Below are 461373 nucleotides of genomic sequence, written 5' to 3' on the forward strand. Positions count from 1 at the left end.
CGGTTGTTCTGGGGGAAAAAGCTGCCTTCCGGGGCACGGTGGAGTGCCCCCTTGATCATGGGCATGATGACGCTAATCTCCCTTTCGGCCTTGAGCATTAGTTACGCTGCCGGCGGCGGTGCTGCCTTTTTATATTTGGGGGCAGTGCCGATGGGCATCGCGCAAGCGATTCTTTACCCTGCACTCACCACGCATTTATCGTTCGTGCTTCCTGCAGAAGATCGGAATGTGCTGCTTGGCTTGTTCATCGCCACGGCCGATTTGGGCATTTCGCTTGGCGGCATGGTGATGGGAATGGTGGCGGATGCCGCCAATTATGCCCAAATGTTCATGGTATGTGCCGTGCTCGGTCTGGTCATGCTGCCAGTTGCCTATCGCCGCTGATGTCTTGCGTGCATTGGAGCGGCAGTATGATTTCATGGTTTGAAAAAACGCTGAAACGTTGAAGGGGTTTGTTTAGAAAGCTGACTGATATCTGTCGTTTTTTTGATTCTGCATCGTCCCGGGCGGATGCCAAATCCCGATCCGATGACTTTTTCGACATGTTCCCGACTTTAGAGACAACCACTTCATGATTGGAGACGTTCATTATATAGAAAGGAATGGAATATAATGCAAGTCGATTTCTTAGTATGGAGTTGATCATGATCGTGGACGAGTCGAAGAATAAACGATGGAAAAAGGCGTTGTGCGGAGCGGCTGCTCTAGCTCTGGTATTAAACGGTTGTTCGTTGTCCAATGCGAAACCGACTTCGGTGCAGGTAGAAACAGAACGTGAGGTGACCCAGCCCGAGACGAGAAAGCCTAACGATGCTGCCGTTGATTCGGTCGTTTTAGGCGAGAATAACGGGATCGTTATCACGACGCCGGCCAAGAAAGGGAGCAAGATGCAGCGTGAAATTACGGTGGATTTGCGGGGAGATGTCCAGAAAACGTTTGTCTGGAACGCCGATATGGACGCGAATCGCCCGCCGACGATTGAGGAAGTTGACGTGAATGGGGACGGAGAACGGGAGATTGTCGTAAATATGAATGCCGGCAGGGGAACCGGGATCTCCATCTATGAAATTCATATTTTGAATTCGAACACGCTGGAGGAACTGGCGGTGGAGGACCCCATCCAAGCGTTAAATAAGAGGGTTATTTCTTCCGTGAAGCATGAGTCCGGGAAAACGTATGTCCATGCAGAGCTGGACGGTAAACATTTGAGCAAGGTGTACGACTATGAAGAGGGAGCTTGGGGAAAAAGGGTCGGTTTTGGCTCCATCGTATATTATGAGGTGGTGGATGGGCGATTGCGGGCAAAACTCGATGGCCAGGCCTCCATTTCGGAATTTCCGCTGCAGGTTGTGGTCGATTACGGACATGATCTTCATATCGCGAATGTAGAACTCCATAGCGCTTACTTTATAGAGACGCCGCTAAACGAGGAAGATCTCAACGTCTTGCTGCAGCACTGGCTGCCGAACGATGAGTGGGAGGTCAAACAGACGGATGATCAGTATACCGTGACATTCGTCAAAAAAGACCAGGATGCCGAGGCCATGGTGATGAAGGTCAATCCGATGACGGGCACGGTGCATGACAGCACTTCCGGAAGCCCGCTGAAAAGCCTTGTCAACAAGGATGCGCCAGATCTTGCGAAAATCACGAATGGCACACGGTATCAGGCTGAGCTGTATAAGTTGGCTGGGCCTTTGCTGGAAGCTGCCGATTTGCAGCCGGTTAACCGGGAATGGATCGAAGGATTCATCGGTGATGGATATTTGTTCGGGCGGGTGCAGCACAACGATCGGCAATTCATCATCAAACTGGATGTATTCACCGGGCAATGGGAAGAAATTGAGGATCCATTTGGGGAGTCGCCATGATGGCGGCTTTTTGCCGTCAAGTGTAATCGTTCCTGCCCTTGGTCAGGAGATGCACTCCAGAGACAAGGACAGGAACGAAGGGAGTGTTACTCGAAGCGTTCAATCACGATTTTGCCTGTCATACGGCCTTCTTCCAATATGGCATGGGCTTTTCGCAGATTGGCTGCGTTGATCGGGGAGTAGATTTTTGCCACCGTGGTCCGCAAACGGCCCTCGTCGACCATGCGGGAAACTTCGTTTAACAGGTTGTGCTGTTCTATCATATCCGCCGTCTGGAACATCGGTCTGGTGAACATCAGCTCCCAGGCAAACGTTGCGCTTTTGTTTTTGAGCAAGGTCAGGTCGAGCAGCTCATCCGTCTCCACAATGGAGCAGATCTTCCCTTGCGGGGCAATAGCCTCGGCCATTTTGGCCCAATGCTTCTCCGTGCTGTTCAGACAAAAAATGTAGTCAACGTGTTCGAAGCCCATCGCTTGAAGCTGGGGAACGAATGGTTCGTAATGGTTGATGATATGGTCGGCTCCCATCGATCTGGCCCAGTCGGACGATTCGGGACGAGAAGCTGTACCGATCACGGTCAATCCGGCGTATTTGGCCAGTTGCGTTGCGATGGAACCGACGCCGCCCGCCGCGCCGATGATTAGAATCGTTTTGCCTTCGTTGCGCTCTTTGTCTGCGGTTATGCCCAAGCGGTCGAATAGTCCTTCCCATGCGGTAATGGCAGTTAACGGCAGAGCGGCTGCATGCGCAAAATCCAGCGTTGCCGGTTTGCTGCCGACGATTCTCTCGTCGACGAGATGGAGCTCGCTATTCCCTCCAGGGCGGGCAATGCTGCCTGCGTAATAGACTTCATCGCCGGGTTTGAACAGCGAAGCTTCCGGTCCGGCTTGCTCGACCACGCCTGCAACGTCCCAGCCGAGAACTCTTGGCGTGCTTTCGGTCCGATTTTTGGGTGCCCGCACTTTAACGTCGACGGGATTGACGGAGATGGCTTTGACTCGGATCAGCAGATCCCTCCCTGTAGGCACAGGTGCATCAATCATCACGTCCAGCAGGCTTTCAGGGTGTTCGATAGGCAAATAGTTCAACAGTCCAACGGCTTTCATTTGTTTGGTTGACATTATGGTTTCCTCCTCGGATATGCATGTATTATTGATTTATGGTTGTAAATATAACGCATATCAACTACCATGAATAGTACGCACATTAATGTTATGTAGTATACATTTGTATACCAATAAAAGAGGAGGCTGCAAAATGCGTGACCGCAAATCCGGATACGGCTATTGCCCGAATGAAGAAGGCTGCCCGGTGGAATATACGTTGGACGTCATCGGCGGAAAGTGGAAAGGGGTGCTTTTGTACCATATGATCGAAGGACCCAAACGATTTAATGAATTCCGGAGGATTTGTCCTGCCATTACCCAAAGAATGTTGACCCTTCAGCTTCGGGAGCTCGAGGAAGATGGCGTCGTGCATCGCGAAGTGTATCAGCAAGTTCCTCCCAAAGTGGAATATTCGCTTTCGGAATTCGGTCGTACGTTAGTGCCGATCATTACGGAAATGAAAATCTGGGGGGAAAAGTACAAAAAGTTGTCGGGTGCGGCTTCCGAACATGCGGAGTCCGCTGTGAAGTCGGTGCCTGATTCGATGTAGCGGGTCGGTTTCGCAAAGCTAAAAAGTTAGATCGTAGACGAAGGATGGCTTGTTGAAAAATAAGGCGTTTGAACTATTTAAATTCCAAATATTTACTTATAGTATATAAATGTAAAAATAAAGGAGGAGAGTGTTATAAGTGAAAAAAAGTAAATTTATGCTTGTTTTTATGAGCATGATGTTGGTCTTGGCCTTCACCGGGCTGGGCCAGACCGAAAGGGCAGCGGCGGCAACGGCACGAACGCCCGTTGTTTTTGTCCACGGTCTAACAGGTTCGGATAGCAATTTTACGTTCATTGAAAGTTATTTGCGCAGCCAAGGTTGGTCGAACGACGAATTGTTCGCCATTGATCTGCCGAGCAAACAGGGCAACCAACTGTTGAATTCGGCAGCGATCAGCCAATTCGTTGATGACGTGCTGCGCCAAACCGGCCATTCGAAAGTGAACATTGTGGCTCACAGTATGGGCGGAGCGAACAGTCTGTATTACATATTGAACCGCGGCGGAGCGTCCAAGGTCGACAAGCTTGTAACCCTTGGCGGAGCGAATCGCCTTACGACCAATACCGCGCCGCAAGGCATTTCGGTGACCTCGATCTATTCCTTGAACGACACGATCGTGTCGCCTGTGCTTTCCCGGCTGGAAGGTGCTACGAACATTCCGGTTTCCCTCGTGTCCCATGTCGGACTGCTGTTCAACTCGCGGGTGAACGGTTTGATCAAAACCGCTTTGAACGAATAGTTGAAACTCTACGCACCTAAAGTTAAAAAGCTCTCGCAAATCTCCATGTCCAACACGGCTGCTTGAAGCAGCCGTGTTTTTGCATGTCTTTTTTACATGTCTGCCTGCTCGGCGTCATGACCAACCGATATTCCACCGAATGAACCGATCTTCCAGAACAGGGTGCCCAGGTGAATTGGTTCATGCGGCGGAGGATTGCACGATTGATGCGCAGGTATCGGACCCTTAACATGTGAACCACAGAACCAGCTCATCAATCCCATCATCCATTGCAAAAGGGGGCAAAGACAGGTATGGCTGACCGATCGGAAGCATCGACGCCGCACCCCGGAGTCAGCATTAACCCAAGCATCCGTGAAGGTTACTTGAGGAACATTAGAAAACACTGGATGCTCTATGTCATGATCCTTCCCGGCATTTTGTTTTACATCATTTTTAAATACATCCCGCTGGGGGGAAGCGTCATCGCTTTTCAGAATTATCAAATCATGAGGGGGATCTGGAACAGCCCGTGGGTGGGACTGGATAATTTCAAGTTCATTTTTACGTATCAGGATTTCTATCACGTTCTCCGCAATACGGCATTGATTGCTTTTTACAAGCTGGTGATCGGCTTTCCTGCTCCGATTCTGCTGGCACTCCTGTTCAATGAAGTGAGAAAAATGCTCGCCAAACGATTTTTGCAAAGCTTGTTTTATTTGCCGCATTTCTTATCCTGGGTCGTCGTCGGCGGGATCGTGTTTGAAGTGCTGTCCTCCGGCGGTTTCGTCAACATGGTGAGAGGATGGTTTGGCTTTGAAGCGATTCTGTATATGCAGCAGGAAAAGTATTTCCGCTCCATCGTGGTGTTGTCGTCCATATGGAAAGAAGTCGGTTGGGGCACGATCATTTACCTTGCTGCCATCAGCGGCATTGATCCGAACCAATATGAAGCGGCCGTGATGGACGGGGCGAACCGATGGAAACAGACGATGTATATTACGCTGCCCGCTCTGTTTCCGACCATTCTGATCCTGTTCCTGTTAAACATCGGCAACTTCCTGGAGCTTGGCTTCGACCAGATCTACAACCTGTTGACGCCGATGACGTACTCCGTAGGGGATATCATTGAAACGTATGTATACCGTTCAGGGGTGCTGCAAGGGCAGTACAGCGTAACGACGGCCATCGGCCTGTTCCAGTCGGTGATCGGTTTCATCCTGCTATGGATTTTCAATCGGCTGGCCAAAAAATCCGGGGAGGGATTGTGGTGATGAAGCAGACGTTCGGAGAAAAAAGCTTTCAGGTCTTCAACTACGCCTTTCTTACGGCAGCCGCCCTGACGATGATTTTGCCTTTGCTTCAACTGTTGGCGGTTTCGCTCAGTTCGCCGGTTGCAGCCGATTCCCAAGCCGTCTTCCTGTGGCCGGTCGAATTTACGCTGGATTCCTGGAAACATATTTTGAAAAGCACAGGATTATGGCAGTCGTTTGGCGTAACTGTTTTCATTACGGTAGCAGGTACGGCGCTCAGCATGCTTTTTTCGGTATTCACCGCCTTCCCGCTGTCCCGCAAGGAATTTCTGTTCCGGAAACAAGTGATGCTTGGCATCGTGATTACGATGATTTTTAATGCTCCGATGATCCCGTTTTTTCTGACGGTCAGGGAGCTTGGCATGATGAATTCACTGTGGTCCTTGATCATTCCTGGGGTGATCGGTACGTTCAACATGGTCATTTTGCGTACGTTTTTCATGAATTTGCCCAAGGAGCTGGACGATTCCGCCCGAATCGACGGATGTCATGATTTCCGCATTTTGTTCCAGATCTACCTGCCGCTCTCCAAACCGGTACTGGCCACGGTCAGCTTGTTCTATGCGGTGGGGTACTGGAATACGTTCCAGCGGGCGGTGCTTTTTATCCGCGATCCAGGGTTATGGCCCTTACAAATGAAGCTGCGTGCGTATTTGACCAGCCCGGAGGAATTGGCTCAGGTGAACATGTTTCTCGGTGATTACAACTTCAATACGACGACGTTGAAGGCAGCAACGATTCTTTTTGCAAGCGTTCCCATCATTTTGGTGTATCCTTATTTGCAGAAATATTTCGTGAAAGGATCGCTCTTGGGGTCGCTCAAAGAATAAACGAGGATTGAGGGGGACAATTTCATGAGACAAGAATGGACACGTAAAATCGTACCGGCATTTCTTAGTCTGGCGCTGCTGCTGATCGCGGGTTGTGGAAGCGGCAGCCCGAATGCCGGATCGCAGGACGGCGAGAATGGAGGAGGAAGCTCCGGTGCTGCCAAAGTCAAAGTATTCAAAAGCCACATGGGCGTAGGCACATTGCCTGCTGCGGATAATCCGCACGTGAAGTATGTCGAGGAGAAAACCGGCGTCCAATATGAACTGATCACGACACCTCCCGGATCGGAGCCGTCCGAATACTTGAATTTGTTGATCGCTTCGAATGAGCTGCCGGATATTTTGCGCCCGATCGGAGGCGTGGAGCAAACGCTGATTCAGCAGGGCGGTGCGCTGCCATTGGATGAACTGCTGCCCGAGTACGCACCCCATGTCTGGGAGAGCATTCCCCAGGAAGCGTGGGATATCGTGCGCTCCGCTTCGCCTGACGGCAAAATCTACTATGTGCCTAAAGTATTTCTGGTTCCCGAGCGTGCGCCACTCATTCGCAAGGATTGGCTGGATAAACTTGGATTGGAGATGCCTAAAACGACCGATGAATATGTGGAGGTACTGCGAGCTTTCCGGGACAAAGACCCGAACGGCAACGGCAAAGCGGATGAGCTGCCTACCAGCGGCAGGGAGTTCGGCCGATGGATGGACCATCTGTTTGCGATGTACGGGGTAGCCATGTGGGAAGGATATCCTGAATGGGACGAATATGACGGCAAAATCCAGTACGCAGGCGTAACGGACAACATGCGCGAGGCCATCAAGTTCATCCGGAAGTTATACGAAGAAAAATTGCTGGACAACGAAACGTTCCTCAACAAAGGGGAAGTATGGCAGGCCAAAATCAACAACAATCAAGTGGGCAGCTGGTATCATCTGCCGGCGAACGTGCGCGATCGGTACAATGCCATGCTGACGCAGGCGCCGGATGCTTACATTGCAGCGATGCCGCTGCCGAAAGCCGAAGGGTTCGAAGCGTTTGTCACGCAGAAAAGCATGGGTGAGCCGGAGTGGATGATTCCGACCGTAAACAAGGACAATGCCCCCAATGCCCTGAAACTGCTGGATTTTTTCTACAATGCTGAAAACGATGAATTTGGGCGCTTCGGCCTCGAGGGCGAACAGCATGAAGTCGTCAACGGACGCAAAGTGATCCTCCCGCCCGCAGACAACAAACCGCTTGCCCTGGGCATGAAAAATTTGACGACGGCAGAGGACATGGACAAACGAATCGAAGAAACGTATCCGGAAGACCAGCAGCAGATGGTCAAAGACATGTTTGTCGTCAGCACCGCCGATGCGCGCCAAATTGCCGGTGACGGACTCCCGGCCTCGGTATATGAAGGATTTCCGGATATCCAGTCCCATAAGTTGTTCCAGGAGGTTTTGACCAAAATCGTCATTGGTGAGCTCCCGATCGAGGCTTATGACGACTATGTGGACAAATGGTATGCTGCCGGCGGTGAAGCCGTGACCCAGCGAGTGCAGGAATGGTATGAGAAGGTTAAAAATTAAAAACATGCATTCGCTAACCTCCCCATGGCTTGCGAGCAGTTCGATGGCAAAAAAGGCGAAATTTCGTAGAAACGCGGGAAATGATGACGGGACGGGGGAGGAAAATTAGGAGGTAGGGCCGGGTCGTCTTGGTCACATCACCGCTGTATAATGGCGTTATCACGCAAATAAGGTGGGAGACGGCCATGCCCCTTTCGTTTTTGAAATGGTTGAAATTTAATTTGACCAATACCCAAACCCGGCTGCTGCTGATTTTGACGATTGCGGTGTTCGCCATCATCATCGCCGTTGGCATGACGACGTATTATTCCTCCAAATCCGTGCTGCAGCAGGAGCTTAGCGAACCCCAACATCAGATGCTGCGCATCGGCATGAACGACATTGACGAGATGATGCGGGAAAGCGACCAAATCGCGGTCAAAATCGCCCTGAACGGGAACGTGTATCAATTTCTGACGAGCGACGTCCAGGCTTCGTACCAAAACATCACCGAGCTGCTGAAGTTTATGGAAACGCTGATCAGCAGCACGTCTTTCATTAAAAGCGCTTACATTTATGACGTGGAACGTGGAAGCATGGTTGCTTTTCCCCAAGGATTCAGTTCAAGCAAAGCCAACTTTCCCGATTCCGGTTGGGTAGACGTTGCCGATGATTTTAAGGACCGGCCCATGCTGGTCAAGCAGCGGGAAATCCCGTCGGCCTCGGGCCCACCTGCCAGGCAAATCACACTTTATCGCAAAATCATGATATCGGGCCAGTTCAAGGGCATCATCGCCGTGAATTTCAAATCGGAGCAGATGTTCAGGCATATACTGCAATCGTCGGTCTCCCGCCTTGACAGCCGCCGTTTCATTCTGGATGTAGATCATCAACCGTTATACGAGCTGGGAAATTATCGCGTTGGGGCAGAAGTGGTGGATCAGGTCCTCGCACAGCTGGATGGGGAGAAGATCGGGGAATTCGAGCACGAAGGCAAAACATTGCTTGCTTCGCAAATCGTGTCCCCGTATACCGGATGGCGCTACTTGTCCGTCATTTCGCAAGACAGCCTGCTCGCGAGCGCGCAGAAGATCCGCAATACCGTTTTTGTCGTATCGCTGCTTGCGCTTGCGGCCGGGGCGGCGGCCATTGCCTTCTACAATGCATCCGCCTTCAGGCCGGTGAAGCGGATGCGACAACTGCTCAGCGGATATGACAGGGTACGGATGGATACGGGCACGATCGATCTGGAGAAAATCACGAGCCAGCTGCTCACGGACCATGCCCAGCAGGCGATGAATTTGCGGCAAACGCTGCCGGAGGCTTCGAGCAAATTTTTGATGGACATCCATGCCGGCCATATGTCCGGGACCCGGGAACTCAGCGAGAAGTGGGAGCGATATTTCAGGGAATGGGATCCAGCGCCGCTCACCATCGCAATGTTGTCGATCGACGACTATGAGGCATGGTGTAAACGATTCAACAAACCGGATCATTCCCTGTTGAAGTTTGCCATCGCCAATATCGCAGCCGAGCTGCTGTCCGGGCAATGGCGCGTGCTGACCGCTGATCTTGGAAGAGATCGCATGATGGTGATGCTTCAGCCGCTTGGCCGTTTCAGTGACGGCGACGCAGTGACTGCCATCGGAGAGACGCTCCCGATGATTCGCAGGCTGCTCAAATTCCAGGTGTCGGCAGGGGTCAGTACGAATCACGACGGATATATGCACTTGCAAAAAGCGATGCAGGAAGCCGAGCTCGCCTTGGACTATAGGCTTTATCGGGGTTATGAGCAAGCGATTCCGTTTCGTGAGGTGGCAGCTGCGCCATTGGACGATGGTGTTAGTGAAGATCAGGAGACGATGGCTCCTTTGACGGAGAGTATCGAAGCCGGTCATGCGGAGGCGGCGCTCCATGTGTTGGATAGAATGCTCTCTCGCCTGCAGCAGGAGAATACGCACCCTTCGAGAGCCATGGCCTGTTTGCAATCCCTGGCTGAAACGTTGGAAAACCTTCGTTTAAGTCGTGCCGCGGAATGCCGCGATCTTGAATTGTCCAGCTTGCGCACGATGCATCTGGAGGATGTCCGGGCGCTGCTTAAAGAGCAGGTCGAGGCGATGTGCGCGTGGTTTGGCGGCATGCTGCTCAGCAAGGATTTCGTTCTGTGCCAGCAGATGATTGCGTTCATGAACGATCATCTGGAGGAGCCCATAGGCATTCAGGACATTGCCGAGCACGCCGGGATCGGTACCAGCCTCGCCAGCCAGCTTTTCAAACAGGAAATGAACGAAACCATCCATGGATATTTCACCAAATTGCGGATGGAGCGTGCATGCAGGCTGCTGGTGGACACCGATTATAAAATCTCGGAAATCGCTTCCATGGTGGGGTACCAGCACGAGAACAGCTTTATTCGCGTATATCGCAAAACGAAGGACATTACTCCGGGGAAATACAGGGAGATGATGCGCACCCGAAGGGATTCCTTGTTGGAGCCTTGAAGATTTTGCTGTGTATTTCTCAGTTTTGAACGGAGTTGAAAAGGAGGAGCGGACATATGATGGATCGCCAATCGATCGTCACTAGAAACCATCCGGTGCTGACGCGGATCGAACCCCTGTCACCTTTATCAGTAGGCAACGGGGAATTTGGATTCAGCGCCGATTTCACAGGGCTCCAGACCTTTCCGGAAGCCTACGAAATTCCTTTGGGAACCCAATCCGCTTGGGGTTGGCATTCAACCGGAGGCCGCCATGTATTCGGTGACGAGCATATCGTCTTCCAGCCTTTCGATACCTATGGCCGGCAAGTATTATATCCGATGAAACCGGAAGGCAAAGACGAGGCCTATCATTGGCTGCGCCAAAATCCGCATCGTCTCCAGCTTGGACGCATCTCGTTTCGGCTGCTGCGGCAAGACGGACAAGAGGCGGAGTTGAGCGACGTTGTTCCGATCCGTCAGGAGATGCATCTCTGGACAGGCGTGCTTCACAGCATCTTCGCGGTGCAAGGTACGGAAGTCAGGGTGGAAACGACCTGTGATCCGCAGCGGGATTGCATCGGCATTCGCGTGCACTCCGCTTTGATTCGCGAAAATCGCCTGCAGCTGTTCGTTGCGTTCCCTTCACCGGACATGACCCACCGCAGCTGGTCGAAGTCTGTTTTTCCGGAATGGAACCGGGATGACAGGCACAGCACGGCGCTGATCGAAACAAGGGATGGTTCCGCTGCATGGAAACGTTTGCTGGATGAAGACGAATATGCCGTGAAATGGATGTGGGACAAAGGGCGGCTGACGCAAACGGGAACTCACGAATTTACGCTAATGCCGCGCATGGATTCCGACTCGGAAAGCTGGGAATGCAGCATCGCGTTTGCTCCCCGTAATCCGGAGCCGCAGCCGGCGCATGCCATTATGCAAGCAAGCTCGGATCACTGGCAGCGATTTTGGAATGGCGGGGCCGCCGTCGATTTGTCCGGCAGCACGGACCCGCGCGCTGCCGAACTGGAACGGCGGATCGTGTTATCCCAGTTCCTCTCTGCCGTACACAGCGCAGGAAGCATGCCGCCGCAGGAAACGGGGTACATGTACAACAGCTGGTTCGGCAAAATGCATCTGGAGATGCATTGGTGGCATGCGGCGCATTTTCCGCTGTGGGGGCGTGCCGATCTGCTGCTGAGAAGCATGGATTGGTATGTGGCCATCCTGCCGGAGGCTCGCAAATTGGCTCGTTCCCAGGGCTATGCGGGTGCCCGCTGGCCCAAGATGGTCGCGTATGATGGGCAGCAATCGCCGTCGCCCGTCGCACCGGGTTTGATCTGGCAGCAGCCGCATCCGATAGCACTGGCCGAAATGTGTTATGCGGCACGCCCGGAGGTATCGTTGCTGGAACGATACAAAGACATCGTGTTCGAGGCGGCTGATTTTATGGTTTCCTATGCTCATTGGGATGACGAAAAGAAGGCGTATGTTCTGGGTCCGCCGCTCATTCCGGCACAGGAAAACCATGCCATGGCCGAAAGCCTGAATCCGCCGTATGAGCTGGAATACTGGAAATACGGGCTGGACATTGCGGTGCGATGGGCAGAACGGCTGGGCATAACAGCTCCGCCGGAATGGATCGATGTGGCCTCTCAAATGGCGAAACCGCGGCACGAGGAAGGCGTGTACCTAGCGCATGAACACTGCCCGAACACCTTTACCGCCAAAAATCAGGATCATCCATCGATGCTCGGAGCGCTCGGCCTGCTGCCTGGCTCCTTGGTCGACAAAGGCATCATGAAAGAAACCCTGCTCAAGGTAAAGCAATGCTGGGACTGGGAGTCTGCCTGGGGGTGGGATTTCCCGATGTGCGCCATGACGGCGGCCAGGCTGAACGAACCTGAGCTCGCCGTCGATTTCCTGCTGATGGAGGCAACGAAGAACACGTATTTGCCAAATGGACACAACTATCAAAGACCCGGACTATGGGCATACCTGCCCGGAAATGGCGGATTGCTGACGGCGGTGGCGATGATGGCCGCAGGATGGACGGGAGCCGCTGAACGGGAGAATCCGGGATTTCCGCAAGACGGGAGCTGGAACGTGAAGTGGGAAGGGCTTAAACCGTTGCTTTGATGACCAGTTTCATCTTTATTCATAACAACACCTGGCACATGCCGGACAATCGTTGAAGAACACGACAGGGGGAGAGCGATATGGGCGAAATGTCGGCAAACGCAATACAGCGGCAAAGCAGAATGTCCGCCAAAATCGCGGATACGCTGCTGTCCGAGTGCACGGACGGGAACCACCCGAAGCTTGCGGGAAAATGGGGCTACGTTGCCGGAATGACGCTGATGGCCCTAGAGCGTGCGGCAGCCTGGAATAAAGAAGCGAAATATGCGGAAATGGTCCACCGCCACATGGACGGCTTGATTGGCGACGACGGAACGATCCGGACCTACTGTCTGGAAGACTATAACCTGGACATGATCAATGAAGGGAAAAACCTCTTTTCCCAGTGGAGAAAAACGGGCGACGAGAAATACCGCCTGGCGATATTGCGGCTGGTCGCGCAGTTGAAAGGACAGCCGCGCACGAGCGAGGGCGGGTTCTGGCATAAGAAGATTTATCCGTATCAAATGTGGCTGGACGGCGTGTACATGTCCTCTCCGTTTTTGGCCGAATATGCCAGTACGTTTGATCATCCTGAGAGCTTCGATGAAGCGGCACGTCAAATATTGCTGATCGAGCGGAGAACGCGCAATTCCAAGACGGGGCTGTTGCATCATGCCTGGGACGAGAGCAGGGAGCAGCGTTGGTGCGACAAGGAAACCGGCCAATCTTTTCATGTCTGGGGCCGGGCGATGGGCTGGTATGCCATGGCTGTGGTCGATGCGTTGGAGCATTTTCCGATCGATCACTCGCAGCGAGGGCAGATCATGGGCATTTTCGAGCGGATGGCTTATGCGATTGCCCACGCGCAGGACCATGACAGCGGGCTATGGTATCAGGTCATGGACCAGAACGGCAGGGAAGGCAATTACCTGGAAGCTTCCGCTTCCTGCATGCTGACTTATGCGCTGGCGAAGGGACTGCGGCTTCGGTATTTGGCCGAGTTGGATCGCAGCGTCATTGAACGTGCGTATGATGGAATTTTGAACAGGCTGGTTACCGAGGATGAAAAGGGGATACACCTGCACCATATTTGCCACGGCGCAGGCCTTGGCGGCAAGAAATACAGGGACGGCTCATACGCTTATTACATTAACGAAGAGATCGTGAGTGATGCGCAGATGGGCGTTGCTCCGTTCCTGCTGGCAAGCATTGAAATGGAGAAGCTCGGGGCAGGAGAACCATGAGCAGCTTGGCAGGAGATTCGAATGCCGCCAGACCGGACCAAAACAAACTGCTGTTGAAATATCCTGCATCGTGGTGGCAAGGCATGTGGCGTGAAGCGCTTCCTTCGGGCAACGGCAGACTTGGCGCTTCCGTTCAGGGAGGCGTTCAGGAGGAAATTGTGTTATTGCAGCATGCCGATCTATGGCATTGGGGCCAAAAGCACGAACTGCCTGACGTCAGTCATACGCTGCCGGAGACGCGTCGCCTGATGGATGAGGAACGTTATTTGGAGGCGAGCTGGCATTTGACGCGAACGCTGCAGACGCTCGGGTATGCCTCCAGGTTGTCTTCGCGATTTCCGCTCGCGGCGCTAACCGTAACGATGCCTGGCAACCGTGCTTTCCGCAGCTACCGCCGGGAACTGGAGATGGACACGGGTGAGGTTCAGGTTCGCTGGCAAGACGGCGAGCGGGAATACTCCAGGTGTTTGTTCGTCTCCCGGGCGGACGATTGCATCGTCTATAAGGTGGAAGGGAGAGAGCTGGAAAGAACAAACCCGATAAAGGTTACGGAATACAGGGCTGAAGCATCGTCTGAAGGTTCGCTCGAAGGTTGGATCGAAGGAATGATCGGGCTGCGTTTTCACCCCGGCGACAAGGTGCGGGAGGATGACGAATTCAAGGCTTTGGCGTCTTCGATCACTGTACGAGTAGAAGACAACACGATTTATTACGGCGGCCGCAACGATGACGGGCAAGATTTTGGCGCGGTGCTTGTATTAAATCCTTTAGATGGCGGGCACACGGTAAGGAAGGATTCAACGGATGTAGGCAGTACTGCTCAAAAGGGCAGTGACAAGCAGGCAGAAGGTTCAGGCAAAGCTGATCAGAACGAAGGAAGCGGCCAAGCGCTTGCGGGTCATCTCCATTTTCGGATGCCAGGCACATGGCTGATTTTGGTCAAAGTGTTTGCGACCGGGGAAAGGCAGCGGCAGTGGTCTCGGTTAAAAGAGGAACTGTCGCAGCTCGCCTCCGATTACGATGTTTTGCTCGCCAGGCATGTCGCGCTGCATCAACCGCTATTCCGCTCTGTCGGACTTGATCTGGATGATGAAGGCGATGATGGCCGCTGCAATGAAGAGATGCTTCTGGCAGCCTATGAAGGCGCCGCTCCTGCGGGGCTGGTTCGCAAACTTTGGGCTTTCGGCAGGTACCTTTTCATCAGTGGAACGCATGAGCACGGGCAAACGCCTTTTGGTCTTTATGGCTTGTGGGGCGGGGATTACCGGCTGATCTGGGGCCATCACATGGCCAACGAAAACGTGCAAATGATGCATTGGCATTCCAATGTGGGCGGGTTGTCCTGCCTGAACCGGGCATTGTTCCGTTACTATAACGGTTTAATGGAGGATTTCCGGGATAATGCACGCAAGCTCTACGGTTGCCGGGGCATCTATATCCCTGCCGGAACGACGCCGGGCATCGGTGTGCCGAACCAGATCGTGCCGGTTATCATGAACTGGACCGGAGCAGCGGGCTGGCTTGCCAGGCATTATTACGAACATTACAGATATACCGGCGACCTGCATTTTCTGCGGGACGAAGCTTTGCCGTTTATGCGTGAGGCTTTGCTGTTTTATGAGGACTTTCTGGTGCCGGGCCCGGACGGGAAATATATCATCTATCCATCGGTATCTCCGGAGAACACGCCGCAGAACTTCATGCCCAAAGACGGACAGCAGCTTGCACATCCAATGCCCACCGCTATGAATGCTACCATGGATGTGGCCATCGTGAAGGAATTGCTTCAGCATACGATTCAGGCCAGCCATTTGCTCGGCATTCACAAAGAAGACATCCCGCGCTGGGAAGCCATGCTCGGCCGTTTGCCTGCGTATATGGTCAATCCGGCCGGCGCAGTGAAGGAATGGCTGCATCCCGCGTTCGAGGATCGGCAGGATCATCGTCATCTTTCGCATATGTATCCGGTTTTTCCGGGACAGGAGGTGACCCGTGAGCAGCAGCCGGAGCTTTTCAAAGCATTCGAAACGGCGGTGCATCAGCGCCGACTCGGCGCCCAGAGCGGCTGGTCGCTTGCACATATGTCTTCCGTTTATGCACGCCTGGGCGATGGTGATCGGGCACTGGAGTGTCTGGACGTTCTCGCGCGCTCCTGCGTGCTCCATAACGGTTTTACCCTGCATAATGACTGGCGCCAAATGGGGGTGAGTATGACGATGCCTGCTGCACCCGTGCAGTTGGATGCCAATTTGGGCTGGGTCAATGCGGTACAGGAAATGCTGCTATACGTTTCACCGCAGTGGATCAAACTGCTGCCGGCATTGCCGTCCTCATGGGTGAAGGGTTCTTTCCGCGATTGGCGCATACCGGAAGGAAGCCTGTCTCTCCACTGGAATCGGTCAGCAGGAGCATTCCGCGCAGAAATAAGCGCCCTTCGTCCGATGGTTGCCAAGCTTCAATTGCCGCCATGGGTTCCAGGCATTCATGCCTATGGACGAAAGGATGGCATTTCGGGTCCAACGGCGCCGGGTGAGTATAACCTGCAATTAGAAGCCGGGGAGAGGCTTGTGGTTGAACAGGCATGATGTCAAAATGATGAACTGGATGTTATAATTTGGTTTTAATACATTAGCTGAGTAGAGCAGAGAAAGGTGAGATGAGGAGCATGGCTCAAGTCAAAATTTTCGGGATAAAGGAACGCCTGAATCCGGTGAAAGCGAGGTTGTCGGACATCGTCCATGAGTGCGTTGTCGCAAGCTTCGATTTGCCTGAAAGTAAAAAATTCCATCGGTTTTTCCCCATGGACCGGGAGGATTTTCATTATGCGCCCGGACGCACGGAAGCGTATACGATCATTGAATTGAGCATTTTTGAAGGCCGGTCGGAAGCGGCGAAGAAACAGTTGTTTCGTTCGCTTTTCGAACGAATCGAGCAAGAGCTGGCTATTGCCGTTCAGGATGTTGAAATCACGATCTTCGAGACGCCGAAATCCAACTGGGGCATACGGGGATTACCCGGAGACGAATTGGATCTTGATTATAAGGTGGATGTGTAATTAAGTAAGGAATAAAAGATGCCAAGCCGCCGAAAGGTGGCTTTTTTGGTTTTTAATGAATCAGGATGGTGTTGGGGTTGCCGATGGAAGTTTAAGATGCGCAATTCATTTTTTTCTTGACATGTGATGAGAGATGCAATAGATTTTATCTATTAAAGAAATCAATTGAATGGTTTAGAGGTGGTCGAGAGTGGACGAAAGAGAATTTAGAGACGGCTTGTTTATTGAATTCGCTCGGATTGGTAAGTGTTTATCCAGTCCCAAGCGGTTGGAAATTTTGGACGTGCTGACGCAGGGACCGAAATCGGTAGAAAGCATTTCCAAAATGACTTCGATTTCTGTGGCGAACGCTTCCCAGCACTTGCAAACCTTACATCAAGCTAAATTGGTCGTATCCAAGAAACGTGGAAATTATGTGTTTTACGAGCTTTCCGATCCGGCAGTATTACATTTTCTCCATTCTCTTTACGGACTTTCAGAGAAAAAGCTGGTCGAAGTCCAACATATTAAAGAGCAATTTATGGGGCAATTTTCGGATGTGGAGGCCGTCACACTGGATGAATTGTCAAAGCGTATGGATGCAGGAGAAGTCGTGCTTTTGGACGTGCGTCCGATAGATGAATACGAAGCGGCACATATTCCGGGGGCGGTATCAATCCCCATTGAAGAATTAGCCGAGCAATTATCCTCATTGCCGCAAGATGCCGCCATCGTAGCTTACTGTCGTGGACCATATTGCCTTATGGCGATCAAAGCTATTGAAATGCTCAAGGCTCGGGGTTACGAGGCCTTCCATCTTGATCGAAGTGTTCATGATTGGAATGATTACGTGAGTAAGGAAGCAACCACTTCATAAACTTGGAACCAATCAGCAAGGTCTGACCGATATGAAAAATCAGCCTGATTCAGGGAAAGGTGTTAACAAGATGGGAATGGCAAGCTCTGTCACAAGGCAACAAGAATTAATTAATAGCTATGCGGAGTCCCCGGAGAAACAACGGAAGCTGTATCGGCGTACACTTGCAACAGTGATTTTCTCGCAAATTTTTGGAGGTGCCGGCCTTGCCGCCGGAATCACGGTGGGCGCTTTGCTGGCTCAGGACATGCTGGGTACGGACAGTTACGCGGGTGTACCCACGGCACTGTTTACGTTGGGATCGGCTGCGGCAGCCTACATGGTCGGCAGGTATTCTCAGAAAAAAGGGAGAAGGCTTGGCCTAGGTCTGGGATTTGTAATCGGGGGCATAGGCGCAATCGGGGTGATTTTCGCGGCACTCCTGAACAGCATTTGGCTGCTCTTACCTTCGTTGCTCGTATACGGTGCCGGGACAGCGACCAATTTGCAGGCGCGTTATGCAGGAACAGATTTGGCATCACCGAAACAGAGAGCAACTGCAGCGAGCATGGCGATGGTATTCACGACCTTTGGTGCTGTTGCTGGACCTAATCTGGTCGACGTTATGGGCGAATTTGCGCTTACGATTGGTGTACCTAAGCTTGCGGGACCCTTTATTCTGGCTGCGGCCGCTTATATTTTGGCTGGGATCATACTGCTGGTCTTTCTTCGACCCGATCCACTTTTAGTTGCGAAAGCTGCAGCTACGCGAACAGTGCACAATACAACATCTGCGGGACAAACGGAAACACTGCTTGAACGCAGAGGAATCATTCTTGGTGCTTCCGTGATGATTCTGACTCAAATCGTTATGGTTGCCATTATGACGATGACCCCGGTACATATGAAACATCATGGGCACGGGTTAAGCGAGGTAGGAATTGTCATTGGTTTCCATATTGGATCGATGTATTTTCCTTCGTTGATTACAGGCATTTTGGTGGATAAAATCGGTCGAACGACCATGGCCATCGCATCGGGGGTAACGTTACTCCTTGCGGGAATCACGGCAGCACTTGCGCCAGCCGACTCCATGACACTGTTAATCATTGCCCTTTCGCTTTTGGGGCTCGGATGGAATTTTGGACTCATCAGTGGTACGGCACTTATCGTGGATTCAACGAGATCGACGAATCGTGCAAAAGTGCAAGGTTCTGTGGATGTATTGATCGCGCTTGCGGGTGCCTCTGGCGGAGCGCTGTCCGGTATGATGCTGGCACATACCAGTTATGCGGCCTTATCTTTTGCAGGAAGCGCGCTATCGACATTGCTGATACCGATTATGTTCTGGCCTCGTAAAAGGCAAGCGAACGTAGCATTGAATACAATGGGGCTTAATGAATCGAAGGGTGAATAAGGTGGATTGTGACTATCATTGGCGCCGCTGGGCACTCCATGTCTATTCTTGCGAACATATGTTAAAATGGAACAGTACTTACGTTTTAGCAAATAAGGAGGCCCACATGCAGCTGATACAACCCCAAGATATCCAATCCCGGATCGATCGGCTGGCCGATCAGGATCTGTACGTACACCTGGAACTGACGTCAGGTGCATATGCCAATCACTATGACAGCTCGAAACACCCGGCTTCGGCATTCATTACCAATGCGGTTATTCGATATACGCAAGGTTCCATCTCCGGTACAAACCCTTACCGTGTCGGTTTGAAGACAACGCAAGGCTGGATCTATGCCGAAGGACTTACTCACGTCGACGAAAACGAGCAGGAGCGATTGATCCTGGCCGGGCACGATAGCCAAGGCAAATTGGTTGTCGCCCTGCAGTTGAGCCGGGAACCCTTTTGAAGAAAGCGGAGGATCAAGCAAACATGAACAATAAAACATATGAAAATCAACGCATTCTTGTCGTGTTTCCCCATCCTGACGATGAAGCATTCGCTGCATCGGGAACGTTGGCCAAGTACATAGCCGGAGGCGCGCAGGTGACTTATGCTTGCCTTACGCTTGGCGAGATGGGTCGCAACATGGGCATTCCGCCGTTCGCCAACCGGGTTACTCTGCCGATCATTCGCAAAGAGGAACTGAGGGAGTCTGTCGAGGCGATCGGCATTCAGGATTTGAGAATGCTCGGCTTCCATGACAAAATGATCGAATTCGAAGACAAAGACCTGCTCGACGGTCAGATCATGGAACTGGTCAAGGAACTGAATCCCGCACTTGTCATTACCTTCTATCCAGGGTACAGCGTACACCCCGATCATGATGCGACCGGTGCCGCCGTCATTCGTACGATCCAACGGTTGCCGGCAGAAGAGAGACCGCTCGTATACTGCGTGGCGTTTTCCCGCAATCATGAAGAGGCGATCGGAAAACCGGACGTGTTGGTGGACGTCAGTGATTTTCTGGCCAACAAGGTGAATTCGATTCGTGCGCACCGTTCGCAATTCCAGGCCGCAGAGCTTTTCGGAAACCGTGAGCTGGACGATGAAGAAATTCGCGGGAGGTACGGCCGGGAAGCATTCTGGACCTTTCGTTTCGAGTAATTTCCATGCATCCGTCCATATGATTACACATCAAAAAGCCGCCATTGGCGGCTTTTCGTTTGAACAGGCCAGCCAGTATTTACTGGTTGGCCTGTTTTGCCGGTTTGGATTCGAAGGTTTCCCATCGTATGGCGACCTCCATCACAATGGCTACAATGACTCCGACGATGAGCCCGTTCGAAAAAATCGGCGACCACAGCGGCGGAAAATCCGCGAATGCGGAGGCAGGAATGTTCATGATGCCGATCCCGGTCAATACCGGAAGGGCCACGCGATAGATCGTTTTGTCGTTGAACGAAGTCAGCGTGAATGAGCGGATTGCCGTACCGAACATTTGCAGATACGCAATGAACAGCACCGCGCTGCCCACCGACATCGGAAGTGTGGCTAGCCAGTGGCTAAGGGCGGGGACGATCCCCACCAGCACGAGTAAGGCTGCCCCCAGCACAAATGCGGCGCGGCGCAGCACTTTCGTATTTTCCAGAAAGCCGATGGAGGAGGCAAACGTGCCGAACGGTATCAAGCCAAAGCATGCACCGATCACCGAAAACGATTTGGTGAACAATAACGAGCGCACAAATCGCTTGTTTTCAATGTTTTGCTGATACAGTTTGCCCGCCGCCGTGAGACTCGTTAAGGTGTTGGTCATGTTAACGAGGCCGGCGACGAGGCCGACGAGCAAAATTCCCGGTTCGAAGGAAGGCTTGCCCCAAGGCATCCAGTTCCATATAGCGATGCTGCCCGTGTTCGCCGATGCCGTCCCGTCATGCTGGCCGAACAATGCTGCATAAGCGATCCAACCGATAACCAAGCCGCCAAGCAGCGAAAATTGGCCGATTTTGCCCTTTCCTTTCATGTGGATCAGCGATACAACCACCATGACAAAAAGCGACAGTCCCGCAAGCTTCAAATCCCATTTGCCTTCTTCGTTGAAACCGATCAGGCCTTTAAAAAACGTATTCGCCAGTTGGAAGGTCAGCAGGAGCAGATAAACACCCATAACGATGGGTGTAAATATGCGCTGCAGCAGCTTCAAGAAGCCGAATAACGTCAATGCCATCGCCAGGACGCTGGACAAAATAAACCCGCCTGTCAAATTCGCCGCAACGGTGGACGCATCCATGCCCATGGTCGGGGCGGAAGCGATGATGCCCAAAACAAGCCCCCACCAAACCCCGGCAGGTCCATCCATAAGTGCCAAACGATGTCCCCAGAGAGCTTGCACGATGCATAATATGCCGGTCAAAATAAACGAACGCTGCATCGAAGCAGCAAGATCCGGAGCGTCCAGCCCAAGCGCATGGCCGATCGACAGCGGCACAAGCACCGTGTTGGTAAACAAAAAGAAAAGCCACTGCACACCTGCTAGAAGGGTGCTGATGGCATGTTTAGACTGTGCAAATTCCATAATTCATTCCCATCTTTCTGTACTATACAAACCGACTAATCAATACGGCTTCTATAAACATATTTGATTAAGCGTATTAGCGGCCGCCCGCCGCTTTCAGAATCGCGATCATTTCGATATATCCGCGTTTTTCCGCATGTGCCAACGGCGTTACTCCTTCGTTGTCGGGCAGATTTACATCGGCCCCGTGCTCGGTCAACAGCTGCACGATCCGGGTATGTTTGGTGCCGCCATGACCCAAAATAACGGCTTCCAGAAGAGCGGTCCAACCCAGATTGTTGATATGATCGATGTTGACGTCGGAGTGCTCAAGCAAGTACTGCACGATGTCCACATGTCCGCGGTCGGCGGCCGGAATGAGTGCGGTCCCGCCGAACCGGTTCGTAAGCGTCGTGTCTGCTCCCGCCTCCACGGTCAGTTTGACGATATCCAGCAAGCCTTCGGCACCTGCGTACAGCAGCGGGTTATCGGAGCGATGATCGCGCTGGTTGATGTCGGCCCCCGCATCGATCAGCGCTTTTAGCGTGTCCGGATGGTTGCCATGGGTGGCAGCTAATGCTGCGGTCCGTCCGCGTTCGTCGGTAGCGTTAATGTCGGCGCCGGCCTGAAGCAGGGCGAGGATCTTTGCGGTGTTGCCCTGTTCGGCAGCCGCGAACCATTCTTTTTGCATAACTTCATCTCCTTTCGTGTTAACCGTACAACCTGCCAGAATGATAACTATCGCAGCCAAGAGGCCTTGGGTTAAATAACTCACATTATCCCTCCATGAATAGGTAACGTTTTTATGTTATCATGGGATTTATCTATATGAAAAATATTAAATTCGTAGCGAAAGTATATGAAAAAAGTATGTTTGATCACGCCGTCAACCATTCATGTACGCATTTACCGAGTATGGAGGAACTCATGGATATCAAACAGTTGCGTTATTTCATCGCCCTTGCCGAGGAAAAGCAGGTGACTTCGGCAGCGCGCAGGCTTCATATGTCCCAGCCCCCGCTCAGTCAACAGCTGAAGCTGATGGAAAGCGAGCTGGGCGTACGGCTGTTTCACCGGAACGGGCGTCATTTGGAGATGACGGCTTCCGGGAAAACGTTGTACGAGCATGCACTGACGATTACCCGCCTGATGGAGGAAGCCAAAGAAGAGGTGCGCGAATCCGGCACGGATATTCGGGGGAAATTGTCCATTGGAGTCAATACGTTGTCCGATCCGGGGCTGCCGGGTGCACTAAGCCGTTTTCGAGAGCAATATCCCAAAGTGACGTTCAAGATCCAGCAGAACGAAACGAATACGCTCATCCGGTTGATCCGGGAAAAGATGCTCGACATGGCCATCGTCCGCATGCCCGTCGATATGGAAGGACTGGACTACGCGCTGCTCGGGGAAGAGCCTCTTCAATTCGTTGTCGGGGAGAACGGACCGGCATCCGTAGCAAACCTTGCTCAGGCCGTATCCTACGAAACGATCGCGGGTTATCCGCTGCTGCTCCCCAGTACGGAAGGTCTCGGACTATACAATCTGTTGCTGGAGCAATTCCGCTCCAAAGGGCTAACGCCGGACATTATCGGAGAATGCTCCGATATCGGCATGCTGCTGGAACTCGTTTCCTCCGGCTTCGGGGCGTCCATATTGCCCAAGACGTCACTGGCGAGATATATGGATCATCGCCTGCGAACGTATCGCATCGATGATGCAAAGGCGGTATCCGGTTCGGCCGTAGTCTGGCTGAAACGCCATTATTTGAGCAAAGCGGCCATGCTGCTGATCGATTCGATATCGGACAGGTCATCCCGCCAGCGTTGAAACCGGTATTGTTGCATCGGCATGCCGCATATGGGCAACCGGATCAAACTTGTGTTAACATGTGCACTAACGCATTCATAGCAACATGAAGAAGGTGAACCCATGTCGATTCGAATCAAAATGCTGTTGTCCTTTACGGGGATGGTGGTCATAAGCCTGTTGTTTGTCTTGTTTACGGCAAGTCTCTATACCATTGCAGCGACGGGGGATTTGCAAAGCTTCCGCGATATTTATAAAGTACATTACCAAGTCAACCCGCTAACCGATCAAGGAGAAGCCATCTTCCAGGAATTGAAATATACAGCCAAAAACAGCCCGGACGACCTTCAGGACGTCGTTTTGCTGCGCGAGTACGACATGAAGCTGCGAGTCGAGAAATCAGGGCTGTTCGTCAGGCGCGAGAGTCATCAGATTTTCGAATCGCTGACGTTCAATCAACCGGAACTGGGGAGGGCGCTGCCTCCCTATGATCTGAACAACAACCAAATCCGCAGCACGTTTAACATCAGCGAACGATTCTATGCTTACGCCAAATTCGATTTCACATTTTCGGACGGTGAGCGGGGGAGCGTGTTCGTCATTCGGGAGAGAAGCCCGGTTGCCGAACTTACGCGTAAACTGCTTCCGGTTATGTCGCTTTTGCTGATCGGCGTGCTGATCGTTACGAACCTGCTGCTTTACCGCTGGATCACTCGAAGTTTCATTAAGCCGTTGAATCAACTGAAAGACTCTGCAGAGCGAATCAAGGAGGGCAACCTCGCGTTCCAACTCAAGCGCAATTCCAATGACGAGGTCGGACAATTGAGCGAAGCTTTCGAGAGCATGCGCAACCAATTGCAGCGTTCGAACGAGCTCCGGAAACTGGACGAACAGAACCGAAAGGAGCTCATTTCCAACATTTCGCATGATTTGCGTACGCCGATCACCAACATTAAAGATACATCGAAGGCATTCGCGACGGCGTGGCCAACACCCCTGAGAAAATGGAAAGCTACGTCAACATCATTCACGCCAAAGCCGTTAGCATGGACAAGCTGGTCGATGAGCTCTTCTTGTACTCCAAGCTCGACTTGAATCAAGAACCGTTTCTGTTCAAAACGGTGGACATCGTCGATTTTTTGGAAGACAGCATCGAGGAATTAAGATACGACATGGAAGGCAAAGGCGTCGTCTTCGGTTGGTTCAACCATGCGGCCGGGCCAGTCATGGCATCAGTGGATTTGGACAAGCTGCAGCGTACGGTGGTCAACATCGTGGACAATGCGCTGAAATATATGGAAACCGACGGACAGAGGCGATTCGGCATTACGCTGGATGCGGACAGCGAATGGATCACGATGGCGTTCATGGATAACGGAAAAGGCATACCGGAAGAGGCCTTGCCCCATATTTTCGAGCGTTTCTACCGTGCAGAGCCATCCCGCAATTCCGCAACGGGAGGGAGCGGACTAGGGCTTGCCATCGCCCGTCAAATCATCGACGGCCATGGCGGCTTGATCTGGGCAGAGAGCGAGAAGGGGGCAGGGACGACGATTTTCATCCAATTGAAACGGCTGACGGAAGAGGAGGTACGGCATGGAGAAAGCCAACATATTGATCATTGAGGACGAAACGACGATTGCGCAATTGGAGCGGGATTATTTTGAGCTTCACGGATTCGCTGTCGATCTTTGCCATACCGGAAACGAAGGGCTGAAGCTGGGGCTGGAGGAAGACTATAACCTGATCATTGTTGACCTGATGCTGCCGGGATTGGATGGTTTCGAGTTGTGCAGGCGCATTCGCGAGGTGAAGGAAGTGCCCATTCTCGTGGTGTCCGCCAAAAAGGAAGAGATCGACAAAATCCGGACGTTCAATCTGGGCGTCGACGATTTTATCACGAAACCGTTCAGTCCAAGCGAATTGGTTGCCAGAGCCAAAGCCCATTTGATGAGATACGAGCGGCTGCTCGGCAAAAGCAAACCCGCGGAGCAGGATGAAATTCATGTTCGCGGACTGCACATCGACAAGGCATCCCGCCGCGTGTTTGCGAATGGCGAAGAAATCGCGATCACTACGAAGGAGTTCGATCTGTTAGTCTTCCTGGCCAGCCATCCTAACAGGGTATTTGGAAAAACCGAATTGTTCGAACGTATTTGGGGCATGGATTCCAGTGGGGATATCGCCACGGTGACTGTGCACATTCGCAAGCTTCGCGGAAAGCTTGAGGCTGATCCGTCGAATCCGGAGTATATCGAAACGGTATGGGGAGCAGGGTACCGGTTTACGGTCTGAGTTTCGATAAAAATTCGCCAAAGTTTATTTTTTGTTAATCTTTTTGCCCTTGGGAGTTTCTTTCTATCCTCTATGCTAGGAATACAGGCAATAACAACCCATTAGAGGAGGAAATTCAGCATGAAACTCACAGCCAAAAAATTCGCCGCATTGTTAACCATAGCCGCATTAGGAACGACAGCACTTCCGACCTCTTATCATCAGGCATACGCAGCTCCAAGCACCGTGAACGTCTCGGCGACAGGATTGCAGTTGGCCTCGCAGATTGAAGCCGCCATTAAGGAATTGAACGATCTCGGCATCATGAACGGATATGCAGACGGCTCGATGGGAGAGCAGCGGGAAATCAACCGCGCCGAACTCGCCACATTGTTATATAAAGGGTTTGGACTGGAAAACAAGTCGGGTGAAGGCGTGCAATTGTCCGACGTCAATGCCAATGCATGGTATGCGCCATACGCATCGAAGCTTGTTGAACTCGGCATCATGAAAGCCGACAACGGTCAGTTCAATCCGCAAGCCACCATAACGGATGCGGAGCTCGCTGAAGCCGTTTCCTCGGTGCTGCAGCGGGACATCAAATCCGTTCAGCACTGGATGAACGCATTTTACGTGGAGAGCAGCCCAGTAACGCGGGGAGAAACGGCGGTCTTGCTGCAAACGGCCCGTTTGGCCATTCCTTCCGAAGAAGCACAGGTGACCAGCGTTCGATCGCTGAACGCCATTACGCTGATCGTTACGTTCGACAGACCATTGACAGCAGCGGATGAAGTTTTTGCCAAAGCACAAACGGATTTGGCGATCAGCGGAGGGTTGAAATTAACCAACATGCCTCGTTTGAAAACAGGGTCGATCGCAACCTATATCGTTCCGACGTCCGTTCAGAACGAGGGCGAATTCTATCGTCTTACATACAAAGGGACAGCTGCAGGGACATTCACGGGCAGCGGCACCAAACTGAATATGACGACAGCAACCCAGATCACGAACGATACATTTGAGCTTGAAGCTCTGCAAGCGAATGGCGTCGTCGACTACGGGTACGTCATTTCCGCATACAGCGGCGGACGTGGCGCGAACGCATTCGTGCTGGACGACAGCGAAGAAGCAGCAGGAAAAACGTATCAGATCATCTCTTCCATGCAAGCAAGAGAAGTGGTGATCACACCGGAAGGCGGCGAGCCGATTGTTGCGAAATACGTTCCGTTCACCCAATCGACGGATGGCAAACAAAAGCCGAAATTCCGCATGCCGGAAGGGCAGGTGCTGCAACCTGGCGTGAAATATACGGTGACTTCCGATTGGGCAAACATTGCCAATCCTTCGTTCGTGGCGTCAACGTTCGAACCGCTCCAGATTGAAAGCGCGCAGGCCTTGAGTGAAACGTCCGTGGAAGTCACGCTGGCCCAAGATCCTGGCGATGAACTGTTCTCCGGCCGCAGCGTCACGCTGACATCGCCGGAAGGAGACGTATTGACGGCGACATACAAATATTCGAGCCGCAAAGGCGCGACAGGCGTATTTGACCTGTCTGGCGACGGCAAGCTGGTAACTGGCACAACGTACACGGTGGCACCTGTCGGCGAATGGGCGGCCGGTTCTTCGGTAACGACGACGTTTGAGTAAGAGAGCGGACGTGAACATTCCGGACCGAGGCGGCGTATCGCCGCTCACCCACGCCAAGTACAACGGATTTAAGGAAATAGAAGCCATTTTGATCCAGGCAGGCGCCAAAGAGTAGATTTAGCTTCAAACTTTAAATTCCATTAGAACGAAAAACGGCCTTCTCCTAATGTGGAGAAGGCCGTTTTTTTGAAATCACCAATGTTTATCGGTGCAATGACAAGGCTTAAAAATCGAAATTGTCCGGGTCGGGTCCGACGCGCAGATTTTCGTTCATCGCCGTAATTTGCTTCATTTCATCGGCGGACAGTTCAAAGTCGAACACATCGGCATTGGAAACGATCCGCTGCTCTTTGGTGGATTTCGGAATCGTCACCACGCCATTTTGCAGATCCCAACGGATGATGACTTGGGCCACTTCCTTGTTGTGCTTGTCCGCGATTTCCCGGAGCAGCGGATGGTCAAGCAATTGTCCTTGCATCAACGGTGACCACGCCTCCAATTGAATGCCGTGCTCGCGGCAGAAGTCGCCGACTTCCTGCTGGGTGAGACGAGGATGGTATTCCACCTGATTGACCATGGGCACAACTTTGGCGTCCTTCATCAAATCCTGCAGATGATGAACCTGGAAGTTGCTGACACCGATCGCTTTCACTTTGCCGGATGCATAGAGCGTCTCCAATGCTCTCCAGGCCTCTTTATATTTTCCGGCAACAGGCCAATGAATGAGGTACAGATCCAGGTAATCCAATCCCAACTTTTGAAGACTTGTTTCATAAGCAGCAAGGGTGGACTCATATCCAAGATCGGCATTCCATACTTTCGAAGTGATGAACAATTCGTCACGGCTTATTCCGGCATTTTTCATACCTTGGCGGATGCCTTCGCCGACTCCTGATTCATTGCCATAAATAGCAGCGGTATCGATGCTCCGATAACCTTGCCCAATCGCATATTGAACCGCATGAACGAGTTCCTGTCCTTCTTCCACCTTGAATACGCCGAGGCCCAGGCCTGGCATGTTGACTCCATTATGCAGCGTGACTGTATCTTGCAGGTTTTTTATCATGATTGTGCCTCCAATGAATGGTTTTGTTGGTATTTTGTTTGTTGCGGTTTATCGGCTCGGGCGTCGCGTTTTTCAAGCAGTCGGCTCCAGCCTGTAAGAATAACCGCGCCTGCGACCATCAGCGCCCCGATCCAGGCGGTGTGGATCAAGCCGATCGAATCGGTGATCACGCCGCCGAGATACGAGCCGATGGCGATGCCTGCATTAAATGCCGCGATGTTGATCGCGGACGCGACATCCACCGCTGATGGAACATAACGCTCTGCAAGCACGACGACATGCGACTGCAAGCCGGGAACGTTCATGAAAGCGAACAATCCCATGAGAATTAAAGTTATGAGACCGGCAACCTTATACGGTGCTGTGAAGTACATGGCAAACAGGACGATGGCCTGAATGATGAACATGAAAAATAATGCGCGCAGCGTATTGCGGTTCGCCAGTTTGCCGCCAGCCATGTTGCCGATGGCGATCGCAACGCCGTAGACGAGAAGAATGATGGCAACGGTGCTTTCTCCAAATCCCGTAATGGTTTGAAGCATTGGCGACAGGTACGTGTACACCACGAAGGTGCCGCCGTATCCCAAAGCGGTAATCATGAACATCAACAACAAGCGTCCGTTCGTGATCAGCTTGTACTGATCCCGGAAAGAAGCCTTCGCGCCTTTGCGCAGATCGGACGGAACGAGCAGGGCGTTTGCGACAAATGCTGCTGCACCGATGGCGACGATAATGATGAATGCGACGCGCCATCCAAATTGCTGCCCGATAAAGGTACCGATCGGCACTCCGGTTACCGTAGCCACGGTAAGGCCGGTAAACATGATCGAAATGGCGCTCGCCCGTCGGTGCTCAGGCACGACGTCTGCGGCGATCGTCGACCCGATCGACATAAACACGCCGTGGGAGAAAGCGGACACGACGCGTGCGGCCAGCAGCATGCCGATGCTGGTTGCCGACGCCGCCAGCGCGTTGCCGATGATGAATACGACCATAATCCACAGCAGCAACGTTTTGCGTGGTATTTTCGAAGTGACGGACGTCAGTACGGGCGCTCCGAACGTGACGCCCAGCGCATATAGTGAAACGGTCAGCCCTGCCGTTGTGACGGAAATATGCATGTCCTCCGCGATCAGGGGCAGCAGCCCGACGCTGATGAACTCGGTGGTGCCGATGGCAAAGGCGCTAATGGCCAAAGCCAACAGCGCAAGCAGGCTGCGTTTATTGTCCGTAGACATGAATGTTCCCTCCTGTATAGGTTATGATGCAAAGTAGATGCCAGCTTGATTTGTTAATCCGTAAAGCGTGGCACTCCTCGGCGACAAATGCTATTATGGAGGATGAATTCAAAGGTTGGAAGTACGTACTTTTTTGTACTATAGGAACCTGAAAGTACGATAGGTACTTTTTGGTGCCTACCTTACGCAATGGAGAGATGAAGATGAAGGACAAAAAATATAACATCGGGGTAGAGGCAACGCTGGACGTCATCGGGGGGAAATGGAAATGCGTCATTCTGTGCCATCTGACCCATGGACGGAGAAGAACCAGCGAGTTGAAGCGGCTCATGCCAGACATCACGCAAAAAATGCTGACGCAGCAGCTGCGCGAGCTTGAAGCCGACGGCATTATCAAACGGATCGTGCACCATGAAATTCCTCCCAAGGTGGAGTATGAATTGAGCGAATACGGGCAAAGTCTGCAAAGCATTCTCGATGCGTTATGCGCATGGGGGGAACAGCACATCTGTAATGTGTACGGCCATTACGACGTGCTCGACCAAAATCCGCTGAACGAACATTTGCGATCCTCCGCGAATGAACCGCAATAACGAACCCGCAGAATGAACTTAAGCCGTCTCGCAGCTCTCTGGAAAATGACCAAAGCCCTGCCAATCCATGGATTGGCGGGGCTTTTGAAGGTTGTTACATCGTCTAACATGGATACTCTACAGCATGATGTATGCATGGGAGTTGTTTTGCATTCAACGCGGTTCCTTGGTTGCCCGTGCAGCTTTCACATATTTAAGCTGCGCAACGATGATCACGCTGATAATGACCAGCAAAAACCAGGAGCTGATCTTGCTGAAACTGACGAGATGCCAGGTTTCGTGCTGGTCCGGATACTTCCAGCCATTAAAAAAGGTAGCGATGTTCTCGGCTGCCCAAATGAAAAATCCGACAATGAGAAAAGCGATCGTTAACGGCATGCGATACGTTTTGGTACGCACTCTATAGATGATCCAAGTTTTCCAAAAGACGATAAACACCAACGCCGTCAACCACCAGCGAAAATCAGGGATGAAATGATGGGTGAAAAAGTTGAGGTATATCGCTCCGCCAAGCAGGAAGGAAGACGTGCCTCCAGGCCATCCGGTCATATCCATCCGCAGCCTGCGCCAGATCTGGCACATGAAGCTCGCCACGCTCGCGTACATGAACCCGCTGTAGAGCGGAACTCCGAACAGTTTGGTATACGCTTCTTCAGGGTACGACCAAGATCCCATCCAGACTTTATACAATTCAAGTGCCAGGCCGATGACGTGAAAGACGCAGATGACTTTGATTTCGTCGAGGGTTTCCAGTCCGCTGCGGTACATAACATACTGCACGCCGAGCAATATGAGCAGGATCGCATCGTAACGATGCAGGAAAGGAATCTCGATGATGCTGGTCAGGGCCAGCGTTCCAAAGATGGCGACCGGGAAAATGCAGCTCATCGCCTGATGGTATCCAAAATGGAGAAGTTGAATGAAAGCTTTCAAAACGGTTGTGCTCCTTCCGATGCACTGCCTAATGCGATGGATGACATGACGTCATTCATTCGTTTTTATGTCTATAGAAACCGCGTTAATCAATCACACAAGGCCACTGCGAGTGCAGTACCATCTTCCGATCGCTGTTATCCCCAGATTTTTTTGAATCCCCTTTCTAAGGGGAAAATCCGGTGATAAATGCGACCGCTTCGCTTCTCCAGACTGGTTCTGCCTCTCCGTTAACGTGTGTATGTTTTTTGCGGTTTATTTACATAGCCCATTCATCATAATATATGTGATCAGGCAGAAAAAGAGAAAAAAACGGATATACATCTTCTTGTTTTAGCCGAAAAGGAAGGAAAGCGAACGACTGATTTTAGCATAACGCACACAAAAAAAGCCGGACACGCCTGTTGCAGGCGGGACCAGCTTCTGAGGAATACGCGATAAAAGCAGCGCATGTGAATCAAACGGTTATTACATGTTCGTGTACTTCATCATGGTCTTAATTTACAGCAGTGGTTGAAACGTACTTGGCACGGGCAATTTTAGTGGCATCGACCATGTTGCGCAGGGAGGCGATCGTTTCTTCCTGTCCCCGGGTTTTTAAGCCGCAATCCGGATTGATCCAGAACAGCTTCGGATCGAGCACACGCAAGGCACGGTCGATCATTGTGCTCATTTCCTCGACGTTCGGCACGCGCGGACTATGGATATCATAGACCCCGAGACCGATGCCCAGTTTGTATGTGTTCAGCTCAAAGCTGTGAATCAGCTCGCCATGGCTGCGGGACGTTTCGATCGAGATGACGTCGGCATCCATCGCTTCGATCGAGTCGATCATGTCATGGAATTCGCAATAGCACATATGCGTATGGATTTGCGTTGTTTCCTGCACGGTGCACGTCGTGATTCGGAATGCTTTGACCGCCCAATCCAGGTAATTCGCCTGCTCCGCTTCCTTAAGCGGCAAACCTTCGCGAACTGCGGGTTCATCGACCTGAATCATGCCAATGCCTGCCTGTTCCAAAGCTTCGACTTCTTGTCTAAGCGCGTAAGCCAGTTGATAAGCGATCTGCTCACGCGGGATATCGTCGCGCACGAACGACCAGTTCATGATCGTGATCGGTCCGGTCAGCATGCCTTTGACCGGGCGATCGGTTCGGGATTGGGCGTATTTGGTTTCTTCAACGGTCATTTCTCCGATAAAGGCGACATCACCATAGATCACAGGCGGTTTTACGCAACGGGAACCATACGACTGGACCCAGCCGAATTGCGTAAACGCAAAGCCGGCCAGTTTTTCACCGAAAAATTCAACCATGTCGGTACGTTCGAACTCCCCGTGTACGAGTACATCCAGCCCGATATTTTCCTGAATTTCAATCCAAGCATCGATCTGTTTCCGGATAAAGTCGGCATATCGTTCATCACTGAGTTCGCGTTTGCGCCACGATTGGCGTGCTTTCCGCACTTCGGCGGATTGAGGGAAGCTGCCGATCGTCGTCGTTGGGAAAAGAGGCAACTGCCATTTGGCTTGCTGCAAGACGTAACGTTCCGCAAAAGGAAGGGAACGCTTCGGCTCTAGCTTACTCAATGCAGCCACCGCCTGATGAACGGCAGCCCGATTCCGCTCTGCCGATTGCTGAAGAGCCTGAAGGGCTTGCTCTGCATCATGCAATTCGGTTTCGATCTCTGCTTTCCCGGAAGACAGGGCTTTGGTCAACAGAACGATTTCATGGAGCTTCTCATCGGCAAAAGCGAGCGCGTTGTTCAACTCGGACGGAAGCTTCGTCTCTCGCTCCGTAGTAACCGGCACATGAAGCAGGCTGCAAGAGGACTGCACGATGATGCGTTCCGGCGGCACGATTTTGGCCAAAGACTCCAGCAACAGCAGCTTGTCCTGAAGGGAAGCCTTCCAGATTCCACGCCCATCGATGACGCCTGCACCGAGCACCTTGTCTGCCGGGAAACCGGACGTTTGGATGGACTTCAGATTGCCGGAAAGCCCGTGAACGAAATCAAGACCGATGCCTTGCACGGGCAATGCCACGATGTCGTCATAATGTTCCACCGATTCAAAGTAGGTTTGCAGCATGATGTTCAGGCCTGGTGTCGCTGTGGCAAATGTCTTGTAGATTTTGTTGAGCCGGCTGATATCCGCTGTATCCAAGGAAGTGACCAGAATCGGTTCATCGATTTGAACCCACTGAACGCCTTCGTCCGCAAGCTCTTTAAGAAGCTGCGAATAGAGTGGAAGGAGGCGATCCAGCCAAGCATCGGTTTCGGATTTGTCGTACCCTTTGGACAATTTCAGGAAAGTCAGCGGACCAACGATCACGGGTTTGCCTTCAATCCCCAGCTGTGCCTTGGCTTCGCGGTAAGCGACCAGCGGTCTGTTCTCGGTGAGCGCGGGTTCGGCGCCGTCCAGCTCGGGAACGATATAGTGATAGTTGGTGTTGAACCATTTTGTCATTTCGCTGGCTGCCGCATCTTTCGTACCGCGGGCAATGCCGTAATAGACGGATAACGGAACGGCGCCGCCGTCGTAAGAAAAGCGTTTCGGAACGATGCCAAACATGACGGCTGTATCCAATATGTGATCGTAGAAACTGAAATCATTCACGGGAATGAGATCGACGCCTTTGGCCTGCTGTTTGCGCAAATGGTCTAAACGAATGTCTTGCAGCCGCTGCAAAAATTCCGTTTCTTCCAGTTTTCCGGCCCAAAAGGCTTCCAATGCTTTTTTCCATTCACGGTCCGCGCCGATTCGCGGATATCCCAATACACTGCTCTTCGTCATTGCTCATAACCCCTCTACAAATGTGTTACAGAAAAGGTATCATAGAATGCCCGGCACCATGTAATTCCAGAAAATTATATCTAGCTATAGCTAAAAGCTATAGTGGGAATGACGATGACTGCATGGAGCGAACCTGAAGAAGCTTCGGAAATGTACGGGAGATCGGCATCACGAATGGACCAATGGTTGTGGGGCATAATAGTCATCGAAATAGAGGGGGGATTACGATATTAAGTCACTATTCATTTAATTAGTAACTTTCGTAATTAAGTTATGGGGATACGATCAATGTTTCAAATCTAAGACGGAACGGTTACATATTCCAAGCGTTTATTTTGTGTATAGTAGCTTGACTTTCGTCAAAATCGTTTATACTGGAGGAATCAACATGACGGATCTTAAAGACAAGGTTGCCATTATTACGGGCGGGGCTTCCGGTATAGGTTTGGCAACGGTAAAAGCTTTTCTGGACAAAGGCGCGAAAGTCGTGATCGCCGATTACGACGAGGAGCACGGAAAAAGCGTGGAACAAGAACTGAAACAGACCTATAAAGATGTTGTTTTTATCAAAACGAATGTAGCCGATGAGAAACAAGTCGAAAACTTGGTGGCAGAAACAGTTAAACAATTCGGAAAATTGGACGTGATTTTTAACAATGCCGGCGTTGGCGTGCAGAAACCTTCGCATGAATTGACGGACGAAGAATACAAACGTGTCATTTCCATCAACCAAGACGGCGTATTCTACGGTTCAAAATATGCCATCCGCGAAATGTTGAAAACAGGCGGAGGTTCTGTCATCAGCACGTCTTCGATTCTTGGTTCCGTGGGTGAACCCACGTCCATGCCTTATGCAGCAAGTAAAGGTGCCGTCAACCAGATCACCAAATCGCTTGCTCTGGAATATGCGGATCGTAACATCCGCGTTAATGCCGTAGCTCCCGGATTCGTCGAGAGCGGCATGGTCAACAAAGAGGCACTGGGAGAATTCTACGACGGTTTGGTCGCGAAACATCCGCTGGGCCGCTTGGGCAGACCGGAAGAGATTGCTCATGCCGTCGTATTCCTGGCTGAAAATGATTTTGTTACAGGAACAACCGTGTTAGTGGACGGCGGATATCTGGCCCAATAACTACCCGATCTATAGCATTTGAAGCCGAAAAGCGGTACAAACCCGAAAATGGTTTGTGCTGCTTTTTTTGTTTGTTTTGGCAATGCCTCCATTCTTGATGGGAAGTTCTGTCAGTATAGCATGCTTGATTGGTATAAAAAGGGCTTTGGATCTTTGGATAATTCTCTCCTAGATGTATAGGCTGCTCCTGTGCTATGTTGTATGGTGCAGGAGGACGCCTGCTTATCGATGATGAGAAGCGAGGGACCATTCATGTATAAACAAAAGACGAAACAAACCGATTGCAGTGTCGTTGAATTCATCGAAAGCGTGGACAACCCGAAAAAACGGGAGGATGCCTATCGATTGCTGGATATATTCACGAAGGCTACGGGAGATGAAGCCAAGATGTGGGGCCCGAGCATCATCGGATTCGGAGCGTATCATTACAAGTATGAATCCGGCCATGAAGGCCATGCGCCGCTGGTGGGATTCTCCCCAAGAAAAGCAAAAATCAGCTTGTATTTTGCGACAGGAGACCCGCAGCGGGAACATCTTTTGAAAGATTTCGGCAAACATACGACAGGAAAAGCATGCGTCTACATTAACAAGGTGGACGATATTAACGTCGGGATATTGGAAGCTTTAATCCAACAGTCGGTCCGTTTTTTGAAGGAAAGGTACCCCGCCGGCCCGGCTTGAGGCAAGATAACGTAAAAGCAGGAAAGCATCCGTGATGTACTAACATCTAACTATATGAAAAAAGAATGAGGCGGGAATGTCTATGAAGTTGGAACGATTGATCTCCATCATTTATAAGTTGATCAATCATGAAGTGATATCGGCTTCCACATTAGCCCAAGAGTTTCAAGTCTCGCAAAGAACGATCTATCGGGATATTGACGTGATCTGCGCTGCCGGTTTCCCGGTTGTATCGCACCAGGGAACCAAGGGCGGGTACGGCATGATGGAGGGCTACAAAATGGATAAAAGCCTGCTCGGATCGTATGACGTGAGTACCTTGATCACCGTGCTCCAAAGTCTGTCCACCGTGTTTGACGACGAGCGTGCGCAGGGAACCATCGAACGGTTGCAAACGATCGGGCCTGAACATCGGACGCCGAATGTATCGGTCGATTTGGAAACCCGCAGGACGGCACCCGAAGCACTTCAGCTTTTGCGTAAAGCCATAACGAATCGAAGCGTCGTTCGCTTTGACTATATCAATGCCAACAATGAACGTACGCTTCGCGAATTGGAACCGATGAGGCTTCATTATAAATATCGAAATTGGTACATTTACGGATTTTGCCGGACTCGGGACGACTGCCGGGAATTTCGGTTATCCAGGTTGATGAACTTGGTTCTGACTCAAGAAACTTTTCAACCGCATGAGGAGCAGCCGGAAGAAACAAGGGGATCGAACCAAGCATGGCAAGGCGAGTTGGAGGATGTTGTGATTCGCGTCGGACCCGATGCCTTGGCGGAAGCGTTGGATCAATTTCATCACATGCACAAGCAATTTCATGCCGACGGCAGCATGACGATGCGAATTCCCGTGTATAAACCGATGGAAGCGAAGTGGCTTTGGTTCATTCTGCTCGGATTCGGCAGCAGGGCAGAGGTGCTTGAACCCTATGAATTGCGGGGCATCTTAAAAAAACAACTTCAAAATACGCTCCAACTTTATGAAGAAGGCTGACACGCTGTTGTCAAACTTCTTTTTTTATAATCATGTTCAGAAACGTAAACAAAATCATTGCTAATTCAAAGGAGACGCTACGAATGACAAATCATGCAACGGAAATGTATCATTACCATGTTTGGGCAAACCAAACGATCTTAGGGAGAATTGGCGAGCTGCCATCCTCGGTGCTGCATCAGGAAGTGAACAGCTCGTACCCCACGATCGCCCATGCCCTCAGCCATATTTATGCGGTGGATACGATGTGGTACAAGGTATTGTCAGGAATGGGCATGCAAGAGGCGCTCCAGGAAGGTATGCCGCTAAACGCTCAGATTTTGCCGTCCATCGAAGAATATACCCAGGCTTTTGCCGAGTTGGCGGAACGATTGAAGCAATGGCTCCAAGGCCAAAACGATTTGGAACAAACCATTTTGCTCGATAATCCGTTTGCAGGCATCCGCGAAACGCGTCTATCGGAAATGGTGCTGCACCTTGTTAATCATGGGACTTACCATAGGGGGAACATATCCACAATGCTGCGTCAGTTGGGTCATGCTTCAACGATGAATGACTATGCTTTGTATTGGTATCAAGGCTTGGCGTGAATCCATTTAACTCGAAGGGAGCGATAATCAACACGATCCAAAGCTATAAAAGCCAGCCAAAAAATATACACTAGCCGATTGGACAATTTCATTGCGAACACGAGAGAAGACATCATGTATGGTCAGTGGAATGATCAGGGTCGTTTGTTGGATTATTAGCAGTTGATATTACTCGGATCGTGAAAATTAACCCAGGAAGTCGCCACAATGGCGGCTTTTTTGGCCTTTTGGAACAATTATGCTGTCATCTGTTTCAGATTCATTTAAGAAAAGTTTTTTAAGATGAATTTCAATAAACAGATTAAAAAGTAAAGAGGTGGATGAATCATGACAGTAAACAAATGGACCAAGTTGGTCGGGGTGGCGATATTATGTTCATCCATGTTGGCAGCATGCAGTTCGGGCAGCCAAGGAACTGCAAGCGAAACTGGCACAACCAATGAAGCGAGTACAGATAATCAAAGTACATCTGACGGAACTGCGCAAACAGCTTCATATGCGGAGGAGATCGATAAAACAAAGATCATGTCCATCTCCATCGACGCAGATGAAGATGCATGGCAGCAAATGCTCGACAATGCCACGAATGAAGAGTACATTTCTGCAGACATCACGATTAACGGAACAACGATCAAAAATGTCGGTATCCGTCCAAAGGGTAACTCCAGCCTTAGACAAGTGGCGTCAGACGATACGACGGACCGTTACAGTTTTAAAATTAAGTTCGACGAATTCGTTGAGGATCAAACGTGGGAAGGGCTTGACAAACTTGTTGTTAACAATATGATTTCGGACAGCAGCTATATGAAAGAATATTTGAGCTACGACATCATGAGTTATATCGGCGTGGATGCACCATTGTTCTCGTTCGCCAACATTAGCGTTAACGGGAACACTTGGGGACTGTATCTGGCAGTCGAAGACATCGATGGATCATATAAGGCTCGTGCCAAAAATGATGAAGGCGAAATATACAAGCCGAACAATGATGATAATGATATGGGCGGAGGCGGCATGGGTCAACCAGGAGGTAACCCGCCAACTCCAAACGAAACAACGTCTGACGGCGATCAACAGACGGATCAAGCACGGGCGGCTGGTATGGAACCGCCCGATGGTGCTGAATTTCCGGATATGTATGGGAAGCAAAGCGGATATGGCGAGAATGGTTGGCCGCAAGGTGGCATGGGGGGAAACCGTGGCCGCGGAGGCGGCATGAACGGCGGAGGCAACGGCGTTTCGCTGGAATATACCGATGATGAAATCTCCAGTTATTCTGCGATCTTCGACAATGCCAAGACGAAGACAACGGAAGAGGATGAACAGCGCGTTATTGAAGCGCTCAAAAACTTGAGCACAGGCACGGATCTGGAGAAGTACGTGGATGTGGATGCCGTACTGAAATATTTTGCGGCGCATACGGTCGTCGTAAATATGGACAGCTATACGTCCAGTATGGGACATAACTATTATTTGTATGAAAATGACGGTAAAATCAGCATGCTGCCATGGGATTACAATATGGCGTTCGGTGGCTTCCAGTCGGGCAGCGCGTCCGATGTCGTCAATCAGCCGATCGACACGCCGGTGTCCGGCGTCAGCATGGAAGAACGGCCGATCCTGAGCAAACTGTTAGAGGTGCCGGAGTATAAGGAGAAGTATCATGAATACTTGCAACAAATCATGGACGGCTACTTCGCAGATGGGAAATTTGAGGAGAAAGTACAAAGTTTGAACGACCTGATCGCAGAATCCGTGAAGGCAGATTCTACGGCGTTCGTAACGTATGACAAATACGAAGAAGCTGTAGCGGAATTGTCCAAACTGGGCACATTGCGTGCGCAAAGCATCCAAGGCCAACTGGACGGAGATATCCCTGCCACGACTCAGGAGCAGCAAGCGAATTCGAACTCCCTGATTGACGCTTCATCCATCGACTTGTCCAAATTGAGTGATGGCATGGGAGGTGGAGGACGAGGATTTGGCGGCGGCCAGCGTAAGGATCAAACTGAACAATCCACCGACACCAGCACGAGTACCAGTACCAGTACCAGTACCAGTAACAACAGCAGCACTGGCAAGGAATCTAAATAATTTAGCGAAAACATATTCACGCAATCCATGTGCAGTACGATGCTAAATGAAACAGAGTATGTTGCAATACGAAATGTCAAAGAGGTCCATGCCGAAAGGCACAGACCTCTTTGTTGCGTTTATATAAATTGAAATATATAAACCGCAAAAAACATACACACGTTAACGGAGAGGCAGAACCAATCTGGAGAAGCGAAGCGGTCGCATTTATCACCGGATTTTCCCCTTAGGAAAGGGGAATGAAAAAATCTGGGGATAACAGCGATCGGAAGATGGTACTGCACTCGCAGTGCCCTTGTGTGAATGATTAATGCGGTTTATATAGCCAACCACATGAGTTAACCTTTCACCGCACCGGCAGTAAGGCCGCTGACGATATATTTCTGGCCGAACAAATAAAGAATGAACACGGGCAGCGACGTCAGCACGAGGTTGGCGAAAATCAAGTTCCAGTCCCGGCTGTACTTGCCGTAAAAGTTGTAGATGGAAAGCGGCATCGTCCAGGTGGAGCTATCCGTCAGGAAATAAACCGGTATCGTGATATCGTTCCACACGGACATGAACACCATGATCGCAACGGTGGCGTTAACAGGCAGGATCAGCGGCGTGACGATTTTGAAAAAGACCCCGAAGACGCTCGCCCCTTCCAAAAAAGCCACTTCGTCCAGCGCTTTCGGAATCGTTTTGATGAAACCGCTGTACAGGAACACGCTAAATGCCGTATTCAGCGCGGCATAGATCAGAATGACGCTGGTGATGCTGCCGTAAAATCCAAGTCCTTGCACGACGCGAATCGTCGTGATGATGGACATTGGGGCGATCAATCCCATGAAGAAATACATATAGATCGCGCCGGAAACCTTCGTTTCCCTGCGTGCCAAAATGAACGATGCTGCCGAAGAGGCAACGATGTTAATGATGGACGAGATCCCCGTAATCCAGATGCTGTTCAAGAAAGCGCGGGATAATCCGCCTTCTTGAAATACTTTAACGTAGTTCGAGAACTGCCACTCTTTCGGGAAACTGAGTGAGAAGCTGAGCACTTCGGCACTCGTTTTGAACGAACCGAAAATCAGGATGATCAGTGGCAAAAGAATAAGCAGTGAAGCGAGAATCAGTATGCCCTCCACAATATAATTGCGAATGGCGAGTTTGCGTGTGTATCCCATGTTATTCGGTAACCTCCTTGCGCCGCATGAAAATCAGAAGCGGAATGGCGATGATGGTGACTGCCACGAACAATAGCGTATTGACCGCGGTACCAAGTCCCCAGTTGCCTTCGCCGAACGAACGCAAAATAATCGTACCGACGACCTGCGATGCATTGCCCGGGCCACCGCCGGTCATGACGTATACTTCGGAAAATACTTTGAGTCCGCCAATCAGCGTCAGCATCACGTTGATGTTGATGGCAGGCAGCAGGAGGGGCAGCGTAATTTTAAAGAAGCTTTTCCAGGAGCTTGCTCCGTCGATCCTGGCCGCTTCGTAGTATTCCTGGGAAATGGATTGCAATCCGGCCAGATAGATGGCCATTTGAAACCCGGCGCTCTGCCAGATGGACACGATGGCAATCGTCCAGATGACGAGCGAAGGATTCGTCAGCCAGGCTTGGCTAAGCGAATGCAGGCCGACCGCATCAAGTACGTTGTTAATCGTACCTTCCGTACGCAGCATCGGCGTGAACAAAATGCTGATCACAAGAATGCTGAGAATGGAAGGGGAGTAGAAAATCGCGCGCAGCAGGTTTTTCGTTTTCAATCGCATGTTCAGCGCTACCGCAAGCAGAAGACCGATGATGTTTTTGCCGGCAACCGTGACTACGGCGAAAATGGCCGTGTTTTTCAGCGCGAGAATAAGCGTTTTGTCGGAAAAGATTTTTTCGAAATTGGCCCAGCCGATAAATTTCAGGTCGATCCGGTCGAGCCGCCAGTCCGTAAACGAATAATAGAAGGCCGCAAGGGCCGGAATGACGAAAAAAATGGAGTAGATGAGGATTGCCGGAAGTATCATGTAATACGAATATAAGTTTTTTGCCCTTTTCATGTCTCACGCTCCGTTATGGCTTGGGCAGCACAACATCTGGAATGTCATGCTGCCCTTTATTTCGCTCTCTTAGAAACCGGCTACGCCTTTGTCTTGCATCAGTTGACTGAATTTCTCATCCCATGCTTTGAGCACTTCTTCCGGCGTCATGCCGCCGGCAAACTGATCCTGCAGCAAACGGTACAGCTCGCTGCGGTCAACCAGCATGTATGCATCCGTCGTCAGCACGGTTTTCTTCGGCGTAATGTAGTTGTCTACGATGTCTTGTTTGTAAGCCGGCAGCTCCGGCGTCGTTACGTCGCTGAGATTGGATACGTAGCCTTTGGAATCTACGATTTTCTGCGCTACGTCTTTGGAAGCGATGAAGTCCAGAAACTTTTTGGCTTCTTCCAAATGTTTCGCTTTTTTCGGAATGAACAGCTGACCGCCGAGTGGGCTTGCTCCCAGGCTAGCATCTTCGGATGAAGGGATCGGGAATACGCCCAATTCCATGCTCGGGTCTTGCTGGGCCACGCCTTCGATCAACCAGTCACCCATAAACATCATGGCGACTTCCTTGTTCAGGAACTTGCCAACCGCCATGTCGTAACTGTCGCTAAGCACGTCTGCGTTGGTGTACCCTTTTTTATACACTTCGTACTGCTGTTCCAGGAAGGTTTTGAATTCCGGGATGTCAGACCATTTTCTTTTGTTGCTGTTCAAGTCATCGAAGAAGGTCGGATCATTTTTGGACACAAAATCGGCAAAGGCTGCCGCAGGCCAGATGTTGGCTGCCCAAGCGTCTTTATATGGCATAAAGACCGGCGTAATGCCGCTCGCTTTGATCTTTTCGCTGACTTCCAGGAATTGATTAAAATTTTTCGGGATCGACAAGCCCAGGTCGGCAAAGATCTGTTTGTTGTACACAACGCCTTGCATACCCGTATCCTGGCTGACATGGAAGCTGTAAATATGGCCGCCTGCAGACAGAACGTCTTTGTTCACGATTCTGCTTGCCCAAGGCTCGTTATCCAGAATTTCGAAGTTGCGTTCCAGGTTTAAGTCCGTAACGGCGCTGGCCAGGTTGTATTGAATAATGTCCGGCGTTTCATCCACGGCCAGCTTGGTTTGCAGGACGGTCGTCGTTTGTTCGGCCGGAATAAGCTGCAAGTTCACGGCGATGTTGGTTTGCTTTTCGAATTCGTCCAAAATGTCCTGCTGGATAAAGGCCGAATCTTGAGAGCTTTTGGAGATGGCCAGCTCCAGCGTGACTTTGCCACCTTTGCTTTCGCCGCCTGCGGACGTTCCTGAATCCGAGCTACCCGAGCCGCATGCCGTCAACGCGATGGACAATAATCCGGCCAGAAGAACGGACGCCGTTTTTTTTCTTTGATGAATCTTCAATGCAAATCCCCCTCTAAAACGTTTGATTGAATCCGCTTACAGACCTGATTATACGTTTTCTTCCATGCAGGGTACATGTCTGTGGTTGAGCGTTGATGTGTAAAATTCTGAACTTGAAATCGCTATCATTTCATGATCACTCGTGATACAGTAAGGAATGAATGCAAACGGATTCGACAACAAGACAGAACGGGAGGCGGTCTCGCAAGTGGCCAAGTTCATGCATCGCGCAACGCAATTCAGTTTGCAAACCAAGGTGTTTCTGACGTTTCTGGCACTGCTGTTGTTTGTGCTGGGTTGTTTCCTGGTGTACGTCAATGTCGTGGTCATCCGGCCTCTTAAAGAAAAAACGGTTCAGGATATGTTGATGACGGCGACCAAAGTCAGGGAGCAGGTTGACCTTTATATTGATCATCAGAACCAGCTGTCACAGCGGCTGCTGTCGAATAAAGACATTTTCGCTACCATGGACAAAAGCTATGAGGCCCAGAACAGCTATGAGAGACTAAAGCAAATTCGCAAGTTAAAAGATATCATGTTTCAAGCGATTGGGCCTAGCATGAATATCAAGGACATGTCCATTTATGATCCAAGAGGGGTCATGCTTACTTCGTACTTGGGAGCAACCAATCGGGAGTTGTCCTTGCAGCGGACGCTGGAGGGCAGTGAGGCGGGGCGGCAGTGGTCAGGCAGCGGATTCGTGTTGCTCCGGCATGCGGACACCATTTCGTTCATCCGCTCCATCAATGATCAGAATGGCACAATATACGGTTATCTGAACATTCAAATGGACCAGGATTACGTGCAAAAGCTGACCGAAGGAGTAACGGCTGGAGAGGTCTATATCCTCAATCAATACGGAGAGCAGATGACCGGCTTGGATGAGGGTGCCCAGCAAGTGAAACAAATTGAACCCTCGTCGTCCGAGGGGCTGGATGTCGATGAGCAAGGCAATTACATAACGCATTCCCAATCTTTGCATTCGGGATGGATTACGTATATCGTTACGCCGAGAAAATCCGTATTTGGATCGGTGAATTCGGTGCAGCTGATTTCGATCCTGCTCATTACTTCCCTTATGCTGGTTTCTTTTGTGTACATTTTAGTTTCGACGCGGAACCTGCTGCTCCCCATCCGCAAGCTTCGCAGCCAGATCTGGCGCATCAATTATAGCAATATGAATTTAAAGGTTGACGATCGTCCCAAAAATAACGATTTGCTGTTGCTGAATGAAGCCTTTCAGGATTTGATGCAGCGGCTGCAGCAATCGATCGACCGGGAGAAAGTGGCGCTGCATGAAGAAGTCATGGCCCGGAATTCGGCGCTTCAGGCGCAGATCGCACCTCATTTCATTCATAATGTGTTATACCTCATCAGCATTGCAGCCCAAGAGGGCAAAACGAACGTTGTTTCCGATATGTGCAAACATTTGTCGGACAGCTTGCGTTATATCGTATCTTCTCCATACGCGCATGTGACTTTAGCCGATGAGCTTGAACATACGAGGCATTACTTGTCGTTGGTTCAACAGAAGTACGAGGAAGATTTGGAATGGGAGATCGTATCGGACGACTTGTCCAACGAAATTCAATTGCCGAGACTGGTGATTCAGCCCTTTGTCGAAAATTGCATTGAGCATGCATTTATGAATACGGCTCCTCCTTGGAGCATCCGGATTACCGTAAAACAATTCAACGGTTTATGGGCTTTGGAGATCAGAGACAACGGGGACGGATTCAGGGCGGAGAAAATACAGGAAATTATGAACAATATTCGAGAGAACGCTTCGAATGCGAGTCAAAGACAAAGCCGGCATACCGGGCTGGGCAACATGGGGATCGTCAACAGCGTCAACCGGCTCCAGCTGATGTATGCCAATCGGCTTATGTTTAATATTTTCAATCACCATTCTGATCAGGAAAAAGGCGCAACGGTACAGATTATTGGCTCCATGAGCCAAGATTTTTACCAAGAGTAGGAGGCGGAAGAGATGTACAACGTCATCATTGTAGAGGACAGCAAACCGATCTTGCGCAACATTAAGACCCTGTTGGATGCGCTCGACATGCCGCTTCGGGTCGTCGCCACGGCAACGAACGGAGAGGAGGCGCTTGAGGCGATACGCCATGAGTCCATCCATATATTGCTGACGGATATCCGGATGCCCAAAATGGACGGATTATCATTGATTGAACAGGTCAAACAACTGCACCCGAATCTTAAAGTGGTGCTGATCAGTGGTTATAGCGATTTTGAATATACGCGCAAAGCGTTGAATCTGCAGGTGTTTGATTATTTGCTCAAACCGGTGGATCTCAAAGCGCTGGAAGAGGTCATGGCTCGCGTCATCGACCAGTTGAACCGGCAAATGCCCAATGATGCGGAGCTGTTGAAGGATATCGTAGCCCCCGAGTTATACGCGAACTTCAAGCTGGGAGAAGACCTGTCCTTGGTCGGACAGGTGATGTTTGTTCTTCGCAGACAGCCTTTCACAGGCGGAGGCCAACAGTGGGGAAGAGAGACGATCCTGTATGCGCTGACGGAATATTTGGCTCCTTATCCTTGCAAGGCGTTTCCGGCGCAGAGCTCGCAACAAATCATTGCGTTCGTAAACCGTGCCGTTCTGGATCGTTACTCATCCGTGTATGAGTGCCTCGAATCCGTTCGGCGGCACTTATCGAAGCAGGGCATGGACGTAATGATCGGAGGACAGCTGTTAACCGGCGAATCCGGCAGATTGCCGGAGTTATACCATCGGATCTCCGGAATTATTGGGGAGCAGCAGCGGATCAATCAGGGATGTGCGCTGGATACGGGGAATCCCGTTTCGCTTGCCCGTTCGGAAACAGGAAGCATGGGCATCGCTCCGGAAACGGACGTTGTGCGCATGATCCAACGGAATCAAAAGGAACGTTTTCAACTGAAGCTGTCCGAGCTGCTGGTGAAATGGAAGGAAAATAATGTACAGCTGGCGGAGCTGGAACGATTCATCGGTTTATTGGTCGATACGTTTGCCCATTTGCTGGAGGAGCGGGGGTCGGGGATTCGGCTTGGTCTTGAAGCACGTGCTAAACAGCTGCTTGAAGAAACGAATTATGCCGATTTTGGCATTGCGTTCATGGCGTGGACCGGACAATGCTTCGACATGCTGCAATCGCATTCCCGCAAAAGCAGAGAGGTGCTGTTCGAACAGATTGACGAATATATGAAAATGAACCGATACTCGTCATTGTCGATCAATGACCTTGCCGTAAAATTTCACGTGAGTCCGTCATATATTAGCAGAGTCATTAAAAACTTTACCCAGAGTACGTTTGTTCAGTATTATACAGGGTTGAAAATCAAAGAAGCATGCCGGCTGATGGAGAGCAAACCGCACATGAAGTTCAGGGAGCTGTCCGACCTGCTGGCATTCAGCGATCAGCACTATTTTTCCAAAGTGTTCAAAGAATACACGGGATTCACGCCCACAGAGTATAAGGAGCATAAAAGGGAGGGATCAAGGTGAGTGAAAACAAGGAAACGCCGGAATACATGAGGGAACGTTTAATTCAAGAAGAACAACGTAAAGATTCTCCGATGGTGGTATTTAAGGACGGTATGGATCGGGCCGCGGGCGGCAGCCTGTCGGAACTGATGCGCGGTTTGGGGTGGAAGGGAACCTTGATCGTTGTGCTGGTGCTTGTCGTTGCGATCATCGTAATGCCGAGGTTTTTTTGAATGGGCGTGTGGATCGAGGTGAAGTCGCCAAAGCAGGTGTTTTTTTAGGAAGGTTCAATAGAACTATTGGAACAGGAGGCAGATTTGGATAAAATATCCTTGATTCTAATCACATTCGCTTGGAAGGAGAAATACAAGATGACGGGTACCGAGAAGAGGAAAGGCATCATTCTACGAAGAGGTGGGCTGCTGGCCTTAAGCTTGCTGCTGATGTCCCTGGTCCTTCTGCCGGCGGGTTCCGCCCAGGCTGCAGACAGCAAATGGATCAACCAGATATGGGACAAATACAAGGCGTATAACAAGAAAACGGTCTCAAATTATAACGCTTATATGAAAAAGGCGACGGATACATACAAAGCCTATCTTCAGAAACAAAACAGCCGCCTGGACGAACTGGAAAGCATTGTTTTGGAAGACCAAAAAAAGTGGAAAGAATGGCTGAAGGCGGATTTGGCGAAACTTACGGAAAAATACGGGGATAACCGCGAGCTGCGGGATGCATTGAATCAGTACGAACGCGATATCAATCCGAACTCGCTCAGCAGCCCCATGGGTCTTTACTCCCGGGCGGCCAACCGCAATTCCCTGAGCAGCACGATGGGCATATACGACCGCGCAATCAACAAGAACGCACTGACCAGCTACATGGCCGAATATAAAAAAGCGGTTGATCCAGACAGTTTAACCAGTCCCGCTTTTGCGCTGAAAAAAACGGTATCGGATCGTTACCTCACCAGCCCGATGTATCTTTTAATGAAAAACTCCAGCACTGACTACCTCACCAGCCCGTTGTATCGTTATTCGATCGGAAAGATCAGCAAATCCAAAGCACAGCAGCAATACAGCAAACTGTATAAAGACTATACCGCCCAAATTTCCAGGGATACTGCGGCTTACAAAAAGGAGATCGCCGAAAAGGTCGCATCCGCCGATCTGAAGATTCAGAAGCTTTATCTGGAAACCATCCAGGCGCTCGAGAAGCAGCGTAATGCAACGCTGCAAAACATTTCCGACCAGCGCAAAAAAATGGGCGAGGAAGGATTGACCTGGGAGCCACTGCTAGTAATCCCCGCAAAAAAGTGAATGGTAACCCTCAAGATGGACACTTTGAAAAAAAGGGACCGTCCTGCCGATTTTTATATGTTGAGGACAGGAACTTGGTTCCCGTGCCTTTAAAGGACGATAGCTGTTAGCCGAGGAGGCAGTCAAGGACAAATGCTTGTCCTTGGCTGCCTTTTGTCATCCAACTTACGGCCGGCTCATCGCGGTTTCCCCGGTTCGTGTCAGCTCAAGCAGGCCATATGGCTCAAGAAGCTGAAGCAGGGCATTGTTTTGCGCCATCTCGCCGACAACCTGCACAACGAGCGCGTCCAGACCGACGTCGGCAATGGTGCATCGAAACGTTTCCGCGATCGAGCCAATTTCCTGCCGCTGGGCAGGCGTCGCCTTCAGCTTCACGAGCATCAATTCCCGCGACAGCTTGGGAGCGGGATCAAGCGAATGGACTTGGATTACGTCGACCAGCTTGCTCAACTGCAAGATCAGCTGATCGCGCATTTGACGGTTGCCCGCGGTGACGATCGTCATCCGCGACAAACCTTCGAGCTCACAGCCGCCTACCGTAATACTCTCGATATTATATCCTCTGCGGCTGAATAAGTTGGCGACCCGCTGCAGCACCCCCGGATGATCATTGGTCAATACGGAAATGGTATGTCTATCCATTGGTTATCTCTTCCCCCGTCATCATATCGCTCAGCGCCATCCCTTGCGGCACCATAGGATATACTAGCTCATCCCGATCGACCACAAAATCGATCAGAACAGGTCCTTCCGTTTCCATTGCAAGCTGCCACACCCGTTGTGCTTCCTCTGGGTTCTGCGCCCTTAATCCCGTTATGCCGTAAGCTTCCGCGAGTTTGACGAAATCCGGACTGCCGGACAAATCGATATGGCTGTGGCGTCCTTCATAGACAAGCTCCTGCCACTGTTTGATCATGCCCAGCGTGCGATTGTTGATCACAACAATCTTCACCGGGATTTGGTGGATGGCGCACACCGCCAGTTCCTGTGCGCACATCTGCATTCCGCCGTCGCCATTGATCGATATGACAGTGCGCCCGGGATTACCGATTTGAGCGCCAATCGCAGCGGGAAAGCCGAATCCCATCGTACCGAGGCCGCCTGAAGTGATCAGCGTACGGGGGTGGTTAAAGCGGCCGAACAGCGCGGTCCACATTTGGTGCTGTCCGACGTCCGTCGTGATAATGGCTTCGCCCCCGGTGGTTTCGGCAATCATCTCGATGACATATTGGGGCTTCAGTTCCTGTCCGTCTTTGCGGTAACGCGGCGGGTGAAGCATTTTCATCCGGTTCAGCTCGGAAACCCACGATGCGGTTTGGTTGGCATGGCCGTACGTACCTGAATCTGCCCGCAGCTCATCAAGCAGTGCGCGGAGTACCGTGCAGGCATCCCCCGTAACCGAGATGGACGAAGGCACCAGCTTGCCAATCTCGGCGGCGTCAATGTCGATGTGGGCAATGACCGCCTGCGGAGCAAAGCCGTCAAGCCTCATGGTCACCCGGTCATCAAACCGGGAACCAACGACGACAAGCAAGTCGCACTGCAATAAAGCCCGGTTGGCGGTAACCGTTCCATGCATGCCTGCCATGCCGAGCGAAAGAGGATCATCGGAAGGAAATCCCCCGATTCCGAGCAGCGTGGTCGTCACCGGGATGCCGCAGTGACGAGCCAGTTCCGACAGCGCCTGTTCAGCCCCGGCGTGGATAATGCCTGCCCCCGCCAGAATGAGCGGTTTCCTGGCACTCCGCAGAACGGCGGCCAACCTGCCGATTTGATCCGGTCGGACAAAGGGAAGCGGTTGGTAGCCCCGTATGGAGATTTCCTCAGGATATATAAACTCTGTCATCTCAGCGGAAACGTCTTTCGGGATATCGACCAGCACCGGTCCTTTTCGTCCGGAATTGGCCAAATGAAACGCTTCACGAAGCACTCGGGGCAGTTCATCCGCCGTACGTACCATATAGCTGTGTTTGGTCACCGGCAGGGTCATACCGACGATATCGGCTTCTTGGAAAGCGTCGGTGCCAAGCAGCGACGTAGCCACATTGCCGGTTATAACGACCAGCGGAATGCTGTCCATATGAGCGGTCGCAATGCCGGTGATCAGATTCGTTGCACCAGGTCCCGATGTTGCCAGACAAACTCCTGTCCTGCCAGTGGAGCGGGCGTATCCGTCTGCGGCGTGAATGGCTCCTTGTTCATGTCTGGTCAGGATATGCTTGAAATCCGGGTTTCCATGCATCGCATCATATATATACAGCACGGCGCCCCCAGGATACCCGAAGACACATTCAACCCCTTCAAGAAGCAGGGTGCGCAGCAGTATCTCCGATCCGCTGATTCGGTCTCTCTTTAACAAACGTTCACGATCCGTTGGATTCATGCACATTCACTCCCTTCATTTACACGGTAACATGCGGAAACGAAGGAGAGTACTACCCATCCTGTTACTTTGATAGTATACTTTTGGCTAATAATTTAACCGGGAGCGTACCGAACATGGAAACGATAAGGGATGTCATGATCAGGCTTGGTGCCGAGGAATTTACGGGGAGAGCCTTCGAATGCCAATATTTCGGCAGGATGCTGGAAGCCGGCAGGGAGGGAACGGCACAAATATTAAACGTGCACGGCACGGGCGGAATCGGCAAAACCACGCTGCTGACGCGCTTTAGCCGCTTGGCGGACAATGTCGGTGCCGGGTTCGTGCGGATGGACATGCAGGATTATATGGGCAGCCCGGACCTTTTTATGCAGGATCTGGCGTCCAGACTGGACTCGGATGGGCAAAGACCTATGGGGACAGTGACTGCAGAACGAATTATCGAGCATCTCCACAACAGCGCGGCGGGAAAAAGGATCGTGCTCGCACTGGATCAATACGAGGAGGCCGGAAGCCTTGATTCTTGGCTCCGTGAAACCTTTTTCCCCCTTCTCCGGTCCGACCTGCTGATCGTCATTGCGGGGAGGTACCCGCTGGGCGGCCCCTGGAAGCTGTCTTCGTTATGGAGGAGGCTGATCGTTAATCTTCCGCTGTCCGAATTGCAGTATGAGGAGGCTATAACCTATCTCCGGCGGCAGGGAATCACGGACGAGTCGTTGATCGACCGGCTGTGGCTGATCTCATCAGGGCATCCGCTTTCCTTGTCGCTGCTCGCTGTCAATACGGGAAGCGGCCAATTCCGCAGTAGCGCTAAGCGGGAAACGCACGCGGAACTGCTGCAATATTGGCTTGAGGAGGTGCCTGACGAAACGCTCCGGTCCTTGGTATATGCGGCATCCGTTCCACGGAGCTTCGATCTCGAAATGCTGCAGCGGATGATGGAGGCAGAGCTGCCTCGCGAAGTATTCGAACGTTTGATCAAGCTTTCCTTTGTCGGAAGCTCTGCGAGAGGATGGCAGCTGCATGACCTTGTCCGTGACGCTGCCCGGCAGAGTTTTCGGGAACGGCAGCCGGATACGTTCGCGCTGTACCTTGAGCGGCTGATCGCGGTTCTTAACGAACGGATCCGTTCAAAAATGGAGGGGGGATCAAGCGCCGCTGCGGATATATACGAGTTGATCAGCCACACCGGCCATCCGATTCTGCGCGCACATTTTCGGTACAATCGCAGCTCGGCAAATTATTGGGAGCCGGTGACGGAGCAGACACTGCCGGAAATGGAGAAGTATATCGAACGGCGGAAAGCCGCGGCCAAGACGGCCAGAATCGTATGCTCCGATCCGGACAGTGATGAGTGGTTCCGATATGAGTTGACGGGGCAAGAGAGCCTGCTCCGGTTAACCGGATGGCATCCAGCCGAATTGACCGCATTTGGGCTGGATTCGTTCCGTCTGCTGCGGGGACCGGATGGCGACGTTCTCGGGCTGGCGGCAATGCTGTCCGTTCGGGCCGATACGCTGCCGTATTTACTGCGGAACCCGCTTTCGGCTCCTTGCTTCCGTTTGTTAACGGAGGCACATGATCCGCAGGAGAACGAGACATGCAAATTTATATTCGCCGTAGATGTGATGGACCCGGAAAGCCGCGAATTGCGTTCGGACAGCGTTAATCTGATCATGGAACACGTTTTATCAGGGACTTTGCTCATCGCTTGCCCTCCGGCATTGCCCTTTTACCGGGATTCCCATATCAGCATGGGCTTTGAACCCTTACTCGGCATAGAATGTCCTTATGTTTACAACGGCGGCGTTCAGGCCGCAGCGTACCGTTTGGATACCCGTGGGAACAAGCTGCACGCATTTTTGGAGAAGGCGGCAAGTTTACGAACGGAAAATGGTTCAATGAAAGAACATCCTCATTCGGCTCGGCGAAAAGCGGAGGGCTCCCTGATAAGCCGACTAACCCCGCGGGAGCTTGAAGTAGCCGAACGCATTGCCAGCGGGTCCACGAATAAGGAAATTGCCGGCTCGCTGTTTATTAGCGAAGCGGCCGTCAAGAAACATCTGAATGCGATGCTGCAAAAGACGGGCCTAAAGAACCGTACGCAAATTGCTGCCGAGCTGCTGAATTCGCGGACAGACCTTTAAATAATGCAATCCCATTTAGGCTGCCATTTAAGTCCGGTGATGAACCGGGCTTTTTGTTTGCGGTTATGAAGCTTTATCCACTTTATTTAACCCCGAGTTAAAATGGAATGCGAAAATGATCGTTATACTGTTGGTATATAAACCGTACTTATCAATCACACTAGGGCACTGCGAGTACAGTACCATCTTTCGAGCGTCATTATCCCCAGATTTTTTCGAATCCCTTTTTCAAAAGGGAAAATCCGGTGATAAGCCTATGCTTCCGATGCAGCTTTCTTTCAGAAAGCTTTTAAGCGCACGCTTTGCTTCTTCGGATCGGTTCTGTCTCTCCGTTAACGTGTGTATGTTTTTTGCGCTTTATATTGTCGGGAAAAGGGAATAGATTTACTTCTCTGACACTGTGAAATGAATCGGATCGTGCAAACGAATGGTACAGGAGGAATCAAAAACGCGTGGAAAACAATAAAGTCGTAACCCCGCATGAACCGAAAAGCAAACTCAAAGCCCTTCTTGAAGTGTTGACCGTATCCACCAAACTCGGCCTGACTTCATTCGGAGGACCGATTGCCCATCTGGGGTATTTTCATGAGGAATACGTGCGCCGCCGAAAGTGGATGGATGAACGTAGTTATGCGGATTTAGTAGCATTGTGTCAGTTTTTGCCTGGCCCTGCCAGCAGTCAAGTAGGGATTGGCATTGGCGTCATCCGTGCCGGATTGCTTGGGGGATTGACGGCCTGGCTAGGTTTTACGCTTCCATCAGTCATTGCTCTGATGTTGTTCGCTCTCCTTTTGCAAGGGATGGATATTGGAAGTGCAGGCTGGATTCATGGTCTTAAAATCGTTGCTGTTGCCATTGTCGCACAGGCCGTGCTTGGGATGGGGCAAAAACTGACGCCTGACCGCAGCAGGGCAACCCTTGCTATGGTTACCGCTTCCGTAATCCTCTTGTGGCAAACGGCCTTCACTCAAATCCTGATGATTGTTATTGCAGGCATCCTTGGAATGATGCAATATCGTAAAACAGCAGCTTCTGAGATGACAGACTTGTCCGTACCCGTTAGCCGTAAATTCGCCCTTTTCTGTATAGCTGCCTTTGTTGGACTTCTTTTTCTTCTCCCTTGGCTTAGCCCGTTGGATCGCTCGGGCTGGCTGTCTTTCTTTGATCGCTTCTACCGATCGGGAGCGCTTGTGTTTGGCGGTGGTCACGTCGTTCTTCCGCTGTTGGAACGTGAAGTCGTCCCTACAGGTCTGGTCAGCGAGTCCGACTTTTTGGCAGGGTACGGTGCGGCACAGGCTGTACCTGGGCCACTATTCACCTTTGCTGGATATTTGGGAACAATGATAAGCGGGTTTACAGGCGCTTTGATTGCCACGCTCGCTATATTTTTGCCTGCATTTCTTTTGGTCGTAGGTGCACTGCCCTTCTGGAATTCTTTACGCAAAAGCTCAAAAATGCAAGGAGCTTTAACCGGGATTAACGCAGCCGTTGTAGGCATCCTGTTGGCGGCGCTGTATGATCCGCTTTGGACTACGGCGATTGTGGCCCCTGCTGATTTTGCGCTGGCATCCATTTTATTTCTGCTGCTCGTTTTTTGGAAAGTACCGCCGTGGATCGTTGTTGTTGCTGGCGCCTTGGGAGGTACGATCATTAATTTCATTTAACCTTGTTTTAATTAATTATTCCAACAACGAAGGTGAAACCGGCGTAAAATTGGGCTGGTTTCACCTTTTTGATCGCTATTTATATTATTACAATATATGAAAAATTCACAACAGAAAAAACAATCTCCGCTCATCATATTTACGAATCCATACACATTCCCACGCCCATCGAAAAACCGCATGATGTGCCACACTCCTTTCAAAAAAGCAAATATACCCTCTACCATTATCATGGCATATATAGATTGAATTAGACATTTACACAAAAACGGAGAGGTCAGAAAGAATCTGGAGAAGCGAAGCGTTCTAAAAGCTTTCTGAAAGAAAGCTGCATCGTAAGCATAAGCTTATCACCGGATTTTGCCCTTGAAATAAGGGGATCACAAAAATCTGGGGATAACAGCGATCGGAAGATGGTTCTGACCACGTAGTGACTCGGTGTAAAAATCAATGGTTCCAGCTTATATAATAAAAAAAGTGAAGAAAAATTCGCTCTCGCTTGTCTAATAGATATCTCATCCAGAAAGGAGCGTCAGGGGTGAACGAGCATGAACTGTTTCAAACTTACAGCAAAGATGTTTATCGTACCTGCCTGTACATGCTGAAGAACAGCCAGGATGCGGAAGACGCTTGCCACGACGTATTCGTCATCGTGTTCCGCCAGGACTGGAGAAGCGTGACCTATCTGAAAAGCTGGATTATGCGCATTGCGATGAACCAGTGTCTGAACGTGATCCGAAAAAACAAAGTCAAACATGACAAGCAGCATCAATTGCAAGCACTGCACGACCAGATGAGCCAAAAAACCGATGCGGTGGACAACATCGTCATGACCAAATTTTCGAACGAGGAATTGGAGAAACAACTGCAGATGCTGCCGGACAAGCTGCGCAGCGTCATGACGCTGCGATTTATCGGTGATCTTACCATTGCCGAGATCGCGGCAGCGCTAGGCATACCCCAAGGGACGGTAAATTCAAGGCTGCACAAGGCTCTGAAGTTGATCCGAAAGAAGATGGAGAGTTACGAAAAACGCACCATGAGAGGAGAGAGTTATGTTGGACTCCGTTGAAACCAAGGTTAAAGCCCATATGAATCATGCAAATCACGTAAATTATCCTGATTTTGACCAAATGTTTGCCAGCATTCAAAAGGACGAATTACGCATGGGCATTGAGGGCGTTGACTCACGCAACAGGTCAAAAACGAAAACGGCCATCGTGCTTGGTTTATCGGCTGCCATGCTTGCAACTCCCGTCTATGCGGCCTTCCAATACGATTGGAGCAGCATCCTTTCCACCAAATCGGGCATCGAATCCGCGCTAAAGGCCGGTTACGGACAAGTCATCGAACAAAGCGTGACGAACCATGGAGTTACTTTAACGGTTCACACCGCTTTTACCGATGAAAACAGAACCGTTCTGTTGTATACGCTAAAGCCGGAAGCACACATGAACGGACAAGAAGTCAGATATGACGAGATCGTGCTTAAAGACGCCAACGGGACGCCGCTTGGAGGACGTTATTATCAGGAGTGGAACGCGGAGCAGGGCGTATATCAAGGTTATTACGAAACAGAGCAGGTGATGGACAAGCCGCAGTCACAGCTTCAATTCTCCATTACCAACGTACGTTATCTTCAAGATGTGCAGCAATCCATTGCGTTGGACCCTGCGGATTCGGGCACACAGAGGTTCGATATTCAGAAAGACGGAATTTTATCGGTTGAAGTGCAGTCCTTCAAACATGCGGAAGGAGAGACGAGAATTCAATCCAGCGTGATCTTTGCTCAACCTGAATTGAAGGCTCAAACCTGGGCAAGAATTATGGCCTATGACAAGGATCAGAACCTCATCAAAGAAACAGAAAGCCCGGGTTATGGCACGGACGGCCCAACGGGGGAATACTTCAGCAGGCAGATATTCGATGAACAGAAATGGCAGCAACAGGGAAACCGTTTCACCTTTGCGTACACACATGAACAGGCACGAACGGAGGGCACATGGAGCATGGATCTGTCTTTGTCGGGGCAGCAAATGGAGACAGGGGCTTTCAAGAAGGCACTGAACCTACCGCTGCTTGACCATCCTTCCAAAGTGGACATCAACGAACTTGTTGTGACGCCAACGCAGATTCGCGTAACGTTGAACCATGATGAAGAATACTTCAGATTGCCATACCGGACTTATCAACTGGAGGTCGGCGGAAAAATCATGGACGGTTACGTCAATGTCGAGGGAACACCCGATCCCCACCAGACCGAGTTGAGGTTTGAACAGAACGACTCCATCCTGATGGACATGGACGAACTCGTCAACAAACCGATGACATTGATCGCGAAAGAGCGCGTAGACGAACATGCGGGGAGCAGAGTGCCCATCCGTTTGCAAAACATTTCGGAACAACCCCGGACGGTGACAACGGATTATGAAGGATTTCCGATCAAGTGGACCTATTACAGCAAGGACGGGAATCTGTATGTCGATTCGGAAAGCACGGACGATACCTTTGGCGGGATCAACCAAACCTATTTCCTGAGCGGGGGCGACAAACAGTATTCGACGCCACAGTTTTATAACGATGCCGAAAACAAGCATACAGATGTGTTCAAAAACGTACATGCTGCTGAGCTGGATTTGTATGTGCACAACTATACCACCAGACAGAAACAGGATGAGCTGCGCATTCCGCTTACGACAACAAAGTGATATTTATCCATAGAAGTTAGTAACAGAACGATCCTTTTCACAATATCGTATGAATTTCCTAAAGAGCTGCCTGCTGGCAGCTTTTTTAGCTTATATATAACCGAAAAAACATACACACGCATTTTAGTGCGTTTATTTAACTGTCACTTTGCCCAAAAGGGAAGCGCGTTTGCCCGTTCAGACAATGTATTAAATGTGGATCGGTTGTATGATAAAGGAATAAGACGACTATAGGGGGAACCTCATGTTTGGCAAGTTCAAAAATAAAGAGGATACAAATGAACTGTTTGCGTTCAGGCTGCCCATTCTGATCTGGCTTGGACTGGTATACGCAGCTACGATAATCATGCAGTCGATCAAGGAACCCATGATCGTTTCGTCATTGTGCTTTTCCTTACTGTTTATCATTCATGTCTATCTTCATCTCAGTTCTTATCGCTTCCTTGAAAAAAACTTCTGGTTATACTTTTTTTTACAAAGTATTTTGATTTACTCCTGCGCCATTATTATGCCAGAAGGGTATCAGCCTGTTCTGATCGGGCTGCTTCCGGCGCTGATTGCGCAAACGCTCGGATATTCCTTTAGCGTCAAAAGAGCCGTGTTCGTTTCCATCATTAGTGTCATGATCTTTTTTGATTCTGCCTTAACGGTGGGAGAGCGACAAGAGCTCTTTTTATTTATCCCCATCTTCATCATGATGCTGATTATCGTCATCGCGTATACGGTGTTGTTTTTTCGCCAAGTGCATGAACGGCTTCGTATTCGAAGCTTTCTCATGGATTTGCAGGAAGCGCATAAAAAGGTGGAGGAGCTGACCCTTTCCAATGAACGGCAGCGTATGGCAAGGGATCTGCACGATACGCTCGCACAAGGACTTGCGGGAATCATCATGCGGCTGGAAGCGACGAATGCGCATTTGGCGCAAGGACGCACCGAGCGGGCTCACGAAATTGTTCAGCAGTCGCTGACGCAGGCACGAAGAACATTGGCTGAGGCAAGAAGGGCCATCGATGACCTGAGGTCAACCTCAACGTCTGATATGAATTTCAAGGAAAGCATCGAAGACGAGATGATTCATTTCAAACATGCTACCGGCATTCCGATCGAAGCGACTATTCGATGGAGCAGACCTTTAACGAGACTCATCATGGAGCATAGTCTGCACATCGTTAAAGAATGCCTTACGAACATTGCTCGGCACGCCAAGGCGAACATGGTATTATTGACGGTGACCGATCAGCATGGTGCCTTAACCATTGAGATTAAGGATAACGGGGTCGGCTTTAACGTGGACACCATCGGCAAACTTTCCGGGCATTACGGATTGCTTGGCATTCAAGAGCGGGCCAGATTAGTGGGCGGAACGCTTACGTTGTCCAGCAGTGAAGACGGAACATGCATTACATTGGAAATCCCATTGGATGAGGGAGTACATGATGAATGATGAATACGTATAAAATCATGATCGTTGACGATCATTATGTGGTCCGTGAAGGTCTCAAGCTTATTCTGGAGACAGGCGAGCAATTTCAGGTCATCGCTGAAGCGGAAAACGGGAAACAAGCCGTACAAATGCTGGAGAAACAGCTGCCGGATATCATTTTGATGGATCTGAACATGCCGGTCATGGGCGGATTGGAAGCGATGCAAATCCTCAAGGATCGAAACTGTGAAGTGCCGGTCATCATTTTGACCACTTATAATGAGGACGAATTGATGATTAAAGGGCTTGCGCTCGGCGCCAAGGGGTATCTGCTTAAGGATACCAGCCGCGAAAGCCTGTTCCGCAGCATTGAATCCGCAGTGAGAGGTGAAACGCTGCTCTCCTCGGATATGTTGGAGAAGGTCATCCAGGCCAAGATGCAGCCCAAAAGCGAAAGCACCACGGTAAGCAGCAAGTTGGCACTGACTGACAAAGAACTTATGATTCTGCAATTTGTATCCAAAGGATATAAAAGCAAAGAAATTGCTGCAGCCATGGATGTATCCGAGCGTACGATCAAAGCGCATTTAACGAGCGTGTATAATAAACTTGGCGTCGATTCCAGATCACAGGCCGTTGCCATCGCCATGGAACGCGGCATATTAAAATCATAGAGGGTTAAAGGAATGCGAAACGATCAGATGGCCATCTGATCGTTTTTTGGTTGGTTACGGGCTTGCCCGTTTTTGCCCAAAGGTACATGCCCGATGGTACGATGCTGCTGCGCGCAATCTCCATTAACCTAATAACAGATCAAGAAATTTAATGTTATTGGATTGGAGTTGTTGGCGGAATGGCTAAAATGTTGTATCGACTGGGATGGTGGTCGGCCAAAAATCGATTGAAAGTGATATGGATCGGATTACTGAGCCTGCTGGTCACCGCAGGTTTTGCATTATCCATCGGACCGGCGTTTGGTGAAGGTTCGTCCATGCCTGGATTGAAATCACAGGATGCATTGGAACTGCTGTCCAAGGAGTTCCCTTCACCGAAAGATGATGGCGGAAAGATTCAAATGGTGATGAAAACGCCTTGGCATGAAGATCTGTCCGCAAGTTCAGCCCGGCAGTTCATTCAGCAGAATTTGAAAATAATCGCCAAGGATACAAGCGTACAATCGACTGTAAGTCCTTATGACACCAAAACCATTAGCGAAGACCAAACCATAGGGGTTGCGACAATTAACTACAAGGTTGCGGGTGACGAAGTTACAGACCAGTCCAAAGAACGGGTGGAACAGGTTGCTCATGCGATGCGCGATGCAGGCTGGGAAGTTGAGCTAACCGGCACGGGGTACGTACAGATGGAAACCGGCGGGGCGACCGAAGCCATCGGCATCCTCTTTGCCTTTATCATTTTATCCATTACCTTCACTTCGTTTCTGACAGGCATGCTGCCCATTATTACTGCTATTGTGGGGCTCGTACTTGGACTGATGGGCGTGCTTTTGGCTTCGAATATAACGGAAATGACTTCAAGTTCCCTCTCACTAGCAGCAATGCTTGGACTTGCCGTGGGCATCGACTATGCGTTGTTCATCGTTTCCCGGTTCCGTCAGCAACGAGCAGAAGGATATGGCATACATGAATCCATTGCGATTGCCAATGCTACTGCGGGTAGCTCCGTCGTATTCGCGGGCATCACGGTCATCATCGGACTGATTGGTCTTTCCGTCGCGCAGATTTCGTTTTTGACGGCAATGGGGATTGCAGGTGCATTGTGCGTATTCACGGCGGTCATCACAGCAATTGTTATTGTGCCCGCCATTCTGGGGCTGCTTGGAAAACGGTTGGATCCGGAAAAGAAAAACCGTTTCTTATCCCTGTTTGTGAGCAAGTCCAAAAAAACGGGCGTAGATAGCCGCTGGGGAAGTTTCGTGACAAGACGACCTTGGTCCATTCTGGTGATCGGGGCCGGCCTGCTTGCCATTGTTGCTTCACCATTCAGTCATTTGAATTTGGGCATGCCGGATGATGCGCAAAAGTCCACGGCCAAGACGGAGCGTCGGGCATACGATTTGTTATCCGAAGGTTTTGGCGCCGGATACCACAGTCCGATTATTGTGCTGGCGAAAACGTCGGGCAATGAAGAGAACGATTCGAATACGGAAAAGATAAATCAGGTGGTAAGCGAATTTAAAAAATTCCCGAATGTGGCCAGTGTGTCCCCTGCAATCCCAGGTTCGTCGGGAGAAGTCAGCATGATCCGCATCATTCCTTCCACAGGTGCGCATGACGTTCAAACGAAAGAGCTTGTGGAACAGATTCGCAGCAAAGCCCCTGAGATGCAAAAAGAACAAGACGTGCAGGTCATGGTGACCGGAAGCACGGTCGTCAGCATTGATATTTCACAGAAATTGAATGATGCAATCCCGAAATTTGGGTTGGTTGTTGTCGGTTTGGCCTTTGTTCTGCTTATGGTTGTATTCCGTTCCCTGCTTGTACCCATCAAGGCAGTACTGGGTTTTGTGCTCTCCTTTATGGCAACCCTGGGTTTCGTCGTTTATGTCGTTCAGGATGGCAAGCTGGGCCACTGGTTTGGATTCGAAGCTCCCGGGCCTGTGCTGAATTTCCTGCCGATTATCGTCGTCGGCGTTCTTTTCGGGCTCGCCATGGACTACGAAGTGTTTTTGGTCAGCCGGATGAGGGAAGAGTATAAACATACGGGGAATGCGCGACGAGCCGTTCTGGCGGGAATCAAAAATAGCGGTGCTGTCGTGACGTCTGCCGGCCTGATCATGATCTCGGTGTTCACGGGGTTTATGATGGCTGAAGATCCGATCGTTAAATCGATGGGGTTTGCGCTGGCATTCGGCATTCTGTTCGATGCATTCGTCGTGCGTTTAATGCTGGTGCCTGCCATCATGACGATCCTTGGGAAGTCTGCCTGGTATTTGCCGAAGTGGCTTGATCGCCTCATACCGAACCTTGATATTGAAGGCGAGAGCGTATTGCAGGAACTTGAACGGGACAAAGCGGCGTAAGGACAAGGCGGCTGTATAAACCGCCAAAAATATGCCACACGTCAACGGAGAGGCAAAACCAATCCCAGATTTTCCCCTCGAAGAAGGAGATTCGTAAAAATCGGGGATAATGACGATCGGAAGACGGTACTGTACTCGCAGTGATCGAGTGTGATTGATTAGTGCGGTTTCTGTAGTCGCAAGTGTCTCCAGCCATGAAATGAAAAACGTTCTACCGGAGGTGAGCGAACCATGACGAAGCTTTCGTTAATCATCCCTGTTTGCAATGACGAACGAAATATTTATGACCTGTATATGGATATTAAGGACGCTTTTCATGAGCGGCTGGAACGTTATGAAATTATTTTCGTCAATGACGGGAGCAAGGACGGCAGCGATCGGGTATTGCGTGAAATTGTGCAAATCGATCCTTGCGTGAGAAGGATCAGTCTTGACCGGACATACGGGAAAAGCGCGGCCATTCAGGCAGGCATTCTGCATTCCAGCTATCCGCTCATCGCGCTGATGGATGCCAGCATGCAAACCCATCCCAAAGATATTTTCAGATTAATGCCGTTTATCCGCAGAAAGGATTTTGTGAACGGAAGATGGCGCACATGCGACGACAAATTTCTGAATAAAGTGTCCATGGATTTGGGAAGCCGCATCCGGTGTTGGATTACAGGCCATAAAAATATAGATTCGATATGTCCGCTGCAGCTTTTTAAAAGGGAAGTAGCCGATCGTTTGTTTTTCTTCAATGGCATCGATCGATTTCTGCCCGTGATGGCGAGGATGCATGGATTTTCCGTGATAGAGGTCACGGTTGAACGGAATCGTGCGAGGAGCAGTACACAACGTCGTTTCTTCCATAATATCTGTGCAGGCGTGATGGACGCCATCGTCGTCGCATTGCTGAAGACAAGAGTGATCCGGTATAAAACGAAGAGCGGATAACGGTTTCCACGATAGGCACCGTGAATAGCGCTTCACCGGCTTAGGAAGGATAGAACGCCCGTTTGATCCCTGCTTGTGTTAATATTATCCTGTGCCGAGCATAATCAAGCAGAGGAGATCAACTTATGAGCAGAACGATTCTGTTAACCGGTTTTGAGCCTTTCGGCGGGGATGCAATCAATCCGGCGCAAAAGGTACTCGAATGGTTTGAAGGGCGATCCATCGAGGGTTATTCGATCTATGCCAAGGAACTGCCGACCGTGTTTGGTTCGTCGATCGAGCAGCTTTGCGAAGCGATCGACGAAATAAAGCCGGAGTTGGTGATATGCCTGGGCTTGGCGGCGGGCCGACCTGACATTACGGTGGAACGGATCGCCATCAATGTGGATGATGCACGCATTCCGGACAATGAAGGCAATCAGCCTCCGGGCCAGCCCATCTTTCCGGACGGTCCGGCCGCTTATTGGTCGACGCTTCCCATTAAAGCTATGGTGAATGCGATGAACGAGCAGGGCATCCCGGCTTCGGTATCCAATACGGCAGGAACGTTTGTGTGCAATCATGTTTTTTACGGTTTAATGCATAAACTCGAACCATGCGGAGGCCGCGCTCGGGGAGGCTTCATCCACATCCCGATGCTTCCGGAACAAGCGGTATCGCGCAGCGGACCGAGCATGGGCATGGAGATGATCCTGAAAGGAGTGGAAGCAGGCATTCGCGCGGCCATCTTGCATCCGAGCGACATCGTTGCTGCCCACGGGCAGATATGTTGAAGTCCAGCTGTTGGTCTTTAAAAGTTAAACCCGGGAGTCGCGTTTATAGCGGCTCTTTTTTGTTAGGCAGCTTGAGCTTGCATCGAAACGGAATCAAGTTCTTGCCAAAAACAAGCGGACAAGAACTTGATCCAACGTTTATTTGCCAAAAACGAGCGTGGTATTGGATGATCCGGCGTATTTGGTCACGAATTCGCGGGCATAGCTGGCATCCCGCACTTCGTAGCTGTAATTGCTGCTGGGTCTCCAATTGGTTTTGGGTGATTTGGGAGCGGTCAAGGCTGGCGTACTGCCTGTATCGGTGAATTCGCCATTGCCCTTGTCATCGAGAATGCCGCCTTTTTCGGCACCTGCTCCGAAGTAATTGTTTTCCGAGTAAATGCGAGCTTTTTCGCCGATGGTCATCGCCTGGTTGAAGTTGTTGGCATAGTTATTTTTGATGTGAAAGTATCCGTATCGCATAAGACCGGGTCCGCGAACGTACAGGTTCTCGAAGTAATTGTTGGCCATCGTGACGTGAGGCACGCCATTATAAGCACTGTTACCATCATTAGGGTGCCCCAGAATGATTCCGTATTTGTGATTCGCGAATTTGGAGTTGCTGATCGTAATGTAGTCGGCACGATCGCCGATGTAAAGCAGCTTGTCCAAATCACTGCCGCTGGAACTGTACGCATGCCCCGAGAAGGTGACATGGTCAATCCAGTAGTTCGTGCCGGAGGTAATGTACATCTGGATGTCGTCATTTCCGTTTATGCTGGCAGAATGTTCAAACGTGAGGTTCTGGAAAATGACGTTGCTTGAGCTGGAGGTGGAGCGGAAATGAATATTGGTGAGCGTGTGGTTGTTGTACGAACCAACAATGGTTTTGTTGGCGCCAAAGTTCACTTTTTGCAATGTGGATGAAGAAATGTTTTTTTCAATGACAACAATTTTCGGCGTAGTATCTGCAACTTGGGTTCGCAGGTCGCTCAAGGTACTGATATAGACGATCTGACCGTTTTTGCCGCCGGTGACGGCCGACTTGGAAACGCCATTTTCGTTTTTGGCGTTCCCGGCGAAACCGGTAAGTCCCGTTGTGCCGGTGTTCGGAAAACTGGCTGCACCATAAGAGGGTGAACTTGCGGGGAAGTTCAACAAAAACAGCACAGCGGCGAGCAATAAAATTGAAAGCCTTTTCAAAATAGGTCACCATCCTTTGTTTTGTCCTTAATTTTACATATTGATTATATTATGTATTTCGTTTCGCATCAATAATAATGATTTAATACGATATAAACTGCAAAAAACATACACACGTTAACGGAGAGGCAATGTATATAGGATTAATAAGAAAGGCTTTGAACTCAGGAAATTGGATTTCCATTTTCAAGAAATAATAAGCAAGTTATTTGTTTTTCTGCCAAAATCATAACAAAAAACGAATCAATAAGTCCGGTGCTGCAAATCCTAATATTAAAATTTGAAATTTTTCATTTTCATGCAATGAATTGGAATGTATAATGGGCAATACACGTGAACAAACATGTCACGCTAAAGCGGGAAAGAAAGATGTTATCCGGTGAGGGCCGAGAAGAAGGAGGACACATGAAAACAACAAAGGTCTCATTTGCATTACTATCCATGCTGCTGTTTCTGGTGGCGGGATTAACCGGATGGGCAGGTACCACTGCCGCACAATCCAATGAAGTTAAAACGTACGTCATCGGTACGGATATTACGTTTGCTCCGTTTGAATTCCAGGATTTGAACGGTGATTTCGTCGGCATCGATATGGACCTGTTGAATGCGATCGCCAAAGATCAAAACTTCAAGGTACAAGTTAAACCGCTTGGATTTAACGCAGCCGTTCAGGCACTGGAATCCAATCAGGTCGATGGCGTGATTGCGGGTATGAGCATTACCGATGAGCGCAAGCAAAAATTCGATTTTTCCGAAGCCTATTTCCAATCGGGCGTTGTTATGGGCGTAAGTGCCAACAATGATACCGTGAAAAGCTATGAAGATCTGCGTGGCCAAAAAGTCGCTGTTAAAACAGGGACGGAAGGTTACACGTTTGCAGAATCGATTGCTTCGAAATACGGATTTACGATCGTTCCGTTCGACGACTCTTCGCAAATGTACGATGATGTCAAAACCGGAAATTCGATCGCGTGTTTTGAAGACTATCCCGTTATGGCTTATGGAGTCACCCAAAATAACGGATTAAAGATCGTGACGGATAAAGAACCGGGCGGTTCTTATGGCTTTGCGGTCAGCAAAGGACAGAATAAAGAGCTGTTGGCGAAGTTCAATGCAGGTCTGACCAACATTCAAGCAAGTGGCGAATATGACGCCATCCTCGCAAAATACTTGGGCGAAGGTTCCTCCACGGCTGCGCTCGGCCGCTGGGAATTGATCCAGAAATCGCTGCCTGCGCTGATTAAGGGCATGGGCAAGACGTTATTGTACACGATCGTATCGTTGTTCTTTGCGTTCATTCTGGGACTGATCTTCGGTTTCATGAAGGTTGGCCAGAATAAATTTCTGCGGGGCGTAGCTACGGTGTTTGTCGATTTGTTCCGCGGTGTGCCGTTAATTGTATTGGCTTTCTTTATTTATTTCGGCATTCCGCAGGCATTAGGATTTACGATGCCGTTGTTCTTGGCTGCGATTCTGACACTCAGCTTGAATGCCGGGGCTTACGTCACCGAAATCATTCGCGGGGGAATTCAGTCGGTGGATCGCGGACAATTGGAAGCGGCTCGCTCCCTGGGTCTGCCTTACCGCAAAGCGATGATCAAGATCGTTATTCCTCAGGCGATTCGCGTTATGATTCCGGCATTTGTCAACCAACTCGTGATCACCTTGAAGGATACGTCTATTCTGAGTGTCATCGGTCTGGTCGAGCTGACGCAATCCGGTAAAATCATCATTGCCAGAACCTTTGCTTCGTTCGATATCTGGTTGACGGTTGCCATTATGTATTTGATCGTGATCACCATACTAACCAAATTGTCAGGCTATCTGGAGGTGAAGCTTCGCCGTGGGTAAAATCAAAGTCGAAGGATTGAAAAAAAGTTACGGATCGAATCAGGTGTTGAGAGGCATCGACATGACGGTCAACGAAGGCGAAGTGGTTTGCGTCATCGGGCCGTCCGGCTCCGGAAAAAGCACGTTTTTGCGCTGCATCAACAAACTGGAAGAGATCACCGAAGGAAGGGTCATCGTGGATGACCAAGACTTGAGCGATCCAAAAACGGACATTAACAAAGCACGCGAAAATATCGGCATGGTCTTCCAGCATTTCAATCTGTTCCCGCATTTCAGCGTACTGAAAAACATCATGTTTGCGCCGATGGAACTCGGTAAGCTCAGCCAAGAAAAGGCCCGTGATACCGCGCTTCGTTTGCTGGAGAGAGTGGGATTGAAGGATAAAGCAGACAGCTTCCCGAGCCAGCTTTCGGGTGGACAAAAGCAGCGGGTAGCGATTGCCCGCGCGCTTGCGATGAACCCGGACGTGATGCTGTTCGACGAACCGACATCCGCGCTTGATCCCGAAATGGTCGGCGAGGTGCTTGGCGTCATGAAGGATCTTGCCCGTGAAGGCATGACCATGATGATCGTAACGCATGAGATGGGATTCGCGCGCGAAGTAGCCGATCGCGTCATTTTCATGGATGGCGGCTATATTTTGGAGCAAGGCAAACCTGAAGATATTTTTGTGAATCCACAAAATGAACGTACCATCACCTTTTTGGATAAAGTGCTGTGACGTGTCATAACGTGTAAACCACAAAAACAAAACCTTCCGGACTTTTAGGTCTGGAAGGTTTTTTTGCGGCATGGCTGCCGATTGCTTCGATCGGCTAATAACAAAAAGCACCTTCGAGAATATTCCTTGCCCGAGAGACAACGGGGAATTCTCTAGGGTGCTTTTCATAAGTTTCAGCCTTTTTCTTGTGCACTCAGTTCTGCGATCAGTTTGTCTCCTTCGACGTCCAGGTTTGGAAGCATGCGATCCAGCCATTTCGGCAGCCACCAAGCTTTGTCGCCAAAGAGGGACATCACCGCAGGCACAAGTGCCATACGGACCGCGAAGGCGTCGATCAATATGCCAAGCGCAAGCGCGAATCCAATCTGTTTGATCATAATATCATGGGTGAAAATAAATCCGGCGAACACGGATACCATAATGATGGCTGCTGCGACAACGACGCGGCTTGCCATTTGATAACCATGTTTGACGCTGTCGTTTCCGCGATGTCCGTGCACATAGGACTCTCTCATCGAGGATACCAGGAAAACCTGATAGTCCATGGCCAATCCGTAGAGAATGCCTGTAACCATGATCGGAATAAAGCTAAGCAGAGGACCGCCCGTGTCAAACCCGAACCATTCTTTTGCCCAACCCCACTGGAACACGGCTGTAGTTAACCCGAACGTAGCAAGGATACTCAGCAAAAACCCGATGGTAGCCTTAATGGGTACCAGAATGGACCGGAAGACCAGGAGCAGGATGACCAATGAAAGGATTACAATGATTCCGATATATACCGGGAAAACTTCTGCCAGTTTGGCAGACATGTCGATGTTGACCGCAGTAAGTCCTGTAACGCCAAGCTTCATGTCCTGATCGCGTGCAATCGCAGAGTCTGGTGAACGCAATTCCTCGACCAGCTGTTTGGTCGCCTGATCCGTTGGGCCTGTTTCAGGAATGAGGCTTAGAATGGCCATTTTGCCGTCTTTGCTCACACCGGCAGGCGTTACGACGGAAACGTGGTCCAATTGTTGCAATTGCTGGGCAAGCATGCCCAACGTTTGAAGCGAGACCGTCTGCGACGCATCGTTAGGCTCGGCCACAATGAGCAAAGGCCCATTGAAGCCTTCTCCGAATCCCTTCGTAATGGCGTCGTAACTTTGGCGCGCGGTTGTATCCAGATTGGCCGTAGCGCCTGATGGCATGCCCAGTTCCATTTTGGCAACCGGGACGGCAGCCGTGCCGAGAATGGCAATGACGGCGACGATGACGAGCCAGCGGAGCTTCACGACGCCGGAAACCCAGCGATCCGCGAGTTTGTTTGCCTGTTTAGCCCCTTGAGTATGATTCTTTTCTCTTGCTTTGCGGGAGCAGATGCGTTCGCCCAACAGGCCGAGCAAGGCCGGAAGAAGCGTCAAGGCAATCAGCACGTTGAACAGTACGGTAACGGAGGCGACGAGCGCCATCATGCTCAGGAAGGAAATGCCGATCACCAGCAATCCGCACAGCGCGATGATCACGGTCAGACCCGCGAAGAATACGGCGCTGCCTGCGGTGCCGACGGCCCGGCTCGCCGCTTCGCGCGCGCTTAGGTTTTGGTCAAAAATCAGTCTCCGCTGTCGGTTGACGATAAACAGTGCGTAGTCAATGCCGACGGCGAGGCCGATCATAAGCGCCAATACGGGCGTGAAGGAGGTCATCGTCACGAAATTCGAGATGGCGAAGGCACCGCCTACACCAGCGGCTACACCGAACAATGCGATGACGATTGGCAAACCTGCCGCAACGACGGAGCCCAGTGTCATAAACAGAACGATTGCGGCAATAACCAGGCCGTAAATCTCATTGCTTCCGATCGGGATGCCGACTTCTTTCAACGAATCGCTCGGCAGGATGGTTATATTCGTTCCTTGTTCGGCTTGCGATACCGCCTGAATGACGGAATCCGTGACGCCTTTGGGCAAGGAGTTCTGCTGCACCGTGAACTGGAATTGGAACAATGCCACGTTGCCGTCTGAAGAAATATTCACGCCAGGTACGGGCATGCCATTAACTATAAGAGGCCCATAAGGCGGTAACTCCGTTTGCTCCGAGCTTGTTTGTCCCGATGCGGCGGCCTGCGCAGCCTGCTGCTGCATGGCTGAAGCGTCGGCACCGGCAGCAGCCGCCAGCTCCGCAGGATTGATGACATAGTCCAATTGATATACATCATTCACCGCTTTGGTGATGGCGCTCAGGTTATCGGGCGTATCCAAACGCTCTCCTTCGGGAGCGCTGAAAATAACGCTGCCTTGGCCTCCCGAAGCCTCGGGCAATTCCTTTTCCAAACGGTCCAGCACTTGCTGGGAAGGGGTTCCTTCGAGTTTGATGTCGGACGAGACATGCACGCCGTTCATGCCCAAGGCCGCTGCGACGATGCCCAGAATCAGAACCCAGCCCAAGATGAAGTACCACGGTTTGTCGTAAGCTTTCCTTCCAAGTCTATAAAGTAGTTTTGACATCGTTTTTTCGTTCTCTCCTAACGTTCGTTAAATCTGGAATCCATTGCGCAAATAAGTAAACGCGGAATCGATATATTCATCGAATGAAACGGAACCCGGCGTATCCTCGGAAGGCAGCCCAGGAATGTTAACAGGGACGCTTCCATCCAGCAGGGGGATGATCGCCGCGCAAACGGCGCCGGCAAGAAAATGGTTATAGCCCACCGGATAACGGTTTTCGAACAGTCCATTCAGCGCTTCCTGGGCAGCGGTCTGCAATCGGTGCAACAGGCTGAGCGTGTAAGGAGCAAGCGTCGGATACGTTTTCGACAGTTCCAGAATTTGATGGATTCTCCGAAGGACCTCTTCCGTCAATTGCATTTTGATGAACTGGTACATGACTTCAAGCGGCGTCGTGTCTTCAGGCAGCCGTTCGATCATGTCCAAATATTCGTCAATCCCGTGAAAATGCTCGCCCGCCATGACTACGGCTTCCTCCTTGCACGAAAAATGATTCGCGAACGTTCTGCGGGAATATCCTGCGCGCTGCACGATATCTTCGACCACGAAACCATCCAGCCCGCGTTCCAGGGCAAGTTGAAAAGCGGCTTCAGCCAAAGCGCTGGCGGTGGCTTCTTTTTTGATGGCGCGTAAACTGCGGTTCACGATGGTTCACCTCCGATTCCATAAAAATGTGGGAAAGATGCCTCAATCATATCAATTAACTGCCCAATGTGCAATTTTGCCTAAAGTGCAATATTTAAATTCGAGAAAGTTGCATGAAAAAAAGACCATAAGGCTGCGGGCCCAAGGTCTCACATGCAAGTTACATACGTCGATATTGCTAGCGTATGTTACATACAACCAATCAGTCACTGAACATGTGCCAGAGTGCCAATATGAACTGATAGGAGAAATAGAATGAAAATCCTAATAAAAGTATGCCTGCAATGACGGAGACAAAACGAATCATGGCCCGGCTCATCACTTTGCGCGAAACGGAAACGATGGACATCAAGCCCAAGTCATGAATCACAATGCCGCATAACACGCCGATGGCCGCAATGGCAAAGCTTTCTTTGCCGGAGCTGTAAGAAGCCGATAACACGGCTCCGAAAACGGAGATCCAGAAGATCAGATTGCCGGGGGATACAGCAACCAGCAGTCCGCTGAAGAATGTGCTCCAGAACGATTTTTTCGTTTTTTCATCTGCCGGGGTGATGTCCTGGTCTGCGTTCCGGATCGAATCATAGCCCAGGTAGGCCAGAACGGCTGCGCCCGCAAGCCAAAGCGGAATTTGCACATAAGGCAATGCAAGCAAGGAAGCAAACCCGAAATACATCGCCAGGATCAGCGAAACATCGACCGTCATGCCGCCCAGACCCACGGCCCACCCGTGAACGAACCCGTTTTTTAATCCTTGCTTCGTCATCTCGACCGTAATAGCGCCGACAGGCATGGCTATGGCGAGACCGATTAAAACATATTTGATGTAAATTTCCATAAAAAAGCTCCTTTCACTATCGGGAATCCACGTGGAGACATGAAAAAAGACGGCATGGGCAAAGCTACTTAGAAAGCAACATCACTCACTCATATGAAAAAGGAATGAATTCATGGGTACTGCATCAAGTGCGTCAGACAAGGAGAAAAAACTGAAATGGTGGCAGCTAAGCCTGCTTGGCGTTGCTGGCACGATCGGTACGGGTTATTTTTTGGGATCGGGACTGGCCATCTCCATCGGCGGACCGGCGGTATTGTTTGCTTATGTTTTGGCGGCGCTGGGGACCTATGTAGTGTTCGATGCCCTGGCTCGGATGACGGCCGGTCATCCCGAGCAAGGCTCCTTTCGTTCCTACGCGAAGAACGCGTATGGCAGCTGGGCAGGGTTTGCGAGCGGATGGATCTACTGGTTTTCGGAGCTGCTCATCATGGGAAGCCAACTGACCGCATTAGCTATTTTCTCGCGATTCTGGTTTCCGGCAGTTCCGCTCTGGCTGTTCGCTCCGGGTTTCGGATTGGCAGGCATGTGCATCGTCTTTTTCGGCAATAAAGGATTCGACCGGGTCGAGCACGTGTTGGCGATCATCAAGATTGCTGCCATTGCGATGTTTTTGGTGCTGGCATGTTCGCTTCTGGCCGGATGGATCGGGGGAGCGAAATTCAACGCCGATGTGCCCCTCGATGCTGCAGAGGTCCTGCCCAAAGGATGGAACGGGCTGTGGTCGTCTTTTCTGTTTGCGTTCTATGCTTATGGCGGCATTGAAGTGTTAGGCATCTTGTCCTATCGGCTAAAAGACCCCAAACAGGCGCCCAGAGCCGGGAAAGTCATGTTGATCACCCTTGCGGCAGTTTACGCCTTATCCATCGGACTTGCCGTAAGCATGGTTCCATTAAGCGCGTTTAATCCGAAGGAAAGCCCGTTTGTGTTGGCGCTGAGCAGCGATCATCTGAAATTCATCCCCCACGTGTTCAATGGAGTGTTGATCATTGCCGGATTTTCCACCATGACTGCATCCCTGTACGCCGTTACGTCGATGATGATCACCCTAGCACAGGAGGGGGATGCGCCTAAGCTTTTTTCGCGAAAATGGAAAAAGAAATATCCATTGTTTGCGTTAACCCTCATCGGCTGCGGCTTGATCGGAACCATTGCCGTTTCCATAATGCTGCCGGAAAAAGTGTATGAATATGTCACGACGGCAGCCGGATTAATGTTGTTATACAACTGGTCCTTTATTTTGATGTCTTCGGGCAAGTTGGTTAAGGCGACTGCTTTCGGAAAAATCAAGCGCTGGGTCGGATTGCTGCTCATCGGAGCGGCCGTTACGGGAAGCTTGTTCCATCCGCTCAGCCGCCCCGGATTTTTCGTCAGCCTGCTGCTTGTTGCGCTGATCGGTGCAAGCGACATCATGGTTCAGCATGTCCGCAAAAAGAGGGCGCGTCGGTCAGAGCCCCATCCAGGGAATGCCGATGCGATGCATTTTTCCGAACGGATGCCGACATTTGCAAAGCGAAAAAACAAACTGAAATGATGAAGGCATGACAAAAGCCCTCTTTCGAAAGGACTGCTTTTAACATCCTATTCGAAGGAGGGTCCTTCTAGGACAAGGTTCTGTTAATTCGTTGACAAGCACGTTTCGAATCACTCCTGCCGCTGTCCTTTTTGCAGGGCGCGATGAAACGGGCACTTGGATAAAGAAGTCTCGTCATCCCGCAGATAATACTGCTTGTATTCAAGGTTTCCTTGCGATCCGTACGGTTTCAATTCCGGGTGGGCGGGAGCAGCATCGTATTTGACCAAGCGCTCGCGGATTCTCGGAGCAATGGCAGCAGCCTTTTGGGGATGGGCATTCCAGCGATCAAGCACCCAACGGGGCGTTAAGGCTAACATGAAATAAGGGAAGCTGCGGCTTTGGCGAAGGACGTGCGCCGGCGTGCCGCAATAGACAAAATAACGTTCTCCGTCATAACAGTACTCCCACATGGCATTTTCCGGATCTTCCGGAATGTCGGACGGCCAGGATGCATCATCGAGACCGCTGACCTCGCTTAACAGATTCCAGAATAACGTTTCATAACTCAATACGTCTTCAATACTATCCCTGGGTTCGAAAAAAACGACCAGGGAAGAATAATCGCCGAAAGAGCGTGAATATTGTCCATATTCTGCAATGATGGCTGCCAGTTGGCTGCCTGCAGACCCATTGCCCGAATTGGACACGAACCCATAACGGAGGTGGCCCAGTGCGAAGGCATGCGTTGCCGGAATGCAGGGAAACCGGTGTTCCCGATCGCCCATTTTGGAAGCGAATCGCTTACAGGCGTCTTTTTTCCAGTCATCCAGTGAAAGCTCTTCACGCTCGATCTCCGTATGTTCGAACAACAGCGACATGAACAGTCCTCCTTTTCCCTATAGGATATCGCCCAGAAGGAAAATGGTGACTGTCCAGCCGACGTTTTAAGCCGACTGATCACAGGCAGCTTTTTTGGCTTGAATGTATTCGGCAAGACCACCATCCATGGCGGTTTTTTCTCACTTACGGATCTTTACATCCACCCCGATCCCATTTAAGATGAATATGGTTTGGCCTCGTTGAAATAATGAAAAAGACAGAAATGAGGGAGGCCAGAATTTTGATTTTATGATCTTTGGGAGATGGAACGTATGCTCGAAATTACCCCTAATCTTGATCCGGCCTCGGATGAGCCGATGTATTTGCAGCTATATGAATACCTGAAAGACGAAATACAGAAAAAAAGAATTCCGGCTAACGGCAAATTGCCTTCGCAACGGCGCTTGTCCTCGTATTTGAACATCAGCCGCAATACGGTAGACGCGGCATACCAGCAGCTCGTTGCCGAAGGGTACGTCATCAGCGAAGAACGCCGGGGGCTGTTCGTCGCCGAGATGCAGGATACGTTTCTGCTGGCCGGCCTTCCGCATGATGCACTGCAGTCCGGAAGCGAAGGTGAAGCTGCCGGACTCGAGGGACCGGCGCAAAAGTACGCATTCGATTTTAAATATGGGGAAGTGGACCTGACTCATTTCCCCTTCAAGCTATGGCGTCAAATGATGATGAAAAGCATCATGGCCGAACAAAATAGCGTGATTTTGGCCGGGGAACCGCAAGGAGAACTTGGACTGCGCAAGCAAATTTCGGAGTACATCTATCAATCCCGCGGCGTAAATTGCCGGGAAGAACAAATCGTTATTGGTGCGGGCACGCAGTATCTGTTAAGCATGCTATGCAAGATCATCGGCAGGGAGCATGGTTTCGGGGTGGAAGATCCCGGGTACGATCAGGCCCTTCTGGTCATCAAGGATTACGCAAAACAAGTGGAACCGATCCCTCTCGACAAACACGGCCTGAGCGTGGTCGAGCTGATGAACACGGATGTAAAGGCCGTATACGTTACGCCTTCGCATCAGTTCCCGACAGGTACCGTCATGCCGATCTCCAGGCGGTTGGAGCTGATCGAATGGGCAAAAAATAACGACGGGTACGTCATCGAAGACGATTACGACAGCGAATTCAGGTATGAAGGCAGGCCTATTCCGTCACTGCATAGTTTGGATATGCATGGAAACACCGTGTATTTAGGCACGTTTTCCAAACTGTTGATGCCTTCCATACGAATCAGCTTCATGGTGCTTCCGGAAAAACTGCAAGGAACGTACAACGAGCGGTACGCGGGTTACAAACAAACCGTGTCCAAACTGGATCAGCATACGCTGGAGATGTTCATGGAAAGCGGCGAATGGAGCAAACATCTCAACAAAGCCAGAAACATTTATAAAAAAAGACATCATGCGTTATTGACGGCAATCAAGGATTACATGAAGGACAGCGTTCAAATCATCGGTTCGGCTTCAGGGCTGCACCTGGTGCTGGAGCCGCGCAACGGCATGACCGAGGAAGAACTTATCGCCGCCGCGCAGCATAATGGCGTTTTGGTCTATCCGATGTCTGCTTTTTATGAGAAAAAGCATCATTCGGGAAACGCGCAGGTCCTGCTTGGTTTCGGAGGATTGAATGAGGAACGGATCCGCGAAGGCGTTTCTCTGCTCTGCGAGGCTTGGTTTCGTGGACGATAATTTGTCCCGGTTTTGCACGGTAACGCGTTGTGGTCCTATATAAAATTTAAAATCTGGCCCTACCCATTACTCCCGGAATGGTTTAATTTATAAGAGCCAGTTAACAGAGACGAAATAAAAGCATGCAATGCTTGGATGGTTCGTTCGAATTCGGATAGGGGGATTACAGATGAATACAGGTACCGATCGTGTGAAAAGAGGCATGGCAGAAATGCAAAAAGGCGGCGTCATCATGGACGTCATGAACGCTGAACAGGCAAAGATCGCAGAAGCGGCCGGGGCAACGGCAGTCATGGCGCTGGAGCGCGTGCCATCGGATATCCGTGCCGCAGGTGGCGTTGCTCGGATGGCAGATCCAACGATCGTGGAAGAAGTCATGAAAGTGGTGACGATCCCGGTTATGGCCAAAGCACGCATTGGCCACTACGTGGAAGCCAAAGTGCTGGAATCCCTGGGCGTGGATTACCTGGACGAGAGTGAAGTGTTGACACCAGCCGATGAGGTGTACCATATCGACAAACGCGAATTCGTCGTTCCGTTTGTTTGCGGCGCGAAGGATCTGGGTGAAGCGCTGCGCCGGATCGGAGAGGGTGCCTCGATGATCCGTACCAAAGGCGAGCCGGGAACCGGAAATATCGTTGAAGCGGTCCGTCATATGCGTTTGATCAACAGTCAGATCAAGAAAGTGGCGGGCATGTCCAAAGACGAGCTGTATCATGAAGCCAAATTGCTCGGCGTTCCTTATGAGCAGCTGCTGGATGTACACGAAAACGGCAAACTGCCGGTCGTCAACTTTGCGGCAGGCGGTGTAGCCACCCCGGCGGATGCGGCGTTGATGATGCACCTGGGCGCAGACGGCGTATTCGTAGGATCTGGCATTTTCAAATCGGACAGCCCTGAGAAGTTTGCGCGTGCGATCGTGGAAGCAACGACGCACTACACGGATTACAAATTGATCGCCGAAGTATCCAAAAACCTGGGTACGCCGATGAAAGGCATCGACATTGCCACGCTTGCACCGTCGGAGCGCATGTCGGACCGCGGCTGGTAAGATCATCAAGACCACGGTGTGTGACCGTGGAGGACTATAGGTCAAGAAAGCATCACTCTTTATGGAGTGGTGCTTCTTCTTTTTACGCAGGGCAACTGTACGAAAAGGGGAAATGCCGAAGGAACGACTTACACTTTTAATACCCTGCCAAACCTTATACAATAAGGCATATCCGCAAGAAGAAAGGAAGATGAAATGATGCCACTGACCCCTGCAGGAATTCAAGCGATGGAGCTTCGGATGGACGTGAATGGGGAAGCGTTCGTCGTACATCCGACATTGTTGTGGGACGAGCAGCATGTCGTTCTTGTCGATACCGGCATTTCCGGGCAATTGGACCTGATCCGTACGATGCTGGAAAAGGAAGGGTTTGCTTTGGACGATTTGACGCATGTCATCATCACGCATCAAGACCGCGACCATATCGGCAGTCTGCCGGAAGTGGTGCAAGCCAGGGAAGGCCAGGTCGCGGTGCTGGCGCATGAGGAGGCCGTCCCTTATTTGACCGCAGCGATCCCGCTCATCAAAAGCAAGGTTTTCGCACCGTCCGTGCAGGTGCATACGGCACTTCAGGATGGCGACATTCTTCCGTTGGCCGGCGGCATTCAGGTCGTCTATACGCCGGGGCACACGCCGGATCACATGTCACTGTACCATATTCCGAGCAAAACGCTGATCGCCGGTGATGCATTGACTTCGCAAGAAGGCAATCTTCTCTCCTTTGACCCCCAACATACGTTAGATCCATCCACCGCTTTGCAGTCGATCGCGAAATTGCTGGAGCTCGACGTGGATGCAGTGATCGCTTATCATGGCGGCGCCGTCACGAATCATGTGAAGGAACGGCTGCAAGAAATCGTACATACGACACCAGTCATTCGACCATGTGCGGAGAGCGATGAACCTGCCATTTTCCGCATTATTAACGATGCAGCTATCGCCTATCAAGGGGTTATTCCGGAAGATCGGTATCATGTGCCGTATATGAGCCTGGAAGAGCTGAAACAGGAGATGAACAGTGGCGTAAACTTCTGGGGCGTCGAGCTTGGCGGACAACTTGTCGGCGTCATGGGTATCCAAGACAAAGGAGAGGTGGCGTTAATCCGTCATGCTTACGTACAAACGACAAGCCGCCAGGGCGGCATTGGCACCATGCTGCTGAATCACATCGTTGGATTTACCGACAAACCGATCCTGATCGGCACATGGGAAGCGGCATCGTGGGCCATCGCGTTTTATGAGAAAAACGGCTTCGCCCTAGTTCCGCCGGAGAAGAAAGCGGAGCTGCTGCAGCGATATTGGGACGTGCCGGAAAGGCAGATTGAAACGTCGGTCGTGCTGGCATCTCCGAGCTTTTTAAAGTAAATATGTTCATCCGTGTACGGTTTGGATTCATGGTAAAATGGGATGGCGATGATCATCGTCAACTGAAAATATTGCTCTTGAGGAGGGGGATTATGGAATTTTTTGCGGAATATTTAACGCGCATCGATCATCCGGAGCACCGTGCCCGAATGGAAGAAGTATTGAATTGGGTAAAGGAGTCTTATCCGGTTTTATCGCCCAAAATAGCATGGAATCAGCCCATGTTTACCGATCATGATACGTTTATTATCGGGTTTAGCGTGTCCAAACAGCACATCGCCGTAGCTCCCGAGAAGGTGGTCATTGAACGTTTTGCGGATGACATTACCCAAGCGGGCTACACCCATACCAAGGAACTGATTCGTATGCCGTGGAAAAATGAAGTCGATTTTGGTTTGCTTGCGAAACTGATCGAGTTCAATATATTGGACAAGGCTGAGTGCACGACGTTTTGGAGAAAATAGTAAGCAAGCTCGAAGCACACTACAAAAATAAAAAGGGAGATCCCGTCATGGCAAAAATCGGCCCTAAAATCAAAACGTTTTTGATGTTTGAAGGTCAGGCAGAAGAGGCGATGAACTTCTACGTGAGTCTGTTCGAAGACTCTGAAATCACAAGCATTCAACGATACGGCCCGAATGAGGATGGTCCGGAAGGTTCTTTGCATCAAGCAACATTCAAGCTGGCCGGGCAAACGTTCATGTGTATCGACAGCTACGTGAAGCATGCTTTTTCGTTTACGCCTGCCATTTCCCTGTTTGTTGAGTGTGAATCGGATGAGGAAATTGAACGCACGTTTGCCAAATTGCTGGATGGAGGAACCGTGTACATGCCGCTTGGCGCTTATCCATTCAGTTCCAAATTCGGCTGGGTCGGAGACAAATTCGGCGTGACGTGGCAGCTTAACCTGGCCTGATCCGTTCTCTGAAAAAGCGCGTAAATCGTAGGCTGAAAGCAATCATGACGGAGCAAGAATTCGGACAAGCTTGCTCCGTTCAATATCCTCGATTGCTCCGATAAGCAATGATTTCAGGCTTCAAGACCCACGCCTTCATAAAACTGATACTTGTTTTTGCCGCTTGATTTGGCTTGATATAATGCGGCATCCGCATGCTCAAGCAGCGTGGACAGATCGATATTCATTTGTTCGGTATAAGGAATAATGCCAATGCTCACCGATAATTGGAATTTCTCCTTATCCCTGAGACTGTCCCAGGAGGATAACCGACCCAGAATCAACTCTGCCTGGTTCACAATCTGATGCCGATCCGACAAATGATGATAATAAACCACGAATTCATCCCCGCCAAGCCGAACGACAAACCCGTCGTTGTGCAGTATCAGCTCTTCCAAACGAAGCGCCACTTCCTTCAATACCAAATCTCCCGCATGATGGCCGAACAAGTCGTTTACATTTTTGAAGCCATCCAGATCAAGGAACAACAAAGCTCCATATGCTGTTGGATGTTCATCAAAGTATTTATGCAGGAACTGTCTGTTATAAGCCCCCGTTAACGAATCCCTGAAGGCCAATTTTTCCAAATCCAAATAATATGAAAACAGCCTCGCCACTTTTTGAAACAAATTTACGCTTGTGCAGTCAAATACCGAAGCCGTGGAATTCACGGCGCATAACGTGCCGAATACATCCCCGTTTCTGAGAATGATGGGAACCCCTAGATAGGAGCCGATCCTGGCTTCCTTTAAAGCAGGCAGCAGATCATCCAACGCCGAGTCTTGGGTGATATCTTCATAGACCAACGGCGCATCGCATGAGAAATCAATCCGGTTGCAAACGGTGGAATCGACTTGAATCGTCATCCCTTCATGGATTCCGATCGTTTGGTCATTATCCAACACTTTCAGGATGATTTGCTCCGTGTCGGTGAGAGAACTCAGGAATAAAAACTTATCCCGGAGAATCTGATTGGCCATTTCCAAAATATCGTGCGTGACCTCGTTGAAATTTGTATAAAAAGGAAATTCTTTGATGGGCTGACTCATAATGTAACTCTCCTTAATATCAAATATATATAGTTGCAGACGATCAGGTTATTGCTGTGAAATATGTATTCAAGACCGGGTGTCCGGGTCTTCTTGTTGATTTCGTTTAAAAATAGTATCAACCTATATATTACTAAAAACTTACATTCAAAAAAACAAAAATATTTTTCAATTTTTAATAAAATGAAAAAACAGGACTTCCTAAAACGAGGTTTAGGAAGTCCTTCGTATAATGCTGAACAATTGGAAAATGTTCTAGGGAAAAGTAAAATGTTTAGTTGGATCAAAAAAGAGCATGAGAGGATCATCAAGCGGCTTTAGGCGCCGCAGGTTTGCTGTTTACGATCCAAATGCCGAACAGGACGAGGGCGATGCCTCCAAGCGTGGCGATCTTGAAGGATTCATGTAGGAAGAGCCAACCGGACAACACCCCGATGATGGGAACAGTCAACAATGTAATCGATGCTTTGCTGGCCTCAAGTTTGGACAGAATGTTGGTCCATAATACAAACGCAAGCGCGGACGCAACAATGCCGGAAAACAGCAAGTACAACACAGCGTTCAGATTCCAGTGGGTTGTCCCATGTTCGAACAGCAGGGAGCAAATGAACAGACCGATCGTTCCGAATGCCATCTGCCAGGTCGTGAACTGCACTTTGTCACAGTCCTGAAGCTTTTGTTTGATGATCAGGTTGGAGATTGCCCAAGAGATTGCGGACGAAAGAGCCAGCAGCAAAATCCAAGGATTCCCGGAGAAACGAATGTCCATCGCGAGTCCCAATCCCAGAATGCCAACGATGATTCCAATGGATTTGCGGGTCGTTAACCGGTCGCTTGGAATGACGTAATGTGCCATTAAGGAGAGAAACAAGGGCATGCTGTAGGTCAGCACGGACGTTAAGCCGGCACTGATGTAATTCAGGGATACCTGAATCGCAATGTTAAAATAGGTCGTTTGCAAAATGCCGCAGATCACGAACCATTTGAAATGTTCCCGTTTCGGAAGGGGGATCCGTTTGAAAAACACGATCAGAAAAAGAAAACCGGACCCGACCAAAAAGCGAAAAGCGGCGAATAAAACAGGGGGGAACAGGCCGTTCCCCAGCTTCATGATCACGAAATTGAATCCCCAGATTAAACACAGAACCAAACTCAGAAGTTGCATTTTCAAGTCATATCCCTTCGGTACGTTTTGTTTAGGATGACAGGCTGCCAGGAATATGCTTTGACACCAGGGACAACAGAATATCCTTTTCTCGAACAGCATCCGAATCATACGGAGTGACGGAAGCGTATTGGTCCGAGTTCGTAATAATGATTGGCGTAATTGTGTTATAGCCCTCGGATTGGATGGCTTGTATATCGAATTCCAACAACAGGTCCCCGGCATTCAACCGGTCGCCTTCGTTAATATGGGAGGTGAAGTGTTTTCCTTTCAATTTGACGGTGTCGATACCGACATGAATCAAAATTTCCGCCCCGTCATCACTTACGATCATTATAGCATGCTTGGTTTTGAACAGTTTGGCCACTACGCCATGGACAGGAGATACAACCCTGCCTGCTGCAGGCACGATGGCAACGCCTTTGCCCATCATCTCCTGGCTGAAGGTTTCATCCGGAACAACGCGGAGAGGATGGAGCGAACCTTGCATTGGGCTCAAAATGACACCTTCCGGCACTTCCGTTTGTCCACCAGCATGATTTAAGACACTTTTAGGAGTTGGAGCAGAGGCATTCACGGGTATTTCAACTGTGCTTTCAGGGTTTGGAATGTCTTGGAATCCGATGACCCAAGTGACCACGGCAGAAACAATAAACGAAGCAGCCATGGCGATGGCCAGATAGATGAACGTTTCTCCTAAAAAGAGCGGAATGCCCGGAAGACCTGCCAACGTGTAACCGTACGCTTTGGCTCCATAGAAACCGGAAATGGCTCCTCCGACCGCACCGCCTGTAGCTGCGCCGATGAACGGTTTTTTGAGCCGCATCGTTACGCCGTAGATTGCCGGCTCGGTGACACCCATCAATGCGCTGAACGTAGCTGCACCCGCGACAGATTTGAGGGCTTTATTTTTCGTTTTCAGGAACACAGCGAAGGATGCGCCTGCCTGGCCGATATTGGCTACGGTCATGAGTGGTTTGATGTAATCGTATCCATATTGTGATACGGATTGCACGATGAGCGGAACCAATCCGTAGTGCATGCCAGTGATGACAATCAGCGAGAACGTGCCGCCCAGAACGATCCCTGCAAACAAGCCTGACGTGGAATAGAGCCAAGAGAAACCAACGGCGAGTGCGTTACCCGCATACGAACCGAGTGGACCCAATACAATCAATACGATTGGAATGGCGATGAGCAAAATAATCATCGGTTCGAATACGATTTTCAGCGAACCGGGCACGATTCTTTTAACATATTTCTCGATGTAAGCCAGCAAAATGACGGACAACAGGATCGGCAGTACGGAAGACGAGTAGTCGATCAGGCGCATGGGGGCGCCAAGGAGGCTTAGCTCTGTCACGCCATCCGCACGCAGCGCGGCGAAATTGGGATGAAGGAGCACACCTGCTACAACGACGGCGATGTAAGGATTCGTCTTAAATTTGTTAGCCGCCGTAATGGCCAAGAGGATGGGCAAGAAATAAAAGGCGGTTGTGGATAGTGCAGTCAGCACAACGAACACACCGCTTTCCGGCTGGACCAAATTCCATACCGTGAGCAGGGAAAGCAGCCCCTTCAGCATGCCGGCACCGATGATCACCGGAATGGCAGGGGTGAAGATGCTGGAGATGACTTCGAACAATCGGCTGAATATGTTCTTTTTATCCTTGTTATCCGCAGTAAGTTGCTCTTCATCTTCGTCATCGGTTTTGATGTCGGCAATCTGAATCAGCTGGTTGAACACCGAGCCCACTTCGTTGCCGATAATGACCTGGTATTGGCCGCCGCTTTGGGCAACGCCCATGACTCCGGCCATGTTTTTCAACCTTTCGGAGTCGGCCCGCCGATCGTCGTGCAAATTAAAACGAATGCGTGTAATGCAATGCGTGGCCATTTTGATGTTTTTCTCTCCGCCGACGCTTTCCAAAATTTCTTTAGCAAGTTGCTTTTTGTCCATGGATCATAACTCCCTTTGAGTCATATTCTCAATTGTAAACACTTACATAATTGTAATGTATCGTGTTCGTTTTCCGGCAATCAAGGGAATGGAATAGGGGATCGATCATCCCCGTCTCCCTTGAAAACCGGCCTTGAAGTAAGTGCTGAACGGTAAATCGTTGGTATTACAACGTTTCGCCGTTACTTGCAATGACTTGCTTGTACCAGTCAAAGCTTTTCTTTTTGATGCGTTTAAGAGAGCCATTACCTTCATCGTCCTGATCGACGTATACAAAACCGTACCGTTTGGACATTTGCGACGTCGAAGCGCTGATCATATCGATGGGTCCCCAGGCCGTGTAACCGATCAGATCGACGCCATCATGGATGGCTTCACGCATTTGCTCGATATGTTTTTTCAGGTAATCGATGCGATAATCATCCTGAATGGTGCCGTCTTCTCGGATCGTATCGATGGCGCCTATGCCGTTTTCCGCAATGAACAAAGGTTTCTGATAGCGATCGTACAGATTGTTCAGCGCATACCGCAACCCCTTTGGATCGATCTGCCATCCCCATTCGTTTTGCTCGAGATATGGGTTTTTTACGCCGCCAATCAGATTGCCGCTTGCTTTTTCGTGCTGCTCTGCCGTGGCACTTGCATTGTTGGACATATAATAGCTGATCGCAATGTAATCGACGATGTTTTCGCGAAGGATCGCATCATCACCTGGCTCGGTTTGCAACACAACGCCTTTTTCTTCGAACATTCTTGCGGAATAAGAGGGATAGTACCCTCTAACTTGAACGTCACTGAAGAAAAAGGAGACACGTTCTTCATGTTGGGTTTCCAAGACGTCATCCGGATTACAGGTGTTTGGATATAATAACAGATAACTGATCATGGAGCCGACCATAGAACCGGGAATGATCTCATGCGCTGCTTTGACGGACAAAGCGCTTGCAAGAAATTGATGATGAGCTGCTTGATACTTGGCTTGTTCGAGATTAGGGTGGCCTTCCTCAATAATTCCTGCACTGACGAAAGGATGATGTTTGAGGCAGTTCATTTCGTTAAAGGTGATCCAATATTTCACTTTGTCTTTGTAGCGACGGAATACGGTTTCTGCAAAACGAACGAAAAAATCGATGCATTTGCGGTTGGTCCAACCGCCGTAAGCATTAACGAGATGTAATGGCATATCGTAATGCGTCAAGGAAACGACAGGTTCGATCTGGTGCTCAAGTAACTTGTCGAATACTTTGTCATAGAAAGCAAGCCCTAGTTCATTTGGCTCCAGTTCATCGCCGTTCGGAAAAATGCGGGTCCATGCGATGGACGTCCGGTAGGTGCTGAAACCCATCTCCGCAAAAAGCTCGATATCTTCTTCATAGCGATGGTAGAAATCATTACCGCGGCGTTTCGGATAGTTTTTTTGAATTGCTGGATCGAGAGCTTCCTGGACCTGACGATGTGTCATCATATGCCATTGGTCCAGCCAATATTTTTTATCCTGCTTGGAATCGAACGTAAATACGTCACTTACGGACAACCCCCGGCCATCCGCATCATAAGCGCCTTCTGTTTGCATGGCCGCAGCCGCTCCGCCCCACAGGAAATTTTTAGGGAAACCTTTTTTCACATGTTCCATGACTTGACCTCCGAAGTAGTATAAGTGATAGAATTTAGTAGTCTGAAGGATTCATGAACAATCCTCATAGGCTCATGCTAAACGCTGGAATGCATTCCAGGTCAAGCACAAATTTCGCGGGGTGGCTCACATGATCAACATCACAAAAATCGCAGAAATTGCCGGAGTTTCGAGAAGTACGGTTTCTCGCGTATTGAATAATCATCCTCACGTTAATGAAACGACCCGGGAACACGTGATGAAAATTATGAAGGAATTCGACTATATTCCGAACATCAATGCCGTTCAGCTAAAGGTAGGCCGAACCAAAATTATCGGTGTCATGACGCCGACGATCAACAATTATTACATGCAATATATCAATGGAATCGCTCTTGAAGGCAAGAAAGAGGGATATCAGGTTCTCATTTACCAAACGGACGAACAAGCTGACCAGGAGCAGGCAACACTGGAATTGCTGCGCCAAAAAAAGGTAGACGGGCTGATCGTGTTAAGGCGGTTGATGAGCTGGAAAACGATCGAGAAATATACGGAATATGGACCGATTGTGACATGCGAACCTTTGAACAGCGGCAAAATACCTTCGGTATACATGGACCATTATGAAGGATTTCGATTGGGGATAGAGCATCTGGTAGAGAGAGGATATCACCATATCGCCTGTACGATCGGAAGGAAACATAGCACCAACAGCAAGCGAAGAATTCAGGCATACATGGATGTATTGGAGAAATACGGGTTACCGCATAAAGAAGAGTGGATGCTCTACGGCGTCCGCACGGTGGAAGACGGAATTGCGGCATTCAAGAAACTGGAGAGGCTTGCCGATAAACCCCATGCGATCGTAACCACCAACGATTTCGTTGCAAGTGGTATTCTATCTTCGGCACGTTCGAGCGGTTTTCGGGTGCCTGAAGATATCGCCGTGGTAGGATTTGAAGCTGACGAAAGTCAGGTGGCCGACGCCATGCAGCTCACGAATATCACGAATCCGCTCAAAAACATTGGACAGGACATGTTTCGGATTTTCATGAACAAGCTTCAGTGCAAGCCTTTCGAATATCGGAATTTGGAATTCCAATTGATTGTCCGTGAATCGACTTGAATGAAAGATTCAAGTCTCGAAAAGCCGCGATATCGCGGCTTTTTGCGTTGAATGACATGGGGCATGAATTCATACGGGCTGGGCCAACAAATAGTCTTGTCAAAAGTGTACCCGCATGATAAAGTTGATAACGATTATCAATATCACTTGAAAAAGGGTGGATTCATTTGCTGAAACGGACAACTTCATTCTGGCTTATGCTGGTACTGGCCATGGTGTTAGTGCTGAGTGCATGCGGCCAAAAAGCGACTACAACGACCGAGACGACAACGAATGCGTCTGCGGGAGCGGACCGTTCGATCGATACAAGTTCTTCGGATGCAACAGCGGTAACGGAAGAGGAAACGGTGACGTATCAATCCGATGCAGGTGAGGTACAAGTGCCTAAAAATCCGCAGCGCATCGTCGATCTGACGGCATTCTCGACAGGTTATTTCGTTGCGCTGGATGCACCGGTCGTCGGAGCGCTCTCGGGCGCGATCAACAACAAATACATTAAAGATCAATTGGCCGGCCAAGGTACGACGGACCTGGGCGAGCAGCCGACAGCCGAGCAAATCGTCAGCCTGCAGCCGGACTTGATCATCGCTTATACAGGAACCGAGGGAATTGACCAATTATCCCAGATTGCTCCCGTCGTACAGCTCAAGTATGGTGCGCTAAACTACAAAGACCTCATGCTGGAGCTGGGCAAACTGACCAATCGGGAAGATGCGGCCAAAGCATGGGTCGCGAACTGGGAAGCCAAGATTAACGAACTGAAGCCGCAGGTGAAGGCCGCGGTAGGCGACCGCACGGTTTCGATCCTCAACCCGTATTCGAAGGGGCTATATGTATTCGGCCATAATTTCGGCCGCGGCGGGGAGATCATCTATGGGGAATTCGGCCTTAAAGCGCCAGCCAAGGCTCAAGCCGAAGCGATCGATAGCGGAACAGGCTGGGCTTCCATTTCAATGGAAGTGCTGCCGGAATACGCGGGTGATATCATCTTTACGAGCCCATGGTCGGGCGATACAAGTGATCCGCAGATTGTTTACGAGAACAAGATCTGGGCTAATCTGCCTGCGGTGAAGGCCGGACATGTATTCCAGCTTGACCCTACCTCGGACACGTACAATGATCCCATTTCTTTGGAAGGCCAGTTGAAGTTTATTACCGATAGCTTGCTTTCCGCCAAATAAATCCTTATCCGTCCATAACGTTTAACCATAAAAACGAGTATTCCTGAAAGGCTTCCTAGCGGCGGTTCAGGAGTACTCGTTTTATTTCACGTCTATTTAAATAGGATATAACGTTCGAAGAGAAGGGATACATCGAGAAATACAGAATATTTGAGGGTGTATGCTGGGAGCTTGCTTTGGGGTATTCGTCGTATCAGCGATTGTTACAAGTTATGATACAGGGAGGAAATGATCCGTGGTACTAGATGACGAAGCTTTTAAAAAGCTGATATCCACCAGAAATGTTGGGAAAGTCACGTATGGAATAGAAAAAAGGGAAGCAGAGAACGAAAAATGGATGAATGATTTATTGGTCAAAATGGGGCATAACTCGTCGAGAATCGAACATCATTGGAGATCGGTAACGAGGGAGTATGCCCATCAGATTCTTGAATTCATCTTTACCATGGAAATGACCCACAACCTGGCCATAAATTCTAAGCCGTTTGCGCACTCCATAAGCAACTGTTATCTGAATCAATTCGGACCAGAGGCAGAATTTTACACGAATGGACTGTTCGATACTTCTGACGGCTCTTTCAAGCTCTATGCCTGGACGTCTATTACAGATGGCGAAACGTATACCTATGATACAGGGGTCATCGGGATCGATACAGAGCGAATTGGAATTCTTTGGGCGACCGATCCTATGTAGATAAAAGAAAAAAGGCCTTCCCTCTCAACGAATTGGAGTGATAAAGCCGCTATTTCGCGATGCGAACCTGAATCTCCGTCAGAAATTCATCGGTATGGATCGTTTCCCGGTTGTCGATTTCATAGATTTCGAAAGGGGCATCCAGCAATGCATATCCGTTTTCACTGGCATGGTCCATGACGTCCATGATCCGCTTTGCACTCTGAGTATAATCCCCTCGGTAACAAAGTGAAAGGTACTCCCCGGCGGGAAGCAGATCATCGTAGTCGCGGGCGTTTCGATCCAAAATGAAAAAGATGGAGTCGAACACCTCCTTCATGCCTGCCTGCAATTCCTCGACAGCCACGGATGCTCCGAATAATTGATTGCCAAAATCACGGATTTTGCTTTCATGCTTTTGATGCAGCTTTTTGATCGCCAAGTCCATTTCCTCATCCCTCGTGATCCGCATCTTTAGCTGTAAGCAAGGCCGATCGGGATAGGATTTGATCGTGAATACTCCAGTTTCAATGTTCTTTGCTGCAGACAAGACATGGATTCGTTCCTGGATAAGTTGTTGCTTGAAACGCAGCCTTTCGATCTGTTCGCTGATCAGCGCCTCCTCCGTATGGAACAACGAAAGCGTACTATCAATGCTTTGATGGTCCAAGTACTCTTTGATCTGCTGCATGGAGAAATCCAATTGGCGCAAATCGCGAATAATGTTCAATTTGTATATGTCATGCAAGCCATAGAGCCTATATCCATTGGTGTCCCGTCGTGGCTGGAGCACGCCCAATTTCTCGTAATAACGCAAGGAGTCCGCGCCGATTTGATACAGTTTGGATATTTCATTGATTTTAAAAACACTTTTCATGCCTCGATCCAATCCTTCTTCAATAAGTAATCAGTCAAAAAACAAACGATGGAACGCCAAATGGCTTTTTGCCTTGCGGAATTCGCCTGGCGAACATCCGACAATGCCATGAAAGACTTTGATAAAATAACTGCTTCCCGAGAAGCCCACTTGTTGGGCAATTTCCTCAATGCTAAGATCGGTTTCGCGCAGCAATCGCACCGCATGGCCGAGCCGGATCTTGGTCAAATACTGCAGGGGGGACATTCCTATGGTTGCCGTAAATCTTCGGATAAAATGAAACTTGGACAAACCTGCCGCCTGTGCACAAGCATCAACGCCTGAAATAACCGGATAATGCTCCTCCATCCAGGCCAAAGCCTTGCGAATCGCTTCCGGATGGTCGCCGTCTCCGTCTGTATGACTGGTATAACGTCTCAATTCCATCATGAATCGGTAGACGGATGACGAAGCACGGAATGCATCCGATAGCTGACCATCCCTGGCATCGAGAAAGATATGCTCCAATGTATGGATTACCGAATGGTGACGCGGAATGGGAACGATCGGGCCGTACTTTTTTTTGACAGCATGCCAGTGGTCCTGCAGCCCTGTAGGACGAAACAGCAAAAAAAGGAATTCCCAGGATTCGTCACGGTCATCGAAGCGATAACAGTGATCGTCCGGGATTTCCACGAGCAATGCCGTCTCCTCCGGAACGAGGTACTCTTTGCTGCCTACACGGAGGCGTCCTTGTCCGGATAACGTATATTGAAAAAGAAAAAGGGGGCCGTCGGACCGCTTCAATCCGTCCCAGGAATAGAGGGGGGACGAGACCTGGTCGCGACCGACGGCATATAGTTCATAAAGGCCCATGGCTGCCGCTTCGGAAAAGCGGAACCCGATCGTTGAATATTCAGGCTGATTCAATTTTGGTTTAGTCATCTTCTAAGTATATGGAAGTTTACGGTTCGAGTCTATACAATGCGGCTCCATGCGGAGCAATCTTGGCAGACAACGTCCCGTCATTGACGTTAACGTGCTGTCCTGTCCAAAGCTCTTTCGCGCCAGAGGAGCGGGTTACGCCGATTTGCTGCAATCGAACGGAGACGGTGGCCGCTTCGTCACCAACATTAAACAATGCGACGTACACGGAGCCGTCCGTATGATTGGCTTGCCATACAACCTTGTTATCCTCACGGGATACCTGGCGTGCGCCAAAGCCGTTTCTGTGCAGATCAAGCACGTCCCGGTTGGTCAAGAGGGATAGCGTCCAATCGTCGTTGTCCCGCATTTCTCCGCCAAACATGAGTGGCGAACGGAAAATGGACCACAAGGTCATCATCGTCAATTGTTCGTCCTTGGTAAACCGCGTCCACCGATCGCTGCCTCCGCCGTCCACGGAACGAATGCCGAGATGGCCGAGCGGCAGCATGTCGCAATCAGGCCACTGGCCTGGCTCCACATGTTCGGCCCACTTCTCGCAGCGTTCGAACATGCCGAGCAGCAGGGGCCACAGATCCCAGAAATCGTCGGTCATGCGCCACATGTTGGCATTGGCTTTGAATTCCTCGGCGTGCTCCAGAGGGGCTGGCCCCGGTGAAAGGCTGAGAACCATCTCTCTGCCGCTGCGGTCAATGGCTTTGCGAATCATTTCGATTTCAGGCAAATGGGCTTGATACAGGCGGGATGCAGCAATGTCATCCACTTTAACGAAGTCGACGCCCCAGGATGCATACAGTTCAAACAATGAATCGTAATAGGCCTGAGCACCTTCTTTGGCTGCATCTACGCCGTACATGTCCGTGTTCCAAGGGCAGATCGAATTCGGGTGGGCGATGTCCCGAGCCGTGGCCGAGGTGCCCAGAATCGGCGTTGCCGCATGGGCAGCTTGACGCGGGATGCCGCGCATGATGTGGATGCCGAACTTCAGGCCCAAACTGTGCACGTAATCCGCCAATGGTTTGAATCCTTTGCCCCCGGCGGCAGAAGGGAAGCGGTTAACGGCTGGCATCAGCCGAGAGTATTCGTCCATTTCCAAAGGCACAAACGGCCGATACTGCGAAGATATTGCTCCCGGTTCGTACCATTGGATATCGACGACCACGTATTCCCATCCATACGCCTTCAAGTGCTCTGCCATATACTCCGCATTTCCGCGAATCTCTTCTTCGCGCACGGCAGCACCATAACAATCCCAGCTATTCCAGCCCATAGGCGGGGTAGGTGCAAATTGGTGATGATTCATGTCCAGATCCCATCTTTCGTTGATAAAGTATGTTCTGGCTTCATTTTATGGGAACGAAGGATAAGGGACAATCATAAAGTATTGCTCAGGTTGTAAAATATTGCTGTTCTATTGGCGTGAAGAACCACGTTGTAATGCCTGTAACGGGTTAGATAGGCTGAATCATGATATAATGGGCTGAAATGGAATAAATATGATGAACATCGGGACTACCAAAGGGTATGGAATGGAGGGAAACGTATGGACCACCGGCAGCTGCTTCCTTTGGTCGAACGGCTGGATGCGAGAGGCATCCGTTACGCTTTAGGCGGCAGCGGATTACTGCGTTATCTGAACTTGATTCAAAGCGTAAACGATTGGGACTTGACGGTTGAATGCTCCAAAGTCGAGCTGCTGGAAGCCATCCATGGATTCGACTACAAAGAACAGCCGAGTGGAGACCACCCGTTTGCCAGCGAATACCGATTGAGTTTGCCTTCATTGAACGTGGATATCATCGGGGGCTTTGCTATATATTCAGGCAAGGGTGTGGTTAAATTACCCATCCGGCGTATGAGCGTCTGGGACGGAGTCCATGTTTCCCATCCGGAAGTCTGGTATGTTGCTTACAGATTAATGGATCGCGGAACGAAAGGCGATATGTTGTTTCAGTATTTGCAGTCCAATAAAAGGTTGGTCAATCAGGACCTCGTTCACGAGCTGCTTGCTGCCGATCATCTTGATCCGTTTTTGCGCAATGAGCTTAACGATTTGTCATTACCCGCAGAATGAGCATGACATGGAACATGCGCTATCCTCATCATTGCAGCTTATTTATTTCCCTTTTACGACAGACATAAACGAAAGCCGGAGGGAAGTTGAGCGGAACGAATTCCACTTTATCGATGACGAATGTTTCGGTCAATTGCTTTTTCATTTGAAGCGAATACTGGAAAGCAATGAACTGCCCGCCAGGTTTCAGAGCCGAATGAATCTGTTCGACCAATGCATCCCTCAGTTTGCGCTCGAAATTGAAAAAGGGAAGTCCGCTAAAAATGCAGTCCAATTGCTCGACATTCGCTTGTTGGATCGTTTCCACCAGGTGGGTCGCATCGGCATGACAGGTGAAACGCGGATATTCGGCCTGCAAATTGTTTCTCATGGTCGCGTCCATTTCGAACAAAAACACCTTTGTCGCTTCGGTTGCCCGGGCTTGGATTTGGCGGGTGATTGCTCCCGTACCCGACCCAAGCTCCGCGGCGGCCTTCATTTCATGCCATGGCGCATGCTTCACCATGGCGTTCGCCAAAAAGCGGGAGCTCGGCATGAGGCTTCCAACCTGTTTCGGGCTTTGAATGAAGCTTCTCAAAAATAATAGATTTTCATTCAGAGTCAACGTTTCCACCTCCATTTCCGTTAACATTGCAAAAATAGAAGCGAAGCCAAGATATATGCTTACCAGCATACGTGCCTGCTGCAAAAAAGGTAATGGTCCAACATCACGCACTCGTGGTTGGAAGCAGGGCAATTTTTCGATGATCGGCTTCATGGCTATCTTAATGAACATAACTTAGGAACCACCGGGGATATTTCTAAAGAAATTCTAAAGAATTCGTTGCTATATAAACCGCACTAATTAATCACACCAGGCCACTGCGATTTATATAGCGATACGGAGTGGATATAAAGGCAACAAAAAAACCTTGCCAACCTTCGTTGACAAGGAACGATTACAGAACCGTGAGAAGTCGCTTTATGGCGGCTTTTTTGGCGTTTTAGCACGTACGAAGAATGGAGGAAAGGAGGGCGTTTTATAGAAAAAAGGAATAGATCCGGTTTACAAATCGTAAAAATTACGATAAACTAGCTTTTGCAAAACGTAATTATTACGATTAACAGGAGTGCCAGACATGATCTTATCCTCTTTGCGGGATGTTGTATTTGGCTATGGCCATGAACCGGTCATCGAACAACTCTCGCTAGACATTGCTGCCGGACGGTTCATCGGAATCACGGGGGCTAACGGAACTGCCAAAACGACCTTGCTCAAACTGATGCTTGGATTGCTCAAACCTTGGAGCGGTACGGTGTCGTTCAATAATGTGCGGGAAGACGGAACGAAGGTGATCGTGGGATACGTGCCGCAGCAAGTATCTTCCTTCAATGCCGGCTTCCCAAGCAGTGTCATCGAGCTGGTGCGTTCAGGTTGTTATGCGCGCTTGGGGTGTTTCGGCCGATTCAGCAAACATATGCATGACGTGGTTGAGCAAAGCTTACGGCAGGTCGGCATGTGGGAATACCGTCATCGCAAAGTCGGCGAGCTGTCGGGTGGCCAGAAACAACGCGTATGCATCGCACGGGCGCTTGCCCAGGAACCGGATGTACTCGTGCTGGACGAACCGGTGACCGGTCTGGATGCCAAGAGCAGGATCGAGCTGTATCGATTTTTGAAGGATAACGTGACAGCGCATGGGAAAACGGTAATTATGGTTACCCACGGCCTGGAGGAATTGGCACAGTATCTTGACACGGTCATCGAACTGGAAAGAAGGGAGGATGAGGGATGGCGATGTTCGGTTACGAATTCATGCAGCGTGCTTTCTGGGCAGGCGCAATGATCGGCATCATTGCCCCGATTCTGGGAGTGTATTTGATGCTGCGCCGACAAGCGCTGATGGCCGACACGCTCTCACATGTCTCCCTTGCCGGCGTGGCGTTGGGATCGGCCTTGTCGCTTAATCCTTCGCTCAGCGGATTTGCCGTAGCGATCCTTGGAGGCATACTGATCGAGCAGCTTCGGCGCTCTTATCGCACCTACAGCGAGCTCCCGGTAGCGATTATCATGATCTCCGGCCTGGCACTCGCCGTTGTCCTGATGAGTCTTAAGCAAAATTGGAGCAAAAGCTTGAGTTCCTACTTGTTTGGTTCCATCGTTGCCGTAAACGACACCCAACTGCTGCTGATTGCTGCGGTGCTGCTTACAGGACTGGTGTACTTTATTATCTTAAGACGTCCGTTATACAACCTGACCTTTGACGAAGAGACAGCCACGATTTCGGGCGCAAAGGTGAAGCTGCTGTTTTTTTCCTTTGCCGTACTGACCGGCATGACCGTAGCGGCAGCGATGCCGGTTGTGGGCGTGCTTTTGGTGTCGGCATTGATCGTGCTGCCCGCCTCGCTTGCGTTAAGGATTGCGCCAGGGTTTGCAGCCGCGATACATATCGCGATTGGCACCGGTCTGGCCGGTATTTTTTCCGGTTTGAGCTTGTCCTACTACATCGACACACCGCCTGGCGGTACGATCGCATTGGTTTTGCTCGTTTTCCTGCTTGTCACGATGCTTTTCCAAAAGCTGCTGCAGCGCCGCAGCCGGCGAAGCGTGAAATATGCCAAAGAACGAATGAACAAAAGGAGTGCATGAATATGAAATTTTGGAATCGCAGTTTTATCTTTTTAGCTTTGTCGCTTGTATTGGTTCTGGCCGGATGCGGCACGAAATCGAACAGTGCGGGCTCTTCAGCATCCGATAACGCAGCGTCTTCAACGACCGAAGCATCCACTGACGATGCTGCACAGAAAAAGCTGGAGATCAAGACCAGCTTCTATCCGATGTACGAATTCACTCGTCACGTCGCCGGAGATTTGGCCAATGTCGAAAATTTGGTGCCAGCAGGCATGGAGTCGCATGATTGGGAGCCGACCGCACAGGACATGGCAAAGCTGACCGAAGCCGACGTGCTGGTATATAACGGTGCCGGTTTGGAAAGCTGGGTAGGCCAAGCATTGGATAGCGCCACAGGCTCGAATCTGAAAGCCATTGAAGCAAGCCAAGGAATCGACATTATGGAAGGCTCGGAAGAAGAAGGCCATTCTCATTCCCACGGCGATGAGGCTCATGCCGATGATCATGATCACGACCATGGAGAGGAAGCGCATTCCGAAGAAGAGCATGACCATGACCATGACCATGAACATGGCGAGCATGCACATGAGGAACACTCGCATGATGAAAGCGGGCATGTTCACAATCACGGCGGTCTGGACCCTCACGTATGGTTGTCGCCGCAGCTGGCGATTCAAGAGGTTCGTAATATTGAAAAAGGATTATCCGAAGTTGCCCCGGAATACAAAGAACAGTTTAAAGCCAATGCCGATGCATACGTCACCGAACTCGAAGCGCTGGACAACGAATTTACGGAAGGTTTGAAGGATAGCAAACGCAAAGATTTCATTACGCAGCACGCGGCCTTTGGTTATTTGGCCAAACAATACGGGTTGACGCAGGTACCGATCGCTGGATTGTCCCCCGATCAGGAGCCATCTCCGGCCCAAATGGCAGACATCGTGCAGTTTGCCAAGGAGAACAACGTTAAAACGATCTTCTTCGAAACACTGGTCTCTTCCAAAGTGGCCGACACGATCGCTAAAGAGATCGGAGCGAAAACAGATGTTTTGAATCCCATTGAGGGACTTACGGAAGAAGAGCTTGCCGCAGGAAACGACTATGTGCGCGTGATGCGCAGCAACCTTGAAGCATTAAAAACAGCATTGAACGAATAGCGATACGTTGCAAACACGAATCCATTTATACAAATCCAATAAACGAGAAGGCGTTGACTTTTGTGGTCAACGTCTTTTTGTGCACTGCATATCATGGATTCCATCACAAATTGGACACAATTTCCAAATGGGTATAGCTACGTCGAGCTATATGGGAAAGAGGCAAATGTTTGTACACTAAACACAGTTTGTTGTTATCGATGACGTTGTAATCCTTTCGTGGCAATGACGAAATCCATGATGAAAGGAGGGAAATTCCATTCCAAAAGCAGCCGGATCAACGCGTTCGCTGTTCTTGTTTGATGAAAAGCTGTTATTTCGATGGCTTGTCAGCATGCTTGCTTTGGGACTAATGAGCATGTTGTCTTTTTACGGCATTACCTTTGCTGAAAATAGCAGCGGCCCGATCCCCTTGCAGCCACGGATCGACCGCGCTGTTAATGGCGAAGTCATTACATTGGCACCAGGTACATATTCGGGACCGATCGTCATCGACAAAAGCGTTACGATTCAGGGCGATGATTCCGTCGTGCTGATCAATCCAAAGGCAGCTCCCGCCATTTCGGTTCAATCCGACGAGGTGAGATTAACAGGGTTTCGCGTGCGGCAAGAACATCTCGGCGAGCATGCAGCAATTCACGTGACGGCAAATCAGGTCGTTCTGTCCGATCTTGATATAGAGAGCCAAGGTTACGGCATCATTCTTAGAAAAGCCAGCCAAGGAACCCTGCAGCATAATCTCATTCGTTGGACGGGGCCGTCGAGCACGAAGAATGCGCTGAAGGGAAATGGGATCGACCTGTATGCATCGCAGGAAATCCGGATCACGGATAACGAAATTCACGATGTGCGCGATGGCATTTACATGGAAAACAGCCGCAGCATCGAGGTCGCCAATAATAGGTTATTCGGCAACAGATATGCCATTCACTTAATGTATGTCCACCTTTCGAACGTCACGGGCAACCTGGGCGAGAGAAATGTAACCGGAGCCATGGTCATGGGTGCCAATAAAGCTGTAGTTACGGGAAATACGTTCCGCAAACAAAGCGAAAATGTTCATTCCCAAGGCATTCTGCTCTATGACGTGCAGCGTTCGATCGTCGCGGATAATGTACTTGAGGGAAACCGTGTCGGATTGTATATCCAGGAGTCTTCCGAAAACGAGATCAGCCGAAACGATCTTTTGCGAAATTTCGTTGGCGTGCAATTCAACCATGCGGAGGGAAACGAGCTTCACTCCAACCGATTCGTATCAAACGTGATCGAAGCGCAAGCGGTGGAAAGCCGAAACAACGTCATCCGCCACAACTACTGGGATTCGTTTCAGGGCCTTGACCTCAATGGGGACGGGGTAAGTGAGGCGGCTTATGCCATCAACCCGTTTTATCAGCGTTTGATACAACGCAACTCGGCCTTTCAATTGTTTTTTCAATCCCCGGGCATGACGTTTCTGAGCGACCTGCATACGGAAGGCAGAAGCGAATGGCTCACCGATCTTTCGCCGCGAATGAAACTGGATGCTGCTTCCCGGGCTTACGCAGGAGATAACGAGAACAATCGGTTCGTGCCATGGCTTGGGGGACTGTTATTACTTGCTGCAGGATATATGTTCTATTTGGGAGGAAAACGAAAATGAAACACTGGACATTCACTTTAATCATGTTGTGGTCCATCTTTCTGTTATCGGGCTGCGGCACGAAATATGCGGCTGTGCCCATCAATGAGGACGTCGATGTATGCGTGATTTGCAATATGCAGGTTAAAGACGATGCTTTTGCCACCCAACTGACGACAAAGGATGGCCAAACGTACAAATTCGACGACATCGGCTGCATGAATGAATGGAAACAACAGAACGGGACGGACCAAATCGGCATGGATTATGTCCGTGATTATAATGACAAAGAATGGATCGAATACGGCAAAGCGACTTATGTCTACGATGCTTCCCTAAGAACGCCAATGGCTTACGGCATCGTTAGCTTCAAGGACAAGCCGTCCGCCGAAGCCTTCGTTCAGGAACAGGGCGTCGGCCGAATCATGACTGCCGAAGAACTCGCATCCCACGACTGGAAGCAAAATACGGAGGGCATGGACATGCATGGGGAAGGTCAGGGACATACCCACAGTCATCAACAGGAAGCAGGGAGTGAGGAAACGAATCATGCTAACGAAAAAGCAGGAGATGCCGGTCATCATTAATCCGAAAGTCGGTGGAATGCCATGATCTCGAACCTGATTTACGTCGCCAACCGGGAAATCAAACTGGGTTTCCGCAACCCTTGGGCTTATTCGTTCCTGATATTGTTCTGCATGTTCGGTTTGAGCCTGCTGGTGCTGAATGCTCAAAATGTCGTTGAAGGTTTTTCGGGTACGACGGGTTCCTTGCTAAATTTAATTCTCTATCTGCTGCCGTTGATGGCCCTCTTCATCGGATCGTTTTCGTTGACGTCGGAGAGGGAAGACGGCGCTTGGCAATTGTTGTCCACCTATCCTTTGCGTACGTCTTCCTTCGTGATCGGGAAATACCTGGGTTTGTGCTGCGTGCTGATTACGATTGTCTTCTTTGGTTACGGACTTATGGGGGTCGTCAGCGGATTCATGGGCAACGCATTGGACCTGTTGACGTATGGGCTGTTTACGATGTTTTCAGCAGGGTTGGTATGTATGTTCGTAGGGGTGGCTTTATTGATTGGTTCGATCTGCAGCAATCGGTGGCAAGCACTCACCATTTCGGTTTCCGTCTGGTTCTTCCTGGTCATTGCCTGGCCAGCCCTGCTTATTGCGATCCTGGGTTTCGTTCCTTACGCATGGGTGCAGCCGCTTTTGTCTATTTTGACGTTGCTGAACCCGGCAGAGCTCGTCAGACTGTTCGTTGTCATTAAGCTTGGCGGCGGTTCGATTCTCGGGCCCGAATATTATCGGTGGGTTTTCTGGATACAAAAACCCGGCGGAACAGCAATGTTCATGATTGCCTTATGCATTTGGATTGCCTTGTCCATGCTGATCGTTCATCGGATATGGGAAAGGAGGCGATACCTTGGCTGACCACGTTATGCCCTATGTAGTGCACGTCAACAAGTTATGCAAGGTAATGAAAGGAAAGGCACTTGTGCAGAACGTTTCATTCACCATCCATGCCGGACAGATTCTGGCGTTATGCGGCGGAAACGGGGCAGGCAAAAGCACCGTGCTGCGCATGATAGCAGGCATTATGCTTCCCACTTCAGGAGAAGTGAACGTTAACGGCCAAAGCCCAAAGTCGAAACGAACACGCTTCGCCGAGCAAATCGGATACATGCCCGACGATTTTCGCTTCAGCCACAGCCTTTCCGCCGAGGAGACGCTTCAGTTCTGGGCAGACTTGAAAAATGTCGGTACGGACAGAGTGACCGACGTTTTAGAAATGGTTGGGCTCGGGAATCACAAAAAGCAACGCGTCACGACGTTCTCCAAAGGGATGCGGCAAAGATTGCTTTTCGCCCAAGCCGTTCTGTCCAAACCGCCGCTGCTCATTATGGATGAGCCGACGAACGGACTAGACCCGTACTGGATGCAAGAATTCGCTCAGTTGATGAAAGGCATCCGGGCCGAGGGGCAGATGGTCGTTTTCTCGACGCACCAATTGGAGATTGCGGAGGACGTTGCCGATGAGGTGGTGTTTCTGAACCAAGGCCAGCAGGCGGACTTCGGCCCGACGTCCCGGTTCCGGGAACGATTCGGCACGCTGCATGCTGCGTTTCGCCACAGTTTGGGATTAAAGTGAGGTTAGCGTATTGCGATTTCTATCCATAATCATGCGGCGCGCACTGGCTTGGACGATCATCACTGCAGCAGTTGTATGCGCGGTTGCGGTTGTATTGCAACCATATGCAGATTCACGACAGAAGGCCGAAAAGGGGATTATTGCCGTGGGAGAGACGGCTCCCGATTTTGCAGCTGTCGATTTGTCAGGGGAACAAGTACAACTTTCGCAGTATCGCGGGCAGGTCGTGCTCCTTCACTTTTGGGCCTCCTGGTGTGCTCCCTGTGTCAGGGAAATGCCATTATTGAACCGTTTATCCCAATCCCATAATAAAAACGTAAAGACGATTTTCGTCAATGTGGGGGAGTCCAAAGCGACCGTCCGCGAATATCTCGCCGAGAACGGCTTTGAACTTGACGTCGTGATTGATGCGACCGGCAAAATTGCGGGATCCTACCATGTGCCGGGATTGCCTGCAACGATGATCGTCGATCGGAACGGAACGTTCGATCATATCCTTCTTGGCGAACTGCATGAGGACATGCCGATCGACCGATGGCTGGCTGAGCTTTGATCTTGAGCAGGGCACGGGCTCTTTTGGAAACCGGAGAATGAGAGCCGGAATCATCAAGTTGTAAAGGAGGGCTGCGTCCGAAGCGTTGGGATTTGCTTCGAGCGCAGCTGTTTTAGTCATATTGACACAGGGACCGGAAGATGGTTCAGACCGCGAGGCGATCCCGTGCATTCAACTTAGATTTTGGATGGCCAGTTGCCGTACCAGGCGTAGCCGGCCCGTCTCTCCTGGTCGATATCGCTGAGATTGTATCTGACAATCCCGTCGCGGCCGACAAAGATTGGCTTGTCCGTGCCGATTTCATAGAAACGTGCCCACAGCGGCGTTGTGATGCTGGAGTCTTTAATGACTTTGCCGTCCCCGTTTTCTCTCACGAATTTGATGCCCGTCATCTTGACCTTGTCAAACCAAGCCTGGGCACCGTTAATGGACGCGGTAATCTTGGCATTGGCCGGGCGTGTTTTCAGGAATTTTACGATAGTACTGCTCTCTGCGGCGGAGAGGGAGGGAACTTCGTATATCCGTGCTCCCGCTGGTTTCAACGTGCTGGAATCATGCTGCTGTCCCCAAGCCGTCAGCTTGCCGCCAACGACGACCTGTGTATTCAGAATGGCATCTACGCCTTTGTTAACGGCATTCCGGCTGCGATCGGCCAGGGAACTGTCAATAAAGGAGAAATCTCCCTTGCGGTTAGCGACTTCATCCAGCAGGTACATGACATTGATCATCGCGTCGTCATTATAGGTGATGTGTTTGTGGTAACCCGAGCTTTGGTAAATTTGAGGCCATCCGCCGTTGGCATACTGCATGTTCAGCAAAAAGTTGATGCCTTTGATCGCTGCAGCGGAATATTGGGGATTGTTGGTCTTTTTAAATTCGCTGGCAAGTCTTCGGATTTCAGAATATGTAGCTTTGTTATCGATCGTGGATTTTGCCCATTCTCCGCTCGTTTCTTTGTAATCTTTTCTCCATCCTCCGTCAGGACGCTGGTTTTTCAAAATATCGGAAATGCTCGCCGTCGTTCCGGATGCATCCGCCGCATAGACTTGCCCCGCAGGTAGAATTGCCGTTCCGACAACAGGAAGTGCCAGGGCACAGGCCATCATCAAAGAAGTCACCGTTTTTTTCGCGTTCAACATCTCGTATACCCTCCTAAGTTTAAAATGATAACGGTTCCAAAATATCGATTACCGCTGCTACAGCCTCCTTTTTTTGATTCTGGATAACCATTTTCATCATGTCCATTCCAATTTGTGGATATGGACAAGCTCATTTTATGCAAAACTTTAAAAAATATCAATCTTTGCACATACCATATGGGTGTATATTTTGAATATATTGTTCATCAGAGATAATCTTTAATTAAATTGAATCATATAGACGTATAGGGATAATATACAAATTTTATATGAATATAGTTTCACAATAAAATGGAAGTACACATTTATTTTCAAAAAATGCATTGTGAATGAGCAAAGTTTGTGCTACGATCTTAATCGTTATTATTACGATTAATTTTCAGGAGGAAAACATGAAGTCTACATTTTTGATGGGAATGGTGCTTTTGCTGGTGGTGTTAACCGGTTGTGGACAGCAGGCTAACCAGGATGACGAAGCTGGAGCCGCCAAGGACGAATTGGTTTTTGCCAGCACCAAAGATATTCGCGACATTAATCCGCATCTGACGGGCGGAGAATTGGCGGCGCAAAATATGGTTTTTGAATCACTCGTCGTGAATACTGCGGACGGCGTGCAGCCTAAATTGGCCGAAAGCTGGGAAATCTCCCCGGATGGTTTGACATATACCTTTCATTTGCGCAAAAACGTTGTATTTAGCGATGGCGAAGCCTTCAATGCCGAGGCCGTAAAGAAAAATATCGATGCTGTCGTGTCCAATTACGATAAGAACGCCTGGCTCAATCTGGTGCAGGAAATCGACAACACGAAAGTGGTGGACGAACACACATTGGCATTGACGTTAAAGCACCCTTATTATCCGACTTTGGAAGAGCTGGGGCTGACAAGACCGTTCCGCATGATCTCCCCCAAAAGCTTCATCGACGGCACGACCGCGAACGGGGTAAACGGTTATGCCGGGACCGGACCATACATACTGACGGAGCACAAAGACAATCAATATGCCTTGTTTGCTTCCAATGAACGCTACTGGGGAGAGCAGCCCAAAATCAAACAAGTGCGTTGGAAGGTCATGCCGGATCATCAAACGATCCTGCTGGGATTGCAAAACGGCGAAGTGGACCTGATCTTCGGAGCCGACGGCGACATGCTGGACGCCAATGCGTTCAGCGCACTGCAAGAGGGTGGAAAATACGCGACGAAAATCAGTCATCCGTCCGGATCGCGCTCGATCCTGCTGAACAGCAATCGCGCGTTCACGAAGGACAAGCTCGTACGCGAAGCACTGCAATATGCCATCAACAAACGGACGATCGCTACAGGCATTCTGAACGATACGGAACAGATCGCGGATACGTTAATGTCCAAGGCCACGCCGTATGCAAACATCGATTTGAGCATCCGTTCTTACGACGCCAACCAGGCCGAGCAATTGCTCGATCAAGCAGGATGGGTAAAATCGGATGACGGTTACCGCTACAAAAACGGGCAGAAGCTTCATCTGCTGCTCTCGTATAACTCGGACAATGCGCAAGAAAAAACGATCGGCGAATCCATGCAAAGCGATCTGAAAGCGATCGGGGTGGAACTCGAAATTTTGGGTGAAGAAAAGCAAGCTTACTTTGACCGCCAAAAATCCGGCGATTTTGATTTGCAATATTCCCTGTCTTGGGGACTGCCGTATGACCCGCAAACGTACGTCTCCACATGGCGCGTACCTTCCCACGGCGATTACCAAGCCCAAGCGGGATTGGAAAAGAAAGCTTGGTTGGATCAAACCATTAGCGAAGTTTTGCTTGAACAGGACGAGGCCGCGCGAGCGGAAAAATACAAAGAAATCTTTACTTACGTGCATGACGAAGCCGTGTATTTGCCTTTGACGTATTCGGTCGTGAAAGCCATTCACTCGGATCGTTTGCAGGGCGTGGATTTCAATGTGTCGCAATACGAAATTCCGTTTGAAAAGATGTATTTTCAATAACAGAGAGCGAGTCGAACGATGAAAGCATACCTGAGCAAACGAATCATCGGCGCCATCCCGCTGCTTGTGCTGGTTACCTTCCTGGCATTCATTCTGATCAACTTAAGGACAAGCGATCCGGCGGAAATTGCCTTGCGCGTCAACCAGATTACGCCGACGGACGAGATGGTGCAGAGCATGCGCGAGGAGCTGGGCCTGAATCAGCCGTTCCTCGTGCGGTACAAGAACTGGATCGTTGACAGTTTTAACGGGGAGTTCGGCACGAGTTATGTCAACAACAAACCCGTATTGGAGGAATTGCGGCAGGCGATTCCGCCAACCTTGCAGCTGGCAGCAGCAACGCTGGCGATCATCGTCATCTTCAGCATGTCGATCGGCATATTGTGCAGCGTGTTCGAGAACCGGTGGCAGGATCGTTTCCTGAGGGGCATCGTATTCGTGCTTGCCGCCATGCCGAGTTTCTGGATCGGCTTGCTGCTGATGTGGTATTTCTCGGTGCACCTGGGACTCCTGCCGACCAGTGGTATGGAGGGACCGACATCGATCATTCTTCCTGCGGTCACGCTGTCGCTTACGTTTCTATCGACGTATGTGCGCTTGATACGCAATAACATGGTTCAGAACAAACATGAAAATTTCGTCCTTTACGCCAAGGTGCGCGGTTTGAAGCAAAGCACGATCACATGGAAAATCTTCACGAATTCGATCCAGTCCTCCTTGACGGCATTCGGCATGTCCGTTCCACGGTTAATCGCGGGTACGGTCGTCGTCGAAAACATATTCGCCTGGCCGGGAATCGGCAGATTGTGCGTCAAAGCGATATTCAATTCCGATGTTCCCGTGATCCAGGCGTACATCTTCATGATGGCTGTGCTGTTCATCGTGTGCAACCTGATTGTGGACATCCTGATCGTGCTGATCGACCCGAGATTACGGAGGGAAGCAAAATGAGTTTTTTCAAACGTTTGCGCGGTGATCGACTGGGCATGGTGTGCCTTGCATTTCTGTCCATGGTTACGCTGGCCGGCCTGTGTGCCCCTCTCCTTGCACCCTATGATCCAACCTTGGTCAATGTCGCCGTAAAGCTCTCCCCGCCAAGCGCGGATTATTGGCTCGGCACCGATCATTTGGGTCGGGATTTGCTGTCGCGTTTGTTGTTCGGCATTCGTACAACCTTTTTCTACGCATTCCTGGCCATGATCGTGACCATTGTGTCGGGATTGATCTTTGGCTTGATGGCCGGGTATTCCAACGGAAAAGTGCGCGAGGTCATTCTGCGGTTCTGCGACGTGATGTTATCCTTTCCGTCCGAGGTCATGATCTTGTCCATTGTCGGCATACTGGGTCCGGGGATCGTCAATATCGTCATCGCCAACATCTTGTCCAAATGGGCCTGGTACACGCGGATGATCTACAGCAGCGTGCAGCAGTACCGTGCCAAAAATTACGTGAAGTTCGCCCAGGTTCACCAAGGCTCTTCTTTATATATCATGAGAAAACACATTCTTCCGGGCATCTCCGGCGAACTCACCACGCATTCGACGCTGGAAATGGGCTGGGTCATCCTGAGCATTTCTTCACTGTCGTTCCTTGGATTGGGCGTACAGGCACCCGTGCCGGAATGGGGCATGATGCTGAATGAAGCGAAAAACGTTTTGTTCACGAATCCATGGCAAATGATACCTGCGGGCGTTACGATCCTGCTTGTCGTTGCCGCGCTGAATTTCCTGGGGGACAGCATGCAGCATGCGCTGAACGCCCAATCTTACGTCACTGGCCGCAAACGACAACGAAAGCTGTTCCGATTCGGCAGAGAGAGGAAGATCAATGATGTCCATCTTGACCGTAAACCATCTTAATATCATAGATACCAAAACCAACAAGGTCATCGTCAAGGATGCTTCTTTTACGGTGGAACAGCAAACATGCCTGGGGATCGTGGGGGAGAGCGGCAGCGGGAAATCCATGACGGTTCGGGAAATCATGGGCGTGAATCCGCGCTGGATCCGTTCGGAAGGTGAAGTTCTTTTCGAGAATCGCAACCTCCTGGAGGATAACGACAAGCGTAGAAGATCGATTCGCGGCAAAAAAATCAGCATGATTTTGCAGGACGCCATGACGGCCTTCAATCCGATTGAAAAAATCGGAGCCCAGATGAACCAAACATTCGTACAATTGCTCAAGGTTCCAAAGAGAGAAGCGGAGCGGCTGAGTCTGGAAAGCCTTGAAATGATGAATTTCCAGGAACCGCGTACCGTTTATGGCAGCTATCCCCATGAGCTTTCGGGAGGCATGCTTCAGCGATGCATGATCGCCATTGCCCTTGTCATGAAACCCGACGTGATCATCGCGGATGAACCGACGACCGCACTGGATTCCATCAATCAGCTGGAGGTCGTCAAGCAATTCCGTTCCTTGAAGGAGCTGACGGGCACAACGATGATCCTGATCTCGCATGATTTGGGCGTCGTACAGCGATTGGCGGACAACGTGATCGTCATGAAGGATGGGGAGATCGTCGAACAAGGCGTAACATCAACCGTTTTCAATGATCCGAAACATGCGTACACGCAGTATTTGGTGAATACCCGCCTGCAGCTGACGAACAGCTTTAACGATTCTTTGCTGAGTGGAGTGAAAGCTAAACCATGATATCCGTAAAGCACGTCAAGAAAAGGTATAAAATGCCCGGAAAATTCCTTCGTCCCGTCCAAAAAAATGTGCTGACAGATGTCAGTTTTCATCTGAACGAGGGCGACTGCCTCGGAATCATCGGAGAAAGCGGCAGCGGCAAAAGCACGTTATCCCGCATGCTGCTTGGTTTGGAACAGCATGATGGAGGCGAAATCCAAATCGACGGTGTGCCGCACAAGAAATGGATCAGACAGAATAAAGGCAAGATTAGCGTGGTGTTCCAGGACTACCGCACATCGGTCAATCCGAACTGGACGATCGGACAGATCATAGAGGAACCGCTGAACATGTTGGGCGACATGAAAACAAACCAGGTTGAACGAACGCAGTGGATTGCATCGCTGGTTGGAAAAGTACAGCTTCCTGCCGACGTCTTAAGCAGGCATCCGCATGAATTGAGCGGAGGACAACTGCAGCGGGTTTGCATTGCCCGTGCATTGACGACCCGCCCGAAATACGTCGTTCTGGATGAAGCGATCAGCTCCCTGGATGTGTCGGTACAAGCTCAGATTCTAACGTTGCTGAAGGACCTGCAGTCCGAATTTCGATTAAGTTATTTGTTTATCGCCCATGACCTTCAAGCCGTAGCCTATCTTTGCAACCGTTTGGCTTTTTTGCGGGATGGACGCATCATCGAAGAATTGGACTGCAATCATTTTACGTGCGCGGAGAGCGATTACGTCAATCATTTGCTGGAATCGATCATTCCTTTTAAATCCGATTATAACGGGGAGAAGAGCTTGTGATCCGGTTTGATCATCTTCGAAATGTAGAGAATGGACCTGTTTAAGACGCTGATTAGCGTCTTTTTTGGTTTTCAGTTTATCAGGAACAAAAGTATGCTAGTCGTAAGAACAGCGGCGGTTTACCATTAGTTTACGTTTCGTTCCCGGATGGTTTACCATTTTACATTATAATGGTTCTAACTACCTTGAGAGGAAGACGTATAACCATGAGCGTAAAACGCCGACTCTACATCTCCAACTTCCTGATGCTGGTCATGCCGGTTTTGCTTTTGATCTTGACGAGTATTTGCCTGATGTTAATCTACACAGGGATCACGGGAATTCGCGAGAAACCTCCTTTGAATTATGGAGAACTGTTTTCGAAACGCATGGAAAAGGTCGAAGAGCTGGCCGCAAAGCAAAAATCCGTCACCAGCAAGGAACCCATTCAGTCCGATATAGACGAATTCAACCGTCAGAACGAGGGAACGGGGATGAACTTGTCACTGTATCAGGGGCAACATCGGATTTATCCGGTTTCATCGACTAACGTTGAAATGCCTGACATGAATCATTCCCAATCCAACGTGATTATCGTGACCGACCAGCTCGCTGTTTACCGGGCCGAAGCGGGGGATTATGCGCTTGTACTGAGTGATTCTAATTTTACGGTCAATAACCATGACACATTCGAGAAACGGATATATGGCGGAGCTTTGATGCTGACGATCCTCATAGTCGTGGCCATCGTGACGAACAGGGCATTGACGAAGTTTGTTTTCCGCAGCATCATGGATCCGATTCAGATCATCGTGGACGGCGTGCATCAGCTTCGGGACGGGAATTTGAAGTATCGGATTCATTACGATAAACAGGATGAGTTTGCTTCCGTGTGTGTGGAATTCAATGACATGGCAGAACAGTTATCCAACATGGTCGAAGAGCGAAAAAAGAACGAAATTAATCGCCGGGAGCTGATCGCGGGTATTTCCCATGACTTGCGCACACCGTTAACTTCCATCAAAGCGTACTTGGAAGGGCTGGAGAAAGGTGTGGCGACCACGCCACAGATGCGAATGAAATATTTTGATACGATTAAAGCCAAAACGGCAAGCCTGGAACACATCATTAAACAGCTTTTCTTGTTCTCCAAACTGGATATCGGCGATTTCCCGCTGTACATGGAGCTTGTAGACATCGGTGCTGAAATGAAGAGAACCATGGCTGCTTTCGAAGTAGAGTACAGCCCCAAAGGGCTGAATCTTCACTATGAACAGCAATTTCCGCAAGCCGAGACGCTGATCGATGTGGTGCAATTCCGCAATGTGATTCAAAATGTTCTGGAAAATAGTCTAAAGTATAAAGACAAAGAGCGCGTCGACGTAACCATCACATGGATGGAAAATGAACAATGGGTAGAAATGCGTTTAACGGACAATGGTCCAGGGGTATCTCCTGAAGAATTGGGCAAGTTATTTGACGTGTTCTACCGCAGTGATGCATCACGGAAGAGGCCTGATCTGGGCAGCGGTCTGGGATTGGCCATTTCCAGCAAAGTGATTGAACGGCTGGGCGGACGCATTCATGCGGAACTGGAGCCAAGGGCTGGACTTTCGATTATTATAACGATTCCCAAATACAAGGGCGTAAAAGGAGAAGACGATGAAGAGAATCTTAATCATTGAAGACGATACGGCCATCGCCGAAATTGAACGGGACTTTTTGGAGATCGAAGGTTTCGAAACGAGCATTGCGACGGACGGACATGAGGGCTTGCTTTTGGCTTCCGGAGAGTATGACCTGATTCTTCTTGATCTCATGCTGCCCGGTATGTCTGGATATGACCTGTGCAGAGCTATCCGCGAGAAGACGAATATTCCCATTATTATGGTTACGGCCAAAAATGAAGTGTCGGACAAGGTTCGCGGGCTCGGTCTGGGTGCGGACGATTACATCGCCAAGCCGTTTTCACCAACGGAGTTGATTGCCCGCGTGAAGGCCAACTTGTCGCAATACGACCGCTTAACCAATGGTGGAGCCAAGCACTCTCGCGAAGTCGAAGCCGGTCCCATTCGTATCAACAGGTTAACCCATCGGGTTTTCGTCTATCAGCAGGAGGTTGAGTTCAAAAATAAAGAATTTGAATTGTTATTGTTCTTGGTCTCGAATCCGGACATCGTGTTTAGCAAAGAGCAGTTGTACGAACGGATATGGGGGATGGACGCGATCGGTGATCTCAAGACGGTTGCCGTACACATTAATCGGTTGCGCGAGAAGATCGAACAGGACCCTCAGAATCCGACTTACATTCAGACCATTTGGGGTGCAGGTTATCGATTCAGGTTATAAGAGATTTGAACATTGGTTTACCTTTTATTAAACACTTTCCCCCTGTCAGTTTAAATTCTGCTGTTATGATGAGCTCAGACATCAAATGAAGGGGGAAGTCATATTGAGCAAGTTAAGGCTGACAGACATCAAGAAATCATACCATAGCGGTGAAACCGTGCAGGCGTTAAAGGGGATATCCCTGGAATTCAGGGAAAGCGAATTCGTTTCGATCCTGGGACCTTCAGGTTGCGGCAAAACAACGCTGCTTAACATCGTGGGCGGACTGGACCGTTATGATGAGGGAGACCTTTCGCTTGGCGGGCGATCGACCAAACATTTCAAGGATCGGGATTGGGATGCTTACCGCAATCATTCCATCGGATTTGTATTTCAAAATTATAATCTGATCGCTCATCAAACGATTCTACAAAACGTGGAAATTGCCATGACATTGTCGGGAGTACCTGTTTCGGAACGGAAACAAAAAGCCAAAGCGGCTTTGGAATCCGTGGGCCTCGGCAGCAAGCTGGATAAAAGACCGAATCAATTGTCGGGCGGACAGATGCAGCGGGTTGCCATTGCCAGGGCGCTGGTCAACGATCCGGACATCATTTTGGCTGACGAACCGACGGGAGCACTCGATAGTCAAACCAGCGTTCAAGTCATGGAGATCCTCAAAGACATCTCCAAAACGAAATTGGTTATTATGGTTACCCACAACGCCGACTTGGCTGAGGAATACAGCAGCAGAATCATTCATTTGCGGGATGGAGAAGTGCAGTCGGACAGCAATCCGATGTTGAACGACAAAACAGGATATGAGCAGCAGAGCTCGTCCGGAGCTGAGAAACTTAGCTTGGGTAAAACCTCAATGTCCCTGGTGACAGCTGCCTCGTTGTCTTTCAAAAACTTGCTGACGAAAAAAGGGCGGACGCTCATCACCTCGTTTGCAGGCAGCATCGGCATTATCGGCGTTGCCCTTGTATTAGCCCTATCCACCGGTTTATCCAATTACATATCCAAAATGCAATCCGAAACGCTGGCGGGATTCCCGCTGACCATATCCGAGAATGTGCAGCAAATCGAAGGACCGCCGGATTCGGCAGCAGGCATACTCACAGGAAATAGCGGTGGGGAAGACGATGAATTTCCAAACGGGGATGTTCTTTATTCGCACGACAGCGCGGCGAACACGCAACAGCATACCAACGTATTGACTGCGAGTTATTTCGATTATGTCTCCAAAATAGGACAAGAACTACCCGGTGCTGTAAATGCGGTAACCTACGGCCGTGACGTTGATATGAACATACTCGCTAAAGGCGACAAGGATGTCGTGAGATTTGAGACTACGGTGAACGCTTCGTCTGACATGTCCCCGGGATTCGGGGCCGCCCCGACCTATTGGCAGGAGCTTCCGGACAATGAAGAATTCATTACTTCCCTCTATGATTTCATTGGAGAGGGCAGCCGTTATCCGACGGCTGAAAATGAAGTTGCCCTCGTCGTTGATTCTTACAACCGATTGGATCAAGCGTTTTTTGAGAAATTGGGTATCTTCACAGAGAATGAAGAGTATAAACTTAGCGACTTTATCGGCAAAAAAATATTGAAGATCGTTCCGAACGATCAATTTTATACAGAAAAGGAGAACGGCATTTTTGCTCCGGCAACAGCTGAGTCGTATCCCGAATTGTATGAGGATGCAGATGGGATGGAGTTGACGATCACAGGCATTTTGAGATTGAAAGACGGAAATGCATCATCCAGCGGATACTTGTCCGAAGGAATCGTATACACGCCGAAGCTGACGGACTATATTGTGAACGATTCCGGAAAATCAGCGATTGCCCTGGCGCAGCAGGCTTCCGATCGGGATGTCGTTTTGAATACTCCTTTTGCCAATGAACAGGCCAAGGATGCTCGCCTGAGAGCGCTGGGTGCGGTCACGACACCTTCAAGCATTAGCATTTATCCAAAAGACTTTGGTGGCAAGGATGAAATCAAACAGTATCTGGATGCGTATAATGAAGGCAAATCGGAAGAGGACCGGATCGTATACACGGACATGTCCGAGATGATCGGATCGGCTATTCAGACCGTGCTGGATACGGTATCCTATGTATTGATCGGTTTTGCCGCAATTTCTCTCGTCGTCTCGACCATCATGATCGGAATCATCACGTATGTCTCCGTATTGGAGCGCACCAAGGAAATCGGTATATTGCGCAGCATCGGAGCAAGAAAAAAAGACATTTCCCGCTTGTTTAACGCGGAGACGTTAATCGTTGGTCTTGTGGCCGGAACGCTGGGAATTGTCATTTCTTACCTGTTGACTTTGGTCATCAACAGCGTGATCGCTAATCTGCTGAGCATTGAGGGGATTGCCCAATTGACGGTAACCCATTCCGCCATACTAATCATTGGCAGCATGCTTTTGACCCTGATCGCGGGGATGATTCCGGCTAGATCGGCAACCAAAAAAGACCCGGTCATTGCTTTAAGAACGGAGTAACGCGCTTGACCGATGTTGACTGAACATTGCATGTAACATTTGAACGTTAACCAAAAGCAGCCATCCAAAGATCAATGTCCTTAAGATAAGTTCTAAACTTAATGACATTGATCCAAGGAAGGCTGCTTTTTTTTGGTTAATCGGATGCATGATCGCCAAACATGTCCTTTTGATTTTGTTTGCGGAAACTGCGCGGGGATTCGCCAACCGTTTTCGTAAAAAGAATCGTGAAGTAGTTCGGGTTGTCGTAGCCGACCAGCTTAGCAATTTCCCATATCTTTTTATTGGTCGAAACGAGAAGACGGGTCGCTTCGCCCATCCGCCGCTGAATTAAGTAATGATAGGGGGAAGTCCCGTAACGATTTTTGTACATATGGATCAAATAATAGAAGTCGATATGGAACTGTTCCGCCAGGTCCTTCAGCTTGATGTTTTGCCGATAGTTCGTGTCCAGATAATCTTTGATGCTTTCGGCGAGCGTGTTGCCGCGAACAATTTCTCCGGTGGCAAGCTGATGGCGTGACATGCGCTCAATGATCATTAACAGTGCTTTGAGTACATGCTGGGACACCACCTCGTAACCGTCTTCACGAATCGAAAATTCATTAAACAAGGTTTGCATCAAGGAGCGGATTTCTTCCGAATAACGGTTCGCGCGAAGGATGGGTTCACTGCCCGGGGGAACGACCCAATCATGATTTACGCGGGTACCTTCCTTGAAACGGAAGCCGCAATACAGCGTCGATAACGGGAAATCCGGGTTCGACTTTTCTTCGTGCAGCGTCCCTCTGTTGTAAATGAGCAGATCTCCCTTTTGGGCCAAATGATTGATCCCATTGATGGTAAACGAACCTTTGCCGTCATTGACGTAGATGATCTCGTGCAAATCGTCATGCTTATGCGTTGGAAAACTCCAATGAGGATGGTCGGCCAGCTTGCCTACATAAATAATGATGCAATCCTGATCCTCATGCCGATGGCCGGATTCATGGCGTGTATTCATTAATGATTAATGTCTTCCCTTCAACAATCTGAATTGAAATGACAACATATATAATGTTTTGAGACAACATCACAACAACCTTGATTGTCGCTTTTCATGTCTGACAGTACAATTTCACTATCCAATAAGTAATATATATTGAAACTGAAAGGAAGGGAAAGCAAAATTATTATAAAAAGAGGTCTGTTCAAGAAAATAAAGCGCTTGCAACATTAGAAAGGAATAGTGAGGGTTTATAAATGACCAGAAAAAGTGAAAATTTACTTATTTTAATACTCACGCTCGTCAGCTTTGTATTGGGGACGACCGAATATGTGATCGTTGGCGTGCTGAAGGAAATAGAAAGTTACATGCAAGTGTCGCTGGCAGCCGCAGGAACGCTGGTGTCCGGTTTTGCCATCGCCTATGCGATCGGAACGCCGTTTGCGGTTGCGTTTCTGGCCAAAATATCGAGAAGAAGCTCCATATTGATTGGCTTTGCGATTGTGCTTGCCTTGAATTTGCTGACCGTGTTTTCGACGTCATTTGCTTCCTTGATGGCGATTCGCATCGTTTCGGCCATCGCTTGCGGGCTTACGATATCGCTTTCGATCTCGATTGCCAACGATGCGGTCAGCCGGGAACGCAGAGGGGAAGCCATCGCTTGGATCTTGGGCGGCTTTTCCATCGCCAACGTGCTTGGCGTTCCGCTGGGTACCTTTATCGGCCAGCATTTGAACTGGTCCATGACCTTCGTGGTTACGGCATGTATCGGCGCTCTGCCGTTTGCGTTGATGTTTCGCGTGCTTCCGCGCCAAACGACGACGATCGTCGGTTCGTTCAGCGATCAGATGACGCTCTTTATGAAACCGCGCATTTTGCTGGCCTGCTTGATTCCGGTGCTTGGAAACAGCTGTATTTTCGTGACATTTACGTATATCACGCCGCTGCTGGGACAGTCCATGGGCGTGCCTGAACGCTGGATCAGCGCCGTGCTTCTCATCTATGGAGCCTGCAGCATTTTGAGTAACTGGATCGGCGCAAAAATCGCCAAGGGCGATTTTATGACCAAGCTCAAGTGGCTGTTTGTCATCCAGGCTGCCGTCTTTCTTGGGCTCAGCTTCGCCGTGTCCCAACTTTGGCTCGGCTTGGCGTGTTTGTTCCTGATCGGCTGCTTATCCTCCTCAATGAGCGCGGCATCCCAGCTGTACCTGTTCGAGGTAACCGGAGCGATTGCTCCGAACTCCAAGCCGTTTGCTTCGACGCTGCTGCCTGTTGCTGCTAACGTGGGCATCGCGCTCGGCTCCGGTGTCGGCGGACTTGCCGTTAATCTGGGCGGCGTCAACTGGGTGCCTCCGGTTGCCGTGATCCTGGCTTTGCTGGCATTTGTCATTACGAGAGTATGTCAAAGCTCGATTCAATTGAAACCTGAAGACGACAAAAGTACACCAAAGGTGTTACCTCAATCCCAGTACCAATGAGTAGAACAACAGATGTCATTCCAGGAAAAGTCGCGATGATGGCGACTTTTTTCGTTTTCAAGAATTGGGGCTTGGGAAACGAGCTTTGCCTCAGCGAACAAAAAATAGACATGAAGCGGTAACATTCTGCTTCCGCCACTCGTTTATTGGTTGAGGTGATTTACATAAAAACGATGAAATATGGTCGATTGCTAATGACGGTATTTTTAGTTCTGATGTTTCTCGTTGGTTGCAATACTGTGAAAAAAGGGCAGGAGACGTCGAAGTCAGCATGCAAGGAAGTGGTTGACTGGGTTGATTTTATGATCATCAACGAGATTACCTATGTCCGAAACAGCGATGAAACAATGGTCATCAAGCCGGAGCAAATCGGGGATAAGGTAGGGGAGGTCAATTACACGTTGAGCGGTCATGCTTGCTCAGACCACGTATCCCAAAACGGGGATGCTGCATTTCTGCCCATCGGAACGGAAGTGCGTGAATTAAAAGGGTATCAATCGCAATTCCGCGTTGTCGCAGATGGTAAGATTTACCAAGCCGACGATAACCCTAATGCCAGCACGCTGGGTGACCTTTTGGATATTGAAGGCAAAGTGCAGAAAGTTAGCCTCGAAAGCGGCATTGACGGCAGTAGGATCGGCGACTTCTCTAAAGATGCGGCAGCGGACTTCATTAGCGAACTGATTCCCTTGAAATATGTCGGGTTCGATGAGGTTTATAAAAAAGCAAAACATGAGTCCGGCGTTTTTTTGCGCGTGCACCTGCAGGACGGCACATCATTCAGGATGGTGTTTTATCCAAAAGCAAATGCCTTTACGGACGGAGCGTTTGGGACGGAAAAATTAAAGAGGTTGATCATGTCACAAAGACAACAAATTAAAGCAGCTGCAGGAATGTAACAAACATTCCGCAGCTGTTTTTTTTATTTTAAAAGAATAATAATATTTTGTTAAACAACAATAATTTATTGTAAAACGATAAATTTCATGATACATTCATTTCACGAAAACAAGCGAGGTGTTTAAAAGTGAAACGAGGTTCAACCATTTTTCTGAAGGCAGCCGTCCTGTTGATTGGGATTCCGGTTCTGGTTTTGGGCGTTTTTGGACTGTATTGGTTCATGAATCATCCGGCAAATCCTGAATATGCTCACATGCTGTATCCCGCGTTGTTGATTGCCTATGTCTCGATAATCCCTTTCTTCATGGCGCTGGTACAGGCGTTCCGGCTTCTGGGTTACATTGATGCGAACCAAGCGTTCTCCGAGGTTTCGGTGAGGGCCTTGAAGAAAATCAAACAGTGCGCCGTTGCGATCAGCATCCTGTATGTCCTCATGATGCCCTTTGTGTATCTCGTTGCAGAGAAAGACGATGCGCCAGGCCTCATTTTGATCGGAATGATCCCGATCTTTGCTTCACTGGTCATAGCAGTCTTTGCGGCCGTTCTTCAGCGACTCTTGCAGGAAGCTGCAGACATCAAATCAGAGAATGACTTCGTTATTTGAGGTGAAAGCATATGGCCATTATAATCAATATTGACGTCATGCTGGCGAAGCGAAAAATGAGTGTCACGGAGCTGTCCGAAAAGGTGGATATCACGTTAGCCAACATGTCCATTCTGAAGAACGGCAAGGCGAAAGCCATACGTCTATCAACGTTGGATGCGATATGCAAGGCGCTCCAGTGCCAGCCCGGAGATATTCTGGAATACGTGGACGAAGAAGAAAGCGATAATTGACGATGGTAGTACAGAATGTCTTACGCCAGGCCAAGAAGTCCCCAGCATCGGGGACTTTTTTGTCCCAAGAATTCATATTCCTTAAAAAGAAGGCTGTATTAGACTTACTTGTTGATTTGCATTACAAAAGTTAACCGCCCACTGAATGGCGGTTAACTTAAACCAATGACTATTCATCTATAAGTGCTTTTCATAAAATACCATCGTCATTTTGTCGTTAATTACTTTTGTTGAACCCGTTTTTTTATAGCCTATCTTTTCATACAAATAACAGTTTCCTTTCTCTTGTAAGATGGTACCCAATTTCCATGACTTTGCATCATCATAGATCTGCTCAACTATTGTAAAGACTTTTTGAGCAATTCCTTTTCCTTGATGTTCTGGCAGTATAAAAATGGGGCTAACACTATAGATTTGATTTTCTTTTTTCACAACTCTAATTCCACCAACAGCAACCTCAAGATGATGAATGATGAAATAATCTGTAAAAGATTGATTGATTTGAGTAATCATTCTTTCTACGGTTTCATTGGCGGGGCTTGTTTCAAAATCCTGATATTTTTCCAACAAGGGCATAAATGCTTTGACTTTCATTTCATGAATGGTCACTGCATCTTTTACATCTGCTTTGCATAATGAAACCTCCATTAAATATATACCTCCTATTGAGATGCTTGCTAAAAATACAATTTATAGTACATGCTCTGTGAACTTAGTACAAGAAAGATGTTCGTCTAAATATCAATATTAAGGATTAACATAGTCATTAAAAACAAAAAAAGCAACCTGCAAACGGCTGCTTTGGTTCGTCACTTCAGATCCTGCAAAAGATTTTTCATTTTCTTGTAATGTCCGCTGACGCGATCGACCATGTAGTTATACAATAGTTGGTTCTCGGCAAGATCTGCCATTTCGATATCGATATCGACGTTGTTGCGATTGTTGTTCATCGTTGTATCGGTATGTTCAACGATCCGGTAAGGGACTACCGACGAATGGGGAGCCTTGGCGGGCAGATGTTTCGGATGAGTCTGTTTCAAATCCAGCTCCGGGGTGTTGCCGTTTTCGATCATCCGGCGAAGCTCATCCTCGAACGCAACCGATTTCCTTTTGTAGTTGGGCGTGTCCGCATTGGCAATGTTATTGGTAATTACACCGTGTTTCGTATTCAGTATTTGTAAAAGCGATTCATTACGTCTTGAAGTGTTGGTTTCTATCACGTCTTAGCCTCCTTCACGGCGAATGCTTTCCATCCTCTCCATGATAGAAAGCAGCATGCAGACTGTCAACATAGCAGTTGTTACATATAGTTACATGTACATATCATTTATAACACTGATTTTTTACAAAATGGACATCCATTCTTTATTGGGCAATGAATGTTGAAAGTTCTTGAAATCTCCGCGGTTATACACGAGAATTACATTAAGTTCATGACGAGACGAGGCTGCAATGAGGCCATCGATGAAAGGGAGTGCAAATGTGGGAAATGCTTTGACGGTCAATCAGTTTTATTTGGGAGCTTGTTATTATCCCGAACATTGGGATGAATCGCTATGGGCGGATGATCTGCGAAGAATGAAGGAACTGGGATTCAATATCATCCGAATCGGAGAGTTTGCCTGGAGCATTTTTGAGCCGGAAGAAGGAAAATTCGAATTCGGGCTGTTTGATCGCTTTTTGGAGCAAGCAGTTACATTCGGGATCAGCGTGATCATGGGTACGCCTACGGCTACGCCGCCGGCCTGGCTTACGCATAAATATCCGGAAGTACTGAACGTATCTATGGAAGGGGTTACATATCATCATGGGCAGCGGAGGCACTACAATTACAGCAGTCCCGTGTATTTAGAGTTCTGTGCCCGTATTACGAGGGAAATGGCGCAACATTACAAAGATCACCCTGCCATTATAGGTTGGCAGATTGATAACGAGTTGAACTGCGAAATGAACGTGTTCTATGCCGAAGCGGATCATGTGCAATTCCGTCGTTGGCTGCAAACGAAGTACGGCACGCTGGAACGGCTTAATCAAGCATGGGGGACCGTTTTCTGGAATCAAACCTATGATCGCTGGGAGCAGGTTCATCTGCCCCGTCCAACCGTCTCTGGATCGCCGAATCCACATCAGGCGCTGGACGAGAAACGTTTTATCTCGGATAACGCCATTTCGTTTGCCAAAGCGCAAGCCGACATCCTCAGAGCTGAAGCGCCAAACCAGTGGATCACGACAAACGGTCTGTTCGGGCACCTGGACAGCCACCGGTTGTCGGATGAAAACCTGGATTTCATGTCCTATGATTCCTATCCGCAGTTCAGCAGCATCTATCCTGACACCGGCGAACAGCCGCTCCTTGATCGAAAATGGAGTCTTTCCCTGAGCAATGTAAGGGACATATCCCCGAATTTCGCGATCATGGAACAACAAGCCGGTCCGGGCGGATGGGTAAACCGGATGGAGATGCCGGCGCCGCAACCGGGACAAATGCGTTTGTGGACATACCAGAGCATCGCTCACGGAGCGGACATGGTTCTGTATTTCCGCTGGCGAACAGCCATCTTTGGCACGGAAATTTACTGGCATGGCATCAATGACTACCACAACCAGCCCAATCGTCGCGTAGCCGAAGCAGGCCGCGTAGGTCAGGAGCTGCAAAAGGCAGGAGAACGCATTATCGGCAAACGTTACTTGGCCCAAGCTGCCATACTTCGCGATTACGATAACGAGTGGGATGGGGAATTGGACCAATGGCACGGTTCTTTGGCCAGACCTAGCGAGCTTGGCTGGTTTAAGGCGTTACAGTACGGGCACATTCCTGTTGACGTGGTCACCATCCGACCGGGAGCCGAAGAAGAGCAGGGAAGGGAGCTCGGGAAATACGATGTATTGATTTATCCTCATGGAGCCATTTTGCGGGAAAGCACGGCTGCGATGCTGCAGCAATATGCGGAACATGGCGGGACCGTGGTCTTTGGATGTCGCACAGGTTACAAAGACGAAGCAGGCCGCTGCCGGATGCAGCCATTGCCGGGACCGGCTGCGGCGCTCAGCGGCATTGTCGTCGAAGACTTTACGATGGTGAATGGCACTGCGGCCCCCGTAGCGGTGAGATTCACAGACGAGGGGACAGAGATCGATGCGCCTCGTTTTAACGATATTCTAAGCGTGCAGGCTGACACGGTTGAAGTTCTCGCCACATACGAGTCAAGCTATTACAAAGGAAAACCAGCATTGACGGTGAATCGGATTGGCAAAGGGAGCGTTTATTATTGGGGAGCGTCCTTTGATCTTCCTGTGGCGAAAGAACTTCTGAAACGTTTGCCGTTAACTTCTCCGCTGCATGATTGGTGTGAGGTGCCTGAAACGGTGGAGGTTGCCGTTCGAGCCGATGCCGCGGAAGAGCTCGTATTTTTGTTGAACTACAGCAGCGAACAGGCGACGGTCTATTTTCATGAGCAGGCTGAGGAATTGCTGACAGGTCAAACGCTTGAGGGGAACACCACATTGGAGCCTTTTGGGGTATGGGTTTTAATAAAAAGATAAAAAACAACAATGGCGCTGACAGTGATTGTCGGCGCCATTTTCAGTTGATAAATGCAGCACATAACAAGTACATAAAATCCAAATCGGGCGGTACTTGTTTGAATGTTTGAATTTACAAAAAGATTAAAAGAAGTATACCTGCAACAAAGCAGTAATACGAGAAGTAGATCAGGTTGCCCTTGGCCATAATGCCCATGAACCACCGCATGGCGAAATAAGTCGCAACAAGCGTGGTAATGAAAGCAATCAGATACGGAAAGGCCAGCTGGGAACGATTCGGATCGTGGGCAATATCGGATGCACCCAAAATTAAGCCGCCGATGCTGATTGGAATGTAAAGCATAAATGAAAATTTCAGTGCCGTTTCCTGCTTCATTCCGACCGCGATGGAAGCGATCACCGTCGACCCCGAGCGGCTGATGCCCGGAATCAGCGCGACGGCCTGTGCCAAACCTACCAATATCGCGTCGCGAATCGAGAGATTGCCGTCTCTCTTTTGCCCGCGCAAATTGCGAATCAGCCAAAGAGCAACGCCTGTAAGCAATAAACTAATGGCAACGGTATGTACGGAGGTGAAGATTCGTTCAATGGTGTCTTTGAAAAATACCGCAGCAACGGCCGCCGGTATGGTGCCGACGATGATGTAGACGCAAAACATGAAGTCGGTCCGATACTCGGTTTTGCGCGTCTGCAAATAACGTACTGCACCGACGAATAAGTCCTTGATGTCTTTGCGGAAAATGAAAATGATTGCGATCAATGACGCTGTGTTTGTCAAAATTTCAAAGGATAATCCGTTCTGTTCCATGCCGAGCAGTCGCTGCACAATGATCAGGTGTCCGCTTGAGGAGACTGGTATGGGCTCCGTCACCCCTTGCACGATACCCAGCAGCAAATATTTCAGCCAAGTTACCAGTTCTGCCATGATTCCCTCCCAATGGTGTATTCAATTTATGAATCTATCGATGCCACTCCAGTAAATGGAAGCTGACGACAAGACTCACAATACATAATGATACAATAGGGGACGCATGTTCTACAAATTCCTTTTCATAGATAGAGTAAGCGTGGGTGCAATATAATTCTTTGCCATTTGATATAATGGTTGCAAAGTAGAGACGAGGAGGGGGATCGGATTGTCTGGCGTTATTTCAAAAGCAGTGCAAATATTGGATCTGCTGCTGCCCCAGGGCACGGAAAAGGACATGAGCGTTACGGAAATCAGCAAGGCGCTGAACATGCCGGTGCAGAGCGTGCATCGTTTGCTTTCCTCGCTTGCGGAGCATGGTTTTGTCACGCAAAACATAAAGACCAAACGGTACAAGCTCGGCCTGTCCCTGATGAAATACGGTTTCCTGATGTGGGATAGCCTGATGCTGCGTACGGTCGCAAGGCCGGTTATGGAGGAATTGTCGAAACGAACGAAAGAGACTGTATATTTGTCCGTTCGCGAAAATGCAGAAGGGATCTACATCGATTCGGTGGATTCGCCGCAAGTATTGAAAATTTCCGAGCCGATTGGCCTGCGCCTGCCTTTGTTCATCGGAGCCTCCAATCGGGTGATTCTTGCTTTCCTGAATTCGGGGTTGCAAAAAACATTGTTAGACTCGTTCGACTGGAATGACATTCCTTCGCTTAAGCCGCTTTCCCGCGAATATATCGAGCAGGAACTTGCGAAGATCAAACAGAACGGTTACGCCATCACGTCCAGCGAGGCAACGGAAGGCACCACCGGCATCGGTGCGCCGATCTTCTCTTACGAGAATACGGTCATCGGTTCGTTGAACGTAGCAGGTCCTTCCATTCGGTTTGATGAAGAAAACGTTGAAAAATACGCCAATTTGGCCATTAAATATGCCAATCTCATATCCAATGAACTGGGATATCGCGGCAAAAGCCGACATGGATGAGGTTCTTCGCAAAGGTTCGACCATCATATTCCAATGGAATATAACCATCAATACATGAGGCCTTCTGTCAATCAATGACGGAGGGCCTTCTGCTGTAATTGCCACGTTTTCACTTCCAGTAATGTGCTCCCTGCATCATTTTCAGCAGGTTTACGATCCATTCCGGAAGAGCATAAGGGAGTGTAACATCGAATTCATCCCGGTATTCGGGAAAGGGGATAAACCTATATCAAATTATTTTGTTATTATCTCATTATTCGGGATAACTGCATTGATGATATTGAAAAATGAGATATGATTATGATTATTCTTTGAAGTCGAGGTGAGCTTATGAAAATTATTGCTTTTCGTCATTTTGCATTCGATGATCCATCCGTGATCGTGTCATGGTCCGAACATGCCGGGCACGAATTGCTTTTGCATGATCCTGCTCAAGGCATTCCGCAAGAGTGGCTCCAAACGATGGACCTTCTTGTGGTGCTGGGTGGACCGATGAGCGTTTACCAAGAGAATGAACACCCGTGGCTCATCCAGGAAAAGGCGTTTGTAAAACGTGCCATCGACATGGGAAAAAAGGTGCTGGGCATTTGCTTGGGAGCTCAAATGATTTCGGAAATTCTGGGGGGAACGGTAACCTCCAATGGGGACAAGAAGGAGATCGGCTGGCACCGGATGCAAAGAACGAAGGAACGTCATCCGTGGCTCACGCACGTACCCGAACAATTCATGTCATTTGCTTGGCATGGAGATACTTTTACGCTGCCTGAAGGGGCTCGGCATCTGATGTATTCCGAAGCTTGCGAGCGGCAAGCGTTTGCGTACGGGAATCATGTTCTTGGTTTACAGTTTCACCTGGAATCCACGCCAAGCTGCATTGAGCAAATGTTGTCCGACTGGACTCATGAACTTACGGATTTGCCTTTCATTCAGCGTGAAACGGAGATTCGAGATGGCATGGTACATAGCGAGAATTCCAAGATGCTGTTATGGGGAATTTTGGACAAGATCGCATTAAACAACTCGTTGAAGACAAATTCTGGTTAAGGCTCATTCGCTTACAAGCCAAGCTTTGGCGACCTCCGGATCATCAAAATATTTAATCGGGAACGAAATGGGATGGGGAATTTTCTTCATCTCTTGGCGCAAACGCAGCTTGTCCCAGAACGTGAAGCCTACAATCGCCAGTTTTTTCGTGTAGTTTTGGAGATGACCGATATTCTCCGCAAATTTGACCAAGATAGAAGTCGTCAGCTTCGTTTCGTAAAAATCAACCCATATATTGAGCTGGCGGTTTCGGCTTGTAATAAAATCTTCTTCTGCTTTCATTAACATAAATAACGCATCCGCATTAGTGTGAAAACTTCCATACTTGAGGCAGTGCAATTCCCCTCCTTTGTAATAATAAGGAAATAACGAGCCGCTGGGCGACTTTATGCTTCTCACTATGCATTCCTCCTTAAAATCATCAGCTATATAAACCGCAAAGCATCCACACGTTAAACGGAGGGGCAGAACCAATCCGGGGAATAACAGCGACGGAGGATGGTGCTTCACTCGCAGTGCCTTGTGTGAGTGATTAGTGCGGTTTATATAGCCATTTTTTTGGTTAAGGGGCTATGTTGAACGATTACAGATGCCTTTGAATCTTGACATCACATTCGGACGTTGTCGCCGTGACGTACTCCATGTAATTTACGGAACCATTAAAATTCAAATAAGCCTCGTAACGCATGCGAATGGCAGGTAAAGTGATCAGATCCAGGACATGTTCCTTGGGAACCCACCTGCAATCGCTGGTTTCATCAGAAGTGGCTAATTCCCCACCTACAGCTTTGCACACGAAATCAAACATGACCTTCGTAGGTACGTCAGTCACGCCATCATACCACTTATGTATTGCTGTATTCGACACAACACTTATCATGTGGCTAACCGTAGCATCGATGCCGCTTTCCTCTTTAATTTCACGAATGACGCCATCGATCAGATTTTCTCCAACTTCAGTGATCCCGCCAGGATACACCCAACCATCGTCATGTGCTTTAACCAAAAGAATATTGCCATGCCCATCTTCTACGATTCCGCCTGCCGATACAATATGTGTTGGAAACGCCATTTAACGACCTCCTCATAATATATAGATGTATATTTATTCCATGTAAATGTGGATATTTCCTGCTTGCGTCATTTTTTATACTTGAAGATACATACGGCGATAAAACGAACCTGTCTTTTGCTCTTGTTGCTTTGATTCTTCTTGACATTTTGGTCATGCTTGAATCGGAGTGTCGGTGCATATATTTAGTGCGATGGGTTCCTCAGTTCTGAAAATAGGGGGAAGGCCCTTGAGTTCACAGTACCCCTCTTGTTATCAAATGCATTGACAACATGTATATACAGGTGTAAAATCGGTCTTGCTTGTATATACAGGATTATTCAAGTAGCATCGGAGGGGGTTCACTGTGAACAAGCGGAATTTAAACGATTGGTGGAGAACATCTACCGTTTACCAAGTCTATCCAAAGAGCTTTAACGATACGTCAGGTTCGGGATTGGGGGACATCCGGGGATTAACGAATAAACTCGATTACCTCAAACAGTTGGGCATTGACATCGTATGGCTTCAGCCGGTTTATGTCAGTCCCCAAAATGATAACGGTTACGACGTAGCCGACTATTACCGCATCGCTCCTGAATTCGGCACTATGGCCGACTTTGACGAGCTGGTCCGGGAATTGAAACGCCGCGACATGCATCTCATGATCGATATCGTGGTAAACCATTCCTCGACCGAGCATGAGTGGTTCAAGGCTTCGCGTTCATCCAAGGACAATCCGTACCGGGATTACTACATTTGGCGAGACCCGGCACCGGATGGCGGCGTACCAAACAACTGGCAATCCAAATTCGGTGGTCCGGCATGGCAGTATGACGAAGCGACAGGTCAATATTTCCTCACCTTGTTCGATAAAACGCAGGCCGACCTGAATTGGGAGAATGAAAAGGTCAGAGAGGAAGTCGTGAAATTGCTGACGTTCTGGGCGGAAAAAGGCGTCAGTGGATTCCGAATGGACGTGATCAACCTCATTTCCAAAAATCAGGACTTCCCGAATGATGACGGATCAGTTGCGCCGGGTGACGGACGCATCCATTATACGGACGGCCCGCGCGTTCATGAATATCTGAAGGAATTGCACGAAAAGGTTTTCGCACCATATAACCTCGTCACGGTAGGAGAGATGTCGTCAACGACGCTTGAACATTGTATCCGCTATTCCAATCCGGCGGAAAACGAGTTCTCGATGACGTTTAATTTTCACCACCTGAAAGTGGATTACCCGAACAACAATAAATGGGAGCTCATGCCCTACGATTTCGAACAGCTCAAAGGCCTGTTGTCCGAATGGCAGACCGGCATGCAGCAAGGCGGGGGATGGAATGCGCTATTCTTTAACAACCATGACCAGCCAAGAGCGATATCCCGTTTTTTGAATGACGATGTTTATTTGGCCGAGAGTGCAAAACTGCTGGCAACGACGCTTCACGGTTTGCAAGGCACGCCGTACGTTTACCAGGGCGAGGAGATTGGCATGCCCAACCCGAAATGGAACGATATGAGCGAGTTTCGGGATATCGAATCAACGAACATGTACCGGATCTTGCTGGAACGCGGCAAAACGGCGGAAGAGGCCTTTGCCATCATCAAAGAACGCTCAAGGGACAATTCCCGTACGCCGATGTTATGGGAGAACAGCCCGCACGCCGGATTTACCACAGGAACGCCGTGGATTAAGGTGGATGAACGTTATCCCGTATGGAATGTGGAGCAGCAGCTTTCCGATCCGGATTCCGTGTTCCATCATTACCGCAAATTGATATCGTTCCGCAAAACGATTCGTGTGTTCACCGATGGCACGTACGAACGTTTGGATCAGGCTCATCCCCAAATTTACGGCTACAGTCGCAGCAACGGGGACGAAACGTTGATTGTCATCTCCAATTTCAGCGGAGAAGCGGCAGCGTTTGAATTGCCGGATGCGTCGTGGCAGCACCTGGAAGGGAAGACATTTGAGCTGTTGGTCGGAAACACGGGGGAAGAAATGGAACTCCGGAAACAGCTCGAACTTGGTCCGTACGCGTCTTACATGTGGATCGTTCGCTAACGATTGGGGAGTATGAGAAATGAGGAGGAGTGAGGTATATGTCAGTGGATCGTAAAAACGTGGAAAAGATCATTGAAGCGATTGGCGGTTCTGCGAATATTGAAGCGGCCACGCACTGCGTGACCCGCCTGCGGTTTGCGCTGCGTGACGAGAGCAAGGTCGATGAGGCGTCATTGGAGAAGAATGATTTGGTCAAGGGTCATTTCTCCACGCAAGGCCAATTTCAAGTCATTATCGGACCAGGTCTGGTCGACAAAGTATATGAAGAAATGATTCAACTCACCGGGGTTGAGCGTGTATCCAAGGACGACGTGAAAAACATCGCCGGCAAAAAACAAAATCCGATTCAGCGTGCGATCAAAACGCTGGCGGATATCTTTATCCCCATTTTGCCGGCGATCGTTACCGCCGGTCTGCTGCTCGGGATCAACAACATATTGACAGGTCCCGGCATCTTTTTTGAAGGGCAATCCTTAATTCAGGTTTATCCGCAATGGAAGGACTTTGCATCGATTATCAATACCATTGCCAGCACGGCGTTTACGTTTTTGCCTGCATTGATCGGATGGTCAGCCGTCGTACGGTTCGGGGGCAGTCCGCTGCTCGGTATCGTACTCGGATTGATCCTTGTTCATCCCGATCTGTTAAGCGCTTACGGGTATGCCGAAGCCAAGACGAACAATGCCGTTCCGGTGTGGAACCTGTTCGGCTGGGAAGTCAACAAACTCGGATATCAGGGTCAGGTGCTTCCGGTCCTTGTATCCGCTTATATTCTCGCCAAGATTGAAACGTTCCTGAACAAAAGGGTAGCCGACTCCATCAAACTGCTGGTTGTCGCGCCTGTTACCCTGCTGATCACCGGATTCCTCGCATTTACGCTGATCGGGCCGATTACGTTTGCGCTCGGTAATGCCATCACATCCGGATTGGTGTACGTATTTGATACCGTACCTGCACTGGGCGGATTGATTTACGGCGGATTGTATGCGCTTCTCGTTATCACGGGTATGCATCATACGTTCCTCGCCGTTGACGTTCAACTCATCGGATCTCAAGGCGGAACATTCCTTTGGCCGATGCTGGCTCTCTCAAACATCGCGCAAGGCGCGGCCGCGCTTGCCATGATGTTTGTGTTTAAACAGCAGAAAAGCAAAGGTTTGGCCGTCACGTCTTCGGTCTCGGCATTTCTGGGCGTCACGGAGCCGGCGATGTTCGGGGTGAACTTGCGCCACAAGTTTCCGTTTGTGTTCGGTATGATCGGTTCGGCATTGGCAGGTGTGCTGCTGACCATGAATCATGTCCTCGCATCCTCGATCGGAGTGGGCGGGATTCCAGGATTCCTGTCCATCTTCCCGAACCAATGGGGCGTATTTTTCATCGGTATGGCCATCGTATTGGTGGTTCCATTCGTTGCTACCGTGGTTTACGGCAAATGGAAAGGCAATGCGGCGTTGGCAGACGGCGATCCAGTGGATGTTCGTGACAGCCGTGATTCCGGAGTACAAAAAGCTTCTGCCGAAGTAGCCGTAGGCGAAGCCGGAGGCAACGTCGTATCTGCGGACAGAACGAAGCCAACTCTATCGGTATTGGAGATTCAGGCTCCCATCAAAGGAAATGCAGTCGCGCTTGATAACGTGCCTGATCCGGCTTTCGCCAGCGGAGCGATGGGGCAAGGGATTGCCATCGAACCGGAAGAAGGAAAAGTTTTTGCCCCATTCGACGGAACGGTGTCTCATGTGATCAAGAGCAAGCATGCAATCATTCTGGAGCATGAGAGCGGCGTTCAAATCCTGATCCATGTCGGCATCAACACCGTTGCCCTTAAAGGAAGCGGATATACGCCGCATGTACAGACCGGGGATCGCGTCAAAGCAGGCCAGCTTCTGTTGGAATTCGACCGTGAACTGATCGCCGATGCAGGGTACTCGTTGGTTACGCCGATTATTTTGCCGGATGGGCAGGATCGGATCGATGTGGTCGAAGAGACGAAGCTGGGTCTTGTGCAGCATCAAGGTGACGTTATTTTGCGAGTGCATTTGAAGGCATAACGTTTCCTGCACAGCGTGTTCATGATATGACGAATCCGTATTCAGAGCGGCTTTTATGGATTTATGCCGATTCCGTGTTAGAATGAGTATGGTGATTACGTTGAACAAAAATATTTATTTGCAAATTTACAATGATTATTCCGAAAAAATCCAGAATGGCCGCCTGGCACCGGGGTCCAAATTGCCTTCGGAAAACGATTTTACGGCCGAGTATGGCACTTCCAGGGAAACGGTGCGAAAGGCCTTGAACCTGCTTGCACAGAATGGATACATCCATAAAGTAAGGGGAAAAGGTTCTTTCGTGCTGGACATGGGACGCATGGACTTCCCGATTACCGGACTCATTTCATTCAAAGAAATGTCGGAGAAGTTGGGCAGGGATACGCGAACCCATGTGGAAGAAGTCGCTCGGATCTCTGCCAATGCCGCGGTGGCCAGACATCTGCAAGTTCCCGCGAACGAGCCGGTCTGGAAAGTGATTCGGGCAAGGGAAATCGAAGGCGAACGGATTATTTTGGATAAAGATTACTTTCTTACGTCCGTTGTCGAGCAGTTGACGGAGGACATTGCCGCTCGTTCGATCTATGCTTATCTCGAAGGAGAGCTCCAATTAAAAATCAGTTACGCCAAAAAGGAAATCTCCGTCGAAGAGGTCACGGCCGAAGATCGAAGGCTGCTGGATCTGGGCGATTACCGACACATCGTCGTCGTCCGCAACTATGTATATCTTGAAGACACGATGCTGTTTCAGTTTACGGAATCGCGGCATCGGCTGGACAAATTCCAATTCGTCGATTTTGCGCGACGGGTGCATGTGGAGGATCCTTCTAAGGATTTGTTCTAACATCGGTGCATACTGGCGTTGACATGCACCCCTTACCATGATTTACAATGAAATTGCAACAGATGGTTCCTGATGTTAATGAGCAGCCATCCCAGTTGCAATTTTTTTTGCATACTTTATAAACATTCTTTATAAAGTGCGTACGAACCGTGAATTCGCGTGTTCCGCTTGTTTAGACGAAACGAAGGAGATGGACGTATTGCTGGAAGAAGAGCGGATTTTTAACGGCATTTTATTCAGTCCCGCGGACTCGGAACTGAGAGCAGTAAAGCGGCGTGCCCACAATCTGAGCAGTGAATACAGCCGCACATTCGAGGATCAAACCGAGGAACGCGAAGCATTGCTGGCGCAGCTGCTTGGCGGCAAAGGGAAGCATTGCTTCATGCAAGGCCCGATTTTCTTTCACTATGGCGTGCACACCAAGATTGGCGACCATTTCTTTGCCAACTACAATTTGACCGTACAGGACGACGCCAAAGTGACCATCGGCAACCATGTCAGTTTTGGGCCGAATGTCACGATCGTTACGCCTGTTCATCCGCTTATTGCCGCTGAGCGCAGGCAAATGATTCATCATGATGGAGAACCCAAGTCTTTATGTTACGCCAAACCCGTCACGATCGGAAATGACGTATGGCTTGCAGCCAACGTCACGGTATGTGGCGGCGTGACGATCGGGGACGGTGCCGTCATCGGCGCAGGGAGCGTCGTGACCCAAGACATACCGGCAAACACAATAGCCGCAGGCGTGCCTTGCCGAGTGATTCGCCCCATTACGGAGGCGGACAGCATGCGCCATAAACCGGAGATATTGGCCGATTGTCGCGTCATCGAATAATTTAGGAAGCACGGACTTGTCTGATGGAAAAGGCGAGAACGTGCTTTTTTTTATTGGAAAGAGAGTAAGGGTGAAAACGTAGTTATACTTATGTAAACTAGATTACGAACGGCTGCTTTATACAACCCATACATCGGAGGAGTTTATCCGTCAGGAATGTACGACCAGACTACTTCTGCTGAATCTATGGATCCCGAACGATAAGCCCATGAGGAAAAATGGCTGTTCTATGACCGCTATGCCCCTGCTTGGGCGATGAAATGTACGCAAATTCCCCAATTGTACCTACCCCGGAGACTTCAAATTACACTATTCTTTTCTCGTAAGGAAAGCGCTACCATTTATCGACTGAATTTCATTTACAGAGGAGGTAGGAATGAATTTGAAACGAATGGGGAACAGGTTGGCGACGGGGCTGTTGGTGCTAATCATGACGGCAGTGCAATTCGGCTTTATTGGAACGACACGCAACGTGGCTGAGGCGGCGGATGCCAGTTTGGCCGAGAAACCGTACATGGGCTGGAGCAGTTACAGCATGCAAGTGTATGAGCCCTCCGGTCAGTGGACATCCGCAGAGAGCATCAAGAAGCAATCCGATGCCATGCGTGAGAAACTGCAAGCCCACGGCTATGAATACATCAACATCGATGCAGGCTGGAATGGAGACATGGATGAATACGGGAGGCCCATTCCGAGCGAAAAGCTGTATCCGAACGGGTTTCAGGAAGTGATCGATTACGTGCACAACAATGGACAGAAGATCGGAATCTATCTGATCCCTGGATTGTCCATCGATGCATATAACCAGAATCTCGAAATTTACGGAACGGATGGCGCCTGCCGCATGCAGGATATCGTGTACCAACCATTAACCGTAATGGATTATTGGAATTCTTATACGTACAAGATCGACTTTTCGAATCCGTGTTCCCAGAAATACGTGGATTCCATTGCGGATATGTTAGGTGAATGGGGAATCAACTTCGTCAAGTTCGACAGCGTAACTCCGGGATCGGGGATAAACAACCTGAGCCGGGATGCGCGCGGGGACGTAGAAGCGTGGTCGAAGGCGCTGGCGCGGCATGACATCTGGTTCGAGCTTTCCTGGGCGTTGGACCATAATTACGTAGACTTTTGGAAAAAGCACGCCAATGGATGGCGCATCGATTGGGACGTCGAGGCATACGACAGCAGCGTAGGGCTGACGCAATGGGCGAATATCGCCCGCTTGTTCCCGATCGCGGCATTGTGGTGGCGGGATGCGGGGCCCGGAGGATGGAACGACTTCGATTCCTTGAATGTCGGCAATGGTTCCATGGATGGACTCACGAAGGACGAGCGCAAAACGGCCATGACGTTCTGGGCGATTTCCTCTGCGCCATTGTATACGGGAAATGATTTGACCAGACTGGACAGCTATGGCTTGGAGCTGTTGACGAATGACGAGGTCATTGCCGTCAATCAGGCGGGCCGCCCGGCTCATCCCGTATCGATGGATACCAAGCAGCAGGTATGGTACGCCAACAACGGGGATGGAACATACAGCGTAGCCTTGTTTAACCTGGCTAACCGGAGCGCCGAGGTCAACGTCAAATGGAGCGATATCGGGTTGGAAGGTCCCGCTTCGGTTCGCGATCTGTGGAGCCATTCGGAGCTGGGCACCTTCAACGAGGGCTTCAGCGGAGGTTTGTTGGAACCCCATGCTTCGCGAATGCTGAAAGTGACGGCGCTAAGCGGCACGTCGACGGTGAACAACGATGACACAGGCATGCGGTATCACGGCGAATGGAAGCGCAACGGGGGCAAAGAACAATCCGAAGGCACGCAGGACCTGTCCCTTACAATTCAAGACTCTGCAACCGCTGGTTCGGAATCCGCGATTGCAGATTTGCCTGAAGGCGCAAATGCGACGAACGATGAACCCGCCGCCGTATTGGAAGACAAGGCTGCCGTAACCGATGTGGTTTACGTTAACGATGACAGCAGTGACATTCAATACACGGGAACATGGAGCCACAATTCGGGGCGTGGTTTGGGCGACCATAACGATGATGTGCATTTTACGGAAAAGAACGGCGATTATTTCGAATACACGTTTACGGGTACGGGGATTGAGCTGCTGACGGAAAAGCATGGGGAACAAGGGGACATGATCATCACGCTTGATGGCGGGGAGCCAGAGAAGGTGAGTGCATATACCGACGGAGACCGGGAAGTACAGCAGATCCTGTACAGCAAACGGGATTTGCCTAATGGCACACATACTCTAAAGGCTGTGAAAGATTCCGGGCAGTACATGCTCCTGGATGCACTTACAGTAACCAAGGAAGTGCCGACAGGCGAGCAGGACAGTACGATTCAACCGACCGTCACCAACTTCGACAAAGCGGTGGAACAGCAGAAGGATATCTCGATTACGCTGAACTTGAACGGCAATACCTTCGTAGGTGTCGAACGAGACGGCGTTCTTCTGGGCGAGAATGATGTTGAGGTGGCTGAAAACACGCTGACCATCAAGAAAGCATATCTTGCGCAGCTTCCCGTGGGCACAACGACGCTGAGCGTCACTTTTAGCAGCGGCAGCCCACAGGTCCTGACGGTGAAGGTCAGCGATACGACAGGCGTGCGCTTCGTGAACATCAACAACGATGACCCGGCCATCAAATATAACGGGAACTGGAACCGCAGCACGGGTAGAGGGTTTGGCGACTACAAGGACGATGTGCACTATGCCGAGCAGAACGGCGAATATTTTGAATACGAGTTCAGAGGAACGGGCATTCAATTGTTCACGGAAGTCGACCCGTCACAGGGGGACATGGATATCTACGTGGACGGCGAGTTTAAGGAAACGGTCAGCGCGTACCGCACCGATCGACTGGCACAACAGAACCTCTACAGCATCTCGGGTCTGACGAACGGATTGCACACGCTGAAGGCAGTGAAGAAATCGGGACGCTTCATGCTGCTTGACATGCTTAAGGTGGAGATTCCGAATAGCATCCAACCGGTAAGCGCCGTGTTTGACAAAGCGGAAGCCGCTCAGGCAGACATCGAAGTGAGGCTGCTGCAGGAGCCGGTAAGTTTCAGCAAAATCAAAAACGGGTCCAGTGAGTTGGTGAAAGGAACCGAGTATGAAGTTTCAGGCGATCTGATCACCTTGAAAAAATCATATCTTGCCGCTCAGCCGCTCGGTACGTTAAACCTCACCTTTGTCTTTAGCGGCGACTACCTCAATGATGTGCACTATTCGGCAGAGAACGGCGATTATTTTGAATATGTCTTCAAAGGCACCGGCATTCGCATGATTACGCCGACCGGTCCGGAACAGGGAGAGGTCGACATTTACGTTGACGGACAATGGGTTCAAACGGTAGACGCATACAGCGCAGGCCGTAAAAACATGCAGGAGATATTCAGCGTATCCGGATTAACAGCAGGGGCGCATAAACTCAAGGCCGTCAAGAAATCCGGGGAACTGATGTTCACGGATCAGTTGAAATTCACGATTGCGTCTGGCAACGAGGGGCCTACGAACCCAACAAACCCGACAAACCCAACCAATCCGACAAACCCATCGGATCCATCGGTACCATCCGGCCCAAGCGGACCATCAACGGCTGCACCTACTCCGGGAACAGGCACCCATGAGGAAACCGCAGGCAGCACGGATCAGGAGCTTCTTCGTCATCGGGCTTATATCCATGGCTATGCCGACGGATGGTTCAGACCGAATCGCCAGATTACCCGTGCGGAAATGGCGAGCATTTTGGCCAAGGTTTACGATCAAGAAGCAGCAGAAACCAATGCTGCATTCAGCGACGTACCTTCCGACCATTGGGGAGCGGAGGCGATTGCCAAGGTTGCCAAAACGGGACTGATGAAAGGGTACAAGGACGGTACGTTCAAGCCGGATCAACCGTTAACCCGCGCAGAAATGGCCATCCTTGCTGTTGCTGCAGCCGCGTCGAAATCACCGGTGTCAGGAAGCGGATTTACCGATATCCGCGGCCACTGGGCAGAAGAGGCGATCCTCGCGGCGCAAGGCGCAGGCATGTTGAATGGCTACAAAGATGGAACATTCCGTCCCAAAGCGCCGTTGACGCGAGCCGAAGCCGTTGCTGTGATCAATCGTGCGCTGGGCAGAGGGCCTTTATCCGGCATTTCGCAGCCAAGCTGGAGCGATGTTCCGGCTTCGCATTGGGCATTCGGAGATATTGAGGAGGCATCGACCGATCATGCGGCGAAGCCAGGTGCAACAGGCGGAGAACAATGGGTGGATGAAACGCAGCAAAAATAGAAAGCGAAATAAACCGCAAAACAAACACACGTTAACGGAGAGGCAGAAGCAATTTGGAGAAGCGAAGCGTTCGCCTTTATCACCGGATTTTCCCCTTAGAAAAGGGGGATCAAAAAATCTGGGGATAACAGCGATCGGAAGATGGTACTGTACTCGCAGTGCCCTAGTGTGATGATTAGTGCGATTTATAGAGATTGTCTTTGGGGACCACGCGGTGGTCCCTTTTTTCTGAATAAAGGAAGTGGGCGCAGGTCAATTCATATGTCGCAGGAGATGCAGTCACATAGGGGTGAACATCGTGGAAAAAAACATTGGATGAAACGCGAAAGTGGTATAATCTGTGTTTATGATAACGCTACCAACATCTCTGCAAAGGGAGGGTCTACCCATTAGAAATTCCAGCGTGTTTCGGAAGTTTTTAATTTCCTACGTGATCATTTTGGTGATTCCCAGCATCGGCGGATATATGTCCTATTTGACCTCCATATCCGTTACCCGGTCGATCTCCATCGAAAACGGGGTTACCCAACTCCAGAAGGGCCAAGACATTTTGGAGCGCCGCATGGCTGAGGTGGAGGCGTTCACCAGACAGCTTGCGGTCAATCGGGAATTGAACGTGCTCATGAACGAACGGGACAACGAAACCAATGTGTACGGCATTTGGAGAACGATGGAGAACGTGCTTTCGTTTGGCCGCAGCAACGATTTTTTGCAAAATTATTATATTTACCTCGCGAACTACAATCTGATTCTGACGCCGGGTTCGTCATACAGGCCGAATCATTATTATGCCGATTTCCATTATAACGACCTGTCATTGGAGGAATGGACAAAGGAAATATTGGATACCCACCACCGCAGCGAAATCAAGCCGCTCAGCCCGTTTATGACGAGAGGCCAGCAAACGTCGGTCATCACATACATGCAGTCGTTGCCGTTGGACAGCTTTAACGATTCATCGCCGGCGGTCGCCGTCGTTTTGATTGACGAAAAGCTGATTACGGGCCTGCTGTCCGGCATGACGGAGCGCTACGGCGGTTGGGTTCGGATCAGCGATTCGCAGGGAAAAACCATTGCGCTAAAGGGAAGCGAAGAAGCGGAGATGGCCAACATGTCCCTTGATCCGAAGTTCGACCCGAGCAAGGCCAGCCAGTTTTATGGGGACGATCTGGTCATTACCACGCAATCCAAAACCAACGGGTGGGTGTATCAAGCGGGAATCCCGCGCGACCTGCTGCTCGAGAATGCCAACAAAATCAAGAAAACGAGCATGCTCATCACCGGCGGCACGCTGCTTATCGGACTTGTGGTGGGGTTAGTGCTGGCTTACCGCCACAGCGTACCCATCAACCGGCTGCTGAGCGTCATGAAAGAACAATTCGGGAAGGATGAGCGCTCGTCCAGAAACGAGTTCGACTTTCTGAGCGGGAATATCGCCGACATGATTACGAAAAACAAGCAGCTCGAATCCGAGCTGAACCGCCAGCTTCCGCTGGTGAGGGATGCATTCCTGAAAAGGATGTTCTCCGGCGAATTCAAATCCAGGGAGGAGATTCACTCCGCTTCGGAGCAAGCGGGAGTTCGTTTGCGGCAAAGTACGGGGTATGCAGGCATCGTCCAGATTAAAGGTTATGGCAGCATGGACAATGTCGAGGTCCTGAATGAGCTGAACGCATCCCGTCTGCTGCTGAAACAGGCGATGGCGGACCTTGGCGCCGATGCATTAATGACGGATTGGGATTCGGACAAAGTCGCCATCCTGTTTTTCTCTGCCGAGGAGGATGAAGAATCAGATCGTGCCGTGAACGAGATCACGCATACGATGGAGAATCTGGCGGAATACCTCTTTAATGAATATCGAATAACCATCCAGTCGGGCTTTGGTCAGCTTTTTGCCTCCTTGACCGAAGTGAGCCTTTCCTTCGAGCAAGCCCATCAAGCGCTGGAATATGCCATCCACACGAACCGAAAGGGCATGGTTTGGAACAACGAAGCCCATATCGAACATACGACCTATTATTATCCGCTGGATTCCGAGCAGCGCCTGATCACGACGATTCGGGCCGGAGAGCTGGAAGCAGCCGAGCGGATCGTTGAAGGCATCATCGCGCAAAACATGCAGCAGCGGGAGCTGTCCATCGAAATGAAGCATCAGCTGATCGGTGAGATGAAGGGAACATTCATCAAACTGCTGGATCAGAAAGTATTCACCGAATACGACGCTGCCGAGGATATTAAACGGCTTGTTATCGATATCTCGCTTTCAGAGCCGCTGGAAAGCATCAAAACCACCTTGTTTGCAATCATGAAAGAGCTGTGCGGATTCATTGCCAACAAAAAGAAAGACGTCCACGGCCAAATCGTCAAGCAAATCAAAGCATACACGGCCGAAATGTATTCGGATACCGAACTTACACTGTATAGAGTTGCCGAACATGTCGAACGTCCGGAGAAGTATATTTCGCAATTGTTCAAGGAATATACAGGCATCAATTTCTCCGATTATTTGATCAAGGTCCGCATGGATCAAGCGATGGTTCTGTTAAATGAGAGCAAATACACGGTGGACGAAATTGCGTCCAGAGTCGGATACAACAGCTCGCACTCTTTCAGGCGTGCCTTTAAAAGACTGAATGGCATATCCCCAAGCGTGTACAGACAATCGGGTGGCGGTTAAACGCTGCGGGTTCTTGAACCGGCTATGGCATGTATGGGACAGAGCGGCCTTTTTAGGGGCAGATGTACCGGTGCAAACGGAAAAATGGCCGTTCTGGCGCTGTTTTGTGCCCCTGATCACAGGATAACTGTACGCCGAACGGCGCAATTGTACCTGTTTATGGGATGGCCGTTTCCTCTATGATCAATTTGTGGAAAGCGCTATCATTTTCCTGTTCCACAGACTGTCGTTAGGGGGGGGTTGTTCTGAAGGAAGAAGTCACCGTAAATCGCAGGTCATTGCCGCAGAGAGCAGAAACGAGCTTTTGGATCGATGCCCGCAAAAAAATGAAGAAACACTGGCAATTGCATCTGCTGGTCATTCCGCCCTTGCTGTTTTTTCTCATATTCAAGTATTACCCGATGATCAATACGGTCCTTGCCTTCAAGGACTATAACGTCATCAAAGGAATATGGGGAAGTCCGTGGGTTGGATTCCAACATTTCCGACTCTTTTTCGAAAATCCGTTATTCTGGACACTGGTCAAGAACACGATCTTGCTCAGCGGGTATTTGCTGCTGGCCGGATTTCCGATCCCCATCCTATTGGCACTGATGATCAATGAAGTGAGGGGGACGAAGTTCAAAAAATTCGTGCAGCTCGTCTCGTTCGCGCCCTATTTCATTTCAACGGTGGTGATGGTTTCGATCATCATGCTGTTTCTGGCGCCACGGCTCGGATTTGCCAACATTGCCCTTCATTTCTTCGGGCTTGAATCGGTCAATTTCCTTGGCGAACCCGGCATGTTCCGTTCGATCTACGTGTGGTCCGACATTTGGCAGACTGCGGGTTATAGTGCCGTCATTTATTTGGCTGCGCTCGCCGGCATCGATCCGACGCTCTACGAAGCGGCCAAAGTCGACGGTGCCTCGCGGTTTCAAAAAATCCGCCACGTCGACCTGCCGGGAATTGTGCCGACCATCGTGATCATTCTGATCCTCAATGTAGGCAATGTCATGGCCATCGGCTTCGAGAAAGTGTACCTGCTGCAAAATCCGCTCAATCTTGCTAACTCGGAAATCATTGCAACCTATGTTTACCGGATTGGCCTGCTGAACGCCAACTATAGCTTTGCGACGGCAGTCGGCCTGTTCAATTCGCTGATCAATCTCGTTTTGCTGCTGACCGTGAACGGTTTGGCCAAAAAAGCGACCAACCACAGCATCTGGTAGGAAAGGAGGCTCCCCATGGCAGTACCCGTGCAGAAACGGATTCGAGAATCCGCCGCCGACAGGACATTCCTGATTGCGATTTACATCGTGCTCAGTCTTGTCGCGCTGGCCGTCATCTATCCGCTCATTTTCATTATCAGCAGTTCGTTCAGCAGCCCGGCAGCCGTCACGTCCGGTCGTGTATGGTTATGGCCGGTCGACGTTTCGCTCAGTGGATATAAAGCCTTGTTCCACACGCCCGAAATTTTGACGGGCTATGGGAATTCGATCTTTTATACCGCAGCAGGAACCATCATCAGCGTGGTGCTGACCATCATGATTGCCTACCCGTTATCGCGGAGAAGCTTCTTTGGCCGAAATGCTTTGATGATGGTCATTACCTTTACGATGATCTTCAGCGGTGGTTTGATTCCGACGTACATGGTCGTCAAGCAGCTCCATCTGATCGATACCCGCTGGGCGCTTCTGATCCCGAATGCGATCTGGGTCTGGCAGGTCATCATCGCCCGTTCGTTCTTCAAATCCTCCATTCCCGAGGAGCTGCTGGAAGCGAGCGAAATGGACGGCTGCAGCGACATGCGCTTCATATGGAGCATCGTTCTTCCTTTATCCAAACCGATTATTGCGGTTCTGGTCCTCATGTATGCGGTAGGGCAGTGGAATGCGTATTTCGATGCTCTAATTTATCTGAAATCGGCGGATTTGTTCCCATTGCAGCTCATCCTGCGCAGCATCATCATTCAGAACAACAGCGCAGGGGCGATGGATGCAGCGAAAATGGTGGAGCGGCAGCAGCTGGCCGAACTGCTGAAATATGCTTTGATCGTGGTTGCCACGCTGCCCGTGCTGGTTATTTATCCGTTCGTGCAGCGCCATTTCGTACAGGGAATGCTGGTCGGTTCCGTTAAGGGATAATTCCGGCGGCCAAAAACTAAAGGGAGTGATCGGATTTGAAAAAAGGCCTCATCATGATGCTTATGCTGTTGATGCTGTTCACGCTTGCGCTGAGTGGATGTTCAAGCGATAATGCTTCCGCACCGGAGTCCGGGGGATCGTCAACGGGGAATGGTCCGGTGAATATTAGCGTATTTTCCGTGCAGGAATCCGGAATCGACATTCCGACCAACCAATTCACGAAATTCGTGGAAGACAAATTCAACATCAAATTCAACTGGCAGATCAATCCGTCTGACGGAGCCAAGGAAAAACGGCAAATCTCGCTGGCGAGCGGCGACTACCCCGATGCTTATCTGCTGACGCATTACATCGACCAATTTTCACAAGCAGACCTTCTGAAATACGGCAAACAAGGGGTTTTGGTGCCTCTGAACGATCTGATCGACAAGTATGCACCCAATATCAAAGCCGCAATGGAAAGCAACGAGAACCTGAGAACGTTGAACACCGCGCCGGATGGCAATATTTATGGTCTGGTTGCCTATACCGAGTGTTTCCACTGCTCGTATTCAAGCAAGATGTGGATCAATACCGAGTGGTTGAAGAAGCTGAACCTGGAGATGCCCAAGACGACGGAAGAATTCAAAAACGTATTGAAAGCATTCAAAACGCAGGACCCGAACGGCAACGGCAAAGCGGATGAAGTGCCGCTCAGCGGTTCGATCGAGGAATTCGGCGTACGCGTCGTTCCGTTTCTCATGAACGCCTTTGTATACGACGATGACCGGAATTACCTGCAAATGTCCGGAGGCAAGGTGCAATCCGCGGCGATCACGCCCGAGTGGAAAGAAGGATTGACGTACATCAAGTCTTTGTTCGATGAAGGATTGATCGATCCGGGTGCCTTTACGCAGAATGCCGAAGCGTTCAAAAAAATCGGGGAAAACGCGGATGCCGAAATTTTGGGCGCAGGCGCGGGCATGCATCCGGCGATCTTCGTGAACATCGATCCGGGCAACACACGATCGGCTCATTACAATGCTGTGCCACCGATTACAGGTCCTCATGGCGTGTCCTATGCGACGCATGACGGAGGAGGCGTGCAGCCTGGAGCCAAATTCGTCATCACGAACAAAGCCAGCGAAGAAGCGCAGATCGCCTTGATTAAAATGGTGGACTATATGTTCACTCCCGAAGGCCAGACGAACGGGGCTAGCGGCTTGAAAGGGATCGACTGGACCGATCCCGGAGAGGGAGACGTCGCACTGGGCAAGGATTCCAAGGCGGTCGTCAAACTGATCCCGATGGCCGAGGGAGAGGCACCGCGGAATGCAGGCTGGAGCGGCATGGCTCACTTCTACATGCCGAAAGAATATCGCGACACGTTTGTGCAAGGAACCGATATTTACGCATCCGACGGTTACGAACGCAGACTTTACGATGCAACGCTGCTGTATGAAGGACATGAACCGAAAGAGCTGTTCCCGATCTGGTCGGTCTGGATCGATCCGGCTGAGATCGATGAGGCCAGCTTGCTGCAAACCAACATCAAAAATTACATCGAACAAAATACGCTCCAGTTCATTACGGGCAACAAGGATCTGGACAAAGACTGGGACGCATACGTCAAAGGATTGCAGGATCTGAAGCTGGACCGTTATCTCGAGATTTTGCAAAAGGCGTATGAGGCCTCCAAGTAATTTGGGATAAAGCCGGTACACTCGGGTGCTGCCGCAAAAAGGGCACCTGAGTGTGCTTTGTCTATGAACAGGAGGCCGTTTGTTCGGTTCGGCACATTCATAGCACTGGACGAGGGGCTTACGAAGCGATTTCTCTGATGGGAGGACGAAATGGACGATTTCAAATTATGGTACTCTACCCCTGCGGTTACGTGGGCTCAAGGTCTGCCGTTGGGCAATGGAAGAATCGGTGCGGTGGTTATGGCCGATGTGCATCGCGAGGTGTGGAGCATGAGCGAGCTTACGTACTGGTCCGGCCAAGCGGACGCGGACTCCGCGTTTGCTTCAACGGGAGGCAGAGCAGCGCTGGATGAGATGAGGCATCATTTTTTCTCCGGCAATATCGATGAAGGCGATCGTTTGGCCAAGCAGCATCTGCAGCCGCCAAAGCGGAATTACGGCACAAATCTTGGATTGTGCGAAGTGGTGATCGAATTCAGCGATACCGACGTGGACAGCTATGAATATGCAAGCTTCAGGCGGGAACTCGATCTAGGCGAAGCGATAGCAAAGGCAGAGTGGGTGAGCAAGGGCACTACGTTGTCTCGCGAGGTTTTTGCCACACATGCGGATGACCTTGTCGCCTCAAGAGTGTGGAGCAACGTCTCGGGAAACGTATCGTTTACCCTTTGGCTGGAAGGAAGTACGGAGTCGTTTCAGGCGATCGCCATTGATGACAGTACGCTGGGTTTCAACGGACAGGCAACAGAAACCGTGCATAGCGACGGGACTTGCGGGGTAGGGGCCGAAGGCTGCGTAAAGGTAGTTGTTTCAGGCGGCACGGTGAGTGAGCAAAATGGGCGAATGACGGTGATGGGTGCAGATGAGGCAATCATCTATTTTACGGTCAGCACAGACTACCGCCGTATAGGTTCCGATTGGAAAAAGGAGAGCCGTTTCACGCTGGATCAGGCGCTGAGGAAAGGATATGCGCGTTTGCGACAGGACCATATCGACGATTACGCCGAGCCATTCGGCAAGGTGCGCATTCAGCTGAACGGCCCGGTGCATGCCGACCTGCCTACCGACCAACGCATCCGGTCACTGGCGCAGGACGGGGATGACGACCCGCAGCTGTTTGCATTGTTCCTGCAATACGGCCGTTATTTGACCATTGCGGGCTCACGCAGTGATTCCCCGCTGCCGATGCATCTCCAAGGGGCTTGGAATGACGGCGAGGCATGCCGCATGGGTTGGAGCTGCGATTATCATCTGGATATCAATACCCAGATGAATTATTACCCGACGGAGATCGCGAATCTGGGGGAAAGCCTCCTTCCTTTGTTCAATTATATCGAAGACTTGGCGGAGGCAGGCCGATCGACGGCTCGACAATTATACGGCAGCGACGGCTGGGTGGCCCATGTTTTCTCCAATGTGTGGGGCTTCACGCTTCCCGGCTGGGAAACGTCATGGGGGCTGAATGTTACGGGGGGATTGTGGCTCGCATCCCACTTGATCGAGCACTATGAGTACCATCAGGATCGCGAATTTCTGGAAAGCACGGCCTATCCGGTGCTAAAGGAAGCGGCCGTTTTTTTTCTGGATTATATGACAGTCCATCCGAAATATGGCTGGCTGGTGACAGGCCCGTCGAACTCCCCGGAAAATCATTTCTATGCCGATAATGCCGGATGTACCGTTCACCAGTTGTCCATGGGTCCAACGATGGATCAAATGCTGGTGCGCGAGTTATTCGAGTTTTGCCTGACAGCGGCGAAGCTGCTGAATCGGGATGAAGGGCTTAGAACCAGGCTGGAGGAAGCCACTGCCATCTTGCCGCCGCTGCAAATCGGCCGGAAAGGTCAGCTTCAGGAGTGGTTGGAGGATTATGAAGAAGCACAGCCGGAGCATCGGCATTTGTCGCACATGGTTGCCTTGTATCCGCGGAACCGAATCACGCCTGAGCGGACACCGGAGCTGAGCAAGGCAGCGCGTGTGACGCTGGAGAACCGGATGTCCCAGGAAGAATTGGAGGATGTCGAATTTACGGCCGCCTTGTTCGGTCTGTGCTTTGCCAGGCTGCATGACGGTGAGACGGCATACAGACATATCCGCCATTTAATAAGCGGACTTTGCTTTGATAACCTGCTAACCTATTCGAAGTCGGGGATCGCGGGGGCGGAGAGCAACATATTTGTCATTGACGGGAATATGGGAGGTACCGCTGCCATTGCGGAAATGCTGCTGCAGGGCGATCAAGGAGAGATCCGTTTGTTGCCTGCGCTGCCGCAAGCATGGAGCACGGGAACCGTATCCGGTCTTCGGGTCAAAGGCAATGCCGAGGTGGATATGACTTGGGAGAGCGGCAAGCTAGCGTCGGCAACCATTCGCACATTATCGACAGGAACGTTTACCGTGTGTACGCAAGGGTTTAAAACGACGTTTCAGGCTGAAGCGGGTGGAAGAACTCATTTCAACGATAGACTGGAACGGGTCGAATAACGATATGAGCCTGCAACCCGTCATGCGTTTTGATTCATGGTTGGAATGATGTTAACGATCAGAAGGAATACAACCGTTCTTTAAGCCGTTCATAAGCCGCCTTGGAGCGGCTTTTTCTGTTGTTTCTTGCTTAGATTAACTTGAGTAAACTGCCTGCCCAACCATCAACACCTGTAAATCAAGCACTCAACATGAAAGGATCCAACATTGACGCTCCTTCCTTGGAAGCGTTTTAATTATAGTAGTTACGCAAGAGGATCAAGGGGAGGTCATCATATGATGCTAAAAGTGAAAACGCTTCGATGCGAACATTTCAACAATCCGATTGGGCTGGGGTGCCCGAAGCCGCGGTTAAGCTGGCACATCGAATCCGACAGCATGCATGTCACGCAGAAACGGGTCCAACTGCAGGTCGCTTTGAATGCGGCATTCGATTCGCTGATCTGGAACCATTTCGCTTACTCGGAGCAATCCGTTCTTGTTCCATACGAAGGGCCGCCGTTGGAATCGGGCCAACGATATTATTATCGGGTCAAAGTATGGGCCCAAGGGGCAGGGGATGCGGAGCCGCAAGAGTCCGCGTGGAGCGAGCCGGCATTTTGGGAAATGGGGCTGCTGCATGAACAGGATTGGAAAGCGCAATGGATCACTGTCCAGAAGCGAAGCATCCACGAAGGCTTTCAGGCGCGGGCACCATTTGCGACCACCAAAACTTTCTCGGTAGAGGGCAAGGTTAGCAAAGCCGTTATTTATGCGACCTGTCTCGGATTGTATGAATTACAGTTGAATGGGCAAAGAGTAGGCGAGGCCTACTTCACCCCGGGATGGACGGATTATAACGATCGCATACAGGTACAGACCTATGACGTCACCGATCTTATTGGCCAGCAGCATAATTCCATTACAGCAACGGTGGGTGAAGGCTGGTACAGCGGTTATCTAGGATGGCAAAAGCGCAAGGACACGTATGGGGATACCAATGCCTTGCTGCTGCAAATGAAAATTAGCTATGAAGACGGCCGCACCGAGCTGATCTGCTCCGATGCCACTTGGGAAGAAACGGGCTCCGCCATTCTGATGTCGGACATCTATAACGGCGAAATTTATGATGCAAGGCTTGCGTTGCCGAAAGACGGAAATCCAACCGTGAATGAACGCAAAATGATGAAAGTCATGCCGTTTCCTTTGAGCCATCTGGTTGCCCAGGAGAACGAACCCGTGCGGATCATGAATCGTCTCCGACCGGTTGAACTCATTCGAACGCCCAAAGGGGAGCTTGTGCTGAACTTGGGGCAAAACATGGTGGGATGGCTGGAATTCAAAGTCAAAGCACCAAGGGGCACGACCTTGAATCTGGTTCACGGCGAGGTATTGGATCAGGAAGGAAACTTTTATCGGGATAATATTCGGGATGCGGCACAGCAGATTACGTACATCTGCAGCGGAAATGGCACGGAAACGTATCGGCCGCATTTTACGTTCCAGGGCTTTCAGTACGTGAAGCTTGAAGGTTTTCCGGACGGGATCACGATTGAAGATTTCACCGGCGTTGTACTGCATTCGGGTATGGAGTCGATCGGTACGTTCGAAACGTCCGATCCCAAGCTCAATCAGCTGCAGCATAACATCGTTTGGGGACAGAAGGGGAACTTTCTGGATGTGCCGACCGATTGCCCGCAGCGTGATGAACGGTTAGGATGGACCGGTGATGCGCAGATTTTTGCGAGAACGGCCAGTTTCAATATGAATGCGGCTTCTTTTTTTCGCAAATGGCTGAATGATTTGGCTTACAACCAGATGGAAGACGGGGCGGTTCCTTTTGTCGTTCCGGACGTACTTAAAGGGGCGTTTGCAGATAACACAGGGATAACGACAGCGGCTTGGGGAGATGCAGCCGTCATTTGCCCGTGGACGATCTATCAGTGTTATGGCGACAAGCAAATTTTGGCTCAGCAATACGAGAGCATGAAGGCTTGGGTCGACTACGTACGAGCACAAGGAAACGAAGAATGTCTATGGGATACCGGACTGCAGCTCGGAGACTGGCTGGCATTGGACAGCGAGGAAGGAAGTTATTTCGGGGCAACGGACGGAACGTTGGTCGCCACGGCCTACTTTGCGTATTCAACGCAGATCGTCGCGCAAACGGCCAAACTGCTCAATCGTTATACCGACTACAAAACCTACAAGTCTTTGCACGAAGGCATCAAAGCGGCATTTGCCGCCCGATACTTCAACGAGGCAGGCCAGCTCACCTCCAAAACACAGACTGCACAGGTCATCGCTCTGCACTTTGATTTGGTGCCAGAAGAGCATAAAAAGCAAGTCATCCAGGAACTCGTTCGGCTCATTGAACAGAAAAATATGCATCTGGATACCGGTTTTGTCGGCACACCATATCTTTGCCTGGTTTTATCCGACAATGGCTATGCGGATGTAGCCTATACATTATTGTTCCAAAACGATTACCCTTCATGGCTCTATCAAGTTGAACGGGGAGCAACGACCATGTGGGAGCATTGGGACAGCATCAGAGAGGACGGATCGTTCTGGAGTACGGCGATGAATTCGTTTAACCACTATTCATATGGTTCGATCGGCGATTTCATGTATCGCAGCATTGCGGGAATCGATCTGATGGAGGCGGGTTACAAAAAATCGCGAATCGCCCCCAAACCCCCGGTTAATCTGACGTCGGCACGCGGCAAACTGGAAACGCCATATGGAGCCCTTGAGGTTCAATGGCAAATCGTGGAAGGGGAAATGCTGCTTAAAGTGAATATCCCGCACAATACAACAGCCGTAATTACGCTGCCAGGCGTAAAGGAACCGGATGTATTGCAGCGGACCATTGCCGCGCAGTATCCTTCGATTGCGAATCCGCCAGTTAACATTCCGCCGGAATTGGCCGGGAAAATGGGGATAGAGGGGAACGCGGAGGTGTTCTGCAACAATGGAGAGAACGGATTGACATTTACAGCAGGTTCAGGACAATACAGGTTCCAGTATAAATACGAGCCGGCTCTTGCCCCCGTGCATGCATCCAGAAGATAAATCGCGTAAACTAGAGGAGAGACTTGTCATGAAGACGAAAAATCGCATTTTATTCAAAACAGCCCTGCTGTCCATTTCCTTGGTCTTGACGTCAGCGAGTGCCATTTCGGCCATCATTCCGATGATGCTGAACCAGTTATCGGACGTATCCAGTTCCCTGATCGAAAGCGTAGTCACGATCCCTTCCTTCTCCATGATGCTGTTTGTGCTGCTGAGCGGCCCGATTTCTTCAAGGTTGGGCAAGAAAAATACGGTGATGCTTGGGCTCCTGCTGGTGCTGGCCGGGGGAATCCTGCCGATGTTCACAACAAATATCACTTGGATTCTCGCGTTACGACTGGTACTCGGCGCCGGGCTTGGCATATTCAACTCGCTTGCCGTCAGTTTGATCAGCGACTTTTTCGAGGGAGACGAACGGGCCCAACTGGTGGGATTCCAAAGCGCCGTTCAAGGGCTGGGAAGCAGCCTCGCTACCTTTGTAGCCGGACAGCTTGCCTTGATCGATTGGCAGTATGCTTTCTTATGTTATGCCATTGCGCTGCCTATTGCGTTGCTGTTTTTCCTTGTCGTACCTGAACCAAAGCGCGCCGAGCCTGTTTCACAGACTCCAGCAGAAACGGGCACCAAAAGCCGTGGAGTATCGATGCCCGTGCTTGGACTGAGTGCCGCATTGTTCCTGTTTATGACGTTTATCATGATCGTGTACACCAAAACGGGCATTATGATTAGCGAGAAAAGCATGTCGAATGCCGGATTTTTGGGGACCGCATTCACATTGTTTTCCTTGTCGTCCATGGTCGCCGGGTTCTTGTTTGGCAAAATATATACATGGTTCAGAAGTTACGCCCCGTTTATTTCAAGCTTGTTGACGGCAGCAGGTTTTGTGCTGTTGTGGGTTTCCCAGAGCGTAACCATGGTGACGATCGCTATGCTGATCATTGGATTCAGCTTTGCGTTGTTCATCCCTTATATCTTTACGACGCTGACCAAAATCGTGCCCAAAGGCAGCGAAACGATTTCCATATCAATTGCGATGGTAGGCTCCAATTTGGGAGCGTTTGCTTCACCTTATGTCATCAACGCAGTCGGCACGATGTTTGGCAATGGCACTGCATCATTCGCATTCCTCGTATCTGCCGTCGTGTTCACGGTTGCTGCGGTGATCTGTCTGGGAATTGCCGTCAAAGGAAAGGCAAATCGAGATCAGGCAGCCGTGCTGGGCGGGTAACGGATTCTCTTTGAAAGCAATCCATCCACGGGCAGTCCGCTGCCCGCTTCTCCATGATCTAAGCAAAGAGGGGGTGTCGTTCATGGATCTTCAAGAGCTGGATCGCTTGCTGCGAACCAAAACGGACATCGAACGGTTGCAGCAGCGGAACAATGAGGTCATCAACGATCTTTCCGCAGAATCCGAAGACGAACGGTATTTCGACATGCAGCGGAAGATGTATCGCATGCCCGCATCGTTTTTCTTTGGCAAACACGATATTTATATTAAAAAGCATAACCGCTTCGCTCCGATGCTGGAACACATGCACGAATTCATCGAGTTGAACTATGTGTATTCGGGAACGTGCCATCAGATCATCGCCGGAAAAGAAATTCAGCTGGGCGAAGGCCAGATGTGCGTGCTGGACAGGGATGTGCCTCATAGCATCGCCCCGCTCGGGGAGAACGATATCCTCATTAACATTTTGCTGCAAAGGGAGACGATCTCTTCGCTGTTTCTGCAGCGCTTGTCGAAGAAAAAAAGCTTGATTGGCGAATTTCTGGCCAACTCGGTGCTTCAGCATCAGCACCATGATCACTTCATTATTTTCAAATCCCAGGATCACGACAACCTGCAATATATTTTGCGAAGAATGTTGATAGAGTACTATTCCGAGCAGGACGATTCGATGGAATTGGTGAAGGCGTACATGCAGATCGTGTTTGGGGAACTGGTCCGCGTATTGGAAAGCGAGCACAACATTCGCCTGAACGAGCAGGAGAACAACATCACGGCCATTTTGAATTACATGGAGGAACATTACAGGAATTTGAGCCTGCAGCAATTGTCCGACCATTTTAGCTATAACAGTACCTATTTGAGCAACAAGTTGAAAAAGGTAACCGGTTTGACGTATACACAGCTGATTGCCAACATCAGGTTGAATGCAGCTTATTCCTTGGTCGTGAACACCCAATTGCCGTTTGAGACGATTTTCAAACAGGTCGGCTATGAGAGCATGAGTTTTTTTTATAAAAAGTTTAAACAAGTTTATGGGGCTACCCCGCAAACCATTCGCAACAATCCGTCGGCCGCGTTCTGAAAGCAGACATCTGGCAGCGTTGGTTTGTTTTAAGTTCCAATAAAGAAAAGCTCTTGCCCGGAGTGACGGACAGGAGCTTTGTTCTATGAAAAAAATGCGGCAGGCCAGAGCACGGTTACAGATGGATATTCAGCCATGGTTCAAGCTTCTTTTTTAACGTTTCCTTGTCGTATTGCACATATTGATTTGCCCGGTTGCGGGTCGGATCTCCCGCATAGAACCGTTCATAAAGATCATGCCTCGCTCCAAGCGGACTGCCCGTTATATCCCAAGCAAGCTGGAACAGGCGAATTTTTTCTAAAGCTTGCATCGTCGTTCCGCCAAGGTATTTGTCCAGCAAAGGTCTCAACGGTTCATTACGATCGAAGTTTCCGGAGGGAATCTGGATCAGCCCGCCTGCAGCGATGGTTTTCAAAATTTCCACGGCACGCGGATAATACCGGCTTCCCAAATTGCGGGCGGTTTCGATGAATTGGAATGAAGGAAGCCAGTTGCCATGCGCGTCCGATTTGGCCTGGGCTTCAGAAGCGATGATCAGTCCCTCGATAGTTTGCATCTGACTGATCATCTCCCCAAGCTGTTCCTGAACGTTCAGGAAGGAATCCACGCCGATTTCGTTGGCAACCGCCGAGGTTACGGCCGTTATGAATTCCAGTTTTGCATGCAGACGAATGATGCTCTGGTGGTAAGCCAAGCTGGACGATGCGGCATTGCTGCGGATCTGCCACAATGCTTCCGGATTGTTATGTATGAGCACACGCTCCCAAGGGACCAGTACGTCGTCGAAAAAGAGGATCGCGTCCATTTCATCATAATGTGCACTGAGCGGATGACTTGGGTCGGGGGTCTTCGCAGCAAAAGATTCCCGGCATACCAGGTGCAAGCCCGGACTTGAGACAGGCACGATGACCATATGGGCCAGCTCCGGACGATCTGCCGGAATTCGCTGTACCGGATAAACGACGATATCATCTGCATAAGGGGCCGCAGTGGCCACCATTTTGGCGCCACGAAGGAATATGCCTTCGGCATTTGTTTTAACAACGCGCAGCATGGCGTCCTCATCTTGGCCGACAGGCAAGGCTCGGTTGATCTGCGGATTGCGCTGCACAATGGTCAAGAACGCGTCTTTTCGTTTGGCTTCCTGATAGTAGGCTGCTAATTTGTCTGCATAATAAGGATCGTATATTGCCATGTCATGGCGAGTCGCATACCAGCCAGTCAGACGGGAGCGGGCGTAGTCCGATAATCGGCTCATGACGCCATGGGTCCGGTCAGCCCATAGCCGAAAGGCACCCGCTCTGCGTTGGATATCGTTAGGGGAGAGGGGGAGTTGAAAAGCGCGGTGAACATATCCTGCCGTCTGCTCGTCCCAAAAAGCGACCGTATCCCTCGTTTCGGGTTCATCCGCCAGATTGAACAATCGTTCTATCGTTTGCAGCGTTCCCTGAAAAGCCGGGTGATGGGGAATGCTGACACGTTCACCGTCCAACCACACATTCCGATCGTCATTTAATCTGTGAATATATGCTTGTCCACGAGACATCGTTAAACTCATTATGTATGAGCCTCCTTATTGGCATAAGCTGCGAATCCTCGAGAAGCCAAGTTAAGTGAACAAAAGAAGTTGGAATTCGATACAATTTGTATCTTCTGAAAGAATAACGCTCCTTTGTCCGAAAAGTCAACGTTAACCGTCTGATGCAGCCAATAAGCTCGGCCATGGATCACAGCCAGGGTAGGACCAGATTCAACGAAGGTCGAAGTATCGCTTTCAAGAGAACATCAAGGACAACAAAAAAAGATGTTCCTCTCAACAGGAGGAGCATCTTTTCCTTTTTCAATAACAAGGTATGTTCAGTAATATCAAAAAAGAATTGAACTAAAACAAACGCCATGATATACTCAATAGCGTCATTGACAAAACAAATAAATTGTGTTACTAATTTTATCCCTAATTTAATTATACACTCTGGATTTGGGATTGTCAATGCTCTTTTTCGCCCAACAACTTGGAAGAGGAGCGTGTCCTAAACGTGATCAAGAACAATGCTTGGCATCAAGAACAGGAACGGCTGGAACAGGTCAAAATTAAACTGCAAGCGAGAATGGATGAACTGGAGCCCGAGGTTGCAGGGCTGGGAGATCAGGCCAGCGACATCCGCAAACGCTTCTGGGAAGAAGTCACGATCAATACGGCTACGGATGAAGACTTCGAGGAAACCTTCTATACGATTAAACAGCAATCCGCAGTGCTGGCAGAAAGGGAACGCAGTCATAAGCGGTTGGTCCAGCAATGGAACAATATGAAGCGTTTGTTAACGTCCCCGTATTTTGGACGGATCGACTTTCACGAGAAGGGGCTTAACTCCAGTGAACAGGTGTATATCGGGGTTTCTTCCTTCCTTGACGAAGACGGGTTGAATTTTTTGATCTATGACTGGCGTACGCCCATCGCGAGTTTGTACTACGACTATTCTCCAGGGCCAGCCTCCTATGTCACGCCGGTCGGAAAGATCGAAGGCACGATGGAGCTCAAGCGGCAGTTTCAGATACAGAACGGGAAAATTCGCAACATGTTTGACGCTACCGAGACGATCGGGGACGAGTTATTGCAGCAGGTGCTCGGCAAAGGCGCGGACTCGCAAATGAAGAGCATCGTGGCAACGATCCAAAAAGAACAAAATGCCATCATCCGCGACGACCATCACCGGATGCTCATCGTTCAAGGTGCAGCCGGCAGCGGCAAAACTTCTGCGGCACTGCAGCGGGTCGCGTACCTGCTCTATAAACATCGTCAGACCATCAGGGCGGATCAAATCGTTCTTTTCTCGCCGAATCCGATGTTTAACAGCTATATCTCCACCGTCCTTCCGGAGCTTGGCGAGGAGAACATGCAGCAGACGACGTTTCAAGAGTATCTGGACTATTGGCTGGGTTCCGCACTCCGTCTGGAGGATGTTTTTGATCAGATTGAATATGTGCTGACTGCGCGAGGTTCGGCAGGATATGAGGCCCGCATTCAAGGCATCGAATACAAAGCTTCCGAGGTTTTCATGCAAGCCCTGCAAAACTATGGAGTGTGGCTGGGGCAAGAAGGCATGCAGTTCAACAGCATCCGGTTCCGGGACCGTGAGCTGATTACGTCAGAGCAAATGAAGACGACATTTTACGGTTATGACCGTTCCTTGTCCGTGGTTAACCGCATCGCTCTTTTGCAGGAATGGCTGCTGAAAGAGCTCGCATCGCTTGAGCGTGCGGAACGGGATGCGCCTTGGGTAGAGGAGGAATTGAGTTACCTCGATAATGACCAATATGCGGAAGCTTACCGCTCATTGCACAAAGAAAAGGAATTGTTGGATCTAACGGAGCACTATGCCGTCGTTCGTGAGAAAATAACCAAGCAGCGCCGGGGCGATGAGGGCGATTTCGACTATGCCGTAAAAGAGGAACAGTTGCTGCGCCGCAAGGTCGTGAAAGAACGCTTTGCACCGCTGAGAAGAAGCGTAAGGAAATTTAAATTTGTGAATGTTCAACGCATATATGCCCAATTGTTTGCTGACGAGTCCGTTTATCGGGAGAGAACGAATGGCGCTGCAACGCCTCCGCTTTGGTTGGAAATATGCAAACAGACCAAGGAAAAGCTGATGAGGAACGAATTGTTTCATGAAGACGCGACGCCGTATCTGTATGTCAAGGAAATGATCGAAGGAGTCCGAACGAACACGGATATTCGGCATGTCTTTGTTGATGAGGGCCAGGATTATTCACCCCTGCAATATGAATATTTAAAAAAGCTTTTCCCGCGTGCCAGGATGACGGTGCTGGGCGACTTCGGGCAAGCGATCTTCTTGCAGGCGACAAGTCTGGACGCAGATGATTCGCCGCTGCTTCGTCTTTTTGGGGAAAACGAAACCAGACTTATTCGTCTTGTGCGCAGTTATCGTTCAACCCGGGAAATCGTCGAATTCACAAGATTGATGCTTGCGGACGGAGAGGGGATTATGCCATTTCAACGCGGAGGCCATAAACCGATCCTGGTGCAAACGGAAGGTGCGGATCAGCGCTATTCGCAAATCTGGGCAGACATCGATGGACTTATGGCCGAAGGGTTCGATTCGATCGCCGTCATTACGAAGAGTGCATCCGAAAGCCGGGAGGTTTACGAATCGCTGCGTGTTCATGGAGGTGAGAAGCTTCGCTTGATCACAAAGGATACCTTGGGATTTCATAAAGGAGTCATGGTGATTCCCGTATATCTCGCCAAAGGTGTCGAGTTCGATGCCGTCCTGATCTACGATGCTTCACCCGAAACATACGCGCAGGAAAACGAGCGAAAGCTTCTTTATACCGCGTGTACGCGGGCCATGCATCGTCTTCATCTGTATACGACCGGTGAATGGTCGCCGTTTGTGCAAGCACTGCCCGCGAATTTGTACGAATTGCGTTCTTATTGAAAATTTCAATATATGCGGCAATTGACGCTCGTACGGTATTGGTGATAGCTTATATACATCGATATTAAGCCAATAATTTCAATGTGAATGAAGGGGGTATCATACATGACGCATATAGTGCAAGCTGCCGCTGAAGATGTGCGCAGCAAGGATTCGGAACAATTGATTCGGGAGTTAAGCATCGAATTGGGTGCATTATATGGCGGCGACGGTACGGCTGGTTTCTCGCCGAGCGACGTGGAGGGACCACGCTCGGCCTTTATCGTAGCCCGTCTTGACGGATATCCCGTCGGTTGCGGGGCAATCAGGCCGCTTGACGAAGATTCGGTGGAAGTGAAACGGATGTATACCCGCTCGGATTTCCGGCGCAAAGGCGTGGCGCAGGCGATATTGGCCGAAGCGGAGCGGTTGGCACGGGAATTCGGCTATAGCAACCTGAAGCTGCAAACAGGACCGAAGCAACCGGAAGCGGCAGCGCTTTATGAACGGGTGGGTTATTATAGAATCCCGATTTTCAGCGGTGAATGGGAGGAAGTGCTGGCGTATCAGAAAGATGTCGTGCGCGAGCCAGTTTAATGTTTGGGCTTGTAACGCGTGGGCACAGTGACCAAATAAATATGAAATTGGAGATTACTTTTACTTTGCGAATAGAAAAAGTATACGAATACGATATAAACGATGAATTGCAATCAGAAATACAAGATTTATTGATCGCCAGTTTTCCGGATGTGTACCCTGAGCACCGGATTTATTTCAAGCAATTGCCGCATTTGCGATTTCTGGTTTACAACCAGGAAGATCGACTCGTCGGACATGTTGGATTGGATTACAGAGTCATGAATTTAAACAAGAAACCGATCAGGGTACTCGGCGTCATTGATTTATGTGTCTCACAAAGCGCCCGTTCCCAAGGAATAGGCTCGTCCTTGCTGGCGGAATTGGATCAATTTTGTGCAGGTCGAAATATTGACTTTATCCTTTTGTTTGCGGATAACATGACTTTATATTTGAAAAATGGCTACAAACCGGTGAAGAACAAATGCAAATGGTTGAAAATCGATGATGGATTTCAAACTTCCATTGGCTTAGGCCATGAAGCCATGGACGAACTGATGATCAAAAAAGTAGGCAAGATCGATTGGGAAGAGGCGGATCTGGACTTATTAGGCTACCTCTATTGAGGAGGAGAACGTGGGGTACGTTTGTTGAACAGGAGACGACGACTGATCTTAAAACGGTTAACCGGCAGGGCCGATAAAAAAATAATACCGAAGAGAGTCGCGCAATTTGCGGCTCTCTTTTCATATTTATAAGAAATAACGCTGAAAGGAGGACAATGTAGTCAAACCTTTCACGGGCCCATATCTCCAATTTGATGATACGGCAACAATCCGTTTACCTTCTGCTTACATTGTTAGCGGGGGCAGATATGCCCGTTACAGCGGGGAATACAGGCAGGACACGCATCCGTGGGGTTGTTGGCGATCATATGCAGCGGCTTGTTTGGTCAAAGTCATCTTGTTGAAGTTATCTGTTCATTTTACAGAACACATCATTTTACGCAACGATCGTTGAATGCCCAGGACTTGCTTTTCCTGTGATCCACAAGGGTGGTGGAATATTCCTGAGTCGTGAACATTGTGTGACTTCCTACGCTCTTAGGGGGAAGGGGGGGCGGACCCTGTGGCGAGTTATTATTGAAGCAAAAAAGCGTAAAAGCGTATATATGAGCATATGAGAAAGTGTTAGTAAAACGTTAACAAATGTAACTCTATGTCAAAATTTTGATATACGCTTTCATTCCGTTGATCTTGTCCGCAACGTCCCTTATATTAACTTCGTTACATACACACAGAGGGATGGTGGACAATGTTGTTCAGGAGTAAAGGAAAGAAAATGCTGGCCATGCTTGCGCTGGTTCCGCTGACGACAGGCTTGGTAGCGGGAACAATCATGCCTGCAGGGACGGCACATGGCGATCCGGTAACGGGAAATAACCCCGTATCGACAACGGATGTCACAGGATCGTGGCAGACGGGAGATCTGCATGTGCATACGTTTGAGTCGGATGATGCACAGAATTCGCTCAAAAATGTGCTGGACAACGGTCTGAACAAGTATGGGCTGGACTGGATTGCGATTACGGATCATTTGCGGACGTCCAAGCGTGATGCTGACGGTAATGTCATAAAGAACGGGCCTATCCCCATGTCGCTCGGCATGAATGAATATCAAGTTCCGCAGATTAAAAAGCTGCAGGAAGAGGGGAACTACGCTGGCAAAACGATATTCTCCGGTTTTGAGTGGGACATGCCCACACACGAACATGTCGGCGTAGGCATTCTGACGAATGAACCCAATTTCACCGAGGCACTTGAAGCGGCCAAGGAATTTGAATATCGGTTCACGAATCGTGATGCCAATATGTTCGACGCCGAGGATGTAGCCAAATGGAATGCGGAAGGAGCCCGTGCCTATTCGACGCATCAGGATGCGCTTACCGCCATTGAATGGCTCTCCACTCATTATCCGATGACCAGTTATGCCATGATTAATCATCCTTCGCGCGGCAAAAACAAATATACGATCGCCGATTTCCGCGATTTCAACGATCTGGCCCCCGAAGTGGTCTTCGGTATTGAAGGTATGCTCGGCAACCAGATGGAACCGGATCGCGGCGGGTATAACACCTCTTACAATACATCGAATCCAACCGCCGATGACGGCTACAAGTACCGCACATATGGCGGTGTCGATTACATGGTTGCCAAAGTGGGCGGTCTATGGGATGCATTGCTTGGAGAGGGACGCCATTTCTGGAATTATGGCAACTCGGACTATCATTTCAAAACGATTGACCCGAATTCCAGCGGTTATTTCCCGGGCGAGTATGCCAAAACCTATGCTTGGGTAGAGGGTTCGGGCATGCAAGCGGTGCTTGACGGACTGCGCTCCGGCAAATCATTTTCCGTATTTGGAGACTTGATCAATGCCTTGGATTTCACGATTTCAAGCAACGATTCCCAATCCGAAATGGGCGAGGATTTGCAAGTGACCCAAGGGGACGACATGGAAATCAAGATCCGTTTCAAAAGCCCGTCGACCAACAATTATGAAAATCCGATCAACAGCGGCATCAAGGTAGGGCAAGCCCCTGTCGTGGACCATGTTGACCTGATCGCCGGCGATGTGACCGGCAAAGCCCGAAAAGGGACACCGGAGTACAGTAAGGATACCAATGATTCTACCCGCGTGTTGGCAACGTTCACCTCGGATGATTGGACGACGGACGCGGAGGGATACAATGTCATCACGTATAAGATCAAAGCATCGGATAAAGATCAATATTTCCGTTTGCGCGGAACGAACCTGGGCATGAACGTGCAGGGAGAAACGGTAAACGGGGAACCGCAGCTGGACCCCAAAGTAACCACGGCGGATGCTGCAGCCCGATTCAATGAAATCAACGATAACAATTATCGCGATCTGTGGTTCTATTCCAATCCGATTTTCGTAAGCGCAGCGCCATACAGTGATGAGCAGGCCGTTAACGATACCATTCAGGGCATCGATCTGGGTGATCTGAACGCGGTCACAACCGACCTTACGCTTCCTGTCAGTGGCGAACATGGCGCAGCGATCCGTTGGTCCAGTTCCAGACCGGAGCTGATAAACGATGAAGGCAAGCTGTTAACCCAGCCGGATAACAATGAGCAGCTGGAGCTGACGGCAACCGTAAGCCGCGGCGGCGTGACGGATACAAAGGTGTTCAAGATCATCGTCGAAGGACGGAACAATCAGGCATTGGTGCTGAAAGGAACGATGACCACGGCGGATGCGCAGCCGTATCGCACGGACACATGGACCAACCAGTCTGTCACGTTGAGCGTCACCAGCGCGGTATATGCTCCGGCAGCTTCAGCGACCATAGAGTTGTCCCGGGATGGGGGAGAAAGCTATGAATCCTATGAGGAAAATACGCCGGTTGAAGTCACCGAACCTGGTGAACATTCACTCTTGTTCAGAGCTACCGATAATCTGGAACAGCAGTACACACTCCCGCTTATCGTCAAAATTGATCGGGAGATTCCGGTGATTATGTTACAGGGCAGCAGCCAAATGACCCTGAATGTAGGAGATACGTATAACGAGCCTGGTGCACAGGCAGCGGACAATGTGGGCATCGACGGTTCCGTGAAAATAGAAGGCACAGTGAATACGCAAGTACCCGGAATATATACCATTCGTTATCATGCGAAGGATTTTGCCGGAAATGAGGCACAAGAGGTAACGCGCACGGTGACTGTGCAGCCTCGTTCGAGCGGCGGAGGTTCCGGAGGAAGCGGCGGCTCTGGCGGCAGCAGCGGAGGCGGCAACCCGGGCAGCAGCACAGGTGGCAGCTCGCCGGCTGAACCTGCCAATCCTACAAACTCTACAAATCCTGCCAATCCGGGAGCGGAACCAGCTCCTGTGACCGAGGTCAAGATAGAGACTGGACCGGACCAGGCCGTGCGCACAGGCATTGATAACAAAGCTCAGTTTGACGCACCCGTTGGAACATTTCCAGGAAAGGAGACACTGCAACTTTCCCTGGTTCCTCAAGCCGGATTGCCTGGTGCTTCATCGCTTAACGTTCTGGGAGAGGGAATCAGGATTACTAGAAACGAAGGACGTATTCTGAATAAGGACGCTTCCTTGACATTAAATTACGATTCTTCCAAACTATCCGACGGTGAACGCCCAGCGATCTATTATTACCATGAAGACCGCAAAAGTTGGGTATTCGTCGGCGGAGTCTCTCACGCCGCAGGCAGCATCACGGCAGATGTGAATCATTTGGGCACGTTTATCGTGGCCGGTTATGCACCGAAATCTCTTGTCGATCTGAATGGACATTGGGCGGCTGACTACGTGGATCGCTTGATGGGGATGAACGTCATTCAAGGTTATGGCGACGGCAGCTTCCAACCGTCCCGGAACGTCACGCGCGCGGAGTTTGTAACATTGCTCAGCAAAGCGCTGGCATTGAAACCTGCTGCGTCGGCTGTGGACTTTGCAGATCAAACAACGCTGCCGTCCTGGGCTCGCGCGTATATTGCCGCTGCCGTAGAGGCTGGCATTGTAAAGGGATACGGCGATAACACGTTTAAGCCGGATCGTACGATTACCCGGGCTGAAATGGCCGTATTGCTCGCAAACGCGCTGAAGCTCAGCAGCGAGGTTCAAGTTGACACCAGCGGCCAAAATGGCAAGGCATTCGCGGATGCTTCGCAAACGCCGGCTTGGGCGCAGGAGGCTATGGATGCAGCGGTTCAAGCAGGCATCGTGGAAGGTTACGCCGACCATACCGTGCGTGCAGCAAACATGACAAGCCGTGCCGAAGCGGCAGCCATGATCTATAAGCTCCTGTCAGCTTTGCATATTTAAGATTGAACTCAAAGAAAAGCACCCCATTGCGGGTGCTTTTTCGTTGATATGGCGGACACCCGGCTGATCCAATCCGGTTAAACGCCTTTCTTTATCGATATGTTGATCATGAAGAGCTCTATACGGTTCACTCGAAGCGGAAATCGTCATCCGTCAGCGGTTCTACATTCAACGCACGAACGTATCCGTTGCCTTTTTTGGAGAAAAAGTCATGCTGCTTGGTGTGTGTGCTGATTCCGTTCAATACGATCGGGTTTACTTCCGCGTCTTCGAACAATGGCTCAAAGCCCAGGTTCATCATCGCTTTGTTGGCATTGTAACGAAGGAAAGCTTCCACGTCATCGGTTAAATGAATCGGCGTATACAATTCTTCGGTGTAACGCAATTCATTCTGATGTAGGGTCTGAATTAAATCGACCAGGTGCTGATAAAGCTCGTTCTGTTCCGCTTCGTCCAAACCGGCGTATATTTCTTGGGCCAGCACGCCTACGTATACGCCATGAATGCTTTCATCCCGCAGGATCAGGTCGATGATTTCACCGCTGCACGTCAGTTTGCCCTGCCCGGCCAAATAGAGCGGATAGAAGAACCCGCTATAAAACAAATAACTTTCCAGAAGCACGGAAGCGGCCATGGCCATGTATAAGTCTTTGGGCGTTTCAATGCTGGTGTAGTACTGGCGGATGATCGAAGCTTTCTTTTGCAAATACGGATTTTGTTCGACCCACCGGAAAATTCCGTCGATTTCCTCGGTCGTTGCCAGCGTCGTGAAAATGCTGCTGTACGACTTGGCGTGAATTTGCTCCATCATCGCCATAAAGCCAAGCACGGCCTTGCGTTGGAGTCCATCAACATGTTCCATGATTTGCGGCATGCCCACGCCGCCCTGAATGGTGTCCAGGAGGGTTAATCCCCCAAGGACTTTCATGTAAGCTTCTTTTTCCTCATCGCTGAGCGTTACCCATGTCATCTTGTCATCGGATAGAGGGATTTCATCATCGATCCAAAATTGCATAATATTTTGATTCCAGAACATCAGCGTGAAATCATCATCCGGGCGATTCCAGTTCACGGCTTGAATAGGCTGCATCTTATATCAAACTCCATTCGTCATACCCGCAGGTAAATTAGTTTAAATCGAACAAGCGATGCACTCTTCCATCGTCAGCTTGTTCGTGCGTGTATAATACAGGGATTTTAACCCTTTATGAGCGGCATACAGGTAACAGCGGGCCAGGTCCCGGGTAGACACGTCGCTGTTGACGTGGAGAATCGTCGAGATCCCTTGGTCCACATGAGGCTGAATTTCTGCAATCAGATCAATCACTTTGAACTGGTCCATTTGATACGCCGATTTGTAATAGAACACATTATCCTTCTGCAGGTAAGGCATCGGGTAGTACGTCGTCGAATTCGCATAGGTTCGCGTTTCGATCTGTTCCACGATCGGCATGACGCTGGAGGTCGCGTTTTGAATGTAAGAAATGCTTGCCGTCGGCGCGATGGCCATTCTGTAGGCATGATATAGGCCGTGTTCCTGCACTTTGGACTTCAGCCAATTCCAATCATCCGTTGTCGGAACGAATATCCCCTTGAACAGCTCCTGCACTTTTGGCGTGCTAGGCGAGTAGTCCGTAGACAGGTACCGATCGAAATAAACTCCTGTCGCATAATCGGATGCTTCAAATCCGTGGAAACGTTGGCCCTTTTCTTTCGCAATTTCCATGCTTTTTTCCAAGGAGTGAAAATTCATCGTCATGAAGAACGTGCGTGCAAAATCCTTGGCTTCCAAACTTTCGTAAGCAATTTTGTTTTTGGCCAAATACCCGTGCAAATTCATGGCGCCGAGGCCGACCGAATGCATTTCCGAATTGGCCTTGGCTACGCCGGGAGCATTGGCGACATGGGTCATGTCGCTGACGGAAGTCAGCGCGATCATGCCCTCGTGAACGGATTCTTTGATTTTGCCGCTTTCCATGACATTCACGATATTGAGGGATGCCAGATTGCAGCTGATGTCTCTGCGAATGATATCGGGCTGGCCGTAGTCCGTAATTTCAGAGGTTTCCTGGAGCTGGAAGATCTCCGTGCACAGGTTCGACATTTTGATTTGTCCCACGTTTTTCAAAGGGTGTGCCTGATTGGCATTCGTTTTGTTAATGATATATGGATAGCCGGATTCCAGTTGAACCATGGCGATTTTGGTGAGCATATCCCGCGCCATCAACGATTTTTTCTTTTTCACGCGTTCGTCGGCGACCAAGGTGTCGTACATCTCGTCCAGATCCATATCATCCAGGTGAATTCCGTAATTTTGGTATACGCTATATGGTGCAAAGAGGTAAAGAGGCTCATTATCCTGGGCCAGCTTATAAAAACGATTCGGAACGATCAACCCGATGGAGAGGGTTTTCAGGCGAATTTTCTCATCGGCATTAATTTTTTTGCTATCGAGCAGTTCCATGACGTCCCAACCGAAAATATTGTAATAAGCCGCACCGGAGCCTTTGCGTTGACCCATCTGGTCCGCGTAGGAGAAGCCGTCTTCCATCAGCTTGAGCACGGGCGTGATGCCTTTGGCAGCACCTTCCACGCCTTTGATGGCTTCGCCCCGGGCGCGCAGCTTGGACAAATTCACGGCAACGCCGCCGCCGATTTTGGACAACTGCATGCATGTATTCAGCACATAGTTGATCGAGTTCAAGGAATCGTCCATTTCGAGCAGGAAGCAGGACACCAGCTCCCCGCGCCGGCTTTTGCCCGCGTTCAAAAATGTCGGAGTGGCAGGCTGCAGGCGCTGTTCCATCATGGAACGGGACAACAAAGAAGCTGTGTCGAAGTTTCCGCGACCCAAATGCAGCGCTACGGCTGCCACGCGATCCGGATATTGCTCCAGCACCGTTTTGCGATCATAGCTTCTCAGCGCGTAATCGGTATAAAATTTCGAAGCTGCCATGTAGGAAGGGAAGCGATGCTGGTAACTGCGCGTGATTTCAAAGATTCGGCTCACTTCATCGGCAGTGTAGGAAGCATAGAAGTCCTCGTAATAATCATTCTCAATCATATAGCTGACTTGATCGTCGATGGTGGCAAAACGCATGCTCTTTTCTTCGATCTCTTTCATGAACTCGGCTACAGCTTCCTGATCCTTATGTAACTGGAAAAAGCCATCGGAGTCGCGCTGCAGCAGCATGTTGTTCAATTCAATATGTTTCAAGGCGGCTTACCTCCTGTTCAAAATGCTCTACGTCTTTTTTGGTGCCGGACAGCTCGAATTTGCTGATTACAGGCACGTTATAGGATGCGGAAATCAAATCCGCGCTTTTGGCGAAACGTTCGCCCCAGTTGCGGTTGCCGCTCGCGGCAACGCCAATCAAATGTTTGGAGTTTTTTTGCAAAAAAGAAGACACCTTGTCAGGTATCTGTCCAAAACCTGTTGTATATGTCACGAGTACGTACGGTTCGTCGATCGTCATTTGACTATTGATCTGGATGGCCGGCATGTGAAGCTTGGAGATGAATCTCTTCACATTGCCAGTGATGGAATCATACACGATCAGCAATATCATTAACCTCCTTAAACGTAAAAGCTATCTATAAATACGCTATATGTAGATTGCTTTTCTAATTCTATATCAATATATAGATTTGTCAATGAATATAAGGTGAACTCTTTCAAAATAGCGATGAGGGTGCATGGAATCAAATATGTGTGAAAATGGGAGAAGGATGAACCCGTTGTCCTGAATAACATTGTATTCCTGATCGATCGATTGCGTGATTCGGTGAGGAAGCGTAAGGAGGAAGGGAGGAAGCTTCGCAGTCGGGAGCGGTGGAACGAGGGGGGGCGGCTAATTTTGTATGAGGAGACTCCATTTTGCTTGGGAGCTGAAGGTTATGTTAGGATACATAAGTGATTGGGAAAAAAATATAGAGGTGAGATCATAGTGAAAATAACATTACATAAGCAGAGCGATGTCGATATTTTAACTGAAATTTGGTACAAAGGCTCGGTTCAAGCCCATGATTTTATCGAAGAGGCTTATTGGCTTTCCAACAAAACCGAAATGAGAGACAAGTATATTCCGATGTCGGAAACCTATGTCATCTGCGATCAAGAAGAAATCGCCGGATTCGTTTCGATGGTAGATGACTATTTGGCAGCGCTTTTTGTCGATCCATCGCGTCAGAATAAGGGATACGGCAAAGAGCTGCTTCGTTTTGTCAAAAGCAAAAAATCAAAAATCTCGCTAAAAGTGTACAAAGAAAATGCCTCGGCCGTACGTTTTTACGAGAAAAACGGCTTTCATGTCGTGGAAGAGCTTCTGGATGAGCACACGGGTCATGAGGAATACCTGATGGAATGGAAAGAAACTGGAACAAATTTGTTTTCTTGATAAGTAAGCGAAAGTTCAATTCGAAAGTTCAATTAGGCATTCACAATAATCGATAAAGGCTCTGCGGGGTTATGTACCTCTAGCAGAGCCTTGTTCTTCATGATGTATTTCAATCTCTTTATTGATACGTTTGTTTGATTGCCAATCTATACGACTTGGGGGCGATCCCCTTAGGTTTCTTGAACAGCTGGGAAAAATACGGCGCGTTGTCTTGCCAACCGGATAACATCAGCGATTCCGGGCGACCGTGCTTGCCGGAGATACGCCGTACACTTCCCGATAGAGCACATCCCTCACTTCTTCAAACTGTGAAGGGGTCAAATGCTCCGGATAACTCATGATCCGGAGTGACAAAGGCTGCTGTCCTGCGCGCAGCGGCGGTTGAACATAGGCAGCCTCCTCTAAATGGAATCCCAAACGCTCGTAAAATCCGATCCTTCTTCGCTTCAGCGAATCCTCGGGCAATTCCACCTCCAATACGATCGGCAGAGCAGACCTCTTCATGAAACGTTCCATCAGCCGCTTGCCGATGCCTCCACCGCGAATGCCCGGGGAAACGGCGATATTTTCAACGTACCGAAACGTCTCGAATTCCCAGCCTGCGAGAAAGGCAATGACTTCGTTCTGTTCATTCTTCTCGGTAAGAAGCAGATATCTCGAATTGGACAACAGCTTCAATTGCTGCGAATATTCACGATACTCAGCCTCCGGAAAAGATTGTTTCATAATGTCGTATACTTGATCGAACTGTTCTTGCAGCATCATACAACCACCCCTGAATGTAATAATCACTTTGGATATTCACCACGATAAACCTTGGTATAATACTAAGGTCAAGCGATCGGTCGCAAGGTGGTGTTATTATGATGGAGCAGCCCCTATTTAAATGGGGGAGTGGTGTAACGGATAGGGTAAGTTCGGAAAAAAAGCATTCAAAAATCCAGTTGTTGAAGGAGGCGAAGCATGGATTATTATTCACCGATGGAAGCTGCTTTAAAAGTAAAACCGTGGCCAAAAAATACGATTGCGGCAGGGCGCCGTCATTCCGTTGGAATTGCATCGGACGGCACCGTGATGGCTGTAGGAGATAACAAACACGGCCAATGTGATGTCGGGGACTGGCGTGATGTGGTGGCGGTTGCTGCCGGTAATGTTCATATGGCGACCAATACGGGAAATGCCCATACGATTGGCCTTTTATTGAACGGAACGGTGGTTGCAGCAGGTTGGAACAAGCATCATCAATGCGATGTAAACGATTGGAACGATATTGCAGCTGTAGCAGCGGGTTGGCGGTACACGATTGGGCTTGGAACCGATGGTACGGTGGTTGCTGCGGGTCGAAATCATGAAGGCCAATGCAATGTTAGCCATTGGCGCGATATTATAGCGATCTCCGCGGGTGACTGGCATACTGTCGGGCTTCAATCGGACGGTACCGTAATGGCTGCGGGCAATAATCGGTATGGCCAATGCAATGTAAACGACTGGGACAATATCGTAGCGGTGGCGGCAGGTTACCTCCATACTATTGGACTAAAGTCGGATGGCACCGTAGTTGCTGCAGGGCGTAATCACGAAGGCCAATGTGACGTAAGCCATTGGAACAGGATCGTCGCAATAGCGGCGGGCAGTAATCATACGATTGGTCTTGGAGCCGACGGCACTGTAAAGGCAGCAGGTTGGAACAAGTACAGCCAATGCGATGTAGACAGCTGGAGGGATATCGTGGCGGTAGCGGCAGGCTGCACGCATACCCTTGGCCTTCAACAGAACGGCATCATGGTCGCTGTGGGAGATAATGAGTACGGTCAATGCGATGTAAGCGGTTGGCGCGGCATTGGACTGCCGGGGGAATCGTTTCGGACATGCAGCAGCGAAATATAGTAAAGAGAATGCCATGGGGGCAGGCCAAACAGGTCTGTCTTTTTTCTTGGTCTTCATTTGTTAACTCGCCAAATCAACCATATCGCAAATTTAACACGATAACCGCTGAGACGACATGAAGACCAGGCGATCTGGCTACAACAAAGGTGTTTCAGTGAGAGATTCAGATTTTGATAGAGTTCAGAATTTAAGATTTAAAAATCCCAAAAATTGATATAAATTTCTATTAGATTCAAATCTTTGCCAAGTTAAGACAGGGGATTCGGACAGGAGGTGGGTTGTTTAGTCATTTCCCGCAGGTTTGAATCGGTTAGAGTCAATCGTTCCACATTATCCTACAGGAGGGATTCCATGCTTTATACCATTATCGTGCCAGTTAACCAGGACTATAACATTCTGAACCTCTTCACCGATTCGCTGCTTCGGACGGTTAGCCCGTCCAGCGAAATCATTTTCATTAACGATGGCTCGGGTGCGGCCGTCCTGCAGCATTTGGAAAAATTGAAGCAGGAAGTCAGAGAAGGCGTAACCATCGAAATTTTGCAGCATGATTTTCCGCTCGGATGTGCCGTATCCATCAATAGCGCGCTGCGCATCGCCAAAGGCGACTATATTTTCTTCCTGGACTCCGACACGATTCTTCAGCCCAACTGGCAATGGATGATGAAAGAGACGCTGGACAGGGATATTACGATCGGCATGACCGGCGGCGTGCTGTTATATCCGCAAACCGGCGGCGTACAGCACTGCGGCATCGCTTTTGCGGACACGATCGGCCGCCATCTCTTCCTGAACGCGTCTCCCGAAGATATCCCGAAAGAGACCTTTTCGGTTCAACTCGTCGTCTTCGCCATGTTTGGCATGAAGAGAGAAGTGTACGAGACGATCGGCTTGCTCGACGAAAAGTTCTTTAATGGATACGAAGACTTCGATTATCAAATGCGGGCACGGGCCGCAGGTTACGATACGGTCATCAATCCCGACATCCTTGCTTACCACTGGGAAAGAAGCAGCGGAATCCACCGAAATTTCAACCGCAAAAACAATCTGGCGCGGTTTTGGAAGAAATGGGGCAACGAAATCGAAGCCGATATCTGGCCGTTCGTATTCGGTCACTTGAAGTCACAGCTTGAAGGCCAAGGCGAAGACCGACATCTGCCGATCGTAGGCATTGATCTCGCCGAGGTGCGCAGCGATGCGGAAACGTTCTGGACGAAGCTGGAAGAAGCGGACATTGCGCCTGTTGCCGAAGTTCGGGACTATTCCAACCGTTTCCATTCGAATGGAGCCATCTGGCTGCCGCAGGTACTCGGCAAGGAACTGATCCATACCGAGAACCGGCTGCTGTTTTTGGTGGACAATTTCGCCCGGCTGCTGGAAAACCGGTATTGGATCGAGATGAGGCATGCCCAAAGGGCCAAAGACCTGATCATCGACTTGTATGGAAATGTCATTACGATGGATCGCATCTACGACGGGTGCTGGCCTGGAACGAAAGTACGCTAATCGAAAAAACCAAGCAAACAGGGAGGTACTGTCTGTGAATACAAAAGAGAGCGCGCTGGAGCGTGCCGTCAGGTTTAACCGGAATCTGGAGTGGTTGGAACAGGTCGAAAAAGTCATCCCGAGCGGATGCAGCACGCTTGCCAAGGCGCCGGAACGATTGTTTCCCGGTCACACCCCCGTCTGCTGCGCGGAAGCTCGCCATTCCCGCTTTACGGACATTGACGGGAACGAGTGGCTGGATTGCGAAATGGCCATGGGAACTGCCTCCTGGGGACATGCCCGGCATGAGATTCAGCTGGCCGTCATCCATCAGTTGAAAAAAGGAACCAGTTATTCCATTCCGGCCGAGATCGAGCTGCAATGCGCCGAATTGATTTTGAAGCGGTTCGAAGGCCGATATGCCTCGCTCCGATTTACCAAAAGCGGTGCCGATGCCGTCAGCGGGGCAGTGAGGCTTGCTCGCGCAGGGAGCGGCAAAAGCAAAGTGATCGCGACGGCGTACCATGGGTGGCATGATTGGTCTGCTTACGGCTACTATGGCCGCGAAACCAAAGGCCGCGGTATTCCGGTGGATATCGAACGCACGACCATCTGGGTGGACAAACCCTCGCCTGAACGCATCGAACCTTTGATTGCATCTTCGGCCGAAGATATTGCCTGCATTGTGCTGTGCCCTAACGAATGGAAACGCGATGCCCTGGAGCGGGTCGTGTCGCTCTGCCGATCGCAGGACATCATCGTCATCTTTGACGAAGTCACCTCCGGCATTCGCATGGGCAAGCAGGCCACAGCGGGGGAGTACGGCATCTGGCCTGACCTGCTCTGCATTTCCAAAGGCATGGCGAACGGATTGCCCCTTGGTGCCGTGCTTGGACCAGAGCATCTGATGTCGTTGTCGGGACAGGTCAAATTCAGCAACGCCCATTCCAGCGAAACGACCGCGCTCGCGGCAGCGATCGCCTGCGAAAAGTTGATGGAAAATGCAAAGACGTGGCCGAGCTGGAGAGAGCCCGCTGCTCGGATCATGGACCGGATCGAGTCCGAACTGGTTTTGCTTGGATTAACCGATCAGTTGGCACTGAAAGGAACCTATGCGAGTTTCTACATCCAATCCATTTCGGAAGACAATTTCCAGGCAGACCCGTTCCGTGAATTTATGGTGAAAAAAATGGCCCACTTCGGCATTTTCACCAAAGGTTATTTCTTGTTCTCGGACATGCATACCCGGGAAGAAATGCTTTGGGTAGAGGAAGCTCTCCTGCAAACGTTGTCGGATTGGAAAGAGGTTCAAAGACAGCAATACCTTTCTCGCGTAACCATAACCAAAAAAATCAAAGTGTAACCCGGATCGGGAAATCGACGAAGGAGGAACAACATTTGAAAGCACTCGTATATCAAGACCGTAAAGAGGTAGCCCTGCTGGACATTGAAGAGCCGCGCATCGAAAAGGCAAACCAGGTCAAAGTCAAAATTTACGGTTCGGGCATTTGCGGCACGGATCTGAACATCGTGAAAGATAAAATTCCTGCCAACCGGGGAACGGTGATCGGACACGAGGGCGTTGGCACGGTGGTTGAGGTCGGACCGGAGGTTCGAAGCCTTCGCGTCGGGGATCGGGTGTTGATCGACCCTACCCAGTCTTGTGGAATTTGCTCGTATTGCCGCGAAGGCCAGTTCATCTATTGCGAAAACTTTGAAGACCACCAGGTGGGCATGACCATTCATGGTACGTTTGCAGAATATTATGTCGGCGACGAGAAGTATATTTATCCGATCCCGGACTCCATGAGCTGGGAAACCGCGATGATGGTCGAGCCGCTCGGCTGCGTTCTGCAAACGTTCATGAAAGCAGGGGTCAAACCGAGCGATTCGGTTCTGGTCCTCGGTTCCGGCGCCATCGGTTCCCTGTGCCAGCTCGTCAGCAAACGATTGGCCAGGCTGACGGTCGGCACGGAGGTCGATCCGTATCGCATTCAATTCGCTTCTACCATTGCCGACCATGTGTTCCACCCGCAGGAGCTGACATTGGACAAGGTATACGAAATCAACAACAACCACAAGTTCGATATCGTGGTGGATGCTGTGGGGAACCAGCTTCACGTCGGATTCGAGCTGGTCGCCAAAGGCGGGAAAATCATTCCGATGGGGTATGACGACAGCTACCAGGTGACGTTCAAACCGACCGACGTCATCAATGAAGGCCTCAGCGTCATCGGTGCGGTCGCTTCCCACTCCATGATCAGCACCGCCCTGAAGTTTGCGCAGAGCATTCCGGAACTGGAACGAATGGTTACGTCCACGGAATTGCTGAGCGATTACGAGCAAGCCTTTAACGGTACAATGGGGTATCACCTGCGGACAGGAGAACCGCTGCCGATGAATTCGGTTAAAACCGCGCTGATCATATAGATAACTGACACACAAGGACATAAGCGTTCGCGGTTGCGCCGCTGCGACGAATGGTGATCGCAGCGGCAACAACCGCAGAAAGAGGGGGGTAAAGGTTGAAGCTGCTGCAAGATTTGCCGAGAAATCCACGGTACTCCATATTGCTCGAACCGGTGTGGGCCATACCCGGAACGATTGTTCTTTTTTACGCGCCTTTGTACATGAAGGAAGTTGGCCTTTCGGATATCGAGATCGGCTTGATCAATTCGGTAAATCTTTATTTTGCTTTCATTTTTCAATTGTTTGCCGGTTCCGTAACGAACAAGCTGGGGCGCAAACGGACTACGTTGATTTTCGACCTGCTTGCCTGGAGCGTTCCGATGTTCATTTGGGCGTTTTCGCAAAACTTCTGGTTGTTCCTGATCGCTTACCTGCTTAATGCAACGTCCAAATTCGTGACGGTTTCCTTCAATTGCCTCATCATCGAGGATGTGGAGGAGCACAAACGGTCCAAGGTTTTCGGCATCCTGAACATGATCATTACGGCGGCTGGCGTACTGACCCCGATTGCGGGGATCGTCATCGCGGATGTTGGCATCGTGCCGACCCTGGCGAGCATTTATTTTATCGGAGGCATCCTTATGACAGCGATGTTTTTCATTCGCAACCGCTACACGGATGAAACCGAGGTAGGGAAGGAACTCATGGGGCTGCACAGCCAAACCTGGGTGCTTGGGGGGCTTGCTTCCAGTTTGCGATTGTTCGGCAAATCGTTCTACAAGCGCAGTCTGCTGCCGATCATATTGATCACGGTCATCTCCAATCTGATTTTGCAGCTGAATTTTTTCCAGGTCGTTTTTTTCAAGGAGCAGTTGAAGTTTGACGATCGCGTCATCTCGTTTATCCCGGTGGTGACCGCCCTTACGGTCATGCTCCTCTATCTGGTGATTTTCCCGCGCCTGAAACGCCGGTCGGAGGAAAAGTACGTGAGCTTCTCCATTATGTTGAGTACGGTCGGTTCGGTGCTTTTTCTGCTCATTCCCGTCGGAAATGTGTCGATGCTGTTCATGACGCTAATCGTGCTCGCAGCAGGCAATTTCATTCTGCAAACTTATCGGGATTCGCTGCTCATGAACCGTCTGGGCACCCATGAAAAAGCCGACATGTATTCAGCCGTGCAAACGGTCATGACTTTGACGGCCATTCCATCGGGGTATTTGACCGGTTTGCTTTATCACCACAATCCCGTTCTGTTGTTCGGTGTCATTCTTGCGTTATATGTCATACTGATGGTTATCATGCTGTTCCTGCCTGATCCCAAGAACCAACCTGCTCAAGCGATTGAGACTTACAAGAATATGTAGAAGAAGGGGTTTTCTGTATATAAAAAGAATAACTATATAGGTTGAACTGGGCTGGACATTTACACGATAACGGAGAGGTCAGAAAGAATCTGGAGAAGCGGAGCGTTCTAAAAGCTTTCTGAAAGAAAGCTGCATCGTAAGCATAGGCTTATCACCGGATTTTCCCCTTAATAAGGGGATCAAAAAATCTGGGGATAACAGCGATCGGAAGATGGTTCTGACCACGTAGTGACTCCGTGTAAAGATTATTTGTTCAACCTATATAATACGGAAAACGAACTTGGGAGGCAAAAACATGATAAACGCATTCGACAGCAATACGCGGGAACAATTGAGCTGGATCAATGAGCCGAAGGCCTGGTCTTATACGGATCAAGGAAGCCTGACCGTGGAAGCCCAGCCGGATACGGATTTCTTTCAAGACCCCGCTGGCATAAACGTCCGGGCATCCGCGCCTTTCCTGGGCATGCCCCTGCCGGGCGACTTCGAGATGACCGCGCAATTGACCGTAGACATGAAACACCAATACGATTCCGGCTGCCTGATGCTCATGGCCGATGAACGGAACTGGTGCAAGCTTTGTTTCGAATTCGACGGCAGCGTGCCAACCATCGTGTCGGTCGTTACCAGAGACGGTTTGTCCGACGACTGCAACTCGGTTGAAGTGACCGTATCCCATCCCTTTTTGCGCATTCGCAAAGTAGAGCACTGCATCTCGTTTTTTTATTCGCCTGATGGAGAAGAGTGGAAACTTATTCGATATTTCGGCATGCCGGTTAAAGGGGAACTCCGGGGCGGGGTCGTTGCTCAGTCGCCTACGGGAACAGGCTGTACCTGCCATTTTCTAAGCTTGCAGGTGACTCGTCCGGATTTGGCTGCACGTTTCTGAGCCGCCCCCCTGCCGATCAGAGGAGGGAGAATGCTTCATGGTCAAAGCGTTCATATTGGATTTTGATGGACTTATTGTGGATACCGAAACCCCTTGGTACTATGCCTTTCGCGATATTTATCAAGAGCATGGGCTTGAGCTGGGCCTGGAATTGTGGTCCCGTAACGTGGGCACCGATTTTGAAGACTTCCATCCTTATCTTTATCTGGAGGAAACGCTGCAAAGATCGATCGACCACGATCACATCAAGCGACTCTCGGAGCAGAAATACGCCGCCTATCTGGGGCAGGCAGCCATTCTCCCGGGCGTTCTAGAATTGCTCCAATCGGCCAGAGAACAAGGGATTCGTCTAGCCGTAGCCTCCAGTTCCACCCGGGATTGGGTGCATGGTTATTTGCAAACCCTCGGCATTTTCGACCAATTTGCGGTCATTCACACGGCCGAGGACGTTAAACGGGTCAAACCGGACCCGGAGCTGTACCTGCTGGCCCTGAAGAGCCTCGGCATCGAGGCGTCCGAAGCGGTTGTGTTCGAAGATTCGCCTAACGGGCTGAAAGCCGCCAAAGCAGCAGGCATTCGCTGCGTCATCGTGCCGAATGAAGTAACGCGCAATTTGCAATTTCAACTTCATGACCTGAGGCTGTCGTCGCTGATCGAGTTCCAATTGGAAAAACTCTAACCGAGGTATTGCTTGCGCAATTCGATCGGGGAGATGCCTTCATGTTTTTTGAATACGGCCCCGAAGTAACTCGCGCTGTTGAAACCGACCGCTTTGGCAATTTCGTGGGCCGGGGCGGCATGATCATGGATAAGCATTTCCTTGGCTTTCAGCAAACGGTATCGAAGCAGGTAATCTAGCGGCGTCATATGAAACTCTTTTTTGAAAATCCGGTTCAAATGCTGCTCGGTGATGTTCATCTGCTGGGCCAAGGTTGACAACGAGAGATCCTGGTGATAGTTCTGCTCGATAAAAGCAATGAGTTCAGCCAGCTTTAATCGGGCTTCGGAACGTTCAAACGTGCCCAAATGGTCGCCCTCGATGTTCAACCTGACCAGCAGCATGTACAGCAGTGCGGACACGTGCCAGATCTGGTTCTTGTGCCTGGACTCCTGCGCCAGCGTTATTTCATGCAGCAGGATTTGAAGCAAACCGTCCGGCTTGAAGGCACTCAGTTTCCCGATTTTCAAGGATTGCAGGAAACGGGGCAATAAATAGCCATTGAACGTCAAACCATCGAACAATAGCGATTCGCTAAGATTGCGGTAACGGTAGGCAACCTCCGGAAACATAATAAGAGCGGTTCCTTCGCGGATCAGAAATTCGTCGTCGCTGGCTGCGATTCGCCCGGTTCCCTCGATGCATTTCACTATGGTGTAATCCCGCGAACGGTCGCTCCAGTGCATGAATTCATTTACGGTCAACTGGATTTGCCCTGTAATCATAAGCGGCATATCGGCATCCAGCGGATTCTCCATGCTAGGTTTCGGCATCGTTGTGTAATTCCTCTTTTCGTAAAAGGTTCGTTAGCATAAGTGGAGCGGCTGCAGCGTTAATAGAAACCTAAAAAGAATTATATTACATAAATGACAATAATTTAAATATATGTTTCGATCATTTTCTTGTTTTCGAAAACCTTTTATATAAGCCGTAAGATAACAAAGATCGAAAGGTGGTACAGCGCTTGCAGTGAACGGGTGTGAGACAACGCTGTGGATAACAATCCGCTCTCTCATTGATAATCATTTTCAGTTGGGTTAATATAGTTAACAGAGACTATATCATTGTGCCGGCAAACCTCGAACGAAAGCACGGGCAAGCCATGGCATCCAGGAGGAATATCGAATGTTAATCCAAACCCGAAGCATCCTTGTCGAGAAAGGGTACAGTAACCAAGTCGTAGAACGTTTCAGCGGTCCAACCCCTGTTGTGGACATGCCAGGCCTGATTGATTTCAGCGTGATGGTCAACAAGAAGAGCAAAGAACAAGAAGAAGTCCTGATCATCATCCGCTGGGAATCGGAGGAGGCCTGGAAAAATTGGGAGAAGAGCGATGCACACATCAAGGGACACCGGGAAAAAAGAAACCAGGAAAAACCGGCGTATCTGATCAGTACGACGGTGAACATGTATGAAGTGCAAACGGTGAAGAACGGAAGCGGGTCCGTGAGCGGAGAAGTTAACGCATAGCGTTTGGAAGGGCAGTGCCTTCACCTTGAAAATGTTGGTATAAGAAAAAGCATGCATCCTTTTCGATGCATGCTTCTTTTTGTTGCCTTTTTCCACGCTCAGAATGTTCAGAGCGTTCATACATCAATCAAGGGCGCGTGTTCCGCTTGAAAAGGGAATGATTTTCGCGCAACGTCGATAAACGTCTTTACGGCAATGGTACAATCCTCCACGGGACCGGTGGCCATATGGATGTCACGATAGGCCGAGGGAGAGAGCCGTTTGACCGTAATGCCCTGCGGCAGGTCCAGAAGGGAAAGCTCCGACATGACCGCCAGACCTTCGCCTGCCAGGATCATTTGCAGCGAGGTTCTGTAATTATAGAGGATGTATTCCACTCGGGGCGTTTCTCCGGCGCTTTCAAACCACTTCAGGACAGGCGGTTCATATCCTGCTTTCCACAGCAGCATGGGTTCCCCTCGTAAATCTTGGGGGGTAATCACATCCTTCTTCGCCAGTGGATGGTCGTCTCTCATCACGGCATAGATACCTTCTCTGTAAAGCGGAAAAGAATGGGAGGTTTGATCCGAAGGAATCAACAGACCGACATCGATTTGCCGATTGTCCAACCAGGACTGAACTTCGGTAATGGTACCTTCCACGATGCTGAACTCCAGCTTTGGATAAAGCTTTTTGATCCGGCTGATCAGCTTCGGGACAAAGTAGGACGAGGCTACGGGGAAAGCGCCGATGCGCACTGAGCCGGTCTCCACCCCTTTTTCGCTGGATATTTCCTGATCGACTTTATCGTAACCTTGAAGAATTTCCCGAAAAATGCGGACGATCCGTTCGCCGACCGGCGTGAGCGCAACGCCGTTTCGCCGATCCCGAATCAACAGCGTGACGCCAAGCTCGCGTTCCAGCGTAGTGACCGCACGGCTGACGGCAGGTTGGGTCATATTCATTTTCTCGCCGGCAATCGTGAAACTGCGTGTCTCCGAAATGGAGACGATGAGCTGCAGCAATGATCTGTTCATATCAAAAATGGTATCCCCTTCATGATTTATATTCATTTTATTTATGCTACAGCGTATTGTATCATGTTTATCAAGCAAGAGGGAAGAAGCAAAACACAGCATTGCCAGTGGCTAAACCCGGCACTGTAGTGCCGGGATCTGTAATATTACATGGATGGGAGCAGGATCAAATGAAAGCAAAAGCTTGGCTATTTTTAATACTGGCGAATCTGTTTTGGGCCGGAAACCTGATTTTCGGCAAAGCGGTAACGTCTGATTTCCCGCCGGTCTGGGCGTCCTTTTTGCGGTGGGGCATCGCGGCTTTGGTGTTGATTCCGCTGGCGCAGCTGGCGGAGAAGCCGAATTGGGTGAAAGTATGGAAGAACAACTGGGGCGTGCTGCTATTCCTTTCAGTGGTGGGCGTTGTTCTCTATACCCTTCTCACCTATACAGCACTCCGGTACACTTCGTCGACGAACGGAAGTTTGATCAACAGTTTGACTCCGGCCGTCATGATTATCCTTTCGCTGTTATTTCTCAAAGAGAACATTACCGGGTGGCAGGGAGTGGGGCTGGTGTTGTCTTTTTTGGGCGTGCTGACGGTGTTGACCAAAGGACATTTGCTGGGTGTATTCAACACGCATTACAACCAGGGGGACGGCATCATGTTCGCGGCCGTATTTCTGTGGGCCATGTATTCGCTGATCGGCAAACGGGCCCAGCATCTTCCGCCGATCACATTTGTAGCGTTTACGGCGTTTATAGGCGTCATATGCATGGTACCGCTTCTGTTTCTACAACCATTGCCTACGGAGCACATCACATCTTCGGGCATCACAGGCGTCATCTATTTGGGCTTGTTCCCTTCCATTGGATCATTTCTGTTCTGGAACCAAGGTGTTAAGGAACTTGGACCGGGCAAAGCCAGCATTACGATGAATTTGATGCCCATCTTTACCGCGATTCTTTCCGTGATTCTTGGCCAGCAGCTGCTGATTTCACAAATCGTCGGCGGCGTGATCGTCATCGTGGGCATGCTGCTTTCGGCCAATCTGATGGCCCGGAGAGGAAAAGGCAGGACGCTGTGGAAGCGAACCGGCAGAACGGTATAACCCATTTTTCGTGGTTAAGAATCGTTGTATCCAGACTGATGTATGCCCATTCGCAAGAAAGACATGGTATAATGGCGAAAATATAATCGCAACGGCGATCCGTGCAGTCAAATGAAGGCGAAAGAAGACCCGAATTCCAACGAATTCGGGTCTTCTGCATGTTTCGCTTTAACGCTGTGATTCCAATCTTCTCATTGGTCAAATACCGCTTTTTCGATCCGACTCACTCATGTGCTTCTTCATAGGATTGAAGGTCTTTAAGAGTCGACTTTAATCCCTCCCGTGCTGAAGAATTCAATGGTTGCAGCGGAAGCGGGAGACTAGGGCTTGAGATCAAGCCGAGAATTTCTGCCGATGCCGAAGCGACCCGAAGACTGCCGTATTGACGAAATAGCGCCCAAATCGGTTCAAGCCGCGCCGAGCTGAGCTTGGCTTCGTCCGCACGGCCGCTCAGGGCCAATCGAGTGATGCTGAGGCATGTTTTTGGAAACAAACCTCCGAGAACCGAGTACCATGCGTCGCATCCTGCATTCAAGCCGGTGGCAGCAAACGGATCGCCACTTACGCCGATCGAAACATGGGAAGGGATGATGGACCTCAATTGATCAATGCGCGCCTTGGCCTTTTCAGGCTCAGAGGGGACGCCGGGAATTTTGATCGAACGAACAAACGGCAACCTGGAAATTCTTCCGTGGAGTTCGTCGCTAAAGTGAAAATGCGTCGTTGACGGATTATCGTAAACGCACAAGGGAATGGATAACGCATTCGTGACCTGTTCATACAACAAATAAACCTCTTCATCCGTAAGCGCTTGATAAGAGACGGGCGCCAGCAGCACTCCCTTTGCTCCTGCTTCTTGTGCGTCCTCCGCCAAGCGAAGCACGTCAAGCGTCCGAAGCGCGCTTATGCTTGTCATTACGGGAATGCCTTCAGCCGTCTTGACGGCAAGTTTAAGGACCCGCAAACGTTCTTCCCGGTTCAAATAGGCATAGTTTCCCGTCGAACCAAGCGCGCCGATCGAATCGACGCCAGCGGCAACCAATCGCTGAACCAATCCCGCAAATTCGTTGTCATGAATGCCTGCCTCGTTTAACGGGGTAAGCGGAAAAGCGGATAATCCATGGAACATCAAGCCACACTCCTTATATCTTGAATCTCGACAAATTGTATAAACAAAATGGACTGATTCACAGTACCAATAATGAGATAAATAACTAGGCCAATTTTTACTACCACAAGCAAACTTGCTATATAGGTTGAACTAAACATTTACACGATAACGGAGAGGTCAGAAAGAATCTGGAGAAGCGGAGCGTTCGCATTTTTCATCGGATTCCCGGAAGGTCGGCGTGACCGATCGAGAACATATGCCACCCAAACCTTTGCGAATGATGGGCATAAAAAAGTTCAGAAGCAATCCTCCGAAACATACCGTTAATATCGTTCCGATTCCGATCGGCCCTTTTAAAAGGATTGCAACCAGCAAAAAGGCCAGGTAAACCAAAGTTCTCGCGAAAAACAGGTTGGTTTTTGTCAAATCCCGAATAATCAACGTTAACCGGTCTACCGGAATCGGCGCAAAGTTGGTGTATAAATACGTAGCCGTGCCCAGCCCGATAACGATGAGGCCGAATGCAAAACAAACCCATTGACCCGGCCACAACTCAGACCCCGGCCAGCCGTGCAGCAGAAAAAGCCACAGATCGATCCCGAAGCCTGTGATCATGGCTGTCAGCAATCCTAATATTTCCGGTCTTCGTTGGCTTAACAGTGCATTGCAGCCTATTAACATCAAAGCAACGATGATCTCCCAACTGCCTACCGTAAGTCCAACATTTTCGGAAAGTCCGACCAAAAGGGCATCAAAAGGCGACGTTCCAAGATCCGATTGGATGGTGAGAGCGATGCCCAGCGTTAACACGAAAATACCGATGACGTAAAATACAAACTTCATATTGACTCGACCCCATCACTCTAAATTTTTGTTGCAAACTCAACAAAAATAATATACATTAAATATATTCCATTGCTCGTTGCATTTGCAACAAAAATATAGAACGGAAAAACACCAAAGACTTTGAATGATCTAGGAGTGAACCGATACCATGGCGATACAGTGGACAAAAGCCAACCTCAACGATGTACAATTGCTTCAGGAACTGAGCATTCAAACGTTCAACGAGACATTTAAAGATCAGAATTCCCCTGAAAACATGAAAGCTTATCTGGATAAAGCGTTTAATCTGAAGCAGTTGGAGAAGGAGATGGCCAACGACTCGTCGGACTTTTATTTCATCTATTTCAATGAGCAGCTTGCGGGATATATGAAGATGAATACAAGTGACGCGCAAACCGAAAATATGGGTAACGATTCGCTTGAGGTCGAAAGAATCTATATTAAGCGCGATTTTCAAAAACATGGGCTTGGCAAATACCTGCTGAACCAAGCGATCGAGATCGCCAGGAAACAGGATAAAAAGAAAATTTGGCTGGGCGTATGGGAGAAAAACGAAAACGCGATCGCTTTTTATGAAAAAATGGGGTTTATTCAAACGGGGGCGCACGCTTTCTACATGGGAGATGAAGAACAAACGGATTTGATTATGACCAAAAACCTCGTTTAGTTCCTCGTCGGATCAATAGGGTAGTAGAGTAATAGTGTAATGGGGTACGCATTGGCGTGCCCTATTTTTACGTGTTTTAACAGAGGCTTTTCTCACCCCATTCTCCCATCGCTAACCTATGGCATGATAAAAAGCTTTACAAGATATAGCAATAAACGGTAAAGTAACGACATTGAAGAGGATGGTTCAGAAACTCCACAATTTAAACAAAGGAAGGTCTGCGGATGGAGCGCAATCACCGGATCAAAAGGTCGGGGTCATGGATTGGAAACTTGCGGTTTCAAAACAAATTGCTGATCAGTTATTTGCTGGCATGCATTGTTCCGTTATTAATTGTAAGCGTATTCATTTTTCGACACTCCGCTGCTACGCTCGAAGATTCCTCGGAAGAGTTCGCTTCGCTGTACACGTCACAAATCAAGTCTTCGTTGAACGAATTCATCAAGGAATATGATAAAGTCACGAAGTCGGTGCTGGTCGACAACCAGCTGATTTACAACCTCGGAGAAGAGCGGAACATGCCCATGGACGAGGTGGTCAATCAAAGGGTCGCCGTACAGCAACTGCTGATGCGGGTCGCGATGCTCAAATCCGAGATTGGCACGGTGATGCTGATCAGCCGGGATCACCACGTGTATCAGTACACAACGACAACAAGCAGGGTGAACGAAAAGAGGCTGCTTTCCCAAGCGTGGTACCAAGGAATCCAGAGTTTAAACGAAACCTTTTTCATTACCGGTTTGCATGACCGTTCCTATTATGAAGATCAAGGTGCGGGGGCCGTCGTGACGTTGGGAAGAGTGTTATATAACTCTAATGGTGCGTATGCAGGCTTGCTGCTGATCGACCTCGATCCCTTTGCATTGCTGCAGCTCGATCACGAATTTATCACGACCAGGGACAAATATGGCATCAATGTCGTCATTTACAACCGGCAAGGAGAAATCGTGTACCATTCCGACGCGGCCAGCGGCCAAATTCCGTGGGAAGAATGGATCGGATTGAAATCGGAGCTTATTGGCGAAAGCGGCAGCAAAGACCAGATCCGCTTATCCGGCAGCACTGCCGGGGGGGAACTAAACATCCAAACCGATATTCCACGGTCAAAGCTCCTGCAAAAGATCAATCAGATCAAAGGCATGAGCACCATCGTGATTCTGGTCAGCTGCCTGATTGTTGTCCTCATCTCATTTTGGTTAAGCCATAGAATTACCCGGCCGATCATTCGTCTGCGCAGAAGTATGAAACAAGCGGAAATGGGAAATTATCATCCGATCGAAAAAGAGCATACCAACGACGAAATCGGCGGCCTGGTGCACAGCTACAACAAAATGATCCGCACGATCAAGGCATTGATCGAAGACGTGTACATGGCCGAAATCAAGCAGCGTCAAGCGAAGCTCACCGCACTTCAAAATCAGATCAATCCCCACATGCTGTACAACACCCTGGAATCCATCCGCATGAAAGCGCTGGTGAACGATGACGAAGAAACTGCCGGAATGATTAAAATTTTGGCTCGCATGTTTCGTTTGACCTTGGGCAAAGAAGGAAAACGCCATTCCGTGAAAAATGAACTGGATTATACGATCAATTATTTGCAGCTTCAGAACATGCGTTTCGATCATACGTTCGAATGGGTGATTGATATCCCGGACGAAATGTTGGAGTGCAGCATCATTCCATTGATTTTTCAGCCCATCGTTGAAAATAGCATCAACCACGGATTTATCGACTACAGCCGCAAATTGACGATCACCATTACGGGAAGCTGGACGAAAGATGGGGACCTCCTGTTCCGGATTTCGGACAACGGGAGCGGCATCACTTCGGACAAATGGATGGAGATTCAACAGTCGTTGAAGGAAGCCGGTACGAACAAATCCAAGTTGGAGCAGGAGGAGGAATCTGCAGAAAAAGGGCTGGGATTGCAAAACATTTCGGAGCGAATCAAGCTCAATTATGGCGATGCGTACGAATTAACGATGATGTCGGAAAGCATGAATGGAACAACCGTCGAGATTCTGATCCCCAAACATAATTCGTAAGTTGGTTTGAAATGACCGAAGGTGGTGTGCTTGGATGAAAATTATCGTGGTGGACGACGAAAAAGGCATTGTGGAAGGTCTTAAAAAAATGATCCATCGATACATTCCGGAATGCGAAATTGTGGGGACTGCCTATAACGGGTTGGAAGGCATGGATATCATTCAGAAAAGGAAGCCGGATATCGTCATAACAGACATACGCATGCCGCAGGCGGGCGGCCTGGAGATGATCCAAGCCCTGAAGCAAAGCAGCTGCACGGCAAAGTTTATTTTGCTCAGCGGATATGCCGACTTTGAATATGCAAGGACAGGCATGCGGCTCGGCGTAAGGTTCTATATGAACAAACCGGTTGAGGAAGAGGAGCTGCGCGATTGCGTTCGCCAGGCCATCGAAGAAATCCGTGCGGACAATGACTCCCAGCAGGAAATGAAACAGCTGAAACAAGAGGTTCTCGGCCGGAATCAGGAAGAAGCTTTGCGGAACATCCTTGAACTTGGCGGCGGTCATGCGGAACTTGTACAGGAACTGCTTCAGATCGCCCAAATCCCTAGAGACAACAAGGTTTTCACGTCGATGATGATCGAATTCCACGGGCCTGTCGATGTTCTGAAAGAGTCGGGTTTGGAACCGTTGTATCAGCGCATTGATCTGGCTTTAAAGAGGTACGAGGGCGTCTACCGGTTCCGATATTCGGGTCCCCAAATTGCTGTGTTGATTGCGCATGGCGGAGTGATTGGCTATGGTGAACTGGTGCGTTCGACGCGCAATCTGAGAGAGGATGTGCATCGTGATCTGAACTTATCCATCGCGATTGGCATCGGTTCCGTGCAGGAACGTGCAGAAGGCATCGGTCAATCGTTTGAGGAAGCCCGGATGGCACTGAGTTATAAAGTCATCAAAGGCGGGAGCGCCGTCATTCCGTTCACGGAGATCGTTAACTCGGGCGAAAGCAGCCAGCCGGTACCCGAGCATTTTATCAATAAACTGGAAAGTGCGCTCGATAACATGGAGGAGGCGGAATGCACAGGCGTGATCCGCGAGATTTTTCGATGGATGGAGGCAGGGGCCAACATGGGACTGCAGGATTTACAGTTAAAGTGTCTGCACATCCTTGTGGCAAGCACTCGCAAGATGTCTTTCCAGCAGCTGCAGCAGAATGAGTCTTTGGGACGCCATATTCTTTCGTTGGAGGGCATTTCGCGGTTTCGAACGCTGGCAGAGCTGGAAACGTGGATGATTCAAACCTTTCGCGGCATCATCGGGTTCAAGCTGGAACACCATGTGCCCAAAAAGAAAGACATGATTACGGAGATGCAGGAATATATCGCGGAGCACTACAATCAACCGCTTGGCCTTGCGGAATTGGCCGCACGTTTTTATATGAATCCGTATTACCTGAGCCAGTTTTTTAAACAAAAGACAGGGGAGACTTACCTGAATTTTTTGACCCGTATCCGGATCGACAAAGCCAGGGAGCTGCTGGAGAATACCGATTTGAAGATATACGAAATTTGCCATAAGGTAGGTTATTCCGATGCGCAGCACTTTGCCCGGATGTTCGAAAAGCTGACCGGCTGCAAACCGCGGGAATATCGCAAAAACTTGCCGACGAATTAAGCGAATGTTCACTTGCCACTCCGAAAGGGGTGTTTTTTTTCACCTTAAAAATAGCGTGTTTAAACTTAAAAATGCCCAATTGAGAGAGGTTCATTCGAATTGTATAGTTAGCATGTAAGCGAATTCATCCAAGAGATGCCAGGGAGGAGGAAGGACTTGAAGTCTATTGCGTTCCATCGTATGAAAGTCTATTGGCCCTTGTATGTGATGGCCATTCCGGGAATCGTTTTTCTCATCGTTTTCAAATTCATTCCCTTGGGCGGCGCGGTCATTGCCTTCAAAGACTACTCGGTTTTCCAAGGATTTGTGGATAGCCCTTGGGTAGGACTCAAGCATTTTAACACGCTGCTTCACCATCCGGACTTCGCTCGTGTATTCGGCAACACACTGATGCTGGGGCTGCTTAAGCTGGTCATCGTGTTTCCGGTCCCGGTGATCCTCGCGTTGATGATCAATGAAATCCGAAAATCAGCATTGAAGAAAGGAATCCAGACCGCGCTGTACATCCCGCACTTTTTATCATGGGTTATCGTGGGGGGCATTCTGTTCGATTTCTTTTCGTTAAGCGGATTATTCAATACGGTCATCGGCTGGTTTGGGGGAGAAGCGGTTTTGGCCATGCAGGAGAGCGCCTATTTTCGGCCGATTTATGCCCTGTCTTCGATATGGAGGGATGCCGGGTGGGGGACCGTGGTGTATATGGCGGCCATCAGTGCGATCGATCCGCAGCTGTATGAATCGGCGATGATCGACGGGGCATCCAAGTTCAAACAGATTCGCCACATTACGTTCCCGCTCCTTTTGCCAACCGTGACGGTGCTGTTTTTGCTCGAAATCGGGAATTTCCTGGACCTGGGCTTCGATCAGGTGTATAACCTGCTCACGCCGATGACCTATAACGTGGGAGATATTCTGGACACGTACGTATTCCGAACGGGCATTCAGCAGGCTCAGTACAGTTTTGCGACGGCGGTCGGCCTGTTTCAGTCAGTCATTGGATTCATGATGGTATACGTCTTCAACAGGCTGTCGAAAAAAGTATCGGACGGGGGGCTCTGGTAACATGCTCGAATCGAGAAGCGAAAAAGTGTTCACCACGTCGATTACCGTCTTTCTCATTCTATTTTCCATTGTGGCCATCATCCCGCTTCTATCCGTGATCGCGACCTCATTCAGCTCGAAAAGCGTTGTGGACATGAATCTGGTCACCTTGTGGCCCAAGCAGTTTACGCTGGATTCGTGGAAGTACATTTTCGACCGTCCCGATCTGTGGAAATCTTTCTTCATTACGCTCGGCTCAACGTTAATCGGAACCGTGCTGGCATTGATCATGACTGCTTTGTTTGCATACCCGCTCTCCAAGTCGGAGTTCCGCTGGGGTTCATTCCTGATGGTGGCCGTGGTCATTGCGATGATCTTCAAAGCGCCGATCGTGCCTTATTTCCTGACGGTTCGCAGCATCGGCCTGTACGATAATCCATTGGTGCTGATCTTGCCTCACATCCTGAACCCGTTCAATCTAATCATCATGAGAACGTTCTTCAAGCAATTTTCCAAAGAGTTGGAGGAAGCGGCCTTCTTGGAAGGCTGCGGATATTTCCGCATGCTGTTCCAATTCGTGCTCCCGTTATCCAAAGCCGTACTTGCAACGCTTGCCCTGTTCTATGGCGTAGTGTTATGGAATCAGTTCCAGCATCCATTGTTTTTTCTGCAAGACGCCAACTGGTTTCCGCTTCAGATCAAGATTCGGCAATTCATTACGGATGACAGCGTCATTATGGCCGGAGCTGCCTCCACGGTGGACCTGAACTACAATGAACGGACCCTAAGAGCGACTACCGTCATCTTTGCGATTCTCCCGATCATTGTGGTCTATCCTTTCCTGCAAAAATACTTTGTCAAAGGCGCCATGATCGGCTCCGTGAAAGGCTGAAGCAAAGTCTGCGGTTGGCTACACCTAAACTATAAATCTATGAATAGGGGGAATACAGCATGAATCTTAAAAAGTTCTGTATGGTGCTTGCGGCAAGCGTGCTTGCGATCTCTACGGTTACGGCTTGCAGCGGGAGCAGTACTTCTTCCGAGGCTCCAGCTTCCGGCAGCGGGGATGGCGTGATCGACTTGGAGGTATGGGGAACGAACATCGGGTACAAAGCGGTGACCAAAGGCAGCAAGCTCTACGAGTTTTACAAAGAAAAACTTGGCGTTGGCGTAATTAATCCGTACGTAGAGTGGAACGGCGGCACCAATTACCTGAATCAGCTGAACCTGAAGATCGCCGCGAACGAAATGCCCGATCTTTTTATCCCGCAGCAAGGCATTGAGGACAGCTTGGCCAAAAACGGCGCGATTGCCGATTTGACGGAACTTTTGCCAAAGCATGCGCCTAACGTGTGGGAAGCTATTCCCCAGGAAATGTGGGATGTGGTGAAAGCAAACGATCCGACCGGCCAGGGCAAAATTTATTATATTCCTGGTGTCGTGGAATACGGACGTTATGCCGGCCTGATCCGCCAGGATTGGCTCGACAAGCTCGGGCTGTCCATGCCGACGACCCAAGACGAATACGTCAATGTGCTGAAAGCATTTCGGGATATGGACCCGAACGGCAACGGCCAAAAGGATGAACTTCCGACCGGTGGCCGCGAACAGGCGCGCTGGATGGACCATTTGTTTGCCATGTATGGCGTAGCGATGTTCGAAGGTTATCCGGAGTGGGACATCTATGACGGCGAATTGACGTATGCCGCAGTGACTCCGAATATGAAAGCCGCCTTGGAATTTATCGCCAAGCTCTATCAAGAAGGGCTGATCGACAAAGAATCGTTGTTGAACACCAAAGACAAGTGGGACGGCAAGATTCAATCGGACAAGGCAGGGAACTATTTTCATTGGGTCGAGAGCGGAAATTTGGTTTTGGAGAATCTGAACAAGAATACTGGCGTGAAGGCCGACTTTACCGTGCTGCCTGTACCGAAAGTCGAGGGCTATGAAGGGTTCTACACGATGAAAAGGTTTGCGCCGCCGCAGTGGGTCGTGAAGAACAACAAGGACGAGGACAAACTTATGGCGACGTTGAAGCTGCTCAACAACATGTATAACAAAGAAATTTGGAAGGACTTGTTCCTCGGCGTGGAAGGTATGCATTACGAAATGAAGGACGGCAAAGCCGTCAGACTCCCCGACGACAAGAGCAGCCAGGAAAATATGATTTTGAATACTTCATCATCGTTAGCAACGCTTGATTTTACGATGGAATTGCTCAACAGCACGGCCTCCGAGGAAAGCAAATGGGCCATTGATCAAGTCACACGAAATATGAAGGAAGCGCAAAAGTATGCCAAAGTCATTGCGGGAGACGGCATGCCGGCCAGCATTTACGACGGTTTCCCCGACATCAACAACCGCACATTGTATGTGGAATACGCTACCAAAATCATTTTGGGACAGTACCCGATCAGCAAGTTCGATGAGTTTGTCGAAAAGTGGTATCAGTCAGGTGGGGAAGAAGTGACGAAACGGGCCAGGGAATGGCATGCCAAAGTGAAAAAGTAACCTTCGAACAGGGGGAAAAGCAATGAACCATCGATTACAAGATGTGCTTGATGGTCGGGAAAGCAATTATATTCTTCCTTTTCTATGGCAGCACGGAGAGGATGAACAGACGATTCGGCAAGAGATCGCTCGCGTGCATGAAGCCGGGATCGGAGCGGTATGCGTCGAATCCCGACCCCATCCGGATTTTCTGGGACCGAAATGGTGGGAGGATATGAATGTCATTATGGATGAAGCCCGAAATCGAGGCATGAAGGTATGGATTCTTGATGACGATCACTTTCCTACGGGACACGCAGGAGGGAGGGTCAAACAGGCTCCCGCGGAACTGCATCGCAAGTTTCTGGCGGAGAGGCACATCGACACGTTGGGACCGGCAACAGGGGCTTCGCTGCTGCTGGAACCGATGCTGGTGAACGGCAACAATGAATTGATATCCGCCGTGGCCGTGCAAAGGGACTCCATAAACGGGGGGCTATGCGGTGCTGCAGTTGATCTTACCGGACTCGTTCAGGATGGAATTTTGTACTGGGACATTCCTGCAGGATTCTGGCGCGTGTTTGTCATTTCGGTGAATCCGGATGGCGGCAGCAAAAAACAAGAGCATTACTTGAATCCGCTGGACCGGGATTCGACCCGTATTTTGATCGACACGGTGTATGAGGCGTTCTTCGAACGATATCGTGAAGATTTCGGACAAACGCTGGCAGGCTTTTTTTCCGACGAGCCCGGATTTTATAACGATCCGGAAACGTTCGATTTCGACTCGAAGCCGGGGAAACCGGGAGTGCCGCTGCCCTGGAGCCGCGACATGCCCGGTTTGCTCAAGCGGTCGTTGGGTCCCGATTACCAGCAGCAGCTGCATTTGTTGTGGCATGATGCCGGAGAAGCGTCCAGCAAGGTAAGGTATGCCTACATGAATGCCGTTAGTCAGCTGTACGCGGACCATTTCTGCAGCCAGATCGGAGATTGGTGCCGGGAGCGGGGCGTGGAATACATCGGACACGTGCTGGAGGACAACAACATTCATGCGCGATTGGCAGCAGGTGCCGGACACTTTTTTCGCTCGATGTGGGGACAGGATATGTCTGGCCTTGACGTTGTGTTATGGCAGATCGTTCCCGGTTTCGACGAACTGCCATTCCGATGGAAGGCAGGCGAGACGGACAGCGAGTTTTTCCACTATGGTCTCGGCAAGCTCGGTGTGTCACTCAGTCATATGGACCCGAAAAAAAAAGGCCGGACGATGTGTGAACTATATGGGGCATACGGCTGGACGGAAGGTTTGAAATTGATGAAATGGCTTACCGACCATATGCTTGTGAGGGGGGTTAACCACTTTGTTCCGCATGCGTTTACCCAGAAAGCATTCCCGGACCCGGATCATCCGCCGCATATGTATGCCAGCGGGAAAAATCCGCAATATCGCTACTATAAAGTGCTGAATCAATATATCAACCGCATCAGCCATCTGATCTCGGGAGGCAGGCATGTGGCCTCTGCGGCCGTACTATATCATGCCGAAGCGGAATGGTCCGGGGAATCGATGTATTTTCATAAGCCGGTCAAGGAGCTGATGCAGCATCAAATCGATTGCGATGTCGTTCCCGTTGACGTTCTATTGGAAGGAGCCAGCGTTACCAGCGGAAGACTGCACATCCATCAGGAGGATTACGGGTGCCTGATCATACCCTATGCAGAAGCGCTTCCGGCAGCAATGATTCAGCGTTTGGCGCAAATGGCCGAGCAAGAGTTGCCGGTCCATTTTATCGACGGGCTGCCTCGACGATCGAGCGAGGGAGTTCAAGTGTTGGCTGAACTGTCACAGCTCGCCAGCGATCCGAGCGTAAACGTCGTAAGCCTGAAAGGGCTGGCAGCTTCGCTCATCAAAGAAGGACTTTTCGACATTCGGGCAGAGGGAGACTTGCCATACCTTCGGAATTACCATTATGTGCATGACGATTTGCATGTGTTCATGTTTTTTAACGAATCCCCGCATCAACCTGTTCAAACGAAGATTCATTTGCCGGTGTCGGGAAAGTTATATGCTTATGACGGGTTTCTTAATCGGCTAACAAGGGTAGATGCCAGTCAGGATAAGGACGGCGGCAGCATGGCTGAGATCGCGCTTTCCCCCTATGAATCCGTCGTTTGGTTAAACGGGGCTATCGTTGAAGGGAGCGTTGAGGCGATGCCTTGCCCTGCAACCAAATCTACTATCGCTGTTGAGCTTAACAGGGTATGGACGGTGTCTACGTCCCGGGCGGAAAAGTATCCGCATTTCGAAGCATGGGGATCGTTAAAAGACTTATGCAGCATGAGCGGTCCGGACGTTTTGCCGCGATTTTCGGGAACGTTCCGCTACGAAACGGATGTTGAATGGGGTGAAACCTCAGATCGGGTTCTGCTGAACTTAGGCGAGGTGTACGAAACGGCCGAAGTATGGGTGAATGGGGAGCATGTAGGGGTCCGAATCTGTCCTCCGTATCAACTAGACGTTAGCAGATTCCTCATAAAAGGGAACAATCGTCTGGTCGTTGAAGTGACGAATACGCTCGTGAAAGAGCAGCGGGACAATTTATCGTCGTTTGCGCAGCAGGAACCGAGCGGCCTTCTTGGGCCCGTGCAATTGGTCGTGTTTGAATAGAAATCAAAAAAGTCGCCAGATGGCGACTTTTGCTATTCATCGGACGAATAAGCCGAATTACAAGTTTCGCTGTGCTTCTGCTGCTTGCAGCAGTTGACCGTCTGTTGCCGAACCGTCAAGGAAAGTCAACAATTCCCGATTGAATTTCTCCGGTTCATCGAATAACATGGCATGGCCGCTATGTTCAAACATCACCAAGCGGGCATTCGGTATGCTCTGTGCTGTCAGTTCACCCAATTCCGGCTGCACGATTTTGTCTTTCCGCCCGTGGAACACAACGGTCGGAACGTTGATGGCCGTCAGATCGTTTCGGAGATCCTCGTCCCTTAGCGAAGCGGCGGCTTTGATCGTTCCATGATGGGATGCTTGATAACAGAGAGACTCGAGCCATACCATCATGCCAGGCTGCGTTTTGGTCCGGGTGAATTTCAAACCTAATTTATTGAGCATCGCCGGCCTGTTCTCGTAAGCAGCATCGATAAGCTGCGAAGTGACATCGTCCGGCTCCATGCCATAATCGATCCCGGGACGCCGTGTAAACACCGGCGTCGCGGCACCGGCCAGCAACAACCGATGAATGCCATAACCCTGATGGCGAGCCATATATCGAACCGCGATCGCTCCGCCCATGGAAAAACCGACCAAAGCCGCGTTTTCGAGGCGAAGCTCATCAATGATGCTGCGGAGGTCATCCGCCATGCGGTCATACGAATAATGTTCCCACGGCGCATCGGATTTGCCAAAACCGCGGAGATCAACGCCGATGCAGCGGTAACCTTGCTCCGCGAGCAGCGTGTATTGATACTCGAACATCAGATGATTGGCTGGCCAGCCGTGCAGAAAGATGACCGGAACGCCTTCACCGATATCTTCAACATAGATGTTGACGTTGTCCTCAGTCTGTACGTAATGTCCCATTTTGGTTCCCTCCCACCTATTCAATGAAAATACTCTGTTCAGCAATCAAGCTGCTATGGTTTGGCGATTCGGTTGTGTTGATACACTATTAAACGCATATCGATAAACGCAAACAAAGTAGTTCCACGACCAAGAAAAGTCCAAGATCCGTTGAGTGAACCACCTTATTGAAAACCATCGAAAACGACGATCCAGCCAAACGGTGAAAAATATAAACATAAAAAGAAGCCCGAAGACGTAAGAACGTTCCGTCTTCGGGCTCTTTTCTTAGTCGGCCGCTTTGGCAGCCAAGTTCATTTCCGCACACATCAAGATGAATGCGCCTGCTCCATGAAGGTCGTTTTCGCTCGTAGGACGAGCAATGTAATGGTCATAGTCGCCAATCCCTGTACCGATGCATATGTTGCCGATGACAACGTTGCCGTCGTCGTCAAATTTCAACGTATCAATCACGCCTTGGTAGCCCTTCCAGGCATACTTCAAGTATTGCGGGTCCAAATATCCGAACCGAACGGCTTTGGCGATGGCGTGCACATACAGCGCGGTGCAGGAGTTTTCGTGCCAATTGTCTGCGCGGTCGCCTTTATCCACCACTTGATACCACAATCCGGTGGCAGGGTCCTGGAAGTTCGTCAGTGCGATCAATAGATCCTGTACAATCGCTACAAGCTTTTCCTTGTCGGGATGATCCTCGGGCATGTATTCGAACATTTCGAGCAGCGCTACCGGATACCAGCCGATGGCGCGGCCCCAGAATTCCGGCGCAAGGCCAGTGACCGGATCGGCCCATTTGGCTTCCTTCGTTTCGTCCCAGCCATGATACAGCAAACCGGTAACCGGGTCTTTCGTATGTTTCTCCATGAGCAGCGCTTGAAAGGTCATCATGTCGATGTATTCGCTTTCACCAAACGTGTGGGCAAATTGCACCGCAATCGGTCCGGCCATGTACAAGCCGTCGAGCCACATTTGGTTCGGGTAATGCCCTTTGTGCCAGAATCCGCCGGATTCGTTCGTTGGCCAAGATTTCAACAATGGAACAAGTGTATGCAGCGCTTTTTTGTACCGCTCGTCTCCGGTCTGTTCGTAAAGGGTGAAAAGGAGCACGCCGGGCTGGATGTCGTCCAGTTCATCAGGCTTGAATTTTTTGATGCTTCCGTCCTCAAGGACCTGACTGTCGACCCAACCCTTCATATAGTCATATAATTTCTGTTCTCCGGTCTGCCGCCAGCACTTTTCCATGCCGGACAGGAAGACGCCTTGATGGTAATGGAAACGGTCCGGCGGAAGGTTCTCCGGCTCGAATTTGTTCATTAAGGCTTCACAAGCTTTGAGCGCCCATTGGATCGGGGTGGTTAGAGATGAAGCAGTTTGCATGCGTATCCTTCCTCCTTGGGTTATTTGTACTCTCATTTTAGCATCGGAATATGTACATGTTTTGCGGAAAAACTCCATTTCTTCTTATTTCTTGCGGTATAATGAACTATAGGGATGGGAGGGAGATAGAGGTTGGGGAATCTTTATTTTGAGAACAATGCTGGCACTTTCCTGGTATCCCACCGCAAAGCGTTAAGCCACCATATGCCGGAAAGCCATTTTCACAGCACCTACGAAATTTATTATTTGATGTCCGGCCATCGGGCGTTTTTTATTCAAGATCGGACGATTACGATTAACGAAGGCGATCTCGTTGTGATCGCGCCCAACATTTTGCACCGTACCACCAATGCGGAACGGCCGAAGCATGAACGGCTCATCATCAATATGCATGAACGGCTTTTCTCGCCGGACGGTTCCCATCAGGACGTGTTTCGGCCTTTACTCGAACGGGATTATCTGGTCTTGAAACATTCCTTGCGCAGCAGGCAACCCATTGAAACGCTTGTCGGTGCGATGATCCAGGAAATGCAGGAACGCAGAAAGGGCTTTGAGTTGTTTGCCCAGACGCTTGCGCAGCAGCTCCTCGTTACATGCTGCAGGCATTTCATGCAGCACGATGCGGAGCCGATGGCCTCACCGAGCCCCATGCACGAACGAGTGTCGGAGATTGTCCGCCATATTAACGAGCATTACATGGAAGAACTATCGCTTCACTTGCTGGCAGACAGGTTCTATATCAGTCCTTATTATTTAAGCCGATCCTTCAAAGAAGCGACGGGGTTTGCGTTTGTCGAATACGTGAACAGCGTGCGGATCAAAGAAGCAAAAAAGCTGCTTGAGACTACGTCCATGAAAGTGAACCTGATCGCAAGGAAGGTTGGCTTCGGGAGCGTTACACACTTCGGAAGGGTGTTCCGGTCGGTCACGGGCAATGCCCCGTTGCATTATCGAAGCAAAGAATAACATTCTCAAGTGATGGTTATATCAAGCTTTGCATAAAAAAGGCTAACCAATGAGTTTCCCGACTCATCGGTTAGCCTTTTTGCTGTTTCGTATTCATGGGCATCAAAAAAGAACCTTGTAGGCGAGGCTCTTTGGCAAACTTATTGTCGCTGCTGGTTCGGGAAGCTCCCGAATGACTGGGAAGGCATTCCGATGCCGTGGTTGGTATTATACGGCTGCTCAAATGAATTGACATGTTGAGAAGTCGTATTGGCCAGTTGTTGTGCAAGGTTAGCGATTTGTTGCAGCTGTTGGATCGCTGTTTGATGGCCTTGCAGCGCGGTTTGAATGATATGTGCCGCCTGCTGTTCGCGCTGAGCGAGTTGTTCAAGCTGCTGCGCGTTGCTTTGCTCTTGTCTCAAAAGCTGTTGATACTGCATGGATGCTTGCTGCGTTTGCTGCGTGAGCTGTTGTGCAAGCTGAGTAATTTGCTGAGACTGTGAAAATTGGTTCATGTCGAATCCCTCCAATGGTCATTTGAATAACAACTGTAGTATGGAATAGGCAATTGGAAAATATTCAGTAAAAGTTGGGGGGCGGGGGCACAGATCTTGAAGGTGGAAAACACTCTGTCATTCCAGGCCGTTATGCATATTTTCAGAAATAGGTAGACATATTAACCGGAAAATAAAGGAGGTGGAATTGTGCTGACCCGTTGGATGAAAAAGGCATTTGCAAAGCCTAAAGAGAATGCTCCACAGGCAGTACAAAATCATCCTTCCGAGAGCATGGGAATATCGTTTCGAGATAAAGTGGAGGCGATTCAAAAGGCGTTTGATCAAAGTCCCGATTTGGTTGTTCGGGAATTTTCCGCATCATCTCCGGATGATTCCGTTTTGGCGATCTGTTACCTTGAAGGATTGACAGACCCCGCCTTGATCATTGAAATGATGGATTCCGTTCTTCGAATGGTCGACTCCATTTCCTCGGCCGAAGAACAATCTATCGATGCATCGGTTAGGAGACTTCTACCTTCTGGAAAAATTCAAAATTTGCATACGTATTCCAAGGTTTATGAGGCCATGCTAACTGGCCATGTCATTATTTGTATGGACGGCGTACAGCATGTGTTGTCCGTTCCCGTGAGCGGAGGAGCAAGGAGGTCGGTGGAAGAGCCTACCTCGCAGACGGTGGTCAGGGGTCCGAAAGAAGGTTTCACGGAAGAATTGAGCACCAATATGACCCTGATCCGGAGAAAACTCCGGACAGCGGATCTGAAGTTTCAAATGCACCATATCGGTTCGGTTTCTCAAACGTCGGTTGCGCTGGTTTATATTCAAAACATCGCGAAGCCTGAAGTCGTGGAAGAAGCGACAAGGAGGCTTAATGCCATTTGCACCGACAGCATTCTTGAGAGTGGATATATTGAAGAATTTATTCAGGATGCGCCCTTGACGCCTTTCCCGACGATGCTTAACACAGAGCGGCCGGATACGGTCGCAGGCAGTCTTTTAGATGGTCAAATCGCCATTCTCGTGGATGGAACCCCGTTTGCGCTCGTTGCTCCCGTAAGCTTTTTTAATTTCTTTCAAACGACCGAGGATTACTACCAGCGGTATGATATTTCTACATTTCTCAGAGTCATCCGTATATTGTGTTTCTTCATTTCGCTTTTGCTGCCGTCCACGTTCATCGCATTAACGACCTTTCAGCAAGAAATGATACCTACGACCTTATTGGTCACCCTTGCAGCCCAACGGGAAGGTGTTCCATTTCCAGCTTTGCTCGAAGCACTGCTCATGGAAATTACGTTTGAAGTCATTCGCGAAGCGGGAGTTCGAATGCCTCGGGCCATCGGACCGGCAATATCCATCGTTGGCGCATTAGTGATCGGACAGGCTGCGGTCGAAGCAGGATTAGTTTCGGGAGCCATGGTGATCGTCGTGTCTTTTACCGCGATCGCCAATTTTGTCATTCCATACTTCAGCATGGCGACAGCCGTTCGTTTGCTGCGGTTCCCGTTCATGCTGCTGGCGGGCACGCTGGGCATATTCGGAATATTGGCCGGGGCCGTGCCTTTGTTGGCTCATTTGGTTTCGCTGAGGTCATTCGGCATTGATTATTTAATGCCATACAGTCCGTTCTACAAGTCCAATATGAAAGACCAATTGCTGCGGGTTCCTTGGTGGGCCATGAAAACAAGGCCGGATGAAAAGGCAGGCGCAAACAAAACAAGGCAAGCGGCTCATCAATTTCCTTCGGGATCAAACAATGCCATAAACAGTATCCCTGATTCCGAAACGGACGAATAAAGGAGCAAAAAGCTATGATTAAACGCTGGTTCAGCGTCCTGATGCTGGCTTTGTCCATGGTTGTGGCCGGGTGCGGCAATCTCACGGAAATGAACGATTTGGGCATTACGACGGCAACAGGGATTGACAGGCAGAACGGAAAATGGCTGGTGACCTATCAAACGATCGTTCCCCCCGCGAGTGCAGGGAAATCTTCATCAGGGGGGTCCCAAACATCCGTAAATACCTTCACATCGGAAGGCAAAACCATAAACGAAGCCGTCTCCAAAAGCAGCTTGGAAAATTCCAAAAAATTATATTTTGCCCATACCCATGTCCTTCTGATCGGTGAAGAAGCTGCACGTCACGGCATTGCGGAAGTCATGGATGAGTACTATCGCAGTATAGATGCGCGGGAATCGGTTAAAGTGCTCGTTGCGGACGGGCAAGCCAAAGAGTATTTAAAATTTCAAGTTCCTCCAGAGAAACAACCTGGTCGGGCGTTATCGGGAATTCTGAATCGAAATACGGAAATGGGCTCTTTTTACCCCGTGATGACTCTTCACGAAATCGCACTGAAAATGACCTCGGACAGCGGGGCAGTCGGAATACCTACAATAACGGTTAAGGGAAAAGAGCGCAGCGAATTGGAATCCACCGATATCTTCAAACAAACTTCTCCGCCAGTCAAATTGAGATTAGCGGGATTAAGCGTATTCTCCAAAGACAAAAAAATCGGAGAACTAAGCGAGAGCGAAAGCTTGGGCATCTCTTGGCTGACGAATCGGATCAAAATCGCCAACCTGACGTTTTCGGGTGATAACGGAGAGATCAACTCTTTTCTTGTCCGAAAAGCAGTTGTTAACGTGAAACCCCTGAAGTCCGGTTTACATTATATTGTTCATGTCGATGTAAAGGTCAACGCCGAATTAAGCGAGAGCACCTCCCAAAAGGAGATCACAAGCGCCAGCGATATTCGCATCTTGCAGCGACAAGCCGAACAAGTCATTAAAGCACAGGTTGTACAGGGGTGGACCGCGAATCAGCGGCTTCGCGTCGATTTGCTGGGCCTCGCAAACAAAATTCATCAAAGACATCCGAAGGACTGGAAAGCGATTCAGGAAAACTGGCCCCAAGAGTTGGCTCAAATGGACGTAGAGGTGGACGTAGGAGTCAGCCTCAAACGGGTCGGACTTCTGCAGGATTCGTTCAGCAAGTTGCTCAAATCGAAAGAGCAAGAGGAGCACTAAAACCAAAAGGGGATGTACAACATGGCTTTGGCCAAGACGCTGCGGGTATCCGAACTGGCGGTATGCCTTTCCCTGTTTGAAGTAGGGAGCACCACCTTGTTTCTTATCGGCGGAGAAGCCAAGCAGGATGCATGGATGGCCATGCTGGCCGGGGCCTTTGCCGGCTTGCTGCTATTGCTTCTGTACCTGGGAATCCACCGCGAAGCGCCTGATTTGGATTTGTTTATGCTGTTTCGGCGCTACATGGGGAAAGGGTGGGGAACGTGTTTAAACGTGTTGTTCATCGGCTATTTCGCTTACGAAGCATCCCGGAATTTGCGCGATCTTAGCGAGGTCACCGAGTTGACGCTGCTAAACAAAACGCCCATGTGGCTCATCAGCATAATCACGATCGTGGTGGTGTCCAACACCGTGCGATACGGATATCGCGTGTTGTTTCTTATGTGCATGATCTTGTTCCCCGCCATGCTGCTGGGTTATGTGTTGATCAGCATTCTAATACCTGCTACGGGTCTGTTCCACTTGGAGCTTAGCTTGCCGGTTCTGGACCAGGGATGGGGAAGCATCTTCAGCGCCGCATTTCCGGAAATCGTTTCTTTTCCTTTTGGGCAAGTTGTGTTGTTCCTGGTTTTTTACCCCTATGTGCGTCAAGGCGGAAACTTGAACAAGGTGGTCATCATCGCCTATACCATAACCGCTCTTGCGTTAACGTTTATCAATCAGCTTGTCATTTTCGTCATGGGTCCGCAAATTGCAGCATTCAGCACGCTTCCGCTTCTGCAGACCGTCCAGCTGATTGACATAAGCGAGGTGTTTGAGCGCATGGACGCCTTGTTTACGCTGCTTCTTTTTTTAGGGCTGGGTATCAAGCTGGCGGCGTTTTTCCACGGTGCGGTCATCGGGCTTGAACGAATAACACGCGTGACTTACAGGCGCTGGGTTCTGCCGGTTGGACTGGCTCTGTACGGCGTGTCTTTCTTGTCGCCCACGTATACTCAACACATCGAGGTGGGGCGCGGGTTTACGGTAAATTATATTTCTCCCGTCTTTCAAATCGTCTTTCCGGTACTGCTTTATATCATTGTGGTCTTGAAAAGGAGAAAAAAACGCAGCGTCTCATGATCCATCAATGAAATAAAAAAATGATTCGCTGGCCCGTCCCCGGACGGTTGCAGCGCAATATCGAAAAGAGTCGAATGGTTTGCCAAAATAGTGAAAATTATTATAGACTAATTTTATTCATCATTGTCCAAGGGGGAAATTGAGTGATTCAAAGCAAAGGCAGAGTGCAGAAATCGAACAAAGTAAGAATCGTTTCCAAAGTATTGCTGATTATGATCGGGGCTTTTATTACCGCATACGGCCTGGAAGCCGTATTGATACCCAACAATGTATCCGACGGAGGGGTGACGGGTCTCAGCATCGTTGGTTCCAAGCTGTTCGGGCTGCCGCTGGGGCTGTTAATCGGCATCATTAACATTCCTTTCGTTTGGCTCGGATACAAACAAATCGGCAAAAGCTTTGCCATATATTCGGTGATCGGCATTGCCTCTCTGGCCGTCGGCACCAGTTTAATGCACCATGTTCCAACCATTATTGAAGGTGATACGCTGTTGATCACCGTGGTCGGCGGGATTATCATCGGTTTCGGTATGGGTCTTGCACTGCGTAATGGCGGAGCGTTGGACGGAATCGACATGCTGGCCGTATTGCTTTCGCGCAAACTGCCTTTCGGAACCAGTGATCTGATTTTGTTTTTGAACATGTTTGTCTTTATTGTCGTTTCGAGCGTATTCGGTCTTCAGGGAGCCATTCTCTCCGGACTTGCTTATTTCATTGCTTCCAAAGTCATACATATCGTTGAAGAAGGTTTGAGCGGCTCCAAAACGTTCAAAATCATTACGAACCAACCCGAAATCATGGTGGAGACCATCCGTGACCGGTTAGGACGGGGAGCAACATACACCGATGCTTACGGCGGCTACACCAATGAACAGTTCAAAGAAATCACTTGCGTCATCAACCGGATGGAAGAGAGCAAAATCAAAGAGATCATCCACGAGATTGATCCCGGTGCTTTTGTTGTCGTATACGATGTAGCAGAAGTGAAGGGCGGCAATTTCAAAAAGAAAGACATCCATTAATGGCCTGCGCCGTTGTTGGAAAAGTGAACATCATATTTGAACAGCCGCTATTTTAGCGGCTTTTTTGTTCCTCCACGGCAAGGATTACGCTGCCGACTCCAGGCACGATACATTCAGGATTGAAAGAGTGCCCTCCGGTGGTCTATAATCAATTTCACGCCAAATGGTACCGATAAAATTGAAAACGGTTTATAATCAATCGATTAAAGCCGGATCGTCATTGAAACAATTTATAATTGAAAGGGGTTGCTATCAATCATGCAAGGCGAACGAAATACAAAGATCGATCCATACTTCAATAAACTCAAACAGTGGAAGGAAGAGTTCAATCTGCTGAGGGAAATCATTCTGGACTGCGGTTTGACCGAGGAGTTCAAATGGATGCACCCGTGCTACACGTTTGAAGGCAAAAACATCGTGTTGATTCATGGCTTCAAAAATTATTGCGCCCTTTTATTCCACAAAGGAGCATTGCTGAAGGACCCGCACGGGATTTTGGTACAGCAAACGGAAAACGTACAGTCCGCGCGCCAGATCCGATTTACCGAGGCGGAGAAGATCGAAGACATGCAGCTGATCTTGAAGGCATATATTGCCGAAGCGATCGAGGCTGAGAAGTCCGGTTTGCAGGTGGAGTTCAAAAAGAAGGAAGAGTATGCCGTACCCGAAGAATTGGAAAACAAATTCGTGGAAATTCCCGACTTGAAGGCAGCATTCGAGGCTCTGACGCCGGGGCGGCAAAGGGCATATCTCCTGCATTTTTCTTCACCCAAGCAGTCCAAAACCCGCGAAGCCAGAATTGAAAAATATATGGTGCATATCTTGAATGGCAAAGGGATGAATGACAAGTAACAATCTGTGATCTGGACAAGATGGTTGGATTCTTTCAAAAGGTCGCTAATGTATATAAACCGCACGAGTCAATCACACAAGGCCACTGCGAGTGCAGACCATCTTCCGATCGCTGTTATCCCCAGATTTTTTTGATTCCCCTTTCTAAGGGGAAAATCCGGTGATAAATGCGAACACTTCGCTTCTCCAGATTGGTTCTGCCTCTCCGTTAACGTGAGTATGTTTTTTGCGGTTTATATAGCGACTTTTTTTCTTTGCCTTAGGTAGATGTAAAAACGAGTAACAGAAATATTTTGAATTTTATCTTTACAAGAGATGATGTCTATGATATATTCTAATTCCGGGAGCAAAATTGATAGGACTCCGGTAAGCAAACTCTGCATCATACATAGAAGACAGTTGTTGATTGATGTGAGATGAATATTTTTTAATTTTCCCTGATAGCTCAGTTGGTAGAGCACTCGACTGTTAATCGAGTTGTCACAGGTTCGAGTCCTGTTCGGGGAGCCATAAGGCCCGTTGGTCAAGGGGTTAAGACACCTCCCTTTCACGGAGGTAACAGGGGTTCGAATCCCCTACGGGTCATCGCAATTTTATTGCAGCATACGGGGTGAGAACCCCAAAGGTTCGTCGGAGGATCAGCTTCGCAAGTGCAGGCTTCGCAGTCTCGAACGAAGTGAGAGTATCCCCTACGGGTCATCTCAATACTTTATGATTCACTAATATGGCGGTGTAGCTCAGCTGGCTAGAGCGTACGGTTCATACCCGTGAGGTCGGGGGTTCGATCCCCTTCGCCGCTACCATATTTGCCGGTGTAGCTCAATTGGTAGAGCAACTGACTTGTAATCAGTAGGTTGGGGGTTCAAGTCCTCTCGCCGGCACCATGATGCGCGTGTGGCGGAATTGGCAGACGCACTAGACTTAGGATCTAGCGTCTTTGACGTGGGGGTTCAAGTCCCTCCACGCGCATATTTATCGTTTGTTAAACCCTTGGGAGCAATCCCAAGGGTTTTTCTCTTTTACGGAAAGTCTACGTCAACTTTAAGCAACATGTTCCTGTTCCGAATGATCGTACCCCTGCATTTATGACTCCAATAAATATTGGAAACGATCTACTGTTCGTACCATACCTTCGGTGATATAATGTCATAGCTTTAGATTGAAAATAAATTAGTAAAGGAGAGTTGGAGATGATTCACCCCAAGTACAATGCCAGAACGGCTTACCTGGTAATACTGACCCTGGTATGTTTTGTTTTCAGCGCATTGTTGCTGCATCCAGTTAAAGCAGCTGCAAAAGGAGAGCAAATTTCTGCAGAACAGCTCAAGAGCATGAGTCGCCTGTCGTTCACGGTCCGCGACGCCAATCAGACCCCTTATACGGTGTATATCTTCGCTGACGATGAGCAGAAGAGCACATTGACCGAACCGAACAATTGGACCAACAATAAGAAGGGCGATGCTAGTTATTCAGGTACATATCGCGCAGCACTGTTGAAAAAGGGAGCAAAGTACGGAGTCGTTCAAGCAGCCAAACTGGATTTGAGTACAATCATTTTACCGCAAACCTGGAATTTCGTGGTGAAAAGCAAAGAGTCCGGAACTCCCGATATGCTGATCATTTCAGATTGGGGAACGTCCAACTTCAATGAAGTAAAAACGTATATTGTTCGCTCAGGCGAACTGCGCCGCGTGAACTTCGTAGACAACAATGGCAAAAAAATCGGTGATCGCTATTCGGCCATCCGAGGCGATGGTATACGTACTCTGTCTGGGGCCAGAGTGCAGTTCAAAAATTATAACAACCTGCAATTCGTTTACGGCGTGGATACGTTCAAATTAAATGCAAGCAAATTGGAGCTGCGACTGGAAGATACACGGAATACCCGTACGAAAGCTTGGCCGAATTCAGGCACTGGAGATCGTGCTTATTTGAAAAGCCTTAAGGATGCGGCCGTAAAAGGCGTATTGCCTGGCCGCACCGATATCAAGCTTGGAATGTCCATCCAATCCGCTCAAAAAAAGCTGGGCAAACCGAAGTCCAAATCAAATGGGGAGTGGGGAGCAATCTACTATTACACCCAATTCGGCCTGGGTTTGGATGGTTATATGCATGAGCTTAACAATAAATCCCGCATTGCCATGTTCGAGTTGAACAACGAAAAACGATACCTCTCCCCGCTGAATGTCAAGCAATGGATGGGAAAACCTTCGTCTGAATATTACAATGAAGCCGCTGGAGGCTATGAGATGGTATACAACGTAGGGAAGCATACGATCGTTTTCAATTATGAAGAAGAACATGATCTGATTGATTTCACGAATATTTATTAGTTTCAGTGTAGACAAACCAATCTGGAGAAGCAAAGCGTTCGCCTAAAAGTTTTCTGAAAGAAAACTGCATCGGAAGCATAGGCTTATCCCCGGATTTTCCCTTAGAAAGGGGAATCAAAAAAATCCGGGGATAACAGCGATCTGAAGATGGTACTGCACTCGCAATGCCTTGTGTGATTGATTCATGCGGTTTATATAGCGGCTTTTTTTGGTGGGTCATTTTTGGGCGGGCGCAATTCTAAGTTGAGGTTACGCGTTGTACACGATTGACCATATAAATTCCGACCGACACGAACAGCAGGGCAATCAGGTTTTTCAGTTCGAAAATGGTTTCCCCCAGAAATAACGCCGATAACAATGCGCCGAAAACAGGAATAAGAAAGTTAAAGACGGAGATTCTGCCCACCTTGTTGTATTTCAGAAGCAAATTCCACAAACCAAACGCAGCTGAGGACAGCACAACCAAATACAGCAGGTTGCCAGTAGACCCCGGCGTAAAGTGCGTCACGCTGCCCCCAAGCAAAAAACCTAGCAGGGCAAGCGCCAATCCGCCGACGAACAGGCTGAACCCCGTTACAATCAACACATCAATGGAGCCTGTCAAATGTTTGGCATAAATGGCCGTAATGGAAAAAATGAGTGCAGCGATAATAATGAACCCTTCCCCTGTAAATGAGACGGAGAACGTCAGCAGGTCTGAGTGAAAATTGACGATGATTACGCCGATAAATCCGAGTAAACAACCGAAGACTTTATTTTTGCTGAGCTTATCGTTTTGATATAGGAAATGGGCCAGAACAACGCTGAAAAAGGTCGCCGTTGCATTCATGATCGATCCTTTGACACCGGTCGTATTTGAAACGCCTATATAGAAAAACATATATTGCAAGCCTGTTTGCAATACGCCAAGCATGGCGAGGCTTGTCCATTGACGCCCGGACAATTCGAATTTCCGTTTTCGAAAGACACGAAATAGAATCAGGAGCAGCAGCCCTGCCAATATGAACCGATACCCGGCAAAAACGAATTTGGACGCAATGTCTTCCGGGGCGATCTCAAAAGCGATATACCCTAGTTTAATGGACGGGAAAGCACTTCCCCACAGCAGGCAGCATAGGCTGGCAACTACGGTTACAAATAAAGGTTTGCTAAATGGGTGTTTTTTTTCGATTGCCGATTCTCCGTGCACGTTCAATCTTCTCCTCGCACATTGTATATGTATATGTTCGAATAACACATCCTTCTGACCATATCACAAATGGCCGCCGCTTGTAATCAAAAATGATAAAATCACGTTCTTTGTCCGACATAGGCAGAGTTTGAGGTTCCGGTTCATCCACCAGGAAACGTTCAACGGGGCGATGGCCTGGCCATCAACATTTAAAGGTTGACATTCCTTCGTTTGTTCATGTAAAATCTTTAACAATTAACCAACAATGATATTTAGGCGATGAATGGAAAGAGTAGTTGTGCGAATTCGTCCAAGCGAGCCGGCGATTGGTGAGAGGTCCGGCACGAGGCAGCGCAATGAATGGGTCCATTCGCTTCAATCCGAACTTCGTACTGCGAACAGTAGGCGTTGACGGCATCCCACCGTTATTCCAGGGAGCCCTGTTAGTCGTTTTGACAGGTTAGAGTGCGGCCTTTGGCCGAATTCGGGTGGTAACGCGGAGCCAAACACTTCGTCCCTTTACGGGATGAAGTGTTTTTTTTGTTTTGGAAGCCTCGGGATGAAGGACGCGTAAAAGAGGAGGAATAACAATGAACAAACAAATTTTGTCAGGCATTAAGCCTAGCGGCGACTTGAATATTGGAGGTTATGGCGGGGCACTCAGTCAATTCGTCCAGTATCAACATGATTTTGAGTGTTTTTTCTTCGTTCCTGATTTGCATGCCATCACTGTGCCGCAGGATCCGCAACAATTGGCACGGCGGACCAGAGAAATCGCGGCGTTCTATATTGCGGCCGGCATTGACCCGACGAAATCCGCCATTTTCCTGCAATCGCAGGTGCCCGCTCACACGGAGCTTGCCTGGTTGCTTGAAACCCAAGCAAGCTTTGGCGAATTGGGCAGAATGACCCAGTTCAAAGACAAATCGAACGGGAAAGAATCGGTAAGCTCGGCCTTGTTCACGTATCCGGTCCTTATGGCAGCCGATATCCTGCTCTATCAAGCGACCCATGTACCTGTCGGCGAAGACCAGAAACAGCATCTGGAATTAACGCGCAATCTGGCCGAACGCTTCAATCATCGTTTCGGGGAGACGTTCGTTGTACCTGAACCGCTGATCCAGGACATTGGCAGTCGAATCATGGGATTAGATGATCCCACCAAGAAAATGAGCAAGAGCAATCCGAACCTCAGCAGTTATGTGTTGATGCTCGATCCTCCTGACACGATCCGGAAGAAATTTGCCCGCGCCGTCACCGATTCGGAGGGCAGCGTACGCTGTGACTGGGACACCAAGCCTGCCGTCAGCAATCTGATCGAAATCTATTCGGTGTTTGCCAACGAACCCGTGGAAATCATCGAGAAGAGATACGCCGGTGAGGGTTATGGTACATTCAAAAAGGATTTGGCAGAGGTCGTGGTTGACAAATTAGTACCCATTCAGGAAAAATTCAAGGAAATCGTAGATTCCCGGGAGTTGGACGATATTCTGAAGCGAGGTGCGCAAAAAGCATCCGAGAAAGCATATGACACCCTAAAACGCGCCAAACAGGCGATGGGGTTGGTCACATTTTAAATGAAAGCCTGGATTCGTGCTTTTGAAACATGAATAAAAGCAGCCTACGAATGGCAACATAAAAAAGTGGTATACTTCTATTTTCCAGAGGAGGTCTCCTTTTATGGCACGCCAGAAAAGAAGGCAGGAAGCTGCTTGGAAGTCACGAAAGCAAGAACAGCATCCTCATGGCAAAATCAAATCGCTCAAAGAATTATCAAGCGAATATGACGAGAAGCATACTACGTTATAGGTGGAAGGCTGTCGGTATTTTACCGGCAGTCTTTTGCATTTTAGAAGCTTGCCAAATGGCTCAGGATCGACCTAGGCCTAACATGTTCACCAATATATATCCCATAAATGCAAGCAGCACCGAACCGATAAAACCGGCGGCCAAAGCGTTTAAACCCATTCGTCGAAATGTACCTGTATCTACATTGAGTCCCAGGCCAGCCATCGCCATCGCAATGAGCAAATAAGCCGCGAAAACGATCTGGTTTGCTGCCGCTGCAGGGATGATCTGCAATGTATTCACCGCACTCATCGCAAGGAAACCAAAAATGAACCAAGGGATGGGAATAGATTTCCAACCTTTCTTATCCGGAACGCCCGTTTCTGCATGTTTGCAGCCTTCCTTGCGATGAGTCCAAAATCCGATCAGGAGCGCAACGGGCACCAGCATCGCTACACGGGTTAGTTTAACGATGACGGCCAGATCGACAGCCTCTTTGCCAACAGGTTCGGCGGCTGCGATGACATGTGCGATTTCATGTAAAGTAGCTCCGGCGAAAATGCCGTACCCCGAAGGGGATAAATGGAGCATAGGATATAGCAGCGTATAGCCGAGTGTAAAAATAGTGCCCAGAATCGCAACGGCGGCAGCAGCGATAGCTGTTTCTTCGTCTTTGGCTTTCATTTGCGGGGAAATGGCAACCACCGCCGCGGCTCCGCAAATGGCTGTTCCGCATGCCGTTAACAGTCCCAATCGTTTCTCTACTTTGAACAGTTTTGCAATGCCGTACACGGCACATATCGTTATCGTTATATTCAGGATGGAGATCAGGGCGACCTTCGGTCCGGCGTGAACAATATCCCGCATATTCAGCCGCATGCCAAGCAAGATGATTCCGTAACGCAGCAGTTTTTTTGCTGAAAATGAAATTCCGTTTGCGATACGTTGCGGTACTCCCATAACCATTCTCCAGAGCATGCCGAACAGGATGGCAAGCACGAGTTGTCCCATAATGCTAAGAAAAGGAAAGCCGGCTGCATATTTGGCGGCAAGCGCAAGACTCAAAGTAAGACCAATCCCCAGCGTAAACCCCCATTTATTCGTTTTTACTTGTTGCAAGGCAGAGGGTTGAATCATTGTTATCACATCCATTTTTAGTTGTTCATTTTCATGTATAACTATAATGAGTTATGATTACAAAGAGAAATACGAGGTTGAAATGCTTATCATAACAAAACATAATGATTGATCGAAATGTATATGGATATTAAGTTGGAGGGAAACCATGATTGTCGAAACGTTGAAAGTATACATAACCGTGGTGGAGCAGCGCAATTTCTCTCGGGCCGCGGAAATATTGCATTTATCGCAGCCTGGCGTCAGTTTGCACATTCGCAATCTGGAAAAGGAATTTAATGCAAAGCTGCTGCATCGTTCACCGAAGTGGGTAAAGTTGACCGAAGCGGGCGAGCTGCTCTATGTTCGTGCCAAGGAAATGCTGAATGTGTACGAGTCGGTAAAATTGGATATTGCTCGATTGCATGATGACGTAAGCGGAACGTTACAGATCGGAGCCAGTTTTACAATCGGTGAATATGTGCTGCCTCGTCTGTTTGCATCGTTTGCGAAGCAATACCCCGAAGTCGAAATGGGGGTGTTTATCGGAAATTCCGCTCAAGTTGTTGAGGCTATTCGGGATAACAATATGGATATGGGCTTGATCGAAGAGGATATCGAGGCCCATGATCTGGCGGTGACACCTTTTATGAAGGACGAGTTGATTATCGTGGCGGCTGAAGGACACCCACTGACGCTGTCGGATGTGGTTGACGTAGAGCGATTACAGGATCAGGTATGGGTTCTTCGCGAGAGCGGTTCTGGAACAAGGGCTGCCAGCGATCGTTTCTTGGCTCAGACGGGTTTAAGGATTGAGCGTTCATATGTTTTTAACAGCAGTCAGGGCGTCAAAGAAGCCGTGTTCTCCGGATTGGGCATGGCCATGCTGTCTCGCTGGGTCGTAAAAAGGGAACTCACCGCCGGATTGTTGAAGGAAATATCCATTCCAGGAATCCGTCTCGAACGGAACTTTTCATTCGTTCGCCGCACGGGTCAAGTTCCTTCCAGAGCAAATGAAGTGTTTTCGGAAAGATTGCTTACATTGGACAACCATTTTATATAATCAGATTGGCCTGAAGACTTCTAAACCTTTTGACGCCAGTTTGCTTCATAAGTATAATGAATTGTTATTGATTGCTAATCATACGAAAGTAAAAGGAGCAAACCGCAGTGGCTTTAAAAAAATGGATATCCACCTTACTTATTATTCTATCTACATTATTGTTCGCAGGCTGTTCTCTTCAATCATTGCCCGATATCGGTTCATCGCAAGCAGGGGCGGCGCAGACGCAATTTGATGAAGTTGCCGAGTATATCAGTGAACATCATGAACTTCCGGATTATTATATTACCAAGAAAGAGGCCAGGGAGCTTGGATGGAAGCCAAGCGAGGGTAATTTGGACAAAGTTGCTCCCGGCAAAAGCATTGGCGGTGACGTATTTCAGAACCGGGAAGGGTTGCTGCCCAAAAAGAAAGGGCGGACCTGGTACGAGGCTGACATAAATTATTCAGGCGGCACGCGGGGAAGCGACCGGATTTTATACTCTAATGACGGACTGATCTATAAAACGACCGACCATTACCAAACGTTTGAACAAATAAAATAAACGTGAAGATCAACCACTAGAATCATAACTGAAGGGAAAAACCAGATTTTTACCCATGAAAGCCAGGAGGCCGCTGCTAGCGGCTTTTTTTGCGTACAAAAGGATTATAAACAAAAGGAGATGTGATAAAATTTATCATGAAAGGGAGGTATCGATGAAGACGTTTTATTATACTCCACCAAAGCTGAAAGCTTCGACCCGACGGATTGAGGTAAAGGATGAACAGGGAAATGTATCCTGTACTTTTCGACGAATTTATCCGAATGCTCTAGTAAAGTGGGGCAATGTCATTTTTGATATCGATTGGTCTGCGAGTGTTGAAGTGTATTCTTCAGAAGGTCAACCGATATTTCAATGCTCAAAAAAGACGCCATGGATCGGTAAACCGGAATACTTCGTTAAAAACAATCGTACTCAAGATACTTTCCGTGTAACCTACACCACATGGCAAAAGGTTGCTCCAGAGTTTAAGGTCACCCATCGAGATCAAGAGTATGTGGTAAAAAAAGATCTGTTTGATTGGGCCAAGTTCATGCAATCGGGCGAAGTATTGGCAAAATGGCAAATGAAACCAAGCGAATGGTTTAAGGTAAGGTTGGAGATTGAAGCCGATTGTCCCATACAAGAGCCGGGATTTTTCGTGGCACTGTTCCAAAGCATTTTCTATATCGGGGATTGACGACATCAGCATGACAAGCAAAATATATGATAAGAGGGGGGACGATCATGGAACATGTATCCGATGCAGTAAAGCAGGAATCCATAACATCTTTTCAATCGACCATAAACAAGTGCGAAAATGCATTGGCGCAAATGACGGAGAAAGGCGCAAATACCACCTTAATCAAGAAACGGCTGCATGCGCTGTACATAGGCTTGGCGATCCTGAATCACAATTGGGATCAGAGAACGCATTCGTTTGCCCGGGAAGATTTGACGGAAGCTCGCCATATTCTTACTGGTTTGTTTCCGTCCCTAGAGCGCGCATATGCCAAGTCGAAAGAAGGCAGCCCTCAAAGAACGCTGCTGGAACGAAGATTGAAATCGCTGGATCTCGCGGTGCAAGCCATAGATGATCTTTTGAATGACCCTTCTTCTAACGGCATAACGTAGGGCCGAGTTCAGTTGAAAGCCGCCTAAGAAGAACTTCCATGAAGTAATGGGGGTTCTTTTTTTTGTCAACGCAAGAGCATAAGATTGTTCAGGCAAAGTAATACTACAAAAACAGTACCTTGACAGTCACAGTAATGTATCGTATTATGCAATTGTGGAGGTGATTGTATGAGCGAAAACAAAATCACATCCGACCTGCTGCGCGGACATACGGATACGATGATCTTACGGCTCTTGTTCGAAGCTGACCGCTATGGCTATGAAATTGTGAAGCTGATTGCCGAACGCTCGGGTGGCAAGTATGAATTAAAAGAAGCCACGATGTACTCCAGCGTCCGCCGGCTCGAGGCAGACGGTGATATCGAGTGGTATTGGGGCGATGAGTCTCAGGGCGGACGGCGTAAATATTTCCGAATTACCGAAAAGGGCAAGGAGACTTACGCCAACAACAAAAGCAATTGGGAGTATGCAAAACGCGTGCTCGAAAACCTGTTATAGGGGGCTTGATGTGATGACTGAAAGATTGAACCATTATTTAAATGGCGTGTTCGCACCGTATGATGGGGTGAAAAGCGTTGCTGAATTAAAAACCGATCTGCTTTCCGACTTGCAGGAGCGATTCCGTGAACTCAAAGCCGAAGGCAAGGACGATGAAACGGCCTTTGCGATGACCATTGACAGCATCGGTGACATTGAGCAAACGGTACGAGAAGTGGCTAATCTTTCCCGTTCATTGGAACGACAGGTAGTGACAAACTTTAGTGCAAGTAATCTGGCCAAAAGCGATTTTGCCGGCGTCACCGCGCATCACGGGAAATTTTCGGGAAGCGCGCTGCAAGGCTCCGATTTTACCGGTGCTGACTTAACCGGAAGCACATTCGCAAGCAGTGATGTGAGAGATTCCATTTTTGACCATGCGAATCTGACGGATTGCAACCTATCTGCCATCGACCTTACGAATTCAAGTTTCTATAAATCCATCCTTGTACGTACCAACATCAGCAAGTCGGGTCTGGATCGGGCAAAATTCACGGATGTGAAGTTAACGGATGTGATGTTAAATATGACCGATCTTAGAAAAACGGTCTTTGATCGCTGTAGCTTTAGCGGTGTAGATTTCAGATATTCGGATCTGCGGGGGCAGCGATTTGACGGGCAGACTTTCATCGGGGTCAAGTTTGACAAGTCGGCACTTAACGAAGCTTCGTTTAAAGGCGCGATACTCAAAAATGTTTCGTTTGTTTCCGGCTTTACTTTGTCCAAGAAATACTATCGTGCCATCAAAACCGTCTGCTTTGATGACGCTATGATGGATAAGTTGACATACGCGGCTCTTAAAGGCATGGAGGCGGACTTGTCGAAAGTTACTGTTATTTAAAAACAGTTCGAGGAGGAAGGAATATGCAAAACGCTGCAATTCAAGTGAAAGGACTGCAAAAGTCCTACAAACAGCTTCACATCCTCAAAGGCGTAGATTTCGAAGTGGATCAAGGGAGTATTTTTGCCCTGCTTGGTTCTAACGGCGCGGGCAAGACGACGATTGTCAAAATACTCACCACGTTGTTGAAACAGGATGGAGGGACTGCTTCCGTAAACGGATTCGATGTTGCGTCAAGCCCCGACAATGTGCGACAGGCGATCAGTCTGACCGGACAATTCTCCGCTGTGGACGAGATTTTGACCGGAAGGGAAAATCTGATCATGATTGCCAAACTGCGATACCTCAAAAATCCGCGTCAAGTGGCGGATCACATGCTTAAACGCTTCAATTTGACAGACGCCGCCGATCGCAGAGCTTCCACCTATTCCGGAGGGATGCGCCGCAGGCTCGATATCGCCTTAAGCCTTGTGGGAAGTCCTCGGGTGATTTTCCTTGATGAGCCGACGACCGGGCTGGACCCGGAATCGCGCATTGAGGTTTGGAAAATTATCAAAGAGCTTGCCGATGGCGGTACGACGATTCTTCTTACGACGCAGTATTTGGAGGAAGCAGAGCAGCTTGCCGACAAAATAGCCATCTTGCATGAAGGCAAAATTATCGCAAACGGCTCGCTCGCGGAGCTGAAAAAACGGCTTCCATCCACAAAGGTGGAGTATGTTGAAAAGCAGCCGACGTTGGAAGAGATTTTTCTCGCCATCGTTGGCAAAAAGGAGGGAGCGTAAATGGAGACGACAAAAAAACATTTTTTTAACGATCTGGGTGTCATGCTCGGACGCTCAATGCTCCACATTTCTCGCAGTATGGACACCATCATTACAGTCACCGTCATGCCGATCGCATTCATGCTGCTGTTCGTCTATGTATTCGGAGGTGCAATTGAATCCGGAACGGATAACTATGTGAACTATCTGCTGCCAGGCATTCTGCTTATAGCCATCGCCAGCGGCGTATCTTACACGGCTTATCGCCTGTTTATTGATGTACAACGAGGTATATTTGAGCGGTTTCACACCATGCCCATTTCACGTTCCACCTTGTTGTGGGGGCATGTGCTGACATCACTGGTATCCAACGCCATATCGGTTGTCATCATTATTCTCGCAGCGCTTATTATGGGGTTTCGTTCGTCAGCGGGAATCCTGTCATGGCTTGCCGTAGCAGGCATACTCATATTGTTTACACTCGCGTTAACCTGGGTTGCGACGATTGCCGGGCTGTCCGCGAAATCCGTGGATGGTGCAACCGCTTTTTCTTATCCGATTATATTCCTGCCGTTTATCAGCTCGGCGTTTGTCCCGACTGATTCAATGCCATCGATTGTGCGTGCCTTTGCCGAAAACCAGCCGGTGACCGCAATCGTTGAATCCATTCGGGCACTACTGTCTGGTCAGCCGGTGGGCAGTAATCTGTGGGTGGCTCTTGTATGGTGTGTCGGAATTATGCTCGTAGCGTATGGATTGGCGATGCAAGTATATAAAAAGCGCGTAAGAAGCTAAAGAAAGAATAAATTCTGTTCTGCTGGTGGTGCCAGGTTTCGCGGGTACCATTCTTTTTTTTGGCGGTCATTAACGGTGCTGCGGCATCAAAAAAAGAACCTGATAACATATATCAGGTTCTTTAGTATTGCATATACAGAACTACAATGTTACAATCGGAATGCGATTCTATATTGTAAATTTTGCATAAGTATTTCATCTTATAATTTAATTATAATACGCTGATGAACTCTTGTCAAATGATTTTTTCTGAATTCATGAATAAGGAGTGACATGGAATGAACCCTTTGGTACTCGGTTTTCACGAAATGAACAATGACCAGCTTTTGCTTGTTGGCGGAAAAGGGCTGAATCTCGGGGAATTATCGAAAATTCCAGGCATTCATGTGCCCGATGGATTTTGCGTGACAACATTGAGCTACCAAAAAGCGGTTGAACACAATCCAATTTATGATGCATTACTGGATCGGCTCGCTCTGATCCAAGCAGAGGATCGGGACCAAATCGGGGAAATCAGCCACAAAGTTCGGCAATCCATCATGACAAGTGAGATCCCTACAGACGTTGCGAAAGCAGTCACGGACTACGTATCACAGTTTGGCGAAGAACAGGCTTATGCGGTACGTTCCAGTGCAACTGCCGAAGATTTGCCGCATGCCTCTTTTGCCGGCCAACAAGACACATATTTGAACATCATCGGCACAGAAGACATTTTGCAGCATATCCGGAAATGCTGGGCGTCCTTGTTTACGGATCGCGCCGTCATTTACCGGATACAGAACGGATTCGACCATAGACACGTTTATTTATCCGTCATCATACAAAGGATGGTTTTTCCCGAGGCTTCAGGTATTTTATTTACCGCCGATCCGATGACTTCCAATCGGAAAATGGTATCGATCGATGCCGGTTATGGCCTTGGAGAAGCACTGGTTTCCGGGCTGGTATCCGCTGACGGTTATAAAGTACGTGAAGGAGAAATCGTCGAGAAGAGAATTTCGGATAAAAAACTGGCGATCTATGCACGTCAAGGCGGAGGCACAGAAACGCGGCAGCTCGGTCCTGAGCAGCAGAAGGCCCAAACGCTTACGGATCAGCAAATTGTGCAATTGGCACGGATCGGAAAGCAAATCGAAGCATATTTCGGCTGTCCCCAAGATATTGAATGGTGTTTGGCTGATCAAACGTTTTATGTGGTCCAGAGTCGGCCGATCACAACGTTATACCCGATCCCTGAAGTGAACGATCAAGAAAATCATGTTTATATATCCGTCGGTCACCAACAAATGATGACAGATCCCATGAAACCGTTGGGCCTGTCCTTTTATCTGTTAACCACGCCGGCACCCATGCGTACAGCAGGAGGAAGACTGTTCGTTGACGCTACTCCCATGCTCGCTTCTGCCGCCGGCAGGGACACCCTCCTGAACGGCCTGGGCCAATACGATCCGCTGGTCAAGGACGCTCTTATGACGATTGTGGAGCGAAGGGATTTCATTCCAACGTTACCCCAAGAAGCGAACGAACAAGGTTCGGGTAAGGGCAGACCAAAAGTGCCGCATGCAGGTCATGAAGCCCAGTTGGCGAACGACCCGGACATCGTTTCCCATTTGATCAAGAAAAATCAAGCCTCCATAGAACAGTTAAAACATGACATCCAATCGAAATCGGGTTTAGATGCCATGGATTTCATTCTGGAAGATATCCAGCAATTAAAAAAACTTCTATTTGACCCGCAAAGCTCGGCCGTCATTATGACGGCGATGAATGCTTCTACTTGGATCAATGAAAAAATGAACGAGTGGCTGGGGGAGAAAAATGCAGCAGACACGTTATCACAATCCGTAACAGGTAATATTACTTCGGAAATGGGCCTCGCCCTGTTGGACGTTGCGGACGTCATTCGTCCTTATCCGGAAGTGATCGACTATTTGGAACAGGTCAAAGAGGACCAGTTTTTGGACGGATTGGCCCACGTGGAAGGTGGACGAGAGGCTCAACATGCAATCCAGGCGTATCTCGATCAATACGGCATGCGGTGTGCCGGAGAAATCGATATTACGCGAACACGCTGGAGCGAGAAACCGATCACACTGGTTCCGCTAATCCTCAACAATATCAAAAACTTCGAACCGCATGCGGGGAAGCGCAAGTTTGAGCTCGGACGGCAGGAAGCTTTGAACAAAGAACAAGAGTTATTGGAACGACTGAAAGAACTACCGGACGGGGAGCAAAAAGCCGAAGAAACCAAACGCAAGATCGACCTGATCCGAAATCTCAGCGGTTATCGGGAATATCCGAAATACGGCATGATTCATCGCTATTTCATTTATAAACAAACATTGTTGAAAGTAGCCGAGCAGCTTGTACAGGCAGAAGTGATCCGCGAAAAAGAAGATATCTTCTATCTCACTTTTCAGGAGCTTCATGCAGTCGTTCGCACAAATACGTTGGATGAACGGATCATTAGCCAGCGAAAAGCGGAATACAAAACGTATGAAAAACTAAAGCCGCCGCGCGTGATCACGTCGGATGGCGAAATTATTGCAGGCGAGTATAAGCGTGAAAACCTGCCTGCCGGAGCGATCGTTGGTTTGCCCGTTTCTTCCGGAGTGATTGAAGGGAGGGCTCGCGTCGTTTTTAACATGGAAGATGCCCATTTGGAGCCAGGGGATATTCTGGTCACGCCTTTCACGGATCCAAGCTGGACGCCATGCTTTGTTTCCATCGCAGGACTGGTTACCGAAGTTGGCGGCCTGATGACCCATGGAGCCGTTATTGCGCGTGAATATGGCTTGCCGGCCATCGTCGGCGTGGAGAAAGCTACCGAGCGAATCAAAGATGGGCAGCGGATTCGCTTGCATGGTACGGAAGGATATATCGAGGTGCTGTAACATCCAGAGTCGGTTCAAAACAGACCCCAAAAAACCGTTGATCGTTTCGGATTAACGGTTTTTTTGATCTGACAAACGTTTATGATGCTTTCTTGCATGTAATCATTAAAAATGGCATCGAAGGTTTATTGGCCATGCTTTTGTTCGGTTCGTTTATTTCCGAAATCTCGACCAGCCCGAATTTACCGAATTGATCCGTAATGGAATCCGTGTCATAGAAGAACAATTTGACGCCATCCTTGGTCTCGAAATAGTTTTGATCCAAAAGCTTGCCTGTACCGAACATCGGAGCTTTTTTGGAAATCGTGGTAAAGACCATATAACCGCCTGGCTTTAGCTGAGCATAGCAATCTTGAATGAATTTTTCTCTTTCACCTTGGTTCAATAAGTGGATCAGGGCGTGGCTGAATATGCCGTCGTAACGTTTGTCATCAAACGGCATGCCGGTTACCGAACCATGTACGATATCGATGTCAATCCCGTTTTGCCTCGCCAAATCGATGGCTGTTTGTGAAATTTCAATGCCGGTGACATCGATGCCCGCATCCATAAAAACCTTCGCGTTTCTACCATACCCAATACCCGGAATCAGCACATGCTTCACATGTTCCGCAAGAAAAAAATCTTTAGTCAACATGGCCGAATCTGCAGGTTCAAATCCCCACATCGTTTGTTTCTCAATAAAGCTGGTTTCCCAAAATTCCATGATGCGTTGATCTCCTTTCGTATCATTCGTAAGTTATGAGATGTTTGCATTATTATAGATATATAAACTCCTTAATAACTATAATTGATAATCTTCCGACTGTAAACAGTCATCGCTTAACGAAGTCCAAGTCATACCTTTACTTCAAATACCGGTAGACATTAAAGGCCAACTGCCTGGCATTCCGGATCACGGACAATTCCTCGGTGCGAATTTCGTAAAAGGGATTCATCTTTATTTCCTCCCTGTGCAATTTTTGGCTGATTTTTAACTTTCAGTAGGCGAAGCCTAGAGTCTTTATGTTGATACATTTTTCTATACTATGATATAATCAGTATTAGAACATCGAAAGGCTGGTAAATCAATGAAATTGGATAATAATAATCATTCAGTGTTCTTGTTGTATTATCATCTCGTTCTGGTCGTGAAACATCGTAGAGAAGTGATTGATGATACCGTATCTGACTATGCGAAAGAGATGTTCGTTCGATTGGGCGAAAATTACAATATCTCTTTGGTCGAATGGAATCATAATATGGACCATGTGCATATTTTGTTCAAAGCACATCCGAATACCGAATTGTCAAAATTCATCAACGCCTATAAAAGTGCAAGCTCAAGGCTGATCAAGAAAGAGTTTCCACAAGTCAGAAAGAAACTGTGGAAAGAATATTTTTGGTCAAGGAGCTTTTGCCTACTTACAACGGGTGGTTCCCCTATTGAAGAGATCAAGAAATATATTGAACATCAAGGGATGAAGTGAGGTGATTCGAGATGGCAAACAAGGCCTATCAATTCCGTCTATACCCCACACCACGACAAGAACAGCTTCTTGCAAAAACCTTCGGTTGTGTTCGCTTCGTCTACAACCAAATGTTAGCTGAACGAAAGGATACGTATGAACAATTCAAGGCTGATCAAGAAACGCTAAAGAAGCAAAAATTCCCTACCCCTGCCAAGTATAAAAAGGAGTTTGTGTGGCTCAAAGAAGTGGACAGTCTTGCTTTGGCAAATGCTCAACTTCATTTGCAGAAGGCATATCAAAGCTTCTTTTCGGGTCGAGCCAAGTTTCCGAAATTCAAAAGTCGTAAAGCAAGACAGTCCTATACAACAAATGTGGTCAACGGAAACATCATGCTCTTGGATGGCTATCTCAAATTACCGAAGCTGAAACTCGTGAAAATCAAGCAGCATCGGGAAATCCCTTCGCATCATATCATCAAGTCTTGTACGGTTTCTCGAACAAAAACGGGAAAATACTACGTTTCTATTCTCACGGAATACGAACATCGACCTGTACAAAAAGAAATACAAGCTGTTGTGGGCTTAGATTTTTCCATGAGTGCCTTATATGTGGATAGTGAAGAAGGGAAGACAGCCAATTCCCCTCGTTTCTACCGCCAAGCATTGGAGAAATTGGCAAAGGAACAGCGTATTTTGTCACGCAGAAAGCAAGGTTCTCAGCGTTGGCACAAACAGCGTTTGAAGGTAGCGAAGCTACACGAAAAAATTGCCAATCAGCGACGAGACTTTCTACATAAAGAATCGCACAAATTAGCGAAACGGTATGATTGCGTGGTCATTGAAGACCTCAATATGAAGGGAATGTCACAAGCCCTCCATTTTGGCAAAAGCGTTTCTGATCAAGCATGGGGCATGTTCACGAGGTTTCTCCAATACAAGTTAGAGGATCAAGGAAAGAAGCTGATCAAAATCGACAAATGGTTTCCATCCTCCAAAACGTGTTCAAGTTGCGGTCACATCAAGGAGTCCTTATCTCTTTCTGACCGTATATTCCACTGTGATTGTGGTTTTGTGGCAGATCGAGACTGGAATGCTTCGATCAACATCAAAAACGAAGGACTGCGAATGTTAGCATAAAATGATATAGAGCATGGAACAGGCTCGGGAAGCTAAGTCAATTTCGTACCGATAGGTGCGATTACCTTAGAAGCCCCCACCTCAAAGAGTTTGCGTAGGTGGAGGGTAGTTCACTGTGTTATGTCTACATCCTCCGCCATGGTAAAATTCAAGTGTATGACGCATGCAAGCGATTACAAAAGAGAGGCAGAATCAATCTGGAGCAGCGAAAGCGATAACTTGCATTTAACGAACTCAAGAGTGGAGGGGCGTTCCGTGCGAAAAAGCAAAACGTTTTACAATATCTTTGTTCCCATTCTGCTCCTCAGCGTGGGCATCGTTGTTTGTTTCGGGAGCTATATTTATATTTCCACCACGAAGTCCGTGATCGAACGGCTCGGAGAGGGACGCCAAAGTCTCATCATGCAGGTCCGCAATACATTGGAGCAGAAAATTCAGACGATCGAATATGCTTTCGCCACATACAGCACAACGCCATCGTTCCGCACGGTGATCGACAGTCCGCTGACCGGACAGGATTACGAAGCCTATCGGGAATTGAACTCCCAATTGGGTTATATCGCAACGATGGGCCTGGATGGTATCCAATATACGCTGGTAAGCCTAAAGCAAAACTGGAGTCTGTCCAACGGATCCTTAACCCGGATGACTGACACCGAAAAAGAAGGATTGCAGCACCTATTCGCCGATGCCGACGGCAAAGGGCTGTATTGGACCAAAACCGAAGACGGTATTCGGTTATTACATGCCTTACCCGTATATTCCAAGGAAAAAGAAGCGATCGCCATGTCGGATATTTCGCTCCGTACGTTGAATCTTTCGCTGCAGACCCAACCTGATGCCGCCATCTACATATTAGACAAACAAGGAGAGCTGTTATACGCAAGCCAGACGGAGCAAAAGGCGCTGTCGAGCGAGCAGATGGGGTGGATAAGCAGTCAGACAGTGAGCGAACCGCGTGCAGGGCAAATGGAAATTCCCGACCCGTCCGGTGGAACCTTGATCGGATTGTATGCCCGCTCGGCCTATAATGGTTGGACCTATGTCACGCTTCTGGATCAGAAGGAAGTCAGCCAGGCTTTAACGACGACCCGTGTCGGCCTCATTGTCATGGGCGTCGTGATTTTGGGCTTGATGGTCGTTCTTGCCTACATCATCTCGCTTTATCTTGCCAAGCCTTTTCGCAAAATCCGGCATAGTCTTGGGAACCGTTCCGAGAGAACGATCAGGGACGAAGTCGACTGGATTATTCAATCGATCGATTCCATCGTGTCCGAAAACCAAAGTTTGGAACAGCTGATGCATCTGGAGAAGCCGAAGCTGGAAACGCAGTTTGTGCTTAATGTGCTGCAAAATCGGCTGACCCGCGAGGAAATGGCGGATAATCTGGAGCGGTTCGGTTACCGCATCACTACCGATGTTCTGTTCGTCACCATGCTGATTCAGATCGATCGCCGCGGGGAAGGCCCCCTGGCTGACAAAGATACGCTGCTCCTCGCAGTAAACCAACTTGTACAGGAGGTCGTGCCGGAATCCGGGCGAATGCTGCCGGTAGTGCTTAATGAACGAACGCAGGCAACGCTGCTCTACTTCGAAGCCGAACGAGCACGGGAGATGCGGGATGTCATGATGGCTTACGCCAAACAAGTGATCATGTTGGCCCGTGAGTATTGGTCGGCTTCCGTGAGTGTAGGCATCAGTGCTCCTTACGGAGATCTGATGAACAGCCGCGAGGCATCGGATATGAGCCTCGAAGCGTTGTATCAACGCCTGAAGCTGGGCAAAGAGTCCGTTATTTTCTATGAAGACATTTCCCGCAGCGGAGGACCGACATTGCTGCATTACCCTACGGAGCTGGAAACCCGTCTGTTCGACGCCATTCGGTTAGGGGACAAAGAAGAAGTGTCGCGCACGTTATATCCGTTCTTGGCCGACATGATGAAACATAGTCCGAACCCGATGAACCTGGAGATCACGCTGATCCGCTTTGTGAACAATTTGATTCAGCTGGAGCAGCTGATCGGGGCCGAGATATTGCTTACGCAAACCAATTCCACGTTGTATCACAGGCTGCTGAATACGCTGAATCCGGAAGAGATCGAACATATTCTCGTTCATGAAGTCATCTATCCGATGGTCGCGAGCATGCAGGAGAGAGCCAACCAGCAATTCCGTTCCATCGCGGACCGCATGGCATCCATCGTTCGTACGGAATATGACCAGGACTTGTCGCTTGAATCCATCAGTGAGCGTTTGCATTACACGCCCAACTATCTAAGCAGCATCTTTCGCAAGGAATACGGCACAACCTTTAGCGAATATCTCATGAACTTCAGACTGGAAGTTGCCCGCAAATGGCTGGTGGATACCAACATGCCCGTAAAAGACATCGCGGAACGCCTGGGCTATCAGAATTCCCAAAATTTCATCCGCTCTTTTCGCAAAAAAGAGAATCTGACCCCCGGTGCATACCGGCGGATGAAGATGGAAAGCTGACCAGATTTATATTGCTATATTCATCCGCAAAAAAAACATACACACGTTAACGGAGAGGCAGAACCAATCTGGAGAAGCGAAGCGGTCTAAAAGCTTTCTGAAAGAAAGCTGCGTCGGAAGCATAGGCTTATCACCGGATTTTCCCCTTTGAAAAAGGGAATTTGAAAAAAACCGGGGATAACAGCGATCGGAAGATGGTACTGCACTCGCAGTGCCTTGTGTGATTGTTTAGTGTGATTTATCGAAATCCCCTCAGGTTGCATACCCGAGGGGATTGTTGTCTGCCGGCTCGAAACGGAGCGACATGAAACGAAACATATGAACGGCTCATCCTTTCACCGAACCAAGGAGGGCACCCTTCGTGAAATGCTTTTGCACGAAAGGATAGGCGATGAGCATCGGTATGGTAGCCACAACGATGACGCTCATCTTGATCGTTTGGGACGGCGGCACGATGTCCACGGCCGAGCTGTTGCCTTCCATGCCACTGGAGACGATGACGATCTGACGAAGCAGCACCTGCAGCGGCCACATTTTGGATTCGTTCAGATACAGAATGGCATTCATATACGTGTTCCAATAGGACACGCCGTAGAACAAGGAAAGCGTGGCGATCGACGGCAGGGCAAGCGGAAGCATGATCTGCAGCAGTACGCGAAAATCATTGGCCCCGTCCATCTTCGCCGATTCTTCCAGACTGTCGGGGAGAGCCTGAAAGAAATTGCGCATAATGATCAGATTGAACGCATTGATTGCAGTCGGAATGATCATCGACCAGTAGGAATCGATCAATCCAACGGCTTTAACGACCAGAAACGTCGGGATCATGCCCCCACTGAACAACATGGAGAAGACGATCAGAAAGTTAATGAAGTTTCTGCCCAGAAGATAGCGGCGGGAAAGTCCGTATGCCATGAGTGCCGTCAGCGTCATGCTCACGATGGTCCCCGCAACCGTAATGAAAACCGATACGCCAAGCCCTTTGAAGATGGTAGGTGTAGAGAAGATGTAGCGATAGGCATCCAGCGAGAAGGTCGTCGGGAATAAAATGAATTTCTTTTGCACGATTTCTTGCGTAGATGCGAAGGAGCTGGCAACGACATTGACGAAGGGCAGCAGACATGCCAGGGAAAAAAGGAGCAGCAGCGTATAATTCATAACATTGAATACGATGCTGCCGATGCTTTCTTTTCGGAGTGCGGATTTGGACAACATGGTTGTTCCTCCTTGATGGATAGTGGTGTATGCCCACCATAACAACGGTGAAAGATTCCGTATATAATCATCACCTACGGACATTGGAACAGGGCTTAATACCGAATCCGGGCAGAAAACATCGACGATAATCCGGGAGTTGAATAATAATCATGAGCTACGATCGACTTCGATAAAAATCGGAAAAAAGCCCGTGTTATGAGGAATCCTGCAACCGCAGTAGCTAATGATTATGTACGGAATAGCTTCCATGACATATGCTTGGGAAGCAATCAACCACGAATCCAGATCAAGGAGGTCAGCAAGCAGTGAAAGAGCCAGATTCCACAGTCGTTCCATTGCAACGCAAGGTATACGGAAAGTCCGGCCTAAACCATTACTTAAGAAACGCGGCATCCAACAAACTTCTTTACTTAATGATTCTTCCCGGCTTTGTGTACTTCGTCATCTTCAAGTATTTTCCGATGGGCGGCCTCATCATTTCGTTCCAGGATTATCAGCCGTTTCTCGGGATCAAGGACAGCCCGTGGGTAGGCTTCAAACATTTTATCCGCCTGTTCACGGAGCCCACCTTTGCCCTGCTGCTTAGCAATACGTTGATTTTGTTTGCACTGGAACTGATCATTTTCTTTCCGATTCCGATCATTCTGGCTTTGATGATGAATGAAGTAAGACATAAGCTGTTCAGAAATTCCGTGCAAACCATCGTCTACATTCCGCATTTCATGTCTTGGGTCATCATCGTTTCGATTACGTACGTGTTCTTGAGCGTGGATGGCGGCGTTGTCAATGAACTGATTGCTGCCTTCGGAGGCACCAAAATCAGCTTCCTGACATCGCCCGAATGGCTCCGCCCGATGTACATTTTGCAGATTATATGGAAGGAAGCCGGATGGTCCACGATCATTTACTTGGCGGCGATTACCGTCGTGGATACGCAGCTTTATGAGGCGGCAGAGATGGATGGTGCATCACGCTTGCGCAAAATGTGGCATGTGACCTTGCCGGCCATTCGTCCGGTCATTATCACGCTGCTCATTCTCAAAATCGGAAATACGCTTGAACTCGGCTTTGAGCACATGTATTTGCTGTTGAATTCGCTGAACCGGGAAGTGGGAGAGATTTTCGATACGTACATCTTCACGGCAGGTTTAAAAAACGGACAACTAAGCTTCAGCACAACGGTAGGGCTGTTCAAAGGGTTGGTAGGGCTCGTTCTTGTCATGTTTGCAAACCGGCTCGCCAAAAAATTCGGCGAAGACGGTGTCTACTAATTGGGGGGATCTCGCCCATCTAACTACAATCACGAAAAGGGGAATGAACCATGAAATTTGGCTATGCAAAGTTGATAGCGCTTACGATTTGCGGCAGTCTGATGCTCTCCGCGTGCTCCGGAGGGAAAAGTGAAACAGGAACCAATGCCGATGGCAAAACGACCATTACTTGGCTGAACATCATGCATACGGCTTCGCCGCCAACGGACACGGTGCTTGACAAAATCGAAGAGCTGACGAATGCGGATATCCAGTTTTCCTGGATACCGGATGCTTCGAAGGAAGAGCGCCTGAATACCTCGCTGGCTTCGGGTTCCCTGGCTGATATCGTTTCGCTGACGATTCTGGAAAACTCGTCGGTTCGAAACGCGCTAAAAGCCGGAGTTTTCTGGGAAGTTGGACCCTATCTGGATGAATTCCCGAACTTGAAAGGAATCTCCCAAGACATGCGGAATTCCGCTTCCATTGAAGGAAAGCTGTACGGGATCCCGATGCAAAAACAGGTTGCGCGCAACGGCGTCATCATTCGCAAAGATTGGCTGGACCGACTCGGATTGCCTGTGCCCAAAACGACGGCAGAACTGATGCAGGTAGCCAAAGCGTTTACCGAACAAGATCCTGACGGCAATGGGGTCAAAGACACGACAGGGTTCATGGACCGCAGCGATCTCGTGTTTGGAGCATTCAAAACGCTGGGTTCCTACTTCGGAACGCCTAGCAGCTGGGCCGTCAGCGAGGATGGCAAAGTGACGCCCGAATTCGAATCGGAGGGGTACATCCAGGCGATGGATTTCATGAAGGAGCTGTATGACAACGGCTACATCAATCAGGATTTCGCGGTCACGGCGAAAAAGGATCAACAAGAGGGCTTCGCGCAAGGCAAAGCCGGCATTTACGTAGGCGCTTTATTTGATAGCAAAGGTCTGCTTAATCTGGCCAAAGGCGTTCAAGATGACATGGAACTCGTTATGGTGAACGATATCACGTCCACGGGCAACGAAAGCGATCGGGCCATTTGGTCCACATCCAACGGCGTAGGCGGACTGCTTGCGTTCCCGAAATCGGAGGTGAAGGACGAAGCCGAATTAAAGCGGGTGCTGAAATTTATGGATGATCTCATGAGCGAAGAAATCTACACGTTAATGACGTATGGCATCAAAGACGTGCATTACAGCCTGGATGCCAACAATGGAGCGACCATCATTGACACCAAGCTTTGGGAGCAAGAGGTTCAACCCTTTTCGTCATCCCGGCCCAACGAGAACGGATACAGCATTCAGGATGCAGACCCGCTGCGCATCGAATCCACGCGTTTGATCGAGGAAAACACCAAGTATGCCGTGCTCAATCCGATGTACTCGCTGGAATCGCCGACGTTTTCGGAGCAAGGCTCCGAATTGCAAAAGATTATTACGGATGCCACCTATAAATACATTCTGGGCAAAACCGACCTGAACGGCTTCCGAGACGCGGTGAACACTTGGAGATCATCAGGCGGCGACAAAATCATTGCGGAATACGAGGCGGCATACCAAGCCGTGCAGGGGAGCAAGTAAAGCAGAACAATAAGGAGAGTCAACGGCCCGGATCGTACGTTCAAAGGAGGATTGACGAAACGGGCTTTTTTAAAGATGCAGCGAGTTCATATCTTGTTCATTGGCTGTGCCTTCATTCGCTAAGGAGGTGATGTTTGGCTGCTGAAAGGTTGGCTGCCTCTCGGCAAACACGGCATTGAACCGAATAGACGATACCGGAGGAGGAAGATTCTTTTGAAAAGGATTGTGTCACTCGTTTTGGTCATATCCATGCTATTCAGTCTGCTTCCAGCGATGGCTGCTGCGGAAGAAGCGAACGAGGCCGGTTCATTGCCTGCCTTTCCCGGAGCTGAAGGCGGCGGAAAATATGTAACCGGCGGCAGGGGAGGCGCGGTGTACGAAGTAACGACCTTGGCGGATTCCGGCCCCGGTTCCCTGCGCGAAGCGGTCAGTCAAAATGACACTACAGTGGTGTTCCGGGTCGGCGGCACGATTCATCTTGAATCCCCGCTGGCCATCACGGGCTCCAACCTTACTCTTGCGGGCCAGACGGCTCCCGGCGAAGGCATCACCGTTTCGGATTATTGGACCACGTTTCAAGCCGATAACATTATCGTGAGACATATGCGTTTTCGCCTTGGAGACAAACATCCCAGCGAGGATGACGTGTTCGGTGGGCGTTACCACAAAAACATTATCATCGACCATTGCTCGTTCGCTTGGTCTGTCGATGAAGTACTCAGCATGTACGTCAACGAAAATACGACCGTACAATGGTCCGTCATTGCCGAAAGCATGCTGATGACTACCCACCAGAAGGGAAGACATGGCTACGCGGGCATCTGGGGCGGCAACAACGCTTCTTTCCATCACAACATCATCGCCCACAACGTAAGCCGTAACCCGAGATTCGCCGGTTCCCCCGGTTTCAACACCGAATCGTACAACAACGTCGTTTATAACTGGGGATTTTTCTCAGCCTATGGCGGTGAAGAAGGCAATTATAATTTGATGAACAATTATTACAAATACGGGCCAAACACGTATCGTTCGGCTCGGGATCAGGTTTTTCTCGATGTGAGCCCCAATACACGCCTCTATGTCGGAGGCAATGTCGTGGACGGTTTCCCTGAAGTCACGGCAGACAACTGGCTTGGCGTCGGCGAACTGGCAAACCCGGAGTCCAAATTGTCCTCTCCAGTGGAGATGGCCCATCCTTCGCCTGTTGACGATGCAGAAACCGCATATGAACGCGTCCTTGCCGAAGCGGGAGCCGTTCTACCCCGCAGGGATGCCATCGATGCCAGAATCGTGAACGACGTCAAAAACCGCACCGGGCAGCACATCAATTCGCAAAAAGAAGTCGGAGGATACCTCGAATTCGAGGAAGCCGTATCCACGTTGGCTGATCGTGACCGCGACGGCATGCCGGATGATTGGGAAATCAGCATGGGGCTGAATCCCGATGATCCGAACGACCGGAACGGAATACACGAATCCGGTTATACCTATCTTGAAGTTTACCTGAACGGCATTGTCGGCAACGGCTCGGCCAACCCGGCAGTGACGATCGATTCGCCTGCCAACCATACCATCACGACGGAAGGAGCTTCTGTCGAGATCACAGCTTCGGCATCCGATTCAGACGGTACGGTGTCCAAGGTGGAGTTTTACCAAAACGACCTCAAATTAGGTGAAGATGATACGGCTCCGTATACCTTTACATGGGAAAATGTTCAGGACGGAACGCACTATCTGACGGTTCGCGCCATCGACGACACAGGAACGGCGACCCAATCCAACAATGTCACGGTTCATGTCCATAAAGAAAGCGACATTGCCCCATGGCAATCCACGGATATCGGGACGCCGGGCATTGCCGGACATACGCAGATCGGTTCAAGCGTGACCGATATCACCGTCAAATCGGCAGGCGATATTCATGGAGATGCTGATCATTTTCATTACGCTTATCAAACCTTGGAAGGCAACGGCGAGATTGTAGCCAAGGTGGAACGCGTAACAGCCACGGATGACGGAGCGGAAGCCGGCGTGATGATCCGTGGCGGGCTGGAACCGTCTGCTCCATTTGCCGCACTCATGGTCTCTTATGCCAAAGGCGGGCAAAAAGCGGTTGGATTGACACGTGAAAACGCGGGAGAAAATGTTATCTACAAAGAAACGGAAACCTTTATCGGCCTCCCTTACTGGGTAAAGCTCGTTCGGCTCGGGGATCGGGTGACCTCGTCGGTATCCAAAGACGGCAATGATTGGTCTGTCACGGATTCCGTCTATTTCTCCAAGGATGAACCGGTATACATCGGTCTGGCTGCAGACGCGTCCAAGCCGGACGACGAGGTGGATAAACTGAATACGTCGGTGTTTTCGAATGCTGCAGTCCATGAGCTACCTGCCGATTTCCCATTGCCACCGAGCCATCTTTCTGCAGAACCCGGTCCCAAATCCGTGGTATTAACATGGGATGAGGTGGAAAACGCAAGCTCGTACTCGGTATTCCGCTCCGAAATTTCCGGCGGACCTTATACGAAATTGCAGCAGGGCCTCGGCTCCAATTCATACACAGATTCAAATTTGACGGTGGGCAAAACGTATTACTATGTTGTCAAAGCCGAGAATGACAAGGGCATCAGCCTGGATTCGAGCGAAGCCAGCGCCGTGCCCGAAGGGGATTTGGAAACGATCTATTATATCGACGAGGACTTTGAGGAGCAGGAGACCGATACAACGCCAACGGGATATGTAGTGTCGCCGGATCCGCAGGATGCAGACCACAAAGTGGTCATCGCAGGCGTTCCTTCCGGAACAAGCGGCAACTCATCGGCCAAAGCGTTGATGCTCTACGACAATGCGCCGGGCACAACGCAATTCATTCGCGCGTTCCAGCCTCAGCAGGGAAACTTTGTTTTCGAAACGGATATCATGTCGCCGGGATGGCCGGGAACTTCATATCTCCTGCAGCTGCAGAACAGCTCGGGAAGTCGTACGGCGCTATCCATCGAAATCCGCAAACCGTCCGCTCCCGTGGCCGAAGATCAGTATACGTTGGTGTACAAAAAAGACGGAGCAGATCACAAATTGATGGATGTGCCTGCCGCCAATCAATGGTACAACCTGAAAATCACGGTCAATGCCGCCTCTCAGAAAGCCGATATTTATATCGACAACGTACGCGTTGCGGACAACGTTCCTTTCCAGGCCGACGTAACCGGCGAAGGAATTGGCCGGATTTCGGCAAGAACGCCGGGCACGGGCAAAGGAACCATTTATTACGACAACATTCGCCTCTATGTTGAACCCGTCGCCACGCCCAAGGGACTCGTGGCCCAGCCCGGGAACGGCATGGTCCGGCTGGATTGGGAAGAAACGGAGGGGGCTTCGACGTACAATGTCAAACGCAGCGATCAACAAGGTTCCGAGCATGAACTTGTCGCTTCGAACGTGGCCGAAACCCATTATATCGACGAAACCGTCGTCAATGGCACGACCTATTCTTATGTGATCACTGCAACAGGCCCGTTAGGCGAGAGCGGACCTTCCAACCAAGTCCAAGTGACGCCATCGGAAGATGCCGTAAGACCGGATGCCCCCGAAAACTTGCAAGCCTTGGCGAGAGATTCTCAAGCAGAGCTGACATGGCTGGGGGTGGACCAGGCGAGTTACTACACGGTTAAACGCGGTACCCGGGAAGAAGGCCCTTTTGTCACCGTGGCTTCCCGCACGACGCGGCCTTTCTATCGGGATGGCGGATTGGAGAATGGCACGACATATTATTACGTCGTGTCTGCGACCGGCATCGGAGGAGAGGGAGCTGATGCCGTCCCGGTCGCCGTGACGCCGACGGCAGCGTTGTCCACGCCAACAGCAGCAGTAGAGTCGCTGCCGAATGCGGTCCGTCTTGTATGGGAACCGGTGGAAGGAGCGGCAGCGTATCTCATTAAGCGGGCAGATTCGGCGGAGGGGCCATATGAAATCATCGCTGAAGGCGAAACAGGAACCTCCTACACAGACACCGGCCTTCGAAATGGCCAGCCATACTACTATAAAGTAGTTGCGGTGAGCGGTCATATACACAGCTTGGATTCAACAACGGCGGGAACCCGCCCCGCCGCGAATGACGGCACGCCTCAAATCCCGTCGGGGCTCATGGCCGAAGCGCAGGACGGCGGCGTTGTTCTCCGTTGGAACGAAGCAGAGGGGGCAGACGGTTATGCCGTTAAACGCAGTCATTTGCCGGAAGGACCGTTCGTACCGATTGCCTCGGATTTGAACGGGACAACGTATACCGATTTAGAGCTGGACAATGGCAGCACGTACTACTATGTCGTCACGGCGCACAATGAGGCAGGGGAAAGCATGTCGTCCGTTCCGGTATCGGAAATTCCTGCGCCCGTACTGACCGTGGCTTCCGATGGCAGCGCGCAATTCGAACGGGTTCAGGATGCCATCGATGCGGTGCCGGATCAAAGTCCGACGCCGACCATCATCCGGATTCAGGATGGAACATACCGCGAGAAGCTGAACGTGCCTTCCAGCAAGACGAATTTGCGGATGATTGGCGAGAGCCGTGAAGGAACCGTCCTGGTCTACGGCGATTCGGCCAGCACGCTGGATGCGGCCGGCAACCCGCTGGGTACTTCGAACAGCTACAGCTTCCGGGTGCAAACGAACGATTTTACGGCCGAACATCTGACGATCCAGAATGATGCCGGCGACAATGCCGGGCAGGCCGTGGCCCTCTTTGCCCGCGGCGACCGTCTCGTGTTCCGGGATGTCAGCCTGAAGGGATGGCAGGATACGCTCTACGTCAACGACGGCAGACAATACTATGTGGATAGTTACATCGAAGGCGACGTCGATTTTATTTTCGGCAACGCAGCGGCAATGTTCGAGAACAGCATCATTCACAGCCTGAGCAGCGGCTATGTGACGGCAGCTTCGACGGCTGAAGGAAAACCCGGTTATGTGTTCCTGGGCAGCCGAATCACGGCCGAGCCGGGCCTAACCGGCAAAGTGGCTCTTGGAAGACCATGGCGGCCTAATGCCAACGTCGTCTACATCAACAACTACATGGATGATCATATCAGTCCGTCAGGTTGGAACAATTGGGGCAATACAGATAACGAACGGACGGCCCGTTTCGCCGAATACGCCAGTTATGGTCCGGGTGCGGCGGCCAAAAGCCGTTACAACTGGTCCAGCCAGCTGACGGCAGAAGAAGCGGCCGAATATCTTCCTGCCCGGCATTTGGCCGGAGACGACGGCTGGAATCCTGCTTCTAAACTTTCATGGGTTGACGCCAACAGAGAGTTGTCGAAGGTATTCGTGGATGGCGAGCCTGTAGCGGATTTCGATCCGACTCGCAAGCAATATTCGTTGGTGGTTGCAGATGCAGGTGTGCTGCCTGTCGTGACGGCGGAAGCCGCTTCTGCGAAGGCCAAAGTGCACATTGAGCAGGCCGATTCCATGCCTGGCCAAGCGACGATCCGGGTTACGGGGCAAGACGGCGGCGAGTCGGAATATGTCATTCATTTTACGGGTGGGGAAGAGCAGGATACAACACCGCCAACCCTGCGCCTGAAGGTGAACAAACCGATCCTGAAGGCCAAGGGGAACAAGCTGGAAACAATCCGGGTCACTGCAAATGCCGAAGATGAAGGATCTGGCGTTGCTTCCATCCTCCTTGTATCGATTACAAGCAATCAGCCTAAGCAGGGGAAAGGGAAGGGAAACTCCTCGCCTGATATTGTAGGAGCCAAGTATGGCACGCCCGATTATGAATTCAAGCTTCGTGCCGAACGATCGGGGAAAGGCAAAGGAGAAGACCGCATTTACACGATCACTTACGAGGCAGCGGATCATGCAGGGAACAAAACGAGATCTTCCGTTACGGTAACGGTCAAAAAGTAAGATTTACATGGCATAATAAATGGTTCACTTGCATTGAAATGAAAAGCCGCTAATCCAATTTAGCGGCTTTTTGTCTATGTCTGCCAAACCATGCAATTCAAAGTCTTGAAGAAGAGCGGCTTCGTGACAAGAGTCATCGGACTCAACCCTTTTGTTGAATCCTATAAACGCAGCTTCTTCCTCCCGCTAAAATATACTCTACCCGCTCAACGGCAACGTCATTTCCGAGAACGTGATGAAACAATTGCAGTTCGTTCTTGCATAAACCGGTGCAGGCCGCCGCTGCTTCACAAATCGGGCAGTGCTTCTCGATAAACAATAGACTGCCATCGTCTTCTTGCTTGATCTCCGCCATGTACCCTTCATTGGTTCGAACTTCCGCCAGTTTCTCCAGTCTCTCTTCGATGACAGAAGTGTCGCCGATGTACTCCAAATATTTTTCTTGCATTTTTTTATTCCGGACGGTCAGCAGTTTATCCATGCCTTCGCTTCCGAAAGCCTCTTTCATCGAATGGATCAGACTGAGCGATAAATCTGAATAGCCGCTTGGGAAAAAACGATCCGCTGCAGGCGTTAATCTCCATAGCTTGGTTGGCCGGCCCATCGGACGAGCCTCTTCTTCGTATGTAACCAATCCTTCTTCCTGCAAGGCATTCAAATGTTGGCGAATCGCCATTCCTGATAACGAAAAATGAGCAGAAAGGGCTACGACATCCATTCCCGCGTGTTCTTTTAATTGATTGATGATGGCCCTCCGAGTACTCGTGGAGGCATCTTTTTTCGTTTGGTTTCGACTCATGTAGACCTCCGCTATAAACCATGATATCTAAGGGAATGTGTACATTTTAAACAATAATGTTGACAAAGTAAAGGGAACTCCAAACGGAGGATTTGGTTACAAGAACCTGTTTGAAGCAACCACATCAAATCATGTATGCACTGACCCCCAAAGGGTCTGCGCTTGCTGCATTCATTCCCGGTTTGACGGACTGGGTTGCGTATAAAGAAGAGAAGTCGCCTTGACTGCCCTGGCTGCTTTTTATAACCATTACGATTTACAAAACGATTCTATGGAGGGATATGAAAATGATTCAGGTCACCGAAACAGCAACATGAAAAATTGCCGACATCATCGCTAGCGCCAACCTGCCTAATGCGTCTTTAAGAGCCGGTATTGAAGAAGGCGGGATGATCGGGGGGTTCACCATGAATAATCCAAATGCAAAAGCGTCCTGCGGATGCGGGGCCAGTTTCAGAATGGCAAATGCTCGCGGCAAAGCGAAGAAGTGTGATTAAAAGCGGGAAGGATGCATGAATTCCGGAAAACCATCTTCTTGAAATCGGCTGTGACGAGGAGGGAATCACGTTACATAGAATTGCGCATTGAAGTGCCAGCTGCATCGTAAAGAATAATGGCGAAAAAGGGATTAAACCCTTTACATACGGATTACGGATCAAGATTTAAATTAACGTGATACTGTGTTGTAACGTAAAAAAACAAGCGATTTCTTTAGGCTTAGGCGTAGACCTAACCCATCGGCTCTGGGCATAAAGCGGTCATAAGTCTAATTCCAATAAGGAGTGAATCAGGATTTATGGCATACATGCAACAAATGTCTGCCTTTCCCCCGAGTCCCGTGGGACTTCAAAATTGCCTGTATCGTTTCACCTATATGTGGTTAAGGAATGGAGATAATTTCTGGTTTTTTTTGACGGCGGTTGGTGAATCAAGAGTTTGCGGCTACAGATTTTTTGGTGGGTGATGGGATAATTATTCAATTGCATTGGGTCAAATTGTTTCCTTCAATAGTTCTCCGATTCCGGCATAGTTCCCACTATAGGTGAACGAACATACACCCGAGCAGGTTTTAGAGTATATTGTGGTACGTCAAAGGAGGTGTTACTTGTGAGCTACGATAAAGGATGTCATTCAATGTTTACTTCCACTGCGACTATATTGGTACTTTATATCCTATTGGTTATTGTATTGAAAACGTTCTGTTTTTAGCAACATAGGCAGTTGTAAAATTATCTGAGGACAAATCTTATCTAGATTAAGGGTAAGGTTTGTTCTCAGCGTAAATTAAACGTTTCCGTTCGTGATCATGTTCTTTAGAGCACGTATTTTTTATTTTCAAAAATGATTAAAGTACATATTAGTTTTAGGCTCCCATTATTAAGTCGCACAATGAAGCAATGAAATGAAAAAAACATTGAGGCACTCATCCTAAAATGCCAGCAGCATGAGATCGATCCTTGCGGCTGGATAAGGAACTTACCAACTGCCTTTTTCCATTCACATTTAGTTCATAAAAGTACGATATTCTTCCCCTATCAACGATATGGGAGGAACCACAATTGATCAAACCATTGGAAAGAGCAGCGCATCATGCCTCTGGAGATTGGGCTATTGAAGCGCAAGGGCTCGTGAGAACTTTTGGAGATAAGCGGGCGGTAGACGGAGTCAATCTGAACGTAAAGGCAGGTACGATCTACGGCGTGCTGGGTCCCAACGGGGCAGGCAAAACAACGACGATCCGCATGCTGGGCACCTTGCTGCGTCCGGATATGGGCTCAGCCCAAATCTTTGGACATGATGTGGTAAAAGAGTCACACATCGTACGCCAGCTGATCGGACTGACCGGCCAATATGCCTCTGTTGACGAATCGCTGAGTGCGAACGAAAATTTGATGATCTTTTCCCGCCTTCTCGGTCTTGGACGTGCTGAAGCAAAGCGCAAGACGGCAGACCTGCTGGAAGAGTTCGGGTTGACGGATGCGGCGAAACGCCCGATTAAAGGTTTCTCGGGAGGCATGCGCCGCCGTCTGGATCTGGCAGCAAGCTTGATCGCACAACCGCCGCTGATCTTTCTGGACGAACCGACGACAGGGCTCGATCCGCGGACCCGCGCACAGATGTGGAACACGATCCGGCAGCTGGTCCAATCAGGTTCGACGGTCCTGCTGACCACTCAATACCTCGATGAAGCGGATCAACTGGCCGATCGCGTCGCCGTGATCGATCAAGGACACGTGGTTGCCGAGGGCACGGTGGACGATTTGAAAGCATCGGTGGGCACGGCATCTCTTCAGCTGCGCATTCAGGAGATGACGCAGCTCGAACAGGCACGTCAGATTGTCGAGCAGATCCTTCGGACCGAATCCAACGTCACGGCGGAAGCGGGGAAGATTACTGCGCCCATGGCGGATGCCAATATCGCTGCAGATCTGTTGATTGCCTTTCGTGCCGCAGGCATTGATTTGGCAGAGATGAGCGTGCAGAAGCCTACGCTGGACGAAGTGTTTCTCGCCATTACTGGCCAGGATGCTCGCGGCAATGAGTCCCATCCATCTCCGGAAACCAATGCAGTGAAGGAGTTGCAAGCATGAACAGTACACTATTGAAACAAAGCGCAGGTCGGAAGTTGAGGAAACACACCAGTTTGGGGCAAACCGTCCGAAATTCGTTAACGATGGCTTACCGCGGAATATTAAAGGTGAAACGAACTCCGGAGCAATTGTTCGATGTTACGCTGCAGCCGATCATTTTCACATTGATGTTTACGTATATTTTTGGCGGAGCGATTTCGGGAAATATTCAAGCGTATTTATTGGTCATCATTCCGGGGATCCTTGTGCAGACCGTGATTACGAGTTCGGTCGTTACCGGCGTGCAATTGCGAGAGGACATGGACAAAGGGGTATTCGACCGATTCAAATCACTGCCTATTGCGCGTATTGCACCGCTGGCGGGAGCTTTGCTGGCCGATACGATCCGATACACGATCGCGACGGTGCTTACCTTTGCCATTGGATATATATTGGGTTATAGCCCGGCAGGTGGACTCGGCCATGTTGCTTTGGCTGGTTTGCTGGTTATCGTCTGCTCTTGGGCCATCAGTTGGATTTTTGCTTTTCTTGGTGTTATCGCGCGCACGGCATCCAGCGTACAAGGGATTTCCATGCTCGTCCTGTTTCCGCTCACCTTTGCCTCGAACGCTTTCGTACCTGTAGAGACGATGCCGAATTGGCTGCAATGGGTGGTCAACGTCAATCCGATCTCCCACCTGGTCTCCGCCGTTCGCGAACTGGCGAACCAAGGAACGATGGGAACAGATCTTATGACCACCCTTGCTGGAGCGGCGGTTATTGTAGCCATTTTTGCACCATTAACCGTACGGGCATATATGCGTAGAACATAATTGGGAAGGGAATATCATTTGAGCAGCGGTTTGATGTCAGGAATGAGAGGTGATGTCTTCTCGGCATGGCGTCTCTTTCTTGACAGGATTTGTGGCATAGGGCAAGGTTGGAAATGGAGGTGCTCACATTGGCAAGCATACTGGTCGTAGACGACGACCCGCATATCAGGGAACTCGTTAAGCATTTTTTGCAACAAGAAGGTTTGCACGTCATCGAGGCCGTGGATGGCCTGGATGCGCTGCGTGTGCTCGATGATCACAAGGTTGATTTGATCGTTCTCGACATCATGATGCCGGGCATGGACGGATGGGAGTTATGCCGCCAGCTGCGGCAGCAGACGGACCTGCCTCTCCTGATGTTAACGGCCAAGGGGGAAACCTCGCAGATTGTCAAAGGATTTTCGCTGGGTACGGATGATTACCTGGTGAAGCCTTTTGATCCGCTGGTGCTCGTCGCGCGGGTGAAGGCGCTGCTGAAACGATATCATATCATGACTTCACAAGTGATCGTTCTCGGCAGGCTGGTCATGCGGGGAGATACGTTTGAATGCAAAAATGGCGAACAGGATATGGTTCTCCCGCGTAAGGAATTTGAATTACTGTTTACCCTGGCAAGTTATCCAGGCAAAACGTTTACACGCGATCAGTTAATCGAAAAAATTTGGGGGTATGATTACGAAGGGGACGAACGAACGGTTGATGTGCATATCAAGCGGCTTCGTGAACGGTTTCCCGAGGAAGAGCATGCTTTCGTTATTCGTACGATGCGAGGACTAGGGTATCGCTTGGAGATCAGGACATGAAGCGGGAACCCGGATTTCTTCATATGGCCAGAAACATCATTCTGGTATCCCTGGCGCTGTTTGCCTGTTGGACCGCGGCCTTCTATATTACGAGAAGCGTATATTCCCTGATCCCGTGGGAACCGCATGAGCTCATCGCTTTTCTGATCAATGCCATGCTCGGGTTCATCCTCTTTGGTATAGGCATTACTTGCATCGGTCCACTGGTTAAGGGTAGGGATAATGAGCATTTTAATGAATTGATTCAGGCACTGAAGAGTATTTCCCGGGGGGATTTTCGCGTGAATCTGGATGCGGCGTTTGCCCGTCGAGGCGGGAGACAGGGACATACACATCCTTATGCCCAATTGGTGGAAAGCATCAATGACATGGCGGCGAAGCTCAAAGCGATGGAGGATTTGCGTCAGGAGTTCATTTCGAACGTGTCCCATGAAATTGGATCGCCACTGACCTCTATCATCGGGTTTGCAAGAGCACTGAAGGACAAAAAGATGGACCAGGAGCAGCGTGACCAGTATTTGACGATCATTGAAACGGAGTGCGTCCGTCTGTCCAGACTCAGCGATAACTTAATGAAGCTTGCCGTCCTGGACGCCTCGGAACATGCATCACATCAAACCACGTACCGTTTGGACCGACAATTGGTTACGCTGATTCTGGCCTGCGAGCCCCAATGGGACGACAAAAAAATCGATATGAACGTGGAGCTGGAAGAGCTTGAAATCACCGCTGATGAGGATTTGATGATTCAGGTGTGGGTCAACCTTCTCCATAATGCAATCAAGTTTACGCCACCGGGCGGAAAAATCGATGTTTTACTTACGCAAAGCGAAGAAAACGTATCGGTCCGTATTACGGATAGCGGACCCGGTATCGCCCTTCAGGACCAGCTTCGGATTTTTGAGCGTTTCTACAAAGCGGACGAATCGCGGACCCGTGCCTTGGGCGGCAGCGGGCTGGGCCTGTCGATCGTGCATAAAATCGTGGACATGCATGACGGTACGGTCGCTGTTTCCAGTGTACCGGGTAAAGGCGCGACGTTCACCGTACACATGCCGCTGAATAAACGAATCGATACTGGCGAAGATGAAGGCTAGGGAGCTGCGTTTGATGGGTCGGAAAAAGCGCCTTTCGCAAAGGTCAGCCGCATGCCCGGTCCCTGCTTAAGGGCAGAATGACCCTAGCCTGTTTTTTACGCTGTACAACACCTCTTCAGGCACTTCCTTGAATTGGATGTCTTCGCCTAAAAATAACAGCCAGTTCGCGATTTCGGTTAGCTCCTCGGGATGATCGACTTGCACATACATTTTGAGCAGCGCCGTGGTCTGGAACGGATTGGTATAAGCAAGCGAAGCTTTCAAGGGATGGTATTTGCGAAACTGCGCAATGGCTTTGGGGCCGAGCTCAAGGGTCAGGTTGCTTTTTTGTTTCTGCTCGTGTAAGGCTTCCATGATCTTTTTTGCGCTGACCCTTTTTTTAGGTTGAAACGGTTCGGCCTCTACAACGTGATCGACAGGGATAATCCGACGCTGTTCCTCCATTAAATCAAAGCCCTCCATCAGCCAAAGACTGTTTTCGCGATGAAGATGCAAAAGGTACAGCTGAACCGTTTTTATTTGCTGGCCTTCCTGGACGGCAACCGTCAAACAGCGATCCGAAAGCAGCATGTGAATGATTTGCTCCAGCATCGGATGGGGAAGATCCGAAAGGTCAAGCAGATCGGGATGATGGGGGTTCGTTCCTTCAAAAAGCAGCAGTTGATTCAACAGGACAAGGTCGTCCTGCTGATTTTGCGAAATAAGGCCAAGCAGCTTTTCCGCCAAAGACTGGCGGCTCTGAAGATAAGGCAGCTGTTGATTTCTTGTCGCCATAAAGGCGATGAACAGCGCTTTGATCTCATTGTCGGTAAAGCGGGCTGCTGGCAGGACCGAGTTGTTCATGACAAAATATCCGCCGTCCCGCCCAACCTCAGCCACAAGCGGCATGCCCATGGATTCAATTTCCTTGATGTCCCGGATGGCCGTCGAACGGGAAATATCGAATTCCCGCATGATTTCCGAGATGGTAAAGCGGGAACGATTGTTGATATACCGCATCATCGTATTAATCCGTTCAACTTTTTTCATGCAGCCTCCTAAACAGTTTCATTTTCTGACATGATTTAAGGTTATTATAAACCTATCAAGGGATAAGACAAAGCCCTGATCAAACCCAAACAAAGGCAGGTTAAAAAAATGGCAAATTATACGTTGGAGCAAAAAGAAAGTTTTACGGTATCGGGGATCGGCGTGGAGCTGAAAAGCGACTATACGGACTATGTCGGCATAAACAAAGAGAAGTCCGATTTCTGGACGGCGATCGAAGACAATGGGAAGCTTGAAGCGTTAAAATCCATTGCCGCCAACGACTATATTTTTGCAGTAAACGAAGCAGTAAACAATAAGATGATGCACTATGCGGGTGTCATGACCGATGCATCCATGCCGGATATTACGAGAGTCATCCAGTTTCCGAAAGGGGAATACCTCGTCGTCAAAGGGGAAGCGAAGACGGCGGAGGAGCTCAACCAGCTGCTCACCGGCATTGCCTTTGGTCAAGCGCTGCCTGAAGCAGATCATGTGGCCTATGTCGGCGGACCGAATACGACGGTAGAGATGGGGCAGCGGGACGGAACGGTCTTTGGCGAAATGTGGATTCCGGTTGTCAGAAAATAAATAAGAGAAAACATTTTAAGGAGAGACGCAGATGTCATATATCGTTGATTTTAAAGAGGTGTCCACGGTTGGTTTGGAATCGTCGCCAGTGGCTGCCGCTCTTGCGGGCTTGCGCGCCAATGAAGCCAGATATTTCATGAACAAGTACAAGCATGAATTTACGGTTGTGCCTGCAAGCGAAAGTCAGGACGTGCTGGATTACGTGAACCGCATTTTAAAGGAGGAGCGTGATTTGACGTTTGCAGCCAAACCGCTGGAGACGTCGCGCTTCCAAGTAGACAATATTTTATTTACTTACGTGTTCTATGAAGACGGCCTTGGACTTAATGTGATGTATACGGTGGATGACCCCAAGAAGCGGGCCGTCGGTTTGAAGCTTTCGGATGGCATGGAGATTCCCCAAGAGCTTGAAGGGAAATTTAAGTTTGCGCGGCAAAAGTCCAAATTGGCCGGAACGATCCGCGGTTCGTTTTTTGTGATCAAGGGAGAATATTAATCTTATCGACGATGCGGAAAAAGAGCAGCAAGCGTTTGCGGCTCTTTTTTGCTTTTTGTACAGGGAAAACCTGGTGCAATCTTCTTGCATAAAAATGAACGGAACTTTCCGCTATGCGTCAATTGACCTGCTTATTTTCAAAGGTTTGCGCTGATATACATTATTCTGGATCAAAGCAAAAATGACGAGCAGGGCACCGTAAAATTCATTCATGCTGATGGAATATCCCTGAAACGCCATGACAATGAACGTTGTTACAGGCACCAAACTGATGAACAGAATGCCATTGACAGGCGAAAGCCATTTCATGCCCGCATTCCAGCTTAGCAAAGCGATCGTTCCCGGGAACAAGACCATAAACAGCATATGGTACTTGATTGAAAGCAAATCATTCCAGTGAGGGACGGGAAGCAGGTGCAGCAGAGACGCGCAAGAAACAATGACGAAAGAAACGATGGTTCCGAGCAAACAAGTCAGCGCAGAATACCTGAGTACGGACCACTCATGAAACACGCTTCCCCCCAATGAGTAGACGACCCAGCCTACAGCTCCCATAAAGATAAGAAATACAGGGAGTAGATGCTCTCTGGCCATGATAAAAAACGAAAGGCTTCCATTGGTGATCACAAGCAGGGCACCGACGAGAGCAATGGTTATGCTGATCAACGTCATGTTAGCCGGTTTCGCTTTGCTTCTGAACCAAAGGATGACAATCGTAATCATGGGCATCAATGCTTCCATAATCGAGGCCACAATCGTGCCCGAATTTCCCATCAGATGTTGTCCGGAGAAAATCATGAAATTGTACAACGTAAACCCCATCGTTCCGTAAAACAACAGCTTTCCGCCTTGCCCTTCGAATCGAAAAGCGGCTTTTCCCTCTTTAAAATAAAGCAGCGCGACGAGAAGAATCGTCACAAAGAAATAACGATAAAACGAAAAATACAGGGGATCCATGGACTGCAATGCGCTGTGTGCCACCGGAAACATGGCCCCCCACGACACGCTGGCAATCAAACATAGCAGCGTGCCCAAGCCAACCTTCTTGCTCATACCTAATCTCTCCAATTCAATCAATTCAACGTGATTTAGCATACGTGAGATCGAATGGAGAGTAAAATGATTGAAAATGTTCATTATCATCATTTAAAATGATAGAAAAGATGAACGCTCAAAATGAAAGTATCATGAATGAGGGCTGATGACGCGGGGGAAGAGCAATGGACGTCAATGATTTGCGAATTTTCAAAACGGTTGCCGAACTCGGCAGCGTAAGCCAAGCTGCGGTTGAATTAAATTATGTCCAGTCCAATGTGACCGCCAGAATCAAACAGCTGGAACATGAACTGCAGACAGAATTATTTATAAGACATAAACGTGGAATGATGCTCAACTCGGAGGGCAAACGATTACTGGAGTACGCCGAAGAGGTTCTGAGCAAGTTTGACGAGATCAAACGTGCATTTCAAAGCGATGAAGCTCCTTCGGGCATTCTTAACATCGGAATCGTGGAGTCACTGATCAGTTTGCCCGGGATCCTATCTTCATATATCGAAAAATATCCCCATGTGGATCTCTCCTTAAATGCAGGCGTCAGCGAGAAATTGTTTCAGGATGTGCTGAATTTGAAGCTGGATGGCGCTTTTATTACCGGACCGGTCAAACATCCTTTGATCGAATCCCATGAAGTTTTTGGCGAAGAACTCATCATCGTGGCAAAGAGTGATTCCTTTGTGATCGAAGATGCCGCAACGATACCGCTATTGTTATTCAATAAAGGATGCAGTTATCGCGAAAGGCTGGAAGGTTGGTTAAAAGCCGAGGGCATCATTCCACGAAAAGTAATGCAGTTCGGCACGTTTGAAACGATCATCGGAAGCGTCGCGGCCGGCATCGGAATTACAATCGTTCCGAAATCGTCCGTCAGTCCATGGATCAATGATAGCAAGCTGCATGCATACTGCATTCCTGAACCGTTTAACAATGTGTCCACCGTCTTCATCCGCAGGAAAGATATTTTTTATACCAACACCCTTCGATCCTTCGTTCAAGCGTTATCGCCATCGGAGAACGATCTTTTCGGGGAACGTGTTGCTGTGGAAAGTCGCTGAATTAGCGGCTTTTTTGCTTTGAGGCAGGCATATTCTCGCCGATTGCGAACAATGAGTTGCGGAAAAAACAGGTAGACATCCAGAGCAATCTCATATAAATTAATACTTATTAAAAGTATTATAAAAATATAAAAAGAAAGAATGTCGGAGTATGCATGACCACATTCGAAGAAAAGGAGGGTAACACAAATGACGACAGCATTACATCAGCAGCGCATGATTCGTAATATATTATTTCTGTTGTTTGCCTTGCCAGGGTTATCTTTCGCTTCCTGGGTAGCGCGAACTCCCGCCGTCCGGGATGCGTTGAACGTGTCTACGGCAGGAATGGGAATCATTATTTTCGCTTTGGCCATCGGTTCGCTCACCGGATTGCTTGCGGCTGGCTCCGTCATTGCCCGCAAAGGTGCGCGTTTGGTCATTATGATAAGTTCTTTGATGATCGTCATCGGGTTTGTTGCTATTGGCATCGGCGCGAGCGTAAAAGTTACGGCGATCGTCATGGTCGGCCTATTTATATTTGGGTGCGGGTTCGGTGCGGCTGAAGTAGGGCTGAATATGGAAGGTTCGGCGGTCGAAAAAGCATTGAACAAGATTTTGCTGCCTGCTTTTCATGGCTTCTTTAGCGTAGGTACATTAGCGGGGGCAGCCATTGGAGTAGGTGCAGAAGCGATTCAACTTCCGATTATCGTACACTTTTCCGTGCTTGCCTTGTTGATTGCCGTTACGTTATGGTACTGCTTTCGATATCTTCCGGAGGCGACAGGCAAGGAACCTGCACAGACGGTCGGTCACAAAGGGGGCGCGTTCAAAAAACAGCTTAAGGTTTGGACGGAAAAACGAACGTTGTTGATCGGGGTCATGGTTCTGGGCATGGCATTTGCCGAGGGCTCTGCGAACGATTGGTTACCGCTCATTATGGTCGATGGTTATGGTGTTAGTTCACTAACAGGCTCATTTATCTATGGGTTGTTTGTTGCAGCTATGACTATTGGGCGCTTTGCAGGCGGTTGGATCCTGGATCGGTATGGAAGAGTGCGGGTACTTGCGGGATGTGCCATTTCAGCCGTTCTCGGTTTGGTGCTCGTGATCTGGGGTCAACATTATATTCTGTCTGCGATGGGTGTCGTTCTTTGGGGGCTTGGAGCCTCGTTAGGTTTTCCGGTGGGTCTGTCTGCAGCAGGGGATGAACCTGAAGGGGCAGCGGCAAGAGTAGGCGCTGTAGCAACTTCGGGTTATATCGCATCGTTGGTGGGGCCGCCCGCTTTGGGATTCCTTGGAGAGCATTTTGGATTATTAAATGCAATGATTGCAGTGCTTATCGGAGTTATGATCTCGGGATCATTGATCCGGTGGGCCAGACCCAGCGATGAACCGAATACTCCCTTTGGGCAGGAAAAAGACGGAGTCATCCCCAAGGATATCGCATAACCAACCGCAGCTCTTTATTTGGACAGAAAACCGCGTTTCAGCGGTTTTTTATTTCGGCTGGAGCATTTTTCAAAAGATGACGTTCCGTTTATAGGGATGCCGCGCGCTGTTTACGATATTGCGACGGTTTGACGCCGTAATATTGAGTGAACATTCGAGTAAAGTAATCGGGCGAGTGAAAGCCTACGCTCAGCGCAATCTCCGTAATTGGGCGCTGCGTATAACGCAGCAGCTTCTCCGCCTGCTTCAGCCGATATTTGTTCAGCGTTGCGACGATGGAATCTCCGACCTGCTCTTTAAACAGGTGGGACAGCCGGGAAGGAGAAAGGAATACTTGATTCGCCAAATCTTCGATCAGATGGTTTTCTGCAAAATGGAGCGCAAGAATATTTAGCACTTCTTTCACTCTGGGATCGAGAAGCTTTCGATCGGCATGCTGGCTGGCCAAAATCAAAATGATCTCTTCCAGGGCGTTTAACATAAGCTCCTCTTGAAAGGCGATTACGGGCTCGACGCGATACGAGAGGATGCGGCGGAATGCATGTTCAATGGATGCACGAGTCTGCGTGCTGTCGATCTGCAGGTGGTAAATCGCCCCGTCTGTTTGGCTTGCCGGCAACCAGTCCGACCAAGCCATGCGGGGAGTATAGTGGGCCCACATTTTCTCCCAGACTTCATGTTGTTCTGTATAAAAGTGATGTTTAACCCCGGGCGGAATAATGGTAACCGTCCCCTCCGCACACTCAAGAAACCCATGGTCTTCATGGTTGACCACACCTTTACCAGAAAGCGTATACATAATCAGCCAGTCTTTCGTTCCGTTTGGTCGATAACACGTGTAACCGTAAGGCATGCGATAATAATCCGATACGAGAATGCCCGGTGGGTGCGTATATTGTTCATCGTTTTTTTCCATAGCAGGATTGTTAGGGTTTTCAGCCATATCATCATTCCTTTCCCATATGCTCTATCTTACAATAAACACCGGATGTCCAGTATAAAGATTTGTGTGTTCAAGTCATTCGCCATCTTGGTGTGGAGGTAGAACAATGATAAAAGGTCAGCAGGAAATGACGTGTTTGAATTTGGCAGGAGCATGGGGATATGCGTTGGATCCGAATGATATCGGTCATCAGGAGGGGTGGTCCGGCGATCTCACTCCCTATGAAAAGGGGACGGTGCAGCTTCCGGGCACATTGGCGGAGAACGGCATCGGCGACGAGAGGGTTTGGAGCGACGAGATGAATCGCGAAACCGTGCGTTCCCTGAGGCCGCGCTATAGCTATGTAGGCAAGGCCTGGTATGCAAAAGAGGTTCTTGTTCCGGAAGCGTGGGCGGGGCGGCACATGGTTCTTTTTATCGAACGGGTTATGGTCCAATCCACCCTATGGGTCAACGGTCATCTTGCAGGTGAGCAGGACAGTCTTTCGGTTCCGCATCGTTTCGATGTAACTCCGTTCATCCTGCCAGGCGGGACCAACAGAATCATGATCTGTATCGATAACCGGGATATTCATCGGTTAGGCCAGCATCCAAGCGCCTACACCGATGAAACGCAAACGATCTGGAACGGCATGATCGGCCGCATCGAAATGCAAGCGATGCATCCGATCTATCTGCAAGAAATGCGGATCTTTCCGGATATGCACAACAGCCTGATTAAGGTAACAGGAATGTGGACGAATACGACAGCAAGCCATGCGGAAGTATCATCCCGGCTGTCTGTACGGTCCCTGGAGTGTTCCGAATGGCTTCAAACGAACAGCGATCCGTATGAGTCAACGCTTCCCCCTTACAGCTCGGTTCCTTTCGAATGGTTCTGTGATATGCAGGACGATCATGTCCAGCCGTGGGATGAATTCAGTCCCCATCTCTATGAAATGAATGTCGAGTCGACGGTGACAACGCCAGCGGAATCCACGAAAATAGAGCAAAAGCAGCGTTTCGGCATGCGCTCGTTTACTGCCGTGGGGACCCATTTCGCAATAAATGGACGCCCAGCCTTCCTGCGGGGAACGCTGGAATGCTGTATCTTTCCGCTGACCGGATACCCGCCAATGGACCTTTCGGCCTGGCTGCGCCTTTTTCAAATCGTGAAGGACTATGGGTTAAACCATGTTCGTTTCCATTCATGGTGCCCGCCTGAAGCCGCATTTGATGCAGCGGATCAGCTCGGCATCTATGTGCAGGCCGAAGGGCCGGCATGGTTGGACACGTGGAATACGCCCGTTGGTGCCCACCCGGAACACTACGACTATTTGCCGAAGGAAGCTGGGCGCATTATTCATGAATATGGAAATCATCCATCGTTTTGTTTGTTCAGCAACGGCAATGAACTAAACGGGGATTTCCATCTTCTTCATCGCATCATTGCGGAGTTGAAAGCAAATGACGATCGGCGCGTATACACGCTGACCTCGAACTGGGACCGGCCGCTGGACCCGGCGGACGATTTGTTTTGCGCACAAACGGTCGACGGAATCGGTGCGAGGGGGCAATATTTTCCGGATGCACTGTCGGACGCTACGATGCTCGATTTCAGAGAGGCCGTTGCGCAGCGAAACGTGCCGCTGCTGAGTCATGAAATCGGCCAATATGCGGTATATCCCGACGTGGAGGAAATCCACAAATATACGGGCGTGCTCAGGCCGGTTAACCTGGAAGCGATTAGAGCCGATCTGGAGCGCAAAGGGATGCTGGGCGACATTAAGAAGTTCGTCTACGGCTCGGGGATGCTTGCCCTTCAACTGTATCGCGAAGAAATCGAAGCAGCGCTGCGAACGCCGGGCCAAGGCGGGTTTCAACTGCTGGATCTGCACGATTTTCCGGGTCAGAGCACGGCAACGGTCGGTGTTTTGAATGCGTTTTGGGAGTCCAAAGGGTTGATTGAACCGGAACAATTCCGGACATTTTGCAATGAAACGGTGCTGCTGCTGAAGATGCCGAAGCGTATTTTCACACACGGAGAAGCGTTTTCCGCCCAAGTGTGTATTGCCCATTTCGGTCCCCAAGTTTTGCGGTCATGCGATTGGATATGGAGCATCGCGAACGAGCAGGGCGAAGTGTTGGACCACGGTGTAATCCATACATCGGATATCGGGCAAGGATCGGGCATTCCGATCGGCTCGATCTCTTCAAACGCTTTTCATAAAGTGAAAACAAGCGTAAGATTAACCGTTCTCATTCAATCCAAAGGTGGAACGATACGGAACGAGTGGCCGATCTGGGTATTCAGCGATTCGGAAGAAGAAACTGCCCGTGATCAAATAAACATATGGATAACGGACGTTTGGAACGAAGAAACCGAGCAAAGGCTTGCAGACGGCGGCTCGGTATTATATACCGTAAATGCCGAGGCTCATCATACCTTTCCAGGCAAATTTACTCCCGTCTTTTGGAGTCCTGTGCATTTCGCCACTGAAGATCCGTGCGGCATTTATGTCGATGAACACCATCCCGTCTTTGCTTCGTTCCCGACGAAATCGTATGCCGAACATCACTGGAAGGAGCTGCTGGATCGCTCCGTGTCGTTGTGTCTCGATGAATTTCCCGGCAGCGCAGAGCTGATCGTACAGGTGATTCCGAACTTCTATCATAACCGCAAGCTGACCAATCTGTTTGAATGCCGGGTTGGCCCGGGCAAACTTATGGTCTGCGGAATCGACATCGTTAACGATTTGGGCGCAAGGCCCGCGGCAAAGCAGCTGCGCCGGAGCATTGCTTCCTACATGAGCGGCGATGCTTTTCAGCCGAACAATTCGGCCGCCACAGCCGACCTGCAACAACTGCTGCAAACCAAGCTGGATTTTCAAAATGGGGATCAGCTTTGACGTTTTCGAACCCTATGACGCTCGTAAAAGATATCATCCTGCAAGGCGAAAAGTCGGCTTACATCATGTTCTAACGAAATGCTGTCCAGATCATGCTAATTCACGACCTTAAAATCCAGAAGAGCGGCTCGGATGTGAAGTATAATGAATATTCGAGCCTATCCAAAAATCGGTTTACACCCGTTCACATCATGTTGAAATGGAATGGACTTTTTGAACGGGTGAAACAGCGATTCAGACAGAAATGAAGGAGTGACGGCATGCACACAGACTTGGACAAAACATTTCCGTATTGGAATCCGGATCTTGCCCTCGAAGAACGGGTGAACGATCTGATTTCGCGTTTGACGTTGCAAGAAAAAATCGAACTGATGCCACAATATCAAGCAGGCATAGAAAGGCTTGGCATCAAGCCGTACAAGCACGGCACGGAAGCCGCTCACGGTATAGCCTGGCTTGGCGAGTCGACCAATTATCCCCAGCCGATCGGTTTGGCGTGCACCTGGGACAAGGACTTGCTGCAACGGATCGGAAGCGCGATCGGAGATGAAGCGAGAGGTTTTTATCAGCGGAATCCGGAGCATAACGGATTAACGTTATGGGCGCCGACGGTGGACATGGAGCGGGACCCGCGTTGGGGCAGAACCGAGGAGGCATACGGGGAAGATCCCGTGCTTGCCGGCAAATTAGCCGCAGCGTTGGTGAAAGGCATGCAGGGCGACCATCCCTTTTATTTGAAATCGGTCGCAACGTTGAAACATTTTATCGGCAACAATAACGAGGTTGATCGGGGAGAGGCCTCCGTTAGCCTGGATCCGCGGAATTTGCGCGAATATTATTTGAAAGCGTTCGAGATTCCGTTTAAGGAAGGCGGAGCTCTGTCGATGATGACGGCGTATAACGCGATCAACGGCGTGCCTGCGAATCTTAGCCCCTTGGTTAACGACGTCGTGAAGGGCGAGTGGGGGATGAACGGCTTCGTGGTGAGCGATGCATTTGATGTAACGGGGACGATGAGGGATCATCATTACGTCGACACCGTCAAAGAGGCCGTGGCACGGTCGATTCGGGAAGGCGGTATCGACAGTATAACGGATGAGGCCAATGTCGTGACAGAGGCGATCCGCTTGGCGCTTGAGGATGGGCTGCTGACCGAAAACGATCTCGACACGGCATTGCAGAACACGTTCCGCGTGCGATTCAGGCTGGGAGAATTCGATCCCGAGGAACGAAATCCGTATGCCGCGGTGGGGGAGTCGCATATTTTGAAATCCTCGCATACCGAACTGGCGCGTGAAGCTGCGCAAAAAGCCATCGTTCTGCTCAAAAACGATAAAGAGACCTTGCCGCTTCAAGCAAGCAAACTCAGCAAAATCGCCGTCATCGGTCCACTTGCCGATGCCGTTTACAGCGATTGGTACAGCGGTACGATTCCATACGAGGTCAGCCCGCTGCAGGGCATCAAGGATCGCCTGGCCACAGAAGGAAACGAAGCAGAGGTCCGTTTCTCAGGCGGCTCGGACCGCATTAGACTCAAGTCGACGCGAAGCGGAAAATATGTACGGAGCGTAAGGGACGGGAAGGAAACGCTCGCGGCTTCCGGCGTTACCAAGGAAGAAGCCGATATCTTTGAAACCACCGATTGGGGATGGGGGAGCCATACCTTACGGGCGGAACGAAATGGCCGGTATTTAACGACGGACGACAGACATGTTTACGCTTCAGCCGACCGGATCTGGGAATGGTTCACCAAGGAAGTGTTCCTGATTCATCCGTTGAATCCAAACAAGTCATTGGCTACCATCTCCACATGGAATGATACCGCACTTAACGTGGACGAACAAACCGAATTACTCGTCGTTGGTGACGGAACCGCTGCCGAAACAACGAACGAAATCAATGTTGGCGGCGCGGCGGAAGTGGCCAAAACCAATGCAGCGACCGCCGAACCGTTTGAGCTGGAGTATGCAGGCGTCGGCGTAGAGGAAGCCGTTCGTGCTGCCAGTGGAGCAGACGCGGCCATTGTTTTTGTCGGGAACCATCCGCTGATCAATGGCAAGGAAACGATGGACCGACCTGACATCACGCTTCCTGCCTCGCAGGAAACATTGGTGCTGGAGGTGCTGAAGGCCAATCCGAATACAATCGTGGTTGTCGTCGGCAGTTATCCGTTCGCGTTGAACGAATTGCAGGCCAAAGTCCCTGCGATTCTATATACGTCCCATGCGGGACAGGACCTTGGGCGGGTCGTTGCAGATGTGCTGTTCGGCGACGTCAATCCTGCCGGGCGCCTGAACATGACGTGGTATTCCTCTGTTGAGCAATTGCCGCCGTTCATGGACTATGACATTATTCAGGGTGGACGGACTTATCAATACTTTGAAGGCACGCCGCTGTACCCGTTTGGGCATGGACTTTCCTATAGCGCCTTTCACTATGAAGCGCTGCGGATGTCCGTAAATCAAGTCGAGCTTGGGCAAGACACGGCGGTTGATATATCTTTCCGTCTGACTAATACCAGCTCGCGAACAGGCGAAGAAGTTGTGCAGTTATATGTGAGGGCAGGTACTTCGCGGGTGAAACGACCGCTTCTGCAATTGGCTTATTTTCAGCGCATTTCGTTGCTGCCTGGCGAAACGAGAGAGGTCACATTCCGCCTGCCGTTGGAATCGCTTCGCATTTGGGACGTCACTCGGGAGCGGTTCTGCATCGAAAGCGGTCGATATTCCTTGATCATCGGTTCTTCTTCCGCTGACCTGCGACTGGAAGAACAGCTCATGGTCGTTGCCGAGACCATTCCTCCGCGCGACCTGATGTCTTTGACAAGGGCCGTCAACTATGATGCATGTCACGGCGTTTTGATCGGCGAATGCCGGGAGGGAGGAAGTTCGACCGAGGTTATAGGAAACACGGGTTGGTTGTTGTTTGCGGACGCATCGTGGGAGGAAGGTATTAGCATAATGGAACTGCGGGCCGCAAGTCCGGAAAAGGCAACGATTGAGGTCAGACTTGACGCAATGGACGGACCGCTCGTTGGCAGATGCGACATTTCTGCCGGAGGGTATCAGGAATGGAGGGATTTTTCGTGCGAATTGATCCTGCCTTCCGGACGGCACGATGTATATCTGTTACTGCAAGGTCCGATCTCGCTCAGTTGGTTTAGAATGTTAGCGTAATTCATGCAATTGCTGCACCATAAAGTCGATTTCAAAAAGAGGACTGCCAATGCCCTGGCAGCCCTCTTTTTAGCTTTAACCTTAACAACTTAGCTGGATGTAGGAACTCGGAAAATCACCGATATGAATTCAATGATACTCGCATTGAAAATTCGTGAACGTTGCCGCCGACCCTTTCCCGTTTGCATATAGACCGATAAGTACGCCTGTAAATCCTCCGGCAACCTCAGAAGAAAGGTATCTGGTTTGGGCCGTCCCCAGAACGACATTTTTGCCGTCCGAATTGAACAGGAAGGCGTACCGTTCAGCGCTTGCCCGGATAATCAGCGTCGCGTGATTGCTTGTCCCTATACTTTCCTCCGACTCCACGGATTTGATGTCGCCGACATTCAACCGTCTGGCCACTTTGTACTCGTTCCCGACTTTGCGGAAGGCCAGGTCATAATGGTGATTTTCATCCATGTAAAGCGTAATGCCGGCTTCTCCGTCCGTCAAAGTCACGTCGCAAGTGATAACCGCATTGAAATCTCTCTGACGTAAGCCGATGAAGGTAGGGGATAGCGGCGTATCCAACGTAATATCTGTACCTTTAAGCGTAACCTTGCTCGACGCAAGTTCATATTGTTCAGGATCGGGGTGACGAAGGTAACACCAATCCAGGTTCCAATCCGTATTTTCAAACGTATATACCGTTTTCTCCTGTTGCACGACGGCGTCCGGAATCCGGTCGGTTTCGAAGCTGGTCAGCGTAGTGCCATCCTGTCCTGCAGTAAACCACCCATCTTCACCAAAAGTAACCGGAGTAAGAAACACTTCCCGTCCCAGATGGTGATAAGTCAGCCAGCGTCCGATCTGGCGGAAGCCCAGATGCAGCATCCACCAATTTCCGCGATCATCCTGAACCAGGTCCCCGTGACCGGCGCCCTGCAGCTCGTAACCACCCAAATTGCGATTGGTCAGCACAGGGTTGTGCGGATAGGCTTCAAACGGACCAGAAGGGGAGTCTCCTCTCGCATATGTGACCATATGACCGTACTCCGTACCCCCTTCGGAAGCCATGAGATAATACGTTCCGTTGATTTTATACAAATGAGGGCTTTCCAAATAACGACCACCCGTTCCGCTCCAAATCACGCGGCCTGGGGTCAGCTTGCGGCCGGTTTCGATATCGATTTCACACTGAATGATGCCGCCCACGCCATGCTCATCCGTGCCGTTGCTCATGAAGAATGCTTTTCCGTCTTCGAAATACAAATCGGGATCAATCCCGCCTTGATCGACGTAAACAGGGTCCGACCATTCACCGTAAATATCGTCTGTCCACACATAGAAATTTTGCCGGGTCGTGTCATTGGTCGTTGTCATGTAGAACCGCCCGTTGTTATGACGGATCGTCGGGGCAAAAACGCCGCCGGAGCTGCTTACCGTTGCCAATTGCACCTGGCTTGTCCGAGTCAGGCAATGCCCGATTTGCTTCCAGTTGATCAGGTCCTTGCTTTCAAACAGGGGTACGCCGGGGAAAAATTGAAACGAACTGCATACGAGATAATACGTGTCGCCTACTTTGCAGACGCTTGGGTCCGGATAAAATCCTTTAATGACGGGATTGTTGTAGTTCATGTCGAACATGCACCTCACTAAATTCACATTGATAAGAATTCAAACCATTGGTATCATCAAAATTAAACAACAAAGCGTGTGAATTTACAATAATCCGTGATGGAATCTGCAACTTAAATCCATTGGATTCACATAAATGAGATTTCAACAACGAGAACAAGGAGAGTTTCGAATAATGAAAGCAAACGGAGAATTGAAATACATGCTGTTATATGAAGCCTTGGCAAGCGAAGTGCGGTGGAGGATCATGGACCTCATCTCCGATGGCGAAATGAATGTGAAGGATATCGCCGACAGGCTGGAGCTTAGTCCTTCCATCGTGACAATGCACGTACGGAAACTGGAGCAAGCTGAACTGGTCGGCAGCCGAAGAATTCGGCTCAACGGCGGAACGCATAAAATGTGTTTCCTGAAGCAGAAATCGATCGAGATCGAACTGCCGTCAGCCAGATCAGTCAGGGATATCGTGAAGGAACAGACGATTTCGGTAGGGCATTATACGGCTTTTGAGGTGCATCCGACTTGCGGGCTCGGGACTCATGAGAAGGAAATCGGAGTATGGGACGATCCCCGGTACTTCCTTGATCCCGAACGTGTTCACGCGGCCATTTTATGGTTTGGCAGAGGATATGTCGAATATAAAACGCCTAATTACTTGCTGCCCGCGGAGACGGCCGACGCCATTGAAATTTCGATGGAAATCGCTTCCGAGGCGCCGGGATTGAGGGATGATTGGCCATCCGACATTACGTTTGCGTTTAATGGAGTGCGACTTGGAACCTGGACCAGTCCTGCCGATTTCGGCAGAGCTGCCCGCGGGAAATATACGCCCCCATGGTGGCATAGAAACGTGAACCAGTACGGATTGTTGAAAACGATTCGAATCGATCACGCGGGAACGTATATGGATGGCGAGTGGATGTCCAACATAACGATCAGAGACGTCAAGCTCGAAGAGTTATTCTGGACGCTTCGTTTTTCCGTCGAGGAGGATGCCGCTAATGTCGGCGGGTTGACATTGTATGGGGCCGGTTTCGGAAACCACAATCAAGATATCGTCATCCGAACGATCCAGAAAAAAGATACGCTTTTATGAGAATGGCGTGATGCGCGAAACTCGATGATTGGGGGGGGGGGACTCAACATGGAGATTACTCAGGCTTCACTTCATAGTTCCTGCAAGGAGACATAAGGGAGAAGGGCTTATAGCTGGTCCTTCTCCAATTTCTCGATCAAGGTGGAAAAATCGACGCCCAGGAAGATTATTTCTTCTGGCTCTCGAACAACTTCAATAGGTGGTATATTAAACATCGGGAAGTTATCCTCCCGTAGATCGTAGCTGTCAAACCGTCTCTGGGACTTAGGCATACGCTGCTTTTTAAGTTCCTCTGTAAAGAGTATTTTGGCTCGTAAGGCTTCAAAAGAGTATCCTCTGCCTAAATGATTAATGACTCGAATAAGGCTATTTAGAGATTCCGTATAAGCATCTGAAATGCGATGTTCGAAGCAGGCGAATATTTCCTCTTCCCAGTACTTCATAGCCATTGTAAGTGGTTCAAAAGCGGATTGCAGTTCAGTTGGTATTTTAACTTTCCATTCGTTGTATTTAAGAAATGCCGTCTGTCTGTTATCACAATCCCAAATATCCAAAAATGATTCCTTTAAGTCATAAGCAGTGCCAAGAGGAGGGTGATTTTTTGTCCAAAGGTCAAGCGTAATTTTATCCGTCTCTGTAAGCTCTATATGGCGTTTGAGGAGGATAAAACGGTCGTGCATCAGCTTGCGGCGTGCTTTTGGCGATAATCCTTCAAGGATCTGCTTACGTATGGTTTCTAACGCTTGGTTTGCCAAACGGACAACGTGAAATTTATCTACGATGACAAGAGCTTTTGGCAATATAGCCCTCACGGCATCCTTATAAGGTTGCCACATATTCATTGTGACGTATCGGATTTCCCCTATATTTGGAAGACGCAAGAGGTAATCTACAACGGTCTCCTTGTTACGATTGGGCAAAACATCCAACAAAGTACGTTCCTCAATGTTGGTTAAAACACATCTTGGCTTAATGATGTGTATTTCGCCAATCCCAAGCCAATGAGGAGTTTCATATCGATGCGTTTCTTTAAGACGATTGATGTAATCACGAAAGATGTTACGTATCGTTTTTTCATGCAATCCAACCTCTTCGGATATGCTGACAAACGTGCGTTTAAGGCTTTGCTTCTCTATAAAAGACAATAATCGTTTGGTGCAGTTTCGCTTTTCGTCTATGGTGTGGTCTAAGTGTTCCCAAAAGGTTCGATTGCAGTCTCTACAGCGATATCTTTGACGTTTTATAAGAAGGCCTACACGCTTGCCGTGAATAGGTAGGTCCATGCAGACCTGTTCCCTGCTATCGTGTTTGTAGAGGTTGGCTATACATCCACAATGAGGGCAAGCCAAAGGTGGAGAGTTCGTCACCACTTGTATTAGAATATCAAATTCATTCTCACTAATACTCAGGATGTTGAATTTTGAAAGATTCAGACGATCCATATGAATTTCTTCTATCATTTATGATGCAAACTCCTTCTTTGTTTTCGTATGACTGGTCAGAATACCGCTGAATATGAAAGATAACAACGAACCGGCAAAGCATATGGCCGCAAACATGCCTACGGCGGAAAAACCGTTAAAAGTCGCGTAAATCAGGCCTGCGATCCAAGAACCGAGCGTGGTCGCAGTGTACATGATTGAATTGGCCAAGCTGGAGATCGTGCCGCGGATGGTCGGATTTAATGAATTCAGCATTCCCAATATTAGGGGAAAAGCGATCCCCATATTAACGAATATGAAAAAGTAAACACTTTCGAAAACCGCAACCGATGGCAAGTGAGGCAAAACCATAAAACATGCGATAGAGACAAGAAAGCCCACAACCAGCGTATTGAAACGGTTTAACGTTTTGATCACATAGGCACCGCCGAAGCTCCCGACGATATTCCCGAGACCAAGAAAAAACATCACGTACCCTGCTTGATCAATGGAAAGGTGAAAGCGATCCGTCACCCATTTTCCAATGAAAGAAAAGGCAGCAAAAAATCCACATTGAAATAAGAAATGAGCGAGGAAAGCCCTTCTCGCCATGCGGCTATTCAATAGCGGGACGTATCTGCTGAACATCGGAGTCTTGGTTTTTTGGCCCTGATTCGGTTTCATTTCGGGTAAAGCATAGAAGATAAATACCGCAACCAGTAATGCACATGCTCCGATCGTAAAAAAGGGATAAGACCAATGGGTGGAGGCAAGCAGGCTTCCAATAGGGATGCCGAACGCTTGGGATGCAGCCAAGCCTGCCATGACGATTCCTGATACTTTGGCGATTTTGGACGTTGGAAACAGAGCGGGGATGGAGGCCCAGACTTGAGGCGCCGTAAAAGCTGCGCTGACTCCGGCTAAAAAACGGAAGAAGAACATCGACCAAAAACCTGTGGCAAAGCCGCATAATATCGTTGAAACCGAGAAGCAGACCATGCCGGAAAGCATGACTTTTTTACGATCCCAACCATCGGAAAGCGGTCCAGCAATTAGTGCAAAAATGGCATAACCTAAAGCATAAGACCCCACCATCCAACCCGAATATTCGGTCGGGATATGAAACAAGTCCTGAAGAGTGGGGATGAGCGGAGAAATCAAAAACGTATCCGTACCGATAACAAACATGATCAGGAAAAATAAAGCAGTTAATTTGATCATTCTATATTCACCCTTTATAGTTAGTTCTATAGTTCAAAGATTATTGAACTAATGATTAAAAAAAGAATTTCTTTCTACAATGTATCCAGAAATCCGGGTAAGTAAGTTTGAAATGTCTCCAAATCGATGCTCATATACTTCGTTTGGGCTTCTTTTCGTACCTTGATCAATTTCGCCTCCTTTAAAGCACGCAAGTGATACGAAGTATTCGATTTCGTAGTATCGCGAATGTCTCCTACTTCTCCACAATTCATCTCCTTCCTGCTGGTGTATAGAGCTCGTATGATGTCCAATCTTGTTTCATCGGCTAATGCCTTGAATATTTTGACTCTGAGTTCATCATTTATTATTTTTTGAGTAGTCATAAAACCATTGTACTAAGATATCGCTACAAATCAAGTCTTCAGAAAAATACCACCATATTCTCCGATTTTTAAGTCCAATGTTTGGATTTTGTTTCCGCCATAAATTCCGGTTAACCCCAAAATTTTACGCCTTCGAACTTGTAGGCATTCCCGTTCTCAGCCGCAAGTGAGCGGGATAGAGAAATGCAATGGACTTTTTACAGGCCGTCGCAGTATCCCCAAACCAAAAAAGGGGAGAAGGGGCAAATCCCCAACTCCCCCTTGTTTTCAATTTTCCTTCTACGGCTCAATGCCCCATACAAGCTGGTCGTTCAGATATCCGGTAACCTGCTCATGGTTTGCGAACTGACTGCCGGATGCCTGGAACGAGTAGTCGTCAGCCTGATTGTAATTGGACCAATCGGTTTTGGAGAACCGGGTTTGAATTTCGGCACTCTGGCCAGGAGCCAGCGTCCCGGCCGCAGTTGTGAAACCAACTTCCAGATAGTGGTCTGCCCCGGCCGCCGGAGCTGCCAGTTTGACGAATTTGCTCGTCACGTTTGCGCTTCCGATACTGGCCCAGTCGCTCCAGAAGTTCTGATCTTCTTCGCCGTCAATCGTGTAATAGTACCGCAGCTTCACGTCATTCAATGAAATCGCTGAATTCCCGGAGTTAATGAGTTTGATTTTGGGAGAGATCCCGTTCGTAGAGGCACTTGTGTTGCCGTTAAAGGCTTGAATCGTTAAATCTCCTGTGGCCGCAGGAACACTGCTGTCTACCACATTCACGGTAAGAATGGCATCATTTCCTCCGCTGAAATGAAAGGTGATCGTATTTTGACCCAGCGGCAATGAGGAAAGGTAACCTTTGTTCAGAACGACGGAAGCGTTGGATGCCGTATAATCCTGTCCCGGTATAAGCGTATAATTACCGTTTGTGATGCTTGTCAGTTGATGCCCGTTTAACGTCAGGGTAAGGGGAATATCCTGCTGCAAGTTCACGGCTTGATCAAATGTCGCATTCGTGAGCGAAAGCGAAGCGCTTGGCGTTGAATCGATAATGCTGACTTTTAATACAGGATCTTGCCCTTGATTAAAATCCAAAATGATCGAATGCTGGCCAACCGGCAATTGGGACAAAAACTCTTTTTTTAGCAGCAGCGTGCTGCCATTTAACGTATAATCCTGCGCTGCCGTCAATGCATTCGTACCTGACCGGAGAGCGGTCAACGTATTGCCGTTGGCATTCACGGTAATGGTTTGGTCACTCTGGTGGGGCGCGTATTTATCAAATTCAACATGTGCAGGAGTGATGGAAGCGCTTGGCGTTCCTGCGTCAACCTTTAAATCGGGCAGCTCATCCAGCGTAATGACATAGTCACTTTGATAAAGCGTTTTCAGCGTGGCCGGATCGTTAAAGGCAGGGCTCATCAAATGCTCGCCGTACCATGGACAGAAGTAGAGCCATCCTGACTTTTCCTCCGTCAGATTCTGTACGCTCGGTACGGTGTCGTTCTCCGTCATGGCCACCATTTTTTTGCCGTCCGTCAAATCAACAAGCTGATAGAAAATCGAAGTAATGGCATCTTCGTTGGGTACGCCGGACAAACCGTCATAACGATTGTAGATCGTATTGTATTTATCATAACCGACGAGATCCACCTTGTCATCGCCGGGATACCATGCGGGAGAAGTGCTGTACACGTAGCTGTTGTAGGTCCAGATCAAGTTGTGCAAGTCATACGTCTCCGTAAGCTCGGTATAGAGAAGGTCCCACAGCTGTTTATATACGTCCGCGCCTGCCGAAGCCCACCAGAACCACGCGCCTTCGCCGTTCAATCCGCCATTGCCCTCGGCCTCATGGTAGGGACGGAAAATAACGGGCACGTCGTTGTCCTGCAAAATCTGCAGCTGTTCCGCCAAATCTTCAATGGTCAGCATCACATATTGATATTCTTTCGTTCCGGGAATGACCGCATTGGCCGTATTAAAATTGGTTTCGGTCGGTTTGTAGGTCGCTTCTTTCCAATCCACGAAATCCCCGAGTTGATAGGTGTCGAATTTGCGGGGGACATTGATATGCCATGAAGCTGTCGCGATCCCGCCGCGGGTATTCACCCAATCGATCATGCGAGCGGTTGTGCCGTCTTCCCAGCCATACAATGGATTGTAGTTCATGAAATCGAAGCCGCGAATGGCCGGATACTTTCCGGAAAGATTGTGGATCCATTCGAACTCCAGCTCGGTATTTCCGTCATTTCCGCCCCCGTAAATCTCTTGTTGGCCTGAAATGATATGGTTGCCGTACACCTCTGTCAAATAATTCATCAGAAGCTGGGTTTCCGGCGTGGCCGCAGGATCGGTGAGGACAGGCTGCACATCCAGCGGATCAAGATCGGCATGATCCACAGTGAAAGTGTCAAAATAAGCGAAGCCCCAGCCTGCCTTGACTTGTATGGTATTGCTTCCCTTATTCAGCTTGTGAAACCCAAAATCGTAATTCGACCATGCAGTCGTGTAGGGCAGCATGTAAGATCCTTTGGTGACGCCGTTAACGGTCAAATATTGGAGCCTGCCGTCAGGGCTCAATTCCTGCATGTATCGAGTGGAGATCGCGTACATGCCTGTTTCCGGAACAGTCACGGTAAAGGTGATCGTGCCGGAATTTTGCATCCAGACAAATCCCGTCCCGGAGAATCCGGGTTTGGGTTGTCCGTAAATTTCAGTGACGACTTGCAGATCGGACGTGAGCTGAGCGTTTTCGCTTTCAATCGTGAAGAGTGGAGGATCATCTGCATGAACAGGCACGGTCATCCATCCAAACAACAGGGTAATGGCCAACATCATTGCGCTTGCCTTTTTGAGCCGATTTTTCATTCTCATCTCCCTTTCCATAAATGAAATAAGATAAAGAAAGATCAATAAACCCACTCATGGATGCGCTTTCAAAGTAAACATAGCATATGCATCAAACTTTGTAAATATATGGCATAAAAAGTTGACGATTTGCTGCTCTTTAAGAGAAGAAGAGAATGAAGCGGGAAAATGCGCCTCTCACAGATCGTGGAAGCACAAGAATAGGCTGCAGAAAAAGTAAAGTATTAATATTCCTTGACAGGAATATACTTGATGAAGTATATTCTTCTCAGAAGTTGAAATGATCCTGGATCAAGGAGATGATTCGACGGGAAACCATACTAACAGAGGTGAGCAACATGTCCGGAAATAGCCCGGGAATGGACATAGCAACATTGACTGCGTTAGCTGAGGCGAATCGGTTGAATATTGTCCAATTGTTGCGCAATGGTCCGCTGCCAGTTGGCGAGATCGCTGATCGTCTGGGCATTCGCCAACCACAAGCTTCGAAACATTTGAAAGTGTTAAGCGATAGCGGAATCGTGGAAGTGCGTGCCGATGGAAACCGAAGGATCTATGCGCTTCGATCGGAACCTTTTCAAGCGATGGATTTTTGGGTACAATCCTTCCGGCATATTATGGAAGAACGTTTGGATAATTTGGACAACTATTTGCGTGAAATTCAAAAGAAAAAAGAAGACTAATTTCCTTTCCTAAGGAGGAGTATTGAACATGCCCGACAACAAAATGGTTTCAAACGTAGAGAGTGGACGCATCCTGGTGCTGGAACGCGTATTCGATGCGCCGCGTGAACTCGTATTCCAAATGTTCAAAGAGCCGGAACATCTCAAACGCTGGTGGGGGCCGAAAGGCTGGGAACTGCCGGTTTGCACCGTCGATTTCCGTCCCGGCGGCGCGTGGCATTACTGCATGAAGTGCGTTGATCCGAATCAAGGTGAATTTTACGGCATGGAGTCCTGGGGTAAAGCCGTTTATAAGGAAATCGTTGAACCAGAGCGAATCATCTACAACGATTATTTCTCGGATGCCGAGGGCAATGTTAACGACGACCTGCCATCATCCTTGATTACGATGGAATTTATCGATTTGGGCGGCAAAACCAAGCTGGTGAACCGTTCTGAATACGTGTCCCCAGAGGCACTCCAGAACGTGATGGACATGGGCATGCTGCAAGGAATCACGGAAACATGGAATCGTTTGGGCGAATTGTTGGAAGGAGAGCTTAAATAAATGATTACTCAACTTGGGCAAGTGATGTTATATGTCAACAATCAGGATGAATGCAAAGCATTTTGGACCGAAAAACTGGGGTTCGAGGTCATCTCCGAAGAAGTTAGCGGCCCCATGAGATGGATTGAAGTGGCTCCAAAGGGGGCGGCAACCAGCATTGTTCTTCATAATAAGAAACTCGTTGCCGAAATGAACCCCGAGATGAATCTGGGAACGCCTTCTCTCATGTTTTATACGGAACAATTCGACCAGTTGTACCAAGACTTGGCAGACAAAAACGTAACCGTTGGCGAAATCGTGGAGCTTCCCGCAGGCAGAGTCTTTAACTTTGCAGATCAAGAGCAGAACTACTTCGCCGTCATGGAAAAGAAATAGAGGGACACGCACAGCGTAAAGGTCAAAAGTCGCTAAATTAGCGGCTTTTTTCCATTGGATTGCAACTATTGCCTCGATCGCAGCAAACGGATTTGGCTCAATGTCTGGATTAGTATTTTGAAATATGCATATAATGGATTGATTGTTCCAGCTCCAAATTCTCCACTTTGTATAGTGCAGTATAATCTATGAAAACGGAAATCGGAGGATTTTCATGTATAAATTGATGATCGTCGATGACGAATTGCTGATGCGAGTTGGCATTCGTTCCATGCTTGATTGGGAGGAACACGGATTTTATGTCGTTGGTGAAGCGGCGAATGGAAAGGAAGCGCTGGAACTTGCGCTGGACGTTTCGCCCGATCTCATCATCACGGATATCAAAATGCCTGTCATGGACGGGCTGCAGCTTATTCAAAGGGCCGCTGACGCTTTAAAAACCTGCAAGTATGTCATTTTGAGCAATTTTGACGAGCTTCATTATGTGAAAGAGGCGTTGAAGTTAGGTGCCTCCGATTATTTGATCAAAAGCGAGATCACGGAGACCACGCTCGCAGAACTGCTTGCTTCGATTCGTCAGAAGCTGCGGAAGGAGTTGGGAAGCCAAGCCGGGATGCCCGTCAATCCACATACGTACACGCAGAGTCTCAACCATTTAAAGGATACGTTTTTTCATGATCTTGTAAGCGGATTCATAGAGGAGGGGGATATTGCCGCGAAGGCCGAAGAGCTGCGTGTACGCGTGAGATCGGACAAGTTGGTGGTCATCAAGTTTATCGTAAACTATTACGAGGATATAAAGAAGAAATATGTCGAGAAGGGGGAAAAGCTGCTCCGTTTTTCCATTCTAAATATTATGGAGGAGATCATTCCATCCAGATGGGAGAAGGAGATCGTCGTTGATAGTTCATCTGAATATTGGGTCATCGTCAACATTCCTCCGGATCGTGCATCAGTAGGCGCCGATATCAGGAAACTGTGCGACAAGCTGCTTTCTTCCATCAAAGATTTGATGAATGTAACGCTCACGGCTGGCGTAAGCACTGCCGTAACGGGTTTCGGCAGCATCAGAAAGGCGTATCAGGAGGCGGAATCTGCTCTCCGCCAGGGATTCTACGCAGGCAGCAAACAGGTACTGTTTTATGAAGATGTGGTCCATGCTCCGCCCCGGAAAGAAGTGAATGCGATCCTGAACGCGCAGCAGGAGCAAGATTTTTTGAAAATATGGATAAGCAAAGACGAGAAAAAGGCGGGGGCATTTCTTGAAGCCGTCCGTTCGGAGCTGGAGGCGCTGCATGCGGATGAAAATAGCATTCGTGAAAACTACATCCTGGTTATGGAAATGATACACGCACATGTATCCCGGACTGCACAACGGACACAACCTGCTTTTGCAGAGAAGTCGCCCTACGAAACCGTCCTGAAAGGGGAGTGCTGGGATGATATTCATCAAGCTTTGCTGGCTCAGATCGGAATTTATTTCAAGGCCGATTCCCGGGTCATGCAGGAGCGTACCTACGCGGACCTCGCGATCGAGATCATCGACAAATACTATGCCGAGGACATTTCTTTGCACAGCGTAGCCAACCAAATCAACGTCAACCCGTCGTATCTTAGCCGAATGTTCAAACAGGAGAAAGGGGAGAACTTTATCTCTTATTTAACCCGGGTTCGAATCGAATGCGCAAAGAGCTATCTCATGAGCAGGGAATGGAGAGTTTATGAGATTGCAGACAAGGTAGGGTACCACAACTACACCTACTTCAGCAAAATATTCAAAAAAACGGTAGGCGTCAGTCCAGAGGAGTATCGAGAAATGCAGCAAGGCTCCCATGTGATTCGCGAATAGAGGTGCATCGTGAGGAAGCATGTCCGGCTGGTTCAAATTAAATACAAAATTATGGTGATTTGCATAACGGTCATTATTCTTCCGGTATTCGTCATGACGATTAATTCGTATTATTCTTCCGAACGGCTGCTCGCACAAAATTATACCACGCTGCTCAGCGATCTGACCAAGCAGACGAACATTCGCATTGACGAGTTTCTTAAAGAGATTGAGAAAATTTCGCTGCTGGCCAGCAACGGACTTAGCGGCAGTTTATCTGCGACCCATGAAGGAAGTTTTCCGATTCAGGATTTTTTGAGGGACGGGGGTGAGCAGAATGAAAATGCCGCTTATGACATTTTGATGAATTACATCATGATGAAGGACCGTGTATTCTCGATTTACCTGTACAACCTGAATGGGGGGCAAGATTTGTTCGTCAGCCCGAATCAGCCGATCGACCGAAACTTCAACATGCAGAACGAGCTGTGGTTCAAAAAATTCATGCATACCAAAGATCGAACCATTACGCTAACGACCCGAATCGATCAACAGTTGAAGAATAAAATATTAGCCGTCTCGCATGCTCGGAAAATTCATGATGTGACTACCGGAAGGCTGCTTGGCGTCATCGTTGTGAGCATCGACATCAAGTTTATCGAAATTGTCAATCGCAACTTGCAGGAAGGTCTGCGTTCAAGGTTCATGATCGTCGACGCGGACGACAAAATTGTATATAACGTCAATGAGAGGTTGATCGGCACGTTGTTCCGAGACAATGTTCGGCCAGATGAAGCATTAAATGTCGTAGTGACCAGTCCGCTGAGCCAGCAGAAATGGACGACCTACTTGTACATGCCTCTGGATGAGTTGACTGCCGACGGCAAAATACTGGGCCGCAATCTGGTCATGCTGGCCATGGTCATGTCCCTCTTTGCTGCGATTATTTCCATCTCTTTATCCCATGTCATAACACGTCCCATAAAGAAACTAATGCGTAATATCACCTTGGTTGAACAGGGACATTTCGATCAAGTCGAACAAATCCGTTCCCGGGATGAAATTGGACACTTGTCCATTCGTTTTAACAAAATGTCGTATGAATTGAAGCGCATGATCGAGAGGGTTCAGCAGGAAGAAATGGAGAAGGCGGCAGCCGAGATGCGGGCGCTGCATGCCCAGATCAACCCTCATTTTTTGTATAACACGCTTGGTTCGGTGAAATGGATCGCCTCCATGCAGCAGGCTGACAAAATCGTGGACATGACGGATGCGCTGATTTCGATGCTTCGGTACGCGACAAGGTCTGACGGGACCTTGGTAACGATACGCGAAGAGTTGGAAAACATCGCCAATTACGCCACCATTCAGAACGTGCGGTACTATGGCAGCATTCAAATGAAATACGAGATCGAACATGGATTGTCGGCGTATTATATGCCCAAAATGATTTTGCAGCCGCTGATCGAAAACGCGATTTTCCATGGCCTTGCCGATCTTGAAGAGGATGGGGTGATCACCATTCGAATCCAAGCGCAGGGCAGCGATATTGCCGTCGAAGTTTGCGATAACGGTGTCGGTATGGACCCTCATACGATCCAGAACGTGATGGACGAAAGGGAGGATAGGGATACGGGAGCGAGGGGGATCGGCCTGCATAATGTGCATCGGCGCATTCAGCTTCACTTTGGCAGGCCCTATGGAGTGCAGGTGAACAGCAAGCTTGGCGAAGGTACGGTTTTTACCATTTTGCTGCCTGCCATACCAGAATTGCCGGAAACGAAATCATGAGCCTGTGGATGGAATCCGAAGATGGATCGGCAGGCTGGGTAATATTGAATTTGAAAAAAAGCTTGCAGACCATGCTGCAAGCTTTTTTGCCTACCCTTTGACGCTGCCAAGCACCAACCCTTTGGTAAAGTATTTCTGAAGGAACGGATAAACGAGCAAAATCGGAATGGCGCCGAGAAACATTTGAGCCGCGCGTCCGGTTCTAGCATTCATCATGGAAAGGAGCTGAGTGTAATCGCTTCCCGATTTCAACATGATCTGCTCAAAGCTCTGCAGAAGGGTCTGCAGGTAGCTCTGTAACGGGTAGTTATCCGGATTGTTCATATAAATGATGCCATCGAACCATGAATTCCAATGGCCGACGATGCTAAACAAACCGACGGTTGCAAGGGCAGGTTTGAGCAGGGGGAGTAAAATCCGAACCAGGACCTGCATCGGTCCCGCACCGTCGATGATGGCCGATTCTTCAATTTCCTCCGGCAAACCTCTAATAAAGTTCATCAGAATGACCATGCTGAATACCGGAAGGGCTCCGGGCAGAATCAGGGACCAGATGGAGTCGATCAAGCCCATTTTGACCACAACCAGATAGGTTGGAATCAACCCTCCGTTAAATAACATCGTGATGATAAAGAATCCCATATACATGTTGCGTCCCATCAACTTTTGTTTCGATTTCGAGAGTGGATACGCGGTAAGTACCATTAAAACGAGATTGACCAGCGTACCAAGCAAGGTGCGTTTAATGGCGATCCAGAGAGAGGTATAGAACGAACCTCCGGATAATGCAAATTCATAAGCCTTTGTCGAGAAATCGACAGGCCAGAACGTAACGCTGCCGGCCGAGACGGCCGAGCTGCTGCTGAACGAAACCGCCAACAGGTTGATAAACGGCAGAATGCAGAGGAGTGAAATTACAATCAGAATCGTGTAGTTCACAACATGAAACAAGCGCCTGCCCATGCTTTTATCGTTGATCATAATGAGGGTTCCTCCTTAGAAGATACGATAGCCGGCTACCTTGTAAGCCAGAAAATAAGAGAGCGCCATGAGCACGCTGGAAATGACGGACTTGAACAACCCGACGGCCGTGCCGATGGAATACTGTGCCTGCTGAATCCCTAGACGATATACATAGGTATCAATGATATCACCGGTCTGATACACAACAGGGGAGTACAGGTTATAGATTTGATCAAAGCCGGCGTTGAGCACGTTGCCGAGCGATAGTACGGTCATTAACACAATCGTAGGCATAAGGAGAGGCAGTGTAATATATATCGTTTGTTTCCAGCGTTTGGCTCCGTCAATCACTGCGGCCTCATAAAGCCCCGGGTCAATGCTGGTCAGCGCTGCCAAGTACACCACGGTGCCAAAGCCGAAGCCTTTCCAGATGTCGCTCACGATCATGGTCCATGGAAAGATCGAGGGTGTGCCGAGAAAAGAGATGGGGGCAATCCCGAATATGCTCAAAAACGTGTTAATAATGCCGTCGGCGCTAAGGATGTCCAGCATGATTCCGGCCATGATGACCCAAGACAGGAAGTTCGGAATATATACGAGCGTTTGGAAGGTACGTTTGACGGCACTGTGTATCACTTCGTTCAGCAATAAAGCGAAAATAACGGGAACGACAATACCTCCGACGATTTTGAACGCGGACATGTACAGCGTATTCCAGATGGTTCTCACGAAATTCGGTTGACTAAACACATGTGTAAAGTTGTCCCAGCCCACCCAAGGTGAATTGAATCCAAGGCCCGGATTGTATTTCTGAAACGCAATGATTAGTCCGTAGAAAGGGATGTAGCTAAAAATGAACACCAAGACCAAGCTTGGGATGAGCATGAGATGGTAGGAGCTTTGCTGTCTCCATTTTCTCAGCATTCGAATTCCTCCGTTTCTAATATGATGAGGATCTGTTCTTCAAATAGAGAACGGGACGAGAACAGGCTCATCCCGTTTGGAGTATGGCTCGTTATTTTCCGTAGGCTTCATTCACGGCCTTGGTAGCCTCGTCACCGCCAGCTGCTCTCCAGTTCTGGACGAGCACATCGAAATAGTCAATGCTTTCCGTACCCATGATGATCTTGGTAAACCCTTCCGTCAAAAGGTCATCCAGAGTTGTGCCGTAGCTTGCCAGCACTTCGGGGGTTACTCCCCACAGTGCCGTCTTAATGTAGTTTTGGTCGTCCAGGACTTTCTTGGCAAGACCGTACGCGTTCTTTGGAGCACCTTGCTGCAAATAATCGCCGACGGCTCCTGGCGTTGCATTCTTCATGAACTCGACGCTATTGTTATATTTCTGCCACATGCCCGAAGTGGTTAGGCCGCTGGTGTCTCCGGATTGAAGTGCCGCGGATACGGCCTCGTATTGCTCGTAGTCGGAGTTCGGGTTGAGCACACGGAAGGCACCGACGACATGAGCGATATCGTTGTCCAGCAGGGCGGATAACGTTTCCTTGGATTCCTTGCCCTGACCTTCATCGACGATATAGGCATAATCGTTCAAGATGTCGATGACCTCTTTTGGATTCGCGAAGCCTTTTTTCATGACCACATAATTGTTATTTGCAAAGAAAATCGATTGTTTGGCTTCTTTTCCGTCGACGGTAGGAATGGTATAAGGGTAAAAGATGGCGTCCTTGCCCAAATTGGCCACCGTATCTACACCAGGATTGTACCCCCACCATTGATAATACGGCTGCATGCCAACCTTGCCGGCGACGATATCTGCGTTCATGGCGTTGAAGTCTTTGATCGCGAATTCCGGATCGATAATGCCGAGTTTGTACCATTCTGCCCATTCGGCTAACGCCGCTTTCATTTCAGGTTGGATCGAACCGTATACCAAGCTCCCGCTCTGGTCTTCGATCCACAGATCCGGATGGGCGTTCCAGCCAATGGCGAGCAAGTTAAGGTAATCCAACGATTGGTCAACCGCCATGCCATACCCGCCGTGTTTCTCCATCAATTTCAGCGCAATGTTTTTGACGTCGTCCATATTTTTCGGATCTTCCAAACCAAGTTCTTCCTTCCAATCATTCCGTATCCAGATAAAGTCGGGCTGTTCGATCAATCCCCAGTGCATTTGCGGGATTCCATATAACTTGCCGTCCTTTTTCCCCGACTCGAAACTGTCAGCATCCGCCTCCATATACCCTTTAAGACGTTCCGAAGCATTTTGCTCAAAGACATCCGTAAGATCCATGATCATATCCGCTTCAATTAACTGCTGCAGTTGTGATGGATTAACTCTGAATACATCGGGCAGATCGTTCGAGGAAATGGCCAAGTTCAATTTGGTATTATACTCATCGCTCACCCAGTCTGTTTTGACTTCAACACCCAGTTTCTCTTTGTATCGCCGGATCCAAACATTGTTGGTAATATCATCGCCCTTCGGATACTTTGCGGACGTGTACTCGGAGGTTACCGTGTGAATGGTTACCGTTCCTGATTCAGCGTTACCCGAGTCTGAACTTGTCGGATTTTTGCCGGTGCTGCCGTCATTACTGCACGCGGTCATAAGAATGGTGGACATGCATAAAGTCAAAATCAAGGATTTCGTTTTCTTGGCCATGCTCGTTCCCCCTATGAAATGATTTCAGTGAAGACTTGCTTGAACACATTGTAAAGGTGGAAGGGACAGAGTGGTATAAAAGTTATTGACGGATATCCACAACTTTTTTTACCTGTTGATCTGACGTGGAACAATACAAATAGGGGAGCATGCACTTTTTTTACTTTTTCCATACTTTTCTTTACGGACTACACTTGTGTGTATGTATAAAAACAAGCTCCAATCCCCAATTGGGGACAAGAACTTGTTTCAATGATATAAGCCAAAATAGAACAAACACACGTTAAACGGAAAGGCAGTACCAATCTGGAGAAGCGAAGCGTTCGCCTTTACCGATGGAAATTTTACTGCGCAATAGCTTCAAAGTCCGGCTGCAATTTGTTTCGCAGAAGAAACATCATGATCGCACCCACAAGGAATGCCACAGCATCGGCAATGACGAGCGACCAGACCACGCCGTGGAAACCGTTCATATGATTGGCGATATAGAGCACCGGAATCAAGGTAACGCCTTGAATAATGGACATGATAAATGCGGCGGTTCCTTGTGCTGTTGCCTGGAAAATACCCGTGAACAGCGTCGTCATTCCTGAGATGAACAGGGATAAAAACGTTACGTGAAGAATGTAGCTGCCCATTTCAATGAGCTGCGGATCACTCGTAAACAATCCGATTAAATGATCGGAGATCAGATAAACGATGACGCCGAAGCCGACGGCTAACGCAACCATGGTTTTGATCGTAAATCCTATCGTTTGTTTCATCCGCAGTTTATTCGCCGTAAAAGTGAAAGCGATGAGCGGCACGACTCCCTCGCATAAACCCATCAAAATAAACTCGGGGAATTGCAGCAAACGTGATGATATTCCGTACCCCGCCACGGCTTGATCCCCGTAATCGGCAAGAAAATGGTTGAGCACGAGTGACATGGCACCCAGGAAGATACTCATAATAAACACGGGAACGCCGATTTTGAGCACATTGCCGAGAATGTCCTTGCTGACCTTGAACCATTTGGACGAGATGGTCAGGAAACGGCTTTTTGTTCCCATATGGAAGGCGTAGAACGCACTCGCAACCAGGTTGGAGATGACCGTGGCCGATGCCACGCCGATGATGCCCCAATGAAAGACGTAGATGACCACGGCATCCAGAATGATATTTACGACCACGCTAAGGATCATCCCAGCCATTGATGTGATGGCTGCTCCCTCCGAGCGCACGATATTTTCCAGCGTGAAAAATAAAATCACGAAGGGTGAGCCGATGAGCATCACGGTGACATATTGTTTCGTGAATTCAAAAGCTTCCGGCGTTGCTCCCAAACCATGAACGATCGGATCGATTAACGGAAGGCCGACGGCCATCACGATCAAACCGAGAACTAAACTGCTATAAAAGGCAAAGGAAGACACATGTTTTACGTCATCATACTTGTGTTCACCCAATAGACGGGAGATGAAGGTACCGCTGCCCATGCCAATCAAGCTGCCTAATGCCATAATGGCGGCGAATAAAGGCAAGGTAAGCGCAAGGGCGGTTAACATGGCCGTATTGCCCAGCGTCCCCAGGAAATAGGCATTCAAGATGGAGTATATGACATTCATTGATGTGCCGAGCATCATGGGAATCGCAAAATGAGCTACGGCTTTGGTGATCGGTGCTTTTTCAAAGTAATGGAGATGTTCTGCATCCATGCGGATCACTACTTTCTTCATGTATTTTGTTCTTATGGTAATCTAACGGTGTTAGATTGTACCTTACGGTGTAAGATGATATCATGAACGTATGAACCTGTAAAGTAAAACTTACACTGTTAGATAAAAGGGCGGGTAATGGATGAAAAAACAACAGCCTCAAATCTCGGAAGATAAAATATTGGAAGCTTCGTGGGCGCTTCTGGGGGAGGAGGGCATCGAGAAATTCAGCATGCGACGATTGGCCGACCGTTTGGGAATACAGGCTCCGTCCATATACTGGTACTTTAAGAGCAAGCAGAATCTCTACCAACGTCTGGCCAACCAGATATCGAAAATCATTCTGGAGGAGTTCCACTCCGATGGGGATTGGAAAGAGCAGATGGAGGGAATTGCCGTCACGATACGAAATGTGCTCAGCCGGTATCCCTGCTCCACACAGCTCATGATGATGACGCTGCCTCATGAGCCGGACATGATCCGATTCACCAACAGGATGCTGCTCTGCATCGAATCGACGCCACTTGAGCAAGAGCAGAAATTGCAAGCCGTGATTACGCTTACGAACTATGTGTTCTACTTCGTTCTGGATGATTATCAGCATCAGCGCAATATTACCGTGATGCTGGAGGACGAGGGAGTTGTTCCGGGCGGGCAGATGACCGCTCTTCTGGACTCGATGAGCGAAGCGGAAGCGGGATTGTTCCGTGGGATGTACAAGAGCGGGCTGTTTGAGGTGATGGGGACCGATCAGGCGTTTGAATTCGGCCTGAAGCTGATTCTGCTGGGAATCGAGCAGGTGATTAAGGAGCATGAAAAGAAATAGAACGTAAAAAACCGCTCATCCGGCGATCGGATGGGCGGTTGTTATGAAATTTTGCAATGATATAATCCGCAAGAAACATACGCACGTTAACGGAAAGGCAAGGCGGAACCGGCTGCAGTTTCTTTAAATCATAAGATCATCAACGGTTTTTAACAAGATGGAGGCGTTATGCCCGCCAAACCCAAAGGAATTTGACATACCGATCTTCAAATTTGCCGTTCTGGCGCGATTCGGAACATAATCCAAGTCGCATTCGGAATCTGGCGATTCCAGGTTAATCGTCGGCGGGATGACACCCTGTTGCAAGGTTTTTACGAGGGCAATGGCTTCTACCGCCCCCGAAGCGCCAAACATATGGCCTGTCATCGATTTATTTGCAGTCACGGGGATGTGATAAGCCTGTTTGCCAAAAACCTGTTTTAACGCTGCTGTTTCAGAGCGGTCTCCAACCACTGTACTCGTTGCGTGGGCACTGATGACATCTACCTGCTCGGGGGAAAGCTGTGCTTCCGACAAAGCAGAACTCATCGCTCTTGCTGCACCTTCGCCGTCCGGCGGCGTAGCAACCATGTGATAGGCATCTGAACTAGCTCCATAACCGATGACTTCCGCAAGGATATTGGCCTTTCTTCGCAGAGCATGCGTGAGTGATTCGATAATCAGGATGCCGGAGCCTTCTGCCATCACAAACCCATCCCGACTGGCATCGAATGGACGGCTCGCCCGTTCCGGTTCCGTATTTCGCGTGGACAATGCGGTTGCATTGGCAAAACTGGCCAAAGCAATATCGGTCACGGCCGCTTCCGCTCCACCTGCAATAATGACGTCCGAACGTCCGGATTGGATATTGTAAAAGGCTTCCCCGATCGCGGTATTTCCAATCGAACACGCGGTTACAGGCGACATGGTGGAGCCTTTCGCTCCGTATCGAATGCTGATGAATGCCGCCGCCATATTTGAAATCATCATGGGCACAAGGGTGGGGCTAATTCGCCCCGGTCCCCGCTGTTTAAGGACATGGCTTTGATCCATCAACGTTTGAATTCCTCCGACGCCTGATCCTACATAGACGCCCATTCGATTTCTATCCACCGTATCCAGATCCAGACCCGAATGCTGCATGGCTTCTTCCGCAGCTGCAAGGGCGAATTGACAGAATCGATCCATTTTGCGGGCTTCTTTGATGCCAAAGAGCAACGTTGGATCAAAATCACGAACGACACCGGCAATCTTCACTTTATGATCGGATGAATCCAATATATCCAATGCAGAAATCCCCGATTTACCCTTAATAAGATTAGACCAAAATTGTTCTACATTGTTGCCGAGAGGGGAGATTACGCCCATTCCTGTAATTACGACTCTTTCCATGAATCAGATCCTCCTGAACGCAAATAAATTTGTGATTTACGGATATCATGTCATGGTATGTATCCTATTACAAGTTGTAGTTTATCCTAGTATAATTACTACTATCATCATTTCCGTATAAAAGCGTACAAGGAGGCCAGTAATGAATCGTCAAGTCAGACTGCAGGAACTATCGACATTTTTAAAAGCAAAACGTGCCCGGATTTCTCCCGAATCCGCAGGTTTTCCGGAAGGTCAGCGAAGAAGAACGCCAGGGCTGCGAAGAGAGGAAGTCGCCCAACTGGCAGGGGTGAGCACGACGTGGTATACCTGGCTTGAACAAGGGCGAGAGATCAAGGTTTCTTCTTCCGTGCTGGACAGTGTGGCTAACGCGCTCCAATTAACTGCCGATGAGCGGAGATATGTATACTCCTTATCATTGGAGGCGGGGAGTACAGCTTCTTCTCCTATGAAAGAACGGCCGCCAATCGTAAGTCCTTCTTTGGAAAAAATCATTACGGAGTTAAGCTATTGTCCGGCCATCATTTCGGATCGAAAGTGTCGAATTGTAGGATGGAATCGGGCCGCCGCCTATGTATTTCTGGACTTTGATCAGCTTCCCGATGAAGAACGGAATATGATATCCTTGCTGTTCTCCCGCCGGGAATTTAAACGTTTGGCCGTGAATTGGGAGCAATTTGCCAATGAATTTCTTGCGATGTTTCGTTCGTATTATGGCCAGCATGTTGAAGATGAGTGGTATGAACAGTTTCTGAATAACATGAAAGAGCGTCATCCCGAATTCGATGAAATGTGGAAGCAGAGCCCTGTCAATTATGCCCCGGATGTGCACCTGGAGTTCAGGCATGCCAAAGCAGGAAAAATGATATTTGAGCTAACGTCCCTTCAAGTGTACGGTGAACATGATTTGCGCTGCAGCATTTACACGCCTGACAAAAAAACGGAAGAAAAATTGATCAGCATGATGTAAGAGAGAGCTTCGTGATTCCATTGACATGCTCATGGAGCAGTTGGACAGTAAGCTGGATTCGTTGTATAATAATCCCAAAATTTCTGTACGATACCGTACAGAAAAAGGAGAGGAACTTCTTGCCAAAGGTGCTAGTTACAGAAGAGCAATGGATCCAGCTCGGAATCGAGAAATTTTCGCAATCCGGGCTGGATGGCCTGGTCATCGAGAGAATGTCATCGGAATTGGGCTGCAGCAAGAGCAGTTTTTATTGGTACTTCAGAAATCGGAACGAGTATATCACCAAACTGGTGGAACGATGGGTCGAGCTATCGACCAATGAGGTCATCCTTCAGTCCTCCTTGGCCATAAATCCGGAGGATCGATTAACTTATTTGCTCCAGCAAATGTTCTCTGCAACGGGTAAAGGTGACTTTTTGTTTTTCTTCCGAAAGCTGGGGAGTAACCATGCAAACTTCCAAGAGATGCTGGAGAAGATTGAGCAAACAAGGATCGATTACGCTGTGCAAGTTTTAGAAAGCATGGGGATGACGACCTTAAACGCCCAACAAAAAGCCTTTATCCTATACCACTATTATTTAGGCTGGTATGAGCGCTTCAAAAACAGACAGGTAGAAAAGGACGAATTGCAACAGCATATCGACACGCTGAAAGCTCAATTGTTGAGTTCATCTTTGGAGGGATGACAATGAATGTGATGGCATGGATGCTGGGAACGATTTTATTTTTACTTGGCGGTCTACATATCTATTGGATCGTAGGCGGGAAATTCGGAGCTTTGGCGGCTATTCCAAGCAATGGCTCGGAATTGTTGTTCAAACCGAAGAAAGCAGGCACGGCCTTTGTGGCAGGAGCATTAATTTTTTCAGGATACATTGCATTAGCTCTTGGGGAGGTTGTTCATACCTTCATTCTGGCAGAATGGATGGTCAGCACCGGCGGCTGGATCATCGCGCTCGTGTTTTTCATCAGAACGATTGGAGACTTTCATTGGGTCGGTTTCTTTAAAAAGAAAAAAGGAACGTTGTTTGCCCATTGGGATACACGACTTTATTCCCCGCTATGTTTGTTCATCGCGATCCTTTGGGTGACTCTATTGATGAGATGGATGCCTTAGTCAGGTCAACAGCACAGTTTGTATGCATTCCCTTTAAATTTCGCATAGAATAGAAAGGAAACCATCGACATCTTAAGAAAATTTCATTGTATGCCAGTGTCGGTATGGTACATGGATTATTAAAAAGGGACCGCGCATCATTGTTGGAGGTGGCTCACGTGAAGAGAAGGCATGGTGTACCCCATGTTTAAATGGATGCTGAACTCCCGTTTAGTCAAGTTTGGTTTCCTATTGATCGGACTCATCGTACTTTTTTATTCTTGGGAATCATTCCAGCATATTGATCTTAAAGGGTGGCTGTTGGAACCCAAGGAGTGGTGGATCGTTTGGGCCGTCCTGTGGGGACTGTCTCTCGTTAAATCCATCCTTTTTTTCTTGCCCATTCAACTGGTTTACGTTACTTCTGGAATATATTTTCCTATGGAAACGGCAGCACTTCTTTGCCTGCTTGGCCTGGTGCTGGAGATGACGATCACTTATTTTATAGGCATCAAGGCTGGGAGAAAAACGGTTGCTCGCTTCATATCGAAGGAAAACAAATGGAGCAAATGGTTCAATACCTACAAACAACATGAATTCTCAGGCATGTTCTGGGCAAGGCTTACTCCGTTCTCAATTGAAGCAATCAGTTTATTGTTAGGAGCTGCCGGGGCGAAGTATAAACCGTACATCATCGCTTCCACGCTCGGTTCGCTGCCTAAAATTGTTTTCTTTGTCATGATCGGCTCAATCATCAGCCAGGGAGAGGTCGGTGCATCCCTGTTGACTTTTCTGCTCATGACATTGGGGTGGTGCATCGTCATCGCATTTTTGATCGGACGAAAGCAGATTGTTTGGAGAAAGCAAACCAAACAGAACACTTCAAATACGTTGAACAGTTACGATGGGAAGTAACGGGGTTACGTTTATTCCAGACGAAACGAATGGTCGACCCACCTTTTACGGTACTGATGGGGCGTGACGTCCATCTGTTCTTTGAATAATTTGCAGAAATACGAGACATTGGTCAAACCGATTTCCTCGGCAATGAGCGCGATCGGTTTGTTTGTCGTCGTCAGCAATTGAACAGACTGATGAATCCTGCGAGCAGCAATATATTGCGATATGCTGACTCCGGTTGCTTCTTTGAATAAATGCGAAAGGTGATAGGAAGAAAGGTGCAGCGATTGAGCCAGATCGTGCAAGCGATAGGGTACATGGTAGTTTTTTTCGATCCAGTTCAGGATGCGCTCGACTTGGTGGTTTTTGCGTCCCGCAGGAGAAGCTGCCGAATTTCCCTCAAAGTCATTCCATAACGGTTTGAGATGATGAAAGAAATTCACAAGAAACAGTGAAATTTCCTCCGTACGATTCGATTCGTCCAAATAAGGTATACGCTCCTGAAAGTTTTTAAATTGATGCACCAAGATATGCTGATCGCTCAGGTCGTAGAGGCAGGGGGAGGGGAGTTTCCCTAAATAAATATGCTTAAAGAAAGCATGTAAAACAGGCCATTTCTCGAAGTAGGCTTCAAACATGGAGGGTTCGAAAACGGCCAAAGACCGTTCAAAACATTGGTTATTCGAGTAGTCCAATTTGAGATGATGAAGCTGAAAAGGCTGAAAAATGCAAAGCATGCCCGGTTTAATTTCATAGCTTCGGTTATTCACGATCATTGTTCCGCTTCCTTCATGGATAAGTAACAATTCAATGCCTAAATGGGAATGGAACGTTTCGTTGTTTGCGCTTTTGCGTCTATACGCGAAATGAATGGAGTGTTTATTGAAATCGTAGAGATCATATCGCACATCGGATTACCTCGCTTTGCACGGTTTATATTTCCATGAGTTCACTATAACGAAGCGTTCCAAAAACAGCAATATAGCGTTATTTTATCCACATTACAGGATCACAATGAACCCTCTCCCTGAGGTACTATTTTGTTGAAGACATCAATGGGGTAAGAGGAGGGATTTCAACATGCTAAAGATTGCGATTATAGGCGCAGGAGCCATTGCCAACGCGCATATCAACAGTTATTTGCAATTTAAGGAACGATGCGAAATTGTGGCCCTATGCGATATGTATCCTGAAAAGGCCGAAGCGAAGAAAAACGAGTTTGGATTGAACGCCAAAGTTGTTAGCGATTACAAAGAACTGCTTGATGAGAAAATCGATCTGATTTCGGTCTGTTTACCTCCTTATGCGCATGCACCGGTTACGGTGGATTTTCTGAATGCAGGAAGTCATGTTCTGGTGGAGAAGCCGATGGCATCTTCCTTGGAGGAATGCGATCTCATGATCGAAGCAGCGCAGAAGAGCGGCAAAATACTGTCGGTTGTGGCGCAGAACCGGTTCACCAATCCGATCATGAAACTGAAACAAATGCTGGATACCGGACTTGCCGGTCCGATCCTGCATGCTCAGGTCGATTCCTTCTGGTGGCGCGGTCATTGCTACTACGATCTCTGGTGGCGTGGTACATGGGAAAAAGAAGGAGGAGGTTGCACGCTGAACCATGCGGTGCATCATATTGATGCTTTGCTCTGGATGATGGGACGCCCCGATCAAGTTCAAGCGTTCATGAGCAATGTGGCGCACGACAATGCGGAAGTCGAAGATTTATCCATTGCGATGCTTCGTTATCCGAATGGTGCATTGGGACAAATTACGAGTTCGGTCATCCATCATGGCGAACAGCAGCAGTTCATCTTCCAAGGACGGGATGCCCGAATCTCTGCGCCTTGGAAAATCACCGCTTCCTTGTCCAGACCCAATGGTTTTCCGGAAAAGAATGCCGAGCTCGAAGAGCAGCTTCAACAAGCATACGACCGTTTACCGAATTTGCCGTACGAGGGGCATTCCGCCCAAATCGACAATGTCTTGCATGCCATCGAGTCAGGGGAACCGCCGTTGATTGACGGCAGTAGCGGCCGCAGTACGTTGGAACTGATTATGGCCATTTACAAATCGGCGAGCACCGGAGAGAATGTCAAGCTTCCACTCGTCGCTGGCGATCCGTTCTACACGCGAGCAGGCGTCCAGCAGAATGCCATCCATTTTTACGAGAAAAGCGGTTATGTTGAAAATTTTGCCGCGGATGAGCAGATTACGATCGGCACAACGAAGGAATAGCCAATCTTATCATTCGAGGTGGACCGGAAAAACAAGAGGGTTGCTCTCTAAAGCGGCCCTCTTTATCATGTGTCTTTTCTCAATTCCCCCAATTGTGGTCGCCCTCCGAGGATGATCTTTATCTTCGCTATGCCATCGCCTGCTTGGCGGTATTTTCAACGTTTGCAAGTCAGAACCCTCCGGCGTATAACGATACAGGCAAATTTAGCAGGTTTGTTCCCATCTCAAACACGGCGTTTTATGCCCTTTTGTTGGACAAACCTCTCCAGAACCGAAAAATCCTCGGTCACGTTCTTAAACGGCAACGTTTCCAGCACCTGTTCCCGGTAATTTTTTTTTGCCGCTCCGCTGAGACGCGAATCGAGGATGCTAAGAACGCCAAGATCCGTTTCGCTGCGAATCAAACGTCCGCTTCCTTGCCGTAACCGAAGAAGCATGTCCGGCACAAATACGTCCATGAACGGATTCTCCGCCACCAATGACTTATATTCATAAATGGGATCCGACGGAACGGGAAAGGGCAGCCGGAAAATAATGACCTGCGACAGGTCGGAGCCTTCGATATTCACGCCTTCCCAGAAAACACCGGTACTCAGAAGCACACCTTTGCTTGCCCGAAATTCAGCGATCACGCCGTCCTGGGAAGATCCCTCTTTTTGAACATGCACTGCCCATGCATGCGTATTGGCACTCGACATCAGCTTCTTGTGAATATATTTCATGTCTTCCTTGGCTGAAAAAAGGACCAATGTTCGTCCTTGCGTCAGATTACAGAGTTTGACCATTTCTTTGTAGGCTGATTCAAGGTAGATTTCACGCCGATCATGATGATAGTGCGGAACATGGTTCGAAATGTACATTATGGCATGATTGGTGTAATCGAAAGGGGATGGTTTGCGGTCCATATAATCCCCCCTGTAACCAAGCGATTGCGTCAAATAAGAGTATTGTTCTTCCAGCGTTTCCCCGCCCTGGCACATCGTTGCAGACGTGAGGATCACCGAAGTCTTGCCGTGAAATAAAGTATGTTTCAGAAACTGGCTAATATCTTTGGGACAGATGCTGACCGTGGCCTCCTGCAGAGGTTTGCTTGCCCATATGAGATAGTTGTCCTCCGCTCCAGCCAGAACATCGATGAGGGAGATAAGCCCGTTCATGGCTTCATAAACGTCATCGATCTCACGTTCGTTGCGGGAGGTCAAAACCGATAGGCTGAGACTCAGGTCTTTCAACACATGCAAGACTCGAGTCAACGGCGTTTCTTTGATCTCGGATACTTTGATCCGGTCGCTGTCCTGTTTGGCCGCACGGAGCAAGTCCGTGTCGATCTGTTTGAAAATGCGTTCAACGCATTTTTTCAGAAATTTGGATTGCGAAAGAAGGCTTTTATCCCCGGATTTCTTCATGAGCAATTGCACAGTATCGTCCAGAATGCGGCAGATTCCTCGAAAAGTGAACTCCAGAGTTCGTGCGTCTCTAACTTTGGCTTCCAGATTATGAGCTTCATCAATGACAATCAGAGCCGGCCGTTCCGTAATAAGGCCTCGGGTTCCTTCTTTTTTCTTCATCAAATCCCGGATGAGCAGGTCCTGATTCACGATTATAAAATCGATTTCATTTACCCTTGCATTGATTTTGCCACGCATATCGTAAAATAAGCAGCCATTTTTATGATGGCAGCGTTCGAATTTGCAATCGTTCACGGAAACATTGGACCATTCGGCATCACGAATGCCGCCCTTTATATCCGCTCTTTCGTCAATCTCAAAATTTAATACACGCTGTGCAAGGGTAGAGAAGGGTGAGCCTGGATCATCAGGGTTGAATAATTCCGCTGCCCTGTTTCGGCAGGCATACTGGCCCATGCCTTTCCCTACGACAGAGCGAACCGTTGTAAAGCCTAACCGGCTGCCGATGACCCTAAGGTCTTTATGTATCTGTTCCGAAAGCTGAATGGAGGATGTTGCGATAATAATCGGTTGGCGCGATACCTGATTAATGAGCAGGCCGGGAATGAGATATCCGAAGGACTTGCCGATACCAACCCCGGCTTCAATCATGGCGTTGCGTCCATTAATATAAGCATCAGCTATATCCAGTGACATATCCTGCTGCCCGACCCGCTCTCGGAGGCCCATTCGGGGAAACCGGTCATACACTCGGAAGATGGCTTCAACCAACGAGCGCTCGAGGTCCTTTTTCGGCTCCCGCTTCTGTGAAGTATAGAGTTCATTTAACCAATTCATAACGATCACCTCTTTTCCAAATGAAAATCATCCTTTTTGGATATTTATAGTGAAACTTTAATTATCTTTGAAGCCGCCGCCACAGTCAAGTGTTCGGAATGGCAAAATGGCTGAACGCAACAAAATCGGTTCAACAGCGTCTATTGAGCATAAATAGAGAACATCAACGGGAGTGAAACAGATGCTTATCAAACGGTTGACGATCATCGGTGCCGTACTCGGCTCCATGTTTTTATGGGCAGGAAGCGTGGCTGCGAACGAGCGCTTTACCGATCTGCAGCATTCGAAGTGGGCCGAAGACGGTATCGAATATATGGCTAAACGGGGAACCGTGGCCGGATACGGCAATGGGAAATTCAAGCCCGCAGCGCCTGTGACAAGGGCGCAAGCGGTCACTTTTATGGTACGGGAGCTTTATTCGCAGCAGCTTGAGAAGCCGGTGCAGGGTACGACATATGGGGATGTTCCGACAACACACCCCTTTTACCGGGAAATCGCCATCGCGGCCAAAAACGGGCTTGCCAGCGGGTTTCCGGACGGAACCTTCCATCCGGATGCACCTCTTAGCCGCGCAGAGACGGCGGCATTCCTTACACGCGCATATTTACTCGTCGAAGGCAAGCAGCCTGCCAATTGGTCGGATACGGAAAAGCACTGGGCCGCAGCGCCGATTCTCATCATGAGCTCGAACGGTTTGGTCGGCGGATATGCGGATGGAACCTATCGTCCGAATCGTACGGTCACGCGTGCGGAGTTTGCCGTATTTATGTCGCGCGTGATTCGGTTTGAACGTGAAGCAGCTATTCGGGCACAAGATTGGGACAAGTTGATTTCATATATGACCGTGAGCGAGCAGGTTGGCCAAATGCTCATGCCTGACGTTCGGCAATGGAATGGCAAAGCAACGACGAGCGTGAATGAAGGGCTGGAACACACCATCCACGACCAAGATTTGGGCGGTTTGATCCTTTTCGATAAAAATATTGTAGACGCTAAACAGGTCACAACATTCACGCACAATCTGCAAAACGAAGCAGGCGACATTCCGTTGTTTCTAGGTATCGACCAAGAAGGCGGCGTCATAAAACGAATTCCTGGCGGGACGAATCTGCCGGGGCAAATGGCCCTTGGCGCCACAGGGGATGCGGCACTGGCCGAAGCGGCCGGACAGCTGACAGGAGAAGAGCTGAAGGCGCTCGGACTGAACCTCAACTTTGCGCCTGTGCTCGACATAAACAGCAACCCGGACAATCCGATCATCGGCATGCGTTCGTTCGGCTCGAGTGCGGATTTGGTGACGCGGTTTGGTCTCGCAACGATCAAGGGACTGCGTCAATCGGGCGTGATCGCGGCAGTTAAGCATTTTCCGGGCCATGGCGATACAACGGTGGATTCCCATCTCGGAATGCCTGTGTTGACGCATCATCGGGAACGGCTTGATGCGGTGGAACTGAAACCGTTCCAGGCTGCGATCGAGAATGGGGTGGATATGATCATGACTGCGCATATTGCTTTTCCTGCGATCGATAATGAACAGGTCACTTCGCTCAAAGACGGAAGCCGTGTGCCGATCCCTGCCACATTATCCAAAAAAGTGCTCACCGGGTTACTTCGCGAAGAGATGGGATATGAGGGTCTCATCATTTCCGATGCCTTCACCATGAAGGCCATTGCAGCGCATTTCGGGGAAAATAAAGCGGTGGAACGCGCCGTCTCTGCAGGCGTGGATATCATCCTGATGCCACAAGATTCGGAAGCCGCTCATCAGACGCTGGTGAACGCGGTGAAGGACGGGACGATCCCGACCCAAACCATCCATGCGTCCGTTAAACGAATTTTGGAGCTGAAATCGAAATATGGTTTGTTCGAACCTGGCCCAAGCCTTGCCCAAAAGTTAGCCGACCTTAAACAGGTCATCGGAACAGAGGAGCATCGCACGGTGGAGCGGAAAATTGCAGAAAAAGCTGTCACCTTATTGGCGAGCCGCGACGGTTTACATCCGGACCCGATCCATCAGGGCGACCGCGTTGTGATCGTTGCAGCCGAGGAAGAGCAGGCAAAACAGCTGGAGAAACAACTGAAGCAAGCCACAGACGACTTGTCGTTCAAAACGGAAATTTCCGTGATCGACCAAGGACAAACCAACGCTGCCCTGCAAGCGATCAATAAGGCTGATTACGTTATTCTGGCCTCCTACCAATTCCGCAATGTGGCCAGCCAGTTCGGATGGAATGAGGTTCAATCCTTGATCGACGAGATGAACAAGCGGAATAAGCGTTACACGTTGTTATCGCTAGGGAACCCATACGAGATGGTCTATTTGCAAAACGTGCGCTCCGCGCTTGCCGTTTACGGGAAGCAGGAGCCGAATACGGCAGCCGGAACGAAAGTCTTGCTTGGCCAACTGGAAGCGACCGGGGTGCTGCCGGTGCAAACGGATTGAATCCCCTGCTTTTTAAATTTGTTGACCGAGAACCGTCTAAAGAAACGTCAAACTGCAGGGAAGCGGAGGCTTTTGGTTCATAAGCCCAAACCGCTGCCTCGATGTACCCCATCCGGGATAAGTCCGGGTTGTTACCAAAAAGCCCCCGCCTTGAAGGCGGGGGCGGTTTAATATAGACAACTATTCCCATAATGGGCCTGTAATTATCAGAATTATAGTTAATTGTCTATGCCCCCCCGTGATTTTTACACATAGTATGTGGAGAAATATCACGGAGGTGAGTTCATTGATAAAACGTCATGGAAAACTGATTGGTAAACGTAAATTAAAAAAACATGTGCATTGTGCTAAGGTTAAGGTGTTAAAAGTCAAACCTAAAATTGTTGTTAATGCACCGCAAGGCGCTCAAGGGGTTCCTGGCCCGCAAGGACCGATAGGTCCTCAAGGTGCGACTGGTGCTCAAGGGATACCTGGCCCCGCCGGACCGCAAGGACTTCCTGGTATACAAGGACCAGTCGGTCCTGCCGGCCCGGTCGGAGCAGTGGGCCCTGCTGGCCCTGCTGGAGCAACAGGCCCTGCCGGACCTGCTGGAGTAATAGGCCCTGCCGGTCCTGCCGGAGCAACAGGCCCTGCCGGTCCTGCCGGAGCTGGAATATCCGATTTCCTGAGCGTATTCCGGGCAGATCCCGGCACGGGTACTGACACCGTTCCAGGAAACTCACCAATAACTTTAACCGGCGTTCTGGCTAATGTTGGAGGTGCATTTACCTTCGTGCCGCCATCCCCGACGATAACAATCAACGAAACAGGGAGTTACCTGATCTCTTTCACCATTCATAATCAGAGCAATGCTGATTTCAACCTCACAGTGAATGGAACGCCCGTAACACCCTTGCCTTTTACGGGTAATGGAGGAGGACCCATATCTGCTGAAGTTATTATTACGGTTACAACAGTTCCGACAACGATCCAGCTGGTAAACGCGAATGCAACTCCTGCACAGTTGCATAACAATCTAAATACCACTGTGACCATTCTGAAACTGGCTCCTTAATTCCGATTCTCAATATAGTTTATGTCTGCATAAAAATAAAAGTTTATGTCTTTTATCCAGTCAATAAGTCTATTTATTCAATAAGATAGTTTGAATGATCGGAGGCTGGAGAGCGGCGGGGCGAAAAAGCTAGAACATATCGCCCGCTGCTCTCTCCGTTACCGAAGCCAAACCCTCAAAGTCTGGTAAGAATATCCCGGTGTCGGCAACTACCGAAGATATGAAGGTTACTGAAACCGTGGTCACGTTCAAGCTGGACAAGATACATAAGCAAGGGGAAGTTCTGTCCGGAACATGATCAGTCTAAAAAAACGACATCATGAATGTTTCACTCCTGCAAAACGGCTTGGAACTGGAGGTAAACGGTTGAGTATCCTGATATCAGCTTTTTCAGGTGAGAAAGATTACGATAGTATATGGTGAAAACATGGGAATGTGACCATTCGTATCGTTTCCGGATTATCCGAATTTTTGTTTTTTCTACATCCGTTCATGCTCGGGTTCAATATGAATCAAAATTTGGGCACGATGAAAAACTTGTTTAATGGCCTGCTCCATTTCATCGGAAAGTTGATGGGAAGTGATCACGCTCATGGTAGACGGGACGACAAGGTGAAAATCAATAATCTCCTCCGGACCGGATCGCCGGGTACGAAAGTTATGAACCTCGATGTATTTTTCCTCGAACGATTGAATAATGTGAAGGATGTTCTCTTCCTCCTCTTCGGACAATCGGGCATCGATCAGTGGTGGGAAGGATTCTTTCATCAATTTGTAAGCTTCTCGCATGATATAGAACGCCAGAATAATCCCAATGACCGGATCCAATATATGCCAGCCTGTGATCGTAACGAGCAATAAGCTAAACGCTACTCCTAGGGAGGTGAAAACATCCGTAAGTAAGTGCAGTGCATTTGATTTCATGGCGACTGAATTCATTTCTGCCGCTGTTTTTTTGAGCTTTCGCGAAACCCAATAATTGATGCCGGCTCCAATAAGCATAACAATGATTCCTAAATAGGGAAGTTCTACGGGACTCGGATGGATGATTTTATGAACACACTCATAAATGATCCAAATGCCTGCCACAAAAATGAGTATGGTTTCGATCGTTCCGGAGACGTTCTCTACTTTGCCATGTCCATAGGGATGCTGTTGATCTGCGGTGCGTCCGGAAATACGGATCGAAAAAAATGCAATGAGGGAAGCCGCCAAATCCAAAGCAGAATGGATCGCTTCGGAAATGATGGCCACCGACCCCGTCAAAAGCCCAACAACGAATTTGGATAAAACGACAAAGGCGTTGCTCAGGACAGACAGAAATGCAACATTTGCCCCTTTCAAACGATCTACCTCCATTTGGAAATTAATAAATTAATTTGCTGCCATCCGGATATTATGTTCACTATTTCCCATCCTTAATCAACAAGAGTTTCAAGAGCATGAAGCATTACCTGATTGCACAACCGATGGTATTGTCAAATGAGGAGCAACATTTTATAATATATGAATAGTTGATCATATATTAATTAAATAGGATGATGATGATGTATGATGTATTGGTTGTTGGAGCAGGGCAGGCGGGTTTAGCAACCGGCTACTATTTAAAGGAGGCCGGGCTGAATTATTTAATGATCGATGCAGGATCCTCCATTGGCGACTCTTGGCGTAATCGGTACGACTCTTTGCAATTGTTTACTCCGAGGGCATACGACGCGTTACCGGGACTGCCGCTTCATGGCCATAAAAATACGCTCCCAAGCAAAAATGAAATAGCGGACTATCTGGAGGATTATGCCGCTTTTTTTAAACTTCCCGTCGTTTTGAATGTTCTCGCCAGACGGTTGTGGAAAAAAGACGGCATCTTTTACCTTGAAACAACAAAAGGCCTGTTTGAGGCCCGGAATATCGTCATTGCCACAGGACCTTTTCATAGGGCAAACATCCCTGATTTTTCAAAACAGTTACCCGAAAATGTAATTCAATTCCACTCCTCTGAGTACAAAAATCCTTTACAGCTATCACCAGGCAGCACACTCGTTGTAGGCGGCGGTAATTCAGGAGCACAAATCGCGGCAGAGATTGCATTGCATGCCAAACAATCCGTGGCCATATCGATTTCCGGAACAATAAAGTACAAACCTCTTTATATTATGAAACGAAGCATATTCTGGTATTTTGAAAAACTCGGGATTCTCCGAGCGGGTGCGGATACCTTAAGGGGAGCGTGGTTGCGCAAACAACCTGAATACGTTTATGGATATGATTTAAAAAAACTCGTGCATAAGGGGAAAGTCCGTGTGTACCCTCGGACATTGCATGTTGAAGGACAACGCGTCATTTTCGAGGACCGGAACGAACTCGTTGTGGATAATGTGATTTGGGCTACGGGATTTAAACAAAATTACGCCTCATGGATGGATATTGAGGGAGCACTTAACTCCAATGGTGAGGCTGTACATAACGAGGGAGTATCGCCGATCGATGGCCTTTACTTTGTCGGATTACCTTGGCAAACAGCCAGGGGATCAGCACTTATAGGCTGGGTAAAATACGATGCAGAACGAATTGTTTCTCATATCAAAAAATCAACATCTTAGTCTGTTGAGTGGGATCTCGGATTAAAGATGGCTGATGGAGCAGCTTTCTGATGTTGCGGACACGTACTTAACCCGAGATGAGGGCCAGTACGTGTGCCGAATATCAACGATCACCTGCAGTTCAGACTTCCGTCTCCGGCAGTTGCAGTGCTTCCGTTTCATAGGCCTGATACGCATTCTCTATGCCCATAATAACGTCTTTAATTTTCATATATCCTTTGGTATACGGCTCCGAATCCCGAATTTCCTCCCACATATAGTGATATTGCTTCAAGTCCTCGGTCTCGCACACTACAAAATCAGTAAAATCCTTGCCAGGCAGAGCTTCCGCATCAAAAAACCTCACTTGCACAGATGGACTGTACTTGGATATGATCTCTTGCAAGCCACCCGCAAATGTTCTTCGCTCCTCCCGCGGCAGCGCCAACCAGGTTGGGTAGAACTCCAATAATACAATCATCATTTGTCGCATATTCATTCTCCTCGCTCAACTATGTTTTCGCTTTGCTGCCAACCCATTGTACCCTGACCCGATTCGTTCGGCATTAACATAGGTTAATCCAGTTTATCCATGAAGCAAGCGGCTGAGAGATACGGGGGAGACACCGATATAAGAGGCAATATGATATTGGGGGATTCTGTGTTCCAAGCCGGGATACTTTGCCAAAAAAGCATGGTACCGTTCCAATGCCGACAGGCATAACAGTTCCTTCTCCCGCTCTTCTTTGCGAATGTACAACCGTTCCACGGCCTTTCTAATAAATCTTTCCCACATGTGGCTTCGATCCATAAGCAGCTTTAGCGTGTCATAGGGAATTTCAATAACTACGGAATCCTCCAAGGCCTCGATGTTGAATAATGATTTTGAGCCCGTCACCATTGCACCATAGGATGTGGCATAGTCGTCCTCCAACGTAAAGGCAACGTTGAAATCCTTTCCGTCACGCAGCGCATAGTACAGCCGAAATAATCCCTGCACGCAATAATAGGCATCATTCACTTCTTCATCAGCTTGAATGATGGTGAAGCCGCTAGGGATATGTCTGATCGTAGTCCGCTGCACGAACCATTCCCACTCTCGGGGCGAGATGCCTCCTTGAACAGCCGCATTGTGAAGCGATCTATAATAATGCTGCATAAATTCCTCCTGTACGTGCCGTACCATCGTATTTCGGTGATAAGTATATTACAGCTTTCACTTGGATTTCTACAAGATCAGGGAAAAGGGGCTGAAAATAAAAAAAACACCCTTTTCAAAGGGTGATCGTCGTTATGATTTCGTTAATCGACTCAACTGGCGAACACTGAATTCGAGCTGTTCAATGACATCTTCAAGCTGCTTCCGCTCAATGAAATGTTGACGCCATTCCTGCTCTCCGGATTCCTTCAAAGCTCGAATCTGCTCTTCATGCTCTTTTTGTTTATCCATTAGGTCCGCGATGTGTGCATAGAAACGCTCATAATCCTTGACGACTTCGTCAAGGAACCGGTCTACCGCCTCGGTATCATAACCGCGCAGCTTATAATCAAACTGTTTTTCGTGAATATGCTGAGCGTCCATGCCTATGCCTAATTGCTTGAACAGCTGCTTCTGTTTTTCCAGCCGCCTTTTCAAAACTTCTTCCATGTTCACTCTAATAGACCCCCATATGAATCTGCAATGCCTTTTTCTTTATGCAGTTGGACTCAGGTATACACTTTTTTATAATCGACAGAGAGCGACTCAATAATCTGCTCGTACTTATGACTGGCACGCGGGGCATAAAAGCGAAAGAATTTATCCTGCAGTGCTGCCTGTGCAAGCCAATAAAAAAAGTCATTGCTAAGCCTGTTTTTGCCGATCGAGTAGGAGTACATGACACTATGTTGATACATGTTCTTCCATTCGAACGTAAAACGCTGCTTTATTCCTTTGTTTTCCAAACCGAACGAAAAATTTCCCTTCCTTAGAAGGTAAAACTTTTCCCTCCAGAAATACATCGGTCCGTCCTTCGTGCCAACAATGCCGGTAAAGCCGTTCTCGAAATTCATATAAAAGCCACGGATGAATGCATTGCCATCGATTCCGCGGGTATCTACTTCCTTAAAAGATTGCAGGTCCAGGCATTTGGTGTCATTTTTGGGTGGAGCATTAAAATCTCTGACATACATTGTGTGCATTCGAAAAGCACCTCCAGGATAAACATACTTTCATGTAACAGACACGTCCAAGAGAACGACAAACCTTCCCCAGAGACAATGATCCTTTAAGTATAGTTGATGGATATATACATTTTCTTAACACTTGCCGTCAGATCGAGGCTGTTCCAAAGCACGCTTCAATTTAAAAGGAGGATAATCATATTGGATTTGTACTTGATTCATGATCATTTGGCGATTATGATGGAGCTTGGCAAGAAGGGGCATAGAGAGCTGCAAAATTTCAATTTCAATAGAAGCCGAGAAGCAGAAGGAGGTCAGTCATCCTAGAATTCCGAACAAAACAAATTAGCTGCAGTTATTAAAAACATAAGAGGAATTGGAGATTTAATCATTAATGACAACCAACCATAAATGGAATGTGGCTGGCCTGGCATTGCTGCTGGGTTTATTTTCGACGTTAGGCCCGTTTACCATCGATATGTATTTACCGGCATTTCCCGAGATTGCCGAAAATCTTAATACAAGCGCTTCTCTGGTTCAGTTCAGTCTTACTGCCTGTTTATTGGGCCTGGCTGTGGGACAGCTTGTTATGGGTCCTTTGAGCGATGCTTATGGCAGACGTACACCGCTGCTGATTTGCATGGCTGCCTACATCATTTGTTCCGTAGCGTGCGCCTATTCCCCGAATATCGGGCTGTTGATTCTGTTTCGTTTTACTCAGGGATTTTCAGCTTCGGCTGGTATCGTCATTTCTCGCGCAATCGCTCGTGACTTGTACAGCGGACATGAACTCACCAAATTCTTTTCTTTGCTTGTGCTTGTAGGCAATCTGGGGCCGTTGGCTGCCCCGATCGCCGGCAGTGGAGTTCTTTCATTTACGACTTGGGTGGGCGTGTTTATTTCACTGGCTATTCTAGGCATTTTCTTATTAGCGATGACCAAATGGGCTTTGAAGGAGTCGAATCCACCCGAACGACGTGTGGCCCCCAACTTCAAACAACAGCTGCGTAGTTACGGACAGCTTCTGCGTGATCGCAAGTTTGTCGGCTACATGCTGGCTCAAGGCATCATGACGGCCGGAGTCTTTGCCTATGTAGCGGGAACGCCTTTTATATATCAAAACATTTATGGCGTTACGCCCACTGTATTTGCTATATTATTCGCATCGAACGGCATCAGCTTGATGATCGGCTCGCAAATCGTGGGGCGGATGTCACAACGTATACCAGAGCAGACTTTGCTGCTATCCGGACTGTGGGTTGCCCTGGCGTCAAGCGTTGCCGCACTGGTCGTAACCATCGTTCATGGCCCGCTTTTCGCTTTGGTCATTCCATTGTTCTGCTTTGTGTGTTCGATTGGTATTACGTCAACTGCGGCATTCCCGCTGGCCATGGAAAGCCAAGCCAAAAGTGCCGGAAGCGCTGCAGCATTGCTTGGGGTCGTTCCCTTCCTGTTAGGTGCATTGGTCGCTCCTTTGGTTGGGGTGGCAGGCGAGGACACTGCGGTTCCGTTGGGTCTGACTTTATTGGGGACCAGTATTGTTGCAATCATCACTTATTTTGTACTCGTTAAAAAGGTTTCGCAGGATGTCTCTCAACATGCCCAGTCTGATCTTGATTTTTAGGTATATTCGATCATCACAGAAACAAGCTGCCTCAAGACAGCTTGTTTTTTCTTTTTTATACTCGATTACCGTGTCACTGCATAAATCGGGGTGTTTTTGCCGGTTGATAAAGCGGCGAGCAATGTGTTTGCCTCTATGAGAAGCGATGTGAATTACAGTAACCCTGTTGGAAATTTGCTTTAACTATGTCATGATGGGAAAAAGCTAAAAAGCTCTGTCGTTAACAACTTATTTTGGGTTAGGGGATGAATCTTATTATTATCAGAGAAGCGTGTAAAACAGACTATCCACAGTTAAGACAAATATATCTTGAATCCCGCCGCAAGAGCTTTCACTGGGCGAATGCAGAAGAGATGGGTTTAAATGATTTCGATCGGGATACCGTCGAAGAACATATCCTGTTAGCTGAGGAACATTCGCAAATTCTTGGATTTGCTTCCTTATATTTGCCTGATCGTTTTATTCATAATTTGTTTGTACACCCCGATTTTGCCGGCAAAGGGGTTGGCGCTCAGTTGCTCAAGAAGGCCATAGAGAAAATGGGTACGCCTGTAACATTGAAATGTGTGTCCGAAAATCACAAAGCGATGAATTTTTATGAAAAATGCGGTTGGAGGAAAGTTGTTGAAGAAGGAAAGCCGGGGGAGAAGTACTGGGTTCTAACATATGACGGGGTGACAAGTTAATGAGGGTTTCATCGGATTTCGTTTAGTCAGGGCGAAGTACCGCAACTACACCTTCAGCGTCTCCTCCTGTTTTTGAATGCAAAAAAACCACACAAATGTCCTGTATAAGGCCTTTGTGTGGCGAAAATGGAGATTTCTCTCCACAAAAGTCCACATCTCCAAGTGATTTTAGGTGTAATATTCCGTTGTAGTAAGTATAAATGGACTCCTTCATTGTTGTTAATTGCTTACCAAGTACAAGCTGTGCGTTCTATCCAAATTATTGGTTGCCTTAACCAAAGCTAAGCGTGTTTTTTGATAAAATGAAGCAATGTTTGTCCCAACGCTGTTAAAATTACGCCTTTGCCGTCACATTTAGAACAAGGTTCTTTTTCGTCATTGAGAACAACATATTTTTCTCCGTTACAGTTAGGGCAGGGGAGCTCTAAATCGTCTGTTGCAATAATTACTGACATCCTGATCACCTTTACGTTTTATTTAAGGAGGTTGAAGGTAGAACGCCTCGCTTTGCTTTAACATATCAAAAGTAAGTCACTTATTCAACCTTGAGAATGATTATAATTCTCATTTACGAACTTCGACATTTACGGTATACTGACAATGACTGCTATACATAATGTCGGTAAATAAAAGAGGAGAGGATTGAAATGTCGGGAAGGATCAAACAAGGAATGTTCATTAGTTTAATGGCTGTAATGGTTTTTGTGCTTGCAGCCTGCTCCAGCAATAATGGCAGCAGCGATGCTGAAAGCAGCAGCTCACAGCAAGCATCGACGAATAGCTCTGCAAAAGCTGCAGCGGATGAGGAAAAAACGAGCGGGAATGGTTCGGATGCGGCCCAAACAGCGTACCCGCTAACCGTTTCAAACTATAAAACAGAAAACGGTGCATGGGTGGCCAACGAACAAACTTTTGACAAGGCACCCGAACGAGTTGTTGCGAATACGCAAGGTGCTGCCGAACTGTTGATTCGCCTCGGTTTGACCGACAAGATTGTCGGCGTGGCAGCGCTGTTCGGTAGTGTCCCTGAAGACATTGCTGAGGAGTTTAAGAAAATCCCTGTATTGGCTGATAGTTATGTTGGCAAGGAAGTAACGATCGGCGCTTCCCCCGATCTGGTCATGGGACGTGGCGGATTGTTTGAGGATGCCGACTGGGGCGTTGGCACGGTAAGCAGCTTGAATGAAATGGGTATCAAAACGTATGTGCAGCGGACCAGCGTGACGGATGCATCGCTAGATAGTCTATATGAGGATATTGCTCAGCTAGGCGAAATCTTTAACGTACAAGGAAATGCAGCAGCATATATAGAGAAGCTTAAAGTTCGCGAGAATGCACTCAAAGCGAGAGCAAGCGCCGAACCGATCAACTATGCATCTTTCTTTGATAATGGGGATGGAACCATCGGCATTTACAATGGAAACGGAGATACGTTTATTGAGAGTGCGATGTCATTAATAAATATGCATAATATGCTTATTAACGAAACAGGCACGCTCAGCTTGGAGAAATTAATCGAAATTAATCCGGATGTCATGATTATTTCTAAATATGCCGGTGGCATCGACCCGCAGCAAACGATTGAAAAACTGTTAGCCAACAAGCAGGTACAAAGCGTTAATGCAGTCAAAAACAAGAAAATTTACGTTATTGATTTCAACAATTTCTGGGGCTATGGAGATTCCATCTTCACCGGAGTTGAAACGCTTGCCGATGATATGGGCTTGTAATGAATTGGATATCATTTATTTGGGTTAACTCCCAAGCAGGAGCCAACTTTATGCGTCGGCTCCTTTTCATTTGGTTCATCCTATGGTCATCTTTTGGTTCATCCTAACGGTTTAACCATTTGCAGCAAACGAGGAGGCAGGCACCATACAATACCATTGCTGTTACTTCCCCGGGAGTACCCGGGAAAAAGGTATGTGCGGCCATCCGGGACGAATAGCCCAGCGGTATGCCGATGAATAATATGACGAAGCCCCATACAGCCATTTTGCTCCAGAATGTGCATTTCAGCAGCCTTCTGAGCGCAAAGACATTGGCTGAGAGGACGATCAGCTCCATAAGCAGAATGCCAACCACGGCTCCGTTCAAATGCAGGTAGGGAATAAGTATGTAGTGGCAGCATACGGCAAAAGCGATGCTGACTGCTGTGCTGATGAACGTGATTTTTCTTCGGTCCTGAGCCCATAGAATGCTGGTCGTGATTTCTCTTAGGCCGACAATTAACGGGATTGGGGACAGCCATTGGATCAACTGGGCGGCATCCGTAGAATTAAACAATAACAATGAAAGCTCTCTTGAATATATCCAAAAAAAGAGGCTGGATACCAAGCCCCAATTCCATGCATATCGGATGGCTTTGAAACTGTATGCCTGAAAGAGGTTTTCCTGTTGTTTTTCCCAGCTTGCCGAAAGTTTCATGGTCATAGTATGGGAGATCGCCGCTGTAACAATAGTCGGCATATAAGCGACCAGAAGGGCCATACCTGTCAGCAAACCAAAAAGGGCGGTAGCTTGGTTGACGGAATACCCGGCGCTCTGAAGCCTTGCAGGTATAATAATGGCATCGATCATGTCTGAAAACGGTATGAGCAGACGTGTCAGACAAATCGCGAAAGAACTCTGAAGGAACCATTTTTTATCCGTCCCCGACGGGGAGAACGGAGAGCCGATTTCAGCAGTATTCCTTGCAGTAAAGGCAAGCAGAATGACAAAAGCGGCAATTCCCCCCAATGTCGTCCCCATCATACTCATCCCGCCGGCATAGTGCGCACCTTTAGGTAACAGGAGAAAGCATAACGTTAACATCATTGCTATTCTGACCAACTGCTCAGCTACCTCGGAAAAGGCTACCGCTTGATAATGTTCCAGACCCTGGAGATATCCCCGCAGCAGGGCAAGGGGCGGAACAACAACAAAAGCTGGCGCCAATGCGCGAATAAAAAAGTAGCTGTCTGCGCTTCCCATAACATGCGAAAGCTCTGCTGTAAACGCAAGGGTCAGCAAGAAGGCGAGGGCTCCGCCGATCATAAGCAGAACCGCCAGCCGCTTAAACCATGTCCATCCTTGATGTTTCGTTCTGGCAGTGTATAACGCTAGCGATGTGGGGAAGCCGCCTGTGATCAGCATAAGCACAAATCCGAAATAAGCATAAGCAATCTGAAAGAGGCCGATCCCTTCGGCACCGATCATCCGTGTTAACGCTACTCTGCCTGTAAACCCTATGGCTTTGGTCAACGCGATGGCGCCAAGCCGCATTCCCGTTTGCATCATGAGCGACGACTTGTCCATTGCTCTGGTCCTCCTGTTCTAACTTGTCCGTTCAAATATATGAACTTTATGAACAAGTAAGAACATAGGGAATGCGTCACCTAGTCCCGAATATGAATGAACAGATACTGGGTTTCGTCATCCCATCCCAGATCAAAGGGAGCCTTGTATCGGTCGGCCGTATGCGAGTTAACGAGCGGATAGCCGTGATCGTCAAAGCCGGTGACGATCGAGAAATGATCCACATCGTTGTGCATAACGTGGGCAATCAAATCACCTGAAACCAGCTCACCGATGGCTCCGTATGGACGCTTGTCTGTTCGCTGTGTAAGATCACCGAAATGCCCTCTGGCGATAACCGTTCCATACCCGCTGTTTAGAAGAAAATGCTTGAATGAATCGGTTTGCACCCAGGTACGGGTACCTCCATTCGGATAATGATATCTCCATGGTCCCCTCATCTTTAAGCCGCCTCCTTCTTCGGGATCACCCAAAGCCTGGGATGCAAAGTTGGTGCAGTCTCCACCCAAATGATTATAATTTTTATATTTCCGGTTATATTTTCCTTCGTTTCCGGCTCCCCATGCCAAGCCGGCATACTTATTCGCATAGTCGACTGCACGTTGGCGATTATACTGTTTGCCTGAAGGGATGCTCCGGTCGGATGGAGAGGGTGGTAACACGCCTGCAGGAATTTTCTTGGGATTTTCCTCCAATGGATCAAGAAACCATTCCTTGGCCACAACCCAGCGGTTGTCTTTTTTGGTCAGCGTCATTACATGCCAAGTCCCCAGACCAAACCAATTCATCTTGGAAGGAGTATCATGATACGTATATGCGATTTGTTGTGAATGTCCCAAAGTTAATTTGACCTGGTTGCCCGTAAATTTCATCCTGCCAATCCGAACCTTCGATTGCGCATCGACGACGGCCATGCTGCGGTGGTCGGCCCAAGCATGCAAATAGGTGGCTCTGATTTTCTGAATGTTAAGGGCGTGCCGTCCAGAACTGGAACCGAGGTCGTAATCCTTCTCCAGATTGACGCTTGTTCCGGCCAGATGCTTGGAACGCGTGTGAAAAAGATCGTTCAGGAACACTTCTACTTCTTTTGTCTCCATGTCGGATGCATCTTGGGCATTTGCGGACGACGGGTAGTCTGCAAATGAAAAAGATGTTGAGATCAACAACATGGCAATCCAACCAATGATGTGACGTAACTGCATTTGCCTGCTCCCTTTTCCATAAATTATTGGATCAGCCGCGTATAAACAATCAAGCGCTGTTCATGCTCTTTTTTGGCACGGTTGTATATCCCGGTACAAGTAATCAGGTTTAAACGAAAGTCGGACGTTTCACCAAAAATCCGATCCAAGGGAGCTTCATCCGTAAAATAGGATTCAACGGATTCCACTTGATATACCAGAGAACGATTGCTTTCATCAAACAAAAGCACAAAAGCGCCGGGTTTCAGTTTTTTGAGCGGATAGAAGACGCCTGGACCTTTATAATCATCCACATGTCCGGAAATTAACGCATTGCCTGCTTCTCCTGGCAGCACGCCTCCCGCAAAATATCCGGCAATCTCGCTTGATTTGGGAACACCGAGCCGGCCGTCTTTTTGAACGTCGACAGGAACGACTGATGCACTAAGGTTAACCGAGGGGATACACAATCGTACAGGTTTAAGTGCAGACCATGATGTAGAATCCATGTTTTCTTGCTCATGATGGGATCAGGCTTTGCCTGAAATGCTTCATGGTGAGCCTGAAATTGGCCCTGGCTTGTTGACCATAACCCAATGCTAGGGCTAAGACAAATCACGAGAAACAGAAACCATAAAATATATCGTTTTGTCATTGTTCCCATCCTCAATGTTTGAAAGGACAAAGGCAAAATGGATTCCCTTGGTCCTTTCGTCGGCTGTTACTCGCTACTCCGCCGTAACCGGATTTCGGAAGTGCATGTGGCTTAACGCTTTTTGCACGCAGTTTGTGTTCCTCTTAACGCTTTTCGAATGCAGCTTATGCTGTCCGCCAGCCGATTTCTGATGCAGCTTGTGTGCTTTTTCGTGCGCTTTTGTTTTCATTTTGTGCTCTGTCTTGTGCAGTGGCAGCAAACAACATACAAGCAGCAATCGCTGTGATGCTTGATTTTTTTATGAATTTTTCCTCCTCGGAATTAGCGGAATTGGGTTGCGTGTTTACTGTTGCCTGTTGTGACGGGATTTATTTAATATTTTTTTGCATAAATTCTCAAAAAATTCCAAAGAAAAAACAGCGCTCATTTCAATAAATCGCTTTACAAATCGAAACAGTAAAAGCAGCAAACGGTTAGTGTTACCCATAAAAAATTAGAACCCCCTCCTCCGATAGATGGTTATCGGAGGAGGGAGTTCTTGATACCAAACGGTTTCTTTATTGGGATTCTGAGTCAGGTGATTCCCCCAATTTTAATTTCAGCCAGCCTTCTACTGCACGAAATGGAGGTGGAACCAGAAAGGCATTTCCATTGGATGGATGGAGATTCGAAGTTTCGACCCATGCCCCATTCTCTCCGGGCGTGATAAATTCCCATTCCCGGTTAGGCAGCTGCGTCAGCGGCATAACATAGCTTTCTCCTCCGGCCAGCAGCGGACCTAAATAAAAGGTCAGATAAAGCCTGTTTAAAGCAGCTTCGATCCGATCCGGCGGAAGGCGGTGTTCAGAGACTGGCAGCATGCCGCTTATGAGATGTATCGTTGCATAAGGGTCCATAATCAGGGACAAGGCCGTCCCGTCCGTACGGTCGCCAGCGGGAACATCGACCCGATGATTATGCCTGAAATAATCGGAGGTGTACCCTGTATCGGCAAAAGCGCTGTTGAACTGCTTATAACCAGTCTGGTCGTCACGAACAAAAAAGCCGATCATACCATCCCCCGTATGATGGGTTTCGCCAATCCATAACGGCATCTTAAACTGGCTAATGGAGATATCCGGAGGGGAATCCGGGCCCTTGAAGGTTTCAAAAAATTTATAAGCCGCAGGCGGCCCGGCCTGCACCAGCTTGACATGTGCTTTCACCAATGCCAGCGGTTTTCCGGCATATTGGCTTAAACCGGTTGAGCCTGTGGACTCGGGCTGATGAATCTCCCACATGGCCGAGTCGACCAGGTCAAGAAACGGGGTGAGCACATCCTCCTTATGTTCACGGCTTCGGCGCAGAAACTCACTTAAGAAAGCCTTCAAATCCGGATTTATTCCATCAGGTAGTTCTGCAGATCCTCCTCCCGACGGCTCTCTCTCCGGTGTGCCCGGCGCATTTCTCCAATGGACCCGATCTCCGTCGTAGGCTGTCACGATCAGGCTTCCAAGCATATAGCCGTCCTCATCGTAAATCAACAAGCTTTGATCCATATAATTCGGAATCATCCAGCCGCAAATGGGGGAATCCGGAAGATTAAAGTCGCAGTTTTCCCCGGTGCGACCCTGAATCCAGTTAAAATCCAGCCGGGTGGGCTGCATAAAGCGCGGAGGGAGCATCATGTACTGTCCAATCGGGAAAGGCAGCATTCTCATATCTTCAGCGATGGCATATTGGCTGCATTGAACCTCCTGGAATTGACCGAAGGTATCGATCAATCTGAGTTTATCCAGTTTACACCAACCTCCCCTTAAAGGAGAAAAGAACGTATTGAACAGCGGCTTTTCTACGGCAAACTCTCCTAATGCCTCCCTGACCCGCGCCGCCAGTTCCGCACTTCCAATATTAAACACCATGACAGGGAAACGCAGCGCAAGCTGACTCATTAAAAATCGTTCATTAAAGCCTTCCAGGGTCTGAGAGAGATAGTCCAGCTGGGTCAGGTCCCCAAATTTCTTCGTTTCCTCTGCGCCCAATTGCTTGAGCGTCATCGCATAAAGCTGCTCCGCGATATGGGGGGTCAAAAAAATGCTGCCCTCGATCACCACAGACTCATGGGTATCCGGTTCCGAATTGTGATATACATAGTCCGTGCCTTGAAAATTCCAGTGATCCAGCTGCGGATGACTGCTGACAAGTTTTTTGTCCGGATAGTAGAGGGCCCGCCAGCTAAGGATCACAGGATTCCAAGGTTCACTCCATACATTTAAAAACAGCGGGTCGGGCAGCTGCTGCCCTTTATCCAATATGCCTTTTTTCGTAATGTCCTCCAGTGCCTGATTAAAGACTTTTAGCAAATCGTCATATTCATTTTCCGACAACGGCAAGAGATCCAGCTGCTGCGCAATGACGTTAACCAAGAGATCCGCGCAGTTCGATGTAAACAGTACCGCCTCAAGCAGCAGTTCAGGATAATTTCCTTTAACCTGCTTCTGGGCAAGCAGCTGATCGGTATGACAGGATACCGAATAGGCGTTTTCTCTGAATTTAAAGTCAATCGCAAAGGAGCGGATCGTTTCTCCAAGCAGTCTGCATTTTAAAAGCTCTCCCGGCGATCCGTTTGAATCAAAGAGATTTCCCCGGCTTGCGCCCGAGAGAAGAAGAACCGGAGAATTCGGCTCGTAGAACCGATGGTCCGCCGTTTGCTCCAGATCATAGAAGCTGTGAATAGAACCGAGCAGTTGTTGTTCAAGGATCTTGAGGTGTTCGGCGAGCTGCTCCAAGCCGGACTCCGTAAGGTCCAGCCCCTGGATTTCTTTTGCCAGAGCCTCCTCATATTCCCTCATATTTATTCTTGCCTGGTCATTTCCTAACGGTTCGACGGTGTAGCCTGTAATGATATATTTGCACCAAAGATCATAGATTAACGATCGTTTGGCATCGGCTTCAAATCGCTGCTTATAAAGTTCTTCAAGCCCCTGCTGCAAGCTCCTGAACAAACGCTCCTCGTCCGGGGTGAGTTCCGGCAGCTCCTGATGATCACTGTCGCTGTTGCTGATTTTGCTCTGAAGTGAATAACTGTTCTGTTCCGCAACGATTTGAAACCGTTTTTTATGGTCCGTATAGTCTGCCTGATAAATCCCGTCCAGGTTCATCAGTTTATGACTTTGATCATTTAGTAACACCCGCATTAAGCGCTCGTTCGACATATGATTTGCCGCATTTAAAGCGGCAACCGCTTCAACGGATGAATTGCCAACGGCCAGTTTGGGCATCGGAAGATTGCTGATGAAGTGGCCGTTGTAATCCTGTTCGTCATCCCCCCAATGAAGGCCGGTTACAACTCCGTGCAGCACCGGATAGGCGGGGTAGGCCAAGCCTTCCGGAGGCTTCCATCCGAACCGGTACCTGCAAATTTCCTCCGATTCGATCAAAGCCGGCTGATTTTGATAATAACCCCGTATCACGTAGCTGACTCTGACATCTTTAAGACGATTCCCGAATTTGTCGCCCGCCAATAAATCATCATAAAAGCCGAATACATTGACATGATAAGGATACATGACAGAGAAAGCGGGATTACCGGGCCCAAGCGCGTGAAGGTCTTGAAATCTCTCCAAAGGCTCATTCACGTTCGTGTCGATCGGGAAGGACCGGCCCAAGATCCGGTATGGGAAATCGGGATCATCAAGCTTGGGAAACGTCAAGCTGTCTTCATTCCAGAAAACCGGGCCTTTTTCTTTTTCCATCGCATCGCTTTCCACAATCCAGTGTTTGCAGGATACCCGATCGGGTTGCTTTTTCGAGGACCACAGCCGGGAGACGATCCACCGGTTAGGCGCCCTTGGATATTCGGGCTCAAGCTCTTCGTGGGTTTGATATCCCTGTCTCAGGCCCTCAGGCAAAATCCAGCTCAGATGGATTCCCGGTTTTTCCTGATTCTTTTCACTCATTATCGGAGCGGGAACCTGATCGCCCAGCGGATCTCTGCCGATTTTGGAGAAATTATCGGTGATATCGGCAAAAACGGTGGGCGACGGAGTTGTTCCGACCATCATCGCTTGGACCTGGATTGGAACGCACAATGTTTTATTTTTAGGTAAACGTGGGATTTCCATTCCCTTACACCTCGCCCTCATTCCATGTTCAACACCGCGAAAGTTATTCGTTTTATTCGTCGGTTCTTATAACTCTTCCGATATATGGAGTTTTAATCATCTGGAGTGCAAACTCGGCGGATGTGATCTCCTTTTGAAAATAAGCCTCCATATGCTTTGCCGTTTGATATACATCAATGGTTCGCAAATTCTCGTTCTGCACGGCGACTTCAATCGAATCCGATTCAGGGAGCAGCTCGCCGCTGTCCAAATTTCTCATCCGCTTCATGTACCTGCCGTTGATCTGATTAAACCCGAAAAAAAATCCTTCCGGCGGTTGAGCCATTTCAAGCGTATACGGGACCCCTTCAAACAAACCGATTAACACATCATCGGACAAAGTTTCAATCCGGAGTGCCCGCAGGGGGGTGCCCTGAGAGGAAAGGGCTCTAAACTCCAGTCCTCGCCAGCCGCGGACCAAAGGCGAACGAAGGAGAAATCCCCCGATGGCTTGTACCTCATCGTCCAATTCCTTTGCCGTAACGGACTTGTTTTGAAGCAGGGGACGGACAGCCTTCATTCGTTTGCCGATTTGGGATATGACCGCATCGATTAATTCCTGATCATGGGTCAGATCCAGGGAAGCGTTTCTTCCCAGGCTGCAAGCTCCGTCAATCAACGCCTGAAGCCAGTTGGGATTCACATAAAACAGACGGATGGAGTCGGAGGGCAGCATCGATTCCGTGGGGATCAGATAATGAAAAGGCAGGTTCACCAGCAGACCTAATTGGCTCAGCCAGCCGATCAATTCATCGTCCTGATGTTCCAGACGTACAGGCTGATTTTTCGTGAGCGCAGCAAGCTCGCCAAACACACGGCGAATATGCGTGCGGACGACCTGAGGCGAATTATCCCAATCCATCCGGGCTTGCATCCGAAATCACCTCATTCAGCAAAGTTTTGTATCGATCGTTCAACTGTTCCAGCAGGATTTGTTTTCCGCTGGATCCGGGTTGAGGGTCAGTTCCTTCTGGTGACCGGGCTGTTTTGACAAAAGAATATCCGATGGAGCTCTCATCCTTCCAATCATGAACCCGTTTTTCATTGGACGGTGAAGAAAGGTGAAGGCTTAAGAGCCCTTGATAGACCGAAGTCCTGGCCAGTGTTTCATTGCTCTGGCGCCACGAATACAGCTTTTGGGCAAAAGACTGATCCGCCAGCGCCATCGATTTTCCGATCTGCCATGCGCTGGAATAGCGAATATCCATCATTCCTGTATCGGGATCATAGGCCAGCAGCTGGTCGGCGAAGCGCGCGCACTTGACTGGGGTCCTCGGATCCTCATAAGGAATCAGCGGAGACTGGTACCAGGAAACAACCTGACTTCCGTCCCGTACAAAATGATTCATCGGAAAGTACCCGAGCTTGCACAGCTTCTGAATTTGCTCGCTGCTTCCCTGGTAAGGGGTAGACAGCATGTCGGCATCCAGGGATGCGAATGCCGATCCGAAATCAAAGGCGGCTTTTGCCATGGAGAAGCTCCAGTTCGCCAGCACGATCATTCTGGCCGTTTGGACATGTGCCAATGTGTCACGGCGGCTTTGCTGGCTGCTGAGACAGACCTCGTATCCTTCCAAAGATACGAGGCAGGCGTTGTGCCGAATGGCTTGGCTGTCGTCGCCGGGGGCCAGGCAGAATCGGTTTGAGACGACCGTTGCAAACCAGTCGTCATTGACGGAAGCGTCGGTCACCTTCCGATCCAGGCTTACGCCTTTCCCGTGAGCCAGCAGCGATAATGCTTCAGGGTAAGGTAATATTTCTGCTAGAAGATTCGCCGGAATATGTACATAGGTGCACGGATCTTCCGGCTTCTCATGGTCTTCCAGCGAGAGAGAAGGAACAAAAACGCCGGCTTCCGGCTGCAGCGCGTTTCCCACCGTGCTTTCGTGGAGCTGGATGCTTTCCGTCTCGTCGAACACAAGGAGGGCGAGCCAGGGCATATGGGACTGGCCCTTCAGCAAAGCCCTTTCCCAGGGAAGGGTTCTGCGGTTCAGCACGATATGGGGAAGACATTCCGCATAGTTGCCCACAGCTTCCCTAGGGGGATAGACGGAGTAGATTTGATCCGGAGACAAGTAAAATCTTTCGGATGAAACCTTGAAGTCGGTCGTTTCACTAGAGAGCCGGCAGTTGATATTGGTAACCTGCTCAACCTGAACCCGGTAGGTTCCGGCCTTCAGCGGCGGTTCACTTCTTTGCGCGAAGCGGATGGATTCCCCCATGGACAGGCTCCTTTCTTTGTTTCTTGGCATGATCTAGCTTCCCTGGCTGCCTGTGGTACGAAGAACGGGAACCGCGAAAAGCACGGCCTGCGGATTATCGGCCAAAGCTCGCGTCTGTACCTGATTCCAAGTTCCAAAGGCTTCCGCTGTATCCATTAGAAGACGGTCTCGTCTGGGATTGCTGCCAATCGTGGTTTTTACGATATTCAATACGGTTTCAGGCTCGGCGGGATACACCTTTGCCGGTTCATATACGGGAGGGTGATAAACGGCAGTTCTGATGATCAGCTCTGATGAGCTTAGAACCGATTCTGCATAGCTGCCTTCCCGGGGAAGGATATGAATTAACGAAACCGGATTATGAACGGTAATGGACATGCCTACGGGCATATCCCTCATCAAAGAAGCATCCGGTCCCGGCGCCTGGTTTCCCCATAAGGCGGACGGCATGTTTCTTACTTCGGGAACGGCTTGCAGAAACGGAACAGCTTGATCATCTTCCAGTCTTTTGATGGTGACGTGCTGTTCCATTCGAACATCGCTCAGACCCATGGGCACGATCCCGAATTTCGTTTTGTTCTGCAGCAGCCTTTGTCCGTTAAAGTACAAATCGGAGCAGGGCGTTTTCTGCTCGATCATAATTCCGGCTCTAAAACCGTCGACGATATAAACGACGCTGCCATCCGCTTTTTGATATTGGGTGAGAAGTCCGCTGGTAATGGAGATGCTGCCCAGTCTGGCTGCTCCGGCTGCCGCAGAAGCCGACGCTGCAAGCCTGGCTTTACCGTCTCCGAAGGATCCGGGAATAAAACTGTCCGCGAATTCATCCCAGCCGATGGTTCGGGTCTCCTGCGGATTGTCATCCCCGAAACCGATGGTAAAGGAGATAATGGTCCAATTGATTCTGACTTTTCCTGAAAATTTGGGCCCCCAAAGCGACAAATCTGCTCCCATCTCTACCTTGAACGTTTTGCCGATGCCGAATATTTTGATGCGGTAGGATACGCCGACGGATACCCGAACTCTGGCTTGATAAAAGAACGGCTTCCATTTCAAAATAAAATCGGCTGCAGCGTAGAACCAGGCTTTCAGATTTCCCGACTCAAACAGCAGCTGCAGGCTGACGCCGGCCATCATACAGGAAGGGGTTACGGCAAAATAGGCGTTTCCTTTAATTGAAATATTGCGATTGATGATCCAGGAAACACCGAGCGCCGGGATATATGGATAATGGATGTTATGGAATGCCGGATGGTGGCATCCGCCCAGGGTGATGATGAAGTCTCCTTGATAGGTTCCGCTGAACCAAAACCCGATCGCAAAGCCTCCCTGGAGCTTACAAGCCGGGTCAAACAGGAAAGAACGGTCTGTCAAAGCTGCCATGACCAGCAGTTGGCCATTTCCCGGATCGAATACGGCTTTCAGCGCAAGTTCAGCCCGCATTATCGGGCTTACTCCGGTTAATTTTGGCGGCATCGATGCATTGGATAAACCGAGCAGGGAAATGACCAGTCGATTACCCATTTCGATATTGAGCAGCGCAAAGCTTTCCAACACGCCATACGTCGTAAATCGAACCCCTGCCGATATGAAATATTGGCCCGAGGCGGGAACGATCGACTTGCTCAAAGCGCTTAAGGCCACCATCGGCGGTGTGTCCGGCCGAAGTCCCGTGTTGTCTCCCATAGCCGCTTCCACCAAAGGGAAGGACCGGACCTGGGTCAAGTCGGGCAGCTTTAAGGACCGATTCACCCCGAGCCCAAATGCCAGGCCGTTAACAAAGAAGAAGGGCGGTCCCCCGAGCGGCAAGCCCAGCATCAGGTAAGCAAAAAAGGTCATTTCTCCGCTGCCGGGCATCTCGCCGTAGGAACCGAGGGCCTGCAGGCTGTATTGACCGATTTTTAAGCCTAAAACCCCATTGTAAAGCGTCTTTTCTTCGGGTGATTTATATAATCCGCCCGTCAGGCTGAACCCGGGCTTCTCCAGCGTGACCATCAAACCGCTCAGTCCAAAATCGAAGTCGCTCAGGTCTTTTAAAGAAGTCGACACGTTAAGTTCAAAAAAGTCCAGCCGGATGAACGAGATCGTAAAGCTTGCGTCGAGATATAACGTAAGCTCGGATTCGATCAGACTGACTCCGATTTTGGAGAAGTACAGGACGCCGAAGCCTTTATGGATGTCAAGCCAATGGATGGTGTTTGTCGGAAGCTCCGAAGCATTCCCCGGTAGCTGAGGAAGTGCAAGCTTGTTTTTCAAGGATTGGATATAATCTATATCGAGGTTAACGGCAAGCTGTTTAATGACTAGCCGGGCAAGAAAAGTAAATTTAAATTCCACATTTTCCGTGTAACTCAAATTCAACCCTTTAAAGATAAAGCCGTCTCCGGGATTACAGAACCGGCCGATGATCGGGATGCTGGTGAGCTCCAGTTTCCGGTCAAAGTCCAAAGCCAGCTTATAACTATCTGCCGGTTTATTCGGACTTTTCCATGCTTCCAGCAACAAATGGCCAAAATGACGTATGCCACCATCGAAGACGATTTTGTTTTCGTCGGATAAATAATCGATTCCGATGGATTCGATAACCAATTCGAAGTTCAAAAACTCCGGAAGCAGGATGCCAAAATTATCGGCCACCTCACTCATTTCAAAAGAGATGTCCGGGTTGACCCATTTCCCTGCAACGACAAGGCCTTCTTTTTTCTTGAGAAAAACAATTTGAAAGAGGGCTTCCCCGATGTAAAACTCGCTGTGAAGCACGGCGGTCAGTGATTTGACGGATTCAGCATCGTAAGCTTTCATTTTATTGACGGCTCCTTAGTCTAAGTTAAGAGCTGGTTAATATCTTCAAGCTGCATGCGCTCTATAATTTTTTGGCGGTTGGTGTTATAAACGGCAATGCCGAGAGATTTGATATTAAAGAGCTTCAAGCTTTCATCGGGATGAACCGGATTTAAGATGACAAAGTTAAATGCATACTCGCAAGGCTTGGAATTGGCCTGGATGCTGGACGAATCGACGTAAACGAAGAGCTGGCGGATTTGCACTTGAATATCCGCGAGGTTTTTCAGGCCCAGCGATTCCAACGTAGACTTCATGCTCTCTTCGTTGACCTTCTGACCGCCGCCGAACGACTGGATAATGTTATTGATTTCGGTGACCAGCTCCGTCAGCGTCATGCTCTGGGCTTCAGGATCGGTAGGCATGACGAGGATTTTCGTTTTCTTTTCGTCCTTGGTCACCTCATACTGATAGACGCCTTTGAGACTACAGTTCAGAATCGTCAAATCCACGAAAGCCAGAACATTGTTGCCTCCTGCGGCTTCGATGTTGAATACCTCTTGACTCATTTCGTTCATCCTCTCCACGTAAATGGTTAAAGTTTGTATAAGCTGATGTATAAGAAAGCTGCGATGCTGAATCGCCAAGAGTTACCGGACATTGAAGTAAAAAAATTCGGTTTGAAAATTGTCCGATTATACAATATGTGATGAGCTGGAAAATCAGTACGTGTGTTATGACTTGGAATTTCAAAAGCAAAAAAAGCCGCTAAATTAGCGACTTTTTCCTGTATGTCACGTGTCTTGCGCGCTCACAGCTCAACGATATCCGTGGCGATATTTTCGCAAAATTCGCTGTCATGCTCCACAAAAAGAAGGGTAGGGGCGTGCTCGAGCAGCAATTCCTCGATCTGCATTCGGGAAATGACATCCACAAAATTGAGCGGTTCATCCCATACGTACAAATGAGCTTGCTCACTGAGGCTTTTGGCGATCAGCACTTTCTTTTTTTGGCCAGCGCTGAACGTCGAAATGTCCTTTTCCAATTGCAGCCTTGAAAAATCAAGCTTTCTTAATATGGATTTGAACAGACTTTCATCAATATGCCGGGCGGCGGCAAATTCGGATAAGCTTCCTTCAAGACCTGAAGTGTCCTGGGATACGTACGAAATTTTAACTTGGGGATCTTTTCGGAGATGGCCTGTATACGTGATTCGTTCATCACAGATCAGTTTCAGGATGCTTGATTTTCCAGATCCGTTTTTGCCGAAAAGTGCGATGCGATCCCCCTGTTTGACCGTGAAATTCACATCTTTACAAACCGTCTTGGAGCCATACGATATCGATACATGTTCCAACTGCACAAGTTCATCTTTGTGAAAATCCAATGGATGGATCTGCAGACGTTCCGCACTCTCGATATTTTTGAGGAGTTTGGATTTTTCGCGGATGGCTGCTTGCTGTCTTTGCTCCAAGTTTTTGGAGCGTTTCATCATTTTGGCAGCCTTATGTCCGATATATCCTTTGTCCACCTTTGAACCTGAATTTCGGGTGCCGTTTTTCGTCCGTTCGACTTCATGCGACCAGCCTCCCGTGCGTTTGGCGGAATCGGATAAACGTTTAATGTCTTTTCTTAATTTATCGTTGCTTGCGAGCTCGAATTGATCTTGTCTTTGTTTGTTTTCCCACCAAGCGGAAAAATTCCCTTTCTGAATCTCGATATTGGTTTTGTTGATGGAAAGGATATGGTCTACGCAATGATCCAGGAAGGAGCGATCGTGGGATACCAAAATAAAACCGCTTTTGCTGCTGATGTAATTGCTGACGAGTTTTCTGGCATGAATGTCCAAATGATTGGTAGGCTCGTCAATGAGCAAAAACCGATTTTCCTTCATAAACAAGGCAGCCAGCAATATTTTCGTTTGCTCCCCGTTCGACAGTGAACTGAAAGGCCGATACAATACATCTTCCGAAACCTTTAGCAGGTTCAGTTCTCGTACAAGTTTCCAATGCAGGTACTCTGGATAAACGTCCTCGACGACCTCGATCGTCATCGCATCTTTATTTTCGACGTGGAAAGGAAAATATTCGAAACTAACGTTCGCAGATATCGTACCACTATATTCGTATTTGCCGAGCAGCAGGTTAAGAAACGTCGTTTTTCCTCTGCCGTTCCTTCCCGTAAAGCCCAATTTCCAATCCGTATCCAATTGAAAGCTTACATTCTCGAATATGTTATCGTAACTGCCTTCATAGGCAAAAGTCAGGTTAGAGACGTTTATTAATGACACAAGGGATCATCCTTTTCATTTAATTTAGATGGCTAAATGATAGAGGAAATGACCATGACATGGATCCCTTTTTTGATAATCTGAATAAGCTTGTTTCTAATCAGAGCTCCGATTTAACCGTATGGTGGACCATGTCAATGTTCATCCTCAGCGACAGGCCCACATAAACATCTACAACCTCTAATTCGGTCATCCTCTGGTCCCCCCTTTAAAAGTTCTGTATTTCAATAGAGAAAACTTAACATGGTTTATAATCATGGGTCAAGTTGCAGGGACTCGGCATCATCATACCGGTTTTGCAACGATACAGCCAAGTCCTATACTTTATCCGGTTGCTGTTAAAATATGTAAGCGCTACACTCGGAGAGAAGGAGCGAATCGAAACCAAGGCCATTCGAGTTTCATGCTCCTTTAGCCTGCTTTTCTTGGAATGTAAATTCACGCAGAAAGGAAGGTGGTGTCGTAACATGCTTGGCGATGCAGGGGAGTAACTGGAAACCGGGGATCTGCTGCAAGCGAAATTCAGAGGGAGAAGGAATAATGTTGTCATTGTAAAGCTGTTCGATCGAAGAACGCAAACCTTGAAGGGAGCACTGTACATGATAACTTCGGCACCTGAAGGATTTGACCAATACCGCGATAACATACCGCGCGGCGTGGTCGAGACGGTGGAGTATGACTCCGCAACGGTCGGCAATGTACGTAAAGCATTGGTGTACAAGCCGCCAGGATTTTCTTCGGCACTTACGTACCCTGTCCTTTATCTTCTGCACGGGATAGGCGGGGACGAAACGGAGTGGCACAACCATGGCGCTCCACAGACCATTCTCGACAATCTCTACAACGACAGTCTGCTTGAACCGATGATTGTGGTATTTCCCAACGGCCGCGCCATGCCTAATGATCGCGCGGAGGGAGACCTTTTTGATCCCGAGAAAATAAGAGCTTTCGAACGGTTTGAATCCGATCTGCTTCATGACCTTATCCCTTATATCGAGTCCAGTTATCCTACAAGCACAGCCAGGGAAAACAGGGCAATCGCCGGCTTGTCCATGGGGGGAGGACAGTCCTTGAACATCGGACTCAGCCATCTTGACCATTTTGCTTGGGTCGGCGCCTTTTCGGCAGCTCCGAATACCAAAGCCCCGGAGCTGCTCGTGCCCGATCCGGCCAAAGCGTCTTCGCTGCTCTCGTTGTTATGGCTTTCCTGCGGCGATCAGGACAATCTCATCCGGATCAGCATCGGCGTACATCAATACCTGGAGCAGCAAGAAGTACCTCACATTTGGTATGAAGAGAGCGGAGGGCATGACTGGCCGGTGTGGAAGAACGATCTGTATCTGTTTTCGAAACGCCTTTTCAAATGATTGCCCGCATTCAATCACTCGTTCAAAGAAGTCCGTAAAGGTTGCTGTGACGATGTTAATTCAGAATCCATCAAAAATATCAGGAGGTATTCCGATATGTTTAAATTTGGGAAAAAATTGATGACCGTTGTTCTTGCAGCTTCCATGAGCTTTGGTGTCTTCGCCGCAACTTCCGGAGCCGCGACGGATTATTGGCAAAACTGGACAGATGGTGGAGGTACGGTCAATGCCGTGAACGGTTCAGGCGGAAACTACAGCGTAACCTGGCAGAATACGGGGAATTTCGTTGTGGGTAAAGGCTGGACGTACGGGACGCCTAATCGTGTAGTCAATTATAACGCTGGTGTATTCTCACCTTCGGGTAACGGATACCTGACTTTTTATGGCTGGACCCGAAATTCGCTGATCGAGTACTACGTGGTAGATAACTGGGGAACATACCGTCCGACAGGTACGTATAAAGGCACCGTAAACAGCGATGGCGGCACGTACGACATCTATACCACGATGAGATACAATGCTCCTTCGATTGACGGCTATCAAACGTTCCCGCAATACTGGAGTGTCAGACAGTCCAAACGTCCCATCGGAGTCAACTCCACGATCACGTTCAGCAATCACGTGAATGCATGGGCAAGCAAAGGCATGTACTTGGGCAGCAGCTGGTCTTATCAGGTTATGGCAACCGAAGGATATCAAAGTAGCGGAAGCTCAAACGTAACCGTCTGGTAATCGTTTTCCTTGTGAAGGCAATCGGAAGCAGGCGTATCCTGAATTCCTGAACTGAACCTAGGCAGGACAGGTCCACGATCTGTCTTGCTCTCAGCTTCAGTTTCGAAGGAGGTCGTTGAATGGGAAAGTGGATGATATTGCTTTCAATTCTAGCTGTTGCTGCTTTGAGTGCTTGTTCAACCGCCGGCTCCACGGTGAGTGATGATCTTATTCTGGTCGAGGGTGGTACGTTTAAGAGCAGTAAGTCCGCTTATAGCGGCAAGGGCGTTACCCTGCCTGATTTCTATATCGGGAAAACCGAAGTGACTCAGAAGCAATGGATGGAGGTCATGGACAATAATCCGTCCGGCTTCAAAGGAGAAGACCGGCCGGTTGAGAGGGTAAGCTGGTATGACGCGGTGGAATATTGCAACAAGCGCAGCATCAAGGAAGGTTTGAAACCTTATTATACAATTGATAAGAATACAACCGATCCAAATAATAAAAATGAATATGATAACCTGAAATGGACCGTTACCATCAACGAAGAATCAAACGGTTATCGCCTGCCTACAGCGGCGGAGTGGGAATATGCTGCAAGCGGAGGGCAGAAAAGCAAGAATTATACGTATAGCGGCAGCAACAATGCTGATGAAGTGGCCTGGTACTGGATGAATGCGGGGGACAAGCCGTTAACCGGAGAATGGAGCTGGCCGGTCATTGAGAACAACCGCACACAAACGAAACCTGTCGGTACACAGAAGGCCAATGAGTTGGGCATTCATGATATGTCCGGCAATGTAAGAGAATGGTGCTGGGAATGGCACAGCCACCCGGAAAGCCCGGAGAATACTTGGCGAGTAACCAAGGGCGGAGGCTGGGTCAGCGGGATGAACAATATGGAGATCTCTTTTCCAGGCAAATTCGATGCTAATGGCTTAGGGCCCGATCAGGGTTTGAGGGTAGTACGAGGAAAATAAAGGGGGCCCCTTCAATAGAGAAGGGCTCTTTCCTTTGAAACTAAAAAGATCATTTTGAACCAATCATCTTTAAAAATGAATATCTGTTCTTTCAAGTTTGTTATAGTTCGAATAAGGAGAAGTGTATAAAATGGGGACAACACCCATGTAAGCGCTTTAAATTAAGTGGGTGAATTTGAATGGAGGTGTATGATGAAAAGGAAGACATGGGTTGCGTTAATGGTTTCGGGAGTGGTTTCATTATTATTTTCAGTAAGCGCTTTCGCGGGGTATGTATTTTGGGAGCCGCTAACGTACCACAACCCGAGCACATGGCAAAAGGCTGATGGTTATTCCAATGGTTCGATGTTTAACTGCACCTGGAGGGCGAATAATGTTAATTTTACGAGTGACGGCAAACTGAGGCTGGGTTTGACAAGTTCTGCATACAACAAATTCGATTGCGGGGAATACCGAACAACCAACAAACATGGGTATGGTCTGTACGAGGTGAGCATGAAGCCTGCCAAAAATACGGGAGTCGTGTCTTCCTTCTTCACCTATACAGGGCCTGCGGACGGGACGCAGTGGGATGAGATTGATATTGAATTTTTGGGAAAAGACACGACGAAAGTGCAATTCAATTATTACACGAACGGCGTCGGCGGTCATGAAAAAATCATCAATTTGGGCTTTGATGCGTCCCAAGGCTTTCATACGTATGCATTCGATTGGCAGCCCGGTTATATCAAGTGGTATGTCGACGGTGTTCTGAAACATACGGCCACAACGAACATTCCGAAGACGCCGGGTAAAATTATGATGAACCTGTGGAACGGAACTGGCGTGGATCACTGGCTTGGACCGTACAATGGAGCCAATCCGCTGTATGCCGAATACGACTGGGTGAAGTATACAAGCAACTAAAATGGCCAAAGCACAATAAAGTAAAATCATGAAAGGGAAAGTGGAGAGGTATGCTCTCCGCTTTCCCTCTTTTTAATTGCATGAAAAAGGGAGTCCGGAAGCGAAAAATACAGATGATTAAACGAAAAAACGGCTGTTTTTTTGCATTTTTACAAGGAACATTGCACTAATACAACATTCATATTCATTTTCCAATATCCTAAATTAATGCAATAAATGTTGTAATATTAGTATGGGCATACATACGGATCATTCATTATGATGGACTCTGTAAACAACATTACTACATAGACAGGGGGAACAAAGGTTGGACATGAGCAAAAAAAGAAAAATAGGCAGTTTGGCACTCGCCGGAGTGTTCGCGCTTTCCGCTGTACTCAGCGGGTGCGGCAGCAGTGGACAGAGTAAAGAAGCTGCGTCGGGCACACCAAGTGCTGCACTGGAGATGAAGGATGGTAAATATGATCCGCCTGTCAGCATCACGTATTTGCGGCCATGGGGTCCGGATGTGAAGTTCAAATCAGGTGAGGACCAGGACAACAACGTACACACAAAATGGGCAAAAGACAAGCTCGGCATTGAATTGAAAAATCAGTGGGTTTCACCATCCACCAATAATGCATTCGAAACCAAGCTGCGCCTCTCGCTTGCTTCCAATGCGGAGATGCCAGACATTATTTCGTATCGCGGGGAATTCAATCTGGTGCGCGAGTTGATCGAAACTGGCAAATTTGCAGATGCTGGCGAATTGTTTGATCAATATGCGAGTGATACGTGGAAAGCAGCCGTTAATGAAGATCCTTCCGTATGGTACCCGTACATGCAGGACGGCAAACGAATCGGCATTCCGATTCTCGACTATGCCTATAACGGAGATCCGGTGATGTGGATTCGGGAAGACTGGATGAAAAAATTCAATCTGAAAGCACCGGAAACATTAAGTGATCTTGAAGCAATCATGGAAACGTTTACAAACAAAGATCCGGATGGAAACGGCAAAAAAGATACGTATGGTCTGACGATCGGATTCAAAAATTGGTTGAACACCTGGATGTCTGATGCAGGCTGGATTTTCGGAGCGTATGGCACGATGCCGAATCAATGGAACCTGAATGCAGATGGCAAGCTTGAATATGGCTCCGTCACACCTGGTGCAAAACAGGCTCTTGCCACATTGCAGGACTGGATGAGCAAAGGGTATATCCCGGAAGAAGCGGGCGTTTATGACGAGACCAAAGCTGCGGAAGAATTTACGGCAGGTAAAGCAGGCATTGTTGTAGGACCTCACTGGATGCCGTCATGGCCGCTGGAGGATGTGAAGAAAAATAATCCGGAAGCTGAATACAAAGCTTATCCCATTCCGGCCGGACCAGATGGCAAAGCAGGCAGACGTGGTACATCGAACGGTAATGGCGTGATCCTGATTAACAAGGACATGAAGAACCCGGAAGCCTTCTTCACCTACCAGAACTATCTCTTTGACCACTATGCGAATCCAACAGAAGGCGATGAATTCGAACACGGCTTCGCTGAAGGATATGACTGGGCTATGGTTGACGGCAAACCTTCTACAGATGCCGGTGCGACCGGCGGTTATTTGCCTGAGAAGTACACGTTGACATTTGACGGTGCACGGATTCCAAGTCTGAGCATGACCACACTCGCGAAGCTCGCAAGCGGGGAAGAAGCAACAACGCCTTTCGAGAAAAAAATGAAATCCGGCGTGCCGGAACCGATGCTTGCAGCAGCCAAAATTGTTATGGATCAAAAAGATATCGTCTATAACCAAATGTTCACAGGCGCTCCAACCATGACGATGCAAATGAACAACGATATTCTGTCGAAGATGGAGAAGGATTTGTTCTCGCAGATCGTTTATGGCAAAGCTCCGGTAGACGCGTTTGACGGCTTTGTCGAGAAGTGGAAATCTTCCGGCGGGGATCAGATTACGCAGGAAGTAAACGAGTGGTATCAATCCGTAACAAGCGGAAAATAAAGCGAAAGATTAATTACAACAGCTGCATGAGCAGTCTTGTTCGTATGAATAGACTAAGTCGTGTGAACAACTGGACCAAGAAGCAAACGAAATTGAAAAGGCATTGTCGGAGATCATTCCGGCAATGCCTTTTGGCTGTACGGGCGTTGGAACAAGCGCGTCTCACATCTCTAGGTTCGGTCTATCGAACAGCCAGCCTTTGATTCCGCGTTGTATCACACGGGGAGATTCTCCCTGTACTCTTGCGGGGTCACGTCATAGAATTTTTTGAACACCCGGATAAAATAGGCGGTATTGTTGTACCCGACAAGCTCGGCAATCTCAAATACTTTTGCACTGGATGAACGCAGGTAATACGCTGCTTTTTCCATACGCAACCGATACACATAGGCGGTAAGAGCTTCTCCTGTCTCTGCCTTGTATACCTTGGACAAATACACCGGATGAAGGTGAACATGCTCTGCTATAGCGGGCAAGGAAACGTCACCAGCGAGGTGATGGTCTACAAAGCTTTTGACACTGCGCACGATCGTGCTGTGATTGTCCTTCAGCTCTTGTTCCGCATCCTCACTGATCGAATGAAGCGTCCGGATGGACCAGTCTTTCAGCTGCTGAGCGGTGGCATAACTCGGTGCATGAAAGTATCGATACGTTTCGGCAGGAAGCACGGAAGAGATCTGTTTGCCGTTCTTGTGAATGATGTAAGCAAACGCCCCCGCCAAGGCATGATACACTTCGATGGTCGTTTCCGCAATGTCATGATGCTCGCCTGAATGCAGCAGTTCATCAAAGATTACCTCGATTTTCTGCTCCACTTCGTCAAAACGTCCGGCTTCCAGCAAACTGATCAGCGTAGGCGGTTTGTACAAGGAACGGATCGCCGGCACCGGATGCACATCCGGATCATCCGAAGCCGTAACGAACAGGCCTCGTACCTGACCCATCCGCTTGCGCATGGAACGTACGGCTCCCTCGTAAATTTCGCCGATCTCGTAAGGAAACTTGCCCCAATGGGAGACCGAGATGGAGATGGCGCCTTTCAAGTAGAGCTGTACATTCGTTTGAATCTGGGCTGCATACTGCTCCAGCAGGGCTTGCGGTTTCTCATCCTTGGTCAACCCTGTTGATGCGCCGTGTTTAACGCTGGCCAGTACAACGAGATAATCGTGGACATCCCGTGTGTGCCAGATATGAAAATGATGCTGCATCACTTCACTGATGATATTGCATATCGCGTATTCCATTAGAGAAAGATCATGCTGGCCCATCTCGGATAAATGCTCCTCCATACGGATCACCAGCATGCCCAGTTCTTCACCGACCGAGTAGGGCAGCTCCAGCAATTCAAGCTTGTCCGACAGGGCTTGCGGAGAATAGGTTTTGCCTGTGAGGAGTTCATGAAGCATGGTCGATTGCAATAGAGGCAGGTTCTCCTGAAAAGCATGCAAGGCACGTTGATATGACGCAGCAGTTTCCCATTTTTGCTTGATCCGGTCCACGAGTCGCTGCACGGTCTCGATCAGGTCTTCATCACTAACAGGCTTGAGCAAATAGTCGAAACTTTCCAGCGCCATCGCCTGTTTGGCATATTCAAAATCGGCATACCCCGATAAAAGAACGGTCTGCACATGCGGCCAGCGTTCGTGAATGGCTGAAATCAGCGCAATGCCGGACATCTCCGGCATGCGAATGTCTGTAATAACGATATCAATATCGTGATTTTCCATGATTTCAAGCGCTACCGCGCCGGACAAGGCTTCGTGAACCGTGCCGATTCCGCAGCTCTCCCATGGAATCGTTTCGGCTAACGTTTCCACGACCGATTTCTCATCGTCAACCAATAAAATCTGTAACATGCGTATCACCTACTCCTTGATATTGTCGTGCCATGTGATGCTTACTTTAACGCCGCCGGTTGGCGAATGTTCATAATGTAGTCCGGCCCCGTCACCATACAAAAAGTACAAACGTTGATGAACGTTCCAGGTGCCGCAACCCATATGTTCATCCAGTGGTTTCAACAGATTGCTCTTCAATTGATTCAGCTGTTCATCCGTCATGCCAAGTCCGCTGTCTTCAACGGTAATCTTGTAATTGTCATCCTTGCAATCTGCAAAAATGGTAATATGGCCGTCCTCGGATCGAGGCTCAATGCCATGAATGATAGCGTTCTCTACGATAGGCTGAAGCGTGAGTCTTGGAACGGTTTTGTCCAAAATATCATCAGGTACGTCGATCGTAAAATGCATCCGTTCCAGTCTCAACGACTGGATTTCCAAATAATTTTTGACCATTGTCAGTTCTTCCTTGACCGTGGCTTGATCCTTCTCCGACCTTGTTATGTATCGATAATACTCACCCAGATTCAGAGCCATGGCGACCACGGCTTTTTCGTTTTTCATCCTGGCCATGTTTTTGATGTAGAAGAGGCAGTTATAAAGAAAATGCGGATTAATCTGCGACTGCAATTGCTTCAGCGTAGCTTCGCGTCTTCTCAGCTGCTCCTCGTACACATTCTCGATCAATTCCTGAATGCGCTGTGCCATGATGTTAAATCGTGCAAACAGCAGACTGAACTCGTTCCGTGACGAATGCTGCAAACGAACGGAAAAGTCCCCGGTCGACAAGCGATTCGTACCTTTCACCAGTTGAAGAAGCGGGAGTTGAACGCTCCGGTACAAGACATACAACACAACCACGCTCATGGCGATCAGTACCGTGATGGAAGCAAAAAAGAGATTGCGGCTGCTCGTAATCGGTCTCAGAATTTGCTGCATGGGAACATAATCGACATAATACCATCCCAGGCTGCCGGATTGAATATAGGAAACATAGTATTCGGTATGATCCAGGTTGGTAGTAAAGCCGCCTTTGCCTTGCAAGTCCATCTCCCGCAGTTTGCTTTGAACCGCTTTCAAGGTGTCATTGCCGCTGCTGTTGCTGATCAGGCCGAGTTCTGGATGAAACATGAAGGGATCGCCCTTGTTATTTAACTTGTTCTGATCCAGCATCGCCGTCAAATGACGAACAGGGAAGCTGATCTTTGTGATTAATCTGGCTTTGTCCGGTTTGATGCTCGCTGTGGTCGGGTCCGTGGTGTACCATTCAAACTGGTTAAGCGTATACGTCCATGATTTCGAGAGCGGTTTCGTGAATTCGTCTTCCCGGTACGGAATAGAAGCATAATAATCCGTCGAGATGACTTTTTGCAAACGCGGAAAATACAACGTAATCGTTGAATGCCATTTGCTGGCCGCATTGTACAGGTTCAACTTTTCCAGAATGGCGCTGCCTACCTTGACACGTTCATAAGGGTTATCTTTATAGTCCGGACGCTGGTATTCCTGAATGCTGGAATCCTGGCCAATGGACATGCCGTAAAGAGACAACTGGTAAATATTGGATTCTACCGAATCGGCAAAAGTCGATAGATGATTCATCGAATTATTCTGGATTTCATGTTCGATCACGCGTACGCTCTCCCTGTTCGAGTACGTGTACAGAAACAGCACCAGTACCAGCAATACGATGAACAGCAGGGTGATTTTGGTAAAGACATTCAGACGGGCGAACAACGTTCAACCTCCTCAACTCATTTAAATATTGTTATCGTTGTTGCAATATTAGGATATAGATCGCAAATGGCCGTTGCTATAATTTTAATATACAAGTTCATGCGGACTTGTAAAATACAAAATTTAGAACATGGGGGATGTTGGGGTGAAGGAACATACGTTTGAAACGCCGCATAAACGGCGTGCCGCCAAGACGAAAAAACGCTGGAATATGCGGCGAAACTGGTCCTTGCATATGATGCTTGTACCGGCTGTTTTGCTGGCGATCATTTTTCAGTACATACCAATGGGCGGCATCGTCATCGCATTTCAGGATTTCAAGCCTTACTTGGGATTTACTGAATCCAAATGGGTTGGTTGGGATAATTTCAAATATTTGTTCTTGTATCCGGATGTTGGGCAAGTGATCTGGAACACCCTGGTGATTGCTTTTTTCAAAATCATTGCAGGGCTGATCGCTCCATTTTTGTTCGCCATCTTGTTAAACGAGGTTCGCTTGGTCGCTTTTAAAAGGGTCAGCCAAACGCTCGTATATCTGCCGCACTTTCTCTCATGGGTCATTCTCGGCGGAATTTTGCTGGATATCCTGTCTCCGCAAGGAGGCATGGTGAACAAACTTATCGTTGCGCTGGGCGGGGACCCCATCTTTTTCCTGGGGGATGGAACGTGGTTTCGTATAACACTGATTGTCAGTGATGTCTGGAAGGAATTTGGTTTCGGCACGATCGTATTTCTGGCTTCTCTCTCGGGCATCAATCCGGCGTTGTACGAAGCGGCCGAAGTGGATGGAGCCAACCGGTTCAAGCAGACGCTGCACATCACCATCCCTGCGCTGATGCCAATTACGATCGTACTTATGACACTCTCCATCGGAAACATTCTGAATGCAGGATTCGATCAGGTATTCAACCTGTACAATCCGCTCGTTTACGACAAAGGAGACATTATCGATACTTTCGTATATCGACTCGGTATCTTGAACGGCAAGATGAGTTTTGCCACAGCGGTAGGTTTGTTCAAATCCGTGGTTGCGACCATTCTGATCGTTATCTCATACCGACTCGCTTACAAACTGGCTAACTATCGCGTGTTCTAGAGAGGAGAATAGGGCTTGTATTACAAAACAAAAGGATATCGAATATTCAGCGTTGCCAATTATATTTTTCTCGGCGTATTATCGCTGCTCTGCATATTGCCTATCATTCATATTTTGGCCGTTTCGTTCAGCAGCATGGCTCCAGCTTCTTCGAATCTGGTCAGCTTCTGGCCGGTCGGCTTTACGACGGACGCCTACGTAAAGACGTTTGGCAATTCGAACTTTATTGACTCCCTCTGGGTCTCGGTGAAACGGACCGTCATCGCTACCATCCTCGGTATGGTAATCATGCTGATTACGGCATTTCCGTTATCGAAGGAGGATATCAACTTTAGGGGCCGTTCGATCTACACATGGTTCTTCGTATTTACCATTTTGTTCAGCGGCGGCCTGATTCCAAGTTATATCCTGATTCAAAAACTTGGTCTGATGGATACCATTTGGGCGCTGGTTCTGCCGGGAGCACTGTCTGTGTGGAATGTCATCCTGATGATGAACTTCTTCCGGGGCCTGCCCAAGGAACTGGAGGAAGCTGCCTATCTGGATGGTGCAGGTCATATCAAAACGCTGGCGCTGGTCTACGTGCCGCTGTCTCTTCCGGCCATTGCCACGCTGTCACTTTTCACCATGGTAGGTCAATGGAACTCCTGGTTTGACGGCATGATCTATATGTCGGACGTTAAAAATTATCCGCTTGCCTCGCTGCTTCAGACGATCATTGTGCAGCAGGATCTCAGCAAAATCAATGTAGACCCGTCCATGCTGGAGAACGTTTCCCAGCGTACGGTTCGGGCCGCTCAGATCTTTATTGGGGCACTGCCCATCCTGGTGATCTATCCATTTTTGCAACGCTTTTTCGTAAAAGGCATCGTCATCGGGGCAGTGAAGGAATAGCACTGCCCAGCATGTCAACATACATTAGGGGAGGAATACGAGTGAAAAAAGGATTGGCTTGTCTCGTGGCTGGAAGCATGATGGTTTCCCTGGTCTGTCCGGCGGTTGCCGGAGCAGAAAGCACATCGAAGCAAGCGGAGGCGGGACAGGTGCAGGCGGGCAGCCTGCATTCCGCCCCATATCGGGATATGACGGGACACTGGGCAGAAAATGCCGTGACGCGGATGCAGAATCTGGCTTTGATCAAAGGGTATGCCGACGGCACGTTCAAACCGAATGAACGCATCAGCCGCGCCGAGTTTGTTGTGATGCTGGACCGGATATTTGGTTTTGCCGGCGGGCGGCAATCAGCGTCAGCAGCATTTTCAGACATGAGCGAAAAGGAGTGGTACTATGATGCCCTGGTTCGAGCGAATGGATCGGGAATCATTCAGGGAACCGATGCTGCATATCTGTCACCAGACCTGCCTATCACAAGGCAGGATGCCGCAGTCATGGCAGATCGGGCGTTCCAACTATCGACAGGCAAAGAGGACGAGCAAGCGCTAACCGGTTTCAAAGATGGGAAAGAAGTGGCAGACTACGCCAAAAAAGCGTTCAGTTATTTGATTCAGGAGAAAATTGTAAACGGATACAATGGAAAACTGGCTCCGAAGTCAGATATTACAAGAGCACAGGCAGCAACGTTGATGTCCAACATGATCACGGATGTGAAAAGTGCTCCCGGTACGTATGAATCAAGTGTTGATGGCAATCTGGTTATTCGATCATCTGACGTCACGCTCAAGGATATGACCGTTAGCGGCAATTTGCTGCTCACCGAAGGTATTGGCGAAGGCAGAGTGACGCTGGATGGTGTGACGGTTACGGGAAGTGTCATTATAAAAGGTGGAGGAAGCCACTCCATCGACATTCGCAGCTCCAAACTGAAGCAGGTTGTCGTCGATAAAGCTTCCGGTTCCGGCTTGGTGCATGTGGACATCGCTGGAAACAGCTTGGTGGGAGCAATGACCGTCATACGCAAAGCAACGGTTGAACTGTCTGACAAGAGCGTGATTGATACGTTGAGCGTGAACAGCAAAGCTCGACATACCCGTATTGATGCCAAAGGCAAGATCAAGCTGCTCGATGTGGAGGCTGGCAGCGTGCTTGTCAACGGGAAAACGGTTACAAAGGGGCGGCACAGCGTTAATATGACGTCAGACAACGAGCAGTCTGCACAACCGAAACCTTCCACGCCTGGCAGCGGTTCAACCGTTTCATCACCGTCCTCTCCGGCTGGAGAGACACCTTCCGTTCCAGGGAATCCGGCGGGGGAGAAGCCGATTCCGGCAACAACGATCCCGGACGAGGATTGGGAAATGACCTGGAATGACGAATTCGACGGTGCTGCCGTGGATGATTCCAAATGGACGGTTCAGGATACCGGACTTGTCTATAACAATGAATTGCAATATTACAGTCCGGATAATACACGCATCGTCAAAGATGGCGCTCGGAGTGTACTTCAAATTGAGGCAAAACGGGAGCAAAAAAGTGGCAAATCCTATACTTCAGGCAAACTGATCACGATGGGGAAAGGAGACTGGACCTACGGCAAAGTTGTCGTTCGGGCGAAGCTTCCGGTGCAGCAGGGCATGTGGCCGGCCATCTGGATGATGCCTACGGATGAATCGCATTACGGTGGATGGCCGGCTTCCGGCGAAATCGATATTATGGAGCTGATCGGCGGCAAAAACAAAGACCACGAAGTGTACAGCACGATCCACTATGATGCCGTGAAGCCTGATGGCTCGCACGGGCATGACCAAGGCAAGTTTACATTGCCCGCCGGAGAGTCCTTTGCAGATGAATATCATGATTTTCAGGTGGAATGGCTGCCTGGCATGATTCGTTTCTACGTGGATGGCAAGCTGCATCATCAAGTGAATAACTGGCAAACAACCGCGGCAGGACAGCCGGAGAGCTACACTTTCCCTGCACCGTTCGACCGGCCGTTCTATCTGATTCTTAACCTTGCGGTAGGCGGAGACTGGCCAGGATCACCTGAAAACGGATTTGTGTCCGAGAAGATGAATGTGGATTTTGTTCGGGTATATTCCTATAAAAAAATGAACGAATGGCCCGACGTCACTTCGAATCCAATCGAGCCTGAACGGAAGCGGGATCCGCGAGCAGATGGCAACCAGATATATAATGAACGCTTTACCGAAGGCGTCGATGCAGCCGGTGTACCGAATGAATGGAAGTTCATTACGAATGCAGGCGGAGCTGGTAAAGTGGAGGTTGTTGACGATGAACAGAAGGGCAAAGCGGCGAAGGTGACCGTCTCACAGCCCGGAACCGAGGGTTATTCCATACAGCTGACACAAATGCCGATGTACGTGAAGAAAAACAGAAAATACAGAGTGCAGTTTGATGCCAAAGCATCTGCCGACCGTGTCATTCGTTCGAAAGTGACTCAATTCGAGAAAAGCTGGACGAATTACTCGGAGGAACACAGCTTTTCGTTGACTACGGATTGGCAGCCCTATGAATACACCTTTAACATGCGAAATGGCTCAGACAATAATGCCCGATTTGAATTCAATCTGGGGCTGGATGACGCTGCAGTCATGGTATCCAATGTCAGACTGATCGATATCGGTGAGGCTGACGCTGTACCTGTGGAAAGAAAAGCACTGCCGGATGGAAATTTGGTGTATAACGGTACATTTGATCAAGGCAAGGGGCGGCTTGGTTTTTGGTCCAATCGGATTGAATCCGGTGCCGAAGCCCATATTTCCGTGAATAACTTCCTGAAGTTCCCGATCATGGAACGGCAGCTCGTGGTTGATGTGAAGCAAACCGATGGTCAGCCTGATCAAGTAGCTGTGGTACAGCCGGATATGAAGCTGGAAGCTGGCACCACCTATGGATTCTCTTTTGATGCAAAGGCGGATGCGCCTCGTACGATGGACATCGGCTTGTCAACCGCAGAGGGACATGACGTGCAAATCCATCAAGGACAGCAGATCCAGCTCGGGCAAGAGATGAGAAACTACACCGGTGAAATCGTGATCGGACAGAGCGGAACGACAGCAACAACAGCAACAGCCGAACTGAAGCTTTTATTCGGCGGTACTTCAGGCAAGGCCTACGTCGATAATGTAAGGCTGACCAAGCGGGGAAAACCGGTTTCGGTTCAGGGCTATGCCCATATTCCTGCAACTGAGGCATGGATGATGCAAGGTTTGCAGCTCGAAAATTCCGATGAAGGCGGCCAACATGTCAGCTACATGGACGAAGGCGATCTGCTGCAATTTAAAATCGATGCAGCAAACGATGGGGCATATGCCTTTTCCACCCGGATGGCGAGTGCCAAAGCGGATTCAAAAATCCGATTCAGCGTCAAAGATGAACAAGGCAATACGGTTGCAAGCTCGGAGCTTCTGCTAGGAGATACGGGCGGGTGGCAAACCTACAAAACCGTGTATCTGCCAGCGGTTTCCTTGAAAGCGGGAAACTCGTATTATGTTAATTTTGAAGGGAACGAATATAATACACGCTGGCTGGACGTTTCTCAAAATAAGCTGCAGAACGGCGAGTTGACGCAGGATCGAAGCGGTTGGGAACTGATTCCTGATGATCTCGTGGCTTCACATGGGGAAGATGAGGGCATTCGCATTACTTTGCCGGGTGCAAGTGAAAATGGACGGGAAGCGTTATTGCAGCAAGGTCAGCTTTCCCTGGAGTCGGGCAAGACGTATCGCTTGAGTTTTGATGCCTCTGCATCCGCTCCAACATCCGTGCAAGCGGTAGTCTCGCAGGAGGGAAACGGAGACAGGTATATGGATGAAACGGTAAACCTGACTGAAACCAAACAGCGATACACTTATACATTTACAACGGGGGACACTGCGGGTTCGGCTGCCTTGTTGGACTTTGGTTTTGGTACTGCTCCAGCGGGCGAGCACAGCGTATCCATTCACAATGTGATGCTGTTCGAAGTGAATCCCGATGCGGATCAGGGCGGACAGCCGTTACACGTCAATCTGATATCGAACGGTGACTTTGCCAAAGGAAGCGACGGCTGGTTTAGTCATTCTGACGGGAATAACTCGGAACTGGTATTTACCGTCGAGAATCGGAAGCTGCAGGCTCGTATTGGTCAGGCGGGGAATAATCCGTGGGATCGGCAAGTGATTAATGAAGGTTTCGCGATGCAGCAGGGTTACAAATACAAACTGACGTTCAAGGCCAAAGCGGATAAAGCACGCAAAATGGGCCTTGGCGTCGGCTGGGTTGACGTTCCCGCAGGATACGCATGGCATGGATTTTTCGGTGAGCGAGTGGACTTGTCCACCGATGAGCAAGAATACACCTTCACGTTCGACACAACCGAGCAAAGCTATGCGAACAGCCGTATTGTATTTGATATGGGCAGCATCAGCGGTGCCGAAGACGGGAATACAAGCATTACGTTGTCCGATGTGAGGCTCATCAACATGGGACCAGTCCAATAGAACGTAAGGAACCAAGTCCTTCGCGGCCTGGTTCCTTTCATTCTTATGTTAAAAAACCTCTATATAGGTTGAACTAGAAATTTACACGAAAACGGAGGGGGCAGAAAGAATCTGCAGAAGCGGAGCTAAAAGCTTTCTGTAAGAAAGCTCCATCGAAAGCATTCGCTTCGTGTTTATCGCCGGATTTTCCCTTTGAAAAAGGGGATCAAAAAAAATCTGGGGATAATAGCGATCGGAAGATGGTTCTGACCACGTAGTGACTCTGTGTAAAAATGATTGGTTCAGCCTATATAGATAGCCTGCAAACGTCTACCACACCATCTCAATACGAATAACATCCTCTTTCGCCAGATCCTTGCCCAGCACAACTTCCATTAGTTCAAGATCGGTAAGTGCCTTAATTCCATGTCTGGTTCCAGCCGGAATTTGCAGAACATCGCCCGCCTTTAGCTGGCGTCGTTTACCCTCCATAAGGATTTCCGCGCTGCCCGTCACAATCGTCACGATTTCTTGCCGCTCGAGATGCTGATGGTAGCTCGTATATTTTCCGTGGATCAGCTTCACCTGCTTGATCATCACTCCATTTCCCGTTTCATCGTTCCAATCGTTCAGAACCCGGTAGGAGCCCCATCTTTTCTCTTCATACTTCGCAAATCGCGGCATATGTTCGAGCTTATCCTTGATTTGATTTGCTTTGCCCTTGTTAGCAATGAGGATGCCATCGGAACTGGCCGCTACGATGAGATCGGATACGCCGATCATTTCGATCGGATAGGAAAGCTCGTTAATGATATGGCTGTTAGAGGAGTCGTCCGATATTCGCCCTGACCCGATGACATGGCTCTCGAAATGATCGCTTAACGCCATCCAACTCCCGAGATCATTCCAATAGCCGTCATATCTCATGACAACAGCAGACAATGCGTGTTCCGCGACTTCCCGGTCGAAACTGGTGTTTGCAAGCTGTTCGTAATTTTCCAGCCAATGCTCAACTTGGATCGGATGCCCCTTGTCTTTCAAAAATGTCAGCATGAACTTCAAGGAGAATGCGAATACGCCGCAATTCCACATCGCTTGATGCTCGATGAGACGACAGGCTGTCGGCTCATCGGGCTTTTCGATGAATTGGTGAATGAAAGAAAAGTCGTCATTTCCATTGGGCTGAGCAGGAACGATATAGCCGAACTGATCGGAAGGATGGGTAGGTTTGGTTCCGAGGAGAGCGAGATCTGCTTTAGAATGCATCAGAACATCAGGAACGCGAAGGAGCAGTCGAAAAAAAGCGGTATCTGCGTATGTGTCGACTGGAAGAACGCAGATGGTTTCATTTGGATTCATTTGCAGCTTTTCATGAAGATAACTTACCGCATAAGCAATGGCTGTGAAGGTTCCTCTTTTAAAGGGTTCGGCCAGGATCGGGATATGCTCGCCAACATAGGAACGGGTAATTTCCACTTGACTGTGATGGGTAACGATGCATGTGGATTGAAGAAGCCCCGCCTCATTTAATTGCCGGCATATTCGCTCAATCATCGATTCTCTGGCCCCGGCATCGGATTTCAAAAGCTTAAGGAACACCTTGGAGCGAATCTCATTGGACAAAGGCCACAGCCTTTTTCCGGATCCCCCGCATAACAGGATAATACGCAAGCCGATTCCTCCTTTCTTGGGGATATCGCCCTCCATTCTTATTTCTTCGATCGAATGATTTCTTCAATCGCATGCTTCATCAATACCCCGGACCGGTCCCAGGATAAGCGAAGTATATCCTTTCTGCCTTGTTGTCCTTTTTGTTTGCAAAGTCCGGGGTTTTGGTACGCTTCCCTCATCCGTTTTTTTAAATAGCCCAGATTCGGTTCCGCCCATCGTTGTCCCTTTTGCGCAAACAGGCTGCTGAATTTTTTAGAAATGGCTCTGTTCATACTGCTTGACGGGCTGCGCAGCTGGTACGGAATCAGGAACGAGTTGCTGTGCGTCAGAAAATCCATTTGCCCGCCCCAACTCGTAGTGATGACCGGTACGCCGCTCGCCAGCGATTCTAGAAAGGGCAGTCCAACCCCCTCGCCGCGAGTCGGGAGGACGAAAGCATCGCCGAGCGTATACAAACCTTTTAATCTGCTTTCACGAAGATGACGGCCGATCACGACAACGGGGGCCGTATCTTTTTGGATACCCAGCTTTTTTTTGTATTGCGTTATTTTGGCCTGGATCCATTTTTCGTTCTCATGCGGCGCATATCCGTTTGTTTTGATCACAAGCACGACGTTATCTTTAGAGGAAAACTCTTCCCAATATGCCCGCAGCAGGCCCTCCGGATTTTTACGGTGCTGGAAGCCGAAGACGGACACGAACGTAAACTTGCCGGCCGCACCCGGCACGGACATTTTCTTGTTATTCGGATGAAACTCCTTTGCATTTACACCATGAGGAACGACAAAAATCGGGACATTCACGCCGCTGTTCATTAGTGTTCTTTTATTATGCTGGGAGGGCACACAAACGGCATCAAATTGATTCATATGGGGAAGCCAAGCCTTGGGGAGCTTGCTTGTTTCCCAAACTGTATTCAAAATAATTAGATCATACAGACGGCGCTCTTTTTTCCATTGAATGCTATTGGGGAGGTGGTGATAAATCAGCACCCGTGTGTATCGGCTGCTGTTTTTGCGCTGTTTTGCCGGTCCTATACTAACGGCTACGCCTTGCCGCTTTAGTGACTGGGCATACGCTCTGCTGGCACGGCCAAGCCCGCTTGCTTTGTGTACAGGGCCCTTCCAAACGACGTGATAAGGTTTCATATGACAACATCCCTCGGATAATTACTTTGCTCATCTCTATACTTTTAATATATGGATTATCATATGACGGAAGAATAAAAAGGTATGGGTGTAGGGAGTGTGTAAAGAACACACAATCAGTGATCACTCAATGGCTTCACGTCGCTGTTTAATATACTTTCCTGGAGAAATGCCAACCATCTTGGTGAAGCTTCGTATAAAATTGGCGTAATCGCCAAAGCCCGATTGAAAGCAAGCATCGGTGATGCTTATCCCGTCAGACAGAAGAAATTTGGCAAGTTCGATACGACGACTGAGAATATAGGAACGAAGGGTCAGCCCGGTATGCTTTTTGAACTGGCGGCTGATCGAAGTGCTGTTCATGTAGAACGCTTCGGCAAGTTTGCCAAGCGTAATATCTTGCGTGATATGTTCGTCGATGTAATCCATTGTCTTTCGCACCAGATCGGGCATGATATCATGAGGCTCAAAAGAATTGTTGCGAAACCATACGTTGATCAACACCAATAATTGCGCGATTGCAGCATTGGTTTTGACGTCTGCCCCATAAGCATCCGAAGAGAGCGATTCTTCGATCCGGTTCGTCCAATATGTGATCTGGTCCAAACGATCGTCGTCCAGGTGTATGATGTTGCCTTCGCCTTTGCGGCGGCAATCAAAACAGGAAGATAGGTTCGTTGAGGCCGTGGACAATTGGTACAGGTATGTTTTTTTGAGATTGATCGTAATCCGTTCATACTCCGTTTCATCCAATATAAACGCACGATGCATTTCTTTGGGGGACATCACGAGCAAATCGCCCCGCTGCATATGATAACACCGATTTTCTACATAAAAGTGCACATGACCGCGAAGGAACAGATAGATCTCGTAGGCATTATGCCGATGATAGCTCGTTTCCAGCTTGTAAGTCGTGATTCGATGCAGGTACAAAAGCTCCGGCTGAATGGGGTCATAGAAAAAGTCAGAGGATCCGCTCATACAGCACCTCCCGTCATTTCGCGCAATAAATGGAACAAATAACGCAATGAAATTGTGTTCAGATTACCTTAAAATGTAATCATCCTACCATGAAGTGGTTTATTTTGCAAACGCTTACTATCTAAACCTATCTTTACAATATCGGAAACGCGTCAGAGCAATATGATCTTACGACTATATTCATTCCAACTGAACCGGGGGGCATGTCGCCATGCACAAGAGATGGATGTACAGATCAAGATGGGCCTTCATTATCCTCCTTACGGTGAGCATACCTGCGGGCCATACGCAAGGAAATTCAGGGCAACCGCCTTCGACGTCTGCCGGGCAGCAGGTACAACCTTCCGGAAGTGCAGGGAGATACGATCCTCCTATACGGGTTACCTTTGTCCGAGAGACTGGTGAAGACCTGCAGCGAATGCTTGATCAGTTGCCGGGCGAGAGTTTGGTAGATAATCGCTGGACCCGTTTGTATGAAGAAGAATTGGGCATTCGGATACACTATGACTGGATCGCGAACGGTGATGTATATAATCAGAAACTGGGAGTGTCCCTTGCAGCAGGCCGTTTCCCGGACGTGGTCAAAGTCAATCCATATCAGCTCAGGCAATTAAGCAATGCCGGATGGATTGAAGATCTGACCAAAGTATACCAGGCCCATGCCTCTCCGCTTACGAAAAATATATTGGAGGCCGAGGGAAAAGGAGCGTTCGACGCCGCCACGATTGACGGTAAACTCATGGCGATCCCCGAATCATCCTCTTCCATCGAAACGGCGCAGTATCTGTGGATCAGAAGCGATTGGCTGAATAACCTGGGCCTGCATCCGCCTGAAACGATGGAAGACGTGCTTCAAATATCGAAAGCGTTTACAGAAGAAGACCCCGATGGAAACGGAAAACAAGACACCTATGGACTTGCGTTAACGAGTTATCTGTGGGACCCCGTCATGAGCGCGTCAGGATTCATGGCCGGTTACGGAGCTTTCCCGAATATATGGATCAAGGACAAGGAGGGCAATCTTGCATACGGCGGCATACAACCCGAGGTGCGAAAAGCGCTGGAAGCGTTGCAGACCTTGTACCTTGAAGGCCAGCTTGATCCCGAGTTCGCCTACAAAAACGGAAGCAAGGAGTACCGCCTGATTCAGGACGGTAAAATAGGCATGCTCTATGGTGAACAGTGGACTCCTTTCATGATTCAGACTACCCGGGACACGGATCCGGATGCGGAATGGCAAGCGTACCCCTTGGTAGCTGAATCTGGCCGAAGCGTGTTTGTCCCTCTTCGTTCCAATACAGGACATTATTTTGCAGTAAGGAAGGGATTTGCGAGTCCGGAGGTTGTCGTAAAGCTCATGAACCTGCATCTGGACAAAAACTGGGGAGAACAAGCCGAGTATGAAACGTACTACAATGACGATTCGCGTGCCGTATGGATGCTCTCGCCGGTAACGCCTTTTCCCGGCATGAAAAACATGGATGCCTACAGAGACATCCGCGACGCCAGAAAGACAGGGGATTTCTCTACCCTGGAGAACGAGGCGCTTGCGATTCACAAGCGGATTGCTGCGTATGAAACAGAAGGCTTGAAGAGCGGATGGGGTTGGAAACAAACCTATGGACCGACAGGAGCCTTCAGCATTGCAGATGCCTATGAGCGGAACGGCCAGCTTCTATACGACGAATTCACCGGCGGCATCACCGAAACGATGATCGATCGGCAGATCATTCTTCGGGATCTTCAGCTCGAGGCATACATGAATATCATTCTTGGATCGCCGATAGAAGAGTTCGATCAGTTCGTCGAGAATTGGCGCAAATTGGGTGGAGATGAGATCACATCGGAGGTGAATGCGTGGTTCAGAACCAATGCCGCACGGGGTCACCAATCGTTCGCCTTATCCTATTAACACAGGTGTCCCGATTCAACCAGGGAGACGGGAGGTGAATGCATTGTTGAAGATTCCTGCGCAGTCCTGGCTTAACAGCATATTTGCACGGCTAATCATGACCTATCTGATCTTTGTGATTCCTCTGATTCTTCTGGGTGTGTATTTATATCACTGGAGTTACGACACGGCAAGCCAGGAAATTTCCCTGTCGACGGAAAGGCGATTGAACCAATTTGCGATGGAACTGAACAGGGAGATTGAATGGATGGAGCTGCAGCAGTTTGATATTGCCGAGGACCGCAAACTGAATCGGCTTGCGATCCTCTGGAACATCATGGACCAGGTGGAAAGGCGTGAAACGCTGAATTATTTATCTGAGCGACTGGCCGCCTTTAAGAACAGCAGTGCTTATATCAAGAACGTTTATGTACATATCCCTGCAGTCAACAAGAGCATATCGGCAATGCAAGGCATCGATGATTATGATCAGGCGTCCTTTGACTATTTCAGTTCAGCTATGGAAGGAAAGGATATCCGTTTTACTGTAAAAGGAGACACGCTGAACCTGAGCGCTGTCCGGCTCACGGGAAAAAAAGGGGGAGGCCCTCTGTTTGTTGTACAGGTAGAACTGGATAACGCTCAGTTTCAGAATGAATTATCGCAGCTAAACCTGTACCCTGAAAGTGCCACACTCCTGATCGAAGAGAAGACCGGGAATGTAATCTCGGATCACCAGCAGCGAGATGTCATTCTGTCCAGTTACCGCGAGCATCGTCGGAAAAATCCGCATGACAGCTTTCAGGTCAAGGTTGAGGGCGTTAATTATCACGTCAATCAGCTGCACATGGATGCTCTGGGCTTATCGGCTGCAACGTATCTGCCGGAGAAAATGGTAACCAAACCGCTCAGCAAATTTTATACATGGGCCTGGATATTTGCCATCACGTCTTTCATTGCCATTACGGCCTATCTCTATTCCAGCTACAAGCTGATTCATATTCCGCTGCTGCTGCTTGTCAAAAGGTTTAAAAAAATGGAGGGAGGCGTGCTCGATATTCCGATCGTACACCATCGCAAGGACGAGTTCGGTTTTCTATATGCACGCTTCAATCATATGATTGAAAATCTGCAGCAACTGATCGATCGGGATTTCAAACAGACGATGATGATGCAGCGGGCTGAATTGAAGCAGCTTCAGTCCCAGATTAATCCACATTTTTTGTATAATAGCTTTTTCATTCTGAACTCGCTTGCCAGAACTGGAGAAACGGAGCGCATTGAACAGTTTACGAACATGCTTGGCGAATATTTTCGTTTTATCACCCGAAACGGAACGGATCATGTGCCTTTGAAAGACGAAGTGGAGCATTCGCGAATCTATATGGAGATTCAGCAATTACGCTTTTCACGGCGGATCAAAGTAGACTTCGGGCAGCTGCCATCCGGAATGGAGCAGCTTCAGGTCCCCAGATTGATCATTCAGCCGATCATAGAGAATGCTTATGAACATAGTCTGGAGAAGAACACGGGTACGGGACTCCTGCGGGTTCAATTCCATATGAAGTCAACCTACATTGAAATTACGGTGGAGGACAATGGGGAGGGGTTGCAGACGGAGGAGATCGATATGCTTCAGGCACGTCTGCACAATGATGCCGATACGGATGAAGTGACCGGTTTAATGAATATTCATCGACGTCTGGTGTTGACCTATGGGGAAGGAAGCGGGCTTTCTCTCTCTCGGAGCGATCTGCAGGGATTGAAAGTCGCGATTCGAATCCGATGGAAGAGAGGGGAGAGCGCATGTACCGACTTCTGATTGTGGATGACGAGGAAATTATAACGGACAGCCTGTATGAGACGTTTGCCGGACATATGCCGGACCGGCTTGATGTCTGCAAAGCCTATTCCGCTGCAGAGGCCCTGGACTGGATGCGGCGATCCAGAATTGACATCGTTCTGACGGATATTCGCATGCCTGGCATAAGTGGTCTCGAACTGACCGAGGAGATCCAGACACGCTGGCCTCAATGCCGCGTTATTTTTCTCACGGGACACAGTGATTTTGATTATGCATACCGAGCCCTCCAGATGCCCAATGTGCGTTATTTGCTCAAAACGGAAGGTTACGACAAGGTGATGACGGTCATTGAGCAGGTCATGGAAGAGATTCGGCAAAGTCACAGCATGCATGAAGTGTTGGAAAAGTCCCGCCAAATGACTTCCCGGCTGGCTGCGCTGCACCAGGAGGAATATGTGCGCAAGCTTCTTCAGGATAGCCCGTCCGCTCACTCCTCTTCGATGGAGCTTCAAGCCGAACTGGTGTCAAGAAACATAGGCTTGCAAGCGGACTCCCCGGTGTATCTGGTCCTTGGACGATTCAATACGCCGCCTGGAATCGAAGAAGGACCGAATCGTTTGCAGGAGTCGGTCCGGATTATCGGATCTTCACTATTGAGTGAACATGCGATATATATCAGTGTCACAGATCACTATGGCGATGTGGTCTGGCTGCTTCAGCCTAAAACAGGGAAAAACAATGCAGAAGAGCACTTTTCCACTTATATCGAAGGCACATTGGAGCTGGTTCAGGAAGCCTGCATGGCGTCGTTGGACGTGTCCATTGCCTTTACATTGAGCGGACGCGGTTGCCCTTGGTCCCGAATTCCAAGGCAGTATGAACGGCTGCGGTTGTTACAGTGGATGAAAATTGGCGATGGGGTCTCCATGGTATTGACGGATAAAACCGAAGGCACTGCAGGAGGAACATCCAAGGAATCCGTTCGGATCTCAAGCCGGATTGACGTGATGTCTGGTTTCTTGGAAACCGGACGCTTTCAGCCCTTTTACGATGTTTTTGAAGAGCTTGTAACGGAACTGCAGCAGCAGGACCTGACCATGGAGCGGGCTATGGAAACCTACTATTATCTGGCTCTGATGCTGTATTCCACATGTAATCGCTGGGGGCTCCGGCAGAACGTCCCTGATCAGCCAAGTTTGCTTCAACTGAGTGACTTTACATGCATGAAGGAAGCAGTGCACCACCTGTACCGCGCTGCGGATGAACTGGTTCATTTCAAGCGTTCCAATGAAGAAGAACGTGTGAACCAGGTCATCCATACTCTATGCGGCTATATCAGGGACAATCTGGAAAAGGACCTTTCGCTGGTCAGACTCGCCGAGTTGAATCATTTCAACCCGTCCTATCTATCCCGCTTCTTCAAGCAGGAGACGGGGATCAACTTGTCGGAGTTTATCGACGACACCCGTATCCGAAGAGCCAAGGAGCTGCTGAGCAACAGCGATCTGATGGTGCGAGAAGTAGCGCTTCAAGTCGGATATGAGTCGGCACATTCGTTTACCCGCCTGTTCAAGAAGCTGACGGGCATGACGCCCCAGGAATATCGGGAATCTGTGCTCGTGCGTTAGAACCGTTGTTATGGACACCTTCATCAGAAGTAAATGGAAAAGGATAACACGTAAAAACGCAGGCGCTGCTGGCCTGCGTTTTATGGTTTGATCACCCGCCAGAAAGGCTGCCGAGGAGGCAGCTGATCAGTCATGCCTAGGCAGAGTGATTCTTTTGTCTGCGATAGGCGTTAGGACTTGAGCCTGCATAGGCCTTGAATTTTTTGTAAAACCAATCGATGTCTTTATAACCTACCTCCAAAGCGATTTCATATATCCTCATATCGGTAGTTAACAGCAGATGCTTCGCTTTTTCCATTCGCTGCTGCAGCATGTAATCGTTGAAGGATACTTTCTCCTCCAGTTTAAATTTTTGTCCAAGATATGCACAGTTAAAATGGAGCATGTCGGAAATTTTCCGGAGCGTAATTTCGTCGCTTAGATGATCTCTCACGTAAGCTTTGACAATTCGGATGACATGACTGGACTCCATCGCTTTGCCATTGAGCTGAACGAGTGGTTTCACAGGCAATCTTTCTTTAACAGGTTCCGGTCCCAGTCGCGTCTGAAGTGCCTGCAAACTTTGCAGTAAAGCTGAAGCGCTGACAGGAGAGGGCAGATAATCATTCACTTGATAAGTTAACGCTTTGCGCACAAGTCTGAAATGGTCTCTTCCACCCACCAGCAGAATCGGAATGTCGCTTATTTGGCGAATGCGATGGCATAACCATAAACCGGCCGTATCACATCGCTCAGTATGGATGAGCACTACCGCGAATTCCTGTTTCGACAGGGCGATCAGTGCATCGGAGGAAGAGAAGGCCGATTCCCCAATTGTAAATGGAGAGGTAGAACGACTCAGCAACGGTCCAAGTTCTTTGCACAAACGCCGGCTGTAATCAACAAGTAATATGTTGTACATAAAGCATAACCTCACCTTCTTCTGAATTTCCGGTCCGGATTCCAATCCATAAGGCTTACTTTCATTATGAGAATAAAAGAAAGCGCATACAATGTGCATTTTTTTGCAGACAATGCATTTCTTTACCAATTTCTATTGAAATGAGTTCGTAATCCTTCAATAGCATGCCTTTCTATAATTTGACCGGGTGAATACCTGCATTTCGGCGGGTTGTTTGCGTTTTCATATGAGGGATACACTGTGGGAGCAAACGACAATCAGGGGGGAAGACGATGAGAAACAACAAGTTTATGCTGCTGAGCCTTGTATTTGCGGTCATGCTGATGATTGCTGCATGCAGTTCTGCTCCGACCGCACAACCGGAGCCGGAAAAGCCGGCACCGCAGGAGGAACAGAACACCGCGGAAACCGAGCCCAAAAATGAAAATTCAACGCCGGAGATGGACTTTGACATGGGTGGCAGAACCATCAAGGTTGTTGCTTGGTGGGATATGGAGATCCAGGGTAACAACCCGGATAACATTCAGCGCCTGGAGAACCTTGAAGCACTGAAGAAAAAACATAACTTCAATATTGAATACATCTCCATCGATTTCGGAGAATACCAGGAAAAAGTGGTTGCTTCGCTGATGGCAGGGGAACCGCTGGGCGATTTGGTGAGGCTGGGCAAAAACTATGCCATTCCGGCATTGACCAAACAGGATCTGTTATGGCCGGTGGATGAGTATACCAAGAACGATAAGGTGTTCAATCAAAAAACGACCAACGAGTATATGCAATATGAAGGCAGAGGCTACGGTTTTACCGAAGATCAATCCTCCTTTATCAACGGGATTTTCTATAACCGAACGCTTATGCAGGAACTTGGTTTGAAGCCGCTGCAGGAATATGTGGATGCCGATGAATGGAACTGGGATACGTTCCTCAGCGTTGCGAAACAAGCGAACAAGGATCGTAACAATGATGGCAAGCTGGACACGTGGGGACTCGCTCAAACGGGTCTGCTTGAACCGATCCTGTACTCCAACGAAGCTTCTCTGACCAAAGAGGATAAGCAGAACCTAGAGGATCCCAGGACGAAAGAAGCACTGAACTTCCTGTCCAAGCTGGCAACAGAAAAGGTTGGCAGACCAACTGAGGGTGGCGACTGGACAGAACCTTCCACCTTCTTCCGTCAAGGCAATACCTTGATGTATGCAGGTGCGATGTACGAAGTCGAAGGCATTATGACGGACATGAAGGATTATGATATCGGTTTTGTGCCGTTTCCAAAAGGACCAAGCGCATCGGCGTATCACTCCGGCGAATCGCGTTACCAAGCGATCACCATCCCTAAAGCGGTGGAGAATCCGGAACAACTGATGTACATCTGGGAAAAAATCAACGAGATCGATTCGATCTACGAGTATCCGGGTCAGTCCACGCTGGAGACGCATCTGACCAACGAAGCAGACATCAACAACGCCAGAAAGGTCGCTGAGGGCATGCTTGTTCTCGACCATAACACCTTCCCGTCCTTGCCTTACTGGGATTTTGATGCGGAGCTCAAAGAAGGGGTATCCGTATCCACTCTGATCGAGAAATACAAGGCTCCTTTCCAGGCCGCGATTGATGAGGTATATAAATAAACCATTTTACTAAATCACGGGCAGAACGCACCAGTCATGGCGCGGTCTGTCCGGGTCAGTCCATCGTCCCATTGTCGCTACGCCTAGAGGAAAGGGGATACATTCAGACATGCGGTCACGTAAGAAAAAGGGACTAATCCTGGTGCTTGTCCTGGCCTTGGTGTTCTCGATATGGACCATCTATCCATCGCGGGATCGTACTCCGGGCACGGCTCATGCGCTTGAAGATTTTGAAGCGATCTCCAACACGGACGATGAAAGCAGCTATGAACATTATCTGGCGGGTCATCAGAACACTCCCAAACCGGATAACGTGGTGCGGATTGAAGGCGAGTCTTATGTTCGGGCGGAGGGTGGAACGTTTGAAGTGGTGCAGGGATATGCCGGATTGGACGGCAGTGCCGTCATTACACCCGAAACCGGAACCATTCGCTGGGATGTTCCCGTTCAATGGAGTGGTTTGTACCACGTTCGCATCCATTATTATCCGGTGGAGGGCAAGAGTTCCGGCATCGAACGCAGACTGGAGATAAACGGACAGGTTCCGTTCAGGGGTGCTGACGTCCTGCTGTTCGACAGGGTGTGGGGCAATCGCGAAGATAACGTTCGCCGGGACGATCGCGGCAACGATCTCAGACCGAGGCAAGTGGAACAGCCGAAGTGGCAGCTCGCTTCCTTCAGGGACAGCGCAGGTTACTTCGAGGAACCGTTCCAGTTTTATTTTGAAAAGGGCAAACAGCAGCTATCGCTCACTTCGCTCCGGGAGAGCATGGCGATCGATTATATCGAGCTGTATCAGGAGGAGGATGTTCCGTCCTATGCAGACTTGCGGGCGAGTTATGAAACGCGCGGCTTGAAACCGGCCGGTCCGGTCATGCTGAAGGTCCAGGCAGAACAGGCTGCAAGCAAATCCTCGCCTACGCTTGCACCGATCTCGGATCGTTCCAGCCCTTCGCTGGAGCCGTATGACGTATCCAAAATTCGCATCAACGCCATCGGCGGCATCAACTGGAAGCTGCCCGGTGAATGGATCGAATGGGAGATCGACGTGCCGGAGGACGGATTGTATCAAATCGCGCTAAAAGTAAAGCAGGATCAACTTCGCGGCATCTATGCGACCCGCAGTCTGACGATTGACGGCAAAGTGCCGTTCAAGGAAATGAAACGCATTCGTTTTAATTACAGTCCATCCTGGCAAACGCAAGTACTGGGAGCCGGAGAAGACCAGCCCTATCAGTTCCATCTCGAAAAAGGAACACATCGCATACGGATGACGGTCACGCTCGGCGACATCGCTCCGCTTCTGCGCACCGTGGAATCCAGCGTACTGGAACTGAATGGGATGTATCGCAAAATATTGATGATCACCTCCAATAAGCCCGATCCGCTCCGGGATTACCAGCTGGAACGCCGCATTCCGGAGATGACGGAGGTCTTTGAACGGCAGGCGGCAACGCTTAGCTCTGTAGCCGCGTATCTGGAACAAGCAACCGGAGAGCAGAGCGATAAAGTCGCCGTTCTGAATGCGATGGTGGTCCAGCTTAAAGATATGGCAGCCAGACCGGAGACGGTTCCGAAACGGCTCGATACGTTCAAGATTAACGTAGGCGGCCTCGGCACCTGGATTTTGTCCGTACGCGAACAGCCGATTACGCTGGATTACCTTCACGTATCCCCGCCGGGCGAGCCATTGCCGAAGGCGGAAGCGACGGCGATCCAGCAGGTGAAGCACGAACTGGGTGCATATGTCGCATCCTATACCGAAGATTACGACAGCATCGGCAATGTGGAGCAAAAGAAGGACGCGATTACCGTCTGGATTACGACCGGACGGGATCAGGCCCAGGTGCTTAAGGGTTTGATCGACGATTCGTTTACCCCGGATACGGATGTGTCCGTGCAATTGCGGCTTGTTCCACCTAATATTTTGCTGCCTGCCACGCTCGCTGGGGAAGGTCCGGACGTAGCGATGCAAATGGGCGAAGATATCCCCGTGAACTATGCGATGAGAAATGCAGCAGCCGATCTGAGCAAATTCCCGGATTTTGAGGAAATCTCGGGCAGATTCCGCGAAAGCGGGCTGACGCCCTACCGTTATAACGGAGGAGTCTATGCGCTGCCGGAGCAGCAGCATTTTCCGATGCTTTTTTACCGCAAAGATATTCTGAACGAGCTGGGTCTCGAACCGCCGAAGACGTGGGAGGACGTCTATAACGCTATCGCTGTCCTGCAAAAGCACAACATGGAGTTCTATCTGCCCATCGAGGATACGCTGAACAATGCCAATCTGGTTCCGAACTCGACTTTTGCGATGCTGTTGTATCAGAATGACGGCACCTTCTATACGGAAGATCAGAAGAAGAGCGCGCTGGATTCGGAAATTTCGATGGATGCGTTCAAACGGTGGACCCAGTTCTATACCAATTACAAATTTCCGCTCAAGGCCGACTTTCCAAACCGTTTCCGCACCGGGGAGATGCCGATCGGCATCGCCGATTACACTACGTACAACATGCTTACGGTCATGGCTCCGGAAATTCGCAACCTCTGGGATTTTACCATTGTACCAGGCACTCAGCTCCCCGACGGCTCTGTAAGGCATGAGGTTGCCAGTGCGACCAGCGCTGTGATGATGCTCGAAAACGCGGCCAACAAGGAAGCCGCCTGGAAGTTTATGAAATGGTGGACCGATGAGCAGACCCAGATGGAATACGGAAGAGAAATGGAAGGTCTCATGGGCGCGGCGGCCCGCTACCCGACAGCCAATATCAAGGCGCTGGAGCAGCTGCCTTGGCCTGTGAAAGATTATCGGAATTTGGAGAAGCAATGGGAATGGGTACAAGGTATCCCGCAGCTTCCGGGAGGTTATTTCACAGGCAGGCATCTGGATAATGCGTTCCGCAAGGTCGTCAACGCCAACGAAAATCCGCGTGAGGCCCTATCGGACTATGTCCTGTATATCGATGATGAAATTGAGTTGAAGCGCAAGGAATTCAATCTGAAGTAGAAGGAAGGGAGGGTAACGGTTGCAAGCCAAAACAACCAAGACAGCAGCCGCTCCTGCCGTCCATACGCGTCCGGCGGGCTGGTGGTCCCTTTTGAAACGGGATCTGTACCTCAGCAGGCACTATTACGTATTGATGGCGCCGTTTATGTTGATCTTTTTCCTGTTCACTGTCATTCCAGTCGGCATTTCGCTAGGCCTCAGCTTTTTCCACTTCAATATGCTGGAGGTGCCGCGTTTTATCGGCTGGCAGAACTATTCACGTCTTTTTCTGGGCGACGACGTCTTTTTGATAGCGCTGAAAAATACGCTGCTGTTCGCCGTTATCACCGGCCCTGTCAGTTATATTGCCTGTTTTTTGTTTGCATGGATCATCAACGAACTGTCGCCCAAAATCCGGGCGGTCATGACGCTGGTTTTCTACGCGCCGTCCATATCAGGCAACGTGTTCTTCATCTGGCTGATCATCTTCTCCGGTGACAGCTACGGGTACATGAATGGTTTCCTGATGCGGCTGGGCGTCATCCTGGAACCCGTGCAATGGCTCGCAAACGAGAAATACGTGCTGGCCATCGTCATTATTGTTCAGCTGTGGCTCAGTCTGGGAACCAGCTTTCTGGCGTTTATCGCAGGTCTGCAGACGATTGACCGATCTCTGGTGGAAGCCGGTACGGTAGACGGGATCAAAAACCGCTGGCAGGAGCTCTGGTACATTACGCTGCCATCGATGAGACCCCAGCTCATGTTCGGTGCCGTGATGCAGATTACGGCTTCGTTCGCCGTAGCCGAAATTTCGATCGCCCTGGCCGGCTTCCCAAGCGTCAACTATGCGGCGCATACGGTCGTTACCCACTTGATGGACTTCGGCACCATTCGCTTCGAGATGGGATATGCCTCGGCCATCGCAACGGTGCTGTTTGCACTGATGCTTGGCACGAACGTTCTGACGCAAAAAATGCTGAGAAGGATAGGTGAATGACGATGACCAGCAAAGTACGTGCCGCGTTAGGCATGCCAAAAAGACTGAATCGGTCATTTGCCGTCAGCCTGATGCTGTTTGCCCTGCTGGCCGTGTTTGGATCATTTATGGTGCTGCCGCTCATCTATGCCGTTAACAATGCATTCAAGCCATTGGATGAGCTGTTTATTTTTCCGCCGCGCTTCTGGGTGAACAATCCGACAACGGAAAATTTCGCGGATCTGATCAATCTGATGGGCAATTCGTGGGTACCGTTATCCCGCTATATTGCCAATACATTACTTATTACGATATTGGGAACGGCAGGGCATATTCTTCTGGCCTCAGCGGCCGCTTATCCGCTGGCGAAATATCGCTTTCCCGGCTCCAGAGTGTTGTTCACCATTATCATTTTGTCGCTCATGTTCTCGCCCCATGTCACAGCGATCCCGAACTACATGGTCATGTCCTGGCTCGGCTGGATCAATACGCATGCCTCCATTATCGTGCCGTCGCTTGCGTTCTCGCTGGGGCTCTTCCTGATGAAGCAGTTCATGGAGCAAATTCCCGATGCGCTGCTGGAGGCAGCCAAAATCGACGGGGCCAATGAATACCGGATATTTTGGAGCATCGTGATGCCTAATGTAAAGCCGGCCTGGCTCACACTGATGATTTTGCAGTTTCCGGCCCTCTGGGGAACGGACGGCGGAAGTTTTATTTACAGTGAAAACCTCAAAACATTGCATTATGCGCTCAGCCAGATTGTTCAAGGAGGGATTGCGAGAGCAGGGGTGGGTGCTGCGGTTGCGCTGCTGCTCATGATCGTGCCGATCACCCTGTTCATCATCTCCCAGAGCAGCGTTATGCAGACGATGGCTACATCGGGCATGAAAGAGTAGAGAGGAGGCAGCGAGGTGCGGAAAAGCACATGGAACAAGCGCAGCTGGATCATGATGGGCATGGTCTGCCTCCTGTTGTTCAGCCAAGCGGCTGCACCGGCAAGTGCAGACGGCAAGCAGGATGCTTACCAATACTCCTACTGGGGCGATTCCGTTCCGGCGCCGGCGGCGTATGAGGCCACGTCCATCATCACGGGCAATAAACTGGACACCGGTGCGTTCAAAGAACCGAGCGACATGCATGTCACAGCGGATCAGCGTGTGTTCGTACTGGATTCCGGCAATGGCCGCATCGTGGAGCTGGATCGCGATCTGAAGCTGGTGCGGACGATTGATTCCTTTGAACGGGCGGGCAAGGAGGAGCAGTTCAACAATCCGCAAGGGATCTATGTCAGTAAAAAAGGAGATCTCCTCGTTGCGGACACCGACAATCACCGGGTCGTTCATCTGGATGAACAAGGCCATCTGGTCAAAATTGTGGCTGAACCAAAATCGGATCTGTTACAAGCGGATTTTCAATTCAAACCCGTGCGGGTTGTCATGGATCAGGGAGAACGGATTTACGTCATGGCGGCGGGTGTATTCGACGGATTCATGGAGTTCAGTGCGGACGGCACATTTTCCTCCTTTATCGGAGCGAACAGGGTTCAGGTTGATCCGGTGGAGTATTTGTGGAAACGGTTGGCCACGCGCGAGCAGCGCAGTCAGATGGTGATGTTCACGCCGACGGAATTCACCAACCTGGATCTGGATGAAGAGGGGTTCATCTACGCCACAAGCGGCGACCGCGGCAAAGATCCGATCAAGAAGCTGAACGCCCAGGGCACCGATATTTTGCGCAGACAAGGGTATCATTACCCCCAAGGCGATCTGATGTACACGAACGAAGCAGGGCCTTCGCGCCTGGTTGATGTAGATGTAGGAGACAGCGACATGTATTCCGTGCTCGACTCCAGCAGAGGACGAATTTTCACTTATAACGGCGACGGATACCTGCTCCATATTTTTGGCGGCATTGGCAATCGGTTGGGACAGTTTAACACGCCGGTCGCATTGGAACGTGCAGGAGACCGGATGCTTGTGCTGGATAAGGCGCTCGGTGAGATTACGGTATTCCAGACAACGGAGTACGGTCGCACGTTGCATGAAGCGGTACGCAGTTATTACAACGGCGACGAGGACCAATCCTCGATGCTCTTCGCCAAGGCTGCCGAAATGAATGCGAATCTGGAGTATGCCTATGCGGGCATTGGCAAATCGCTGCTTCGCCAGAAGGAGTATGCCGAATCAGCGCAATATTTTAAACGGAGCATGGAGCGGCAGGGGTATTCGAAAGCATTTCTTCTGTTCCGCAAAGAACTGATGCGCGAGCATTTCTCGTGGATGATGTCCGGTTTATTCCTGGCTGCAGCTGCGTTTGTCACCGTCGTCATCGTTCGCAGGCATAAAAGGAGGATAACGAATGCAAGCGCCAAGTAAGCAGCTTTACCAGTATCCGCTGCATCTCATCTTTCACCCTTTCGACGGATATTGGGAACTGAAATATGAACGCAATCAACGAACGACATTGCTGATAGCCTGCATGATCATGCTGCTGCTGGTGGTTACCAAAATTTTGCATGCCCAGTACAGCGGCTTTCTCATTAATTTTAACAATCCCAAGTATTTGAATAGTCTGCTTGAAGTGTTGTATGTCGTGATCCCGATCCTGTTCTGGTGTGTGGCCAACTGGTCGTTAACCACCCTGATGGACGGAGAAGGCAAGTTTTCGGAAATTTTTATGTCAACGTGTTTTGCACTGGTGCCGCTGCTCCTGATTCATTTTCCGTGGATCTGGCTGAGTCTCGTCATTTCCGCGCAGGAAGCAGCCTTTTATTATTTCTCCAATGCGCTTGCCGTTGCCTGGACGGTGTATCTGTTATTCGTGGGCAACATGACCGTTCACCAGTACACGCCGGCGAAGACGGTGCTTACGATGCTGCTTACACTGGCTGCCATGGCTTTTATGGCCTTTCTGTGCCTGCTATTTTTCAGTCTCGTGCAGCAGATCGTATCGTTTGTCTTCACCATCTATCAGGAATTCGTGCTTCGGGGCTAAGGAAGGAGGACATCCAGTGAAATATGCTGTAGCGAAAAAAATAACCGGAATGCTGCTCATTGGCAGTCTGCTTCTAAGCGGTTGCCAGTTCTCGCCATCACCGCAAGCTCGCGAGGCGGCCGCTGTAGAACAGACCGATCTTCCCTCCCTGCCTCTCGGAGAAAAACTGAAATCTTCCTTTAGAGATGCTCGTCTTCAAGGCATGATTGGCATTGCCGGGAATGAAGCCTTACGGTTGTTTATAAATGAAGAGACTGCAGAGATTGCTGTCCTGCACAGAGAGAGCGGACAAATCTGGCGCAGCAATCCTGCAGACCGGGAGCAGGACGGAGTTGCGGCAGGCATCAACAAAGACCTCCTGTCGTCACAAGCAAGGCTCAGCTTCTTCAACAGCCAGGGCCAGAGCAGCACGGTGAACTCGTTTACAGATAGCATCGGACATAAGCAGGTTAGCTATGAGGCGATGCCAAACGGGGTTCGGGTTCACTATCAGTTCGGGAGCACCGAGCGCTCGATTGAAGACTTGCCGGTCAAAATCAGCAAGGAACGATTTGAGCAGAAGCTGTTGGCACAGCTCGACAAGGCCGGGGAACGCGCCTTGAAGATCGGTTATACGGAGGATAAGGACGAAGGTGTCTACGTTCGAATCGACAAGGCACTGCAGGGACTTCAGCTGTCCCGTGCCCTTAAGGCTTTTGACGCGGCCGGTTATACGGAAGAAGACCTGGCACAGGACAATGCCGAACATGGGATTGATCAGGAGCGCAGCGGACCGCGGCTCTTCATGATGACTTTGGAATATGAACTGGATGGCGAGAATCTGCTGGTGCGTGTACCTGCATCCGGCATTCATTTTCCGGAGGAATACCCGATCAACACCATATCCGTACTGGAATATTTCGGAGCCGGAGGGACGAATGAAAAAGGCTCCATATTTGTACCGGACGGCTCGGGAGCCTTGATCCATTTTAATAATGGCAAAATCCAGTATCCCGGTTATCAGCAAGATATTTACGGTCAGGACTTGACGATGAAGCTCCGGGAAGCCGGCTCGAATGAAACCAAAGCGAGATTGCCGGTCTTTGGACTGATTCGGGAAGAGGGAGCTTTTTTGGGAATCATCGAGGAAGGTGACGCTGTGGCCGTGGTGAATGCGGATATCAGCGGCAAGCTGAACAGCTACAACAACGTTTATCCCAGCTTCTATGTCGTGAACAAGAGCGATGTGACGCTTCAGGCCAGCGATATGGTGCGTACGCTTCCGAAATTTCAGAAGAGGCCGACAGCCTCGGACTTTGTTGTCAGATACGCTTTCGTTGGTGCGGAGAAGGCTTCGTACTCGGGACTCGCCGCATTGTATCGGAATTATCTGCTGCAAACCGGCGGACTTCCCGAACAGCAAGCAGGCGAAGAGCAGCCGGGCATTCCATTTTATCTGAAATTGATTGGAGGCATGACAACCCGGCAGCATATGCTGGGGATTCCTTACGATTCTACGGAGGCGCTTACGACCTTTGAGGAAGCCAAGCAGATCCTGTCCACGCTGAAGGAGAAGAACGTGTCGAACATTCAGGTTCGCTACGCCGGATGGTTCAACGATGGGCTGCATCACCGTCTGCCGGATTCCATCTCGGTGGACGGCGCGATTGGCGGGAAGAAGGGCATGCGTGATTTTAGCGATTATGCAAGGGAAGCGGGAATCGGGTTTTATCCGGATGTGGCTCTGCTGAATGTGCAATCCAAGAAAGGGTTCAAACCGTCCAGAGAGGCATCTCGAACGTTAACCCAAGAACCGGCTGTGGTATATCCGATGAATCAGGCTTTGCAGCAACGGGATCGGGACCGATCTCCATCCTATGTACTCTCGCCCAACAAGCTGAATCAGCTGACGGAAGAGATGCTGGAAGAGATGAAGTCTATTCAAAAAGAGGAGCACTCGCAATCACTGAGCCTGAAAGATCTGGCTGAGCAGCTGAATAGCGACATGAACCCGAAGAAGCTGCTGGATCGAACGGAAGCGTTGGGCGTGGTCACCGAAGCGCTGGAACGGATCAAACAGCAGGCAGGCTCCGTTTTAGCCGAAGGTGGCAATGGCTACGCACTGCCTTATGTTACTGGGTTGACGGATGCTCCGATGAGCAGCAGCCAATTCAAACTGGAGGATGAAGAGGTTCCGTTCTTCCAATTGGTCGTTCACGGAAATATCAGTTACACCGGCTCTCCATACAATCTCTCGACCTATACGAACCCGAGACAGTATGTATTGAAGCTGATTGAATATGGTGCGAGCCCGTACTTCGCCTGGTTTAATGCGCCGAACCATGTGGTCAAACAGACCGACTATGACGATCTGTACGCGGCAAACTACGAGCAATGGGTAGATCTGGCTGCCGAGATGTACAACGAGGTCAATCAGATCAATCAGCCATTTGCCGGGCGTTCCATGAAATCGCATGAATCATTGGCGGAAGGTGTGTATCGAACAACTTATGACGGCGGTGGCTTCGTGATCGTGAATTATAATGACTTTCCTGTAAAGGTTGAGAACCAAACCGTGGAAGCTCAAAGCTATATGACTGGTGGTGAGCAGCTCTGAAGACGCTCCTGAAATGGAAATGGGGAAGTCGTACGTATGCTCAACAGAAAGCCATGTGGGGCGTCATCTACGTGCTTCCGTGGCTGGTCGGATTTGTTTTGTTTTTCTTTATCCCGCTGCTGGCGTCTCTGCGTTACAGCATGAGTGCGATTCAGGCGAATGCGGAAGGCATTGCCATTCAATTCACTGGTGTCGCCAACTATATTCAGGCACTCACCGTCAATACAAGCTTTAACCGCGCGCTGATCGAGTCCGTTACCGATGTGCTCGTCAATGTGCCTCTCATCGTCATATTCAGCCTGTTTCTCGCCGTCATCCTGAACCAGAAGTTCAGAGGCCGGGCCGTGGCACGCTCCATCTTTTTCCTGCCCGTTATTCTGGCTTCGGGAGTCATCATGTCGCTGGAGAGCACCAGCTTGATTGATGCCGTTAATCAAAACAGCACCGGTGGAAGCGCACTGGGTACATTTGAGCTGGAATATCTGATGCTGGATGCCGGGGTGAGCGAATGGATCGTGACGTATCTGAGCAGTGCCGTCGATCGGATCTATCAGATCGTCAGCCAGTCGGGCGTGCAGATTTTAATCTTTTTGGCAGGCATTCAGACGATCTCGCCTCAACTCTACGAGGCATCCAAAATGGAGGGGGCCACCGGATACGAAGCCTTCTGGAAAATTACGTTCCCGATGGTCAGCCCGCTGATCTTTGTCAACGCTATCTATACGATTATCGACTCGTTTGCCAGTAACGCCATGACTGAACTGATCCGGGATACCGGATTCGTGAAGTTCGACTTCGGCCTAAGCTCTGCCATGGCATGGGTGTATTTCCTGGCCATTGCGATCATTCTCGTGATCGTATCCATCATTTTCTCGAAACGAGTCTTCTATCAAGATTAGAAAGGAGGACGTTCAGCGTGACCACTTCACGATTATTATCGCTGGAACATTGGAAAGGCTGGCTCTGGTCTGTCGTTCGATTTGTACTGATTACCGGACTTTCCTTTGTTATCCTCTTTCCGATATTCCAGAAAATCTCAACGTCCATCAAAGACAAGGGCGATCTGTATTCCGCGGTGGTGGTATGGATACCCCAAAATTTCTCGCTGGATAACTTTCAGCAGGCCATTCGGGTGATGGATTACTGGGCGACGCTGTTCAATACCTTCGCGCTGTCAGCCTCGACAACGCTCTTGACGACAGCGTCCTGTGCTCTTGCCGGATATGGTTTCGCACGATTGAAGTTCAAGGGGAGCAACTTGCTGTTCGCGGGCGTCATTCTCACGATTCTCGTTCCGCCAACGACCATCCTGATTCCGGTGTATTTGAATTTGAAAAGCTTTGACCTGATGGGCCTGATGACACTTATTGCCGGCAAACCGGTGAATCTGCTGAACACCTACTGGCCGTTCATTCTGACCGCCATTACGGCCAATTCGCTTAAAGCCGGATTGTATATTTTCATCTTCCGGCAGTTCTTCCGCGGCATCCCGAAGGAAGTGGAAGAGGCGGCTTATGTCGACGGGGCAGGCATCGGGCGAACCTTTGCTCGAATCATGCTGCCGAATGCGATTCCATCCATGGTGACCGTGATGCTGTTTTCCTTTGTATGGCAGTGGAATGACAGCTTCTACACGACCACGTATCTGACTTCGAGCAAGGTCATGTCGACCCAACTGTCATCGCTTCCGTACAATCTGGCCCAGCAAGTCAGTGATGGCGCCTCCAAGGCTGACCCTTTCTATCTCAGCATGATCCAGGATACGGGGATATTGCTTGCCATTCTGCCTTTGATCGTCATCTATCTGTTCGTGCAGCGTTATTTCGTGGAAAGTGTGGAACGTACGGGGATCGTTGGCTAACGTTTGGCCGGTACAGTAAAACCGGAGACTTAAAAATAAACCGTGGAAGGAGGGGAATTCATGCAGCTGCACGGATGGAACGGGGTGCGGGAGCGGGCACCAACGGATATGAACGGCTCGTGAAAGCTGTGCTTGAATTCAACACATATCGAATAAGGGAAAGCCATCGATCATGAGAGGAGGATCCAAAGTGAAGAAGATGTGGATGTCTTGTAAACTTTTACTCGTTATGGCTTTACTGATCACGATTGCTCCATGGGGAGGCGGCCGTGTCGAGGCATGGGTGGGCATGCCTATGGGGAAGCTTCACGTCAGCGGCAAACATCTGGTGAACAGCAACAATCAGCCTGTGCTTCTGAACGGCTGGCATCAACCGTCAGGTGCCTACTGGACGTATCAGGACAGCAATTACTATCTTAATCTGCACGACAACAACCGTCATGCGGCTACACTGGCCTACCTGAAAGACATTACCGATACGTTTGCGGACACAAGTCCGAAATACGGCAGCAATCATGGCTGGAATATGAATCAGGTTCGTCTGTTCATTGATCGTCAGGACATGGGTGATGTGGCGGCGGGTACATACAATTTTGCCGGTGTGCAGACCGTTACGCAGAACGTCATTATCCCATACATTCAATATGCCAAAACAAAAGGTGTATACGTTGTCCTGGGTCTTGACTTCACATTGAAGGATGACCAGGCAACGACCGCTGCCAATCTGCAAAAGTTCAATCAAATCTGGGGTTATCTCGCCTCCCGTCCAGAGATTAAAAGTGCGGACAATGTCCACTTCGAGCTGATTAACGAGCCGGTGAAGTCATACGCGAATGGACATTGGGGCGGCTACAACGGGGAAAACGACTTTGTCGATCACTGGAATGATCTGCGTAACTTTCAGAATTCCATCATCTCGACGATTCGCAGCCAAGGCGCGGACAATGTGATCTGGGCGGCAGGTCTGGGCTACAACCAATTCTATAGTCTGACGGCAAGCCATCCTTTGACCGACCCGCTGAACAACTACGGATATGCCGTGCACTGGTATCCTGGTTACGGCGCATATGATAACTTTTCGATCTTGCAGGATCAATGGAATACGAACGTCAAGGCGGCCGCAGACAAATATCCGATCAACATTACCGAAGTAACCTGGTTTAAGAATAAACCCGGCGACTCAGCATACTGGAACTTGTTTAATGGCAGCAACGAAGGTTTCGGCACCAATACCAAAACCATCTTCAATGCGGCAGGAAACGTCAGCATCGCTGCCCATATGAACGGCTTCATTCTGGAGCCGGGTCAACGCAGCTCTTTTGCCGACCCTACGGCAGGACTGAAATGGGACGGGGATGCTTCGCGGAGCGCGATGGGCCGTTTCCTGTTCAACTGGTATCATGAACGTGCACAAACGTATCCCGGCGGCGGAAATGGTGGTGGACCGACAACCGGGCTTGTATCAGGCGCAACGTACAAAATTGTAGCCAGACATTCGAATAAGGTCATCGATGTTCCCGGCGGGCAAAACCAGAACAATCTGCAGCTCCAGCAATGGAGCGATCTGGGCGGCAATCCGCAGAAATGGGTTCTGACTTCGATCGGTGGCGGAAGCTATACGCTGACCAGCGTGAACTCTCCCGATAAAGTGATTGATATTCGCAACGGTACCCTCACAAACGGCGAAGCGGTGCAGCTTATGAGCAATCTGAACACGACCGCGCAGCATTTCAAAATCAACGATCTGGGCAATGGGTACTGGAGTATCATCAACGTAAACAGCAACAAAGCGATCGAAGTGGCGAATGCTTCGTCGTCAGACGGAGCAAAGCTGCAGCAAAACGATTATACCGGCGGGCTCCATCAACAATGGAAATTTGTTGCCGTCAGCAATTAACATCCATGTAAAAGAGGACCTTTCCGGCCGTAATGCCTGAAAGGTCCTCTTTTCGTTGAAATTTCGGCCTGCGTGGTGCAATGTGATGCGTGTGATTTCCATTTGCGATGATTCATTGTCGGATAATCAATATATGCGATATCTGCCGCTTAAAGCCAGCAGACTGAAGAAATATAGGCAATTGTCGTAGTATCGGCGTTCTCCTTGTCGCAGCGGCGTGTTCCAGAACCGGCGAACGAATGGTTCGACATCCGGACCGTCCGCAGCAAGCGAAGCCATCGCGTTCGTGGCGAGCAAGCCTACAGGATGCAGGGAAGGTTCGTCGAAGGGTTCACCTTCGATGGTATATCGACGATATTCGGATACGTCAATGCCGCTGAAGAAGGACTGAATCCGATTGGATTGTTCGACCTGCCACGGATCTTTGCGGAACCATTCCCAATCCAGAGCAATATTTGCCGCAACCCGGTAAGCATCGCTGTAAAAATGTCTAAAATCACCATGCGGCTGAACCGGAGCGGGTGAGCCGTCGTAATTCGCATATTCAGGCGAAAGCCCGGTTACAGGATGACAGGCGGTATGCAGATAAGCCCGACTTGCCGCTGCTGCTTCCTTCCAGAAGGCTTGATCCCCCTCATCCGCATATATTGCGAACAGTTCGTAGAAGTGGGGGAGATGGTAGGATGGATCGCTGAATGGTGATTCCGGAACAAACTTGATCAGCCGGGTATCCGGGTCCCACATCGGATCCCCCTCGCCATTTTCACCTTGATGGATGCAGGCGCGGAGAATTTTTCGGGCTTGTTCCTTGTAATCGTAAGGCACAGCACCATCACCCCAGCGGTTGGAGGCAAAGAACAGGGCCATGGCGAAAAACTCCTCGCCGTCAGGGGCAGGACCTTGCGACAGGCGGGTACCGTCAGGCTTGCAATGCCAAGCAAAATAATCCTTGTATCGGCCTTCGGTATGCTGCATATACGTACGCGAAAAATTCCAGAGTCGATCAAATTCTTCTTTCTTATCCATTTGCACGGCCATCATCATGCCGTAAGACATACCTTCCGAGCGTACATCGTGGTTACCGGTGTCGAGGAAGTACCCTTTGTCCTCACCCATCGGGTAATAAATTCGTGTATTCTCGTCTCCATAGAACAGCTCGTTCCATGTCTGCTCCAGTTTTGCCTCAATTTCCTTCTCGTCATAGCCCAGTTCCAGGAACAAATTCCTGTATGCTCCCGTATGGAACGCCCCATTTTCGTTGGTAGCCATGGATATCCTCCTTCGTTGGTCACGTTTAGCCAAATTATAGCATGACAGGCAGTACCCAAATTAAAGCGTTTTCTTTGAAAAGCACGGATCATTGCATCCTGATCTTTTGGCGCAATCGATTCAGCACTGCCTTGCAGCATTGGCTATTGTCATCGCTTTGCCGCTGATGCTTGTGTTGACATTCCCCCATGTAACGTTCTGCAAGCGCACTCATCACCCACATTGCGGTTTTACTTGGAACCTTTAAACATTTTTCTGAAAACAAGGCTATACCCGTAAGCTAAAACGAAAGGCAGAAAGTAGGACAAAAACGTCCAGTAAATGTTCCAATCATTGAAATAGATGACCTTGCCCATTTGTTTAGCGATCCACTCCAGAATCGTTAAAATGAAGGATGATGCCAGTATTGTCGGCCAAGGCTTCATCCCTTTTTCAAGAATGGCATACATCATAAGACATCCGAACATCGGATATAAACCTAAATCCATAGGGAGGGCTGCATACGATTGATTGTTGGTGTTCGGGAGGATATTCCAAAAAAAATTAAAACCCACATTGTTGACGCAGCTGGAGGCGGCCACTCCCAGCGGATAAAAAACAACTAGGATGCTGAGGTTTCTGCGCAGAATCCATCCGCCAATGATCACGGGAATTACAAAAGCGATTATAAAATTACTCAGCATGCATGCAATCACTCCCCGAAGTATTTCATTCGAATCAATTTCTTATTATTGGCTTCATCGAACCGTTTCATAATGGATCAAGGCAAAAATGCAGAAAAAACAGTTGATTCAGAGTCTGCAGCGAAGAGCAGGAGGTTAGAGTTGAAAAACCATAATTGACATATTATTACACGTAAAGTATAGTGGGCTGTGTAAAGTTAACTTTACATTTTGGTTTTTGGAGGACTAACGTGCAAAACCATATCCGCGCTAAGCGCATGGATGCGTCATTGACGCAGGAAGAATTGTCTCGTCTGCTCAAAGTGTCCAGGCAAACGGTCGTTTCCCTGGAAGCAGGGAAGTATAAACCTTCGCTTGTGTTGGCACACAAGTTAGCCCAAACCTTCAGGTGCAGCATTGAGGAATTATTCATTTTCGAGGGGGACGAAAACATTGAATCCTGAAGTCATGAACCAGATTGTAGGCGTCGGAGGGATCATAGCAGGGATGCTTGCAGCCATAATCACGGTCATCGTATCCCGGAGCAGGCTCAAAAAGCGGTACGAACTCGATGAAAGGTACATGTATTGTATTACCAAATCAAAGGCTTTTTCATGGAATGCTACAACAGTCACGCTTGCCGTTGCTTGGATTGTCGCCATGGTTATGGAAGGAGTCTCTCTATCGTTCTTTATCATTACGGGTATATTCGTCGTTCATTGTCTGTCCTCGATCGGCGCGAATCTGTATTATTCAGCAAAAAACTGACGTTATGCATAAGTTGGATCTCTGTAATGACAGGGATCAAAGGGGAGAAGGGATACGGATTCATGTTGATCAACCACAATAATCTTGAAGAGTATCGAGACCCGATCAATTATGATCTTGAATTCGGCGGGGATACACCAAAATACAATTTCTATCTTGAAGCTGCCAGATCGAGCCCGGGCGAAGTGTTAGAGCTTGCGTGCGGTACAGGATTGGCAACCATTCATTTAGCAAAATCGGGGATTCATATAACCGGCGTTGATATTTCTGCAGCGATGCTTGAGTATGCGCGGTTTAAGGCTCAAGGCTTGCCTGTGGAGTTTATTGAAGCGGATGCTCTTACCTTCGATTCCGATAAGCGCTTTTCTTTGATTTATTTAACCGGAAATGCATTTCAAGCATTTTTGAGCGAAGAAGATCAAGTGGCCTTGCTCGGAACAGTGTACAAACACTTAAAGCCCAATGGAAGATTCGTTTTTGAAACACGGAACCCCTCGGGGACCGATTTATCTGACGAAGAGGAAACAATCTGGGGAGAATTTACGGATCAGGATGGAATTAAAGTCAAGGTATCCGGAACGCAATCCTATGATGCAAGGAACCAAATCATGCACTGGGTCACTTTCCGCGATTGGGGATTCAGGAAAACAACTTCGCGAATTGCATGTCGTTTTACGGATAATGATACGCTTAAGCATCTGTTGACCAGCCACGGCTTTACGATTGAAAGCCAATATTCAGACTGGGATAAAACACCGTTCACGCCTTCGTCTTCTTCCATCATCAGTGTTTGTCGAAAAAAACAAGGTGAATAGTTCCGGTATGCTGAGGAAGCAGCTGATGCATATTATCGTGGACAAAGAAACAGACGATGCAAAGTCGCTAAAAATAGCGATTGTCTCTTTAAAGAATGGAACCACGATCTAGTCCCGAGCTCAGGTCAAGATCGTGGTTCCGTCATTAACATTCACGAATACGGAGACGGGTGGGTTGATCTTTTTGGGATAGGCTTCCGATATCCGCGTACCCTATATTCAGAATTGCCGCTATTCGCTCATGATCCCGTATCCCCAATCTTTGGCGAACCGTCTCGTCATAGATCCAGCCCTCGATGCAAACCTCAATGCCTATGCCGTTGTCCATCCCGAGCAGCTTTAAGTTTTGAATCAAGCAGTAAACGGCGGCCAAATCTTCCGCTTGTTTATGCATGGCGCCTTCGGCATTCGCAATGGCGACAAGATGCGCCGGGGCTTCGCGACGGTGGAGAGGCAGTGCTTCTTCACGGTGTTTGCCTTCCACGAACAGGAAACGCCAGGGTTCCCGCAGACCATCATTCGGTGCCCATACCGCTGCATCCAATAGACGCAGAATCGCTTCAGGGTCGACCGGTTTTGGTTCGAAGGAAGGAAATCGATCGTTTTTGTGCAATACATCCGAAATTAACATGATCTTCTGCTCCGTTTCTTTAAGTGATATAAGCCGGGGAAGTTAAATCAAGATTGGTATATAATTGGTTTATATTCGTTGTTATACGAATAAATCAGAGATGGGAACGAGTGCATCAAATCGTTCAGGTTTGCGGCCAGCGACTCCATTTTTTTGCGGCAGGCGTCCGTTTGCGGGGACGGGGTGTTTTGTCAATGAAACCAAAGATCAAAAGACCGACCAATCGTTCACGTTCTGACATGCCCAGTTGTTCAAAAAAGGGCCTGGTATACAACATTTCATCTGTGCGCCAAAACATGCCGATCCCGTTTTCCCAAGCTAACAGCTGCAGGTTTTGCAGGTAAAAACAAACATTTGCATACTGCCGGTCTCGTTGCTCCGGCGAACCATGATCTTCCACAACAACGGCCACGAGGCCGGGAACCTCGGAAAAGTACTTCACCATCGTTTCCTTTAGGGGCTTGGGGGTGAGCTTGCCAAACCGGGTAACCGCAAAAGAATCCATCATATACCGGGAAAGACGAGTTTTGGATTCGTGCGACAGGGCCAACATAAGCGTCATGGCATTCAGCATTTGTGAGTCGCACAAATTAGACGCTTGATTCAATACATCCTGAATAAGGTGATCGGGCACAGGCTGATCGGAGAACTTCCGTATGCTCCGGCGTTCCCTAATGATGGATTCAACCTTCATTTGGAATCACTCTCTTTCTTATTGTTTCCGAAGAAAACATAATAATTTAGATGAATAAGTACATACTTTTAATTAAGACAATAATATTGTTTCATATGAAACAATATTATTGTACAGTGTGCTACCTGTAGTGTCAACCCGGGATTGCGACGTGAGGCAAGCTTGGATCATTGCGTTGAGAAGGCAAGCAGTTACAGGTCCTCTTTGTTTCTTAGGAAAACATGCAGTGATATAATAAAAGAAATAAGTCAAGGAGCCAAGCAGATCATGGAGACTTTAAATAAAAACAAAAACGCAATTCATGAAAGCTTCATTCAATTCCTTCAACACAAAGAACAATACGAATCTCGGATATCCGCGTCATACCTTGAGGATCTCCGAAAGCACATCGGTGCCAGCTTCAGCTTGAACATGACGGAACTGCATACCATTGCATGCATCGGAGAGCAAGAGCCGATCAATATCACGTCCATCGCGGAACGGATTCATGTAAGCAAAGGCAATACCTCCAAGATCGCCAATAAATTGCTTAAGGCTGGTTGGGTACGAAAAGCTCAGCTTAACGATAACAAAAAAGAAGTATACTTTCGATTGACGCCTGTCGGGAAAAAGCTGTTCGCTGCCCACGACGAGCTTCATGCGAAAGAAAAGCAGCGCATGTACGATTTTTTGGGTCAATACAGCAATGCCGAGCTTGAATTTATCAAAAAATTGTTCGATGATATGGCTGCCTTTTACCAATGAGAATAGGAAACGCATGTCTTTTGGGGCTTATGCCCGTGAATAACGTTTCCCATTAAGCAGAATATCCTGCAGCGAAAAGCGGGTTCGGAGCCCTCTTTGCTGCAGGATATTTTTTTTGAGCCGGCTACTGCCTCTCTTGTCGGATTACTCCCAAACGCTGCTGCAGCTGATTGGCGTAGAAAGACAATTCGGGCTCCGCAGCCAAATCCCGAAGCAATGCTTGAATCAGAAAAGTCCGCGGCTTGTCCCCGGCCAACTCCTCCTCAAGCAGCATTGCCACTTCTTGAAGCTCCTTCTTTCGGGCATTCGGAACATACAGATCAGGAATGGTCGATTGTATGGTTCGAAACAAGGTAGAGATTCTGCCTGAATTTGTGGGTACCGCTGAACCCAAATCCACTTCCTCGTATTCTTTCATAAGCTCGGGTGTTAATAAGGGCAGGGGAGAAGCTTTGCCCAGGCCATCCACCAAATCATCCATCCGTTCCGCAATAAATACCGCCAGTTTTTCGGCCGGGATCGGTTTGTATGCAAACAACAAATGAAAAGTATACTCCCGAACAAGACCGCTGAACAGGGCTGTCACGTCCCACTTCCAATTCGAGATGGCCGAACCGTATTGCCTCGACAACAGATTCTCGTAGTAGTTGAACATTTGAACCTGAATCTGATGAATGAGAGAGGAAATATTGTCGCTGCCTCCCGGAGGAAATTCATTATAATCCCGGGAAATATAGTAGCCATGGCGGCCAAAGAATTGAAACAAACACGTAATTTCGGATAAGTACGTTTCCCGGCGTGGCAGTGCCAATTTACGAATTCGCTCCACCCCATCCATCATCGATTGCTGACGTTGTTTCAAAATGCTGACGAACAAGTCTTCTTTGGATTCGAAAAATTTGTACAGAGATCCTTTCGCGATGCTGCAATCGTCTGCGATGTCTTGAATCGACGTTGCCCGATAGCCTTTTTCCATAAAAAGGCGGACGGCGGATTGGATGATTTTGTCCTTCAATAAACTCATGTTCAGTTCTCCTTATCACTCGTTACGGATCAGGTTTAATGCCTCTCCAGCTCCTTAGTCAAGTATAACCAATATTCGAAGAGCAAAAAAGAAGGATTGCTTCGGGGACGCCTAGATCAAAGCGAGCCATAACATGCAAATTTGCAATAGAGCCAGTACATAAATAAGCCAGCCGGCACCTTCCCTCCATCTGCGATAGAGCAGAACAATCATCAAGACAGGAAGAGCAAACAAGCCGACCCATCGACTGACAAACCTGTCGGCTTGACCATTCGTAAAGTGAATGGGGAGCTCCGATGGAGCAAACCATACCGCAATGATGGCCGCTAGCAATGCCAGCACTGTGACGAGAATAGGCGTTTTGGGATTAAAGAGGAAATTGATCATGTTCATGTATCCTTTCGTTTGAGTCATTCACAGAGGAAGAGGAGCCTTTCTTTGCGGACGGCGTTTTTTTCTTCAACAAAAAGCTGCATACCAATCCCACCGTCGCGATGCAAGCGGCCAGCCAAAATGTGTCACTAAAAGCAGCGGTGTGAGCATCCATGGCAGACAGCTCTTTGCCTGCGTTATTCGTGATGCGTGACGAGAGATAACCCGTAAAACCGGCAATCGCAAAGGATGACACCACTTGTTGGGAAGCGCTCGTTAGCGGAGTAACCCGGCTAACCATCTGGGGCGGCGTGGCGTTCAATACGTAAGTGTTAAGCGACATCATTGACAGCCCCATCCCTGAACCGAGCGCAAACAAAATGAGCATGATGAAGGAAGGACCGTAATCCGTTCCCACAATCGACATGGCAAAAAGCCCGCCTGAGATCAGCAGCATGCCCACAGTCAATGGAGGACGCGCCCCCATTTTGTCAAACCATTTTCCGGCCAATGGCATGAAGATCATCGAACCGATCGCCTGAGGCAAAAGGTGAAGGCCTGTTGCCAGTGGTCCCAATTGCTTGACCTGCTGAAGGAGCAGCGGAAATAAAAGCACGGTACCGAACAGAGCCGTTTGCATGATCCAGGAGGTTATTATTCCGATCGTAAACGGCCCGGACTTCATAACGCGCAATTCAAGAAGCGGTGCTCGCTGCACTAAACAGGAGATGACGAAGAGTGCCAGCAAAACGGTACCCGCCGACAAGCCCCAAAGAGCGTATGAAGAGGCCAAGCCGCTCCCTGCTTCACTGAAGCCGAACGTCAGACAAGCAAAAGCAGCAGGGCCGAGAAATAAGCCCAACACATCCAAACGAGGGTTTGCTTGGGATTGGAAGGAGGGCAGGTGCTTCATGCCGATCCATATTCCTGCCAACCCGATCGGAAGGTTAATCCAGAAAATCCAATGCCAGCTCACGTATTCAACCAACCATCCGGATATAACCGGCCCGAGGGCAGGAGCGAGAAGCATCGGTATGCCCAGCATGCCGATAATTGACCCACGTTTGTCAGGAGGCGCCAGGCGATACACCATCGCCATTCCGACCGGAGAAACCATTCCTCCTCCTAAACCTTGAATGACCCGAAAAAGAATGAGCTGTCCGGACGTTTGAGCAAATGCGCACAGCAGAGAACCAAGCGTGAAAAATCCGATGGAACTCAGGAACACTCGCTTAGCGCCAAATTTGTCCGAAAGCCACCCTGCCAGTGGAATGACTGCAGAGAGAGCTAACGTATAAGCGGTGACCGCCCACTGCATCGTTTGGAGCGTAACGCCGAAATCCCGCACCCAAGTCGGAAGGGCGACGTTCACCGCCGTACTATCCAGAATAACCATAAACGTTCCGATGACGATCGCGATCAGCGGCGGTAGATACGGTCGAATGGAAAATGAACTTTCTTTGGGCTGTTCCTGAAGTAATGAATGTTGAGACATGCATGAATACCTGCTTTCATGAGGATTTGACGGGACGAGGCTGGCCGGCTTCAGCCCGTTCCGCAAGGCATATTTTCGCCTTTCGTAACCTATTAGTTTTATATAAAACCCATAAGTCACGATACATCATATCCTTCACATGACGTTGTGTCAATCATCAGACGAAGCGATAAAACACATTTTTGAACATATGGTTCTTTACAAAACCGATTAGTCAAATTATGATGGTTATTAGTTTTCAAGAACGAGTATCGGTGTAAATACTTTACATGAATGTGAGATCAGAAAGTAGGAAGCGAACATGGACAAGAACAACAAAGAGCACGGCATCATATCTTCTTTTGACGGGTTGGGCAACTTCAGGGACTTTGGGGGTTATAACACGACCGACGGCAAGAGAGTGAAGAGAGGGCATCTGTTCCGCTCGGACGATTTATCCAAGCTTTCGAGAAGGGACATTGCGCGGCTGGAACAGACCGGCATGCAATTGATTTGTGATTTGAGGACGGAGACCGAACAACAGTCCAAAAAGAGCCGCATGCTGAATCGGGGGATCGAGGTCGCTAATCTGCCTATGCAGGACAAAAGCCAAGCGTTTACCAGGCTTGAATTCATGAAATATTTGATCCGGCATGGGAGCGAGATTAACTTTGAACAACAGATGAAGGACATGTATTTTCATATGGGGAACGGATCCCAATCCACGATCAAAAACATTTTCAGTTTGTTATCCAGGAAAGAAAAATTGCCCGTTCTGATTCATTGCACCGGAGGCAAAGACCGAACCGGATTTATCGTGGCGATCATCCAGCTTTTTCTCAACGTTCCGTATGATCACGTCCTGAAGGATTACCTGTATTCCAATGTACGCATTGGACCTCGCATGAAAAAAGCGGAGAACATGATTCGTTTCATGAGTTTTTACCGCGTGCCGGCAGAACGGATCAAACCTATATTGGAGGTAAGGCGCGACTATCTGGAGGATGTGCTTCAACCCATTCTGGCTCGCCATGGCACCATAGAAAACTATTTGATAAACGAATGCGATATTCCCGAAAAGCATCTTGAAACCTTCAAGGAACTCGTACTCGAATGAGGCATAACGGCAGCATACGTAGTACTTCTAGAAACGATAGGTTCTTGAAAAAACTAGTGAGTAGGATTACAATTGACACTAAATCCGGAATAACAGGAGGAACAGAAACAATGAATTCGATTGGAAAACAAGCATTGTCCAGATTCGTCAAAACAGGATTAGCCATAACTGTTCTCTTATCGCCAGTCTCATCGTTTTGGGTGGATACCAACCAGGTATCGGCCCAGTCTGCAGACAACGTTGCGTCCACGAACCTGAAACCCTTTTGGACCAAAGCAGTTGGTGACCTGAATCAAATGGACATAAAGGCCACACTAATCAAGAATGATTTATACTACACGGTTGGTGGTAAATACATTGCCTTTGATGCTTTGTCCGGCAAAACTCGCTGGACTTATCGGGCTGCTGCGTCTTCACAAACAGTTACGGATGGCCAATCGGTGTGGATTACGGATACAACGGGGCAGCTGCTGAAACTGAATGCAAAAACAGGTAAATTGCAATGGAAAGTTAAAACGCAATTACGCCCAGGAAAAGGGGAGAGTTACTCCAATTTCAGTTTGCATCTGGCGGATGGGGTGATTTATGTCGGGGACGAATATGGTCTAACCGCATACAACGCCTCAAACGGTAAAGTGAAATGGAAATTAAAAGGCGGCGAACATGGGTATAACGTTCTTCTTACCGGGAAAATGCTTGTCGCATCTACGACCATCTCGGGAGGTTTAACAACGAGCAGTTTGAAAGGGATCGATGCCGCGACCGGTAAAGTGAAATGGACGCTAAACGATGGGGACCATCAGGACATCCTGTATTCAAACGGAAAAACGTTTTACTCCCGTGACGTAACCGAAGGCATCGATGCCGGTTATGCGGCAAATATTGATGAAATTGAATTAAGCAGCGGAAAGATTAAGGCTACCCGTTCTTATGTCCCTGTAGACTTTGTGGAAGAACTTAGCGCGGTCGATGTCGTATCCGATGGAAGTTACTTCTATGTCATCGGCAAATACGATGAACGTCAAAAACAAGCGGTCGTTTCACGCTTTCCCGTGAACGATCCTTCCATCACCAAGCCCGATAAAACTTACGTTTTCCCGGTGTCGGTCGTGGATTGGTCAATTCCGGGCCGTGATGGCATTGCCTATGCCCGTTTAGGGAACGGCAATCTGGTGGCCATGGATACGAACAGCGGAAAAACGTTGGCCTCCGTATTGTACAAAGGGACCCCATTACCAACCCTCGTTGGCCAAGACGTAATGATAGTCCAATATGGCTCGAAAATCAGCGGAGTAAAGACCGGTCGCTGACCGATTGAAAACCAATGCTCTATTTGAACATGTCGTCCTTAAGTTTAATCATGATCGGTTCATTTGGAGTAAATTCCTTATGATGTGCCGGCAGCCCTCAGGGGCTGCTTTTTGCGGTGAAATGCTTGCTGACAGAGTTGATGCGGCACAAAAATGATCTTTCCACGAGTCCAAGTTTATAGTATTCTGTACATATAAGGGAGGATGGTAAACTGTGGCAATAGATCTGATTATTGGCGATGCCAAACACGAGCTGGCTTCTACCCGCCGCATCCTGGAACGCTTGCCCGATGAGCATATGGAATGGCGTCCACACGCTAAATCGATGACGCTCGGCGGGCTGACCACGCACTTAATCAACCTGGTAAACTGGCAAGTCGCGATTTTTGTTGGACCTGAACTGGATCTGGCGACTGTGCCGCCCAGACGGGAAGCTTTGACAAGTCGAGCGGATGTGTTGAACGAATTCGACGAGAACGCCGCAAAACTGGAAAAGCTGTTATCCGAATGCAGCGAGGAAATGCTGGGCGAGGAGTGGACCTTGCGAAGCGGGGATTATGTCATTTTGCAGCGCCCGCGGGCAATCGCATTGCGCACCTTCGGTCTTAGCCATATGATCCATCACCGTGCACAGCTTGGAGTTTACTTCAGACTCCTGGACATTCCCGTTCCTGGATTGTATGGCCCCTCGGCCGACGACAGCGTGAATTAAAAGAAAATTTGAACAGAACAGTCGCAGTATATCGGTTCGATGACCGATGTGCTGCGACTTTTTGGCGATTGACGTTAGTTGCTAAAGAGGAAAGGGAAGAGCAGGCTTTAAGGCATTCAACGGAAAGTGTGAGGTTAAGTCATGTGCCTAACTTTAATAGTATACAACATAAATATTATGTAAACCTAAATAGAAAAGAAACTACTGTGCATTACAAGGCATTGAATAAGGTGAAATTCAGATGAGGTATACACCCCGCATGACATGATGGTTATGCGGGGGTATCCATCGACTTCGTATCGCTTATATATAACCCGACATCAAAGATCCCATCCCATAATCCCTCTTCCGCTTTAGGCGGGGAACATCGGGTTGCCTTTCAAGCCAATCCAGAGCTCGGATGCTTCAAGCTGTCCGGCCAAATGAAACAGCCAGTCCTCACGACCTTTAGTCGCCATGATCTGAGCTCCCATAGGCAGGCCGTCCGGGGTCATGTGTATAGGTACGCTCATGGCAGGCTGACCCGTCAAATTGGCAAGCTGGGTAAATGGAGTATAGGTCAAGCTCGGCTCAAACATTCCATAAATAAGCTGCTGCTGCCGATCCTTGTCCAATTCGCTGACCATCATCAATTCGTCGATCCGTTTGGCATCGGCCGTTAATTCCCCGATTCGTGGTGCTGGAAAAGCGTTCGTGGGCGTTACGTAAAAATCATATCGTTCGAACAGCTTGGACATCTGCGCAGCGGCAACATCCCACTCAGCCAAACTGTGAACGAACTCGGCGGCAGATACTTTTTTGCCTGCCTCGGCAATGACCCAGGCTTCGATTTCCATATCTCTTGCGGTCAGCTCACGTCCGATGGAGCGTTCAATGGAGGAAACCATGGCGGCCATTTCTCCACTGTTCATCATGTAGTAATTTTCGATCAGACGAACGCCGTTGACGGGACTGAGTTTTTCTTCAACGTCGTGGCCTTGCTCTTCGAGCCAGCGAACGAGCTTGTACACCGCTTGTTTGGCTTCTTCGCTGACAGGTGTTCCTACAGGCGAAGCCGTAGTATATGCGATTTTCAGTTTTCGTTGGTGTGGATAGTTCATGTCTGCCAGGTAACTTCCCGGAAAAAGAGGGGCGTGGAACGCCGCTTCCGGCTGGACGACTTGCAGCACGTCCAACAGTGCCGCACTGTCGCGAACGGTGCGGGACAAGGCAAAATCGATGGAGGCGCCCTGCCATTGACGGCCTGCGCCTGGACCAACCGGCGTCCGGCCGCGCGTAGGCTTCAGACCGAACAGTCCGCTAAACGCTGCAGGTATGCGGATCGAGCCGCCGCCGTCGCTTGCACCTGCCAGTGGAACCATTCCCGAGGCAACGGCTGCCGCCGCTCCACCGCTGGAACCGCCTGGCGAGTGCTCCGTGTTCCATGGATTGCGCGTCGGGCCGTGCAGGCTGGGTTCTGTGATGTTTTTCAAGCCGAACTCCGGCGTATTGGTATGCCCGATAATAATAAAACCGGCCTCACGCAGGCGTTGGACGAAATTGGAGCTGCGCACAGCGCGGTGCTCGCTGAACAAACGCGAACCGGAAGTGAGAAGCTCGTTTTCCAAGGATTGCGAAATGTCCTTCAACAAGAGCGGTACGCCGGCAAAAGGTTGTTCCCCCGGCCTTGTCTGGTTGGCTTCCTGCCTTGCGCGTGTCTCATACGTGCGGATCACGGCGTTTAACCGGGGATTGAACTCGTTCAGTCGGGCAAATGCCGCATCCAATAGCTCGTTTGGCGATACTTGCCGCGCACGCACAAGCTCTGCCAAACCGACGGCGTCATAGGATGTATATGGAAATGAAGACATGTGTATCGTTCCTCTCAATATGTATTGGGCTGAGCATGTTCCATAGCCATCGTACCATCAGGCGGACGAAAAGACAAAAGCGCAATGTAATGCGATGCTGCACGTTCAACCATAAAAAAACACTGTTTGCCCAGAAGGAACAAACAGTGTGGATATACAAATCATGCCATTAATGATATGCTATGTTGATTCACTCTGTGCGAAATCTTCGCGCAGCTTCAAGGTTGGTGTTGGATGGCGAGCGATCTTGCTGTCTGGAGATGGCGAACAGGGCGATCCAGATCAGGACGAAACCGATGAGCTGCTCCCAAGTAATCAGCGTACGGAAAGCGATCCAGTTCACCAGCACGCCTGCCATCGGAAAGCTCAATTCAGCCAAAGTAGCCACCGATGCCTTGGTCGAAGAGAGACCTTTATAGTACAGCAAAAGACTCAACAATCCAGGCAGCAGCGCTTGGCCCAAAATGTTCAGGATGACCGCAGCCTGGGCACCCGTACCTGAAGGGAAGGACCATGGTGCGCCTTCATTCCAGGTCATGAAGATGAGCAGCGGCAGGGCAACGACGAAACGAAGGGAGGTTACCGTTTCATACCGCGTTTGTCCCAGCATTAGCCGGCCCATAACCGTGGAGCCTCCCCATAGCGCGGCAGCGCCCAGGGACAACAAGCTGCCTGCATGGACCCAGCTGTCCCATCCGGCCGAGGGGAGCGTCAATCCAAAGGTCAGCAAGTAGGTTCCTGCCAGCGCAATGATGAACAACCCGCCAAAGCGGCGCGGCAGCGATTCTTTTAACAGCAGCTTTGCCATCACGATCGCGAACAAGGGCTGCATTTTTTGCAGCAGCAGTACCGTGTTTGGATCATTATGAGTGAGGGCCAGCGTGAATAACACCGTGGCAAGCGCAGAACCGCCCCAGGAAATGAAAATGACGGCAATCCAATGGCGTGCGCGCAGATTTTTCAGGTCGGCCCTGAATTTCCAAAGTACGGGAAGGGCGATCAGGCTCACAATGATATGTTCCACCAGGACGATCTGGGTGGAGGTCATCGTTTCGAGCAAAAGAATGCGGAAGAGAGGGTCGACGCCCCAGAGGGCAGCGCCTAGCACAACCAGCCAGAATCCGGTGTTGCCTCGTTGCTTGGTCGGAACGTTTGATGCAGTTTGATAGTTTTCCATATTCAGGACTCCTTCGTCAGAACACGGAATCTTCAGTTGGCAGATTCGACAAAAGCCCCCGTTTCGGCGTACGCCAAATAACGGGGGCTCACACGCATGAATATGGCGTCGGGAAAAAGGCGTTCCCGAGAACGGCCGTATTCATGTGTTGATCTTCTCTCATCCGGACTATACCGTCGGCCCTGGAGTCGCACCAGGTCAGTCGCTGTCCAAAACTGGTCAAACAGCGAGTCGCGGGCTAGTTCCGAAGAACATCACCGCCGGTTGGGAATTGCACCCTACCCCGAAGATCCTATTCGATTGGTTTATAGGTTCGTTACACAAGCTGTAACATCAATAGATTCATCTTAAATGTGAAAGCGCTAGCAGTGCAAGAGTTTTTGCAAAATAAATATTTAATTTCCATAAGAATAATCGGAATAATACGCTGGAATATCGTCAAATCGTTGAAAGGTGCTTTAGACGAGCATAAACGTTCGTTTAAGAAATAATTCGGAGCTTAAGGGGTTGCTGAAATGGAAGTCGTAGGTATTTTGGGAGTCGTACATGATGAAGAGCTGCGAGTGCAGCACCATTTAACACTTGAAACCATAGAAAGGTTAATTGTTGATTTTGATCCGGATGTAATCTGCGGCGAGGTTTTGCCTTCCAGTTTCGAGAAATACAAAAAGGAGCCTGCAAATAGAGGGTACTGGGGCGAACCCCCAAGCGAATATTACGACCTGATCTTTCCGTTATGCGAAGAAAAAAAGATCAAGTTTGTTCCCGTGGATTGGGTGGAACTTGATGTTTGGAACGATTTCGATCCTTTGCGAAGCTATACCGGGCCCGAAAAAGAACGGTTGGAGAATGAATTGGATCATTGGTGGCACAAACAGCTTGCGGCTTCCGGTAAGGGTGCTATTCCATTTAATACGGAAGCATTCGACCATGTGACCCGACTGAAATATCAGTGGCTGAAAAAGTTGGATCCAAAAGCGCATGCCATACGATGGGAATGTCGGCATGATATCATGCTTCAACGAATCATAAACGCAATCAAAGACAATGCGGATGCACGTATGTTGTGTATTGTGGGTGCCGATCATAATCATGCTTTGCATGAGGGACTCATGCCGTTGAATCATATACAGCTTATCTATCCATTGAAATAATGGTTATCCCATGGATTGAACTGATCTTATTATTGGATGGGTATTCATTCCATGATTGTGCGTCATTAACAAGTGCTATATAATCGTTATATCCTTGAAATAATACACTCATAATCTTGCATCCATGAACAGACAACCTTTCATCAACAACTTGTGTAAGTACCTGAACGTACCCATAACATGAGGATTGGAGATGTGTCTTGTGGAAAAAGGTTATTTGCTCAAAAATGGCTGCGTATTGTCCATGGATCCTTCGGTAGGTCAGTATGCCCGGGCGGATGTGCTGATTGAAGGTTCAATCACTACGGCAATAAGGCCTGATCTGGAATGTGAGGAAGCGATCGTGATCGATGCTTCCGACATGATTATTCTGCCCGGGTTGGTGGATACCCACCGCCATGTATGGGAATCGCTGCTGCGTACCGCGGGAACGAACTGGTCCTTGCCCGTTTATTTGCAAAATCTTTATTATGGGGCGATGGGCAGCAAGCTTCGACCGCAAGACAGTTATATCGCCAATTTGCTCGGTTCATTGGAAGCGCTTAATGCAGGCGTGACCACGATCCTCGATTGGAGCATGCCCTATACGCCGGACCATACGGATGAGCTTGTTCGGGGGTTGCGCGATGCCGGCATTCGGGCTGTGTTTGCGTATGGTGTTCCCGGGGAGACCGAATATTGGAATCGGGAAAGCCGTTTGACATATTCAGCCGATGTGAGAAGGGTAAAGCTGCAGCATTTTTCTTCGAACGACCAATTATTAACGTTTGGACTCGCTATACGGGGACCCGAATTCAGTCACTGGGATACAGCGGTGGACGAAATTCGTCTTGCCCGCGAGTTGGATGCGATCTGCTCCATGCATGCAGGGTTTGGCAGCTGGGGCTCGGTGGACCGCTCGGTGGCCAGGATGGCTGAACACGGTTTGCTCGGCCCGGACGTCAATTTGGTGCACGGCAATACCATGGGCATCGACGAATATAAGCTGCTCGCCGATAGCGGTGCTTCGTTATCGGTGACGCCGGAAGTGGAAATGATGATGGGACATGGCTATCCTGCAACGGGTGCTTTTCTGGAGCAAGGAGGCACGCCGACGCTTGGCGTCGATGTCGTGACATCGACGGGTGGAGACATGTTCTCCCAGATGAAATTTGCGTTGCAAGCCGAACGGGCCAAAATGAACGAGCTCGCGCTGGAAAACGGAGAGATGGCCGGCGAGCTGAATTTGCAGTCCAGGCAAGTGTTGCGGTTTGCAACATCGGCAGGTGCGCAGGCGCTGGGACTTGGAAGCAAAGTGGGTACGCTTGCCCCAGGCAAGGAAGCTGACCTGATCATGATCCGCACCACGGATCTCAATCTGTTCCCGGTGCATGATCCGATAGGCGCCGTCGTGCAATTTGCGAATCCTTCCAACGTGGATACCGTATTTGTCGCAGGACGGCTTGTGAAGCAGCGGGGCAAACTCATCGGCGTGGATTTGGACAAGATTCGACGCCAGGCCATGGAAAGCAAAGTATACTTGCTTCAGCAATATCGGTTTAGCGACGCAGAACGAATCGTATATTCCTGAGGAGGGAGCAACCACCTGGTTTTGGTGGAAGGATCCATATATCCATATAGGACAGGTTCATTCAAATCTATATTTATGAAGGAGGCCGCATGGGAACATGCGGCTTTTTTGACGCATTTTTCGTTTGTTTCATCAAACTACAGATAACAACAGCATAATGTTGCATCTCCACGCGGAAAATGGAGATTAAAAACTACGCATAATATAAATTATACGCAGTTTTGTTTTAAAACGATTTTTTCTTTCGTTGGTGTCCAACAGTTCGTGATATGAAATGATAAATTTCGGGTGAAAAACACAAAATAAGCCGCTTGAGTGCTTTGCAAAAAAATATTTTATTAGAGCAAAGCGGCAAAGTGTAGAAAACGGTAGTTTTTTATAGATGCCGGGTAAGATAGAACAAACGGATTTTTCATAGAACAGATGTACCAACGACCACACCTTGTTACGAGAGGAATATGTCCATGAGCAAAAACGAAGCAAGAGCTGCATTATTCAGAAAAAAGCAAATCTCGGTTGAAGGTGATTCAGGCAGTGGTTTGAAACGGGCGCTTGGAGCTTTGGATCTGACGACCCTTGGAGTAGGGGCCATCATTGGAACAGGAATTTTTGTCCTCACCGGTGTAGCCGCTGCCGAACATGCCGGACCTGGACTGGTGCTGTCCTTTTTGTTGGCAGGCATTATTTGTTCCTTTGCCGCGTTATGTTATTCCGAATTCGCTTCAACCGTGCCTGCTTCGGGCAGTGCATATACTTACAGCTACACGGCTTTTGGCGAGGTCATCGCCTGGGTTTTGGGATGGGACCTTATTCTGGAATATGGATTTGCCAGCGCGGCGGTCGCGAGTGGTTGGTCGGGGTATTTTCAGACATTGCTTTCGGGTTTCGGCATTCAATTGCCGCACGCATGGACAAGCGCCTTTGATCCGGAAAAAGGAACCTACTTTGACGTTACGGCCGCTGTGATTACGTTAATCATTACGTTTCTGCTTACGCGCGGCGTCAAGGAAGCGGCACGCGCCAATGGCATTATGGTCGGGATCAAAATCATCGTGGTGCTGATCTTCATCGGCGTTGGGGTATTTTATGTGCAGCCGGCGAATTGGCAGCCGTTTCTGCCGTTTGGCCTTTCGGGCGTAACCGCCGGTGCGGCTACCGTGTTTTTCGCTTATATCGGTTTCGATGCGGTGTCCACGGCAGCCGAAGAGGTCAAACGACCGCAACGCGACCTGCCGATCGGCATCATTGCATCGTTAGCCATTTGTACGCTCCTTTATATTGTCGTGTCGCTGATTCTGACCGGCATCGTTCCTTTCCATATGTTAAACGTTGCGGATCCCGTAGCCTTTGCGTTTGAGTTCGTTCATTTGACCGGATTATCCTGGATAGTCGCTCTGGGTGCCATTACGGGAATAACGACGGTGCTGCTTGTCATGATGTACGGACAGACACGTTTGCTTTATTCGATGTCGCGGGACGGCCTGTTGTCTCCCGTCTTTTCCAAAATCAGCGGCAAAAGCCAGACTCCGGCTGCGGGCACTTGGCTCGCAGGCATCATCATTGCGCTGTTCTCCGGATTCATTTCCCTGGGGCGCTTGGCGGAGCTGACGAATATCGGCACGTTGTTTGCTTTTGCCGTAGTGAGTCTCGGGATCATCGTATTGCGTAAAAACCATCCGGACTTGAAACGAGGATTTAAAGTGCCGTTGGTGCCGTACATTCCGATCCTTAGTGCCATAGGCTGCGTATATTTGATGACTCGGCTGGAAATGTTGACCTGGATCGTGTTTTTTGTGTGGCTGTTCATCGGATTGTTGATCTACTTCACGTATGGCAGGCATTACAGCCACTTGAATCCACTGCGCCCCGTTTCGAAGCAGAGCGAAAACAAGGGCAGACGATGAGGCATCCATTCCATCTATTAGCTGCAGCTGAACCATGATCGACATGCGAAGCAAAGTTCATATCCGACGCGATTTCGTGTTGGTTATGGGCTTTTTTTCATGCGCAAATCATAAAATGTGATCCGCCGAAGCTGAGAAAACAGGCGATAAAATGAAATAAGATGGGTCCCGGCCAAAGCTTCCGGGGTTGCACCCTTAAGAAATATGACATATATTTGGGAGAACAGGCGATGCGCCATCAAGGGAGCGAGAGAACGCATAAATTCGCAAAACTAACGGATGTGTGGTGAACGAAACGAATGATCAGCGAGGAGATTCAGGAGCAATATGCCGACGAGTTGGAGGCTTTTCACATCTGGATGAAGGATGCCGGATATACTCGGTACACGGTAAAATCTTACACAGGCGACGTGGCTGAATTTCTCATGTCCATCCAAGGAAAATCGTTGGAGCAGGTTAAAAAGCTGCATGTGCTGTCCTTTCTGTCCCGTGCCCGCGAACGCGGGGTCAGTGACGCCACGCGTAATCGCAAGCATGCGGCGGTGAACTGTTTCTTCAAGTCTCTGATCGAACTGGAAGTGCTGACCAACAACCCGGCGTCTGGCATCAAAAAGTCGAAGACTGAAAAAAACCGTGCCCCCGTTTTTCTGGACGAGCATGGATTGGAACGTTTTTTGCAATCCGTCGCAGGTAAATACCGGACGCGCAATCTGGCCATTTTCCTGCTGATGGGATATATGGGGCTGCGTGTAGGCGAAGTTCATGCATTGAACTGCCAAGATTACAATGCCGAGCGGCGGACGCTCGACGTATTCGGGAAGGGAAGGAAGTGGCGGACGTTACCCGTGCCCGAAATGGTCGCGGATATACTGTCCCAAGCGGTGAAGGAACGATTGTCTCCTTGGCGTGAAAAGGAAGAGGCGATGTTTGTTTCGCAAAAAGGGAAAAGATTATCCATTCGGAGCATTCAGTTGATTTCAACCGAAACGTTCGACCGTTTCCAGCAGGAATCCCCATCGAATCAGCGTCTGCATTACTCCAGCCATAAGCTGCGGCATTCGTTTGCAACGATGATGCTGCGGCGTGGAGCCGATCTGCGAACAGTTCAGGAGTTGTTGGGTCATGCCTCGATCCAGACGACGACGGTATATACCCACGTCACCAGTCGCGAGAAGGAAGAAGCGATGGCGCTGCTTGACGTCAAGCTTCCTTCGTTTGTCGGCGAGTAGCCGGGCGAAATGGGATAAGATCCGGCCTTTGTTCAAAATGTCATTAAAACAAGTTCTATCTGAACGGATGGAACTTGTTTTTTTGGTTTATTTTTGGAAAAAAGCTGAAACCACAAGAACTAGGTCGACGAAATTATTATTATGTAAACTAAATTATTTGGTTTCGGTTCCATAGGCACTGCCGGTTTAGTCGGTGATGCTGCATAAGAGGCAAAAGACCAACCTTTCTGGCCAGCGGTAGAATGGTTGGTCTATTTTTATCCGTTTTGGTGAGCCATGACGTCAGCGAATAGCCTGCTGGCTATTCCAGCCCGGAAATTTGCTCCTTTAGTTTGTTGGCCGAAGCCTGGAAAGCAAGCTTTTCCGTTTCGTTCAACGGCAGAGGCAAAATTTCGCGAACGCCGTTTCGGTCAACGATGCAAGGTACGCCAAGATATACATCCGATACACCATTGTAATCCTCAAGCAAGGTGGATACGTTCAGCACGGAGCCTTCGTTGCCCAGAATGGCGGCGACGATGCGATCGAGAGCAAGCGCAATGGCATAGGATGTGGCTCCTTTGGCATTAATAATCTCATAAGCCGCGTTTTTGGTGCGGTCAAAAATGTCTTGTTGTTCTTCATCGCTTAGCTCAAGATCCGTGCCGGCCACGTTGGCCAGGCTCCATACCGGGACTTCGGAATCACCGTGCTCGCCGATAATATGGGCATGGATGCTGCGCGGATCGATGCCTTTGTTTTTGCCGATAAGGTAGCGGAAACGCGCACTGTCAAGCAGTGTGCCGGAACCGATGACCCGCGAAGCCGGCCAACCGCTTTGCTTCCAGGACGTATAGGATAAAATATCTACAGGATTCGTCGCAATGAGCAGAATTCCATGGGAATTGACTGCCGTAATGCGCTCGATAATGTCTTTGAAAATGCTCGCATTTCTTTTCAACAGATCAATCCGGGTTTCGCCCGGCTTCTGGGATGCCCCCGCCGTAATAATGATGATATCTGCATCCTTGCAATCCGAATAATCGCCTGCCCATACCTTGACGCCTCCTGTAAACGGTAGGCCGTGGTTCATATCCAGCATTTCACCGACTGCTTTGTCATGATTTACGTCCACGAACACCAGCTCGGAAGAACGCTGCCGCAACATGAGCGTGTACCCGGTCGTTGTTCCTACCGCACCCATGCCTACAATAACGACACGGCTTGGCTTAAGCATTGCATGATCTACCATATCAGATCCTCTCCTTTTGGGTGTGCCTTCATCCATATTAAGGGATATTTAACCAAAAAGCGAGACTGTCTATGTTATTTGTCATATTTTAGGTCGCAAAACCGGAATTAGTGTCTAACGTCCTGATCCGGCCGAATCAAACGTTTCATGGCATTCAACTTCAGTCTCCCTTTCTGTCCAGGTTTGTCGATGGGCCTTTCCAAGAGGTTTATGGTAGAATGGGAGAGATGGATTTGCATGAACGGTTTGGCTTTATAGTTAACGATGAATGCAAATTATGAAAACACCAGGTAGAACAGGCTTGTTTGCCTGTCGATTGGACAAGAAAGGTGGAGACCACTTGCGTTCGCGATGGATCAAGCTAACCCAGGCAGCGCTTCTGTCTCTGGGGATCGCAACGTTGCTTGCTGCTTGCACGGACTCGGGTCAGACTCCTGCAGCACAGCCGCCGCAGGCACAGGATGAGGATCTGGATGGCGGCAATGCCGGACAGACATTAACTGTCGTTCCCCCAGTAAGCACGAATACACCGGCTGCGGAAACAACCAAATATCAAATTCAAACCCGGCTGACCGATTTTCAAATGCTCAACGAAAACGGTGGCTTGGCATGGGGCGTGACGCGCAACGCATTGCGTTTGTACTATACGCAGGATCAGGGGGCAACCTGGAGCAACATTTCTCCATCGGAGAATGTGCAGTTTCCGTCCAACCCCGTATATGGACAGAACATTTATTTTGTGGATAGCATGCATGGCTGGATCGTCCGGGAAGGAATGGGCGGAACGGATACGATCGTGCTGCGCACGAATAACGGGGGGGCCAGTTGGAGCTTGTCTTCGTTATCCAAAACGGATAAAGTCGCCGCGGTTTCTTTTGTCTCTCCCGAAAAGGGCTGGATTTTGACCACGGTGGACTCGACCATCGGAAAACAGGAGAAAAAGCTGTACATCACCGAAGACGGAGGCATCAGCTGGAAGCTCATGGAATCCGGTGATGAAGCCGAAAATACGTCCGCTGGAGAGATTTCGAAGCGCGGTTATGCGACAGGCATGACTTTTTCGGATTCGCATCACGGATTTCTGACTGCCGTGGAGTTTGGCTTGCCGAAGCTGTATGTAACCACTAACGGAGGAAAGGAATGGAAAGCCGGACCTTCCTTCTTCGACCGCAGCAAATTCAACGCATGCGGCAACTTTAATCTCGGTTCTCCGCAGTTTTTCGGACGGGAAGCAAAGAGCGCTTGGATGTCGTTAGCCTGTTCGTCCGGGGAAACGACAAAATTCAGCGGTTTTTTCACAGCCGATGGCGGAAAGAGCTGGACATTGTCCACATTTGGTTTGAAGCAGCAAGCAGGCCTGAACCGGAACCTGGCCCCAGCTTTCTTAAATGAAAAGGAAGGTTGGGCCATCCAAGGAGATGTGACGTATCATACGAAGAATGCAGGGAAAACGTGGGAACCGCTTCCCGAAAGCAGGGTATTGCAGAAAATATTGGATGAATATCCCGAAATCAATAAACTGCAGATGATTTCCCGCAAATTGGGCTGGGTCCTGGTGGAGAATACGGATAATAAACGTTCGCTGCTGCTGCAAACCGTGGATGGAGGCGTGCACTGGAAAGTGTTATAGCCAGCAAAACGTTAAAGAGAAGAACCGTTGGGTTCTTTTTCTTTCGCTTACTTTGTGAAAATAATCACAAAAACAATTCTGAAATGATGTTATATTGAGATCAAGAAGAGATGGGAGTGATGATGATGAGAACCAACGAACAAGTTCAACTCACACAGGCGGATGATTTAACTCGATACATGCTTCAATTATGCTACACCTGTGAGGATGCCTGCTTCTGTACCACGGAGGAAGAAGTGAGGGAATGCATGGCCAAACATGCCCAACAGGCTGATCCCGAACAAGCTGAGGGCGCGGTAATCACTCGCGGGTTCATGGATGAGATGTATGCCTAGACTATAAAGTAATAGTAATCTCATGGCCCCTTTAAGGGGCTTTTTGATGTTGGAGAACCCGGCCTGAATTTGAATCCGGCTAACAAGTTCTGCGCCGAAGTGCATATACATTACTGAAAGAAGGGCCAAGACTACGGCTGTCCCAGAACGGAGGGGGAGACTTGGGAATTGAATCATCATGGATGTTTGATTTTTTTGGAACCGTCTTTCCGGTCGTATTTGTCCTGATTATCGGTATCGTTCTTCTGTCGATGGGAAAAGAGATATGGAGGTGGGGGAAAAACAACGCCGAACCGCTGCTTACGGTTTCCTCGCGAATTACCGGAAGAAGAATGCAAGTCCAGCAATCGCACGCCGAACCCGGAAGCTCTGCCCGTACATTATACTATGTCACGTTTGAAGTCGAGAGCGGGGACCGAATGGAGTTCAGGGTTAGCGGCGAAGAATACGGCCTTTGCTCTGAAGGAGACGAAGGGCGTCTCTCTTTCAAGGGAACCCGTTATGTGGGATTTGAACGGAACAACCGACTGTATACGGAGCGCGTGCGCGGGTAATCGTTCAGCTTGTGCCTTAAAGGTGCAAGTTTTTTTTGCGTTCTCCTGTAAGAAAGTATTTCATGATTTAGATCGGAATGCGTTTCTTGATGGTGTATAAATGAGTAATAACGTTTATGATAAATGAATCATTGCAATTCAGGGAGGACAGAGGCATGTCATTTACAGATCAAGTTGTCATCGTTACGGGAGCCGCGCAAGGAATCGGAAGAAACGTGGCTGAGGCCTATGCGCTGGCGGGTGCCAAGGTGGTGCTTGCCGACCATCAGGAAGCCGAGGGAGCTGCCGCCGCAGCTTCGATCCGCCATGAAGGCGGAGAAGCTGTTTTTGTTCACTGCGACGTCCGAAAGGAAGAAGAGATCATTCGGCTGGTGGGTACGGCGGTGAAGGAGTTCGGGCGCGTGGACATTCTCATCAACAATGCCGGCGTGGCACGCTGGAAATCCCCTTATGATCTTACGGTAGACGAATGGGACGATGTGCTTAACACCAATGCTAGAAGCTGTTTTCTTGCGAGCCGTGAGGCGGCCAAGTATATGAGAAACAATGAACGGGGCGGGTCCATCGTCAACATGGCATCCACGCGTGCATTGATGTCCGAGCCTGACACGGAAGCGTATGCAGCATCCAAAGGTGCCATCGTGGCTCTCACTCATGCGCTCGCCATATCGCTTGGCAAGGATCGAATTCGGGTCAATTGTATCAGTCCGGGATGGGTCGAAACAGGAAATATAGACGAGTTGAAGCCGGAAGACCATGAGCAGCACCCTTCGGGTCGGGTTGGAGTCCCTTCGGATATTGCCCGCGCTTGCTTATATCTGACTGATCCGGACAATACCTTTGTCACGGGTACCAACCTGACGGTGGATGGAGGAATGACCCGGAAAATGATATATGAGGACTAGAACCGGGATGATCTCCCGCTGATGCGTTTTGCTATGAAATGAAGCGGCCAAGCCCAAGTTAAGCACTTGGGCTTATTTGTTTTTGGTACTCCCGTTGCTATAATAGGTGTGATTTCAGAACAATACAGAGAAATGGAGGGAGAATATGCTCGGGAATCCATCCCGAAGAGGGCTGTGGCTTCTTTTGTTGATTGGAGGGATCATCATGACGGGTTTTGATTCATCTGAGGAAGATGACGCCAATATAAGGGCCGCGTGGGTATGGCAGGCTTCATCCATATACGACGGAGGTGAGGCCTTGCTTGCCCAGTCGGCCAAACATAACGTGAATCGACTGTATGTCAGCGTGGATATGAATTTGAAGCATGAGGTCTATCAATCTTTCATTGCGAAAGCAAGCAATGCGGGTATTGCGGTAGAAGCACTCGGCGGCGATCCGTCTTGGGGGGTCAAAGGCCGCGAGGGTCCCATGCTTGCGCTAGCTTCCTGGGTAAGCGAATATAACGCCTCGGTTGGACCGGAAGAACGGTTTGCAGCCCTTCATCTGGACGTTAAGCCCTATGTACTGCCGGCATGGAAGGACAATCCTGTCCCGTTGATCGAATCTTGGATGAACAATATGGAATTGCTCCATGAACGAGTGGAACAAGAAGGTTCGCTTCAGGTGAACGTAGACTTGCCGTTTTGGCTGGATTCGTACACCGTTGCAGGTCATAAAACATCGGAGGATACGGATAACGAACCGTTATCGCGTTGGTTCATGGATCGTTTCGACCAAATCACTTTATTAGTTTACCGCGATAATGCAGAGGGCAGCAATGGAATTATTCGACTGATTGAGCAGGAAATGAATTGGGCGCAAGACAGGAATGTGTCAATTACGGTCGGCGTAAATACCAAACCGATGCCTGGCGAAGAATTCACCAGTTTTGCAGGAAAGGGAACGGCCCGATTGGAGCAAGTGCTGTCGGAAGTCGCGAATTCGTTTGCGAATCATGCCTCCTACGCCGGAACGGCGGTCCATGACATTGTATATTGGGGGCAGCTTGATTCAAGCGAACCAAGCAAACCGGAAACGCCAGGCAACGAAACAGGCATTCGAGGGACCTATATTTGGGAGGCTTCGGAGGTGACGGATGACGGCGGTGAGCATATCCTCGAGTTTGCCAAAGCGCAGCGAATAAACTGGTTGTACGTTCGCCTAGATCTGGAGCAGCCGTATTCCAGCTACCGTTCTTTTGTGAAACGGGCTCACGCTCAGGGGATTCAGGTTCATGCCATGGGTGGCCATCCCATCTGGGCAAAGGAAGAAAACAGGCCCCGCATTCAACGTTTAGTCGATTACGTCAAAAACTATAACGCCGAAGCGCAACCAGAGGAGCGATTTGAGGGCATCCATCTGGATATCGAACCGTATACACTTCCCGAGTGGGAAGCGAACCGGGATCGACTTTTGACCGAATGGGCGAGCAATGTTGCTTATTTTCAGGAGGAGACAAAGAAGGACAGCCATTTGGAAACAAGCGTGGACTTGGCGGTTTGGCTGGATATCTATGAGTTGCCGGGCAAAGATATGTCGGTATCGGAGTTCATGATTCGTACCCTCGACCATGTATCGTTAATGGCATTCCGCAATAAGGCAGAGGGCTCGAACGGAATTGCGGCAGTGGTGAAGCAGGAAATGGAAATCGCGGATCGTCTGGGCAAAAAGCTGCTTGTCTCCGTGGAAATGAAAGAAAATCATGAAGGAGCGCACATCTCGTTCCATGACGTTGGCGCGGTCGAAATGGAACGTCAATTGGCTTTGCTTCCTGATCTGATTGGCGAGCATGCTGCCTATTACGGCAATGTGGTCCATGCATACGACTATTGGGTCGGAGCCAAGCCCTGAATGAAAAGCTTATATAGGAAACGCGAAATCTCGGGGTCCCCTGCGGGGGAGTTCCGGGATTTTTTTTGTGCCGATCGTGTCACAAAATGGGCATCCGCACAATACGATATACGGTGATGAAGAGCTCAACGAGGGAGGGAACGGTAATGGCTGTAATCAAGGCCAATACGAACGACGTCAGGCTGCTTGCGCGACTGATGAGAGCCGAAGCCGAAGGTGATGGCGATCAGGGTATGCTTATGGTAGGCAATGTCGGCGTCAACAGAGTGTTGGCAGATTGCCTGGATTTTGCCGACATCAGAGACATCAACCGTATGGTATTTCAGAATCCCGGAGGCTTTGAATCCACGCAAAAAGGCTACTTTTATCAGCGTGCAAGGCAATCCGAAATTCGCCTGGCCCAGCGCGTCATCAATGGCGAACGAATCTGGCCGGCCAGCAATTCGCTTTGGTTCTTCCGTCCGGCAGGCGAATGTCCGCCAACCTGGTTTAACCAGCAAAATACGGGACGATTCAAGGCACACTGTTTCTTCAGTCCGACTGGCGAAGATTGTCCGAGTGTATATTAAATTTGGGGAGGAATTAACATGATTAACCAACCTTATCAACCAACCATGCAATCTCCGGCCTATGGCCAACAAGCCAATTCTCAGGTGCAAGGATTATCCGCGTACAAAACGGGGAATGGCATGCCTTCCATGTCGCCGACGCCGGGTATGACCTCCATGTCACCCGCACCGGGCATGTCTTCCGTTTCGCCGACTCCAACCATGGTGTCTCCAACGGCTACCAGCGTGCCGCCGCTTGTTTCCAGCGGAGCGCCCATGACACCTGCCGGCGGCGTAGTCACAACAACGGCTCCCCAGTTCGAGCAGTCTTACATCGAGAACATTTTGCGCCTGAATCTCGGCAAATTCGGTACGTTCTACATGACCTATGAAGGAAACAAAGAATGGAACGCCCGCATTTTCCAAGGCATCATCGAAGCGGCTGGCCGGGATCATATCATTATCAGTGATCCAAAAACAGGCAAACGCATCATGCTGCTTATGGTGAACTTCGATTATGCAACATTCGATGAGCCGCTTACTTATCAATACCCTGGCGTGATCGGCAACGTTCCTCAAGCGCCAAGCAGATACTAATCCGCGTACGCGATAAATCAATACCAAAGGACATAACCAAGAACCGTTTCGATGCGGCATTCGTCGCAAAGAGCCGGTTCTTATTTTCGAAACATTTAAAAGTAACCTTAATGTGATAAGATGGCACTTAATTAGTAGAACGGAACAAACCATTGGAAGGAGCAGACATCATTGAAGTCATGGATCGAAGCTGCCATCGAGGGAAAAGCGGAAGCTCAGGAACAATTAATGAAGCAATATCGGGGAATGGCCCTTGCGGTAGCGCGACGCCGGTTGGGGAGCATGCTGTGGGCAGAAGATGTGGTTCAAGAAGCGTTCGCCGAGGCTTTTGCAAACTTGGGTAAACTGGACAAGCCGGAAGCTTTTCCCGGATGGTTCAAAGTCATCGTGGAGAGGCAGTGCCATCGGCACGAAAGACGTAAACAACATACGGTCGTACCGATCACCGAGCTGCTGCATGTGGACTTGGACCGCGGCTCGCGGCATAATCCGGAAGAGCAGGCGCTGTTGAACGAAAAATATCGGAGCCTGCATGATTCGATTGACGATTTGCCGTCGGCCTTGAGCAGGGTAGTCCATATGTTTTATTTTCAGGGTTACTCCCTAAAAGAAATCTCGGATGCGCTGAACGTGTCCGTATCGGCTTTGAAAAAAAGACTGTACGATGCCCGGGCAAAGCTTAGGCATTCATTACCCGTAACCGACATGTTAAATGTATTCAATGAACTGTATGAGGGAGGAAAACACATGCTTCATATCACGAACGGCGATCATGCGGCGGATCGAATCCGGCGGAGCGGAATCCAGGGAGAGGTCGTCGCTTGGCGCGAGCTGTATACGTTCGGTCCCGTATTTCCCGATATGAGCAAAAGAAACGAACGAGCACGCCGTGCAGACTATTTGGAAGCGCAATTGGGCATTCCGAAGTCGGAATACATGAAGATTCGTGAGCTGGAACAAAAACTGGATTCGTTGGATCGCCATCGGGAAGTGGTCCTATGGTTTGAATACGATCTATACGACCAGACGATGCTTTCTTATTTGCTGCATGTTCTTCATGAAAAAGGAGCAAATCGGGCGAAACTCCATTTGTTATGCCTGGATTCCCATCCGGAGATTTCCCGTTTTCGGGGACTTGGACAGCTCACGCCCGTGCAGATCGAACGTTTGTCGGGAACTTGGCATGTAATAGAGGAAGAGGAGATGGAGGCCGGACGCCGTTTCTGGGAAGCGTATGTGTCCCCTGATCCACAGGATCATGCCCGGTATTTGCTGGAAGACAAAGCTGCACTCCCATATGCGCAAGCGGCCTTTCAGGCCCATTTGTCGCGACTGCCTTCCACCGCCAACGGGCTTGGAATGATCGAACAGACGACCCTGGAAATCGTGAAAAACGGGACGGTTCATCCATTTGACGTATTCCAGCAAGTTTCCGAGAAACTTCACCTGCTTGGTCTGGGGGATTTACAATATTGGGCACATTTGCGGAGAATGGCTGACGGACCCCATGCTCTGCTGCATGTGGAGGGAGCAAACGCGTTTCCGAATTTTCGCCAGCAGGACGAATCATTCCGGTTCGCCGTCCTGGCTTTGACGGAGCTGGGTGAAAGGGTGCTGCATGGCGAAAGGGACGGGGCAGCACTCTGGACCGATGAATGGTGGATCGGCGGAATCATGACGGGAGCAGGCAAATCCTCGGATTGGAGATGGGATCCGGAAATTGGCGCTCTCGTGAATTTCAGGGAAATGTAAAATGAAGAGCTTGTTTGCGTCGATTCGCTGTCATAGGACATGGATTGACTGTGTAGCTTAGAGTTATATAATAAAAGAAGCATATGTTTGCTATATTGCTAAAAGCAAGGGAGGTGAATCCATTGGGAAGTTGAAGCGGTGGATGAACGGCAGAACGGTTAATATCCTACAATTTCGAAGGAGGTGGACCTATTTGCCGAAGAGTGACGGCGAATAGGATGAACATTTGAGTGACCCCTTACCGAGTATTTTAAACTTGTTAGCAATTGCATTTTTGGTGCTGATGAATGGCTTTTTTGTCTCGGCTGAATTTGCCATGGTGAAGGTGCGCGGCAGCCGGATTGAAGCTTTGGTGGAAGCAGGAAACAAAAAGGCAGTTTATGCCTCCAATATCGTGAACAATCTCGATGCTTATTTGTCCGCTTGCCAATTGGGCATTACGTTGGCCTCGCTTGGGTTGGGATGGCTGGGGGAACCTGCCATTGCACATCTGCTTGAGCCGATGTTTACCGCATTTGGACTAGGTCCGATCTATGTACATGGAATCTCGATCGTGATTGCTTTTGTTATCATAACGATTCTGCATATCGTACTGGGGGAACTTGCTCCCAAAACGATGGCAATCCGCAAGTCCGAGACGATTACGTTGTGGTCTGCGGCATTGCTGACGTATTTTTACAAACTGATGTATCCGTTCATCTGGGCACTGAATGGCATGGCCAACAGCTTGCTCAAAGCGTTCCGCATGGCCCCGGTATCCGAACTTGATGAGGCCCATAGCGAAGATGAACTACGTATTCTGATGAAAGAAAGCAATAAGAGCGGTTTAATTGACAATACTGAATTGGCGCTTGTTGATAATATATTCGATTTTACGGCAACAACCGCCCGTGAAATCATGATTCCGCGGACGGAAATGATCTGTCTGAACGCCAATCAGTCCATGCTTGAAAATTTGGAGATTGCCAGTGAAAGCATGCGAACCCGCTATCCGGTCTATAATGGCGATAAAGACCATATTATCGGTTTTATCCATATCAAAGACTTGATGCGTTCCCAGCTTACGGACACGATCTCCATTATCAGGCCTATTCTCGCCGTGCCGGAATCCACGCCGATCAGCGCGCTCCTCAAACGCATGCAGCGCAGCAAAAACCAGATTGCCATCCTTATTGATGAATACGGAGGAACCTCCGGTCTGGTTACCCTTGAGGATATCATGGAAGAGATCGTGGGCGAGATTCAGGATGAGTTCGACCAAGAGCGTCCTGCCTTTGTGAAGGTTGGTGAGACGGAATACTCCATTGACGGCCTGATGCTGATTGAAGAGGTCAATGGACTGTTGGGTTTGGAAATGGATCATGACGATTACGATACGATTGGAGGATGGCTGTACTCAAGAGTACAGACGATCCCTCCGGAAGTCGGGCAATCGGCAGAATACGACGGTTATGTATTTGTCATTCAGGAAACCGAGCATAAACGAATCTCCCGCGTTAGCGCGATCAGACTGGAGCAGCTCTCCGAAGGGGAGGGAGCATAAGACCCTGGGCTGCTTTGCTGACGTCATGCTAAAGGTTACCGGATGGCAAGTATAAAAATAAAAGCTGCACAGTGGGAGCGTATCACTAGACGCCACTGTGCAGCTTTTTTTATGAAGGAACGAGAGAATACATAAAATGCTGTAAAAAAGTTAAGGCATTATTTTGAAACCTTTATTATGCTTGATTCGTTAAATAACTATGATTATCCCAAACTATGGAATTGGAGGAAAACCGAATGTCGACAAAGAACTTGCACCCGATTTTGAAAGCAACCCTTGCTGCAGCGATAATTGTACCAGCAGTATTTACAATTCCTGCTGCCAACGTAGAGGCGGCTGCGGAGATCCAGCCATCTGTACAAGCGCCGGTCGCTCTCACAGCACCTCCACCAGAGTACCATAACATTCAGAGTTTAGCTCAACTGAAATACATTTATAATGCGGTTGGTGCGGTAACTCCCGGAGGGGGACTTACTGCAGTCGTAGCTACGACGACCTCGACCTATCAGAAAATGAGCTCGATCAAGGTAGACTATCGTCTTGAACGCTGGACAGGAACAAGCTGGGTGACGTATCGCTCGGATTCCGACTCGGCAACAAACGTATCGGTCTTAAATGCAAAGTCAAGCTGGACGGTGATCACCGGATATTATTATCGCGTGGTAAGCACACATACGGTACGTGACGGCTCCACTACCGAAACGACAACACATACCTCTCCAAGTACGCTTTTCTAATCCAAGCTAAGGATTGGTAGAAGGAAAACGTTGTTTCTGCAGGTCATTGGCAATGGCCAACATTTCTTCCTCGCTAACGGTGCCAAACAAGCTTACGTTGGTTGAACCCATCATCCATTGAAACGTATTATAAGGCGGTCCAAGGGACATAAATGCTTCACTGCCATCCTTTAAATCAACAACGCTTGTTTCTCTTAACATTGGACCTTCGACAATCTGTCCGGGATAGATCCATACATAGTCGAATTGGATCACTTCCTCTTTACCATCCTTGTCTGTACCGGAATAACGGACTCTCATGTGATCCGATTTCTCCGGATCAGGTGAATTTGCAGGCCGATCCCGATCCAGCAACAGTTCAAACGTAACATCAGTAAACCGCTCGGGGATTGCATTCGATAGCAAGAAGTCCCCAATGAATCCCGAGCGGGCTTCTTCCTCCGTTACTTCGACCGGGACAAACACCTGGGAAGTTTCCGCTTCTGCGTCCATATTGGGCTGATCCTGCTCTTCACTCGGGAAGATTTGCGGAGCTTCATCAATTCCACGTTCAGGTGGCGGTGCTGTCTTGGCATGCGATGGATCTGGAGTCATCAAATCGTTCGAACGATCCTGAATAATGATGGACTTTACCCCATTTCCCCAGTCTTTCATCGTCTGTACAAAAGGGGAAACCGCCTGCATGCCTGTAGGCATGCTGAAAATGACGGCACCTAGCATAATCGAAGCTGCCACTACTCCTGACAGTTTCAGCGTCCGCATTCTTTTTCTCTGTTTGCCCATTTTGTTGATTTCTCGCTGTACCTTGAGCCAGGAATCGCGCATATTCTCTGTAACGTCATTGTTGCCTTTTAAACTCGCCGGGGCAGAAGTCGCTTGCTCGAAAGCTTGGTCAAACGCGGCGTCAAAAGCTGCATCAAAAAATTCATCATCAAGTTCCGCATATTGATGGTTCTGTTTATCGAATTTGCCTTTGCTCAACGTTTCCACCCCATTCCTTATGTAATTGCTTCTTGATACTGCCCCTGGCTCTAAACAGGCGCTGTTTAACGATTTCCTCGGATGTATCCAACAGATCGGCCATTTCCCGATAGGACAAGCCTTGCTTCCAGCGCATTTCCACCAGCACCCGGTATTCAGGTTTGAGCTGGGCCAGATAATGTTCGATCGATTCCTGCATCATCTGCGTTTCAACGGTCGTTTCAACCGATGCGCTTGTTTGATTCATCGCCTCCATATCTATAAAAACACCGTCTACATCCAACTGGTTACGGTTTTTTTTATTTTTTCTCAAATAATTAATGGCCGTATTCCGGGTTACTACTTTCAGCCATGCCTTCAATTTGGCTTCATCCTCGAAAACCGGCTTGTTTTTAATAATTTTGATGAAGGCTTCCTGGATAATGTCTTCAGCAGCGCTGTATTCCTTGATCATATATACAATGAGTCCATGAACCATATTGTAATATTCGTAATATACTTCTTCCTGCAGTGCAGGGCTCAAATGGTGAAAATCGGAAGCTAACAATAATTGAAGCCGATTGGCCATGATGTTCTCCTTTCTGGCGAACAGTCCACAAACATTGGTATCCTTACATTTTACAACATGATATGGAAGGCTTACAATGGGTAGACAAGCAAATGGAACATGTCCGACCGCATCCAAAAAAAGCCATCCTGCTCCATGGCCGCAAGGCTACGTGGGGCAGGACAGCCGGGAAGAAAAACGGAAACCGATGCTCTCAGAAAGCCCAATCCCCGTTGAGGAATACCGGCTCTCGGTCGCCGTTAGCCGTGATGCCGTAAATGCTCGTTTCAGGCGAACCCATCATGAAGTCGACATGAGTCATGCTTGAGTTCATGCCGCGGGCTGCAAGTTCCTCGGGAGACATCGTTTTACCGCCTTCCAGATTGGAAGCGTAAGAGCTGCCAATGGCAAGGTGGCATGAGGCATTCTCGTCGTACAGCGTGGTATAATACAAAATTCCGCTCTCCGAGATGGGAGAATGATACGGAACTAAAGCGACTTCCCCCAAATAACGGGATCCCTCATCCATATGAATCAGCCTCTCCAACGATTCCTGACCTTCTTCCGCATGATATTGGACTATACGCCCGTTTTCGAACGTTAGCGTAAACCGGTCAATGATGTTGCCGCCGTAGCTCAGCGGTTTCGTGCTGGTTACCGTGCCGTTGACCCCTGTTCTGAGGGGAGCGGTGTAGACTTCTTCGGTAGGAATGTTGGCGACGAAAGGGGTGCCTTTTTCGTTTACGCTTCCAGCCTGCGCCCAAATATGACCTTCGGGCAGTTCCACCGTCAGGTCGGTACCTGGGGAAATGAAATGCAGTGCACGGTATTTTTTGCCGTTCAGCACCGAGGCTTTACTGTCGAGTCGTGCAATATGCCGTTCCCAGGCTTGCACGGGATCTTCCTGATCGGCTCGCACTGCGGCAAAAATCGCATCCCACAGCCGGGCTACCGAATCCTCGGCAGGAAGGCCGGGAAATACCTTGGTTGCCCAGGCCGGAGAAGGGCATGCAACGCCGGTCCAGCTCATTTTGTCGGCTTGCAAATATCGTCTGTAGGTGGACATGGCTTGACCGAAGGCGCGCTGATGGGCGGCGATGCGCTTGGGATCAATGCCTTTCATGGCATCCGGCCCGGAAGAGAGCACCGTGAGGAAGACCGCATTGTTTTCAGCCAGCTCCTGCACTTCCCGGGCATGCCATACTGGAGGTTCCTCCAGCACGGCTTCGTCAGCCATTTCCAATCTCAGCCGATTGACGGTTTCGTCCGAATATTTCACGATGACCTGTTTGGCGCCGGCTTCGTATCCTTTTCGTGTCAATAGATGCACGAATTCAGCAGCATCAATCATGGCATTGATGACAAACACTTGTCCAGGCTGCACGTTCGCTCCGACTTTAACGGCCAGTTCGGCGTAACGGTCCAATTTTTGTTCAAACGTCAACATTTTCTGTTTTCCGCCTTTCTTTTTCTATTTGGTCTTCCGGTCACATCGAAAGACAAAAATAGAGAGGAGGCGAGCTCCTCTCCAAGCTATTCGATCATGATTCAGAAAGCCCAGTTGCCTTTACGGAAGATCGGTTCTTCCGTTCCGTCCGCAGTCACGCCGTTGATGTCCATTTCGCCCGAACCAATCATGAAGTCGACATGAGTCAGACTGGAATTCAACCCGCTTTCCGCCAATTGCTGCTGAGACATCGTTTTACCGCCTTCCAGACAGAACGCATAGGCATTGCCGATGGCGAGATGGTTCGATGCATTTTCGTCAAACAAGGTGTTGAAGAACAAAATATTTGTATCGGAAATCGGCGATTGATGCGGCACTAGAGCCACTTCGCCAAGGTAATGAGCACCCTCGTCCATTTCGACCAGGCTTTTCAATGCTTCCAGTCCTTGTTCGGCCGTATAATCCACGATCCGCCCGTTTTCGAATGTAATGGAGAAACCGTCGATCAAATTACCGCCATAGCTCAGTGGTTTTGTGCTGCGAACGGTGCCGTTAACTCCGGTTTTGAGCGGAGCCGTAAATACTTCCTCTGTTGGCATGTTTGCGACGAAAACACGTCCTTGTTCATTGATGCTGCCGCCGGATACCCACAGATGTCCTTCCGGAAGCTCGATCGTCAGATCCGTTCCAGGTGCGGTATAATGCAATTTTTTGTATTTTTTCGAATTCAGCAGCTCGGCGCGGGAGTCGAGGTTTTGCAAATGGCTCTTCCATTCGGCAACGGCATCCTGTTCGCCGATTCGAACGGTTTTGAAAATAACGTCCCACAATTTTTCGACTTGTTCGTTTTCAGGCAGATCCGGGAATACTTTGGCAGCCCATTCCGCAGACGGTACGGCCACGATGGACCAACTGAATTTGTCGGCCATTTGATACTCGCGGTATTTCTCCAGCGCTTTGGCGCGCACTTTTTGCGTCGTGACGATGCGTTCCTGCGGAACGCCGTTCAGCAGGTCCGGGTTCTCGGCGATGACGTGCAGTACGGCTGCGCCATTTTCCACGAGTTCGGTCATTTCACCGGCAAACCACTTCGGTTCGATCGAGAACGCTTCGTCCGGGGCCAAATCATAGTGGATGCGGGTCACTGTTTCATCGCTCCAGTTGACCTTTACGAGCTTGGCGCCCACGCTGTAAGCTTCTTTAACGATGAGACGCACGAAATGCGCGGCCGAGATCGGAGCGTTTACGACCAGCGTTTGTCCCTGATGGACATTGACGCCGACTTGGACGGCCAGAGCAGCATATTGCTGCAGTTTTTTTTCAAATGAGTTCATGCTATGTTCTCCTCCAGTATGATAGAAATGTTGTAGCTCAAGTGTTGCGTCCCCATTAAGTGTATGTAAGGAATGGTTCCTTCATTAATTAAGGTATACGTTGCTACAATATATATTGTACAATTAACCAATAATAATTACCAAACCCCATTTGAACAAAATGCGGTGAACTGGCGCAAGACCAGAGAGCAAAAGGAGAGAATGACGGTGAATGTTGTGATTGTTTCCGCCGAAATGCATCGCGGCGACGAGATGATGTTTGTGGGAAGTACGGTATTTCGGGCAGAGGGCGATAAGTCCCTTTACGAAATTACGTTTATGAGCAAGAACGGAAAGGACTGGGATTACAGTTTGCATTTCACGGAAGAGTCCGGGGATGAAGAGGAATTGCTGCGCATGGACGAGCTGCTGGAGAACGATGACGATCTTTATAACATGCTGCTGGATGCCGCTTTGGATGCATATCCTGCTTGATTTTGGATGAAATTGGTTCTAACCCCGTGTTGAACAGACTATACTAGACGGTGTGTGCCTGTACTTGGCATGCATCGTCTGTTTTTTTGATGCTTCGAATGAACTGTTGCAAAAAGGGAAGTCTACGACAGAGCAACGCAATCCGGGTCACGATCGCCTGAAGAGGAGGTAAGCGTGTATGTCATTAGACCAATGGTTTACATCCGGCATGACAGGGCTTGAAGAAGTCGCGCACGATATCCTCAGTATGCGGACGCTATTTGTCAATGTTGTGTTTGTCGGGGAAAAAGGAAGCAGGAACTGGATTCTTGTCGATACAGGCATGACGTCGTTTGCCGAGGACATCAAACAGGCTGCAGAACATAGATTTGCAGGCCCGCCTTCTGCGATTATACTGACCCATGGCCATTTCGACCATGTGGGAACGGTGATCGAGTTGGAGCAGTTTTGGGGAGTGCCGGTGTATGCCCATCCATTGGAAATGCCTTATTTGACGGGACAAAAGGATTATCCGCCGGCCGATCCGTCCGTGGGCGGCGGCCTGATGTCCAGATTGTCGTTTGCCTATCCGAACGAAGCCATTAATTTGGACGATCGCGTGTTCTGCCTGCCAAAAGATCATTCTGTGCCCGGAGCTCCTGGCTGGCGCTGGATCCATACGCCTGGCCATACGCCGGGACATATTTCGCTGTTCCGGGATGCAGACCGCTGCCTGATTGCCGGAGACGCCATCGTAACGGTGAAGCAGGAATCGTTATGGAACGTGCTTCTTCAGGATTTACAGATGCACGGGCCTCCAGCCTATTTTACGACAGATTGGGATGCGGCCCATCGCTCGGTCAGTTGCTTGCGAAGCCTTCAACCGGAAGTCATCGTCACCGGGCACGGACATGCGCTTCGCGGAACGGCGTTAACGGATTCATTAGAGAAGCTGGATGAAACGTTTGAAGACCAGATCGTACCGGAACACGGCAAGTTTGTGGATTGACCGTTACAATGGTGACATACGGCGGCCTGCGATGATCTGCAGCCGTCTTTAATTTTGCCGGATGAGTTTATTCTCTATCATAGATTGGTATTTTTGCCGAAGTCATGATATAGTCGAGCCGTATAGTTATAACCTTAGAATGCAGGAGGTACATAATCTATGACACGACAGAATTCGGCAGTGGAAGGGCAATTCGGGGGCATCCCGGCTATCTGGCTTCATTATGGCGCGTTTGAAGCGGCCGTTATTCCAAGCATCGGCGCTAATTTGGTTGCATTCCGCGATGTGGAGCGCGGCCATCGTTACTTGCGGGAACCGAATGAGGCACAGATCGAAGAGTTCAAGGCAGCGCCTGCGGTATACGGAATCCCGGTGTTGTCTCCGCCGAACCGTTACGAAGACGGACGTTTTCCTTGGGACGGGAAGGTATACCAGCTACCCGTCAACGAACCGGCTACGGGCAACCATTTGCACGGCTTTTTGCATGATATCGAATGGAAGGTTGAAGGATATGGCTCCGACGATCTTGAGAGCTATGTATTGTTGAGCCAGCAAGTGAAGGAAGGGCATGTTTTCCATAAATATTTGCCGTTTACGTTTACGGTAACCTTGCGCTACTCTCTTAGCGTCGACGGGCTTCAAATTCAGTTGAAAGCACGTAATGAGGGTGCAGAACGCATGCCTGCCCTGTTTGCTTTCCATACTGCGATCAACGTGCCTTTCGTGCCGGATAGCGCAGCATCCGACTATACGGCGAAAATTACGATTGGACAACGCCGCGAACTGAATGGACGTTCTTTGCCGACAGGCCAATTTCAACCGCTTTCACCGGAAGAGCAGCAAATGAAGGCTGAAGGGGTCAGCCCATTCTTCGAGGCGATGGATCATCATTACACGTCGGAACCTCAGGATGGCCGCAATTATATGGAGCTGACCAACCTGCGTACAGGGGACAAGCTCGTATATGATGTGGGAACGGCATACAAGCACTGGATGATCTGGAACAACAACACGGAAGGCGGATTTTTCTGCCCCGAGCCGCAAATGAACCTGGTAAACGCACCAAACCTGCCTGAAATTCCCGCAGAAGAAAGCGGTTTGATCGGCCTGGAGCCAGGGGAACTGTTTGAACAGTCGAGCCGCCTGTATCCGATTCGTCCACGCAACTAAGTTTTGCTTTTTTGTGATGCGCTTACATCTTTGTCGAAAAGGTGAAAGTTTGCACGGCAATCATGTATAATATGACAAGATACGCAAGCTCTGCCCATGAAATCATTCATATTTGGAAAGCTCGAAACCATCTTTCCGGAGGAGGACAAGCAAGTGGAATATCGCATTGAGAGAGATACGCTAGGTGAAATGAAAGTGCCCGCAGACAGACTGTGGGGAGCTCAAACGCAACGGAGCAAGGAGAACTTTCCGATCGGGAACGAACAGATGCCGATGGAGGTTGTGCGAGCTCTCGCTATATTGAAAAAAAGTGCTGCAGCCAGCAACCACTCTCTGGGCAAGCTGTCTGCGGATAAAGCAGCGGCCATTGCTGAGGCTGCCGATGAAATTATCGCCGGACGCATCGATGACCATTTCCCACTCGTTGTTTGGCAAACCGGAAGCGGCACCCAGTCCAACATGAACGTGAACGAGGTCATTGCCAACCTGGGCAACCGATTGCTGGAGCAAAAAGGCAAAGAAGAGCGCCTGCATCCGAATGATGACGTTAACATGTCCCAAAGCTCGAACGATACGTTCCCTACGGCACTGCATGTGGCCGGTGTCATTGCTGTTGAGGATCAGCTGCTCCCTGCGATCGCCGTGCTCAAAAAAACGCTGGACGAGAAAGCGGAAGCGTTCAAGGATATCATCAAAATCGGCCGTACGCATCTGCAGGATGCCACGCCGATCACGCTTGGACAAGAAATCAGCGGCTGGTCCGCTATGCTCGACAAGAGCGAGCGCATGATTCGCGACAGCGTGCAGTATATGAAGGAGCTTGCCATCGGGGGCACCGCTGTCGGCACAGGAATCAATGCCCATCCTGACTTTGGCGACCTGACCGCAAAGGAAATCGGCAAACATACCGGCAAGGATTTCGTGTCTGCTCCGAACAAATTCCATGCGCTGACAAGCCATGACGAAGTCGTATATGCGCATGGGGCGGTAAAAGCGCTTGCGGCAGACCTCATGAAAATCGCCAATGACGTACGCTGGCTTGCGAGCGGTCCACGCAGCGGTCTGGGCGAGATTCGCATTCCGGAAAATGAGCCGGGCAGCTCGATCATGCCTGGTAAAGTGAATCCAACGCAGAGCGAAGCCATGACGATGGTGGTTACGCAGGTTATGGGCAACGATGCTGCCATCGGATTTGCCGCAAGCCAGGGGAATTTCGAGCTGAACGTGTTTAAGCCGGTCATCATCTATAACTTCCTGCAATCCGTTCAATTGTTAGCCGATTCCATCATAGCGTTCAATGACAAATGTGCCGTTGGCATTGAACCGAACCTGGACCAAATTCAGCATAACCTGAATAACTCGCTGATGCTGGTCACTGCGCTAAACCCGCACATCGGTTATGAGAATGCGGCGAAAATTGCCAAGCTTGCGCACAAGGAAGGGCTCTCTCTGAAGGAAGCTGCCTTGCAAACGGGTTTGCTGACCGAAGAGCAATTTGATCAATACGTCGACCCGGCAAAAATGATCGCACCCAAAGCCTGATCTATTTCATAGCCAAGGGTATGGTTAACTTGCTTGGCGTTGATCTTTGTTACGAAGGACCTGCGGTTGGCAGGTCCTTTTACCATGATATTTAAAAGTTTTTCAGTCCATGGATGCGTCGAATAACGATCGTTCTACACCATGATTAACCAAATTACATGCATTCACACAAAATACGGATCCATAGAATACGCATGCGCATTGAACGACGTTTCCCAACCAACTTTGGTCGTTGGACGTTACGGTGCGGCAGCCAAATTCAATGGTTGCGATATTGTGCGTTCCACTGGAGGTCCCCATGCTGCCCAAAATGCAAAGATTCTCGATACGCTCCAAAATTTTGCTGGGATATCTCGTCGTACTCCTGTTATTCGGTATCTCGCTCTCCGTTTTATCGGTACAGATCCATACTTTACAGGAAGAAAACGATTATATTAGCCATCATGATCTTGAAGTACATAATCTGACCAATGCCATTGAAAAAAACGTGCTGAACATGGAAACCGGACAGCGCGGATATATGCTTACCGGTGACGAGGATTATCTTGAACCTTATCGGTCGGCCAATTCGGAATGGAATTCGAATTACAATCTTCTCTATGAACTGATCGGCGACAACCCTACCCAGCAGCGCAACCTGGAAATGATTCGGAACCATATCGAGCGCTGGCTGGAGGTTGCGGGGGAACCTGCGATTGCGTTGAAGAAAGAGGGGAGTCCAGGCGAAGTGCTCGCCTTTTTTCGGGCTGACCCCGGAAAAAACGAAATTGATCTTCTTCGCGACCAATTAACCCGGTTTCGGAATACGGAGTTACAATTGACGGATGCCCGCGTATCCGAACTTTCCGATCGTTCCTCCGTGTTGTTAAAAGTCATTTACGCCCTCTGGTTCGCAATCACGGCGATTTCCGTTGCCGCTGCTCTCGCGATCTCCGGCAATATCGTAAAAACGTTGAAAGAAGTGATTCAGACGATCAGTGACATCTCACGCGGCGGAAGTCTGACTCAACGGGTTCATGTACGTTCGCGGGACGAAGTCGGCGATCTGGGGATGGAAACCAACCGGCTTCTGGATACTGTTCAGGAACAGAATCGGATTAAGGAGCGCATTGCAGCAATGGCCACGATGCTGCAAAACCAGGCCAGTCTTGAATCGCTGTCCCAATTGTACCTGAACCACCTGTCGATCGTTTTGGAGGTCCCTTACGGGGTGCTCTATCATTGGAATAAACATCAACAGTTGACCAATCTGGCATCCTACGCCGCAAGTGGAGAATTGCTTAAACCGAATCAAACCGTATTAAATGTCGGCGAAGGACTCGTCGGACAATGCGTGGCCGAAAAACGGATGCTGCACTTGCATGAGCTGCCGCCTGGTTATATCCGTATCGGTTCTGGTCTGGGGTATGCGGAAGCACGCTCATTGACGGTAGCTCCCGTATTATTCGAAGGCAAAGTGATCTCGGTCGTCGAGATTGCCGCTCTCCAGCCTTTGTCTCCGGATCAAGCGGCTGTGCTGAGCGAGTTGAATGAGATTTTCGGAGTATCCCTGCACTCTGTCATGACGCGCATGGAACTTCAGCAGTTGTATGATGAATCCCAAGTGTTAAACGAGGAGCTGCAGGCCCAATCGGAGAGGTTGCAGCAGCAGACCGAAGAGATGGCTTCCCAAACGGAGGAGCTTCAGATGCAGACCGAGGAACTTCACGTCCTCAACGATCGCCTCGAAGAGCAAAAGAGCGCTGCCGAATTATCGGCGAGCGAAATGGCCGTTCTGGCAGAGCAATTGCGTGCTAGTTCGGGGTACAAATCGGAATTTTTGGCGAATATGTCTCATGAATTGCGCACGCCGCTCAACAGCATGCTTATATTGTCCGAAATCCTTGCAGCGAACAAACAGGGGCATCTGGATGCGGAAGAACAGAAATATGCTTCGGTCATTCACGCGTCCGGCAAGGATTTGCTGCACCTGATTAATGACATTCTGGATCTGTCGAAGGTTGAAGCCGGCAAAATGGACATGGCCTGGAGTAACGTAAGGATTGCAGACTTGCCTGAGGCCATGTACCGGTACTTTCAAAAAATGGCGGAACAAAAAGGGCTTGATTTTCGCGTTATATTGCAAGGGGAACTTCCCGAATACATTGAAACCGACGAGATGCGTTTGCAACAAATTTTGCGGAATTTGCTCTCCAATGCATTCAAGTTTACAAGTAAAGGCGAAGTAATTCTTACGATTTCCCGCATGCATTTGGAATGCTCCCATAAGGACGGGAAACCGGCCGAGGTTGTCTCCTTCTCCGTAAGCGATACGGGGATCGGGATCCATGAAGATCAGCTGCAGCCCATTTTTGAAGCGTTCAAACAAGCAGATGGGGCCACTGCGCGAAAATACGGCGGGACGGGGCTCGGATTGTCCATATCCCTGTCGCTTGCCAACCTGTTAGGCGGTTCCATTTCAGTGACGAGCCGGATCGGCGAAGGGAGCACGTTCTCGCTAATTCTGCCATTGAACAGGGACAATGGCGTCGTTTCGTTATCTCCATCAGATGCGCATGGCGCGAGGTTATTTTTGAATGAGGCGGCTGCTGCAGCCGAACGTTCGGGTCAAAATTCGATGGACGAAGAACCCGATTGGAAAACGGACCCTTGGTTAACGCCGTTGGAGAAAACGCTGCTTCATGGCAAGGAAGTATTCGTCGTAGACGATGACATCCGCAACGTTTATGCGCTTGCGAATGCACTTGAGCAATACGGCATGAAGATCGCGACGGCCCAGAACGGGCATGAATGCCTGGAGATGCTGGAGCGGGGAGAGGTTCGGCCGGATATCATCATGATGGACATCATGATGCCGGAATTGGACGGGTACGAAGCGACCCGGCAGATCAGAAACAGACTGGGAATGACGCGAATTCCGATCATTGCGCTGACTGCCAAGGCGATGAAGGAAGATCGCGATAAATGCCTGGCTGCAGGAGCTTCGGACTACATTAGCAAACCGCTTAACATGAGCGAAGTGATTTCCCGCATGAAATTATGGCTGGGGAGTTAAAGGAACAGACGCAAGGCGGATGATCAACATGCGGGCTTGAAAAAACTACACCAATACGCTGCACGATATGCAATCCAAGAAGCTTCCACAGCATGGCTGTGAACAGCCCTTGGGTTGTATTTTTTTTGGATGTCAGCTTTAATTCGAAATTTGATGTTATAATACTTAACAAGAATTAATAGTTCCAGCCGATTTATTACTTTTAAAACTACAGATCAACCTGAAAAAGACGGTGAAACTAATTCATTTATGGTTTTAATGTAATGTACATGGGAGGTAATGTCCATGCAGCTCACGGTTAAAGAGGCTTTGCAGGTGTATCCGCTGTCCGAGGCCAAATTGGTCGCCGGCGGGGAAGGAACTTCGCGTATGATGAAATCCGTAAACGTCATGGATGCTCCGGATATTGCTGACTGGATCAAATCGGGCGAGATGTTGTTTACGACCGCCTTTATTATGAAGGACAACGAAACGGATGCATTGCGCCTGATGCGGCGCCTGAATGAACGGGGATGTGCTGGGCTTGGCATCAAACTGGGACGTTTCTGGCAGTCCATTCCTCAAGGCATCATCGAAGAAGCGGATCGTTTGCGAATGCCTTTGCTGGAATTGCCGTTCCAATTCACATTTTCCGACCAGATGAACGCATTGTTCAAAGCCGAGCACGAGCGATCCCATCGTTTGCTGCACGAGGTGATGCAAAAGCAGAAAAGGCTGATGAAATTCGCCCTGCATCAACAGCCTTATCGCAACGTGTTTGCCGAGCTGGCGGCGATCCTGAGTCATCCGCTTGCGGTAATCGGTCCTCGCGGACATGTGCTTTTCGGAAGTGAAGGCATTGCTGCGGATTCGGCGGTACAGGGGTGGCCTTGGAGATCGGTCATGCACCGCGTCAAATGGAATCAAGGGAGCTGCCATCGCGTGCCCATCAAGCATAATGACGAGGAGTACGGTTTCCTGCTCGTATTCACGGATTCGGCATTATCGCTCAAGGCTGAGGAAGAATTGTTTCAACAAGCCGCGGACGTGCTTGCCTTCTATATGGATATGACGTATCGGGAACACATTAACCCGACCGTGCAAGACGAGATGCGCACATGGCTGACTCAATATCTGGGCAATAAACTGACGATCGAAGAGCTGAACATGCTTAGCGAAAACAAAGGCGTTTACCTGTTCCAGGGCACGTACCAATGCGTGCTTACCACGTTGGAGCCTGCCGCAGTTGCCGATGGCAAGCTTTTGAAACAGATTCACCGCGAGCTGCAGTACAACCCGCTGATGCAGTTTGCGTCCTCGCAGCATTTTCAGATCGAAGACGGCATTCTATCCCTGTACACTTGTCCGACTGGAAGGGACTATGGAGAAGAATTATCCGCGTTTCTCCTTAACCGTTTTGCTGACGTGCTCGCAGCGCAGGAGGCGAAGGGAGCTTCCGCTCCGCGTTTTTGGATCAGCAAAATGAAACATGAACCCAAATCGCTGCGCGAAGCTTACCAAGAATGCCTGGATACCGGGCAGCTGGCACGCAGATTCGGGATGAAAGACCGGGCGCTGCAATTTGAAATGGTGGAGTTTGCTTATGTATTTCAACATGTGCCGGATCGCATTATGGAAAATTACTGCAACAAAGTGTTGGAGCCGCTGCTCGCGCACGAGGGGGATCCGAATCAGGTATTGATGAACACGCTGGAATCTTTTATCGAGAACGACGGTCTGATCAATGAGGCAGCCAAACGATTGTACGTGCATCGCAACACGGTGACGTATCGCATGGAGAAGATCGGCAGCTTGCTGCAAATGGACTTCAAAAAAACGAACGATTTGCTGAAATTGAAGCTGGTCTTTACATTCCGCAAATTCATCCGTGACAAAAACAGTCCTCGTACTTGAAGTGAGTTTGAAGTTAGATAATATTCCATGATTCAACTGAAAACCAAGGAAATGCCGCCGTGCTTCCGTTGAGAAGCATGGTTTTTTGTGCTTAAAGGCACATATCAGTAAAAAAGAGCCGTGCACGGCAAACAATTCAACTCACATATGTTATGTTATATTACAAAGTTGCATGATTATTATTGTTGCTCCAAGAACCTGCACGTACAATGAAATACAACAATCTACCAAAGACCGGAGGTGATGGAATGGATGAGTTCATTACACGCATTAACAACTGGTCTGCGGAACAATACGTGCAAACGTTCGGCGGGCTTTTCGAGGAATCGCCGTGGGTAGCCGAGCACTCCTATGGTATGCGTCCCTTTGCCTCTTTTGAACACATGATGAACGTCATGAAACAAGTTGTTCTGGCAGCCGATACCGAGGTCAAGCTGCAGTTGCTTCGCAATCATCCCGATCTTGGGGCACGTATCCGCATGAGCGACAGTTCGGTGCAGGAACAGGCCGGAGCCGGGCTGAACTCCCTTTCTCCGGTGCAATTCGAAGAGATGAACCGATTGAACAGGAAGTATACGGACCGACTGGGGTTTCCGTTTATAATGGCGGTGAAAGGACACCATCCCGATTCCATTTTGCATGCCATGCGGCAACGCAATGAGCGGAGCTGGGACGAAGAATTTCGGACGGCGCTCGGTGAAGTGTTCAAAATCGCTTCGATCCGTTTGGAGCAATGGATCACGCAGGCGGGAACTATGTCAGCCAGCTCGGGAGGACGCATCACCACGCATGTACTGGATACGTCCAGAGGCGTTCCGGCAGCTGGAGTGAATGTGGAATTATACAGGATGACGTGCAATAAGGAAATGGAGAGCTGGTCAAGGGAAGGTGCGTCCTTAACCAATACAGACGGGCGGCTGGATGCGCCGTTGTTGGTTGGAAGCGAGCTTCAAAAAGGCATTTATGAGCTTCGGTTTCATGTGGAGAAGTATTATTCGGAGCGGTTGGGCGAAGGAGAGGGACCGTCGCTGCTCTGGACCGTGGTTCCGATCCGGTTCACCGTTTCCGATGCGAACAGTCACTACCATATCCCTTTATTGATCGCGCCAGGGGGATACAGTACATACCGGGGGAGCTAAGTAAGCCGAGTACCGGTTTTGAGGCGGAGGGCAGGACGATGGCAAACATGGATACGATCGTCCGGGGCGGCCGGGTAGTGCTGCACGTTTCGGGTGTGCTGGAAGCGGTAATGCTGCATCACAAATTTGCTTTGCCTGCGGGGGAGGCGGTACAAGCGGCACTCGATGTCTATGCAGGAAAGGAGGGAGCATTATGCTGAACCAGATGCCGGTTTCCAGAAATGCCATGGTTACTACGCCGCATTATATCGCCAGTGCGGTAGGGAGCTCCATCCTGCAGCAGGGCGGAAGCGCGGTCGATGCAGCAATAGCGATCAGCGCAGCCTTGGGCGTTGTCTATCCGCATATGACAGGGTTGGGCGGAGACGCATTCTTCCTTGTTCACGATGGGCAAAGCGGCAGGATTGCGGCTTACAACGGGAGTGGACGCTCCGCTGCAGGCATAAACGCGGATACTTTCAAGTCGATGGGGATGAGTGCCATTCCGCAGCGCGGCGTGCTTAGCGCGATCACCGTTCCCGGCATGGTCGATGCCTGGTGGGAAGTGTGGAACCGCTTCGGCAAGCTGGAGTGGGCGGTATTGCTGGAGCCCGCGGCGCGTTATGCCGAGCAGGGGTGCCCGGTCTCCCGCAATCTGCGCATGTGGATGGAAAGAGATGAAGAATTGATTACGGGATATGCGCCGCTTAGGCGCATTTACGCCCCGGAAGGCACTCTTTTGCGGGAAGGAGGCCTGCTGCTGCAGCCTGAACTTGCGGCCTCCATTCGTTTGCTCCAAAGCGGGGGACGCAAAGCTTTTTATACAGGGGAACTTGCCGAACGCATCGCTGCAGCCATGCTTGAAGACGGTGGCATGCTGACCGCGAAGGATTTTGCCGATCACCGGGGTGCATGGGTAGAGCCGGTCAGCACGGATTATCGGGGCTATCAAGTGCATCAAATGCCGCCGAACTCGCAAGGGTTCTCGATGCTCATGATGCTGAACATGCTGGAAAACATCAATCTTTCGGCGGTGGCGCGCACGTCGCCCGAGTTCTACCATCTGATGGCCGAAGTGGTGAAGAAGGCTTTCCGCGATCGGGATCGGTATTTGACGGACCCGGATTTCAGGAAGATCCCGCTTGAGCGCCTGTTGTCCAAAGCCTACGGCAACGAGCTCTGGAACGAAATTCATGCGGCACCGCCTTCCGCGCAGCCTTTCATCTCCCAAACGATGGGGCAGGATACCGCGTACGCGGCCGTGGTTGACGGCGATGGTCATGCCGTTTCGTTCATTCAAAGCCTGTATTTCGATTTTGGCTCGGCCTACGTGCCTGGAGGCACGGGGATCATCATGCAAAACAGAGGTTCTTTTTTTTCGCTCGATCCGAAGGATGCCAACGTGCTGGAGCCGGGCAAACGTTCCTTCCATACGTTGATGCCTGGCATGGTCACCCGGAACGGAAAGCCTTGCCTGCTTGTAGGCACTCAGGGTGGCGAAGGTCAGCCGCAAACGCAGCTGTCCGTGCTGACCGGCGTGTTGGATTACGGGCTAACGGTTCAGGAAGCGATCGGGCTGCCGCGTTGGGTTTACGGCCGCACTTGGGGTGAGGATGGGGATATCATGCGCGTCGAGAACCGATTTCACGACGATGTATGCGACACGCTTGCCCGCTGGGGTCATCAGGTAGAAGCGGTATCGCCGTGGGATGGCATTATGGGCCAATCGCAAGGCATTGCGATTAGCGAGGACGGCATGATCAGCGGCGCGGCCGATCCCAGGGGAGACGGCATGGCGATCGGATGGTAGCCGATAACCCAACCACGCATTAGGGTGATTGCCTGGTCTTTGCTGCAGGATATAGACCAGTTCAAGGGCACAGATTGAAAACGGATGGGGGAAAAGACATGGGAACGATCCTGCTGAAAGGTGCTCAGCTCGTTACGATGAATGCGGACGAAGAAGTATTTACGGGCGATCTCTTCATCGAAGACAACCGGATCAAGCAAATGAAGGAGAATATCGACGCTCATGCCGATGAGGTCATCGATGCCCGCGGCAAAGTGCTGCTGCCGGGTTTCGTCCAAACGCACATCCACTTGTGCCAGACCTTGTTTCGCGGCCGCGCGGACGATCTGGAACTGATGGATTGGCTGCGGCAGCGCATTTGGCCGCTGGAGGCCGCGCATGATGAGGAATCTGTCTATTATTCGGCCATGCTCGGGCTCGGCGAACTCATCTCGAGCGGCACAACGACGATTCTGGACATGGAAACGGTCCATCATACGGAATCTGCTTTTCAAGCAATGGCACAGAGCGGCATTCGCGTCATTTCCGGCAAAGTCATGATGGATCACGGCGACGAGGTGCCGGAGCCGCTGCGCGAGAGCACGTCCGCTTCGCTGCAGCAGAGCGTGGACTTGCTGGAGAAATGGAACGGTTTCGGCGGCGGGCGCATCCAGTATGCGTTCTGCCCGCGTTTCGTCGTCTCTTGTACCGAGGATCTTCTGATCCAAGTCAGGGAGCTGTCCAATCAATATCATGTTCGCGTCCATACCCATGCATCCGAAAACCGGGGTGAAATCGAACTCGTCGAGCATGAACGCGGCATGCGCAACATCACGTACCTGGATCACATCGGGCTCGCCACGCCAAGGCTGGTTCTGGCTCACTGCGTGTGGCTGAGCGAAGAGGAGAAGGAGATCATCCGCAAACGCGGCGTCAAAGTAACGCATTGTCCCGGATCCAACCTGAAGTTGTCCTCCGGGATTGCAGATATTCCGGACCTGCTGAACCGACAGATTGCAGTGGGCATCGGCGCCGACGGCGCGCCGTGCAACAACAATCTGGATATGTTTCAGGAGATGCGTTTGACGGCGCTGATCCAAAAGGTTCCGCACGGGCCGACGATGATGGATGCACGCACGGTGCTGCGAATGGCCACGATGGGAGGAGCCGAGGTGTTGGGTATGTCGAAGGAGATCGGCAGCCTGGAGGTCGGCAAAAAAGCAGACGTCGTGCTGCTTGATCTGGACGATTTTCACACCTATCCTTCTTACGATACGGATGTGTACTCCCGCGTCGTGTATTCGGCAACGCGGAGCTGCGTGGATACGGTGATCATCGACGGTCGCATCGTGCTTGGCAACCGCAAAATCCGGACGATCGACCGTGGTATGGTGCTGCGGGAATCGGATAAAAGCATCGCGCGGTTGATGAAACGAATCTGAGTGAATCGGCTTTCAGCAGAAGCGAATGGAGGAACAGCCATGGAGATGCATGATCTGTGCGCGGCAGCCATCCGCGAAACGAGCTGTGTACTGGCAACGGCGGTGAAGGTGGAAGGCCATGCTTACCGCAAGCAAGGGGTTTCCATGCTGCTCACCGAACGCGGAGACATGTTCGGGAGCATCAGTCCCGGCTGCCTGGAAAGCGATCTTCAGGCTCGCGTTGGCCACGTCCTGGAGACGGGGAAACTGGAATGGGTCGAATACGACATGCGTCCGGAGGAGGATTGGTCCTGGGGAGAGACGATTGGCTGCGGAGGATTCGTGTTGGTTCTTCTTGAGCCTGTGCATGAAGAACTGCGTTCGGTGATGCATGAGATGTACGCTTGTCTGGAGGAAGGGATTTCCGTTGAGCTCTTGCGCCGTTTTCATGCGGATTATTCCCGGACGGAGTATGTTTTGAAGCGAAGGAACGGGATTCTCGGCCATATGGAGATTCCTTCGACTAACTTGGCAGCCCTTCACGCTGGAAAAGAGAGCGAAAAGGAAGAAACGGTTGGCGGGACCGAACGGATGAACCCTGATAAAGCAGAAGAAACCGAAGCATTATCGAACAGTGCTATGGCGGCTGAACAGCGTTGGAATATGCCGCGCTGCCTGAGCAGCGTCCATTCTCCCAAGCCACGCCTTGTCATTGTGGGTGCCGGCAATGACGCGATACCAGTAGCGGGACTTGCGGGAGCTTCCGGCTTCCGCGTCGTGGTCGCCGACTGGCGGGAATCGCTCTGCAATGCGAAGCGATTTCCCCAGGCGGAGCGCGTGCTGGGTTTTCCAAACGAGATCATGCCTGTCCTGCAGATCCGAAGCGGGGATTACGTCATACTGATGAGCCACCAGTTTCCGCGCGAACGCGAGTTTTTGGAGCTGTTGGCAGCTTGCGAGTATCGATATCTAGGAATTCTGGGTTCCAAAACAAGAACGGGAAGACTGCTGAAGGGTCTGCCCATGCTTCCCAATTTGCATGCACCGGTGGGGCTGTCCATCGGGGCGGACGGTCCGCAAGAAATTGCCGTTAGCATCGTGGCTGAACTCATCGCGGACAGAAGAGCCGTTTCGGCGAGAAAGCCGACTGCCGGAGGAGGAGGAGCCTGTGAAACTGACAGGGATCGTGCTCGCGGCCGGTCGGAGCAGCCGACTGGGGCGTGACAAGTTGGCCGTTACGATGCCCGGGGGCAGAAGTCTTGCGGCTTGGACATTGGAGGCCGCTCTAGGCTCATCCGCCTTGGCGAACGTGGTTTGCGTGGTGAAGCCTGAGGATGATTTACGGTGGGTGCCTTCGGAATGGATGGGCGAGGCAAATGCACGTAATAGCAGCGCTTCTGTCCGTATTCGGCAGACGAAGCTGCAGCTCACGGCATGTACCGATGATCGCGAAGGCATGGCCAACTCGCTGCGTTGCGGCATCCAGGCTGCGATGCAGACCCGCCCGGAAGGTGTCGTGATTTTGCTCGCGGACCAGCCCTTGCTGCAATCCCGGCACATCGACCTTGTAGCACGTGTTCTGGCGGAAGATCCCTTACTGGATTACTCGGCAGCGATGGACGACACTCCCGGAGATTTCGGCAAACCGCCGATCGCGTTCCGGTGTCACATGATGGAACGGCTGCTGCTGCTTCATGGGGACGAAGGGGCGCGAACGGTATTGCGTGAGCCATGTTATAAGGGCGGTCAGGTGATCCTGCCAGACTTTGCCTTTTGGGATGCCGATACGGAGCCGCAGCTGGCGCGCATTATCGATTTCGCGGAACGTGCGCAAGTGAAGTGAGAGTGTGAATGTGATATGAGCAACGATTTGGATCGATTCCCGACGCCAGAACTATGAAAGAAAAAGGAGATGGGGCATAATGGCTGTTCCTGTATACGGATCGGGTGCAAGACCACACGTATGGCAGCCCGCAGACCTGGATGAGCTGCAAATGGCAAAACAACGCTGTGGCGATAACTTTATATTCGTGGCGGGCGGCACGCTGCTTCGCACGCAGTGGGAAGGCGGGATCGCCCCTTTCCCCCGGCATCTCATCAGCCTTGAACGAATTGCGGAGGCATCCGGGATTTTCGTAGAAGAGGACCGGCTTGTGCTCGGGGCGCTGAATACGTTGAATGAATGTGCGGCGAATCCATTGTTGCAGCGGTTCCCGCTGGTGCAGGATGCCGCGAGGGCCATTGCGGCCCCATCGATTCGCAACCTGGCGACGATTGGCGGCAATGTGGTGTCCGGCGTAGGCGATGCTATTCCGGCCTTATTGGTATATGACGCAGGCTTGCAGTGGATGACGGACGCGGGCATACAGGTTCAGAGCCTTTCTTCTTGGCTGGCGGAAATGAAGACGGGGAAACACGATCCTCATCGCATGCTGCTGGCCGTTCAGCTCCCTCTGAGTTCGGCAAACGGAATCGGGACTGCATGCCAGGAACAGCCGTTGACATTGAAGCAGGTTTCATTCTTCCGGAAGCTGGGCCGACGGGAGACGTTCACTGCTTCGCTGGTCACCATTGCTTATCACGGACTCATCGGGTCAGACGGACGCTGGATCGAAGTTCGCATTGCGGCAGGCGGAGGATCCGGTTTGGCGATGCGCCTCAACGAAACGGAGGCACTGCTTGGCGGCAAGGTAGCGGACATTCAACAGTCAACAGCGCTGAGCCAGGCTGCAGCTTCCGAATTCTTGACCTATGGAGACGCATTTGCCACAGACCTCTACCGCAGCCAGGCGGCGGGCAATCTGCTGGGAGGCGGCTTGTGGGAAGCACTTGGCCGATCATAAACCGAGATCGATATGAAAGGGGAGCGGGTACATGCTGATTCATCGGGAAAACAGCGGCAAACGATGGCATCTTCGACCTGACGGGGCGGGCAAAGTAACGGGGCAGCTTCAATATCTGACCGATATGTCGCTGCCGGACATGGTATATGGAAGGGTTTTGCGCAGCCCGTACCCTTATGCTCGGATATTGTCCATTCATACAGAAGAAGCCGAGTCCATGGAAGGCGTTCATGCGGTGCTGACGGCCAAGGACGTCCCGGGATTAAATCGCTTCGGAATCGCCACGCCTGACCAACCCGTGTTCTGCGAAGATGTCGTTCGTTATGTCGGCGACGCCGTTGCCGCCGTCGCCGCGGATACGCCCGAACGCGCAGCGCTTGCGCTGGAAGCGATCCGGGTGAGCTATGAAGAGCTCGTCCCTCTCGATAGCACGGATGCCGCCTTGGCGCCTGAAGCCCCGGAGCTGCATGAGCACGGACCGGGCAATGTGCTCCATCGAACCGAGATCAAACGCGGCAACGTGGAGGAAGCTTTTGCCGCATGCGAGCATGTGGTGACCGAAACATACTACACGCCAAGGCAAATGCATGCGTACATGGAGACGGAAGGCGGGCTTTTCGTTCCGGAACGGGATGGAAGGCTTCATGTGTACGCGGCAACGCAGCATGGTTATAAAGACCGAATGCAATTGGCCCGCATTATCGGCTGTTCGGAAGAAGATATCCGGGTCGTATCATCTCCGATCGGCGGATCGTTCGGCGGCAAGGACGAACTCAACGTACAGCCGTACGGTGCATTGTTGGCATTACGTTGCGGACGTCCGGTCAAAATGCACAACTCCCGTAAGGAATCGGTTCGGGCGGGATTGAAGCGGCATCCGATGAAAATCGAAATGCAAACAGGCATCAGCCCCGAAGGCATGATACTGGCCCATAAAGTCCGCATTACCGCGGATACCGGAGCCTATGCCACCTTGGGAGCACCGGTGCTTAATTTTGCCACGGAACATTGCCTCGGTCCTTATGCGATCCCGAACGTGGACGTGGAGGGCGTCTCGGTATACACCAACAATGGCGTATCGGGCGAGTTCCGCGGATTCGGAGGGAACCAGGCGATCTTTGCGATGGAGGGCCAGATGGATCGTCTTGCCGCAATCATGAACATGGATCCGTGGGAATTCCGCAGACGGAACCTGAGGGCCAAAACCGATCCGGGACCGCTCAACCAGCGCATTCTCGTCACGGATGGGTTGGCGCAGGTATGGGAAGCCATGGACCGTTCGGAGCTATGGCAAAAGCGCCTGCGTCCTCAAGCGGCTGCAAATCTGCCGCCATGGATCAAACGGGGCGTTGGCGCGGCCATCGCCATGCACGGCGCAGGGCTGGGCTACGGCATTCCCGATCCCGCAGGGGGCCGCTTGTCGCTGAACGCGTCGGGACGGATCGAAGCCGCGTTCGGCTACGAAGAATTCGGGCAAGGGCTCGTGGCGACGCTGGAAATTATGCTGTGCGATCTGTTCCAATGCAGCCGATACGACCTCAGTATCGTCATCGGCGATACCGATAAGGTTCCGCACAGCGGTTCGAGCACGGCCTCGCGCTCGACCACGATGGCCTGGATGGCTTTGCAGCGGCTTCAGGTTCCCTTTCGCGCCAGAGTACTTGAGGCAGCGTCAGGCTTGTCGGGAATCCCGAAAGATGAATTGGCGACCGGGCCAGGAGGCGTATGGCGCGCGAAAGATCTGGCCTGCATGGAGGATGGGAGCGAAGCTGAAAAGCCGGAAACAGAGTTGCCGGAGATAACGAGAAATGAAGATAAAGTGCGAGTTGGCACAAGGTCGGGTGGACCTGCTGCCATCGTGTCATATCAAGCATTGGTTCAGCAGGGCGAACCCGAGGATTGGGTATTCGATACGCGTTTTGAGTACCCGACTACCCCGGACAACGTTGTCGGCGGGCACTATCTTTATACGTATGCCGCAGTGGCTGCCGAGGTGGAGGTCAATACGTTAACGGGTGAAGCCAGGCTGCTGGATACGCGCCATGTGGTTGCCGCAGGGCCTGTCATCAACCCGATGGGTTTCTTGGGACAGATCGAAGGCGGCAGCGTGATGGCGCTTGGCTTTACTCTGACGGAAGATGCAGTGATGAAAGATTCCCGCTACGTAACCACGAATCTCGATACGTACCTGATTCCAACCATTCGCGATATCCATGCGTCCTTGGAAGTGGAAGCGATCGAGGATTTGCCGGAAGGGGACCCGTACGGTCCTCGGGGCATCGGCGAGATCGGATCGGTTGCGTTGGCGCCGGCCATCGCGGCAGCAATCCATCAAGCTACAGGCGAATGGTTGACCCGGCTGCCTGTTTCACGCGAGCAATTGATGAGGCCGCTGGATGTACCGCTTGAGGAAGGAGTGAGTCATGGATGAAAGAACCACGAGGAACCGAGTGGAACGCCATCGTAAACGGTGAGACAAAGCAACTGCACGTGGATCCGTCGACTCGCCTTGTAGATGTGCTGCGAAACGAGCTGAAGCTGACGGGAACCAAAGTATCGTGCGAAATCGGGCGTTGCGGGGCATGCATGGTGCTGGTCGAAGATGTTCCCGTCAATTCGTGCCTCGTCATGGCCTATCAATGTGCAGACAAGGCCATCACCACTATAGAAGGCCTGCACGGCGAAGGGAAGGAGGATCTTCACCCCATCCAGCGTGCTTTTGTCGAGGAAGGCGGGTTTCAATGCGGATATTGCACTCCCGGCATGATCATTTCCGCCAAAGCGTTATTGGATGCGAATCCGCAGCCGACTCAAGAACAGATTGAAACGGCACTGTGCGGCAATCTATGCCGGTGCACCGGATATGGGGGTATATTGAGAGCAGTGAGCAAGGCTCGAGAATTCTACCCTACCGAGTGTTCAACATCCGCCGGTTCCCAAGGGAATGCTTCCAAATCAGGATGACACGGACAAAAATGCCAAAGTTAAACCTTGTTGCCGGGAATGAACCGTCCGAAGTGGCGGTTTTTGTCGTTGAACAGCAAAGAAAAGCAATCGTTTTTTGTGGAACCATACGATAAAAACGCGAAAATGATATGTACGAAACGATAATGACGGAATATAATGGAAAGGAAGTTTTGATTTATAGAGCAGGACGCTGAACAGCCCCAAACAGACGCAGGAGGTGAATGATGCGATTCCGGTGTTTTTTGATCCATGGAGTCACCAGATACCCGATCGAGTGCATAGGGTCTATTTAGCACGCAAAAAAGAAAATACGGTTTTCCGGCCGGGTCATGAGTGAATTTCGATCGGAATAACACGGCATCCAGGAGGATTTTGCAATGGTAGCAAATCGAAGCGTAGCGTTATCGGTAATACTTACTCTTATTACTTGCGGTTTGTATGGACTGTATTGGTTCTATACGATTACCGAGGATACAGGGAGACTTAGCGGAGATCGAGACTTCACCGGCGGCAAACATCTTCTGCTCTCCATTATCACATGCGGGATCTGGACCTTCATCTGGTCTTACCAGGTGGGTAAACATCTGGCTTATGTGCAGCAGCAGCGTTCCCAATACATAACGGATAACTCCGTGCTCTATCTGGTGCTCAGCCTGTTCGGCTTGGGAATTATCAACTACGCGCTCATGCAGTCGGAACTGAACAAGTATTCGTATGCTCCGCATTAATACCCCCTTTCGAAAAAAGGCGGTTGGCACCATCCTGTTAGGAATTACGGGTTATGCGTATTTAAAGGTATGGCTGCCTTGGACGGGATTAAGCATTCCATGCGTCTTTCATGAAATGACGGGATTATACTGCCCGGGTTGCGGGATTACCCGAACGCTCCTCTCTTTGATCCAGGGGGATCTGCCTCAGGCTTTCCGCTTTAATATGCTTGTGTTTGTGTTAGCACCCATGTATCTGGCATATACCATCTCATCGAAATACAAGTGGGACATGACCAAAAACGCCATTATGGCCAGCATGCTGGGGCTAACCCTGTTATTCGGCATGATGAGGAATACCCCTATGTTCGGTTGGATGGCACCCACGTTGCTGGGGTGAAAATAAGGGATGAAGCAGGTATGTCCGACAGGGCATGCCTGTTTTTCTTTTGTTTTTGTTGCTTTAGCGGCTTCATTTTTTTTCTATTTTGACCACGTAAATAAATCGCAAAAACTCATTCCGGGAAAATTCACGATAATTACATACGTAATTATTATTATGTAAACTTATATTTTTCGATGGCCCCTATAAGCAGCATCTATGCAAGGATTCGATTGAAAAGTTTGAAAATAAAGCATTCCCGCATCAAACCTCCTATACAACTTTCCTCGATTGTTCCGACTTCATCGTTCCATTTCTACCATTTTTCGAAGCTGATCAAGGCCTGCTGTGATCTCATGAAAATCGTTTTCGAAAAAATGAACTCGCCGAAGTTCTGGCGACATACTCCATAATAAAAATGTTAACATTCCCTTGTTTCATGAATTATAGAGCTATAATATGCGGTTTGGATGGTAAATATGACGTGCACACGGTCATGGGAGGTATTTTCCTTCAAAAAAGCGGTCGGCATTCAGCCTCTGCATCCATGATCTTCGTTGAAAATGGATTGAAAATCGGTCCGCTTAGAAGGTCCCACGTCTAACTGCAATAAAGTTAATATTTTGAAATGGCATGGGGAGAGGCATGTCTTAGATCATTTTCATACCGATTTGCGATGGATTTCCACTCCGTTCTGCCTGTATGCTTTGGAAAACTGGAAAGGAAGTGGGAAAATGGAACGCGAACTGGCGTTGGAAATTGTCAGAGTAACAGAATTGGCAGCATTGGCTTCTGCCCCATGGATGGGTAGGGGAGACAAGAACAGTGCAGATGAAGCGGCTACTTTGGCCATGCGCGCCATGTTCGATTCCGTGTCCATTCGCGGCACGGTAGTAATCGGTGAGGGAGAAATGGATGAAGCGCCCATGCTGTACATCGGCGAAGAAGTCGGCAATGCCGAAGGACCTGAGGTCGATGTGGCGGTTGACCCGCTCGAAGGCACCGAAATTGTCGCCAAGGGGCTGAACAACGCTTTATCGGTTATTGCAGTGGCGGGAAAAGGAAATTTGCTGCACGCCCCGGACATGTATATGGAGAAACTCTCCGTGGGGCCTGAATTGGTAGGTAAAGTCAGCATTGAAGATCCGATTGAATTGACGCTTGAAAAGGCGGCTGCCGCTCTGAACAAAAACATTTCGGACTTAACGGTCATGATCCTGGACCGCACAAGACATGAAAGCACGATCAAAACGCTGCGCAGAGTGGGCGTGCGCATCAAATTCCTCAGCGACGGCGACGTGGCAGGAGCGATGGCGCCGGCATTTCCTGAAGCAGGCATCGACCTGTATGTTGGATCAGGGGGAGCGCCGGAGGGGGTTCTGGCAGCTGCGGCATTATCTTGCCTCGGAGGAGAAATACAGGGCAGATTGATGCCTGCCAATGCGGACGAATTCCAACGCTGCTTGCAGATGGGGATCGATAATCCATACAAGGTGCTGACGATGGAAGACATGATCGGCACGGAAGACGTCATTTTCGCCGCGACGGGCGTAACCCCCGGCGAAATTCTGGGAGGCGTCCGATATCTTGCGGATGATCGGGCAGAGACCTATTCGATCGTAATGCGGGCCAAAACCAAAACGATCCGCTTCATTCGCTCCATGCATTTCCTTCCCAATAAAGAAGTGCTTCATAAAGTCAGACAGCTGCAGTCCAAACCGAAGCCTGCGGATCGCATTCCGAAAGTGTTCGAACAGGCCGAATTCAGCCAGTCTTCCGCCGATGCCGGAGTAACGGGAGTAAGCGGTTAGTTTATCAGGGAAATAAAAGCCAGCAGTCTTTTTGCAGCTTGAAATAAAAGATGTTCACCCGATTTGCATCGAATAAAGACAAGACAAAAAAGGAGGGGTTCTGCTTATGGTCAGAGCCCGTCCTTTTTACGTAAAAAGTATTGACAACGTTTACAACACATGAGAAAATGTACGCGCGTACATAAAAGTTAACCGAGGGATTGAGCGTTGATCACACCATCGTTTATGCCCTGTTTCGTTAACTTTTGATTTCATAATTACATGAGAGGGGTGAGGCGATGGCTACGCGAAAAGAGGTCGCGGACCTCGCAGGCGTGTCCGAAGCCACCGTATCCCGCGTGCTTAACGGGGTAGGCCCCATCAAGGAAGAAACGCGCCGCAAAGTGCTTGCAGCTTCCAAAAAGTTGGGATACGTACCGAGCGCGCTCGCCAGCCGTTTCGCACGCAGCAAAAGCGGAAATCTGGGCGTTGTGTTGCCGTACGTTCCAAAGGCCCATCTATTTTCGGCCTATTTCTTCTCGGAAATGCTAAGCGGCATCGGTAGCAAGGCCAGGGACAACGGCATGGACTTGCTCGTTCTGTTCAGAACGGCGGACGAAGTGATGGACTATGCGGATCTGTTTCGACGCCATAAGGTGGACGCTTGCGTCATTCTAGGGGCGCAAGATGACCCGAGCGAACTGGCGGCCCTGCGGGAACTGCATGATGAAGGGCATCCGTTCTGCGTGATGAACCAGCATTTTGCCGGCGAATCGTTCATGGAAGTGGATGCGGATCATGTGGAGGGCAGCAGGCTGGCCATCAGGCATCTTGCGGATCAAGGCTACCGCAAAATCGCGTTCCTCAACGGTCCTGACCGTTATTCGAACAGCCAGGAGCGCCTGCAGGGGGTTCGTATCGGCTTGGCGGAGGCTGGGCTGGGAGCTGAACCGCATCTTCTCCTGCAGGGCAATTACAGCCGCAGGAGCGGCATGGAGGCTGCCGCAGCCATTGCGGATCGGATCGGCGAGATCGATGCGGTGTTCGCGGCCAATGACCGGATGGCGATTGGCGTCATGCATGGCCTGCGCGAGCGCGGCATAGCTATAGGCGATTTCCCGGCATTCGTCGGTTACGACGACTCCGACGCAGCAGAGATGGCGGTTCCGCCGCTAACCAGCGTAAGGGTTCCTTTTTACGAAATGGGCGAGCTGGCCGCCGCAAAGCTGATTCGCCACTCGCTTGGCGAAAGCGATTACACGGAAGATGAAAGCACGGCGTTCAACCCGGCAAGGCAGCTGCTGCCGACGAAGCTTATCATCCGTGCGTCTTCGGAACGTAAAGCTTAGAGATTGGTTTCAATGTTAACGATGGCAATTTCCAAAGGAGGAAACGAGCATGTCAAAACGTCTTCGTGTCGGAATGGTAGGATACAAATTCATGGGAAAGGCCCACAGCAACGCTTACCGCGCTCTGCCGATGTTCTTCCCTTCGGCTCCGCTCCAGCCTGAGATGTCCGTGATCTGCGGACGGAGCGAGCAGGGAGTTCAAGCGGCTGCGCAGCAGTTCGGATGGGCTGAAAGCGTAACGGACTGGCGGGAGCTCGTGAAGCGCGACGACATCGACCTGATCGATATCAACGCGCCGAGCGACGCGCACAAGGAAATCGCGCTTGAAGCGGCACGGCAGGGCAAGCACCTCTTCTGCGAAAAACCGCTGGCGCTTTCGCTGGCGGATTCCCGCGAAATGCTTCAGGCAGCGGAGGAAGCGGGCATTTCCCACATGGTCGGATTCAACTATCGCTTCTCTCCGGCCGTGCAGTTGGCGAAGGAGCTGGTGGAGAGCGGACGTCTCGGCAAAATTTATCATTTCCGCGCGTTCTTCCTTCAGGACTGGATTCTCGATCCATCGTTCCCGCTCGTTTGGCGCCTGCAAAAAGACGTAGCCGGGTCCGGTTCGCACGGCGATCTTGGTGCTCACCTGATCGATCTGGCGCGTTTCCTGGTCGGCGAATTCAAGGAAGTCATCGGCATGAGCGAAACGTTTATCAAACAGCGTCCGCTGGCTTCGGAAATGACCGGACTGACCGCTAAAGGCAACTCGGGCACCGATGCGCCGATGGGCGAAGTTACGGTGGATGATGCGACCTTGTTCCTCGCACGTTTTGAGAACGGTGCGGTGGGCAGTTTCGAGGCGACTCGTTTTGCGGCAGGCCATCGCAGCACCAATTCGTTCGAGATCAACGGCAGCTTGGGCAGCGTGCGCTTCGATTTCGAACGCATGAACGAGTTGGAAGTGTACTTCACGAAGGATGAGGAAGATGTGCAAGGTTTCCGGCGCGTGCTTGCGACCGATGCGGCGCATAAGTATGCCGAGGCTTGGTGGCCGGCTGGGCACACGATCGGCTTCGAGCATACGTTCACGCATGAAATGCTGGAACTGGTGACGGCGATCTCCGAAGGACGCCAGCCTCAGCCAAGCTTCCATGACGGCGTAGCTTGTCAGGCCGTATTGGAAGCCGTGGAACGTTCTGTAACGGAACGGCGTTGGGTCGGACTGGAAGAAATGTAGGGTTGAGGAAACAAAGTACAAAGTGCCATGGCAGCGAATATAACAAACTTTCGGGAAAGCGAGTGATTGGCGATGAGCAAAGCTTTGATCGTATGGGGTGGCTGGGATGGTCACGAACCGGAACAGGTAGCGGCTATTTTTGAACGCATTTTGAAGGAAGAAGGATTTGAGGTAGAGGTATCCAACACGCTGGACTCCTACGCCGATGCACAGAAACTGCTTGACCTGGATCTGATCGTTCCGTTGTGGACGATGGGGCAGATTGAACAAGAGCTGGTCAATAACGTATCCGCGGCCGTACAGAGCGGGGTCGGTCTTGCAGGCTGCCACGGCGGCATGTGCGACGCGTTCCGCAACAACGTTGATTGGCAGTTCATGACGGGTGGACAATGGGTTGCCCATCCCGGCAACGATGGCGTCGAGTACACGGTGAACATGAAGCGCGGGTCAAGCCCGCTCCTGGATCATATCGAAGACTTCGAAGTCAAAAGCGAGCAATATTACCTGCATGTCGATCCTGCGGTGGAAGTATTGGCAACAACCCGCTTCCCGATCGTTAACGGTCCTCATGCGGCGAACGGTCCTGTCGACATGCCTGTTGTCTGGACGAAGCGCTGGGGAGCCGGCCGCGTGTTCTACAACTCGCTCGGACACCATGCCGACATCGTGGACATGAAACCCGTGTCCGAAATGATGCGCAGCGGTTTCAAATGGGCGGCGGCAGGCAAAGCCGTGGCCAAAGAACGGAATGTTGCGAGCACGGAAGCATACACAGGCATGGCGGATAATCAAACGGTATAACGCGGCTTAAAGAAGCTCCAACAATTCAATATACGCCCGAAGGGAGTACGGACAATCATGGACAAAATGAAAGTCGGCATTATTGGTTGCGGCAAAATCAGCGGCATCTACATGGAAAACTGCCACCGATTCGAGGTGCTCGAGCTTGCAGCCGTAGCGGATATCGACCGGAAGCGCGCGGAGGAACAGGCTGCTGCCTATCAGGTTCCGAAAGTATATTCGGTGGAAGAGATTTTGGCCGATCCCGAAATCGAACTGATCATCAACCTGACGATCCCCGCCGTACATGCGGATGTCTGCTTGAAGGCGCTTGAAGCAGGCAAACACGTCTACGTCGAAAAACCGCTTGCCGTTACCCGCGAAGAAGGTCAAGCCGTGCTGGAGCTTGCCCGCGAAAAGGGCTTGCTGGTCGGCTGCGCACCCGAAACGTTCTTCGGTTCCGGCATTCAGACATCGCTGAAACTCGTCGAAGACGGGGTAATCGGCAAGCCGATGTCTGCGACCGCTTTTATGATGAGCCGCGGCCACGAGCACTGGCATCCGGATCCGGAGTTTTACTATGCATCGGGCGGCGGCCCGATGTTCGACATGGGTCCCTATTATTTGACGGCACTGGTGCAGCTGCTCGGACCGATCTCCAAAATTGCGGGCATGACGGGCAAGGCCATGGACCAACGCACCATTAGCAGCGAGAAAAAGCGGGGCCAAACGATCCAAGTGGACATTCCGACGCATGTAACAGGGCTGCTGCAATTCGAGCAAGGGGCGATCGGCACGCTCATCACGAGCTTTGACGTATTTGGCGGAAGCGCACTGCCTCCGATCGAGGTTTATGGAACGCATGGCACGCTGCAAGTTCCCGATCCGAACACCTTCGGCGGTCCGGTCCGGTATCGCTTGACGGGCGAGCAGGAGTGGACCGAGGTTCCGCTGCTTCCCGGCTATCAGGAAAACACGCGCGGAATCGGCGTTGCGGATATGGCATACGCTGCGCGCAGCGGCCGCGCTCATCGGGCAAGCGGGGAATTGGCATACCATGTGCTTGAAGCCATGTGGGCCTTCCATGACTCCTCCGATACCGGAACGTTCTACGAGATGAAGAGCACCTGCAAACGTCCGGCGGCGCTGCCGGAGAACTTGCCGTTGTACACGCTGGATCAATAAAAAAACTTCGTCAATAGCAGCTCATTCAACCGGCTGCAGGACCATGAAAACAGCCCCGCGTCCTTATCATTAAGGAGGCGGGGCTGCTGCTTTTCACGATCGAGTTACAATAATTCAAGGTTTACCGATATAAGGTTCAAGGTTCAAAACCCGCCTGGCTGACCCGGATTTCGTCCGGGGAGAAGCATGTCCGCATGCGCTCCAGCACGATTCGGTAAGCATCCGGACCGTACCATTCCTCATATCCGCCTTCTTCATAAAGGGCATCCAAGCCAAGCTTGCGCGTTCGTTTGCCTTCGCTGCCGTCGCCCATGAAATAATCGTCGATGCAAATGCGCTGCGTAAGCGGCCTCAGCAGGGAAGCGAATCGTTCGCTGCTTGGCAAAACCGGAGCGATCGCTGCCTGCGTCGGAATGCCTGCGTCGCGCAGTGCGGCAAGCGCTTTTAATCTTGCAGCGATCGGCGGCGCAGCCGGGCTGAACAGCTTGCGGACATGCTCCAGATCGGTTTCCACCGTCATGCTTACGCGCACGCGCTGACCCAAGGATTGAAGCAGGTCGATATCCCGGGTGACGAGAGGACTGCGGGTCTGGACCAGCACGAAGTCTGGTGGATCGTCGGCCATCACCTCCAGCAAAGAGCGCGTGACACGTTCTTTATGTTCGACTGGCTGATAAGGATCGGTGCTGGAGGACATAAATATCGTCACAGGACCTTTGGCCTTGGCACGTTTGAGCTCGCGGACAAACACGGCGGCGGCCTGCTGCTTCACATCGACCCAACTGCCCCAGGCCTCACCGCGAAACAGCGCCACCGGCATCTGCCTGACATAACAATATGAACACGCAAAGGAACATCCGGCGTACGGATTCAACGTGTGGGAATACCCTTGAAGGAAGCCGCTTCCTTTGTTCATCAGCGATTTTGGCGTTTTATGGAAAATGGTCGCTTTCATGAGTCATCACCTAACTTTTCCCGATACTGTGCGGGCGTGAGGCCGGTCGATTTTCGAAAGAGGGTACTAAAATAAGCGGCATTCGGTATGCCGACCTTGGGCCCGATCTCGGCAATGGAAAGGCTCTGGTCGCGCAGCAAGCCTTTGGCCGCAGCCATCCGTTTCGTTTGAATGTATTGAACCGGCGTCATGCCGGTGACCCGCTTGAACACGCGGTGCAAATGATAGGGACTGCCGTGACTCGCAGCGGCCAATGCGTCCAGCGTAATTGCTTCGGCATAATGGACATGAATATAGTCGGTAACGACGGCAATCCATTCCTGGTCCGGAACCCGTTTTCCCGTAGGCTTGCAGCGTTTGCAAGGTCTAAACCCGCGATTCAGCGCCTCGTCGGCGTTTGCGAAGAGCAGAACGTTTTCGGGAAGCGGAGCCTTGGATTTGCAGGAAGGACGGCAGAAGATGCCTGTTGTCGCGACGCCGTAAAAGAATCGCCCGTCCCAAGACGCATCGTTGCCGATGATGGCTTTCCAGTGTTCTTCGCTCAAGGATAACGATTTTGCGCCGGCTCGACGGTCTGCGGCATGTTTCATGGCACTCACCTCCAGTTCCATTATAACCGTCTTGAGATCGTCAACAACGGTGAAAGAACGTAAAAGCAAGATTTCAAAACGAATTTCTGAGAAGTCCAATAGAGCATGCGATGAGGTGAGGTGCTGCCTTCAATCTGAATGCAATATAAGCTACAATGTACTGGAGACTGATAATAATATTTACTCATCGATGAAAGAGGTAGGTAGACATGGTTCGTTTTGGCGTGGTAGGTACGAATTGGATTACGGAAAGGCTGCTGGAGGCTGCCGTGCAGGTCGAAGGTTTCGAGTTGACGGCCGTCTTTTCGAGAACCGCGGAGAAGGCGAATGCCTTTGCCGATCAATATCAAGCAGAACATCGGTTCACGAATTTGGAAGAAATGGCAGCGAGCGAGCATCTGGATGCCGTATACATCGCTACGCCCAATACGCTTCATGCCGCGCAGGCAGAATTGTTTCTGCGTAACGGCAAACATGTGTTGTGCGAGAAGCCTTTGGCGGCCAACAGCGCCGAAGTCGGTCGCATGATCGAGGTTGCGCGCAAGCACGATGTCCTCTTGATGGAGGCCATGAAATCGACCGTGCTGCCCGTGTTCCGGATGGTGCAATCGCATCTGCACAAAATCGGGCCTGTTCGCAAATACGTGGCCAGTTATTGCCAGTATTCCTCGCGTTATGACAAATACAAGGAAGGCGTCGTGCTGAACGCATTTAAACCGGAACTGGCGAACGGGGCGCTGATGGATCTTGGGGTGTACTGCCTGTATCCGCTGATTACCCTGTTTGGCGCACCCCAGCAGGTGCAGGCGCAAGCGATGATGCTGGATTCCGGCGTGGACGGCCAGGGCAGCGTCCTTTTGAATTATGAAGGATTGGAAGCCGTCGTGACGTATTCGAAAATTTCGAATTCCTATGTTCCTACCGAAATTATGGGCGAACGGGGCAGCATCCTGATCGACAAAATCGGATCCCCTGAACAGGCCGAAATCCGGTACAACGACGGCACCGTCGAGAACATTGCGGCGGATCAGACGCACCCGGTCATGTATTATGAGGTGGAGGAGTTCGTGAAGCTGATCGAAGAGGGCAGACGAGAGTCGGACATCAATACGTATGAACGCTCCCTGGTCACGATGCAGGTCATGGATCGGATTCGGAAGCAAATCGGACTTGTTTTCCCGAATGATTGAATGAAAAATTGGAAAGTCGAGGCGAGTAGAGATGAGCGAGAACAGAAGAGAAGAGCAAACGGGACGGTCGTCCGCTTTGGAGCTGGACCAGATCGTGTTTATCGGAAGAACGTTTGAAGAATACGTGCGCATGTTCGATCTTCGTCCGGAAGAACTGCGTGGCACATCCATTCTGGATTGTCCGGGAGGCGCATGTTCCTTTACGGCGCGAGCCTGCGAGCTCGGTGCCCGTGCCGTTGCGGCCGATATCGCGTATGCGTTTGATTTGGAGAGTTTAAGGTTGAAGGGGCAGGCAGACATCGATCATACGATGCGGCAGTTGTCCAAAGTAAGCGACGGCTTTCGTTGGGAGGAGCACGGGTCGATCGACGGCCTGAAAGTGGAACGATTGCGTGCGCTCAGAGAGAGTACCGATGACATGGCCAACTTTCCGGAACGTTATGTCTCAGCCGTGCTGCCTGGTCTGCCGTTTGAGGATGAACGGTTCGATTTGACGTTATCGGCCCATTTCCTTTTTACCTACGCAGATCAGCTGGATCTGGATTTCCATGTGCGTACCTTGCGGGAGCTGCTGCGGGTGACCAAAGGGGAGCTGCGCATTTTCCCTACGGCAGATCGTTCGGGGAAACGCTACAGTCAAATGGATGAGCTGCTGGCTTCGGTGGCGGAATCCGGGTATTCCGTATCGGAAGTGAAGACCGCATACGAGTTCCAGTCGGGCGCACACACGATGCTAATCATCCGAAAATGATCTTATCAGGCAGTGATTTTTCCTCCGCTGAGGAACATCAGTGGTTGAAATCAGGCAGGTTGCCGCTTTCCGGAATTTGTTCTTCTTCGTCAACGCCCGTTATAATTTGGTTTTAAGTCAGAACGTGCAGAGGAGGTTAAATGGGAATGAAAAAAGTGCTTATTCTTGGCGGTACGCGTTTCTTTGGCAAACGTCTGGTAGACCATCTGTTATGGGAAGGCCAATCGGAGATTACGATCGCTACGCGCGGCAATACGGATCCAGGTTTCCCAGACGAGGTGAGACGGATCAAATTGGACCGGGAAGATCCGCAATCCCTTGCGGCTGCCGCGCAGTCGGACCACTGGGATGTCGTCTACGACAACATCTGTTATTCGCCGAATGACGCCACATCCGCTTGTGAGGCCTTCAAGGGAAGAACGCGGCGTTATGTGCTGACGTCAACGTTGTCCGTCTATGGCGATCCGCGCCCCGGGTTTACGGAGACCGATTTTGATCCATATACATATCCGGTCCAACCGGGAGGCCGCGACGATTTCTCCTACGGGGAGGGCAAACGGCTGGCGGAGGCGGTATTTTTCCAACAGGCTGATTTTCCGGTGGCTGCGATGCGCATCCCGATCGTGCTCGGCATCGATGATTATACGAAACGTCTGCATTTCCATGTCGAACACGTGCAAAAGGGCAAGCCGATCGGCATTCCGAACAAAGATGCGGAGATCGCCTTCATCAACTCGACCGAAGCGGCGAGGTTTCTCGCATGGCTTGGCAAACATTCGTTGACGGGTCCTGTCAACGCTGCATCCAAAGGCACGATCACCCTGTCGGCGATGATGAACCTGATCGAAACCGTGACCGGCATGCAGGCCCAGATCCTGACCCGGACAGGGCCGGAAGACATGTCGCCGTTCGGCGTGGCGCAATCGTGGTTCATGGATACAGCGAAAGCGGAGCAGGAAGGGTATTCGTTCGAGGCATTGATGGACTGGTTCCCGGGTCTTGTCAGAGAAGTCGCGCTCGCGCTTCAATCCAACGTTTGAACGATAATGTCCCAGAGGATGATTAATGCGACCACGAATCTTCGATCGAGCTGAGCATACGCGGTTATTATAAAGAGACCATGCATCCAACGCGATGCATGGTCTTTGTTTATCAAGCGGCGGATGAAACCATACCCGGAGCCGCCCGCGTATTCAGCAAATTGCTCCATCACTCACCACGGTGCAGATCGTGGTGAAGTCGCCGACGCGCGTATGCGCAGCTCCGATGGCAGAATGACCGTCTGGGGCTCGGCTGGCGCCTTGTCCTCGATCCGATCGATCAGCATCCGCATGCCTCGGGCGCCGAATTCATAGGCCGGCTGCGCCGCAACGGTCAGGAACGGATCGAACGCGGACGCTGCATCCAGATCGTCGAAACAGACGACCGAAACGTCGTCAGGCACGGCAAGCCCTTTTTTTCGCAAAATCCGAATGACTCCGATCGCAACGAGATTGTTCGCGGCAAAAATGGCCGTAGGGCCGTCCGGGCCGTCCAGTAATGAATGGAGCGCTTGCTCGTCCCGGAAATCCCGGTAGTCTGTCCGCAGCACGAAGGATGGATCGGCATCTAGTCCGGCTTCCTGCAATCCCTCCATATACCCCTGTTCCCGCAAGCGGGCCGTCGACACATCGGGAGAACCATTGACGAGCGCAATGCGCCGGTGGCCGAGCTTCACGAGGTAACGCATCAGCTGGAGGGCGCCTTCGCGGCTGTCGCCGGCAATAACGTCTGACGTGATGCCCGGAACGGTGCGGTCCAGAATGACAAACGGAATGCTGCGTGCCTGCAATTGCTGCAAATGGTCCAGCGACCGGTCTCCGGCAGGCGCAAACAGTACTCCGTCGACCCGAGTGGAAAGCAGGGCCTCGACATAACTTTTTTCCTTCCCGTAATCTTCATCGCTGTTGGCGAACAGCAGACGGTATCCGCGTTCATGGGCTGCATCCTCCGCTCCCCGTGCCAGGGTAGTATAGAACGGATTGGTAATATCGGTAATGAGCAGGGACAGTATGCCGGTCCGCTGAAGCACGAGACTTCGTGCGTTTGAATTCGGAATATATCCGAGCTCGTCAATGACCTGCTGCACGCGCTCACGCGTTGCGGAGCTGATTCGCCCCGTCTGATTGATGACTTTGGAGACCGTCATCGCAGAGACGTTGGCTTTTTTGGCAATGTCATAAATGGTAATCAATGTGATCGAACCTTTCTCAGGTGATGTTCCTCCCATTTTATAGGATGACCGCGATTGACAGCAAGAGAAGTGCATGCTATGTTAGGGTTACCGATAACCCTACTAACAAAAGACTTCATTTTCACAGCATCCTGCTTGCCTAGAATGGCAGTTTACATCATAGAAGGTGCGAGTACATATTCATTGAAAATGAGGTCCCATGCGCAGAGATTGTATCGGTGTTTTTAACCAAAGTTATGTAAACGCATTCAAAACGAGCGAAACCCGTATACAAGGCTGTGGGCACAAGAAAATAAGGCATCGTAACGTGATTCGCGAAATTCCATGGACCCATTAAAGGAGGACGCTAAACGATGACACATCAGGATTACCGTTATAAGCAGGCTTTTCCCAAGATTGGCATTCGTCCCACGATTGACGGAAGACGCAAGGGAGTTCGCGAATCGCTGGAGGAGCAAACGATGCGCATGGCCACCAGCGTGGCCGAATTGATCTCGGCTGAACTTCGATACCCCGACGGCTCGCCGGTAGAATGCATCATTGCCGAATCCTGCATTGGCGGCGCCGCCGAGGCTGCGGCTGCAGGTGAACTGTTCAACCGCTCCAACGTTGGCGTTACGATTACGGTCACCCCTTGCTGGTGTTACGGCACGGAAACGATGGATATGTCTCCTTCGACGCCGACGGCGATTTGGGGATTCAACGGCACGGAGCGGCCGGGTGCGGTATATTTGGCGGCTGTACTTTCGGCTCATGCCCAGAAAGGGATTCCGGCGTTCGGCATTTACGGTGAACATGTTCAGGATGGGGGAGACTCTTCGATTCCGGACGATGTGCGGGAGAAGCTGCTGCGTTTCAGCCGCGCAGCGCTCGCAGTAGCCACGATGAAAGGCCGGGCTTATCTGTCGATCGGTTCGGTTTCCATGGGGATTGCCGGCTCCATCGTGAACGATGCGTTCTTTCAGGAATATCTCGGCATGCGGAACGAATATGTGGACATGAGCGAACTGACGCGCCGCATCGAGGAAGAAATCTACGATCCCGAGGAATACAAGCTGGCGCTCGCTTGGGTGAAAGAGAACTGCATTGAAGGCCCGGATAACAATCCACCGCATTTACAGACGGATCGCAAGCGGAAGGATTACGAATGGGAAACGGTCGTGAAAATGACGCAAATCGTGCGGGATTTGATGGCCGGAAATCCAAGGCTTGCCGAGCTCGGTTATGCCGAAGAATCGATGGGTCACCATGCGATCGTATCCGGTTTTCAAGGACAACGCCAGTGGACGGATCATGCGCCGAACGGGGATTTCCTCGAATCGATGCTGAATTCCTCCTTCGACTGGAACGGAAGACGTGCGCCTTATCTTGTCGCTACGGAAAACGACAGCTTGAACGGCGTATCCATGCTGTTCGGTTCCTTGCTGACACATACCGCGCAGATTTTTGCCGATGTGCGTACGTATTGGAGCCCGGACTCCGTCAAACGGGTAACAGGACATCAGCTGGAAGGCCTTGCGCAGGACGGTATCCTTCATCTGATCAACTCCGGTTCGGCGGCGCTGGACGGCACGGGCGAACAGACCCGGGACGGTAAGCCGGCGCTGAAGCCGTTTTGGGAAATAACGGATGAAGAAGCCAAGGCGTGCCTGGGGGCCACATCCTGGAGACCGGCATCGGTGGAATATTTCAGGGGCGGCGGTTTCTCGGCGGATTTCCTTACGCGGGGCGGCATGCCTGTCACGATGACCCGGCTCAATCTGGTCAAGGGACTTGGCCCGGTGCTTCAAATTGCCCAAGGATATACGGTGGATCTGCCGGAGGACGTGCACGATGCGCTCGATCAACGCACGGACCCGACTTGGCCATCGACCTGGTTTGCCCCGATCCTGACCGGTTCGGGAGCCTTTACCTCCGTGTACGAAGTCATGAACCAATGGGGAGCGAATCATGGCTCCATCTCATATGGCCATATCGGCGCAGACCTGCTGACGCTGGCTTCCATGCTGCGCATACCGGTCAGCATGCATAACGTGCCTGCTGAAGACATTTTCCGGCCGCGAGCATGGGGACTGTTCGGCACGAGCGAACCGGAAAATGCCGATTACCGCGCATGCAGCACCTTTGGCCCATTGTACCGCTAGGATTGCTTACAGACATTGTCGATCATCGGTTCTAAAAGGAGGAATAGCGGATGGGAAAGCAGGCAATCCGCGTGCTTGCCGCAGATTTCGGGGCCGGAAGCGGCCGGGTGGTTCGGGGCAGCTATGACGGCGCAAAGCTTGAGTTGCAAGAGGTGCACAGGTTCGCCAACGATCCCGTGCAGCTCGGCGCAGACCTGTATTGGGATTTCCTGCGGCTCTATCATGAACTCAAGGAAGGCATCGCGAAAGGGGCACGGTCCGTGTCCGGGATCCGTTCCATGGCGGTAGATACATGGGGCGTTGATTTCGGCCTGGTGGACGGAACCGGGAGGCTGCTTCGAAATCCGCGCCATTATCGCGATGCAAGCAACAAAGCGTGGATGCAGGAGGCCGTGCGCCTCGTCAGCGAACGGGAACTGTACCTGATGTCCGGCATATTGCCCCAGCAGATCAACAGCGTGTTCCAATTGTTCGGACGTGCGCGGGAGCATGCCGGACATCTGGGTTCGGATACGCGAATGATGTTCATGCCGGATCTGTTCCACTATTATCTCTCTGGCGTGCAATCTTGCGAATATACGATCGCAAGCACCAGCGGGTTGCTTCAGGCTGGGCGATCGCAATGGAACGAACCGCTCTTACACCGGTTGGGGCTGCCGGAAACGTTGTTCCCCGAGGTCGTTCCTTCTGGAACGATCCTAGGTGGACTGTCCGGTGACCTGCGCGAAGAATTGCAGACTGGCCCCATTCAGGTTGTGGCTGCGGGTTCGCATGATACCGCCTCCGCCGTTGCGGCCATTCCAGCCACAGGTTCGGACCATGCGTTTATCAGCTGTGGAACATGGTCGCTTATGGGCATGGAAATGGATAAGCCGGTATTGAATGATACGGCCCGCGACCTGGGGTTTACCAATGAAGGTACGGTAGACGGCAGGATTCGCCTGCTCAAAAACCGATCCGGCCTGTGGCTTCTACAGGAATGCAAGCGACAGTGGGAGCGGGAGGGGCGATCGTTCTCGCACGAGGAACTGGTCCAGCTCGCCGCCACGTCCACACCGCATCTGTGTTACGTCTCCTTGGCTGACGAAGCGTTCATGGCACCGGGCAACATGCCAGAGCGGATTCGCAAGCAGTGCGAGGCCAGCAGGCAAACGGTGCCCGCGACGGTTGGAGCCGTCGTGCGCTGTATCATCGAAAGCCTTGCCCTGGAGTTCAGGCAGACGCTGGAAGAACTTGAACGGGTTACGGGGGTTGAGCCGAGCGTGATTCATATGGTGGGGGGCGGGGTGCATAACCGGCTGCTGTGTCAGTTGACCGCAAATGCTGCCGGCATTCCGGTCATCGCTGGCCCAGCCGAGGCTACCTCGGCCGGAAACTGCATGGTCCAGTTGATGGCCCAGGGCGAATTTGCCCATCTCGGCGAGATCCGGGAGGTCATGAAGGTTTCTTTTTCACCACAGACGTATGAACCCCAGGAAATGGCGCAATGGCAGGAAGCATACGGCACGTATCAGCGATTGAACATGCAGACGTAAATAGAATGATCTAAACCTTGGATATAAAGGAGTGGAGAGGACATGTTGGAACAGACGGAACAGCAGGTGCGGGAGGAACTGACGAAGTATGCCAGAAAAGCGGTCGCGCAAGGACTGGTGGTAGGACCCGGCGGAAACATCAGCGCACGCGCGGGCGACACGATGCTGCTTTCCCCAAGCGGTTATGCGCTGGAAGAACTGGAACCGGATGAGTGGGTTGCCGTGGATATTTCCACGGGGGAGACGCGGCCAGGCTCTCCCCGCCCTTCATCCGAAGTGTTGATGCACTTGTTCGCGTATCGCGTTAATGCGGGCATTCAAGCGATCGTACACACGCATCCGGCCTACACCATTGCGCTCAGCCTGGTATACGACGAACTGCCGCACCTCTTTCCCGATCAATCCGCACTCGTGGGGGACATCGGTATGGTCCCTTATGTACTGCCAACCACCAAACGCCTTGCCGATACCGTCTCCGCGAAAGTGGGACCAGGGCAGCATAGCGCCTTGATCCTGGCGAACCATGGTCTGGTGACGATCGGCAAAAATCTGCGGGAAGCCTATTATCGTACACAAGTCGTTGAGGAAAGCGCCAAGGTGTACATGATCGCCCAGTCGGTCGGAGAACCCAGAGCGCTCACGGCTGAACAATATAAAGAGATCCAATCTCTGGAAACGGAGGCGTACCGCGTCCAGCTGCTGCAGCAGCTTAAATCCTGATTCGTGAAAATAAATGAATTTCTTTTTTCGACAACTATTGCATATCCGCTATTTCCGAGTATAATACTTGGTAAACAAACCGTAGGGGGATGCAATAAACGATGAAAACATACGATGAATTGAACTCGCTGCTTGTCGACGATTATCTGGATCTCCTGAACATGGCTGACCGGCTTGGGGATGATGAATGGAAGCAATCCATTTTGGATGCACTCCGCGAAGAGGTAGAGGCAAACCGCCATCGGGATTCGCATGAGGTCAGACACGACCTCTGGGTACAGTTTGAACATATTAATGAACAAATGCATGCTTTGCTGCTGCAGTTGAAGGATACGGACGAACCGGACGAAAAAGAAAAAATCATCGAGGAATTGTGGGGGCTTAAAGTCGACCGCAATGCCATTTCACGCAAGTTGGAAACGATCACCCGATCCGGTGCCGGCAGATAATACAACAGCTTCCGCTCTAAATATATATAATCATATAGATATATACCGCCAAGCTTGTCTATCCTAGCGCTATGCTAGGAGAGGCAGGCTTTTTGTGCGGGAATAGTGACCCTTGCAGCGATTCATGTATAATGAACAGGACGCGTTTTCCAAGGCTTGTGGTGGGACAACGTTAAGTCAGGCATAATTGGGCTTATAGTGAAGCGAGGCGAGCAGGGATGGATTTGGAAAAGCAAAGACTGAGCATTGAAGCAGCCAAATTGTACTATCAATCGGATTACAGCCAGCAGGATATCGCCGAGAGGCTCGGCGTGTCGCGCCCTACGGTATCCCGTTTGTTACAGTACGCCAAGGATCGCGGGTATGTACGCATCGAAATTATGGACCCGCTGGAGGACATCGACATCATTGCCGACGAGTTGAAGGCCAAATATGGGCTTGAAACGGCGCTGGTTTGTTTTGCTCCGATCAAAAGCGATGAAGAGATCCGGAAACACATCAGCAAACGTGCGGCCGATTATATGCATGAGATCGTGCAGGATACCGATATCATCGGCGTGACCTGGGGAACGACGATGCATGACGTGGCCCGGCAGCTGCGCCCAAAACAAGTCAAGGGCGTTGAAGTCGTTCAGCTGAAGGGCGGAGTCAGCCATTCACATGTGAATACTCATGCGGCAGAGATTGCGCATTTGTTCGCCGAAGCCTTTCATACCGTTCCGCGGTATTTGCCGTTGCCGGTCATTTTCGACAATATTGAAGTGAAGAAAATGGTCGAAGCCGACAGGCATATCGGAAGGATCGTGGAACTCGGGAGACAGGCCAACATCGCGGTCTTCACCGTGGGAACGGTGAAAGAAGATGCGCTTCTGTTCAAATTGGGCTATTTCAACGAAACGGAGCAGCGGCTTCTGATGGAAAACGGCGTGGGAGACATCTGTTCCCGCTTCTTTGACGCGGAAGGCCGATTGATCAGCGATGAGATCAACAGCAGAACCGTGGGGATCGATCTTGGCGAGCTGCGCAAAAAAGACAAATCGATTCTCGTTGCCGGTGGGCAGCGTAAGATCGAAGCCATCCATGCGGCATTGAGAGGACATTATGCGAACACCCTGGTTACGGACCAGTACACGGCGCAAGCACTGCTGCGAATGTAAAGCCGCCGCCGAATCGCGGCAGATCCTTAAGCCGCCGTTGGAATAATGCTTGCCGGGGGCAAACCGGTTAATATAGAAAGCGGTGACAACATCTGCCAAAGACAATCGGTGGATGTTTTGCTTTTTTAGGCAAAAGATAAGTCGTATGGCAACCCAAGTTATCTTAACAGGTTGAACGAAAGTTCAAATTGATTTTTACATATGTTCATGGTAGTGTAGCAGTATGGAATTCATCAGTTCAGAAAACTAAGGGAGAGATTCGATTGAATACATCACAACTCGCAAAAATGATTGATCATACCTTGCTGCGCGCCGATGCTACGCAAAGTGAAATCCATAAACTGACGGAAGAAGCGAAACAATATCAATTTGCTTCCGTTTGCGTCAATCCGGGCTGGGTTGCTTACGCCACCGAACAGCTTCAAGGCACTGGCGTCGATATTTGCACGGTCATCGGTTTCCCTCTGGGTGCGTCCACATCCGAAACGAAAGCATTCGAAACCAAAGATGCCATTGCCAAAGGTGCTACCGAGGTGGATATGGTCATTAACATCAGCGCTTTGAAGGACGGCAAGGACGATTACGTGGAGCAGGACATCCGTGCGGTCGTGGAAGCTGCAGCAGGCAAAGCGTTGGTGAAAGTCATCATCGAAACCTGTCTGCTTACCGATGACGAGAAGGTTCGTGCTTGCGAAGCGGCAGTTAGAGCAGGTGCTGATTTCGTTAAAACGTCCACAGGATTCTCCACGGGCGGAGCCACTCCGGAAGACATCGCGCTGATGCGCCGTACGGTGGGCCCGAATGTAGGCGTTAAAGCATCCGGCGGCGTGCGCAGCCTCGAAGACATGCAAAAAATGATCGAAGCAGGCGCAACGCGCATCGGAGCCAGCTCCGGCGTGAAAATTATGCAAGGCGGACAATCCACATCTTCTTATTAAGGCGAAGCTATATAAACCGCACGAATTAATCACACTAGGGCACTAGCATACAGGCCTCGTTCCATTAGCCATGCAGTAGATTCCGCTCTTTTCCATAAGGGAACAACTCAACGCTGGCTATTTGGATTCCGGCTCTATTGTAAGCGCTTCACCTTGTTTCTGAAAGGTTAATTCATGGCAAAGCAACCTTTGATCCGAAGACTTGCATCAGGCCCAACCAACTTCAAAGGAGTGAAGACATGAAATTTCTGATCGCGATTGTCGGTTTGCTGGTGGTGTTTGGACTGGCTTATCTCGCCAGCAACGGCCGAAAGAACATCCGTTACCGTCCCCTTGCCGTCATGATCGTTCTGCAGCTAATACTTGCTTATTTGCTGCTCAATACTGAGATCGGCACATTTTTGATCGGCGGTTTTGCGTCTGTTTTTAAAAACTTGCTCGATTACGCGAACGAAGGGATCTCGTTTGTGTTCGGCGGATTGACGACCGTCGGCGCGGAGAGTGGAGGCGTTCCGTTCTTCTTGAGCGTGCTAATGCCGATCGTTTTTATCTCGGCGCTGATCGGCATATTGCAGTATATCCGAATCTTGCCTTTTGTTATAAAATATATTGGTCTGGTATTAAGCAAAATCAACGGAATGGGCAAACTGGAATCGTATAACGCGGTTGCTTCAGCCATACTGGGGCAATCGGAAGTGTTCATTTCGGTCAAAAAGCAAATCGGCCTGCTGCCAAAGCATCGACTGTATACCCTGTGCGCCTCGGCCATGTCAACGGTATCCATGTCGATCGTCGGGGCCTATATGTCCATGATTGACCCGAAATATGTGGTTACGGCACTGGTGCTGAACCTGTTTGGCGGTTTTATCATCGCGTCCATCGTCAACCCTTACCGGGTTACCGAGGAAGAAGATATATTGGAAGTGCAGGAAGAGGGGAAACAATCGTTCTTTGAAATGCTGGGCGAATACATCATGGATGGTTTCAAGGTCGCCATCACGGTAGCGGCGATGCTTATTGGCTTCGTGGCCCTGATCGCCCTTGTGAATGGCATTTTCAGCGCCGTGCTCGGCATTTCATTCCAGCAACTGCTCGGTTATGTGTTTGCCCCGCTTGCGTTTGTGATGGGTATTCCCTGGGGAGAAGCGGTGCAGGCAGGAAGCATCATGGCGACAAAGCTGGTGTCGAACGAATTTGTGGCCATGCTGAGTCTGACCCAGCAAACGGCGCTGTCTGCCAGAACGACAGGCATCGTATCCGTCTTTCTGGTGTCGTTCGCCAATTTCTCCTCCATCGGCATTATCGCCGGTGCGGTGAAGGGCCTTCATGAAAAACAGAGCAACGTGGTGGCCCGCTTCGGTCTGAAGCTGCTTTACGGTGCATCGCTGGTCAGCGTGCTGTCCGCGGTCATCGCCGGACTGTTTTTGTAAGCCGGATCATTTGGAAGGAGTGCTTCAACTATGTCAACATTCAAAAGAATACACCTGATCGTCATGGATTCCGTCGGAATCGGCGAGGCGCCGGACGCAGCGGATTTCGACGATTATGACGTCGATACGTTCGGCCACATCGCGCGTGAGCGCGGCGGGCTGAACATGCCTCATATGGCCAGCCTGGGGTTGTCCAACATCAAGGAAATCGAAGGCGTGGCGGTAGCGGATGCGCCGAAGGCGTTTTACACCAAAATGCAGGAAGCGTCCAAAGGAAAAGATACGATGACGGGTCACTGGGAGCTGATGGGACTGTACATCGATACGCCTTTCCGCGTATTCCCCGAGGGCTTCCCGGATGAGCTGATCCGGCGCATCGAAGAAAAAACGGGCCGCAAAGTCATCGGCAACAAGCCGGCGAGCGGTACGGAAATCATTGACGAGCTGGGCGAAGAGCATGTAAAGACCGGTGCGTTGATCATTTATACCTCCGCAGATTCGGTGCTGCAGATCGCTGCGCATGAAGACGTCGTTCCGCTGAAGGAATTGTACGAAATTTGCGAGTTCTGCCGCGAAATCACGCTGGATGACCCGTACATGCTCGGCCGCATCATCGCACGTCCGTTCGTGGGTGAACCAGGCAGCTTCAAACGTACGGCGAACCGCCATGACTACGCGTTGAAACCGTTCGGCCGCACCGTGATGAACGAGCTGAAGGACGGCGGTTTCGATGTCATTGCGCTTGGCAAAATTTCCGATATCTATGACGGCGAAGGGGTGACCAAGGCGATTCGTACCGTTTCCAACATGGACGGCATGGACAAGCTTTCCGAAACGATGGACGAAGCGTTCACTGGCCTTAGCTTCGTGAACCTGGTGGATTTCGACGCGTTATATGGCCATCGCCGCGATCCGCAAGGCTATGCGCAAGCGCTGGAAGACTACGATGCACGCCTGCCGGAAATTATGGGTAAAATGACGGAAGACGATTTGCTGATCATCACAGCAGACCACGGTAACGATCCAACCTATCGCGGAACGGATCACACGCGCGAGTATGTGCCGCTGCTGGTATACTCCCCTCGCTTTGCAGGAGGCAAACGGCTGGAGCAGCGACGTACGTTTGCCGACGTAGGAGCAACCGTGGCCGACAATTTCGGCGTAAAACTGCCGGAACATGGCACAAGTTTCCTGAGCGAACTTCAATAATCGGGAGGAGCAATGAGCCGGGGCAGTCCTGCTGCTTCGGCTTAGCTTCGCCCATGGTCGATGAAAGTCGACACACCTGATAAACGAACACAATTCATTGGTTAATGGAGGAGAACATACGATGAGTACACATATTGGAGCAAAACCGGGAGATATTGCGGAAACGATTCTGTTGCCGGGAGATCCTTTGCGGGCAAAATACATTGCGGATACGTACCTTGAAGACGTGGTGTGTTATAACGAGGTGCGCGGCATGCTTGGTTTCACGGGTACATATCAAGGAAAACGGATTTCGGTGCAAGGTTCGGGCATGGGCATTCCTTCCTTCGCGATCTATGCGAACGAGTTGATCCGCGATTATGGCGTTAAAAACCTGATTCGCGTGGGCACTTGCGGAGGCATGCAGGAGCACGTTCGCGTTCGCGATGTCATTTTGGCCCAAGCGGCTTGTACGGATTCCAGCATGAACAAGCTGGTGTTCGGCGGATACGACTTTTCTCCAATCGCGACGTTCTCTCTGCTTAAGGCCGCATATGACCGCGCTACCGAAAAAGGCATGAACATTCATGTCGGCAACGTGTTCAGCTCCGATTCCTTCTATCGCGACGACCGTTCCGTGACAGAAAAGCTGATGCAGCACGGCGTATTGGGCGTGGAAATGGAAACGACAGCACTGTATACGATTGCAGCGAAGTTCGGTGTAAACGCGCTGACGATCCTTACCGTAAGCGACCACTTGTTGACAGGCGAAGAAACGTCGGCCGAAGAACGCCAAAAAACGTTCAACGACATGATGGTTGTCGCCCTGGATACAGCCATTACGCTGTAAGTATGACACCAATTCACAATATAAACTTCAAAGGAGAGATTAGGCCATGAGAATGGTAGACATTATAGCCAAGAAACGCGATGGGAAAGAGCTGACGACGGCCGAGATCGATTTTGTCGTTCAAGGATATACCCAAGGCGAAATTCCGGATTATCAAGTCAGTGCATGGGCGATGGCCGTGTATTTCAATGACATGACGGACAAAGAGCGTGCTGACCTTACCATGTCCATGGTGAATTCCGGCGAAACGATCGACCTTTCCGCCATTGAAGGCATCAAGGTAGACAAGCACTCCACCGGCGGCGTAGGCGATACAACGACATTGGTGCTGGCACCGCTTGTAGCGGCATTGGACGTGCCTGTAGCCAAAATGTCCGGACGCGGCCTGGGCCACACCGGCGGTACTACGGACAAGCTGGAATCCGTTGCCGGTTTCCACGTCGAGCTGGAAAAAGAAGAGTTCATCCGGCTCGTGAACGAAAACAAAGTTGCGGTCATCGGACAAAGCGGCAACCTTACGCCTGCGGACAAAAAGCTGTACGCATTGCGCGACGTGACGGCAACGGTCAACTCCATTCCATTGATCGCCAGCTCGATCATGAGCAAAAAAATCGCCGCCGGCGCTGACGCGATCGTGCTGGACGTCAAGACGGGCGCGGGCGCGTTCATGAAAACCGCAGAGGACGCCAAAGAGCTTGCGCACGCGATGGTCAGCATCGGCAACAATGTCGGCCGCAAAACGATGGCGGTCATCTCCGACATGTCCCAACCGCTTGGATTCGCGATCGGGAATGCGCTTGAAGTGAAAGAAGCCATTCTGACGCTGCAAGGCAAAGGGCCGAAAGATTTGGAAGAGTTGTGCCTGGCACTCGGGCGGCAAATGGTGTTCCTCGCAGGCAAAGCGGATTCGCTGGAAGATGCCGAGGAAAAACTGAAAGAAGTCATCCGCAACGGCAAAGCGTTGGAGAAGTTCAAGCAGTTCCTCGCCAATCAGGGCGGCGACGCTTCGGTCGTGGATCATCCGGAACGTCTGCCTCAGGCTCAATATCTCATTGAAGTGCCTGCGGATAAAGATGGATACGTAGCGGAAATTATCGCTGACGAGATTGGTACGGCGGCCATGCTGCTTGGTGCCGGACGCGCAACGAAAGAATCCGAGATTGATCTGGCCGTTGGCCTGATGTTGAACAAAAAAGTGGGGGATGCCGTCAAAGCGGGCGAATCCCTTGTTACGATCCATGCCAATCGCGAGGATGTCGCAAGCGTGATCGAGAAAATCAAGGAAAACATTACGATTGCCGATCATGCGGAAGCTCCGGTATTGGTACATGGTATAGTAACCGAATAAAAGGACGAAATACATTACGAAAAACCGCAGGCATGGTGGAAACCCATGCTTGCGGTTTTTTCTTTAGGCTCTGTTTTCTTTGATGTTGATTTTTGGTAAAAACCGCCCACTTGCTCTGGTTACAGAACAAATGTTCGTGGATATCAAATATCACCACAAGGATTATACATAGCCTTTCTTTATGATGCTTTTTATTGCCCCGTATCGCTATTCTGAAGTTGGTCATAGGTTTCCACCGAATCTGCGTTGGTGTAGATGTAAGGCGTCGACGGTTCAGCCACAGGAATGACTTTGTCAGCACGAATTTCCAGCCGATCTTTGCCGTCCACCTGCACGGAACCGATGCTGCCGTCGATTTGAACCCAGCTGTCGGTGGGGAAGGCCGCAGCGTCGGGCACATGGATCATAATGCCGAAGGGAGCGGCGTCCGCCGGGCAGCACATGACCAGGAAACGACCAAGGGCAAAGTGGGAATCCTGATTCATGTCTTCATCCCGGTATACGAAGCCCGTTAACGAGATGGATTTGCCTGCAAATTGGCGTTGAAACATGTCGATGGCACCAAGCGTTTCCGAGAAAATCGCCGGATGGACCTGAATGACCTGTTCGCGGTACAGCTTTTGGGCGAGATCGGCGAACTCCTGGCTGTATTCGTCAGGCGGTATGAATTGCACTTGCCCCGCGGCAGCTGCATTGGAAGCTTTGGACGCATCCATTCTGGATGGGAGCCCGTTAATATCCTGCACCTTCATGGCGTTTGCTTCCGGCAAAGGCTCTTTGCGTCGGATTTCGGGAGGTGCGTAAGAAAGCGCCATGCCTTTCTGACTAGCCATCGCGCTGCCCAATGCAAGATCAGGCAACAAAAAGCCGAGCAGTAAAGGAAAACAAACCAACCCGTAGGTAAGGGAGGTACGAATCCATCCCGAAGGCGGTGGATGCTCGCAATCGCAATGCACATGCTTATGACCGAAAACGCCTTGCCAACCCATGATTGCCGAGATGAACAAGAGCGGCACCGGACAGCACAGGAGCAGCGGGTGCAGCGAGGGAGCCAAATAATAGTGCAGCGAATCGGTTTCGTTGAGCCGAATAATGTATATGGCCAGCGCACCGAGCCAAACGGAACGAAACAGGCTGTGCCATTGCACGCGAACTGAACGGGAAAAGCTAGTACGCATTTTTGGGGATGATCGTAACACGGCAGCCATGGCATCGACTCCTTTCTTTTCTTCTGCGGTTCATGTATCTTCAGCTGCGAGCAGGCAAGATGCTCAGAATCTTCCGCAGCCTTAAAGCTAAGCTACCTCATGCAAATGCATTGATTAACCACGATCCCGCAAACACCAGAACGATGATGGCGATCGCAAGGCCAATGACAAAGCGGGTGCGGAACGTGGACAGCAGCATCAAGGTGCTTTTGAAATCGAGCATTGGTCCGAGCACGAGAAAAGACAACAGCGGCCCAAGGGCAAACGTATGTGAGAAAGCTGAAGCAACGAAGGCATCGGAAGTAGAACACAGGGACAGCACGTAGGCGAACGCCATCATGAATACATAGGACGAGATCGGCCCGTTTCCGAGGGAAATCAAGTCGGCCCGGCTGACAAAGGTTTGAATGCAGGCAGTGATCACGGCGCCAAGAACCAAATATTTGCCCATGTCGAACAGCTCGTCTCCCGCATGAATGAAAAAGCTGCGCCAGTTTTTGGGATGTTCATGATCCGAATGATCATGTCCGTTATGGACGTGCGGATGTGCCATCTTGAAGCCGGGATGCGTTCTCACCGTCGTTTGTACGGACAGTTCGTCCGGTACATTTGTTTTGCGGAGCGGATTGTGTTTTGCGAACAGATAGACGAGTCCCCCGACGATGGCCGCAACGGCGAAAGCCAGTCCCATGCGGGCGATCACGATTTCGGGATGGGACGGAAAGGCAAGCAAGGTGGCCGTGAACACAACCGGATTTACTACAGGTCCACTGAGAATAAACGTCGTGGCGATGTAGGCAGGCATGCCTTTGCGCATTAACCTGCGCACGACCGGAATCATGCCGCACTCGCAAATCGGAAACGCGATGCCGAGCAGGCCTGCGGCGATAATCCCCAGCACGGGGTTTTTTGGCGTCAGCCTGCGCACCATGTCTTCGGACACAAACCATTGCATCAGGGAAGAGAGCAGTACGCCAATGAGGAGGAACGGCATGGCTTCGAGCAGGATGCTGACCAATATCGTTTTTATGCTTTGCATACTCCCGCTGTTCCAGGCTTGCTGCAGGTCCGGCGCCATGAGAACAAGTACGGGGATGAGAAATGCGCAGGGAATAAGGAAGGTAAGGAGCTTCAGATTGGCCGCCAGCTTCATCGACAGACCTCCACAATCGTTTTGTTTAAGATATATGCTTGTACCTTGGACAACATAACTGTTGGCAGGCATCTAATCATAAAAATTACGATTTATTAGCATGTAAAGACATAGCGCCGTTGACATTGCATTTGCTATAAGGTATATTATTTTCTAATCGTAATTATTACGATTAACAAGAGCGTTCTGTTTATTATACAGGTTGAACTAACATTTACACGATAACGGAGAGGGCAGAAAGAATCTGGAGAAGCGGAGGAACGATACATGGAACAACGACAAGCACGCAGCCCCATTCCCGTCACCGTATTGAGCGGATATTTGGGAGCGGGCAAAACAACTTTACTGAATCATGTGCTCCATAATCGCCAAGGCATGAGAGTGGCTGTGATCGTCAATGATTTGAGCGAGGTGAATATCGACGCTGGGTTGATCCGGGATGGCGGAGGTTTGTCTCGTATCGATGAGAAACTGGTGGAAATGTCCAATGGGTGCATCTGCTGCACCTTGCGCGAGGATTTGCTGAAAGAGGTGGAGCGACTCGCTTTGGAAGGCTCCTTTGATTATATTTTGATCGAATCGACAGGGATTGGCGAGCCTGTGCCTGTTGCTCAGACGTTTACATACATCGACGAAGAACTCGGGATTGATCTGACGAAATTTACACGCCTCGATACGATGGTAACTGTGGTGGATGCAGCCCAATTTTGGCGGGATTTCTATTCAAGGGAGACGCTGATGGATCGCGGCCAGGAAGCCGGTGAAGGAGATACGCGGGGGATCGTGCACCTGTTGACCGATCAGGTCGAGTTTTGCGATGTATTGGTCTTGAACAAATGTGATTTGGTGACGGAAGAGGAATTGCTCAAGCTGGAGAAGGCGCTCCGCGCGATGCAGCCGACAGCCAAACTGATCCGAACGACGCATGGGCGAATTGATCCGCATGAAATTTTGAACACGGGGCGTTTCGACTTCGAAAAGGCAAGTCAGTCTGCGGGCTGGATCCGGGAATTGATGAAGGAAGAGCATACGCCCGAGACGGAGGAGTATGGCATTCACTCGTTCGTATATCATCGCAAACGTCCTTTCCATCCCGAACGCCTGCTTCGATGGATTGCCAAGTGGCCGGACAGCATCGTTCGTTCGAAAGGGCTGATGTGGCTTGCGACGCGCAACCATATGGCCGTTTCCTTTAGCCATGCCGGTACATCGAAGCAGCTGGCTCCGGCAGGATTGTGGGTCGGCGCGATGAGTGAGGAGGAACGTCATTTGCATTTTGGCGATACGCTGCCGAACATTCCGGATTGGGATGAGACGTGGGGGGACCGGGTAACCAAGCTTGTGTTCATCGGCATTGACATGGACCGTTCGGAGATTGAACGGACACTGGACGAAACGCTGCTGACGGATGAAGAGATGCAGCGGAATTGGAGGGATTTGAAGGATCCGTTTCCGACGTGGCATTGACAACAGAAAACAATTCAGCTACTATGATTAAATAGTAATTATTACGATTTAAGAAGACGAAGGAGGCATCACCCATGAGAGTCATCGTAACCTTAGCCTGCACCGAGTGCGGGGACCGCAACTATACCACCACCAAGAACAAACGCAATCACCCGGAGCGGCTGGAAATGAAAAAGTATTCCCCCCGCCTGAAAAAAATGACGATTCACCGCGAAACGAGATAAACCGGTTTGCTAGCTTGTACATAACAAGTGTACAATATATGTAGCCAAGTAACAGGGGGGTAGCACCCTCCCAGAACTTTTGAGAGCACAGCAATGTGCTCTTTCGTTATTTTTGGATTGGCTATACCGTGTAGTTCCAGAAGAAACGATCTTGAGGCGCACAAGCATGTTCTTGTTTTTGCATACAGCCCAATGGGCGTTTTAGTAATAGGAGGTTTGGATATGGATGAAGATGCCCGTTTAACGACCCGTTCGAATGCCGATTCTCAGGATGACAGCGATTCAGCTTCAACATTACATAACCGTTCCCGTGCGGTGGAAGCAGCAACGATCCTTCCGCCCTCGGCGGAACAGGAAGTGCTGTTCAGCAACCAACCCGCTCACCTCTGGAAAAGGCGCAGGCAAGAGCTTCTCCAGTGGACGGAACGCGATAAAACAACCGTTTCTCCCAAACGAACGACGTTATGGAATGGGATCGAAGTGGATTTCGAGTTGGTTTCTGCCTTGGATCTGATGTCTCAAAAGGGAATGCTGACCGAATATTCTTGTGCAGGAGTAAGCCCCCTCGATGAACCTGTGGACCATTCCTTGTATGCATATGTTACACTGGTACAGAATGGGGCGGCTGACCAATTCGTAGAGTTTGCGATGAACCGTATGCGAAATAGGCTGCTTGTCACACTGGATCAGCTCACCGGCCGTTATGACCTGTCATCCTTCTTTATCGGCCATAACCGCAGTTTCTGCTGGTGGATGCAGCATTGCGCTGCGCGGTTCGAAATCCGAAACGAATAGTCGGCTTCGTCCGTATTTTCGCGAATATGATTGAATGGAAAGCAGGGGTGGCACCACATTTGAACAAATGGCTCAAGACGATATTGTTTTTGCTGGGCTCGGCGTTTCTTACACGTTTTATTCCGTTTTCATCGTTGTTCCGCAATTTGGATACGATGATCCACGAGTTCGGCCACGCGCTTGTTACGCTGCTATTATCCGGCAAAGTGCTGCGCATTGAGTTGTATGCCGACCATAGCGGCGTTACGTATTCCTCGATGCTTACGCCCGGCAGGTCGATCCTGGTTTCTCTGGCCGGTTATATGTGCGCGTCGCTGTTTGCCTGGCTGTTGTTTGTTCTTTATCGAAAAGGACGGCACATGTGGGGACTCGGGATCATGACCGCGGTCGCTGCCGTCTCGCTTCTGCTGTATGTCCGGGGAGAATTCGGCATGTTATGGCTAACGGGTTTTATCGCGCTGAATGCGGTTATCATGATTTTTGGCGCCAAATTCGCCAAGTTCTATTATCTTTTGCTGGCGTTTCTTACGTTGGAAGAATCCGTGGTTAGCGCCATGTACGTGGGTTGGATGTCCTGGACGCATCCTTCCGCTGCGGGAGACGCAACCAATCTGGCCGGCCAGACCTTTATGCCTGCATTGTTTTGGGGCACATTTTTTGCCTTGTTTGCGCTATGGTGTGCCAAAGGAGCGTTGACTTCCTTTTTTGGCAAAAACGCCGCATCCGGGGCCCGCTCTCGCAGAGTACGACAACGCAGTGCATAGTTGAATGGGACAAGAGCAAATCCTGCGGGCAGGGAGTAGCAATCTTCCGCCGCAGTCCAAAAAGCGCCCCCTTGAAAGGGAGCGCTTTTCTCGTGTACATTAATCGCCCAAATTTTCCCACAGGACATAAAAATAATAGATTTCTTCCATGATCGCCTTATCGTCTTTTGCGGCTACGCCACCCTTCATGCGGGCAAGCGTGCCCAGAATGTCATAAATCGTTTCACGCTCAACGCTGAACTGGATGCGATCCACGATTCGGTCCCACGCCTTCAGGGCATATTCGATTTCTGACTTTGCCTGGGTCCACTGTTTGGCTTCAACTTGTTTCTCCAGCGATTGCACCGATTCAACCAAGCGATCATTCTCGCCCCACGGTTTTTTGAGAATCGTTCCCGTAGCCATGACGGCGCAAAAGATGAGAATCAGAACGATGGGAACCACATAGAGCAGCCACAATCGTGCTTTCATCGTATCCCCTCCTGCAGTGTAATTTTTCCGTTAGAACGGCCCTTCGTAGTCGCCCATGTCCGTTTTCTCCGTGATTTTGTCTTCGAAAAGGTCGATGTACAGTTTGTCATTGGGCAAAATCGCGGCAAAGGCGATGTCTTGGATCGTTATTTTTTTCTTTTTAAGCTGCTCGGTGAGCCAATGAATGTCCTTGTTTCGTTCTTCGAGATTTTGTTTGATCAGTACGCCGTCAATGATCAGCTCGGTCATGAGCTTGTTCGGGCTTGTCTTCATGTGCATATCCTTGGCCGTCACCGGTTGGTTCTCCGGCTTCAGGACAACGGAGAGACTGCCGTCCGGTTCAAGAATGCCATAGTCGACCGTCGTAATGTCGAACACGTCTTTTTGCCGCAGCATCATCGTCAGTTCATCGAATTTCACGCGCATTTTATGCATGTTTTGTTCCAAAATTTTGCCGCTCTGGATCACCAGCGTAGGATCGGAGTCAAACCATTTGGACACGGTACGATTTTTCAAGGTCACATATTGAAAAATAATCGTAACCAACGTAAATATGGTCAACGCGACGAAATGAATCCATGCTTTGGAGGAAAGGTCCGTGGCGAACGTTCCCGCAATCGAACCGATCGTAATGCCGTTTATGTAATCAAAGTACGTCAGGTTGCCCATTTGCTGTTTGCCCAGCACCCGCGTGTAAATCATGAGGGTCAGAAAAGCGATAACCGAGCGTACTGCGACCACCCATGTTTCTTCCATCATCGAGAAATCACCGTCCTTTGTATACCAGCTTTTCCCGTCTCTTAACATCTTATTCCACAAAAAAAAGAAGCCCGGAATGTAAATTCCGGACTTCGACTGAAACGTGAGAGCATAACGAATGATTCCGTTCATCGTGCATGGATTTGGCAAAAAGGTGCTCCGACGGCCGCAAGATCTTAGGTCTATACGCCGGAGTAGGCCATGAAGCCGCCGTCAACGGGAATGACGGTCCCTGTTACAAATCCGGATTGGCGTTCGTCGGCAAGCCACATCAGCGTGCCGAGCAGATCTTCCGGTTTGCCGAAACGACGCATCGGCGTATGGGAAATGATTTTGCTGGAGCGTTCGGTCGGCGAACCATCCGGATTCAACAGCAGATTGCGATTTTGCTCCGTCAGGAAAAAGCCGGGAGCGATCGCATTTACCCGAATGCCGGATTCGGCCAGATGAACGGCCAGCCATTGCGTGAAATTGTTGATCGCCGCTTTGGCCGCGCTGTAGGCAGGCACCTTGGTCATCGGGGAAGGGGCGCTCATCGATGAAATGTTGATAACCGTTGCCGGTACGCTGCGTTCGATCATTTGTCTGGCAAAGATTTGCGTAGGAATCAGCGAGCCGACAAAATTCAAGTCCATCACTTGTCGAAATCCGCTTACGCTTACGTCAAAAAAAGTTGTGATGTTTTCCTGGTGCAGGTCTTCGAGCCGAAAAATTTCATTCGTTGTATTGGCGCTGGCATGATTGCCGCCGGCACCGTTAATGAGAATGTCGCATGGCCCAAGCCGTTCAAGCACCGCATCCGCGGCGGCCTGGACGCTATCCGGCTGCGTGACGTCGCAAGCAACGGCAATGGCTTTGCCGCCTGTGGCCGTAATGGCAGCAGCCACTTCTTCACCTTTGGATACCGTGCGGTTAAGTATCGCGACTTGAGCACCATGTCTGGCCAGTTCCTCGGCCATCGCGCGGCACAGTACGCCGGCACCGCCCGTAATGACCGCCGTTTTTCCTTGCAGTCTCGACGAGGTCTCGCGAATGAGTTCGTTCATGCTTTTGCCCTCCTTTGCAGGGAATCCCAGGCGCCCCACAGATACATAATGCCCAGCGCGCGATCATAAAGGCCATACCCTGGTCTGCATTTCTCTCCCCATAAATGGCGTCCATGGTCCGGACGGGCGTACCCCGTAAATCCGGTGTCATGGTAGGCTTCCACGATGCCCACGATGTCCACGCTTCCGTCCTGGGTCCGATGCGACGTTTCGATGAAATCGCCATTCTCGTACACTTTTACATTGCGGATGTGGGCAAAAGGAATCCGATCCTTGAACTCATGGATCATGCCGATGATATCGTTGGCCGGATTCGCTCCGAGCGAGCCGCTGCACAATGTAACGCAGTTGGATGGACTATCATGCAAATTCAAATATTTGCGAATGTTGTCCTGGGTCGTAATGATTTTCGGCAGGCCGAAGATCGACCATGGCGGATCGTCCGGGTGGATGGCCATCTTGATGCCTAGCTGCTCCGCGACAGGGATGATCTCGTCCAAAAAGTACTTTGCGTTCTGCCACATATCATCTTCCGAGACGTTTTTATACGCTTCGAACGCGCTTGTCAAGTACTGGAGACGCTCAGGCTCCCAGCCCGGCATCGTCAATTCGGAGTTTTCCGTAATGCGGCGGACCAGTTCGAACGGGTCCATGTCTTCGAGTTTGTTTTTTTCGTAGAAAAGGGCGGTGGAGCCGTCCTCCATCTCCTTATACATGTCGGTACGCAGCCAGTCGAAGATCGGCATGAAATTATAACAGATGACTTTGACGCCAACCTGCGCAAGCTTTTCCATCGTTTTTTTGTAGTTTTCGATATATTTGTCCCGGGTGGGGAGACCGAGTTTGATATCTTCATGGACGTTAACGCTTTCAACGACATCCATATGTAGTCCGGCCCGATCCGCCGCCTTCTTGATTGCCAAAATGCTCTCCATGGGCCATTCTTCGCCTGCAGGCATATCGTGCAGTGCCCATACAATGCCTTCAACGCCCGGGATCTGACGGATGTCATCCAGCGATACCGTATCGTTGCCTTCGCCAAACCAGCGAAAAACCATTCTCATGACGTTCACCTCATCATTTTATATAGGAAAGAATACAACGCTCAATTACCATACTACCATACAAGTTTGAATGATGGAAGCGCTTTTAAGGAAAAATTTGATGACATTTCCCCAAAAAAATGTGAGCTCTCTCTCATAAGTGGTCTTAACTCTTGTGGATCATGAAGGAAAGAAGTAAAATAACTACAATGGTTTAAATGTTTAAACATATCAACTTTATAGAGAAAGAAGGAAGGAAACCCGATGGGACAAAAAGCGCTATCCATTTTTCAATCCTGCATGCCTTTGTTTCAGGTGCTCAGCGACTCACATCGCCAATCCATCCTGATGCTGCTGACAGAGAAGGGGAGAATGACCGTCAATGAAATTACGGAGCAATCCAGCCTCTCGCGCCCGGCTATATCCCACCACCTCAAGCTGCTGCTGGACAAAGACTTGATTTCGGTGGAGCAGCAGGGAACCCAACGCTATTATTCCGCTTCATTGCAGGCATCGGTTCAATTACTGAAGGAATTGGTGGCGGCATTGGAAGAAGAGTGTTTATAGGGAGGAGCAGATCATATGACAAAAATACGGGAAATAACCAGCCCGGAAGTAGAGGAAATTTTGGAGCTGCAGCAGCAATTTTACCGCTCGGGCTCCACCCGTTCGCCGGAAGCTCGCATTGAACGTCTTATTTGGCTTAAGGATGCGATTCGAAAATACGAGAAACCGTTGACCGAAGCGCTGTATCAGGATCTCGGCAAAAGCGAATTCGAATCATACACGACCGAGATCGGTTTTATGCTCGACAGCATCTCGCACACGATTCGGAACGTGAAACGCTGGGCCAAACCGAAAAAGGTCAAAACGCAGCTGGCCCTCATCGGTTCCAAAAGCTATATCATTCCCGAGCCTTACGGATCGGTTCTCATCATCGGGCCGTTCAACTATCCGTTCCAGTTGCTGATCGAGCCGCTCGTGGGTGCCGTTGCGGCTGGCAATACGGCCGTGCTGAAGGCATCCGAACATACGCCGGCCGTTTCGGCCGTCGTGCGGGACATCATCACATCGGTATTCGAGCCCGGGTACGTCCAGGTCATTGAAGGAGCCAAAGATACGACGACGGCTCTCATCCACGCGAAATTTGATTATATTTTTTTTACGGGGAGTGTGCCCGTCGGCAAAATCGTCATGGAGGCCGCTGCCAAAAACCTCATTCCGGTTACGCTGGAGCTGGGCGGCAAAAGCCCGGTCATCGTGGACGAACATGCCGACCTCAAAGTCGCCGCGCAGCGCATTATGTGGGGCAAGCTGCTCAACACAGGTCAAACGTGCATCGCACCGGATTATCTGCTCGTCCATGAGCGGGTGAAGCAAACGTTGATCGAGGAAATGAAAGCGGCCGTGCACAGCTTCTACGGCTCGGACGTTCGGCATAATCGGGATTATGGCCGGATCGTCAATGAAGCCCATTTCAAGCGGTTGAGCCATCTGATCGAGCGGGATAAGGCACACCTGATTTTTGGAGGACAAACGGACGAGGCAGATCGCTTCATCTCGCCTACGCTGCTGGACGTGGAGTCTTGGGAAGCAGCGAGTATGGAAGACGAAATTTTCGGCCCGATCCTCCCGATTATCAGTTATCATGATATTGACGAAGCCATCGCAGGCATTTTGAAACTTCCCAAACCATTGGCTTTGTATCTGTTCACTTCCGATAAGCAGGTTCAGGAGAAGGTGCTGCAGGAAGTGTCCTTTGGCGGAGGATGTATCAACGATACGATTACCCATGTGGCCAACCCGCGGCTGCCTTTTGGCGGGGTAGGGAATTCCGGAATCGGCGGATACCACGGGCGATACAGCTTCGAAACCTTTTCGCATATGAAAAGCATACTCCGAAAAAGCACGCGGCTGAATCTGCCGATCTTGTACCCGCCTTATGCCGGCAAGTTACAAACGATCAAACGGCTGTTGAAATAAGCCATACGGGTTTCGGATCAACCGAACTCGGTTTCTTAGTGCTCTCACCCGGCAGGGACCACTTTGCCATAGCGCGGCAAGAATCGACGGAAACGAAGTGCTGCGCCCCAAGACTTATTCCGAACCAGGCAGATCCTGCCTGTACCGGGATGGGGATATTCCCGACCAGCGTTTGAACTGACGGCTGAAGTGGGCGATGTCTTTGTAACCCAGCATGACGGCGATATTTTGAATGGACAATGCCGGATTTCCGAGCAAAATTTTCGCTTCATGCAGAACCATCTCGGACAGCATGGCGCGTGGGGATTGGCCGAATACCTGCTTGAATACGCGGTTGCAATGGGACGTGCTGATCCCGAGTTCTGCTGCAATGTCGTCGATGCCATAGTGACTGGCCGATTCATGTCCCTGTTTGAACTGCTGGCTCACCAGCCCCTGCAAACGATTGCGGATCTGATGGGCAAGCTCGATCCGGTCGTAACCGTCGGCATACGTATGCGCAACCTCCTGGGAAACGGCTTCCCAGAGGTGGCCGAACAGCTCGAACACGGCCGATTGCAATTGCATGCGCTGCACCATGGTGCTGACCGACGGGGCAGTGGCCGAGTTCATCAGTTTGCGCAGCACGGGTTCGATGTTTTGGGTAACGACGCTGTCGGCGCCAAACAGGACTTGTCTGATGCGGGCAAGCAGGGAGAGGAACAGCTGATCGTCGATATCGAAATGCATGCAAAAATAGGTGAAGCCTTTTCCGTCAGGGCTATGGCTGGAATGAACGCTGCCCGGAGGGATCAGAAGCAGTTCTCCGGCTTTTTGCCTGTACAATTGACCTTCGATGACCATGTGCTGCTCGCCTTCGGTCACATAGTTAAGCTCGTATTGCGGGTGTTCATGGGCAGGATAGTCCCAATCGGAACCGACGCTGCGAAGATGGATGGCAAACAGGTTTACCGTCGTTTGCACGTCGGGATAGAACACTTCGTGCACGCTTTCCCCAAGCTGGGGAGGCAAATAGGTGGAAGACATGTGGGACCTCCTTTTTTCGGGCGCATAGCCAAGATGCAAGCTTGATTCGGCGTAACCTTCCCGCGGTGTACTGAAACATTTCTTCATGCGCCAAAGCATGTAACCGCTTTAGTACGATTATAAACCATCAGCCCGATTTGGGTAAATATCTGCTTGATTTGACCATGGTCTGGCCGGAAATGCCATGATAGGATGGGGCTATGAAAACGCATGCAAATCATTTGAGAGGGGTCGCATCCCATGAGCACATCCAAATCGATTTTCTATAATGCCCACCATGCGCCGATCGGCGCTTTTGCAAGCTTTACGCTTGGATATAAAGGAGCCAAAGGCGGTCTTGGACTCGAATTGGGCAAGCCTGCCGACGAAAACATCTACATCGGCCTTCAGGCACGGGACGGCGAACATTACGAGGCTTTGCCCTTTTTTGCAGCAACCGAAGACGAAAGTGCCCGTTATGACGTAGAAAAGCCGGATCACACTGACGCGTCGGCGGCCGAAGCGGCCAAACCGTTGGTCTCCGCGTTTCGCGACGAGGACATCAGCCGTAAACTGACGATCGGCACGGATACATGGACCGCAGGCGATCTGACTTTCCGCATTTATTCGCCGGTACGTCCGGTGCCTCACCCGGTTGAAGGGGATGAACAAGCGCTGAAAGATGCCTTGGTGCCAGCCGTGCTGGTCGAGCTTGTATTGGACAACCGCCAGGGACAGCAAACGCGCAGAGCGTTCTTCGGTTACCAGGGCAGCGATCCATATTCCGCGATGCGTATGATTGGTGGGCCAGAAGGCGGTTCCGTGACGGGCATTGGCCAAGGGCGCCATACGGCGATCCTTTCGAAGGATAGCGGACTTTGGCCCGCGCTCGGTTTTACGCTGGAGAAGATTTTGCTTGAAAAACACGTGGAAAATCTGGCCTTCGGCCTTGGCGGCACAGCCGCTTTGCTTATGGAAGTTCCCGCAGGAGAACAGCGCACGTACCGTTTTGCGGTAAGCTTCTATCGCGGAGGCATTGCTACTTCCGGCATGGACACGACCTATTGGTATACCCGGTATTTCGCAAACATCCAGGAGGCGGGAACATACGCGCTGAATCGCTTCGATGAACTGGCAGCTTCGTGCGAGGAAGCGGATCGGCGCTTGGGCGTTTCCGCATTGTCCGAGGATCAGTCGTTCATGCTGGCGCATTCCGTTCACAGTTATTATGCAAGCACGCAGCTGCTCGATGCAGATGGAGAACCGCTCTGGGTCGTCAACGAAGGCGAATATCGCATGATGAACACGCTCGATTTGACCGCGGACCAGCTGTATTTCGAGTTGGCCATGAATCCGTGGACGGTACGCAATGAACTGGAGTGGTTCGTGAAGCGGTACAGCTATACCGATGAGGTCCGATTCCCGGGAGAGGAAAAGGCGCATCCGGGAGGAATCACGTTTACGCACGACATCGGCGTAGCCAACGTATTTTCGAGACCCGGGCATTCGGCGTACGAACTGGTCGGCATCGATGACTGCTTCTCGCAGATGAGCCATGAGGAGTTGGTCAACTGGCTCTGCTGTGCGACGGTGTACATCGAGCAGACTCGGGATCGGGATTTTGTGCAGAACATGCTGCCTGTCATCCAAGACTGCTTCCAGAGCATGGTCAACCGCGATCATCCGGAGGAAAATCAACGAAACGGATTGATGGGCTTGGACAGCACCCGCACCAAAGGCGGGGCAGAGATTACGACCTACGACAGCCTGGACGTGTCGCTGGGACAATCCCGAAACAACATCTATCTGGCGGGCAAATGCTGGGCGGTATATGTAGCGCTCGAGAAGTTGTTCGCTGCGGAAAAGCTGAACGACTTGTCGTACCAAGCAGGTCGTCAAGCCGATCGCTGCGCGGCCAGCATCGCGGCGCAATTGACGGATGGCGGCTACATTCCGGCCGTCATTGCGGAAAATAACGATTCGCGCATCATTCCGGCGATCGAAGGGCTCGTATTCCCGTATTTCACAGGCTGCGAGGGCGCATTGGACGCAAACGGCCGCTTCGGCGCTTATTTGCAGGCGCTGCGTACGCACCTGAAGACAGTTCTCGTTCCAGGCACCTGCCTGTTCGCGGACGGCGGCTGGAAGCTGTCCTCGACGAGCAACAATTCGTGGCTGAGCAAAATCTACCTTTCCCAGTTCATCGCCAGAGAGCTGCTGGGCGTGGAGTGGGACGAAACAGGAAAAGCGGCGGATGCCGCACATGTCGATTGGCTGCTGCATCCGGCAGAATCCTATTGGTGCTGGAGCGATCAGATTCTGTCCGGCGTAGCGGTCGGCAGCAAATATTACCCGCGCGGCGTAACATCGATACTATGGCTGCTCGAAGGCAAGGGCAACCGACTGACACAGATCTATGCAACCAAGGAGGCGGCACAATGAGTTCAATCGTACAATCCGGGCTGGCCGGACCGCAATATGACGCTTGGCTGGGATATCTCGCAGGAGTCCCGGGAAAAAACGGGGCTGGATCGGCCAAGGCACCGCTCTGGGCTCGCCAGGTGATTACTGAAGAAGCTCATCCGGTTGTCAAAACAGCTGCTGCAGAGCTGACGATCGGACTGGAAAAGCTGTATGGCAGCAAACCTGAAACGACGGCTGCCGGAGATGTTCACGCATCAGCGGCAGGGATATGGATCGGTACATGGGCGGGCAGCGCAACCCTTCGGAATACGTTTACCGATGCCGAGCGCGCTTCGGTTCATGGCGAAGGTTACGTCATTCGCGAAGATGCGGACCGCGGACATCTTTACATCGGTTCGGAAACTCCCCAAGGCGTTTTGTACGGTTCATTCCATGTATTAAGAGAGCTTGTGCTTCGCATAGGGCGTCCGGATGGGGCCTCCGCGGAGGCGTTCGGCCAGATTGCCGAGCAGCCGCGCAACCTGCTGCGCATGCTCAACCAGTGGGATAACGTGGACGGAAGCATAGAGCGAGGGTATGCAGGCAGGTCTATCTTCTATGAAAACGGGGAGATCGTATCCGACACCGCTCGGATTCGCGATTATGCACGTCTTCTTGCATCGACAGGGCTGAACGCGATCGCGATCAATAACGTCAACGTGCACCAAAGGGAAAGCCTGTTCCTGACGGAACCATTCCTTGGTGACGTGGCACGGGTAGCCGCGGAATTCAGGGATTACGGAATCAAGCTGTTCCTGAGCGCCAATTATGCAAGCCCCATCGAGATCGGCGGACTGCATACGGCAGATCCGCTCGATGAAGAAGTGCGGGAGTGGTGGAAATCGCAGACCGCCAAGGTCTATGCGGCCATTCCGGACTTCGGCGGATACCTGATCAAGGCGGATTCCGAAAACCGTCCTGGACCTTTCACGTATAACCGTGATCATGCCGACGGGGCCAACATGCTGGCCGAAGCGCTTCAGCCGTTCGGGGGGATCGTGATCTGGCGCTGCTTCGTGTACAACTGCAAACAGGACTGGAGAGACCGTTCGACCGACCGCGCGCGTGCAGCATACGATCATTTCAAACCGCTCGACGGACGGTTTGCCGACAACGTCGTTTTGCAGATCAAAAACGGCCCGATGGACTTTCAGGTCCGCGAACCGGTATCGCCGTTGTTCGGGGCGATGGAGCATACAAATCAGGTGCTTGAATTCCAAATTACGCAGGAATATACGGGCCAGCAGCGTCACCTCTGTTATTTGATCCCGCAATGGAAAGAAGTTCTGGATTTTGACACACATGCCAAAGGCGAGGGTTCGCAAGTGAAACGCATCGCCGACGGTTCGTTGTATGGCAGGTCCCTAAACGGCTTTGCGGCGGTTTCCAATATCGGCGCGGATGCTTGCTGGACGGGACATCCGTTGGCCCAGGCCAATTTGTACGGGTATGGACGTCTCGCATGGAACCCGGAATTGTCCGCCGAACAGATTGCGGACGAATGGGTGAGGCTGACGTTCGGCAGCGACGACGAAATCGTAACTATCATTACAGGCATGCTGCTCCGTTCGCTGGACATCTATGAAAGCTACACCGCACCCCTTGGCGTAGGCTGGATGGTTAATCCGGAACACCATTACGGTCCGAACGTAGACGGTTACGAGTATTCCAAATGGGGCACATATCATTTCGCGGATTGCCATGGCATCGGCGTGGATCGGACGGCGAAAAGCGGTACGGGTTATGCTTCGCAGTACCATGCCGCGAATGCGGACAGATACGAATCGCTGGAAACCTGCCCGGACGAACTGCTGCTCTTTTTCCACCATGTTCCTTACACGCATGTGCTGCACTCCGGCAAAACGGTTATACAGCATATTTACGACACCCATTTCGACGGGGCCGATCAGGCAGCGGCATTGTTGAACGATTGGAAGCGGCTTGAGGGCAAGATCGATCCGACCATATTCAACAAAGTGGCTGCGCTGCAGGAAGGCCAGGCCGAACATGCAAAGGAATGGCGCGACATGATCAATACGTACTTCTACCGCAAAAGCGGGATCGAGGATCGATGGGGAAGAACTATATATTAATGAAGAAAAGGCAGAAGGAGGAGTACCATGCGACATCAAGAGATTCCCGAAACGATGAAAGCCGCGGTCATGACAGAGCCGGGTTCGATCCGCATCGAGGAGCAGCCGGTGCCTGAACCGGCACCCGACGAAGTGCTTGTCAAAGTAATGGCAGTGGGCGTGTGCGGTTCAGACGTGCATTACTTCGAGCATGGGCGAATCGGCAGGTTCGTCGTTGAAAAGCCGATCATTCTGGGACATGAATGCGCGGGCATCATCGCCGCCGTCGGCGCAGACGTTACGCGACTGAAAGAAGGAGATCGGGTAGCCATCGAGCCGGGCGTCACATGTGGACGTTGTCCAGCGTGCAAAGAGGGGCGCTACAATCTCTGCCCGGATGTGCAATTTCTGGCGACGCCGCCGGTGGATGGCGCATTCGTGCAGTACATGACGATTCGGGAGGACATGGTGTTCCCGATCCCGGATCACCTCAGCTTCGAGGAAGCCGCCATGAACGAGCCGTTTTCCGTCGGCATTCATGCGGCCCGCCGCAGCAAGCTGGCTCCGGGAACGACGCTGGCCATCATGGGCATGGGCCCTGTCGGCCTGATGGCCGTGGCTGCAGCGAAATCCTTCGGCGTGGACCGCATTATCGTGACGGATCTGGAAGAGGTGCGTTTGGAGGCTGCCCTCCGTCTCGGAGCGACGCATGCCATCAATGTTCGTAAGGAGGATGCGGTTCAAGCCATTCGTGAATTGACGAACGGGATCGGCGTGGATACCGCTTGGGAGACGGCAGGCAACCCGAAAGCGCTGCAAACCGCCTTGTACTCGCTTCGCCGCGGAGGCAAACTTGCGATCGTCGGGCTGCCCGCCCAGGACGAGATCGCGTTGAACGTGCCGTTCATTGCGGATAACGAGGTGGACCTCTACGGCATTTTCCGTTATGCCAACACGTATCCGGCCGGAATCGAGTTCCTTGCTTCGGGACAGCACGACGTGATGTCGCTCATTACGGACAGGTACGACCTTGAAGAGACGCAGCAAGCGATGGAGCGGGCGCTGCACAACAAGAGCGGCAGCCTGAAAGTCATGGTATATCCAAACGGTCGATAAAGAGATGAAGGAAGCCCTGTATCCGGGGCTTCTTTTGCATTTCATGAGTCTATCAGCAGTTGGAGCTGGCCGTTGTTATGGTTTTTTCGATGGCCATTGCGGGCTTTTTTTCCGGCAAGGATTAGACAACCTGTCATATCGTGGTATAATGCTGAAAGAATTCAATATGCAACGATAGGCATACAATGGATTATCGCAACTTTTGCTGAAAGGAACTGAGCGTCGTGAGAACACATGAATTTACGATTCACTCCGATTTTGACCGGGATGACCTGATCGCGGTTTCATCTCAAGCATCGCGTTTTGCCTCGGACATCTCCTTGTCATTCGTAACCACTGATCACGAGCATCGGGTGGATGTCAAAAGCTTGCTCGGCATGGCCATGCTTCCGATTCGTCACGGCAGCGTGGTCCGATTGCAGACCAGAGGGCGAGACGAGCTGGAGGCGCTGGAATACATCCTGGACGTATTGGAGAAGGGCCACTCATAGACTGGACTCACTGCAGAGCTTGCAACCAGCATGCATCAAATTCCAGATATTGTTGATTTTTGATGCAAAATGGAGTATAATCGAATTTGGTCAATTCAAGGGAACACTTACTCATATCACAAGGAGTGAAGATAGATATGCCAAAAGCAGATATCCATCCAAAAACGCAGATCGTTATTTTCTATGACGCCAGTGCCGATTACAAGTTCCTCAGTTCTTCCACCAAACATTCGAACGAAACGATGGAATGGGAGGACGGAAACACGTATCCCGTCATTCGCGTGGACACCAGTTCCGCATCACACCCGTTCTTTACAGGCAAACAAAGAGTGGTTGACGTGGGCGGTCGCGTGGATCGCTTCAACCGTAAATACAATCTCAAAAACTAAACGTTGTTGGACGTTCATACGGAAGCCTTGGGCACTGCCCCAGGCTTTTTTGTTGCTTGAATGGGAATAAGTGGAAAATAGATGTAAATATAAAGATTGCGCTTACACACTGTTCGGAGGTACTATTAAGTAGATCGTTATATATACATTGGAGGAGGAGTTTAGAGATGAGCATCACGCATATGGTAACGTTTTCGTTGTACGCAGGCAAGGGGACGGCTGAGGCAGAAGCCTTCTTGCAGGAAAGCAAAAATGTGCTCGAGGTCATTCCGGGTGTGGAGCAATTTCAGGTATTGAAGCAAATTAGCGCCAAAAACGAATTCGACTACGGATTCTCCATGGTATTCGCCGATCAGGCTGCTTACGACAGCTATAATGATCATCCAGCGCATCGCAAATATGTGGAAGAGCGTTGGCTGAAGGAAGTCAGTCGTTTCCAGGAAATCGATCTGATTCAACATCAATAATAGCGGTTTGCAGCAATCATTTATTTCTAAAACGAAACCGTTTTCTATATAGTGCCCTTTACTGTGGGTGTTTTGAACTCGGATCCAGAAACAATATGACGTGAAAAAGGAGGTGCTGCAATGCGTTTGGATCTTACGGGCAAAATCGCGCTTGTCACAGGCTCCACCGGTCAGTTGGGACGTGTTATTGCACGTACACTGGCTGATTGCGGCGCGGATATCGCGCTTCATTACATAAACAATCAGGCCCAGGCCGAAGAACTGCGGCAGCAGATCGAGGCCGCCGGCCGCAAAGCCTTAACCGTGCAAGGGGATATCACGAAAGAAGAAACGTCCCTTCGGATTCGCGATGAGATCCTGGCGGGTTTGGGCCCGGTCGATATCGTCGTTGCCAATGCGGTGATTCAGTATGCGTGGACGACGGTGCTTGAACAATCTCCGCAGGATTACATGAGTCAGTTCGAGTCTTGCGTAATGCAGAGCGTGTACTTGGCCAAAGCGTTCATTCCGCACATGAAGGAAGCCGGGAGCGGACGTTTCATCGGTATCAACACGGAATGCGCCATGCAAAATTTTGCCACGCAGTCCGCATACACTGCAGGCAAACGCGGCATGGATGGTCTGTATCGCGTGCTTGCGCGCGAAGTGGGGGAGCATCAGATTACGGTCAATCAAGTCGCTCCGGGATGGACCATCAGCGATCGCGACCGCGCCGCAGAACCTGGTTACGATCAGGCTTACGCCGATCAGGTTCCCTTGAAACGCAGAGGTGAGGATCAGGAAATTGCCAATGCCGTCGCTTTCTTGGCTTCCGATCTGTCTTCGTTCATTACCGGGGCGTACATCCCGGTGAGCGGCGGCAATGTCATGCCAGCCATTTAATGGCGAAGTTTGTGTTTGATTTGAAATATGTTCATCATGGTGCGCTGCCCGTGTGGGCAACTGTTCCATATATGTATCCGCATATGTATCCGCCTGTCTCTGCGACAGGCGGATTTTGGCGTCATCTGGTTCGGGTTGAATGATTTCGGGTATGCGAATAGGTATATCGGCGAGGTGGAAGCATAACTCATATTCAGCGAATAAAGGAGATTGTCCATGAAGAAGACAGTAGCGGATGTTGTCATTAAAGCCTTGCTAAACGCAGGCGTTAAACGTATTTATGGTATTGTTGGAGACTCGTTGAACGCGATCCTCGATTCCATTCGCCGTTCGGGTGAAATCGAATGGATCCACGTGCGTCACGAGGAAGTCGCGGCGTTTGCCGCCGGAGCGGATGCGGCCGTTGCCGGGAGCATTGCCGTTTGCGCCGGAAGCAGCGGCCCGGGGAATATGCATTTAATTAACGGTTTGTACGACTGCCACCGGAATCGCGTTCCCGTTCTGGCCATTGCGGCACATATTCCGAGCGACGAGATTGGAAGCGAATATTTTCAATCCACGCATCCGGAATATTTGTTTCAGGAATGCAGCCATTATTGCGAGGTCGTCACCACGGCCAAGCAGATGCCGCGTTCGATTACGATGGCCATGCAGACCGCGGTGGCGCGTTCGGGCGTTTCGGTTATTGTGTTGCCGGGCGATGTTGCTGCTCTGGAGGCGGCCAATCTTCCCGTACCCGAGCATGTATTCCAAACCCCCAAGCCCGTCGTTCACCCTTCCGTTCCCGAACTGCAAAAACTTGCAGAGTACTTGAATAGCGACCGAAAGATAACGCTACTCTGCGGGGCCGGATGCGCTGGTGCACATGAGCAGCTGATGCAGCTTTGCGACAGGTTGAAATCGCCGATGGTCATCGCGCTCCGGGGCAAGGAGCATCTGGAGTATGACAATCCGTATTCAGTGGGATTGACCGGATTGATCGGATATTCATCCGGATATCATGCGATGATGGATTGCGATATATTGCTGATGTTGGGCACAGATTTCCCGTATCGGCAGTTTTATCCCGAGGAGGCCATCGTTCTGCAGGTGGACATTCAAGCTTCGCACCTTGGCCGAAGAACCAAGCTGGATTATGGGGTGTGCGGGGACGTGAAGGCTACCATCGAAGCATTGCTGCCCTATTTGACACAAGAGCACAGCGACAAACATCTGCGCAAAAGTGTGGAACATTTCGAAAAGGTGCGTAAAGACTTGGATGAGTTGGCCGTGGGCAAACCCGGCAAAAAGCCGATCCATCCGCAATACCTTACGCAAGCGATCAGCGACGCAGCCGCGGAGAATGCCATTTTTACGTGCGACGTAGGCACGCCTACCGTATGGGCGGCACGTTACTTGAAAATGAGCCAAAATCGCCGTCTGCTCGGCTCGTTCAATCATGGCACGATGGCCAACGCACTGCCTCAGGGCATTGGGGCGCAAGTAGCCGATCCTGGCCGGCAGGTCATTTCTTTGTCCGGCGACGGCGGATTAGCCATGCTGATGGGTGACCTGCTTACCCTGAAACAGCACAATCTGCCGGTGAAGGTTGTGGTTTACAATAATGGAGCGCTTAGTTTCGTCGAACTTGAAATGAAGGCGGCCGGTTTTTTGGAATCAGGCACCGAGCTCGTCAATCCCAACTTTGCGACGGTGGCGGAAGCTATGGGCATCAAAGGCATTCGGGTAGAAGATCCGGCCGATGTCGAAGGAGCGATCCAGCAGGCACTGCAGCATGACGGCCCTGTCCTGATCGACGCAGTCGTCAACCGGCAGGAACTGTCCTTGCCACCAAAAATCAGCATCAAACAAGCGGAAGGCTTCACGCTGTGGATGATGAAGGCTGTACTTAACGGGCGTGGGGATGAGCTGATCGAGCTGGCCAAAACGAATTTGCTGCGCTAACGGCTTGGAGGGAAATTCCAGGCGTTATGCTGTGCAGCATCAACCTATCGGATGCGTAGGGAGAGCGGGTTCAAAACATGTCCTTTTTTGGACGCTCTCTTCTTCGCACCATTTTTATATACTTATGAAACGATATTATATGTACCAATATAAATATAATTTGATTTTTTTGTCGTAAGTCATTTACAATAAGTAAGTCAGGAAGGATACTTTTTCATCTTACATAGGTTATGTTTGAGCACTGCTTCAAATCGACTTAACCATCCGATGACGAAAAACGTACAGACATGGAGGAGATCAACATGAGTCACACCGGAAAAGTAGCTATCATTACTGGAGCAGGAAGCGGTTTGGGACAAGCTGCCGCGTTGAAGCTGGCGGAAAAGGGAGCATCCATCGTTGTCGTTGATCTCGTAGAAGAGACAGGTCGGGAAACGGTTAAACAAATCAAGGAACTTGGCGGAAAAGCCATTTTCGTTCAGGCAGACGTGAGCAAGGCTGCGGACGTGGAAAACTACGTAAAAAAAACGATCGATGAGTTCGGACGCATCGACATGTTCTTTAACAATGCCGGAATCGCGGGCCCAGGCGTCAAATTGATCGAGCACACGATTGAACAGTTTGACAAAATCATCGACATTAACTTGAGAAGCGTATTTTACGGATTGAAATATGTCATTACCGAAATGCTCAAAACGGGCGGCGGTTCGATCGTCAACACCGCCTCAACGGCAGGCGTAGTCGGCGTACCCGCCGTGGCTCCTTATGCGGCGACGAAACATGGCGTGGTTGGTCTGACACGTACGGCGGCTATCGAATACGGCAAAGATCAAATTCGCGTAAACGCCATCGCGCCGGGAACGATCGAAACGCCAATGGTTGTGCAATTCGGCAAGGACAACCCGGAGGTGTTCAAGGCTACCGTTGACAGCATCCCTTCGGGACGTCTCGGCAAGCCGGAAGAAATCGCGAACCTGGTTGCTTTCCTGCTTGGAGACGAAGCTCCGTACATCAACGGTGCTGTATATCCCATTGATGGTGCCGTAACGGCACAATAATGGATGAACAAAGAAAGAGAGGCGCTGTATGTGACAGAGCCTCTCTTTTTCTTATCACCAAGTGATTATTGTTCCTTATGCGGCACTTGAAGCATTTGAAGTTACTTTCCTGTGTGCGGATCGATAGGAGACCCCAACCACCACAAAAGCAATGGCGACTCCGGCTGCACCGATCCAGGTGATGGACGATAACGATATGGCGCTGACGGCAATCCCCCCAATACCGGCACCTGCAGCCATGGAGAGCTGCATAACGGAGCTGTTCAGACTGAGCATGATGCTGGAGGATTCAGGAGCCATAGTAACGAGATGATATTGTTGAGTCGGACCGGACGACCAGGCCGCAAAAGACCACAAAATAAGTACAGCTACGATGGCGAATGAAGAGTGGGATGTCCAGTTTAACATCGCAAGGCTAAACACATGAAGAGCCATTCCCACAAGCAGCGTGCGTTTTACGCCTTGACGGTCTGCACTGTAACCTCCTGCCTTCGAGCCGATCAGACTTGCAATGCCGAAGGCAAGCAAGGTGGTGCTTAACACGGCTTCACTCATGCCGGAGATTTCGATCAGATACGGCGAAATGTACGTATAGGTGATCGAATAACCGCCCAGCCAGAAAAAGGTCACAAGCAGGGCCAAGCCGATTCGGGGCTGCTTCAAGAGGGACAACTGTTTTTTCAATGGAACATGAGCTTCGGCTTCCAATGGCGGAATGGTTGATGCAATGACCAGCATGGATAATAGGCCAAGGAACGCAATCCCTGCAAAAACGAGTTTCCAATCCCATGAGGCGGCAACGAGCCTTCCCAAAGGCACGCCCACGATCAGGGAAGCGGTGAAGCCGGTAATGACCGTAGCAATGGCACTGGCCTGTTTACCCTCAGGGGCGATTTTGGAAGCGACGGTTAGCGCGGTAACGACAACCACTCCGGCGCCAAGCGCCATCAGAATACGGGCAGCAATAAACCATTCGTATCCTGGCAGCAGGAAGGCTAGCACATTGGCGATGACGAAAAGACCGAGGAAATAAAGCAGCAATTTTCGCCGATCGAAGCGGGAAGTCAGGGCGATGATCACTGGAGTACCGAGGGCGTAAACGAGTGAAAATACGGTAATCAGCTGACCGGCAGCAATCAGTGAGATGTGCATCGTGGCGGCGATGCGATCCAGAATGCCGGCAATGATATACTCGGAAGTGCCGACAAGAAAACTGACCAAAGCGAGAACAACGATTTTCAGCTGTTTAGACATCAAGATCAACCTCTTTCGATAATAGTTTTTTTGATATTATTAGAAATATAGAAATAAAGACAAAGAAAAACCGTTATACCATCCATTGAATGCATTGAGTGAGCTAACATGCTGATGTTCATCCGAACAGCCCTATTTTCGATATTTCTAGTTTTATAGAAATAACGATCAAAATTTTTAGCTGTTTAACAGATAGGGAGCATACCGCTGTACGGTGTCTGTATTCAGGCTGTAGTAGATATAGGTTCCTTTTTTTTGGGATGTAAGCAAGCCGCAATCGGACAGCTGCTTCAAATGGTGAGACAAGGTGGAAAGGGCCACCGTTACAAGGCGGTTCTCCAGATCGGCAGGACAAAGATTGCTTTCACCGGACAAGATCTGAACGATTTTGTACCGTGTTTGCTCACCCAACGCTTTATGAATTTTCACGGCTTGTTCCATATCAATCGGGTTATTCACCATTATGGTTAGTCCCTTCATCTTTATTTCTTATTTCTAGGAATATAGAAATAAGATAGCATGGATCGAGGAAAATGTAAACTCCCTGCTGAAAATTCGTCTTAGACAGCAAGGATGCATGCCAAGAGCGTAAGGATTTCCGCAGGGAGTAGGGGTGATACTTTTTAGTTTCGTTCAAGAGCTTCAACAACATCCTTGGCATCCTTGAGCGACAGCCTTCTTGCCTCGCGCAATTCCTTGATAGCCCTGTTGTGTTGCCAGCGCGAATAAGTTCGATCAGCCTGTGCTCCAGCGCTTGTTGATCCACAGACAACGCTGCCGGCTCCGGGTTTGTTGTTGAAAGATCGGTTTCTGCTTCTAGCTTAGTTGAATAGGGAGGGCCTTTACCCCTCTTACAATCAGACCTGCCCGCCATTCCAGCGAATCCACGTCGGATGCAAGACGCATGTGCGGAAATCGTTTCAACAAGGTTGCAATGGCGATTTCCCCTTCCAGGCGGGCGAGCGGCGCTCCGAGACAAAGGTGAATGCCTGTTCCGAAAGCCAAATGCGGGCTCTTCTCGCGCGTGATATCGAACAGGTCTGCATCGCTGAAGCGTGCTTCGTCCCGGTTGGCCGAATCCAGCGCAACGATGACAATCTCTCCTTTGGCAATATGTTGTCCGCGAAATTCAATATCTTCCAAGGCCCAACGCGTTGTGCTGAATTCCACGGGGCCATTATAACGCAGCATTTCTTCGACGGCTTGATGGATCAACTCCGGCTGCTTGACCAACAGATTGCGCTGCTCCGGATGTTCCAGCAAAGCAAGAACGCCGTTGCCGATCAGGTTTACGGTGGTTTCGTGACCGGCAATGATGAGCAGGGCGACAACGCCAAGCAGCTCTTCTTCGGACAGTTTCTCGCCCGCTTCCTCTGCCGCTACAAGCTGGCTGATCAGATCCTTTCCTGGCTCCTTCCGTACTTTGGCGAACCATTCGGTCAAATAAGCCCTGAATGCCTCGCTATGCTCCTGAAACGTATCCGCATGCTCGGCGCTGTTTGCATCAATGATGGCATTGGACCAGACCCGGAATTTGTCCTGATCCTCCAAGGGTACGCCCAAAATTTCACTAATGACGATAATCGGCAGCGGGAATGCATATTCGTCGATCAAGTCCACGCGTTCCGTGGATGACAGATTGTTGAGCAAGTCGTCGGCAATGTCCTGGATGTGATCGCGCATGTCCGCAATGAGTTTAGGCGTAAATGCCTTTTGCACGAGTCCTCGCAGGCGTCGATGGTCGGGCGGGTCGGCGAACAGCATGTTATTCGTCATCATGGTTGCGTGTTCCGCCCCGTATCGTTTGACCACGTCCTTGCTGAATCGCGGATCTTTAAGCACTTGTACCGCATCTTCATATTGCGTGATAAGCCAGACGTATTGCCCATCGGGGAACAAGATGCGAAAAACGGGTTCCTGTTGTCTCATTTTTGCATAAACGGGATACGGATTCCGGGTGAATTCGGGCGTGAAGAAATCGGAATAATTCGAACCAGGCTGATTGCTCAAATGAATATCCCCTCTCTTTGCTCGTTTGGATACAACTCTATTTTTCCAGATGCTTGGGCAATATGCAAATGTTGCTACGAATGATCCCGGATTGGTCTGGACAGGGACAATTCTGTTACGTATTTATACGCGGATCTGTGTCCAAGGGCTTAGTATAGATGCTGATAAGAAGGACATTTCAACCATTTTTGGCGTTTATGCCTGTAGGCTGAAAAGGAGTATGTTAATATAACATCAATAAGAACATACGATCTGTTATGTGAGAGGAGAAAGCTTCACGATGGAAATGATTAAACCACCGGCCGAGACATTGTACGAGGAGCAGCTGCGTGCACTGCGGGAAGAAGACAAGGGCAAGCGGCCTCCAAATTGGCTGTTATCGCCTGTGCATGTGCGGGACTTCATCATTGGGCGCGACGAGCCGGCGGTGCTGGACGGCAAGCAGGTGCCGATTACGCGAAAATTTTACGGCAACGACGTGCTGATCGAGCGGGCCGTGGTGACGCTGGCGGGAAACCGGGGGCTTATGCTGGTCGGAGAACCGGGAACGGCCAAAACGATGCTGAGCGAGCTGTTGACCGCAGCCATTTCAGGCACCAGCCTGAACACCATTCAAGGTACGGCCGGCACGACGGAGGACATGATCAAGTACTCGTGGAACTACGCGATGCTGCTTGATAAAGGACCTTCGGAAGCCGCGCTCGTGCCATCCCCGTTGTATAACGGAATGAAAAAAGGCATTCTGACCCGTTTCGAGGAAATTACGCGTTGTCCTTCGGAAGCGCAGGATAGCCTGATCAGCATACTCAGCGACAAGGTCATGAGCATCCCCGAACTGGATGGCGGAGTATTGTTCGCCAAACCGGGCTTCAACGTGATCGCCACCGCGAACATCCGGGACAAAGGCGTTAACGAAATGAGCGGCGCGTTGAAGCGCCGATTCAACTTTGAAACGATCAAGCCGATCAACAGCGTGAAGATGGAAGCCAAAATCATCGAATCCCAGGCACGCAGCTTACTGAAGCATAGCGGCATCGAGGCTGAAATCAATACCGACGTGGTGGAACTGCTCGCGACGACCTTCATGGAGCTTCGCACGGGCATGAGCCGCGAAGGGTACAAGCTGGACACGCCGCAGGCTTCCATGAGCACGGCCGAAGCGGTATCCGTTTATGTGCAGAGCGCGATGACATCCCATTATTATGAAGGGAAGGACATTGCGCTCGACCGGCTGGTGCAAAACATGCTGGGTACGATCGCCAAGGAAAACGACAAGGACTTGTCCGTGCTCAAAACGTATTTTTCCAAGGTGGTCAAGGAGCGTTCCAAGGATGAAGGCATTTGGAAGCAGTATTATGAGGAGAAAAAATGGATCGGGTAAACGCCGCGTCCGGCTTGGACATGGATGAGCTGCTGCGTCTGTTTGAGACCAGCGTGTTCAATACGGACGGCGGAACCTTGTATTTTCCAGTGAGGCATCACAGTCCTGCTTGTTCCTACCATTTATTGAAGCTGATTGATCTGTATAAGCCGGATATGATCCTGATCGAAGGCCCGGAAAGCGGAAACCCGCTGCTTGGCGTCCTGGCAGACGAAGCAACAGTTCCTCCGGTCAGCCTGTATTATACGTACGAAAATGAAGACGGCAGAGATGCTTGCTATTATCCCATGCTGCGTTATTCTCCGGAGTACGTGGCCATCAGGGAGGCAGCCAGGCGCGGCATCCCGGCCCGTTTCATCGATCTGGACTACCACCACCTGGCCGGAACACAAACATCGGAGCGAAGGGAAGTCTCGGGCCAGGATGAAACATTGCTCGCCGGATCGGAGTTCATTCAGCGCTTGTGTCAAAAGGCGAATTGCCGCAGCTTTGACGAGCTTTGGGAGAAAGTGTTCGAGATCGGCGGTTTGGCCAAAACGACGCGCGAATTTGTGCTGGACGTATTTACGTACTGCACATGTTCTAGAATGTGCTATACGCCGAGCCAGCTGCTGGCATCCGGCGATTTGGCAAGGGAAGCCCGGATGCGCGAGCACATCGCGGAAGCCGCCGGCGCATATGAACGTGTGCTGGTGATTACGGGAGGATTTCATACCTATGGCTTGCTTATAGAGACGGCAACCGCACCGGGCGGCGGAGCATCACATCAAGATACGTTACCTCAGACAGCTCCCGTATCGCATCAGATTTACCCAATGGTTTATACCTATGCAGAGGCGGATCGGTTGAACGGTTATGCCAGCGGCATGCCTTTCGTCAGCTATTATGAATGGATCTGGGAACATTTGCAGCGAAAGAAAAACCGCCCATACGAACGAGTCGCCGTCGATTTGCTGGCCAAACTGACGCGCAAACTGCGGAGTCGCGATGAACATGTGTCCACAAGCGACGCCATTGAAGCGTATCGCATGATTCAGGACCTGGCGGCGCTGCGAGGCAAAACGGAAGGCGGGGTCTATGAGCTCATGGACGCGGCGTTGTCCGCCTTTATCAAGGGCGAGCTTACGCTCGCGACGGAACAGCCTATGAAAGAACTGCAGCAATTGCTGACCGGAGATGCCATCGGCACCGTGGCACCGAATCCTTTCAGCGTTCCAATCGTTGAAGACTTTAAAACATGGTGCAAAGAGTTAAAACTCCAGATCGGAACGACGGGTCAGCATAAAAAGGTGTTGGATCTGTATGCGAAAAAGGAACATCGCCGATTAAGCCAGCTCTTTCAATGCGTTACATACTTGGTGCCGCAGTTCGCGGAGCGGCAATCCGGTCCGGATTGGGTAGCCCGGCGCGATATGAACCTGGTTCGTGAAACGTGGGTCTATGCGTATTCATCACGCGTTGAAGCCCGTTTGATTGAAAGCTCGCTGTATGGAGGCACCCTTCGCGAGGCGGCAGCCCGCAAAATGGAAGAAGAGATGCAGGGTATTCCCGATCATCACAGCGGAGAGCTTGCCCAGCGCATGCTGCGTGCCCTGTTGATGGGGCTGCAGGATACCGCCGAACGGTTATACAGTCAGGTACGCGCCGCTTTGCGCAAAGACGGCCATTTCCTTTCTTTATGCGACAGCCTGCACACGCTGAACCGGATTCGTCAGCATCGCCACTTGCTCGGAATTGCAAATGATGACGGGCTGCGATTGCTGGTGGTGGAGGCATATCGAAATGCGGTGGACAAGCTGCCGCAGCTAGCCCATACGAACCAGGACGAGCACGCTGCCATCATTCAGGGATTGAAGCTGTTATCGATGCTGGCGGACTCGGCCGAACAGCCATTCGAGGACGAAACGTTCCGTTCCTACTTGAACGATCTGCTTATGGATCAGGGACTTCCCCCTCAATTGGAAGGGGTCTGCGTTGCCATATCCTCCGGGCTCGGCGACAGGCCAAAGCAGGAAATTGCCCAGCGCGCTCGGTCTTATATTCGCGGTACACCGGAGCAAATGCTGCAAACCGCGCTGTATTTGCAAGGTGTTTTTGCGATTTCGCGCGATGCATTCCTGTATGAAGATGAGCTGTTGCAGGAATTGAACTATTTGGTGGCGCAGCTGCCTACGGAGGATTTTATCGGCATGGTTCCCGAATTGCGCCTGGCCTTTACGTTTTTTACGCCGATGGAAGTTGCGTTGATTGCGGAACGGGTAGCCGGCCTCTTCCAAGTTCAGGTGGACGATCTTTCCCTTCCCGCTATGGACGAAAGAGTGCTGGTACAGGCAAAGGCTTGGGATGAAGCCATCCGAAAGGAGTTTGAGGCATGGAAACTGATCTGAATATGCATGAAGCCGCTGGCGAGTCGGCGAAACGCAGTTCATCGGAAGCGCTCAATCGCTGGCGATTGATCCTCGGAGAATCGGCGAGCGAAGGTTTATGCCAGGCTGACGGGTTTGACGAGCAGCATTTCCAATATAACGAAGTGGATGAAATACTGGACTATTTATACAGCCGCGAATACGGGGAAGATCAGGGCTATCGGCAAGAAGGGGGCCGAGGTCCTTCCAATCTGACGGTACCCAAATGGCTGCATAAGGTTCGGAAGCTGTTTCCGAGACAGACGGTCGAGATTTTGGAAAAACAGGCATTGGACCGTTACGGACTCACCGAACTGTTGACGGACAAAAAATTGCTTGAGTCGCTTGAACCCAATATGGGCTTGCTCAAAAACATTATGCAGTTCAAAGGCCGCATGAAGGGCGAGGTGTTGAAAAGCGCCAAAGAGATCGTGCGGCAAGTCGTGGAAGACTTGCGCAGAAAACTGGAGTCGCAAACGCGCGCCAGCATTATGGGCAAACGCTCGCGATATGCACATAGCCCGGTTCGCTCGCTGCGTAACCTGAACTTCAAGCGAACGGTGACCAAAAACCTGAAAAACGTCGATCGCGTCAATCGCAGGTTCATCATCGACAGGCTGTATTTCGACGGCAATATTCAACCGCACAATAAGTGGAACGTGATCATCGGCGTGGACGAAAGCGGCAGCATGCTGGACTCGGTAATCTACAGTTCAGTGATGGCGAGCATTTTTTACCGGCTCAATGCGCTGCGCACCAAACTGTTCATTTTTGATACCCAAGTTGTTGATCTCAGCGACCGGCTCGACGATCCGGTGGATCTGTTAATGAACGTGCAGCTTGGCGGGGGCACGCATATTGCCAAAGCACTGCGTTATGGTGAAACGTTGATCGATAACCCCGGAAAAACGATTTACATCCTCGTCAGCGATCTGGAGGAAGGTTATCCGATCCAGCACATGTATAAAGCTTGCAAAGATATTCTGGATTCGGGCTGCAAGCTGCTGGTGCTGACGGCGCTTGATTTCAACGGAGATTCCGTCTACAACAAACATGCCGCACAGACACTCGCCAATATGGGAGCGCACGTTGCCGCCATTACGCCAAACGAGCTGGCAGATTGGATCGGAGAGATCATCAGCTGAAAGGACGCAATTTTTGTATAAATTTGTTTGGATGAACCAGAGCTACACATTTTAAAGGAGGCATGTATGATGTTAACCGCAGATCGTGCATTGGAGGCCTTGATCGAAAAATTCGCCACCGAGTGTTCGCGGGAATACTCGATACAAACGGACCGAAGCGGCTCCATCTATGACTATATTATGGGCAATACCGACGAATTTCCGGATATGTTGGGCAAATCGAGCCACTATGCCTATTACAGCATGGAAACGCTCATGAAAATTGGTAAAAAGGATGCGGGAGACGTGTTTTTCCGTGCCGGCTCCATTCTCATTCATCTGGAGTCCCGATACTCCCGAAATTCGTGGAGACAGGATGCCTTTTCCGTTTGTCTTGGCGACGATGCCAACGCGTACGGATTGGGAGGCAAGACCAAAGGCAAAGATCGGATGGGGCCTGTTATTGCCCGTCTGGACAAAATTCGTGCATTTGCGGGCGAGAGCGAAATCGTGGATGAGTTGAAAAGCAGGCTGGGAGCGATCCAGACCCATCTGAAACAAAAAAAAGCCCATCGATCCAACAGCTGTTATGACATCGTAAACGCGCTTCTTTTGCTCCGTGCCTATGCCGGTCTGCATGGCGATGCACAGCACGGCGCACAGGTTCAGCTGTTCCATCAAGGTTTGCCGGAACTGTTCCAAGCGGTCATCGCGGGAAATGTTTCTGAGCTTCGTACGCTTTTGCACCGGATGTGCGAACCGCTCGTGGTCGGCTACATGCAGACGAAGGACAATCGATCATGGCATGAGCTGGATCATGGATACCTTGAATCCAAACGTAAACAAATCGTCGATGAAAAGTATGCGGATACGGTTTTGCGGGAAAAAGATCGGGTATCTGCCGGCGATTTCCATTCCACGATGCTGCTGATCAGCAGCGCTTTGTTATACGTGATCAACATCCAAGGGGGAAAGAACGCATTTCTAGAGCATCAAGACGAGCTGAGCCTCGTTTTGCTTGAGTCAATGCGAGAACTGCACGAAATCTATCCTTTGGAGGTGCGTCAATACCTGCTCGCGATGGATTACCGCGCGAAAAACGTGGATGAGCTGCTGAGCGGATTGGTCCCGACGGACGAGCCTTATCAGCTGATCGAGCAGCTGCGCACGGATCTGTACAGTTATTTTGTGCCGTGGCAGTCGCTGGAAGCCGCCGTGTTGGCCGACACTGAGCGGGCAAAGCGCACGTATGCGCTCTCGCGCTCTGCTTATTTCAAATTATATATTCACTACGTGCTTGAAAAGCATGATATTTCGCTACCGTCCGGATCGGGAACGATCGAAGAAGCCGTCTTCGCCGCACTGGCCCATCCAACGGACGGAGGCCGGCACGGTCTGAACATGTCCCGTTATTTGAAAGGGGAAACCTCGCTCGAGGATTATTGGAAAGACAACTTGAATCGCGGGTTGTTCACCCATTTGAATCGGGATGCCAAACGTATTGCCAACCTGATTGCAATTACGTTCCTGCCGGTACGTTCCGAAGCGATGCGGAGGTTTGCCATCCTGATTTCCCGTCCCCAAACCGGGACGTTGGAGGCTTTGTCCGATCTCTACTCCTCCTATGCGTTCAGTGGAGAGAAGCTGCTTGATGCGTACAGCAACGATCCGGACGTGGACGATGAAAACCTGCTTTCGAGTTTGCTTCAATTGAACGGCATTCGTGAATACAGCTACCGATCGATGCCTCAGGATGAATATACCCGGATCATCGGAAACCATCTGGATGCTGCCTTCAAACAGTACAAAAACCTGCCTGCAGAGACGCGCCAGCTTGCGCTGGAAATTGCGTTTGCGGAAGATCAAGAGCTTTCGGTCGAGCAGTTGTCGCAGGCGCTTCGGTTGGGACTGCAGGATTCGTCCAAAAAAGCCAATGCGCTCGCCACGTCACGCTTCAACCGCATGCCGGATGCGGAGCTGTACATTCACATCTATCGTGCGGAGAAAAAGGCCGGCATCAAGGAAATGGTGTTGAACGCCATTCGCGGGCTGCCTGATCCCAAAACGGCCTATCAAACGCTTCTACAAAGCGAGAAATCGGCAGAGTGGAAAGCATTGATTCAAATTCTGCTGGATACCGCCGATTTGAGTCCGGTACACGCCCATGCCGCACTGGCAGATCAAGCCGATGCCAAAAAAGTATCCCGTTTGAACTGGCTGTCGTTGAAGGATCTGCCTGATCTTATGGATCACGAAGGAACGCCGCTCGATGAACGAATCAAAAAATATGTACTGCTTCAGTCCATGGACTATACGGCCGCCCCGAATGAAAGCTTGAATGAAGTACGTACCTATGCCACCGAGGAATCGCTCTCCCGTTTCGCCGTTGAATTGCTGCAGCTTTGGATTCAGGAAGGGGCGCCTGCCAAAGAGAAATGGGTAATGTATCTGTCCGTGCTGTTCGGCGATTTGCAGCTCGTTGCCATTTTCAAGCGTCAAATCAAGGAATGGACCGAGTCGAGCCGGGGAGCGATTGCCGCCGATGCGGTCAGAGTATTGGCTTATTTGAAGGCTCCTGCCGCTCTAATGGCGATCGATTCGATCAAACGTACGGTGAAAAATCGCCAGGTCAAGGGATCCGCTGAGGAGGCGTTGCTGCTGGCCGCCGAAAATATGGGACTGACGACGGAGCAGCTGGAGGATCGGCTGGTTACTTCACTCGGTTTTGACGAAAAAGGGACGCAGCGGCTCAGTTATGGCGAACGCAGCTTCTTGATCAAGGTGAACAGCGATTTGCAGCTTGCGGTATGGAACGAAGAAACCGGAAAATCGGTCAAATCGCTGCCCGCGCCTGCGCAAAAAGACGATCCGGAACTTGCGGCCAAGGCGAAAGCCAGCTTTGCCCAATTGAAGAAAGACCTTAAAGCCATGGTCACCATACAGTCTCAACGTTTGGAGGAATCGTTGTCCAAGCAGCGTCTGTGGACGGCGGAGGAGTGGAAAAACCTGTTCGTCGATAACGTGATCATGCAAAAGTTTGCGGTAGGCTTAATTTGGGGCGTGTATGAGGACAATGAACTTGCAGCAACCTTCCGCTATATGGAAGACGGCACGTTTAATACGGTGGATGAAGACGAATATGAATTGGACCCTGCCTTCATGGTTGGTCTGGTTCATCCGCTTGAATTGGAGGCATCCGACATTGCCGCATGGAAGACGCAGCTGGAGGATTACGAGATCAGCCAGCCGTTCGCCCAGCTTGAACGCGAGATTCATGTTGTGGACGAGGAAGATCAGGCGAAGAGCGAATATGATCGTCTGCCGGAGTCAGACCTTTCACCAACGGCGTTTCCGAAAACTTTGGAGAAATACGGCTGGATCAAGGGGCCTGCCATGGATGGCGGCTGGTTTAACGAATTTTACAAAGAATACGGCGAGCTTGTTGCAGAGCTGCGATTCAGCGGTACAAGCATTACGTATTATGAAGGAATGGAAGACATTACGCTCGAATCCCTGATTTTCTTTAACCCAGGGAACCAGAAACAATATTATTACAGCGACCACAAAGCGATTTCTCTGGGCAAGGTCCCGGGGCGCGTGTTTAGTGAAACGTTGTATGACATCTTGAGAGCATCGGGGCGCTGATTACGTGACGTCATTTGAACGGAAATTTCAGGCATTCGTCGAGCTGTGTACCGAAGATTATTTGATCCGCCATGCCAATAAAGGATTGTACAAGCGTTCCTTGAAGGACATTGCCCAAGGCGTGAGCGTGCAGTACGAATGGGGAGAGACAGCCGTAACGTGCCATCTGGGCGACGGCATCACGTGCACCTTGGAAAGCACCTTGGATCACTGGAACTGCTCATGCCCTTCGGATCATTTGTGCAAACATGTGCTCATCTCCATTTTGTATTACCAACAGACGCATGCCGCAGCCGAGGTGCCTGCCGAAAAAGCACATGACGTTAATGCGGAACAGGCCTTCACGGAGGTGGAATCCGGATCGGTGACGACGCATGTGGCAGCTGGCGAGGATGATCGAGAGAACGCTGCTGCCCCGGAAGCCCGGTCGCGATCCCGGTTCGAATGGATGCTGCACGCCGACTTGCTTGCATTGATCCGATCGTACAGTGCCTCTGCCCTGGAAGAAGTCATGTTCCGCCTGAGTTATCCCGAAGACATTGAAATCAGTCATGACTCCTTGCTCACGGTACGGCTTGTCCGGCAGAACATCGAAGTCTCCTTCACGGAAGAGCCTGGTTTAAGCAAAGCGCTATGCAAGGTGAAACAGGCTGCCGGGAATATGGCCAAACTGGAAGCATTGCTTCGTTATCGGAAGAAGCACGGACTTCACGATGCGGACACGCTTGGCGGAAAGGCATATGAAGCTAAATTCTCGCTGGAGACGGTCAAAGAGTGTCGTCGCATGTTAGCTGAAATGTTACGGGTAGGGTTAGCCCGCTTGCCTGAATCGTACATGGCCCAGCTCGAAACGTTGGCGATCACAGCCCACAGCGGCAATCTGCCGGATATCGAACGCAGTTTGCGAGGAATCCAGGGGGAACTTCAGCTTTTTCTGACCAGGCATATTCGTTTCTCCATGCCAACCATGCTTGATCGGGTCACGAAGCTATACCTTGCTCTGCAGGTATTGGAACAGAAGCAGGTATCCACCATGCAGCAAAGCCAGCTGATCGGCAGCTTTCGCAGCAAGTATTATACAGTCCCTGATCTGCATCTATATGGACTTGGGGCAGATGCTTGGGAGACGCAGTCGGGTTATCGGGGGATCACGTACTATTTTTACGGGCTGCAGGACCAGCAAATGTATACCTTCAGCGACGTTCGCGCCGTATATTACGAGCAACAGCAATTCCAGTTCGACGATCATTACCGTTCGACGATTCCGTGGCTGCCCAACGTAAGCTACCGACAATTTGCAGGCGAAGAGCTGTGTTTCCACGGGATTAAGGTCAACGAAGATCGCAGACTCTCATCCGGAGAGGGAGCCAAGCTGAAACTGTTGACACGCAGGCCGGTAGAAGACATGGATTTTGGCCCCTTTACACAAGAGTTTTCTGCCCTTTCGAATAGTGGAGGGCCAAGATCGTGTCAACTGTTCTCCATGCCTCAGGAGCAGCTTGCTCTGGTAAAAGCCACCCGTGTTTTCGATCAAGCCTATGATAAACAGAAGCAAGAGCTGACGCTTACGGTAGAGAGCGACACCGGAGAACTGCTCGATCTGTCGTTTCCTTACGACAAGGATTGGAGCACGATGATCCAGCGTCTGGAGTCGGGGCACGGCATCGCCAAGCTGGAACATTTCCTCGTATTTATGCGTGTCGAGGCCGGACGCTTGCGTCCCATCAGTTTTCTGAAAGGGCAGCAGGTGATCAACCTGAAGCTGGATGCCGGTTATGGAAGGATGGGACGGTTTGCAAGAATATAATGCCATATTGGAACGAATCCAAAGCTGGGGTGAAGAAATGCTGCTGCGGGGACTGACCCAATTCAGCATGAAGGATGTTGACGTACTGGAAGCGATTCTTGAACAGGTAAAGCGCTTTGAGGCGTCTTTCCTGCAAGAGTTAGTAGGTCACCTCGTGGATCAGGGGAGGAAAATGGCGCTGGGTGATGGCGATGAGGTTCAGCTCCTGGATCTGTATTGCCGCATCACCCAATATGTGAGACTTGGATTGCAGGAGCCATCCTCGTACAAATAGGTAGGATCAAAGATTTGCAGGGGATGACTCCTCTGTAAATCTTTTTTTGTTGGCATTAAGTAAATTCGAGGTTTCATTCGTATATAAAGTGAATTCGGTTTGAGCATTTAACCCTATAAGAAAGGAGGTTCACGATGTCAGATCAGAACATACGGGATGCTATCGTCAGGCGTGACGCAAATGTGATGGAAAGTCTGATGAACCAATACGCCGGTCTGCTGTGGAACGTGGTACGGTCCATTTTGCGGTTAGCACCTGAAGAAGAAGTGGAGGAGTGTGTGGCAGACACCTTTTTTGCGTTTTGGCAAAACCCGGATGCATATGACCCCGAGAGAAGTTCATTGAAAAATTACTTGGCGATGGTGGCCAAACGCAAAGCGATTGACCGTTATCGTAAGTTGGTACGGGCCAAAGAGGCCAAATACGAGGAACAAATTCATTTTCAGTCCAGCCCGGACGTGCTTACTCAAGTCATCCGTCAAGAAAATCGGGAAGAACTGGAACAAATGATAGACCTTTTTCCGGAACCCGACCGGGAAATTATGAAACGCCGATTATATGACGATCAGAAGCCCGGCGAAATATCGGAATCCATGTCTTTGCAGCTTAGACAGGTACATAACAAGCTATACCGTTCCAAACAGCGACTCCGCACTTGGTGGGAAAATCGAAAATAAAGGAGGTGTGATTTTCATGTCCAATCCGAATCAACCATTCACCGCACGTAACCTGGCAAACATCAAACAAAGGTTTTATGAAAAAACCGAGGCAGCAGGACGGTTACCCGACAAGACCCATGAACAACAAGAGCCGACCCTCCGCCGAACGCGAATGCGTAAAGCCGTATCTATCCCCATCGTCGCGATCCTTTCGATCGGCGTACTTACTGGAGCCGCGGCGGCCATGAACATCGTGGATTTGTCAGCCGTTCTGCATTTTCTGGACAAGAGCCGTCTGGACATCTTAACTCCCGTAAACCGTTCCAGCGAGGATCAAGGCATCCGCATGGATATACTGGGTGCGGTTCGCGATGGAGATACGGCTGAAATATATGTCGCTCTCATGGATCTGACAGGCCATCGCGTAACCGATACGCTCGATGTCTATGATTTCCGTGTGACTGGTGGCCGGGCACACAATGCACAGCTGGTCCATTACGATGAAACAAGCAAAAAGGCCATTGTACGATTCCTGGTTCAAGGAGAACATCTTAAAGACCGAATTACGGTTAAGATCAGTTCTTTCCTGACTGGTTCACAAACGAATGAAGATATTGACGTGGATTTGAACTGGTCCGCATTGTTGGAACAACAAACAGAAGACTCCATTATCACCTTGGATCCAATGAAAGATTGGATTAGCGGAGGGGGAGGACCACAGTATGATGAAATCACGAGTCAATCCTCGATCCCTGTACTTAAGCCAGATCAAATGCATATTCCCGTGCCGGGCCTGGAGTGGATGTATATTTCCAACGTAGGAATGGTTAATGGCAAACTGCATATTCAGATCAATCCAGATGCTGAAATGGGTACCTATAATCATGGCTATTTTTACTTTGTGGACGATCAGGGGCAGGAGCAGGATGCTCCCTTGTCTTCCATCAGCTATGGCTCCTATGAAAAAGACGGCGTTCAAATGGGCGGGGATTATGAGGAGTATATTTTCGATATTCCGGATATTCGCGAGCTCCAGCGCCTTCATTTGAAAGGAAAGTTCACCAGTTACGATGCATTCGTGAAGGGAACGTGGAAGACCACGTTTGATTTGAAGCAGAGCGCCGTCAAGAAAAAGGCAAGGCTCCAGCATGCCTCTACTCATTCAAATTCAGGGCCCTTGAACGTGGAAGTCTCTGAATTAGGTGTGACGCTTACAGGAGACTTATCTGAAATCGATTCGGAGCGCCTCGATCTGCGAATTGTTATACAGGACGGAACAACCATTGAGGCCGATTCAGGGTTTGTGCAGTTGGATCAGGAAATCGTCAAATGGATCTCAACCGAAACGATCCCCGTGAGCCACGTTAGGGAGCTTATTTTGAACGGAATATCCGTTCCGCTGCACGATTAAAAAAGAGGAAACGCTGCCAGAAAATTAAACAGCAAATGTCATATCCTGGCTTATCCCGCATACGATAGGCGTACGCGGACATAAGGGAGGAAACAGGCATGTCCATGAGCGAACCGCTATTGATTCAAATTGTGAATGAACAGCTCCCGGCAGGAGCCACGATGGTCACGATCGAGAAACCGGTCAAACACCCGGCTGTCTATGCGGCAGACCTTACCGGGGACGGCTCGCCGGAAATTGCGGCCGTATATGAGCAGGACGGGCAGCTGATGCTGCTTGTATTGACGTTTATCGCAGGCAAGTGGGTTAAAATGTCCTTGACGAAAGGCATGGGCTATGGCGTTACGCTCCTTACAGCCGCACAAGTTACTTCCACGGCACGAAACAACTTGATCGTAGGATGGCAGATCGGAGCGATCTGGTCCAAATTGTCCGTCTATGAATGGACCGAATCCGGACTGACGGATCTCGCGCCAGAGGACATGGTCTACAGCATGGCTGAAATTATGGATATGCCTGGCCAACACGGAAGAGATGGAAAAGCCGAAATCGCATTATGGGTGCATGATACCGGAGAGGCATACCGAGTAGATGTCGTTCGCTGGGATCACCAGCACTGGGTATCGGCCCCGGACATCTACCCGTATTACTTTCCAAAAGTGGTCCAGTATTATGAACAGTTGGTACGCCAGCATCCGGATTATCCGTTCTATTGGAGTTATTTGGCGGAAGCGCAGTATCGGGCGGGATTATGGCATGCAGCGCTTATTTCGGTACAAAAGGCCCTTAGCTTCGATCAGCCTTATCCTTCGAGAGCGGCGCTTCTGGCACTGGAGCAACAGATTAAACAAGCGCTTGGCCATCATGGCCACCATGAGCGTGCTTTGATGTGGCTGTATCCCGTTTCGGTCCGGACGACCAACGGTACGAAGTGGGGATATATGGACGCTGACGGACGTATCCGCTTGGAACCCGTGCTCGATCAGGCGGAGGCTTTCCAACCCAACGGGTTGGCCGTCGTTGAGAGTCGTGGCAAAGCCGGAATAATCGATCTTCAGGGGCGGTTTGTTGTTCAACCGGTTTATGATTCGATCTATCCTTTTTCGGAAGGCCGGGCAAATGCCATTGACGCCCAAGGCTTTAACATGATCGATGAACAAGGACGCGTGCTCACTTCCAGAGCCTATCCGTATATCGGCGATTTGCAGGATGGCCGGGCTGTATTTTAC

At 49.9% G+C, this 461373-nt stretch carries 373 protein-coding genes, 5 tRNA genes, 4 pseudogenes, 1 riboswitch and 1 other annotated feature (2 of these 384 running past the window's edge); of the genes and pseudogenes, 269 read left to right on the forward strand and 113 right to left on the reverse strand.

Going from position 1 to position 461373, the window contains the following annotated elements; translation table 11 throughout:
• Both cntE and SNR34_RS14300 read left to right on the forward strand, forming a co-directional pair.
• Positions 1–384: the final stretch of a staphylopine family metallophore export MFS transporter CntE gene (gene cntE, locus SNR34_RS14295; protein WP_486182220.1), read on the forward strand. 792 nt of this gene lie to the left of the window's left edge; the window shows 384 of its 1176 coding nt (coding positions 793–1176); its start codon lies beyond the left edge, outside the window; it ends in the stop codon at positions 382–384.
• 248 nt (positions 385–632) lie between these two features.
• Positions 633–1871, forward strand: a complete 1239-nt coding sequence (locus tag SNR34_RS14300; RefSeq protein WP_486182221.1) for a hypothetical protein — start codon at positions 633–635, stop codon at positions 1869–1871.
• 86 nt (positions 1872–1957) lie between these two features.
• Here the strand turns inward: SNR34_RS14300 and SNR34_RS14305 are convergent, their stop codons facing one another.
• Positions 1958–2992 (reverse strand): zinc-binding alcohol dehydrogenase family protein, encoded by a 1035-nt coding sequence (locus tag SNR34_RS14305; RefSeq protein WP_486182222.1) that lies wholly within the window; start codon positions 2990–2992, stop codon positions 1958–1960.
• 136 nt (positions 2993–3128) lie between these two features.
• Between SNR34_RS14305 and SNR34_RS14310 the strand changes: the two genes are divergently transcribed.
• The 14 genes from SNR34_RS14310 to bshB2 all read left to right on the forward strand — a co-directional run bounded on the left by SNR34_RS14310 (position 3129) and on the right by bshB2 (position 20236).
• Positions 3129–3527, forward strand: coding sequence for a winged helix-turn-helix transcriptional regulator (locus tag SNR34_RS14310; protein WP_339278056.1), 399 nt, complete (start codon positions 3129–3131; stop codon positions 3525–3527).
• Positions 3528–3684: 157 nt separating this feature from the next.
• Entirely contained in the window at positions 3685–4269 is a 585-nt protein-coding gene (locus SNR34_RS14315) for an esterase/lipase family protein (RefSeq protein WP_486182457.1), read from the forward strand.
• 293 nt (positions 4270–4562) lie between these two features.
• The gene (locus SNR34_RS14320) at positions 4563–5522 is read left to right on the forward strand and encodes an ABC transporter permease (protein ID WP_438286814.1); all 960 of its coding nucleotides are present in this window, start codon (positions 4563–4565) and stop codon (positions 5520–5522) included.
• Positions 5522–6391 (forward strand): carbohydrate ABC transporter permease, encoded by an 870-nt coding sequence (locus SNR34_RS14325; RefSeq protein WP_236413812.1) that lies wholly within the window; start codon positions 5522–5524, stop codon positions 6389–6391. Before SNR34_RS14320 ends, SNR34_RS14325 begins: the two co-directional genes overlap by 1 nt.
• A gap of 24 nt (positions 6392–6415) precedes the next feature.
• Complete coding sequence (locus tag SNR34_RS14330; protein ID WP_486182223.1) at positions 6416–7957, forward strand: extracellular solute-binding protein; 1542 nt, start codon at positions 6416–6418, stop codon at positions 7955–7957.
• Positions 7958–8157: 200 nt separating this feature from the next.
• Positions 8158–10437: an AraC family transcriptional regulator gene (locus tag SNR34_RS14335; RefSeq protein ID WP_486182224.1), complete on the forward strand. Its 2280-nt coding sequence runs from the start codon at positions 8158–8160 to the stop codon at positions 10435–10437.
• A gap of 59 nt (positions 10438–10496) precedes the next feature.
• A complete protein-coding gene (locus SNR34_RS14340) occupies positions 10497–12554 on the forward strand; it encodes a glycoside hydrolase family 65 (RefSeq protein ID WP_486182458.1) in 2058 nt (685 codons plus the stop codon).
• A gap of 80 nt (positions 12555–12634) precedes the next feature.
• On the forward strand, positions 12635–13780 hold the full coding sequence (locus SNR34_RS14345; RefSeq protein WP_486182225.1) for a glycoside hydrolase family 88/105 protein: 1146 nt from the start codon (positions 12635–12637) through the stop codon (positions 13778–13780).
• Positions 13777–16365, forward strand: coding sequence for a glycosyl hydrolase family 95 catalytic domain-containing protein (locus tag SNR34_RS14350; protein WP_486182226.1), 2589 nt, complete (start codon positions 13777–13779; stop codon positions 16363–16365). Before SNR34_RS14345 ends, SNR34_RS14350 begins: the two co-directional genes overlap by 4 nt.
• Before the next feature lie 80 nt (positions 16366–16445).
• Positions 16446–16835: a tautomerase family protein gene (locus SNR34_RS14355; RefSeq protein WP_236413823.1), complete on the forward strand. Its 390-nt coding sequence runs from the start codon at positions 16446–16448 to the stop codon at positions 16833–16835.
• Positions 16836–17025: 190 nt separating this feature from the next.
• The gene (locus SNR34_RS14360) at positions 17026–17691 is read left to right on the forward strand and encodes an ArsR/SmtB family transcription factor (RefSeq protein WP_236413824.1); all 666 of its coding nucleotides are present in this window, start codon (positions 17026–17028) and stop codon (positions 17689–17691) included.
• Between the two features lie 70 nt (positions 17692–17761).
• Positions 17762–19087, forward strand: a complete 1326-nt coding sequence (locus SNR34_RS14365; protein ID WP_236413825.1) for an MFS transporter — start codon at positions 17762–17764, stop codon at positions 19085–19087.
• Positions 19088–19193: 106 nt separating this feature from the next.
• The gene (locus SNR34_RS14370) at positions 19194–19538 is read left to right on the forward strand and encodes a YojF family protein (RefSeq protein WP_236413826.1); all 345 of its coding nucleotides are present in this window, start codon (positions 19194–19196) and stop codon (positions 19536–19538) included.
• Positions 19539–19561: 23 nt separating this feature from the next.
• Positions 19562–20236 carry a bacillithiol biosynthesis deacetylase BshB2 gene (bshB2, locus tag SNR34_RS14375; protein WP_339278063.1) on the forward strand — a complete coding sequence of 225 codons (675 nt, stop codon included), beginning with the start codon at positions 19562–19564 and terminating at the stop codon, positions 20234–20236.
• Between the two features lie 79 nt (positions 20237–20315).
• Here the strand turns inward: bshB2 and SNR34_RS14380 are convergent, their stop codons facing one another.
• Positions 20316–21644 carry a uracil/xanthine transporter gene (locus SNR34_RS14380; RefSeq protein WP_486182227.1) on the reverse strand — a complete coding sequence of 443 codons (1329 nt, stop codon included), beginning with the start codon at positions 21642–21644 and terminating at the stop codon, positions 20316–20318.
• 76 nt (positions 21645–21720) lie between these two features.
• A complete protein-coding gene (locus tag SNR34_RS14385) occupies positions 21721–22314 on the reverse strand; it encodes an ankyrin repeat domain-containing protein (protein WP_486182228.1) in 594 nt (197 codons plus the stop codon).
• Between the two features lie 236 nt (positions 22315–22550).
• On the opposite strand from SNR34_RS14385, the gene SNR34_RS14390 reads away from it, so the two are divergent.
• The 5 genes and pseudogenes from SNR34_RS14390 (at position 22551) to SNR34_RS14410 (ending at position 27465) form a co-directional block, all read left to right on the forward strand.
• Complete coding sequence (locus SNR34_RS14390; RefSeq protein ID WP_486182229.1) at positions 22551–23450, forward strand: LysR family transcriptional regulator; 900 nt, start codon at positions 22551–22553, stop codon at positions 23448–23450.
• Between the two features lie 102 nt (positions 23451–23552).
• Positions 23553–25054 (forward strand): annotated as a pseudogene (locus SNR34_RS14395) (sensor histidine kinase).
• Complete coding sequence (locus SNR34_RS14400; RefSeq protein WP_236413832.1) at positions 25026–25724, forward strand: response regulator transcription factor; 699 nt, start codon at positions 25026–25028, stop codon at positions 25722–25724. The pseudogene SNR34_RS14395 and the gene SNR34_RS14400 overlap by 29 nt, the downstream one beginning before the upstream one ends.
• 120 nt (positions 25725–25844) lie before the next feature.
• Positions 25845–27350: an S-layer homology domain-containing protein gene (locus SNR34_RS14405; RefSeq protein WP_486182230.1), complete on the forward strand. Its 1506-nt coding sequence runs from the start codon at positions 25845–25847 to the stop codon at positions 27348–27350.
• Positions 27343–27465, forward strand: coding sequence for a hypothetical protein (locus tag SNR34_RS14410; RefSeq protein WP_486182231.1), 123 nt, complete (start codon positions 27343–27345; stop codon positions 27463–27465). The genes SNR34_RS14405 and SNR34_RS14410 overlap by 8 nt, the downstream gene beginning before the upstream one ends.
• Before the next feature lie 108 nt (positions 27466–27573).
• On the opposite strand, the gene SNR34_RS14415 is transcribed toward SNR34_RS14410, so the two are convergent.
• Positions 27574–28416 carry an aldo/keto reductase gene (locus SNR34_RS14415; protein WP_486182232.1) on the reverse strand — a complete coding sequence of 281 codons (843 nt, stop codon included), beginning with the start codon at positions 28414–28416 and terminating at the stop codon, positions 27574–27576.
• On the reverse strand, positions 28413–29654 hold the full coding sequence (locus SNR34_RS14420) for an MFS transporter (protein ID WP_236413835.1): 1242 nt from the start codon (positions 29652–29654) through the stop codon (positions 28413–28415). Before SNR34_RS14420 ends, SNR34_RS14415 begins: the two co-directional genes overlap by 4 nt.
• Before the next feature lie 203 nt (positions 29655–29857).
• Here SNR34_RS14420 and SNR34_RS14425 point away from each other — a divergent pair, with 203 nt between their 5' ends.
• The gene (locus SNR34_RS14425) at positions 29858–30247 is read left to right on the forward strand and encodes a winged helix-turn-helix transcriptional regulator (protein WP_236413836.1); all 390 of its coding nucleotides are present in this window, start codon (positions 29858–29860) and stop codon (positions 30245–30247) included.
• Between the two features lie 153 nt (positions 30248–30400).
• On the opposite strand, the gene SNR34_RS14430 is transcribed toward SNR34_RS14425, so the two are convergent.
• Positions 30401–31180, reverse strand: a complete 780-nt coding sequence (locus SNR34_RS14430; protein WP_343260715.1) for a DUF817 domain-containing protein — start codon at positions 31178–31180, stop codon at positions 30401–30403.
• Positions 31181–31676: 496 nt separating this feature from the next.
• Positions 31677–33974 (reverse strand): 5-methyltetrahydropteroyltriglutamate--homocysteine S-methyltransferase, encoded by a 2298-nt coding sequence (gene metE, locus SNR34_RS14435; RefSeq protein WP_486182233.1) that lies wholly within the window; start codon positions 33972–33974, stop codon positions 31677–31679.
• Positions 33975–34362: 388 nt separating this feature from the next.
• Here metE and SNR34_RS14440 point away from each other — a divergent pair, with 388 nt between their 5' ends.
• The 6 genes and pseudogenes from SNR34_RS14440 to SNR34_RS14465 all read left to right on the forward strand — a co-directional run bounded on the left by SNR34_RS14440 (position 34363) and on the right by SNR34_RS14465 (position 39471).
• Positions 34363–35106: an SDR family NAD(P)-dependent oxidoreductase gene (locus tag SNR34_RS14440; protein ID WP_343260713.1), complete on the forward strand. Its 744-nt coding sequence runs from the start codon at positions 34363–34365 to the stop codon at positions 35104–35106.
• Between the two features lie 252 nt (positions 35107–35358).
• The gene (locus tag SNR34_RS14445) at positions 35359–35787 is read left to right on the forward strand and encodes a DUF1801 domain-containing protein (RefSeq protein ID WP_486182234.1); all 429 of its coding nucleotides are present in this window, start codon (positions 35359–35361) and stop codon (positions 35785–35787) included.
• A gap of 82 nt (positions 35788–35869) precedes the next feature.
• A complete protein-coding gene (locus SNR34_RS14450) occupies positions 35870–36787 on the forward strand; it encodes a helix-turn-helix transcriptional regulator (RefSeq protein ID WP_236414341.1) in 918 nt (305 codons plus the stop codon).
• Between the two features lie 83 nt (positions 36788–36870).
• Positions 36871–37377 carry a DinB family protein gene (locus SNR34_RS14455; RefSeq protein ID WP_339278075.1) on the forward strand — a complete coding sequence of 169 codons (507 nt, stop codon included), beginning with the start codon at positions 36871–36873 and terminating at the stop codon, positions 37375–37377.
• A gap of 26 nt (positions 37378–37403) precedes the next feature.
• A pseudogene (locus SNR34_RS14460) lies at positions 37404–37536 on the forward strand (YdeI/OmpD-associated family protein); the annotation flags it as partial.
• 168 nt (positions 37537–37704) lie between these two features.
• Positions 37705–39471, forward strand: a complete 1767-nt coding sequence (locus SNR34_RS14465) for a CotH kinase family protein (protein ID WP_486182235.1) — start codon at positions 37705–37707, stop codon at positions 39469–39471.
• A gap of 338 nt (positions 39472–39809) precedes the next feature.
• Here the strand turns inward: SNR34_RS14465 and SNR34_RS14470 are convergent, their stop codons facing one another.
• The 3 genes from SNR34_RS14470 to SNR34_RS14480 form a co-directional block, all read right to left on the reverse strand.
• Entirely contained in the window at positions 39810–40640 is an 831-nt protein-coding gene (locus tag SNR34_RS14470; RefSeq protein WP_236413844.1) for a carbohydrate ABC transporter permease, read from the reverse strand.
• A gap of 1 nt (position 40641) precedes the next feature.
• Complete coding sequence (locus SNR34_RS14475) at positions 40642–41514, reverse strand: carbohydrate ABC transporter permease (protein WP_236413846.1); 873 nt, start codon at positions 41512–41514, stop codon at positions 40642–40644.
• A 69-nt stretch (positions 41515–41583) separates the two neighbouring features.
• On the reverse strand, positions 41584–42897 hold the full coding sequence (locus tag SNR34_RS14480) for an ABC transporter substrate-binding protein (protein WP_486182236.1): 1314 nt from the start codon (positions 42895–42897) through the stop codon (positions 41584–41586).
• Between the two features lie 157 nt (positions 42898–43054).
• Between SNR34_RS14480 and SNR34_RS14485 the strand changes: the two genes are divergently transcribed.
• The 4 genes from SNR34_RS14485 to SNR34_RS14500 all read left to right on the forward strand — a co-directional run bounded on the left by SNR34_RS14485 (position 43055) and on the right by SNR34_RS14500 (position 47700).
• Positions 43055–44875: a cache domain-containing sensor histidine kinase gene (locus tag SNR34_RS14485; protein WP_486182237.1), complete on the forward strand. Its 1821-nt coding sequence runs from the start codon at positions 43055–43057 to the stop codon at positions 44873–44875.
• 12 nt (positions 44876–44887) lie between these two features.
• Positions 44888–46405, forward strand: a complete 1518-nt coding sequence (locus tag SNR34_RS14490) for a response regulator (protein WP_486182238.1) — start codon at positions 44888–44890, stop codon at positions 46403–46405.
• On the forward strand, positions 46402–46617 hold the full coding sequence (locus SNR34_RS14495; RefSeq protein ID WP_339278081.1) for a DUF6366 family protein: 216 nt from the start codon (positions 46402–46404) through the stop codon (positions 46615–46617). Before SNR34_RS14490 ends, SNR34_RS14495 begins: the two co-directional genes overlap by 4 nt.
• Before the next feature lie 84 nt (positions 46618–46701).
• Positions 46702–47700 (forward strand): hypothetical protein, encoded by a 999-nt coding sequence (locus tag SNR34_RS14500; protein ID WP_486182239.1) that lies wholly within the window; start codon positions 46702–46704, stop codon positions 47698–47700.
• Between the two features lie 165 nt (positions 47701–47865).
• On the opposite strand, the gene ilvN is transcribed toward SNR34_RS14500, so the two are convergent.
• Positions 47866–48342: an acetolactate synthase small subunit gene (gene ilvN / locus SNR34_RS14505; protein ID WP_486182240.1), complete on the reverse strand. Its 477-nt coding sequence runs from the start codon at positions 48340–48342 to the stop codon at positions 47866–47868.
• Positions 48335–50083, reverse strand: a complete 1749-nt coding sequence (ilvB, locus tag SNR34_RS14510) for a biosynthetic-type acetolactate synthase large subunit (protein WP_486182241.1) — start codon at positions 50081–50083, stop codon at positions 48335–48337. The genes ilvN and ilvB overlap by 8 nt, the downstream gene beginning before the upstream one ends.
• A gap of 116 nt (positions 50084–50199) precedes the next feature.
• Between ilvB and SNR34_RS14515 the strand changes: the two genes are divergently transcribed.
• From SNR34_RS14515 to pcp, 9 genes are all read left to right on the forward strand, one after another.
• Positions 50200–52230, forward strand: coding sequence for a LuxR C-terminal-related transcriptional regulator (locus tag SNR34_RS14515; RefSeq protein ID WP_486182242.1), 2031 nt, complete (start codon positions 50200–50202; stop codon positions 52228–52230).
• Between the two features lie 452 nt (positions 52231–52682).
• Complete coding sequence (locus SNR34_RS14520; protein WP_486182243.1) at positions 52683–53894, forward strand: chromate transporter; 1212 nt, start codon at positions 52683–52685, stop codon at positions 53892–53894.
• A 538-nt stretch (positions 53895–54432) separates the two neighbouring features.
• Complete coding sequence (locus SNR34_RS14525; protein WP_339278087.1) at positions 54433–54966, forward strand: RNA polymerase sigma factor; 534 nt, start codon at positions 54433–54435, stop codon at positions 54964–54966.
• 19 nt (positions 54967–54985) lie between these two features.
• The gene (locus tag SNR34_RS14530; protein WP_486182244.1) at positions 54986–56602 is read left to right on the forward strand and encodes a DUF4179 domain-containing protein; all 1617 of its coding nucleotides are present in this window, start codon (positions 54986–54988) and stop codon (positions 56600–56602) included.
• Positions 56603–56846: 244 nt separating this feature from the next.
• The gene (locus tag SNR34_RS14535) at positions 56847–58046 is read left to right on the forward strand and encodes a sensor histidine kinase (RefSeq protein ID WP_236413860.1); all 1200 of its coding nucleotides are present in this window, start codon (positions 56847–56849) and stop codon (positions 58044–58046) included.
• Positions 58046–58699 carry a response regulator gene (locus SNR34_RS14540; protein WP_339278391.1) on the forward strand — a complete coding sequence of 218 codons (654 nt, stop codon included), beginning with the start codon at positions 58046–58048 and terminating at the stop codon, positions 58697–58699. The genes SNR34_RS14535 and SNR34_RS14540 overlap by 1 nt, the downstream gene beginning before the upstream one ends.
• Before the next feature lie 179 nt (positions 58700–58878).
• Entirely contained in the window at positions 58879–61068 is a 2190-nt protein-coding gene (locus SNR34_RS14545) for an MMPL family transporter (RefSeq protein ID WP_486182245.1), read from the forward strand.
• Between the two features lie 231 nt (positions 61069–61299).
• The gene (locus SNR34_RS14550; RefSeq protein ID WP_486182246.1) at positions 61300–62004 is read left to right on the forward strand and encodes a glycosyltransferase; all 705 of its coding nucleotides are present in this window, start codon (positions 61300–61302) and stop codon (positions 62002–62004) included.
• A 125-nt stretch (positions 62005–62129) separates the two neighbouring features.
• Positions 62130–62777, forward strand: coding sequence for a pyroglutamyl-peptidase I (pcp, locus tag SNR34_RS14555; RefSeq protein WP_486182247.1), 648 nt, complete (start codon positions 62130–62132; stop codon positions 62775–62777).
• Positions 62778–62915: 138 nt separating this feature from the next.
• Here pcp and SNR34_RS14560 read toward each other — a convergent pair whose 3' ends face one another.
• Positions 62916–63959, reverse strand: a complete 1044-nt coding sequence (locus SNR34_RS14560) for a pectate lyase family protein (RefSeq protein ID WP_445259762.1) — start codon at positions 63957–63959, stop codon at positions 62916–62918.
• 405 nt (positions 63960–64364) lie between these two features.
• Between SNR34_RS14560 and SNR34_RS14565 the strand changes: the two genes are divergently transcribed.
• Both SNR34_RS14565 and SNR34_RS14570 read left to right on the forward strand, forming a co-directional pair.
• Positions 64365–65810 (forward strand): amino acid ABC transporter substrate-binding protein/permease, encoded by a 1446-nt coding sequence (locus SNR34_RS14565; RefSeq protein ID WP_438286811.1) that lies wholly within the window; start codon positions 64365–64367, stop codon positions 65808–65810.
• A complete protein-coding gene (locus SNR34_RS14570) occupies positions 65803–66531 on the forward strand; it encodes an amino acid ABC transporter ATP-binding protein (RefSeq protein ID WP_339278093.1) in 729 nt (242 codons plus the stop codon). Before SNR34_RS14565 ends, SNR34_RS14570 begins: the two co-directional genes overlap by 8 nt.
• Positions 66532–66704: 173 nt before the next feature.
• On the opposite strand, the gene SNR34_RS14575 is transcribed toward SNR34_RS14570, so the two are convergent.
• From SNR34_RS14575 to SNR34_RS14585, 3 genes are all read right to left on the reverse strand, one after another.
• The gene (locus SNR34_RS14575; RefSeq protein WP_486182248.1) at positions 66705–69017 is read right to left on the reverse strand and encodes an MMPL family transporter; all 2313 of its coding nucleotides are present in this window, start codon (positions 69015–69017) and stop codon (positions 66705–66707) included.
• Between the two features lie 27 nt (positions 69018–69044).
• Entirely contained in the window at positions 69045–69662 is a 618-nt protein-coding gene (locus tag SNR34_RS14580; RefSeq protein WP_236413867.1) for a TetR/AcrR family transcriptional regulator, read from the reverse strand.
• A gap of 202 nt (positions 69663–69864) precedes the next feature.
• Positions 69865–70500 (reverse strand): LysE family translocator, encoded by a 636-nt coding sequence (locus SNR34_RS14585; RefSeq protein WP_486182249.1) that lies wholly within the window; start codon positions 70498–70500, stop codon positions 69865–69867.
• A gap of 112 nt (positions 70501–70612) precedes the next feature.
• On the opposite strand from SNR34_RS14585, the gene SNR34_RS14590 reads away from it, so the two are divergent.
• Positions 70613–72031 (forward strand): amino acid permease, encoded by a 1419-nt coding sequence (locus SNR34_RS14590; protein WP_486182250.1) that lies wholly within the window; start codon positions 70613–70615, stop codon positions 72029–72031.
• Positions 72032–72141: 110 nt separating this feature from the next.
• On the opposite strand, the gene SNR34_RS14595 is transcribed toward SNR34_RS14590, so the two are convergent.
• On the reverse strand, positions 72142–72891 hold the full coding sequence (locus SNR34_RS14595) for a YqcI/YcgG family protein (RefSeq protein WP_486182251.1): 750 nt from the start codon (positions 72889–72891) through the stop codon (positions 72142–72144).
• A 273-nt stretch (positions 72892–73164) separates the two neighbouring features.
• Here SNR34_RS14595 and pdxR point away from each other — a divergent pair, with 273 nt between their 5' ends.
• From pdxR to SNR34_RS14620, 5 genes are all read left to right on the forward strand, one after another.
• On the forward strand, positions 73165–74595 hold the full coding sequence (gene pdxR, locus SNR34_RS14600) for a MocR-like pyridoxine biosynthesis transcription factor PdxR (RefSeq protein WP_486182252.1): 1431 nt from the start codon (positions 73165–73167) through the stop codon (positions 74593–74595).
• Between the two features lie 169 nt (positions 74596–74764).
• Complete coding sequence (pdxS, locus tag SNR34_RS14605) at positions 74765–75646, forward strand: pyridoxal 5'-phosphate synthase lyase subunit PdxS (RefSeq protein ID WP_236413872.1); 882 nt, start codon at positions 74765–74767, stop codon at positions 75644–75646.
• Positions 75647–75841: 195 nt separating this feature from the next.
• Positions 75842–77011 carry a GNAT family N-acetyltransferase gene (locus tag SNR34_RS14610; protein WP_486182253.1) on the forward strand — a complete coding sequence of 390 codons (1170 nt, stop codon included), beginning with the start codon at positions 75842–75844 and terminating at the stop codon, positions 77009–77011.
• Positions 77012–77103: 92 nt separating this feature from the next.
• Positions 77104–77475, forward strand: a complete 372-nt coding sequence (locus SNR34_RS14615; RefSeq protein WP_339278098.1) for an iron chaperone — start codon at positions 77104–77106, stop codon at positions 77473–77475.
• Between the two features lie 47 nt (positions 77476–77522).
• Entirely contained in the window at positions 77523–77927 is a 405-nt protein-coding gene (locus tag SNR34_RS14620; protein ID WP_236413877.1) for a VOC family protein, read from the forward strand.
• Between the two features lie 113 nt (positions 77928–78040).
• Here SNR34_RS14620 and SNR34_RS14625 read toward each other — a convergent pair whose 3' ends face one another.
• From SNR34_RS14625 to SNR34_RS14640, 4 genes are all read right to left on the reverse strand, one after another.
• Entirely contained in the window at positions 78041–79015 is a 975-nt protein-coding gene (locus SNR34_RS14625) for a GAF domain-containing protein (protein WP_486182254.1), read from the reverse strand.
• A 307-nt stretch (positions 79016–79322) separates the two neighbouring features.
• The gene (locus SNR34_RS14630; RefSeq protein WP_236414347.1) at positions 79323–80180 is read right to left on the reverse strand and encodes a DMT family transporter; all 858 of its coding nucleotides are present in this window, start codon (positions 80178–80180) and stop codon (positions 79323–79325) included.
• 31 nt (positions 80181–80211) lie between these two features.
• Positions 80212–82140: a beta-glucoside-specific PTS transporter subunit IIABC gene (locus tag SNR34_RS14635; RefSeq protein WP_486182255.1), complete on the reverse strand. Its 1929-nt coding sequence runs from the start codon at positions 82138–82140 to the stop codon at positions 80212–80214.
• 166 nt (positions 82141–82306) lie between these two features.
• Positions 82307–83773, reverse strand: a complete 1467-nt coding sequence (locus SNR34_RS14640) for a glycoside hydrolase family 1 protein (RefSeq protein ID WP_236413883.1) — start codon at positions 83771–83773, stop codon at positions 82307–82309.
• Positions 83774–83903: 130 nt separating this feature from the next.
• On the opposite strand from SNR34_RS14640, the gene SNR34_RS14645 reads away from it, so the two are divergent.
• The 3 genes from SNR34_RS14645 (at position 83904) to SNR34_RS14655 (ending at position 86753) form a co-directional block, all read left to right on the forward strand.
• Positions 83904–84878 (forward strand): LacI family DNA-binding transcriptional regulator, encoded by a 975-nt coding sequence (locus SNR34_RS14645; RefSeq protein WP_486182256.1) that lies wholly within the window; start codon positions 83904–83906, stop codon positions 84876–84878.
• A 167-nt stretch (positions 84879–85045) separates the two neighbouring features.
• Positions 85046–86059: an ABC transporter substrate-binding protein gene (locus tag SNR34_RS14650; RefSeq protein WP_486182257.1), complete on the forward strand. Its 1014-nt coding sequence runs from the start codon at positions 85046–85048 to the stop codon at positions 86057–86059.
• A 235-nt stretch (positions 86060–86294) separates the two neighbouring features.
• Positions 86295–86753, forward strand: coding sequence for a hypothetical protein (locus SNR34_RS14655; RefSeq protein WP_339278104.1), 459 nt, complete (start codon positions 86295–86297; stop codon positions 86751–86753).
• A 49-nt stretch (positions 86754–86802) separates the two neighbouring features.
• Here the strand turns inward: SNR34_RS14655 and SNR34_RS14660 are convergent, their stop codons facing one another.
• From SNR34_RS14660 to SNR34_RS14670, 3 genes are read right to left on the reverse strand one after another with little or no spacing between them, the layout of a single operon-like run.
• Entirely contained in the window at positions 86803–87609 is an 807-nt protein-coding gene (locus SNR34_RS14660; RefSeq protein ID WP_339278105.1) for a MerR family transcriptional regulator, read from the reverse strand.
• A 30-nt stretch (positions 87610–87639) separates the two neighbouring features.
• Positions 87640–88533 (reverse strand): AraC family transcriptional regulator, encoded by an 894-nt coding sequence (locus tag SNR34_RS14665; RefSeq protein WP_486182258.1) that lies wholly within the window; start codon positions 88531–88533, stop codon positions 87640–87642.
• Between the two features lie 19 nt (positions 88534–88552).
• A complete protein-coding gene (locus SNR34_RS14670) occupies positions 88553–89836 on the reverse strand; it encodes a glycoside hydrolase family 27 protein (protein WP_486182259.1) in 1284 nt (427 codons plus the stop codon).
• 240 nt (positions 89837–90076) lie between these two features.
• Between SNR34_RS14670 and SNR34_RS14675 the strand changes: the two genes are divergently transcribed.
• The gene (locus SNR34_RS14675; protein ID WP_486182260.1) at positions 90077–90607 is read left to right on the forward strand and encodes a hypothetical protein; all 531 of its coding nucleotides are present in this window, start codon (positions 90077–90079) and stop codon (positions 90605–90607) included.
• A 28-nt stretch (positions 90608–90635) separates the two neighbouring features.
• On the opposite strand, the gene SNR34_RS14680 is transcribed toward SNR34_RS14675, so the two are convergent.
• A complete protein-coding gene (locus tag SNR34_RS14680; RefSeq protein WP_486182459.1) occupies positions 90636–91211 on the reverse strand; it encodes a class I SAM-dependent methyltransferase in 576 nt (191 codons plus the stop codon).
• Positions 91212–91725: 514 nt separating this feature from the next.
• On the opposite strand from SNR34_RS14680, the gene SNR34_RS14685 reads away from it, so the two are divergent.
• From SNR34_RS14685 to SNR34_RS14720, 8 genes are all read left to right on the forward strand, one after another.
• Positions 91726–92433: a metal ABC transporter ATP-binding protein gene (locus SNR34_RS14685; RefSeq protein ID WP_339278110.1), complete on the forward strand. Its 708-nt coding sequence runs from the start codon at positions 91726–91728 to the stop codon at positions 92431–92433.
• Positions 92379–93236 (forward strand): metal ABC transporter permease, encoded by an 858-nt coding sequence (locus tag SNR34_RS14690; RefSeq protein WP_486182261.1) that lies wholly within the window; start codon positions 92379–92381, stop codon positions 93234–93236. Before SNR34_RS14685 ends, SNR34_RS14690 begins: the two co-directional genes overlap by 55 nt.
• Positions 93237–93238: 2 nt before the next feature.
• Entirely contained in the window at positions 93239–94375 is a 1137-nt protein-coding gene (locus SNR34_RS14695; protein ID WP_486182262.1) for a metal ABC transporter substrate-binding protein, read from the forward strand.
• 295 nt (positions 94376–94670) lie between these two features.
• Complete coding sequence (locus SNR34_RS14700) at positions 94671–96014, forward strand: right-handed parallel beta-helix repeat-containing protein (RefSeq protein ID WP_486182263.1); 1344 nt, start codon at positions 94671–94673, stop codon at positions 96012–96014.
• Positions 96011–96580 (forward strand): nitrous oxide reductase accessory protein NosL, encoded by a 570-nt coding sequence (locus SNR34_RS14705; RefSeq protein ID WP_486182264.1) that lies wholly within the window; start codon positions 96011–96013, stop codon positions 96578–96580. Before SNR34_RS14700 ends, SNR34_RS14705 begins: the two co-directional genes overlap by 4 nt.
• 21 nt (positions 96581–96601) lie before the next feature.
• Entirely contained in the window at positions 96602–97426 is an 825-nt protein-coding gene (locus SNR34_RS14710; RefSeq protein WP_486182265.1) for an ABC transporter permease, read from the forward strand.
• On the forward strand, positions 97419–98144 hold the full coding sequence (gene ccmA, locus SNR34_RS14715; protein ID WP_236413900.1) for a heme ABC exporter ATP-binding protein CcmA: 726 nt from the start codon (positions 97419–97421) through the stop codon (positions 98142–98144). The genes SNR34_RS14710 and ccmA overlap by 8 nt, the downstream gene beginning before the upstream one ends.
• Before the next feature lie 31 nt (positions 98145–98175).
• Positions 98176–98697 carry a TlpA family protein disulfide reductase gene (locus SNR34_RS14720; RefSeq protein WP_486182266.1) on the forward strand — a complete coding sequence of 174 codons (522 nt, stop codon included), beginning with the start codon at positions 98176–98178 and terminating at the stop codon, positions 98695–98697.
• A 176-nt stretch (positions 98698–98873) separates the two neighbouring features.
• Here SNR34_RS14720 and pelA read toward each other — a convergent pair whose 3' ends face one another.
• Positions 98874–99836, reverse strand: coding sequence for a pectate lyase (gene pelA / locus SNR34_RS14725; protein WP_486182267.1), 963 nt, complete (start codon positions 99834–99836; stop codon positions 98874–98876).
• A 392-nt stretch (positions 99837–100228) separates the two neighbouring features.
• Here pelA and nikA point away from each other — a divergent pair, with 392 nt between their 5' ends.
• The 8 genes from nikA to SNR34_RS14765 all read left to right on the forward strand — a co-directional run bounded on the left by nikA (position 100229) and on the right by SNR34_RS14765 (position 110080).
• Positions 100229–101815 carry a nickel ABC transporter substrate-binding protein gene (gene nikA / locus SNR34_RS14730; protein ID WP_486182268.1) on the forward strand — a complete coding sequence of 529 codons (1587 nt, stop codon included), beginning with the start codon at positions 100229–100231 and terminating at the stop codon, positions 101813–101815.
• Positions 101816–101833: 18 nt separating this feature from the next.
• Positions 101834–102766, forward strand: coding sequence for a nickel/cobalt ABC transporter permease (gene opp1B, locus SNR34_RS14735; RefSeq protein WP_236413905.1), 933 nt, complete (start codon positions 101834–101836; stop codon positions 102764–102766).
• A complete protein-coding gene (gene opp1C, locus SNR34_RS14740; protein ID WP_486182269.1) occupies positions 102763–103674 on the forward strand; it encodes a nickel/cobalt ABC transporter permease in 912 nt (303 codons plus the stop codon). The genes opp1B and opp1C overlap by 4 nt, the downstream gene beginning before the upstream one ends.
• Entirely contained in the window at positions 103646–104467 is an 822-nt protein-coding gene (locus SNR34_RS14745; protein WP_343260676.1) for an ABC transporter ATP-binding protein, read from the forward strand. Before opp1C ends, SNR34_RS14745 begins: the two co-directional genes overlap by 29 nt.
• A 68-nt stretch (positions 104468–104535) precedes the next feature.
• Positions 104536–105255, forward strand: a complete 720-nt coding sequence (locus SNR34_RS14750) for an ABC transporter ATP-binding protein (protein WP_486182270.1) — start codon at positions 104536–104538, stop codon at positions 105253–105255.
• A 206-nt stretch (positions 105256–105461) separates the two neighbouring features.
• Positions 105462–106919, forward strand: a complete 1458-nt coding sequence (locus SNR34_RS14755) for a sensor histidine kinase (protein WP_486182271.1) — start codon at positions 105462–105464, stop codon at positions 106917–106919.
• On the forward strand, positions 106897–107583 hold the full coding sequence (locus tag SNR34_RS14760) for a response regulator transcription factor (RefSeq protein ID WP_339278121.1): 687 nt from the start codon (positions 106897–106899) through the stop codon (positions 107581–107583). Before SNR34_RS14755 ends, SNR34_RS14760 begins: the two co-directional genes overlap by 23 nt.
• A gap of 103 nt (positions 107584–107686) precedes the next feature.
• The gene (locus SNR34_RS14765) at positions 107687–110080 is read left to right on the forward strand and encodes an ABC transporter ATP-binding protein/permease (protein WP_486182272.1); all 2394 of its coding nucleotides are present in this window, start codon (positions 107687–107689) and stop codon (positions 110078–110080) included.
• 136 nt (positions 110081–110216) lie between these two features.
• Here the strand turns inward: SNR34_RS14765 and SNR34_RS14770 are convergent, their stop codons facing one another.
• Positions 110217–111083 (reverse strand): helix-turn-helix transcriptional regulator, encoded by an 867-nt coding sequence (locus SNR34_RS14770; protein WP_486182273.1) that lies wholly within the window; start codon positions 111081–111083, stop codon positions 110217–110219.
• A 239-nt stretch (positions 111084–111322) separates the two neighbouring features.
• On the opposite strand from SNR34_RS14770, the gene SNR34_RS14775 reads away from it, so the two are divergent.
• The 4 genes from SNR34_RS14775 to SNR34_RS14790 all read left to right on the forward strand — a co-directional run bounded on the left by SNR34_RS14775 (position 111323) and on the right by SNR34_RS14790 (position 114280).
• Positions 111323–112543 carry an MFS transporter gene (locus SNR34_RS14775; RefSeq protein ID WP_343260667.1) on the forward strand — a complete coding sequence of 407 codons (1221 nt, stop codon included), beginning with the start codon at positions 111323–111325 and terminating at the stop codon, positions 112541–112543.
• 155 nt (positions 112544–112698) lie between these two features.
• Positions 112699–113442, forward strand: coding sequence for a hypothetical protein (locus SNR34_RS14780; RefSeq protein WP_486182460.1), 744 nt, complete (start codon positions 112699–112701; stop codon positions 113440–113442).
• A 128-nt stretch (positions 113443–113570) separates the two neighbouring features.
• Positions 113571–114047, forward strand: coding sequence for a DUF2975 domain-containing protein (locus SNR34_RS14785; protein WP_236413916.1), 477 nt, complete (start codon positions 113571–113573; stop codon positions 114045–114047).
• A gap of 11 nt (positions 114048–114058) precedes the next feature.
• On the forward strand, positions 114059–114280 hold the full coding sequence (locus SNR34_RS14790) for a helix-turn-helix domain-containing protein (RefSeq protein ID WP_236413918.1): 222 nt from the start codon (positions 114059–114061) through the stop codon (positions 114278–114280).
• Between the two features lie 177 nt (positions 114281–114457).
• On the opposite strand, the gene SNR34_RS14795 is transcribed toward SNR34_RS14790, so the two are convergent.
• Both SNR34_RS14795 and flgB read right to left on the reverse strand, forming a co-directional pair.
• Positions 114458–114928, reverse strand: a complete 471-nt coding sequence (locus SNR34_RS14795) for a GNAT family N-acetyltransferase (protein WP_339278128.1) — start codon at positions 114926–114928, stop codon at positions 114458–114460.
• Positions 114929–115089: 161 nt separating this feature from the next.
• Positions 115090–115500 carry a flagellar basal body rod protein FlgB gene (gene flgB / locus SNR34_RS14800; RefSeq protein ID WP_486182274.1) on the reverse strand — a complete coding sequence of 137 codons (411 nt, stop codon included), beginning with the start codon at positions 115498–115500 and terminating at the stop codon, positions 115090–115092.
• Between the two features lie 262 nt (positions 115501–115762).
• On the opposite strand from flgB, the gene SNR34_RS14805 reads away from it, so the two are divergent.
• Positions 115763–117823 carry a beta-galactosidase gene (locus tag SNR34_RS14805; protein WP_486182275.1) on the forward strand — a complete coding sequence of 687 codons (2061 nt, stop codon included), beginning with the start codon at positions 115763–115765 and terminating at the stop codon, positions 117821–117823.
• A gap of 112 nt (positions 117824–117935) precedes the next feature.
• Here SNR34_RS14805 and SNR34_RS14810 read toward each other — a convergent pair whose 3' ends face one another.
• Positions 117936–118748 carry an undecaprenyl-diphosphate phosphatase gene (locus SNR34_RS14810; RefSeq protein ID WP_486182276.1) on the reverse strand — a complete coding sequence of 271 codons (813 nt, stop codon included), beginning with the start codon at positions 118746–118748 and terminating at the stop codon, positions 117936–117938.
• Between the two features lie 211 nt (positions 118749–118959).
• On the opposite strand from SNR34_RS14810, the gene SNR34_RS14815 reads away from it, so the two are divergent.
• Positions 118960–119733 carry an IclR family transcriptional regulator gene (locus SNR34_RS14815; protein ID WP_486182277.1) on the forward strand — a complete coding sequence of 258 codons (774 nt, stop codon included), beginning with the start codon at positions 118960–118962 and terminating at the stop codon, positions 119731–119733.
• A 330-nt stretch (positions 119734–120063) separates the two neighbouring features.
• Positions 120064–120777 (forward strand): type 1 glutamine amidotransferase, encoded by a 714-nt coding sequence (locus SNR34_RS14820; RefSeq protein WP_486182278.1) that lies wholly within the window; start codon positions 120064–120066, stop codon positions 120775–120777.
• A 3-nt stretch (positions 120778–120780) separates the two neighbouring features.
• On the opposite strand, the gene SNR34_RS14825 is transcribed toward SNR34_RS14820, so the two are convergent.
• Complete coding sequence (locus SNR34_RS14825; protein WP_486182279.1) at positions 120781–121176, reverse strand: hypothetical protein; 396 nt, start codon at positions 121174–121176, stop codon at positions 120781–120783.
• Between the two features lie 184 nt (positions 121177–121360).
• The gene (locus tag SNR34_RS14830; RefSeq protein ID WP_339278133.1) at positions 121361–121849 is read right to left on the reverse strand and encodes an NUDIX hydrolase; all 489 of its coding nucleotides are present in this window, start codon (positions 121847–121849) and stop codon (positions 121361–121363) included.
• Between the two features lie 346 nt (positions 121850–122195).
• Here SNR34_RS14830 and treC point away from each other — a divergent pair, with 346 nt between their 5' ends.
• The 13 genes from treC to SNR34_RS14895 all read left to right on the forward strand — a co-directional run bounded on the left by treC (position 122196) and on the right by SNR34_RS14895 (position 146261).
• Positions 122196–123896: an alpha,alpha-phosphotrehalase gene (gene treC, locus SNR34_RS14835; protein ID WP_486182280.1), complete on the forward strand. Its 1701-nt coding sequence runs from the start codon at positions 122196–122198 to the stop codon at positions 123894–123896.
• A 38-nt stretch (positions 123897–123934) separates the two neighbouring features.
• Complete coding sequence (gene treP, locus SNR34_RS14840) at positions 123935–125944, forward strand: PTS system trehalose-specific EIIBC component (RefSeq protein WP_486182281.1); 2010 nt, start codon at positions 123935–123937, stop codon at positions 125942–125944.
• Between the two features lie 100 nt (positions 125945–126044).
• Entirely contained in the window at positions 126045–126788 is a 744-nt protein-coding gene (treR, locus tag SNR34_RS14845; RefSeq protein ID WP_339278135.1) for a trehalose operon repressor, read from the forward strand.
• A 199-nt stretch (positions 126789–126987) separates the two neighbouring features.
• Complete coding sequence (locus SNR34_RS14850; protein ID WP_438286809.1) at positions 126988–127626, forward strand: sugar O-acetyltransferase; 639 nt, start codon at positions 126988–126990, stop codon at positions 127624–127626.
• Between the two features lie 376 nt (positions 127627–128002).
• On the forward strand, positions 128003–131926 hold the full coding sequence (locus SNR34_RS14855; RefSeq protein ID WP_486182282.1) for a X2-like carbohydrate binding domain-containing protein: 3924 nt from the start codon (positions 128003–128005) through the stop codon (positions 131924–131926).
• Between the two features lie 403 nt (positions 131927–132329).
• Positions 132330–134603: a helix-turn-helix domain-containing protein gene (locus tag SNR34_RS14860; RefSeq protein WP_486182283.1), complete on the forward strand. Its 2274-nt coding sequence runs from the start codon at positions 132330–132332 to the stop codon at positions 134601–134603.
• Positions 134604–134929: 326 nt separating this feature from the next.
• Positions 134930–135814 (forward strand): ABC transporter permease, encoded by an 885-nt coding sequence (locus SNR34_RS14865; protein WP_236414349.1) that lies wholly within the window; start codon positions 134930–134932, stop codon positions 135812–135814.
• Between the two features lie 15 nt (positions 135815–135829).
• On the forward strand, positions 135830–136729 hold the full coding sequence (locus tag SNR34_RS14870; RefSeq protein WP_236413941.1) for a carbohydrate ABC transporter permease: 900 nt from the start codon (positions 135830–135832) through the stop codon (positions 136727–136729).
• 35 nt (positions 136730–136764) lie between these two features.
• A complete protein-coding gene (locus SNR34_RS14875) occupies positions 136765–138411 on the forward strand; it encodes an extracellular solute-binding protein (RefSeq protein WP_236413942.1) in 1647 nt (548 codons plus the stop codon).
• 150 nt (positions 138412–138561) lie between these two features.
• The gene (locus tag SNR34_RS14880; protein WP_486182284.1) at positions 138562–140895 is read left to right on the forward strand and encodes a glycoside hydrolase family 95 protein; all 2334 of its coding nucleotides are present in this window, start codon (positions 138562–138564) and stop codon (positions 140893–140895) included.
• Positions 140896–141174: 279 nt separating this feature from the next.
• On the forward strand, positions 141175–143949 hold the full coding sequence (locus tag SNR34_RS14885; RefSeq protein ID WP_486182461.1) for a family 78 glycoside hydrolase catalytic domain: 2775 nt from the start codon (positions 141175–141177) through the stop codon (positions 143947–143949).
• Positions 143950–143977: 28 nt separating this feature from the next.
• Positions 143978–145177 carry an MFS transporter gene (locus SNR34_RS14890; RefSeq protein ID WP_343260653.1) on the forward strand — a complete coding sequence of 400 codons (1200 nt, stop codon included), beginning with the start codon at positions 143978–143980 and terminating at the stop codon, positions 145175–145177.
• Positions 145178–145259: 82 nt separating this feature from the next.
• Complete coding sequence (locus SNR34_RS14895) at positions 145260–146261, forward strand: AraC family transcriptional regulator (RefSeq protein ID WP_486182285.1); 1002 nt, start codon at positions 145260–145262, stop codon at positions 146259–146261.
• A gap of 115 nt (positions 146262–146376) precedes the next feature.
• Here SNR34_RS14895 and SNR34_RS14900 read toward each other — a convergent pair whose 3' ends face one another.
• The gene (locus SNR34_RS14900; RefSeq protein ID WP_486182286.1) at positions 146377–147819 is read right to left on the reverse strand and encodes a 4-hydroxyphenylacetate 3-hydroxylase family protein; all 1443 of its coding nucleotides are present in this window, start codon (positions 147817–147819) and stop codon (positions 146377–146379) included.
• A 481-nt stretch (positions 147820–148300) separates the two neighbouring features.
• On the opposite strand from SNR34_RS14900, the gene helD reads away from it, so the two are divergent.
• From helD to SNR34_RS14920, 4 genes are all read left to right on the forward strand, one after another.
• A complete protein-coding gene (gene helD, locus SNR34_RS14905) occupies positions 148301–150718 on the forward strand; it encodes an RNA polymerase recycling motor HelD (protein ID WP_486182462.1) in 2418 nt (805 codons plus the stop codon).
• Between the two features lie 105 nt (positions 150719–150823).
• Complete coding sequence (locus SNR34_RS14910) at positions 150824–151294, forward strand: GNAT family N-acetyltransferase (RefSeq protein ID WP_236413950.1); 471 nt, start codon at positions 150824–150826, stop codon at positions 151292–151294.
• Positions 151243–151899 (forward strand): GNAT family N-acetyltransferase, encoded by a 657-nt coding sequence (locus SNR34_RS14915; protein WP_486182287.1) that lies wholly within the window; start codon positions 151243–151245, stop codon positions 151897–151899. The genes SNR34_RS14910 and SNR34_RS14915 overlap by 52 nt, the downstream gene beginning before the upstream one ends.
• Positions 151900–152587: 688 nt before the next feature.
• A complete protein-coding gene (locus tag SNR34_RS14920; protein ID WP_486182288.1) occupies positions 152588–156145 on the forward strand; it encodes an S-layer homology domain-containing protein in 3558 nt (1185 codons plus the stop codon).
• Positions 156146–156272: 127 nt separating this feature from the next.
• Here SNR34_RS14920 and nrdF read toward each other — a convergent pair whose 3' ends face one another.
• The 3 genes from nrdF to nrdI are packed head-to-tail and all read right to left on the reverse strand — an operon-like array spanning position 156273 to position 159708.
• Positions 156273–157235 carry a class 1b ribonucleoside-diphosphate reductase subunit beta gene (nrdF, locus tag SNR34_RS14925; RefSeq protein ID WP_236413953.1) on the reverse strand — a complete coding sequence of 321 codons (963 nt, stop codon included), beginning with the start codon at positions 157233–157235 and terminating at the stop codon, positions 156273–156275.
• A 42-nt stretch (positions 157236–157277) separates the two neighbouring features.
• Positions 157278–159362: a class 1b ribonucleoside-diphosphate reductase subunit alpha gene (gene nrdE, locus SNR34_RS14930; protein WP_486182289.1), complete on the reverse strand. Its 2085-nt coding sequence runs from the start codon at positions 159360–159362 to the stop codon at positions 157278–157280.
• Entirely contained in the window at positions 159349–159708 is a 360-nt protein-coding gene (gene nrdI / locus SNR34_RS14935; RefSeq protein ID WP_236413955.1) for a class Ib ribonucleoside-diphosphate reductase assembly flavoprotein NrdI, read from the reverse strand. Before nrdI ends, nrdE begins: the two co-directional genes overlap by 14 nt.
• Positions 159709–160092: 384 nt before the next feature.
• Between nrdI and SNR34_RS14940 the strand changes: the two genes are divergently transcribed.
• Entirely contained in the window at positions 160093–160542 is a 450-nt protein-coding gene (locus SNR34_RS14940; protein WP_486182290.1) for an N-acetyltransferase, read from the forward strand.
• 228 nt (positions 160543–160770) lie between these two features.
• Here the strand turns inward: SNR34_RS14940 and SNR34_RS14945 are convergent, their stop codons facing one another.
• Positions 160771–161307 carry a GNAT family N-acetyltransferase gene (locus SNR34_RS14945; protein WP_486182291.1) on the reverse strand — a complete coding sequence of 179 codons (537 nt, stop codon included), beginning with the start codon at positions 161305–161307 and terminating at the stop codon, positions 160771–160773.
• 198 nt (positions 161308–161505) lie between these two features.
• Here SNR34_RS14945 and SNR34_RS14950 point away from each other — a divergent pair, with 198 nt between their 5' ends.
• The 7 genes from SNR34_RS14950 to SNR34_RS14980 all read left to right on the forward strand — a co-directional run bounded on the left by SNR34_RS14950 (position 161506) and on the right by SNR34_RS14980 (position 169255).
• Positions 161506–162429: an RCC1 domain-containing protein gene (locus SNR34_RS14950; protein ID WP_486182292.1), complete on the forward strand. Its 924-nt coding sequence runs from the start codon at positions 161506–161508 to the stop codon at positions 162427–162429.
• A gap of 351 nt (positions 162430–162780) precedes the next feature.
• Positions 162781–163935 (forward strand): glycosyltransferase family 2 protein, encoded by a 1155-nt coding sequence (locus tag SNR34_RS14955; RefSeq protein WP_236413960.1) that lies wholly within the window; start codon positions 162781–162783, stop codon positions 163933–163935.
• 34 nt (positions 163936–163969) lie between these two features.
• On the forward strand, positions 163970–165277 hold the full coding sequence (locus tag SNR34_RS14960) for an aminotransferase class III-fold pyridoxal phosphate-dependent enzyme (RefSeq protein WP_486182293.1): 1308 nt from the start codon (positions 163970–163972) through the stop codon (positions 165275–165277).
• 35 nt (positions 165278–165312) lie between these two features.
• A complete protein-coding gene (locus SNR34_RS14965) occupies positions 165313–166344 on the forward strand; it encodes a zinc-dependent alcohol dehydrogenase (protein WP_339278150.1) in 1032 nt (343 codons plus the stop codon).
• 95 nt (positions 166345–166439) lie between these two features.
• Positions 166440–167687 (forward strand): MFS transporter, encoded by a 1248-nt coding sequence (locus SNR34_RS14970; RefSeq protein WP_486182294.1) that lies wholly within the window; start codon positions 166440–166442, stop codon positions 167685–167687.
• Positions 167688–167982: 295 nt separating this feature from the next.
• Positions 167983–168576 carry a DUF1349 domain-containing protein gene (locus SNR34_RS14975; RefSeq protein WP_339278152.1) on the forward strand — a complete coding sequence of 198 codons (594 nt, stop codon included), beginning with the start codon at positions 167983–167985 and terminating at the stop codon, positions 168574–168576.
• Positions 168577–168613: 37 nt separating this feature from the next.
• On the forward strand, positions 168614–169255 hold the full coding sequence (locus SNR34_RS14980) for an HAD family hydrolase (protein WP_343260641.1): 642 nt from the start codon (positions 168614–168616) through the stop codon (positions 169253–169255).
• On the opposite strand, the gene SNR34_RS14985 is transcribed toward SNR34_RS14980, so the two are convergent.
• The gene (locus SNR34_RS14985) at positions 169252–170067 is read right to left on the reverse strand and encodes an AraC family transcriptional regulator (RefSeq protein ID WP_486182295.1); all 816 of its coding nucleotides are present in this window, start codon (positions 170065–170067) and stop codon (positions 169252–169254) included. The two genes, SNR34_RS14980 and SNR34_RS14985, sit on opposite strands and share 4 nt — an antisense overlap.
• 352 nt (positions 170068–170419) lie before the next feature.
• Here SNR34_RS14985 and SNR34_RS14990 point away from each other — a divergent pair, with 352 nt between their 5' ends.
• Positions 170420–170764: an antibiotic biosynthesis monooxygenase gene (locus tag SNR34_RS14990; RefSeq protein ID WP_236413968.1), complete on the forward strand. Its 345-nt coding sequence runs from the start codon at positions 170420–170422 to the stop codon at positions 170762–170764.
• 116 nt (positions 170765–170880) lie between these two features.
• On the opposite strand, the gene SNR34_RS14995 is transcribed toward SNR34_RS14990, so the two are convergent.
• The gene (locus SNR34_RS14995) at positions 170881–171780 is read right to left on the reverse strand and encodes a LysR family transcriptional regulator (RefSeq protein ID WP_343260639.1); all 900 of its coding nucleotides are present in this window, start codon (positions 171778–171780) and stop codon (positions 170881–170883) included.
• A gap of 170 nt (positions 171781–171950) precedes the next feature.
• Between SNR34_RS14995 and SNR34_RS15000 the strand changes: the two genes are divergently transcribed.
• A complete protein-coding gene (locus SNR34_RS15000) occupies positions 171951–172871 on the forward strand; it encodes a DMT family transporter (protein WP_236413970.1) in 921 nt (306 codons plus the stop codon).
• 223 nt (positions 172872–173094) lie between these two features.
• On the opposite strand, the gene SNR34_RS15005 is transcribed toward SNR34_RS15000, so the two are convergent.
• A complete protein-coding gene (locus SNR34_RS15005) occupies positions 173095–174000 on the reverse strand; it encodes a dihydrodipicolinate synthase family protein (protein WP_486182296.1) in 906 nt (301 codons plus the stop codon).
• A gap of 159 nt (positions 174001–174159) precedes the next feature.
• A complete protein-coding gene (locus tag SNR34_RS15010) occupies positions 174160–174825 on the reverse strand; it encodes a YczE/YyaS/YitT family protein (protein ID WP_486182297.1) in 666 nt (221 codons plus the stop codon).
• 151 nt (positions 174826–174976) lie between these two features.
• On the opposite strand from SNR34_RS15010, the gene paiA reads away from it, so the two are divergent.
• From paiA to SNR34_RS15045, 7 genes are all read left to right on the forward strand, one after another.
• Positions 174977–175495, forward strand: coding sequence for a spermidine/spermine N(1)-acetyltransferase (gene paiA, locus SNR34_RS15015; RefSeq protein ID WP_236413975.1), 519 nt, complete (start codon positions 174977–174979; stop codon positions 175493–175495).
• A gap of 224 nt (positions 175496–175719) precedes the next feature.
• The gene (locus SNR34_RS15020) at positions 175720–177543 is read left to right on the forward strand and encodes a cache domain-containing sensor histidine kinase (RefSeq protein WP_486182298.1); all 1824 of its coding nucleotides are present in this window, start codon (positions 175720–175722) and stop codon (positions 177541–177543) included.
• A gap of 34 nt (positions 177544–177577) precedes the next feature.
• Complete coding sequence (locus SNR34_RS15025; protein ID WP_486182299.1) at positions 177578–179161, forward strand: helix-turn-helix domain-containing protein; 1584 nt, start codon at positions 177578–177580, stop codon at positions 179159–179161.
• A 156-nt stretch (positions 179162–179317) separates the two neighbouring features.
• Positions 179318–180223: an ABC transporter permease gene (locus tag SNR34_RS15030; protein ID WP_236413981.1), complete on the forward strand. Its 906-nt coding sequence runs from the start codon at positions 179318–179320 to the stop codon at positions 180221–180223.
• A gap of 1 nt (position 180224) precedes the next feature.
• Positions 180225–181094, forward strand: coding sequence for a carbohydrate ABC transporter permease (locus SNR34_RS15035; protein WP_236413983.1), 870 nt, complete (start codon positions 180225–180227; stop codon positions 181092–181094).
• A 59-nt stretch (positions 181095–181153) separates the two neighbouring features.
• Positions 181154–182716 (forward strand): type 2 periplasmic-binding domain-containing protein, encoded by a 1563-nt coding sequence (locus SNR34_RS15040; protein WP_236413985.1) that lies wholly within the window; start codon positions 181154–181156, stop codon positions 182714–182716.
• Between the two features lie 22 nt (positions 182717–182738).
• Complete coding sequence (locus SNR34_RS15045) at positions 182739–185363, forward strand: glycosylhydrolase-like jelly roll fold domain-containing protein (protein WP_486182300.1); 2625 nt, start codon at positions 182739–182741, stop codon at positions 185361–185363.
• Positions 185364–185420: 57 nt separating this feature from the next.
• On the opposite strand, the gene SNR34_RS15050 is transcribed toward SNR34_RS15045, so the two are convergent.
• Together SNR34_RS15050 and SNR34_RS15055 are read right to left on the reverse strand one after the other, a co-directional pair.
• Positions 185421–186281, reverse strand: a complete 861-nt coding sequence (locus tag SNR34_RS15050) for an alpha/beta fold hydrolase (RefSeq protein ID WP_236413989.1) — start codon at positions 186279–186281, stop codon at positions 185421–185423.
• A gap of 267 nt (positions 186282–186548) precedes the next feature.
• Positions 186549–187655, reverse strand: coding sequence for a glycoside hydrolase family 88/105 protein (locus SNR34_RS15055; RefSeq protein WP_486182301.1), 1107 nt, complete (start codon positions 187653–187655; stop codon positions 186549–186551).
• Between the two features lie 132 nt (positions 187656–187787).
• Here SNR34_RS15055 and SNR34_RS15060 point away from each other — a divergent pair, with 132 nt between their 5' ends.
• Complete coding sequence (locus SNR34_RS15060) at positions 187788–188621, forward strand: helix-turn-helix domain-containing protein (RefSeq protein WP_343260631.1); 834 nt, start codon at positions 187788–187790, stop codon at positions 188619–188621.
• Between the two features lie 140 nt (positions 188622–188761).
• Here the strand turns inward: SNR34_RS15060 and SNR34_RS15065 are convergent, their stop codons facing one another.
• On the reverse strand, positions 188762–189115 hold the full coding sequence (locus SNR34_RS15065) for an AMP-dependent synthetase and ligase (RefSeq protein WP_236413995.1): 354 nt from the start codon (positions 189113–189115) through the stop codon (positions 188762–188764).
• 189 nt (positions 189116–189304) lie between these two features.
• On the opposite strand from SNR34_RS15065, the gene SNR34_RS15070 reads away from it, so the two are divergent.
• The 11 genes from SNR34_RS15070 to SNR34_RS15120 all read left to right on the forward strand — a co-directional run bounded on the left by SNR34_RS15070 (position 189305) and on the right by SNR34_RS15120 (position 197470).
• Positions 189305–190912, forward strand: a complete 1608-nt coding sequence (locus tag SNR34_RS15070; protein ID WP_486182302.1) for a spore germination protein — start codon at positions 189305–189307, stop codon at positions 190910–190912.
• A gap of 14 nt (positions 190913–190926) precedes the next feature.
• A complete protein-coding gene (locus tag SNR34_RS15075) occupies positions 190927–192141 on the forward strand; it encodes a Ger(x)C family spore germination protein (protein ID WP_486182303.1) in 1215 nt (404 codons plus the stop codon).
• A gap of 21 nt (positions 192142–192162) precedes the next feature.
• On the forward strand, positions 192163–193263 hold the full coding sequence (locus SNR34_RS15080; protein WP_486182304.1) for a GerAB/ArcD/ProY family transporter: 1101 nt from the start codon (positions 192163–192165) through the stop codon (positions 193261–193263).
• A 146-nt stretch (positions 193264–193409) separates the two neighbouring features.
• Positions 193410–194285 carry a YitT family protein gene (locus SNR34_RS15085; RefSeq protein WP_438286823.1) on the forward strand — a complete coding sequence of 292 codons (876 nt, stop codon included), beginning with the start codon at positions 193410–193412 and terminating at the stop codon, positions 194283–194285.
• Between the two features lie 258 nt (positions 194286–194543).
• A complete protein-coding gene (locus SNR34_RS15090; RefSeq protein ID WP_236414002.1) occupies positions 194544–195137 on the forward strand; it encodes a YdeI/OmpD-associated family protein in 594 nt (197 codons plus the stop codon).
• Between the two features lie 434 nt (positions 195138–195571).
• Positions 195572–195647 (forward strand) — tRNA-Asn (locus SNR34_RS15095).
• Positions 195648–195650: 3 nt separating this feature from the next.
• A tRNA-Glu gene (locus SNR34_RS15100) sits at positions 195651–195722 on the forward strand.
• A 141-nt stretch (positions 195723–195863) separates the two neighbouring features.
• A tRNA-Met gene (locus tag SNR34_RS15105) sits at positions 195864–195940 on the forward strand.
• Positions 195941–195945: 5 nt separating this feature from the next.
• A tRNA-Thr gene (locus tag SNR34_RS15110) sits at positions 195946–196021 on the forward strand.
• A 4-nt stretch (positions 196022–196025) separates the two neighbouring features.
• Positions 196026–196106: transfer RNA gene (locus tag SNR34_RS15115), tRNA-Leu, on the forward strand.
• A 221-nt stretch (positions 196107–196327) separates the two neighbouring features.
• On the forward strand, positions 196328–197470 hold the full coding sequence (locus tag SNR34_RS15120) for a DUF4309 domain-containing protein (protein ID WP_339278169.1): 1143 nt from the start codon (positions 196328–196330) through the stop codon (positions 197468–197470).
• Between the two features lie 238 nt (positions 197471–197708).
• Here SNR34_RS15120 and SNR34_RS15125 read toward each other — a convergent pair whose 3' ends face one another.
• On the reverse strand, positions 197709–198659 hold the full coding sequence (locus SNR34_RS15125) for a DMT family transporter (RefSeq protein WP_486182305.1): 951 nt from the start codon (positions 198657–198659) through the stop codon (positions 197709–197711).
• A gap of 252 nt (positions 198660–198911) precedes the next feature.
• Positions 198912–199163: a binding site (T-box leader), on the forward strand.
• 68 nt (positions 199164–199231) lie between these two features.
• Between SNR34_RS15125 and trpS the strand changes: the two genes are divergently transcribed.
• Positions 199232–200218, forward strand: a complete 987-nt coding sequence (gene trpS, locus SNR34_RS15130) for a tryptophan--tRNA ligase (protein WP_486182306.1) — start codon at positions 199232–199234, stop codon at positions 200216–200218.
• Between the two features lie 103 nt (positions 200219–200321).
• A complete protein-coding gene (locus tag SNR34_RS15135; protein ID WP_236414007.1) occupies positions 200322–200450 on the forward strand; it encodes a DUF6254 family protein in 129 nt (42 codons plus the stop codon).
• A gap of 60 nt (positions 200451–200510) precedes the next feature.
• Here SNR34_RS15135 and SNR34_RS15140 read toward each other — a convergent pair whose 3' ends face one another.
• Positions 200511–201566: a YeiH family protein gene (locus SNR34_RS15140; RefSeq protein ID WP_236414008.1), complete on the reverse strand. Its 1056-nt coding sequence runs from the start codon at positions 201564–201566 to the stop codon at positions 200511–200513.
• Between the two features lie 148 nt (positions 201567–201714).
• Between SNR34_RS15140 and SNR34_RS15145 the strand changes: the two genes are divergently transcribed.
• From SNR34_RS15145 to ppsA, 9 genes are all read left to right on the forward strand, one after another.
• Positions 201715–202608 carry a LysR substrate-binding domain-containing protein gene (locus SNR34_RS15145; protein WP_486182307.1) on the forward strand — a complete coding sequence of 298 codons (894 nt, stop codon included), beginning with the start codon at positions 201715–201717 and terminating at the stop codon, positions 202606–202608.
• Between the two features lie 107 nt (positions 202609–202715).
• A complete protein-coding gene (locus SNR34_RS15150) occupies positions 202716–203153 on the forward strand; it encodes a ribonuclease domain-containing protein (protein WP_236414011.1) in 438 nt (145 codons plus the stop codon).
• Positions 203154–203307: 154 nt separating this feature from the next.
• Complete coding sequence (locus SNR34_RS15155) at positions 203308–203832, forward strand: tubby C-terminal domain-like protein (RefSeq protein WP_339278174.1); 525 nt, start codon at positions 203308–203310, stop codon at positions 203830–203832.
• Positions 203833–203879: 47 nt separating this feature from the next.
• On the forward strand, positions 203880–204266 hold the full coding sequence (locus tag SNR34_RS15160; RefSeq protein ID WP_486182308.1) for a hypothetical protein: 387 nt from the start codon (positions 203880–203882) through the stop codon (positions 204264–204266).
• 168 nt (positions 204267–204434) lie between these two features.
• Positions 204435–204764 carry a PadR family transcriptional regulator gene (locus SNR34_RS15165; RefSeq protein WP_236414015.1) on the forward strand — a complete coding sequence of 110 codons (330 nt, stop codon included), beginning with the start codon at positions 204435–204437 and terminating at the stop codon, positions 204762–204764.
• A gap of 13 nt (positions 204765–204777) precedes the next feature.
• Positions 204778–205644 carry a pentapeptide repeat-containing protein gene (locus SNR34_RS15170; protein WP_486182309.1) on the forward strand — a complete coding sequence of 289 codons (867 nt, stop codon included), beginning with the start codon at positions 204778–204780 and terminating at the stop codon, positions 205642–205644.
• Positions 205645–205667: 23 nt separating this feature from the next.
• Positions 205668–206429 (forward strand): ABC transporter ATP-binding protein, encoded by a 762-nt coding sequence (locus SNR34_RS15175; protein ID WP_343260622.1) that lies wholly within the window; start codon positions 205668–205670, stop codon positions 206427–206429.
• The gene (locus tag SNR34_RS15180) at positions 206430–207203 is read left to right on the forward strand and encodes an ABC transporter permease (protein ID WP_486182310.1); all 774 of its coding nucleotides are present in this window, start codon (positions 206430–206432) and stop codon (positions 207201–207203) included.
• Between the two features lie 278 nt (positions 207204–207481).
• Entirely contained in the window at positions 207482–210097 is a 2616-nt protein-coding gene (ppsA, locus tag SNR34_RS15185; RefSeq protein WP_486182311.1) for a phosphoenolpyruvate synthase, read from the forward strand.
• A gap of 79 nt (positions 210098–210176) precedes the next feature.
• Here ppsA and SNR34_RS15190 read toward each other — a convergent pair whose 3' ends face one another.
• A complete protein-coding gene (locus tag SNR34_RS15190; protein WP_486182312.1) occupies positions 210177–210803 on the reverse strand; it encodes a class I SAM-dependent methyltransferase in 627 nt (208 codons plus the stop codon).
• A gap of 364 nt (positions 210804–211167) precedes the next feature.
• Here SNR34_RS15190 and tnpA point away from each other — a divergent pair, with 364 nt between their 5' ends.
• The 3 genes from tnpA (at position 211168) to SNR34_RS15205 (ending at position 215180) form a co-directional block, all read left to right on the forward strand.
• Positions 211168–211566 (forward strand): IS200/IS605 family transposase, encoded by a 399-nt coding sequence (gene tnpA / locus SNR34_RS15195; RefSeq protein ID WP_236414023.1) that lies wholly within the window; start codon positions 211168–211170, stop codon positions 211564–211566.
• Positions 211567–211577: 11 nt separating this feature from the next.
• The gene (locus SNR34_RS15200) at positions 211578–212684 is read left to right on the forward strand and encodes an RNA-guided endonuclease TnpB family protein (RefSeq protein WP_486182313.1); all 1107 of its coding nucleotides are present in this window, start codon (positions 211578–211580) and stop codon (positions 212682–212684) included.
• Between the two features lie 255 nt (positions 212685–212939).
• Entirely contained in the window at positions 212940–215180 is a 2241-nt protein-coding gene (locus SNR34_RS15205; protein WP_486182314.1) for a helix-turn-helix domain-containing protein, read from the forward strand.
• A gap of 327 nt (positions 215181–215507) precedes the next feature.
• On the opposite strand, the gene SNR34_RS15210 is transcribed toward SNR34_RS15205, so the two are convergent.
• Positions 215508–216395, reverse strand: a complete 888-nt coding sequence (locus SNR34_RS15210; protein ID WP_236414029.1) for a carbohydrate ABC transporter permease — start codon at positions 216393–216395, stop codon at positions 215508–215510.
• Between the two features lie 416 nt (positions 216396–216811).
• Here SNR34_RS15210 and SNR34_RS15215 point away from each other — a divergent pair, with 416 nt between their 5' ends.
• The 3 genes from SNR34_RS15215 (at position 216812) to SNR34_RS15225 (ending at position 225132) form a co-directional block, all read left to right on the forward strand.
• Complete coding sequence (locus SNR34_RS15215) at positions 216812–217669, forward strand: ABC transporter permease (protein WP_236414353.1); 858 nt, start codon at positions 216812–216814, stop codon at positions 217667–217669.
• A 50-nt stretch (positions 217670–217719) separates the two neighbouring features.
• Positions 217720–219225 (forward strand): extracellular solute-binding protein, encoded by a 1506-nt coding sequence (locus tag SNR34_RS15220; protein WP_236414030.1) that lies wholly within the window; start codon positions 217720–217722, stop codon positions 219223–219225.
• Between the two features lie 213 nt (positions 219226–219438).
• Complete coding sequence (locus SNR34_RS15225) at positions 219439–225132, forward strand: pectinesterase family protein (RefSeq protein WP_486182315.1); 5694 nt, start codon at positions 219439–219441, stop codon at positions 225130–225132.
• Positions 225133–225274: 142 nt separating this feature from the next.
• Here the strand turns inward: SNR34_RS15225 and SNR34_RS15230 are convergent, their stop codons facing one another.
• Positions 225275–225931, reverse strand: a complete 657-nt coding sequence (locus SNR34_RS15230) for a helix-turn-helix transcriptional regulator (RefSeq protein ID WP_486182316.1) — start codon at positions 225929–225931, stop codon at positions 225275–225277.
• An 83-nt stretch (positions 225932–226014) separates the two neighbouring features.
• On the opposite strand from SNR34_RS15230, the pseudogene SNR34_RS15235 reads away from it, so the two are divergent.
• The 5 genes and pseudogenes from SNR34_RS15235 to SNR34_RS15255 form a co-directional block, all read left to right on the forward strand.
• A pseudogene (locus SNR34_RS15235) lies at positions 226015–226155 on the forward strand (winged helix-turn-helix transcriptional regulator); the annotation flags it as partial.
• A gap of 1338 nt (positions 226156–227493) precedes the next feature.
• Complete coding sequence (locus SNR34_RS15240; RefSeq protein WP_486182463.1) at positions 227494–228522, forward strand: ATP-binding cassette domain-containing protein; 1029 nt, start codon at positions 227494–227496, stop codon at positions 228520–228522.
• The gene (locus SNR34_RS15245; protein ID WP_486182317.1) at positions 228519–229334 is read left to right on the forward strand and encodes an ABC transporter permease; all 816 of its coding nucleotides are present in this window, start codon (positions 228519–228521) and stop codon (positions 229332–229334) included. The genes SNR34_RS15240 and SNR34_RS15245 overlap by 4 nt, the downstream gene beginning before the upstream one ends.
• Positions 229335–229462: 128 nt before the next feature.
• Positions 229463–230137 carry a response regulator transcription factor gene (locus SNR34_RS15250; RefSeq protein WP_486182318.1) on the forward strand — a complete coding sequence of 225 codons (675 nt, stop codon included), beginning with the start codon at positions 229463–229465 and terminating at the stop codon, positions 230135–230137.
• Positions 230134–231234 carry a sensor histidine kinase gene (locus SNR34_RS15255; protein WP_486182319.1) on the forward strand — a complete coding sequence of 367 codons (1101 nt, stop codon included), beginning with the start codon at positions 230134–230136 and terminating at the stop codon, positions 231232–231234. The genes SNR34_RS15250 and SNR34_RS15255 overlap by 4 nt, the downstream gene beginning before the upstream one ends.
• A 66-nt stretch (positions 231235–231300) precedes the next feature.
• Here SNR34_RS15255 and SNR34_RS15260 read toward each other — a convergent pair whose 3' ends face one another.
• Entirely contained in the window at positions 231301–232263 is a 963-nt protein-coding gene (locus SNR34_RS15260) for a helix-turn-helix transcriptional regulator (RefSeq protein ID WP_486182320.1), read from the reverse strand.
• Positions 232264–232371: 108 nt separating this feature from the next.
• On the opposite strand from SNR34_RS15260, the gene SNR34_RS15265 reads away from it, so the two are divergent.
• Positions 232372–232851, forward strand: coding sequence for a GyrI-like domain-containing protein (locus SNR34_RS15265; RefSeq protein ID WP_486182321.1), 480 nt, complete (start codon positions 232372–232374; stop codon positions 232849–232851).
• A 31-nt stretch (positions 232852–232882) separates the two neighbouring features.
• On the forward strand, positions 232883–233347 hold the full coding sequence (locus SNR34_RS15270; RefSeq protein WP_343260611.1) for a phage tail protein: 465 nt from the start codon (positions 232883–232885) through the stop codon (positions 233345–233347).
• Positions 233348–233458: 111 nt separating this feature from the next.
• Here SNR34_RS15270 and SNR34_RS15275 read toward each other — a convergent pair whose 3' ends face one another.
• Positions 233459–234400, reverse strand: coding sequence for a DMT family transporter (locus SNR34_RS15275; protein WP_486182322.1), 942 nt, complete (start codon positions 234398–234400; stop codon positions 233459–233461).
• 167 nt (positions 234401–234567) lie between these two features.
• Between SNR34_RS15275 and SNR34_RS15280 the strand changes: the two genes are divergently transcribed.
• On the forward strand, positions 234568–235458 hold the full coding sequence (locus SNR34_RS15280) for a LysR family transcriptional regulator (protein ID WP_486182323.1): 891 nt from the start codon (positions 234568–234570) through the stop codon (positions 235456–235458).
• Positions 235459–235647: 189 nt separating this feature from the next.
• Entirely contained in the window at positions 235648–236889 is a 1242-nt protein-coding gene (locus tag SNR34_RS15285; RefSeq protein ID WP_486182324.1) for an MFS transporter, read from the forward strand.
• Between the two features lie 88 nt (positions 236890–236977).
• On the opposite strand, the gene SNR34_RS15290 is transcribed toward SNR34_RS15285, so the two are convergent.
• On the reverse strand, positions 236978–237805 hold the full coding sequence (locus SNR34_RS15290) for a helix-turn-helix domain-containing protein (RefSeq protein ID WP_486182325.1): 828 nt from the start codon (positions 237803–237805) through the stop codon (positions 236978–236980).
• A 133-nt stretch (positions 237806–237938) separates the two neighbouring features.
• Between SNR34_RS15290 and SNR34_RS15295 the strand changes: the two genes are divergently transcribed.
• Positions 237939–240719 carry a sugar-binding domain-containing protein gene (locus SNR34_RS15295; protein ID WP_486182326.1) on the forward strand — a complete coding sequence of 927 codons (2781 nt, stop codon included), beginning with the start codon at positions 237939–237941 and terminating at the stop codon, positions 240717–240719.
• A 260-nt stretch (positions 240720–240979) separates the two neighbouring features.
• Positions 240980–243895 (forward strand): glycoside hydrolase family 3 C-terminal domain-containing protein, encoded by a 2916-nt coding sequence (locus SNR34_RS15300; protein WP_486182327.1) that lies wholly within the window; start codon positions 240980–240982, stop codon positions 243893–243895.
• A gap of 129 nt (positions 243896–244024) precedes the next feature.
• Here the strand turns inward: SNR34_RS15300 and SNR34_RS15305 are convergent, their stop codons facing one another.
• Positions 244025–245515: a glycoside hydrolase family 43 protein gene (locus tag SNR34_RS15305; protein WP_486182328.1), complete on the reverse strand. Its 1491-nt coding sequence runs from the start codon at positions 245513–245515 to the stop codon at positions 244025–244027.
• Positions 245516–245687: 172 nt separating this feature from the next.
• Between SNR34_RS15305 and SNR34_RS15310 the strand changes: the two genes are divergently transcribed.
• Entirely contained in the window at positions 245688–246611 is a 924-nt protein-coding gene (locus tag SNR34_RS15310; protein ID WP_486182464.1) for an ArsR/SmtB family transcription factor, read from the forward strand.
• 107 nt (positions 246612–246718) lie between these two features.
• Here the strand turns inward: SNR34_RS15310 and SNR34_RS15315 are convergent, their stop codons facing one another.
• From SNR34_RS15315 to SNR34_RS15330, 4 genes are all read right to left on the reverse strand, one after another.
• Positions 246719–248053 carry an ISL3 family transposase gene (locus tag SNR34_RS15315; protein WP_486182465.1) on the reverse strand — a complete coding sequence of 445 codons (1335 nt, stop codon included), beginning with the start codon at positions 248051–248053 and terminating at the stop codon, positions 246719–246721.
• An 18-nt stretch (positions 248054–248071) separates the two neighbouring features.
• Positions 248072–249253: an MFS transporter gene (locus SNR34_RS15320; protein WP_486182329.1), complete on the reverse strand. Its 1182-nt coding sequence runs from the start codon at positions 249251–249253 to the stop codon at positions 248072–248074.
• A 74-nt stretch (positions 249254–249327) separates the two neighbouring features.
• Positions 249328–249618 carry an ArsR/SmtB family transcription factor gene (locus SNR34_RS15325; protein WP_343260602.1) on the reverse strand — a complete coding sequence of 97 codons (291 nt, stop codon included), beginning with the start codon at positions 249616–249618 and terminating at the stop codon, positions 249328–249330.
• Positions 249619–249897: 279 nt separating this feature from the next.
• Complete coding sequence (locus SNR34_RS15330; protein WP_486182330.1) at positions 249898–252474, reverse strand: glycosyl hydrolase; 2577 nt, start codon at positions 252472–252474, stop codon at positions 249898–249900.
• A 338-nt stretch (positions 252475–252812) separates the two neighbouring features.
• Here SNR34_RS15330 and SNR34_RS15335 point away from each other — a divergent pair, with 338 nt between their 5' ends.
• From SNR34_RS15335 to SNR34_RS15355, 5 genes are all read left to right on the forward strand, one after another.
• Positions 252813–253157, forward strand: a complete 345-nt coding sequence (locus SNR34_RS15335) for an ArsR/SmtB family transcription factor (RefSeq protein WP_486182331.1) — start codon at positions 252813–252815, stop codon at positions 253155–253157.
• 28 nt (positions 253158–253185) lie between these two features.
• On the forward strand, positions 253186–253704 hold the full coding sequence (locus SNR34_RS15340) for an SRPBCC domain-containing protein (RefSeq protein ID WP_486182332.1): 519 nt from the start codon (positions 253186–253188) through the stop codon (positions 253702–253704).
• Positions 253705–254079, forward strand: coding sequence for a VOC family protein (locus SNR34_RS15345; protein ID WP_486182333.1), 375 nt, complete (start codon positions 253705–253707; stop codon positions 254077–254079). It abuts the gene before it with no gap.
• A gap of 214 nt (positions 254080–254293) precedes the next feature.
• Positions 254294–255928 (forward strand): response regulator, encoded by a 1635-nt coding sequence (locus SNR34_RS15350; RefSeq protein ID WP_486182334.1) that lies wholly within the window; start codon positions 254294–254296, stop codon positions 255926–255928.
• Between the two features lie 51 nt (positions 255929–255979).
• Positions 255980–257698 (forward strand): cache domain-containing sensor histidine kinase, encoded by a 1719-nt coding sequence (locus tag SNR34_RS15355; protein WP_486182335.1) that lies wholly within the window; start codon positions 255980–255982, stop codon positions 257696–257698.
• Positions 257699–257788: 90 nt separating this feature from the next.
• On the opposite strand, the gene SNR34_RS15360 is transcribed toward SNR34_RS15355, so the two are convergent.
• The 4 genes from SNR34_RS15360 to SNR34_RS15375 form a co-directional block, all read right to left on the reverse strand.
• Positions 257789–258679, reverse strand: a complete 891-nt coding sequence (locus SNR34_RS15360) for a carbohydrate ABC transporter permease (RefSeq protein ID WP_339278204.1) — start codon at positions 258677–258679, stop codon at positions 257789–257791.
• Between the two features lie 15 nt (positions 258680–258694).
• On the reverse strand, positions 258695–259585 hold the full coding sequence (locus SNR34_RS15365) for an ABC transporter permease (RefSeq protein WP_236414064.1): 891 nt from the start codon (positions 259583–259585) through the stop codon (positions 258695–258697).
• A 91-nt stretch (positions 259586–259676) separates the two neighbouring features.
• Entirely contained in the window at positions 259677–261281 is a 1605-nt protein-coding gene (locus SNR34_RS15370) for a type 2 periplasmic-binding domain-containing protein (protein WP_486182336.1), read from the reverse strand.
• Positions 261282–261625: 344 nt separating this feature from the next.
• Positions 261626–262978, reverse strand: a complete 1353-nt coding sequence (locus tag SNR34_RS15375) for an MATE family efflux transporter (protein ID WP_486182466.1) — start codon at positions 262976–262978, stop codon at positions 261626–261628.
• A 142-nt stretch (positions 262979–263120) separates the two neighbouring features.
• Here SNR34_RS15375 and SNR34_RS15380 point away from each other — a divergent pair, with 142 nt between their 5' ends.
• Positions 263121–263804, forward strand: a complete 684-nt coding sequence (locus SNR34_RS15380; protein ID WP_343260594.1) for a TetR/AcrR family transcriptional regulator — start codon at positions 263121–263123, stop codon at positions 263802–263804.
• 123 nt (positions 263805–263927) lie between these two features.
• Here the strand turns inward: SNR34_RS15380 and fabF are convergent, their stop codons facing one another.
• Positions 263928–265175 carry a beta-ketoacyl-ACP synthase II gene (fabF, locus tag SNR34_RS15385; protein WP_486182337.1) on the reverse strand — a complete coding sequence of 416 codons (1248 nt, stop codon included), beginning with the start codon at positions 265173–265175 and terminating at the stop codon, positions 263928–263930.
• Between the two features lie 142 nt (positions 265176–265317).
• Here fabF and SNR34_RS15390 point away from each other — a divergent pair, with 142 nt between their 5' ends.
• The 4 genes from SNR34_RS15390 to SNR34_RS15405 all read left to right on the forward strand — a co-directional run bounded on the left by SNR34_RS15390 (position 265318) and on the right by SNR34_RS15405 (position 268156).
• Positions 265318–266145: a helix-turn-helix transcriptional regulator gene (locus tag SNR34_RS15390; RefSeq protein ID WP_236414071.1), complete on the forward strand. Its 828-nt coding sequence runs from the start codon at positions 265318–265320 to the stop codon at positions 266143–266145.
• A gap of 119 nt (positions 266146–266264) precedes the next feature.
• Positions 266265–266831, forward strand: a complete 567-nt coding sequence (locus SNR34_RS15395; RefSeq protein WP_339278208.1) for a TetR/AcrR family transcriptional regulator — start codon at positions 266265–266267, stop codon at positions 266829–266831.
• 2 nt (positions 266832–266833) lie between these two features.
• On the forward strand, positions 266834–267262 hold the full coding sequence (locus tag SNR34_RS15400; RefSeq protein WP_236414073.1) for a DUF3995 domain-containing protein: 429 nt from the start codon (positions 266834–266836) through the stop codon (positions 267260–267262).
• Between the two features lie 183 nt (positions 267263–267445).
• The gene (locus SNR34_RS15405) at positions 267446–268156 is read left to right on the forward strand and encodes a TVP38/TMEM64 family protein (RefSeq protein WP_339278210.1); all 711 of its coding nucleotides are present in this window, start codon (positions 267446–267448) and stop codon (positions 268154–268156) included.
• An 11-nt stretch (positions 268157–268167) separates the two neighbouring features.
• Here the strand turns inward: SNR34_RS15405 and SNR34_RS15410 are convergent, their stop codons facing one another.
• Together SNR34_RS15410 and SNR34_RS15415 are read right to left on the reverse strand one after the other, a co-directional pair.
• Entirely contained in the window at positions 268168–268626 is a 459-nt protein-coding gene (locus SNR34_RS15410) for a helix-turn-helix transcriptional regulator (RefSeq protein WP_339278399.1), read from the reverse strand.
• 165 nt (positions 268627–268791) lie between these two features.
• Positions 268792–269049, reverse strand: a pseudogene (locus tag SNR34_RS15415) (cupin domain-containing protein); the annotation flags it as partial.
• Between the two features lie 172 nt (positions 269050–269221).
• Here SNR34_RS15415 and SNR34_RS15420 point away from each other — a divergent pair.
• Positions 269222–270376, forward strand: a complete 1155-nt coding sequence (locus SNR34_RS15420; protein WP_486182338.1) for a Gfo/Idh/MocA family protein — start codon at positions 269222–269224, stop codon at positions 270374–270376.
• A 224-nt stretch (positions 270377–270600) separates the two neighbouring features.
• On the opposite strand, the gene SNR34_RS15425 is transcribed toward SNR34_RS15420, so the two are convergent.
• A complete protein-coding gene (locus tag SNR34_RS15425) occupies positions 270601–272622 on the reverse strand; it encodes an ATP-dependent DNA helicase (RefSeq protein ID WP_486182339.1) in 2022 nt (673 codons plus the stop codon).
• 181 nt (positions 272623–272803) lie between these two features.
• On the opposite strand from SNR34_RS15425, the gene SNR34_RS15430 reads away from it, so the two are divergent.
• Positions 272804–275065 (forward strand): glycoside hydrolase family 3 N-terminal domain-containing protein, encoded by a 2262-nt coding sequence (locus SNR34_RS15430; protein WP_486182340.1) that lies wholly within the window; start codon positions 272804–272806, stop codon positions 275063–275065.
• A gap of 277 nt (positions 275066–275342) precedes the next feature.
• Positions 275343–276119 carry a collagen-like protein gene (locus tag SNR34_RS15435; protein ID WP_486182341.1) on the forward strand — a complete coding sequence of 259 codons (777 nt, stop codon included), beginning with the start codon at positions 275343–275345 and terminating at the stop codon, positions 276117–276119.
• Positions 276120–276599: 480 nt separating this feature from the next.
• Here SNR34_RS15435 and SNR34_RS15440 read toward each other — a convergent pair whose 3' ends face one another.
• Positions 276600–277463: a cation diffusion facilitator family transporter gene (locus SNR34_RS15440; protein ID WP_236414081.1), complete on the reverse strand. Its 864-nt coding sequence runs from the start codon at positions 277461–277463 to the stop codon at positions 276600–276602.
• Positions 277464–277666: 203 nt separating this feature from the next.
• On the opposite strand from SNR34_RS15440, the gene SNR34_RS15445 reads away from it, so the two are divergent.
• Positions 277667–278719, forward strand: coding sequence for a flavin-containing monooxygenase (locus tag SNR34_RS15445; protein WP_486182342.1), 1053 nt, complete (start codon positions 277667–277669; stop codon positions 278717–278719).
• 121 nt (positions 278720–278840) lie between these two features.
• On the opposite strand, the gene SNR34_RS15450 is transcribed toward SNR34_RS15445, so the two are convergent.
• From SNR34_RS15450 to SNR34_RS15465, 4 genes are all read right to left on the reverse strand, one after another.
• Positions 278841–279191, reverse strand: coding sequence for a darcynin family protein (locus SNR34_RS15450; RefSeq protein WP_236414083.1), 351 nt, complete (start codon positions 279189–279191; stop codon positions 278841–278843).
• A 93-nt stretch (positions 279192–279284) separates the two neighbouring features.
• Complete coding sequence (locus tag SNR34_RS15455) at positions 279285–279857, reverse strand: Crp/Fnr family transcriptional regulator (protein ID WP_343260583.1); 573 nt, start codon at positions 279855–279857, stop codon at positions 279285–279287.
• 132 nt (positions 279858–279989) lie between these two features.
• Positions 279990–280346, reverse strand: a complete 357-nt coding sequence (locus SNR34_RS15460; protein WP_486182343.1) for a DivIVA domain-containing protein — start codon at positions 280344–280346, stop codon at positions 279990–279992.
• A 59-nt stretch (positions 280347–280405) separates the two neighbouring features.
• Complete coding sequence (locus SNR34_RS15465) at positions 280406–280879, reverse strand: hypothetical protein (protein WP_486182344.1); 474 nt, start codon at positions 280877–280879, stop codon at positions 280406–280408.
• A gap of 376 nt (positions 280880–281255) precedes the next feature.
• On the opposite strand from SNR34_RS15465, the gene SNR34_RS15470 reads away from it, so the two are divergent.
• Together SNR34_RS15470 and SNR34_RS15475 are read left to right on the forward strand one after the other, a co-directional pair.
• Positions 281256–282485, forward strand: coding sequence for a multidrug effflux MFS transporter (locus SNR34_RS15470; protein ID WP_486182345.1), 1230 nt, complete (start codon positions 281256–281258; stop codon positions 282483–282485).
• Positions 282486–282739: 254 nt separating this feature from the next.
• A complete protein-coding gene (locus SNR34_RS15475) occupies positions 282740–283171 on the forward strand; it encodes a GNAT family N-acetyltransferase (RefSeq protein ID WP_236414363.1) in 432 nt (143 codons plus the stop codon).
• 281 nt (positions 283172–283452) lie between these two features.
• Here the strand turns inward: SNR34_RS15475 and SNR34_RS15480 are convergent, their stop codons facing one another.
• On the reverse strand, positions 283453–283626 hold the full coding sequence (locus SNR34_RS15480; RefSeq protein ID WP_236414089.1) for a tryptophan RNA-binding attenuation protein: 174 nt from the start codon (positions 283624–283626) through the stop codon (positions 283453–283455).
• 192 nt (positions 283627–283818) lie between these two features.
• Here SNR34_RS15480 and SNR34_RS15485 point away from each other — a divergent pair, with 192 nt between their 5' ends.
• Positions 283819–284901 (forward strand): ABC transporter substrate-binding protein, encoded by a 1083-nt coding sequence (locus SNR34_RS15485; protein WP_486182346.1) that lies wholly within the window; start codon positions 283819–283821, stop codon positions 284899–284901.
• Between the two features lie 103 nt (positions 284902–285004).
• On the opposite strand, the gene SNR34_RS15490 is transcribed toward SNR34_RS15485, so the two are convergent.
• The 9 genes from SNR34_RS15490 to SNR34_RS15530 all read right to left on the reverse strand — a co-directional run bounded on the left by SNR34_RS15490 (position 285005) and on the right by SNR34_RS15530 (position 299739).
• Entirely contained in the window at positions 285005–286468 is a 1464-nt protein-coding gene (locus tag SNR34_RS15490) for an oligosaccharide flippase family protein (RefSeq protein ID WP_486182347.1), read from the reverse strand.
• An 80-nt stretch (positions 286469–286548) separates the two neighbouring features.
• A complete protein-coding gene (locus SNR34_RS15495; RefSeq protein WP_486182348.1) occupies positions 286549–287637 on the reverse strand; it encodes an amidase domain-containing protein in 1089 nt (362 codons plus the stop codon).
• 56 nt (positions 287638–287693) lie between these two features.
• Positions 287694–288158 (reverse strand): class F sortase, encoded by a 465-nt coding sequence (locus SNR34_RS15500; RefSeq protein WP_486182349.1) that lies wholly within the window; start codon positions 288156–288158, stop codon positions 287694–287696.
• Between the two features lie 703 nt (positions 288159–288861).
• Positions 288862–292374 (reverse strand): hypothetical protein, encoded by a 3513-nt coding sequence (locus SNR34_RS15505; protein ID WP_486182350.1) that lies wholly within the window; start codon positions 292372–292374, stop codon positions 288862–288864.
• A gap of 85 nt (positions 292375–292459) precedes the next feature.
• The gene (locus tag SNR34_RS15510; RefSeq protein ID WP_486182351.1) at positions 292460–293320 is read right to left on the reverse strand and encodes a hypothetical protein; all 861 of its coding nucleotides are present in this window, start codon (positions 293318–293320) and stop codon (positions 292460–292462) included.
• Positions 293295–294698, reverse strand: coding sequence for a hypothetical protein (locus SNR34_RS15515; RefSeq protein WP_486182352.1), 1404 nt, complete (start codon positions 294696–294698; stop codon positions 293295–293297). Before SNR34_RS15515 ends, SNR34_RS15510 begins: the two co-directional genes overlap by 26 nt.
• A 3-nt stretch (positions 294699–294701) precedes the next feature.
• On the reverse strand, positions 294702–297470 hold the full coding sequence (locus SNR34_RS15520; protein WP_486182353.1) for a DUF6603 domain-containing protein: 2769 nt from the start codon (positions 297468–297470) through the stop codon (positions 294702–294704).
• A 20-nt stretch (positions 297471–297490) separates the two neighbouring features.
• Positions 297491–298018 carry a hypothetical protein gene (locus SNR34_RS15525; RefSeq protein ID WP_236414102.1) on the reverse strand — a complete coding sequence of 176 codons (528 nt, stop codon included), beginning with the start codon at positions 298016–298018 and terminating at the stop codon, positions 297491–297493.
• A 242-nt stretch (positions 298019–298260) separates the two neighbouring features.
• Positions 298261–299739, reverse strand: coding sequence for an Lsa family ABC-F type ribosomal protection protein (locus tag SNR34_RS15530; protein WP_339278225.1), 1479 nt, complete (start codon positions 299737–299739; stop codon positions 298261–298263).
• Between the two features lie 599 nt (positions 299740–300338).
• On the opposite strand from SNR34_RS15530, the gene SNR34_RS15535 reads away from it, so the two are divergent.
• The 5 genes from SNR34_RS15535 to SNR34_RS15555 all read left to right on the forward strand — a co-directional run bounded on the left by SNR34_RS15535 (position 300339) and on the right by SNR34_RS15555 (position 305699).
• On the forward strand, positions 300339–301106 hold the full coding sequence (locus tag SNR34_RS15535) for an alpha/beta hydrolase (protein WP_236414104.1): 768 nt from the start codon (positions 300339–300341) through the stop codon (positions 301104–301106).
• Positions 301107–301202: 96 nt separating this feature from the next.
• Positions 301203–301838 carry a glycoside hydrolase family 11 protein gene (locus tag SNR34_RS15540; RefSeq protein WP_236414105.1) on the forward strand — a complete coding sequence of 212 codons (636 nt, stop codon included), beginning with the start codon at positions 301203–301205 and terminating at the stop codon, positions 301836–301838.
• A 119-nt stretch (positions 301839–301957) separates the two neighbouring features.
• The gene (locus tag SNR34_RS15545) at positions 301958–302797 is read left to right on the forward strand and encodes a formylglycine-generating enzyme family protein (protein WP_486182354.1); all 840 of its coding nucleotides are present in this window, start codon (positions 301958–301960) and stop codon (positions 302795–302797) included.
• A 192-nt stretch (positions 302798–302989) separates the two neighbouring features.
• Positions 302990–303703 (forward strand): beta-glucanase, encoded by a 714-nt coding sequence (gene bglS, locus SNR34_RS15550; RefSeq protein WP_236414109.1) that lies wholly within the window; start codon positions 302990–302992, stop codon positions 303701–303703.
• Between the two features lie 313 nt (positions 303704–304016).
• Entirely contained in the window at positions 304017–305699 is a 1683-nt protein-coding gene (locus SNR34_RS15555) for an extracellular solute-binding protein (RefSeq protein WP_486182355.1), read from the forward strand.
• Positions 305700–305914: 215 nt separating this feature from the next.
• Here SNR34_RS15555 and SNR34_RS15560 read toward each other — a convergent pair whose 3' ends face one another.
• Positions 305915–307555: a response regulator gene (locus tag SNR34_RS15560; protein ID WP_486182356.1), complete on the reverse strand. Its 1641-nt coding sequence runs from the start codon at positions 307553–307555 to the stop codon at positions 305915–305917.
• A gap of 9 nt (positions 307556–307564) precedes the next feature.
• Positions 307565–309274: a sensor histidine kinase gene (locus SNR34_RS15565; protein ID WP_343260573.1), complete on the reverse strand. Its 1710-nt coding sequence runs from the start codon at positions 309272–309274 to the stop codon at positions 307565–307567.
• Between the two features lie 145 nt (positions 309275–309419).
• Here SNR34_RS15565 and SNR34_RS15570 point away from each other — a divergent pair, with 145 nt between their 5' ends.
• From SNR34_RS15570 to SNR34_RS15580, 3 genes are read left to right on the forward strand one after another with little or no spacing between them, the layout of a single operon-like run.
• Entirely contained in the window at positions 309420–310370 is a 951-nt protein-coding gene (locus SNR34_RS15570) for an ABC transporter permease (RefSeq protein ID WP_486182357.1), read from the forward strand.
• A gap of 15 nt (positions 310371–310385) precedes the next feature.
• A complete protein-coding gene (locus tag SNR34_RS15575) occupies positions 310386–311264 on the forward strand; it encodes a carbohydrate ABC transporter permease (protein WP_236414113.1) in 879 nt (292 codons plus the stop codon).
• A 41-nt stretch (positions 311265–311305) separates the two neighbouring features.
• Positions 311306–315769 carry a carbohydrate binding domain-containing protein gene (locus SNR34_RS15580; RefSeq protein WP_486182358.1) on the forward strand — a complete coding sequence of 1488 codons (4464 nt, stop codon included), beginning with the start codon at positions 311306–311308 and terminating at the stop codon, positions 315767–315769.
• A gap of 309 nt (positions 315770–316078) precedes the next feature.
• Here the strand turns inward: SNR34_RS15580 and SNR34_RS15585 are convergent, their stop codons facing one another.
• The 3 genes from SNR34_RS15585 to SNR34_RS15595 form a co-directional block, all read right to left on the reverse strand.
• On the reverse strand, positions 316079–317419 hold the full coding sequence (locus SNR34_RS15585; protein ID WP_486182359.1) for a sugar phosphate nucleotidyltransferase: 1341 nt from the start codon (positions 317417–317419) through the stop codon (positions 316079–316081).
• Positions 317420–317457: 38 nt separating this feature from the next.
• Complete coding sequence (locus SNR34_RS15590) at positions 317458–318567, reverse strand: glycosyltransferase family 4 protein (RefSeq protein WP_486182360.1); 1110 nt, start codon at positions 318565–318567, stop codon at positions 317458–317460.
• A 123-nt stretch (positions 318568–318690) separates the two neighbouring features.
• Entirely contained in the window at positions 318691–319548 is an 858-nt protein-coding gene (locus tag SNR34_RS15595; protein WP_486182361.1) for a helix-turn-helix transcriptional regulator, read from the reverse strand.
• A 211-nt stretch (positions 319549–319759) separates the two neighbouring features.
• Between SNR34_RS15595 and SNR34_RS15600 the strand changes: the two genes are divergently transcribed.
• The 3 genes from SNR34_RS15600 to SNR34_RS15610 are packed head-to-tail and all read left to right on the forward strand — an operon-like array spanning position 319760 to position 324871.
• The gene (locus SNR34_RS15600) at positions 319760–321460 is read left to right on the forward strand and encodes an extracellular solute-binding protein (protein WP_486182362.1); all 1701 of its coding nucleotides are present in this window, start codon (positions 319760–319762) and stop codon (positions 321458–321460) included.
• Positions 321461–321494: 34 nt separating this feature from the next.
• Positions 321495–323261: a sensor histidine kinase gene (locus tag SNR34_RS15605; protein WP_486182363.1), complete on the forward strand. Its 1767-nt coding sequence runs from the start codon at positions 321495–321497 to the stop codon at positions 323259–323261.
• Positions 323246–324871 carry a response regulator gene (locus tag SNR34_RS15610; protein WP_343260569.1) on the forward strand — a complete coding sequence of 542 codons (1626 nt, stop codon included), beginning with the start codon at positions 323246–323248 and terminating at the stop codon, positions 324869–324871. Before SNR34_RS15605 ends, SNR34_RS15610 begins: the two co-directional genes overlap by 16 nt.
• 136 nt (positions 324872–325007) lie before the next feature.
• Here SNR34_RS15610 and SNR34_RS15615 read toward each other — a convergent pair whose 3' ends face one another.
• The gene (locus SNR34_RS15615) at positions 325008–325901 is read right to left on the reverse strand and encodes a helix-turn-helix domain-containing protein (protein ID WP_486182364.1); all 894 of its coding nucleotides are present in this window, start codon (positions 325899–325901) and stop codon (positions 325008–325010) included.
• Between the two features lie 143 nt (positions 325902–326044).
• On the opposite strand from SNR34_RS15615, the gene SNR34_RS15620 reads away from it, so the two are divergent.
• From SNR34_RS15620 to SNR34_RS15665, 10 genes are all read left to right on the forward strand, one after another.
• Entirely contained in the window at positions 326045–327400 is a 1356-nt protein-coding gene (locus SNR34_RS15620; RefSeq protein ID WP_486182365.1) for an extracellular solute-binding protein, read from the forward strand.
• A gap of 109 nt (positions 327401–327509) precedes the next feature.
• Entirely contained in the window at positions 327510–330407 is a 2898-nt protein-coding gene (locus SNR34_RS15625) for an extracellular solute-binding protein (protein ID WP_486182366.1), read from the forward strand.
• Positions 330408–330426: 19 nt separating this feature from the next.
• Positions 330427–331383, forward strand: coding sequence for a carbohydrate ABC transporter permease (locus tag SNR34_RS15630; protein ID WP_339278240.1), 957 nt, complete (start codon positions 330427–330429; stop codon positions 331381–331383).
• Complete coding sequence (locus SNR34_RS15635) at positions 331380–332261, forward strand: carbohydrate ABC transporter permease (RefSeq protein WP_438286804.1); 882 nt, start codon at positions 331380–331382, stop codon at positions 332259–332261. Before SNR34_RS15630 ends, SNR34_RS15635 begins: the two co-directional genes overlap by 4 nt.
• A gap of 15 nt (positions 332262–332276) precedes the next feature.
• Positions 332277–333740, forward strand: coding sequence for an NHL repeat-containing protein (locus tag SNR34_RS15640; RefSeq protein WP_343260565.1), 1464 nt, complete (start codon positions 332277–332279; stop codon positions 333738–333740).
• Entirely contained in the window at positions 333724–334359 is a 636-nt protein-coding gene (locus tag SNR34_RS15645) for a Yip1 family protein (RefSeq protein WP_236414140.1), read from the forward strand. The genes SNR34_RS15640 and SNR34_RS15645 overlap by 17 nt, the downstream gene beginning before the upstream one ends.
• Positions 334360–334375: 16 nt before the next feature.
• Positions 334376–336955 (forward strand): DUF5696 domain-containing protein, encoded by a 2580-nt coding sequence (locus SNR34_RS15650; protein ID WP_486182367.1) that lies wholly within the window; start codon positions 334376–334378, stop codon positions 336953–336955.
• 53 nt (positions 336956–337008) lie between these two features.
• Positions 337009–337854 carry a carbohydrate ABC transporter permease gene (locus tag SNR34_RS15655; RefSeq protein ID WP_486182368.1) on the forward strand — a complete coding sequence of 282 codons (846 nt, stop codon included), beginning with the start codon at positions 337009–337011 and terminating at the stop codon, positions 337852–337854.
• A gap of 17 nt (positions 337855–337871) precedes the next feature.
• A complete protein-coding gene (locus SNR34_RS15660) occupies positions 337872–338816 on the forward strand; it encodes a carbohydrate ABC transporter permease (protein ID WP_339278245.1) in 945 nt (314 codons plus the stop codon).
• Positions 338817–339015: 199 nt separating this feature from the next.
• The gene (locus SNR34_RS15665; protein ID WP_486182467.1) at positions 339016–340713 is read left to right on the forward strand and encodes an RICIN domain-containing protein; all 1698 of its coding nucleotides are present in this window, start codon (positions 339016–339018) and stop codon (positions 340711–340713) included.
• A 126-nt stretch (positions 340714–340839) separates the two neighbouring features.
• On the opposite strand, the gene SNR34_RS15670 is transcribed toward SNR34_RS15665, so the two are convergent.
• Both SNR34_RS15670 and SNR34_RS15675 read right to left on the reverse strand, forming a co-directional pair.
• The gene (locus tag SNR34_RS15670) at positions 340840–341982 is read right to left on the reverse strand and encodes a family 8 glycosyl hydrolase (protein WP_486182369.1); all 1143 of its coding nucleotides are present in this window, start codon (positions 341980–341982) and stop codon (positions 340840–340842) included.
• Positions 341983–342212: 230 nt separating this feature from the next.
• Complete coding sequence (locus SNR34_RS15675; protein ID WP_486182370.1) at positions 342213–342665, reverse strand: CBO0543 family protein; 453 nt, start codon at positions 342663–342665, stop codon at positions 342213–342215.
• 230 nt (positions 342666–342895) lie between these two features.
• Between SNR34_RS15675 and SNR34_RS15680 the strand changes: the two genes are divergently transcribed.
• From SNR34_RS15680 to SNR34_RS15690, 3 genes are read left to right on the forward strand one after another with little or no spacing between them, the layout of a single operon-like run.
• Positions 342896–343108 (forward strand): helix-turn-helix transcriptional regulator, encoded by a 213-nt coding sequence (locus tag SNR34_RS15680; protein WP_236414160.1) that lies wholly within the window; start codon positions 342896–342898, stop codon positions 343106–343108.
• Positions 343098–343412 (forward strand): hypothetical protein, encoded by a 315-nt coding sequence (locus SNR34_RS15685; RefSeq protein WP_343260559.1) that lies wholly within the window; start codon positions 343098–343100, stop codon positions 343410–343412. Before SNR34_RS15680 ends, SNR34_RS15685 begins: the two co-directional genes overlap by 11 nt.
• A 26-nt stretch (positions 343413–343438) precedes the next feature.
• Entirely contained in the window at positions 343439–344227 is a 789-nt protein-coding gene (locus SNR34_RS15690; protein ID WP_486182371.1) for a class I SAM-dependent methyltransferase, read from the forward strand.
• A 145-nt stretch (positions 344228–344372) separates the two neighbouring features.
• Here the strand turns inward: SNR34_RS15690 and SNR34_RS15695 are convergent, their stop codons facing one another.
• Both SNR34_RS15695 and SNR34_RS15700 read right to left on the reverse strand, forming a co-directional pair.
• A complete protein-coding gene (locus tag SNR34_RS15695) occupies positions 344373–344858 on the reverse strand; it encodes a nitroreductase family protein (RefSeq protein WP_339278252.1) in 486 nt (161 codons plus the stop codon).
• 124 nt (positions 344859–344982) lie between these two features.
• Positions 344983–345552, reverse strand: a complete 570-nt coding sequence (locus SNR34_RS15700; RefSeq protein WP_486182372.1) for a nitroreductase family protein — start codon at positions 345550–345552, stop codon at positions 344983–344985.
• Between the two features lie 411 nt (positions 345553–345963).
• Here SNR34_RS15700 and SNR34_RS15705 point away from each other — a divergent pair, with 411 nt between their 5' ends.
• Complete coding sequence (locus SNR34_RS15705) at positions 345964–346296, forward strand: MarR family transcriptional regulator (protein ID WP_486182373.1); 333 nt, start codon at positions 345964–345966, stop codon at positions 346294–346296.
• A gap of 124 nt (positions 346297–346420) precedes the next feature.
• On the opposite strand, the gene SNR34_RS15710 is transcribed toward SNR34_RS15705, so the two are convergent.
• From SNR34_RS15710 to SNR34_RS15720, 3 genes are all read right to left on the reverse strand, one after another.
• On the reverse strand, positions 346421–347320 hold the full coding sequence (locus SNR34_RS15710; protein WP_339278255.1) for a TetR/AcrR family transcriptional regulator: 900 nt from the start codon (positions 347318–347320) through the stop codon (positions 346421–346423).
• A 111-nt stretch (positions 347321–347431) separates the two neighbouring features.
• The gene (locus SNR34_RS15715) at positions 347432–347734 is read right to left on the reverse strand and encodes a DUF1648 domain-containing protein (RefSeq protein ID WP_486179547.1); all 303 of its coding nucleotides are present in this window, start codon (positions 347732–347734) and stop codon (positions 347432–347434) included.
• Positions 347688–349187 (reverse strand): MDR family MFS transporter, encoded by a 1500-nt coding sequence (locus tag SNR34_RS15720; protein WP_486179548.1) that lies wholly within the window; start codon positions 349185–349187, stop codon positions 347688–347690. The genes SNR34_RS15715 and SNR34_RS15720 overlap by 47 nt, the downstream gene beginning before the upstream one ends.
• Before the next feature lie 301 nt (positions 349188–349488).
• Between SNR34_RS15720 and SNR34_RS15725 the strand changes: the two genes are divergently transcribed.
• From SNR34_RS15725 to SNR34_RS15735, 3 genes are all read left to right on the forward strand, one after another.
• Complete coding sequence (locus SNR34_RS15725) at positions 349489–350283, forward strand: tyrosine-protein phosphatase (RefSeq protein WP_236414172.1); 795 nt, start codon at positions 349489–349491, stop codon at positions 350281–350283.
• 110 nt (positions 350284–350393) lie between these two features.
• On the forward strand, positions 350394–351593 hold the full coding sequence (locus SNR34_RS15730; RefSeq protein ID WP_486179549.1) for an outer membrane protein assembly factor BamB family protein: 1200 nt from the start codon (positions 350394–350396) through the stop codon (positions 351591–351593).
• A 214-nt stretch (positions 351594–351807) separates the two neighbouring features.
• Positions 351808–352305, forward strand: coding sequence for a DinB family protein (locus tag SNR34_RS15735; protein WP_236414174.1), 498 nt, complete (start codon positions 351808–351810; stop codon positions 352303–352305).
• Positions 352306–352658: 353 nt separating this feature from the next.
• Here the strand turns inward: SNR34_RS15735 and SNR34_RS15740 are convergent, their stop codons facing one another.
• Both SNR34_RS15740 and SNR34_RS15745 read right to left on the reverse strand, forming a co-directional pair.
• Entirely contained in the window at positions 352659–354155 is a 1497-nt protein-coding gene (locus tag SNR34_RS15740; RefSeq protein ID WP_486179550.1) for an amidase, read from the reverse strand.
• A 190-nt stretch (positions 354156–354345) separates the two neighbouring features.
• Complete coding sequence (locus SNR34_RS15745; protein ID WP_486179551.1) at positions 354346–355332, reverse strand: DMT family transporter; 987 nt, start codon at positions 355330–355332, stop codon at positions 354346–354348.
• Between the two features lie 147 nt (positions 355333–355479).
• Positions 355480–355627, reverse strand: a riboswitch (FMN riboswitch).
• Positions 355628–355847: 220 nt separating this feature from the next.
• Between SNR34_RS15745 and SNR34_RS15750 the strand changes: the two genes are divergently transcribed.
• The 4 genes from SNR34_RS15750 to SNR34_RS15765 all read left to right on the forward strand — a co-directional run bounded on the left by SNR34_RS15750 (position 355848) and on the right by SNR34_RS15765 (position 361189).
• The gene (locus tag SNR34_RS15750) at positions 355848–356486 is read left to right on the forward strand and encodes a hypothetical protein (protein ID WP_486179552.1); all 639 of its coding nucleotides are present in this window, start codon (positions 355848–355850) and stop codon (positions 356484–356486) included.
• A gap of 193 nt (positions 356487–356679) precedes the next feature.
• Positions 356680–358056: an amidohydrolase family protein gene (locus SNR34_RS15755; protein ID WP_486179553.1), complete on the forward strand. Its 1377-nt coding sequence runs from the start codon at positions 356680–356682 to the stop codon at positions 358054–358056.
• Positions 358057–358520: 464 nt separating this feature from the next.
• On the forward strand, positions 358521–359960 hold the full coding sequence (bcaP, locus tag SNR34_RS15760; RefSeq protein WP_486179554.1) for a branched-chain amino acid transporter BcaP: 1440 nt from the start codon (positions 358521–358523) through the stop codon (positions 359958–359960).
• Between the two features lie 299 nt (positions 359961–360259).
• Positions 360260–361189 (forward strand): tyrosine-type recombinase/integrase, encoded by a 930-nt coding sequence (locus SNR34_RS15765; RefSeq protein WP_486179555.1) that lies wholly within the window; start codon positions 360260–360262, stop codon positions 361187–361189.
• Between the two features lie 301 nt (positions 361190–361490).
• Here SNR34_RS15765 and SNR34_RS15770 read toward each other — a convergent pair whose 3' ends face one another.
• On the reverse strand, positions 361491–362420 hold the full coding sequence (locus SNR34_RS15770; protein WP_236414188.1) for an L-lactate dehydrogenase: 930 nt from the start codon (positions 362418–362420) through the stop codon (positions 361491–361493).
• A gap of 277 nt (positions 362421–362697) precedes the next feature.
• On the opposite strand from SNR34_RS15770, the gene SNR34_RS15775 reads away from it, so the two are divergent.
• The 10 genes from SNR34_RS15775 (at position 362698) to SNR34_RS15820 (ending at position 372912) form a co-directional block, all read left to right on the forward strand.
• Positions 362698–364050, forward strand: a complete 1353-nt coding sequence (locus SNR34_RS15775) for a WD40/YVTN/BNR-like repeat-containing protein (protein WP_486179556.1) — start codon at positions 362698–362700, stop codon at positions 364048–364050.
• 119 nt (positions 364051–364169) lie between these two features.
• On the forward strand, positions 364170–364385 hold the full coding sequence (locus SNR34_RS15780; protein ID WP_486179557.1) for a hypothetical protein: 216 nt from the start codon (positions 364170–364172) through the stop codon (positions 364383–364385).
• 161 nt (positions 364386–364546) lie between these two features.
• Positions 364547–364939, forward strand: a complete 393-nt coding sequence (locus SNR34_RS15785; protein WP_236414193.1) for a DUF2500 domain-containing protein — start codon at positions 364547–364549, stop codon at positions 364937–364939.
• A gap of 155 nt (positions 364940–365094) precedes the next feature.
• Positions 365095–365844, forward strand: coding sequence for a glucose 1-dehydrogenase (locus tag SNR34_RS15790; RefSeq protein ID WP_339278270.1), 750 nt, complete (start codon positions 365095–365097; stop codon positions 365842–365844).
• 205 nt (positions 365845–366049) lie between these two features.
• On the forward strand, positions 366050–367735 hold the full coding sequence (locus SNR34_RS15795) for a hypothetical protein (RefSeq protein ID WP_236414197.1): 1686 nt from the start codon (positions 366050–366052) through the stop codon (positions 367733–367735).
• 146 nt (positions 367736–367881) lie between these two features.
• Positions 367882–368304 carry a cell wall hydrolase gene (locus SNR34_RS15800; protein WP_236414199.1) on the forward strand — a complete coding sequence of 141 codons (423 nt, stop codon included), beginning with the start codon at positions 367882–367884 and terminating at the stop codon, positions 368302–368304.
• Positions 368305–368433: 129 nt separating this feature from the next.
• Positions 368434–368880, forward strand: a complete 447-nt coding sequence (gene gerQ, locus SNR34_RS15805; protein WP_438286819.1) for a spore coat protein GerQ — start codon at positions 368434–368436, stop codon at positions 368878–368880.
• Positions 368881–369051: 171 nt separating this feature from the next.
• Positions 369052–370632, forward strand: a complete 1581-nt coding sequence (locus SNR34_RS15810; RefSeq protein ID WP_486179558.1) for a sigma-70 family RNA polymerase sigma factor — start codon at positions 369052–369054, stop codon at positions 370630–370632.
• A 226-nt stretch (positions 370633–370858) separates the two neighbouring features.
• Complete coding sequence (locus SNR34_RS15815) at positions 370859–372175, forward strand: hemolysin family protein (RefSeq protein ID WP_486179559.1); 1317 nt, start codon at positions 370859–370861, stop codon at positions 372173–372175.
• A gap of 236 nt (positions 372176–372411) precedes the next feature.
• Positions 372412–372912 (forward strand): hypothetical protein, encoded by a 501-nt coding sequence (locus SNR34_RS15820; RefSeq protein ID WP_339278273.1) that lies wholly within the window; start codon positions 372412–372414, stop codon positions 372910–372912.
• 6 nt (positions 372913–372918) lie between these two features.
• Here SNR34_RS15820 and SNR34_RS15825 read toward each other — a convergent pair whose 3' ends face one another.
• The 4 genes from SNR34_RS15825 to SNR34_RS15840 form a co-directional block, all read right to left on the reverse strand.
• Positions 372919–373893, reverse strand: a complete 975-nt coding sequence (locus SNR34_RS15825; protein WP_236414205.1) for a hypothetical protein — start codon at positions 373891–373893, stop codon at positions 372919–372921.
• A complete protein-coding gene (locus tag SNR34_RS15830; RefSeq protein WP_236414207.1) occupies positions 373871–374461 on the reverse strand; it encodes an RNA polymerase sigma factor in 591 nt (196 codons plus the stop codon). The genes SNR34_RS15825 and SNR34_RS15830 overlap by 23 nt, the downstream gene beginning before the upstream one ends.
• A 193-nt stretch (positions 374462–374654) precedes the next feature.
• Complete coding sequence (locus SNR34_RS15835; protein ID WP_486179560.1) at positions 374655–375887, reverse strand: aminopeptidase; 1233 nt, start codon at positions 375885–375887, stop codon at positions 374655–374657.
• Positions 375888–375988: 101 nt separating this feature from the next.
• Positions 375989–377221 carry an aminopeptidase gene (locus tag SNR34_RS15840; RefSeq protein WP_486179561.1) on the reverse strand — a complete coding sequence of 411 codons (1233 nt, stop codon included), beginning with the start codon at positions 377219–377221 and terminating at the stop codon, positions 375989–375991.
• Positions 377222–377422: 201 nt separating this feature from the next.
• On the opposite strand from SNR34_RS15840, the gene SNR34_RS15845 reads away from it, so the two are divergent.
• From SNR34_RS15845 to SNR34_RS15950, 22 genes are all read left to right on the forward strand, one after another.
• Positions 377423–377695 (forward strand): hypothetical protein, encoded by a 273-nt coding sequence (locus SNR34_RS15845; RefSeq protein ID WP_236414212.1) that lies wholly within the window; start codon positions 377423–377425, stop codon positions 377693–377695.
• Between the two features lie 178 nt (positions 377696–377873).
• Positions 377874–378683 carry an MBL fold metallo-hydrolase gene (locus SNR34_RS15850; RefSeq protein ID WP_236414215.1) on the forward strand — a complete coding sequence of 270 codons (810 nt, stop codon included), beginning with the start codon at positions 377874–377876 and terminating at the stop codon, positions 378681–378683.
• A gap of 159 nt (positions 378684–378842) precedes the next feature.
• Complete coding sequence (locus tag SNR34_RS15855) at positions 378843–379853, forward strand: aldose epimerase family protein (protein WP_486179562.1); 1011 nt, start codon at positions 378843–378845, stop codon at positions 379851–379853.
• 153 nt (positions 379854–380006) lie between these two features.
• Positions 380007–381395, forward strand: a complete 1389-nt coding sequence (gene fumC, locus SNR34_RS15860; RefSeq protein WP_486179563.1) for a class II fumarate hydratase — start codon at positions 380007–380009, stop codon at positions 381393–381395.
• Between the two features lie 298 nt (positions 381396–381693).
• Entirely contained in the window at positions 381694–384450 is a 2757-nt protein-coding gene (locus SNR34_RS15865; protein ID WP_486179564.1) for a CHASE3 domain-containing protein, read from the forward strand.
• 285 nt (positions 384451–384735) lie between these two features.
• Positions 384736–386343 carry a PucR family transcriptional regulator gene (locus SNR34_RS15870; RefSeq protein ID WP_236414221.1) on the forward strand — a complete coding sequence of 536 codons (1608 nt, stop codon included), beginning with the start codon at positions 384736–384738 and terminating at the stop codon, positions 386341–386343.
• A 248-nt stretch (positions 386344–386591) separates the two neighbouring features.
• Complete coding sequence (gene uraD / locus SNR34_RS15875) at positions 386592–387482, forward strand: 2-oxo-4-hydroxy-4-carboxy-5-ureidoimidazoline decarboxylase (protein ID WP_356722658.1); 891 nt, start codon at positions 386592–386594, stop codon at positions 387480–387482.
• A gap of 38 nt (positions 387483–387520) precedes the next feature.
• Positions 387521–387682, forward strand: a complete 162-nt coding sequence (locus SNR34_RS15880) for a hypothetical protein (protein ID WP_486179565.1) — start codon at positions 387521–387523, stop codon at positions 387680–387682.
• Positions 387676–389271 (forward strand): gamma-glutamyltransferase, encoded by a 1596-nt coding sequence (ggt, locus tag SNR34_RS15885; RefSeq protein WP_486179566.1) that lies wholly within the window; start codon positions 387676–387678, stop codon positions 389269–389271. Before SNR34_RS15880 ends, ggt begins: the two co-directional genes overlap by 7 nt.
• A 98-nt stretch (positions 389272–389369) precedes the next feature.
• Positions 389370–390692 carry a 5'-deoxyadenosine deaminase gene (locus tag SNR34_RS15890; protein WP_236414224.1) on the forward strand — a complete coding sequence of 441 codons (1323 nt, stop codon included), beginning with the start codon at positions 389370–389372 and terminating at the stop codon, positions 390690–390692.
• Between the two features lie 39 nt (positions 390693–390731).
• On the forward strand, positions 390732–391895 hold the full coding sequence (locus tag SNR34_RS15895) for an XdhC family protein (RefSeq protein WP_486179567.1): 1164 nt from the start codon (positions 390732–390734) through the stop codon (positions 391893–391895).
• The gene (locus SNR34_RS15900; protein WP_339278283.1) at positions 391840–392514 is read left to right on the forward strand and encodes a nucleotidyltransferase family protein; all 675 of its coding nucleotides are present in this window, start codon (positions 391840–391842) and stop codon (positions 392512–392514) included. Before SNR34_RS15895 ends, SNR34_RS15900 begins: the two co-directional genes overlap by 56 nt.
• Positions 392515–392593: 79 nt before the next feature.
• Entirely contained in the window at positions 392594–393514 is a 921-nt protein-coding gene (locus tag SNR34_RS15905; protein WP_486179568.1) for an FAD binding domain-containing protein, read from the forward strand.
• Positions 393515–393545: 31 nt separating this feature from the next.
• Complete coding sequence (pucD, locus tag SNR34_RS15910; protein WP_486179569.1) at positions 393546–395945, forward strand: xanthine dehydrogenase subunit D; 2400 nt, start codon at positions 393546–393548, stop codon at positions 395943–395945.
• Positions 395942–396478 (forward strand): (2Fe-2S)-binding protein, encoded by a 537-nt coding sequence (locus SNR34_RS15915; RefSeq protein WP_236414230.1) that lies wholly within the window; start codon positions 395942–395944, stop codon positions 396476–396478. Before pucD ends, SNR34_RS15915 begins: the two co-directional genes overlap by 4 nt.
• Positions 396479–396858: 380 nt before the next feature.
• Positions 396859–397209, forward strand: a complete 351-nt coding sequence (locus tag SNR34_RS15920; protein ID WP_236414231.1) for a DUF4234 domain-containing protein — start codon at positions 396859–396861, stop codon at positions 397207–397209.
• On the forward strand, positions 397196–397588 hold the full coding sequence (locus SNR34_RS15925; protein ID WP_236414232.1) for a DUF2752 domain-containing protein: 393 nt from the start codon (positions 397196–397198) through the stop codon (positions 397586–397588). The genes SNR34_RS15920 and SNR34_RS15925 overlap by 14 nt, the downstream gene beginning before the upstream one ends.
• Before the next feature lie 716 nt (positions 397589–398304).
• Entirely contained in the window at positions 398305–399381 is a 1077-nt protein-coding gene (glpX, locus tag SNR34_RS15930; RefSeq protein WP_339278286.1) for a class II fructose-bisphosphatase, read from the forward strand.
• 278 nt (positions 399382–399659) lie between these two features.
• On the forward strand, positions 399660–400709 hold the full coding sequence (locus SNR34_RS15935) for a LacI family DNA-binding transcriptional regulator (RefSeq protein ID WP_486179570.1): 1050 nt from the start codon (positions 399660–399662) through the stop codon (positions 400707–400709).
• Between the two features lie 49 nt (positions 400710–400758).
• On the forward strand, positions 400759–401931 hold the full coding sequence (locus tag SNR34_RS15940; protein WP_236414235.1) for a Gfo/Idh/MocA family protein: 1173 nt from the start codon (positions 400759–400761) through the stop codon (positions 401929–401931).
• A 72-nt stretch (positions 401932–402003) separates the two neighbouring features.
• Positions 402004–402732, forward strand: coding sequence for a ThuA domain-containing protein (locus SNR34_RS15945; protein WP_236414237.1), 729 nt, complete (start codon positions 402004–402006; stop codon positions 402730–402732).
• 57 nt (positions 402733–402789) lie between these two features.
• The gene (locus SNR34_RS15950; RefSeq protein WP_236414239.1) at positions 402790–403896 is read left to right on the forward strand and encodes a Gfo/Idh/MocA family protein; all 1107 of its coding nucleotides are present in this window, start codon (positions 402790–402792) and stop codon (positions 403894–403896) included.
• Positions 403897–404032: 136 nt separating this feature from the next.
• On the opposite strand, the gene SNR34_RS15955 is transcribed toward SNR34_RS15950, so the two are convergent.
• Both SNR34_RS15955 and SNR34_RS15960 read right to left on the reverse strand, forming a co-directional pair.
• Positions 404033–404851: a radical SAM protein gene (locus tag SNR34_RS15955; RefSeq protein WP_486179571.1), complete on the reverse strand. Its 819-nt coding sequence runs from the start codon at positions 404849–404851 to the stop codon at positions 404033–404035.
• Positions 404848–405441 (reverse strand): bifunctional transcriptional activator/DNA repair enzyme AdaA, encoded by a 594-nt coding sequence (locus SNR34_RS15960; RefSeq protein WP_236414243.1) that lies wholly within the window; start codon positions 405439–405441, stop codon positions 404848–404850. The genes SNR34_RS15955 and SNR34_RS15960 overlap by 4 nt, the downstream gene beginning before the upstream one ends.
• A 209-nt stretch (positions 405442–405650) precedes the next feature.
• On the opposite strand from SNR34_RS15960, the gene SNR34_RS15965 reads away from it, so the two are divergent.
• The 3 genes from SNR34_RS15965 to SNR34_RS15975 all read left to right on the forward strand — a co-directional run bounded on the left by SNR34_RS15965 (position 405651) and on the right by SNR34_RS15975 (position 408422).
• A complete protein-coding gene (locus SNR34_RS15965) occupies positions 405651–406631 on the forward strand; it encodes a Gfo/Idh/MocA family protein (protein ID WP_236414245.1) in 981 nt (326 codons plus the stop codon).
• 31 nt (positions 406632–406662) lie between these two features.
• Positions 406663–407382, forward strand: coding sequence for a class I SAM-dependent methyltransferase (locus tag SNR34_RS15970; protein WP_486179572.1), 720 nt, complete (start codon positions 406663–406665; stop codon positions 407380–407382).
• A gap of 146 nt (positions 407383–407528) precedes the next feature.
• Positions 407529–408422 carry an NAD-dependent epimerase/dehydratase family protein gene (locus SNR34_RS15975; RefSeq protein ID WP_486179573.1) on the forward strand — a complete coding sequence of 298 codons (894 nt, stop codon included), beginning with the start codon at positions 407529–407531 and terminating at the stop codon, positions 408420–408422.
• A gap of 173 nt (positions 408423–408595) precedes the next feature.
• On the opposite strand, the gene SNR34_RS15980 is transcribed toward SNR34_RS15975, so the two are convergent.
• Positions 408596–409615: a LacI family DNA-binding transcriptional regulator gene (locus SNR34_RS15980; RefSeq protein ID WP_339278292.1), complete on the reverse strand. Its 1020-nt coding sequence runs from the start codon at positions 409613–409615 to the stop codon at positions 408596–408598.
• 353 nt (positions 409616–409968) lie between these two features.
• Here SNR34_RS15980 and SNR34_RS15985 point away from each other — a divergent pair, with 353 nt between their 5' ends.
• The 10 genes from SNR34_RS15985 to SNR34_RS16030 all read left to right on the forward strand — a co-directional run bounded on the left by SNR34_RS15985 (position 409969) and on the right by SNR34_RS16030 (position 421374).
• Complete coding sequence (locus SNR34_RS15985; RefSeq protein ID WP_343260535.1) at positions 409969–411759, forward strand: L-fucose isomerase; 1791 nt, start codon at positions 409969–409971, stop codon at positions 411757–411759.
• A gap of 50 nt (positions 411760–411809) precedes the next feature.
• Positions 411810–413294, forward strand: a complete 1485-nt coding sequence (locus SNR34_RS15990; RefSeq protein ID WP_486179574.1) for a rhamnulokinase — start codon at positions 411810–411812, stop codon at positions 413292–413294.
• Positions 413295–413336: 42 nt separating this feature from the next.
• The gene (locus tag SNR34_RS15995; protein ID WP_236414252.1) at positions 413337–414014 is read left to right on the forward strand and encodes a class II aldolase/adducin family protein; all 678 of its coding nucleotides are present in this window, start codon (positions 413337–413339) and stop codon (positions 414012–414014) included.
• A 101-nt stretch (positions 414015–414115) separates the two neighbouring features.
• Positions 414116–414463, forward strand: coding sequence for a hypothetical protein (locus tag SNR34_RS16000; protein WP_339272165.1), 348 nt, complete (start codon positions 414116–414118; stop codon positions 414461–414463).
• A 218-nt stretch (positions 414464–414681) separates the two neighbouring features.
• The gene (deoR, locus tag SNR34_RS16005) at positions 414682–415620 is read left to right on the forward strand and encodes a DNA-binding transcriptional repressor DeoR (protein ID WP_236414254.1); all 939 of its coding nucleotides are present in this window, start codon (positions 414682–414684) and stop codon (positions 415618–415620) included.
• 287 nt (positions 415621–415907) lie between these two features.
• Positions 415908–416558: a deoxyribose-phosphate aldolase gene (deoC, locus tag SNR34_RS16010; RefSeq protein ID WP_236414371.1), complete on the forward strand. Its 651-nt coding sequence runs from the start codon at positions 415908–415910 to the stop codon at positions 416556–416558.
• Positions 416559–416797: 239 nt separating this feature from the next.
• Positions 416798–417988 (forward strand): NupC/NupG family nucleoside CNT transporter, encoded by a 1191-nt coding sequence (locus SNR34_RS16015; RefSeq protein WP_236414255.1) that lies wholly within the window; start codon positions 416798–416800, stop codon positions 417986–417988.
• A 30-nt stretch (positions 417989–418018) separates the two neighbouring features.
• A complete protein-coding gene (deoB, locus tag SNR34_RS16020) occupies positions 418019–419197 on the forward strand; it encodes a phosphopentomutase (RefSeq protein ID WP_486179575.1) in 1179 nt (392 codons plus the stop codon).
• Positions 419198–419318: 121 nt separating this feature from the next.
• Positions 419319–420026 carry a purine-nucleoside phosphorylase gene (gene deoD, locus SNR34_RS16025; RefSeq protein WP_236414257.1) on the forward strand — a complete coding sequence of 236 codons (708 nt, stop codon included), beginning with the start codon at positions 419319–419321 and terminating at the stop codon, positions 420024–420026.
• A gap of 46 nt (positions 420027–420072) precedes the next feature.
• The gene (locus SNR34_RS16030; RefSeq protein WP_236414258.1) at positions 420073–421374 is read left to right on the forward strand and encodes a pyrimidine-nucleoside phosphorylase; all 1302 of its coding nucleotides are present in this window, start codon (positions 420073–420075) and stop codon (positions 421372–421374) included.
• Positions 421375–421565: 191 nt separating this feature from the next.
• Here SNR34_RS16030 and SNR34_RS16035 read toward each other — a convergent pair whose 3' ends face one another.
• Positions 421566–422582, reverse strand: a complete 1017-nt coding sequence (locus SNR34_RS16035; protein WP_486179576.1) for a TIGR03943 family putative permease subunit — start codon at positions 422580–422582, stop codon at positions 421566–421568.
• Between the two features lie 97 nt (positions 422583–422679).
• The gene (locus SNR34_RS16040; protein WP_236414260.1) at positions 422680–423735 is read right to left on the reverse strand and encodes a permease; all 1056 of its coding nucleotides are present in this window, start codon (positions 423733–423735) and stop codon (positions 422680–422682) included.
• Positions 423736–424002: 267 nt separating this feature from the next.
• Between SNR34_RS16040 and SNR34_RS16045 the strand changes: the two genes are divergently transcribed.
• The 4 genes from SNR34_RS16045 to SNR34_RS16060 all read left to right on the forward strand — a co-directional run bounded on the left by SNR34_RS16045 (position 424003) and on the right by SNR34_RS16060 (position 426985).
• The gene (locus SNR34_RS16045) at positions 424003–425202 is read left to right on the forward strand and encodes a GTP-binding protein (RefSeq protein ID WP_486179577.1); all 1200 of its coding nucleotides are present in this window, start codon (positions 424003–424005) and stop codon (positions 425200–425202) included.
• Positions 425203–425276: 74 nt separating this feature from the next.
• The gene (rpmG, locus tag SNR34_RS16050) at positions 425277–425426 is read left to right on the forward strand and encodes a 50S ribosomal protein L33 (RefSeq protein WP_036613813.1); all 150 of its coding nucleotides are present in this window, start codon (positions 425277–425279) and stop codon (positions 425424–425426) included.
• Positions 425427–425648: 222 nt separating this feature from the next.
• Positions 425649–426221, forward strand: coding sequence for a hypothetical protein (locus tag SNR34_RS16055; protein ID WP_339272176.1), 573 nt, complete (start codon positions 425649–425651; stop codon positions 426219–426221).
• 59 nt (positions 426222–426280) lie between these two features.
• Positions 426281–426985, forward strand: coding sequence for a M50 family metallopeptidase (locus SNR34_RS16060; protein WP_486179578.1), 705 nt, complete (start codon positions 426281–426283; stop codon positions 426983–426985).
• 99 nt (positions 426986–427084) lie between these two features.
• Here the strand turns inward: SNR34_RS16060 and SNR34_RS16065 are convergent, their stop codons facing one another.
• The 4 genes from SNR34_RS16065 to uxuA form a co-directional block, all read right to left on the reverse strand.
• Positions 427085–427456: a DUF4363 family protein gene (locus SNR34_RS16065; protein WP_236414264.1), complete on the reverse strand. Its 372-nt coding sequence runs from the start codon at positions 427454–427456 to the stop codon at positions 427085–427087.
• 30 nt (positions 427457–427486) lie between these two features.
• Entirely contained in the window at positions 427487–428215 is a 729-nt protein-coding gene (locus SNR34_RS16070) for a DUF421 domain-containing protein (protein ID WP_236414265.1), read from the reverse strand.
• 182 nt (positions 428216–428397) lie between these two features.
• A complete protein-coding gene (locus tag SNR34_RS16075; protein ID WP_339272180.1) occupies positions 428398–429261 on the reverse strand; it encodes an SDR family oxidoreductase in 864 nt (287 codons plus the stop codon).
• Entirely contained in the window at positions 429258–430325 is a 1068-nt protein-coding gene (uxuA, locus tag SNR34_RS16080) for a mannonate dehydratase (RefSeq protein WP_486179579.1), read from the reverse strand. The genes SNR34_RS16075 and uxuA overlap by 4 nt, the downstream gene beginning before the upstream one ends.
• 243 nt (positions 430326–430568) lie before the next feature.
• On the opposite strand from uxuA, the gene SNR34_RS16085 reads away from it, so the two are divergent.
• Both SNR34_RS16085 and SNR34_RS16090 read left to right on the forward strand, forming a co-directional pair.
• Positions 430569–430871, forward strand: coding sequence for an ArsR/SmtB family transcription factor (locus SNR34_RS16085; RefSeq protein WP_236414268.1), 303 nt, complete (start codon positions 430569–430571; stop codon positions 430869–430871).
• Positions 430872–430886: 15 nt separating this feature from the next.
• Positions 430887–432287 (forward strand): aldehyde dehydrogenase, encoded by a 1401-nt coding sequence (locus SNR34_RS16090; RefSeq protein ID WP_486179580.1) that lies wholly within the window; start codon positions 430887–430889, stop codon positions 432285–432287.
• A 114-nt stretch (positions 432288–432401) separates the two neighbouring features.
• On the opposite strand, the gene SNR34_RS16095 is transcribed toward SNR34_RS16090, so the two are convergent.
• Entirely contained in the window at positions 432402–433313 is a 912-nt protein-coding gene (locus SNR34_RS16095) for a helix-turn-helix domain-containing protein (protein ID WP_486179581.1), read from the reverse strand.
• A gap of 240 nt (positions 433314–433553) precedes the next feature.
• Here SNR34_RS16095 and SNR34_RS16100 point away from each other — a divergent pair, with 240 nt between their 5' ends.
• From SNR34_RS16100 to SNR34_RS16140, 9 genes are all read left to right on the forward strand, one after another.
• On the forward strand, positions 433554–435734 hold the full coding sequence (locus tag SNR34_RS16100) for a glycoside hydrolase family 52 protein (protein WP_486179582.1): 2181 nt from the start codon (positions 433554–433556) through the stop codon (positions 435732–435734).
• Positions 435731–437848 carry an alpha-glucuronidase family glycosyl hydrolase gene (locus SNR34_RS16105; RefSeq protein ID WP_486179583.1) on the forward strand — a complete coding sequence of 706 codons (2118 nt, stop codon included), beginning with the start codon at positions 435731–435733 and terminating at the stop codon, positions 437846–437848. Before SNR34_RS16100 ends, SNR34_RS16105 begins: the two co-directional genes overlap by 4 nt.
• Positions 437849–437875: 27 nt before the next feature.
• Entirely contained in the window at positions 437876–438943 is a 1068-nt protein-coding gene (locus SNR34_RS16110; protein ID WP_486179584.1) for an NAD(P)-dependent alcohol dehydrogenase, read from the forward strand.
• Positions 438944–439167: 224 nt separating this feature from the next.
• The gene (locus tag SNR34_RS16115) at positions 439168–439434 is read left to right on the forward strand and encodes an HPr family phosphocarrier protein (protein ID WP_236414277.1); all 267 of its coding nucleotides are present in this window, start codon (positions 439168–439170) and stop codon (positions 439432–439434) included.
• A gap of 137 nt (positions 439435–439571) precedes the next feature.
• Entirely contained in the window at positions 439572–439823 is a 252-nt protein-coding gene (locus SNR34_RS16120) for a type B 50S ribosomal protein L31 (RefSeq protein ID WP_236414278.1), read from the forward strand.
• Positions 439824–439990: 167 nt separating this feature from the next.
• A complete protein-coding gene (locus tag SNR34_RS16125; protein WP_236414279.1) occupies positions 439991–440290 on the forward strand; it encodes a Dabb family protein in 300 nt (99 codons plus the stop codon).
• A gap of 120 nt (positions 440291–440410) precedes the next feature.
• Positions 440411–441172, forward strand: a complete 762-nt coding sequence (locus SNR34_RS16130) for an SDR family NAD(P)-dependent oxidoreductase (RefSeq protein WP_236414280.1) — start codon at positions 440411–440413, stop codon at positions 441170–441172.
• Between the two features lie 216 nt (positions 441173–441388).
• Positions 441389–443116, forward strand: a complete 1728-nt coding sequence (gene poxB, locus SNR34_RS16135; protein WP_236414281.1) for a ubiquinone-dependent pyruvate dehydrogenase — start codon at positions 441389–441391, stop codon at positions 443114–443116.
• A 302-nt stretch (positions 443117–443418) separates the two neighbouring features.
• Positions 443419–444174 carry an SDR family NAD(P)-dependent oxidoreductase gene (locus tag SNR34_RS16140; RefSeq protein WP_486179585.1) on the forward strand — a complete coding sequence of 252 codons (756 nt, stop codon included), beginning with the start codon at positions 443419–443421 and terminating at the stop codon, positions 444172–444174.
• A 75-nt stretch (positions 444175–444249) separates the two neighbouring features.
• On the opposite strand, the gene SNR34_RS16145 is transcribed toward SNR34_RS16140, so the two are convergent.
• From SNR34_RS16145 to SNR34_RS16155, 3 genes are all read right to left on the reverse strand, one after another.
• Positions 444250–445428 carry an MFS transporter gene (locus SNR34_RS16145; protein WP_236414283.1) on the reverse strand — a complete coding sequence of 393 codons (1179 nt, stop codon included), beginning with the start codon at positions 445426–445428 and terminating at the stop codon, positions 444250–444252.
• A gap of 177 nt (positions 445429–445605) precedes the next feature.
• Entirely contained in the window at positions 445606–445890 is a 285-nt protein-coding gene (locus SNR34_RS16150; RefSeq protein WP_236414284.1) for an ArsR/SmtB family transcription factor, read from the reverse strand.
• Positions 445891–446244: 354 nt separating this feature from the next.
• Positions 446245–447438 (reverse strand): cytochrome P450 family protein, encoded by a 1194-nt coding sequence (locus tag SNR34_RS16155; protein ID WP_486179586.1) that lies wholly within the window; start codon positions 447436–447438, stop codon positions 446245–446247.
• Between the two features lie 280 nt (positions 447439–447718).
• Here SNR34_RS16155 and SNR34_RS16160 point away from each other — a divergent pair, with 280 nt between their 5' ends.
• From SNR34_RS16160 to SNR34_RS16200, 9 genes are all read left to right on the forward strand, one after another.
• On the forward strand, positions 447719–448819 hold the full coding sequence (locus SNR34_RS16160; RefSeq protein ID WP_486179587.1) for an ATP-binding protein: 1101 nt from the start codon (positions 447719–447721) through the stop codon (positions 448817–448819).
• Positions 448807–451206 (forward strand): DUF5682 family protein, encoded by a 2400-nt coding sequence (locus tag SNR34_RS16165; protein ID WP_486179588.1) that lies wholly within the window; start codon positions 448807–448809, stop codon positions 451204–451206. The genes SNR34_RS16160 and SNR34_RS16165 overlap by 13 nt, the downstream gene beginning before the upstream one ends.
• Positions 451191–452369 (forward strand): VWA domain-containing protein, encoded by a 1179-nt coding sequence (locus SNR34_RS16170; protein WP_486179589.1) that lies wholly within the window; start codon positions 451191–451193, stop codon positions 452367–452369. Before SNR34_RS16165 ends, SNR34_RS16170 begins: the two co-directional genes overlap by 16 nt.
• Positions 452370–452438: 69 nt before the next feature.
• Positions 452439–455993 (forward strand): DUF4132 domain-containing protein, encoded by a 3555-nt coding sequence (locus SNR34_RS16175; protein ID WP_486179590.1) that lies wholly within the window; start codon positions 452439–452441, stop codon positions 455991–455993.
• A gap of 4 nt (positions 455994–455997) precedes the next feature.
• Positions 455998–457800 (forward strand): hypothetical protein, encoded by a 1803-nt coding sequence (locus SNR34_RS16180; RefSeq protein ID WP_486179591.1) that lies wholly within the window; start codon positions 455998–456000, stop codon positions 457798–457800.
• Complete coding sequence (locus SNR34_RS16185) at positions 457769–458074, forward strand: hypothetical protein (protein WP_486179592.1); 306 nt, start codon at positions 457769–457771, stop codon at positions 458072–458074. Before SNR34_RS16180 ends, SNR34_RS16185 begins: the two co-directional genes overlap by 32 nt.
• A gap of 134 nt (positions 458075–458208) precedes the next feature.
• Positions 458209–458751 (forward strand): sigma-70 family RNA polymerase sigma factor, encoded by a 543-nt coding sequence (locus SNR34_RS16190; protein ID WP_486179593.1) that lies wholly within the window; start codon positions 458209–458211, stop codon positions 458749–458751.
• 16 nt (positions 458752–458767) lie between these two features.
• Positions 458768–460144: a hypothetical protein gene (locus tag SNR34_RS16195; protein WP_486179594.1), complete on the forward strand. Its 1377-nt coding sequence runs from the start codon at positions 458768–458770 to the stop codon at positions 460142–460144.
• Between the two features lie 98 nt (positions 460145–460242).
• A protein-coding gene (locus SNR34_RS16200; RefSeq protein ID WP_486179595.1) for a WG repeat-containing protein crosses the window boundary here: on the forward strand, positions 460243–461373 show its beginning. It continues 1404 nt past the right edge of the window; 1131 of the gene's 2535 nt are visible here — the first part of the coding sequence; its start codon is at positions 460243–460245; its stop codon lies beyond the right edge, outside the window.

Source organism: Paenibacillus sp. XP01 (genome assembly GCF_057364885.1).

Excerpts from the sequence above, each read along its gene's own strand:
- SNR34_RS15295 (WP_486182326.1), top strand. The coding sequence starts at position 237,939 with ATGATAAAAGGTCAGCAGGAAATGACGTGTTTGAATTTGGCAGGAGCA.
- SNR34_RS14450 (WP_236414341.1), top strand. The coding sequence starts at position 35,870 with ATGAAGTTGGAACGATTGATCTCCATCATTTATAAGTTGATCAATCAT.
- SNR34_RS14590 (WP_486182250.1), top strand. The coding sequence starts at position 70,613 with ATGGGTACTGCATCAAGTGCGTCAGACAAGGAGAAAAAACTGAAATGG.
- SNR34_RS15730 (WP_486179549.1), top strand. The coding sequence starts at position 350,394 with ATGAATTCGATTGGAAAACAAGCATTGTCCAGATTCGTCAAAACAGGA.
- SNR34_RS15175 (WP_343260622.1), top strand. The coding sequence starts at position 205,668 with ATGCAAAACGCTGCAATTCAAGTGAAAGGACTGCAAAAGTCCTACAAA.
- SNR34_RS15895 (WP_486179567.1), top strand. The coding sequence starts at position 390,732 with ATGGAGATGCATGATCTGTGCGCGGCAGCCATCCGCGAAACGAGCTGT.
- SNR34_RS15075 (WP_486182303.1), top strand. The coding sequence starts at position 190,927 with ATGATTAAACGCTGGTTCAGCGTCCTGATGCTGGCTTTGTCCATGGTT.
- SNR34_RS15090 (WP_236414002.1), top strand. The coding sequence starts at position 194,544 with ATGCAAGGCGAACGAAATACAAAGATCGATCCATACTTCAATAAACTC.
- SNR34_RS16185 (WP_486179592.1), top strand. The coding sequence starts at position 457,769 with ATGGAAGGATGGGACGGTTTGCAAGAATATAATGCCATATTGGAACGA.
- SNR34_RS14400 (WP_236413832.1), top strand. The coding sequence starts at position 25,026 with ATGGAGAAAGCCAACATATTGATCATTGAGGACGAAACGACGATTGCG.
- SNR34_RS15995 (WP_236414252.1), top strand. The coding sequence starts at position 413,337 with ATGTTGGAACAGACGGAACAGCAGGTGCGGGAGGAACTGACGAAGTAT.
- paiA (WP_236413975.1), top strand. The coding sequence starts at position 174,977 with ATGGCGATACAGTGGACAAAAGCCAACCTCAACGATGTACAATTGCTT.
- SNR34_RS15595 (WP_486182361.1), bottom strand. The coding sequence starts at position 319,548 with ATGAGCGGATCCTCTGACTTTTTCTATGACCCCATTCAGCCGGAGCTT.
- SNR34_RS14455 (WP_339278075.1), top strand. The coding sequence starts at position 36,871 with ATGACAAATCATGCAACGGAAATGTATCATTACCATGTTTGGGCAAAC.
- SNR34_RS14470 (WP_236413844.1), bottom strand. The coding sequence starts at position 40,640 with ATGGGATACACACGCAAACTCGCCATTCGCAATTATATTGTGGAGGGC.
- SNR34_RS14540 (WP_339278391.1), top strand. The coding sequence starts at position 58,046 with ATGAATACGTATAAAATCATGATCGTTGACGATCATTATGTGGTCCGT.
- glpX (WP_339278286.1), top strand. The coding sequence starts at position 398,305 with ATGGAACGCGAACTGGCGTTGGAAATTGTCAGAGTAACAGAATTGGCA.
- SNR34_RS15450 (WP_236414083.1), bottom strand. The coding sequence starts at position 279,191 with ATGCGACAAATGATGATTGTATTATTGGAGTTCTACCCAACCTGGTTG.
- poxB (WP_236414281.1), top strand. The coding sequence starts at position 441,389 with ATGAAGAAGACAGTAGCGGATGTTGTCATTAAAGCCTTGCTAAACGCA.
- SNR34_RS15535 (WP_236414104.1), top strand. The coding sequence starts at position 300,339 with ATGATAACTTCGGCACCTGAAGGATTTGACCAATACCGCGATAACATA.
- SNR34_RS15820 (WP_339278273.1), top strand. The coding sequence starts at position 372,412 with ATGTCGACAAAGAACTTGCACCCGATTTTGAAAGCAACCCTTGCTGCA.
- SNR34_RS14895 (WP_486182285.1), top strand. The coding sequence starts at position 145,260 with ATGGATCTTCAAGAGCTGGATCGCTTGCTGCGAACCAAAACGGACATC.
- SNR34_RS15725 (WP_236414172.1), top strand. The coding sequence starts at position 349,489 with ATGGACAAGAACAACAAAGAGCACGGCATCATATCTTCTTTTGACGGG.
- SNR34_RS14355 (WP_236413823.1), top strand. The coding sequence starts at position 16,446 with ATGGCTCAAGTCAAAATTTTCGGGATAAAGGAACGCCTGAATCCGGTG.
- SNR34_RS16000 (WP_339272165.1), top strand. The coding sequence starts at position 414,116 with ATGAAAACATACGATGAATTGAACTCGCTGCTTGTCGACGATTATCTG.
- SNR34_RS15625 (WP_486182366.1), top strand. The coding sequence starts at position 327,510 with ATGCGGTCACGTAAGAAAAAGGGACTAATCCTGGTGCTTGTCCTGGCC.
- SNR34_RS15975 (WP_486179573.1), top strand. The coding sequence starts at position 407,529 with ATGAAAAAAGTGCTTATTCTTGGCGGTACGCGTTTCTTTGGCAAACGT.
- SNR34_RS16130 (WP_236414280.1), top strand. The coding sequence starts at position 440,411 with ATGCGTTTGGATCTTACGGGCAAAATCGCGCTTGTCACAGGCTCCACC.
- SNR34_RS15700 (WP_486182372.1), bottom strand. The coding sequence starts at position 345,552 with ATGAAGGTTGAATCCATCATTAGGGAACGCCGGAGCATACGGAAGTTC.
- SNR34_RS15170 (WP_486182309.1), top strand. The coding sequence starts at position 204,778 with ATGACTGAAAGATTGAACCATTATTTAAATGGCGTGTTCGCACCGTAT.
- SNR34_RS15180 (WP_486182310.1), top strand. The coding sequence starts at position 206,430 with ATGGAGACGACAAAAAAACATTTTTTTAACGATCTGGGTGTCATGCTC.
- SNR34_RS15260 (WP_486182320.1), bottom strand. The coding sequence starts at position 232,263 with ATGAAAAAAGTTGAACGGATTAATACGATGATGCGGTATATCAACAAT.
- SNR34_RS14610 (WP_486182253.1), top strand. The coding sequence starts at position 75,842 with ATGATGCCACTGACCCCTGCAGGAATTCAAGCGATGGAGCTTCGGATG.
- ilvN (WP_486182240.1), bottom strand. The coding sequence starts at position 48,342 with ATGGATAGACATACCATTTCCGTATTGACCAATGATCATCCGGGGGTG.
- SNR34_RS15140 (WP_236414008.1), bottom strand. The coding sequence starts at position 201,566 with ATGATTCAACCCTCTGCCTTGCAACAAGTAAAAACGAATAAATGGGGG.
- SNR34_RS15460 (WP_486182343.1), bottom strand. The coding sequence starts at position 280,346 with ATGGAAGAAGTTTTGAAAAGGCGGCTGGAAAAACAGAAGCAGCTGTTC.
- SNR34_RS14810 (WP_486182276.1), bottom strand. The coding sequence starts at position 118,748 with ATGGCAGAACTGGTAACTTGGCTGAAATATTTGCTGCTGGGTATCGTG.
- SNR34_RS14720 (WP_486182266.1), top strand. The coding sequence starts at position 98,176 with ATGCGGCGCGCACTGGCTTGGACGATCATCACTGCAGCAGTTGTATGC.
- uxuA (WP_486179579.1), bottom strand. The coding sequence starts at position 430,325 with ATGAGAATGGTTTTTCGCTGGTTTGGCGAAGGCAACGATACGGTATCG.
- SNR34_RS15400 (WP_236414073.1), top strand. The coding sequence starts at position 266,834 with ATGAATGTGATGGCATGGATGCTGGGAACGATTTTATTTTTACTTGGC.
- SNR34_RS15935 (WP_486179570.1), top strand. The coding sequence starts at position 399,660 with ATGGCTACGCGAAAAGAGGTCGCGGACCTCGCAGGCGTGTCCGAAGCC.
- SNR34_RS14950 (WP_486182292.1), top strand. The coding sequence starts at position 161,506 with ATGGATTATTATTCACCGATGGAAGCTGCTTTAAAAGTAAAACCGTGG.
- SNR34_RS14675 (WP_486182260.1), top strand. The coding sequence starts at position 90,077 with ATGGACCACCGGCAGCTGCTTCCTTTGGTCGAACGGCTGGATGCGAGA.
- SNR34_RS15010 (WP_486182297.1), bottom strand. The coding sequence starts at position 174,825 with ATGAAGTTTGTATTTTACGTCATCGGTATTTTCGTGTTAACGCTGGGC.
- SNR34_RS16070 (WP_236414265.1), bottom strand. The coding sequence starts at position 428,215 with ATGATGGAAGAAACATGGGTGGTCGCAGTACGCTCGGTTATCGCTTTT.
- SNR34_RS14490 (WP_486182238.1), top strand. The coding sequence starts at position 44,888 with ATGTACAACGTCATCATTGTAGAGGACAGCAAACCGATCTTGCGCAAC.
- fabF (WP_486182337.1), bottom strand. The coding sequence starts at position 265,175 with ATGGAAAGAGTCGTAATTACAGGAATGGGCGTAATCTCCCCTCTCGGC.
- SNR34_RS16085 (WP_236414268.1), top strand. The coding sequence starts at position 430,569 with ATGGGACAAAAAGCGCTATCCATTTTTCAATCCTGCATGCCTTTGTTT.
- SNR34_RS15840 (WP_486179561.1), bottom strand. The coding sequence starts at position 377,221 with ATGAACTCATTTGAAAAAAAACTGCAGCAATATGCTGCTCTGGCCGTC.
- ppsA (WP_486182311.1), top strand. The coding sequence starts at position 207,482 with ATGAACCCTTTGGTACTCGGTTTTCACGAAATGAACAATGACCAGCTT.
- SNR34_RS15285 (WP_486182324.1), top strand. The coding sequence starts at position 235,648 with ATGACGACAGCATTACATCAGCAGCGCATGATTCGTAATATATTATTT.
- SNR34_RS14795 (WP_339278128.1), bottom strand. The coding sequence starts at position 114,928 with ATGGAGGTTTCATTATGCAAAGCAGATGTAAAAGATGCAGTGACCATT.
- tnpA (WP_236414023.1), top strand. The coding sequence starts at position 211,168 with ATGAAATTGGATAATAATAATCATTCAGTGTTCTTGTTGTATTATCAT.
- SNR34_RS15210 (WP_236414029.1), bottom strand. The coding sequence starts at position 216,395 with ATGTTGTCCAAATCCGCACTCCGAAAAGAAAGCATCGGCAGCATCGTA.
- bglS (WP_236414109.1), top strand. The coding sequence starts at position 302,990 with ATGAAAAGGAAGACATGGGTTGCGTTAATGGTTTCGGGAGTGGTTTCA.
- SNR34_RS16090 (WP_486179580.1), top strand. The coding sequence starts at position 430,887 with ATGACAAAAATACGGGAAATAACCAGCCCGGAAGTAGAGGAAATTTTG.
- SNR34_RS15710 (WP_339278255.1), bottom strand. The coding sequence starts at position 347,320 with ATGAGTTTATTGAAGGACAAAATCATCCAATCCGCCGTCCGCCTTTTT.
- SNR34_RS15960 (WP_236414243.1), bottom strand. The coding sequence starts at position 405,441 with ATGAAACATGCCGCAGACCGTCGAGCCGGCGCAAAATCGTTATCCTTG.
- SNR34_RS14320 (WP_438286814.1), top strand. The coding sequence starts at position 4,563 with ATGGCTGACCGATCGGAAGCATCGACGCCGCACCCCGGAGTCAGCATT.
- SNR34_RS15890 (WP_236414224.1), top strand. The coding sequence starts at position 389,370 with ATGGGAACGATCCTGCTGAAAGGTGCTCAGCTCGTTACGATGAATGCG.
- SNR34_RS14830 (WP_339278133.1), bottom strand. The coding sequence starts at position 121,849 with ATGGCGTTTCCAACACATATTGTATCGGCAGGCGGAATCGTAGAAGAT.
- SNR34_RS14575 (WP_486182248.1), bottom strand. The coding sequence starts at position 69,017 with ATGTCAAAACTACTTTATAGACTTGGAAGGAAAGCTTACGACAAACCG.
- SNR34_RS15940 (WP_236414235.1), top strand. The coding sequence starts at position 400,759 with ATGTCAAAACGTCTTCGTGTCGGAATGGTAGGATACAAATTCATGGGA.
- SNR34_RS14310 (WP_339278056.1), top strand. The coding sequence starts at position 3,129 with ATGCGTGACCGCAAATCCGGATACGGCTATTGCCCGAATGAAGAAGGC.
- SNR34_RS14365 (WP_236413825.1), top strand. The coding sequence starts at position 17,762 with ATGGGAATGGCAAGCTCTGTCACAAGGCAACAAGAATTAATTAATAGC.
- SNR34_RS15800 (WP_236414199.1), top strand. The coding sequence starts at position 367,882 with ATGGCTGTAATCAAGGCCAATACGAACGACGTCAGGCTGCTTGCGCGA.
- SNR34_RS15445 (WP_486182342.1), top strand. The coding sequence starts at position 277,667 with ATGTATGATGTATTGGTTGTTGGAGCAGGGCAGGCGGGTTTAGCAACC.
- SNR34_RS14855 (WP_486182282.1), top strand. The coding sequence starts at position 128,003 with ATGAATTTGAAACGAATGGGGAACAGGTTGGCGACGGGGCTGTTGGTG.
- SNR34_RS15950 (WP_236414239.1), top strand. The coding sequence starts at position 402,790 with ATGGACAAAATGAAAGTCGGCATTATTGGTTGCGGCAAAATCAGCGGC.
- SNR34_RS14440 (WP_343260713.1), top strand. The coding sequence starts at position 34,363 with ATGACGGATCTTAAAGACAAGGTTGCCATTATTACGGGCGGGGCTTCC.
- SNR34_RS15300 (WP_486182327.1), top strand. The coding sequence starts at position 240,980 with ATGCACACAGACTTGGACAAAACATTTCCGTATTGGAATCCGGATCTT.
- SNR34_RS14325 (WP_236413812.1), top strand. The coding sequence starts at position 5,522 with ATGAAGCAGACGTTCGGAGAAAAAAGCTTTCAGGTCTTCAACTACGCC.
- SNR34_RS15790 (WP_339278270.1), top strand. The coding sequence starts at position 365,095 with ATGTCATTTACAGATCAAGTTGTCATCGTTACGGGAGCCGCGCAAGGA.
- SNR34_RS16015 (WP_236414255.1), top strand. The coding sequence starts at position 416,798 with ATGAAATTTCTGATCGCGATTGTCGGTTTGCTGGTGGTGTTTGGACTG.
- SNR34_RS14465 (WP_486182235.1), top strand. The coding sequence starts at position 37,705 with ATGACAGTAAACAAATGGACCAAGTTGGTCGGGGTGGCGATATTATGT.
- SNR34_RS15850 (WP_236414215.1), top strand. The coding sequence starts at position 377,874 with ATGTCATTAGACCAATGGTTTACATCCGGCATGACAGGGCTTGAAGAA.
- SNR34_RS14625 (WP_486182254.1), bottom strand. The coding sequence starts at position 79,015 with ATGAGTCAGCCCATCAAAGAATTTCCTTTTTATACAAATTTCAACGAG.
- SNR34_RS16040 (WP_236414260.1), bottom strand. The coding sequence starts at position 423,735 with ATGAAGCTGGCGGCCAATCTGAAGCTCCTTACCTTCCTTATTCCCTGC.
- SNR34_RS15080 (WP_486182304.1), top strand. The coding sequence starts at position 192,163 with ATGGCTTTGGCCAAGACGCTGCGGGTATCCGAACTGGCGGTATGCCTT.
- SNR34_RS15145 (WP_486182307.1), top strand. The coding sequence starts at position 201,715 with ATGATTGTCGAAACGTTGAAAGTATACATAACCGTGGTGGAGCAGCGC.
- SNR34_RS14705 (WP_486182264.1), top strand. The coding sequence starts at position 96,011 with ATGAAACACTGGACATTCACTTTAATCATGTTGTGGTCCATCTTTCTG.
- SNR34_RS15965 (WP_236414245.1), top strand. The coding sequence starts at position 405,651 with ATGGTTCGTTTTGGCGTGGTAGGTACGAATTGGATTACGGAAAGGCTG.
- SNR34_RS16105 (WP_486179583.1), top strand. The coding sequence starts at position 435,731 with ATGAGTTCAATCGTACAATCCGGGCTGGCCGGACCGCAATATGACGCT.
- SNR34_RS15490 (WP_486182347.1), bottom strand. The coding sequence starts at position 286,468 with ATGGACAAGTCGTCGCTCATGATGCAAACGGGAATGCGGCTTGGCGCC.
- SNR34_RS14710 (WP_486182265.1), top strand. The coding sequence starts at position 96,602 with ATGATCTCGAACCTGATTTACGTCGCCAACCGGGAAATCAAACTGGGT.
- SNR34_RS15335 (WP_486182331.1), top strand. The coding sequence starts at position 252,813 with ATGTCCGGAAATAGCCCGGGAATGGACATAGCAACATTGACTGCGTTA.
- SNR34_RS14635 (WP_486182255.1), bottom strand. The coding sequence starts at position 82,140 with ATGGACAAAAAGCAACTTGCTAAAGAAATTTTGGAAAGCGTCGGCGGA.
- SNR34_RS15600 (WP_486182362.1), top strand. The coding sequence starts at position 319,760 with ATGCACAAGAGATGGATGTACAGATCAAGATGGGCCTTCATTATCCTC.
- SNR34_RS14550 (WP_486182246.1), top strand. The coding sequence starts at position 61,300 with ATGACGAAGCTTTCGTTAATCATCCCTGTTTGCAATGACGAACGAAAT.
- SNR34_RS16120 (WP_236414278.1), top strand. The coding sequence starts at position 439,572 with ATGCCAAAAGCAGATATCCATCCAAAAACGCAGATCGTTATTTTCTAT.
- SNR34_RS14900 (WP_486182286.1), bottom strand. The coding sequence starts at position 147,819 with ATGAGTTTAACGATGTCTCGTGGACAAGCATATATTCACAGATTAAAT.
- SNR34_RS14685 (WP_339278110.1), top strand. The coding sequence starts at position 91,726 with ATGATCTTATCCTCTTTGCGGGATGTTGTATTTGGCTATGGCCATGAA.
- SNR34_RS16095 (WP_486179581.1), bottom strand. The coding sequence starts at position 433,313 with ATGTCTTCCACCTATTTGCCTCCCCAGCTTGGGGAAAGCGTGCACGAA.
- SNR34_RS15830 (WP_236414207.1), bottom strand. The coding sequence starts at position 374,461 with ATGGCCAATCGGCTTCAATTATTGTTAGCTTCCGATTTTCACCATTTG.
- SNR34_RS15040 (WP_236413985.1), top strand. The coding sequence starts at position 181,154 with ATGAATCTTAAAAAGTTCTGTATGGTGCTTGCGGCAAGCGTGCTTGCG.
- SNR34_RS16055 (WP_339272176.1), top strand. The coding sequence starts at position 425,649 with ATGGATGAAGATGCCCGTTTAACGACCCGTTCGAATGCCGATTCTCAG.
- SNR34_RS15265 (WP_486182321.1), top strand. The coding sequence starts at position 232,372 with ATGGCAAATTATACGTTGGAGCAAAAAGAAAGTTTTACGGTATCGGGG.
- SNR34_RS15345 (WP_486182333.1), top strand. The coding sequence starts at position 253,705 with ATGATTACTCAACTTGGGCAAGTGATGTTATATGTCAACAATCAGGAT.
- SNR34_RS15560 (WP_486182356.1), bottom strand. The coding sequence starts at position 307,555 with ATGTTACAGATTTTATTGGTTGACGATGAGAAATCGGTCGTGGAAACG.
- SNR34_RS15880 (WP_486179565.1), top strand. The coding sequence starts at position 387,521 with ATGGCAAACATGGATACGATCGTCCGGGGCGGCCGGGTAGTGCTGCAC.
- SNR34_RS14305 (WP_486182222.1), bottom strand. The coding sequence starts at position 2,992 with ATGTCAACCAAACAAATGAAAGCCGTTGGACTGTTGAACTATTTGCCT.
- SNR34_RS15020 (WP_486182298.1), top strand. The coding sequence starts at position 175,720 with ATGGAGCGCAATCACCGGATCAAAAGGTCGGGGTCATGGATTGGAAAC.
- SNR34_RS14670 (WP_486182259.1), bottom strand. The coding sequence starts at position 89,836 with ATGAATCATCACCAATTTGCACCTACCCCGCCTATGGGCTGGAATAGC.
- SNR34_RS14915 (WP_486182287.1), top strand. The coding sequence starts at position 151,243 with ATGGGAGGAAGTGCTGGCGTATCAGAAAGATGTCGTGCGCGAGCCAGT.
- SNR34_RS15770 (WP_236414188.1), bottom strand. The coding sequence starts at position 362,420 with ATGGTAGATCATGCAATGCTTAAGCCAAGCCGTGTCGTTATTGTAGGC.
- SNR34_RS15200 (WP_486182313.1), top strand. The coding sequence starts at position 211,578 with ATGGCAAACAAGGCCTATCAATTCCGTCTATACCCCACACCACGACAA.
- SNR34_RS15430 (WP_486182340.1), top strand. The coding sequence starts at position 272,804 with ATGCTTATCAAACGGTTGACGATCATCGGTGCCGTACTCGGCTCCATG.
- SNR34_RS15325 (WP_343260602.1), bottom strand. The coding sequence starts at position 249,618 with ATGACTACTCAAAAAATAATAAATGATGAACTCAGAGTCAAAATATTC.
- SNR34_RS14920 (WP_486182288.1), top strand. The coding sequence starts at position 152,588 with ATGTTGTTCAGGAGTAAAGGAAAGAAAATGCTGGCCATGCTTGCGCTG.
- metE (WP_486182233.1), bottom strand. The coding sequence starts at position 33,974 with ATGACGAAGAGCAGTGTATTGGGATATCCGCGAATCGGCGCGGACCGT.
- SNR34_RS15230 (WP_486182316.1), bottom strand. The coding sequence starts at position 225,931 with ATGAGTCGAAACCAAACGAAAAAAGATGCCTCCACGAGTACTCGGAGG.
- SNR34_RS15750 (WP_486179552.1), top strand. The coding sequence starts at position 355,848 with ATGGAAGTCGTAGGTATTTTGGGAGTCGTACATGATGAAGAGCTGCGA.
- SNR34_RS16175 (WP_486179590.1), top strand. The coding sequence starts at position 452,439 with ATGTTAACCGCAGATCGTGCATTGGAGGCCTTGATCGAAAAATTCGCC.
- SNR34_RS14770 (WP_486182273.1), bottom strand. The coding sequence starts at position 111,083 with ATGAATACACGCCATGAATCCGGCCATCGGCATGAGGATCAGGATTGC.
- SNR34_RS15905 (WP_486179568.1), top strand. The coding sequence starts at position 392,594 with ATGGCTGTTCCTGTATACGGATCGGGTGCAAGACCACACGTATGGCAG.
- SNR34_RS14535 (WP_236413860.1), top strand. The coding sequence starts at position 56,847 with ATGTTTGGCAAGTTCAAAAATAAAGAGGATACAAATGAACTGTTTGCG.
- SNR34_RS15055 (WP_486182301.1), bottom strand. The coding sequence starts at position 187,655 with ATGCAAACTGCTTCATCTCTAACCACCCCGATCCAATGGGCGCTCAAA.
- SNR34_RS15025 (WP_486182299.1), top strand. The coding sequence starts at position 177,578 with ATGAAAATTATCGTGGTGGACGACGAAAAAGGCATTGTGGAAGGTCTT.
- SNR34_RS15635 (WP_438286804.1), top strand. The coding sequence starts at position 331,380 with ATGACGATGACCAGCAAAGTACGTGCCGCGTTAGGCATGCCAAAAAGA.
- SNR34_RS14315 (WP_486182457.1), top strand. The coding sequence starts at position 3,685 with ATGCTTGTTTTTATGAGCATGATGTTGGTCTTGGCCTTCACCGGGCTG.
- SNR34_RS14445 (WP_486182234.1), top strand. The coding sequence starts at position 35,359 with ATGTATAAACAAAAGACGAAACAAACCGATTGCAGTGTCGTTGAATTC.
- SNR34_RS15280 (WP_486182323.1), top strand. The coding sequence starts at position 234,568 with ATGGACGTCAATGATTTGCGAATTTTCAAAACGGTTGCCGAACTCGGC.
- SNR34_RS14515 (WP_486182242.1), top strand. The coding sequence starts at position 50,200 with ATGGAAACGATAAGGGATGTCATGATCAGGCTTGGTGCCGAGGAATTT.
- SNR34_RS15670 (WP_486182369.1), bottom strand. The coding sequence starts at position 341,982 with ATGGCTACCAACGAAAATGGGGCGTTCCATACGGGAGCATACAGGAAT.
- SNR34_RS15520 (WP_486182353.1), bottom strand. The coding sequence starts at position 297,470 with ATGAAAGCTTACGATGCTGAATCCGTCAAATCACTGACCGCCGTGCTT.
- SNR34_RS14775 (WP_343260667.1), top strand. The coding sequence starts at position 111,323 with ATGACCAGAAAAAGTGAAAATTTACTTATTTTAATACTCACGCTCGTC.
- SNR34_RS15330 (WP_486182330.1), bottom strand. The coding sequence starts at position 252,474 with ATGAAAAATCGGCTCAAAAAGGCAAGCGCAATGATGTTGGCCATTACC.
- SNR34_RS15305 (WP_486182328.1), bottom strand. The coding sequence starts at position 245,515 with ATGAACTACAACAATCCCGTCATTAAAGGATTTTATCCGGACCCAAGC.
- nikA (WP_486182268.1), top strand. The coding sequence starts at position 100,229 with ATGAAGTCTACATTTTTGATGGGAATGGTGCTTTTGCTGGTGGTGTTA.
- SNR34_RS14415 (WP_486182232.1), bottom strand. The coding sequence starts at position 28,416 with ATGATAAAAAACCTGCAAGATACAGTCACGCTGCATAATGGAGTCAAC.
- pucD (WP_486179569.1), top strand. The coding sequence starts at position 393,546 with ATGCTGATTCATCGGGAAAACAGCGGCAAACGATGGCATCTTCGACCT.
- SNR34_RS14475 (WP_236413846.1), bottom strand. The coding sequence starts at position 41,514 with ATGAAAAGGGCAAAAAACTTATATTCGTATTACATGATACTTCCGGCA.
- SNR34_RS14385 (WP_486182228.1), bottom strand. The coding sequence starts at position 22,314 with ATGCAAAAAGAATGGTTCGCGGCTGCCGAACAGGGCAACACCGCAAAG.
- SNR34_RS15120 (WP_339278169.1), top strand. The coding sequence starts at position 196,328 with ATGATTCACCCCAAGTACAATGCCAGAACGGCTTACCTGGTAATACTG.
- SNR34_RS15915 (WP_236414230.1), top strand. The coding sequence starts at position 395,942 with ATGAAAGAACCACGAGGAACCGAGTGGAACGCCATCGTAAACGGTGAG.
- SNR34_RS15405 (WP_339278210.1), top strand. The coding sequence starts at position 267,446 with ATGTTTAAATGGATGCTGAACTCCCGTTTAGTCAAGTTTGGTTTCCTA.
- SNR34_RS16145 (WP_236414283.1), bottom strand. The coding sequence starts at position 445,428 with ATGTCTAAACAGCTGAAAATCGTTGTTCTCGCTTTGGTCAGTTTTCTT.
- SNR34_RS15755 (WP_486179553.1), top strand. The coding sequence starts at position 356,680 with ATGTGTCTTGTGGAAAAAGGTTATTTGCTCAAAAATGGCTGCGTATTG.
- SNR34_RS14345 (WP_486182225.1), top strand. The coding sequence starts at position 12,635 with ATGGGCGAAATGTCGGCAAACGCAATACAGCGGCAAAGCAGAATGTCC.
- SNR34_RS15045 (WP_486182300.1), top strand. The coding sequence starts at position 182,739 with ATGAACCATCGATTACAAGATGTGCTTGATGGTCGGGAAAGCAATTAT.
- deoC (WP_236414371.1), top strand. The coding sequence starts at position 415,908 with ATGATTGATCATACCTTGCTGCGCGCCGATGCTACGCAAAGTGAAATC.
- SNR34_RS14420 (WP_236413835.1), bottom strand. The coding sequence starts at position 29,654 with ATGTCTACGGACAATAAACGCAGCCTGCTTGCGCTGTTGGCTTTGGCC.
- SNR34_RS15425 (WP_486182339.1), bottom strand. The coding sequence starts at position 272,622 with ATGAATTGGTTAAATGAACTCTATACTTCACAGAAGCGGGAGCCGAAA.
- SNR34_RS15245 (WP_486182317.1), top strand. The coding sequence starts at position 228,519 with ATGAACAGTACACTATTGAAACAAAGCGCAGGTCGGAAGTTGAGGAAA.
- SNR34_RS15370 (WP_486182336.1), bottom strand. The coding sequence starts at position 261,281 with ATGGCCAAGAAAACGAAATCCTTGATTTTGACTTTATGCATGTCCACC.
- pcp (WP_486182247.1), top strand. The coding sequence starts at position 62,130 with ATGAGCAGAACGATTCTGTTAACCGGTTTTGAGCCTTTCGGCGGGGAT.
- SNR34_RS15355 (WP_486182335.1), top strand. The coding sequence starts at position 255,980 with ATGGTGATTTGCATAACGGTCATTATTCTTCCGGTATTCGTCATGACG.
- SNR34_RS15215 (WP_236414353.1), top strand. The coding sequence starts at position 216,812 with ATGATTCTTCCCGGCTTTGTGTACTTCGTCATCTTCAAGTATTTTCCG.
- SNR34_RS14995 (WP_343260639.1), bottom strand. The coding sequence starts at position 171,780 with ATGAACAGATCATTGCTGCAGCTCATCGTCTCCATTTCGGAGACACGC.
- SNR34_RS14870 (WP_236413941.1), top strand. The coding sequence starts at position 135,830 with ATGGCAGTACCCGTGCAGAAACGGATTCGAGAATCCGCCGCCGACAGG.
- SNR34_RS16065 (WP_236414264.1), bottom strand. The coding sequence starts at position 427,456 with ATGAAAGCACGATTGTGGCTGCTCTATGTGGTTCCCATCGTTCTGATT.
- SNR34_RS15510 (WP_486182351.1), bottom strand. The coding sequence starts at position 293,320 with ATGCAAGCCCGGATGGATTGGGATAATTCGCCTCAGGTCGTCCGCACG.
- SNR34_RS14380 (WP_486182227.1), bottom strand. The coding sequence starts at position 21,644 with ATGGAATTTGCACAGTCTAAACATGCCATCAGCACCCTTCTAGCAGGT.
- SNR34_RS14545 (WP_486182245.1), top strand. The coding sequence starts at position 58,879 with ATGGCTAAAATGTTGTATCGACTGGGATGGTGGTCGGCCAAAAATCGA.
- SNR34_RS15920 (WP_236414231.1), top strand. The coding sequence starts at position 396,859 with ATGGTAGCAAATCGAAGCGTAGCGTTATCGGTAATACTTACTCTTATT.
- SNR34_RS15555 (WP_486182355.1), top strand. The coding sequence starts at position 304,017 with ATGAGCAAAAAAAGAAAAATAGGCAGTTTGGCACTCGCCGGAGTGTTC.
- SNR34_RS15855 (WP_486179562.1), top strand. The coding sequence starts at position 378,843 with ATGACACGACAGAATTCGGCAGTGGAAGGGCAATTCGGGGGCATCCCG.
- SNR34_RS16190 (WP_486179593.1), top strand. The coding sequence starts at position 458,209 with ATGTCAGATCAGAACATACGGGATGCTATCGTCAGGCGTGACGCAAAT.
- gerQ (WP_438286819.1), top strand. The coding sequence starts at position 368,434 with ATGTCGCCGACGCCGGGTATGACCTCCATGTCACCCGCACCGGGCATG.
- pdxR (WP_486182252.1), top strand. The coding sequence starts at position 73,165 with ATGCTCGAAATTACCCCTAATCTTGATCCGGCCTCGGATGAGCCGATG.
- SNR34_RS15925 (WP_236414232.1), top strand. The coding sequence starts at position 397,196 with ATGCTCCGCATTAATACCCCCTTTCGAAAAAAGGCGGTTGGCACCATC.
- SNR34_RS14975 (WP_339278152.1), top strand. The coding sequence starts at position 167,983 with ATGATAAACGCATTCGACAGCAATACGCGGGAACAATTGAGCTGGATC.
- SNR34_RS14690 (WP_486182261.1), top strand. The coding sequence starts at position 92,379 with ATGGCGATGTTCGGTTACGAATTCATGCAGCGTGCTTTCTGGGCAGGC.
- SNR34_RS15655 (WP_486182368.1), top strand. The coding sequence starts at position 337,009 with ATGTGGGGCGTCATCTACGTGCTTCCGTGGCTGGTCGGATTTGTTTTG.
- SNR34_RS14910 (WP_236413950.1), top strand. The coding sequence starts at position 150,824 with ATGACGCATATAGTGCAAGCTGCCGCTGAAGATGTGCGCAGCAAGGAT.
- SNR34_RS14530 (WP_486182244.1), top strand. The coding sequence starts at position 54,986 with ATGAATCATGCAAATCACGTAAATTATCCTGATTTTGACCAAATGTTT.
- SNR34_RS14350 (WP_486182226.1), top strand. The coding sequence starts at position 13,777 with ATGAGCAGCTTGGCAGGAGATTCGAATGCCGCCAGACCGGACCAAAAC.
- SNR34_RS15220 (WP_236414030.1), top strand. The coding sequence starts at position 217,720 with ATGAAATTTGGCTATGCAAAGTTGATAGCGCTTACGATTTGCGGCAGT.
- SNR34_RS14865 (WP_236414349.1), top strand. The coding sequence starts at position 134,930 with ATGAAGAAACACTGGCAATTGCATCTGCTGGTCATTCCGCCCTTGCTG.
- SNR34_RS16035 (WP_486179576.1), bottom strand. The coding sequence starts at position 422,582 with ATGGCTGCCGTGTTACGATCATCCCCAAAAATGCGTACTAGCTTTTCC.
- SNR34_RS15540 (WP_236414105.1), top strand. The coding sequence starts at position 301,203 with ATGTTTAAATTTGGGAAAAAATTGATGACCGTTGTTCTTGCAGCTTCC.
- SNR34_RS15480 (WP_236414089.1), bottom strand. The coding sequence starts at position 283,626 with ATGTCAGTAATTATTGCAACAGACGATTTAGAGCTCCCCTGCCCTAAC.
- SNR34_RS15620 (WP_486182365.1), top strand. The coding sequence starts at position 326,045 with ATGAGAAACAACAAGTTTATGCTGCTGAGCCTTGTATTTGCGGTCATG.
- SNR34_RS15645 (WP_236414140.1), top strand. The coding sequence starts at position 333,724 with ATGCAAGCGCCAAGTAAGCAGCTTTACCAGTATCCGCTGCATCTCATC.
- SNR34_RS15690 (WP_486182371.1), top strand. The coding sequence starts at position 343,439 with ATGACAGGGATCAAAGGGGAGAAGGGATACGGATTCATGTTGATCAAC.
- SNR34_RS16160 (WP_486179587.1), top strand. The coding sequence starts at position 447,719 with ATGGAAATGATTAAACCACCGGCCGAGACATTGTACGAGGAGCAGCTG.
- bcaP (WP_486179554.1), top strand. The coding sequence starts at position 358,521 with ATGAGCAAAAACGAAGCAAGAGCTGCATTATTCAGAAAAAAGCAAATC.
- SNR34_RS15780 (WP_486179557.1), top strand. The coding sequence starts at position 364,170 with ATGATGATGAGAACCAACGAACAAGTTCAACTCACACAGGCGGATGAT.
- SNR34_RS15135 (WP_236414007.1), top strand. The coding sequence starts at position 200,322 with ATGGCACGCCAGAAAAGAAGGCAGGAAGCTGCTTGGAAGTCACGAAAG.
- SNR34_RS15350 (WP_486182334.1), top strand. The coding sequence starts at position 254,294 with ATGTATAAATTGATGATCGTCGATGACGAATTGCTGATGCGAGTTGGC.
- SNR34_RS14945 (WP_486182291.1), bottom strand. The coding sequence starts at position 161,307 with ATGATGCTGCAAGAACAGTTCGATCAAGTATACGACATTATGAAACAA.
- SNR34_RS15985 (WP_343260535.1), top strand. The coding sequence starts at position 409,969 with ATGACACATCAGGATTACCGTTATAAGCAGGCTTTTCCCAAGATTGGC.
- SNR34_RS15455 (WP_343260583.1), bottom strand. The coding sequence starts at position 279,857 with ATGCAGCATTATTATAGATCGCTTCACAATGCGGCTGTTCAAGGAGGC.
- SNR34_RS14340 (WP_486182458.1), top strand. The coding sequence starts at position 10,497 with ATGGATCGCCAATCGATCGTCACTAGAAACCATCCGGTGCTGACGCGG.
- SNR34_RS16030 (WP_236414258.1), top strand. The coding sequence starts at position 420,073 with ATGAGAATGGTAGACATTATAGCCAAGAAACGCGATGGGAAAGAGCTG.
- SNR34_RS15050 (WP_236413989.1), bottom strand. The coding sequence starts at position 186,281 with ATGGGACATTACGTACAGACTGAGGACAACGTCAACATCTATGTTGAA.
- rpmG (WP_036613813.1), top strand. The coding sequence starts at position 425,277 with ATGAGAGTCATCGTAACCTTAGCCTGCACCGAGTGCGGGGACCGCAAC.
- SNR34_RS14595 (WP_486182251.1), bottom strand. The coding sequence starts at position 72,891 with ATGTCGCTGTTGTTCGAACATACGGAGATCGAGCGTGAAGAGCTTTCA.
- SNR34_RS14330 (WP_486182223.1), top strand. The coding sequence starts at position 6,416 with ATGAGACAAGAATGGACACGTAAAATCGTACCGGCATTTCTTAGTCTG.
- SNR34_RS16125 (WP_236414279.1), top strand. The coding sequence starts at position 439,991 with ATGAGCATCACGCATATGGTAACGTTTTCGTTGTACGCAGGCAAGGGG.
- SNR34_RS15380 (WP_343260594.1), top strand. The coding sequence starts at position 263,121 with ATGAAAAAACAACAGCCTCAAATCTCGGAAGATAAAATATTGGAAGCT.
- SNR34_RS15545 (WP_486182354.1), top strand. The coding sequence starts at position 301,958 with ATGGGAAAGTGGATGATATTGCTTTCAATTCTAGCTGTTGCTGCTTTG.
- SNR34_RS14885 (WP_486182461.1), top strand. The coding sequence starts at position 141,175 with ATGCTAAAAGTGAAAACGCTTCGATGCGAACATTTCAACAATCCGATT.
- deoD (WP_236414257.1), top strand. The coding sequence starts at position 419,319 with ATGAGTACACATATTGGAGCAAAACCGGGAGATATTGCGGAAACGATT.
- SNR34_RS15970 (WP_486179572.1), top strand. The coding sequence starts at position 406,663 with ATGAGCGAGAACAGAAGAGAAGAGCAAACGGGACGGTCGTCCGCTTTG.
- SNR34_RS15955 (WP_486179571.1), bottom strand. The coding sequence starts at position 404,851 with ATGAAAGCGACCATTTTCCATAAAACGCCAAAATCGCTGATGAACAAA.
- SNR34_RS15000 (WP_236413970.1), top strand. The coding sequence starts at position 171,951 with ATGAAAGCAAAAGCTTGGCTATTTTTAATACTGGCGAATCTGTTTTGG.
- SNR34_RS15190 (WP_486182312.1), bottom strand. The coding sequence starts at position 210,803 with ATGGAATTTTGGGAAACCAGCTTTATTGAGAAACAAACGATGTGGGGA.
- SNR34_RS15270 (WP_343260611.1), top strand. The coding sequence starts at position 232,883 with ATGTCATATATCGTTGATTTTAAAGAGGTGTCCACGGTTGGTTTGGAA.
- SNR34_RS14660 (WP_339278105.1), bottom strand. The coding sequence starts at position 87,609 with ATGAAAAGTGTTTTTAAAATCAATGAAATATCCAAACTGTATCAAATC.
- SNR34_RS14615 (WP_339278098.1), top strand. The coding sequence starts at position 77,104 with ATGGAATTTTTTGCGGAATATTTAACGCGCATCGATCATCCGGAGCAC.
- SNR34_RS15160 (WP_486182308.1), top strand. The coding sequence starts at position 203,880 with ATGGAACATGTATCCGATGCAGTAAAGCAGGAATCCATAACATCTTTT.
- SNR34_RS15290 (WP_486182325.1), bottom strand. The coding sequence starts at position 237,805 with ATGGAAAAAAACGATGAACAATATACGCACCCACCGGGCATTCTCGTA.
- SNR34_RS14630 (WP_236414347.1), bottom strand. The coding sequence starts at position 80,180 with ATGCAACTTCTGAGTTTGGTTCTGTGTTTAATCTGGGGATTCAATTTC.
- SNR34_RS14565 (WP_438286811.1), top strand. The coding sequence starts at position 64,365 with ATGAAAACAACAAAGGTCTCATTTGCATTACTATCCATGCTGCTGTTT.
- SNR34_RS15420 (WP_486182338.1), top strand. The coding sequence starts at position 269,222 with ATGCTAAAGATTGCGATTATAGGCGCAGGAGCCATTGCCAACGCGCAT.
- SNR34_RS15155 (WP_339278174.1), top strand. The coding sequence starts at position 203,308 with ATGAAGACGTTTTATTATACTCCACCAAAGCTGAAAGCTTCGACCCGA.
- SNR34_RS15525 (WP_236414102.1), bottom strand. The coding sequence starts at position 298,018 with ATGAGTCAAGAGGTATTCAACATCGAAGCCGCAGGAGGCAACAATGTT.
- SNR34_RS14485 (WP_486182237.1), top strand. The coding sequence starts at position 43,055 with ATGAATGCAAACGGATTCGACAACAAGACAGAACGGGAGGCGGTCTCG.
- SNR34_RS15610 (WP_343260569.1), top strand. The coding sequence starts at position 323,246 with ATGTACCGACTTCTGATTGTGGATGACGAGGAAATTATAACGGACAGC.
- opp1C (WP_486182269.1), top strand. The coding sequence starts at position 102,763 with ATGAGTTTTTTCAAACGTTTGCGCGGTGATCGACTGGGCATGGTGTGC.
- treP (WP_486182281.1), top strand. The coding sequence starts at position 123,935 with ATGTCAGTGGATCGTAAAAACGTGGAAAAGATCATTGAAGCGATTGGC.
- SNR34_RS15360 (WP_339278204.1), bottom strand. The coding sequence starts at position 258,679 with ATGATCAACGATAAAAGCATGGGCAGGCGCTTGTTTCATGTTGTGAAC.
- SNR34_RS14665 (WP_486182258.1), bottom strand. The coding sequence starts at position 88,533 with ATGACTAAACCAAAATTGAATCAGCCTGAATATTCAACGATCGGGTTC.
- SNR34_RS15500 (WP_486182349.1), bottom strand. The coding sequence starts at position 288,158 with ATGGATTCTACATCATGGTCTGCACTTAAACCTGTACGATTGTGTATC.
- SNR34_RS15845 (WP_236414212.1), top strand. The coding sequence starts at position 377,423 with ATGACGGTGAATGTTGTGATTGTTTCCGCCGAAATGCATCGCGGCGAC.
- SNR34_RS15695 (WP_339278252.1), bottom strand. The coding sequence starts at position 344,858 with ATGTTAATTTCGGATGTATTGCACAAAAACGATCGATTTCCTTCCTTC.
- SNR34_RS14985 (WP_486182295.1), bottom strand. The coding sequence starts at position 170,067 with ATGCCGAAACCTAGCATGGAGAATCCGCTGGATGCCGATATGCCGCTT.
- SNR34_RS15705 (WP_486182373.1), top strand. The coding sequence starts at position 345,964 with ATGACGGAACTGCATACCATTGCATGCATCGGAGAGCAAGAGCCGATC.
- SNR34_RS15675 (WP_486182370.1), bottom strand. The coding sequence starts at position 342,665 with ATGCTGAGTAATTTTATAATCGCTTTTGTAATTCCCGTGATCATTGGC.
- SNR34_RS15275 (WP_486182322.1), bottom strand. The coding sequence starts at position 234,400 with ATGAGCAAGAAGGTTGGCTTGGGCACGCTGCTATGTTTGATTGCCAGC.
- SNR34_RS15665 (WP_486182467.1), top strand. The coding sequence starts at position 339,016 with ATGTGGATGTCTTGTAAACTTTTACTCGTTATGGCTTTACTGATCACG.
- SNR34_RS15745 (WP_486179551.1), bottom strand. The coding sequence starts at position 355,332 with ATGGAAAACTATCAAACTGCATCAAACGTTCCGACCAAGCAACGAGGC.
- SNR34_RS15365 (WP_236414064.1), bottom strand. The coding sequence starts at position 259,585 with ATGCTGAGAAAATGGAGACAGCAAAGCTCCTACCATCTCATGCTCATC.
- deoB (WP_486179575.1), top strand. The coding sequence starts at position 418,019 with ATGTCAACATTCAAAAGAATACACCTGATCGTCATGGATTCCGTCGGA.
- SNR34_RS15775 (WP_486179556.1), top strand. The coding sequence starts at position 362,698 with ATGAAAACACCAGGTAGAACAGGCTTGTTTGCCTGTCGATTGGACAAG.
- SNR34_RS15165 (WP_236414015.1), top strand. The coding sequence starts at position 204,435 with ATGAGCGAAAACAAAATCACATCCGACCTGCTGCGCGGACATACGGAT.
- bshB2 (WP_339278063.1), top strand. The coding sequence starts at position 19,562 with ATGAACAATAAAACATATGAAAATCAACGCATTCTTGTCGTGTTTCCC.
- SNR34_RS14880 (WP_486182284.1), top strand. The coding sequence starts at position 138,562 with ATGGACGATTTCAAATTATGGTACTCTACCCCTGCGGTTACGTGGGCT.
- ilvB (WP_486182241.1), bottom strand. The coding sequence starts at position 50,083 with ATGAATCCAACGGATCGTGAACGTTTGTTAAAGAGAGACCGAATCAGC.
- SNR34_RS15765 (WP_486179555.1), top strand. The coding sequence starts at position 360,260 with ATGATCAGCGAGGAGATTCAGGAGCAATATGCCGACGAGTTGGAGGCT.
- SNR34_RS15870 (WP_236414221.1), top strand. The coding sequence starts at position 384,736 with ATGCAGCTCACGGTTAAAGAGGCTTTGCAGGTGTATCCGCTGTCCGAG.
- SNR34_RS16165 (WP_486179588.1), top strand. The coding sequence starts at position 448,807 with ATGGATCGGGTAAACGCCGCGTCCGGCTTGGACATGGATGAGCTGCTG.
- SNR34_RS15715 (WP_486179547.1), bottom strand. The coding sequence starts at position 347,734 with ATGACTCAAACGAAAGGATACATGAACATGATCAATTTCCTCTTTAAT.
- SNR34_RS15465 (WP_486182344.1), bottom strand. The coding sequence starts at position 280,879 with ATGCACACAATGTATGTCAGAGATTTTAATGCTCCACCCAAAAATGAC.
- SNR34_RS14745 (WP_343260676.1), top strand. The coding sequence starts at position 103,646 with ATGTCCATCTTGACCGTAAACCATCTTAATATCATAGATACCAAAACC.
- SNR34_RS14300 (WP_486182221.1), top strand. The coding sequence starts at position 633 with ATGGAGTTGATCATGATCGTGGACGAGTCGAAGAATAAACGATGGAAA.
- SNR34_RS15065 (WP_236413995.1), bottom strand. The coding sequence starts at position 189,115 with ATGAACCAATTTTCACAGTCTCAGCAAATTACTCAGCTTGCACAACAG.
- SNR34_RS16100 (WP_486179582.1), top strand. The coding sequence starts at position 433,554 with ATGAGCACATCCAAATCGATTTTCTATAATGCCCACCATGCGCCGATC.
- uraD (WP_356722658.1), top strand. The coding sequence starts at position 386,592 with ATGGATGAGTTCATTACACGCATTAACAACTGGTCTGCGGAACAATAC.
- SNR34_RS15590 (WP_486182360.1), bottom strand. The coding sequence starts at position 318,567 with ATGAAACCTTATCACGTCGTTTGGAAGGGCCCTGTACACAAAGCAAGC.
- trpS (WP_486182306.1), top strand. The coding sequence starts at position 199,232 with ATGAACAAACAAATTTTGTCAGGCATTAAGCCTAGCGGCGACTTGAAT.
- SNR34_RS14955 (WP_236413960.1), top strand. The coding sequence starts at position 162,781 with ATGCTTTATACCATTATCGTGCCAGTTAACCAGGACTATAACATTCTG.
- SNR34_RS14790 (WP_236413918.1), top strand. The coding sequence starts at position 114,059 with ATGGCCATTATAATCAATATTGACGTCATGCTGGCGAAGCGAAAAATG.
- opp1B (WP_236413905.1), top strand. The coding sequence starts at position 101,834 with ATGAAAGCATACCTGAGCAAACGAATCATCGGCGCCATCCCGCTGCTT.
- SNR34_RS14890 (WP_343260653.1), top strand. The coding sequence starts at position 143,978 with ATGAAGACGAAAAATCGCATTTTATTCAAAACAGCCCTGCTGTCCATT.
- SNR34_RS14990 (WP_236413968.1), top strand. The coding sequence starts at position 170,420 with ATGTTAATCCAAACCCGAAGCATCCTTGTCGAGAAAGGGTACAGTAAC.
- SNR34_RS15720 (WP_486179548.1), bottom strand. The coding sequence starts at position 349,187 with ATGTCTCAACATTCATTACTTCAGGAACAGCCCAAAGAAAGTTCATTT.
- SNR34_RS14760 (WP_339278121.1), top strand. The coding sequence starts at position 106,897 with ATGAAGAGAATCTTAATCATTGAAGACGATACGGCCATCGCCGAAATT.
- SNR34_RS15035 (WP_236413983.1), top strand. The coding sequence starts at position 180,225 with ATGCTCGAATCGAGAAGCGAAAAAGTGTTCACCACGTCGATTACCGTC.
- SNR34_RS15740 (WP_486179550.1), bottom strand. The coding sequence starts at position 354,155 with ATGTCTTCATTTCCATATACATCCTATGACGCCGTCGGTTTGGCAGAG.
- SNR34_RS15495 (WP_486182348.1), bottom strand. The coding sequence starts at position 287,637 with ATGTTGTTGATCTCAACATCTTTTTCATTTGCAGACTACCCGTCGTCC.
- SNR34_RS15255 (WP_486182319.1), top strand. The coding sequence starts at position 230,134 with ATGAAGCGGGAACCCGGATTTCTTCATATGGCCAGAAACATCATTCTG.
- SNR34_RS14645 (WP_486182256.1), top strand. The coding sequence starts at position 83,904 with ATGATCAACATCACAAAAATCGCAGAAATTGCCGGAGTTTCGAGAAGT.
- SNR34_RS16110 (WP_486179584.1), top strand. The coding sequence starts at position 437,876 with ATGCGACATCAAGAGATTCCCGAAACGATGAAAGCCGCGGTCATGACA.
- SNR34_RS15795 (WP_236414197.1), top strand. The coding sequence starts at position 366,050 with ATGACGGGTTTTGATTCATCTGAGGAAGATGACGCCAATATAAGGGCC.
- SNR34_RS15470 (WP_486182345.1), top strand. The coding sequence starts at position 281,256 with ATGACAACCAACCATAAATGGAATGTGGCTGGCCTGGCATTGCTGCTG.
- SNR34_RS16150 (WP_236414284.1), bottom strand. The coding sequence starts at position 445,890 with ATGGTGAATAACCCGATTGATATGGAACAAGCCGTGAAAATTCATAAA.
- SNR34_RS14390 (WP_486182229.1), top strand. The coding sequence starts at position 22,551 with ATGGATATCAAACAGTTGCGTTATTTCATCGCCCTTGCCGAGGAAAAG.
- SNR34_RS14755 (WP_486182271.1), top strand. The coding sequence starts at position 105,462 with ATGAGCGTAAAACGCCGACTCTACATCTCCAACTTCCTGATGCTGGTC.
- SNR34_RS15990 (WP_486179574.1), top strand. The coding sequence starts at position 411,810 with ATGGGAAAGCAGGCAATCCGCGTGCTTGCCGCAGATTTCGGGGCCGGA.
- SNR34_RS15515 (WP_486182352.1), bottom strand. The coding sequence starts at position 294,698 with ATGCCAAGAAACAAAGAAAGGAGCCTGTCCATGGGGGAATCCATCCGC.
- SNR34_RS16045 (WP_486179577.1), top strand. The coding sequence starts at position 424,003 with ATGGAACAACGACAAGCACGCAGCCCCATTCCCGTCACCGTATTGAGC.
- deoR (WP_236414254.1), top strand. The coding sequence starts at position 414,682 with ATGGATTTGGAAAAGCAAAGACTGAGCATTGAAGCAGCCAAATTGTAC.
- SNR34_RS15485 (WP_486182346.1), top strand. The coding sequence starts at position 283,819 with ATGTCGGGAAGGATCAAACAAGGAATGTTCATTAGTTTAATGGCTGTA.
- SNR34_RS15375 (WP_486182466.1), bottom strand. The coding sequence starts at position 262,978 with ATGGATGCAGAACATCTCCATTACTTTGAAAAAGCACCGATCACCAAA.
- SNR34_RS14370 (WP_236413826.1), top strand. The coding sequence starts at position 19,194 with ATGCAGCTGATACAACCCCAAGATATCCAATCCCGGATCGATCGGCTG.
- SNR34_RS16170 (WP_486179589.1), top strand. The coding sequence starts at position 451,191 with ATGGAAACTGATCTGAATATGCATGAAGCCGCTGGCGAGTCGGCGAAA.
- SNR34_RS15005 (WP_486182296.1), bottom strand. The coding sequence starts at position 174,000 with ATGTTCCATGGATTATCCGCTTTTCCGCTTACCCCGTTAAACGAGGCA.
- SNR34_RS14425 (WP_236413836.1), top strand. The coding sequence starts at position 29,858 with ATGAAGGACAAAAAATATAACATCGGGGTAGAGGCAACGCTGGACGTC.
- ggt (WP_486179566.1), top strand. The coding sequence starts at position 387,676 with ATGCTGAACCAGATGCCGGTTTCCAGAAATGCCATGGTTACTACGCCG.
- pelA (WP_486182267.1), bottom strand. The coding sequence starts at position 99,836 with ATGTTGAACGCGAAAAAAACGGTGACTTCTTTGATGATGGCCTGTGCC.
- SNR34_RS14585 (WP_486182249.1), bottom strand. The coding sequence starts at position 70,500 with ATGGAAATTTACATCAAATATGTTTTAATCGGTCTCGCCATAGCCATG.
- SNR34_RS14620 (WP_236413877.1), top strand. The coding sequence starts at position 77,523 with ATGGCAAAAATCGGCCCTAAAATCAAAACGTTTTTGATGTTTGAAGGT.
- SNR34_RS14980 (WP_343260641.1), top strand. The coding sequence starts at position 168,614 with ATGGTCAAAGCGTTCATATTGGATTTTGATGGACTTATTGTGGATACC.
- SNR34_RS15945 (WP_236414237.1), top strand. The coding sequence starts at position 402,004 with ATGAGCAAAGCTTTGATCGTATGGGGTGGCTGGGATGGTCACGAACCG.
- SNR34_RS14640 (WP_236413883.1), bottom strand. The coding sequence starts at position 83,773 with ATGGAACATGTGAAAAAAGGTTTCCCTAAAAATTTCCTGTGGGGCGGA.
- SNR34_RS15320 (WP_486182329.1), bottom strand. The coding sequence starts at position 249,253 with ATGATCAAATTAACTGCTTTATTTTTCCTGATCATGTTTGTTATCGGT.
- SNR34_RS15835 (WP_486179560.1), bottom strand. The coding sequence starts at position 375,887 with ATGTTGACGTTTGAACAAAAATTGGACCGTTACGCCGAACTGGCCGTT.
- SNR34_RS14820 (WP_486182278.1), top strand. The coding sequence starts at position 120,064 with ATGAAAATTATTGCTTTTCGTCATTTTGCATTCGATGATCCATCCGTG.
- SNR34_RS15315 (WP_486182465.1), bottom strand. The coding sequence starts at position 248,053 with ATGGATCGTCTGAATCTTTCAAAATTCAACATCCTGAGTATTAGTGAG.
- SNR34_RS16075 (WP_339272180.1), bottom strand. The coding sequence starts at position 429,261 with ATGAACGAACTCATTCGCGAGACCTCGTCGAGACTGCAAGGAAAAACG.
- pdxS (WP_236413872.1), top strand. The coding sequence starts at position 74,765 with ATGAATACAGGTACCGATCGTGTGAAAAGAGGCATGGCAGAAATGCAA.
- SNR34_RS16195 (WP_486179594.1), top strand. The coding sequence starts at position 458,768 with ATGTCCAATCCGAATCAACCATTCACCGCACGTAACCTGGCAAACATC.
- nrdF (WP_236413953.1), bottom strand. The coding sequence starts at position 157,235 with ATGCAGCCTATTCAAGCCGTGAACTGGAATCGCCCGGATGATGATTTC.
- SNR34_RS16140 (WP_486179585.1), top strand. The coding sequence starts at position 443,419 with ATGAGTCACACCGGAAAAGTAGCTATCATTACTGGAGCAGGAAGCGGT.
- SNR34_RS15865 (WP_486179564.1), top strand. The coding sequence starts at position 381,694 with ATGCTGCCCAAAATGCAAAGATTCTCGATACGCTCCAAAATTTTGCTG.
- SNR34_RS15390 (WP_236414071.1), top strand. The coding sequence starts at position 265,318 with ATGAATCGTCAAGTCAGACTGCAGGAACTATCGACATTTTTAAAAGCA.
- SNR34_RS14695 (WP_486182262.1), top strand. The coding sequence starts at position 93,239 with ATGAAATTTTGGAATCGCAGTTTTATCTTTTTAGCTTTGTCGCTTGTA.
- SNR34_RS14405 (WP_486182230.1), top strand. The coding sequence starts at position 25,845 with ATGAAACTCACAGCCAAAAAATTCGCCGCATTGTTAACCATAGCCGCA.
- SNR34_RS15340 (WP_486182332.1), top strand. The coding sequence starts at position 253,186 with ATGCCCGACAACAAAATGGTTTCAAACGTAGAGAGTGGACGCATCCTG.